Origin of the sequence: Pseudoalteromonas sp. H105, from assembly GCF_001469215.1 — a bacterium.
Classification (GTDB): domain Bacteria; phylum Pseudomonadota; class Gammaproteobacteria; order Enterobacterales; family Alteromonadaceae; genus Pseudoalteromonas.
The window spans coordinates 230,687-665,378 of the sequence record NZ_LOFH01000001.1 but is presented as its reverse complement, the minus strand read 5'-3'; the positions used below and the strand labels follow the sequence as shown (position 1 = coordinate 665,378).

Below are 434,692 nucleotides of genomic sequence, written 5' to 3'. Positions count from 1 at the left end.
CTTCTGGCAACCAAATCACTCATATCCTGCATAATTTCAGGCTTTAACGTAGATAACTTAGGTTTAATCGCTTCACCAAAATGCGCGATTAGTTTGGCATCTAGCTTGTCTGTTTTGGCTCGTTGACCAATAGCGCCTGCAAAGCGTTTTATATGAATAGGGTTGGCGACTACAAATGGCAAGTTTGCTTTTGCACATGCCATAATAAAGGGTGCTTCAAGTCTACCCGTAGCCTCAACAATCACGCGTTCAGGTGTATATTTTTTGATAGTTTTAACCGCTTCTTTAATCCCTTTTTCATCGTTTGGCACAGTGAAATAAATATCGAGTGGGCGGATATAGATATCGAGTTGGAATTTACCAGTATCAACGCCAACATTAATGTTTTGATTTGTTTATATTTTCATATAAGCTAACTCTTGCTTGCATAATGCGGGTTCGAGACCCAGTAGACTATTCGAGTGTCATGCTTGGAGTTCTTTGTCGCGTTCATTCTTGTTATCGGTCTCTCAACAGAGGAGCCAGCAATCAATCGAACTACGACAAGGAAAGGCTTTGGTTGCAGCCAAAGCTTGGGTCTCACTTTACCCGAACTCGGTAATAATTAGTAATTTAGATGGGTGTATTATCCATACAAGCTAATTAATAAGGACAAAAAACAGTTGGCTGTTTTCGTTCCTCAACATTTTAGCCAACAATTTTTTGCCCATTATTAGGGCGTTGAGGCTGTAGAATTACTCTTTTTAAAGAAAACCAGCCTGTTTTATGGGTTCCAAATGCATTACCTAATGCTTTAAAAGCGCTTAGAGTTAATTACAGGAGCTCGTTTTTTAATTTAATTTGGCTGTTGGAGTTATTCTACAGTCTCGTTATGCGTTCGAGGTTAAATGAACGATTATCTTAAAGAGTGTAAAAAACTGTCGTTAACAGCTCGAGCTGCAATCGCCTTACTTGTATTCAAAAGGTACTGTGAAATGCATAATCTTCGTGGTGCCGAGCTCGATAAATACTTCGAGCACTTATGGCAGTGGCCATTAATTGATGATCCCAGTCTTTTCGATCCTTGGCAGAGCAGTCGTCCCTATCTCGTTGACTTTGGCCTCGGTGATGAAGCATCGACCGAGCTGATAGATTTATTGAGTTCGGTAGGTTTAAGTGAAGAGCGTTTTAGACCTATCGCTGAAACTGCGACACTAATTCTCTGGGAAAGTTTTTGGGGTGCAGCCGAGGACAGTGTGGCTATGGATCACCTGGAAAGAGGGCTTCTTGCTTCAAAGTTAACAGAATTTCCTGTGCTTACACCTTTTAAGTTTTCCAGATTTGAGCAACGAGATGGGTGGGGTGATTATATCACTGAGCAAGATAGAGATTTTTGGAGGGACTGTGCGCGATACGCATAACCAGTCCGCCCAAGCGACAGCATGAGCTGTCATAATTTTTGAAAAACAACAAAAATTCCGCCAGCTGCATGAAGCGCATGGCGGAAGCGTTAGATGTTCAAGAAGGATTGTGTATGCATCGAGTATTATTTTTAATTCTATTAAGTTTTTCGAGTTTTTCATTTGCGACTGAAACTGACTCAAAGTTAGGTTATAAAGGAAAGCAGGGACAAGTATTTGGCTACAACACTGTTTTGGAAGCTCTAGAAGCGCTGAAGTTAGATCCTCAAGCTGAAATCAGTGAGTCTGAAGGTTGGGTTATAGTCAATGATAATACTAACAAAGCCCTTTGGTCTTTTGCTCCTAAAGATCACCCGTCATACCCATCCGTTGTTCGTCGTGCCGTTGTTGAAAAGGATGGACAGGTTGGAATAACAACCCAAGTAAAGTGTGCTGCTAAACGAAAAATTTGCGACTCATTAGTAAAAGACTTTATGGAATTAAATCAAAAAGTAAAAAGTGAAGTTAATCGTAAATAGAACATCTAACAATTAAAGTGGCTGTCCATTTTATTTTAGTTAGCAGTCTAAGGAAACTCGATGAGCGAAAAACTATTTGTATATGGAACTCTAGGCCTTGGCCGTCCGAATGAACACATACTTAGTGATATTGGTGGTACATGGGAAATTGCATCTGTAAGAGGGATCCTGAAAGATAAAGGTTGGGGTGCAGAGATGGGGTTTCCTGGCATTGAATTGAATGAGTCTGGTAAAGAGGTTGAAGGTTTTGTATTTACCTCTCAACATCTGGCAGAGCATTGGGCTAGCCTTGATGAATTTGAGGGAGAAGCTTACCAGCGAGTTATAGCAAAAGTAGTATTAGACAACGGGCGCGCTATAGACGCCAATATATATACATTGCGTCAAGAATAGATGTGTTTAACGGCAGCTAGCAACACTCCCAGAGGTTGGTAATAAGCACTAAAACCCACTTTCCACCGCAAACTTTAACAGCGGTGAACTTCTACATTTCAATGCCGCAGGGAAGTTGATTCATCGTAGTGCGTGTGTGTTTTCCAGCACCTAAATAGGATCCGTATCACTAAAATGCTAGCGCTCTGATGATGGTATTATGAGGTTTTCCTTTGGCTTCTTGCTGCCGATAATAGGCTTTTACTTAGAATGAGTAATGTACAGTGGGTTATGCCCATTCAAAAAAAATTTGCCTTTAAAACGGATTTGTAATTTTCTTAATTAGTATTCCTTGATATTACAATTAATTGTTATAGTATAACATATTAATTTGAGTCGTGGTGAGTGCAATGGAATCTAAAAAATTAATATCTAAAGAGAAATTTGAACAATGGATTATTGATGCGCCTGAAGAAGAGTATATGAATGAAGGGCAATTAGCGTTTTTCAAACAAAGGCTAATTGCGTTACACGATACTACTCGCGAACATATTCGTGAAGCAAAAGAGCAAATGCTTAGCCCGCCTGAGATAACCGATTTAAGCGACAAAGCAACATGGGAAGAGCAGTGCGGCATGTTAATTCGTATCGTTGAGCGCGAACAGCGCTTGTTGCCAAAGATTAAGCAAGCGCTTGAACGAATTCGCATTGAAACTTATGGTTATTGCCTTGAGTCGGGTGAACCGATAGGCGTAAGACGTTTGTTGGCAAGGCCTACAGCCGAGTTCAGTGCTGATGTTAAGGCAATGATGGAAAAGAAAGAGCATATGTATCAAAGCAGCTAGTTGAATGAAAAAATAAAACAGAGACCCACCTTAAGGTGTGTATGTAATTTAAATTCAGTTACCGTGACAAAATAGCATCCGAATGGGGCGTGGCTACTTTTTTGGAGGGATACTAAACTATGTGGTTATATAGTCTCAGCTTTCTTTGTGTTGAAAATACCTGCAAATCCTTTTTGGTATTTGGCGGTAAGTCATAGTAACCGTTTGAACCAAAAGAGGAACTCGGCTATGGTTGATTCTTCAATATAAATAAGTTTAAAACGAGTTACTCTTCAGGCTCGTTAGGTGACTATGTCGTCTTTCTGTAAATTAAAGGTTTTTATTTTATTCATCGTATCTCTAACGTCAGCCCAATTGTTGATGAATTATGGGTATGCAACTTATTTACCTAGATTTGGTTCATGGGTTAATGATGATTATATTGCTATAATGAGGTTTCACTTTACTGGCTTAGGTCTAGCCTGCGCGTTAATCACTTTTTATTTATCAAAAATTTTTCTATTGAAGTTTAAGGTATCACAGGTAATATTTTTACTCTCTGGGCTTGCATTTAATTTGTATTCTCCTGAAGGGAGGCAATATCATTGGAAAGATGGTTATATCGAGCTTTCTTTTCTCTATTTGTTTTTCGGGATTTTGGTTCTTTATATTTTAAATTATGCAAAAAAATCGGTGTAGTAATCACGTAACAGCGGTGACCACTTTCTTTTGAACGGTATAAAGTAAGTTTATTTATTGTAGGTCATGTGTGTTTTTCAGCACCTAAATAGGATTTGTATCCACTAAATTGCAAGCGTTCTGATGATGGTATTATTAGGCTTTCCCTTTGCTTCTTGTTGCCAATAATAGGCTTTTGTACAAAATGAGTAACGCACAGAGAGTTAGTCCATGCTATAAAAATTTATCTTGAAAACGGGTTTTTAATTTTTGATTGAGGCGATAGGCATCTTTTTAATCCGTTTTTCAGGAGCTAATAATGACTGCTACGGTACTTTAAATACACGTGATTTTTTCTCGCTGCTAATGTAGATAAATGCATTAAAGTGAACTAAGTGGCTAACTTGGTTTTTGGGTGCTTTTCATCATTTCTATGTAGCGTCCTTCAATGAATTTTTTTTCTTTTGTAAGGTGTTTAAGGGCATACTGAGCTTTGTCTAGTTCTTGCTTTAGTTTGTCTAACTCTTCGCTATTTCCCGGCCCATCAGTTTGTAATTGGAGTTGCTGTAGCAATTGGTCTTGCTCTGAAATTTGTCTTTTGTATTCCTGTAACGTATTGAGTAGCCTAGTTTGATCTTGCTTAGAATATGCATCCTCGTTCAGTGATTTTTGATTGTTCTCGTTTGCACTCTTAAGTGCTTCATAGTCTGCTTTTAACTGCTCTTTTTCTTCTTGAAGCTCTGTTACAGCATCGTATTGTGCATACAGTTTCTGGCGGGTCACTTTTAACCTTTCGACACTCTTATCAAAGTCGCCCTTGAGTTTACGTATTAACTGATGCGAGCGTTTTAGTTTAATATTGAGTTCATCAATGAGCTGTTGCTCTTTTTCGGTAACGTGGTCCTTGGTTGACGAAGTAACCTCGGATAATTGTTGCTGTAACAGCATTTGTAAATTAACTAACTCAGCGATAGTCTTTCGATTATCGTTGACATAGTTCATTGCATTATCAACCGACTCTCTACACATAGCGAGCGTAGCATCATCAATACCGCCTCTGTTTTTAACCATGCTCAGCGCAAATGTTCTAAATTCTCTTAGTATCAACAAAAGAATATAAAACCAAGCCGCTAAGATGAGTAGCCCAAAATTGATAGCAATATATTGATAAACCTCAGCGGGAAGAAAAGTATACGGCATTGTTAATTTATCTTAAATTAAATGTAGCTAACTAGAGTTTAGCGCTATCAAAAAAATATGCCATAATAACAACAACATTTTCAAAAAAGTAACGTATGTGAAAATACTTATCGTTGACGATAGCCTAGCAACACTCGAAATAGTTCGTCGAGGCTTGGAGAAGTTTGGCTATCGAAAGTTATTAATACAAAAAGCCCATAATGCTAAATCAGCGTTAACGATTATTGGCAGTTGGCATCCAGATATTGTACTTACAGATTGGCATATGCCTGATATGTCTGGGGTCATGCTATTGCGTGCTATTAAACAAAGACAACTTAATATCATCGTGGCGATGCTGACTACTGTTGATGAAAAGTCTCAAATTGAAGAAGCTATCAGCGTTGGCGCAACCTTTGTGTTGTCAAAACCTTTCACTGACGCACAACTGCACGATAAATTATTGCCTTTAGTGCAGCTTGTAGAGAATAACGAAGTCATCCCTGATGACATTGAATTAAATAGTGATTTAGCTTTACCAAAGCTTTCGCAATTAGAGCGATTGTTTCATAAACACATCAGCGAGTCTTTAATTGTAAACACAATCCAACCGCAGGAATTCGATGAGTCTAAGGTACCTTGTGTTATGGCCGTTTATGAAGATCCTAAGAGCCAAAAAGTACGGGCTATTGCCATACTTGATATTTATGCTGCCTGTGTATTGGCTAGCGGATATAGCTCTTTGACTGCTGAAGAGATCTGTAACTCCATATTATCGGGCGTTGTAACAAATGAAGCATTATCTGCATGTAAAAAAGCGCTGTCAGAAACTGCTTTTGCCTTTTTAGATAAACGCACGCGAATCAGTTTACAAATAAAAACGGTTAAAGTGATTACTTCGCCTTTTCGTAAACTCACTTTGCTGTATAAAACACCAGCAGAAAAGCGAATTGACTTTAGTTGCCAGATAGAGGGGATGGCACAAGGTAAAATTATGTTGGTTGGTATTTAAAGCTCTATTTAGGCGTAACACACCTTTAATTTAGTAGAAACGCTGCAAATTTAAATATGTTGCTGAGGGGAGGTCCTTTTTACCTACATATTGCTACTCAAACATTTGCAATACGATTGCAAACGCCAGTACGCATGGACTATTCCTCATTGTTAGTCTAGGTAACATAGCAGTAATACCAATCAGCAATAAGACTTAATCATTTTGCGGGACTAAACGTACCGCTACCTGCGTTAATAAACTCTCATTTAGAACAACTAAATAGGAATTTTTTGCCTAGCTATCAACACGTTATTCTACCCTCAAAATAGGTAACTTAATTAAGCGGATTGGTATAACTGATTGAACCAAAATAAGAACTCGGTTATGGTGAACTATCAATAAAAAAATTTAAATGAGTGAATCTATAAGCTCGTCAGAAAGCCATGAATATACCTGCCTTTACCATTGGGATCGTCGTATCAATTTTTTTAATCGGACACTTTAAAAAATCGAGATTAGAAAGTAGTAAATTCACCTATGCATTTTTGCTTATAACATTTCCACTCTATTATTTTGCGTTTGCTGTTTACGTAAATGATTATGCAGTAATACCGTTAGAGTTGATGAGCGGCTTAGTCTTTTTTGGTATTGCGATTTTATCATTGAGATTGACCAATTTTTATAAATTCAACCTGTTAGCCCTTGGTTATTTATTGCATGGCATTTACGATATTATTCATCATATGTTATTTATTAATGCGGGGACACCAGTTTGGTGGCCTGAGTTTTGCGGTGTAATTGATATTATTATTGGCTTATATTTAATGAATTTAGCATTTAAACTTCGTGACATAGCAATGCACCATGACGCAAATATTAAGCATTAGTTGCTGCTTCTAACTATAAATTGTAACGGCATTGTCCCTTACGTTTAAAAAATCACGCGGCAATATTACCTATATTGAATTTACCTAATACGGCTAAGTTGAGAAAACGCTAAATTCATGAAGGCAAGTGCCTAATGCCTTAATGCGTATATTCAATACCCATTAAAACAGATCCTATTTTAACAACACGGCTATTCGTTGAACCAAACTAGGAACTCGGTTATGGTTTAATCATAAGCATAAAAGCGGAGACATAAAAATGATAAAAAGGGTGTGCTTTATTTTGGTTAGTACGGTTTTGCTCTTTTCATTTCTGTATGTGATTACGCCGATATCAACATTATTTCAATTCACCGTGAATGTTGAAAGAAGTCTTTCAGGGTTAAAGTTGTATAACCTTGAAGCGGGTGATCTGAATATTGAGTATCTTCGCGGAGGAAAGGGGCCTCCATTGGTTTTACTTCATGGTTTTGGTGCTGACAAAGATAACTGGGCTAGAGTATCAGGGTATCTTACGGAGCACTTTGATGTGATCGCAATAGATTTACCTGGATTTGGGAACAGTACAGATACTATTGATCTTGATTATGATGTGTTTTCACAAGTTTCTAGGCTTAAGACAATTCTAGACACTCTCAACATTAAAGTATTTAATTTAGCGGGCAGTTCAATGGGTGGGTATATTGCTGGTAATTTTTCTGCTCAATACCCTGAGCGCGTAATAAACCTTTGGCTGATAAGTCCATTAGGTGTGGGTGGTTCAGATGAAAGTGAGATGTTTTCAGCAGTAAGAAATGGTCAGAATCCAATGATCTTACCTAGAACAGAGTTAGAATTCAGTCAATTACTTGATTTTTTATTTGTTGAACGCCCATTTATCCCAGCACCTATCGTTAAATATTTAGCAGCTAAAGCTGAGCAAAGAATAAATCTAAATACAAAAATTTATGAGCAAATTCATAATATAAAAAATAGAGAAGCTCAGTTTGATTCACCACTTGATACTGTTTTAAAATACTATAAAGGACCTGTGTTAATCACATGGGGCGATAACGATCGCGTCTTACATTTATCTGGTGCGAAAGTATTAAAGCATATTCTCCCTCAAGCACAGGTTACTATTATGGACCGTGTTGGGCATTTACCCATGTTAGAGAGGCCTGAAGAAACAGCAGGGTATTTTTTAACTTTTGCATCAGCGCCTTAACGTGTTTGCACGTATATATCGGGTAACTAACCGTTGGTAAATGTTCGTTCTTCATTCATTTTAGCTAAACACACTACCTCGATTACGGGGCAATATGTACAAAGGAAATTATGACAAAAAAGAGAAGCCGTAGGCTCAGGAAAAAGCTACATAAAAATGAATTTGCAGTTTTTGGCTTTACATTTTCATGCACTCTCTCAACTTCAACGGATAGTTATGATGGGCTTTTAGATAATTTTTTAGATTTTATTGAATCTCATCATTTAGTTGTTGGTGCAGGAATCAGTTCAGACAGTTTCGATGGGTTTATTACGTCTAACGACCGATATGGCTCAGTAAGCGAAGAACAAAAAGCAAAAATAGAACACTGGTTGTCAGTTCAGCCTGCATGTCTGAAAGTACACGTGGGTGAACTTGTCGACGCTAACGTATAATGTCTTGTATTCACATTCAGTGGATAGTTGGCATTTCGCGGTGGTGAGGTTTGTTCTGATAGTGGCCTTGTTAAAGCTTAAAGGGGACGCTAATTTGGCGCATTTAAACCCATGAAATATATTTTGGCCTTTTTAATTTTTGTAAATTTGAATGCATTTGCATGTAGTCAGGATTATTTAGAGGGGCACTCAGCACAGAATAAATTTTTGGTGACTGTTAACTATGCTGATTTTGTTTTTATTGGAGAGGTCGTTAGAACTTATAGGATTATAGGTACTCCTGATTTTTTCAAAAATGATAATGGGTATGTGTTTAAAGTTACCGAGTTAATTAAAGGTGAATCTCTGCCGTACATGGACGCTGAGCAATCTTGGTGGTGTGGAGTTAATGGTCCTAACATGAAGAACTATTGGCCTGATGAAATTGGTGATGAGTTTGTTATTACCGGAAAAACGTATCATGGAGAACACCGTATCATTGCGGTTTATCCTCTTGAAAAGGCTGTTTTGTTTATGCCGGAGATAGTGAAAATGGCTACTAAGTCATTAACGCCGGGTTCATAGTTAGCGGTTAATTGAGTATGTATTTAAGTGATAATGCATAATAGGGAAAGTGTATGAATGTGCTTAATAATACCGTCAATATCACAGACTCACTTGCAGCATGGTATGAAAACAGGTCAACGTTTGAATTTAAAGGCCATCACATTTCATATCATGTGCAAGGTAAAGAAGACGGCCCATGTTTATTGCTTATTCATGGTTACCCCTCAGCCAGTTGGGATTGGCACAATCAATGGCCAGAATTAATTAAGCATTTTAAAGTATTTACATTAGATATGCTGGGTTTTGGCTTTAGTGATAAACCACGTGATATACACTATCAAATTGCGACCCAAGCTGATTTATTAACCCATTTTATGCGGTTATTTAAAGTAAGCAGTGTGCAGGTTTTGAGCCATGATTACGGTGATACGGTAGCGCAAGAGTTACTTGCTCGTTGTTGTTTGAATGAAAAGAATGCGCTCAAAATTGAACGATTATGTTTGCTCAATGGTGGGTTATTTAGTGAAACACACAAACCTGTTTTATTACAAAAATTGCTGCTGAGCCCCCTTGGCTTCTTTGTTTCTCGGTTGGCTAGTTTCAAACGTTTCAAACTTAATTTTGATTATATTTGTGCAATCCCTCTGAATGAGAAAGAATTGCAAGAGTTATGGTCTTTAATTAACTATAAACAGGGCAAACCTGTGATGGCTAAATTGATACACTACATCACAGAGCGAGAGCAATGGCGGGGCCGCTGGGTTGGCGCTTTACAACAAACAGATATTCCTGTTCGCTTGATTTGTGGTATGGAAGATCCTGTCTCGGGTCGTCATATGGTGGCGCGATACAATGAACTCATCAGTTGCCCAGACGTTATTGCATTAGAAGGCGTTGGCCATTACCCGCAACTAGAACACCCCAAACGTGTTACACAGCATGCATTGGATTTTTTGAGATGAAAACTCATTTTATACAAGCGTTTACAGACTCACTGTGACGTGCATTCCCTTTTTAAAGTGTGGTAGTCATTGAGTTTTTTGTTCATTTTTAAAGAGCATATACGTTTGACTGACGCTTTTTTTCCTTTAAAAAACGGATGATTTTAATAACGTATTCGCCTAACATGGTTAAACGTCATTTTTAGGTTTCAGGGGCTGTAGTTGTGCTTATTAAGTTTAATGTTTTTGGTAAACAGATGTCAGTTTTAAAAAAAGAACAAGCATGGCAGCTTTTTAATGAATCTGATACCGGAATTCGCTCGCGTGTTTATGATGTGGTCATTCCTGCGGATTTAAAGCCTGCTGAACTCGCCACTTATCTGGATGATATTTATCATGAATTTTCAACGGAAAAACACCCTAAAGTAATACAAGTCGGTTAGAGCAACAGCCATGTCACTGAGTTTTTACTTTAGCATCACTGATGAAATTTACTATTGGCTAAATGAAAACACAAAACGTAATAAAATATCGCAAGTTTACTAATAACGAGACCATAAAAAGGCTATATAAGGGAACGCGGTTTGCGCTTTACGCCTCTTTTTTCACCATCGATGTAAAAAACCGCCTATCTAAAGACTGCTTTGTCATTAAACCAAACACGTTGTTGCGACGACAATACAGAAAGATAAAGTGGCTCAATATAAACAAACGGTTTTGTACTTTTATAACTCATTAAGGCTTGAGCCTGCTTGTGGGTAGTGTCCTTGTTGCATGAAGTCTTCTAAAAACCAGGCAGCAAATTCGTGTCGGCCTTCTACATCAGCCTTACTGTAAATATCGGAGGCTTGTTGGCGCACGGTTTTTTCTTTTGTATTCCTCACGGCGCTGATTTCTTTAAAACTTAAGCCTTTCAATAATAACATAGCGACTTCTTGTTCACTGCGTGTCAACGTCCACTGTGAAAATTGTGTTTGAATTACGCCACTGTACTGGTGACGTGCCTCTTTCATTGCTTGTGATATGTTTTTAATTTCATTTTTTGAGTTAGTGAGTTGGTGCTTAAGTGATGTAATATTGGCTGTACGTGCTCGTATATCTTTAATAAGAAAAATAGCGCCTGTTGCTGATATGGCCACAATTAAGGCTTCAGACAAGATATGCCATAGCGGCACCCCTAGGTTAATATCAACTAACACATCAAAAAAATTCAGCACCATTATTATTAGTAATGTGATGGCGATCAGCTTATCTCTCATTAAAACCTCTATTATCAGTGTGTTATGAATGCAATGGACAAATGTACTATGCGGTAAATTTAGGTGTTTTTAGGTACGCTCAGACGTTTGCCTGATGATTTAACACCATAATACGGCCATGGTGAATTTTATAAAATTAATTCAATGTGAACAAACTAATGCTGTTAAATTTTACAAATAAAGTGCGTCATTTCTTACGTGATCTATCCAGGTTATTTTTATTTTGTTGTGCGTATTCAATGCTGTGTAATCCTGTGCTTGCTATGCAGCGCTTAGCACCAGTTTCACAGGCATCATTAAATGGTTTTGATGTTGAATTTGCATCGATAAAAAAAACGCAGTTTATAGTTGGGCAAAGCTTAATTGGTGACGTTAACTTCAAGCCTTTGGAAAACTACACTGTGCCATTTGCATTTGATGTGCAACAGGTAAATTATTTTTATGCTAACGGCAGCTTAGTAGAAAAAGGGGCCACGATAGCACATGTTGAAGGCAGTGACGTTCATCATTTTTTAGATGCTTATCAATCAGCAAAAGACATGCTCGCGATTACAAAAAGCCATTATGATATAAACCAACAACATCTAAAAAACAAAATAATTAGAAGCACTGAATGGGTTGAAATAACTAAAAACTATTTTGATGCAAAGCTAAATCTTGAACATATGCAACATCAAATTGCATTTTTAAACATTGATAGCAATGAAAATGTGACATTGGTGAGCCCAAAAAAGGGTATTTTAAAACTGACCAATGCGCCGGGTACCCGTGTTATGGGCGATACCGCGTTTGACATTATCGGTTTAAATAGTATTCGCGTTAAAATTGAAGTCCCGCTTGCATTTGTTGATACGTTATCGCATTTCAAATTGTCACAAAATTGCACTTTAAATATTGAGAGCTATGAGGGTATTGCAGACAAATATCATCAAACTGTGTGGGCGTCGCCAAGCTCAAATAAGTGCAAGCTGATATTAGGGCAAACCTTGAACGTTACACCAGTAAATAATTTAGCGGGTTTTAAAATAGCAAAGTCAGCGGTGTTTGAGTTTGAAAATACAAATTACATAGCTTTAAAGTCTGGCGATAAGCTTGAATTTCAGCCTGTTGAGCTTAAAGGTACGCATGGTCAAGATTACGTGTTTACTGCTAATAAAAACCTAGCTGGTCAACCAGCACTAATAAGCTCAGTTAGTGCGCTACAAGGCATGTTGCTTCACTTAGGGAGAGAGTAAATGCTAAACCAGCTTATTAAGTTTTCACTGACCCAGCGTTTATTTGTTAGTATTTTTGTTATCGTCGCTATGGCGATTGGCGCTCGATCTTGGTTAAGTATTCCGGTGGATGCTTTCCCAGAAATATCGCCTACTCAAGTTAAAATAGTATACAAATTACCTGGTATGAGCGCCCTTGAGATAGAATCGCAAGTAACACGGGTGATTGAAACTGAATTACTGGGTATTCCGTCACAGCAAATGCTGCGCTCTACCACTAAGTATTCTATTACCGATATTACCATTGATTTTGAAGAGGGCACCGACATCTATTGGGCGCGTCAGCAAGTCAATGAGCGTTTAGTAAGTATTTTGCCCACCTTGCCTAGTAATATTAGTGGCGGTATGGCGCCTATGAGCACGCCCTTAAGTGAAGTTTTTATGTTTACCATAGAGAGTAGTCACTTATCACTGAGTGAAAGAAGAGCGCTTTTAGATTGGCAAATTCGTCCATTATTGCGCACTGTAACCGGCGTTGCGGATGTGAATAGTCTTGGCGGCTTTTCAAAAACCTATGAAATACGTCCCGATACGCTATCGATGCAACAGCATCAAGTTAGCTTTAATGAGATGAAGTTTGCAATCACACAAACGAATCAAAACGGGGGGATAGGTCGGTTAGAAAAAGGCAACGACACCTTAATTTTGCGTACTGAGGGCAAATATGTAGATATTAGCGCCATTGAAGATACCGTGGTTAGATCCACTCAAAATAAGGTCATCCGTTTAAGTGATATTGCCACAGTGCAAGTGGGCAGTTTAACACGTTATGGTGCAGTCACTAAAAACAGTGAAGAGGCGGTGCAAGGGCTTATTATTGCGCTTAAAAATAGTAATACAGCGCAAGTTGTTGAAGATGTAAAAGATAAACTTAGCGCTATTGAGGCTTCATTACCTCCAGGTACAAAAATAAATGTGTTTTACGATCGCTCTAATTTAATTAATACCGCAATTAGTACGATCACTACTGCGCTCGGCCAAGCTATCATTTTAGTTATAGTACTACTGGCCTTATTTTTAGGGGACATACGTTCATCATTAGTGGTGTCTTTGTCTTTACCTATGTCGGCATTGTTGACGTTTATAATGATGAAGCAGTTTGATTTATCAGCAAATTTAATGAGTTTAGGGGGGTTAGTCATTGCCATTGGTATGCTGGTGGACTCATCGGTGGTTATTGTTGAAAATATAGTAAATCGGCTGGCTAACAATCAGCATCTCCCTCGACTGCATGTTATTTATCGTGCATGTAAAGAAGTCGCAGCGCCAGTGTTTTCAGGTACACTCATTATAATTATCGTGTTTTCACCACTATTAATGTTAACAGGGCTAGAAGGTAAGTTATTTACCCCAGTGGCGTTAACTATCGTGTTTGCCATGCTAAGTGCTTTGTTGTTGTCGTTAACAATAATTCCAATTTTAGCCTCGTTGTTATTAAAAAATGAACCCATAACTCAGCCTAAAATAGTCACGCAATTACAAGGTTTTTATACTAAAACACTTGCCCAAGCAATTAAAAAGCCGGTGGCTATTAGTGTGGTATCACTAACTGTTTTAGTGATCAGTGGTATATTATTTCAAGGGTTAGGTAAAAGCTTTATGCCAGTGTTAGATGAAGGCGACATTATTGTGCAATTGGAAAAATCCCCTAGTATTTCCTTGCAAGCGTCGCTGGATATAGATAAGCAAATTGAAGCCACGCTGTTAAAAAACACACCAGAGATCTTACAAATTGTTGCTCGTACCGGCTCTGATGAGCTTGGGCTTGATCCTATGGGGCTAAACGAAACCGATGTATTTATGGAGTTAGCGCCAAAGGACACTTGGCGTTTTGACTCAAAAGCACTGCTAATAGAAGATATTCGTACAACACTCGCGCTATTTCCTGGAGTTAATGTTGGGTTTACTCAGCCAATACAAATGCGAGTATCAGAAATGTTGACAGGTGGTACCGGTGATATTTCCATTAAAGTATTTGGTAATGACATTGCGGCACTTGCCTCATTAGCAGAAAAAATCACAGTACTTGCTAATAAGATTGATGGTGCAAGTGATGTGCAAATGGCGCTTATTGAAGGCGGAAAGTATGTAAATATTAAGCTTGTCCCTGAGGTTGCTAGTCAGTTCGGTTTAACCACTGAAGGGTTAAGTAATTATTTAAAGTCGCAATTAGAAGGCTTGCAAATATCGTCACTGCAAGAGGGTAATCGTGTTATTCCTATTGTGTTCAATACACAAAAAGGCGAAAGCGCTGCGCACTTTGAGTTATCGTCAATGAGTGCATTAAAGCAAAAGCTCGTATTAATGCCTGATAATCGCTTATTACCACTTGAACAGGTCGCGACTATTAACTTTGAAACGGGCCCGTTGTTAATAGAGCGAGAAAAAGCAAAGCGTTTTGCTTCTGTAAGCGTTAATGTTGATAACCGAGATGTGGTTAGTTATGTCAATGAGCTGGAAGCAAAAATTAAGAGCAGCATAAAGTTACCCACTGGCTTTACCTTATCGTTTGGTGGCGAATTTGAGAACCAGCAACGTGCAACACAAAATTTATTAGTGCTCATTCCTGTGGCATTAGTATTGATTTTCATTATTTTATTTACCACGTTTAAATCAATCTCTAAATCAACCCTGATAATTGCCAATATTCCGTTTGCATTAATGGGTGGTGTTATTGCTTTGTATATTAGTAATGAATACCTATCGGTGCCAGCTTCTGTTGGGTTTGTTGCTTTACTCGGTGTAGCGGTATTGAACGCAATTGTAATGATCAGTTACTTTGAGCAAATGAAAATATTTTCTGCGACTGTAACGCAACGTATTTTAGAGGGAGCAAATAGGCGTCTTCGCCCCGTTTTAATGACAGCTACAACCGCGATGTTTGGTTTACTACCTCTCGTATTTGCCACTGGCCCCGGCGCTGAAATACAAAAGCCATTAGCCATTGTGGTTATTGGCGGATTAATTACGTCAACAATTACAACACTTTATTTATTACCAATATTTTATGGCTGGTTGGAGAAAAAACATGGCTGAGCAGTTACTTTTTACCCTTAATGTGCCCACAAACATAAAAGATGAAGTGGTTGATGCATTAATTAGCTTAGATTGTATTAGCGGCTTTAATTTAAAAAAGATTGAAGGCTATAGCAAAGCGCACAGTGAATATGATATTGCCGAACAGGTAGAAGGGTATCGCAGTTTGTATCAGTTGGAGGTGCATATATTAGTAACGCAGCTACAAACAATAAAAACAGCATTAACTCCTGTGTTTAAGTACATCAAATTAAAATATTGGGTTACGCCTGTCATTGAAAGTGGGCATCTTGGTTTAAACATGGATTTCAAATAATAAACACTCTTTCACAGGCTTCAAAATAGTATGTTTTCTTATATTTTGATTAATACAACTTCGAAACACTAAAAGCGTTTTGTCTTATGATTTTTCTTTTACATTAAAAACGCACAATACAAGACAAAGTGTCGCCATGATAACATGGCTATAGATAGGTATTGCTTGTTAAATTAATAGTTTATAGACCCTCTTAGGCTATTACTTATCTGTTTCATAGGTATAATAGCGCCCCTATATGATTAACTTGCTTCTCAGGCATGTTAATGGGTTTTATTTAATATCAAAAATCAGGGAAATGAATGGTTGTTCGTACGGGTATAATTTTAATGAGTGCGATGCTCATATCTAACAGTGTTAATGCAGGTGAATATAAAACACTTTATGTGGGTGTATCAAAAAGTGTTGTTGGCTATGACGATGCAAAAAGTAATACGTATAAAATCAATACGGGTTATATAATAAATAAAAATTTTGCTTTTGAGTTGAATTACCTTAATTTAGGAGAGAGTTCTCCATTTGATGGTTCTGGTAGCTTAAAAGCCAAAGGTTACTCAGTTGAAATGCTTACTAAGTATCCTGTGAATGATTTTACATTGTATGCAAAGTTAGGAAATATGTGGTGGTCTGAGAAGGGAGAAAGAACACGTTGGTGGGAAGACACCGCACCGATAATGCAAATAGAAAACACAGGAAGTGATTTTATTTATGGTGTTGGTATCAGTTACAACATTACCCAAAGCTTTAGTGTTAAGGTTGAATACCTTGAAAGTCAGGTAAATAATCAGGCCGCAAACCCTTTATCACTGGGCTTAGATTTTGCTTTTTAATCCATCATTTATAAACTGAGTTACTTGCGGGCTCAAGTTTGGGCTTTGGCGACCAGTAATAAGATTAAAGCTTTCTACTATTTATTACAAAAAACACGGCACGCTACAAAAGCGAATGAATTGTTAGCGTGCCGTAATTTAGTAAACCTTTTTAAAACACGCCCCCTCAGAGCGCATGAAACACGTATTTAGATGTATATAAATTAACATTTATAATACTTTTTAATTGCAAAATATAAGCTTCGTTAACATTACTTGGTTGTTACTGTATAATAAAACTACATTGGGTATTCACCTTTATAGTTTTTAACTAAGGTTATTGTTAATGAAGCGCTTTCTATTCTTATTTTTGCTGCTTAGTAGTGATATAGAGGCACAGCAACCACTTATCATTGATATTATTAGCAGTGAAAATTTTAGTGAACGCTATTCTGCTTTTGTTAATGGCCGCGATATTATGGACATCACTGATTTTAGTCCTAGCACTGACGGCTCACACCTTGAAATTGTTGAGATGGTACTTCTTCAACAAGCGCTATATTTAGGGGGAGAAACCAAAAAAGTGGAATTTCGCCCACGGAATTGGGTGAATACAACTGAATTTGATTCTTTAATTGATGGCAGGAGTCTAATGCTTGCACGTACTATGTGGCATGAGGACTTGCTGGACTATCGAGGCTCTCTTTATGTTAGTGATGCGGTTATAAAATTTGGTCAGTATGAAGCTGGCTTATATGTGTCAGTTGATAATCAAAGAGCCCAGCAATTGATACCATCAGAGTTGAATCAATTGACAGTTGTTGTTAATCCTCGTTGGCATGTTGATTGGCGTGCGCTGGTGAACACGCCAGTAAGCGTCATTAGCTACATAGGGCCTTGGGAAGATATGTTAGCCATGGTTGAGACTCAAGTTGTTGATGCTATGATGATCAATTTTAGTGTTAGCGATCATTTAGATCTTAATTTTGAGGGAAAGCTATTCACACCTCTTAAAAACGTGAAGGTAATTCTACCTGACACACGTCATTTTGCAGTGAGTAAAGCGCACCCTCAAGGAAAACGAGTGGCACAAGCATTACAGCGTGGTTTAACCGTGTTGTCCGAGCGAGGGATGATAAAAAAGGCATTGCAACAATCGGGTTTTATTAACCATCAAACAAGTGATTGGCAGGCGATTAATCAACAAATGGTAGTCTCGCAACGATGATAAAAACAGTGTACATCTTCAGTTTTGGCTTGTTTTTTATGTTGCAATCAAGTGTGTTGATTGCTGCGGCTGGTTCAGATGAAAAAAAACAATTAGCGTTATATTTTGCTAAGCTCAAAGCGGATGTAAATCTGGGTCATTCGCTTCAAACTATGGGCTATTTAACAGAGCTTCGAGCGCTTGCTATAAGCCAAAATGCCAAAGAGATTGAAATAGAAAGCTACTTTATAGAAGCTATGATCAAGCGGCGGTATGGTGCATACGCAGACGGTGTAAAACTAAATCATTATGCACTTGAATTGGCTAAATCAGTTGGTAATGAGGAATATATTGCAATGGCGTACTACCATTTAGCTCATTTAGAGCTGGAGTTAGAACGTTACACATTGGCACTCGAATATATCCAGTACCCAATTGATTTTTTTATAAACAAAAATGCAGAACGCGCTGCTTTAATGTTCCTTTGGCAGAGTAAAATATATTTAACAATGGGTAGTTATTATCAAGCACTCAAAGCAAATAAAGATGCATTGCAGATTATAACACCCTCCATGGATATTCATTTGGATTTGGCAGTAAATCTCGCTGAAATTGAACTTAAACTTGGTAATACAAAGGCTGCGAAAGCGGCATTAGGTTTGGTTAACCTAAAAAACCTAGATGGTTCAAAAGAGCGCCTCAAACTGCAATACTACTTGGCTTTAGCAAATAGTCATTTACAAACAGGTGAATTAAAACAAGCGATTGAAATTGCACAAATACAATTGAAAAACCCGACTAGTCTTCGCTTTTTAGATGAACAGGCACAATTACAATATTTAATCGCTGTAGGATATCGTCAGCTGGGGGAGCACAAATTAGCCTATAAATATCTAAAACGTTATTCATTAAGTTATGATGCACTTAGTTTACAACGTCGAAATAATAAGGTGCTTCAACTTGAATCTCATTATAAGTTTGATTTACAAAACCAGAAACTTGAACTGCTCGGCAAAGATAATACATTAAAAGAGCAACGTTTGGCTCAACAACAACAAGCCTTTGCTAATCACCGACTGCAACAGCAGCGTTGGGTTTTAGGAACCATATTATTTTTAAGCATAGTTGGTTTTGTGTATTGGCGTTGGCAGAACCAGCGTTATTTAGTGGTATTAAAACAGCGTGTTATCGAGCGAACGCAAGAGTTGGCTAAGAGTAATGAGCGATTAAAGGCGATGAGCTTCACTGATAGTTTAACTGAGTTACACAATCGGCATTACTTCTTTAGTGTAATAAATGACTTACTAATCGATTTTAATTCTTCTCCAGTTAACACTGAGCATCAGGGTTTAATATTTGCCTTGATTGATATTGATAAATTTAAAAACATAAATGATACCTTTGGCCATAATGTTGGTGATCAAGTGTTAGAGCAATTTTCTAATATTCTCAGACAACAAATTCGAAGCGAAGATTTACTCATTCGCTGGGGGGGAGAAGAGTTTTTACTTGCCATAAAAGATGCCAGTTATAGTGAAGCTGAACAAATAATTGAGACATTGCGCTTTGAAGTTGCTAGTCATGTGTTTACCTTAAATAACGATGAAAGCCTAAAAGTGACGTGCTCGACAGGGTTTGCTAGTTACCCATTGTTAGCGACACATCCACATTTATACAGTTGGGAACAAATTATTGAATTGGCAGATGGTGGTTTATATTTAGCTAAAGAAAATCAAAGAGATGCTTGGGTGGGCATCAAAGCTGGTAATTCAATTTTGCACCAACAAAGTAAAGATGTCGTTAAAAATTATCGTGTTCACTTAGTGCAACACACACTTCACGCTTCGACCAACATAGAAAGAACACTAAACTATTAATCCCATGTAATTTACGGTAAACAAAACGGGCCTTAGTTGGTTCAATTGGTGTGTTTTTAGAAATACTTGTTTTGCCTTTTTTTTGGTTGTGGATTTTTAAGTGTATATCAAAATCTCAGTGGCCAAACAATCTCTAAACGCTAGATTTTTTAAGCAACAATAACGAGGGAAATGTTATGGATGTAGATGATATTCGGGTGTTTATACCCAGTAAAGATTATGAAACTTCGCAGTCTTTTTATCAGGCACTCGGTTTTAAAATGGATTATGTGGCAGATGATTTGTCGTTGTTTGAAAACGGCGGGTGTGCCTTTTTTCTACAGCGATTCTACAATGCACAATTTGCAAAAAACTTAATGCTGCAATTATCTGTCACTGATATCAACGTGGTTTTTGAAGAGATTTTAAAACTACATGAGTTTAATATTAAATTCGAGCCAATTAAAACAGAGCCCTGGGGAAAAGTAGTTTATTTGTGGGGGCCTGCTGGTGAGCTTTGGCACATTACCGAGTTCAGCTAGTGATGGCACTTATTTTCACAAGGATGTAAATCTCGTGCCTCGATTCCCCCCTAGTTTGAACGAATTTTAAGCCGGAAAGGTCAACAGACTCCTAGTCAAACAAGTGGTTTTTATAACTAAACTGACTAAGTTCATCCATAATAATTGGTTATAAATTTAGAGTCGGGTTGTGGTTCATTTGTCTTGTCGATATTATTTCAAGGTCATTATACGAAAATAATAAGCGTGGTTTTATTTAAACAGCGCGAAGATAAAGAGTTACACATGGATAGAACTGCACCCATCTTCAATTTTTCAGCCCAGCCAAAGCTCACTAATGGATTAAAATACCTCTGTTTATTTGGTGTTATTTATTTAGCCTTCATTTTTATATATAGCGTATTTTACTGGCAGTTTGTATCTAAACTAAGCACTGATTTTGTAGATCATGTTCTATGGTGGCTAAAAAGCACAGGGGTCTGGTACGTTTTTGCGCCAATATGCTTAGTGTTTTTTTCTTATTACTCTAAGCGTCAATCCCTCATAAATTGTTTTTTGACTATAGGGCTACCTATGGTTTTGATCGCTGTCATTTTGCAAATTAGCTTTGACTATAACTATTTAAAAGCGGAACTATTTGGTTACTTTGTACTGTATTTGCCCAAACAAATAGGGGTGTTTTTGATTGTATGTGCGTATTGGTTTTTCTTTGTTAGGGATTATGAGTCTAGTGTTGTTAATGAACATGATGAGCTAACGACAGCGGCGCAGCAACTGACTAGCAAACGTTATTTTATTGAGCTTGAACATAAAGGCCGCCCTTATAAACTAGATATGGAATCTGTCTGGTTTATAAAATCTGCAGGTAATTATATTGAAATAGAAAGCGTGGATGGGCAGTTTTTAAAAAGAAGTAGTTTGAAAAAGATACAGCTCGATACGCCTTCGTATTTTTGTCAATGTCACCGAAGTATCCTTGTAAACTTAAAACACATTAGTGCTCTGAGTAATCAAGCTTCTGGACACGCGATAGCAACGTTAAGTAATGGCGCTGAGATTAATATAAGTAAACGGTATAAAAATAGCATTAAAGAGCAGTTAACAGACTACCCAATAAAAGCGCGTTAACCCAGTAGCTGTAAACGGTCATTTATCACTTTGTCTAGTAACTCAGTTCATTGGCCCCTTAGCGTGTTCATTCGTACCAAAGTCACTGTTTTTGTAGGCTGTAGCGAATACACTGCACTTCGAATTAAACACTCGGAGGTTCAAGTTATGACATTTCAAGCTCAGCAGGTCACACGTGTTTTACACTGGTTAAGTGCACTTTTTATTATTGGTTTACTCGGTTCAGGAATTTATATGGCTGATGGTAATGACTATGCATTGTATGACTGGCATAAAGCATTTGGTGTTATTGCATTGTTGCTAGTGATCATTCGTCTTTATCACCGTAAAGTTAATCCTTGGCAATCCTCAGCAAAGGGCTCTCAGCACGAAAAATATGTTCAACTTATGCATCAGTTTCTGTTAACTGCATGCGTTTTAATGCCAATATCTGGGCTTATTTATTCCGGATTAGGTGGCTTTGGCGTTGATGTTTTTGGTATTGAGATTATTCCACATCGCTATAGCGAAAATGGGCAAGTGCTTGCGTTCAATCAAGCTGGCAGCGATATAGGCAAAGCGATCCATTATTACTTAGGGTATTTAATGACAGCGCTAGTCATAATTCATGTGGCAGCCGCGTTGAAGCACCACTTTTTTGATAAAGACAATACGCTTAGCGCTATGATAAAAGCAAAAAACAACGACTAAAATAACAAGGAGTTTTTATGATGTACTTTAGCAATAAGGTTAGTTGGATTTTTAGAGTATTGCTCTGTTGTGGATTGTTTTTCACTTGCATAGTCAATGGGCAATCGCATGTTAAAATCGATTTATCAAACACAGATGATTTTAGTGATTTGGCACATTTTGGCGATGCGGTAGCAGATAAACGCATTGTTTATTTAGATGAGCTAACCCATGGCGAACACGAGGTGTTTGCACTGAAGTCTCGCTTAGTAAAGTATTTGCATCAGCACCATGATTTTGATGCACTAATTTTAGAAAGTGGTTTGTTCGATGTAAATGAAATAGACAAGGCCGCTCGTCACTCAAAGGATAAGCGCATTGTTGATATGGCAGCTGGCAATATATTTTTTTCCTACGCTCAGGATCCTGCTTTTTTAGGTTTAATGGACTACATCGATGCGCAGCGTAATACGCAAAATCCGTTAGCGCTGTCGGGATTTGATGGAAGGTTGAGTGGTGAATTTTCACAAGCGAGCTTTGTGGTGTCACTTGGCAAGCAACTTCAATCACTCCAACTTTCAGACTCATTGTTGTTAGCTGATTGGCCTAAATTTTCAAAGCAATTACAAGCAACACTCACACGAAATTTTGTTGACCTTGATGAGGTTGAAATTAATCAACATATCCAAACAGGGTATCAATACATGGATGCGCTAAATAGGGCAGATAACAGTCCAGGTTTAGACTCGCCTAGTTATTATGCAAGGTTATTAGAAGGCGTGGTCCGCTTGTTTGAAGTTCACTATACTGTACGTCGGTTTGATGAACATGATTTAGTAATGGCAAATAACATACATTGGTTATTACAAAACACTTATAAAGATAAAAAAGTAATTATATGGGGTCATTATGTGCATGTTAATCGTCAAGGCTATTTAAGTTCAAGGGCAAATAATGTGACTAAAGCTTTGGATAAAGCCTATGGTCAGGAAAGCTATATTGTGAATTTTGCAGCCATGTCAGGTGAATATCGCGAATTTAGGGATGGGACAATCAAGCCAATCCCCCCAATTAGTAAGCAGTATTTAGCTTATACACTTAAAGGTGAATTTTCAGAGTCACCGGAGGCTATTTTTATTCAGCCTAAACAGTTTACTAACCCCCAGGAAAATGAGCTGCTTTTATCAGGGCACGAATATTTATCGGCGACGTCAATTCCTATAAATAGATGGCGTAATCATTTTGATAGTGTATTTCTAATCAACAAGGTGACAGCCAGTAATTAATTTTTACTTAAGACGTTAATTCACTGAAATCATTTAGCCCTTTACCTTGGGGAGATAAGGTTAAGGGCTATTTAGGCTAGGCTAACAGCTCTTTTCTTACAATTGCGGCACCTGCGCTGAGGGCGTTGAGCTTAGCGTTTGCAATTGCTTGAGGTAACGGGGTCATGCCGCAGTTAGTACAAGGGTAGAGCTTATCTGCATCAACATATTGCAAGGCTTTACGAAGAGTATTAGCCACTTCATCAGGTGTTTCAATATGCATCGTGGCAACATCAATAGCACCGACCATCACTTTTTTTCCGCGAATAAGCTCAAGGAGTTCCATCGGCACGTGTGAGTTGTGACATTCGAGTGAAATAATGTCGATATTTGACTGTTGCAGTTTAGGAAATGCTTCTTCGTATTGCCGCCATTCAGACCCCAATGTTTTTTTCCAATCTGTATTGGCTTTAATGCCATAGCCGTAACATATATGAACGGCTGTTTCGCATTTCAGCCCTTCAATGGCTCTTTCTAAACACGCAATGCCCCACGCATTTACCTCATCAAAAAAAACATTAAATGCGGGTTCATCAAATTGGATGATATCGACGCCAGCGGCTTCAAGTTCTTTGGCTTCTTGGTTTAGAATTTTGGCAAATTCCCACGCGAGTTTTTCACGACTTTTATAATGCTCATCATAGAGCGTGTCAATCATGGTCATTGGGCCTGGTAACGCCCATTTTATTGGTTGATTTGTGTGTTTACGTAAAAACTTGGCATCTTCAACAAACACCGGTTTTTGTCGGCTGACGGGACCAACAACCGTCGGTACGCTGGCATCATAGCGATCACGAATTTTAACGGTTTGCCGTTTTTCAAAGTCAACACCATTGAGGTGCTCAATAAACGTTGTGACAAAATGCTGCCGTGTTTGCTCGCCATCACTGACAATATCAATGCCAGCTTGCTGCTGTTCGAGGAGCGATAAGCGTAATGCATCGAGTTTTCCTTGAGCTAATTCGTAACCATGTAACTTCCATGGTGACCATAATGTTTCAGGCTCCCCCAGCCATATCGGTTTGGGTAAACTGCCAGCAGTTGAAGTAGGTAGTAGTGTATTCATACTTGTTTCTCAATAAATAGATTAACGTTGGCCGACTAAAGCTATGAAAAATTAGCAGACCATTGCTCAAGCACGTTTTGATATGGCTTGATAAAGTGCTCATGAGCAAATTTACCTTGCTCTGTTGCTAATTGACTGCGCTCTTGTCGGTCATACACTATTTGTGTAAGCGAATGATCTTGGTTTTTCAAACTGGGTTGATACGCGTTTCCAGCAACAGCATTGGCGTTATATATCTCTGGGCGATAAATTTTTTGAAATGTCTCCATCGTACTAATGGTGCTTATAAGCTCAAGGCTGCTGTAGTCATTGAGTAAGTCACCAACAAAGTAAAATGCCAACGGTGCCACGGTATTTGGTGGCATGAAGTAACGTACATTTAAGCCCATTTTTTTAAAGTATTGCTCTGTTAGAGACGTGTCGTTCGGTAGATATTCTACACCTAATACAGGGTGCTGGTTTTGTGTGCGATGGTACGTTTTATTATCAGATACGCTTAAACAAATAACGGGTGGTTTAGAGAAATTTTGCTTATAAACTGATGAATTAACAAAGTATTGAAACAGTTTTCCATGCAGTTCACCAAAGTTATCTGGGATACTGAAAGTTGGCTGATTTTTATTATAATCTTGCAATAAAATACTAAAATCATAATCTCGGACATAAGATGAAAAGTTGTTGCCCACAATGCCTTCAATGCGCTTGTTGGTTTTATGGTCGATAATATTGTTTTTTAATATCTCGATAGATGGAAAAGTTTGACCACTGCCAGCTACATCAATGTTGACCGAAATAATTTCAAGTTCCACTGAATATCTATCACCCGTTGGGTTATCCCAATTAGCTAAGGCATTAAAACGATTATTTATCATTTTTAAGGCATTGCGTAAATTCGTTTGGCGATGATGGCCACGGGCTAAATTAGCAAAATTGGTGGTAATACGTGTATTGTCTGCGGGTTCATAATGCTCATCGAGATTGATACGCTTTAATGTAAATGAAAAATCTGTACTCATAATGTGTGTATCCAATATATTGTCTTGCTACGAATGTAAGGGTTCAACCGTCACTGTATGACGTTGAAAGTTGCATTATTTATACGTGGATCGGTACATGAATAAAAACGGTATAATTTCACATCGAACATGAGCCATATTCATAAATTTTTATTGTGGGTTATGGTTTGTTAAGTATTTATGGTTTTTTAGAGGGATTATACGTAATTATTGTTTTTAGATGGCTAGACGTTTATGTTGGCTGTCTTTGATATGCATTAATTTCATTTAAAACATGAGGATTATTCGTCTGTTATCGACAATATTAATGCCAGTTAGTGCAGACTGTATTGGTATACTCTGGCTTGAAGTCATGGGCTGTTACCCAATAATTCTTAAGTTAACGCCTTCGGTGGTGTGATAGTAACCAATAATAAAAAGAGACGAATGAAATGCATGAATTAGTATCGATAGTCGTTGCTTGTGCTTTATTAGGCAGTGGTGTTGGGTTTTTAGCTGGGTTACTGGGGATTGGCGGGGGATTAGTCATTGTGCCTATCCTAAGTAGTATTTTACTTTACTGGCAGGTTTTACCTAATGAACAAGTCGTATTGGTTGCGATTGCGACGTCTCTTGCTTCTATTTTATTTACGTCGACATCCTCTGCTATGGCACATCACAAGAATGGGAATGTTCCCTGGGATATAGCGCCATGGATTATGTCAGGTGTTGCGCTTGGTGCACTATTGAGTGGCTTTGTGGCTGCACTGTTGCCTGAACAGCTTGTACGCTGGGTATTTGCTGTAAGTGTGGTTTTAATTGGACTTAAAATGCTGTTTAGCGGTAACAATGATGCACCGAGTTCGCGAAGCATACCTAATAAAGTGCTTCTGAGCGTTTATACAACGCTTACAGGTGGACTGTCGGCAATGATAGGGATAGGTGGGGGGGCTGTACTTGTGCCCTTACTGACTTTTTTCTCAGTAGATATGAAAAAAGCCATAGGGTGTGCTTCGGCATGCGGTATTGTCATCGCCTTATTTGGCTCGGTTGGGTATATCAGTGCAGGGAGTGCGTATTTATCATTAAATGATGGCTTTGCAGGTTTTGTTTATTTACCAGCTTTAGTAGGTGTTATTTGCACGTCTTGGTTTACGGCACCACTTGGCGCCCGGGCAACACATTATCTTCCAGTCAAAACAATCAAGAAAATATTTTCACTGCTGTTGTTTGTTATGGCAGCTAATATGCTGATTAATTAGGAGCAAATGCAGCGTACACACGAGCAATGCCTCGTTATATTCGCTGCGTAAAGCTCAGTTAACAGGTGTTAGCAATGGTTTTCCAAATTATGCGCATCAACTAGCGGTGCCTAAGTGACCTACCTTTACTAAAATAACGGTATCTTGCTCAACAAAAGGGTGGTGCTCACTCATATGTGGACTGCGTATCCATGTGCCTGTTGGATACTGGCCGTGTTCATCGCAAAATATACCAGATAAGACTAAAATCTCTTCACCACCAAAGTGCCGATGCGGGACAAACGTTTCTCCTGCGGGCCATTTAACTAATGCCGTGTGTTCAACATCATGTTGATGTAATGGCATAACTTGCAACCCGCCTTGGCCTTGCTGCCAGTGCGTTGCAACCGTATTTACCCTTACTGTAGTAGCATCATCAGGTAGAAACTGATTTAGCTTAACAAACAAGGTGCACCCTGGCTCACTGAATGGTTGATGAGAGCTACCTGGGGGATTGCGTATATAAGTACCAGCTGGGTAGTCTCCATGCTCATCGCTAAAGACTCCTTCAAGCACGAAAATTTCTTCCCCGAGGGGATGACCGTGGCGCTTAAAGTGAGAACCCGGTTCATATCGCACAATGCTGGTGGCATGGCCGCTTTCAGCTTCCTCACGGGCAAGGATTTTACGTGTGACACCTTGAAGCGGGCTAGGTTGCCAAGTTTGGTTTGCGCTATTTATTACAACCTGTTGGCTGAAATCTAAATTAATATGTTGCATGCATGCCCTTGTTAACAGATTTTAGAGTACCTAAAGAAACAGCAGTATAATACGCATCAAGTATTCATTGTGATTACTCTATTAATTAATGAGTCGAATTCAGAGTCCCCACCACTAAGATAATTTGAGACACGTAACCGTGTTGCATTAATTTAAGAGGCTGTGTCTGACGTGATGCCTCCGTTTTATTACTTTATTTTAGATAGTCAATAACAAGTTGCGTCATCGACTCTACACCGAGTTGCAATGCAGCTTCATCCACAAAAAACTGTGGAGAATGGTTACTGGGTGCTGTTTTTGGGTTTTGATCTCTTGGAGTGACGCCTAAAAAGTAGAATAACCCGGGTACTTCTAATGCGTAATAACTAAAATCTTCAGCGCCTGTGATTAAATCGGTGGTAATAATATTTTCAGCCCCTGCAACGTTTGCTAATGTGGGTGTCATTTTTTCAGTGAGTTCAACATTGTTTATAGTAACAGGGTAACCATGATCGATGTGAACATCTGCTTGTGCGCCAGCCGATTCAGCCACAAGCTCTGCGGTTTTAGTGAGACGCGTTTTTATATCAGCGCGCATTGTTTGATCAAAAGTACGAATAGTGCCTATTAGTTCCACATTATCGGGAATAATATTAGAACGGATGCCGCCATTGATAGCTCCGTAAGATATAACTGACGGGGCCTTAGTAACATCAACCTGACGCGACGAAATTGTTTGTGTTGCCATCACAATTTGTGATGATGCGACAATTGGGTCAACACCATTCCATGGCCTTGAACCATGTGTTTGGCGTCCTTTTACATTAATTGTAAAAGAATCTTCACTTGCCATGAAAGGTCCTGCACGAAATCCTATTTGACCCGTATTGAGTGAACTGGTGACATGTAAGCCGAACACTGCATCAGGCTTTTCTTTAAACAGGCCTTCTTTTAGCATCAGTTCAGCCCCTCCTTCTTCGCCTTCGGGAGCACCTTCTTCAGCCGGTTGAAAAACAAATAAAATATCACCTGCTAAATCGTTTTTAATTTTTACGAGGGATTCCGCGACAGCCATTAAGATAGCGACATGGGTATCGTGCCCGCAGGCGTGCATTACGCCGACCTCATTACCACGGTATGTTGAGGTTTGTGTTGAGGCAAAAGGTAGATCAACTTGTTCTGTAACAGGAAGGGCATCCATATCAGCGCGTAGAGCTATGAGAGGGCCTTCTTTTCCGCCTTTTAATCGTGCTACAACCCCGGTGTGTGCAATGCCAGTTTGAACTTCAAGCCCTAACATTTGCAAATGATGTGCAACGTATTGCGCGGTTTTAAATTCACGATTACTTAATTCTGGGTATTGATGTAAATGTCTTCGCCATGTGATTACTTTTTTACTGACACTCAAATTGGCCTGTTTTAAAGCACTATTAATGTCATTCGCATAACTAGGTGTTGTTAGCGCAGCAAACAATACACTGGCATAAATTACTTTGTGTAACATGTGATTCCCTTTTATTATTGATTTATTAAAGTCAATGTAGAGTAACTTATGCTGAATGAACAGGATAAGGCGATAATTAACCAGGGAGAATGGTTTAATAACTGCGCTTTAGATTTACAAGTCGGACTACTAGAAAATGCAAAAATTGTTAATAAAAATGCGGGGGAGGCTTTATTCTTGCGCGGTGATGCTAACTGCGGTTTATATTGCGTTATACAGGGGATCGCTCGTGTAAGTGGTATTAATGGTGAAGGCAAAGAGGCTGTATTGAGTTTTATTCCTCAAGGTGTTTGGTTTGGAGAAGTGGCCCTTTTTGATGGCGGCATGCGTACGCATGATGTGTATGCACAAACACCACTTCGACTCGTGCATATTACTGTACGCTGTGTATCACGGCTTGTAGATCAATCCCCCATTTTTTGGCGAGACTTTGGGGTGCTCTTGTCACAAAAAATGCGGTTAGTTTTTTCTTCGTTGGAGGATCATGCATTGTTAACTGCGAAACAAAAAATATGTAAACGTTTATTGTTAGCCGCGTCTTACGATAAATCATCCTATTCCATAGTGATGTCGCAGCAACAACTTGCAGATATGACTTATCTAACGAGGCAAACGGTTAATCAAATTTTGCAAAGTTTACGTCAGCAACAGGTGATTGAGTTACATTATCAACGAATTGACATTATTGATAAAGCAGGCTTATTAGCAATATCAAACCTGAACCTATAAATAAAACTTGGTGCAAAATTTGCTATGTATTTTTACTTAAAAAATACCACAGGGAAGTTTTGCTATGATGGGCCATTTATTTAATAATCAATACCGCGTAAAGCCATACACAGCGCCAAGTACTATAGAAATTCAAACACCACCAAAACCTGCCGCATCTATTAATAAAGCGGCCAAAGATAGCCAGCCTGATATTGCCGCACAATTAAAATCTCCTCGTTATGACAAGCGCTTTTTGGAAGAAGCGAAAGAAGCTTTGGTTTATCAACGCTTAGGTGTTGATAAAGAAAAAATTGATGAGTTAAAAGCAGCGATAGAAGATCTTGCCAAAGAAATGCAATCCAATGATGACAAGGACTTAAGTGAGCAAATGGATGCGTTACAAAACATGTTAGAACAAGAGTTTCAAAAAGGCAGAGAGCGTATGGATTCATTGCCAGAGCATGAAAAGGGGAAAATCATCAGTGCGCTGGTTTAAAGAAAAATGTCACTTACCCGACATTCTTTCATTTTTTAATTTGTTAGAGTGGATTAACACATAATAACAAGAGAAAAATCATGAAAACACTTGAACAACAGCTAGGTAATTATGGGCTATATCATCGGTCAAAAAGAAATGTGCTCACTCACTTTTTTGGGATTCCACTGATTGTGTTTGCAGTGTTGTGTTTACTTGGGCGAATTGAAATACCGCTTGCAAGTTATTTAATAACCGGTGCACATATTGCTGTTACAGCGAGTGTAATTTACTACCTGATGTTAAGTTTTTCACTTGGAATGATAATGGCTGTTATTTTAGCCTTGATGGTTTTGCCGGCTTCACTGGTCTCACAATTGAGTGTGTATGAGTGGTTGTCGATGAGTATTGGAATATTTGTATTCGGGTGGATACTGCAATTCATTGGTCATTATTTCGAGGGGAAAAAACCTGCGTTTGTTGATGATATTGTAGGTTTAATTATTGGTCCTTTGTATGTTCTTGCGGAGGCGTTATTTATGCTTGGCTTATATCGTGATTTAGAACAAAAAATTGAAGTTATCGCGGGCCCAACTAAACCTTAATAACTAAAATTTAATAAGAGTTATGATGAATTTTAAAAATAAAACAGTGTGGATTACCGGTGCATCGTCAGGTATCGGACAAGAATTAGCGGTTCAGTTGGCACATTTAGGTGCAACTATTATTTTATCAGCGAGGAACACCGATAAATTAGAACAAATTAAAGCGACTTTAGACGGTGATAATCACTCAGTCATTCCGTTAGACTTAGCAAAGCCTGAGCATGTTTTTGAACACGTTAAATCAAGAATGGATGAAATAGGGCGCGTTGATATTTTAATTAATAATGGCGGTGTATCACAAAGAAGTTTGTTTTTAGAGAATGACTTTTCGGTTTATCGACAATTAATGGAAGTAAACTATTTTGGGTTAATTGCACTGACAAAAGCGGTGTTACCTTCTATGGTTGAACGCGGTTGTGGCTCTATTGTATCTATAAGTAGTGTTGCAGGGAAAGTGGGATCTAAATTTCGCACCGGATACTCAGGAAGTAAGTATGCTGTGGTTGGTTTTATGGATTGCCTTAGGGCGGAAGTAGCTGATAAAAATATACATTGTTTAACAATATGTCCGGGTTCCATAAAAACAGCTATTGCGCATAATTCACTTGATGAGCATGGCGTTGCGCAAAATAAGCCAGAGCACTCAATTGAAAATGGCATGGATGTATCGGTTGCAGTTAAAAAAATGATAAATGCGATCGCTAAACAAAAAGACGAAGTTATCGTAGGACAAGGTTTAAGCGGGTTAGCACCAACAATTAAACGTTTTTTTCCTAGTTTATTTAATCGCATAACAGCAAAAACAAATTACAGGTGAGGCTTTTAAATTCTGATCGCTAATTGTGCGTTTTGTATTGCTGTGTTTACAGTAATGGCGGCCAATAATACTGTATTTTTGCTTGCACGCTGGGGTTATAGCACTTAAAGTGTCTAAAAGTTGTAAAAGAGTAATTAAAAATGACACAAGAACAAACTCAACCTGAACAATCTAAAGAATTAACACCTGAAGAGCATGCTCAAGCACAACAACAAAGTGCAATATGGCAGCGTGAGTGTTTTCAAAGTGCGCAAAAGCATTTAGCTGAAAAAGGTATTCTCCCTAAAACATTAATTGAAAAAGAGAGCCGTTTTATTGCCCCTTTGTGTGCACTGTGGAAATTTAAAGCCCAAACGGGTAAAAATTACTGGGTGATAACAGGGCGTTTACCGACAGATCATGCCCAAGATACTGCAGCTGAAAACCCGCGTGATGCGCTGCGTTATTTTTCGCTTCAATGGCAATTAAAAGCAGACCAAATAATGCAGTCTGGAAATCTGGATAAAACACAAGTTGATTTTGCAAACTTATTAGTTAATCGTGCTCACGGTCTATATGAAATGTACGAAAGAGACCACCTTTGGGTTAACGAAGCAAGTTAATGTCACATGATTCAACTTGTTGATAATGAAAAAAAAGCGAGCCTAACGGCTCGCTTTTTAATGCACTAATGTAAAGGGTTTTGTATCAAATTGACTAATAGGGCATTGCATACGTTGGCGTGGAATACCAGCCTCCATAAAAACAAAGCCTTGTTGTGTGAAACCATTACGTTTGAAGCGTTCAACCTCGTTTAAAATACAATTTATACTGATATTGTTAAAGCCTTGTTGCTGAGCTAGCTTGACCATATAGCTTAGCAGCGACTTATAAACGGAACGATTACGGTGTTCAGGTAATACCGCAATCCTACCAATTAAACCGTCGCTGCAAATTCTGCCTGTTGCCACAGGAGACTTTGCGTCATCAGTGACCAGTACATGCAATGCATTACTATCTAAATTGTCGAATTCTATGTGCTTTGGTATGTGCAGCTCACATACAAACACGCGTTCTCTAATATGTTGTAGTAAATCCTTTCGCGTATCCCATTCTACCTTGTCGATATGATAACTCATTGCATCCTACCTCTAAGAAAACCAAATGCCCTCGTTTAATAGTGTAGTAAAGGATTGAATAAATTTTAAACTATATTTTGAACTTTTAATTTGTTCAGCTGTCATGCTAACGTCATCAGTTAATAATTTTACGGCTGCAAGATCTGTTTTTGGCAGTAAGAAATTTTGGCCATTTACGCTAAAAATAAGCTCATTATTAGTGACTTGGTATATTGCTCTCGTGCCACCTAAACGTTCAAAAACCTCGTCAGAATCATCTATTAACTGGGCTACTTGATCAGGTGTATACAGATCTTCTGGCGGCATTAAATCCATTTCATGTTTAGGTTCACTGGTTGTTTGACCCAACCATGATTTAAATAAAGTGTCGTCTTGTAATAATGAGGCGAGTAATTGCTTAACCTTATCAGCTTCTGTATTGCTAAGGAGTCCTTTCGATTCTCTGGTTTCTAGCAGTGGATCGGAATAGCGGGTGTTGCCAACTTCTTTATCAATCACGTAATCGGCAAAACTCGAAAGTAAATCTTGCTGATTTGGGGCCCTAAAGCCAACAGAATAGTTAATCGCGTTTTCTACCGCATAGCCTTCATGAGGGCAACCCGGTGGGATATATAAAATATCACCTGGCTCTAAAATACAATCAATAACGGCTGGGAACTGTTCTACCTGTAATAGCGATTTATTTTGTGCAAATTGTTTTAAACTACTGTCAGGCATACCAACACGCCAATGTCTTTTGCCTTCACCTTGGATAATAAACACATCATACTGATCTAAATGAGGACCCACACCACCACCTGGCGTTGAATAGCTGATCATTAAGTCATCAATGCGCCAATTAGGAATAAATCTAAAAGGCTCAAGTATTTGTGCAGCATCAAGATGCCAATGGTCGACTGCTTGAACGAGCAAAGTAGAGTGTTGGTCTGTTAGTAATTCGAAATCCTCAAACGGGCCGTGGTGTGCTTGCCAGTCGTTATTTTGGTTGGTGATAATACGCGATTCAATACTTTCCTCCATCGCAAGGCCTGCCAGCTCATTAGCATCGAGCGGATCTTGAAAATCACGAAGCCCTTGTTTAATTAACAAGGGTTTCTTCTGCCAATATTCTTTTAAAAAGTCCTGCTTTGATAGGGAGTTAATCGTTAATTGATACATATTTTCACCATTTACAAACGAATAGAGATAAAAAAAGCGAAAGGGGGGCCTTTCGCTTTTTAAATGTTTTAGCTTTATGCTTACGCTAAATTGTCTATGAACTCTACTGCACGGCCGATATAGTTAGCCGGCGTCAGCTTTTTCATTTCAACTTTAGCTTCTTCTGGCAAATCTAAACCATCGATAAAATCAGCCATAATTTCTTGATTTACACGCTTACCACGGGTTAGATCTTTAAGCTTCTCATATGGCTTTTCAATGCCGTATTTACGCATAACGGTTTGAATTGGCTCAGCTAGAAGTTCCCAGTTTTGATCAAGCTCTTCAAGTAAACGTTGCTCGTTTACTTCTAACTTGCTCACGCCTTTAAGTGTTGATTGGTATGCGATTAATGCATAGCCCATGCCTACACCTAAGTTACGAAGTACTGTTGAGTCAGTAAGATCACGCTGCCAGCGTGACACAGGTAATTTTTGCGCTAAATGCCCAAAAATGGCATTGGCAAGACCTAAGTTACCTTCTGAGTTTTCAAAATCAATAGGGTTAACTTTATGTGGCATAGTAGATGAACCAATCTCACCCGCAATGGTTTTTTGCTTAAAGTGGTTAAGCGCAATATAGCCCCATGCATCACGGTCAAAATCAAGTAATACAGTGTTAAAACGTGCAATCGCATCAAATAGCTCAGCAATGTAATCATGCGGCTCAATCTGAGTCGTGAATGGATTGAATGTTAAGCCAAGACTTGTCACGAATTGTTCTGCATGACTATGCCAATCGTAATCAGGGTAAGCACTTAGGTGAGCGTTGTAGTTACCAACAGCACCATTAATTTTACCTAGCATTTCAACCTGTGCAATTTGATCACGTTGACGCTTTAAGCGCATGTACACGTTTGCAAATTCTTTACCCATCGTTGAAGGCGTTGCTGGTTGACCGTGAGTTCGGGTCATCATGGGCACTGCTTTGTACTCAATCGCTTTTTCTTTAATTGCATTAAGTAGTTGATCGCAGTAAGGAAGTAATACTTCGTTACGTGCTTCAGTAAGCATTAAACCGTGAGACAGGTTATTGATGTCTTCTGAGGTACATGCAAAGTGAATAAATTCATTGATTGCATGTAGCTCTGCGTTATCTGCTACTTTTTCCTTGAGTAAGTATTCTACCGCTTTTACATCGTGGTTGGTGGTACGTTCGATATCTTTTACACGTTGCGCATCGGCTTCACTGAAGTTATCAACAATCGCGTTAAGTAAAGCATTTGCTTCGTCGCTAAATGCCGGTACTTCTTTGATGTTATCAGCAGCAGCAAGGGCTTGTAACCAACGAACTTCGACTGTTACACGGTATTTTATCAAGCCAAATTCGCTGAAAATACTGCGTAGTTCAGTGGTTTTGCTGCCGTAGCGACCATCCACCGGAGAGATAGCTGTTAACGCTGAAAGCTCCATAATAACTCCTAAATTTTAGTTTTGAACGATAATTAAATGTGGTTTTTAGCAATGGCGATGATTTTTCTTTTTGCAAAGAAAAAATGACGGCGTTTACCGCCCATTTGTCGCCAAAGTACAGCACTTCGAATACCCGCTAGTAATAGTGCGCGTATCTTGTGTTGTACTAACTGCTGTTTCAATAAATCAGGTTTGCCATAAACCTGAATGCGGTGCCCAAGGGGGCTAAGCACCTTTGAATATATATCTGCAAGGGCTGCAATTAATGTTGCATCAGTAATTGCAAAATGATCTAAACGTCGCTTTATGTCATCAATGCCTTTACCAAGATCAGCTAAGCTGCTTGATTTTGCACTAAGTGCGCGTTCAAGTTGCATTAGACCACCTACATACTTAACGATTTCAACATCTTTTTTCTCGCCAGCACTGAGCTGATCAAGTAAGCATTGATAACCTGATCTAAGATTTTCAGTTCCTTGATACACGTCTTCAGGTGAATCAGGGTTAGTAACGACAATACTTGAAAGTAACTTTTCAAGGTCATAATCATTGCTACTGCCATACTGTGCAATTTTTTGTACTTGCTTGGCTATTTGGCACATTGCGGCCAAAGCCATTACTTGGTTTTCAGTCATTATTTGATCACCGAATCAATGATCCCGCCACCAAGGCATACTTCATTAGCATAAAATACCGCTGATTGACCAGGCGTTACGGCTTTTTGCGGCTCATCAAATAACACGCGGGCTAAGCCATCATCGCCCACAAGGAGAGTACAGCTGATATCTTCTTGTCTATAACGTGTTTTAACTGTGCAACGAGTTGTGCCTTTAGGGCCTACTCTATCAACCCAATGTAGTTGGTTAGCATTTAAACCATTGCTATAAAGGCGAGGGTGGTCTTTACCTTGACCAACCACAAGTACATTGCGTTCAATATCTTTATCAACAACGTACCATGGCTCACCAGAGCCTTCTTTCATACCACCTATTAGCAAACCTTTACGCTGGCCAAGTGTGTGGTACATTAATCCTTCATGCTCACCGACGTTATTACCCTCTGTGTCTTCAATAACACCAGGTTGTGCAGGTAAGAATTTTTGTAAAAAGTCTTTAAATTTACGTTCACCGATAAAACAGATACCTGTGCTGTCTTTTTTATCGTGAGTTATGAGGTCTTGCTCTTCGGCAATACGGCGAACCTCAGGCTTAGCAATATCACCGACAGGGAAGAGTGTTTGGCCAATGTGCTCATGGCTTAGGGTGTATAGAAAATAACTTTGATCTTTATTGTCATCAAGGCCACGGCACATCACATATTTGTCATCACGAAGCTCGCGGCGCACATAATGGCCAGTAGCGATGTAATCAGCACCAAGTGCACCAGCTGCAAATTCAAGAAATGCTTTAAACTTTATTTCTTTATTACACATAATATCAGGATTTGGCGTACGACCGGCTTTGTATTCTGCTAAAAAATACTCAAAAACATTATCCCAATACTCGGCTGCAAAATTCACAGTGTGCAGTTCAATATCAAGCTTATCGCAGACCGCCTGTGCGTCTTTTAAATCCTCAGCAGCAGCACAATATTCATCATTATCATCTTCTTCCCAGTTCTTCATAAACAAGCCTTCAACTTGATAGCCTTGTTGTTTCAATAAATAAGCTGATACAGAAGAATCAACACCGCCGGACATGCCAACAATGACTTTAATGTGACTATTTTCGCTCATGGATATTTTCGCTTATACAGGTTGCTGTCATTTTATACTACTAACCATAAGAGAGAGAAAGAGTGTGAAATTTTAAACACTCACATAGCTTATGGCGTATGAAAGGCCGCGATTATAGCATGTAAAATAGAAGGCAAGCCACCCAAAATGCAAGTTTTGTCTTGCCTATAAAACACTAATTAATGATATGAGGAGGGCTTAAAAATGGCGCGGAATTTACCAGAGCTATTGTGTTCTCCCTAAGGGTAATTACTCACCTTGAAGTAATTTATACTCACCATTTTTAATATTATCTAATGTGTATTGTCCAATTTTATAACGAATTAACCTTAATGTTGGGTGTCCAATATGGGCTGTCATGCGTCTAACTTGTCGGTTTCTGCCTTCAGTTAAACTGATACTTAACCAGCTAGTAGGAATATTTTTGCGTTCTCTGACGGGGGGATTACGCGGCCATAAATGCGGAGGCTGGAGACGTTCCACATCTGCTGGGCGTGTCATGCCATCTTTTAAATGTACACCTTTGCGTAACGCTTCAATTGCCTCGTCTGACGGCACACCTTCAATTTGTACCCAGTATGTTTTACTGGTTTTTTTATTTGGCGCAGTAAGTGTGTTTTGCAATTTACCGCAATTAGTCAAAAGTAATAATCCTTCACTGTCTCTATCTAAACGACCCGCAGCATAGACGTCTTTAATATCAATAAAGTCAGCTAATGTTTGACGATTATTTTCATCAGTAAATTGGCATAACACATCAAATGGTTTGTTAAATAGAACAATTTTTCGCTCACTTAAAGGAATTTGTTCTTTGACTTCTCTTTTATTACTTGTGTGTAGCGGCTTTTTATTACGAGACGTTAAATCTCGACTAAAACTTCGCCCGCTGCTGCGCCTGTTTTTGGATGTATTTGTTGTCATCGTTATATGCACCGTGCTGGTTTTGGTAGTCCTGCAATTTTTGTGGCTTGCTTAGCCGGGCCTTTCGGGAAAAGCGTATATAGATAAATGCTGTTGCCTTTGTCTTCACCGAGCGCTTTAGCCATGGCTTTAACTAACATACGAATAGCGGGGCTTGTGTTGTATTCAAGGTAAAAGCCTCGTACAAAGTTTATAACCTCCCAATGCTGTTCAGTAAGATCAATATTTTCTTGTTCTGCTAATATTGATGCAAGCTCAGGTGTCCAGAGTTGATGATCAAGGAGATAGCCTTGTTTATCTGTTTCGATTTGTTGATTTTTAAATTCTAGCATGGTTACCAAGTTACAGACTGAGAGGAAGATAGGGTTTTTGCTACAAATATTTCATAATCGATTGCGGTATTTTGTTGCATAATTTCAATGTTGCGGGCTTTAGCGTCGTCCGATAAAAGTAAAAGCCTGTCACAAAGCTGAATATAAAGATTCTGTGAGTAGCAAGCATCCCCGACCAATAAAACAGTGTCGTTTTGTTGTATTAAGTTAACGAGTCGTTCATTGTCGTAATAACTAATGGGTTTTGATAAAATATGCAATGTACTCATAAGTTTACAACCTGTTGTTGTGCCCTAATTAATTGACTTTGCGCTTTAAAGTCCAAAGTTATGGCATCGATTATTAAATCATTTTTGTTCAGGTTGTAGTCAATCAAAGATTTCTCACATACATATATATTTTCAACGTCATAAATTTCTAATGTTTTTATGCTTTTAAAATAGTTTTTCAGTCCGACTGATTCAGGGGATTGATTTTGCTTTAATGCAAGGACCGCAGGGCCAGTAAACAACCAGCTTATGTTTTGCTCGATAGCAGCAAATATAAGAGTCATATCGAGGGCTTCTCGAATATGCATATCGTCAAAAGGGCTGTGTTGGCTTAATACTAGAACATTAATCATTTAAACTGCACCCATTTATCAGCATCACTTGCAAGCATCGCAAATTCTGCAAGACCTGCTACGGTAAATAACTCAGTAGCCGCAATATTAAGACCTCGTTTTTCAGCTGCTGTTATGCACAACATAAGTTTAATGCCACGTTCGTGTAGTGTTTGCCAAAGCGACGAAATAGCAAGCTCGTCGGTTGCTAAACTTATGTGTTCGCTGGCGTGATAAACCCCTTGTTGATATAAAAAGATGGTATCAACGTGATGGCCTTGATCCAAGCAAGTAGATGCAAATTTGAATAGTCGTTGAGTAGTGTCGTGATCTGACGGTGCGCTGTGTAGTGAAAGTACGAATCGTGCCAAAACATATCCAATAAAAAAGCCCCTAAAGAGGGGCTATTTTAACAGAACTATTTAATTAGTCATTATTTGCGCCAAGCAAGGCGAGTAATGAAGTAAATAAATTGTACACGCTTAAATATAAAGAAACAGTTGCACGAATATAATTTGTTTCTCCGCCGTTAATGATGCGGCTAGTATCAAACAAGATAAGTCCAGACATAATTAATACAACAGCAGCATTTAGTACCATAAACATTAAAGAGCTACCGATAAAAATATTAACGATGCTAGCAACGATAACAACAATAAGGCCAACTGTTAAAAAGCCACCCATAAATGAGAAGTCTTTTTTCGTGTTAAGTGCATACGCAGAAAGACCAAGAAAAATTAGCGCCGTAGATCCTAATGCTTGCATTATAAGCATAGGGCCATTAGGCATTGCTGCATAGTGATTTAAAAGTGGTCCTAGACCGGCACCCATTAAACCTGTGAAAGCAAATACCCATGCTACACCAGATGCGCTATCCGCTTTTTTATTGACTACAAAGAGTAAACCAAAAGAAATAAGTGTAAATACTAACCCCATAAAGTAGGGAAGATTCAAGGCCATTGAGATACCAGCTGTCACTGCACTAAATGCTAATGTCATGGCCAGTAAGAAATAAGTGTTTTTAAGCACTTTGTTTGTTTCAATGGTCGACATAACCGGCTTAGCGGTATTGTACGAATGATTAAATGCCATTGTAGAGCTCCTATAAATGAAACTTGTTGTAGTTCCGATGATTAACTTAGATATATAACTAAAGTTAGATTATCAAGACTTGTATATTTGGGCAAATGTTTGTAGTTCAATAGACCCACTTTAAAGAAAATAGTTCCCATTATGTTTGTTTTGTATACGGGGTTGTATTAAGAATATACAAATCAATTGTTTTTTAGTCACTTGGGCAATTTTTTGAAAAAAAAGCTTCACAAAAGCCAAAGCATTATCTATTATGCACGCCGTCGGAGAGATGGCAGAGTGGTCGAATGCACCGGTCTTGAAAACCGGCAGGGGTTTGTAGCCCCTCTAGGGTTCAAATCCCTATCTCTCCACCACCTAATTTAAACTAATTATGAGTACACTCTTACTTGTAATTTATAGCAGTTTCGGAGAGATGGCAGAGTGGTCGAATGCACCGGTCTTGAAAACCGGCAGGGGTTTGTAGCCCCTCTAGGGTTCAAATCCCTATCTCTCCACCATATAGTAAAGCCCGCTCATTGAGTGGGCTTTTTTATTGAAAAATTCAAATACCCTACGACCATAGTCTCAGTTTCGTACTTGCTAAACTTAATGCATCATTAAGGCTATTATTACCACGTTGTTTAGGACTACGCATGAAAAATAAGTTAGCCAAAAGTGTTGCTTTGTCGCTACTTTCCCCTGTTATTATTGGTACTGTACTGGGTGTTTATTATGCCTTAACACTGCAAGGTGATTCACTTTCTATATTTTTTAACCTTCTTATTAGCGCAATTGCCAATGCACACATCGTCGGTTTGACTATGGCGGCGTTTGTGGTTCCTGGGTATTTACTGATGTACAAATATGCAAAAGTTAATTATTCAGGTGTATTAACGTTAGGTTTACTCGGAGGAGCTGTTTTCAGTTACTTATTAAGTGCAACGCAGGGAATGGTTTTTTTGATTAATACTGTCATGTCAGCGTTAGCAGCGGGCTTATTTTTATATGGACTGAGAAAAGCAGCTATAAAAAAGAGTGCACCGCAATAGTGGAAATATTAATCAAGCCTACTGAAAATTAGCGTAAATTGCTTTTTTTTGCCTTGAAAAGGTTTCAATTATTGGCCACAAAGAGTACCTTTACCTACTGTATGTTTGATAAGAAGTAGTTTGGTATGCAAAAGCAAGAATTTTACCAGTCATTAGTTAAACAAACTGAGTCGCTAATTACTGGTGAGACTAACATTATAGCCAATATGGCTAACATAAGTGCGCTGCTTTTTACATCATTAGACGATGTGAATTGGGCGGGCTTTTACCTAATGGACTCCCCATCAGAATTAGTACTAGGGCCGTTTCAAGGCAACCCTGCGTGTATTCGTATTCCTGTAGGAAAAGGGGTTTGTGGAACGGCAGCTTCGACTGCAAAAACTCAACTAGTAGAAGATGTTCACGCATTTACTGGTCACATAGCCTGTGATGCCGCATCAAATTCTGAAATAGTGATACCTATCCACAAAAACGGAGAAGTATTTGCTGTATTGGATATCGACAGCCCGAGTCTTGCTCGTTTTGATAGCGATGATAAACAGGGTCTTGAAGCATTAGTAACGTGTTTTGAGGCTACGCTTGCATGAAAGATTTGATAAATGTACAGGATTATCTTTTTGCCACCGCTGATGTAGGCGATTGGGAAGGAGATGAAGAACACGTAGCGGAAACGCTAAACGATTTAATTCACATTGCTTGGGATCGTCTTCCTGATGAACTTGAGTGTGAGTTAATCGATGAGATTATTAATGGTATTTGGGAACACCTTCGTGGCGATATGGCGCTTATAGAGGCTGAGTTCGAAGAGTTGACCGACTGGGTAACACACTATGTCGATTCGTCAATTGATGAAAAGATGTAACAAAAGGTTCTAAAATGGAAACCACAAACAAGCTAAAAGATATCAACGAAGTACTGGAATTTTTATACCAAGAATTTCCACAATGTTTTAAACAAAAAGACGGCATCAAACCGCTAAAGGTAGGTATCTTTAAAGATATTGCTGAGCGTATTGAAGGTTCTGAGAAAGTAAGTAAAACTCAGGTTCGTCAGGCTTTAAGAAAATACACATCTAACTGGCGTTATTTAGAAGCCGTTACTAAGTCTGAATTCCGCATCGACCTAGATGGAAATCAGGGTGAAAAAGTAGAGCAAGAGCATATTGATCATGCTCAAAAAGCGCTTGAAGAAAGCCGTGCTAAAATGGCTAAACGCAAAAAAGCACAGCGCCCTCGTAATGACTCAGACACAAAATCTTACAAAAAGAAATCAGGGCAATTTGCCAAAAATGGTGATAAAACCGCTAAGGTTAATAACAAGGTTAAAGTTAAACTTGGCCAAGCACTTGTTAATGCAACTATCACTGAAGTGAACAAAGATGATGTTCATGTTGAATTAGTGACAGGCATGCAAGTTAAAACAAAAGCAGACAGCCTTTACATAGTTTAAGCTGTATATAAATTAAGGAGTTGTGTATGAGTCAGAAGTTTACGCTCATTCCGTTAGTCGCGGCCCTCTATTCGGGGTCTTTATTTGCATCGGCAGACGTAGTCGATGTTTTGACCGCAAAAGACTTGCCAGTTTTGGAGCAAGAAAGTCAGCATAGTACGGCTAGCAAGCGAGTGACTAACTTATTTACTCGTGCACACTATAAACCTATTCGTTTTAATGACGCACTTTCTAGTAAAGTGTTTGATCGTTATATCGAATCCCTTGATTTTAATAAAAGCGTCTTTTTGGCTGCGGATGTTGCTTCTTTTGAGCAATACCGCAACCAATTTGATAATGCATTGACGACAGGCAAGCTCGATTTCACGTTTGACATATTCAATTTGAGTATGCAGAGACGTTTCGAGCGTTATGAATATTCATTGAAACTGCTTGAAACAGAAATGACTTTTGATAAAGACGACGAATACTATTATGACCGTGAAGATGCACAATGGGCGTCTTCACAAGCCGAACTTGATGAACTTTGGCGAGAACGTGTTAAATATGATGCGCTTCGATTAAAAATGACTGGTAAAGATTGGCCAGGTATTAAAAAAATACTTGCCAAGCGTTACCAAAACGCACAAAAACGTTTAGTACAAACTAAAAGTGAAGATGCGTTTCAAATTGTTATGAATTCATTCGCTAGAAGTATCGAGGCTCACACCTCTTACCTTTCTCCACGTCGAGCTGAACAGTTTAAAATGGACATGGATCTCGAATTAGAAGGGATTGGTGCTGTATTAGGCTATGATGAAGATTACACAGTAATTCGTAGTTTAGTTCCCGGTGGCCCTGCGGATAAATCAGAGCAAGTAAAAGCAGACGATCGTATTATTGGTGTAGCGCAAGATGGCGAAGAGTTTGTTGATATTATTGGTTGGCGTTTAGATGATGTTGTTGACCTCATCAAAGGTCCTAAAGGAACTAAGGTTCGTTTACAATATCTTAAGGGTGCTGATACCCATGGTACGCCAAAAATAGTTGAAATTGTTAGAGACAAAATACGACTAGAAGACCGCGCTGCTAAATCAGAAGTATTCGAAGCCACCTACTCTGATCTTACTAGTAAGATTGGTGTAATAGAAATTCCAGGGTTTTACAATAATCTTTCTAAAGATGTAAAAGTTGAGTTAGCAAAATTACAAGAAGCTAAGGTTGATGGCATTATTATTGACCTTAGGCAAAACGGCGGTGGTTCTTTATATGAAGCCACACAACTTTCAGGTCTGTTTTTTGATCAGGGCCCCGTTGTTCAAATACATACCTTAAACAACCGCATTGAAGAACAAAAAGACAGGGACGGTATAACCTTTTATGATGGTCCATTAACAGTCTTGGTTGATCGTTATAGTGCTTCAGCTTCTGAAATATTTGCGGCTGCTATGCAAGACTATGGCAGGGCAATTGTGATAGGCGAACAAACGTTTGGAAAAGGTACTGTACAGCAGCATAAGCCGCTGGGTCGAGCTTATGATTTGTATGATAACGCGCTGGGTAGTGTGCAATATACCATTGCGAAATTTTATCGAATAAATGGTGGTAGCACACAACATAAAGGTGTTATTCCAGATATTTCATTCCCTTCAGCAATAAATCCTGCAGAGTGGGGTGAAAGCCAAGAAGATAACGCTTTGCCTTGGGATAGTATTATTCGTGCAAACTATAATTCAGTTGATAATTTAAACTCGGCAATTAGCCATATTACTAAGCAACACTTTGATCGTATTAAGGCCGAGCCTGAGTTTAATTATGTGTTTGAAGATATTGCTCGTTATAACGAGGAAAAAGATCGTAAAACGATTTCGTTAGTTGAAGCGAATCGTATTAAAGAGAAAGAAGAGAATGATGCGTTAGCGCTTAAGCGGACTAATGAACGTTTAGTCCGTCTTGGTGAGCAACCAGTTAAAGACCTCGATGATGTGCCTGATGTACTTGATCGCTTGGATCCATTTCTTGAAGAAGCAGCTCTAATCACACAGGACTACATTAATTTTGGGCGTCTCGCTAAAAAATAGACGCTTTTTAACACTTTAAAAAAGGCGCTTAAGCGCCTTTTTTGCTGCCTAAAGCATATGAAATTGCTATAATCGTCCATTAAACCCAGATAGAGGTAATGTTCAACATTTTCTCTCTGTGCTAAAAATAATAATTAAGCGTGTATAAAATAACGCGTGGGAGTTTCAAATTTGAATCCAATAGAAGAAAAACCTATCAACAAAGCGAGTTTTTTGGACGCGCTAATCCCTATCTCTGTGCTGATCTGTTTATTAGGTGCCGCTGTGTATTTATTTGGTGATAGTTCATCATCAGGGCCGAATCAAATTGCATTGTTATTTGCAACGTTTACCGCTGCTTTAGTCGGACTAAAAAACGGTTACACATGGAAAAAATTAGAACAGGCGATGATTGAAGGTATTACCTTGTCACTCGGCGCTATTTTAATTTTATTAATGGTGGGCGCCTTAATTGGTACTTGGTTACTATCAGGTACAGTGCCTACGCTGATTTACTATGGTTTGCAGGTTATTAACCCAAGCTGGTTCTATGCAGCGAGTTGTTTAATATGTGGTATTGTAGCAATGAGCATAGGAAGTTCATGGACGACAGCTGCCACCATTGGTACTGCATTGCTAGGTGTTGCTACAGGTCTTGGTTTAGATCCGGTCGTTACTGCGGGTGCCGTTATTTCAGGCGCCTATTTTGGTGATAAATTAAGTCCTCTTTCAGAAACCACCAACCTTGCACCTGCTGTTGTTGGTGCTGATTTATTTGAACATATACACCACATGCTGTGGACAACCGTCCCTAGCTTTATCATTGCATTGATTATTTTTATTGTGATGGGCTTTAATGCCAGTGCAGAAAATGAAGCTGGTCGTATTGATGAAATAACCCTTATTCTAGAACAGAATTTTAATATTGGTTTAGAGATGTTGGTTCCTTTGATTGTATTACTTGCATTAGCGATAAAGAAAATGCCAGCGTTTCCTGCAATATCTATTGGTGCAGTTATCGGTGCTGTGTGGGCAATGTTGTTCCAGTCAGACTTAATAGCAAGCCAAATTGATGTATCTCAAGGCCATTTAATTGGTTATTTTAAGCTGATATGGGCTACATTTTTTGACGGATTCAATATCATTACTGGTGATGAAAAAATGGATTCACTTCTCAGCGGAGGAGGGATGGCTGGAATGTTGACCACCACTTGGCTGATTATGACTGCGTTAATGTTTGGTGCGATTATGGAAAAAACGGGCTTATTAGATATATTCGTTAAAAGTATACTAAAAATAGCGAAAAGCACGGGTTCACTTATCACAGCAACGATTGCGACGTGTATAGGGACTAACGTAATTGCTGCTGATCAATACATCGCCATTGTTGTACCAGGCCGCATGTACAAAGACGAATATGAAAAGCGAGGTTTAAAGCCTGTTAATTTATCAAGAACATTAGAAGATGGCGGTACAATTACAAGTCCGCTCATTCCTTGGAATACATGTGGTGCTTATATGCAAAGTGTATTACATGTAAACCCGCTAGATTATTTATTCTATGCTTTCTTCAACCTAATAAATCCATTATTGGCCGTTGTGTACGCTTATTTAGGCGTTAAAATTTTACGCATAAAGCCAAAGCAACACATATGAAATAAATGCTCCTCCTTGGTGGAGGAGCCCATTTGGAGTTCCTATGACTGCAATAAACAAGCCGCAAACTCAATATCTTAAAGACTACCAAGCCCCTGATTTTAAAATTGAACATGTCGATCTTACCTTTGAATTAAAACCACTAAATACCCGTGTTACTGCTGTTTTACAATTAGAAAGAACTGTTGAAAATGATGTGGATTTAGTTTTAGATGGCGTTGATTTAACACTTATCTCAGTTGAGTTAGATGGTGCTGACTACGGTGATTTCCATGTCGAAAATGAGCAGTTGCGCATAAAGAATCTCCCTTTTAGTTGTCAATTACGTATTGTTACAGAAACGTCTCCAGATACTAACTCTTCATTGGAAGGGCTTTACCTTTCTGGTGGTGCGTATTGTACTCAATGTGAAGCGCAAGGTTTCAGAAAAATAACATACTTTTTAGACAGACCTGATGTGCTTGCTAGCTTTGATGTAACAATAATAGCCGAGCAAAAATATAAGCACCTTTTGTCAAACGGCAACAAGATTGCTGAAGGTCAACTGGATAATGGCCTTCACTTTGCTAAATGGCAGGATCCATTTAAAAAACCAAGTTACTTATTTGCTCTAGTTGCAGGTACGTTCGATGTACTCACAGATACTTACACTACTAAAAGTGGCCGTAATGTTGAGCTTGCATTGTTTGTTGATAAGGGAAATCTATCTAAAACACCTCATGCTATTGAATCTTTGAAGAGGTCAATGCAATGGGATGAAGAACGTTTCAACCTTGAATATGATCTTGATATTTATATGATCGTCGCAGTGGATTTTTTCAATATGGGGGCAATGGAAAATAAAGGGCTAAATATATTTAACTCTAAATGTGTCTTAGCAAACCAAGAAACAGCAACAGATAAAGATTACCATACTATTGAATCAATAGTTGGGCATGAATACTTTCATAACTGGACTGGAAACCGTGTGACTTGCCGAGACTGGTTTCAGCTCTCGTTAAAAGAGGGGTTAACGGTATTTCGTGATCAAGAGTTTAGTAGTGATTTAGGCTCACGAGCCCTTAATCGTATTGATGCAGTGAAAGTAATGCGCACGCATCAGTTTAGTGAAGATGCTGGCCCCATGTCACACCCTATAAGGCCAGAAAAAGTAATCGAAATGAATAACTTTTACACTGTCACTGTTTATGATAAGGGGGCAGAAGTGATTCGTATGATGCATACATTACTGGGTGAAGAAAAGTTCCAACAAGGCATGGAACTGTATTTTGAACGTCATGATGGCCAAGCGGTCACGTGTGATGACTTTGTTTGCGCAATGAACGATGCATCGGGTATTGACCTTTCTCAGTTTAGGCGTTGGTATAGCCAAGCGGGAACGCCACGATTATCTGTAAGTCAATCATTTGATGAGAGCACAGGCACGTTAAAATTAACGATAGAGCAGCAGCCTCCAAGTAATTACCTTGAGAATAAGCCTCTGCATATTCCATTTGCTTTAGAACTACTAGATGAGCAAGGCATTAGTCTTGATCTCAAATTTGAAAATACCTTCATTGATTCTGTATTAAATGTTACACAGCCATATCAAGAGTTTCAGTTTGATGGTTTTAAAACTCAACCTGTCGCTGTGTTACTTGAAGACTTTTCAGCCCCGTGTATTTTGAATCATGAAATTGATGAAGGTCAGCTCTTACATATAATGCGCTATGCACGTAGTGACTTTTCACGGTGGGACGCTCAGCAGACGCTGTTTATTAATGCTGTAAAACAGGCTGTAAAAAGTGGAAAGGATGTTTCACTCAGTGATGATGTCATAAACACACTACATGAGCTTGTGACCAATACAAAAGGTGATCTCGCACTGACAGCAGAGCTTTTGAAACTTCCTACATTTGATGCGCTTGCAGCTGAGTTTGAAATAATACCCGTTGATGAGATAGTGCAAACAATAGTGCGTTTCGAACAACAAATAGCTCAACAGTTATATCAACCTCTTCTAGATTGCTACAACAGCCTTATAGATGATGGTGCTATTAGCCCATTTTCTGTTGCAATACGTGCTTTAAAAGGACAATGTTTACACTATTTAGCTAAGGCTGGAACCAATGATGCTGCGGATTGTTTAGTCGTTGCTGCTAATTCTAGCAATATGACTAATGTTTTAGCGAGTCTAAGTGCAGCAGTGAAAGCCCAACACCCACTTTGCGATGAATTACTCGCTAAGTTTGATAGTCAATGGCGTCATGATGTACTCGTGATGGACAAATGGTTCGCTTTACAAGCTATGCAGTCCAAAAATGGAGCGATTGAGCAAATAAAACACTTATATGATCACCCATGTTTTGATTTTTCTAACCCTAATAGAGTACGTGCATTGGTAGGAAGTTTTAGTCATTTCAACACGGCTCAATTTCACCGTGAGGACGGCGCAGGGTATGCGCTTTTAGGGGATTTACTAATAAAGCTCAATGCAATTAATCCTCAAAATGCATCTCGAATGCTCACACCGTTCATGTCGTGGAAACGCTACGACGAAAAACGTGCTCAGGGAATGAAAACTCAATTAATGCGCTTAGCTTCTTTGGAAGGCCTAAGTGATGATGTATTCGAAAAAGTTGAAAAAGCACTAAAATAAATATGCGTGAGTATTACTTTTTACTGAATCTGACTTACCAGCAATGTTTAGATTACTACGATGGTAAGTACAGATCAGTCCAAGTTATTGAGGATGGTGGCAAAAAGGTTCGCTTTGACGCGCATCATTTACGTCCTTTTATTTCTTCTTTAGGGATAAGAGGGCGCTTTCGTTTATTGCTAACATTCGAAAATAAGTTTGTACGATTAGAACGGGTAAGCTGAGTTTTTCTAAAAAATTTACATATTTATATTGTATTTTTGTTAATTCAATTTGTCCTATTGTTAATTTACGTGTATAAATTATCTGGTAGGACGTCTTACCATTACGTAAACGCCAACTAAATTGTAAATTTATGGTCGTTTGAACGCGTTCTGTTTGTAATTTTTATGTTTCGGTTCTATCGTTACTACTACACTAAAAACAACAACTTGATCACAAAATACCCGCGACAGGGGGAACACACAATGATAAGAAGATCGCTTTTTGTTAAAAACAAAATAGTTTTAGGCCTAGCAGCTGCAACGCTTGGTTTATCTGCCGGTTCAGTTAACGCTGCTAACTTTGAGGTTGGTGGCTTTGACGTAACGTTTGATTCAAATTTTTCATATGGACAAAGTATACGTGTCGAAGACCGTGACTTTTCTCATATTGGTAAGAGTAATAACCCAGCATTCAATTGGACAGGTTACAACTCTGCGCTAAACCCAATCTACTCTTCGGCAGATGTTTGGGCGCAAGATGGCGCCTATTCTAATAATGGTGATGCAGGCAACCTTAATTTTGACAGCGGTGATTCGTTTTCTAAATTATTAAAAGGAACGCATGATTTATCAATCAGTAAAGACAATTATGGTTTCTTTACTCGCTTCATGTATTTCTATGATTTTGAACTGATGGACGGTGACCGCGCTTATATGAACCCAACATCAGGTTCGAGTGTGGATCCATGTGATGACAAAGATACTAAAGAGCAAGTATGTGCAGATGTACGTTTACTAGATGCTTACGCATGGGCTAACTTTGATTTAAACGGTGGTAACAATCCACTGTCTATCCGTTTAGGTCAGCAAGTTGTTAACTGGGGTGAGAGTACACTTATATCCCATGGTATCAATGTAAACCCCGTTGATATAGACCGTCTAAAAGCCCCTGGTTCTGAGCTTAAAGAAGCGTTTATCCCTGTTGGTATGCTTTGGGCATCATTAGGTATCACTGAAAATATAAACCTTGAAGCTTTTTATCAATATCAATGGCATGAAACACGCTTACCTGTAGCGGGTAGTTATTTCTCTACCAATGATTTTGCGTCAGAAAATGGCTATCAGCAAAATATTCAACTCGGCTTTACTGCTAACCCAGATATTGACCTTGAGTTTTTGACAAACAGCCTAAATTCACTGCAACAAAATTGGGTTGCAGCAGCCACTGCACAAGGTATCAATCCGCAAAGTGCTGAAGGTCAAGCTCTTCTAGCTAATATGTATTTGGCTTATCCAACAAAAGTCGCTCTTAAGGGTAAAGGCAATGCTGGCAAAACGGATCCTGATAACGGTGGTCAATATGGCCTACGTTTAGGTATGTTTCTTCCTGAGCTAAATGATACTGAGGTTGCGCTTTATCACATTAACTACCACAGCCGTCGTCCGCTTATTTCTGGTAAAGTTTCAAACTTTACTAGCGAAGCAATTGGTGCGGATTTAGCGATGATTTTGTCTCCAGATGTTACTATCACAGAAGACAACGTGACTGACCTTAATGCGTTTACACAAGGCCAGTTAGTATATCCTGAGGATATTAAGTTGTACGGCTTAAGTTTTAACACGTCGTTGGGTGAAACTGCATTTGCGGGTGAGTTTACGTTCCGTGAAGATGAGCCTCTTCAAATTGATGATGTGGAACTTCTTTATGCTGGTATGCCAGAGCAACTCGCCGTAGCAGGACTACGACCAGACCTTGCAGGTATTTCGCAAATGAGTGAAGGCGATGCAACAAGTGTTGTAGGTCCAGGTGAAACAGCTCAAGGTTACATTGTTCGTAATACAGCACAATTACAATTCACCGCCACGCATTTGTTTGGCCCTTCACTCGGTGCAGATAGTTGGGCCGTTGTGGGTGAAGTAGGGGGTGTGCGTATTAATGATTTACCTGAATACGATGAATTACGTTTGAACGTATCAGGTACTGGTCGAAGTGGTGTTATCACTGGCCCGGGATCAGTTGATTACTCGACACTACATTTAGGGCTTTCAAATGGTCCTGAAACTAACCCATTCCCAACAGCATCAGCTTGGGGTTATCGTTTAATCGCAAAAGGCGATTACTATAATTTCTTCAAAGGTGTGAACTTTTCACCCCGTTTTGTATTTTCTCATGACGTAAATGGTATCACTCCTGATCCAATGTTCTTGTTCATTGAAGATCGCAAGTCATTAGGTATGACCATGAACTTTAACTATCAAAATGCTTGGTCATTTGACTTTAGTTACAATACGTTCTGGGGTGGCGGTCAAACAAATACTTTCTCTGACCGTGATTATGTTTCTTTCAATATTAAATATTCAATTTAAGGGTATCATCATGATAAAAAAACCTACCCTCATTGCACTGGCAGTGTGTGGCTTATTTGCCACAAACGCTGTTTTTGCTAAAATGACGAGCGAAGAAGTTGCTCGTTTAGGCAATGATTTAACGCCAGTTGGCGCAGAAAAAGCTGGTAACGCTGACGGTTCTATTCCAGCATGGACTGGCGGTATTACTAAGGCACCTGCTGGTTATACCCCAGGTATGCACCATATTGACCCATTTGCAGACGATAAAGTATTATTTACAATCGACAAATCAAATGTAGCTCAATACAAAGATCACCTTAGCCCTGGCCAAGTTGCTTTATTTGAAGCGTACCCAGATACTTTCAAAATGAATATCTATACAACTCGTCGAAGCGCTTCAAACCCGCAATTTGTTTATGACGCGACAAAAAAATATGCCCCTACAGCTGAATTAGTTGAAGGTGGTAACGGTATTAAGAATACAGCCATTGGTATACCGTTTCCAATTCCCAAAGATGGTTTAGAGGCGATTTGGAATCATCTACTACGCTACCGTGGTTTATCAATTGAACGATTTGGTGGACAAGCTGCACCGACCGCTTCTGGCTCTTACAATATGGTTGGGTTTGATGAACAGTTGCTTGTTAAATATTCTGATCCAGCGGTTACGCCAGCTGAATTGCAAGAATCTAATATTTTGTTTAAGTTTAAACAAAAAGTAACGCAGCCAGCACGACTAGCGGGCACAGCTTTACTTGTTCATGAAACAATGGACCAGATATTGACCCCTCGCCAAGCATGGACTTACAACACAGGACAACGTCGTGTTCGTCGTGCACCTAACGTAGCATATGATGCACCAGGCACAGCAGCCGATAGCTTACGTACTACTGATGATTTTGATATGTTTAATGGCTCACCAAACCGCTATACATGGACGCTCAAAGGTAAACAAGAGCTTTATATTCCTTATAATAGCTATAAGTTGCACAGTGACAAGCTAGAGTATGATGATATCTTGATGGCCGGTCATGTTAATCCTGAACACGTACGTTATGAAAAGCACCGTGTGTGGGTTGTTGAGGCAAATTTAAAAGAAGACACTCGCCACATTTATAAAAAACGTGTTTTTTATATAGATGAAGATAGCTGGCAAGTACACGTGACAGACATCTATGATAATCGTGATCAAATGTATCGTGTAGGTATGGCGCATGGTTTAAATTACTATGACGCCCTAACTAACTGGAGTACGCTGGATGTTTATCATGATCTTAACTCTCGTCGTTATCTTGCAATTGGTTTAGATAACCAAGAGAAAATGTATGATTTCTCTAAATCATTCAATGACAACGAGTTTACGTCTAACGCATTACGTCGCGAAGGTCGTTAAAATAAGACAGGCACCTAATTATAATTAGGTGCCTTTTATCAATTCACGTTTGTCTTTCTGACACTCACTGGTTTTTCCATTTGCACGATTGACAACAAACTTACTCTCCTCAAGGCGATTTTATTATATGAAGTATTTGCTTTATGCGGGGTTAACTACCTTGGCCTTTCTAAGCTCTGTTGTTCCAGCAGCACCGCAGCCCGCAATAAGCGCTCCCAAAGCGCAAAAAACACTTTTAACAGATATTGAATACAACGGTGAAAAACTTGTTGCTGTCGGTAAACATGGCACGATTATTACTAGTACTGATGCAGTAAAGTGGGATCAAGCAATAGTACCTACCCAAATATTACTCACCGCTGTTAATTTTATTAACGAGCAAACTGGTTGGGCTTGTGGTCACGATGCCACGATTATTCATTCAACCAATGGCGGAGCCAATTGGCAGTTACAACATGTTAATGAGCAACTTGACAAACCCTGTTTAGATATTATGTTCACTGACAACCAGACCGGCTATGCAGTAGGCGCTTATGGTATGTTTTATGAAACAAATGATGGCGGTAAGCAGTGGAATAAACGGTTTTTAGAGTCGTTATTGCATGAAGATGATAGAGACTATCTTGATGATTTAAAAGAGACTGACCCAGAAGGGTATGAAATTGAAACAAGTTCAATCTTGCCTCACTTCAACCGTATTGTCGCAGCAGGTGACGAATTAATTATTGTTGGCGAAATGGGATTAATGGCACGCAGTCCAGATAAGGGTAAAACATGGCACCGTGAAGACGAAATCTACCCAGGCTCATTTTTTTCTTATGCTCAGGACGAAAAAGGCCAGGCGTTAGTCGCAGGATTGAGAGGTAATATTTTTACTCGTACAGGGACTGAGCCATGGCTTCATATTAAAAATAAAAAGACAGCGACTGTAAACAGTATTTTAAATATGGGTAACCAAAGTTGGTTATTATTAGCTAACAGTGGTGTTATTTTTCATTATAAAAATAAACAGCTCACAGTTGAACAGTTGCCAAATGGCAAGTCTATATTAGATGCTGTTATCTTTGAAGATAATCTCATTATGGCATCTGAAGATGGGATCAAAATTAAGGGGATTACTCCGTAATGCAGGGGATATTAGATTTCTTAGAAAAAGCGGTGTTTCGTCATCGCTTAATAATGCTTATCAGTTTTGTGTTGCTCACATGCTTACTTGCCTTTAAAGCGACTCATATTCAGCTCGATGCTTCTTTTAATAAAAACATTCCATTAAATCATGACTATATGAAAGTCTATTTGAAGCATGAGAAGCAATTTGGCGGTGCAAATAGTATTCTTATTTCTGTGTGCGATGATAGTGGAGATATATTTAACCCAGACTTCTTTACACAGTTGAAAGCGGTTCACGATCAGCTCTATTTTATACCCGGAGTTAACCGTCCACTTGTAAACTCTATTTATTCTCCGAGTGCTCGATTTGTTGAAGTGGTTGAAGACGGTTTTGCCGGTGGTCCAATTATTCCGGCTAATTTTAAGGCCGATGCTGAAGGCTTAGGTGTTGTTAAGCAAAATATTGAGAAGGCTAAAGTCGTTGGGCGCATGATTGCATCTGATTACTCGTGTGCAATGGTAAGCGCACAGCTATTAGAAACAGATCCTCAAACTCAAGAAAAGCTAGATACTTTAGCATTCGCTGAAAAGCTTGAAACTCAAATCCGCGAGCCATTAAGTACTGAGAATGTAAGTATCCATATCATTGGTTTTGCAAAAATGGCCGGTGACATTGCCGAAGGCGCAAAAGGCGTTGTTTTATTTTTTGCCATTGCTATTGCATTCACTTTTATCATGGTCTGGCTGTTTTGTGGAAGCTTGAAGCTGACTATACTCCCCATTGCTTGCTCAATCATTGCGGTTGTTTGGCAATTAGGTTTGTTATCTAGCCTTGGTTTTGGCCTTGATCCTATGTCGATTCTTGTTCCTTTCTTAGTCTTTGCAATAGGTGTGAGCCATGGTGTGCAAATGATTAACGCGATAGGTAAAAAGGTTGCACAGGGTAAATCCACACGTGTATGTTGCCAATCAAGTTTCAGGGCTTTACTTGTTCCTGGGGGTATCGCGTTACTCTCTGACACGGTGGGCTTTTTGACTCTATTGACTATTGATATTGGTATTATTCGTGAGCTTGCTATCACTGCAAGTTTAGGTGTAGCTGTTATTATTTTCACTAACTTGATTTTACTGCCTGTGTGGGCGTCATATATGCGTTTTGAAAACGCAGTGCATATTCAATCGGGCAACACGAAAAAACCTAACATGTTAGATAATCTTCGTGAGCTTTTAGTCAAAGCGACAGACCCTAAAATTGCAAAAGTTATCATTGTCTTTACGTTAGTACTTTTTGCGTTGGGTTATTGGCAAGCAGACAAAATGCGTATTGGTGATTTACATGCAGGTGCCCCTTCATTACATCAAGATGCGAGATATAACCAAGATACTTTTTTAATCTCTGATAAATACACCATTTCTTCAGATATTTTAAAAGTGTTGGTAGAAGCTTATCCAGCGGCATGTACTGACCATGGTGTGATGGAGCGAGTTAGCCGTTTTCAATACAAAATTGAGAACTTAGCAGGTGTTCAATCTGCTGTTAGTTTGAGTTCAGTCGCACAATCTGTCAATGCAGGGTACAACGAAGGTAATCTAAAATGGCAAACACTTCCTCGTAATACGGCCAGCCTAGTGCAAGCGAGCGCACGGGTTGAAACCAGTACAGGTTTACTTAACGGTGACTGCTCAGTTATGCCTGTGATTATCTTCTTAGACGATCATAAAGCAGAAACTATCGATAACGTGATCAGCAATGTAAAGGAATTTGCAAAACAAGAGCAGACTGATCAACTACAATTTAAATTAGCATCCGGTCCGGTAGGTGTTATGGCAGCAACGAACGAATCTGTAGCGGCTGCGCAATTACCTATGATGATTTATGTTTATGGTGCGGTGATTATATTATGCTTGATTAGCTTTAGGAGTGTTAAAGCTACCATTGCGGTTGTATTACCATTGTATATCGTATCAACGCTAGCACAGGCCTTAATGGTTCAGTTACAAATAGGCTTAACCGTTTCGACATTACCAGTGATTGCATTAGGTGTGGGTATTGGTGTTGATTACGGGATATATATTTTGTCATCGATGATGGGGCAGCTAAAGCAAGGCGTTGCGTTACCGATAGCATACCGCAATGCATTAGCAGAGAGAGGCAGTGCCGTATTGTTCACAGGTATAACCCTAGCGATAGGTGTGAGTACATGGATCTTCTCAGATCTTAAGTTTCAGGTTGATATGGGGATACTTCTTACTTTCATGTTCCTAGTGAATATGCTGGGTGCAGTGCTGTTATTACCAGCAATAGGTAGCTTACTCTGGACCGACCAGAAAAAATAATGTGAATATTTTTGCTCCTAAATGGCCTTTATAGGCCATTTATATCTATATTTTGTGAATAGATGACCAAATAGCTGAAATGCTTAAAATGTTTTCATCGAAAGGGCTGTTTATTGGCTGTAAAAGGGTTAGAATTTAACTGACTCCACACAATTAAATTGCTGTACACATATTCTATCCACAAAGGGTAGTAATAGATTAAGGAACATACAATGACACGAAATGAAGGGCAAGCCTCGGTTATCTTAGATAATGTCTGCAAGCTGATCCAAAAAAAAGTTCACGCTGATAATGTGTTACTCGTTGAGAAATTCGCCAAAGCCTTGTACAGCAATATGTCTAAAGAGGATTTGGCAAATCGCAACGATAGTGACTTATATGGCGCTGCACTAAGCCTATGGAACTCGCTAGAAAAAAATAACTCAGATAATGCGGTTATCCGTGTTTTTAATCCTGAAGTAGCTAAAGATGGTTGGCAATCATCACATACGATTGTTGAAATTATTGCTAAAGACATGCCATTTTTAGTTGATTCAGTACGTATGGCTATGAGCCGTGCTAATATCGCATCTCACTTATTACTGCATTCTCCGTTAAAAGTTCAACGCGACAGTACTGGTCAAATCTCTGCAATATCGAATTTAAAAGCAGAGCAAGAATCAACATCAACAAAAACTGTTTTCTTTATAGAAATTGATCGTCAAACTGACTCTGGTGTGATTGATTCTTTCAAACAAGAACTAGAATCGGTTTTAGTTGATGTCTCAACCGCAGTCGAAGATTGGCAACCAATCCGTGAAAAACTCATATCAGTAAGCAAAGATTTGCCAACAAGAAAGCATACATCTAATAAAGTAGAAGTTGCAGAAACGGTCGAATTTTTAGATTGGCTTGTGAAAGATAACTTCACATTAATGGGTTATCGCCAATATGATTTGCAGCCTGTTCAAGGTGATTACCAATTAAAGGGTAAAATGGATTCAAGCTTAGGTTTGATGAAAAACGTCACAGATGATCACACTCGTTTATTATCAGAATTACCAGAAGTTGCTCGCCAAGAAGCTCGAAGTAGTAATTTACTGATTTTAACCAAAACTAATTCACTTTCTCGTGTGCATCGTCCGGCTTATATCGATTATGTTGGTGTAAAGCGCTTTGATGATGAAGGCAATGTGATTGGCGAAGATCGCTTTATCGGTTTATTTTCGTCTAGTTTTTATAACAACAGCGCAGCAGATGTACCGGTACTAAAAAGTAAAATAAATCGCATTATGGAAATGTGTGATTTTGCTAAAGGTACACACGCATATAAAGCAGTTTTGAATATTTTAGAAACATACCCGCGTGATGAGTTAGTACAAGCACGTGAAAATGAGCTTCTCGAAGTTGCAATGGGCGTATTACAGGTCCAAGAACGCGATATGTGTCGCTTGTTTGTTCGTAAAGATGCCTATGGTCGCTTTTTCTCATGCATGGTTTATGTTCCACGTGAGCGCTACAACACAGCACTTCGTCGTGAAACACAAGTCATCTTAGGGAATGCTTTTAATTCTGACGAAAAAGTAGAATTTACTACTTTCTTCTCTGAATCGACTTTAGCCCGCACACATTACACTGTTCGTGTAACCAACAACGATATCGAATACAAAGTGAAAGACATAGAAAATAATTTAATTGAAGCGGCCCGCACATGGGAAGATAAACTACAATCTGCATTACTTGAATCTGCGGGTGAGTCTCGTGGTAATGACCTTAATCGTAAGTATAGCAATGCATTTGCACGGTCTTATAAAGATGAGGTGTTACCAAGTGCTGCAGTTGTAGACATTGAAAAACTTGAGTTGCTTAATGATGAAAACAAACTAGAAATGTTGTTTTATCGCCCTCAAGAAGAAGCGAATACAAACATTGTACGCTTGAGCTTATTCCATAAAGATGAGCCAATTCACTTATCTGATGTCATGCCAATGCTTGAAAACTTTGGACTACGTGTTATTGGTGAAACACCTTATTCGGTAAAAACAAGTGATGGTCGTATTAATTGGATCATGGACTTCTCAATGTTACTCGACAACCAAGGTGTTGCTGATTTCGATAAAATATCAGCGCGTTTTCGTGCAGCACTGACCAATGTTTGGAATAACCGCCTAGAGAATGACGGTTTTAACCGCTTAGTTTTAATGGGTGGCTTAACGGGTCGTGAGGCATCAATTTTGCGTGCTTATGCTAAATATATGCGCCAAATAGGGGTCACATTCTCACAAACGTATATTGAAAGTACGTTTGCTAATTACCCGCATATTGCTACGCAGATCGTAAATTTATTCGCAAAAAAATTCTCTGTTAAAAGCCCTGCAAGTAGCAAGACCCTTGATAAATTGATCGCTCAAATTTATCTTGAACTTGAAAATGTTGCTAACTTAGATGATGACCGTATCATACGTTTATACGTGGATATGATCATTGCAACGCTTCGTACTAACTATTTCCAAAAAGATAATACAGGCGTGTTTAAGTCTTACGTCTCGTTTAAGGTTCAGCCAAGTTTAATTCCAGATATGCCACTCCCATTGCCAGCATTCGAGATATTTGTTTACTCGCCGCGTGTTGAAGGTGTGCATTTACGTGGTGGTAAGGTTGCGCGTGGTGGTTTACGTTGGTCAGACCGTCGTGAAGATTTTCGTACTGAAGTTCTGGGTCTAGTAAAAGCTCAGCAAGTTAAAAATACAGTAATCGTGCCAGTTGGTTCTAAAGGTGGTTTTGTATGTAAACAGCTACCAAGTGATCGTGATGCGTTCTTCAAAGAAGGGCAAGAGTGTTACAAGATCTTTATCCGTGGCTTATTGGATATTACAGATAACATTATTCAAGGTGAGATTGTTCCTCCGAAAGATGTGACGCGTCATGATGAAGATGATGCTTATCTTGTTGTTGCGGCAGATAAAGGCACGGCTACATTCTCTGATATTGCTAATGGTATTGCTAATGAATATAACTTCTGGCTTGGTGATGCGTTTGCATCAGGTGGTTCAGTAGGTTATGACCATAAGAAAATGGGTATTACCGCTAAAGGTGCGTGGGAGTCTGTTAAACGTCACTTCCGCGAAATGGATATAGATTGTCAATCAACTGATTTCACTGTGGTTGCTGTAGGTGATATGGCGGGTGATGTATTCGGTAACGGTATGCTTCTGTCAAAGCATATTCGTTTACAAGTAGCCTTTAACCATATGCACATTTTTGTTGATCCTACACCGGACTCTGCTACTTCATACCCAGAGCGTGAGCGTTTATTTAATTTACCACGCTCATCATGGGAAGATTACAATAAAGACTTAATTTCTGCCGGTGGCGGTATTTTCTCTCGCGCGGCTAAATCAATTAGCTTAAGCCCTGAGATGAAGAAAATGCTTGGCACTAAGAAAGCTAGTATGACACCCAATGAATTGATCAAAGCATCACTAATGATGGAGTTTGATTTACTTTGGAATGGGGGTATCGGTACATACATTAAGAGTAGCAAAGAAAGCGACGCTGACGTAGGTGACCGTGCAAATGATGCACTACGTATCAACGGGGCAGAATTAGGAGCTAAGGTCCTAGGTGAGGGTGGTAATCTTGGGGCTACCCAGTTAGGTCGTATTGATTTTGCTGCTAAAGGGGGTCGTGTAAATACTGACTTTATCGATAACGTGGGGGGGGTTGCGTGTTCTGATAATGAAGTCAATATTAAGATTCTACTAAATAGTTTAGTGACTGCGGGTGATTTAACACGTAAACAACGTGATGAGCTTCTTTATTCTATGACTGACGAAGTTTCTGAATTAGTACTAGATGATTGTTACCGTCAAACGCACACGCTTTCGATTACGCAATCTAAAGGTTCTTCAACATTAAAGGAAAAAATTCGTTTTATCCATGCGCTTGAAAAAGACGGCAAGTTAAATCGCGCAATCGAGTTTATTCCAACAGACGAAGAGTTAGCAGAACGCGCTGCTGCGGGTAAAGATTTGACGCGTCCTGAGCTTTCAGTATTAGTGTCTTATTCAAAAATGGTGTTGAAAGAATCATTAGTATCAGAAGAGATCACTGAGAATCCTTACTATCGTCAATTGTTAGTTAATTCTTTCCCAGTTCCTTTACGTGAAAAGTTTAATGAAGCAATGGATAACCATCCATTACGCAAAGAAATTATTGCGACTAAATTAGCAAATAATATTGTTAATGATATGGGCTTAAATTTCATGATTCGTATGCAAGAAGAAACAGGAGCGAATGAAGCTGAAGTTGCGCTCTGTTACTCTGTTGCGAACGAAGTATTTGAAATGGATGCAACGTGGGATGCGATTGTATCGCTTGACAACAAGATAACAGCCTCAGTGCAAACAGAAATGTTGTATCAACTACGTCGTACGGTTAGACGTGCAACACGTTGGTTCTTACGTCACCGTAATAAATCACAGAATATAGAGCAAACAATTGCTTTCTTCGCCCCTACGTTTAGCGATTTAAGTGCCAATTTAAATAGCTACATGGTAGAGAGTGAAGGTGAACGATTAGTTAATGCGGCAGATAAGTTAATAGACAGTGGTGCACCTGCTGATTTGGCAAAACGTATTGTCGCACTTTCAAGCTTATTCTCTGTTATGGATTTGGCCGAAGTTGCGAATAATTCTGGCCGTAGTATTGATATGGTATCTAATACCTACTTCAAGTTGGGTGCTCGTATGGGCTTGCATTGGTTCCTTGACCAAATTACTAATCAACCAGTGGCTAATCATTGGCAAGCACTAGCACGTGCTTCATATCGTGAAGAGCTTGATTGGCAGCAACGTACGTTATCGCAGGTTGTATTAAACGGCTTTGAAGGTGATGACAAAGACGTTGATAGTCAAATTAATCAATGGATGGATAGCCAAGAGTTATTGTTACAACGTTGGAAGCATATGCTTGCAGAGTTTAAGACATCACAAAGCCATGACTTTGCCAAGTTCTCAGTGGCATTACGTGAATTGATGTTACTTAGCCATAACTGTGACACATCAGCAAAATAAGCATTTTTATACGCTTATTATTTTCTAACGTGAAAATAATAAGTTAATAGCTTACAATACCCCAGCCTAGTCTGGGGTATTTTTTTATATAGAGGGTTTTTTAATGTTTTATGATCTTGCTCGCCGTTTTATGTTCACCCGTGATGCGGAATGGGCCCATGAATTTGCATTACATAATTTGCGCCGATTTACAAATACACCATTTAGTGCAGCATGGTCACAATCAGTAGCAGATCACCCTGTAGACTTTTTAGGCTTGAAATTTAAAAACCCTGTAGGCCTAGCGGCAGGGTTAGATAAAAATGCTGAATGTATCGATGCATTCGCTCAAATGGGCTTTGGTTTTATTGAAGTCGGAACGGTGACACCCAGACCTCAAGCTGGCAATGATAAGCCGCGTATATTTCGCCTACCAGAGTCTAATGCGATTATAAACCGCATGGGCTTTAACAACAAAGGTGTTGATAATCTTGTTAATAACGTAAAAGCGGCAAAATACGACGGTATTTTAGGCATTAATATCGGTAAAAATAAAGATACGCCCAATGAGCAAGGTAAAGACGATTATATTCATTGTATGCGTAAAGTTTTTGAACATGCTTCTTATATAACCGTTAATATCTCTTCTCCTAATACGCCGGGCCTTCGTGATTTACAATACGGTGAAGCATTGGATGATTTACTTCAAAGCCTTAAAAGCGAACAATTAGATTTAATTTCAAAACATAACAAGCAGGTACCAATGCTTGTAAAAATTGCACCCGATTTAGATGAAGTTCAAATTAGCCAAGTCAGTGAGTCTTTAATTAAGAATAATATTGATGGTGTTATAGCAACAAATACCACTTTAGAACGTGCAGCAGTTCAAGGCCAACAATACGCTGATGAAGCCGGTGGATTATCAGGGCTTCCTGTGCGGGAGCGTTCAACCCACGTTGTAAAAGAACTTAAACGTCTAACACACGGGAAATTACCTATTATTGGAGTGGGCGGTATTGATGATGCAGCGAGTGCTAAAGAAAAACTGGATAACGGTGCTGATTTGATTCAAGTGTATACCGGTTTTATTTACAAAGGCCCGCAATTGGTAAATACGATCCTTTCTGGCTTATAAGGATCAGTTATGTAAGCTTTTGATCGTTCGATTAATGTTCTAATAAAACATGTATTAAATGGTCAGAAGCGACTATAATTAAGAATTAAAGATCTAATGGAGTCATTAAGCAGCGCATGTTACAAGCATCGAAACAATGGAAATGGATAGCTTGTCCGAAGCTAAATCGTTTGTTGGTTGACTTAAACCAAGAGATGCAATTGTGCACGCCTTATAAACTTCGTCAATTAACAGATTCTGTTTTACATCACAGTGAATTTAGCCTTGAAGACGCTGCTTTTTATCAACAAGTTTATCAATATCTTGATTCTTTTAATTTGTGGCAAGCTGCAGAAATTTGTCAAATCGCATTAAATGCAACAGCAGCAAAATACCACTTAAAGCCAGTATTAGCTAAAAGTTGGTTTTTTGATATTTACACGGGCTGTGAGCCAAGTGTAGAAGCGATTATTAAATTGAATTCCCGTCAACAGAGTGGTGATTTTTTGATCATTGATCACAATGAAGATGCTTCTTTGTGTATTAGCTTATCTGAGCACTTTCAATTAGATGAAAATCTTAGTTTAAATCAATTTGAGGTTATAAAAGTGCTGAATAATCGGGTACACCCTATTTATACCCAAGCACAAAGTAGTAAAACTGCTTAGGGAGATTTACTCTTTGTTGCTCAGTTTTAACTTAGCCTACGAGGTTACAAACATCGCGCTGCGATTAATCAGGCTCCTAGGTGTAACTAATTTTGAGCCGTAAAAGCCAGCTGACCCTAGGTAAATTTCACACCTTCATCCCATTATCACGTGTTTGTACGCCAACCTATGTTATAATCCCGCGCAATTAGCTACTAAGGGTTTTTACTTTGCAATTTATCGCGCTTACTTCTATCGGAATCGAAAATTTATTGGTTGATGAACTTACTGAAGTTGGGGCTACAGTTACCAAACAAACAGTGGGTTCGGTGCGTTTTGACGCAGACACAACACTTGCACAAAAAGTGTGTTTAATGAGTCGTTTTGCAACACGTGTCATGATGTTGATTGAAGAAAAAGAGGGCGTAAATGACAAAGAAAGCCTTTATAAATTTGCACGACTCCAACCTTGGCAAGAGTGGTTTGGGCCAACCCAAACGTTTGCTGTTGATTTTAATGGGACTAATGACGCATTAAAAAATACGCAATTTTCTGGTTTAGTTATTAAAGACGCAATTGTAGACTATTTTAATGATTTGTATGAACAACGACCAAATGTAGATAAGCAAGATGCAAATGTGCGCGTTGTTGCGCGATTATCTCGCCAAGGCGTTGCCATGTATATCGATTATTCAGGCCCGCGTTTGTCAGAACGCGGTTACCGCGAGGGACAAGGTAAAGCACCCATTAAGGAGCATTTGGCAGCTGCACTTATAAAACGCAGTGGTTGGCTTGAAAACGTACAGCAACCTTTGTTCGATCCCTGTTGTGGTGCTGGCACCATTTTAATCGAAGCGGCTGGTATGGCACGTAACGAAGCGCCTGGTTTATTCCGTGAAGGATTTGCTTTTGAAAGATTACCAAGTTTTCGAGTAGCCAAATTTAATGCGCTACGAGAAGAGTTAATTGCTCAAATTACGGCGCCTAAATTATGGTTAATTGGCCATGATTATGACAGTCAGGTACTGGGTAAAGCGGTTGATAATGCTAAACGTGCAGGGCTTGGTGATGTCATTAAATTTAAGCAAAGCGATGCCACAAAATTAACTTCAGTTGCTAAATTACCAGGTGTTGTTATTTCAAATTTACCGTATGGCGAGCGAATAGGTTCAATGGCTGAGCTTGTTGATTTACATCGCAGTTTAGGCACGGGCTTTAAAAAACATTTTAATAATTGGAAACTTGCGCTGTTAGGAATGGACGAAAGTTTATTCAAACTGTTAAAACTCGTTAAGCTTAAACGTTATAAATTTAAAAATGGCCCGCTTGATGTCGTTCTTAACTTATATCAGCTAGATGACAAGCAGGTAAGTCAAACATCAGAAGATAAGCCCGCTCTTAATTTTGAAGGGTCCATGTCGTTTGCTAACCGCGTTAAAAAAAATAAGCAAGGTTTAAAAAACTGGCTAAAGCAAAATGACGTTCATGCCTATCGTGTTTATGATGCAGATATTCCTGAATACAATGTAGCTGTGGATGTTTATGGTGACTCTGCCGTAATTTTTGAGTATGCAGCGCCAAAAGAAATTGACGATGCAACTGCCCACAAACGGCTTCAAGATGTGATTTCGTTAACAGCTCAACAACTTAACATTTCTCCAGAAAATATAGCTGTTAAGGTACGTAAAAAGCAAAAAGGGGAAGAACAATATACCCCAATGGCCAAGCAAAACCGTACACAAGTGATTGAAGAGTTTGGGGCTAAATTTAAGGTTAACCTGTTTGATTATTTGGATACCGGTTTATTTTTAGACCACCGTCTTGCCCGTCGCTATATCCAAGAAAATGCACAGGACAAACGTTTCTTAAACCTGTTTGCTTACACAGGCACCGCTTCTGTTCATGCTGCATTAGGTGGTGCAAAAGCGATAACAACCGTTGATTTATCGAAAACCTACCTCAAATGGGGTCAGGATAATTTTGAACTCAATAACATAAGTAATACGCGCTATCGATTTGAACAAGCGGATTGCTTAAAGTGGTTAGAGTATGCAACGAGTCAATATGATTTAATCTTTTTAGATCCACCGACTTTTTCAAACTCAAAACGCATGAAAGATGCGTTTGATGTTCAACGTGATCATATTAAATTATTAACGTGGGTTAAAAAGATTTTAAGTCCTTCAGGTACGCTTATCTTTTCTAATAATAAGCGTGGATTTGCAATGGACGAGGTCGGTTTAATTGGGCTTGGTTTAAAAGCGGTTAATATTTCTGATAAGACGCTATCGCCAGATTTCAAACGCAACAAACAAATCCACAATAGTTGGTTAATAACTCATGGTTAGTTGGACCCTTTACCATACTGATGGCTGTCATTTGTGTGAAGAAGCGTTTGAACTTATTGAGCCACTGGCAACAGACACGGTTGCCTTGCACCGTGTTGACATCATGATTAGCGAACAGCTAATAGCTGAATATCAACTAACAATCCCCGTTTTAAAAAGCGAACACGGCCAGCAGTTAAATTGGCCGTTTACTGCGCCTCAAGTGCAGCAGTGTTTTACGCAATCAGAATAAGAGTACAGAGACAACATGGATTTAATAAGAATTTCTAAAGCACAGTTAGCATACGGTACACACCCACTTTTAGATGACGCAGATGCAGTGATTGAAACCGGTGAGCGCGTGTGTATCGTTGGCCGAAATGGGGCTGGTAAATCAACGCTTTTAAAAGTACTTGATGGTCAGGTTATTTTAGATGATGGTGAAATAAACCAACTTGGTGGCCTTAAGATTTCCCGGTTAGAGCAAGATCCACCAAAAGGCGCCAGTGGCACTGTATTTGATTATGTCGCACAAGGAATGCCTGAAATTGCGAACCTTTTGATTGATTATCATCATGTGAGCACACAACTTCAAACTGAGTGCACGGATAAATTACTTAATCAATTAGAGCGATTATCTAACCAGCTAGAAGCTGCTGATGGGTGGCGTTTTGATAGTCGAATTCAATTGGTTCTTACCAGATTAGAACTCTCTCCTGAGGCCAAGTTAGAGTCATTGTCAGGTGGTTGGTTACGTAAAGTTGCGTTAGCACGTGCACTAGTGAGCGAGCCAGATTTACTTCTTCTTGATGAGCCTACTAACCACTTGGATATGGACAGTGTCATGTGGCTAGAGCAGTTTTTAAAAGAGTTTAAAGGCGGTATTGTGTTTATTTCGCATGACCGTGCGTTTATTCGCGCTGTTGCTACACGTATTTTAGATTTAGACCGTGGTAAATTGATCTCATATCCTGGTGATTACGCGACTTACCTTGAACAAAAAGCGCATGATTTAAAAGTTGAAGAAACTCAAAATGCATTATTTGATAAACGCTTAGCTGAAGAGGAAGCGTGGATTCGCCAAGGAGTAAAAGCACGACGCACACGTAATGAAGGGCGTGTCAGAGAACTTAAACAACTTCGTGTAGAACGTAAGCAGCGTGTAGAGCAAGTTGGTAAAACTGACTTTAATATTGAAACGGCTGATAGATCAGGCAAGCTTGTTTTTGAAGCAAAGCATATTCACCATGCCTTTAAAGATAAAGTGATTGCTGATGACTTTTCTACATTAGTTATGCGTGGCGATAGAATTGGACTCGTTGGTCCAAATGGTATTGGTAAAACTACACTGTTAAAATTATTGTTTGGTGATTTAGCATCAGACAGCGGTGATATTAAACAAGGCGTAAACCTAGAGTTTGCCTATTTTGACCAATATCGACAAAAGCTAGATGAAGAGGCGACAGTACAAGATAACGTTGCTGAGGGTAAACAAGAAGTGATGATGGGCGGACGTTCACGTCATGTGCTTGGATATTTACAAGACTTTTTGTTCCCACCGGCACGAGCTCGAACACCGGTTAAGGCTTTATCAGGTGGTGAGAAAAACCGTTTATTATTAGCAAAGCTATTTTTGAAGCCCTCTAATATCTTGGTTCTGGATGAACCAACCAATGACTTAGATATTGAAACACTTGAATTGTTAGAAGATATTATTAATCAATATCAGGGGACAGTGCTAATTGTAAGCCATGACCGTGAGTTTATTGATAATACATGTACGAGTGTTTGGGCGTTTGAAGGCAATGGTAAAATTACGGATATAGTAGGTGGTTACAGTGACTATGAGGCCTATATAACTTATCTTGCTGAAGAACAAAAAAAACAAGCTGTGACACCGGCCAAAACAGCGGTAAAAGATGATTCAAAATCACAAAACAAAACAGAGACTAAAGGTAATAAACTCTCTTACAAATTAAAACTTGAATTAGAACAATTACCCAGTAAGCTTGAGCAAATTGAAAAGGCAATTGAAGATCAGCAAGTAGTTGTAAACGACGCTGATTTTTTCAAACAGGATGCAACAATCACTTCTCAAGCATTGAACCATTTAGCACAACTAGAGTCTGACCTTGAAGCTGCCCTAGAGCGCTGGGAAGAATTAGAAGATTTAAAGAATCAGTAGTAAGGACTAAAATGAAATATAAATTACTCGCTGCTAGTATTTTAGCAACGATGAGCACAACCGCTTTAAGTGCTACCTATAAATTGACCGAACTGGGTTCATTTGATGAAGCAAAACATAATTATGTGACAGACGTTAGTGAAAATGGTCATCTAATAGGGCTTGTAAATGGACTGTATAATCTTCCTATTGATATCAGCTATATTGATTTCAATGATAGTTTAATAAAAGACGCTTATAAAGCGGCAGAAGCTAACTTTGAACTTATTGATAAAGAAATTACTTTCACTTTAGATGATATTGAAAATAACAATGCAGCAGCGACTAATCCAGATGCGCACAGTTTCATGTTATCTTTTTTGAGTGCTCGTGGCACCAATTCACAATACCAGAAATTAGGTAACTTAGCGGCAATTCGTTTTCCGGGAAACCAGCAACCCGCCCAAGAGCAAACACTTTTTGATGTCGCATCGGTTGATTACGATGGTGTAACTCGATCAGTTAATGCGTTTTATAATGCGGTTGCAGACGATGGTGTATCTGTAGGGTGGGGAAGCTCACCTTATGAAAAAGTGCAATTTACACCTGACGGTGAAACTGAAGAAGAGACACACTTCGTTCGTGACTTTATAAACCGCGCAGCGGTTATTTCAGACACCGGTGTCGTTGTTGAAATTCTCCCTCAGTTTGATGAGTTCGGTGGTATCAGTGCCGCGAATGATATTGTAAAAACTGACGATGGCTATGTTGTTGTAGGACAAACATCAGTCGGTATTCCTGATGACAGACAAGAAGATATTGATGATAACTGTGATGGATTAGATGAGCCTATTAGTGTATGTATTGAAAACTTATACCGCTCTACATCAACTCGTCTGTTTAATGTTCGCGCTGTTAAATGGACATTAGATACAAGCCTCAATGTAACTGGAACTGAGCAATTAGGGTTTGGTGTTACTCCTGAGGATGACGAAGGGTTTGCTTTTGTCAGTAATGCTTTAGCTGTTAATAGTAATGGCGTGGCTGCAGGTACTTCTGATATCCGTGACAACACGAGCTCTAGCAGAATTAGATCACTGCCGGTTTATTATAAAGACGGTAAAGTTGAAGAAATTGTAGATCAGGATGATGATTGGTTTGATGGTAAATCAACTGCAATCAACGATAATGATATTGTTGTTGGTTATGCGCTAAAGCCGATTGAAGGCGCTAATCGCTACAAGTTTTTCTATCACGATATTGCAACTGGCTCTACGGTATTTCCAACCGATTTCTTTGGCAGCTCAAGTTCATTCGCAAATGATATAAACGATAATGGTATCATTGTTGGTGAAGGTGAAACAGACGTATTTAACGTTGGTTCTCGCCGTCGTGAAGCGTTTATGTACAAAATTGGTGATGATGAAATAACAAACATTAACGATTTACTGCCATGTTACGAGAGCGATGGTGAAACGCGTTACAAGTACCTTATGTCAGAAGCAAAAGCGATTAACAATGATAATGAGATATTTGGCGTTGCAACAAAAACCGTAGAAAAAACAGATACGTTGGGTGGTGTCGTAGTAGGTTTAGACGGCAACATTGAGTACGAAAGTGTGGTGGTTGCAGTTAAACTAACACCTGTTGCAGGTGAAGTAGACACATGTTCAGACGAAGAGACAGAAACGTATGAGCGTCAATCTGCCAGCTTCCCATGGTACAGTTTATTGCTGTTACCACTTGTTGGTTTGCGCCGTATATTGCGCTAGTTAATATTTTTTAATAAAAAAGGCACGCTCTAAAGCGTGCCTTTTTTGTATCTAATTAAGGGAGATAGTGTGTTTATCGGCTAAGTTCGCCACGAAGGTTATCTTGCATAAGATGGCGAATAGTTTCTACTTCAAGGTTTTGGCTCAATAAATAATGTAGTTTGGTTAAACAGGCTTCAAGGGTCATATCATAACCACTAATCACACCACTGTTCAATAGTGCATTACCTGTTGCATAACCACCCATGTTTACATGCCCTTTTAAGCATTGCGTAAGATTTATAATGACGATCCCACGCTTACTCGCGGCTGATAAGATTTCTAAAAAAACAGGGTCTTGAGGAGCATTACCCACACCAAAACTTAACAAAACCAGTGCTTTAATATTGTCGTTAACTAAGCTTTTAACGACATCATGGCTAATTCCAGGGTATAAATAAAGCACACCGATAGGTTGAGGGGTAATACTATTCACTTGTAATTCGTTTTCAACATAGGGGCTAAGTTGTCCCTTCAAAAGTTGAATATTGATACCAGATAGTGCGAGAGGCTCTAAATTTGGTGATGCAAATGCATCAAAACCATCAGCATGGGCTTTCGTTGCACGATTCCCTCTGAACAACTGATTATTAAAGAATAAACTCACTTCTGCGATAGGGTAATTGGCTGCAAGGTACATCGCATTCAATAAGTTTACTTGGCCGTCAGAACGTAATTGCGATAAAGGTATTTGTGACCCCGTTACGATGACTGGCTTGGTAAGGTTTTCAAACATAAAAGAGAGTGCAGACGCTGTGTAAGCCATTGTATCAGTGCCATGAAGTACAACAAACCCATCATAGTCTTGGTATTTACTTTTTATATCTTCTGCAATTAATTGCCAATGAGCAGGGGACATATCAGATGAGTCTATGAGTGGTGAATACTCATGTATATCAAAAAAAGGCATTTCATCACGGTTAAACTCTGCGTTATTGACTACAGTTTGTGTTAAAAAACCATCGGCAGGGATATAGCCGCGACTTGATTTTTTCATACCGATGGTACCACCGGTATATGCAATGTATATACGTTTGCGTTTCATAAAAAAGCCCAGTAAAAAAACTGGGCTTAGTATAACCGTTGAGGTTAAAGAGTACAGTCGTTGAAGACTAAATTACTCAATAACATCACACACGATACAACGTGAATAGATATGTTGAGGGTCATTATAATCTTTTAAATTATTAACCTCCGTGCTGAACTTATTGACAAGTGAGTTCACGTTTACCCTATCAGCAATCATGCTGCTCGTCGTTGTGCTGCCAATGAATGATTTTATCATTGCGCTGCCGAAGATATCTTGTAACATTTGCTCCTGAGGTGACAAACTGTGCTCGATTGTTTTTACTTCATAAAAATCAAGCTTAGCCATTGCCGCGGCTGCATCAATCGCATCTTGTTTATTCCCTAGTTTATCAACTAGTCCCAATTCAAGCGCTTGTGAGGCAATCCAAACTCTGCCTTGAGCAATTTTATCAACTTGTTCAGGTGTCATATTTCGCGCTTCAGCGACAACATCTAAAAAGCGTCTATAGGCATCTTCAACACTCAGTTGTATCACTTGGGCCATTTTATCATTCAGTGGACGCGCAATTGATAAGCCTGCCATTTCAGTCGTGGCAATACCATCAGAGTAAATGCCCATTTTTGCCATCGTGTTTTCAAAAGTCATAAAGCTACCAAAAACACCAATTGAGCCTGTGATTGTACTTGGTGCAGCCCAAATTTCATTGGCAGCAGAGGCAATCCAGTAACCGCCGGATGCTGCAACAGAACTCATTGAAGCAATAACAGGTTTACCTGCAGCTTTAATTGCAAGCACTTCAGCACGAATTACTTCAGAGGCAAACATACTACCGCCACCTGAATCTATTCGTAAAACAACGGCTTTTACTTTATCATCTAAACGCGCTTTACGTAATAAAGCAGCTGTCGAGTCACCACCAATTTCGCCAGCACGTCGCTCGCCATCAACAATAGTACCTCTTGCCACAACCACTGCAACTTTCTCCGTGATTGGGTTATCAAATTCAACTGGAGGCTTAACGAGAGTTAGGTAATCATAAAAAGAAACTTGGTTGAAGGTTTTACCAGTTTCTTCTGCACCAACTAAGTCAATTAACTGTTGTCTAATCTGTTGGTTAGATTTTAGTGAGTCGACCCATTGGTTTTCTAAAGAGTATTTGCCAGAGTCACCGTTAACAGCTTGCATTTTAACTAACAACTCATTCATTGTTTCATCAAAATTCGATTCGTCAAAAGGGCGCACAGCCGCGATATCTTGCTTGTATTCCTGCCATAATGCACCTAACCAAACGCTATTTGCTTCTTTTGCCGCGTCTGACATGTTATTGCGAATAAAAGGTTCAACGGCAGATTTAAACGTTCCAACCCGGAAAATATGTTGTGTAACAGCCAGTTTTTCAAGTGCATCTTTAAAATACAGCGGAAACATGCCGTAGCCTTCAATCGATACGCCGCCATAAGGATGCATTGTTACTTCATCAGCATGTGCTGCAATATAATATTGCGCTTGAGTATAATAGTAACCTGTTGATATTACTTTTTTACCAGTCGCTTTAAATCGCTCAATAGCTTGTGTTATTTGTTTCAGCTTATTTAGGTGAGCATTGGGCATTTTTTGAAGATCAAGCAGAATCAAAGTAATGCGGTCATCATTGGTGGCTTCATCAATAACGGTAATAATATCGTCAAGTAATATTTCAGCAGGCACTTCATTGCCCATTGTTGCGTCATTAATTGCTGCTTCAACAGGATCTACGTATGTTTTTTCTTCTACAATAGGTCCGTTGAGGTTAAGCCTAAGCACAGATTTGTCTGCCACTGTAATTTTATCTTCGTCACTTGTAATTGAAACAAAAAATAAAATAACTAGCAGTACAAATAAAAAGTTTAGAACTAAGCGGCGAGAGAAATTTAACCCTGCCCAAAGACCTTTAAATATCTTTGCTATCAAAATAAATCCTTAATATGGTACACCTTATTACTAATCCTATAGTAGCTTAGAACTAAAATAAACTTAACTGTTAAATCGTAACTAAGTGTTTATGTTTAAATATATCTTCACCTTAGAGGTCGAATTTTATGTTTTTATTATTCACTTATTGCTTAATGCTTGCCAATCTAGCAGAATTGGCTAATGTATAGAGGTTAGACCAGTTATTTGGGGCAAAAAATGTTAGAACAACAATTACAATTAAAGCATACGCATTTACGTAACCGTTTAGTAATGGGATCAATGCATACCGGCTTAGAAGAAGGCTGGCATAATAGAAAGCGTCTAAAAGCATTTTATCAAGCACGTGCTAAAGGTGGCACAGGGATGATTATTACGGGGGGTTACAGCCCAAATATAAGAGGTAAGTTAACGCCAATCTCTTCATCGTTTAATAATTTTTATGATGTCATAAAACACCGTGCATACACTGATGTGGTGCATCAAAATGGCGGTAAAATTTGTTTACAATTATTGCATGCCGGTAGATATGCGTATCATCCCTTCAATCAAGCGCCTAGTGCTATTAAAGCACCTATTAACCCGTATAAACCCAAATCAATGTCAATTGGGTCCATAAATAAGACCGTTAAAGATTTTGCCCATTCAGCTAAGCTTGCACAGAAAGCTGGTTATGATGGTGTTGAGATCATGGGCTCTGAGGGCTACCTCATCAATGAGTTTATGGCTCCACATACTAACCAGCGGGATGATCTGTATGGTGGTAGCCTTGAAAACCGTATGCGTATGGCTATTGAAATTGTTGAAGCGGTGCGTGCAAGCGTAAGCGACAGTTTTATTATTATTTTTAGGTTGTCTGTAATGGATTTGATCCCAAATGGATCGACACCTGATGAAGTGACAATTCAAGCGAAAGCACTTGAAAAAGCCGGGGTAGATATACTTAACACAGGGATAGGTTGGCACGAAGCTAGGGTCCCTACGATTGCAAGTATGGTTCCACCGGGTGCCTTCAAAGAAGCGTCAAAACGATTGAAAGACGTTGTATCAATTCCTGTGATCGCGGTAAACCGTATAAATACACCGCAAATAGCAAACGATATTTTAAATGCTGGTGAAGCGGACCTCATTTCAATGGCGCGACCTTTACTCGCAGATCCTGAATTATTTAATAAATATCAATCACAGCAAAGTAAACATATCAATGTTTGCATTGGGTGTAATCAAGGGTGTTTAGATCATGTATTTAAAGGTAAGCGTGCTACATGTTTGGTGAATCCACAGGCTGGATTTGAATTAGATTACCCTTTAACGCACGTGGAAAAAGCAAAAAATGTATTGGTGGTTGGCGCAGGCCCCGCTGGACTCTCTGCTAGTTGCTATCTAGCACAAAAAGGCCATAACGTCACGCTTATTGATAGAAAGCAGGATATGGGGGGTCAATTCAATCTGGCAATGCGTATTCCTGGCAAAGAAGATTTTAATTATACACTCACGTATTTTATAAATGAACTTGCTCGGTTAAATGTAAAAATTGAACTCGGAACAGACTATGCCGAATCAATGCTCGATAGCTATGATGATGTTGTATTTGCTACAGGTGTAAGGCCAAGGGAAGCAACATTCAGTTGTAAAGATGGTAAACGTGTTTTTGCTTATGATGAAGTTATTCGAGGTGAAGTTGAGCTCGGTAACTCAATAGCAATTTTAGGCGCAGGTGGAATTGGTTTCGATATGGTGGCATTTTTAAGCGAAAGCCCTAAGCAAACTATTAATGACTTTAAATCACAATGGGGCATTGAATGTGATGCCGCTCCCCACAAAGATAGCCGTCAACTGTACATGTTAAAGCGAAGTGCAGGGCGTTTTGGTAGTGAGTTAGGTAAAACAACCGGCTGGATCCATCGCCAAGTAGCTAAACAACACGGTGTTAAACAAATTTCAGACTGTGAGTACATAAAATTTGATAATCAAGGTTTAACAATTAATGTAGCTGGAGAAGAACAAGTACTTCCTGTGGATACGGTCATTGCTTGTATCGGGCAGGTATCAAATAATGAAGCGCTCAGTTCACTCGATGATAATCCAAAAGTGCATGTGATTGGTGGAGCAAAATTAGCTGCGGCCATTGATGCTAAACGAGCTATTTATGAAGCCCTTCAAGTAGCACGTACAATCTAAGTGAAATAAACCTTTCCCCTAAGCGGTCTTGTAATTTAGAGCATTAAATTTAACAGGACCGCTATGATTTCGACTCTTATGTACACCTATTCTGCCGTTATAAAACGGTTATTAATTGCAGAGGGTATTCCTGCACTTGTCTTCAGGCTAATACTTGCCCCTGTTATGATTATTGCTGGTTATAACAAGCTTAATATTAGCCAAAATGTGACGAGTTTTTCTGAGTTCTTTTTAGCCTCAAGTGATGTTGTAAATTGGTTTGGAAACGAAGAGTGGGGCTTAGGCTTACCTTTTCCAGATGTATTGGCTTTTCTTGCAGGGTGGACAGAATTTTTAGGGGGATGGTTATTACTAATAGGGCTATTAACACGACTAATAACTATCCCACTTATGTTTACCATGGTTGTGGCTGCTACAACGGTTCATTGGGATAATGGATGGTTTGCAATTACACCGACAGATTCAAGCACTAGTGCTGCAAAAGTGTTAAATTGGTTTGCCATACCTGGTGCTGATGAAAGTTTAAAAAATTCTGATGAGGTTAAAATACGTATAGATAAAATACGGGAATTGGTTGAAAGTAACGGTTACCCCGACTATCTTTATGAGCGCGGAAAACCGGTCATCTTAAACAATGGCATCGAATTTTCTGCCATTTATTTTGCGATGCTACTTAGTTTGTTTTTTACAGGCGGTGGGCGTGTTGTGAGCGCTGATTATTGGATAAAAAAGCGGGCTAAGCTTAGCTAAATATTGTTACTTCAATAGTCTCAATAAATAAACGTATCACACATACTCCCATAAACTAACGGCGTTTGTGAGAGTATGCAAAAATAAATACGTTATTGGTGTTGATTATTAATCAACACCAATAAAACCACCCGTCTGATGCGCCCACAATGCAGCATAAATACCATTTTTAGATAATAATGCCTGATGACTACCTTGTTCAACAATACCGCCGTCATCCAGGACGATTAGTCTGTCCATTTGCGCTATGGTTGAAAGTCTATGTGCTATTGCAATCACTGTTTTGCCTGTCATTAAATCATCTAAACTGGCTTGTATTGCAGCTTCCACTTCTGAGTCAAGGGCACTTGTCGCTTCATCTAATATCAGAATAGGCGCGTTTTTTAACAATACACGCGCAATTGCAATGCGTTGACGTTGGCCGCCAGAAAGTTTCACGCCTCTTTCACCGACCTGAGCGGCAAAGCCTTTATTCCCTTTGCTGTCTTCTAGATCCTCTATAAACTCGAGTGCTTTCGCTTGTTTCGTTACTTCGAGCATTTGTTCATAGGTGGCATCTGGTCGACCATAAAGAATGTTTTCTTTTACAGAACGGTGTAATAAAGACGTGTCTTGCGTCACCATGGCTATATGCTGTCGTAAGCTTTCTTGCGTCACATTGGAGATATCTTGTCCATCAATGTGAATTGTCCCTTTATCAACATCATAAAACCGTAATAAAAGGTTAACCAGTGTTGATTTACCGGCACCTGAGCGACCCACTAAGCCTATTTTCTCTCCCGGTTTAATTGTTAAATTTAGCCCATTAATAACCGGTCCACGGTTGGTTTCATTGGCCGCTTTGCCGTAATTAAAATGTACATTTGTAAAATTAATTTGGCCTTTATCTATCTTCAAAGTGTGCGCATCAGGCTTATCATCGACATCAATTTTAGTCGAAAGTGTTTTCATACCATCGCTGACAGTGCCAATGTTTTCAAACAAACTACTAATTTCCCACATAATCCACTGTGCCATACCGTTTAAGCGTAAAGATAAACTTATTGCGATAGCGATTGCTCCAGCACTGATTGCACTTAAAGACCACAAGTAAAGAGAAAGGGCTGCAACACTAAACACCAATATATAATTAAGACTATTTATGCAAAAATTTAAGCTGGTAACTAATCGCATTTGTTTATAAACAGGCTGTAAAAATACATCCATGCTTTCTTTTGCATATTCTTCTTCGCGTTGCGTGTATGAGAAAAGCTTAATCGTTGCAATATTCGTGTAACTATCAACAATCCTACCTGTCATCTCAGATCGTGCATCAGCTTGTGAGCTTGCAATGCGTTTTAACTTCGGTACAAAATACAGCTGGATTGCACTATACAGAGCAAGCCATGTAAGCAGCGGGATCATTAATCGCCAATCTGCTTCTGCCACTAAAAATACCATCGCACCAAAATAAACGACGATATACATCAGTACATCAAGTAATTTCATTACAGACTCTCGCACAGCAAGCGAGGTTTGCATTACTTTAGTGGCGATCCGTCCAGCGAATTCATTTTGATAGAAACTAACACTCTGACGAAGTAAATAACGATGGGCAAGCCAACGAATCGACATCGGATAATTCCCTAAAAGTGCTTGATGTAAAACTGCTGAATGAAAAAATACGACAATAGGTAACACAACTAACAGAACTAACGCCATTTTAATGAGTTCAGATTTTTGCTCTGTGAATAATGTTTGTGGGGTATAGATTGCGAGCCAATCAACAAGTTGGCCCATGTAGCTAAACAAAGACACTTCCAAAATAGCCAGCATTGCAGCACTAATAGACATTAAGAAAAGGGACACCTCCATCCCTTTAGTGTAGTGCCTGCAAAATGCAAATAAGGTGGCGGGCGGTTGAGACGGTTTTTGATCTGGAAACGGCTTGGTCATCCGCTCAAATAATCGATACATTTTAATATCTTAAATAGCAAAAATTACCGCTACTATAGCACTGTGGGTAATTAATAAAAGGGAGGCTACCATGGGATTTTTCCAATAAGCATATCTTTAAACATTACCCAATCACCCCATAAACTGTAAAAGGGATGCTTAAACGTAGCGGGGCGATTTTTTTCATAGTAAAAATGGCCAATCCATGCAAAGCCATAACCAATAACAGGGATGAACCAAAGTAAATAAAACTGGCGGCTTAATGCTGAAAATACGAGTAAACAAACCACCAGCATACTGCCAACAAAGTGGAACCGTCGACATATTTTGTTTTCATGTTCAGATAAATAATAAGGGTAAAATTGTTCAAATGAAGTAAAGGAAGTGAGTTTATTGTTGTTATTCATTTATGATTCCTTAATAAAATAAAAGCCCATTGTAGCGCCTTATTAGTAAAGGTTTACATATTTTCACAGTATTAGCCTGCATTAGTCGCATTAGACTAGACAACGCCTCTGTTACTAAATAACGTGCTTGACTAAATTTATAATCATAAAAGAAGATATCATGTTAAAGAAAGTCTTAGCTTGCGCTGTGGTTGTCGCGTTAGGTGGTTGTAGCGATGCACCTTCTACTTCAAATGAAAATGATGCAAAAAATGAAGCGCCTAGTGTGCAGTCATTGGCATATCCTGATACTAAAAAAGGGGCTGTTGTTGATGTTTACTTTGATCAGAAAGTAGCTGACCCATATCGTTGGTTAGAAGATGATATGAGCGAAGAGACGGCACAGTGGGTTAAAACCCAAAATAAACTGACTTTTTCATACCTTGAAGACATCCCATATCGTGACAAATTAAAGGCCAGCCTTGAAAAATTAATGAATTACGAAAAAGTGACCGCCCCTTTCGTAGAAGGCAAGTACACATACTTTTACAAAAATGATGGGTTACAAAATCAATATGTACTTTATCGTAAATTAGGCGATGCAGATGCCGAAGTATTCTTAGACCCGAACACCTTTAGTGAGGATGGGACAACGTCAATGTCTGGTCTTACATTTTCTGAAGATGGTTCGTTAGCTGCGTATCAGATTTCTGAAGGCGGCAGTGATTGGCGTAAAATTATTATTATCGATACTGAAACCAAACAACCCATTGAAGAGAATCTAGTTGATGTTAAATTCAGTGGAATTTCATGGCTTGGAAACGAAGGGTTTTATTATTCGAGCTACGACAAACCGAAGGGCAGTGAGTTATCAGCTAAAACAGATCAACACAAAGTATATTTCCATAATTTAGGGACAGCGCAAAGTGAAGACGAGTTAGTTTATGGTGGCACAGAAGCTGAAAAACACCGTTACATTGGTGCATCAGTGACCGATGATAATCGTTATTTACTCATTTCAGCCAGTGTGTCTACATCAGGAAATAAGTTATTTATAAAAGACCTTACTCAACCTGATAGCAAACTTATAACAATTTTAGGTCACACCGAGTCAGATACTTATTTACTTGATAATGAAGGCAGTAAGCTCTTTTTGGTGACTAATTTAAATGCGCCAAATAAGAAGGTGGTAACGGTTGATGCGACAAACCCTACCCCTGATCAATGGCAAGACTTAATTGCACAAACAGATAATGTGTTAAGCATGTCAAAAGGAGGGAACTACTTCTTTGCTAAATACATGGTTGATGCAATTTCTAAAGTTCAACAATTTGATAAATCAGGTAAGTTGGTCCGTGAAATCAATTTACCAGGCGTTGGTACGGCAAGAGGTTTTAGTGGTAAGGAAGAGAGCGAAACACTTTATTATTCTTTTGCAAATTACACTACACCAGGCAACACATTCGCATTTGATGTAAAAACAGGTGAATCAGACGTTTATCGTAAATCAGGCGCAAAGTTTGATTCTGAGGAATATAAATCGGAGCAGGTTTTTTATACATCAAAAGACGGTACAAAAGTACCGATGATCATCTCGTACAAAAAAGACACGAAGCTAAATGGTAAAAACCCAACAATTTTATATGGCTATGGTGGTTTTAATGCCAGCTTAACACCGCGCTTTAGCTCAACAGTCGCTGCGTGGCTTGAGCAAGGCGGCGTATATGCTGTCGCAAATATTCGAGGTGGTGGTGAGTACGGCAAGGAGTGGCACGATGCAGGTACTCAATTGCAAAAACAAAATGTATTCGATGATTTCATTGCTGCGGCAGAGTACTTAAATGAGAAAAAGTATACGTCAAGTGACTATTTAGCACTACGTGGTGGGTCAAATGGTGGCTTACTTGTAGGCGCTGTTATGACTCAACGTCCTGACTTGTTTAAAGTCGCACTGCCTGCGGTAGGCGTGCTTGATATGTTGCGTTATCATACGTTTACTGCTGGAGCAGGTTGGGCTTATGATTACGGTACGAGTGAACAAAGCCAAGAAATGTTTAATTACTTAAAGGGATATTCGCCAGTTCATAATGTGAAAGAGGGGGTTGTTTATCCAGCAACATTAGTAACTACTGGTGATCATGATGACCGTGTTGTTCCTGCACATTCTTATAAATTTGCTGCAGAGTTACAGTCGAAAGGAGCGGGGAGCAATCCATATCTGATCCGTATTGAAACCAATGCGGGGCATGGTGCGGGTACACCAACAAGCAAGATAATTGATCAATATGCTGATATTTATGGCTTTACCCTATATAACATGGGTATAAAGTCACTTTAATTTTTAAATAGACGCCGAAGTCGTTACTTCGGCGTTTTTTCAAACACTATTTTAATCAGGTACTTTTTTTCCGCATTTACAGCAGTCAACCAAGTGCTTTTATTCAATGATTAGCAAATAGTAGTGCATCTTAAATTCAGTTGTTGCTTGAAAATAGACGCTGATGTGTTTTAAATGCATACTCATCTGTCATGCCACTTAAGTAATCACAAATAACACGTTGTGTGCTCATGCCATTATCTAGTGCATGCTTATAAATATATGCTGTTGTTTCTGGTAATAGCCTGAGAGGTTCACATGAAAAAGCCTCAAATAACTCTATGATTAATTTTTGGCCCTTAAACTCAATTTGTTGCATATGTGATGCACGAATTAGGCGTTGGTAAATAAAGGACTTTAACGTATCCAGTAAACTTTGATATTCACCAGATAAATCCACCGTGTAATTCAATATAGGGCAATCAAACGTTATTTCAGTTGGGGTGATGAAAGATTGTGTTATAAACAGATTAACTAATTCACCAATTACATCTTTTCTTTGTGCCTCAGACCTTAAAAATAACCTTGCTGTTAATTCACTAGTTTCAAGCCATTGGCAATCTACTTTATTCAGCGCTGGGACTGCATAATTCTCCCATTCCTTTAATGTAATTTGCTCTGTTGCTATTGCGTCTTCTAAGTCATGTACGGCATAGGCTATGTCATCAGCTAACTCCATAATTGCAGCATCAAGCGATTTAAAAGACGTTTTAGATCGAAATTTATCAAACTCGCTAAACTGGCTTAAGTTCAGCTTATCTTGCGCAGACAATGGATCAATAATCCACTCAAATGTTTCTTTGTCGTCCAGATAAAGCCCCTTAGCTGGTCGCCAATCATCCGCTTTTATAAACGCTCTTTTCGGATTATGTGTTGGTATGGTATGCCATAAGTTGTCTATAAATGCGGGGTACTTAATAAAGCCTAACAGCGTGCGTCTTGTTAAGTTCATCCCATGGCCATCACTATAAGGTTCTAAGCGAGATACTATCCGAAGTGTTTGTGCGTTACCTTCAAACCCGCCATGCTCCCTCATCATATAATTAAGTGCTATTTCCCCCCCATGACCATAAGCTGGGTGGCCTATATCATGTGCAAGACAAAGCGTTTCTAATAAACTTTGATCAGGGAAGTAATTAAAGTGTGGGTGTTGTTTTTCTAGATGGCGAAGTAAGCCACTGCCAATTTGCGATACTTCTAAAGAGTGGGTTAGACGAGTACGATGAAAATCATTAAGGCCTATACCCATTATTTGAGTTTTAGCTTGTAGGCGTCTAAATGCTGCTGCGTGAATTATACGCGAACGGTCTACTTGCCAGGGAGAACGGTTATCGTTCGGTCTTGATTTATTCTGATTAATGATTCTACTTTGCCACTCTAATTCCATTAATAAGATTCCGCTTAATCAGTGATGTGTATATGTCGATTGTAGCTGATTTATTTAGATTAAAAATCCCCATGAAGATAATCTTTTTCATGTAAATAACAACATTAGTTTGCAGATTCGCCTTTATTTAGTGCCTTAGGTATAATGGTCTATCAGTGCATGTGGTTTTGCCATGCATAAGTGTCAGTTTTCTTGGAGAATACATGCTAAAGCATTCCATTCGTTTATTACTTTGTCTGTTTTTTATATGGGCACTACTTTACCCATTTATTCAGACCACAGAGTCTGTTATTGAACCAGAGGTCGAGAAAAAAGCAAAACCTCATGTTAAGAAAAAGGAACAGCCTCTTCATAATGTAAAATTGCCAAAATTTAGTGCGTTTGCAGATGTGAAAGACAAGAAAAAAGCCTTTTTTGATTTTATACGCCCACATGTTGAAGCTGAAAATAAGAAGATATTACAACAGCGTGCAACACTTGAGATTGCTTTAATGATGCTTCAGTATGATGAGCCGCTGAACAGCAAGCAAACAACGCAAGTAAGAACAATTTTGGGTAAATATAAATTACCCACTGAAATTAATACGATTTCATTAACACAAGCGTTAAGACGTGTTGATATCATTCCAAAAGAAATGGCTCTGATGCAAGCTGCTAATGAATCGGCGTGGGGCACCTCTCGTTTTGCGCGAATTGGCTTGAACTTTTTTGGCCAGTGGTGCTACAAGAAAGGGTGTGGCATGATACCGAGCAGACGCAATACAGGGGCTGCTCATGAGGTTGCTGCTTTTCAATCTGTGCGTCAAGGGGTCGCTTCGTATTTTAAAAATCTAAATACACATGCCGCTTACAAAGACCTTCGCTCTATTCGTGAAGATTTACGTCGTCAGCAACAACCGCTGGCTGCAAATAAGTTGACGTATGGTTTGATGTCTTATTCTGAACGTGGTGAAGAGTATATAAAAGAACTAAATCAAATGATTAAACATAATAAGGCATACTTTAATGAATAAATATAAGGCACTATTTTTCGCCTTCGCTGTTATTTTTTCGGTGCTAAGTACTCACGTACAGTCGAATGAGTTCGTCGTTTCTTATGATGGGTTTTACGACCGCTTAAAAGTGGTTAATAAAGGCGACTTCCAGTTTGCACAGGTCAATTTTTATATAACTGATATTGCTACAGGAGATGCGTGTTTAATTAAAACTGGGCGTATTATTACAGAACGTCAGGAATTTGCGCTGAACTTTACCGATCAAGCGCAATTGTTATTACCTTACGATCAACAATTAGATAAAGACAAAGCTGTGATTGTTATTGAACCCATTAATGAGCAACATGATTGCCAATTAAAACTGCAAATAGAAGCACGTGAGTTTGCTAATAGTAATTTGAATAGACAGCAAATGTATCAACTTAATGCAGAATTTGATGATTTGTTATCAGATTTATCAGGTTTTTTCATCAGTAAATTAATGAGCTTCTTACTGCCAGAGCAAAAGGGGCTTGTGCTTACTTTTGCACAGACAGTAAATATTGAGGATAAAGCATTTGAGTGTAAAGACACTGTATGCCATGTAGCTATTCCAGATGAATGGGAAGATGATAAAACGGCATTTAGTATTCCATCTCCTTTGGTAAAAGTGACGCCTTGGATTGCTAATTAATCACTTTTTTAATTTATAATGCGCTAATGCTCAGAGTATCAGTGCATTATATTTTATTAGTTAATGAATCCATAACGCCATACCACTCAATCCCACACGAAATTTAATGAATAATTTATACGCATGAATAAATCACACATAATTGAGCATTTACGGTTTGCACTTCAAGCGCAGCTCACAACCGCACAAGCTGCAGCCAAGACGGCCCATGATGCAGCTACTCATGTAGAAAACATTGCTGAAAATAAATACGATACCCTAGGGCTTGAGGCAGGTTACCTTGCGCATGGCCAAGCTCAACGGGTTAATGATTGCCATTTAAGTCTCGTTGAATTTGAAAAAGTATTCAAGGAACCAATAAAAGATAAGGTGTCGTTGGGTTCGCTTGTCGGCGTATCTGATGAAGATGAGCAGCGAAAGTGGTACTACTTAGGCCCAATGTCAGGAGGGTTATCTGTTACAGTGAAAAGCGAGTTGGTTTACGTGCTAACACCCCAATCGCCGCTAGGTAATGAATTGATGAATAAACAAAGAGACGATGAAATATCTTTCACCATAGCAGGCAAGTCTCAGCAATTAATAATTGAAGCAATACTGTAATTTTTGACAACGCTTATTTATCTTAACGGTAAAAATATCTCGCTGGTCATTGGATTAATAACCAGTTATAAACAGCACATAGCAATTGCTAAAGCCCCCATTTTGTTAAGTCATAGCGTATCTGTATCAAACCTAAGCTTAGCATAATGGGTGTTTCTATTCATAAGTTATATTTTTGGCATCTATTGGTACTATGATTGGAGCACGTCACCTTGAGGTTTCTATTTTAGTGACTACTTTATGGGATAAGGATTGAATTCGGGCAATATTTAAAAGTGATGTAGAGGCGTCCACTGTCACGTTTAAATTTTTAGCCAAATAGTTTGCGTCTAACAATCGCTCTATAATCCGTGGGTGTTTGAGATAGGTATTTTTTAAACACTCTCGTTAGGTGACCCTGATCACTATAACCAACCTCTAGTGCAACTTCCTGAATAGTAAGGTTAGATGAAGCTAACAGCTCTTTTGCTGTTTGCACGCGAAGTTTTTGCCAATATTCTACCGGGCTTTGATTTGTCGCATTCTTAAACCGACGTGTAAAAGTGCGATAGCTCAAACTAAATAAAGCGGCTACCTCTGTTAAAGTATGTTCACCAGATAAGTTATTTTTAAGCCAAAATTGGATTTGTGCAATCAGTTCATCGGGGTGTTTATCAACGGCCCCTTCAAGATAGCGTTGATCTTCGTAAGGCTTTCTTATTTCATGTGAGAAATTTCGCTCAACATGTTGTGCAGCGTGTTGACCATAATATTGACTTATAATATGCACAATCACATCTGCAAGGGCGTTTAAGCTGGCAACACTGTAAAGCCGTTCTGATTGGGTTATAAAAAAGTCAGGCTTTAGAGATACGTTAGGATAGTCTCGTTTAAATTGGTCAGCATAATGCCAATGGGTTGTGGCAGGGTGACCATCTAGCAGTTTAGCTTGTGCGAGTAAACAGTTACCGGTACCCACGCCAACAATTTGGCTGCTGTTTTGCCAACTTTGTCCCAGCCATTTCACTAAACCACTATTTTCTCTCACAACAGGACGGGGATTTCGCCAAATCCCCGGTACAATAATTAAATCACTCTTTGGAGCAGACTCGAAAGTGCAATCAGGTATGATTGATAAGCCGGTCCTATTTTGAATTGGACACTGATGCTCCCCCACCAAATAAAGTTCTAATGGGCGAAATTCGTCTTTCGCTAAATGACTTCTCGCAAATGCTTCTCCAGCCTTAAGCATCTCAATTGGGAGCGTTAAGCTGGTGATTAATAGATGTTGATACACCAACAAACTGATTTTGAGTGGGGAAGTAGCTGTTTTTATGTGCATTCGATTGCTCCGACCAGTTGTTAATGGCGTGTTCAGCCTAATATTTGGCTATTAAAGCATAATTTCAATGTGGGTATCCATCTAAACTGCAGTTATATTCATTAACACGTTTTCTTCAAGGTAAATTATGACAGCATTACCCGTTATTGTTGGTATGGGCGGTATAAACGCCGCAGGTCGTACGTCGTTTCATCAAGGTTATCGCCGTATCGTGTTAGACAGTTTAGACTCAAAAGCGCGCCATGAAACATTTTTAGGCCTAGCCACTTTAATGAACCTTGTTAAGTTAGAACAAGGAAAATTAGTTGATCAACAAGGTCAGTTAATCGAGCAATCGGACATTGAGTCTAAATTTGGCAAACAAATAATTGAAGGTACATTAATAAGAAAAATCGAAAAAAATCACTTCGATGTTGATGCGACACCTTGGCAACAAAAAATGACGCTCAGTGTATCAAACGATCAAAAGATAGTGTTTGAAACACGTGCACGAGATTTACCACAACCCGTTCCGGCATCTTGGCAAGTGGAGCAGCTTGAAGGTAAGAAGGTAAAGGTGACTATTGCTGCTGATTTAGAGATAAAACATAACAGCACACGTGACAACCCTATTAAAGCTGCGGGCCAATTACCAACAGGTTTTGATCCGGCTGTTATGTATAACAGCCGTTATCAACCTCGGGGTTTACAAGCAACCATTTTTGCAGCAACTGACGCAATCCGTTCAACAGGACTAGATTGGCAACAAATAATGAACAGTGTGCAACCAGATCAAATTGGCACTTATTCAGCGTCTGTTGCAGGACAGGTTAATGATGAAGGCTTTGGTGGCTTAATTCGTTCTCGCCAACAAGGAGAACGAGTGAGTACAAAGCAGTTAGCTTTGGGCCTAAACACAATGTCGACAGATTTCATTAATGCTTATGTGACAGGCAATGTTGGAACAACATTTACTACATCAGGTGCGTGTGCCACCTTTTTATATAACTTACGTGCTGCCGTTAATGATATTCAAGCAGGGCGAACGCGTGTCGCTGTTGTTGCGTCATCTGAATGTGCTTTGACCCCTGAAATTATTGAAGGGTTTGGTAATATGAGTGCATTAGCGAATGAAGAAGGTTTAAAGCGGTTAGACAATACCGATGTAGTTGATCATCGCCGCACAAGCCGCCCATTTGGTGAAAACTGTGGCTTCACTATTGGTGAAGGCGCTCAAGTTGCTATTTTAATGGATGACGCACTTGCTTTATCGCTTGGCGCAGACATCATGGGTGCTATCCCAGATGTGTATGTTAATGCTGATGGTGTTAAAAAATCCATTACCGCACCTGGACCAGGTAATTATATTACCATGGCAAAATCGGTTGCACTCGCGTCAAGTATATTAGGGCAAGAGTCAGTTCAAAAGCGTAGTTTTATTTTGGCACATGGCTCAAGCACTCCACAAAACCGTGTAACAGAATCCCTTATTTATCATCGCTTAGCGCAAACATTTGCGATTGATAACTGGAAAGTTGCAGCCCCTAAAGCTTATGTAGGCCATACCATAGCACCTGCAAGCGGTGACCAACTGGCTATGGCATTGGGTGTATTCAGCCACAATATTATGCCAGGTGTTACGACCATTGATAAAGTGGCTGATGATGTTCACTCTGAGTATTTAGATATTCGCACTGAACATTATAAATGTGATGAAATGGACATCGCATTTATTAATTCAAAAGGGTTTGGTGGAAATAACGCAACGGCGACAGTGATCTCTCCTTTAGTAACCATGCAGATGTTATCAAAGCGCCATGGCGAGCAAGTTATGAATGCTTATTTACAAGCCAACAAATCCATTAAATCTGCGCAAGTTAAATACCAACAACAAGCAGATCTAGGTCATTACGAACTAATATACCGATTTGGTGATGGCATGATCGATGAAAACGACATTATTATTACAGACAAAGCTATGCAAATCCCCGGTTTTGAAAAAACCATTGCACTTAGTCAATCTAATCCTTATCAAGATATGTTTTAAGCACATTCTTGAGTGGCAAGGCGCTATTATAGCGCCTTTTTTAATGCCTTATAATTGTCGTCTGTCATTGGCTGCATTTTTTTGTTGAATCACCGCACTTTCCGCGACCCGTATTATTTCCTTGTTATAATTTCAAGCTATTACAAAGGCTAATGTTTGAGAATCCTATGATCGCCAGTTTATTATTGCTCAGTGCTACTGTTACTTTAGATAGCCATCTTCCGCCGCTTTTGCCATGGCAAGGGAAAAGCATACAGTTAATGCAAGATAATGGTCCTTTAACAACTGATTTCGAACTGAGTGAAGGTTTAAATTCTCCAAATTACGAACAAACAATGGCTTTTGTTGACCGTTTAGTCGCGGCAAATCCAACTCAATTCCAAGTTCAGACTATTGCAAAAAGTAATGCTGGGCGTGAAATAAAAATGCTGGTTGCAAGCGAAGATGGGTTGTTTTCGGCTGAACAGCTTATTAATAATTCAAAACCTACTATTTTTATCCAAGCGGGTATTCATGCGGGTGAAATTGACGGCAAAGATGCAACATTCATGTTGCTTAGAGATATAGCTACAGGCAAACGACGAGATATTTTAAACAAAGTTAACATTTTATTTATTCCAATATTGAATGTGGATGGCCATGAACGCCGAAGCCAATTTAATCGGATCAATCAACGTGGGCCGATTGAAATGGGATTTAGGACTAATGCAAATAACTTAAACCTAAATCGCGATTATACAAAATTGGATACACCCGAAGTCCGAGGTGTCATGCACGTCATCAATCAATATTCTCCTGATCTGTATGTTGATGTTCATGTGACCGATGGCGCTGACTATCAATATGATGTGACGTATGGTTATAATCCTGTATTTGCAAGTGAGTCTCCTAGTGTTTCAGAGGCACTTGATCAGTACTTTAAACCCGTTATAGATGAAACATTAGAAAAACAGGGACACATTCCGGGTCCGCTTGTATTTGTGATGGATAAGCGTGAATTTAAAACAGGATTAGCTGGTTGGGTAGCAACACCGCGTTTCTCCAATGGCTGGGGCGACCTACGTTCTTTGCCAACAATCTTAGTTGAAAACCACTCATTAAAGCCATACAAGCAGCGTGTTTTAGGGACATATGTATTTCTAGATGGTGCAATATCAGCTTTAGCAGAGCACAACCAACAAATAAAGCAAGCTGTTAACAAAGAGCGGGCGTTTCTGCCAACGCAGCTTATCGTTAAGCGTGCTTATGCGAAAGAACCTAATACGTTAGAGTTTAAGGGTATAAAGTACAGTAAAAGCAAAAGCGCGCTGAGTGGTCAAACTGAAGTTAAATACATTGGTGTAAAGCAACACTACGACGCACTGCCTATATTTTGGCAAAAAGACGTTGAAAAAACAGTCAATGTGCCGGCTGTATTTTATATACCCCCCGCCTATCCGCATATAATTGAAAAGCTGAAATTACATGGCATTAAAGTTGAGTCTGTTACTCAAGAAGAGAGAGTATCAGACTTATATGTTGCTAAAGTAAAAGATCATCAATTTGATAATGCGCCTTTTGAAGGTCGTTTTAGGGTTCAAGCTGAGTTTGATTATCTAAACGTTGACAATATGATTTTGACTGGTTGGTCTAAAGTTAAAACGATGCAGCCGTTAGGCGAACTTGCTACACACTTACTTCATCCAGAAGCGCCTGATTCATTTTTTGCATGGGGAGAGTTCAATACCATATTTCAGCGGACTGAGTACATGGAAAACTATGCACTTGCACCGTATGCAAGACACATGCTTAAAGATAAACCAGCGTTAGCACTCGAATTTGATAAGAAAATTCGAGAAGATGCCGCATTTGCTAATGATGCGCAAGCTCGTCTTGATTGGTTATATCAACGCACTCCATTTTATGATCAAGCCTACTTAAAGTATCCGATTTTAATGTCGTTTAATACTCAGAAAATCGAAAGTGCACAATAATGGATATCATTACTTTACCCGTTACTGCATTTTCGCAAAATTGTCGTATTCTAATCTGTAAAACAACCCGTCAAGCGGCAATTGTTGACCCTGGAGGGGATGCAGATAAAATAATTGCAGAGCTTGCAAGGCACAATTTAGAATTACAATGCATATTGTTGACCCATGGTCACCTTGATCATGTCGGAGCCGCAAAAAAGTTAGCCGAAGAATTCAAAGTTAAAATAATTGGCCCTCACGAAGGTGAGCGTTTTTGGTTTGATGCATTGCCTATGCAAGCGAAAATGTTTGGCTTAAAGGTCATTGAGCCTTTTTACCCTGATGTTTGGCTAAAAGAAGGCGATGTGTGCAACGTGGGAAATTTAAAGTTTGCTGTGCGTCATTGTCCAGGGCATACGCCTGGGCACATCGTTTTTTATGAACAATCACAGCAGGTTGTGTTGGTAGGCGATGTTATTTTTAAAGGGTCAGTAGGGCGAACGGATTTTCCTAAAGGGGATGCCAAGCAGCTAGTGAATTCAATTAAAACGAAACTATTAACGATGCCAGATGAAACACGAATTTTGTCAGGGCACGGCCCAGACACAAGCGTTGGAATAGAGCGCATATCGAATCCATTTATAAGTGGTAAGTTTGGCTAGTTACGCATAAAAAATGCATGAAAATACAAGACGCAGCACCTAAAGCGATGTATAATTTTATTAATTTAGTAAAATAATAAAGTAATATAATGTCTTTAAATCAAGTTGACCGCCAGATTTTGGCACTATTACAGCAAGATGCTAGCCTTTCAACCGCAGATATTGCAGATAAAGTCGGGCTTTCACAATCCCCTTGCTGGCGTCGTATAGCCAAGCTAGAGCAAGATGGTTACATCAAGGGCAAAGTTGCTTTACTTGATGAGAAAAAGCTAGGCTTTGATATGCTTGTTTATGCGCATGTACGCCTTTCAAATCATGGTAGAACAAATTTAGCAGAGTTTGAACGTTTGATATTAAGCTATGATGAAGTAACAGAGTGCTACAGTATGGCAGGTACTATGGACTTTATGTTGCGTATTATTTCCAAAGGTATTGAAGGTTATGAGCAGTTTGTTCGTGATAATTTGTTAAATCTCGAGTTTGTTCAAGAAGTGCATTCAAACGTCACTATGACGTGTGTTAAACGCAGTACTTCTTTACCACTTTAAACATGTCCTCTCATTGATTTACCCTCGGGTATCCATTCAAATCTAGTAAATGCACTATACTCAATAGTGCATTTAGAATAACCAATTGTTAACTTTTGCTTAATTTGATAGAATTCAGCGCTTTTTTTGATCCCTACATCCATGAGGAACTCAATGTTTAACTTACTCAGCAAAGCGCCAAGCTCTGCTAAAAATGATATATTATCAGGTTTAACGGTGGCGCTTGCCCTGGTTCCTGAAGCTGTTGCTTTTGCATTTGTTGCAAACGTAGAACCATTAGTTGGATTATACGCAGCCTTTATAGTGGGTTTGATCACCGCTATATTTGGTGGCCGACCAGGCATGATTTCTGGTGCGACGGGTGCATTAGCGGTTGTAATGGTAAGTTTAGTACTCGACCATGGTGTTGAGTACCTCTTTGCTACGGTGCTGCTGATGGGGGTTCTGCAAATATTAGCAGGGATCTTTAAACTGGGTAAGTTTATTCGTATGGTACCACACCCGGTTATGCTGGGGTTTGTAAACGGTTTAGCGATTGTTATCTTTCTAGCTCAACTTGGTCAATTTAAGTCTCCCGGTGAAGATGGCACGATGCAATGGATGACTGGCGAACCGATGATGATAATGCTTGGTTTAGTTGCACTGACTATGGCTATTATTCATTTTTTACCAAAGTTAACGACTGCTGTGCCTTCTACATTGGTGGCCATTGTGACAGTGACCCTGATTGTTATTGGTTTAGATTTAGAAGCACGAACAGTACTTGATTTCTTAAAAGATATGACAGGTGACAGTGCTGCTACGATTGCAGGTGGTTTACCAGAATTTCATGTTCCTATGGTACCATTTACCTTTGAAACACTTCAAATAATCTTCCCTTATGCCTTGATTTTGGCTGCGATAGGCTTAATTGAGTCATTATTAACACTAAGCTTAATTGATGAAATTACTGAAACGCGTGGTCATTCAAACAAAGAATGTATCGGACAAGGCGCTGCCAATGTAACTTGTGGCTTTTTCGGCGCAATGGGCGGATGTGCGATGATTGGCCAATCAATGATTAATATAAATTCAGGTGGCCGTTCACGTTTATCAGGCATTACTGCTGCACTGATGTTGCTTGGTTTTATTATCTTTGCTGCTGGCTTGATTGAAATGATTCCATTGGCTGCGCTGGTAGGTGTGATGTTTATGGTTGTATTAGGTACCTTTGAGTGGGCTTCGTTTAAAATGATGAAACGAGTGCCAAAATCTGATGCGTTTGTGATTGTTTTAGTATCAGGCGTTACCGTAATTACAGACCTTGCAATTGCTGTTTGTGTCGGTGTTATCGTCTCTGCACTGGTATTTGCATGGCAACATGCTAAACAGATTTATACCACTAATTATATCGACCAAGCAGGTGCTAAAGTATATGAACTTCATGGTCCCTTATTCTTTGGGTCTGTTAAAGGCTTTGCAGAATTGTTTGATGTAAAAAATGATCCAAAAGATGTGATTATTGAGTTTAAATACAGCCGCGTTGCTGATCACAGTGCGATAGAGGCCATTGATACGCTTGCAGATAAATACACTAAAGCCGGAAAACAACTGCATTTACGTCATTTAAGTAAAGACTGTACTCAGTTACTACATAAAGCACGTGATTTAGTCGAAGTAAACGTTATAGAAGACCCAACTTACAAAGTGGCGTCTGACAAATTAGCTTAATTTAAACACTGATTTTAAAAGCGAAGGTGGCAGCCTTCGCTTTTTTTATGGAAATTTAATATAACATTTTTTAGCTAAGCATTCTTTACAAACACCACCTGCGTCTATTTCGTGGTTAATGCTATTTATCACAAAACTAAATTCTTTAACTTACTGCGACAAAGCTCGACTGTTTACTGTTCCGGCTGTATAATTCGCGCCCTCTTTATATTGTGTATTGCCTGTATTACTCTTCAATAATCGATGAGTCTACTTGCTCTTAATTGCTTAGGAATTCATCTTGATCTCTACCGCTAATATCACCATGCAGTTTGGTGCTGAACCTTTATTTGAAAACATTTCCGCAAAATTTGGTAACGGAAATCGTTATGGCCTGATAGGGGCAAACGGTTGTGGTAAATCAACATTTATGAAAATCTTAAGCGGTGCGCTTACGCCTACATCAGGCAACGTATCAATTACACCGGGTCTTAAGGTCGGTAATTTAAGCCAAGATCAATTTGCGTTTGAGCAATACTCAGTGGTTGATACAGTGATTATGGGCGATGTAGCACTGTGGGAAATAAAGCAAGAGCGTGACCGAATCTATTCGTTACCAGAGATGAGTGAGGCTGAAGGTATGAAAGTAGCTGAACTCGAAAGCGTCTTTGCAGAAATGGATGGCTACAGTGCTGAAAGCCGTGCAGGCGATATTTTACTTAAAGCCGGTATCGAGGAAGAATTTCATTTTGGCCTTATGTCTCAAGTCGCGCCGGGCTGGAAACTGCGTGTGTTACTCGCCCAAGCGTTGTTTGCAAATCCCGACATATTGTTATTGGATGAGCCAACCAACAACTTGGATATTCATACTATTAATTGGTTAGAGCACGAACTTAATCAACGTAAATGCACGATGATCATTATTTCGCATGACCGCTATTTCCTAAATGCTGTCTGTACGCATATGGCTGATATTGATTATGGTGAGCTTCGTGTATACCCGGGTAATTATGAGAAATACATTGAGGCCTCATCACTAATTCGAGAACAGTTACTGGCCGGAAATGCAAAAAAACAATCTGAAATCGATGAGTTGCAAGACTTTGTAAACCGTTTTGGTGCTAATGCTTCAAAAGCTAAGCAAGCAAGTTCGCGCGCTAAACGCATGGATAAAATCAGTTTGGACGAAGTTAAATCATCAAGTCGTATGGCACCATCGTTGTATTTTGATGAAGGCAAGAGAATGCACCGCCAGGCTTTAATTTTAGAAAACTTTGGTCATGGTTTTGAAGGTGAAGCACTGTTTGAAGGAGGAGAGCTCATTCTAGAAGCAGGGTCGAAACTAGCAATTATTGGTGAAAACGGGGTAGGTAAATCAACTTTTATACGTTGTTTAGTAAACGAACTTGAGCCTAATCATGGTGTTATTAAATGGTCAGAGAATGCATCTATCGGTTACTGCCCGCAAGATAGCAGTAAAGACTTTGACAATGACTTAACGTTATTTGATTGGATGTCACAATGGCGAACTGCAAAGCACAATGACTTAATGGTGCGAGGCATGTTAGGCCGTTTATTATTCACTGCTGACGATGCGAATAAAAAAGCTAAAAACTGCTCTGGTGGTGAAAAGAACCGTCTACTATTTGGCAAGTTGATGATGCAAGATGTAAATGTGCTGGTTATGGACGAACCAACTAACCACATGGATATGGAAGCCATCGAGGCGCTTAATAATGCACTAAAAGATTTTGAAGGCACGCTTATATTTGTGAGTCATGACCGTGAGTTTGTTTCATCATTAGCAACTCGTATCATTGATATTCGTGATAAAAAAGTAGTTAATTTTCACGGCACATTTAATGAATTTATGGCTAGTCAAGCAGAAGCTTTAAACTAGACTGAAGAAAAAGAACTGGTATCAGCCAGTTCTTTTTTTGATTATTAAACCGTTTATCATAGACCCTACAAGACAATAAACCCTCAATCATTTCATTAAAATGCTAACCGCACATTGACAATTTAATTAAGAAATATTTTTCTAGGGTCTGTTTACCTTTTAAGGTTAAATTTTCAACAGTCTATTGGGTGTTTAGGCAAGGCAGCGCCTATGTGGTGTGGTATTCCCCATAAATAGGCGATAACGCAGCATCAATGCAAACAGGCTCAGTCCTTCGTGTTCTGCCTCGGGGCGATTTGCTCTATGTTGCCTGCATGGATGGTGATAGGGGCGTGAGCAGGACGCGGTAGCTTTGATCGGTTTTGACTTAGCCCACTAGGTTACAAACCTCGCGCCGAGATCAAACCGTCCCCAGTTTGAACAAATTTTAATTCGCAAAGGTCAACAGACCCTAGTAAGAGAAAGCTACAAAGACTTTCATCGTTTATTGGTGGTTAAATAATAAATACGTTGCTAAGTCAAACTCCAAGATAGCTGACTACAGTTTATTACAGTTTTTTTAATTACTAGGCATTATGAACCTTCTATACTCTTAAATGAAAACTGATTATGTAAGCAAGAAGGAGTTGGTTTTGATCAAATCATTAGTAACAGTACTGATGACGCTATCTATGACGGGATGCACATTCGCTGGTGTCATTCTTGATAGCACTATTTACAGTAAGGCGGATGAAAATTACGATGCGGATTTAGCATTAGCTCACCCAAGTGAATCACCAAAAAGTACACATGTTATAAAGGGAAAAGATACAGTGTCACTTGCAGAAGTAGGTTTTGAAGTAGATAGTTATTTAGTGAGCCTTATAAAGCAAAACAGTGAGCCAAATGTGGTTTGTAAGCAGGTGTCCAAAGCATTAAAAGTCTGCGAGGAAGTTAGCGCTAACAGCCTCACAGAAGATAAAAACATTACTGAGTCAAAAACGGTTGATGAAATAATAGGTGTTCGTCAATAAAGCTACTTATAAAATAATAGCTGTGATCATAACCAGGGTGCATATTGATCTCAGCAGGGTAGTCTTTTTCATTAACGCGTTTAAATAAGGCTTCAATTTTTAATTGTTCGACCAAGAAATTATCCGCTTCACCTTGCTCAATACGCATCGGAACATAGCTCGCAGGCTCTAATTGATTCATTAGTTCACAAGTATCATAATTGGCCCACAATTTTTTATTATCTCCCAGGTAATGACTAAATGCTTTTTCCCCCCAGGGACAATTCATCGGATTTGTGATTGGGCTAAAGGCAGAGGCACTGGTATAGCGGGTAGGGTTTCGTAGTGCAATCATTAATGCTCCATGCCCCCCCATAGAGTGGCCACTTATCGCTTTTTTATCAGAGACTGGGAAATGTTGTTCTATTAAAGCAGGTAGTTCCTCAACAACGTAATCATACATATTGTAGTGAGTGTTGAAGGGGGCTTGTGTTGCGTTGATGTAAAACCCTGCTCCTTGACCAAAGTCATAGCTTTCGTCATCAGGAACGTTATCACCACGCGGGCTGGTATCCGGTGCCACAATGGCGATACCAAGTTCGGCAGCTTTTTTAAATGCACCTGCTTTTTGCATAAAATTCTCATCTGTGCATGTTAAACCTGATAACCAGTAAAGCACAGGCACTTTATTTGTTTGACTTGCACCCGGGGGAAGAAATACAGCAAAGCGCATTTTGCAATGAGTGCTCGTTGAGTCATGGCTGTATTGTTTATGCCATCCGCCACTGACTTTGACAGTTGTTAAATTTTCCAGCATGTTATCCTCGCTAAAAAGCCATGAATGGACATTCATGGCCTATTTCTTAAAGTGATTAGTAATGAATGACGGTACGAATGCTTTTACCTGCGTGCATCAGATCAAAAGCTTCGTTAATACCCTCAAGCTCCATGGTGTGGGTTATGAAGTCATTTAAAGCAAACTCACCAGCCATGTAACGCTCTACGATCTCTGGTAACTCAGAACGACCTTTTACACCACCAAACGCACTTCCACGCCATACTCGACCTGTCACCAACTGAAATGGGCGAGTGGATATTTCTTGCCCAGCACCTGCAACACCAATAATCACAGATTCGCCCCAGCCCTTATGGCAACATTCAAGTGCGGATCGCATAACATCAACATTACCTATACACTCAAATGAGAAATCAACCCCACCGTCTGTCATTTCAATGATCACTTCTTGAATAGGCTTATCAAAATCTTTTGGATTTATTAGATCAGTAGCCCCAAGCTTAGTGGCTAATTCAAATTTAGAGGTATTTATATCAACACCAATGATGCGACTTGCGCTAGCCATTTTTGCACCAATGATTGCCGATAAACCAATGCCGCCTAAACCAAAGATAGCAACAGTATCACCTGCTTGAACTTTTGCAGTTTTTGTAACAGCCCCCATACCGGTTGTTACGCCGCAGCCAAGTAGGCAAACTTCCTCAAGTGGCGCTTCTTTATTAACTTTCGCAAGTGATATCTCAGGAAGAACCGTATATTCTGAAAATGTAGATGTGCCCATGTAATGGTATATAGGTTGGCCATCTTTATAAAAGCGAGTTGTACCATCGGGCATCAAACCTTTACCTTGTGTTTCGCGTACGGCTGAACACAAATTTGTTTTACCAGACGTACACATTTTACATTCACCACATTCTGCAGTGTAAAGTGGTATCACGTGATCGCCTACCGAAACACTTGTTACACCTTCGCCGATTGCATAAACAACGCCCGCACCCTCATGACCCAAAATAGCCGGAAAGATCCCTTCTGGATCTTCACCTGAAAGTGTAAAAGCATCGGTGTGACATACACCCGTAGCCGTAATCTTAACCATAACTTCGCCTTTTTTAGGCATCATTACATCTACTTCTTCAATAGATAGTGGCTGTTTGGGACCCCAAGCAACGGCGGCTTTTGATTTAATAAACTCTGACATAGTGTAATTCTCTTCTCGTAATATTTAGAGGGATACAAAAACAATAGCGTTATTTTATTTGTTTCTCAAACAATGTTAATCTTCATTTTAATAAAACACTTTTACAGTATGGTAATAATGAGTCGTTGGGCTGGTATAGATGAGTTTATTGCAGTGGGTGAGGAAGGAAACTTCACTAAAGCAGCTATGGTGTTAAATGTGTCAGTTGCGCATATAAGTCGCCAAGTTACACAGTTAGAACAGCGGCTTAACTCGCAATTGTTAACACGTACGACGCGTAGTGTGGTTCTAACAAAAGAAGGTGAGACGTTCTTACATCAAATTAAACACTTACAATATGCGATGGATGATGCAACAGCATCATTAGCTGAGCAGCAACGTACGCCAAAAGGAAAAATTAAGCTGACAGCCCCCGTTATGTATGGTGAAACATTTATTATGCCAGCCGTCCATGTATTTATGCAGCAATACCCCGATGTTGAAGTTATTATGGCATTGAGCAATCAACAAGAAAATTTGGTTGAAGGCGGATTTGATCTAGCTATTCGATTAGGGCATTTGAAAGATTCAAGTTTAAAAGCACGGCGTTTGAGTGCGCGACATTTTGTTATTTGTTGTTCGAAGGAATACTTAAAGCACTTTGGTGAACCTCATACGGTGGCAGAATTACAACGTCACCAATGTTTAGTTGGCAATAGCAGTTATTGGCGCGTCTGTGAACAAGGACGAGATAAACATATCAAAATTGCCGGACGCTTGCAGTGTAACAGTGGCTGGGCGTTGGCTGATGCAGCAAAAAAAGGATTAGGGATTGTACAATTACCTAATTACTACATTGAAGATGATCTAAATGCGGGAGATTTAATACCCATTTTAACTAATTATCAACCAAAGCCCGAGGGAGTATGGGGCGTATACCCGCCTCGGCAGTTTGTTGCAACTAACGTAAAAGCGTTATTAAATCATTTAGCGATTTCGCTCAGTTAAACAGTTTCGCACCCAGTACTGTCCATTCTTTTGAGTGCCTTATTAAGTGCTTCAATCCGGCTTTCACAAAACGAGTCGATAGGCAATTTATCTTTGATCCGCAAGCGCTTTAATTTATCGCTTGTTTCACTGTTTGGTGAGTAGATAAACACATCACAGTTTGCTTCTATAGCATCTGTTATTGCATTTTCAATAGCTAATGACACGGTGACATCCAGCATTTGTACGCCAGATAAATCAAGGACCATTGATTGGTATTCACCTATGTGACGATGTTGTCGTGAAATCGCTTTAGAAACACTAAAAATCATTGGGCCTGATAGGTAAAAAAACAATAATTTACCTTGTGCTTGGTCTAACAAGACTCGTTCATCATCGGTTAAAGGCACATCATCATCATCAGCATCACTGATCGCTTTAACATGCTTTGCCTGTTCACGGCTTAACCGTTCTATTACAATGATGTTTGATATGAAAACACCTAAACCCACAGCAACAATCAAATCAACGAATACTGTAAGCATCATCACGCCATACATAATCGACATTTGTAAAATACTGAGTTTGTGTGCGCGTTGTATAAAGCTCCAATCAAGAATGTTGATACCAACATAGACGGCGATACCAGCAAGGACAGCCATTGGAATAGGTTCGGTTAAACTGCCGGCTACAAACACGACAGCCATCAAAATGATGGCTCTTAAAATGCCAGCAAGCGGGGAGCGGGCACCAACTTGCACATTCACCACCGTGCCCATAGTCGCGCCTGCGCCAGGTAACGCTCCAAATAAACCTGCAACCATATTTGCAATACCCTGACCGCGAAGCTCCTTATCAGAATCATGCTCTGTTCGTGTTAAACTGTCACCAATAACAGCCGTTAGCAACGTATCTATGCAGCCTAAAGTACCTAATACTAACGCATCAATAACCATTTCAGTGAATAAATCTGCTGAAAAAGTTGGGAAAATAAAGCTAGGTAAACCGCTGGGTATTTCGCCAATACGGCGAATATCTTCGCTGGTAAAAAATATAATTGAAACGAGCGTAACAGCAACGAGTGCAACTAATTGAGCAGGCACATATTGACGGTATTTTTGTGGTAAATAAAATAAAATTGCGAGCGTACATAAGCCTAAAAATAATTCAGAAAAATGTAACGATGTAATTAATTCAGGTAACGCTGAAAGCGTGCCGATTACGCCCCCGCCAGGAGAAGAGTGGCCCAGTAAAGGGGCAAGTTGTAAGATGATTAAAATAACACCAATCCCAGACATAAAGCCTGAAATGACGCTATAGGGCATGAGTGTAATATATTTGCCTAGCTTAAGCGTGCCCAACATAATTTGAAACGCGCCAGCCATCATGACAACGGTAAAACCCATTGCTAAGCCTTGCTCGGGGTAACTTGCCAACATGGTTGTGAGTATGGCTGTCATAATAACAGTCATAGGTCCTGTGGGCTCAGAAATTAATGAGGTAGAACCACCGAATAGTGCGGCAAACAAACCAACTAAAATAGCACCCCACATACCTGCTTCAGCACCCGCACCTGATGCAACACCAAATGCAAGTGCAAGTGGTAATGAAATAATCGCGGTTGTTACCCCACCGAATAAATCACCTTTTAAATTGACATGTTTAAATCGCTGTAAAGACAAAATTGGGCCCTCATCTAGATATTTGGCGCATTTTAACCCAAAACGACTTAATCAAGTATCAGATTTTTAATTATTTTTTACACTTTTGTTCATACCCAAATAAATATGAATTTGCTAGTATGGCGGCTCTATTTGTATTACATGTGTCAGTATAAGTTATGTTTCAACCTGTTAGCCTATTCATTGGGCTCAGATATAGTCGATCCTCAAAAGGGAACGCGTTTATCTCATTCATCTCATTTTTTTCTATTGCTGGCATTGCGATTGGCTTAATGGCGCTTTATACCGTTAGCTCGGTTATGAATGGTTTCGAAAATAATTTAAAATCAAATATGCTGGGTTTAATACCTCATGTAGAAGTCCCATCTGAAAATAAAACGCATGAGCAAATGCAACGTTTACAGACTGATGTAATCGCCTCACCGTATGTTAAACACGCCAGTTTATATCGCCACGGTGAAGCAATATTACAAACTAATAAAGATTTACATGGCGTATTGTTGCAAGGTCTTTACGATGATAATGCTTCGCTTTACAAAATAAGCGACAAAATTGTACAGGGGCAATGGGATAGTGTTTTAGCTGATAGGTATAACATTGCTATTAGCCGCTACTTAGCACGTAAATTAGACATCAGTTTAGGTGAAAAACTACGTGTGATAATGCCTAATGCCTCAACATATACACCACTTGGTCGCGTACCCAGCCAACGATTATTCAAGGTCGCTGCGATATATGAAACTGGGTCTGAAATAGATATGGGCCTAGCATTTACCAGTGGCGAGTCATTACAACGTGTTTTAAAGCAATCAAGCTCTGTGCCTCCTAATTTGAGTATTTCATTAAATGACCCTTTTTTAATCGACAATTTTACTGCCAGTACTAACTTATTTAAAGACAGCGAGATAACAGATTGGCGCCAATCTCAAGGGACGTTATTTGCCGCTGTGGCGATGGAAAAGCGTATTATGTCAATGTTACTGGGTCTCATTGTGTTGGTCGCTGTTTTTAATATCGTGTCAGCATTAACCATGATGGTGAGTGAAAAGCAAAGTGAAGTTGCAATACTGCAAACACTAGGCCTAACGCCTAATCAAGTGCAACATGTATTTATGATTCAAGGGCTATACAATGGACTGATAGGTACCAGTATCGGTGCAATATTGGGAATATTACTCAGTGCAAATATCAATGAGGTGTTATCTGCTATTGGCTTGAATGTACTCACTGGAATTCGATTACCCGTTATATTTGATGTGACAAGTTTAGTGCTGATTGCGTTGGCAAGCATTGTTATGAGTTTTTTAGCTACTTTATATCCGGCGATGAAAGCCGCGAAAGTAAGTCCAGCAGAGGTACTGCGTTATGAATGATTTTGTTATTGAGTGTGAAAAGTTAAGTAAATCCTATCAAGATGGTGAAAACCAAGTTGAAGTTTTAAAAGGGGTTAACTTAAAGCTAACACAAGGCGAAATGCTCGCAATCGTCGGGAGCTCAGGCTCTGGGAAAAGTACGTTGTTGCATATCCTTGGTACTTTAGATAGCCAAACGGATGGCGTTGCTAAAATAAAAGGGCAGCGAGTTGCTGAACTATCAAGGAAAGAGCAGGCTAAATTTAGAAACCAACATTTAGGGTTTATTTACCAATTCCATCATTTATTAATGGAATTTAATGCGGTAGAAAACGTAGCTATGCCATTGTTAATAAAAGGCCAAAGTGCGAAAGAGGCGAATATACATGCACTCGCCATGTTAGACAAAGTAGGGTTATCTCATCGTAGTTTACATAAACCATCCGCATTATCAGGTGGTGAAAGGCAACGTGTAGCCATTGCGCGTGCGCTGGTCACTAACCCAGCACTGGTGTTAGCAGATGAACCCACAGGTAACCTTGATAAGCAAAATGCGATTAAAATTTATGATTTAATCAAAGAGCTTAATAACACACTAAACACAAGCTTTGTTGTTGTTACACATGATTTAGAATTGGCTGACAAGCTTGGTAAAATTGCCTACTTAGATGAAGGTAAAATAGCTATAAAAGAGAGTGGCTATGTTGCTTAGTGCTTTTTTGAGTAGACGATTTCGAGCACAATCAGGTGCCAAAGAAGCGCAAAATGGGTTTGTAACCTTTATCGCAAAAGCCTCTACGATTGGTATTTTACTTGGGGTTGCAGTTTTAATCGTTGCGTTGTCAGTAATTAACGGTTTTGAGCAACAGTTAGTACATCGTTTATTAAGTGTGGTTCCGCAAGTTGAGTATGTTGCGCCTAGTCGACCTATTGAACAATGGCCTGCTAAAGTTGAAAACTTACAAAAACAAGCGGGTGTCACCGGTGCCGCGCCATTTATCAGTGTTAACGGGATGGCGCAGTATAAAAGTGGCTTAAAAGCCGTTGAGATCCGAGGGGTGAGCCCTGAACTAGAGAAAAACGTGTCCTCTATAAACCAGTTCATTCAAGGAAAACTAATCAGTCAAATGAGCACGGAAGAAGTCATTTTAGGGTCTCAAATTGTGGATCAACTTTCCTTACAGCAAGGAGATTCTGTTACATTGCTGATACCGCAAGTAAACCAAACGAGTAATGATATTTTAGCCCCTAAGCGAGTTACGTTAACACTCGCCGGTATCGTTAAAATGGGGGGACCAATTGACAGTTCTGCTGCGTTTATACATCTTGAAAAAGCACAGTCTTTATTGGGGTATAATGAACAACACGTTACTGGTTTACGACTGAAAGTAAATGATGTCTTTTATGCGCATCAGATTGCTTTACGGGTAGGGCAAACAATCCCTGACTATGTGTATATTTCTAGTTGGTTTAGAACACAAGGGAGCTTATATCAAGATATTCAAATGGTTCGTACTATTGTCTACATCGTGGTATTTCTTATAATCGCAGTTGCCAGCTTTAATATTGTGTCATCTTTAGTTATGGAAGTGCGCGAAAAGCAATCTAACATCGCAATACTTAAAACCATGGGGGCGAAAGACAGTACTATTTTAGCTACTTTTGTAATGCAAGGACTTACGCAGGCGTTTGTTGGGGTTGTTTTGGGGAGCCTGATTGGCATACTGTTAGCGCTTAATATAAGTAGCTTATTTACCTGGCTCAGCCAATTAGCAGGGGCTAATCCCTTAGAGGGCGTTTATTTTATTGAGTTCTTGCCAAGTAAGTTAGTGTGGCAAGATATTATTGTGACAGTTATAGTGACTTTTGCACTGGCTGTTTTAGCCACAATCTATCCTGCTTGGCAAGCAACAAGAGTTGATCCTGCAAAAGTATTAGGCAACTAAATTTTCACTGTCATAACGTCTATTCTATTTGGCTTAGGCGTTATACCCCATAAAAATACAGTCCATATCCAATAAACAATGCGGGTATCGCAGAGTAAAGTGTCGCGACAAAAGCCGCTTTTGGTGCCATTGCAATCGCTGGGAAAAGTGCATCTCCATCGTTTGATATTGCATTTGCTGCAAGAGCGCTAAATGGAATGATACCTTGTATATACAAAGTGGTGACGACTATTTGTGGTCCGCAGCCCGGTAAAAAACCAATAATGACCCCTATTAGTGGAGCTAAATAAGCAAAGTGTGAAAACCATGTTGCTAAATCTATGCCTGTATATTTTACAAGTATTTCAAACAGCATAAATGAGGCAACAACCCATGCAGTAACAAAGTGGGTATCTTGCAATACTTTATAAACCTTCGATGGTGGCTGAGGGGACTCTTCTTCACCAGTAATTTCTTGATAGCTTTGTCCTTTAGAAGATAATGCCCAGGTAATAACAGCAAACAAAGCCATGCTTGCACCAAATATATTTATTAAATGGTTAACCGTAATACCAAACATCCCCATATCGATATTAGTTGCCATTAGTATCGCAATGATAATACTTGGCACCAAAATAACTTTCCAAATGGACTTACTAAAGACGATAGCCTTATTGGTATTTAAATTACATGCATCGCTAGTCTGTTTTACTGGTGGGACTAAAAAATCACGCTTATGAAACATGTTGGTCAAGTAACCACTTATTATGCCAACCAGTAGGCCAATACACATCATTTTAAGGCCGTCGAAAGGGTTTGTAGCTATTAATAAAAATGCAGCATCGCCCATTGTCGCCGTTAAAACCGCCACCACAGAGCCAAAACTGGCTTGTCCTTTGGTAAATTGCGTTACCACTATAATTGCACCGCCGCAACCAGGTAAAGCGCCCAAGAATGCTGCAAAGCAAAGTTCTAATAGTGGTGATTTAGTGCTCAAATAAGTAAGTTCAAGTTGTGGCAATTTTTCGATTAAAAAATAATATATAAATAACGTTGCAGCAACAAATATACTTACCTGAAAAAAAGCATCGCTCATTGAACTAATTGAGATGTGGTGAAGAGGGGGGGATGCCAAACAAATCAATAATATAACTGGCAGTAAAAAACGTTTATTTGCAAAGAAGGACTGTATAAAAAATGAAGAAAGAATATTTAATGGTGTATAAGAAAACATAAGTGCAACCCAAATTGTCATTAGGTTGCACTTTATAATCAATCTAAATAAAAATCAATATCATTTAGATCTTTGAAACTCAGATGTTGTATTCCATTTTGGCCATTGTGTTTGCTCTGAAATATCAAAGCCAACCTGATAAAACAACTGCAAGTCTTGTACAGCACCCGATAAATCCCATTCATCTCGGAATCTATCACAAGGCTGATGGTAACAACCGCGAAGAACCAAGCTCATACGCTTACGATAATTTGCTGTTTCTTCATCAAATGCTTGACTGCCTCCACCCGCATACATAGCAGGCACACCTATGTTAGCAAAAGCAAAGTGATCAGAGCGGTAATATCCGCCTGAAGATGGCTTAGGATCGCCCGATACAACACGGCCTTGTTTCTTAGCTGCGTTCTCTAAAAGCATATCCATTTCAGACTTGCCGATACCCACTACACTGATGTCTTTTACTTTTCCTAATAGGTTTAAGCTATCCATATTGATATTAGCAACTGTTTTAGTAGCAGGTATAACAGGGTTAGCAGCGTAATATTTTGAACCTAAAAGTCCTTGCTCTTCAGCGGTTACCGCTAGAAAAGTAATCGAGCGGCTTGGGTTTTGCGGTAACATTGAAAATGCTTCTGCCACTTCAATCATGCCGCCTGTACCGGTTGCGTTATCGTGAGCGCCGTTATAAATTTGGTCGCCTTTACGGTTTTTATCGGTACCAAGGTGATCCCAGTGAGCAGAATAAATAATATGCTCATCCGGTTTTTCGCTGCCTGGTAACGTGGCGATAAAATTATATGAAATTGAGGTTTTTATCGTGTTTTTAACCGCAACAGAAGCCGTTAAATCACCCATATCCACGTGATAAGCCCCTTTCGCAGCATTTTCTTTTGCAATATCAAAATCAAGGCCAGCCTTTGTAAAAAGCTCTTTAGCTACGTCAGTTGTAACCCAGCCTTCAACAGCAACGCGGTCCATGTTGTTATTTTCTTTTTGGAATCCAAATTGTTCACCACTCCATGAGTTTTCAACAACAGACCATGGGTATGAAGCTGGGGCGGTTTCATGGATTATAATGGCACCGGCAGCACCTTGGCGGCTCGCTTCTTCATACTTGTATGTCCAACGGCCATAGTAGGTCATTGCATCACCGGTAAACAAAGCGGGGTCTTTGGTCGCAAAGCCCGGATCATTGACCAGCATGACAACGGTTTTACCTTTCACATCGAGACCTTCATAATCATTCCAGTCGTATTCTGGTGCATTAACACCGTAACCAACAAACACGAGTTCAGACTCTTTAATTCCTTCACGTTCGCTGATGCGGCTACTGCCCATTACCATGTCTTTTTTATATTGGTAATCTTTACCACCAATGCTTAATACCATGTCAGAGTCAGCTTCAAGTGAAACAAGTGGTACTTCTTGCAAGAAGCTATCGCCATTACCCGGTTTAAACCCAATTTTTTTAAACTGATCGGTCAAATAAGCGAGCGTAAGTTCTTCACCCTTGGAAGAAGGGGCTCTGCCACCAAATTCATCTGAAGCTAGCACTTTAACGTGCTCTGCTAGCTGTTCAGCATTAATTGACTGATAGCCTTTTTCAACATCTTCAGAAGTGAGACTTGTTGTTGCACAGCCAGCAAGTACAGCGCTTGCAAGCAATGTAAGAGAAAAATAACGATTCATAGTCACTCTTTTTTTGTTTTAAGTCTCACCAGTATATGAAGAACTATTAAAGAGAACCAGTTTTTGCGGTAAACTGAATAAACATAGTTGTAAAGCAAAAGGTACTCATGAAGCGGTTTACCCCCTATGAGCAATGGCATTGTGAATTAGTCAGCTCAGGTGTGTTTGAACATCTCAATAAGTTGTTTAAATTAAATGAACAATTAGATTGGCCTAGTTGTAGTTGGTTTGATGGTTTTTTGAATGCAACAAATGCCAATAATAGACCGATCGTTTTTAAAGAGGATGCGTTCTTTAATGAAGAAGAGCGCTATTACGAACAAATAATTTACGACACCGGTTTTGTACCAACTCGTCAACAGAATTGGCATGACTTATTTGGTGGATTTATTTGGTGTTTATTTCCCAAAACAAAATCATTGCTAAATAAACGTCATGTTCAAGAGATAAACTTACATGGTACAAAACAAAGAAGTAAGCACCGTAACGCGTTAACGCTTTTTGACGAGTGTGGTGTGATTTTGGCTATTAGCGATTATAAGTGGCCAGCTCGTTTGCGTAATCATCAGTGGCAAGAAGCATTCGTGGATTTAAGAGATGAGTGGGGTAAAAGTATTTCGCCTTTTATGTTTGGCCACGCTAACTATGAAATGCTTACTAAACCGTATATTGGACTGACTGGAAAGGCCTTATTCGTAAAAGTACCAGATGACACATTTTGTAAAGATTTAGTTGCACAATATGCGTACCTAGATACAGTGCTTTATGAGATGATTGAAAATAACGGTTGTCTCCAAGATAACAGCCTGCTATCTCCATTACCATTATTGGGCGTACCAGGTTGGCACGATGATAATAAAAACAGTGAATTCTACAGTAACACTGATTACTTTAGACCTAAACGAAGGACACGCTAATGATTGAAGTCATAGGGCTCAAGAAAAAATTTAAGCTAACCAAGGATCACAAAAAAAATAAGCTCGATAAAGTCGACCCGCGTGAAGATAAAGACTTTTTTCATTCTGTACGTGACGTTAGTTTTAGTTGTTCCAAAGGTGAAGTACTGGGTTTACTCGGTCCTAATGGTGCCGGTAAGACAACCACATTGCGTATGATTTCAACGGCATTGAAGCCGGATGAAGGCAGAATTCATATTGCAGGTGCGGATATAGTAAAAAAACCCTTATTAGGCCGTAAATCGATTGGGTTCTTGTCAGGCAGTACAGGCCTTTATGGACGTTTGACCGTTAAAGAAAATATAGAATACTTTGCTAAATTACACGGCATGAGCAGAGCAGCTATCAAGGTACGCTGTGAAGAGCTGTTTGATTTACTGGATATGCATAGTTTTATTGATAAACGCGCTGAAAATCTGTCAACTGGTATGAAACAGAAAGCGAACATTGCTCGTGCGGTTGTACATAACCCTGAAGTGGTGGTACTAGATGAGCCGACAACTGGCCTTGATATTATGACAACGCAAACGGTTATTAAATTTATAAAAGGTTTAAAAGAGCAAGGAACGCCGGTTGTTTTTTCTACTCACCACTTAGATGAAGTTGCACTGCTGTGTGACCGAGTTGCAGTCATAAATGAAGGTGTAAGTTGCTTTGATGGGAGTTTAAATGAATTTAAGCAAGCTGGTAATAGCGATGAGCTCAACCAAGCCTTCATGAATATCTTAATGGAGAAAGCAGATGTTTGAAGTATTTAAAAAGGAACTAAGAGAACTTTTACGCGATAAAAAAACACTGATATTCATTGTGGCGCTTCCCGTGCTTATTTTCCCGTTGTTATTTGGTGTTATGGCGTTTATGAGCTCACAAGCTGCGCTTGAGGCGGAGCAGAAGGTACACACTTATGCGATTATAAATGGTCATTATGCACAAGAATTTACAGACAAAGTTTTTTATCATAAAAGCTTTGAACTCTATAAAGGGGAAGAAACCTTTACCAGTGTTGCAGAACTTACGGCAGCAGTGAAAGCCGGCACTATCGATATGGGCATATACCTTCCAACGGATGCTAAGAAAGCTCTCGATGAGGCTAAGCAAAGTAAGTGGGAAGTCGTTTACAATGACGCAAAAGCGATTAATTTTTTGTTTGATAGAGTATCAGAGCTGGCGAGTGATTTTGGGAATAAGCTTCAACAACAAAAACTGTTATCCTTTGGCATTAGTGAAGCGCAACAAACTGCCATTTTAAACCCTATTGAAGTAGTTAAAGTTGACACTGCCGATAAACGTGAAAACCTAGGAGAGAAAATAGGCGGGTTTATTCCTTATTTATTGATCCCACTTGTCCTCATGGGAGCAACATACCCAGCAATTGATATAGGTGCAGGGGAAAAAGAGCGCGGTACATTAGAAACCTTGTTACTTACCCCTATTACTCGTACTCAGCTTGTGCTGGGCAAGTTTATTACTTTATTGGCTGCCTCTATTGCGACCACCACGATAACCGTACTCAGTATGGGGGTGTGGATAAGTATCGCAATTTCTTTTATTGATTTAGCTGTCATCAAAACTGCATTTAGTTCGTTAAAGGTAATTGATTTAGCCTTAATATTTATTTTGCTGTTGCCAATTGCTGCTATATTTTCATCACTTGCATTAGCAATATCAATATATGCGCGATCATTTAAAGAAGCGCAAAACTACATGACACCATTATCGATAGGGGTGATATTCCCGATTATTATTGCTTTGCTACCAAATGTAGAACTTACGACAAAAACAGCGTTTGTGCCTGTAACCAATGTGGCACTTGCAATAAAAGAAATTATCAAAGGGACCATAGATTACACATTACTGGGATTGATTTTCTTAGCCACAGTGATTGTTGCAGGTGCATTACTTGCATTTTGTGTTAAATGGTTTAATAAGGAAGAAGTCCTCTTTAGGTAACAGTTGCTGAACGCGGATTACGCTTTGTATTAACGTAGATGATATACAAATTTCAGGGTGATTTAATTCTAAGTGGTGGGCTAGACTCACCACTTATTATTGAGTAAACAATGAGCTTAAGCCGCTGATTGAGTAGTTTGAATATCAGATATATCCGCTGACTCAAGGATAGTTTGTTTTTCTGACCAATGGATTAATTCTATTCGACCATTATCGTTTTCGACTAATGCTGTACAGTTTTCTATCCAATCACCATCATTACAATAGACAATGCCATCCACCACTTTAAGTTGTGGGTGATGTATATGACCACAAATAATACCATCCACTCCTTGGCGTTTCGCTTCATAAATCGCGGCATTTTCAAATGCTTCAATTGCTTCCCTAGCTTTATGAACACGTGCCTTTATCCAGGAGGCTAATGACCAATAATGTCCACCAAAGAGACGACGAGTTCGATTTGTCCACCTATTTAAAAACAACAATAAATCATAGCCTGCATCACCAACAAGACTAATAAATTTGTTATACCGTGTGGCTGAATCAAAATCATCACCATGGATCAGTAAAAAGCGTTTATTGGCCGCTGTGGTGTGAATATACTGCTGATGAACTTCTACGCCGAATAAAGTGTTGTTTACATAATAACGAAAGGTTTCATCGTGATTACCGGGTATATAAATCACTCGTGTACCTGATTGAGCTTTACGCTGAATACACGCAAGTACTTCATAGTGACTTTGATGCCAATAAAATTGTCGTTTCATTGACCATAGATCAACAATATCGCCGACTAAATATAGCGTGCCACAATCGATACGGTTTAAAAAGTCTAATAGGTAATGAGCTTGGCAATCTTTATAACCAAGGTGTACATCTGATATCCAGACTGCAGGGTAATACACATTTGACGTTTTTTCTTTACAATCCATTTCAGTTACTCGCGGTGTAATAATTACCACGCTAAATAAATACAATGACGCTAGCACTACACTTTTAAGAACTATGCATGACAAAAAATAAGTGATTTACTAAACACATACACTATTAGAATACGTTCATCTTATTGTTTAGCTAGTTAATCGTACTCGCCTTTTTATTGATCAATTAGCTGTTACACTTCGTAGCATAATGAAAATAATTATTAGTTAGGTATTACTTTGAAACATCATGTTCTTTTATTCATTCTTCTGGGTACTTTGAGTAGCTTGAGCAAGCAGGCTATAGCCGCCAATGTCATCGTTAAAGCGGTTGAAATGGAACGGGCAAAAGAACAGGTTCAAGCTGTAGGTAATACAGAAGCGATCCGCTCTGTTATTCTATACCCTGCGGTCGGAGACCGTGTAACTGCATTGCATTTTAAGCCAGGCGATAAAGTAAAAGCTGGTCAAGTATTATTGGAGCTGGATTCACGCAGACAAAAAGCAGCACTTGAAGAGGCTAAAATAAAATTAGCAGACAGCCAACGAATTCAAACGCGCTTAATGCAAAGCCACGCTAAAGGTGCTGTTCCTCAAAGTGACTTAGATGATGCTAAAACAGTGACACAACTTGCTAAAGTGACCCTCACTCAGGCTGAAACAGAATTTGAAGACCGCCAAGTGCGTGCTCCATTTGACGGGGTTATGGGCTTGACTGATATTGAAGTAGGGGATCGCATTACCTCGCAAACAGCCATAGCCAGTATAGATGATACACGGGCGTTATATATTAATTTTGATGCCCCTGAATCTGCGATTCGAATGTTAAGGAATAACGGGGATGTATCGGTAATTCCGTGGCAAGGTAATCAAAAAATCAATGCTGAAATTGCTTATTTAGATTCAAGAATAAATCCTGAAACACGAACTATGCGTGTCAAAGCTAAACTAAATAACGAGCGTAATAATTATATTCCTGGAATGAGTTTCAGAGTATACATTGAACTATTAGGCAATAAGTTTGCCGCAGTACCAGAGGCCGCTTTACTGTGGGGAGCAACGGGTCCTTATGTGTGGATCAGTAAAAACAATAAAGCGACGCGGGTTGACGTTAAAATAGAGCAACGACTTGCCGGAAGATTACTTGTATCAGGTGGGCTAACTGAAAATGATACGCTGGTTGTTGAAGGAGTGCAGCGATTACGCCCACAGCAAGAGCTGACCTTTAAATCACCAATAACAAGCTCTCAGGAGTAGGCATGAAACAGCAACCACTTATGCAAGACTTGCCTTCAATGGCAATACGTCGCCCAGTTCTTATTGTGGTATTAAACCTGCTAATCATTATCGCTGGTATTGCAGCAATTGCAGGTGTGGAAGTACGAGAGCTCCCCGATGTGGACCAACCTCGTATTACGGTATCCGCGTCTTTTCCGGGTGGCTCACCAGAAACAGTTGATACAGAAGTTACTAGTAAGCTAGAGGGGGCTGTCGCCCGCGTGAGTGGTGTTAAGACTATTCGTGCTCAAAGTGAAGAAGGGAATGCACGCATTGTTGTGCAATTTAGGCCCGGTGTTAACTTAGATGATGCCGCCAACGAAACCCGTGAGTCTGTGGCACGTGTGCAACGTGAATTACCAGAGGAAGTTGAGCGGGTATCTATTATTAAAGCGGATAATGATGCAGAAGCCGTAGTGTCGTTAACAGTTTCAAGCAGTAGTATCGCACTTGAGGCATTAACTGAGCTGGTAGAAGTTGACCTTGCCCCTCAATTTTTAACCATTCCAGGCGTCGCTGATGTGCGCTTAAATGGTGATCGTCAACGTGTCTTACGCGTAAGGTTAGATCCACTTAAATTAGCCAGTTTTAATCTTACCGTGCCCGATGTTGCTCAGGCACTTCGTCAAGCACCGTTCGATGTACCAGCGGGGAGTTTAAAGTCAACAGATCAGCAAGTGATAGTGCGTGCTGATGCTACATCGATAACTGCAGAGCAAGTTAGCGATATAATCATCCGTGATAATACTCGCATTGGTGATATTGCTGCTGTTTATTTTGGCCCTGCAGATCCTCGTTCGATGGTGCGCTTAAATGGTCAACCCGTGATTGGTATGGAGGTAATTCGACAAGCGCAGTCAAACACCATAGAGATATCAGATGAGGTGTTGAATCTGCTTGATAAAATGCAAACTCGTTTTCCTGAACTTGAATTTACTTTAACCTCTGATGATGCACAGTTTATTCGTAGCTCTGTGGATGAAGTTATTAGTTCACTTATATTAACTATTTTACTAGTTATTATTACCTTGTGGGTTTTCATTGGGTCTTGGCGAGCTACTTTGGTACCCGCATTTGCAATACCAGTGGCCTTAATTGGGTCACTTGCGTTGATATGGGCACTTGGATTTTCAATTAATATATTAACTCTTCTCGCGCTTGTATTAGCAACGGGCTTAATTGTTGATGATGCAATTGTAGTAAGTGAAAACATTCAGCGACAACGAGGTCTAGGGTTAGGCAGACGTGCAGCTGCGGTAATCGGTACCCGTGAAGTCTTCTTTGCTGTTATAGCGACAACAGCCGTATTGGCAGCTGTATTTATACCCATAGCTTTTTTACCATCAACGGCAGGGCGCTTGTTTAGAGAATTTGGTGGTGTTTTAGCTGGTGCAGTCATTATCTCAAGTTTTGTTGCATTATCATTAGTGCCTGCACTCACATCAAAGCTGAAATTAAAACAAGGTGGCTGGCATCCTTTTGCAAAGCTAGGCCATGGGTTGGCTTATGTTTATGCTACAACAATTCGCTGGGTACTAAATCATGCGTGGGTGACGTTTGCCGCGTGTTTACTTGTTGCTGGTGGATCTGGTGCGATGTACTTTAATTTGGAAAATGAACTCCTGCCAAGTGAAGACAGAGGTAAAATAAGAATATTCTCACGTGGACCTGATGGCGTAGGACTTAACTTTATGGATAGGCAGGCTATTAAAATGGAGGATATTCTTTTGCCATTTGTTGAAAGTGGTGAGATTGAGTCTATTTATACCGTTGTCGGCCAGTGGGATCCTAACATTGTATTTATTACTGTGCCTTTAAAGCATTGGGATGAGCGTAATTTTACACAGCAAGAAATTATTAATAAAATTCGGGGGCCATTGACAGGTATTCCTGGTGCACCTGCGTACCCTAATGGGTCAAATAGTTTGAACTTACGCGGGCAAGGTGGTGGAATTGAATTAGCCTTATTAGGGCAAGATTATAAGCAGATTTACGCAGCAGCGCAGGCGTTTGCAAAACAGGTGGAGCAACAAATTCCAGGGGTTGGTTCTGTACGTGTATCGTATCAACCTTCACAACCTCAGTTGCGCGTCAATATTGATCGGCGCCGAGCTGAAGAGTTAGGTGTATCATTAAGTGATATTGCAATCACACTTCGTGCTGCTATCAATGGAGATGATGTGGCTGATTTAAATATTGGCGATCAATCGATTCCAATTATGTTGCAATCTCAGAACCAAACAATCCGCGACCCAAGCGATCTTGCAAATCTTTATGTGAGGGCTAAAAATGAGCAGTTGGTTCCTTTGAGTAGTGTTGCGAAGATCACTGAGGAAGGAGTGGCTGCCGAGTTGGAGCGACATGCCCAACGGCGCGCAATTGAACTTGATATGGAGTTACCAGAAGCAATGAGTATCGCCACATTGGTAACGCAACTGAGAGAAATATCTCAACAAACATTACCTGATGGCATCACCTTGGCCTTCAAGGGCGAAGCGCTTACATTTGAAGAAACCTCTAATGAGGTATTTATGACCTACATTTTAGCATTTTTGATTGTGTTTTTAGTATTAGCTGCGCAGTTTGAAAATGTGAATAGTGCCATCGTTGTTATGATAACCGTGCCATTTGGCATCACATCCGCAATTTTAGCACTCTATCTAACTGGTACTTCATTAAACATTTACTCCCAAATCGGACTTGTTATGTTGATTGGCTTAATTGCTAAAAACGCTATTTTACTGGTTGAGTTTGCTGACCAATTACGTGATCAGGGTCTCAGTGTGCGTAAAGCGGTTGAGCAATCAGCATTAGTTCGTCTACGCCCTATTACGATGACGCTGATTTCTACTTTATTAGGTGCCCTCCCACTAATCATGTCATCTGGAGCTGGTGCTGAGGCAAGAAATGCCATTGGCTGGGTTGTATTTGGTGGGCTTGCTTTAGCGGTATTGTTTACACTTTATTTAACGCCCGTCATATACCTTGGCTTAGCTCGTTTTACAAAACCCCGTGGTGACGAAACAAAACAACTTGCTGAAGAGTTAGAAAAAGCTTAAGCACTAAGTTATTAATAACGGCTATTTTTTGTAAAAATAGCCGTTTATGCTCACAATAAGCATAAAGTGTTAATTAGGATCTGCTTATGCAAGCCGAACATGTTGATATAGCCTCATTCCTTAGTGAGCATGCGCCATTTGATGAATTACCCGACAATGCATTGAATACACTCTCATCCGAGATAGAAGTAGCGTATTACCGCTCAGGAAGTCCTATCTTAAATTTGGGTGATGATATTAGTGACTTATACGTTGTTCGCAGTGGGTCAGTAGAAATTTACCGACGTGATGGTGACTTATATAACCGTCTTACCCTAGGTGGGATATTTGGTCAGATGGGCTTATTGATGAATCGCAAAGTCCGCTATCCTGCAAAAGCGCTGGAAGATACGCTTGTGTATTGTATTAATGTGTCAGTTTTTAATCAGTATTGCGACAAGTATGAAGTGTTTGCTGATTTTTTTGAGGCAAATGGTACGGTAAGATTACATCAAGCTATCGTAGAGCAGGCTGATAGCAATGATTTAACAACGGCAAAAGTTAAGACACTGCTTCATCGGGATGCAGTGATTGTAGCCAAAGAGGCCAGTATTCAAACCGTCGCGCAAATTATGACACGTGAATCCGTATCCTCGGTATTAGTAACTGACAGTGATATGCCCATCAGTGAAGACCCTGAAGATGATGATGGTCAAGTTGTTGGGATCATTACAGATAAAGATTTACGTACCAAAGTCATCGCACAAGGTAAATGCTTTTCCTTAACAGCTCAATCAATTATGCAAACTGATTTGATTCTCCTTGATAGTAATGCCTACGTATTTGAGGCCGTATTGGCAATGCTGCGCGATAATATTCATCACCTGCCCGTTGTGGTAAAGAAAAAACCTATTGGGGTTATTTCATTATCAGATATTTTACGTTATGAATCACAGAGCAGCCTTCTGCTCGTACGTGGAATCCTTGCTCAACAATCGGTCGAAGACTTAGCGTACTACGCACGCCAACTACCTAATGTTTTTGCTCGTATGGTGAATGAGGATGCAAATTCACATATGATTGGTACAGCTATGGCTGTAATAGGGCGGACATTTAAACAGCGGTTGTTGGCCTTGGCTGAAGAAAAGTTTGGTCCACCCCCTATTCCTTACTGCTTTATTGCCTTAGGTTCTATGGCTCGTGATGAACAACTCATCGTAACAGATCAAGACAATGCCATTATTCTCGACAATAGCTTTAATGAAACACTACATAATGACTACTTTCAACAGCTCGCTGATTATGTTTGTGATGGATTGGCCCAATGCGGCTATAGCTACTGTGATGGTGAAATCATGGCGTCGTTTAAAAAGTGGCGTTTAACAAAAGCACAGTGGCAGTCTCAGTTCGCTCAATGGATCGAAGAGCCTAAACCTCACGCGTTACTTCATAGTTCAATTTTCTTTGATTTAGATGGTGTATACGGGAAAGTAAAATGGGCAGATGATTTAAAACGCTTTATTTCACAAGCAGGGCGCAAAAATAAACGCTTTTTAGTGAATATGGCACATAACGCACGTAATAGAACACCGCCACTTGGTTTCTTTAAGGGGTTTGTGTTGGAGCACAACGGCCAGCATAAACGTTCGATGAATTTAAAGCGGCGAGGCACGGCACCTCTTTCTGATGTCATACGTGTTCATGCATTGGCAGTTGGGTCTAGAAAGCAAAATTCATTTGAACGGCTCGAAGACATTATCGAGGCAAAATTGCTCCCAGAAGGTAAAGCACAAGATTTAAGGGATGCCCTTGAATATATAGCCATGATCCGTATTCGGCATCAAGCGTGGCAAATAGAGCAACTCAATGAGCAACCTGATAATGATTTGGAGCCCCATTTACTTTCTCCCTTTGAGCAACGAAATCTAAAAGAAGCCTTTGCTATTTTGGATAAAGCACAGAATTTTCTTAAGTTTAAGTATTCTACTAATACATCAATCAAATAGTCAGGGACGCTGAATGTTAAGTTGGCCAAACCGTTACCGCCAGTTACGTGATCAATGTAAAGCAAAGCCTATTTGTGAATTTTATCAGTGTGCTATAGATAACCCTGCAATGCCAATAGGTGAAGTTCCACTGGTCGCCCTTGATTTTGAGACGACGGGTCTAAATTATTTAAACAACGACATTGTCAGTGTTGGGCTGGTGCCGTTTAACACACAGCGCATTCGATACCGCAACAGTCAACAGTGGTTAGTAAACCCAAGACAAATGTTAGCGGAAGATTCAATCGTGATACATGGAATTACACACTCCGAGGTTAATCAGGCCCCTGATTTCTCAGAAATTATAACCCCGTTGTTGTCAGCCTTGTCGGGTAAAGTCATTGTGGTTCACTTTGCAGCTATTGAGCGTCACTTCCTTTATCATGCGTTAAAGGAACGTTTAAATGAAGGGATTGAATTTGCAGTGATTGATACGATGGAGCTTGAAAAACGTGCATTGAAAGCACGGCAAGGGTTAATTGGACGCGTTTTAAATAGTAAGCTTGACTCAGTCAGATTAGCAGATACACGTTCACGGTATGGATTACCAGCCTATAACAACCACAATGCATTAACTGATGCATTGGCTACAGCAGAATTATTACAAGCTCAGCTAGCTTATCACTATCGCCCTGATACACCGCTAAGTGATTTATGGATATAAAACGCCGCAAGCATTGCGGCGTTTTATAAAGTGACTATTTAGCTTCTCGGTTCAGTCTTTAAACCCATGAGTAAGCTGACACACATCAATAGCAATACAACGGTAAAGGGTAGCCCGGTTGAGACAGCACCGGCTTGTAAAGCCTCCATTGCTTGAGTGCCTCCCACCCAGAGTAAAGTCGCTGCAATGGCACCTTCAACGGATGCCCAAAAAATTCGCTGCGGTACTGGTGCATCAACTTTACCACCGGCTGTAATTGAGTCTATAACTAATGAACCTGAGTCTGATGAGGTAATAAAAAATACCAGTACAAGAACAACGGCAGTAAATGACAATAACTTGGCAAACGGAAGTTGATCAAACATCTCAAACATGGCTAGCGGTACTTGCGTTAAACCGTCAGTACCAAGTTTACCCACTCCAGAGACAACTTGATCAATGGCGATCCCGCCATATATAGACATCCATAAAATGGTGACCAACGTTGGGATCAATAATACGGCAATCAAAAACTCTCTGATAGTACGTCCTTCAGATACACGCGCGATAAACATACCAACAAACGGTGACCAAGATATCCACCAAGCCCAATAAAATACAGTCCAACCATGCATCCATGTTTCATCTTCACGCCCATGAGGGTTACTCAATGGAATGATATTTTCAACATAGCCCATCACCGTAGTTGGAATATTGCCCACGGCTGCCGCAAAGCCAACAAGGCACACAAATGTCATTAAAATAAATGCGATGAGCATATTAATATTACTGAGTAGTTTTACACCACCGTCAATACCACGGACTACAGAAATGATAGCGAGAAGTGTGACAACAGCAATCACGAGTATTTGTAAGCCCACACCGGACTCCATGCCAAATACATGATTAATACCCGCTGATGCTTGTTGTGCACCCAGCCCAAGCGATGTTGCCAGACCAAATAGGGTCGCTAAAACAGCTAAAATGTCTATGATATGACCAGGCCAGCCCCATGTTCTATCTCCTAGTATCGGGTAGAAAATAGACCTAATAGAAAGTGGTAATCCTTTATTGTAAGTAAAAAAGGCGAGTGATAATGCAACTACAGCGTAAATCGCCCATGGGTGAAGCCCCCAATGAAACATGGTTGCACCCATGGCAAGCTTGGCAGCTTCAGGAGTGTTCGGTGTCGCGTTTAAAGGTGTTTCATACCACCCAGTATAATAGGCTACAGGCTCAGCGACTCCCCAAAACATTAGGCCTATTCCCATACCCGCCGCAAATAACATAGCCATCCACGATAAGCGAGAGTGAGTTGGACGAGCATTGACGCCACCGAGTCGAATTTTACCATAAGGAGAGAGTATTAACCCAATACAGAATAATAGAAATATATTGGCAGACCACATTAAAAAGCTATCAAAGTGATTAATTATATCGAACTTTATACCATCCAAAGTTGCTTTTGCTGTTTGTGGGTCACTGACTAATACCGCGATTAAAAATATTAATATTAAACCTGCGCTTGTTCCAAAAACTGGATTATGAACATCAAACCCCCATTTTTGTACATTATCCTGGCCTACCGTGTAGTCAGTGTTATCAATGCTATATTTGTCATGATTATCACTCATGAAAACCTCGTTTGTTTAATTTTATTTGTTTAGAGCTAAATTAAGCAGTTTTCTTTGATTTTAATTAGTATACGAACTATTGATTGAGAAGAACGAATTAGACTAAGTGTAGAAGCTGAAACATCAATGTAAATAATTTAACCCTAAAACCATTATTTATCTTTGTTTATACGCAACTAGGTTACATGAATGGGTTAAAGTTGTCATTGTTGATAGTTAATTATTGTTTGAATAAGTACAAAATTGTCCGCCCTAATTTTGTTTGTATAGTGACTAATTTTATCTATACAATGCGGTTTTTATTAATGAGTGACGTATTAAAACGACTAGGGAAGAGTGATATAGGTAAGGGGAATAATAGAAAATGCTTAAAGACTGTATAAGGTTACGCACAGCCTTTAAGCTAAACAATGGTTTAATACTTATTTTTTATAAGCATCGTTGTGAATTCCGGCAGCTCGTCCTGAGGGATCAGCATTGTTTTGAAATGATGTATCCCATGCCAGCGCTTCAGGTGTTGAACAAGCGACTGACTTCCCATGAGGAACGCATTTAGCCGCAGCATCCCCCGGGAAATGTGATTCAAAAATAGTACGATAAAAGTACGCTTCTTTTGAGTCCGGTGTATTGATTGGGTATTTGAACTTTGCATTTGCAAGGTCTTGATCGCTCACTTGTTTGCACACATATTCTTTAAGTGTGTCAATCCAGTTATAACCAACCCCGTCAGAAAACTGTTCTTTTTGACGCCACAACACTTCATCTGGTAAATACCCTTCAAACCCAGCTCGTAAAATATGCTTCTCTATTTTACTGTCTTTACACATTTTTGCTTCTGGGTTAATTCGCATGGCCACATCTACAAAGTCTTTATCTAAGAATGGCACCCGTGCTTCAACTCCCCACGCAGCCATAGATTTGTTTGCTCGTAAACAATCGAACATATGTAATTTCGATACTTTTCGATTGAGCTCCTCATGGAACTCTTGTGCATTTGGTGCTTTATGGAAGTATAAGTAACCCCCAAAGAGTTCATCAGCACCTTCACCAGAGAGCACCATTTTTATTCCCATAGCTTTGATCTGTCGAGCCATTAGATACATGGGTGTTGAAGCACGAATGGTTGTTACATCATACGTTTCTATGTGGTAAATCACTTCTTTTAGGGCATCAATCCCTTCTTGTATTGTAAAGTGTATTGGGTGATGAACGGTGCCAATCATATCAGCGACTTTTTGTGCTGCGGCTAAATCAGGTGAACCCTCAAGTCCCACTGAAAATGAATGCAATTTAGGCCACCATGCATCACTTTCGTCATTATCTTCAATTCGTTTTGCAGCAAAACGTTGTGTAATTGCTGAAATGACTGATGAATCTAGGCCACCTGAAAGTAAAACTCCATAGGGCACATCACACATTAATTGGCGTTTAACAGCAGCCTCGAGAGCATCTTTTACATCCTCAGCTTTTGCATCATTGTTTTTTACGGCGTCAAAATGTTGCCAATCTCTAGCATAATAAGGGCGAAGCTCACCGTCTTTACTATAGAGGTAATGCCCAGGAGGGAATTCTTCGATATGTTTACATATCGGTGAAAGCGCTTTTAATTCAGAAGCAACATAGAAATTGCCGTGTTCATCATGGCCTGTATAAAGCGGGATTATACCAATATGGTCACGACCGATAAGGTATGCATCATTTTCTTCATCATATAAACAAAATGCGAATATACCATTAAGTTCATCCAAAAACTCAGGGCCTTTCTCTTTATAAAGCGCCAGTATTACTTCGCAATCTGATTGCGTTTGAAAAGTAAAGTCACTCTTCAAATTAGCGGCAAGTTCTTTATGGTTATATATTTCACCATTTACAGCAAGAATATTTGTTTTTTCTGGGTTATATAATGGCTGTGCGCCACTGGTTACACCAACAATGGCTAATCGCTCGTGTACTAAAATAGCTTTTTCAGATGAATACACGCCAGACCAATCTGGTCCGCGATGACGTAATAATTTTGACATTTCAATTGCTTGGCTTCGCAATTGAGATGCATCAGACTTAATGTCTAAGACACCAAAAATTGAACACATAGTAACTCCTCATTCCTATCATGTGTGCGCTTTAAACAGATTTATTAATAACGCGAACCTTTGTTTTATCAGAAATAATTAACTAAGTCACATAGGTTTTACAATATTTTCAGAATAATTTATGCACCAATATAATCAGTGTTGCACTATAAAGGTGAGATGGTGTGGCGTGAAGGCTATAAAGCTCTAATTTCTATTCACGTAAAGCTTACTAAGTAGATGTGATTATAACCTCCGAGCTTTCAGTTGCACCACGAAGGTGCGTAAAAATGAATGCTAGGGTAGAGAGCGGCCTCTGTTATTCATTACGATTGAAAGCTGTGCAAAATGAGCATCAATTTTTTTTTGCGCGTGTTCGGCAATCTGTTTATTGACGTATTCAAAGCTGACTGTGTCGCCAGGCTTTAGTTGAGCAAAATGAAATAAATCGGCGCTAATTACAGTGCCAAGCAAGGGGTATCCCCCGGTTGTTTGTGCATCATTAAGCAACACAATCGGATCTCCGTTGGGTGGCAATTGAATAGAGCCTGGGCTTACTGCAAGTGAGGGCAGGGAATGACTGTGTGCCAATGTTGTGTTTTCATTTGAAAGTCTCACTCCCATCCGGTTACTTTGTGGCTTAACATACCATTGAGTTGCACAAAATGAATGCAAGGTCTGTGAAGTCAATAAGTCAGCATGAATGCTAGGATGAATACGAATTACGTGGCGCTTTGGTGGTAGTATGGCACCTCGTTTTGGCCACGGGTTATCATACGGTTTTACTTTGATCAGATCACCTTCTTTGAGTGAAAAGCCTGTTGCTCCGCCAAAACCTGCCGCTAAGTCGGTAGCACAAGAACCCATAACGGGTTCACACAAGATTCCTCCTTTCACAGCAAGATAGCCTCTCAGGCCATTTTTAGCGGCTTTGAACGATAAGATTTGGCCCTGCTTAACAGGGTATGTCCAGCCTGGGTAGATTGGAATGTCATCTAATTGAGTATTCATATCAGTGCCTACTAAAGCGATCACCGTGTTGCATGTAAATCGCAATTTGCCAAGACCAAGTGTAATCTCAATGACGGCATCATTTTTATTGTTTTCCAATAATGCGTTTGCTAATTGCATTGCACACGTATCCAAGGCTCCTGATTGAGCGACACCTAAATGTCGAAAACCAAATCGCCCCAGGTCTTGAATACTCATCAGTAATCCCGGTTTCAATACCTCAATCATAACAACGCCTCCTCAGATATAAACTGCAGGGTATCGCCGGGTGCAATTGCACAGGGTGGATTATTTTGCCAATCAAATAAGCTAAAATTTGTGTGACCAATTATATGCCATCCACCAGGTGAATCAGCAGGGTATATACTGGTCTGATCTGCACCTATTGCCACAGAGCCTTTTGGTACTTTTACTCTAGGCTCAGAACGACGAGGTGTATGAAGCTCAGCAGGTAAGCCATGCAAGTATGTAAAGCCAGGTTGAAATCCTAAAAATAAAACGAGATAAGTGACATTCATATGTAGTTCAATAACGCTGCTTGCTGAAATGCCATGATAGTTTGCAATAAACTCAAGATCGGGCCCACATTCTCCACCATAACGAGTCACAATTTTATGGTGAGTTCCTTTATGTTCTTGAATGTCTGTTGTATTCCACCACTGCAATAGCGTTGTTTGCCAATAACGAATGTGATCAGAATGAACTAAATACACTGTCAACGAATTCATGGCAGGAACAACATCAATGAAAGCAGTTGATGCTTGACAGCGTTCAACCAATGCCCATATTTTTTTTTGTACGGATAAAGAGCATCCTTTTAAGTGAGTTGCATCTAAAAACAGGCTATGGGAACAAGGGGCGGTAATTTTCACTTTTGAGTCTAAATTCATTACGTTGGCATTGTAATTATTCATCATTTTAAATTAGCACAATCAAGCGTAAATGTTTACAGGAATAAGTAGTTAGGTAAATCAGGGGAGTTATTTAATACACGTACGTAAATTAGCATGCATCAGTTAATTGTCTGATGCATGCACAAGATTGATTAGTTATTTAATAACCATTCAGATAATAAACGAACACCAAAGCCAGTGCCGCCAGGTGATATTTCACCTTTGCCTTTTGTTGCTAGCGCATTACCAGCAATATCGATATGCACCCAGCGTGTCTCACCCGCAAAATGCTCTAGGAAGCTTGCAGCTGTTGTTGCACCAGGGCCACTAGAACCAATGTTTTTAAGATCAGCTATATCTGAGCTGAGTGCATCTTTGTAGCCTAAAGGAAGACGCCAAAGATTTTCATTCACCTCTTTACCTGCAAATGTAAGCTGAGATACTAGTGTATCATCATCGGAGAATACCGCTGCATAGTCATTACCAACGGCTCTTATTTTAGACCCTGTTAGTGTTGCGACATCAATCATTATCTCAGGTCTGAAGTGCTTTCTTGCATACCACATTGCATCACTCAATACTAATCGACCTTCCGCGTCAGTATTTACAATTTCAACGCTTAGGCCTTCAGCTGTGCGAACAACATCACCAGGTGCAACGGCAAACTGTGAAACCATATTTGCAGCCATGCCCATGACAGCAACGACATTTTTATCTGCCTTAGCTAACGCCATTGCTTTAACAGTTCCTAATACGGCGGCGGCGCCTGCCATATCAGATTTCATTCTCGCAATTGATGCACCTGTTTTTATACTATAACCACCTGAGTCAAATGTAATGCCTTTGCCAACTAATGCAATAGGGCTCTCATTTGAACCTTTGTAATGAGCCACTACTAATCGTGCGCCTTGTTGACTACCTCGACCAACAGCTTCTAGTGCACCCATACCCAATTTCTTTAATTCTTTTGGTCCTAACACTGTGACTTTCACGCCCAGACTTTGTAGTTCTTTTGCTGCATTAGCAAAATCAACAGGCGTCATTTCAGTGGCTACTTCTGAGGTTAAATCACGCGCTAGGAACACACCTTCTTGGATACTTTCTAGTACTGAATATTGTGAACGGGATTTGGTAGTATCAGCAACGTCCATAACATAATCGATAGTGCCTGTATTTGGTTCTTTTTTATATTTCTCAAAACGGTGATCTCGTAAATTAGCACCATGAGCAAAGTTTGCTGAAAGCTCTGCGTTATCAGAAGCACCTATCACGTCATCAAAGATGATATTAGCTGAATCAACTTTATTAGCTAAAAGGTAAGCATGAACATCGCCACCGAGTTTTGCGATTGTTGCGTTATCAAGTGCTTTATTTTCGCCGGTTCCGACTATTACGATACGTGCATGCTGGCTTCCTTTAGGGGCAATAACCTCTAATACTTCACCGACTTTACCTTTATAATCCTTGAGTTCAATAGTGTGAGCAAGGAGCTCGTTTAGCTGCGTATTAACCGTTTTAAATTGTGAGTTCTCGCCATCTTGACTATAAAACACAACAACTGTTTGCGCTGAACTATCAATTTCTGTCGAAAATTTAAACTTAGCAGCATTTACTTGCGTACTAACTGCGAGTGCTAGGGTTAATGCAGAAGCTTTAAATATATTTTTCATGTTCACACCAATATAAAATAAAAATGCTTTTTACCTTATTTCGGTCTTCATTTTAAGCTTTTCTCGGTGAAGCTTTGATATAAAGCGACGAGTATGGCTTTTTGCTTAATGAAATAATTTAATGACTTATTGGGTCTAGTTGAGTAGTAGTGGTTTAAGGAGTTAAATAGGATGAACAAGCTGACAAAGATATTATTGTGTACTGGTTTTATAACAATGAGCTTAACGGGTTATGCATTAACATCAAAAAGTGAGCGCCCGACACAGGCGAGTATGCATGTGCAAACATTGGTTTTAGGTTCTGGCTGTTTTTGGGGAGCTGAAAAACGATACGAAGCATTACCCGGAGTAATAAATGCTGTTTCTGGTTATGCAGATGGAAGTGGCTTTAAAGCAACTTACCGAAATATAACAGCACCTTCGAGGCGTTTTAGTGAAAAAAACTACGCTGAAGTTGTGCAGGTAACTTTTAACACCAATTTTTTGTCGACTGAAGCGTTGTTAAAAAATTATTTTGAAAGCCACGATCCGACCCAACTAAATCGGCAGGGGAATGATATTGGTACCCAATACCGCTCGACTATTTTGACTACTAATGCCGAGCAACTTGAAATAGCCACTAAATTAAAACAGGAATATCAAACCTACTTAACTAAAGCAGGCTATGGTGATATAAAAACGATCATTAAACCGCTAGAGGCTTTTTACAAAGCTGAGTCTTATCATCAAGACTATATTGCCAAAAATCCAGATGGTTACTGCCCAGATCACTCAACTGGGGTTGTTTTTAATCAAGCGGAAAAGATAGAAGTAGATAATAGCGAGCTCTTGCTCGGCAAACAGATTGTTATTATTGATTCCCACGATTACTGTCCGTATTGTGAAAAGTTAAAGAAAGATGTGACCAATGACTACAAAGGCTCGATACCAATTACTTATCGAAAAGCGGACGAACTAGATAAGTTAACGATTTCTTCTCCAACTTGGGCAACGCCAACATTGATATTTTTAGAAAATGGGTCAGAGGTATTTGCTCACCAAGGTTACATTAATAGATTAGACTTTTATAAAGTATTAGGGGCGTTTAAACTCGGGGATAGTGAGGCTTATAAAGTGGCTTTCAATGCGCGCACAGATAGTCCATTTTGTAAGGAGTACGATATTTTTAAAAACACGCCAGATGGGCAGTTTGTGGATAAACTCAGTGGCGAAGCGCTATTCGATACGCAAGATAGGTTCAAATCAGGCACTGGTTGGTTGTCTTTCACGCATCCCGTAAAAGGCTCAGTCACTGAACACGAAGATAATAGTTATGGAATGCAAAGAATAGAGATCAGATCAAAATCAAGTGGCATTCATCTTGGGCATTTATTCCCAAAGGAGGGGCCTAATCGTCAGGACAGATATTGTATCAATGCAACTGTATTAGATTTTATCCCTCGCTAATTTGATAGAAGTTACTAAACAGTATTAATAACAAACAAATGAGCCTGGCTCTTTCTTTGCCAGGTACATTTTATCATCTGCTAGTTTGATGATTGCGTCAGTATCTAAATCTTGACCTGCAGTCACCCCTGATACACCCATACTCAATGAGTAATTGGGGTATTTCTCTTTAAAGCCTGCAATTATACGGTCACAGATAATTTTAGTTTGCCCTATGGCACAATCAGGTAAAATAATACAAAACTCATCGCCCCCATAGCGACATGCAAGATCTACTTCCCTAATACAACTAGTTAGAACATGTGCTATGAACTTTAGCACTTCGTTACCTTTTAAATGACCTTCAAGATCATTAACACCTTTAAAATTATCAACATCTATGTAAATAAACGATAAACTACTGTCACGCCTTTTCGCAACGGCAAGTTCTCTTCTAAGGACATCTTGCATGGCACGTTGGTTATAAATACGAGTGAGGGGATCAAGACGTGTTTGTTCTTCTAATTGGAAAGTACGTTCAGCTACCTTCTTTTCAAGACTTTTAGCATATTGTTCAGTCTTTCTTTTTGCTGATTCAATCTCACCGAGTAAACTCCCTATGTAGGTATCAAATACCAGTGTAGTATCAAAATAAAATAAATTCTCCAGTGTAGTTAATGTCTCTTCTAACTCATTTGGGTCTTCAATATGATCTTTTAATACATTAACAATGAGTTCTTTGAGTGTTTTTACTGCTGAAAGGTACAGTTTTGGTTCTACACCAATGCGTTTATGTACCATACCAATACGTAAACGATTGTTAACGTATTCGCTGTCATATTTACCTGAGAACAAATCTATCACATATTTACGCTGTGCGTTTCTAAGACGTGTTAGCGTTTCTGCGTCTCCAATAAGGAGTGATATTTCATCTATTTCTGTTTGCTTTTCATAAAATTCGTCAACGATAAGGTCAATTTTGTTTTCAATAAGTTCTTTATGTTGTGCTATTTGTGAAAGCGAAGATTTTGTTAAACTGAGTAGCTCCATCCTATTGGCTATTTCTAAATCGCTTATTTGCATTTGTTCGAGTAGCGTTGTATCCGTTCTACTCATAAACTACTCCTAAAGACATAGAATAAATTGGTTGTATCGTCTTCAATTTTTTTCCCTCAAATTGATTCATCTCGTACCCATTTAACCAAGTAGGCCTACAGGTAAAGCTTCTAGCATGTTCGCTTGTATTAAATACTAGGATAAAAGTTTCAGAAGTAAAGTTTTCAATCGGTGTAACTTATTGAACTCACATTAACTTATAGAAGGCTGTGGATTAACTTACAAATTTATTTGAGGTGTTTGTAAGTATCTAATATCCATTTTATAAATAGCTCCAAAGAAGCGTTTGATTCACTGGGTTCATGCTGGACTAAATAATATTTGTCTTTTGTTTTTAACGGCAAATCAGTAAAACTAAACAACCATTGTTCATCAAACCATGTTTGACTAATAGGTAATGGGATTAATGCTATCCCCATACCTTGTTGAGCAGCGCGGGCAACACCAAACATACTGTCTACTTGAATAATTTGTTTTGGTGAAAAATCATCAATTCCTGCATGCTCTGCCCATTGATGCCACGCCCATGGTCGCGCTTTGTGAAGAATCAACGGAAGTTCATTCAGCGCCTGTAACGGTTTGTCTTGCCAAATTTGCCAGTTGTGTTTATTACATGCAGGAGAATAGGAAAGTGAAAATAGTTCGTGTACCACGCCTTCAATTGGCTTCGATGAAGAAAGCACAATAGATAAATCACTTTGACGTGTGAGTTCTTTACGCGTTTTCATGGTGTTAAGTTGTAAATTTGTGTTTGGATGCTCTGTTGTCCATTCACTTAACTTAGGCATCAATAATTCGCTTGCAAAAAATTCAGGCAAAGTAATACTTATATTTACATTTTCTTGTAGCTGACTAAATTCATTAATTGTTTTTTCCAATGCTTTTATAAGAGGGGAAACAGAATCATAAAAATTTTTTCCTGCAGCGGTTAAACGAATAGATCGTGTTTGGCGTTCAAATAATTCTATTCCGAGCTGCTCTTCTAACTGTTTTATTTGATGACTAACTGCAGAAGGCGTTAGGTAAAGTTGATTCGCGGCTTCTTTAAAGCTTAACGTCCTGGCCGCAAAGCAGAATGAACGTAATCCTCTGATAGGTGTTTGCATAATATAAATAAGTAAGACTATATGACACTAGTTAAGCAATAAACAATCCAATTTGCAAAGATTAAGCAACTCAAGTTCAACAAGCGATTGATTAATCCACAAAAAGTAGGAGATTACGATTATTTAGGTAAATGAGTATCGAAAGTTCGTAATCTGTGAATAATTATTGGCGATCTAAGAGTGAAGGTATTCACAGTTTTATAAACAATTTAAGCCATTTGAACAGGATTAGCGCATAAAAATAAGCGGTTGCAGCAATAGGGTGCAAAATAGGAAATAAAAAAAATCCCTCTTGCGAGGGATTTTGGGTAACTCAGCGCCAATGGCACTGGGAATGAGGTCGGTACAGGGTTAGTATAAACTGACTAAAACGTCATCTCAGGGACTTCACCATCAACAAGTAACTTACCTGCTGTTTTACTAATTATTTCATCAACTGATACGCCAGGAGCGCGCTCAAGTAGATGAAATGCGCCGTCTTTAACTTCCAAGACGGCTAAATCGGTTACTATTTTCTTTACACAGTTAACACCGGTTAGTGGTAAAGAGCAACTTTCAAGAAGTTTTGAATCACCATGCTTGCTTGCATGGGTCATAGTAACAATAATATTCTTTGCACCAGCTACAAGGTCCATTGCGCCACCCATGCCTTTAATTAGCTTTTTGGGGATCATCCACGACGCGATATTTCCGTTCTGGTCTACTTCAAATGCACCTAAGACTGTTAAGTCTACATGACCACCACGGATCATTGCAAAACTATCTGCACTATTAAAAATGGCTGCACCTGTCGCAGCTGTCACGGTTTCTTTACCCGCGTTGATCATATCAGCATCAACTTGGTCTTTTGTTGGGTATTGCCCCATCCCCAATAAGCCGTTTTCTGACTGTAGCATTACTTCGATTCCATCGGGTACGAAGTTAGCGACTAAAGTTGGTATACCAATACCTAAGTTAACGTAGTATCCATCTTTTAGCTCTTGCGCAACGCGCATAGCGACTTGTTCACGTGATAATGCCATGTTCGTTGCTCCTAATCGCTGGTGGTAATACGTTCAATGCGTTTTTCAAATTGACCTTTGATAACACGGTTAACAAAAATCCCCGGGGTATGAATTTGACTAGGTTCAAGTTCGCCAGGCTCAACAATTTCTTCAACCTCGGCAACGGTAATTTTACCTGCTGTAGCTGCCATAGGATTAAAATTCATTGCCGTATGGCGAAATACTAGGTTGCCATAACGATCTGCTTTCCACGCTTTAACAATAGCAAATTCACCGGTGATCGATTCTTCTAAAATAAAAGGACGACCATCAAACTCTTTCACTTCTTTGCCTTCTGCAACAGGCGTTCCATAGCCTGTTGCAGTGTAGAAGGCGGGTATTCCAGCACCGCCAGCTCGCATTTTTTCAGCTAACGTACCTTGAGGTGTAAGTACCACATCGATTTCACCATTAAGCAGTTGCTGCTCAAATAGTGCATTTTCACCAACGTAAGAGGCGATAATTTTTTTGATTTGCTTGTCGTGTAATAAAATACCAAGCCCAAAATCATCCACACCACAGTTATTGGAGACCACAGTGAGATCGTTTGTTTGCTTACGTTTTATTTCATTAATAAGCCCTTCAGGGATGCCACATAAACCAAAACCACCGGCTATGATGGTATCGCCATCTTTTAAACCTTCCATTGCAGCTTCATAACTTGAAACTACTTTATCGAAACCGGCCATGGGCCCACTCCTTAATAATATTATGTCGTAAACCAATATGTATAAATTATTGGTCAGTAGATTGAGTTTTCAAAGCTAAAGAGACTTTGCTCACTGGTTGCTTGTTTAATGCACTGCAAATAGACCATCCAGCGCTAGCTAGTCTTTCTAAATCAATTCCATGCTCTATGCCAAGCCCTTGAAGTAAGTAAATAACATCTTCAGTGGCAACATTTCCTGACGCACCCTTGGCATAGGGACACCCTCCAAGTCCTGCGACTGCACTGTCAACCGTTGCTATGCCTCGCTTTAGCGCGGTGTAAATATTTGTGAGCGCCTGCCCATAAGTATCATGAAAATGAACAGCGAGGTGTGATTTATCAATGTGAGGTAAAAGAACATCAAATAATTCATCAACATGTTTAGCTGTACCAACACCGATAGTATCACCCAAGCTTATTTCATAGCAGCCTAGTGCTAAAAGCTTTTGAGAGACTTCACGTACTTTGATTGGATCTACTTCTCCCTCATAAGGGCATCCCAAGACACAGCTTACATATCCGCGTACGCGAATGTTATTTGATTTCGCAAAGGCCATGACTTCACCGAAGCGTGTAATACTTTCATCAATTGAACAGTTTATATTTTTTTGGCAAAAAGCTTCACTAGCCGCGGTAAAAATCGCAAACTCTTTAATGCCCACGGCATGCGCAGCTTCTGCACCTTTAAGATTAGGTGTGAGGGCTGTGAGATTTACATCAGGTAAATCAAGTGCCTTTATAACATCCATTGAATCAGCCATTTGTGGTACCCACTTAGGTGATACAAATGCGCCTGCTTCAATATCTTTAATGCCCGCTGTTGCGAGCGAATTAATTAACGTTACTTTATCTTGCGTGGTTACAGCGGTCTCATTTTGTAATCCATCACGCGCTCCCACTTCGACAATACGTACTTGTGTCGGCAGTTCATTTAACAATGATGTGTTACTCATTTTCTTGGCTCTCATCTGAGACTATAGCTAATAATGCACCATGCGAGACTAGTTCGCCCTCAGCAAAACAATAGCTTTGAAGTACACCATCATGTGGTGCATTAAGCGTATATTCCATTTTCATTGCTTCAATAATAACGACAGCATCGCCTTTCGTTATTTTAGCACCCACCTCAACAAGGTGTTTAACCACGGTACCGTTTAACGGCGCAGCAAGGGGAAGGGCTTCGCTTTCATGTTCACTGACATAATGTTTATCTTGCAAAGCAAACACAGTTTGTAGTGCTTTGTACATAACAGTGATAGAGCCATCAGAAAGGGCTATATGACATTGGTGTTTATTACCATCTATAAAGAGGTCACACTGGCCATTATTAAGTTGTCCTGACGTTGTATATACAATGTCATTTATCGATATTTTAAAGCCAGTACTAGTAATCTCAGCCGTTATTTCATCGCCAATTAAAGGTACTTTAATGATTGGATCTGCATTTAATTTAAAGCCATTTAATTGATCCCATACATTACGTATCTGAGTCTTTGCTAATGAACTTAAGTAACAGTGAGCTGCAATAACTTTACTATAAGTTAATTCAAGCGCATTTACGGCAACGAGTGCTTGGCCTTGTTCTTCGATAAAGTGGGTGTCAGGTGCGCCGTCTTTAAATGTTTTATGGTTTGCAAGTGTATGTAAAAAGTTAACATTACAGCTAAAACCTGATAAATGAAATTCCTCTAAAGCAGTGCTTAAGCGTAAAAGCGCTTGTTCACGAGAGTCATCATGAACAATGAGTTTAGCAATCATAGGATCATAGAAAGGGCTTATTTCATCGCCTTGTGTTATACCTGTGTCAATACGAACAAATTCAGATTGAACTGGTATATACAAGCTTTCCACCTTGCCTGAGCAGGGGATAAAATCATTGCTTGGGTCTTCTGCATAGATACGTGCTTCAAAACTGTGCCCGTGCAATTGAATGTCAGTTTGTTTAAGTGGCAGTGCTTTATCAGCAGCTACATTTATTTGCCAGTTAACTAAATCAACACCCGTGACCATTTCTGTCACCGGGTGTTCAACTTGAAGGCGGGTATTCATTTCCATAAAGAAGAATTCATCGCCACATAGTAGAAACTCAACAGTACCAGCGCCACGATAATTGATAGCCAGTGCACAGCGTACAGCTGCTTCCCCCATTTCTGTACGAAGCTCATCACTTAAACCAGGTGCAGGTGCTTCTTCAATCACTTTTTGATGACGTCGTTGGAGTGAGCAATCTCTGTCACCCAGGTAAACGCAATTTCCGTGATTATCTGCAAACACTTGTACTTCAACATGGCGAGGCTTGTTTACATAGCGCTCCAGCAGAACGAGATCATTACCAAAGCCAGCTACGGCCTCACGCTGTGCTCCTTGCAATGCAGTCATAAAGTCCTTAGCACTTTCAACAATACGCATGCCTTTACCGCCACCACCAAACGCGGCCTTTATAAGTACCGGGTAACCAATTTTGTCAGCTTCAGCTTGCAGAAACGCAGGGTCTTGATTTTCTCCATAATAACCAGGAACGAGAGGGACGTTGGCCTGCGCCATAATCTCTTTTGCACGCGTTTTAGAGCCCATTGCTTCAATACTGCTGGCAGGTGGACCAATAAAGGCAATATTGTTGTTTTCACATGCTTTTGCAAACTGACTGTTTTCTGATAGGAAACCATATCCTGGGTGAATACAATCTACACCGGCATCCAAAGCAACGCTTAATATTTTATCTGTAACAAGATAGGAGTCTTTACTTGGTGCAGCACCTATATGATAGGCTTCATCCGCGTATTTAACGTGTTGGGCATTCTTATCTGCATCAGAATAGACAGCGACAGTGGTTAATCCCATTTGTTTTGCTGTGCGCATAACCCGACACGCAATTTCGCCGCGATTAGCAATAAGAATTTTCTTTAATGATTGTGTGGTCATAGTGTTTCCTATGCTTGCCATTGGGGTGGACGTTTCTCAAAAAAGGCAGTTAAACCTTCTTGACCCTCTTGAGATACACGAATACGCGCGATCCTGTCAGCGGTTAAATTTATCATCTCTTCATCAATTGTTTGCCCTGCAACATCGTTTATGAGCTCCTTAGCTGCACGAACGGCAACAGGGCCATTATTTATGAGGGTTTCTAATAAGTGATCTAGTGCACACTCTAATTTGCCTGTTACCTGATGCACAAGCCCTAAATGTTTAGCCGTATGAGCATCAAAAATTTCCGCAGTTAAAAAATAGCGTCTGGCTGCTCGCTCTCCAATGGCTTTAATAACATAGGGACTAATAACCGCCGGAATTAAACCAAGCTTTACTTCACTTAAACAAAATTGTGCATTGTCTTGGCAAATTGCAATATCACAACAGGCTATTAACCCTAATGCCCCACCGAATGCAGCACCTTGGACTGCACATACGGTTGGCAGAGGGCTCGTTGCCAGTACATGCATTAATTTTGCCAGTTGCTTCGAATCAGCAAGGTTCTCTGCAAAATCATTGGCTGCCATAGATTTCATCCAATTTAGATCGGCACCTGCTGAGAAGTGTTCACCCTCTGTTTTTAAAACAAGGGCGCGTACATCAAGGGTATTTGCATGTTCGATGCACTGAATTAGTTCATGGATCACTTCATCGTTAAATGCGTTACGTTTTTCAGGGCGACTTAAAACGAGGACAGCCACATTTGATTTAGTTATTTGTAGTGTTACTGACATACTCACTTCCTTACATTCTAAATACGCCGAATTGCGAATCACGTTGAGGTGCATTAGCGGCCGCACTCAATGCGAGGCCTAATACTTTTCTGGTATCTTGAGGGTCAATAATCCCATCGTCCCATAAACGTGCGCTAGCATAGTAGGGATGACCTTGGTGTTCATATTGATCAATGATTGGCTTTTTAAATTCATTCACCTCGTCATTACTCATACTTTGGCCTTTACGGGCTAAACCATCTTGTTTAACTTGTGCCATAACACCTGCAGCTTGTTCACCACCCATAACTGAAATACGGGCATTAGGCCACATCCACATCATGGTTGGTTCAAATGCTCTGCCACACATTCCGTAGTTACCAGCTCCATATGAACCGCCAATCAAAACGGTAAATTTAGGCACGTCAGCACATGAAACAGCCATCACCATTTTCGCACCGTGTTTTGCAATTCCTTCAGCTTCATATTTTTTACCCACCATGAAGCCTGTAATATTTTGTAAAAAGACAAGTGGGATATTACGCTGTGCGCATAGTTGTATAAAATGCGCGCCTTTTTGGGCTGATTCACTGAATAAAATGCCGTTATTAGCGACGATGCCAACAGGATGGCCATGGATTTTTGCAAACCCTGTGACCAGTGTGTCGCCGAAGTAACGCTTAAACTCATCAAAAGATGAATCATCAACAGTTCGTGCAATAACCTCACGGACATCAAATGGTTTTTTTAAATCTGTCCCCACAATGCCATAAAGTTCACTGATATCGTAACGAGGTGCTTTAACATCGTCGAGTAAAGCGTGAGTAGGACGATGGTAATTAATGCGTTCTATACATTGGCGAGCAATTGACAAAGCATGTTCATCGTTTTCAGCATAATGATCAGCTACACCAGACGTTTTACAATGCACATCGGCTCCGCCTAATTCTTCTGCTGTTACTTCTTCACCCGTTGCAGCTTTAACAAGAGGAGGGCCTGCTAAGAATATAGTCCCTTGCTCTTTAACTATGATACTTTCATCAGCCATAGCTGGCACGTAAGCACCACCAGCGGTACACAACCCCATCACGACAGCAATTTGTGGGATTCCTTTACCTGACATTCTGGCTTGGTTGTAGAAAATACGGCCAAAGTGGAGTTTGTCTGGAAATACATCGTCTTGTTCTGGCAGGTTTGCACCCCCAGAGTCAACCAAGTAAATACACGGTAAATGGCAGCGTTCTGCAATATCTTGTGCTCGCAGATGCTTCTTAACCGTCAATGGGAAGTAGGTCCCTCCTTTAACGGTCGCATCGTTGGCGATGATCATACATTCAACGCCTTTCACTCTGCCGATACCTGCTACAACGCCGGCACACGGTATTGGTTGTTCATAAACTTCATGCGCTGCAAACTGCGATATCTCTAGAAAAGGTGAGCCTTCATCGATTAACGTGTTTATTCGGTCGCGAACAAATAGTTTACCGCGGCCTTGGTGACGTTCGATTAGAGCAGGTCCACCACCTTGGCTTATTTCATTTACTTTCGTACGTAAATCAGCGACCAAATCAGCCATATTCTGCTGATTTTTTACAAACAAGGGAGCATGTGGATTTACGCTAGATTTTAAAATAGTCATCGCGTCAGTCCTTATCTGCTTTCAGTGAAAAGTTCACGACCAATCAGCATGCGGCGAATTTCTGAGGTACCAGCACCAATTTCATAAAGCTTCGCGTCACGCAGTAAGCGTCCCGTTGCGTATTCATTGATATATCCATTGCCACCAAGAATTTGAATCGCATCAAGTGCCATTTTTGTCGCGAGTTCTGCGGCGTATAGTATTGCACCTGCGGCGTCTTTTCGTGTTGTTTCGCCGCGGTCGCACGCTTTGGCAACGGTATATACGTATGAACGGGCTGCGTTCATTTGTGTGTACATATCAGCGACTTTTCCTTGGATGAGTTGAAACTGACCAATTGGCGTGTCAAATTGCTTACGCTCATGAATGTATGGAACAACAATATCCATACACGCTTGCATGATGCCAAGAGGTCCCGCTGCAAGTACGACGCGTTCATAATCTAGGCCGCTCATGAGTACTTTCACGCCTTCATTTAAATTACCAAGAATGTTTTCTTCAGGTACTTCACAGTTTTCAAATACAAGTTCACAGGTGTTAGAGCCACGCATACCCAGCTTGTCAAGCTTTTGTGCCGTTGAAAAGCCTGGGAAGCTACTTTCTACAATAAACGCGGTAATACCTTTAGCGCCTGCATTTAAATCTGTTTTGGCGTAGATCACTAAGGTGTTTGCATCTGGACCATTGGTGATCCACATCTTATTACCGTTAAGAATGTACTTATCACCTTTCTTCTCGGCTTTTAATTTCATTGATACGACATCAGATCCCGCATTGGGTTCACTCATTGCCAGTGCACCAATGTGTTCGCCACTGATTAGTTTTGGTAAATATTTTTCTTTTTGTGCTTGGGAGCCATTACGGTTTATTTGATTAACGCACAGGTTTGAATGAGCACCATAACTTAACCCAATAGACGCACTCGCTCGGCTAACTTCTTCCATTGCAATGACATGTTCTAAGTATCCAAGGCCCGCTCCCCCTAATTCTTCAGGTACTGTCATGCCTAATAAACCCATTTCACCTAGCTGAGGCCACAGTTGATTTGGAAACGTGTTATCGATGTCTGTTTGCTCGGCTAAAGGTGCAATTTCTTGACTTGAAAAGCTATTAACATGATCACGGATCATATCTGCTGTTTCGCCAAGACCGAAGTTCATTTCTTTATATAGTGAAATAGTGCTCATGATTCATTCCTGTGTGAGAGTCTGTTAATGAATTGATTTTAATTTAATAGTTATTCATCTAATTTATTTAAGGTATCGCGGCAACGTCGTTCCGCAGTCACTAGTTCCATCAATACAACTTTAATATCATCCATTTGCTGGCTGAGGTCTGCCTTTTTATCCGCAATCAAATCAAGCATGGTTACTAGCTGTTTAGCGCTTGATTTATCCGCATCATAAAGTTCAAACAACCGACCTGTTTCAGCGAGCGTAAATCCTAGACGTTTACCGCGTAAAATTAGTTTTAAGCGGACTTTATCGCGCTTTGAATAGATACGTGTTTGACCATTACGTTCTGGTGAGATCAGGCCTTGATCTTCATAGAAACGTATTGAGCGCGTTGTAATATCAAACTCTTTCGCTAATTCACTGATGCTAAAAGTTTGTTCATTACTCGCAGGCTCAGTGGCTGAACTTGCAAAGTTTGTTTGATTATCTGGATTCATAGTGTTCTTACCTCATTCGAATAACACCAATATAAGTGAAGTTTACGTAAAGGTAAAGTGGATTGTAGAAGTTATACTTTAGACGAATAACCAACGGACTATGATTTTATATATAAGCATTGTTTACTGGGACTGCAGAGGGGTTGTTCGCGAATAGCTACAGCAAAATAAAGATAAGTTTACACTTTTATTGTGCGCAAAAATCTTGATTTTAGATTTACGTTGGCGTAAACGTAAATATTATGTATGCTCATATGCAGAATATAAACGAATTGTTTGGCTGATCTAAAAATTAACTAGATACTGCCGATTATTAAATGGAGCTTTTTTATGACTACCGACGCCGTTGTTATTGTAGCAGCTAAACGTACCCCAATGGGTGGTTTTATGGGAGCACTTAGCGGTGCTGATGCCACAGAGCTTGGTGCAACAGCCATTGCGAGTGCACTTGAACAGACTGGTTTAAACGACAGTGCAATTGATGAAGTTATCATGGGTTGTGTACTCCCAGCAGGTTTAGGACAAGCTCCGGCCCGCCAAGCCATGCTTAAAGCTGGTTTAGCGCGTGCAACCGGCGCCACAACGATTAATAAAGTGTGTGGCTCAGGTTTGAAAGCGGCTATGTTAGCGCATGACTTGATTAAAGCAGGTTCAATTAACAGTGCAATTGCTGGCGGTATGGAGAGCATGACTAATTCGCCGTATTTTATTCCTAAAGCCCGTGGCGGTATGCGAATGGGTCATGGAGAAATCAAAGATCACATGATGTCTGATGGACTAGAAGATGCTTACGACAAAAAAGCAATGGGTTGTTTTGCCCAAGATACAGCAGATGAATATGGTATCGGTCGTGATCAAATGGATGAATTTGCACTCTCTTCATTAAGTAAAGCAAATGCTGCTATTGATAATGGCAGCTTTAATGATGAAATTGCACCTCATACCATACAAACTCGTAAGGGCGACGTGACAGTTAGCGTTGACGAACAACCGGGTAATGCTCGTCCAGACAAAATCCCTAGTTTACGCGCTGCTTTCAAAAAAGATGGCACTATAACTGCGGCTAACTCATCCTCAATTTCAGATGGTGGTGCTGCATTAATTTTAATGAGCGAAACACATGCTAAAGCGCAAGGTTTAACGCCTTTGTGTCGCATCGTAGCTCATAGTACACACTCGCAAAAACCGAGTGAATTCACCATGGCACCAGTTGGTGCAATGAATACGCTGTTAACGAAAGCAGGCTGGTCAACAGATGATGTAGACCTTTGGGAAATCAATGAAGCATTTGCGATGGTTACTATGCTGGCCATTAATGAACTTAAACTCGATGCAGCTAAAGTAAATGTTAACGGTGGCGCGTGCGCTCTTGGTCACCCAATTGGTGCAAGTGGTGCCCGTATATTAGTCACACTTATTCATGCGCTTAAAAACCGTGGCCTTAAAAAAGGTGTGGCTTCTTTGTGTATTGGTGGCGGAGAAGCGGTGGCGCTCGCAGTCGAAGCAATTTAAAAACTAATTTTATAAACTTAGAGCCGCAACCCATTTTAATAACAATTTACTGCGGCTTAACTAATCACCCTCTGGGGAGGAGTGCACAATGCACCAAGTACCATTATTCATCAACGGCGAATTTATTCAATCAACATCAGACCAACTTATTGATGTTGTTAACCCTGCAAACCAAGAAGTGTTAGCACATGTCCCGTGTGCAACGGATGCTGAAATGGATGTAGCGATTGAGTCAGCCAAAGAAACATTTAAAACATGGAAAGACGTGCCGATAACTGAGCGTGCTCGCATTATGATGAAATACGCTGCCTTGTTAAAAGAACATCATGATGAACTTGCAACTATTATTTGTCATGAACTTGGTAAAACATTTGAAGATGCAAAAGGGGATGTGTGGCGCGGTATTGAAGTAGTTGAGCAAGCAGCAAACGCACCATCATTGATGATGGGTGAAACCATGGAAAATGTGGCGCGCAAAATTGATACTTATTCATATATGCAACCATTGGGTGTATGTGCAGGTATTACACCGTTTAACTTTCCGGCGATGATTCCGTTGTGGATGTTCCCACTTGCCATTGTATGCGGTAATACGTTCATCTTAAAACCATCCGAGCAAGATCCTTTAACGCCAATGCGTTTGGCTGAACTATTTGTTGAAGCGGGTGCACCTAAAGGAGTACTACAGGTTGTTCATGGGACTAAACCTCAAGTTGATCGCCTACTTGAAGATACGGCGGTTCGTGCCATATCATTTGTTGGTTCATGTGGTGTTGGTGAATACATTTATTCAAAAGGCACCGCGAATTTAAAACGTGTACAGGCGTGCGTTGGTGCTAAAAATCACATGGTTATAATGCCAGACGCGAGCCGTTCACATGTAGTAAATAATCTTGTTGGCGCATCAGTTGGTGCTGCAGGTCAACGCTGTATGGGTATCTCTGTTGCAGTATTTGTTGGTCAAGCCAAAGACTGGGTTGAAGATATCAAAGCTGGCTTTGCTAATGTTCGCCCTGGCGTTTGGGATGATAAAGATGCCGCTTACGGTCCGCAAACGTCTGCAGCGGCAAAAGCACGTATCTTATCACTCATTCAAGGTGGTAAAGAACAAGGCGCAACATGCCTAATAGATGGTTCTGATTTTACCGTCGAAGGCTATGAAAAAGGTAACTGGGTAGGTCCTACATTATTTACAGATGTCACAACCGAAATGGATCTTTATAACGAAGAGATTTTTGGCCCTGTACTCGCCTGCATGTTTGTCGATACCCTTGATGAAGCAATTGAGTTAATTAACAATTCGCCATACGGTAACGGTACCTCTTTATTTACCTCAAGTGGTGCTGTTGCGCGTAAGTTTCAACACGAAATCGAAGCGGGTCAAGTGGGGATTAATGTGCCTATCCCTGTTCCACTTCCATTTTTCTCTTTCACGGGGTGGAAAGGGTCTTTCTACGGTGACACGCATACCTATGGTAAACAGGGAATTCGTTTTTATACAGAGACTAAAACCATTACGTCCCGTTGGTTTGAAGATGATATAGCATCTGGGCCAAATATGAGCATTAATCTTAAATAACAATAATAAAAAAGAGGGGCACGTAAGCTATCTCATACCAAGTATGATGCTTTCGTCGCCCTTCACTTATTTTGACAACATTTAATTATAAAGAGGTCGCCAATGGACTTTAATTTAACAGAAGATCAGCAAGCATTTGCTCAAACAGCGCGTCAGTTTGCTCAGTCAGAACTTGCCCCTCATGCAGCTAAGTGGGACCGTGAACACATTTTTCCTAAAGACACGATAAAAGCAGCGGGTGAGCTCGGTTTTTGTGGTTTATATACACCAGAGGAGGCAGGTGGTCTAGGATTATCTCGTTTAGATTCAAGTATTATATTTGAGCAACTTGCAATGGGCTGTACAGCAACCACTGCTATGCTAACAATCCATAATATGGCGACTTGGATGATTGCCAGTTTTGGGACAGATACAATAAAAGAGCAATACTGTGAGCAGCTTGTAATGGGCGAATTACTTGCCTCATATTGTTTAACTGAACCAGGGTCGGGTTCTGACGCAGCCTCATTAAAAACTAAAGCAATAAAACAAGGTGATGAATACGTTATTAACGGTTCTAAAATGTTCATCTCAGGTGCGGGCGAAACTGAAGTACTTGTTGTGATGGCACGAACAGGGGATGAAGGTGCAGCAGGGATTTCTGCATTTGTAGTACCAGCAGATGCTAATGGCATTGAATACGGTAAAGCAGAAGAAAAAATGGGCTGGAATGCACAGCCAACACGCTTGATTAGTTTTGAAGATGTCCGAATACCTGCTGAAAATTTATTGGGTTCTGAAGGCGAAGGCTTTAAGTTTGCAATGCAAGGTCTTGATGGCGGTCGCATTAATATTGCGACGTGTTCAATTGGTACAGCTCAAGCAGCACTTGAAACAGCACGCGAATATTTAAAAGAGCGAGAACAGTTTGGAAAACCACTAGCTGCGTTTCAAGCACTGCAATTTAAGATTGCAGATATGAACACTGAACTTGTTGCGGCTCGTCAAATGGTACGTTTAGCCGCCTTTAAACTTGATACAGGTGACAGTGAAAAAACAACGTATTGTGCAATGGCAAAACGCTTTGCGACAGATATTGGTTTTACTGTGTGTAATGAAGCACTGCAAATCCATGGTGGTTACGGTTATATTAAAGAATACCCGTTAGAGCGCCATGTAAGAGATGTACGCGTTCACCAGATTTTAGAAGGTACAAACGAAATCATGCGAGTGATCATTGCTCGTCGTATTTTAGCTCAATCAGCCGCTGATATTTTATAAGGAGCACATCATGTCAAACCCAAGTATTGATTTAACCATTGAAGGTCATGTAGCAATTTTAACGATGTCAAATCCGCCAGCAAATACCTGGACACAAGACACGCTAATTGCTTTGAGAAATACAGTGAATGAGCTCAATGATAATAAAAATATTTATTCACTCGTGATTACAGGGGAAGGAGAAAAGTTCTTTAGTGCTGGTGCAGATTTAAATGTATTTGCTGATGGTGATAAAGGTGTTGCAGCAACAATGTCAAAAGTATTTGGTGATGCGTTTGAAGCACTATCTGATTTTAGAGGTGTGTCTATTGCGGCTATTAATGGTTATGCCATGGGCGGGGGGCTTGAGGTCGCTCTAGCATGTGATATTCGTATTGCTGAAGAACAAGCACAAATGGCACTCCCTGAAGCAAAAGTTGGGTTATTACCTTGTGCAGGAGGTACGCAGAATCTTGCATGGTTAGTCGGAGAAGGTTGGGCTAAACGTATGATTTTATGTGGTGACCGCCTTAAAGCAGACAAGGCATTACAAATTGGTTTAGTTGAAGATGTTGTGCCACAAGGTGAAAGCTTTGCTGCCGCTTTAAAACTTGCTAATCAAGTTGCGGATCAAAGCCCTGTAGCTGTCAGTGCATGTAAGTTACTGATCCAAAAAGGTCGTACTCAACCTATGGCTCATGCGCTACCTTTAGAGCGTGAGTTGTTTGTTGGCTTATTTGATACAGAAGATCAGCGTGAAGGGGTGAATGCCTTTTTAGAAAAACGCAAAGCAAATTGGGTGAATGGCTAATGGTCGATTTAGTGCAACTGAATAACCATGATTCGCCGGTGTTGTTCGAAACGGCAACGGCAATGAACGGTGCTTTAATTGGTATCGCTACGCTTAACTCACCGAAATCACTCAATGCACTTAATTTTGATATGATTACACTTTTAGAGCCGCAGTTAAAAGCGTGGGCCGATGATAGTAATATTGCAATGGTGGTACTAAGAGGTTCGGGTGAAAAAGCATTTTGTGCCGGGGGAGATGTAGTAAGTTTACACAAAGCTATGAGCGCAAATGAGCCTAATAAACTAGTTGAAGATTTTTTTACTCAAGAGTATCGCCTTGATCATTTAATTCATTGCTATGAAAAGCCGTTATTAGTGTGGGGTAATGGCATTGTAATGGGAGGAGGCTTGGGTCTAATGGCTGGGGCTAGCCACCGTGTTGTCACAGAAACATCACGTATTGCCATGCCTGAATTAACGATTGGTTTATACCCAGATGTAGGGGGCAGTTATTTTTTACATAAAATGCCTGAGCATGTGGGTCTATTTTTAGGGCTAACAGCCGCTTCTATTAACTGTGAAGATGCAATGTTTGTGTCACTTGCTGACCATTTTGTTAAGGCCGAAAAATACGACACACTTCTTGCGCAGTTAGTGGAAACAAAATGGGGGAAAACAGCTTCATTAAATCACGACAAATTGACAGGAATACTCAACGAGTTAGATCAACTATCGGGCCGACTGCCCAAAGGTAATGTAAAGTCTAATTTATCTTTAATTCAAAAGCTTGGTGATTTCAGTACATTAAACGACAAAATTGCGTATATCCTAACTCTTGAAACTGAGGATAAGTGGCTTACTCGCGCTCAAAAATCGTTGAAGCACGGCTGCCCATTAAGCTGCGAATTGGTTTCACGTCAACTAGATTCATCAAAAGGTAAAAGCCTAGGTGAATGTTTTCAGATGGAGCTAGGCATGTCTGTTCGTTGTGGAGAAGTAGGTGAGTTTCAGGAGGGGGTTCGTGCATTGTTGATTGATAAAGATGGTGCACCAAATTGGAAATATAAAACACTCTCAGATATTCCAAATCAGCTTGTTGATAGCTTTTTTACTGCCCGTTGGGATGAACTATCACATCCACTAAAACAACTTACACAAGGATAACGTTATGTCACTTTCTATCGGATTTATTGGGCTTGGTAATATGGGCGGCCCCATGGCTGCAAACCTTGTTAAAGCAGGGCATCGTGTTACGGTTTTTGACTTAAACACCACTGCTGTAAGTCAATTGGTTGAGCAAGGTGCAGAAGCTGCCATTGATGCTAACCAATGCGCAACCAATGTAGATGTATTGATTAGCATGTTGCCTGCAAGTAAACATGTTAAATCACTCTATTTGAGTGATACAGGTTTAATCAATGTGTTAGCCGAAACAACACTGGTCATCGATTGTTCGACAATCGATGCCGCATCCGCGCGTGAGCTGGGTTCAGAACTTGGTGAACAAGGCATTGCTTTTGTTGACGCTCCTGTTTCTGGTGGCGTGGCTGGAGCCACTGCCGGTACGCTTACCTTTATTGTAGGTGGTGCAGTAGCACATTTCGAAAAAGCGCAACCAGTGCTGGCTGACATGGGAAAAAACATTTTTCATGCGGGGGATATCGGTGCAGGTCAAGTTGCTAAAATATGCAATAACATGTTGCTGAGCATTTTAATGGCAGGCACTAGCGAAGCGATACAAATGGGTATCAATAACGGTTTAGATGCAAAAGTTTTAAGCGATATTATGATGGCGAGTTCAGGTCGAAATTGGACGCTTGAACTTTACAACCCATGCCCAGGTGTAATGGATACAGCACCTGCAAGTAAGGATTATAAGCCCGGTTTTATGGTTGATTTAATGGCAAAAGATTTAGGTCTTGCGATGGAAGCGGCTCAACAAAGTAATTCATCAACACCAATGGGTTCTATGGCTAAAAATTTGTATACCATGTTGCAACATCAAGGCGCTGGTAGCGACGATTTTAGTGCCATTTTTAAATTATTCTCAAAGGAGTAACCAGTGGAAATCAAAAATAACACGGTTGTCATTACAGGCGGTGCCCAAGGTTTAGGTTTTGCAATGGCACACAAACTTGCTCAATTAGGTGCTAACTTAGCGCTTATTGATATGCAACAAGCTGTTTTAGATGAAGCCGTTAAAGAACTTGCTGATTATGGCGTGACTGTAAAAGGGTATGTTACAAACGTAACAGACGAAGCGGCAGTTGAAAGTACATTTGATACGATTAACACTGATTTTGGTCATATTAGTGTATTAATCAATAATGCCGGTATTTTACGAGATGGCATGTTCATCAAGGCGAAAGAAGGTAAAGTGGTGGCCAAAATGGCACTTGATCAATTCAAGTCAGTAATTGATGTCAATTTAACTGGTGTATTTTTAGCTGGACGCGAAGCGGCTTCGCATATGGTTGAATCAGGTAAAGGTGGCGTTATTATTAATATGTCCAGTGTTGCGCGTGCTGGTAATATTGGCCAAACAAATTACGCGGCTTCCAAAGCCGGTGTTGTTGCTATGACAACGGGATGGGCAAAAGAGTTGGGTCGGTTTGGTATTCGAGTCGGCGCTATTGCTCCGGGAGTCATTCGCACTAATATGACCGATGCAATGAAGCCGGAAGCAAAGCAGCGCATGCTCGCTGTGACGCCAGTTGGCCGTTTTGGTGAGGCTGATGAGATTGCTCACACCGCTCAGTATATAATCGAAAACGACTTTTTTACAGGTCGTGTTGTTGAGATTGATGGCGGCATTCGTTTATAAATCAATCTTTTAAAATGAGGGTGCTTCATTATAATACGAGGCACCCTCATTGATTTTTATTTAACTAAAAACATGCATTTAACAACGCTTTCTGTTGCTAACTCACCAAACACCTTCTATTATTAACATTCCTTCAAGATTATAAATTATGTTTTCTGCTAATAGGGATCCAACCTTAATGATAGAAATAACAGAACAAGTGTTATCAGATATAAACAGAAATTTTATAATCCCGCCTAAACCGCAAATTCTGAGTGAATTGCAAGATCTTGCTGCAAAAGAAGATCCTGCATTGTTTGAAGCGGCGGATGTTATTGTTAAAGATCTCGCTATTTCTGCAGCTATATTGAAAATTATTAATTCACCTGCTTATGGATTGTCTAGAACCGTTTCAGACATAAAACAAGCCGTTATGTTTCTTGGCTGGGATGGTGTTAATTCTTTAGTACAAGGATTAAAGCTTAAGCAAATGTTTTCGACTGATAATAGCTGTATTAGCTTAGAGCGTTTTTGGGATACGTCAACAGAGATAGCGCATGTAAACATGATAATTGGCCAGCAATTTAAAAATAAAGTCTCGCTTGAGTCTTTATATACTTTAGGGCTATTTCATGACTGTGGTGTTCCACCAATGGCAATTAAGTATGAAAACTACATTAAAGCGTTACATCATGCTGATCGAACCAATAAAGAAACGATCATAGAAATTGAAGAACGAATGTTTAAGACTAATCATGCCGTGATTGGTTATTACTTTGCAAACAGTTGGCATTTACCAAAACAAATCTGTGATATTATTTTAATTCATCACGATGTAAAAATGCTCGACAAAATTACCGACACCGAAGAACAAATTAGTTTAGCTATTTTAAAAATGGCCGAAAATATTGTTAATATTGTAAAACGTGGCACCCCTCTATCATACTGGCATATCATAGAACGCAATGTGTTGGATATTCTGCACTTTAGTGAAGATGATAAACTTGATTTACAAGAAGACGTCATCGATTTTTTGAATGAACATTCATCTCAATGAGTGATTTGCTGTTCGTATTGTGTATCTAAAACTTTATCTTCGTATTACGCTAACGCTATAAATTAATATAATGTATTGAAAATCATAGTAAATCAAAGAATAATCAACCTAACCCATATTCAATTCATGAGATCGGCAGTGAAAGCCAAAGAAATAAAAAACTTTTACATTAATGAAGAACAATCAGTGTATTTGTTGTCGCATCATGATGCTAAAAAGCATAGGCAGTGGTTAACAATATGCATAAAGAAGCTAACAACGCTTGGTTATACTGATGTAGAGATGATCGGTTCAGGTGCATTTGGTTTTGTATTTGCTGGTCTTGATGAAAAGAAACAACCTTGGGTATTTAAGTTTTCACGGATTACATTAGCCCAGAGTGTGCGCGACAGACTAGAAGATGAAGCGTATATGCTGTCTCAAGTTGATAATCCGCTAGTCCCTCAATTTTATGGTTTTGAACGCATAAAAAAACAGGGTATTTTAATGATGGCGAGAGCACTGGGCGAAGACCTTGAAAAAACATCACTAAAAAAGGGACGTTTTAATGCTGCGGTTATTACACGCCTAGCTTTAAAATTACGTAATGTTTTAATTGATTTACGCAATCACCAAAATGGTATTACTCCTCAACCGATTGTACATGGTGATATCAAGCCATCTAACCTTGTTTGGGATGAAGCAACTGATGGTTTGTCGTTAGTTGATTGGGGCAGCTCTGTCTATGCGCAAGTAGACAGTTATGGAGACCCAGTTACAAGCAATTTTATGGATCTTATGTCAGGCGATTTAAGTTCAACCAATGCACGTATGGGGGATGTGTATTTTATTGGTGATGAACAAATGTCAGGTGAAAAATCGTCCCCACGATTTGACGAACAAGGTGTTGCATCAACACTCTATGCTTTGGCATCGGCGCAGTCCTGTCGGTTTGGGGCACAAGTTATACCTGCAAGTTCTTTAGGCTTACCTCGAGAGTTAGCAAAAGTAATTGATGGCATGCTGTCTAAAAATAAAGCCAACAGGGATAGAGCGGGTGATTATTTCTTAAGAAATATGCCATCGATCGCAAACGCATTCTTGCCAGATATTGATCTTCATGGTGATCAAAAAACAGCGATTCCTTTTTGGTTTAGTAAAAAAAATGAATCACCAGATACCGTCGTTTACAGTTCCCGCAAACAATTCTTACGCCAAGCTGATCACAAACAGCAGTTATTAGATGTAAACGATGCACAACTAGACAGATATTATAAAGAATTTTTATTTGATACGGGTGATACGGAGAAAGCATTCTTAGCATCAATTAGTCGCTTAGCTAAATATCCGGTGGTCGGGGGATTAAGCTTTCACTGGAAAGAGGAATCTGTTTACATTGAATCGTCACTTATTATGCATGAAAAATCGTTGGGAAATGCATTCACTCAAGCCGTTAATAATACAGTTATGCTGGCGCAAGGAATTAAACAGAAAGGATTGTTTAAATGCTGCCTTTTTGACGCTAGAAAAACTATTCAATTAGAGCGTGATGGTACAGGGGCCTTTAAATTTGAGCACCTACCTGAGCTGGATTATGAGGTAATGGATATTAAAAAAGTGGAAGTAACACGCCCTCATTCTTATTTTGAAGATGGTAAAGACCCAGACGAACAACTACAGCTACCAAAGAAAGTTATCAAATGCGTGTTTGAATTAAATCAAATACATCACACTGGGTGTATTATTTTTGAAGCGTTACCTGATAGGATGAAAATTCACCATTACTATCGGTTACTTGATGCTACAAAACAAGTAGAGTTTAAGCGTTTACTTAATAAGTTGATGCAGTATGCTGTTAGTATTACAGATGTTGGTGTTGCTGGCTTTATGAAATTGCCTTATAAAAATACCCGTGAATTTAGTTTATGTGACAAGCAAAATGATTTTTTCTTTCCAAAAGATCCAAAGCGTTATGTGTTAGACAATAAACTACCTAGTTAAAAGTCTGCTTCATGGAATTTTTATTTATGGCAAAAGCGAAACCAATTACTTCAATGCAAAGCTTTGGTATTTACACTCAGTGGGATTCATCCTCCAAAGATTTGCCACAAATACAATCGTTCACAACAAAAGTACCTGCTAAGCTGAATATCGAATTTGGCTTCATCGTGAACTTTAAAAAGGCTAAAGGGGAGAAGCTTCGTTATTGTATTTACCACCCAAAAATCCCAGATGATGAAGGGGTTGCTTTGCCGCCATTTGAAGGTGTTGAATACGTCAAAGATAATGATTGGGACTTTTACTTAGGTGATACGCTGTGGGAGCCAATCAATACTAAAACAGGTGATTGGCGTATGACCATAGAGCTTAACGGTAAAATAATTGCGGATAAAACATTTACCGTGTTTGAACAAGAAGCAATGTCAGAGATTGAGTTTTGGCAAAAGCGCGGTTATTAAAAATTACAGCCAAAAGATTAGCCAGGGAACATTAATTGGGTGTGGAATGACTTTTCAGTCAATAAATAGCTTTCTCAGGTGTTGGCATTATTAAATATAGCTAGTTCTTCAACAACTTTTTATTGTAAGTATTTAATATAACGTTGATAAAAAAGCTGGCAATGCCAGCTTAATAATTACAATGCTTTGCTAGCACCTAGCTAGTTACCCCAAGGGTTAGTTTCGTTAGAGCGTTGCTTGCGGGTACGGGCTCGGTCTTTTGCTTCTTTCTTCGCTTGGATCCGTTTTGCATCACTAAAGCTTAATTCACATGGTTCACCTGGTTTGTGATCTTCTGGAATAACACGGTCACGTGGTGGAAGCTGATACTGGACATCATCAGGCTTAGGTAAGTTCTTTAAACGATACAGGTAAAAGTTTTCTACCTTGTCTTGCGCCCATTGAGTTTTACGTAAAAATTTTGCCGCAGACTTAAGGTCAGGATTATTTTTGAAGCAATTTAGCTGCAAATAAGCATGTAATAATTCCCAGCCATACTGATCAACTAGTTCAGATACAACCTGTTCAAGTTTAACGCCTTGCAACGGGTTATTGCCGAATAATTCTTCGTTACTCATGGTCACTCTCATTTCAATTTCTAATAATGTAATTATAATTTTTAAATGGATAATTAGATAGTAGAAATTAAAAGAGAAAGCTGCCATCTATCTAGCAGCTTTATAATAATGAGGGCTGTTAGTTAAGGTTTTTGGCAATTGACCAAAATTCGGCCTCTTACATTACCTGACATTAGCTCATCAGCATATTTGATCACCTCATTTAAGCCTATTTCTTTACTAATGGTGTCTAGGTATTCTTCTCTGACTAAAGAGCTGAGCCTATCCCATGCTTCTTTTCGGTCAGCTTTGGGGCGCATAACACTGTCAATCCCAATCAATGAAACTCCGCGTAAAATAAAAGGCGCTACTGATGCGGGTAAATCCATACCCTGAGCAAGGCCACATGCTGTTACAACACCACCATATTTTAAAGATGCGCAAATATTCGCGAGAGTATGACTACCAACGGAATCTATTGCAGCTGCAAAGCGCTCTTTTGCTAAAGGTTTTCCTGGGCTTGAAAATTCATCTCTATGAATAATTTGTTTTGCACCAAGGTTTGTTAAATAATCAGATTGCTCCGGGCGACCGGTCACTGCAACAACATTAAAACCAAGTTTATTAAGTAAATAAATAGCAAAGCTGCCAACACCACCATTAGCGCCAGTAACCAAAATATCACCGGATTCAGGTGTGATGCCTTGTTTTTCAAGTGCGATAACACTAAGCATTGCTGTATAGCCGGCAGTGCCTATTTGCATAGTTTGTTTTGCCGTTAACCCTGCTGGCATGGGAATTAACCAGTCAGCATTTAAACAGGCTTTTTGAGCAAGCCCGCCCCAATGTTTTTCACCCACACCAAAGCCATTTAAAATTACGGTGTCGCCGGGTTGAAACTCACCTGTTTTGCAGCTGGATACTTCACCTACAAGATCGATCCCCGGGACCATCGGGAAACTACGAACAACGGGCCCTTTACCTGTAATTGCAAGTCCATCTTTATAATTAAGTGTACTGTACAATACATTGATGCTCACATCGTTATCGGGTAACGAATGAGTGTCTATAGAATTAAAATTTGCAGAGTAGGGGATATCATCTGATTTATTGATAACAATAGCATTGAACAAATTTTCCATTACGAACCCTTTTAGACCGATCGTCTTTTAATTAATAAAAAAAAGCGCTACCTAAGGAGCGCACGTAAAAACATTTCTGTATAAAGCATTAATGGTTGTGAGTTTTTAACTAGTTTAGCCCGCATAACAGCGCCCTCCCAGCCCACCCAAAAAAATTCACTCATTTGAGCTGCATCAATTTGTCTGCTGACTAACTTTTCCTCTTGTGCACCTTCAATACATTGTTGTACTTGTAGCTGCCACTGCTGATAGCTAAGTAATAGCTTGGTTTTAAACTCATCAGATAAATGATTGAGCTCTTGGTTTAAATTACCAATTAAACAACCTCTACTGAAGTTATACTTTTGCATACCCGCTGCAGCACTTTGAGTAAAATTTATCAACCGTTCTAAGTGAGGCACATCATCTTGCTTTAAGTATCTATTTAATTTAGCAACAAAATAATCATTGTATGCGTCAATTACAGTTAAGCCAAAATCATCCTTACTCTTAAAGTAATGATAGAAAGAGCCTTTAGGAACGCCTACCTTTTTTAAGATAGTGTCTATACCTGTGGCACTAAAGCCAAACTCGGTTAATGTTTCAAGCCCTGTAGTTATAAGTAATGCTTTAGTATCTGCATTACTGCGAACTACTTTTGGAGGACGACCACGTCTTGGTGGATTTTGCTCACTTGTTTGCATAGCTCATATTAGACCGATCGTATTTAAAAACACAAGTGTTTTGTATGATATTTACACATTTTTTTCGAATCTTACTTTATAAAAATATAAATCCTTAATTATTAGTTGTTTGTAATAAAGTTGTCATAATTACAATTTAATGATGAACTTTAGCCGGATTTAGGTGGTCACATTTAAGGCAGGAAACTGCATGTTAGCGATTAGATAGTCGTAATTTTTTTATATAAATATTGAATGTACTTTAGTGGTTTGACCACTTTGCTTTTTTATATGTTAATTCATTTTCGCATCAGCAGCTTAGTTAAAGTCAATTTATTTAATTGCTTTTATGATTTGAATTTAACAGTTTTATTAACTATTCATTAATTGTAGATGTCATTAACACTACAAATTTATAAATATAAAAGGTGAGGATTTACCTATGAAGAGACAGAAAAGAGATCGGTTAGAAAGAGCTCATTCTCAAGGTTTTAAAGCAGGTTTGGCAGGACGTTCAAAAGATATTTGCCCTTATCAACAAGTAGACCCTAAATCGGAATGGTTAGGTGGTTGGCGTGAAGCGATAGAAAATCGAAACATGTATAAAACATAATTATATAAACGAATTTTAAGCAAAAACGCCCTCGAATGAGGGCGTTTTTGTTGTCACAGTCTAATCAAATTAGAATGCACTAGTATCTTGAAATAAGCCTACTTTTAAATCTTTTGCTTCATAGATAACTCGCCCATCTACTTCAACAGTACCATCAGCCATACCCATGAATAATTTACGTTTGATTACACGCTTCATATCTAAACGGTACGTTACTTTTTTAGCTGTTGGTAAAATTTGACCTGTAAACTTTACTTCACCTACACCCAGTGCACGGCCTAAACCAGGCCCACCAGACCAACCTAGGAAGAAACCAACAAGTTGCCACATAGCATCTAGGCCAAGACAACCTGGCATTACTGGGTCACCTTTGAAATGACAATCGAAAAACCACAAGCTTGGGTCAATATCAAGTTCTGCAACGATATGACCTTTTCCATGCTCACCACCATCTTCAGTGATCGAGATGATACGATCCATCATAAGCATGTTATCACTTGGCAAACGGCAGTTGCCTTCACCGAACATTTCACCTTGACCACAAAGGATCAATTCTTCTTTTGTATAGCTATTTTTAGGTTCCATAACTCTTTTTCGTCGCTTAGAAATTGCAGAGTACTTTAGCGTACACTTGTACGCTAAACAACTCTGAGCAGTTAAAAAAATAATATTTTTGCATGAAATATCACCTGTTAGGTAAAGAACATGCCAATTGTGCGATTAGAACGCGCAATTACGAGTAAAAATCATTATAATCAGTTTGATTTTTTAACCATTATAAAGGAAGTTTATGATCCTTTTTGTTAACGCACTTACAGTAATTGATTTTTCTTATCTGTGTAATAAACGAGGCGCAGTTGGCGAAAGCTGGATTGTTGATTTAACACTGCATGGTAAGTTAAATGAAGAGTCTATGGTACTCGATTTTGGTCTTGTTAAAAAACAGATCAAAGGCATTATTGACGAATGTATTGATCATAAATTAGCTGTTCCATCACAAATTAATGGGGAACTCGTTAATCATGGTGGTTATACGACGCTTGATTGCACATTTGGTGAAGGCTATCACTTAGCGATGTCAGCCCCTAATCAAGCATATTGTTTAATTAATTCACCTGTTATCAATGAGCAAGCCGTAATAGATTTTTTAATTGCGACTATCATGCCTCAGCTACCAAGCAATATTGATAAAATTGAAATCGAATTAAAACCTGAACACAGTAAAAGCTTTTATTATCATTACAGTCATGGACTTAAAAAGCATGATGGAAATTGTCAACGAATCATACACGGGCATCGTTCTCAGTTAGGTGTATCTTTAGATGGAATGGCTATGCCAAGTATTCAAAAGCAGTGGGCAGACAAATGGCAAGACATTTACTTAGCCACCGCTGAGGATCAAATTGATGCGTCACAATTAAAACATGTCCGTGCTAAAGAATTAGACCTTTGTTTTGCTTACAATGCTGCGCAAGGATACTTTGAAATGGCTATTAGCGATTCACGTTGTGATGTATTACCAATTGATACAACCGTTGAATGCATTGCTAGTTATCTAGCTGAACAAGTTAAAATAGAAAATCCGCAGTCAGATGTAAAAGTGACTGCTTATGAAGGGGTTGCTAAGGGGTCTATTTGTTATGCGTAAAATGATTATTACGTGTGTCCTAACCTCATTAAGTGTTTTTGCACATGGCGTTGAACTCAAAGGTAATCTCACTCAAGGTGGTTTAGTTACAGGGCAGCTTGATGGCGTGAAATCAGTCACATTCAATGGTGAAAAGTTAAAAACCACGGCTGATGGAACATTTGTTTTTGGTTTTGGTCGCGATGCTAAGTTAACTCATGAACTAACTTGGGTAGACAAAGTAGGCAAAACACATAAGCAGCAACTGCTTATCACTAAACGTGATTACGATATTGATAAAATCACTGGTGTTGCAAAAAAATATGTATCTCCACCAAAAGAAGTCAGTGAGCGTATTAGTCGTGAAGCGGTTGCAGTTAGAAATGCCCGTAAAGTTGATTCAGATTTAACGTATTTCCTCGATCCTGTTTATAAACCTGCGCAAGGTCGTATTTCAGGTGTTTATGGTAGCCAACGCTATTTCAATGGTGAGCCACGTCGTCCTCATTTTGGTTTAGACATTGCTAATAAAACGGGTAGCCCTGTGTATGCGCCAGTAAGTGGAACGGTCGTTTTTGCTAATAATGATTTATATTATTCTGGTGGGACGCTAATTATAGACCACGGACACAGTGTTACTTCAACCTATATTCATTTAAGCAAATTAGATGTGAAAGTAGGTGATGAGATAAAACGTGGTGAAAAAATTGCTGAAATAGGTGCAACTGGACGAGTAACTGGCCCACATTTAGATTGGCGATTTAACTGGAAGGGCGAGCGGCTAGATCCAGCACTAATGATGAAAGACACCTTAGCGAATAAAAAGTAGAGAACATGACAACTGAAGTTAATCGCGATGAAATCATTGCACAACGAATAATAGAATCAACTACATCTGTAACAAAAACAGTTTTTCCTGGTCGTACAAACCACCACAACACACTATTTGGTGGTGACGCGCTTGCTTGGATGGACGAAGTAGCGTTTATTGCTGCAACGCGTTTTTGCCGTAAACCTTTAGTAACCATTTCATCTGATAGAGTTGATTTTAAAGAGGCTATTCCTGCTGGTACCTTTGCTGAACTAATCTCTAAGGTAGTACATGTTGGTAATACAAGTTTACGTGTTGATGTAGAGATTTTCCTAGAAACAATGCATAAAGATGACAAGCATTCTGCTATTACCGGTAGTTTTACTTTTGTTGCCGTTGATGACAACCACAGGCCAACGCCTGTTGTATGCGATAAAATGATCTACGGTTTCTAAATTTAAAAAATACAAAATATTTAATAGTACTCTGTGAGTGCTATTATTTTATAGGAGAAGAACACATCATACTTTATATGTTATAAAGATAAGCTTAGCATAGAGTGAGATAGAAAATTTAGCTAAGCAAATAAAGAATTCTGTATTCACTCTTTACAACACCATTGCCGCTATCCAACCAAAAGCTAACAGGGGGAGGTTAAAGTGAATAAAGGTCGGTACAACCGAGTCCCAAATATGGTCATGTTGACCATCTGCATTTAAACCTGAGGTTGGGCCTAATGTTGAATCTGAAGCAGGGGAGCCTGCATCACCTAAAGCACCTGCCGTACCAACAAGAGCAGCAGTTGCCATAACAGAAAAGTTTAGCTCTAAACACAATGGTACGAAAAGGGTAGCTATTATTGGCACGGTTGAAAAAGAACTACCAATTCCCATGGTGATCATTAAGCCGACCAATAAAATTAATGCTGCAGCCAAAGGTTGATTGCCTTCAATAATCTCAGCGGCACTTTGCACTAAAGATGCAACGTCACCTGTCGCTTTTATAACCGATGCAAAACCTTGAGCAGCTATCATAATAAAACCAATCATTGCCATCATAGCAACTCCCTTGCTGAATACGTCGTTATTTTGCTCCCATTTTACAATACCAAATAAACTAAAAATCATCACACCAACAAGTCCGCCTAATATCATAGAGCCACTTACACTCTGAGCTATTAATGATGTTAATACTGCCGTTATGCCAACCAGTAATACTTTTTTTGGCTGCTCAACAGTTACGTTGATTGTCTGCTCTTCTAATTCATTTGTTTTATAAGCGCGGCGTTTTCTGTAGCTAATAAATACTGCAATCAAGAGCCCGATGAACATACCAATTGCAGGTATTATCATGGCTATAGGCACTTGTGTATTAATGATTTCTAGTCCATTTTCGACTAAATTTTTATGTAAGATTGAATATAAATAAATTCCGCCAAATCCATAAGGTAATACCATGTAGGATGTAGCTAAACCAAACGTTAAAATGCAAGCAATAGCACGTCTATCTAATTTTAATCTATTAAAAAGGATTAAAAGCGGGGGTATTAAGATAGGAATAAAGGCAATGTGAACAGGTATTAAATTTTGTGATGAAATAGCACATAATAAAATAATGGATAATATAAAATAGCTCAGAGCCGTTTCACCTTTAGTTGAATAAGTCACTTTTGATAACAGCTTAGCTGCCAAAATACGTGTTAAACCTGACTTTGAAATAGCGACGGCAAAAGCGCCTAGCATGGCATAACTCAATGCTATTTCGGCACCTCCAGATAAACCCGTATTAAAAGCATTTAATGTTTCACTTAGCGTCAATCCAGCAGTTAAACCGGCAATTAGTGAACTCAAGGTCATTGCAACGATAACATTGACCCGTGAAAGTGTTAAACCAAGCATAAGTAAAACACCCACTACTACTGCATTCATAATCCACTCTAGTTTAAGAATTTGTTTTAATTAATTTTACCAGATCACGGCCGTGCTTTTTATCTTGAGATGTGAAATAGTCTTCTTTATACCTAATTTTAGAATATAAACTGGCAAACTCGGCAAAATAGGCCGCTTTTTTTGGAAATTCATTCGCCGCGAGTGATAAATAATGCAGTGGTGTAATGTTCGCTTTTGCTTTGAGCCCGTGCTTATCACACCATGTAGTTATCTCGAGAAAGTAATGGGACATTACATGCTGATTCTGTTTAGTATTCTTAGGCCAATTTAGATAGATAAAGTAACTAAGAAATATACTTATTAATACTAAAAGAGAAAATAGCGCGATTTTCCAGAGTTGGTTTGCTCCAAATAGTTTTTTTAGCAGTGAACTTTGTTTTTGTTGGTCAAATCCAAGTACCCAATTAGTCCAAGTATAATCTAAGTTTTCTAAATTTAATCTCAACCAGTTGAATCCAGGTATCTGGTTGAACCTTAATAGACTAAAATTTAAGTTATTAGTAAACTCTCCACTTAGCGAGTCTATTTGAGATAAAGATCCTGTTAAACGCTCAGGTGATACAACTGCTGTCGCATCAAAAATTTGCCAGCCTTCATTTTCTATGTACACCTCCACCCATGCGTGTGCATCATATTGGTAAATACTCAAATAATTATCTTGTTCATTTAATTCGCCACCTAAATAGCCAGAAACAACTCTGGCAGGGATGCCCACTGTTCTGAACATCATGGCCGCAGCGCTGGCGTAATGACCACAAAACCCACGTTTCTTATTAAACATAAACTCATCAATTGCACTACTGCTAGTCATAGGGTCCGGTGTTAAAGTGTAGGAAAAGCCTTGTTTCAAAAAGTAGGTTGATAATTTATTAAAAAATACCTTGTCACTATTAGTTGTCTTATAAAGTTCATACGCTAAATCCCGAGTTTGAACATTATTTAAAGCTGAATTGTCAACCTGAAGGTTTTGATTGCGTGAAGATATATTGAGCGCATCAGCACTAAAGTTTGCGGAAGTAACAGCGTAATTGATTGTATTATTTAAATAGCGTTTCCGTATTAAAAGGCCTTGTTGTGTGGCTTTTATATTTTCAGAATTAGAATAAGCCTGCTCTAAGCCGTAAAGCCAAGGTTGCGAAGATGGCTCTGCGATGATGCTATACGAAAGTAACGGCGCGTTTGGTGCATCTGCAATTTGACTTCGTTGTTGTTGCTTTGAAAAGTCCGATACTAACCAGGTTGAGCCGTCAAATTGATCATGAATAATCGCCCGCCAATAATAGGGAGCATTTGGTTTGTTAGTATTTGAAAACTTTGCTCTAAAAACTAATTCATCCGAACGAGATAGTTTTGCAATATCAAAAGGATTAACGCTTTCGGATAAGCCTGTTTTTGCTAATTTTGGACCAGGTAGCTGCCAAAATGCAGGAAGTTTAGGTAAAAATATCACTAAAAATACAGCAATGGGCAAAGCTAATGCGAGCATTTTAGTGCTTTGTTTGACAGCAAGCTTTATTTTATGTGTTGATTCAATCAACATTAACGCAGCAAAATTTAATATATAAAGCACACTTACAAGTAGGGTAGAAAGGAGTGATTGGGAAAATAAATAGACTGTCGATAAGCTGAAAAACGATAATAAAACGATTGTTTGATAGTGCTTTTTGTTTCTAGCTTGCAATAATTTAAATAAACTCGATAAAATGAGCATAGCAACAAATAATGTAACTGTATCACCGAGGCCTACGTCATAAAGTAGGAATAGCAGGCATAAACCTGCTAGTATGTTAGCGAGTATTGTGTGTGGCTTTTTCTTATTGGTAAGCGTAATCGCCAAGTTCCATACACATAAAAAACCTAATAAAACGCTAAAAGCGACAGACAGCTCAGTTGCTAAAGCCATTACTACGGCCAAATAAATTAAACTTAAAAGTAGATTAATTGGTTTTGTATTTTTTAATTGAGTCATTCTGTATCCTCAATTGTGTCTCCATAACAGCTAAGAGCTTCTAAGCACGTTGTTAAATGTTCTGTTCCTTTATTGTAAGTAAACATTTTTCCATCTAGTTTTAAAGAGTATGCTTGTCCTTTCACATTTGCTTGTGTCACTAAATAGCTTAGTTGACTAAGCCTTGACTCAGTAGTCCCCATTAAATTTGCAAAATCAAAAGCACGCTGTTCAGCTGAAAGATCCTCAAACTCTTTAATCATTAATTGTTGAGTCTTTGCATAATGTTTCCATGAGACCCTCTGTAAACTCATTCCTTGTTGATGAATAGCTAAAAATTCAAATTCATCCGTACCATTTCTAAGCTTAACATTACCTTTTTCAGTTCCGGAATTAATGGCATTCATAGAATTAGCCTTTGGGGGGAGCTGCTCCGGATAAACAAATACAGTGTGTTTTAAATTCATATAGCTCCAGACTGATACAAGCCCGAAAGGGTACTGACTTAAAATTTTAAATTTCTTAATCGCGTAGCGTCCACGCTCAGCATGAGGTAGAGACACAGTTAAGCGAGTTCTTTTTTTTATAATTTCTTGTGTCAGTATGGTTTGTTGTGAATAGATAAATTGTAACGACTGGCAATCTTTCTTAGGGTTAATTACAAAATCAAGCTGTGGTGAAATAGGGGAGTAATGGGAATGTGCAGATTTAAATTGAATAGTTAACCCATTCATGTTGCTATAACCAACGAGTATTGCTAAAACAAGCACAACGAACATTAGGTAAGCCATAGCAAGTATTAAATTATTTTGATAATTAATTCCCAAAATAAAATTGAGTATTGCTATTGTTAAAAAACCACAGCCCATTTTTGATGGCAAAACGTATATTGTATTATGCTTTAAAACTAATTCACTGCCATCGTGTTTATCCTTTAACAAAAAAGCCATTAAAGTATTTTTTAATTTTTTAAGAATATATATCTTTTTCATTGCTGCACTTATATAGCGTTGCTATAAAGGCACGGTGACTGCGTTTAATAGCTGTTCAATGTATAATTCACTGTTATTCACATCTATACCTAAACGATGTGCAGTAACATATTTGAAAATCATTTGAATATCATCAGGTGTAACAAAGTCTCTACCTTCAATATAAGCCCATGCTTGACCCGCTTTTCCAAGAGCAATACTGGCCCTAGGTGATAATGGGTTACTAAAAATACCACTGGTACGTGTGTAAGTAACAAGCTCAATAATATAATCAATAACAGGATCTGACAGCGTCGTTTTTTTTATTTCATTTTGTATATTAACCAACTCAGTCGCGTTTATTCTAGTCGGTAATAATTTATAGTCTCGATTATTGTGACCTAAAATTAGTTTTTTTTCAGCGTCTTTGCTTGGGAAGCCCAAGCTAACTCTCATCATGAATCGGTCTAATTGTGACTCAGGTAATGGGTATGTCCCAGATTGATGAAGCGGGTTTTGTGTTGCTATCACAAAAAAAGGGCTGGGTAGGGGGTAAATATCTCCATCCATTGAGACTTGTTTTTCTTCCATCGCTTCTAGTAACGCACTTTGTGTTTTCGGTCCAGCGCGATTAATTTCATCAGCGAGTACTACTTGGCTAAAAATAGGACCTTTGTGAAAAGCAAATGAATGTTCAGTTGCATTAAAGATACTTGTACCAAGTATGTCGGAAGGAAGTAAATCACTCGTAAATTGTACACGTTGGTATGATAAACCTAATACAGAAGCTAACGCATGAGATAACGTGGTTTTCCCCATCCCGGGAAGATCTTCAATCAATAAATGGCCTTGACTAAATAGGCAAGTAAGTGCCAATTTTATTTGCTCATTTTTACCGTAGATAACACTTGAAAGATCATCAATAATATCATTAATAGTATCGTGCATAGTGACCTTAAAAGTGCTCTACAATTTCTAAACGTTTCATTACGGTATCTACTTTTTTAGCGTTAAAAGGTTTTGCAATAAATCCTTTCGCACCAAGTTCCCATGTATTTTGAACATTCTCTAAACTGTTGTGGCCAGAGCACATGACAACATGAGTTTGTGGGTAATTATCGTTTATGAATGCTAATATCTCAGTGCCATCTGTGTCAGGTAGTTCGATATCAAGGAAAATAACGTTGGGTGATTTTTCTTCAATGAGTGATTTAGCAGATTCAAAGTCACGGCTTTCTAAAATATCCTCGAAACCGAGCTGAGTTAAGATTTGATTTAAGTAGTCACGAATATCTTGAACATCATCGATGATCAAAATAGGTTCGAGTGGGCGAACAAATTCCATCTTTTTTACTTCTTGTGTACAGCTTAAATTGTACTTTTAATACTATGCTAAGCGATAATGAAGCTCAAGAAAGATACACGAATAAAATCAAGTTATTTGACTTAAAACAAGTAATGTCCGATACCGTCTAGTATTGGACATTGCAATATGATTATCTAATGATAAGGAGAATATATAACCAAATAGCATAGCCATATATTAACAGCCTATAATTTATATTATGTTAAATAAGGTTCATTTGTACCATTTGCTACTCTAAGACCCACAAAATATTGATATTAAATTTTCAAGCTCATTGGCAATTTCATGCTTTTTTATAACGTGCTCAAATTCAGTTAAACAATATTTGTTATTAACAATCCCTGCCATCATCCCTGTTTTATATTCTATTAATGCATGTACACTCAAACTGCCTAGCCCAATTGCTAGCATACGATCATTTGATGTTGGGTTACCACCACGTTGTAAATGACCTAGTTTTGTTAAGCGAAGATCTATGTGTGGATTCTCATTTTTTATTTTCTTACAGACTAAGTCAGTTCCAGTTTCATCTCCTTCAGCAACAACGACAATAAATGCATGTTCATTGTGATAGCTTTTAATATCTGTTACTAAATGCATAATATCGTTTTTACTTTCAGGAATTAATATTGAATCTGCGCCTGACGTCAATCCAGAATATGCAGCAATATAGCCGGAGTCTCTGCCCATAACTTCAATCACAAATACACGATTATGTGATTCTGCTGTATCACGAATTTTATCAATACACTGCATTGATGTATTTACCGCGGTATCAAATCCAAGCGTATAATCTGTTCCCGCTAAATCATTATCAATTGTGCCTGGAATACCAATACATTGTATGTGGCATAATTGCGTTAGCCACATAGCGCCTTTAAAACTTCCATCACCACCAATAATAATGAGCGCATCAATTTTGTTTTTATTAATTGTATTAATTGCGCTTTGTCTGCCTTGTTCTGTTTTAAAAGCTTCACAACGTGCTGTCTTTAAAATTGTGCCGCCTAGGTGCATTGTTGATTGTAACGTTGTAGCATCTAATGAAATTAAATCGTTGTTTATTAGCCCCTCATAGCCTTTACGAATCCCCGTTACTTTTATATTAAATTGTTGGGCCGTTTTAACAACAGCATATAACGCTGTATTCATACCTGGTGCATCACCACCCGAGGTTAAAATACCGATATGTTTAATCATTATTTTAGTGATCCATTGTAATTAGTTTGTTTATATATTAGATGCGTTTCATTACTTCGTGTGAAAAATCAGCGCTAACATTGATCCAGTTAATAATATTAAACAAATATTTGGATGAGATAGAGACCCTACTTCTGTTGAGCGAATAACTTTGTATCCGCTTTTATTTTTAACACTTTTCTAAAATGGAGTTTTGTTTGTAACAAGTCTTTATTTGACACATTGATATAAACCATAGGTGTGGATTGTTTGCTTGCGAGTATTTGTAATTGTTGATATTCAACAGTATTTATTAATTCATCATCAAAATATTGGCTTGTTTTACTGTAAAACGTGGGGTTATTGTAAATATCTATGTGCCAAATAATGGACTCATACATGCTACTCGAAATCTCTTGCACATTTTGGTTTGATTGTAGAAATTTAAATTCGCTATAGATTGAATTGCACGCAAGTCCAATCCCAATTACAGACACTGTTGTTAAAGCCATCATCCATTTCATATTAACCCTCACAAACAAAGCTATGAGTAAAGAAATTTAAACCATAAAAGATTTAAATAACATGTTAGTAATCCTACTTTATAAAAGTATAGACAATACTGTGATGATTGAAGCGTTTTTAAATGGTAAAGCTTAGGCAGCAATATAAACTGCAGATATAATTAGGCTGTTAAAGTAATTTTACAGCCTATTTAACATAATAGGAGTTCGGAAATTAATGCAAAGCCGCTGTGAATGGTATCCCTTTACAAATGTCTGCTTCAGCAATTAATATTTCTTCAAGTCGTATGTCGACTTCTTTTTTGTCAAAATATTCATAGGCTAATTCAACAAACAAGTTTTTATGTTTTTCTTCTGATTTTGCAATTGCCGCATAAAACTCTTTCTCTTTACCTGCAGGTAACGCTTCTGCCACAAGTGAAAATCGCTCATGTCCCCTCGCCTCTATTACTGCACCTACGAGTAATCTGTCCATTAAAAATTCATCACGACCATTTCTGAATACTGCACGTATTTGTTTAACATAGGGATCTTTTTGATCGTTCCCCAAATTCACATCACGATCTATCAGCAACTTAAGTACTTGTTTAAAGTGAATCATTTCTTCAAGTGCTAAATCAGTCATTGCTTTAACAAGTTTTCGACGATCAGGGTAATGTGACAACATAGACATCGCCATACCAGACGCTTTTTTTTCAGCTGCCGCATGGTCTTGTAAAAAGGTATCAAAGTCGGCTAGAACAGCCTCCGTCCAAGAAAATGGAGTGTGGTATTTTAATTCAAACATGGTTTAATTTACTAAAGAATCAATCATTCAATTTTACCGTAATCAATTGATAAAATCTTCTATAGGCGAAAGTTAATAAATAACTTTATCTATTTTACCATTCGTTGTTGAAGCTACTTTATGTGGATGTTTAATATTGTTCCAGGCAGTTACTTTTCCACCCATATTCATCTTTTTAAAGTCATTTAAGTGTTCAGGTACAGAGCAATTTAAAAAATCGCACAGCTGTTCAAAGCTTGATTTATGACTAATATTGATAGACAAGAAGTCATGCTCTCTATTTTTAAAATAGCCGTGAGCTTGCTCAAAATGATGTAAATACTGTTCTTTCAGATAATTATCACAGGCTATATTATCTAGCGTTAAATTTTTAAAGGTGTCTGAGTAACAACGCTTTATATGCGGGTTAAAACCTCCGTCTTCTCGCGTCAGATTATTAAACATTCTTTGTAATAGTTGACGAATAGAGGGGGCCCACAAGCTAAAATCTCGTGCTAAATAAATAAATTTTGAGTTAGGATACAGTTTGTCAAGAGCAACAAAATCATTAAAAACCGGTGTGTCAGCAATGACTTGAGCGTCATTTATGCATTGCTTGGTATATGCAGTATGCGCGGTGTTGAATCCTAGTTCTAAAAATGTATGGCACACGCTGGTTGTGCCTGTTCTGGGGAGGCCTATTATGAAAATGCGATTAATGTTCATATTATTCTTTGGAATTAGTGATTGAGTCTGGTTCAAACCACAATGCACGACTATTAAGCGGTGTTAACTCTGACATGTGTTTGTTAGTTATAGGAATAATGGTTTTTTGTTCTAGCTTTGCTTTTTGAATTGCTTCGGTGAAATAACGATTGAAAAGTTCATCAAATTTACCGTTCTCATGCATTCGTTGTAAACCCAATGAAATCGCTTTATGGATATCAGGACGTTTAGGGTTCACAAAATAATATATTGCTGCCGGGTATTTAATCGCTATATTGGGTACCACTGAGATGTTTGTTTTTGAACCTAGTTGTTTAAGCTCCCACTCAGTTTCTAAAATAGAACGCGGGAACGCATCCCCTCGCCCTTTGTTTAACATGCTAAATAACGCATCATAACTCGTTGATGTTGAAACTTCGAAACCATTGTCTACTAAAATTGCTGTATCAGGCCAATCATGGCCTTGGATAAAATCGATTTTAGATAGAGCCGTTACATCATTGATATTTGCAAACTTTTCGAGCTTATCTTGCGTAGTAAATAATAAACGAAGCCCATATAACCCCTTATAAATCGGTATTCTAATAGGCAGTAAATCTTGTTCTCTTTCAATGCTTGTCATTGACCAAACTACATTAACAAGCTGACCTTCAACCAACTCTTTTAGAGAGCGGCTTTGCACCATATTCACCGATTCTTGTAATGTATGTTCAAACTCACTGTGCTCTAACGCAAATTTTAATAATACTAACGGATACCAGCTATCTACTTTGTGTTCGCGTTCAGGTTTTGGGTAATAAACATCTAGACGTTTTGTTAGCTGCACTGATGTCTCATCAGCAACACCCTTTGTTGAGGTGAAGCACACAATTAAGACACTACATAACAGCCATAATTTCATTTTAGAAAAACCGATTAAACAATAAGAAAAATGCTGATAGTGCCAGTACAGCAAACGTTGACAGCATGCCTACAACACGTAATTTAAAAGTCCCATCGGTTAATGCAATACTGTGGCAAATTCGCCCAAACACTAATAAACCGCCCAAAATATGACAATAATGGCTACCTAACCCTTGAAACTCAGCTAAAAAAATTAAAATAAGTGCAAAAGGTACATACTCAATAAAATTTCCATGGGCGCGTGTTGCCCTTATCAATGATTCGTTGTTATCTGTTCCTAAAGAGATTTTATTCGCTTTTCGGACTTTAACAACATTCATACTAAGGTGAATGTACATAAATGCTAAGACAGCTGCGTAAAAAGAGATAATCACAATTTAATTCCAAGAATTTTTTTCTATGATATCACAAGATCACATTTTAAATAGCCAGCAATAAACTAGTTTTTTATGTTACCTTGTTAATAAAACAGGTCAAAAGGAAGTGTATGTTCGCACCACGTAAAATTGCCAACAATTATAGAGAAATGATTAATAGCATAGGCTTTTACCCATCTGTTTTATCAGTGAGTTTTCTCATTTTAGCGACTATAACAGTATCAATTGAATACACGTCACCCATCTCTCAGTTAAAAGATCAAATAAACGTGCTGTTAGTTGATAGTGAAGAAAATGCACGGACTATTCTAAGCACGCTTGCAGGCAGTGTTATCTCGCTAACGGTGTTTAGTTTTTCAATGGTAATGGTCGTTTTAAACACCGCAAGTGCTAATTTATCGCCGCGTGTAATACCCGGTCTTATTACTAAAAAATCACATCAACTGGTACTTGGTTTTTATCTTGGTAGCATTATTTACGCAATTATTATGTTAATTAATATTAAGCAGATGGAGGATTATGTTGCGATTCCCGCTTTAGGTGTGCTTATTTCACTCATTTTTGGCTTAATATCTTTAGGTCTATTTGTTTACTTTATACATTCAATTTCAAAAGCTATTCAAGTTGATAATGTTCTAAATGATTTGTTTAAGCATACTAAAAAAGAGATCACAGATGTTATCGAACGGCAGAAGGCGAATCCAATCAATGAGTTTCCTGAGTTTAAATCATGGCACTCGATTGAAAGTACAACTGAGGGTTATTTTAAAGGGGTTAATTCTGAAAAACTCTGTGAAATTCTTGCTCAAGAAAAAATTGAAATTTACATTGTTGTTAATCAAGGCTACTTCACTGTTAAAGGCTACCCTTTCTTGAAGTGTGACAGTGATTTATCTGACAAACCAGAGTTAGTTGAAAAGTTATTAAATTGCTTTATTTTTTATATCGAAGAATATATTAGCGATCATTATCGCTACGGTTTAACCCAAATATCAGAGATTGCAGTTAAAGCAATGAGCCCTGGTATAAACGATCCTGGTACCGCAGTAAAAGCTATTGATATGTTGAGTATTTTATTAATTGAAAGGTTAAAAATTAGCGATATAAACTACTCATTCAAACACGCAAATAAATACCCGCTTCTTTATATACACGAGACATCATTTGAAGAACTACTTCATGATAATTTTACCCCGCTGCGTAATTATGCAAAATCAGACGCCTATGTTATGACTAACATACTTGAAGCGTTCAAAAATATTTTGTTTACAGCGCACGAAAATGAGCAAGCCACAGTTAATTTATTCAATTATTTAACGGCAATAGTTGACGACATAAACGAACAAACGTCTAACCAATATGATAGAACCGAAGTAATAAATATGCTCAAATCAATACAAAGAATTTCACCAAAGAAAGGTGAAATTCTATTAAAGAGGTTTACAGATAAGATATAGAACTTAGCCACGGTGAAAAGCATATTTCTCGCCGTGGTATATCTTTTAATTTTCGATTAAATAAATTGCATAACTTGATGCAGAAATTGTAATTTCCCCTGCATGATATGAATCAGGAACTACGCCTCCTGACTCACTATCAGATAACATAGCCATTTTAGCTCTTGCGTAAGGTTGTACACTAGTATCCATTGGTCTCATTGAAGCACTGTACAAACCTTTAATCTCAACACCATAGTCATTAGCAAACTCTTTAGCTGCTTGGCGGGCATCTTTTATTGCTAACTTTTGCGCTTGTTGATGTAATTCATCATATTTACTTGAAACAAATTGCGTGTTGTTAATTTGGTTAATACCTTCATTAACTAAGCTTTGTAATAGTGTTGGGTATTTATCAATTGAATTAAGCTTTATTGTTATATTACGCGATACTCTAAAACCAACAAACTCTTGTGCATTTGTTTGCCGATTATATTTGGTTTCACGGTAAATATTTATTTGCCCAGCATTAATATTCTTATCTAAAGCGCCAGAATTTTTAGCAAGCTTAATTGCTTTAGCCATGGTTTTGTCGGCTTTATTTTTTGCAGCTAGTAAGTCTTTTTCAACTTCAACAATGCCAACGTTTAGTAAGACAGTGTCAGCAGCCGTCGTAATTTCTGCTTGACCTTGAATATAAATATGCGGCGCACTTGGTGTACTTTCAGCAAACACATTAAAAGTGAGTGCCGCAGCAAGTAAAGGTAAATAACGCATAACATTCCTTAATAATTAAATTCCGTCTATTAGATACCGTACGTGGTTAATCGAAAATGAACAAGCGAAAAAAAACAGACCGAAGTCTGTTTTTCAAAATATAATTACGAAAAGTTTAGTTACTTACACGTTTATAATTACGATATTTAGGTAACCAATAATTTTTATCAATTGCGGCCCATAACATGTCATCAGTTATCTCAAGTGCCACACCTTCTTCAATCGCTTTTTTTGCTACCCCAAACGCAATGCGTTTACTTAAGGTTTCAATCTCAGTCAGCGCGGGTAACAAGCTCCCCTCACCTGTGTTAGCTCGCGGTGAAGACTCTGCTAATATTTCACTTGAAACCATCAGCATTGCATCAGTAATTCTGGTTGCCTTTGCAGCAATAACACCTAAACCAATACCTGGGAAAATATAACTATTATTACATTGTGGGATTGGAAACGTTTCACCGTTGTAAACAACCGGTGAGAATGGACTTCCTGTCGCTACAAGCGCTTTACCATCAGTCCATTTAATTACGTCCTCTGGTAATGCTTCTACTTGCTTAGACGGATTACTTAATGGAAAGATAATCGGCTGTGCACAATTACTATGCATAGCGCGAATAACTTGCTCGGTAAATAAGCCCGGTTGGCCAGAAACACCAATTAAAATATCAGGCTGAGCGCAGTGCATTACATCTAATAATGATGCAAATTCACCGCTGTATGTCCACTGTGCTAAATCGTCGGTTTGTTGAGCCAAAGCTTGTTGGAAATCACGAAGCCCTTGCATTCCTTGTGTTAATAGACCAAAACGGTCAACCATGAAAATTTGGCTTCTCGCTTGTGTATCCGAAACTCCCTCAGAAACCATTTGGCTAATGATTTGCTCGGCGATACCGCACCCTGCAGAGCCTGCACCAACAAATACCACTTTTTGATCCGATAGTTTTTCACCCTTAACACGGCACGCAGCCAATAGAGAACCCACGGTTATAGAAGCGGTACCTTGAATGTCATCATTGAAGCTGCAAATTTCATTGCGATAGCGTTTAAGTAATGGCATCGCATTAGGTTGTGCAAAGTCTTCAAATTGTAAAAGCACATTAGGCCAACGACGTTTAACAGCCTTAATAAATAGATCTAAGAATTCATCATATTCATCTTGGGCTATACGTTTGTGACGTGCCCCCATGTACATTGGGTCATTTAATAACTTTTCATTATTTGTACCCACATCTAGCATTACAGGTAATGTATAAGCAGGGCTTATACCACCACATGCAGTGTAAAGAGATAACTTACCAATCGGAATTCCCATGCCGCCAATACCCTGGTCGCCAAGGCCTAGAATACGTTCACCATCAGTAACAACAATAACTTTAACTTTACCTTTTGTTGCATTACGAAGGATATCGTCTATTTGATAACGGTCTTCATATGATATGAATAACCCACGTGCACTGCGATAGATGTCTGAGAATTTTTCACAAGCATCGCCTACTGTTGGGGTATAAATAATTGGTAGCATTTCTTCAAGGTGATCACGCACTAAACGATAATACAAAGTTTCATTATTATCTTGAATTGCGCGTAAATAAATATGCTTATTCAGGTTATCACTAAAACTTGAGTACTGCTGGTAACAACGCTCAACTTGCTCTTCAATTGTTTCGTAGCGTGGCGGTAACAAACCCGCAAGGTTAAAACTTTCCCGCTCTTTTTGTGTAAATGCACTACCTTTATTTAATAGAGGAGTTTCGATCAGGCCCGGGCCTGAGTGATGAATATAAAGATAATTTGGATCGGTATTTGTAGTCATAATTCCAAGCTTAGCGATGTCTTTTAAATTTGATCTGTCATTATTAGGCATGAATAAAAAAAAGCAATGAGATTCAACCTTGTCAGACCATTCATAATGAGAAGAAAGCGCAATGAATCACCGCGCTTTATAGTTTATTGTACATTATCTTAAGAATACGATTAAGGATTATTCGTCAGAATTAGATGCTTTAATTGCAATATCTTTATCCCCTAAGGCAATACCTTCACGGCGTGGATCAGCTGCACCATATAAAGCCCCATCTATTAGTTCAACTGCATGTAAACCTGAATTTAAGTCTCTAACGTGAACAGTGTGTCCACGCTTAGTAAGCGATGCCTTGAGTGTTTCTACCGGCATACCTTTTTCAATTGTAGTGTAACGATTACGGTTCGTTACACGGCCAAGGTTAATGGCTTCTTGAGCGCTTAAATTCCAATCTAAAACACCAATAAGTACATGGGCAACATAGTTAATAATACGGCTACCACCGGGTGACCCTACAACTAAACGCAAGCTCCCATCTTTATTAAATACCATAACTGGTGACATAGAGCTGCGTGGGCGTTTTCCTGCTTCCACTCTGTTAGCTAATAATTTACCATCTTTGTAAGGTGAAAGTGCAAAGTCCGTTAGCTGATTATTTAGAATATAGCCATTCACCATCACAGTGGAGCCAAAGGCCATTTCAATAGAGCTGGTCATTGATACTGCATTTCCAGCACTGTCTACAATTGACACATGCGATGTTGAGGGTAATTCATAAGCATCATCCTGTGCATAAGCTAACTTTTCCTTAGGCTCTCCAGCTACAGCAGGTGTATCTTTTTCAGTAATGAGTGCACTACGTTGTTTTATATAGTCTGCTTCGAGGAGTTCTTGAGTAGGAATATACGTAAAATCAGGGTCACCCATGTACACATTACGATCGGCAAATGCCAAGCGTGATGCTTGGGTAAAATAATGAATGGCTCGTTCTGAGTTTGGCTCGTACTGTGCTAATTGTTTACTCTCTAGTAAAGCAAGAATTTGAATAACTGCTACACCACCGCTGCTAGGTGGGGCCATCGAACATACGGTGTACTCATGATAAGGTGCACAAACAGCGTCTCGTTGTACACTTTTATATTTTTTCAAATCGTTTACTGACAAAGTGCCTGGTGCAATTTTGCTTGTTTGAACTGCTTCAACCATTTGCTTAGCGTTATCACCTTTATAAAAAGCATCAATACCATGAGCGGCAATGGCTTTATAAATATCGGCTAAAGGTTGATTCTTTTTGATAGTGCCAATAGCCAATGGCTCGCCTTCGACAAAAAAGTAATCGCGTATAACGTCAAGTTCAGTAACACCCGGATTGAAACGCTTGGCAAGTAGTTTATGTAATCTTGGAGAAACTTTAAAGCCTTGTTCGGCTATTTCAATTGCTGGCTTAAACAGTACTTCCCAAGGGAGTTTCCCGTATTGTTTGTGTGCGTTAGCAAAAGCATGTAGCACACCAGGCACACCCACTGAACGCCCACCTACAACGGCTTCAATCCACTTAACAGCTTTGCCATGTTTATCTAAAAACAGTGTCTCATCTGCATTCTGTGGTGCCGTTTCGCGGCCATCAAAGCTTGTTAGCGTTTGTGTTTTATTATCAAAATACATCAAAAATGTACCGCCACCAATTCCTGAGGATTGCGGTTCAACGAGCGTTAAAACTAACTGTGTAGTAATCGCTGCATCAATTGCACTGCCACCAAGCGCTAATATCTTTTGACCGGCTTCAACTGCGTAAGGATTAGCAGCTGCCACCATAAAGTTATTGCCTAAGACTTGCTGCTTTATTTGTTGCCCAGTCGCCGCCTCTGGCTCACGTGTTTCGCGCGGTGTGATACTTTCAGCCGCTAACGAAGGAATAAAAACGGTAGCGACTAATAGTGCTGCTTTTGAAAACTTAAATAACATAAAATAGCTTAATTACACTTAGATAATTGGCATCTTAAAATTAAACGGGCACAATATGCAAAAGAATGCTGTAAAAATAAGAATTAAATGTTCAATTTGCCCCTTCAACTTCGTTTTATCTTACCTCCACTTTGCTTGATGGCATTTAGCACATTACTCGCACTGTTAAATTTGAATGAATTACTTGAGTTTAACCGTGAGTTAATAGAACAAGGTCAAGTATGGCGGTTAATAACAAGCCAATATGTCCATGCTAATTTGACGCATTTAGCTTTGAACTGTGCGGGCATTTTGCTTATTTGGTTACTCCATGCAGAACACACAACACCAAAAAGTTATGCTATTCATACTTTATTGCTCGCAATATGGTGCGGTTTAGGTATTTATATATTTTGCCCTGATATACATATATACACAGGCTTGAGCGCGCTGCTGCATGGCGTTATTGTGTGGGGGGCTGTCAAAGACATCAGCGTCTCAATGAAATCAGGGAGTATTTTATTTATTGGTATTTGGGTGAAAATAATCCACGAACAATACACAGGCCCAAGTGAACAAGTTGGCCAATTAATCGCTTCAAAAGTAGCAATTGATGCCCATTTAATAGGTGCGGTTGGTGGTCTCGTTTTAGCACTCCCATTGATTATTAAATGCATAAAAAAAACGCCAAACTAAGTTTGGCGCTTATCGTTATTTATTAAGAAACTAAAGTGTTTCTTTAAACAACTTATAAATACGACGGTATTCATCTAACCAGCTAGAAGGCTGAACAAAGCCATGTGGTTCCACTGGGAAAATCGCCGTTTCAAAGTTTTCTTTCTCAAGCTCAATAAGACGCTGTACTAAACGAACTGAATCTTGGAAAAACACGTTATCATCAACCATCGGGGCGTTGATCAATAAATGATTTTTTAACCCTTCAGCAAAATAAATTGGTGAGCTTCTTTCATAAGCAATAGGGTCAACATCTGGGTGGTTTAAGATATTAGACGTGTATGGCGCGTTATAATGTGCCCAATCAGTCACAGGACGAAGCGCAGCCCCTGATTGAAATAAATCAGGCTCGGTAAATAGAGCCATAAATGTCATAAAGCCGCCGTAAGAGCCACCATAAGTGCCCACAGCACCAGTATCTACATTGGCATTCTTAGCCATCCAGCTAACACCATCTACTAAATCTTGTGTCTCTGGTGTACCCATTTGGCGATATATAGCTGTACGCCAGTCACGACCATAGCCTTTAGAAGCGCGATAATCCATGTCCATAACGACATAACCTTCAGAAGCTAAAAGAGAATGGAACATAAACTCGCGGAAGTATCCAGACCAACCCATATGAGAGTTTTGTAGATACCCTGCGCCGTGATTAAAGATAACAGCTTTACGATTTTTTCCGCTCTCGCCTTCAACATAATCAGCAGGATAATATACTTTAGCGTAAATTGGTTGCTCAGTGTGGCTTGAAGGAACCGCAACAATCTTAGGTGCAATTAATTGTTTTGCTAAAAATTCATCAGAAACTGTATCGGTCAATTGTGTTGCTTTTGCATTAGCAGTGGTATCCGCGACAAACAATTCCGGTGGCGCCATAATCTTAGAGTGAGTTAATAATAGCTTTGATTCATCTGGACTAAGTTGATAATCAGTCATGCCATCTAAGTCAGTGATCTGCTCAGATTGCGCTGTTTGCGGATCAACACGATAGATTTCATAAAGACCTGGATGCTCAACGTTCGCTTTATAGTAAATAGCACTATTATCAGCAGTAAGTGTTAAGTTAGATACAACAAACTGACCTTTCGTAAGTTGGGTTGCTTTACCGTTTAATGATTTTTTATAAATGTGGCTGTAGCCAGACTCTTCTGATAGATAATAAAGCGTATTTGAGTTATTCAGCCAGCCAAAATCATTATAGGTATAGTTAACCCATGCATCATCATGTAAGCGGTGCTGAGAGACAAGTGCATTGCTTTTAAAATCAACCGATGCAATCCAGCGGTCTTTGTTATCCCATGCTTCAAGCATCAGGGCAACTTGAGAACCATCGTGATTCCATCTAATAGCACTTTGCGACCAGCCCCAATCCATCATTAGATTAATTGCACGAGGTTCTTTTTTCGACTCGTACGTTTTACCATCACGCGCGTGGTTTTCTTTTTTTACAGCGGCAAGTACATCTTCATCAAAGCCTGGTAACGTATCAAAAGCTAGCGTGTTTTGAGTTTGCGCTACTAAATCAATATATATCACTTCAGATGTTTGCGGTTTTGAATCAGCAACTCTGCGGCGCACTTTTTCTGATTTTACACCCGCGTTATCTGTAATGTAATTAGGCATGATGTCTGTGTCTTCACGCCACGGGCGGTCTTCAGTCACAACGGCAATCAGTGCTTGTCCATTGGGTGACAACTGCACATCGGCAATGCGATTACCTTTGCCTAAGTAAAACTGTGAATTAGCAATACTGGCATTTTGCTCATTCAACTGCTCTTTACGTGCTTGTTTATCAAGTTTGTTTTTATGCGTTAGCGCTATGTAGTCAATCAGTTTATGTTGCTCTTTGGCAATGTAACTACTTGGCTCTTTAACGCCTGAAGGTTTATCAGCAAGGTGAAGGTTTACAAGTTCAACGCGTTTACCTGTGCTTAAGTCAACCTTAAAAAAAGCATTTGCTTGGCGAAATGCAAGTGACCCGTCAGTTAAAAACTGAGGCTTAGATTGCCTCGCACTATCGTGTGTGATCTGTGTAATGTTACCTGATTGAACATTTTTGACGAAGATATTACCTTCAAATACATAGCTTTGCAGTGATTTGTCAGCAGAATACACTGCATTTTTAGCGCCTAATGAGTGTAATTGCGAAAGCGCAACTTGACTAGCTTGTTGAGCGTTAATCGCTTGCGTGTACAAATCGCGTAGCGTATTGCCTTGTTGTTTTTGTGCATACACAATATTTTTTGAATCTGCGGCCCAAAAAGCACGCTCTGGCTGGCGGCCTAACCAATCAGGATGCGCCATAGCTTGCTCTAATGTTATTTGGCTTGTCCCTGTGTCGCTTGGTGTTGCTACAACACTTGGTACAGTAGATTTAGAGGCTTGTACTGATGGTGTAGAGGCAGTCGTTTGACAACCGCTAAGCATAAAGCTTGATGCGATTGCCAACGCGATTAACGTTTTATTTGCTGTTTTTACAATCATAGTGCTTCTTGAAGATTATTATAATTGGCTTAATTTAAGCAGAACCTCCCTTATGATTGCAATTTTTTAAGATAAACAGACAAACTTTACAGCTAGATTAAACGTTTTTAATTTCAGCCTCTATTTTACAATAAGATCTAACCAGACCATGCGGTGATCCGAAGATGCATTGCGGTCCTTAATTAAACGGTATAATTCATTGTTCTCAGCTGGCCAAAACACACCTCCGCCTTCAACACTTAAGCCATACTCTGAAGGGAGCACATAGTCTGCCCTTGCAGCCCAATACGCAGTATATGACGCTGCATAACTTTCAGAAAAACGACTCGCAGCGCCTTTACTGACCGGCGTAAAGCTACTGTTTATAAGTGGATTATCCAGTAACTGATTTGTTGTGAGTGGGCGCTTTTTATCCCCCTCTGGTGCTGCATTTAAATCACCCAGGATCACAAAACGGGTGTCAGGTTTAAGGCCTCCATTATTACCTTTATCGTCATAAATGTAAGCGGCGTTATCAACATAATCTTTTACTAGCCTAATTTCATCATGATTTCGTTTACCATTACGGTCTTCATCACCATCAAATACAGGAGGAGTTGGGTGAGACGCAAGTAAATGAATAGTTTTACCTTTTACCGTAATGGGTAAGTCCCAAAATGATTTAGAACTCAGTCGCATACTTTGCCACTCTTGTTCATTATACCAATTTTCACCCGTTTTAGGGTCTATCGGCATTTGAGCATTAGGCATATCTTTATACTTAAACGTTTGAAGAGTGCGCGCTTTATCAAAATCAATGGGGTAACGCGAGAGCAAGGCCATGCCATAATGCCCTTCGAAAAAGCCAAAGCCGTACGCATCCCCTTGAACACCACCTGCCTTGCCATCGTTATCAAAATCAAATGGTGATGCTAAACCGGTGTTGACGGGGGCAATGTAAGTATAAGGGTAATTAATCGCTGGCTGCTTCTTTTGGCTGACTTGTAAATAATGCTTTTTAAAATACTCAATACCTTGTGCTTTATCAACATAGTCAAATTCATTTAATAGCAAAATATCGGGTCTAATACGCTGTATAATTTCAGCAATATTTTTTATTTGTTGATGATCACTTTTTAACGCATTGACCAGCGCATCCGGGTTAATTTGTTCACCCCTTGGCGTGTAATTTGTTGCGTCCATACTCACATTAAAAGTTGCCACGCGTATTGGATCTGCGGCTACATTATTTGTGTAGCCCACTAGTATTGAAGACGTCGCTAACGCCATTAAAACTCTATTAAGTTTCATTTAAATAAACCCATCTAAAATTAATAACAAAATAACCCCACTCACGATAATCCATAATAACGTGGCCATTATAAAAGGTTTAACGCCGGCCTGCCTTAAAACAGAGAGTGACAAACCACTGCCAATTAAAAATAAGGTCACAACTAATACCTGTTTGGCAACACTATTTAATGCAGACCAAATCGATGAATAATCTGGTAGATATGTATTGATAAGTGCAGCCGCTAAAAAGCCGACTATAAATAATGGAATACTGGCTTTTTCCTCAGAGCGCCAGAACACGCCTGCCATTGTTGTGTAAGGGATGATCCACATGGCTCGTGTTAGTTTTACGGTAGTAGCAATACTTAATGCTAGTGCGCCGTATGTGGCTGATGCACCCACTACACTACTGGTATCATGAATTGCTAACGCTGCCCATAATCCAAACTGCTCTTGGGTTAAATTTAAATAATGACCAATCGTTGGGAACAATAATAAGCCCACACCATTAAGTAAAAACACCACCCCCAAAGCGACCGCAACTTCGTGATCTTTAGCTTTAATAACCGGTGCCATCGCAGCAATTGCACTACCACCACAAATGGCAGTACCAAATGAAATTAACACCCCTGTATTACGGTTTAATTTAAACACTTGGGTGAGTATTTCACCCAAACCAATGATAGCTGTAATACTAACAATGGTTAAAACTAAAGAGCTACGCCCTACTTCTATAACTTGATTAAAATCTACGGCAAAACCAAGTCCAATCACAGCGGCTTTTAATAACCATTTACTCGCTGATTGCGAAAATTCCGTGTATGGGTTGCCTAATATTATAGCAAACGCAGCACCTACAACTAAGGCAACACCTGGTCCCATTAAGGGTGTGATACATAGCCCTAATAAAATAATATAGGCAAGTTTAATTAAATTAGTTTTAACGGGCATATTATTCCAAAATACAGCAATAATTAATTTATTCGTGCTACTGCATTGAAGAATGACATAAAGTTTTCATTAAAAAAAGAAAATGCGGTCGTCTGCCCACGATTAGACTTACAAAGGATAAAAACAATGCAATTTAAGAGGTTAAATTGTAATTATTGAAAAATAAAATGTGAGTTGCTTAGAATAACTAAATAGTATAAAAAGCCGAGATAAACTCGGCTTAAATAGATTAATTTAAAATCAGTGCTGCACTAGTTTCAATAATACCAGGGTAGTCACCCTCAGGCAGAATATCGGCTAATTCAGCAAGACGTTCGCCTAGCTCATGCAAGCTAGATGCTGAGACATTAATATGGCCCATTTTACGTCCTGGTTTAGCTGTTTTACCGTACCAATGGCTTGTAACATCAGCAATACTCAAAACAGATGCTGGAATACTTGATTGGCCAAGTACATTAATCATCGCGCTCACTTGCTTAAGCTCTGTGTTGCCCAGAGGCAATCCTGCAACAGCACGCATGTGGTTCTCAAACTGTGAACAGTGCGTCCCTTGCTGAGTCCAGTGACCCGAATTATGTACGCGAGGCGCTAATTCATTAACTAACAACTGGCCACTAACATCAAAAAACTCAATGGCAAGCACACCAACGTAATCAAGCTCATTCGCAATCTTGTTAAATGCATCTTCAGCTTGCTGTTGAATTGTTGACTTCTCTTTGCCAGCGATAGAAAGCGTAAGCACACCATTAGTGTGTTGGTTTTCAGTTAGCGGATAAATAGCAGTTTTACCGGCTTTATCACGTGCACCAATAATAGATACTTCGCGATCAAATGGGATCATTTTTTCAGCAATAATTGTATGCGGTGCTTGCTCAGTACCTGATGCTATAAAATCAGCCATTTCAGACCAGATTTGGTCTATTTGATCATCTGACTTTAAGCGCCATTGCCCTTTACCATCATAACCTGCTTGGCATGTTTTAATGACCAATGGCTTACCAAGCATTGATACAGCGTCTACGAGGTGAGCTTTTTCTGTAATCAGCTTATACGGCGCACACGCTACATCTGTTTTACTAAGCAATGCTTTTTCTATAGCACGGTCGCCGCCAGTTTTAATGGCCGATTTACCTGGGTAAAACTTATTACTGGCACAGCATAATGTAAGTACATCGTCAGGAATATGTTCAAACTCTGCAGTTATGGCATCAACCTGCGCTATCGCTTGATCTAACGTTGTATCGTAAACTTCATTAGTTAAAGGGTGCACAATTTTTTTGCTGCCTACATCATAAGCAACAACATTTAGATTTAGCGGCGCGCCCGCTAAACTCATCATGCGAGCTAATTGACCGGCACCTAATATTAATATATTCATCTTACTCTGCTGGATTAGGGTTAGCTAAAATAGTCTCAGTTTGTTCTTTACGGAAAGCTTCAACCTTTGCGAAGATTTCAGGTTGTTGGCAGCCTAAAATTTGCGCTGCTAGTAAACCGGCATTAGCAGCACCGGCATCACCAATTGCTAAAGTACCTACCGCAACACCTTTTGGCATTTGGCAAATTGAAAGCAAAGAATCAACACCATTGAGTGTTTTTGATTTAACAGGCACACCCAATACTGGTAATGATGTAAAAGCAGCCGCCATACCTGGTAAATGCGCAGCACCACCTGCACCCGCTATAATTACTTTAATACCACGGTCGCTTGCCGAACTTGCATAATCAGCAAGTAATTGAGGAGTTCTGTGTGCTGAAACAACTTTGGTTTCGTACGCAATGCCAAATTTATCAAGCATAATTGCTGCGTGTTCCATAGTTGGCCAATCTGATTTGGAACCCATAATAATGCCAACAGTCATAAATACTCCTCAGTAAACTAATTTCGAACCAATAGCGGACTTTTGTCCTTATTTGAAGGCGGCCATTATACACGTATTAAAGATAAAATCGCGAAAAACAGCCAATAAAAAAGCCATGGCATGCATGGCTTTAAAATATTTATAAAAACGCGCTTTTACGCTTCTTTACTTGCTAGGTACTCTGAATAAGTACCTCTAAAATCAATAATCTTAGCGTCTTTTACTTCCCAAATACGCGTAGCAAGTGAAGATACAAATTGACGGTCATGCGATACAAACAACAACGTACCTTCGTAAGCCTCAAGTGCTAAGTTAAGTGCTTCAATAGATTCCATATCCATGTGGTTGGTCGGTTCATCCATTAGCAATATATTTGGCTTATGCATCATAATCTTACCAAATAACATACGGCCTTGTTCACCACCTGATATCACTTTAACTGATTTTTTAATATCATTTTGTGAGAACAACATGCGCCCTAAAAAGCTGCGAACAACCTGCTCATCATCACCTTCTTGTTGCCATTGCTCCATCCACTGAAATAAGTTCATGTCTTGTTCGAATTCATCAGCATGGTCTTGAGCATAATAACCAATATTCGCGTTTTCAGACCATTTAAATTCACCTTGTTTAGGAGCTAGCCTACTTGCAAGTGTATTTAGTAATGTCGTTTTACCAACACCGTTTTCACCAATAATGGCAATACGTTCACCCACTTCAACAAGTCCTTCAAGGCCAGTGAACAACATGTCTTCAAACCCTTGGCCTAAATTGTTAAGTTCAAGCGCGTTACGGAATAATTGCTTTTCTTGTTCAAAGCGAATAAACGGTGATTGACGAGAAGACGCTTTAACTTCATCAAGTTGTATTTTATCAATTCGTTTAGCACGTGATGTCGCTTGCTTTGCCTTAGAGGCATTAGCAGAAAAGCGTGATACAAATTGTTGTAGCTCAGCAATTTGGCTTTTCTTCTTCGCGTTTTCACTTAATAGACGCTCACGGGCTTGCTCTGCGGCAAACATGTATTCATCATAGTTACCTGGATAAATACGTAATTCACCGTAGTCTATATCAGCCATGTGTGTACACACAGAATTTAAGAAATGACGGTCATGGGAAATGATAATCATGGTACAATCTCGTTGGTTTAATACATCTTCAAGCCATTTGATTGTATAAATATCCAAGTTATTGGTTGGCTCATCAAGAAGCATGATATCAGGGTCTGAAAACAAGACTTGGGCAAGCAAAACTCGAAGTTTAAAACCCGGTGCAATTTCTGACATAGGGCCATAATGCTGTGCAGTATCAATACCTACACCCATTAATAATTCACCTGCTTTAGATTCTGCTGAATAACCGTCCATTTCAGCAAATTCGGTTTCAAGATCAGCCACTTTCATGCCATCTTCTTCGCTCATTTCTGGTAAGCTGTAAATTCGGTCACGTTCTTGTTTGATTTCCCACAATTCTTTATGACCCATTATTACAGTATCTATTACCGAATACTCTTCATAGGCAAATTGGTCTTGATTTAGTTTTGCTACACGCTCATTGGGATCAGTACTAACGTTACCAGAAGAAGGTTCAAGTTCACCACTTAAGATCTTCATAAAAGTAGATTTACCACAACCATTTGCACCAATTAAACCATAACGGTTTCCCTCGCCAAACTTCGCAGAAATGTTTTCAAATAATGGTTTAGCACCAAATTGCATGGTGATGTTAGCTGTACTAATAATAGCGCTACCCTCCAAGGGGAAATCAAGAAATTTAATTGGCGGGAGTTTAAACTATAAACGGTGTTTTTTCTATGAATTATTGGTGTACTAAATCATCAAAGACAGCATTCATAATACGACTAATTCCATCTTATAAAACGGCTTTGCTTGTATGTTATACAAAAGAAAACGATGAATATTTATTTTTTGAATATAGCAATTGTAAAGATTGCGTATACACTCAATAGATAACAGCAAAGTGTAATAGCTAGTTTTAGTGTATATGGCGATAAAAATGTCTACTCGTTTGTAATTAGCCATCACTGAAAAATATAAATACCTCAAAGTGTCTAGTGACCTATTGGATCTAAAAATGAATAAAACTGGTACTTATATTTCGTTGCTTGTGACTAGTCTTTGGATTCTTCCCCAACATGCAGTGTGCGATGAACAAGAACTTATATTCGATTTATCAATTGAAGAACTACTTGAAATCAATATAACTGTTGCTTCTTCGAAGCTAGAAAAGTTAACGGATGCACCTGCAATTATTTCTAGATACAACCGTCTCGATTTAGAGAAAATGGGCATAACGACGCTGCGAGAAATGTTTAACTTTATTCCAGGTGTAATTGTGCAAGACTCTTTAGGTGGTTGGGCCTCAGTACAAATACGAGGTATTGACGAAGCATTTAATCAAAAAGTACTTTTTCTATTAGATGGTGTGCCTTATCACCAACCCTCTCACTCTAGCATTCCAATGGAAGGTGTTCCCTGGGAAGCAATATCACATGTTGAAGTAATTAGAGGCCCTGGCGCCGTGTTTTTTGGTTCCCAAGCATCAGGTGGTGTTTTTAATGTTGTTACTAAGAAGCAAAGTGAAACTAATACTGCATCTATTAAAGCTGGCTCACATGGGATGCTTGAGGCGAGCGGATATGCAATCAAAGAAATTTCTGACACACAAAGCATATATGCTGCTGTTGAAACAAGAAATGAAGATGGGTATCACTCAACTTATCACCTGAATTTTCCTGATGTAGGCGAAATTACAGACGATGTACAAAGAGAGTTAACTAAACAATCCGCGCTGGTACGGTATATTAACAAGAATTTAGTCGTTCAACTTCATGCTTTTTCTGACAAAACAATTGGTATGAATGATTCATATACTGATGAAAATACATTACAACCACTAACGCTAAAAACAGAAGGGTATCTCGTTCATATAGAAAATAGTTGGCAATTAGATCAAAGTAGGTTTGCTACTTTTATTGATTATAATTTTTATACATTAAGTATTCGCCTTAACAACTTGTTTGGACCAGGCGTAGATGCCATCGCAAAAAAAGACAACGGGGGTAAAGATGATTTCCGCTTAAGGTATGGTGGAAGTTGGGCATATAACTTTAATGAATCTTTTGACTTTGTCGCAGGTATTGAAAATGAAACTCGCTCAAGAGACTCATATCGAATATACGCTTTTGATTCGCAAAAGGATCCACTAGTTAATTTAATGGATAAAGGTAAAACAGATGAATTCTCCGCCTATACACAGTTAGACTATAACTATCAAAATTGGCGATTTCTTATCGGTGCGCGTTTCACTGACAATGAATTTAGCGGTAAAAAAACAACCCCTCGGGCAGCGATTGTTTATCAACTTGATGAGCATCAATCATTAAAAGCACTTTACTCTACGGGCTTTAACTCCCCAAATCCAACACAAACGAGTATTAGTCTGCCTGGTAATTTAGAAGGAAACCAAAACCTAACAGCTGAGATTGTACAAACATACGATATAGCATATTCCTACTCAAATGCTAGTATGCTATTTGTAGCAAACGCTTATTATCTTAAGGCGGATGACTTTATACAAAAAAGGTATAGTGAATCCCTCAATGCGATTTCTTTCTTTAACGAAAGAAGCTTTGAACGTAAAGGTGTAGAACTCGATTTTCAAAAAGCGACTGATTTAGGTAAGCTTTTCGTTAACTTGGCTTATCAGTTTGATGGTAATGAAATAAAAACAAACGACGCCGCAGCAATAAAAACACCAAAATTAACAGTAAGTGCAGGTGCTTACGCTAATTTTTGGGAAAATCATAGCTTGGGAATGGAGATTTCATATATTGGGGAACGACAAGATATTAATGGGTATTCTGTTGTAAATACTAATTACACAGCAAGATTTGAAAATGTTGATTTTTTTGTTGTTATTCGTAATGTTTTTGACCAAGAAATTCAAAATCCAGATACATTATCGTTAACTAGCCCACTTGTTGCACGAGGTGTTGAAGGTGTAAATACCCAATTAGGTGTTAGATTTAAATTTTAATTCAGATTCTTTACAATCATTTCAATGTGAATAAAAAATTACGTCTTACTAGCAGTATTTGTAACATCAAATAATGGCCTTTGTTTGCATTAGACAAAGTTGTTTTTTTAATCACAAGTTACTTACTATTCATCGTTGCAACAGAATCAAAGTCGTTAAGATTGACAGGCACTTCTCTTGCTCTGAAAAATAAAATTATCTTTGTAGGGTATAAAAAATAGCCTCTGTATCGACAGCGTTGTGTTCTTAAAATATTGAAAGTGAGTAGCGCTAAATAACAGATATAACAACATACAATAAACCCGATAAAAGTTGAGGTTAAAATATTTAAACTTATAAAATAAAACAGAACACCAATGAGTAAACTGCCATATTTTTGCTGTTTATAGCCTGGATATCGGTGGTATTGAAAGTAATCAAGTCGATTCATGTACCAATTCCCACGCTTAGAGCCAGATTCATTTAAAAACTTACTTTCTCGAAAGTCGTTAAACATACAAAACCTCGATTGACATGCAGAAGGAATACACACTACCCCATCTTTCAAAACAAATATAAGTATACTCAATCTTCGTTAATAGACTAATTTATATTTGTGATTAGCTTACGATAGGATACTACGCAATGTAATCCTTGAAGGTACATTATTAAACAGAAATTTTGATAAGCTACAACCATTACTCTTAATTAATATAGTTTAACTGTGGTTTGCCTTTTTTTAACAAATTTAGGTATGATGTGTTCTTTATTGTATTATTCATATTCCCAAACTTCATTACTAACTCGCGTAAACCCTATTTTACTGAGTAGTTTTTGAGAAGAATAATTAGCCTCATCAACATTTGCATAAAATGACGTGATAATAGGTTTTAGTATATGCTTATGAGCCTTGTTTATAACAAGGTAGTTTAACACCTCAAACATATACCCTTGATGCCAAAACTTTGTGGCTAATTCAAACCCTACCCAGGCTTTCCCGTCTTTAATATCATACAAACCAACACTGCCCATAATCTCATGGGTTTGGTTGTTAATAATAACAAATCGAATACCGCTTTGTTCATAGTAGCAAGCTAAGTCATATTGAATCATCTGTTTAACATCATCACGACTTAAAGGGAAATCGTAATCATTAAACTGTGCAACCTCTGGCTCATTTAAAATAGCGAACAAAGCCTTTGCGTGTTTATGAGTAATCAAACTCAGCGAAATTCGTTCAACACTTAACTGTTTAAACATGATAAAAATAATTTTAAACTTTATAGGCTGTTATTATTACCTTAAGATACACAGCACACAAGCACTAAGGTAAATGGAATGAGCGATAGTTTTAAAGTAATTCAACCTACAACCACCGTATATTGTCCAAAAAGAGGCGAAGGCTGGACCCTAACAGGCATTACCAGTATCGAAGAGTTTACCTCTGTGATGTTTGATGGCGTGCGTTATACCCTACCCGCCAGAGAAATTGTTGAGCAATTACTCCCAAATCAACTTGCTAGAGAAAGCAGCAATACAACAACCGACTAAAAGCCGGTAATTAAAATGTCAGCACAATTAGGGTTTGTGTTTTAAAACAAAGCTTCATTATATGTGTGAAGCTTTTCGATATTGAATATCTTGATGCTATTTAGTTCAGATTGTTACGGCGGCCAAATCAAATCAGGATGATTTCTTGTTTTTTGGAAAGACACCAAACCAAAATGCCATTTCAAGAACAAAACCTGTAATAATAAAAATAAACACCCCTGATGAAATACCATACGAATAACTTGCGATTGCAGCTATAACCAATGCAGCCATAATCAACACACGTGTTAATGTGCTCATACTATAACCTCTGAAATGTTAAAGGTGATTGTAAAAATCATATAACTAATGATTAATCTATCCTAATAGCTCATCAAGTTACTGTCTATATATTTAATGTTACTGATTATTTCAGCCTACAAAATTTAAATATGGTCTCAAAATCAGCATAGCGTTAATAAATCAATTTAAGAAAAAATAAGCGAATTCTGTTACTTGAAGATAATTTATGTTTTATGCGATAAAGTAAACCCACAAGCTAGTATGTGCCTATAACTTTTTTACACAAAAACAGTATTAACAAACAAAAAACGAGACCACTATGACAATAACTAACAAAAACAGCGTTGTAATATTAAGTGCAGTGCGCACTGCCATCGGGGGTTTTGGTGGTAGCCTTAAAAATTTTACACCTGCAGAGCTGGGAACACTGTGTGCAAAAGAGGCCTTAACTAGATCAAAGCTGTCGCCGAATGAAATTGGCGCGTGTGTCATCGGTAAAGTAATTCATAACGGCCCTAAAGATGCTTACCTTTCGCGAGTAATCGGTTTAGACGCAGGGCTACCAATCAGTAGCCATGCAGTTACACTCAATCGATTATGTGGCTCTGGACTTGAAGCAATTATTCAAGCGGCACAGCAAATTCAATTAGGTGACGTTGATGCGGCCTTAGCAGGAGGTGCAGAAAGTATGAGTAGCTCTGCGTATTCCCTTGCCAGTAATCGTTGGGGACAAAAAATGGGTAACAGCATAATGGTTGATGAGCTTACCACTACATTACAAGACCCATGGGATAATAACCCAATGGGCATAACCGCTGAAAACATTGCAGATAAATATTCTATAACACGTGAAGCGCAAGATGCATACGCAGCACAAAGCCACCATAAAGCGGCTAACGCCATTGCTGCTGGCCATTTTAAAGAACAAATTGTGCCTATCGAAATTAAATCACGTAAAAGCACACATATCTTTGATACCGACGAGCATGTTCGCGCCGAGACAACACTCGACAAGCTAGCGTCTTTAAAACCGTATTTTAAGCACGATGGTACTGTTACCGCCGCTACTTCATCAGGCATCAATGATGGCGCAGCCATGTTAGTACTTATGTCAGAACAAAAAGCCATTCAACAAGGTTTACACCCTCTGGGGCGATTGATTGGTTATGCCAGAGCAGGTGTTGACCCTACTTTAATGGGTATTGGCCCTATTCCTGCTGTACAACACGTAATGGAAAAAACTGGATTAACCATTGAGCAAATGGATGTCATTGAATCAAACGAAGCCTTTGCCGTACAAGCACTGTGTGTTGCTAGCGAATTAAACTTCCCAGAAAAAAAAGTAAACCCTAATGGCGGTGCGATTGCACTCGGCCACCCGGTTGGTGCCACTGGTGCTATTTTAACGACTAAGTGTTTGTACGAACTTAAACGTACTAACGGTAAGTACGGCCTAGTCACTATGTGTATCGGTGGCGGGCAAGGCATAGCCGCTATTTTTGAAGTGCTTTAAATTATTAAAGCGCAATAATGGCTTAATGATTAGGTTACTTATGAATCACAAACAATAAGCAATGGCTCATTAAGGCTTACTAAGGCTTACTAAGGCTTATTATAACTTGATGTTTGAAGTCCAGTTTGGCCTCAGTTCTTTGTTTTTGTCGAACGACGTTAGCTAAATACGCTAGGATGATCTTTAAATAATAGTGACCTGTATTAAACCTAACGTAAAAAAGATGACTATTCCTATGGGTTTATTGTTAAAAATAAACCTTAATAAATAGTTTAATTAGCTATAAAAAGACGATGATTGAAATTTAAACTTTAATGGTCATTGACGTATAAAAAGCAATTAAAGCTATTGCCTTATTATTTTAGATACCAATCCGTTTAATGCTAAACGTGCCTAACTCCTCGTGCTCCCAACCAAAACTAACATAACTCCCCGTAGATTGAGTCGTAGTTAAATTACCCGTTAAATGTTTATAAGCATCACAAATATTATTACGGCCTATGATGAGTCTGTCACCGTTTAGTTGATAGGATAATTCTTGTTGAAGCATTACCATAGAAGTATCAGGATAAAACTGATTTCTTTGTGGAGAATAAGAGATGACGTTAATTTTCTTCCATTCCCCGCCTAAACAAGATTCTACATTGTTAGCATGAAATTCTATTTTTAATTTAGCTATGACTGAAGCATTAAGATCATAAACCTCTAATGCCCATTTGCCATCTAACCTGCTATCTAATGCAGAAAACTTCAAATATACAAGCGCAGTAATAATAGCAATGAATGAAAAGAAAAGAATTTTATTCATGATCCCCTACTCTCACTTAACCTCTGTCAACTAACACGCAAAAATTGCGACAAAGGAACGAAAGTCTGTTCTTTTATCCCACGAGCTTGCTTTTTAACTATACTTTACACCCAAACCTCATTTTCGGCCGTAAGTTCACTAACTGATCCGCCAGTGTTAACCACGCCTTTTGGCTCTACAATCATAATCTTACATTCACTACTTGCAACAGGCCTATGTTCAATACCTTTCGGTATCACAAACATTTCCCCTGAATTAAGAGTAACAACCCCGTCACGAAATTCGATATTTAAACTGCCTTCAATAACAATAAACACTTCATCTGTCTCAGGATGGTCGTGCCAAACAAATTCTCCTTCAACTTTTACTAATTTAAATTGATAGTCATTCATTTGTGCAATCACACGCGGAGACCAATACTCTGTAAATTTTGAGAACTTATTTTTAAAGTTGATAGCTTCAAACATCATTTTGTCTCCATACTTTGAATTCTGTTAACTTGCCAGGTAATTGGCGATAATAGAGTTGGTAAAAATGAGCGATGAAGGGTCAAAAACCAACCATTCAATCATTACTTACCGCTTATTAGGCATTTTTTCCAATTGCCATTAAAACAGGCATATTCCCTTTTGAACTACTCATTATAAAAGGACTATTCACGGTCGTATTTACAAAGCCATTTGCTACAAAAGCTTGTTTAACTCTTTTTTCTGACAACCCCCTATCCGCTGACTCATCATTAGAAAGCCAATCCCATTGAACGAACAAACCATCTTTTTTTAGTAGGGATTTTAATAAACTCAATGTTGCTTCATAATCAGGTAAGAAACCGCATACAGATGATGCCACGATGAGATCAAATTTGTTTCCTAGAACCGGAGAATTTTGGACTAATTTATCTGATAGATAATCGGAGATAGACGATACATTATTTAGCGCCTTCTTATCCAAATGCTTTATCATTTCCGAAGAGGGATCAATCGCAACGATACTTTTCACTGTTGGACTCAAAAGCTGAGTTAAGGCGCCTGTACCACAGCCAAAATCAAGGACAGTTAGACCATTAATATTGATATTATTTACAAGCTCTTTAAATGCCTTTTTTGCATACTCTTCAACGGATGGGTCTACATCCCAATTTTCAGCATAGTCGTCCCACTCATTACTCAAAGTACTCTCCAACAATACAGTGTTTAACTCAATGCCTAATCGGCCTGTAAGTTAACACGTTTTAAACTTATTTTTAGTGATTGTTCACCATAGCCGACTTCCTTTTTTGCTTCAATCAGTTCCGTGTATTTTCCGTAAAATATAAAATGCCGAAGGTACTAGTAACTCATGCCGCTGAGCTGACAAAAAAAATGGGCTGTCGCATTCAGTTACAGCCACACATTTTCAGGCTAGTACGCAACAAAGTAAAAGATTAATCATCACCTAGAAACATATCTTCGTCTTCGGTTTCGTGAGACAAGTCATCGTTTAATTCATCTACATGAATGATTTGACTGTCAGCATAGTAAACGGCGGCGGGCGCTGAGTAATTAGGCACATTGTCATAGCTAAACACACTGTAATATTTAGCTATTTGACTATTACCAAAGCGGTCGACTGTGAAATCGTCTTTTCCACCATAAATTTTTACCCCATCAAAGGGCGATTTCGGAGGGTGAAAACGGTTACGAACCACAAACGAGCCAACAAAATCAGGGTGTTCGGGGTTTTTCCAACTTAGTTTAACTGCGCTATTTTCATGGCAAACATTAAGGTTTGTCGGGGCTTCAAGGGGGTACTTTCGCCGTGCGATGGTGTTGATCACCAGCTTAGCTTGTAACTCATCATCTATGGGGTACCAATCAACTAAAACATTGCTTGCTTGTGAAGCCGCGGTAGCACGGATAATAAAATAAAAGGGTTTATTTTGCGCGTGTAGACGCTCCAGTGCTTGGCGACTGTAGCTATCAAACATAAAGTATTGCTGGCTTTGATCGCGCAATTGCTCAATGCTGACCTCATACCCAATATACTCTATTTTCTCACGCTGTTTTACACTGGCATAATCCACATCTTCTAATTCAACCAGTTCAATAGTAAAACGAATATCTTTGCCGCCAAGTTTGTCACCTTGTTTATGGCTATGGTTAAGGACTAAATATGCCTCGGTTATCACGGTACAATCGGGATCTGGTAAAACATCGAGGGCAAATGCCAATTGACCGTAAATAATTTTACCTTCGCTATCAAACCCAGAAGCCAATTTATCTGCCACGACATTGTCTGGGTAAATGGTATTGAGACTCGCCGGTAGCATTTCAATGGGCTGTTGTACTTTTGAATAGATCAACTCTAAATGCGGGCGATAATGCAACCCACTGCCAAAGGGGCCGTAGCCGATATCAAATTGCATCATTTGTGAGTCATTACCTCGCGGCAAAGTAGTTGGTCCTTTAATACGAAGTAACAAAGCGCGCTGGGCTGACTGCTCCAGTTGTTGGCAAATATGCTGTAATTGCTCACGTTCAACGCCATTGAATGCCCATTGGCTCCAAATACCTTGGGTCATTTTATCTGATTCAATGGTATGACCCAAACTGCACACGCTTGGCGCATTCGCAATCGCATGGTAATCGTAAATATCGTCCAATGCGTTGGCATCCAGTAAATCAATGGACCACTGGCCATATTTTTCTATTTTGGCTGCGACCCGGTTCATTGGGTAGAGTAAAAAACGGGCATGTTTGATCACCGCATCAATCGGTAAATTTCCTAAATCAAACCGGATCACCCCATAACAAACCCCACGCTTTTGGTTGACGCCAATAAACATCGAATTATAGCCAAAATGTTCTTTATTTTTAGATAAGTAGTTTGCACCTAAGTAGCCAACATCGGCTTTATTTGGAAACAAGGTCAGCGAAAACTCGTCATTTGCTAAAGCTGTTTTTAAGCGCAGTTCAGGACTAAAGGGCGACTTTATTTTGGTGACTTTATCAACTGCGCGGATATTATAAAAATAGTGCTGGCCGCTTTTTAGCTGAACATCGGTAAAAAAGGACGAGCGCGTAATGGCCACCAGCGTTTGTTCATTGCACATGTTTTTATTGCTTTGACTGCGATAAATCTCAAAATACAAATCATCTTTTAACGGGTAAACCCACTCAAGGGTGATGCTGTCGGCACCAAGCTCACGAATAGTAAAACCTTCGACTCGTTTAGGCGCAAGTGCAGAGTAATTAATCGCCTCGCCTAACGCATGAATAAGCGCCGGAATATTCTCATCAATACTTTGCGACATGTTTTGCATGTAATCAGGAATATTGCGCGTGCCCACCTCAACCACAGTCGCTAAAATTCCTAATGAGTAATAATACTCGCGACCACTGCCTCGAATGAGGTTGGCGGGCGGTTTACCCCGATGAATCCCGTATTGTCGGCCCGTCACTTTTTTTATTTCGCAGTTCATATTGGCACACAATACATTTAAGTCTGTGCCTTCTATTTCGACCTCATGATTGAATTTATGGGCCGGAAAAAATACATTACCTTGCGAGTGGTAATCCAATGCTAAGGTGATATTACGATGCGCCAGCACAAAATCACGAATTGCTTGTGTTTCGGGCTCCGAAAATGCATGAGGACCGCCATACGTATTGGCACTGCTGTCGTTGCCTTGGCGAAATTTAGAGGCGAAATTACGGTTTAAATCGACACCAAAAGTGCCATCGCCATTGTTACGGCGATTCTTACGCCAAAATGAAAAGTGATTACGCGAATACTCCAACCCATCCGGATTCAAACACGGCACTATGTACAAGGTATTGCGAGTGAGCGCGTTCATCAACTTTGGGTTAAAGCGATAATTATCAATAATATATTTAATAAATTTAATCGCCAGCTCATTACCAATCCATTCTCGCGCATGGATAGTCCCTGTGTACAACAAGGCAGGCTTTTGATCCGCATAGGCAACATCTTGCGAAATTGTTGCCATCATAATGGGCCGCTTTTCCCACGTTTCACCAATGCTTTGGAGGCGGATCAGGTTAGGATGTTCACTCATCGCTTGCTGTAAAAAAGCAATTGTTTCTTGATAGGAGGTATATTGAACTTTCATAAGGCTGCTTCTTGTGGTTTAAACTTAGCAGGCAGCCTCAACGTGTTCAGCTGCCCAGCAATCAAGCAATTAGCGCTGTTGGCTAAATTGCTGCCAGTGAGAGGTGATCATCGCAAGTTTTTTCGCTTTAACATTTTTCACTTCGCACAACTTATGTGGGTTGTGGGTCAGTGCATCGACCACCCCTTGCGTGCCGAGGGCTTCTAAAATATCTGCCGCCATTTTCTCACCAATGCCTTTTATCCCGGTAAAAAAGTCCATCAAGCTCAAATGTGAAATGGCATTCGCATCGTCTTCTGTTTCAAGGACCAGTGAGTCAGTACTTTCATCTTGCCCAACAGGAGCTGATAAGCCGCTGTTGTTATCGCTAGGGTGATTTAAGCGCCAATTATCTTGAAAATTCCAAACGTCACTCGGCCACTCCTCTTGATTTCTTTGCTGTACATCCATCAAAGGGTAACCCCATTCATCGACCTGCTTAAATAGCTCATTACTATCGCAACTTGGGGTATATTGGCCAAAAGTAATGTGGCGCATAGTGCGCAACAGTTGCGGGTTAATTTTACCAAGCTCTTCCCAATTCCACATTGGAATATGCGGCAATTGGAATTGCCCGTTAGAGTACTTCCACATCAAGTATTGACCAATCCAATCACGAATATACGGAAAGGCAGCAAAGGCCGTCGCGCACTCTAAAATATAAATTTGGCCGTTTTTACCCAACGCAATATCACACGCCCAATACTCTGCATTGGCTGCTTTTGAGGTTTCGACTGCAAGTTTTAATACACTTTTTGGCACATTTTGGTAATCCATGCTGCCACCTTGGCTGGTGTTGGTAAGCCATTCGCCTTCTGGTGGGCGACGCCAAAACGCACAGACCGGTTTGTGACCAATCAGCATCACGCGAATATCGGCTTGCATCGGCACAAAATCTTGCACATACACCGGATAATATTGGCGTTTATTGAGCAACGCTTTAGCGTCGGCATAACTGTCTACTTTATGAACAAAATAACCACCATAATTAGACGGCCCAAATGAGCGCTTGATGATTTTAGGGTAAGTGGCCGTTTTTAAGAATTGTTCTGCTTGCTCTGGTACGTAAAAAATACGGGTCGATGGCGCGGGTAATTCATATTTATTACAAAAATGGGTCACGTTTTCTTTTGATTTATTGGCGAACTGCGCATCTAATGACGGCACAAACTCAACATGTGGCAAAGCTTTGGCGATTTCTCGGAACGTTTCATAAGCCGTCGCAGGAATATTACCAATCAACACCTCGATTTTTTTCGTTTTCACTTCGTTAATAAAGCGCTGTTTGTCTTTGCCCCAACGATATGTCACTTGCTCGATTTTATTCGGCCATCCTTTGAAATTAGATTTATCAAAAAATCGCATCACATGGTTTAAATACAAAAACCCTAATTTGGGCAATGAAGACTGATTTTTCATAATTTAGGCAACCTTTGAATGATGTTTGATAACACTGCGTTCGATAAGATTAGTGATCGCTTCTACTTTGCGCTGGTTAAAGTTTAGGCCTAGCTTTTCCTGTTCGGGAGTTGCAAACGCGGGAATACCATTAATTTCGAGTACCACATACTGCTCGCGTTCACGATCATAAATTAAATCAACACCGGCAATCTCAAGCCCCATTAACGACGCTGCTTTAAGCGCAATGTCAACTACTTCATCGTTTGGCTCACGAACAAATACACTGCCGCCAGAGGTAATGTTGGTTTTCCAATCATCGGCTGGGGCTTGTCGGCCATAACAACCAATGTATTGACCATCAACAATATCAACGCGAAAATCAGTGTTGTCATAATCAATAAATCGCTCTAGGTAGAAATAACGTAAATCAGTGCGACTTAAAAAAGGCAATAGCATGTCTAAGGCTTGCTCACTTTCGATTTTTACGATGCCAACACCGCCCCAGCCATCGGTTGGTTTGTACACTAATCGCCCGCCCCACTCACGAATTGCCGCTTTTAAACCATCAGTATCGTTTTTATGACACAGGCGGTAATCTGGTGTATTGATGCCATGGCTGTTGAGTAAATGAGAAGTTTTGAACTTATCTTCCGATAACGCAAACGCAGTATAATTATTAATGGTAGGAATTTGCTGGCTAATCGCTTCGTATAAATACAACTGAAATTGCGATTGCTGTCCCGCGTTGTAGCTTAAAAACAAATCCAGATCTTCCATGACTTGTTTGTTACAAAAAATTTTGCCATCGCGGGCAAATGCATCACGAAGATTTAACCCAGTAATACAGTCGATGTTCCGTTCGGCCAATGCCGTGACTAATTGTTGCTCAATTGCGGCTCCACCACCATTTTGGTATAGCCACAGCCCTACCTGTGCTTTCATACTTAACTCCCTTGCAGCGTAAATTGTCTTTATGTCGTCATAATGTGCCTGTCACTTTGCGAACAGCTTAATAAATCAAAGTGGCTAAAAATTATTCGACCTTATTAAACCTCGCCTTTATGACAATTCGTTGAAGCAATACAAAACAACTAAATAGTTAATATAACCGTCACCTAACTGCAACCTTATGATCGCTTATCTGTAATTAAATAAAGGCGTTTACGGTACTTACTTTGGCACCTTTATAAGGGATTATCACTATGACACACCTAATCGATTTTTCTGAGTTGGCTAAAATGGTCAACTGCAATTCATACAGCAAAAACAAAGCGGGCATTGATGAAAACGCAGACATATTTAAAACCTGGATGCACCCCTTAGGTTTTAGTTGTCAAACCTTTGCCCGAGAGCACATCGGCAACCATGTATTGTTTAGCTCAGCGAAAACCGCAGGCAAAAAAATCCTACTATTGGGACACCTCGATACAGTTTTTCCACCCAATACCTTTGTCAATTTTAATGAAGACGACCTTTGGGTATACGGTCCAGGTGTGTGTGACATGAAAGGCGGAAACTTTGTCGCGCTTAATGCACTGCGCCAGTTAAAAGCCACCTTAGGTGAAATTCGCAATGTTGATATGTTGCTAGTCAGTGACGAAGAAACCGGCAGTGACGACAGTAAGCATTTATCCAGCAAACTGGCAAAAAACTACGACTACTGTTTTGTGTTTGAAGCCGCAGGACCACAACATGAAATTGTTATCGCCCGAAAAGGTGTGGCCACTTTTACCATCGCACTCACGGGTAAAGCAGCCCATGCTGGTAATCATTATCAGCAAGGCATTAACGCGAATCTAGCCGCTGCTAAAATGATCATTGAATTAACAGAGTTAACCGATTTAGATAAAAATACCACAGTAAATGTCGGCAAAATGAACGGAGGAATTGGTGCCAATACCATTTCGCCCAGCGCGCAATTGATTGTAGAAGCCCGCTTTACCTGTATTCAAGAAAAGCATCGCTTACTCGAAGACATTGCGCATCTGGTCGATCACCCCCGTGTGCCCGGCGTTGAAGTGAGTATCAGTGGCGGTGTACAACGGGATGTCATGTCGCCATCAAAAGGGCAAATACAACTCGTGGATACCATCAGCTCGGTGCTTGGCCACCCTCTTAAAACCGAGTCTCGAGGCGGTGTAAGCGATGCCAATACCATGTCAGCGGCAGGGCTGATCACGCTCGACGGATTTGGCCCCTTAGGCGATGGGGATCACACCATTCATGAGCGTGCCGAAAAAGCGAGTTTTATCCGACGAGTTCATGAAATGAGCCAAATATTATTGCACTTTTGCGGCCAAAGTCAGGTTCATAAACTGACCGATAACACTATTGAAGCAAGCACCGTTTAATACATAATGGAAACAAACGTGGTAATCAAAAAGCCAAAAGAGTCCGTAATGGCTCAGCAGGTTTCAGGCGATTGCTGCCTATATTAGCCACATAAACGCCCTGCCTTATCTTGGTATTCAATGAGCTTCCAGGATAAGGCATCAATCATTTTGGCTGTGCGTTTTCATAACGTTATAACCTCGTGAGTACAAGTCATCAAATATAAAAACAATAACCTGACCATTTCATTTACTCCAAGTCGCGAATAATTTATAAATTGAGATCAAATCTGTAAGCTAGAACAGAAAAACCTACAGACTAACCCCTCTGTTTTTACAATTTTTTCTAAATGAGCAAGCGAGTACATCAGAATATTCTCATAACAATTAAGTAACTTCTGATACTACTAAAGAACCAACCCTGTTAAATTTTAAACAGAGTCTATACGTGGCTTCTCACTAAACAGGGTTTACAACTATCATGAAAAATTCATCCGTGTCGCTATTAGCGGTATCTACAACAGCGTTACTTACATTCGTTCAACCAGCTCACGCTAATCAATGTGAAGGCCAATTATACGGCATAAATGCAGGGCGAGGTGATACTGCTCTTGTATTTAAGTTAAATGAATATACACAAACGGTTCAAGCTCATTCTCGTGCAAAGTTTAGCTCATCTGCCCTTGCTCACATAAAAGAATCAAACCGCTTATACTATATATCTGCACCGCGCCCATTAGCGTACAAAGTAGATGTTGACCATCTAGACTTTAACGCGACAGAGCTCAAGTCATTGCCCATTAATGGGAGTAAATTTAAATATATAAAACTCGCTTATGTCGATTTAAATACAAATGAGCATGTTGAGGTTGGTCGTACTAAAAATATGTACCGCTTAACGTATGACGAAAAAAATGACCGTTTAATCGGTTCATATAAAAATAAGTTATATGCAATATCGCCTCAGAACGCTGAAACAACATTGCTTGGGAACATATCTGGATTAGAAAATGATTCAGGAATTTGGCGAGGAGACATGGTTTATAAAGAGTCAGAACTTGTTTTAGTAACAAGCTCATCAGTTTACTCAGTTGATTTAGAGTCGCTCTATGCCAGTAAATTGTCAGACCACAACTTGTCGACTGTAACAGGTGCAGCGGTTAATCACCAAGGAGACATTTTACTCAGCCGGACTATGCTAACAGACCTTGGGCACTCAAATAAATCGCAACTTTACAAGTTAAATACAAACACCGGCAATACGTGTCATGTAGCAGACCTACCTGTACGTATAAATGATTTAGCAACCAATTTTAATGAGTCAACATCGTGTTACTCTGCACCTATATGTAGTGTGTCTGACATACCGACTATTACGCTTACGGCTATTACAGATTCAGTGACAGAAGGTGATACTTTAAGTTATGAATTGCAATTGAGTAACACATTTGAACAAGATGCCCAAATTTTCGTTTCAACCACGCAAGGAACAGCAAGCAGTAGTGATTATATTTATACAAACCAAACTGTAACAGTGCCTGCTGGCCAAACGTCATACACGATTAATATCGATACTATTGATAATGAAGAGTACAGTGAAAATAAAGAATTTACACTTAACGCTATTGGCCAAAGTAATGTAACAGGAACAGTCGCAGCTCCTGCGTATATTTTAAACGACGATGAGCAGTGTGTGCCTGACAACTACACACGTATAAATTATTCTTTTGTATCTGAGAGCGCTGGGTATGACAATGATTGGGGAATTAAGGTAAATGGGCAATATATTAAGCTACTCGATGAACGTGGCGCTGCAGGCTTCTATGATGTCAAAGCAAGTGACTCAATCACCTATGTTTTAGCCGTCAACGGAAACGCCAATAAACTAAATACTAGATACAAAAAGCATGGTGATAAGCAATATTGGGAAGACCAAAATGATCATGACTACAACGACTTTGTAGTAAAAGTTACCACTCAACCCATCCAATCTGGGTGTAATTGATCGTTCACTAAAACAAAAAGCTTATAAGTTAAGCCAGCTCTTTAGGTTAATGAGCTGGCTGCGTTTTTATAACGTGAAAATCAGTAATTATTTAGCGGTAACGGATTCTACCTGACGAATACTTGCAGAAATACAATACATTTGCTCACCAAAAAATGACCAAAAGCAAAACAAGGTAGCCCAAACAAGTAAAAGAATGCTTTTAAACGAGTAACTGTCTCTTTCTTATGTTTAAATCCAAAGTTTCCAGCGATATAGATTACCTTGGGTTTCTGATGCCAAAACAACATAGCTGTCTGTTAAATATTTAAGATGTTTAGCATTTAAGTCTATGTCAATTTTAAAGCCTGATAAATAATCAGCGTTAAGTTGATAGCTAACCATCGTATCATGGTGTTCCCAGTGGTAAATTTTCATGAAGTATTCTTTAGCTGCTTTTTCAGTACGAAATGAGAATACCAATTCAAATTTACCAGATTCTAATTCAGGATAGACTTTTCCTATTGACTCAACTATCGTTTCGATTCTATCCATGCTTACCTGACACCAAATAAATTCATATGGCGTTCTTTATTCAAACCATGGTGCATATTCACACCAAACGTTATTATTGGATGCATAGTCATATTTAAAGTGAGTTTAAAAATAATAACACTCGGTTTTTGAATAAAAAGATCAAGAAAACACAGCTGCCTGCTTGACCGGAACTTTCAAATGGGTGACCCATGTTGTCTTTGATGGGTATTGGCCCTATTCCTGCGGTACAACAAGTAATGGAAAAACTGGATTAACCATTGAGCAAATGGATGTTATCGAATCAAACGAAGCCTTTGCAGTGCAAGCACTCTGCGTAGCTAACGAGCTTAATTTCCCTGCTGATAAAGTAAACCCAAATGGCGGCGCAATTGCACTTGGTGCACCCAGTAGGTGCAACAGGGGCTATTTTATCGACCAAATGCCTTTACGAGCTTAAACGTATTAACGGTAAGTACGGGTTAGTCACTATGTGCATAGGTGGTGGCCAAGGCATAGCCGCTATTTTTGAAGCACTTTAAAGTATTACGGAGCAAATATAACTTAAAGATTAGGTTACTTATGAGCCACCATCAATAAACAATGGCTCATAAAGGCTTGTTTTGATTTGATATCTGAAGTCCAGTTTGACCCCATGTTGACCTGAGATGCTATAGGTTAAAAATATAAATGGTCAATGCTAAAAAACTATAAATCGATGTCGAAATCCCCCCCACTATCCTTGCTCCCCGATAAACGTTTAAATAAACGTCCAAGTGTACGGAAAAACCAAATAACAAATTCAATAGGAAACTCAATGACAAACTCTAGTACATCAAATATGGCGTTTTCTGAATCGCGCTTACCACGCTTTTTACTTGGCCAAATGCTGTAAGCGAATAGATAAAAAATAAAACCTGCGAGCATGTCTTTCCAGTCGAACTGTAAGAAAAACATACTAATAATGAGTGATGTACCTGCGATGAAGCTTAAGGTGGCTAACGTTATCCTTAAAAAATCCATATATGTTTAATCCTTAAAGCAACTTACAAACCAAAGGGTGTTGTATGTATAATTAATTTTTATTAATGAATTAAGCATAACTGAGAAAAAGTTATAAAAAAACAATAAACAATACCTGATCCTAACCGATTTGTTTGAATAGTTTCGTATTCTTTAAACACTTTGATGTCTGAAGTCGAGGTTTGAACCCAGTTACTCTTTTATTTAAGACAAACGCATAACGTCAAGCTTTGTTAATTGGAGTCACGTCCACTCTAGCTCTGCATAAGTTTTCTTATCATGTTCTGGGAAATCTGTGGTGTATTCACCCCAGCCCATATATTCATAATACTGGGTCATAGCTTCAAAGTTTGATGAAGCTTCGCAAGTCCAAGTAAGTTTAGCCCCTGACTCTAAAAGTTTGCGAGCCCCGTAGCCTTGAGGGCCAGATAGGCAAAACGTTTGCTCATCCTCATTTTCTATCCAGAGTTCATGTTTCATAAATATTGGCATTTAAGTGGATACGGATCCTATTTAGGTGCTGGAAAACACATACGCCCTACGATGAATCAACTTACTTAACGGCATTGAAAAGTAAGGGATCACCGCTGTTAAAATTTGCGGTGGAAAGTGGGCTTTAGTGCTTGCTGTCCACCTCAGGGTGTTGTTAGCATTGCAGTTTACACTGAACTCACAATCGGTAACCCTAACTTTTTAACTAGATCTGCAAACTGCTCGTTTGAATAAGGCCCATAAACAAACTCATCGTGCTCTGCAAACTTGTGGTCTTTAGTTTTATCAATGTAGTAAAAAGCGCAAGTCTCATGTGGGCAAGCATAAACCGAAATGAATTTTTCGTTAGTTTTAATATTTATAGGTTCATCAATACGCCCAATATATGCGCCTTCACCAAGGCTATGACCTAACGTTTTCGTGCCGTCAATATAGTAAACTTCATAATGTGGCTCTTCCCAAACTGGAGTGCAGCCAACTAGAAATAATGACACCAAAACTAGAAATATTCTCACAAACTTCCCTGCATGCTAACAGCTTATTGAACACCACTTAGGGGGTTTATAACACCCCAAAACAGCCTATATTACATTGTTCGATAATTCCACTAAACAACTCTAATGTAAACAAGCTATTACGTATGTTATAAAAATTACCGCTGTTAAAATACCACAAAACGACTTTTAATAATGTTATTGGACAAAACACTAATAACTGTATAAATAAACAGTGCAGTTAAATGTGTTACTTTTCGCTTATAAAACATCCAACTCATTGGCTAGTAATTTAGCAAGGTGGTTTTATTTTTTGTCGCTGTTGCTTATGATAGGGGGTATTAAGTGTCTTTTTTAAACTATTAGGGTTACAGTCATTTCACTAAGGATGAGCATGTCGAGTTATAACGAAACGCTAGAGCAAATTTCACAAGCCACTGAAGGCTATGTAATGCAACAAACTATGTTGCGTATTAAAGATCCCAAGCCATCACTCGCGTTTTATGAAAACGTATTAGGCATGAAGCTACTAGGTAAATATGACTTCCCATCGATGAAGTTCACATTGTACTTTTTAGGCTACGAACAAGATATGCCAAAGGGTGATGATAAAGAAAAGACCGAGTGGGTGTTTGGTCGCCCTGCACTTATTGAGCTTACTCATAATTGGGGCACTGAAAGTGACGATTCGTTTACTGGCTATGTAAGTGGCAATGAAGAGCCTAAAGGTTTTGGCCATATTGGCATTAGCGTGCCCGATGTATACGCTGCGTGTGAGCGCTTTGCCAAGTACGATGTTGAGTTTATTAAAAAACCAGACGATGGCTCTATGAAAGGCTTGGCGTTTATTAAAGACCCTGACGGATATTGGATTGAAATACTTTCCCCTAAGGGGATTACTGACATCATTCAAGCACAATAGTTTTAAATTAAAAAAGCCTGCAAATGCAGGCTTTTATGTATTTGTACGAGCTTGTATTAGCTTAACGACGAAGCGCGTCTATGCGCGCATCAAGTGGTGGGTGTGACGAAAATAACTCCGCCATACCTTTACCGCTGGCAATACCAAAGGCCATCATTGAGCCTTCTAATTGCGATGGGTGATTTTGCTTTAAACGTTCAAGCGCAGAACGCATTTTGTCAGCTCCAACCAAGTGTGCTGCACCGTTATCGGCTGCAAATTCACGTTTACGGCTGTAGTGTGCAACAATTACGCTGGCTAATACACCAAATAGCACTTGGAATAGCATATCAAATAAGAAGTATGTCCAGCTACTACCGCCCTCTTCTTCATCACTGTTAATAAAGTTATCAACAATACCAGCCAACACTTTAGCAGCAAAAATAACAAAGGTATTCACTACGCCCTGAATCAGCGTAAGGGTTACCATGTCGCCATTAGCAATATGAGACACCTCATGGGCTAACACTGCTTCGGCTTGGTCTTGCGTCATGTTGTGCATTAGACCTGTGCTTACTGCCACCAAAGAATTATTTTTACTCGGACCTGTAGCAAAGGCGTTCATTTCTGGGCTGTCGTAAATGGCGACTTCAGGCATTTTAATACCGGCCTTTTGCGCTTGCTGTGCTACGGTGTTTAATAACCAGTGCTCTGTTTCGTTACGAGGCTGTTCGATTACCTGTGCACCGGTCGATTTTTTTGCCATCCATTTCGACATATACAACGAAATAAACGATCCGCCAAAGCCAAATACCGTTGCAATTAGTAAAATACCACCAAGGCTACGATGGCTCAGGCCCAGCGCACTCATTATTATTGAAAGCACAACACCTAATACCAACATTACCGCGAGGTTAGTTAATAAAAATAAAAATACACGTTTCATACTTGTTCTCCAAAAATAACAACTATTGCTGAGCGATTAAGCAAATGCTGATCGGGCATAGCAAAACTGCGTTATGACAGATTATGTCATAACGTCAGCGCTATTCTGTGACAAACTATGTCACAACACAAGGGTTATTTATGGATTTATTGATAATTTTTCAAGGAGGGTTTTATAAATTTGTAATTTAGGTGTTTGTTCAGTATAGGGGCTTATTGCAAGCAATGGCATAGGTAAGCGAGCCTTGAGTGAATCAAGGTTCGCTTGATATTCATCCATTTCATTATCAACTTGATTGGCTATCCAGCCAATGCAATTTATCCCCATACTCTGCATATGCGCAGTAGTTAATAACGCGTGATTAATGCAGCCTAGTTTCATACCCACAACCAATATTACGGGGAGTTGCTCTGCACTTACCCAATCATATAAATATTGGTTATCGTTAATTGGTAATGCCCAGCCACCAGCACCTTCTGTTAGTAAGTAGTCAGCGCCTTGGCTTTTAATATTTTGATAAGCCGCTGAGAGCTTTTCAACACTTAAGGTTACCCCTGCTTTTTGTGCAGCAATATGTGGCGCAATGGCCGGCGCAAACGAGAATGGATTAATCACATCGTATTTTGCGCTAACAGTGGCGCTTTCCATGAGCATTAAGGCATCGGCATTAACCAGTTGGTCAAATGCCATTTCACAGCCAGAGGCTATGGGTTTAAAACCAATAGCACGTTTTTTATGTTGGGCGAGTAACTTTAATAGCAAACTGGTTACATGGGTTTTACCGGCGTCAGTGTCAGTGCCCGTGATAAAAAATTCGTTCATTACCTTGCCTTTATATTTTTGCTTTTTCTAATGATAACAAGACCACATGGTAAGATACATGGGCTTGGTTGTTTATTAGCGGATACGCGGCACATACTTTTTGTAAAGCCGATTTAGTTAATAAACCCGCACGGTGGGTAGAATGGTTTTGTGATGTCGCGCCAATGGCTTTGATTGAGTGAATAGCGCTTAAAGGATTCGAAAATTGGTCGGTATAAATCACTTTTGTAGCACTATTAATAATAAACCCTGCATTTATGACCGACTGGTTTATATTACTATGTGTTTGAAAACGATTAACTCTGCTATGTGAATCAAGCACTGAAAACGCGGTTTTTATCTCATCCAGTGACCCTTCAACCAACGCGCTTATATACGCATGGCCACCTGGTTTTAACGCTTTATATAAAGAGTGCATTAACGTTTCAAAATTAGCTGACCATTGCACAGCAAAATTACTAAACACTGCGTCAATGCTGTTTGCTTGTAACGGTAAATTATCCATATCGGCGCAAATTCGCGGAGCAACCACATTGCTACTTTTTAGCATTGTATGGCTTAAATCTATCGCTAATACATGATGATATGATTGTTGTAAAGCATGGGTATTAACCAAAGGGCCGGCCCCTAAATCAACACAGTAGCCTTGTTGAGCGCTGTCAGGTACATTCATTAATTTAAACAGGTCATTGGCTGCTTGTTTTTGTACATTTGCATGCGCTGCATAACTGTTTGCAGCTGTTGAAAACTTGCGTTGTGTTGCGTGTTTTGCACTATTATTAACTAAACATTTTACTTGTGCGTAATTTGGTTTATCAGCAACAACGGCGTGTGGGCTTATCATGCAATGGCCTTTTGTAAACACGTTATAAGTGTATTAATGTCTTGCTGTGTATGTGCAGCGGTTAACGTAACGCGTAAACGCGAGGTATTATGCTGCACGGTCGGTGGGCGAATAGCACTTAACCAGATACCTTGTTGTTTAAGGTGTTCACATGCTGCTAATGTTTGCTCCGCACACCCTAAAACAATGGGTTGAATTGCAGTATTTGACTCCATAAGCGCAATACTATGCTCACTGGCTAAGCGTTTAAATAACGCAATATTTGCGTTTAATGCCGCTCGTTTTTCATTTGCATCACGAAGTGTTTTGATACGCGCTAAAGTATGCGATGCATTAAAAGGCGACATCGCCGTTGAATACGTGTAATCACGGTTAAACTGCACCATGTAATCGATAAACGCATGTGTGCCTAATACACACGCACCACTGCTAGCAACGGCTTTACCAAAAGTGATCACCAAAACATCAGGCAGATCCCCCGCTGCAATCAAGGGTTCGCAACTACCAAGGCCAGTGTCACCTAATGCACCAAACCCATGCGCATCATCAATCATCAGCCACGCATTGTGTTGTTTTGCTAAACTGAGTAATTCATGCAATGGCGCTTGATCGCCATCCATCGAAAAGACCCCTTCGCTGATAATTAACTTATGCTTTGCGTTGGACTTTTCAAGCCGCGAGCGTAAGTGATTCAAGTCATTATGATTAAAGCGCACCAACGCCGCGTTTGCATGCAAAGCACCATCAATTAAGCTGGCATGGTTTAACTTATCTTGAAAAACAGCGCTGTGTTGCGCAATGGCTTTATCTTGAAACAACGCTTTAATTACGCTGCTATTGGCACTAAAGCCCGAGTTAAACAGCATTGCATTTTCATAACCAAATTGAGCACACAAATAATGCTCTAACTGCTGCTGGGCTTGTTGGTAGCCTGTTACTAACGCTGAACTATGGCTCCCCAACGTGCGTGATGTATCGAACGCGATGACCTCATCGGCAAACCCCAAGTAATCATTACTCGCAAAGTTGAGGTAGCGTTTATTGTCTACCTCAATTTCCCGTGCGCTGATTGGGTTAACAATATGGCGTTTGCGCTTTAGCGCGCTTTGCTCGCGCGCATTCAGATGGTCGTTTATATAGTCAAATAACATAATTGAACGCTGCGTTATGCAGGGTAAAACAATTCAGAGGTCGCCTTATCAGCCACTTTAGATGATAACGATGCGGCCACTGCTTCGTCTGAATAGTCTTGATGCTTTTCTGGGTTCATACCTAATTTTTTAATCAGGTTCATATCCGCATCAGCTTCCGGGTTTTCGGTTGTAAGTAATTTATCACCGTAGAATATAGAGTTGGCACCGGCAAAAAAGCACATTGATTGCATTTGTTCGTTCATGGCATTACGACCTGCTGATAAGCGTACATAGCTTTTAGGCATCATAATACGCGCTGTGGCGATGGTACGAATAAAATCAAAGTGGTCTAAATCATCCACATTTTCAAGTGGCGTGCCTTTTACTTTAACCAACATGTTGATTGGTACACTTTCTGGTTGCTGTGGCAAGTTTGCAAGCCCCATGAGTAAACCAAACCTGTCAGATGCTTCTTCACCCATGCCCACAATACCACCCGAGCATACTTTCATTCCGGCATCACGCACATTGCCAATTGTGTCTAGGCGGTCTTGATACGTGCGTGTTGAAATAATTTGCTCATAATACTCAGGCGATGTATCAAGGTTATGGTTATAGTAATCAAGCCCAGCGTCACGCAATGCGTGTGCTTTATCGTTATCTAACATGCCAAGTGTCATGCATGTTTCAAGACCAAGCTCTTTTACTTCTTTTACCATTTGTGAAATATAGGGCATATCACGATCTTTTGGATCTGACCATGCAGCACCCATACAAAAGCGGGTCGCGCCTTTTTCTTTGGCTGCGCGTGCCTGCTCAACGACTTTTTCGACTTCGAGTAAACGTTCGCGCTCTAAGTCTGTTTTATAATGGCCTGATTGCGGGCAGTATTTACAGTCTTCTGGGCATGCACCGGTTTTAATTGATAGTAACGTAGAAATTTGCACTTCATTGGGATTAAAATTTTCACGATGAACAGAGGCGGCTCTAAATAGTAAATCGTTGAACGGCATTTCAAATAATGCTTTTACTTCTTTGTGTGTCCAATCGTGGCGAACGGCTGCAAACTCCATAACTCTCTCTTTTTATTTTTTAATGACGGTGGATATTGGCTTAGTCTAAGACTTGGCGTAACATTGTCAACGAAACGTAATAGATTAAAGTTTACTAATGAACAAAAAACACACAATTGACCTTGATTTTGATCGTCAACACATTTGGCACCCTTATACATCGATGACACAGCCGCTTGAGGTCTACCCTGTTACGCATACTCAAGGTAATAAAATTTACTTAGCAACAGGTGAATGTTTAATTGATGGCATGGCCTCTTGGTGGAGTGCTATTCATGGTTACGGGCACCCTGCTTTAAAAGCAGCTATGCATCAACAAATCGACACTATGAGCCATGTTATGTTTGGGGGCATTACCCACCAGCCTGCCATTGAACTGTGCAAAAAGCTCGTTGCTATTACCCCTGAGAGCTTACAAAAAGTATTTTTAGCGGACAGCGGGTCAGTTTCTGTTGAAGTGGCAATAAAAATGGCGCTGCAGTATTGGTTAAGCAAAGGTATCACTACTAAGCAAAAACTCATGACACCATTAAAAGGCTATCATGGTGATACATTTGCTGCCATGAGTGTTTGCGACCCCGTTAATTCAATGCATTCCTTGTACAGTGGCTTTTTGCCTGAACATGTTTTTGTTCCGGCCCCTGTTAGTCAATTTGGTGAACTGTTTGATGACAATGAAGCCGAACAACTTGAACACTATTTTAAGCTGCACCATCAACAGGTCGCTGCGTTTATCATTGAGCCAATTGTACAAAATGCCGGAGGAATGAACTTTTACCACCCAGACTACCTAAAGGCGGTTAGACGGTTATGTGACGAGTATGATGTTTTACTAATTTGCGATGAAATAGCCACAGGCTTTGGCAGAACAGGTAAAATGTTTGCCGTTGAACACAGTGACATTGAACCCGATATCATGTGTATAGGAAAAGCACTCACCGGCGGCACAATGACGCTATCGGCCACGCTAACCACAGACAAAATTGCAATTGGTATTAGTGAAGGTGAAGCTGGCGTGCTAATGCATGGTCCTACATTTATGGGCAACCCGCTAGCCTGCGCTGTGGCATGTGCCAGTATTGATGTGTTATTTCAGCAAAACTGGTCAATGCAAGTTACGCAACTTAATAAAGCCTTAGTATCATTAAATAAATGTGCTGAGCTTGAACAGGTTAAAAATGTAAGAACACTGGGTGCGATCGGCGTTGTGGAGCTCGCTTGTGAGGTTGATGTTGCGAAAATTCAAGCGTACTTCATCAGCCAAAACGTATGGATACGCCCTTTTGGTAAATTAATCTATTTAATGCCACCGTACATAAGTACCCCTGCAGATATCGACGCCCTTAGCGACGCCATCTACAATGCGATTGCAAATAATCAATATTAAAAATGAATACCTATATGTTTGGCTTACCATTCGAACATATAGGCCATTTTACTGATCATTTTTAGCGGTACTTTATGACTATTACGTTTTGCATATAAGTGTTGCATTGATTTATCTTTGACTTCACCAACAATCACTTCTTTGACTTGGTAACCAAGCGCAACGGCGGCCTGGCTATAGGCAATGAATTCCCACTTTTTAATATTGGTGTTATCAACAATAACCAAAGGGACTGATTGCGATAAAGCATTTATAAAGCGTGCTAGATTTAAGTTGTGAAACTGGGACAACTTAAATTTATCGAACTTATATTCGCCCTGCTCATTATAAAAATAGTCATCAGTTGAACAAATCAAATATTGACTTTGATCACCGGTAACGAGCTCGTCAGCAAGCGTTTGAGCATAATATGACTTACCTGAGCCTGGCAGGCCGCGTAAAATAAAGACTTGTTTCATGGAACCTATAATTGTTAGTTAATTAGTTAAAGATACAAAATTAGAAATCTATAATGCCATAAAACGAGGATTAATCGCACACTAAAGGCAGATTTATTTAATTCAGTGTTTAATATTCAATCGCTTTATAAATAAAAGTCTCAATTGTACAAAAAAAGCATAAAGAAATTGCAAAGAGTTGCATGCACATGTTTTTTTATTTTCCGTTCAAAGGTAAGATACGGGGTTCAAGTGCAACAACGCACACATTTATTAATGTAGGCAACTTATATCATTGGAGTGAAGATGAGCCACTTAGCGATTTCAGAGCTATTAAAAGGCAAGGTTGCGGTAGACAGCCAAGTAACAGTAAAAGGCTGGATCCGTACTCGCCGCGATTCAAAAGCAGGAATTTCATTTTTAGCCGTTCATGACGGTTCATGTTTTGACGCAATTCAAGCGGTAGTACCTAATTCACTGACCAATTACGAAGAAGTAACGCGTTTAACAGCTAGCTGCTCTGTATCAGTAACAGGTGTTTTGGTTAAATCTGAAGGTAAAGGCCAGTCATTCGAAATCCAAGCAAATAAGGTTGAAGTATTAGGCTGGGTAGAAAACCCAGACTCGTACCCTATGGCAGCTAAGCGTCACAGTATTGAATACTTACGTGAACATGCACATCTTCGCCCTCGTACAAACATAATCGGTGCAGTAACACGTGTTCGTAACTGCTTAGCACAAGCTATTCACCGTTTTTACCACGAGCAGGGTTATTACTGGATCAGCACCCCTATCATCACAGCCAGTGACTGTGAAGGTGCCGGTGAGATGTTCCGCGTATCGACACTTGATATGCAAAATTTACCACGCACAGACAAAGGCGATGTTGATTACAGTGAAGACTTCTTCGGTAAAGAAGCGTTTCTTACTGTATCGGGTCAATTAAATGGTGAGACATATGCCTCTGCTATGTCAAAAATCTACACCTTTGGCCCTACTTTCCGTGCTGAGAACTCTAATACTTCTCGTCACCTTGCTGAATTTTGGATGGTTGAACCTGAAGTTGCGTTTGCAGATCTTGAAGACATCGCAAAATTGGCTGAAAACATGCTTAAGTATGTATTTAAAGCCGTGCTTGAAGAACGCCGTGATGACATGGAGTTTTTTGCACAACGTGTAGAGAAAACAGCTATCTCGCGCTTAGAAGAATTTGTTGAAAAAGACTTTGCTCAAGTTGATTACACTGACGCTGTTGAAATACTAAAAGCATGTGGTAAAAAGTTTGAATACGCTGTTGAATGGGGTGTAGATTTACAGTCTGAGCATGAGCGTTATCTTGCAGAAGAACATTTTAAAGCGCCAGTAGTTATTAAAAACTACCCGCGTGACATTAAAGCGTTTTACATGCGTCAAAATGAAGACGGTAAAACAGTTGCTGCAATGGACGTAGTTGCGCCAGGTATTGGTGAAATCATTGGTGGTTCACAACGTGAAGAGCGCCTTGATGTACTTGATGCACGTTTAGAAGAAATGGGCTTGAACAAAGAAGACTACAGCTGGTATCGCGACCTACGTAAATATGGTTCAGTACCGCACTCTGGTTTTGGTTTAGGTTTTGAACGCTTAGTAGCCTACGTAACTGGTATGGGTAATGTACGTGATGTTATTGCCTTCCCACGTACAAAAGGCAGCGCTACATACTAATTAATTAGTATTGTTGCTAAAAAAAACCAACCCTAGGGTTGGTTTTTTTGTTCCTATTTATTGTTCTAATGAGTTTGAACTACACTTAGTTAAAATACCCTACAGAACAAAATATATGTTTAAACAACTGATATTCCTTATAGTTTTACTATCCTCTACTTTGGTTAACGGCCAAGAAAAACCCAGTTTAGATACGTTACTCGTCGCAGGCTCTACCTCTGTCACCCAAATGCTAGAGCTGGTTCAAAAAGACTTTAATAATCAAAAACACTCAGTTATGCAGCTGCGTGGCATGGGCAGTGATAAAGGCATTACAGCGATTGCACAAAACCTTGTAGATATTGGTGCTTCATCACGCTATATGACTAAACTAGAACAAGAGAAGTGGCCTCACCTTAAACAAATTGTGCTTGCGCAAGATGCGTTAGTATTTTTTTCAAATACCGACAACGAAACTTCTAACCTTTCTGTTAGTCAGCTAACTGACATTTATGCTGGACACATTGATGAGTGGTCACAGTTGGTAGCTTCTGAGAATAAAAAGTCAAAAAAGAACAACCAAATTGATTTATTTAGTAAAGGCGTTCAACACGGGACGTTTGACGTTTTTTTAGAGTTCTTGTCACTTGACTACATGAAGTCACCACAATCTGACTCAATAAAACTCAAAAAAGCAGGTAACAGAGGTCTATTTTCAAAAAATGATGTACTTTTATACAATGAATTTAATCAAGCATTGGGTATTGTACAACGTATTCCAACTGCTATTGCTTACGATTCTTTTGGGGCTATTTCACAGTTTTCAGAGTTAAAAAGAATAGATAAAATTAGAATTTTATCTATTAATGGTGTTCAACCTAGCTTTGCTACTATTAAAAGTGGTGAGTACAGTTTTGTAAGGCCATTGGTCATTATTATTAACACCCAGTCAGAAAAATCAATGAAAAAGGGCAAACAGCTATTGCGTTTTCTTAAGTCTGAAAACGTTAAAAAGCAACTTTCTAAATTACATTATGTGATGGTAAATTAAGCATCGTGAATTGGTTTAGATATAAAATGAAAAAAAGCTGCGAACCTAAGGAACTACAGCTTTTAACAACCAGAATCGTTTATGATTTACAGTGCTGTTTCTAGCTCTGGTAGCACATCAAATAGATCTGCAACTAAACCATAGTCAGCAACTTGGAAAATTGGAGCGTCAGGGTCTTTGTTAATTGCAACAATCACTTTAGAGTCTTTCATACCGGCTAGATGCTGAATAGCGCCGCTAATACCTACCGCAATATATAAGTTAGGCGCAACAATTTTACCCGTCTGCCCTACTTGCATATCATTAGGGACAAAACCAGCATCAACCGCAGCACGTGAAGCACCAATTGCAGCCCCAAGCTTATCGGCAATGCCATTTAACAGAGCAAAATTTTCACCATTTTGCATGCCACGACCCCCTGATATAACCACATCAGCGGCGGTTAGTTCAGGGCGTTCAGATTCTGTTTGCTCAACACTAACAAAGTTACTCAATTGATTTTCTAAGTTTGCATCAATAGTCGTTAGAGGTGCAGCAGCTTGATCACTTTGTAAATCAAAGCTACTGGCACGAACAGTAATCACTTTTTTAGTGTCTAGTGATTTTACAGTCGCAATTGCGTTACCCGCATAGATTGGACGCTTAAATGTTTCGGCATCCACTACGTCAATTATTTCAGAAATTTGCGCCACATCTAATAACGCTGCCACACGCGGCATAAAGTTTTTACCTGTGGTGGTTGCACTGGCTACAATATGAGAATAATCAGATGCCAACGATAACACTAAATCAGCTGTGTTTTCGGCTAGTTGATGAGCGTATGCTGAACTGTCTGCAACGAGCACACAGCTAACCCCATCAATTAAAGCAACGTCATTTGCCATAGCACTAATGTCTGCGCCTTGCACAAGTACATCGACTGCAAAACCTAATTTAACCGCAGCATTAATAGTTTTAGATGTTTCTGGCTTAAGTTGGCCATTATCATGATCTGCTATTACTAATGTTTTCATTTAAATCACCTTTGCTTCTGTTTTTAGTTTTTCAACTAATTGGGCAACGTCTTCAACAATAATACCACCACTACGTTTGGCGGGTTCATTAACTGATACCAGCTGTATACGTGGTGATAAGTCAACGCCTAAGCTAGCTGCAGCAATAACCTCAAGTGGCTTACGCTTCGCTTTCATAATGTTAGGTAAAGAAGCATAACGAGGTTCATTCAAGCGTAAATCAGTTGTTACAATGGCGGGAAGTTTTAATTCAACTGTTTGCAAACCACCATCTACTTCACGCGTAACTTTGACGGTACCGCTGTCCACATCGACCTTTGATGCAAACGTACCTTGTCCACGATTAGTTAAAGCAGCAAGCATTTGGCCAGTTTGATTGTTATCTGAGTCAATAGATTGCTTACCTAAAATAACAAGTTCAGGAGATTCTTGCTCAACAATTTTAGCAAGCAATTTTGCAACATGAAGTGACTCAAGCTTTTCATCTGTCTCAACATGAATCGCCTTGTCTGCCCCGAGGGCTAATGCTGTACGCAACTGTTCTTGCGATGCTTTAGCGCCAATCGTCACAGCAACTACCTCAGTTGCGGTGCCTGATTCTTTTAAACGAATGGCTTCTTCAATCGCAATTTCACAAAATGGGTTCATCGCCATTTTTACATTGGTAAGATCAACGTCACTGTTATCTGATTTAACGCGTGCTTTTACGTTGTAATCGATGACTCTTTTAATTGGAACGAGAACTTTCATAGGAACTCCCTGATTATTTAAACCTACAAGCTAACGTGTACGTCAACCTATTTATTTTATGATTTCAGACTACTTCCTGTTGACGTAAACGTCAACCTAAAATAACCTTAAACTATTCACAGCCTGTAACGTTTCATTTGCAAGTATGAAATCATCTTAATTAAAGGTGCAGGTCCGTCACACACAAGAGGTTATTATGGTCGAACGCGAAACCATGGAATTTGATGTAGTCATTGTTGGCGCTGGTCCTGCGGGGCTATCAACAGCGATAAGATTAGCGCAGCAAGCACAACAAAAAGAACAAGAATGCATGATTTGTGTTGTTGAAAAAGGCTCTGAAGTAGGTGCTCACGTCTTGTCTGGGGCTATTTTAGAAACAACGGCATTAGACGAATTGCTTCCTAATTGGCAAGAATTAGGTGCGCCCGTGACAACCAAAGTAACGAATGATGAAATATATTGGTTCAATAATGAAACCAAAGCAACATCAATTCCTCATTTTGCGACACCTAAAACGTTTCATAATGAGGGGAATTATATTGTTTCTATGGGTAATGTATGTCGCTGGTTGGCAGAACAAGCTGAAAGCCTAGGGGTCGAAATATTTCCAGGCTTTAGTGCGCACTCATTAATAATTGAAGACGACACGGTAAAGGGTATCATTACCGGTGACATGGGCCTTGATAAAGAAGGCAACGAAAAAGATGGTTACATGCCAGGAATGGAACTTCGTGCTAAGTACACTGTATTTGCAGAAGGCTGTCGAGGGCATTTAGGTAAACAACTTATCAATCAATTTGCACTAGATAGGGATGCATCACCACAGCACTATGGTTTGGGCTTTAAAGAAATTTGGCAGATAGACCCAAGCAAGCACAAAGAAGGCACTGTCGTTCATGGTACAGGCTGGCCATTATCAGGCGACACGAATGGCGGTGCATTTATGTATCACGCTGAAAATAATCAAGTTGTGGTTGGTTTAATTGTGGATTTAAATTACTCAAATCCACATTTAAGTCCGTTTGATGAATTTCAACGCATGAAGCACCACCCTACTTTCAAAGATGTGCTTGATGGTGGAGAACGTCTTGCTTATGGCGCCCGCGCTATAGCAAAAGGCGGTTTACACTCTTTACCTAAAATGCATTTCCCTGGCGGTTTACTGGTTGGTTGTGACGCTGGTACACTCAATTTTGCAAAAATAAAAGGTAATCATACTGCGATGAAGTCCGGCATGATAGCCGCTGACCTTATTTTAGATGCCATTTCAAGTGGTCAAGCAAATACAGACTTAACACAATACACCGATGCCTTTAAACAAAGCTGGGCATACAAAGAATTGCATCAATCACGTAATTTTGGCCCTGTTATGCATAAATTAGGGAAATTTATTGGCGGTGCATACAATACTGTTGACCAAAACATTTTTGCAGGTGCCTTGCCATTTACGTTTAAAGATAGTACGCCAGACCACGAAACCTTAGTTGATAAAAACGCCGCAGATAAAATAAACTACCCAAAACCAGATAATAAACTGAGTTTTGACAAATTATCTTCGGTATTCTTATCAAATACTAACCACGAAGAATCACAACCGTGTCATTTACATCTAAAGAACAAAGCAATTCCCATTGAGGTTAACCTCGTTAAGTTTGATGAGCCTGCACAACGATACTGTCCCGCAGGCGTATATGAAGTTCAGCAGATAGAAGGCAAAGATGAATTTGTTATAAATTCACAAAACTGTGTTCATTGTAAAACGTGCGATATTAAAGATCCGAGCCAAAATATAACATGGGTTACACCTGAGGGCGCTGGTGGTCCAAACTATCCTAATATGTAACTTCTTAAACAAATCCTAAATTGCAGGGGCTTCGGCCCCTTTTTTACGCTATGCTCAATACAGTCGAAAATAAAAGGAGTGCTTAAATGCCTTCATCAAGTGTTGTATTTCGTTTTTTAGCTGAGCCCACTGATGTCAACTTTGGTGGAAAAGTACATGGTGGCGTAGTAATGAAATGGATTGACCAAGCTGGTTATGCCTGTGCTGCTGGTTGGAGTGGGCACTATTGCGTTACTGTTTCCGTTGCAGGAGTAAAGTTTAGACGTCCAATCCTTGTAGGCCAAATTGTTGAAGTTGAAGCTAAAATAGCACATACAGGAAAGACCAGTATGCAAATTTTTATACAGGTTCGGTGTGGCGATCCTAAAACGCAAAATCTTGTTGAAACAAATCACTGTATTATTAGCTTCATTGCTATGGATGAAACCGGCTACCCTGTTCAAGTTCCAACATTCAACGCGGTAACACAAGAAGATAAACAACTTGAAAGCTATGCTATCAAAATGAAAGAAATTGCGATTGAAACTGAAACACTGCTCCATAAATCAGTGCCATAATGAAGTTTTATGCATAAAGACCTTAAAGCTGCCTTTTTTTAGTGTTAGCAGTTAGAATAGCGCAAAATAAAAAACGATGTAGTTTTATGAGTGATTTTCAGCTAACGGCCGTAGGCCATATTCAATCCCCTTACAAACAAAAGTTTGCAATCCCCCGCCAACCAAGACTGGTTCCTCAGGCAAAAGCTAAACTTATATTTTGTCCTGATTTCAATCGCGAAGAGTTTGTTAGAGGACTTGATGAGTTTAGTCATATTTGGCTTTTATTCCGTTTTCACGAAACTGCAGATAAAGGCTACTCTGCCATGGTGCGACCTCCAAGATTGGGCGGTAATGATCGAAAAGGCGTATTTGCGACCCGAGCTACTTTTCGGCCTAACGCTATTGGCATGAGCGCAGTGAAGCTTGAAGGTATTGAGTACCTTAATGGGCAACTAAGTCTATTACTCTCAGGTATTGATTTACTCGATGGCACGCCTATTTTAGACGTTAAACCATATCTACCCTATTCCGACGCTATGCAAGATGCCAGTGCAGGCTTTGCAGACGTGAGACCACACACGCAAATGCGTGTTGAGTTTAGTGATGCAGCCGAGCGGTTTATCGCGGCTCAAATCCAGCACCCTGAGCTGAAAGACTTTATCGTTAATGTTTTAAAACAAGATCCCCGTCCTGCATATAAAAAACAAAAAGACGGCGAACAAAGTTATGGCATGACTTTATATAACTTTAATATCCGCTGGCAAGTCAATGGTGAACATAACTACGTAAGCCACATAGAAAAAATATAGAAAACTAAACTTAGCGCTTTAGTGTAAAAGCAAGCGCTGTTAAACTTAGCTCTGAATAATTTTATAACTATCGGAAATAACATGCGTACTAGTCAATATATACTCGCAACACTGAAAGAAACACCAGCAGATGCTGAAATCATCTCGCATCAATTAATGTTAAGAGCAGGCATGATCCGCCGCGTTGCGTCGGGCTTATATACTTGGCTACCCTCTGGTTTACGTGTGTTACGTAAAGTTGAAACTATCGTTCGTGAAGAAATGGATAAGGCAGGTGCAATTGAAATGCTTATGCCTGTTATCCAACCTGCGGATTTATGGCAAGAGTCTGGACGTTGGGATCAATTTGGTGATGAGCTGGTACGCTTTAATGACCGCCACAATCGCCCTTTTGCTCTCGGCCCTACGCATGAAGAAGTGATCACCGACTTTGTTCGTAAAGAAATTAACTCATACAAGCAATTACCATTAACACTTTACCAAGTACAAACTAAAGTGCGTGATGAACGTCGTCCGCGTTTTGGTGTAATGCGAGCTCGTGAATTTACAATGAAAGATGCTTACTCATTTCATTTAAGCGATGACTGTTTAAACAATACCTATGAAATAATGCACAAAGCATATTGTAATATCTTTGAGCGTTTAAACTTAGACTATCGCCCAGTGCTCGCTGATACAGGGTCTATTGGTGGTAGTGTTTCACATGAGTTTCATGTACTTGCAGAGTCAGGTGAAGATGCGATTGCATTTAGTGATGCAAGTGATTACGCCGCGAATATTGAAAAAGCCGAGGCCCTTGCACCTAAAGAAGAGCGTCCAGGTGCAAGCAAAGAATTAAAAGCATTCCCAACACCTGATGCGAAAACAATCAGCGAACTTAAAAAGCATTATGGTGTTAAACCCCATCGTGGTGTAAAAACGCTTATCGTATACGGTACGGAAGATGAAAACGGACAACGTGGGTTAGTTGCACTTATTATTCGTGGCGATCATGAATTAAACGAATTAAAAGCACAAAACCACCCACTCGTTCATTCGCCACTTGAAATGGCACCTGAATCTGAAATTGTTGCCGCAATTGGCGCAAAGCCGGGTTCAATTGGCCCTGTTGGTTTAACTATACCAATAATAGTAGATCGCACAGCCAATGTAATGGCTGATTTTGTCGCTGGTGCCAACAAAGACAATGAGCATTTTAGTGGAATCAATTGGGATCGTGATGTAACTGAATACCAGGTTGCAGATTTACGCAACATTGTTGAAGGCGATTTAAGTCCATGTGGTCAAGGCACATTACAAATCAAACGTGGTGTTGAAGTAGGTCATATTTTCCAACTGGGTACTAAATATTCTGAAGCAATGAAAGCTGGCGTACTCAGTGAGTCAGGTAAAAACCAAGTAATGACAATGGGCTGTTATGGCATTGGTGTTTCAAGAATCGTTGCTGCTGCTATAGAGCAAAACAACGATCAATATGGTATTAAATGGCCTAAACCAATTGCACCTTTTGATCTTGCCATTGTGCCTATGAATATGCATAAATCTCATCGTATTCCTGATATTGCTAATAGTCTATATGATGGGTTGAAAGCAGCAGGTGTCGATGTATTATTTGATGATCGTAAAGAGCGCCCGGGTGTTATGTTTAACGACATGGAGTTATTGGGTGTTCCTTATACACTTGTCATCGGTGAACGTAATTTGGACGAAAACAAAGTTGAGCTCAAAAACCGCCACACTGGTGAAAAACTCATGCTAGATTTAGACACAGCAATTGAAGCAATAAAAGCAGCTGTTCAAAGCTAATTTACTCATTAAATCAGCAAATAAAAAAACCGCTTAAAGCGGTTTTTTTATATCTGTCTTTATATAATTATAACAATTCGCTTAATTAAATGATCTATTTTGAGGATGGAAAACGTGTTGATAGCTAGGCAAATAATCTGCTATTTAGTTGTTCTAAATGAGAATTTTTAAACCCAGGTAACAACATATTTAGCCCCGCAAAATGATTAAGTTTTACTGCGGATTGGTATTAATACAACCTTAACCACATACCTTATCCCTGCCGGTGTTTTTTGCCTCATAAAGCTTTTGGTCCGCTTGTTTTAAAATTGCATTCAACTGTATCCCTTTAATATATTGTGAGACACCCGCACTACTTGTGATCGAAATATTTAGGTCTGTGTATGTCGATTCTCTAATGAAGTCGCATAAGCCGGTAATCAATACAGTTGCATTTGCCACATCATAACCAGGCATAACGACTAAAAACTCCTCACCACCAAAGCGTGCAAACTTACATTCAGTGTTATTAAGGTATTTTTTTAGCGTATGAGTAAATCCAATCAATGCCTGATCGCCTATATCGTGACCGTATTGATCATTCACACGTTTGAAATGATCTATATCTAAAATAGCAACCGCAAATAATTTTTCTTTATCTAGCAACTTCTTCAGCACAAAATCTAAAATATATCTTCGATTAGGCGCACCGGTTAATGCGTCTGTGTTTGCACGATACTGACTTTTTCGAAACGCTTTATGCTGGTTAATAGTAAAAATAGAAATAGAAACAAATGCCAGAAAACCGATTACTAAATAAGCCATTTGTAATTGTGCATCTTTCTCTAATCTCTCAAGTTCTATTTGTTGATTTTTGAGCTTCTCTTCTGCAAGTTGAAGTTTAATTTCTTGCTGGCTGGATTCATATTTTGAACGTGCTTCTTGCTCAAGTTTTTGTTGCGTAGTGAGTTTTGCTTCTTCGACTAAATCAATAAAAAGCCAAAGAGACTCATTAGCCGCTACAAAATCTTTTTTCATTTCTTGGCTTTTAGCCTTCAACAACAACGTATTTCTTTTATATCTATTATTTAATGGACGCTCATATTGCTGCAACAGTTGTTCTGAACTTTGTAAATACTCTAGGGCCTGAGCAGGTTGATTCAATGCCAAAAACGTTTTACCAAAATTATTATAGAGTGCAACAATATGCGCAGGGTTTATAGCTAAGTCAGGTAAATAGCTTTTAGACAAATACAGCAACTTTAATGCTTCTGAATAATTTTTTTGCTGTATTGCTACTGATGCTTTTCCAGCAGGTGCCCAAAACAAAAAGCGAGGAACTTTTACAGACACAGATAAATCGATCAGTTGATCGTAGCAACTGTTAGCTAATTCGAGTTTATGTGCTCTTTCATACGTTGTACATAATAAAGAAATAATGGGCAATCCATTAACCACATCACCATTGTTAACAACATTGTCTTTGGCCAACTCTGCAAATTTAATGGCTTGGTCAAAAATTGACATTGATGTGTAATAGGCTGCAAAGCCAAGATAAACGTAATTCAGTGTTGCTTCAGGGATATGCGATGTTTTAGACATCAAATAAGCGGCTTCTAGCAACTCAATAGATAACTCATAATCTTCTTGCCAAAGAAGTAAAACCGCTTTACTTGTCCGAGCGTGAACGAGCATTTTCAAATCATTCACCCTTACAAATAAGGCGATTGCATGATCTATTTGTTTTAAAGCTTGAGGAAGTTCCCCTTCTTCCAATGATAAGCTACTTCGATGTAACATCCAGTAACCGCGTAACCACAGGTTATTTTCAGGCAGTTGATGAAAAACAGATTCAAAAGTCGTTTTTGAGAGTGTTACATCACCATGAAAAGAATATAAACGTGCTAATAACACTTTTTTGAATAAATCAGACGTTGTTTCAGCTTTACTCGCAGCGGTTTCAAAGGATAGTAAATCTATATATTTAAGCGGCTCAACTAAAGCTTGGTGTTCAACACGTAAAAGAGAATCGTATTCATCTGTTAATGCAGTACTTAACTGCGGCTTACACCAACAAAAAATTAAAATTAGAAATTTAAGTAACCGCATTTTTTAAGTGAACTTAAGATTATTTTGACCGAAGGTATTATAACGACAGTAAGATATATTACTAGTCACATACTTCACCTGTAAAAACAAAAAGGCTCACTATAAAAGTGAGCCTTTATTAAAGAAAACGAGCGATTACCAGCCTGTTTTTTCTTTAAGTGCTTTACCGATATCAGCAAGTGAACGTACAGTTTGTACGCCAGCAGCTTCTAATGCAGCAAATTTCTCATCAGCAGTACCTTTACCGCCTGCGATGATTGCGCCAGCGTGACCCATGCGCTTACCTTCTGGAGCAGTAACACCAGCAATGTAAGATACAACAGGCTTAGTAACGTTTGCTTTGATGTACTCTGCAGCTTCTTCTTCTGCAGTACCACCGATTTCACCAATCATTACGATTGCTTCAGTTTGTGGATCTTTCTCGAACATTTCTAAAACGTCGATGAAGTTAGTACCTGGGATTGGATCACCACCAATACCAACACACGTAGACTGACCAAAACCAGCATCAGTAGTTTGCTTAACCGCTTCGTACGTTAAAGTACCAGAGCGAGAAACAATGCCTACTTTACCAGGCTTGTGGATATGACCAGGCATGATACCAATCTTAGTCTCACCAGGAGTGATAACACCTGGACAGTTAGGACCGATCATACGAGTACCTGTTTGATCTAGTTTAACTTTAACGTCAACCATATCAAGTGTAGGAATACCTTCAGTGATACAAACAATTAGCTCGATGCCAGCATCGATTGCTTCTAAGATTGCATCTTTACAGAAAGGTGCTGGTACATAGATTACTGATGCTGTAGCGCCAGTTTCTTGTACTGCATCACGTACTGTATTGAATACTGGAAGACCAAGGTGCGTTTGACCGCCTTTACCTGGGCTTACACCACCAACCATTTGTGTACCATACTCAAGCGCTTGCTCTGAGTGGAAAGTACCTTGGCCACCAGTGAAACCTTGACAGATAACTTTTGTATCTTTATTGATTAATACAGACATTATTTGCCCTCCGCAGCAGCTACAACTTTCTCAGCAGCGTCTGTTAATGATTCAGCAGCGATGATGTCTAAGTCAGAGCTCTTAAGAACTTCACGACCTAATTCAGCGTTAGTACCTTCTAAACGTACAACTACAGGAACGTTTACACCAACTTCTTTAACTGCGCCAATGATGCCTTCAGCAATCATGTCACAACGTACGATACCACCAAAGATGTTAACTAAAACAGCTTTAACATTGTCGTCTGAAAGGATGATTTTGAATGCTTCAGAAACACGTTCTTTCGTTGCGCCGCCACCAACATCTAAGAAGTTAGCTGGCTTGCCGCCGTGTAGGTTTACGATGTCCATTGTACCCATTGCTAGGCCTGCACCATTAACCATACAACCTACGTTACCGTCTAGTGCTACGTAGTTAAGCTCAAAGCTTGCTGCGTGTGCTTCACGTGCATCTTCTTGAGATGGATCGTGGAACTCACGGATTTTTGGTTGACGGTAAAGTGCATTACCATCGATACCGATTTTACCGTCAAGACAGTGAAGGTTACCTTCATCTGTGATTACTAACGGGTTGATTTCTAAAAGTGCGAAATCGAAATCGTTGAACATGTTACCAAGACCCATGAAGATCTTAACAAACTGCTTCATTTGTGTTGGGTTAAGACCCAATTTGAAACCAAGTTCACGTGCTTGGTAAGCTTGAGGACCTACTAATGGATCGATCTCAGCCTTGTGGATAAGCTCTGGTGTTTCTTCTGCAACAGTTTCAATTTCAACACCGCCTTCTGTAGACGCCATGAAAACAACTTTGCGAGAAGCACGGTCAACAACTGCACCTAAGTACAATTCGTTGGCGATATCTGTACAGCTTTCTACTAAAATTTTAGCAACAGGCTGACCATTCTCGTCTGTTTGGTAAGTAACTAAGTTTTTACCTAACCAGTTTGCAGCAAACTCTTTTACTTCGTCGATAGTTTTAACTAGCTTTACACCGCCAGCTTTACCACGTCCACCTGCGTGAACCTGAGTTTTAACAACCCACATATCGCCGCCAATTTTTTCAGCAGCTGCTGCAGCTTCTTCAGGTGTATCGCAAGCGAAACCTTGAGAAACTGGTAAACCATATTCGGCAAAAAGTTGTTTTGCCTGATACTCATGCAAATTCATGATGCTTTATCCAATTTTTTATACTAAAAGAGCTGAATATTTATGCAAATAAACAGCTATCCCAAATTGCGCACTTAGTATAGATGCCAAGGCTTAACATGAAAACCCCAGTTAGACCAAAGGCGCAAAAAAAAAGCTGTGAATTGTCATTCACAGCTTATATTTCATACAACTAGATTAAACATCTAGTAATAAGCGAGTTGGATCTTCAAGTAACTCTTTAATTGTTACTAAGAAACCAACCGATTCTTTACCATCAATTTGACGATGATCATAAGATAGCGCCAGGTACATCATTGGTAGTATCTCAACTTTGCCATTAACAGCCATTGGACGCTCTTGGATTTTGTGCATACCCAATATTGAAGACTGCGGTAAGTTAATGATTGGAGTAGAAAGCAGTGATCCAAATACACCACCGTTAGTGATAGTGAAGTTACCACCTGTCATGTCATCAAGCGTAAGCTTACCGTCACGACCTTTAAGTGCTAATTCACGGATACCTTTTTCAATTTCAGCAACAGAAAGCTTGTCACAATCTTTAAGAACTGGAGTAACAAGGCCACGTGGAGTTGAAACTGCGATGCTGATATCAAAATAGTTATGATAAACAATGTCATCGCCATCAATTGATGCGTTTACATCAGGGAAACGCTTAAGGGCTTCAGTTACCGCTTTAACGTAAAAAGACATGAAACCTAAACGAATGCCGTGACGCTTTTCAAATACTTCTTGATACTGCTTACGAAGATCCATGATTGGTTTCATGTTCACTTCGTTGAAAGTAGTTAACATTGCAGTTGAGTTTTTAGCTTCAAGCAAGCGGTTTGCTATCGTTTTACGTAAGCGTGTCATAGGAACGCGTTTCTGTGAACGATCACCCATTGGAGCAGGTGCAGCTGCTTGAGGTGCTTTTGCAACGGGTGCAGGTGCTTTTAAGAAAGTATCAACATCTTCTTTCGTTACACGGCCATTTTTACCTGACCCCTTAATCTTAGAAGCATCTAACCCTTTTTCTGCAATTAAACGACGTACAGAGGGTGTTAACACGTCTGAACTATCCGTTGATTCAGCAGCTGGTGCATCTGTCTTTTCGGCAGGTGATGCTGGTGCTGCACCGGCTTTAACAGAACCAATTACTTGCTCACCTAATACGGTGTCGCCTTCAGCATGGATGATTTCACCCATGATACCGTCTTCTTGGGCAACAACTTCAAGAACAACTTTGTCAGTTTCAATGTCAACTAAGTTTTGGTCGCGAGAAACCGCGTCACCTGGTTGTACATGCCACGTAGCTACTGTCGCGTCTGCGACTGATTCTGGAAGTACCGGTACTTTAATGTCCACTTCTTTACCTTCTGATGCTTGAGCTGATTGCGCCGTTGGCGCACTTTCTTGTTTGTCTGAAGCTGGTGCTTCATTTTTAGCTTCTTGGCTTGGAGCTGCGTCTGCATCACCAATCAAACCAATTATTTGGTCGCCAAGAACCGTTGCACCCTCTTCTTGAGAGATTTCAGTAATAACACCATCGTTAGGTGCAACTACTTCTAATACAACTTTATCTGTTTCAATATCAACTAAGTTTTGGTCACGGCTTACTTTGTCGCCAACACTTACATGCCATGTTGCAACGGAAGCATCTGCAACCGACTCAGGAAGAACAGGAACTTTGATTTCTGTGCTCATTGCTTATCCTTTCTTTTCTATTGTAAGCGCATCTGCAACGAGCGCTTGTTGTTCTTTAAGATGCACTGACATGTAACCGCATGCAGGTGATGCTGATGCTTTACGGCCAGCATATTTGAGCTTAGCGCCCGCAGGGATTGCATCAACGAAATGATGTTGTGAACAATACCAAGCACCCTGATTTTGAGGTTCTTCTTGACACCAAACAAAATCTTTCACATGTTGATAACGAGACATAATGGCCTCCATTTCATCATGTGGGAACGGATATAATTGCTCAACTCGAACAATTGCAACATTGTCTAGTTCAAGTTTACGGCGTTCTTGTAATAATTCGTAATAAACCTTACCACTACAAAATACAACACGTTCAATCTTCTCAGCCTTAATATCATCGATTTCATCAATCATATTATGGAATACACCTTCAGATAGCTCCTCTAATGATGAAGTTGCTAACGGATGACGTAATAATGATTTTGGCGTCATAACTATCAACGGGCGACGAAGTGGACGCACTGATTGACGGCGCAGCATAGCGTATACTTGAGCAGGTGTTGAAGGAACACATACTTGCATATTATGATCAGCACACAATTGTAAGAAACGTTCTAAACGTGCCGAACTATGTTCTGGGCCTTGACCTTCATAACCATGAGGTAGCAAAATGGTTAAGCCACACAAACGGCCCCACTTTTGCTCACCAGAACTTAAAAACTGGTCAAAAACAACCTGAGCTCCGTTGGCGAAATCCCCAAATTGAGCTTCCCACAGTACAAGTGACGTAGGTTCTGCTGTGGCGTAGCCGTATTCAAACGCAAGTACGGCTTCTTCTGAAAGTACAGAGTCAAATACTTCAAAATTGCCCTGTTCATCGCTTATATTTTGAAGCGGCAGATAAGTAGCACCATCTGCTTGGTTGTGAACAACCGCATGACGATGGAAGAAAGTACCACGACCAGAATCTTGACCTGTTAAACGAATATCAGTGCCTTCGTTTGCAATTGTTGCGTAAGCTAATGTTTCAGCCATTCCCCAATCGAGTGGCTTTTCGCCCGCGGCCATTAACTTACGGTCATCGTAAATCTTTTTAACGCGCGATTGTGCCTTATGCCCTTCAGGGTAATTTGCAACAATGTTGCCTAATTCTTTAAGCTTTTCGACAGAAACAGATGCATCGTATTCAACATTCCAATCATGACCAACATACTTAGCCCAATCAGACGAGTGTGATGTTTCAGTTTGTACTTCTTCAACAACGCAATTACCGTCGTCTAAACCATTTCTGTAGTTATCAGCTAACGCTTTTACATCAGCGTCAGACAAAGTCCCTTCGGCTACCAACTGATCTGCATAGATCAGACGAGGCACTGGGTGCTTTTTAATTTTTTGATACATGATAGGCTGAGTTGCGTTAGGCTCATCAGCTTCATTATGGCCATGTCTGCGGTAACAAACTAAGTCGATAACCACATCACGTTTAAATTGATTTCTGAAATCAAGTGCAATTTGAGTAACAAATGCGACCGCTTCAGGATCATCAGAGTTAACGTGGAAGATTGGCGACTGAACCATTTTTGCAATGTCTGTACAGTAATCAGTAGAACGAACATCGTCTTGTTTGTTTGTCGTAAAACCAACTTGGTTGTTTACAACAATACGAATGCTACCACCACAACTAAATGCATTGGTTTGCGATAAGTTAAATGTTTCTTGTACTACACCTTGACCTGCAATCGCAGAATCACCATGAATAGTGATCGGGAGAGCTTTTGAACCCGTACTATCATTTAGTCGGTCTAGACGAGCACGAACAGAACCCATAACAACAGGGTTAACGATTTCTAAGTGAGATGGGTTGAAAGCAAGTGCCATATGAACATTGCCACCAGAGGTCGCAAAATCTGACGAGTAACCCATATGATATTTAACATCACCAGAACTGTTTGTGTCTTTGTGCTTGCCTGCAAACTCATCAAATAATTCTGATGGATTTTTACCCAGCACGTTAACTAACACATTTAAACGCCCGCGGTGAGCCATGCCGATAACGGCTTCTTTTTGGCCACTCTCACCAGCGCGATGAATAAGTTCTTTGAGCATAGGTACTAACGCATCCCCCCCTTCGAGTGAGAAGCGTTTAGCGCCTGGGAATTTAGCACCTAAATATTTTTCAAGACCATCAGCTGCAGTTAAGCCTTTTAAAATACGTAATTTTTCATCTTTGCTGAAATTTGGGCGTGATTGTACTGATTCTAATCGCTGTTGCAACCAGCGCTTTTCTTCAGTTGATGTGATGTGCATATACTCAGCACCGACCGAACCACAATATGTAGTTTTGAGCGCCTGATATAGTTCACCTAAAGGCATGGTATCGCGGCCAACGGCAAACGATCCCACGTTAAATTCACGGTCAAAATCAGCTTCAGATAAGTCGTGGTATTTTAATTCTAAATCTCTTACGCGTTCACGCTTCCATATACCTAATGGATCAAGATTAGCATTTTGGTGACCACGGAAACGGAAAGCATTTATAAGTTGAAGAACTTTGACTTGTTTAAGGTCGCCGCTTCCACCTTCCATTACCACTACTTCTCTATGCTTGTTTTTAGCAAGCGCCGCAAATTGTGAACGAACTTCTGAATGTTTTACATCAACATCCACACCATCAACTTTTGGTAATTGTTCGAACACTTCTCGCCATTCTTCTGGCACAGAAGTCGCATCATCTAAATACGCTTCATAAAGCTCTTCAACATAAGCAACGTTACCGCCGTTTAAATGTGAAGATTCTAGCCATGCCTTCATCACACCTTCGTGCATTTATAAGCCCTTTTCTTTAGCGCAGAAATTAATTGTTATATAACAAGGTGGCTAACATTAGGTAGCCACCTTACTTTTTACAACACAATTAAACCGAGCGGTTTAATAACATTGATTTGATTTGTCCAATTGCTTTAGTCGGGTTAAGACCCTTTGGACAAACGCTAACACAGTTCATGATACTGTGACAACGGAACACGCTGAACGCATCGTCTAAGTCAGCTAAACGTTCTTCAGTTGCCGTATCACGGCTATCAGCCAAGAAACGGTAAGCGTGAAGAAGACCAGCAGGACCTATGAACTTGTCTGGATTCCACCAGAACGAAGGACACGATGTTGAACAACATGCACACAAAATACATTCATAAAGCCCATCTAATTTATCGCGTTCTTCGATTGACTGAAGACGCTCACCCGCCGCAGGCGTGTCGTTTATTAAATAAGGTTTTACTTTCTCGTATTGAGTGTAGAACTGACTCATGTCAATAACAAGGTCACGTACCACTGGTAAACCAGGTAATGGACGAACAACAATTTTACCTTTGCCATTTTTTTGTAGCGTAGATAAAGGCGTTATACATGCCAAACCATTTTTACCATTCATGTTGACGCCGTCAGAACCACACACACCTTCACGGCATGAACGACGGAAAGAAAGCGTTGGATCTTGCTCTTTTAAAAGTAAAAGTGCATCCAATACCATCATGTCGTGGCCTTCTTCCGTTTGCAAAGTATATTCTTGCATACGTGGGGCGTTATCAACATCTGGATTGTAACGATATACAGAAAATTGTACTTGTGCCATCGTCTCGCTCCTAGTATGTACGTGCTTTAGGTGGAAATGCTTCACGCATCTTAGGCGCATAGTTCACATCGCGCTTGCTCATTTCATCCGTAGTTGGATTGAAAATTGAGTGACATAACCAGTTCGTATCATCACGATCTGGGAAGTCAAAGCGAGAATGTGCACCACGGCTTTCAGTACGGAAGTTTGCAGCTACTGCTGTTGAGTAAGCTGTTTCCATTAAGTTATCTAGCTCTAGACATTCGATTCGCGCAGTATTGAAGTCTGATGATTTATCATCAAGACGTGCATGCTGTAAACGCTCACGAATTTCTTTAAGTTCTTGTAGACCTGATGCCATAGAATCACCTTCACGGAATACCGAGAAGTTCAATTGCATGCATTGCTGTAGGTCTTTCTTGATTTGAACTGGATCTTCGCCTTGACCAACTGTTGAATTTTCCCAACGGTTAAAGCGCGCAAGTGACGCCTCTAGGTCAGAATCAGAAGCATTCTTAGATACTTCAACATCATTTAGATAAGTACCAAGGAAGTTACCTGCAGCACGACCAAATACAACCAAATCAAGTAGTGAATTACCACCTAAGCGGTTTGCACCGTGAACAGATACACAGGCAATCTCACCAACAGCGAATAAGCCTTGTACCACTTGCTCATTGCCACTTGCATCAATTTGCAATGCTTGACCATTCACGTTAGTTGGTACACCACCCATCATATAATGGCATGTTGGGATTACTGGAATTGGCTCTTTTGCAGGGTCAACGTGTGCAAATGTTTTAGCTAAATCACATACGCCTGGTAGGCGTAAGTTAAGCGTTTCTTCACCTAAATGGTCAAGTTTAAGCTTAATGTGAGGACCCCAAGGACCATCACAACCACGGCCTTCACGAATTTCTGTCATCATTGAACGGGCAACAACATCACGTGACGCTAGATCTTTAGCATTAGGTGCATAACGCTCCATGAAGCGTTCGCCGTCTTTATTTAGAAGGTAACCACCTTCACCACGACACCCTTCCGTTACCAACGTTCCCGCACCTGCGATACCCGTTGGATGGAACTGCCACATTTCCATGTCTTGCATAGAAATACCCGCGCGCGTTGCCATACCAACACCATCACCAGTATTGATGTGTGCGTTAGTCGTTGATGCAAATATACGACCTGCACCACCCGTAGCTAATACAACCGCTTTTGATTTGAAGTAGACAACTTCGCCTGTTTCAATATCGATTGCAGTACAACCAACAACGTTACCATCATCGTTTTTAACTAAATCTAATGCATACCATTCTGAGAATACATTTGTTTTGTTTTTAACGTTTTGTTGGTATAAAAGGTGTAATAATGCATGACCAGTACGGTCAGCAGCTGCTGCAGTACGTGCAGCTTGTTCACCACCAAAGTTTTTCGATTGACCACCGAAAGGACGTTGGTAAACACGGCCATTTTCAAAGCGAGAAAAAGGTAACCCCATGTTCTCAAGCTCAGTAATCGCCTCAGGCCCTGTATTACACATATATTCGATAGCGTCTTGGTCACCGATAAAATCGGAACCTTTAACCGTATCGTACATGTGCCATTCCCAGTTGTCTTCATGCGAGTTACCCAAAGCAACGGTTATACCGCCTTGTGCTGACACTGTGTGCGAGCGTGTTGGGAAAACTTTTGAGATAAGTGCACAGGTTTTACCTGACTCAGTGATTGCAAGTGCAGCACGCATACCCGCACCACCTGCGCCTATCACTACGGCATCAAATTCACGAACAGAATATTTCACTTAAACACCCCATAAAACAATTAGACCAATAGCTACGTACGCTGCCGCCATAAGGTTTAATACAAACCCTAAAACTGCACGCAATTTTGCGCATTTAACATAGTCTGTTAGTACTTGCCAAAGGCCTATACGGGTGTGAACCATAATGCAAACTAGGGTGATTAGAGTCGCCCCTTTCATTGCTAGGTTTGAAAACAGGCCTTGCCATGCTTCGAATGTGACTTCAGGCGTTGCTAAAAAATAGCCAATAATAAAAATCGCGTATGCGCTGATTACTAGTGCCGTTGTACGTAATGAGACAAAATCTTGCACACCATCACGTTTTAAAGTTGCTTGATTTAAAACCATATCCACACCCCTGCTAGAACAGAAGCTACAACACCAAGTGCCATTGCAACTTTAGCGCTGAAGTTACCTGATTCAAGTTCTTCCCAATGTCCCATATCCATAATGATATGACGGATACCACCAATAAGGTGATACGCCAATACAGAAATGGTGCCCCAAGCTATAAATTTGGCAATGAATCCGCTGAACAGACCCTTGACGAATTCAAAACCTTCAGCCGAAGAAAGTGACTCAGACCAAGCCCAAATGACAAACGTTAAAGCAAAAAATAATGCTACACCGGTGACGCGGTGAAAAATTGATGCTTTAGCCGTTGCCGGCATTGATATAGTTGTTAGATCTAGATTTACAGGTCTTTGCTTTTTCACAGTTACTTGCCCATCTTGCCCACATAGGGGCTCATCTACTTGTTTTTCTTAACCCATCAAAAAAATTTATGATGGAACTATCTAAGTAAACTTATTTTTTACGAATAAAGTTCACATTAATGCAAAATTTAGATGTAAAAATAATATTTACCTACAGACAATACGGTATAAAACCTTCGATAGTATATATAGCCAAAGGTCTTTTTACAATTCTTGTTTAGTTAGAGACGTTTGCGAATTAGCCAATAGTATAATATTTAATCCTGACAGAATATTTATTATCCATTTGTGCATAATATTTATAAAAATTGACTTTAACCCCCTCTTTCACGTTAAAATGGAAAGGATGTGCTTAAACAGATTCAGAACATAACAATCAGAGTTGTTATCTTAATAGGAGATAAATAGATGGCGGATAAGAAAGCCACAGTCCATATTGATGGTCTAGATCCAATCGAACTTCCGATTTACCAAGGTACTGCAGGTCAAGATGTAATCGACGTACGTACACTTGGTTCTCACGGTCACTTTACTTATGACCCAGGCTTCATGTCGACTGGTTCTTGCGAATCTTCAATTACGTATATTGATGGCGGCAAAGGCATCCTACTTCACCGCGGTTACCCAATCGAACAGTTGGCTGAAGGTTCAGACTATGTTGAACTTTGCTACTTATTATTGAATGGCGAGTTACCAACTAAAGAACAGTACACTAAGTTTGCGGATCAGATCACTCGTAGCACCATGCTTGATGAAAAGATTGCTAACTTTTTCCAAGGTTTCCGCTTCGATGCTCACCCAATGGCTATGCTGTGCGGTGTTGTTGGCGCTTTATCTTCTTTTTACCATGAAGACCTTGATATTACTGATGCAGACCAACGTAAAACAAGTGCAATTAAGTTAGTAGCAAAGCTGCCAACCATTGCCGCTATGGCTTACAAAACAAACATTGGTCAACCATTCGTTTACCCACGTAATGATTTAAGCTATGCAGAAAACTTCTTACACATGATGTTCTCTGTGCCAGCTGAAGAGTATAAAGTTAACCCAGTAACGGCTAAAGCAATGGATAAAATCTTCATGCTTCACGCTGATCACGAACAAAATGCATCAACGTCTACAGTACGTCTTGCTGGTTCATCTGGTGCTAACCCATATGCGTGTATCGCTGCTGGTATTGCTTCTCTTTGGGGCCCTGCTCACGGCGGTGCTAACGAAGCATGTTTAAACATGTTAGAAGAAATTGGTTCTGTTGACCGTATCGATGAATACGTAGCAAAAGCAAAAGATAAAGCGGACCCGTTCCGTCTAATGGGCTTTGGCCACCGCGTTTATAAAAACTTCGATCCACGTGCAACAGTAATGCGTCAAACGTGTCACGAAGTATTAGAAGAGCTTAACATTCAAGATCCATTGCTTGATATTGCTATGAAGCTTGAACAAATTGCCCTTGAAGACCCATACTTTGTTGAGAAGAAACTTTACCCTAACGTAGATTTCTACTCAGGTATCATCTTAAAAGCAATCGGTATCCCTACCAGCATGTTCACTGTAATTTTTGCAATGGCACGCACTGTAGGTTGGATCACTCACTGGGATGAGATGCTTTCTCAACCGGGTCATAAGATCAGCCGTCCACGTCAGCTTTATACTGGTCACACACACCGTGATTACGTATCTACAGACAAGCGTTAATTTTTATTAATGTTAAAAAGGCCGCTTTTGCGGCCTTTTTTGTGTTTAATAGTTGAGAATTATATTAAAGCTATTACAATCCTTGCTACTTTGTATTGTTAGGTTTTTCTATGTTTACTGTTGAAAAAATTCGTAATGATTTTCCCATTTTAACTCAACAGATAAACAATCAACCCTTAGTTTATTTAGACTCTGCTGCAACATCACAAAAGCCTCAATCAGTTATTACTGCCACTGAAGTATTTTATACTGAGCAAAATGCGAATGTTCATCGAGGTCGTCATACACTTAGCGAACAAGCAACAACAGCTTATGAACAAACGCGTGATAAAGTTGCTCATTATTTTAATGTGCAAAGCCGAGAAATCGTTTGGACTAAAGGCGCAACTGAAGCACTTAACCTAATAGCTAATGGTTTAACCGAGCAACTTGATAAAAATTCAAGTATCGTAATTACCCCGCTTGAACATCATGCAAACATCGTCCCTTGGCAACAATTAGCACTTAAAACTGGTGCGAAATTACATATATTACCCCTTGAACCGGATGCGACATTAAATGTTGCAGCCTGTGTCGAGTTTTTAGACCAAGTTAAACCAAGCGTGCTTACTTTGACTCATGCGTCAAATGCACTGGGAAATATAACAAACCTAAGCCCACTGCTCAGCGCTGTAAAAGATTTTAACACCATCACTATCGTCGACGGGGCTCAAGGCGCGATGCATCTACAGCCTGATTTAAAAACACTCGATTGTGACTTTTATGTGTTCTCCGCACACAAAATGCTTGGTCCAACTGGCGTTGGTGGCCTGTACGGTAAATATGAGCGTTTAAACGCCTTACAGCCTTATCAAACAGGTGGAGAAATGATTGAAACGGTGAGTCTTTTACAAAGCACTTTTCGTGACGCTCCTGCCAAGTTTGAAGCAGGCACACCAAATATTGCTGGTGTAATTGGTTTTTCCGCCGCATTAGATTATCTCACTGCACTTGATAAGAAAGCTGTTTACGACTACGAACAAATGTTATTTAACTATGTGGTAGATAAGTTAAATGATATTGATGGCATTACAATTTACAGTAATTTAGAACATAATATAGGTACCATTTGTTTTAATTACAGAGACGAACACCCATTTGATATTGCGACATTACTAGATGGATTTGGTGTTGCCGTTCGAAGCGGCCATCATTGTACCCAACCTTTAATGGCACATTTAGGTATCAACGGCAGTGTACGAGCGAGCTTTTGTTTTTATAATACTCACCAAGATATAGATATTTTCATTAATGCTCTGCACGAATGCATCGCTTTATTAGATTAAAAGTAGATAAGCAATGAATAAAACGTTTAAAGAACTCGCTTACACGCTAAATAATTCCCCTGCTTGGCAGCAAAAATACCGTGAAATCATGCTACTTGGTAAACAATTACCGACAATGCCCGAGGTTTTAAAAACACCAGATGCACTTGTACCTGGTTGTGAAAGTAAAGTTTGGCTGTATTTAGAGTTTGATCTGCAAGAAAACTGTTTGGTTATTATTGGGGATTCAGATACACGTATAGTAAAAGGCCTGCTTGCACTTATATTATCTTTATATAATGGCTTAACCCCGAGTCAAGTGTTAGCCATAAATGCATTTGAAGAGTTTCAAAAGCTGGGTTTAATAAGCCACTTAAGCCCTTCACGAGGAAATGGTATCAAAGCCATTGTCGAACGTATTCAAGCAATGGCTGAACAAAAGTCGCTTTAAGCTTTAGCTAACCGTTGTTTTTTATCTAAATATTTACGTACTGCTTTGGCTGCTACAAAAAAGCCAAAACTGCCTGTGATCATAGTCACTGAGCCAAAACCATTATTACAATCCATATTCATAGAGCCATCTGCGTTTTGCTTTGCATGGCACACACTACCATCTGAACCTGGATAGACTAACTGCTCTGTGGAATAAACACAGTCAATATTAAATTTACGCTTAGGGTTACTACTAAAGTTGTACTGTTTGCGCAAAATATAGCGAACTTTCGCAAGTAGTGGATCTTGAGTTGATTTTGCAACATCACCAAATGTTATTTGACTCGGATCCGTTTGCCCACCTGCGCCACCCGTTGTAATAATAGGCAGTTTATTGCGCTTACAATGGGCAATCAGCGCTGCTTTTTCTTTTACTGCATCAATACAATCAATGACATAATCAAAACCTTGAATATATTCGCGAATATTATCCACAGTGATAAAATCATCGATGACATCAATGTCACATTCAGGGTTAATAAGCTGACAACGCGCTTTCATTGCATCAACTTTAGCTTCACCTACAGTGCCTGTTAGCGCATGAATTTGGCGGTTTACGTTGGTCGCGCATATATCGTCAAGATCAATGAGCGTGAGTTTACCAACCCCTGTTCGTGCTAATGCTTCTGCAGCCCAACTGCCTACGCCACCAATGCCAATAACACAAAAGTGTGCATCTTGAAGCCAAGCAAATTGCTGGTGACCATATAAGCGCTTTATTCCACCAAAACGAATATCTGTTACGGAGTCTGTCATTTACCAATCCAAGTTCCATGGCTGTTGCCATGTGAGAAAGTTATCATGTTTAATTAATTGCCCATAAAGGGTGTCGCAATTTGGTTTGCAAATAAACTCAAATCGCTCACTTTGCCAGGTAAAGCACAGTGCGTAAGCATGCAAATAAGTACGCTGGCATTCAGTGCCACCATAAAGCACATCACCTAAAATCGGGGCGGCAATGCTTTTTAATGCAACGCGCAATTGATGTGTTTTACCTGAGTACGGCTTTAAAATATATCCGCGCAAATTAGCAGCGACACTGAACGAATAAAACCGTGTAATTGCTGGGTTAGTATGAGTTTTTAAAAGCTTAAAGCTACTTCTACGAGACTTAGCCATGTCCCCTTTTACCCAGCCTTGTTTTTTCTTTGGCTTAGCGTCTGATAAAGCCAAATAAAATTTATCAATCTTATGCGCAGTAAAAAGCCGAGTAAACTGGGCTGCAGCTTGGCTGCTTCGCGCTAATATAATTAACCCAGAGGTGACTTTATCTAGTCGATGAACGGCAAACAATTTTTCATTCAATTGTAGCTCAGCTAAAACCACAAAACCTGGCCTCTCTTCACTGTGGAAGTTAAGCCCTGCCGGCTTTTCAATAACATAAAAATCTTTATGCTCAGCAATAACTGTTAAAGTTAACTGCTTATTCACTCAACGAATTACTTTTTAAATAATGCACTACCCGCGCTAAATCTTCAGGGCTATCAACACCTGCATGAGGTGTAACTAGTGCTTGCTCAATTTTTATCTGATGTCCATGATAAAGCACACGTAATTGTTCTAAAGACTCTAATTGTTCAAGTGGTGAAGGGCTAAGTTCAATATATTGTTTAATAAACCCTGCACGATAAGCATATATACCAACATGACGTTGGTAGTTTGTTTTGTCTACGAGAGCATTATTGGTTGAATCCATCATATTGGCGCGATCAAATGGAATGCTAGCTCGGGAAAAATAAAGTGCATTTTTATGAACATCACTCACTACTTTTACCGCGTTTGGGTTAAATACTTCTTCAATGTCTTCAATTGCAACACTCAAAGTAGCCATTGGCGCAACCGAATCAGCCAATAATGCAGCAACTTGGCTCACATTTTCGCTAGCTAGTAGTGGTTCATCACCTTGCACATTGACAACAATAGTGTCATCGCTGAGGTTAAGTAAATCCATTACTTCTGCTAAGCGCTCTGTGCCTGACTGATGATCTTCACGTGTCATCAGTACATCAGTAGTAAAGGTATTGACTACCTCGAACACTTTTTTATGATCGGTTGCAATAACAACCTTACTTGCGCCAGAAGCAAGGGCTTTTTCATACACATGCTGAATCATCGGCTTACCACAAATATCGGCAAGCGGTTTACCTGGCAATCGTGTCGATGCGTAGCGTGCAGGAATAACGACTACGAATTCCACTTTTCTACCTCTTCTTGGCTTAACTCTCTTGCTTCGTTTTCAAGCAACACAGGAATGTCATCAACAACTGGGTAGGCTAACTTTGCTGCCGTGCTTATTAATTCGTTATTTTCTTTGTCAAAGCGTAATTTACCCTTGCATACTGGGCAGGCGATAATTTCAAGTAGTTTTGTATCAAAGGCCATTGAGGATCCCTTTTTCTTTGAGTAATAGATTGAGTTTATTAATTACCGCGGTTGATGGCTTAGCATCAACAGGTAAAAAGTACCAATTAGGTTTAGCAAAAGCGCGGCATTTTACCGCATCTTTCTCTGTCATAATGACAATTTCATCGTTATATTTTTCAAAATCAGCGGGGGTATAAGCATAATGATCGCGATAATGCGCCGTAGAAAGTAACTTAACACCTGAGTTTTGCAGTGTCTTCTCAAACCGTGCAGGATTACCAATTGCACTTACTGCATGACCGCTATCTAGTAGAGCTTCCGTTTTCTCACCAGTAGCCACATTTAATAAGGTAGATGCCTGTAATTGATAATTAAAGTTATCAGCACCTCCGTTTTCTACTACTAAATCAACTGATTTTAAACGCTTTGTAGTTTCTCGTAGTGGGCCTGCTGGCATCAAAAAACCATTGCCAAAGCGGCGCTCGCTGTCCACTATGCAGCACTCTATGTCGCGACCCATTTTATAATGCTGCATGCCATCATCTGAGATAATGACATCTAAATCGTAGTTTGTATTTAAAAGCTTTATGTTGGCTTTTCTATCTGGGCCTACAACAACAGGGCAACCTAATCGGCGCTGAATAAGTACAGGTTCATCCCCTGCTTGCGCGGTGGTAATTGAGCTATCAACAAATAAGGGGTAAACCTCAGAAGTACCACCATAGCCACGGCTAATAACGGCAACCTTTAAATCGTGTTGTTGTAAATATTGAGTAAGCCAAATAACAAACGGTGTTTTGCCATTACCGCCCACACTAATATTACCTACCACAATAACCGGCACATCGCATTTAAATTGCTCAAACAGGCCTAGTTTATAGCACACACTACGTAACGTTGAAATAAACCAAAAAAGCCCGCTCAATGGCAGAAGTACTAAGGTTAAAAAGCTAAAGTTTTTATACCAGCTTTGTTCTATCTTGTTCACCCTTGCTCACCAAACTGCATTTTGCATAAAGCAGCATAAGTGCCGTCATTTTTAAGCAGTGCCTGATGATCGCCACTTTCAATAACTTGACCATTATCTATTACGTAAATACGGTCGCTTTTTTCGATTGTCGAAAGTCGATGTGCAATAACAATGGATGTTTTATCTTTCATTAATTGATCGAGCGCTTGTTGAATCAGCTTTTCAGACTCCGTATCAAGAGCTGATGTAGCTTCATCTAAAATCAAAATAGGTGCATCTTTTAAGATTGCACGTGCAATAGCAATACGTTGGCGTTGCCCACCTGAGAGCATCACCCCGTTTTCACCCACCATGGTATTTAGACCATCTGGTAAATCTTTTACAAACTCCCATACATGGGCTTGTTTAGCGACAGCTAACAGCTCATCGTCACTTAACGTACGTGTAATGCCATAACTAATATTATTAGCAATTGTATCGTTAAATAACACGACTTGCTGTGATACCAAGGCAAACTGTCGTCGTAAGTCAGCAAGTTTATATTCACTCAGTGCAACGCCGTCTAATAAGATTTCGCTAGGAGCTTGTAAATCGTAATAGCGTGGTAATAAATTGGAGATAGTAGACTTGCCCGATCCTGAACGACCGACTAACGCAATGCTTTCTCCGGCTTTAATGGTAAGTGATAAATCGCGTAAGACTGGCTCTTCTTTTGTTGGGTAATTAAAGGTTACATTTTTAACTTCGATTAACCCTTTTACTTTATCAACGCTTATTGTGCCGGTATCTTTTTCAACCTCTTCATCTAGCACTAAAAAAATACTTTGTGCAGCAGAGATACCGCGTTGTAAATCGCTATTAACGTTCGCAAGCTGCTTTAACGGGCGTAACAACATCATCATCGATGAAATAAGTACAACAAAATCACCAGAACTAATGGTGTCTATCATCGATGGCATTGATACAACAAACAGAATAACCGCCATAGCACTGGCTGCTAATATTTGAATCACAGAAACACTCAACGCCTTTGTCGCATCCATTTTAATACGCTGCTGGCGGTTGTGATTATTAATAGTAGCAAACTGATCTATTTCCTGCTTTTGGCCGCCAAAGCCATGTATTACTTTATGACCGCTGAGCATTTGTTCAGAACTTCGTGTCACTTGCCCCATTGCTGACTGAATATTTTTGGATATATGACGAAATCGTTTTGACACGATGCTGACAATAACGGCTACTAATGGAATGATGATCAAAAATATTAAAGACAACTTCCAACTGGTGTAGAACATTACGGTAAGTAAAAACACCACAAAAGCGCCTTCCCTTACCACGATTAGCATAGCTTTTGTAATAGCCTGTTGTACTTGCTCAGTATCAAAAGTAATTTTAGATATTAAATCACCTGTGGAATTTTTATCATGAAAAGAAACTGGTAAATGCAGGATATGCTCAAATAATTGCTGTCGTAATGAACGTACAACTTGTGAACCTACATAACTTAGGCAATAAGAAGACATATAGTTAAAAAATCCGCGACCAATAACTAACGCTATCACGACAAACGGTGCATATTTTAGTACATCGTTATTACGTTCATTTAAACCCTGATCGATAAACGGTTTCATCAATTGAATAAACAACGCATCCATGGCTGAATAACCTATCATGCCTATAACAGCTAGAATTGCTATGCTTTTATAATTACCTACGTAAGATAGCAAACGCTTGTAAATTTGCGATGTTGTTTGATCCATAACACTCTCTAATTCTAAGTCTATGGGTATTGTAGCCTCGTGCAACATAAAACTAAACTCAATCTTTGAGAAACCAAGCACTTTGTGCCCTCGCAGAGTCTATTTCATAGCTATCTTGGTAAAAACTGACGATGATTTGACCATATTCCCCTGTTGAATATTGTTCTGCGTTTATCACTTTGTAGCGTTCGACTACCTCTTTGTGTGGCAAATTCCATTGACCTTGAAATGCAGCAGAATGAATAACAACCTCTGGCGAGACAGCTTCAATAAACGCCTTACTTGATGATGTTTTGCTTCCATGATGAGGGCTCATAAGTACGGTGCTTTTTAACTCTGCATTATCTGCTATTAATTCATGCTCTCTTAGTTTTGTAATGTCTCCTGGTAAAAGTAGGCTGTGAATTCCATCTGATATATGAACAATGCATGAGTTATCGTTATCAGAATAATGATTTCCTTTCTTGTGAGTCATTGTAATGAGTAAATTGTAGAAAATTATCTTTTGTTCACTGCATGCGGATTCAATGCCTGCCGGTTGCGTTATATTAAATGTGTTTTCATATCCTAGCTTTAGCCATTCTTCAACACCACCTGAATGATCTTTGTCATCATGACTAATTACCGTATGTGTTACTGTAATCCCATTGATATCTAAATAAGGTTTTAAGGTAGAGTGAACTCGCGTAAATCTATTAAAATAAATAGGACCAAGATCATACACAAACCCTTTTTTATCTTTCGTTATTAAAACCATTGTTCCATGACCCACATCAAAAACAGTGAATTGCCAATTTGGTTTCACTGTTAAAACAGAATCTATAAAAGCAATACAAATAGGTAATACACTAATAATTTTTCCCTTTGGCAGTACTAACAGTAATAGTGAACTTAGATAGGTTGCAAGTAGCATGGGTAAGGCTATTACTGGGGCATCAAACCAACGAACTTCAACGGGGATTAACAATAAGGCTTCAAAACAGACTCGAATTAAGCTATCAAAAAATGACAAGATAAGTGTCATATCCAATGCCATGTTCAATATACTCACGACGAATAAAAGAGGCATGACAATAAAACTAACCAGCGGAACTGCAATAAGGTTGACTAGAACACCAACTACACTCACTCCATGAAAGAAAAATAGGCTTAATGGTAGTAAACCTACAAAAAGCGTGCATTGCAGGATTATTAACCCTTTCAAAAACCCAGAAAGGGTTAACTTAGCGTGCGACATGTTTTTCACTAAAATAAATATTAGACCGACGGCAGTAAATGAAAGATACAATCCGGGATTCAATAAACTAAATGGGTCTATAGCTAAAATAAGAGTGAGTGCAAATAATAAGGCACGCCATCTAAGTGCTTGCTTTGATGTATAATATACAACCAAGATACACGCTAACATTATTAACGCACGACTTGCTGACACTAAAAAATCACTTAAGTAAACATAACAAAACGCCAAGCAAAAACCTACAAAGCTGTAAATGATTGATAAATTGATTGATTGTTTGATAGTTCGAATAAAAACCCGCAAAGTATACTTGCAAGCAAAATAGCCAATGCTAAATATAAGCCCTATATGTAAGCCAGAGATCGCTAATAAGTGACTTATTCCGAAAACTTGAAGTGTTTGTTTATCATCATATGACATTAAGCTTTTGTCACCCGTCATAAGCGCATAATAAAGCCAACTCATATGCGTATCCTCGTAGATACTTTGAATGTAACGACGGTATTTATATATTAAACTAGGGGCTGAGGTATTTGATACTTGAATTGCGCTACCTACTTGCTTACCTTTAAATAAGATACGTTGGCTAAATGCTGAGCGTTCTTTATCAAAGCCAAACACATTTTTTTGACTTCGGTATTTAGTGAGCCTTAACCAGGTTGTAACCGTACTTCCTTCCTTAATTCGATGCTCGGTATTTATACTAACCAGCACTTTAGGGGGTTTAAATAGAGTAAAATTTTTCGGACTAGTTATCGTTGCTTTTAAATAAGTGCTCTCTCGTTGTGATATAATCTCTTGGACAACGAGCGTAATTAGTTTTGGTTGATTTCCACTCAAGTTTTGTGAATAGATAGAATAAAAACACAAAAAATGTAGCCAAACAGCTAAAATCCCGCAAATAAAACCTAACATTACAGGTAAAAACGGCTTAAAATAGGTGCCTGCTATCACAATTAATAATGTGAACAGAGTAAATACAAGGGTCTGATAATAAAATACGGTTATAACACAACCAATAACAAACCCAATGCTTAACCACACTGATGTAAATGGTTGCTTTAAATGGCTAAAAAAACGATCCAACGGTTTTTACCCGATCACAATACGATTAAACATCATAAAATGTTGAAAATTTTTGGTCGTTTACTCCACGATGCAAACTTATGGCATCTTAATCGTCGTTCAGCACGTGGGGCTTTTTGTGTTGGTTTATTTTTTGCGTTCATCCCTGTTCCATTTCAAATGGTTTTGGCTGCAGCATTAGCCATTCCGTTACGCGTTAATTTACCTATATCTGTCGCCGTTGTGTGGATAACAAACCCATTAACTATGCCACCTATTTTTTATTGTTCATACATTGTGGGTACCATTGCTCTTGGTCAGCGAGAACAACACTTTGCTTTTGAACCCAGTTGGCAATGGTTTTTAGATAGTATTACAACCATTGGACCTGCATTTTTAGTTGGTTCATTGATCTGCGCAAGTATTGCATCTTTAATAGGGTATTTTGGTGTTGACCTTTTATGGCGTCGATCTGTTCGTAAAGCATGGAACAATAGACACACAACAGACTAATTAAACTATAGCCAATAGTTCAACTTGTTCCAAATATAATACACTCCATTTACTTAATTTAAGATCAAAAAAGCCAGCAATTAAGCTGGCTTTTTTATGCTAGTCAATATTGGTTACCGTACTTTTGCTTCAATCTCAACTAGGTCAGTAAGATGGCATACTTCACCAGAGTGAGTTTTTATACCATGCTCACCAAAGTAATCGCGTTGAGCCTGTACCAAATGACCATTACTTGGTGTAGTTAACGTCGCTAAGTAAGTTTGTGTCGAACTCAGCACAGGGAAAGCAAGTCCTGTCATTATTGCTTGACCAGTAATCTTACGTAATGACAGCGCTTCTTTTTCAAGTGTATCGATAAATTCAACGCCTTGAGCAATATTATCTAAATAGTCAGCACGGATGATACAACCTGCACGCCATGTCTGTAGTGTTTTTGAAAGATCAACTTTCCATTGATGCGCTCTTGAAGCACCTTTAATCAATGCAAGGCCTTGTCGGTATGCCAAGAGGCTCGCTAACAAGAATGCTTCTTTCAACTCATCTAAATCTAACTCAACGTTTGATGTAGGCTTTGAAGCATAGGTCATTTCTTTTGCCGCATGCGTATCACATGTATTGGTAAGATGACGGGCTTGAACAGCAGCAACTAATGACGGTACTGCAATACCAAGTTCAAGTGCATTTTGTGCAGTCCATAAGCCAGTGCCCTTTGCGCCGACCTTATTATCAATCAAATCAACTAATGACTCATTATTTTCTGTTTCAAGTGATAAAATATGACTCGAAATTGACAAAAGGTAGCTATTTAACTCACCTTCAGACCACTGTTCAAAAATAGCAGCAACGTCTTTATTTGTACGTTTAGTGCCCAAACGAAGTAATTGGTACATTTCTGCAATTAATTGCATTAACGCATATTCAATACCATTGTGAACCATTTTTACAAAATGCCCACTTGCAGATTGGCCGACACGGGCAAAGCATGAATCGCCTTTGTAACTTGCTGCAACTTTTTCAAACCATGGCTCTACACGCTCCCAGCCACCCTCTGAACCACTTGCCATCATCGCCGGGCCATGGCGAGCACCCTCTGCACCACCAGAAATACCCATGGTTGCAAATTCAAATTTATTTTGAAATTTAAGCTTGCGACTGATCCCGTCTTTGTAGTTACTATTACCGCAATCTACGATGATATCGTCACATTCGACACCCGCTTCTACTAGCTCGGTACATACCCTATCAACTAATTCACCCGCAGGCACTAATAACAAAATTGAACGAGGTGGGGCTAACCTTTTAACCATATCATTTAAATCAGACACAATATGCAGACGGTCCGCCATGCCTTGAGATTTAGCACAACTTAATAACTCTTCGCCCGCATCGGGGTTTTTATCATAAGCTACGAGTGTCAGCCCTTTTTCAATCAGGTTTAGAGCCAGATTTTTACCCATAACGCCTAACCCTACTAATGCAACTTGCATTTAGTGTCCTCCTCGGTAACAACTATTGGTTAGTAAATGAAAATAATAACGCGCGCATTATACCCAAGCAGTTAAAAAATGCGAGCCTCCGATAACGGACTCGAACATTCTCGTTGGTGTATGCACTAGGCACATTATATCAAATAACGAGTAGCTCAGGGATTATTTAACATAGGTGAATTAATAATTACGACATTGACGCAACCTGACACCGGTGTCATAATGATGTCATATTAAATTTGTATAAATTATGGCATTACATAATTAATTGTTTTTCAAATGTGTGTGGGTGAATATCATTAACACATTATATTTATGAAAATTTCATAAGTAGCTTAAATAACAATATAACCGTCAATCTGCTTAATAAATTAAGCCTACAGGAGAATTTGATGCTTAGACGCACAAAAATAGTCGCTACCCTTGGCCCAGCTACCGATCGTGATAATAATTTAGAAAAAATAATCCGTGCTGGCGCAAATGTGGTGCGTTTGAATTTCTCACACGGCGTTGCTCAAGATCACAAAGACCGTGCACAAGCTGTTCGTGATATAGCAAAGAACTTAGGCAAACACGTTGCAATTTTAGCCGATTTACAGGGTCCTAAAATTCGTGTTTCTACATTTAAAGAAGGAAAAGTAACGTTAACTGTCGGCGCTAAATTTATCCTTGATGCCAAAATGCAAAAAGGTGAAGGCGACATTAATGCTGTTGGCATTGATTATAAAGAATTACCACAAGATGTATCACCAGGTGATTTATTACTATTAAACGATGGTTTAATTCAATTAACAGTTCAAAGTGTAGAGGGTCACCTTGTTCATACCACGGTGACTGTTGGCGGTGTGTTATCGAACAATAAAGGGATTAACCGTTTAGGCGGTGGCTTAACGGCGCCTGCGTTTACTGATAAAGACAAAGAAGACTTAATCACTGCTGCTGAAATAGATGTCGATTATATTGCTGTATCTTTTCCACGCAGTGGTGATGATATGCGTTATGTTCGCTCACTTGCAGAAGCTGCTGGATCTAAAGCACAGCTTTTGGCAAAAATTGAACGTGCCGAAGCTGTTGAAACGGTTGAAGCAATCGATGATATCGTACTTGCATCAGATTCTGTTATGGTTGCCCGTGGAGACTTAGGTGTTGAAATTGGTGATGCGGCGTTAATGGGTAAGCAAAAACTTATTATAAGCCGTGCTCGCTCTTTAAATCGTACCGTAGTTACTGCAACACAAATGATGGAATCGATGATAGATAACCCTATGCCAACGCGAGCAGAAGTTATGGATGTTGCAAACGCTGTACTAGATGGTACCGACGCAGTGATGCTGTCTGCAGAAACTGCAGCGGGTGATTACCCAGAAGAAACGGTCGCTACCATGGCACGAGTTTGTCTTGGTGCAGAATCTCAAAAAGAAACACATGTTTCTAAACACAGATTAGATAGCCACTTCTCCTCAAATGCTGAGTCAATCGCTTTGTCTGCAATGTATGCGGCTAATCATTTAGATTCAATTAAAGCAATTGTAACGCTCACTGAATCAGGTAGCACAGCAAAATTAATGTCACGCATTAGTTCTGGCCTACCTATTTTCTCTCTTTCACGACATGCAAGTACATTAGGTCAAACTGCACTTTATCGTGGTGTATACCCTGTATTCTTTGACTCTACAAAATGTGAAAAAGATAACATGGTTAAAGATGCACTCAGCACACTTGTCGCTGCAGGTTCACTTTCATCGGGTGATACGGTTATTATCACCCACGGTGATGCAATGGAAACAATTGGTGCAACAAATACAATGAAGATTGTAACGGTTGGCTAACCCTGTGATTCAACAAAAAACGCGAGCCAAATAGCTCGCGTTTTTATTCTAACGCATCTTTAACCGGCTTTTTATAAGTTTAGCTCGCAAGAGCGGCTTTCACTTTATCTCGATAACTACGGCTTACTTTTAATTCTTGCCCATTGTCTAAGACAAGTAAGTATTCGCCACTAACTTGCGTGACTAGTTTGCTAATTTGTTTCGTATTTACAATTGCACTTCTGTGAACCCTAACAAATAGTTTTGGGTCTAGCTCTTGTTCAAGCTCTTTCATTGTTTTACGTAAAATATGAGTTTGACCATCTTGACAATGCAGACACATATAGTCACCCGCCGCATCTACCCATTGAATTGTTGCAACAGGCACACGAATAATTTCTCCCTGCTCTTTAACAGCTAGAGACTCTGGGTATCGTTTATCTGATAAGGTATCGCCTGTAGCTAACTTTTTCAAAATCTCTTCGCAGTTATTACCTGTAATACCAGCAACAAAGCTTGCTAATTTCTTTTTATGCGCGTTATCCTGCTGAGTTTTCAAATAAGTATGCACTTTTTCTACCGCCTGTTTTAGTCTGTTGTCATCGACTGGTTTAAGAATATAATCTAAAGCATGTATTTCAAACGCTTTGACCGCGAACTGATCAAATGCAGTTACGAATACAATAGCAGGTAATGCTCTGACACTTTCACTGAGTGTTCTGGCAACCTCAAAGCCATTCATACCTGGCATTTGAATATCTAAAAAAACTAAATCTATTTGCTCAACCTGGCATGCATCTATAGCTTCTTGACCTGAACTACATAGCTTTACAACCTCTATTTCATCAAAATCTTCTAACCTTACAGCTAACCCTCTACGTGCTAAAGGTTCATCATCGACAATTAGGGTTTTAATCTTGCTCATTTTTTCATAGCCTTTTCAAACGGAACACGCAGATTTACTTTTAATCCACTTGGCGTATTATCTGATAATACAAAAGAATAGTTATTTTCATACAAGGTTTTTAAGCGATCTTTGGTATTTGCAATCCCAACGCCTTGCGCATTAACTAATTGACCATTTAACAATTCAGTACCTGGGCCATTATCGCCTACTTCCAATAATAGTTCATTAGCAAATACTTGTGCCTTTATATCAATCTCTCCGCCTTCGGCTAAGTGAGCTATTGCATATTTTATTGAGTTTTCAATAATAGGCTGTAATATCAAACTCGGCACAAGCGCATTTTTAGCCTCACTACTTACTTCTACAGTCACTTTTAAACGCTCATCAAACCGGACTCGTTCAATCTCAAGATATAACATTAGTGCATGTATTTCTTGTTCTAACGGTACTTTTTTTATGGGATCAGTGTTCAATGTGTACCTTAAGAAATCACTTAGTTTTGACACCATTAAATTAGCGTCTTTATTTTCCTTAACTAAAATGAGGGTTGATATTGCATTAAGCGTATTAAACAAGAAGTGCGGGTTGAGTTGATAACGAAGCATTTTAAGCTGTGCTTCATGCGCCATGGTGGTTGCTTTTAGGGCCTTTTGTCGCTCACTTTGCAATAATTGGTAATATTTAATGCCGAAATACAAGCCACTCCAACATAAAATAATATATACAGAATCTAGACCTTGCTGAAAATAATAAAACCATTCATTAGGGCGGTAACCATGGCGATATATTTCCCACAAATTGAATTTTTGTACAACTGCCCATAATGTTCCCGTCACGTAGGAAGCACTAAATACAACAAGCATCAGAACCCAAGGCGACGCATTCCATGCTTTACGATACATATAACGAAGCGGCACTGTCATTAAACAACCAGCGTAAGCGTTAAGCACAATGACAAATACGTAAATATCACGCATTTCAAAGACTTTTGAGCCAATGTAATTCACAAGAGCGTAACCTATCCAACCTGCAACTTGAAGTACCCAAAAGAAGCGTTGGCGGTTATCTACCAAAGATTGCCAGTTCAAAATATATTTTTACCTCAATTATTTGTAATTATTATATCGGGATAGTTCAAGCTAAATCACTACTTCCTATCTTAGTTTTTAAGAGGCTTACCGCAAAAATTATATTTTTTCCACAAAAAAAGGAGCCTTAGGCTCCTTTTCAATACTTATCTGTAAAAGCTTAAGCTGCCGCTAGGCCTTCTTTTGCTTTTGCAACAAGTGCTGCGAATGCAACTTGGTCATAAACAGCGATATCTGCAAGGATCTTACGATCGATTTCAACAGAAGTCTTTTTAAGACCATTGATAAAACGGCTGTAAGACAGACCATTTTGACGTGATGCAGCATTGATACGTGCAATCCATAATTGACGGAATGTACGTTTCTTAGCACGACGGTCACGGTAAGCGTATTGACCCGCTTTAGTAACAGCCTGGAAAGCTACGCGGTAAACACGTGAACGTGCTCCGTAGTAACCTTTTGCTTGTTTTAAAACTTTTTTGTGACGTGCACGTGCGACAACGCCGCGTTTAACTCTTGCCATTTCTAAAAACCCCTATTAAGCGAATGGTAACATACGTGAAACTAGACCATGGTCATTCTTATGAACCATCATCTTAGGACGTAGGTGTAACTTACGCTTAGAAGTTTTCTTAGTCAGAATATGACGAAGATGCGCTTGTTTACGCTTGAAACCGCCAGAAGCAGTTTTCTTGAAACGCTTTGCTGCGCCTCTGTGACTTTTTAGCTTATAAGCCATTGCAATAACTCCAAATGTATTGCTTTAAAATTAGTAAGCAGGCGTGAGTATATTGCTATAGCTCCACTTTTAGGCCTAACTTACTGCCATATTCCGGTGAAAACTCAACACGAATGCTGCAGTTTTACTTTAAAACCGGTTAACTCAGGTGAATATTCGCATATTACTTGCAGACCTGAGCTAAATTCGGTGCGTATTTTAGCTCGTTTATTACTTTTTAGCAATAGGAGACATCATCATAACCATTTGACGTCCCTCAACACGATTTGGGAAAGACTCAACTTGTGCGAGTTCTTCTAAATCAGCTTTAATACGATTTAGTAGTTCAATACCAATTTCTTGGTGCGCCATTTCACGGCCACGGAAACGGATAGTGATTTTAGCTTTATCACCCGCCTCTAAGAACTTACGTAAGTTGCGAAGCTTAACCTGATAATCACCTTCATCCGTTCCAGGACGGAATTTGATTTCTTTTATCTGGATTTGCTTTTGCTTCTTCTTCTGCTCTTTTAGTTCTTTGCTTTTTTCAAAGATGAACTTACCGTAGTCCATGACCTTACACACAGGCGGCTCAGCATTTGGGCTGATCTCTACTAGATCAACACCTGCTTCATCAGCCATAGCTTGCGCATCTCTTAATGTTTGAATGCCAGCTTGCTCGCCTTCGATATCGATTAAACGAACTTCTTTAGCTGTAATTTCATCGTTGATACGATTTTTTTGAGCTGTTTGTTGCCCTTTCTTGCCGCCTCTAATGGTACGTTCCTCCAAGAATATCAAATAATAAGTGTGCAGTTAGCAGTTGTGTTAATGCTCTGCACACCGGATTTTTACTGTCGATTTTTAATTTCTTCACTAATTTTAGCGACGAAATCATCAACGTTAAATTTGCCCAGGTCTTCACCTGTGCGGGTACGTACTGCCACTTCTTGTTGTTCAACTTCTTTATCGCCAACAACAAGTAAGTAAGGAATACGTTTTAATGTATGTTCTCGGATTTTAAAGCCAATCTTCTCATTTCTCAAGTCAGCAGCGGCTCTAATTCCAAGTTTATTTAATTTTTGTACAATTTCGTGCACATAATCCGCTTGTTTATCGGTGATATTCATAATCACCACTTGCTTAGGTGCAAGCCACGTAGGAAATAAACCTGCATACTCTTCGGTTAAAATACCGATAAAACGCTCAATTGATCCAAGTATAGCACGGTGAATCATTACCGGTGTACGACGTTCGTTGTTTTCAGCAACATACGTAGCACCTAAACGACCCGGTAATGCAAAATCTAGTTGCACTGTACCACACTGCCACGCTCTGTCTAAGCAATCGTACAAAGTAAATTCAATTTTAGGGCCATAAAAGGCACCTTCACCTGGTAAATAATCAAATTCAATGTCATTTGCCTTAAGTGCATCAGCAAGTGCTTGTTCAGCTTTATCCCACACATCATCTTCGCCGATGCGCTTTTCAGGGCGAGTAGAAAGCTTTACAACAATTTTCTCAAAGCCAAATGTTTCATATGTGTCATAAACCATTTTAATGCATGATGAAACTTCATCCATCACTTGGTCTTCAGTACAGAAAACGTGTGCATCATCTTGCGTGAAGCCGCGAACACGCATAAGCCCGTGTAATGCACCTGACGGCTCATTACGGTGACAACAGCCAAACTCGGCCATACGAAGCGGTAAATCACGGTAAGACTTTAACCCTTGGTTAAATATCTGTACGTGACCTGGACAGTTCATTGGTTTGATAGCATATTCACGCTTTTCAGATTCTGTTGTAAACATTGCATCTGAATATTTATCCCAGTGACCCGACTTTTCCCATAACGAACGGTCCATCATCATTGGACCTTTTACTTCTTCGTATTGGTACTCTCGTAGTTTTTCACGTACAAACTCTTCAAGTTCACGATAAATGCTCCATCCATCATTGTGCCAAAATACCATGCCTGGCGCTTCTTCTTGCCAGTGCCATAAATCAAGCGCTTTACCAATACGGCGGTGGTCGCGTTTTTCAGCTTCTTCTAAGCGTTTTAAATATGCTTTAAGTTGCTTTTTATCGCCCCAAGCGGTGCCATAAATACGTTGTAGCATTTTGTTTTCAGAATCACCACGCCAATACGCACCCGCCACTTTCATAATTTTGAAGTGTTGACAGAATTTCATGTTTGGCACATGTGGGCCGCGGCACATATCAACATATTCTTCATGATGATAAAGACCAGGGCGATCATCTTTAGCGATGTTCTCGTCTAAGATTTCAATCTTGTATGTTTCACCGCGCGCTTCAAATGCATCGCGCGCTTCTTGCCAGCTGACGGTTTTTTTCACTACGTCGTAGTTTGTTTTTGCAAGTTGTAACATGCGCTTTTCAATGGCATCCAAGTCTTCTTGACTGAGTGAGTGTTCCATATCGATATCGTAATAAAATCCGTTATCAATAGTTGGACCAATGGCCATTTTTGCTTCAGGGAATAACTGTTTAACAGCATGACCTATTAAGTGAGCACATGAGTGACGAATGATCTCTAACCCATCGTCGTCTTTCGCGGTGATAATTTCTAAACGTGAGTCTTCAGAAATTAAATCGCATGCATCAACACGGTCGCCATTAACACGACCAGCGATGGTCGCTTTTGCAAGGCCTGGGCCGATATCGTTGGCTACATCAAGAGTACTAACTGGGTTTTCAAAGCTACGCTGACTGCCGTCAGGGAGGGTAATAACTGGCATTATAAATCCTTTGTACAGTGGTGACGCCTACAATGCATCACATGTATTTAAATAAATTAAAAAAGTAACTCCACAACGCTTTTACGAATAAGCATTGTTATCGTTAACCATTTAAGGTTAATGCACCTGTTGAGTCTTGCTAAGTGCGACTATATTGTCGCGTCTGAAACAGTGAAATACAAGTATTTACAGCGACAAATTGACAAATTAGCTCTTCATTTCATACTTAAGATACTTTTAGCTGCGAGAAACAATTATGTCCGTGAGTAAATCAATCAGATTCGCCAGCCTAAACTTACTTAATTATGCAGCTCCACCCTTTTCTTTTTATCAGCTCCATGAGCGCTATAACGCCACTCAATGGCGACAAAAACAAACATTTATTGAAGACTTTTTAATCGAAAGTAAAGCTGATATTGTGGCCTTTCAAGAGGTATTTAGTATTCAATCTTTGCAAACGTTGTGCAAAGAGCAAGGGTATGACTATTTTGAAACTGTTTCGACACCAAAAAGTGATAACCTTTACCCTCAAGTTTTATTTAACCCCGTTGTAGCGATTGCATCAAAAATACCTATTCATGACTCCCAAGCACTCAGCCCATGCCCAGAATTATTAGAGTATCTTAATAATCAAAATGAGTTTAAATTTAATCGCACACCTATAAAGTGTCGGATTGAACTGGCGCATTTAGGCACTGTGTATTGCTATATCGTCCACTTCAAATCTCAACGTGTACATTCAATGTCACATATGCTTAACATACACAATCAAGAAGACCCTCTACTTAATTTACTTCAACAAACAGTAGGCATGATGCAATCCCAAATTTCTCGTTCTTTAGAAGCATCGATCGTTTATTATGATGCTTTAAAAACACAGCGAGAGCATAACTGTGCAACCATGGTGCTTGGTGACTTCAATGATAATATTGATAGTCCAGCACTTGCTTTTATGACACAAGGTTTTCATCCAACTCGATGTGAACCTTGTAAAGAGTTTGCACAACCAATTGTTGGCCTAAGTGATGCATTTTCTTTGAGCAATCAATATAAAGCCGGCACAAAAAAACCTTTTAGCCACTACTATAATGGCCATGGAAATGTTTTAGATTACATTTTAGTCTCTGGTCATTTTAATTCCCTGTGCGCGCTTGGCAGAATTAAATCCCTAGACTATTTAAGCTTTAATGCTCATCTTAACCCTCAGCAGCATGATGAAGATATTTGTTACAGTGATCATGGTGGCGTTGGGATTGAAATCGGGTTTTAATAGACACTGCTTTTAATAAAGTAAATTGATATAATAACGAAAATTAGATTTTTAGAGAGTAATAATGAGAACATGCGGCGTAGAAATAACAGGCAGTGACGTACTGTTGTGTATTTTAAGTAAAGATAACGATGTATTTGATATTCGTGATGTCCGTCAAACCCGCTTTACGTTAGCAAACGGTAATGACACCGAAGTGATGCGTAAATTTCAATTTGATTTTGCAAAATTAATGCAAGATTACCAAATTGATTCTGTTGCTATTCGCGAACGCCAGCCAAAAGGAAAATTTGCAGGTAGTGCGAAAGGCTTCAAAATGGAAACAGCTATCCAATTGATTGAAAACCTAGATGTGCAAGTTTTGAGTCCAACAACCATAAAAGAACAGTTGAAAAGAAACCCTGTCCCAATTGATTTTGAAGAAACTGGGCTAAAGAAATACCAAGAAACCGCATTTATCAATGCTTATGTTTACATAATGCGTAAAACATACCGCCACGATGAAGCGTAAATAAATACAGTTAGCCTTTTAAATTATGTAACGCGAGTGAGTGAACTGCATTAATTATGTTTACCCTCGCGTTTTTAGTTTCTAATCAATATAATAAAACTACAAACAGAATCTAATCAGGTGACTCAAACGTTGTTAATAATATTAAATTAAGATAATAAGCGACCTTCCGCAAAACAGATATTGAAGTGTGGTTAAGTAAAATATTAATGTATGTTGATTAAACTTTAAGCCAGCGAGTCAAAACTTGCTCCAATAATTCAAACTCTATTGGTTTACTTAAATAATCATCCATTCCCGCTTTAAAACACGCATTGACATCGTCTTCCATCACATTTGCAGTAATAGCGATAATAGGCAGTTTCTTCCAATGGGCACGTTCACGTATTATTTTGGTTGTACTTAGACCATCTAAATTAGGCATATGCATATCCATTAAGACAATATCGAACGAATTATTCTCAAGTATCTCAAGGGCAATTACACCATCAGCGGCGATAACAACATCTAGATTAAGCTTTTTGAGCATGGATTTTAATACAAGCTGATTAATCGGGTTATCCTCAACCACTAAAACAACCCCCTCTAATTTGCTTATGCGCTGTGGAATACTGGTAGCCTGCGTTTTAGTTGGGCAAGCCATACCTGCATTGATAAAGAATTCAACCTGTGTCCCTTCACCTTCAACAGAACTTAGCGCGATTTCACCGCCCATCATTTCCACCAACTCCTTGCACAAACTTAAACCCAGACCAGTGCCGCCATAGATCCGGGTCGTACTTTCATCTAATTGTTTAAACGGTTTAAAAATATCATGTATTTTTTGCTCATTAATACCTATCCCTTGATCACTTACTACAAAATACAATTTAAAATCTGTTTCACACTCTTGATAATATACTTTCACCGATATCTCACCTTTAGTGGAAAACTTAATGCTATTGCCAACAAGGTTCACGAGGACCTGTATTAAACGAGTTTTATCGGTGTGTATATTGACTGGATCACAGTCATTAATCCATTTAACGTAACTGTCTTTGTTAGAGACAAGTGGATGAACAATTGCCAGTACTTCGTTTTTTAATACCGCTAAGGAAAAGGTATCATAATTTAATTTGAGCTCACCTTGCTCTATTTTCGATATATCTAATATGTCATTAATAACAGATAACAAATGCGTAGCAGAAGTAGCACCAACATTGACTAACTTTGCCTCATCAACGTCTAATTTAGCTGACGTTTGTAACAATTGAAGTGTTCCTATCACACCATTGAGAGGGGTTCTAATTTCATGACTCATATTTGCTAAGAATCGGCTTTTTGTTGCAAGTGCTGCATTCGCTTGCTCTGTAGCCTCTTCAAAAGCTTTTGTACGTTCCACGACTCTTTTTTCTAACTGGCTCTCTCTCAACGATAACTCATCTCGCATTAAAATAAATGCTTTTGATAATTCGCCTAACTCGTCATGCCCTTGAGACATAACTTTTGCAGTAAAGTCACCATTTGATAATGCATGAGACGCTTGAGTTAAATTAAAGATGGGTGCATAAATATAGGCAGAAAGCCTAAGCGCTAGAAACAATGTAACTACAAAAACAACCGTACATATTATCCACAAGATATTTTTTAATTCATTTATTTTTTCAAAAATCAAATGGTTAGGTATCACCATCGCAATGCTGTAGCCAGTCGATTTAATTGGTGAAAAAAAGATATGTTCTAGCTCATTTGTTTCTTCATTAAGCAGTTCTACGAAACCAGCGTGGCCTGCAACCATACGCACACCGACTTGTTTAAGTTCTGCCTGAGCCTCTTCAGTAACTCTTAATTTAACAGTGACTTTCTCACCAATACTATTTTTCACCCATTTATCATTTTCTTTAAGAAGCTGAATAATCTTTTCAGCATCCCAGTGGTACATATAAATTCCGCTATTGGATACAATCATAAAACGTAAATTGTCATCAAATGAGCTCACTACTGTGGATTCGATTGATTTGATTAATCGTTCAACCTCATCCCAACCGATACTTCCACCAATTAAGCCAACAACTTTATTGTTGTTCAAAACACTCGCACTAATAACAATCTGCCTCACACCTGTGGTATAGGAAATCATTGGCTCTGAGACATACACGATTTGGTCGTTTGTGCTGTTATTTCCGACTGCTACTTTCCAGTAATCACGCTTTTTAATTGACCGTGGTTTTGAATCTGCCACATTATCATTAAATGTGCGCTTTAAATCTTGTGATGTATTTCCCCCCTCTGTATTGTAAAAGCTGCCATCAAGCTCGCCTAAAATAAATTTTTCATAATCACCAGTCTTACGCTTTTTTTCTGTCAGAAGGAAATCCCGTATTTGGCTAAACTGCATTGACTGAATTCGGGGATCTTTCGCAAGCATCGCAATTTCAGTTTTTCTTTCTATAAAGTAACGATCAAAAACCCCCGCAGCATTTGCAACTTTAGCCTGCGCAGCAACGACACTTAAGCGCTTAGCTTGTTCACTGCCATTTGTTATGACTAAAAAGAACACGATTATTAAGGGTAAAAGTGAACTAAGTAACAATATTGTTGTTAATCGTGTCTTAAGTTGCATATTTAATACTTAGAATAAAAACTGACTTAATTTTAGACTAATAATAGAAAATATTCGAATGTAAACAAGGACGAAAATTAATATGCTCTATCGCTTAGCGCTTGAAAATATTTATGTGAGTAATTTAGGGAGGAATGTTAAGTATCATGAGCACATAGCGGATGATATAGGCGCAATTCATGAACCTATACCATCATAACTAGTGATTACTGGGTCATTGTTCAAATGCCCCAACATCACCTGGAAATACAACCGGAGATTCAATTCCGTTTTCATTGATGGCAGAAACACCAAAATAGTAGTTATCAATAACCACATTTTTCAATGTAGCCTCACTTACATTGCCTACATTGCGACTATATTGCCATTGTGGCTCACTGGTATAACGCCAATAAATACGATACCCCACCGTGGTGTTATCTGTGTTTTTTTGCCATTTTAAATGTGTACTAGGTTTCACAGCCCCAGAAATTTCAACACCTTTTGGTGGTGATGGTGCCCATGCCATCGCAGCAAGACTCACAGCATTTAACGATGTTAATTTAGCTGCATAGTCAAAATCAACTCCATCAATGGTGTCGCCATACACAATGCCATTTTCAGTACGCAAATCTTGGTGTTGGTGATTGTAATTTTCGTTGGTTTCCATCACTCGAACTGCGGCATAACCCATATCATTAAAAGGGCGATGGTGCCCACCACGTGCAAATCGGTCAAGTCGATATACTAACATTGTATCTAAATTAGGAATGTATCGATCTGCCATCGTGTCTATGTAACGAGCAAGATTACGACTAGCAGAGTCAACTTCGCCTCCCGTAAACCGACGTTTATGCGCTTGTTCTTTCGTTTCAATTACTCGCGTACCCTCAGAAAAAATACGTGCAGTAGTGTTGTCTGTAACACCGTTGATACCAGTAATGTTTCCAATCATGTCATTGTTCAACACACCATGGACTTGCCAACCTTGTTGCTGGGCATGTTTTGCTAGTATTTTACCACCAAACAAACCTTGCTCCTCACCTGAAAGCGCCGCATACACTATAGAGCCATTAAATTTATAGTTTGATAACACACGAGCAGACTCTATAACACCTGCAACACCCGATGCATTATCGTTAGCCCCTGGAGAATCACTAGTAAAATCCATTACATCACTTACTCGTGAATCAATATCGCCCGACATCATCACCATACGATTTGGCTCATCCACGCCTCGCTGAATAGCAATAATATTTACCACTTCAACAGGATTAGGAATACGCTTTTCACCAGAAATAGTATCTTTCACTTCAATGACTTCTAAGCAGCCACCACATTGTTTAGATATTGCCTCAAACTCAGCTTTTATCCAGCGCCTCGCAGCACCAATACCCCGTGTATTGGATTGTGTTTCAGACAATGTATGACGGGTACCAAAGTCGACAAGTGTTTGAATATCACTTTCTATTCGTGAGGCTGATACAGCTTGAGCAATATCATGTAGTTTTTGCTGATCTTGGTAAGAAGGGTGTGCAGCAAAAGCCTGACATGCCAGAAACAAGCCACTTAACAAAAGTGCTGAATTTATACGCTTAATTTTATTATTACCTGTAGTAAACATGGTTGATGCTCTTTTCTTATTAGGTATTAACACAGTACGATAGCTAACATAATGTTAAAACCTTTTTGAGATAAGCCTCCAAATTATTCGCTAAAACGCAATGTTATATAAGCGTTATAATTAAGACATAAAAAAACCAGCCTTAGCTGGTTTCTTTAATAATGCTAGCTCATAGCCATCATCATTTTGGCTGGCTCTTCAAGATAGGATTTCCACAAGTTATTGAAGCGAGCAATGGTGCCGCCATCGATAACTCGGTGATCACCTGACCAACTGACCTGCATAATCGCTTTACTAACCACGTTTCCTTTTGAGTCAAACCGAGGTAAATGCTGCAATTTGCCCAGCGCAACAATTGCCACCTCTGGCTTATTAATAATAGGCGTAGCGATAGTACCGCCAATAGCACCTATATTGGAGATACTAATTGTACCGCCTTTTAAGTCGTCTGGACTAACGCGCCCTTCTCTTGCTGCCTCTGTTAAACGCGTTACCGCATTGGCCACATCCACAATGCTTTTAGATTGACACTGCTTAATATTAGGCACTAAAAGACCAATCTTAGAATCAACCGCCATACCAATATTATGATCATCAAAATAGGTAAGTTCAGTGCACTCGTCATTCACCTTAGTATTGAGTACTGGGAACTCTTTAAGTGCAAGTGATAGTGCTTTAATGAAAAACGGCATCATTGTAAGCTTTACACCTTGCTGCTTATATTGCTCTTTTAAAGAACTACGTAGTGCAATTAATTCTGTCAGATCTATTTCATCGCAAAAAGTAAAATGAGGGATAGTGCTCACAGAAGCAACCATTTGCTTAGCCATGGCAGCTTTAATGCCTTTTATTGACTCAACACGGGTGCCACCTAGTGACGGTGTATTACTATTTTGTTCGCTTGCCTCTGCTTTAAGCGGCGATGTATCAATGGTATTGGGTACTTGGCCATTGACAAATTGTTCAATATCTTCTTTATAAATTCGTCCATTCTTGCCGCTTCCTGGTACACATGTCAGGTCAACATCCATCTCACGCGCTTTACGACGAACCGCAGGAGATGCCACTGCTTTTTTATTCACCACTTTAGCGCTCTGATCCTTTGCAATCATCGCTTTTGGTTCTACTGCATTGGTCTGTGCTTTTACAACGGCTTCGTTAACATCAACATTGACTTGCTGAGTTCCCGCGATGCTCATTTTAAACAAAGGGCTGTGAACTTGCGCTACTTCGCCTTTTGCGTAATAAAGTTTATGAACGGTGCCAGTGTGCTTTGCTGGTATTTGCACCAAGGCTTTATCCGTCATCACATCACAAACAGCTTGGTCTTCTTCAATCTGTTCGCCTTCTGCCACTAACCATTCAACGATTTCACATTCAACAATTCCCTCACCAATATCGGGTAAGATAAAATCTTCGAGTTGCTCAACAGAGCTATTGTTTTCTGTGTTCTCGCTTGGTTTTTCAATCTCTTGAGTCTGAGTTTCTTCGCCTGCAACTTCCATTGCAAATAACGGTGCATGAACAGCAGCAATATCACCTTTTTGATAATATAATTTCGAAATTACACCATCATGAACAGCAGGTATTTGTACTAATGCTTTATCTGTCATTACATCGCAAATAGGTTGATCTTCAGCAACAGTGTCACCTTCAGATACGAGCCACTCAACAACTTCACATTCAACAATGCCTTCACCAATATCCGGTAAAATAAAATCTTTAGCCATGATAACTCCTAAAATTCAACCGATTGCTTAATGGCAGCAAGTACTTTTAATGCATCAGGCACATATTCTTTCTCAAGTGCCAGCGGGTAAGGTGTATCAAGTCCACATACACGTAAGATTGGAGACTCTAAATGTAAAAAACATTCTTGTTGAATAGTTGCAGCGATCTCACTACCAAAGCCGTTCGTGATAGGTGCCTCATGGCTTATTACTAATCGCCCTGTTTTCGTAACTGACTTGGCAATGGTGTCAAGATCCCAAGGCAGTATGCTGCGTAAATCTATCACTTCACAGCTGATACCTTGCTCAGCTGCTTGCTTAGCTGCATCTTCAATAATTTCCATTTGTGCGCCCCAAGCAAGTAATGTTACATCACTTCCTTGCTCAACAACTTCAGCTTTACCTAGTTCTATGCTGTAATCTTCTTCTGGCACTTCACCAGTAGATGCACGGTATAAACGTTTAGGCTCAAAGAATATAACCGGGTTATCGTCTTTAATTGATGCACGTAATAGACCTTTTGCTTGGTATGGATTACGTGGTACCACAATTTTTAACCCTGGGGTATGTGCAAAGTATGCTTCTGGAGATTGCGAATGATACAACCCACCTGCAATACCACCGCCGTAAGGTGTACGAATGGTTAAATTACCAACATTAAACTCATTACCACTGCGGTAACGGAATTTTGCCGATTCATTCACTATTTGGTCAAATGCAGGGAAAATATAATCCGCAAACTGTATTTCAGCTAGTGCTGGCGCACCGAACGCCGCAAGGCCATTAGCAAAACCCAATATACCCTGCTCAGTTAATGGCGTATTAAAAACACGATGTTGGCCATACTTTTCTTGTAAACCCGATGTCGCACGAAAAACGCCACCAAAATAACCCACATCTTCACCAAAAATACAGGCTTGAGGGTGTTCTGCCATCGTAATATCAAGGGCTGAATTAATTGCATGTAACATATTCATTTTAGCCATTACTTAATTCTCCCTGCAGTAACTGGGTATGCGTCTGGATGCTGTTTGATATGTGATTTAAGCTGCTCATATTGACGTTGCAATGACGGGATTGGCGTATCGTAAACATCTGAGATTAATTCTTCTAAGGCTGGTTTTTCAACCACTTCAGCTCGCTTCAATGCAGCTAGGATATCTTCACGAATTTGCTCTTTCGCTTTTACATCGTCTTCATCGTTAAGCCAGTCTTTTTTGATTAACCATTTTCGGAAGCGTTCTATTGGGCAAGCTTGATAATTTGCTTCTTCTGCTTTTGAACGGTAGCCACTTGGATCATCCGATGTTGAATGTGCTCCCAAACGATAAGCAATGGATTCAATTAAAACGGGCTCACCTGTTGTTGAAGCAATTTCACGTGCTTTTTGTGTTGCGGCGAAAACAGCTAATGCATCCGCACCATCAACTCGGATTGTTTTAATTCCATAACCGACACCACGCGATGCAATACCATCACCTTTAAATTGCTCATCAGCAGGTGTCGAAATAGCGTAACCGTTATTACGCGCAAAAAAGATAACAGGAGACTTATGAACAGCCGCCATATTTAAGCCTGCATGGAAGTCACCCTCAGATGCAGCTCCTTCACCAAAATAACATATAGTAACGTTGTCTATCTTGCTGCTTAACTCACCCGTTTTAGCATCAATATGTTTTATTTTTTGCCCGTATGCGTAACCTGTTGCCTGCGGTATTTGCGTCCCTAATGGTGAAGATATAGTCATGTAGTTAAGGTCTGCACTGCCATAATGTATTGGCATCTGACGACCTTTACCTAAATCAAGTTCATTAGAAAACATCTGATTCATAAATTGGTCAAGGGTAAAACCACGGTAATGTAAGGCTGCTTGTTCACGGTATTGAGCCATAATCATGTCATCTTGATCAAGCGCAGCGGCTGATGCAGTAACAGCGGCCTCTTCGCCTAAGCATTGCATATAAAAACTCACGCGGCCTTGACGCTGTGCAGCTTGCATTCGTTCATCTAATGCACGAATAAAGCGCATCGTTTCGTATAAGCGAATAGCAGTTTCTTTCGTGATATCTGGTGCTGTTGCACCGCTAAGAATATCGCCGTCCTCGTTTAAAATGCTCAAGGTTGGAATATTTAAAGCATGACCATCTATAAAAGCTAGTTCATGACTAATATTCTGCGATACGTTATTTGGGTTGCTCATAACCTACCTTCTTTTGTTGTCGAATTTACAGTGCCAATTAGGTTAACCATTAAAGGTTAGTTATTATTATTGATGTTTTTTGCTAGGTTAAAGTTTGCAAAAACTGCACTGTAATTAAATTAAAGCTGCCATCACTTTACGTTAACGTAAAGTGTTATTCAACTAATCATAGACAAATGCGGAGTAAATGGCGAGATAAAGACTGGAAAGTTAACTATACAATATAAACTGTTATTCTAAATCATATAGTTAACTACAAATACAGTGGTGTATTTAAATGAAATTCTTATTAATTTCAAGGGGTACAACTGTTAACAGCGCTCGTTGTCCAAGAGCTACATCGGCGTTAGGAAAGATGATTGCTTCTCCATCTACGTCGGCGCAATAACAGGTCTGACCATCAGTTGCGAGTAATTCGCCTTTAGCAAAGCCAGTAAAATTAACTGCATCGTCAGAAAATGGAAACGAAAATGCCTCTTCTGTACGATTAATAGAACGATGAACTGAAAACAGCTCAAAGTCATTTGCATCAAAATCCTTATATTTAACACTTTCTTGACTAATTAATGCAGTTAACGTTTGCTTAGTTTGTAAAAATCGACTCATGTCATTTTGACCAAATGGCTTTACTTGACCAAGTTCAACAGTGAATGAATCTGCGCCATGAACGTACGACGAATAATAGCTAAATGTCGTTGCCGCTGACTTCATCATTAATACCGTATTCACACCACAACTTAATAGAAATTGCAGCTGTGACTTTTTCCACGGTTTACCATGAAGGTAAGGATAAACTGCAAATTTATCATTTTTTGAACCTCGAATTGCAGTGTGCAAATCGTAATGGCAACGCGAACGCCCTTCACCACCTCTAGCAAAAAAATCACTCACATATTGCTCAAGCTTTGCTGCGCGAATACGTTCGTTATTCATTGGTGTATCGTCAGTTGTATGATGGCCATTAAAGAGACGATTTAAATTCTCTTCAACAAACCGCTTACCAATATTAATTGACTGAGGGTTACCGTATATAAATAAGACTCTTTGCGCTAAAACTAACTCTTCACTAATGATAAGTTTAATTAATTCATCACATATTTCGATTGGTGCAGTTTCGTTTCCGTGGACAGCACTAGAGAGTACTATATCTTTGGTACTTGAACCTGAGGGTTGAAACTCAATAACCCCAGTATCATGAATGCTTACTTTGGTACCGTTTTTTAAAGAGAATTCACCTGCATCCAAGTGCCATTCATTTTCGCGGCTTAATGTAAGGAAATCCCCAGAGGTTTTTAATTCTTCTATATAATCTGATGTGGCTGACATGTTCATCGCCTTTTGTGTGGAGTAAATACAAAAACGGCTGATCGAGTCAGCCGCCTATACCCAAGCCATCTCAAGATGCTTGTTTCAGTTGGAATTAAAAGCGATTTAGGCAAGGCATTGATTGCAAATAATAGTGGTTCTATTGTTAAAATCAATAACGCAGTATAAACCGCTTTTAAACTAACCCGCTGGGCGTTTCACAGGCACTTACTCTCATCGGTGTTACTTGTTAAAAGGGATTGCCATTCTTGCAAAGTAACGCCTTGATATTAAGCCCCTGTAAACGCTGAATTCTGCATCTTGAGGTGGTTTGGGTATATACAACAATTCTTTACGTTAGCTGATTACTGAATCAACTAACTTTTTGGCTTCTTTTTCTAGTAAAGCCAAATGCTCTTCGCCTTTAAAAGATTCCAAATAAATTTTATAAATATCTTCAGTACCTGATGGACGCGCAGCAAACCAACCATTTTCTGTAACGACTTTTAACCCACCAATAGCTGCATTATTACCTGGCGCATGGGTTAACTTCTGTAAAATTGGCTCGCCTGCTAGCGTATCAGCGCTGACATCCTGCGCACTTAACCCTTTAAGGCGTTGCTTTTGTTGTGAAGTAGCCGGTGCATCAATACGCTTATACAATGGCGCACCAAATTCTTGTTCAAGTTCTTTATAAAGTGTTGACGGTGTTTTTCCCGTTACTGCTAGAATTTCTGCAGCAAGTAACCCCATGATAAAACCATCTTTATCGGTATTCCAAACTGTACCGTCAAAACGAAGGAACGAAGCGCCTGCACTTTCTTCACCACCAAATGCCAACGAGCCTTCATTAAGTCCTTCTACAAACCATTTAAACCCAACAGGCACTTCTTTAACTTCATGCTTATTGCGAGAAACAACTCGGTCAATCATCGCACTAGAAACCAGAGTCTTTCCTATTACAACATCATTTGACCAATCACGGTGATTAAGTAAGTAATCTATAGCCACTGCTAAAAAGTGATTTGGATTCATTAGTCCATCAGGTGTGACGATACCATGGCGGTCATAATCTGGATCATTACCAATACCAATGTCAAAATCATCTTTTAATGCGATTAAATTTGTCATTGCGTAAGGAGATGAACAATCCATACGGATTTTACCGTCTTTATCTAGAGGCATAAAACCGAAACGTGGATCAACACTTTCATTTACGACCGTAAGGTCTAAATTAAACTTTTCAGCAATGATTGGCCAAAAATTAATACCTGAACCACCTAACGGGTCGATTCCCACTTTAATTTTTGCCTTAGCAATAGCTTCAACATCAACCACATTGATTAAGTCATCAATGTAAGGTGTCATTAAATCTTGATATTTGATAAAACCTGAACGGGATGCTTTTGCAAACGGGAACAACTCTACCTCAACTAAATCTTCAAGTAATAGTTGGTTTGCACGGTCTTCAACCCATTTTGTTACATCGGTATCAGCTGGGCCGCCATTCGGTGGGTTGTATTTAAAACCACCGTCTTCAGGCGGATTGTGCGAAGGCGTTACCACAATACCATCGGCAAGTTCATGTGGGTTTGCTTTATTATGACAAACAACAGCATGGCTGATCACAGGTGTTGGTGTGAAATCATCGTTTTGCTGGGTTATCACTTGAACTTCATTCGCAACAAGTACTTCTATTGCCGAGTTATAAGCAGCTTCACTCAGTGCGTGCGTGTCTTTACCCAGAAAAAGCGGGCCAAATATGTTGTTTTGCTTACGATAGTCGCAAATTGCTTGAGTAATGGCGAGTATGTGTGATTCGTTGAATTTAACATCATATGAGCACCCTCGATGGCCAGATGTGCCAAAGGCAACGCATTGCTCAGGGTTCTGTTCTAAATCAGGCTCATTTAAATAATAAGCTGACACTAGTTTTGGTACATTAACTAAATCTGATTGCGTTGCAGGTTTACCTGCACCTGGGTGAATCGCCATTACATTTCCTTATATTTATAAGTAGTCTCTAATTTTTTCTGCTTGTTCGGCACTGTAACCAAGACCCAGCGCCACCTCATGTAACATCATTTTTTTGCGTGTTGTATTTGAATTTGTCATCACCCAATATTCACTATCTGTGATATTTTTTGGGTTCATACTGCTACCACTGTTAACAAGATCTTCTTTACTCGTCGCAAAATAAACCCGGTCACGGCCTTGTATATCAAGTACAGAAGAAAAACCATCTTTATGGGTGCGGTGTAGTGCTGAGAGTATAAATAAAAATCGCCCTACTACCCCTTTTTGCATGGCAAGCTCTTCTTTGTTCAATACATTAAAGACACTAGCTTTTTTTTGCTTCATTTTTGTGACCGACGACACTTCACTCTGCTCTATTTTTAGAACAGCGTTCGTATCTTCGTTAAGTTGCTCAGACACAACCTGCTCTTCTTTTACATTACTCGGTATCTGATTATCTGACGCTGTTTGTTCAATATCGCCGCTGAGGTTTAATAAACGACGCAAAATAGTTGATGCACTTTCGCCAATACTTTGCGTGTTGCTCGCAATGTATTGATACAGCTCGTCGTCTATGTCAATTTTTTTCATGTGATTCCTGTCATTACGGGGCATATTATTTCTTTATCAATTTGATTATACCCAAACAAAATCTAATTCTCTATGCTTTGCAATTTGTTATTTCACTAGGCAAACTAAGCATACTTTTACTGGAGACCTAAATGCGACTTAATTATAAACAAACAGGCCAAGGTACGCCTGTTATTCTTATTCATGGTTTGTTTGGCTCACTTGAAAACCTCAATGTCATTGCCAACGCATTGAGTGATCATTTTTTAGTAACCAACATAGATTTACGTAACCACGGACGTTCTCCTCACTCAACAACCATGGATTACGCTAGTATGGCCCAAGATGTTATTGATTTAATGGATAGCTTAAGCATCGAACGAGCCCACATTGTTGGCCACTCTATGGGAGGGAAAGTCGCTATGCAACTGGCTCTCTCATTTGAAAATAGAGTTGATCGCTTAGTCGTACTTGATATTGCCCCTGTAACATATAAACCCAGACACACTCGCATTTTCAATGCGCTAAATAATGTAGATAGTCAAAGTATAACCGATCGGAAACACGCAGATTCCCTGATGCAGGGAGATATAGATGAAGCCGGTGTTAGACAATTTTTGTTAAAAAGTTTAGCTAAAAATGAGCATGGTGATTTTCAATGGCGATTTAACCTAGCCACACTGCACGATAAATATGAAAATATTTTAGCTGACATTAAAGCAAATGATTCTTGTTTATGCGATACTTTATTTATTAAAGGACATGAATCAGATTATATTTTGCCAGCGTATAGAGATATCATCATGTCTCGGTTTGTTAACGCCAAAGCAAAAATAATTCATGGTGCTGGTCACTGGTTACATGCTCAAAAGCCTCAAGCGGTAAATAGATCAATTCTTGATTTTTTGCTTGCAAATAAGGCCGAAATTTAATCGTGTGTTTTTGTAAAAGCACACTAAATTAAAATGATTTTGTGTGCTATAGTACGCGCCGTTTAATTTAAAGGTTATACGTTGATGGTCAGTCAGTTAATTAACGAATTTGATACCCTTGGGTTGTATTTTGGCTTAGCCGGTGTGTTCTTTTTTATCGGTATGGCTATTCAAGACGTACTTAAACGTGGCAGTGTACCTAAATATGGTCGTTACATTGTATGGCTTGTACTTTTTTTAGGCTGTTCTGGATTTATTGCAAAAGGACTTATTCAAGTTTTTTGGCAAGGTGCGGGCGTAGGATAATCTACCATGGCTAAATCTGAAACAGACAGAACAACGCTCGATCTATTTGAATACGAAAAACGGCCAGGCCGTCCTAAGACGAATCCTCTTCCACGAGACATTCAGTTGAAGGTTAATAAACGTAATCAAATAAAGAGAGATAAAGCACGTGGGTTGAAACGTGTTGAATTTAAAGTTTCATCGCAGCTATATCAAGCGTTAAGCGATATGGCCGATGCACAAAATATTAGCCGCAGTGCACTGATTGAAACAATTTTACAAGAAAGATTGGCTATTGATAGATAGAAGGTTTTAAGTTCATGGCAAGTGTAGGTATTTTTTTCGGAAGCGATACAGGTAACACAGAACACGTAGCTAAAATGATCCAAAAAGAATTGGGTAAAAAGCTCGTGGCTGTTCATGATATTGCTAAAAGCTCTAAAGAAGAGATTGCAGAATTTGATTTAATCTTATTTGGTATCCCTACTTGGTACTACGGTGAAGCGCAATGTGACTGGGATGACTTCTTCCCAGAGCTTGAAGAGGTTGATTTTGACGGTAAGCTTGTTGCCATTTTTGGCTGTGGCGACCAAGAAGACTACGCTGAGTACTTTTTAGATGCGATGGGTATGATTAATGACATCGTCACAGAACGTGGCGCTATTATTGTTGGTCATTGGTCAACCGAAGGGTATGATTTTGAAGCATCTAAAGGCATGGCTGATGACAAGCATTTTGTTGGTTTAGGCATTGATGAAGACCGTCAACCTGAGCTAACTGAACAACGTGTAAAAGCATGGTGTGCTCAAGTCTTTGATGAAATGTGTTTAAGTGAACTCGCTGATTAATCAACGGCTTCTTAAATGCGCTTTGCTGGCTAGCATTTGAGCTTTCAGACTGTTTATTTAAATAGACCTTTGCACTTGATCGTTTTGCACGTTATTCTAGTTATTGCTAATGTGTCGTGCACACCTTTTAGAGGTGTACCAGAGTAACCAATAAAAAATTGAGACAGATTTAATGACTGATCACAACTTGGAATTAAAAAAAGCCGGTTTAAAAGTAACATTACCGCGTATTAAAATTTTAGAGATTTTACAATCTCCAGATAACCAACACATCAGCGCTGAAGATGTTTACAAAATTCTGTTGGATTTAGGCGAAGAAATTGGCCTTGCAACTGTTTATCGCGTGCTTAACCAATTCGATGATGCTGGTATTGTTTCTCGCCATCACTTTGAAGGTGGAAAATCAGTATTTGAATTATCTGGTAGTACGCACCACGATCACCTTGTGTGTTTAAAATGTGGCAAAGTTATTGAATTTGAAGATGAACTAATTGAGCGTCGTCAGGTTGAAATTTCTGAAGCGAATGGTATCAAATTAACTAACCATTCTCTTTATTTATACGGCGAGTGTACTGATACACAAGCGTGTAAAGCTTTCTCTGATAACCAATAATTCGGTTATTAGTGTACGTAATAAAAAAACCTGCTTAATGCAGGTTTTTTTGTATCAAATGTTTATATACCCAATCCATAACAAAATACAAAAACCCGCATCTTGATATGGTTTGGGTATAGAACAGAATTACTTCTGTTCTACCTTAGCCCATGAATCACGAAGACCCACAGTTTGATTAAACACTAAAGTCTCTGATTTAGTATCACGACTAAAGTACCCTGTTCGTTCAAACTGAAAACCTTGAGCAGGTGTTGCTTTTTCAAGTGATGGCTCAAGCTTCGCGTTGGTTAGAACCACTAATGACTCAGGGTTTAGTGTAGTTGCAAAATCTTCAGCAGCAGCTGGGTTTGGTACACTAAACAAACGGTCATATAAACGCACTTCAGCAGTTACTGATTCAGGTGCACTTACCCAATGAATTACACCTTTAACTTTACGTCCATCAGATGGGTTTTTACCCAAAGTCTCAGGATCATAAGTACAATATATAGTTGTAATTTCACCCGTTTCATCTTTTTCTACGCGATTCGCTTTTATCACATAAGCACCACGTAAGCGCACTTCTTTATCAAGGACTAAACGTTTGAACTTATTATTTGCTTCTTCACGGAAATCTTCGCGTTCTATATATAATTCACGCGTAAACGGAACGTCACGACGACCCATTTCTTCTTTATTCGGGTGATTTGCAACTGATAAAACCTCTTTATCACCATCAAAGTTTTCAATAACCAACTTCACAGGGTCAAGAACAGCCATAGCTCGAGGTGCATTTTCGTTTAAGTCTTCACGGATACATGCTTCAAGCATGCCCATTTCAACCATATTTTCTTGCTTGGTAACACCAATGCGTAAACAAAACTCACGAATAGAAGTAGGTGTATAACCACGACGACGCAGACCAGCAATTGTCGGCATACGTGGGTCATCCCATCCTTCTACATGGTTATTCACAACAAGATCATTTAACTTTCGTTTAGACATAATCGTGTATTCAAGGTTTAATCTTGAAAACTCGATTTGTTGTGGATGACATTCTAAGCTGATGTTTTCAAGTACCCAGTCGTATAAACGTCGGTTATCTTGGAACTCGAGTGTACACAAAGAATGGGTAATACCCTCTAGCGCATCTGAAATACAATGCGTGAAATCATACATTGGGTAAATGCACCACTTATCAGCAGTTTGATGATGATGAGCAAAACGCACGCGATAGATAATTGGATCGCGAAGAACCATAAATGAACTGGCCATATCAATTTTGGCACGCAGTACACATTCACCTTCTTTAAACTCACCGTTGCGCATTTTTTCAAATAGCGCTAAATTCTCTTCGGGTGATGTATCACGTGTCGGGCTGTTTTTGCCCGGCTCCTTCAAGGTACCACGATACTCACGTGCTTGGTCTGCTGTTAAAAAACATACATACGCCAGGCCTTTGTTTATTAATTCAACAGCATAATCATAAAGTGTATCAAAGTAGTTGGATGAGTAATTTATTTCGCCATCCCATTGAAAGCCTAACCATTGCACGTCTTCTTTGATGGAGTTTACGTAGTTGATGTCTTCTTTTTCTGGATTCGTATCATCAAAACGTAAATTACAAAGGCCATTATAATCCTGAGCAATACCAAAATTTAAGCAAATAGACTTCGCATGACCGATATGCAGAAAACCATTAGGCTCAGGTGGAAAACGGGTATGCGTTGTTGCATGTTTACCTGATGCTAAATCTTCATCAATTCGGGTTCTAATAAAATTACTTGGGCGATTCTCAATTTCCGCCATAGGAGTATATTCCTCACATAAGTGCATGGTGACAAAACTAATGCATTATTACAAAAACAAACCTTAACATACAGTAATAGATGTCGGTTTATTACATATTATACCTGTTAATTTGAAACAAGTAGGCAGCGCTAATTTTTGAGTATTCAATTGTAGGCTAGGAATGAAGGAAATTTGTTCTAGCGCAATAAAAGAGTCATTCAAACGCGTTAAAGTAGCGCCATTAACGAAACACTATTAGGGACAAATTAATGGCTTCACTATCACAGCATCGTGTTTATATTCCCACTACTGCACGCGCAAACCAATACATTCTCGCAGAGTTTAATCCAAGTAATGAACTCTACGCAAATTTCACAGACCCACGACAGTGTTATGAGCGTTTATCACGTCAACTGTTTGCGTTATGTGATGAATACGAACTGCATAATGTACACTTAATAGCGAATGATAAACTGCCCGTTGTAAGGTTTCATGAAGAGTCATATAACTTACAAACAGATAAACAAATTTTATTTTTTTATAACCCACGTTACCACGAAGCACATAAATGTTTTTATAATGATGATCATGCCAGTAAAAAAATTAGGTTACTATTTTTAGCCACTGGGGATGACCTTCGTGCTAATAGCGCAATCTTTCATGCTAAAGTCGTTAAAGTTCTCTCTAATCTGCAAAATAGTATACTTGAAGGAGAAGAGCAGTTTAAAGTGCGTGATCACCAGCATTTAACATATGATTTATTTGCCAAAGCAAAAGGTTGTAAAGAGAGTTACGGGTATAAATTACGTGGTTTATATCAACGTTACCAAAGTAGACATTGCGCTTTACCTAAAGAACATAATGAGATGACTTACGCGACATTTAGAATTCCCGTTACGCGTATGCTTAAGACACAATTTCAACACTTGTTGAATAAACCAAATTACTTTGATTTTTATAACCATTTCTACACGATGCTAGTTCAGCATTGCGAGTCTAAGCAGCTAAATTTAGCAGCAATGGTTGCAAATGGGTGTATGCCTATTATTCGTAACAGTCAAATAGATAAAGATGACAGCAATGGTGAACTACAAAAACTGAGCTTTTCGACGTCAGAAAATACGCCAAAATACAGTCAACATTGGTTAGATGACAAGCTGGTTGAAACGATGCATTTTGTCATCGTAGCGAGCGATAGTGATGAACAAGGAATAGGCCATGGTCGATTCATGAATAAAGTTGAAAGTGTGATCCGCGAAATGGTTGAACCTTTAGCAATAAACAAAGAGCGTCAAGATCTCACTGTCAGGTTTTTTCAGCACATTAGTTATTTCGAATAAACAGGCAATAAAAAACCCCATAAAACTGGGGTTTTTTATTAACAATACAAAGGGGTGTTACTGTTTACGTTGCGCTTCTTTTTGCGCTTTTTTTGCTTCTTTGCGTTGTTGTAAAACAGCTTGAGCTTCGTTACCAATGTGGCCTTCACCGCGTGCTTGCGCCAATTCTATTTGCTTTTGACGCTCAGCAAAGCGAGCACGTTGCTCGTCGGTTACATCATCAATACAGTGATGACATGACACCCCTTCCATATATTCAGGCTTTTGCTTTTCTTCTTCGGTAATTGGCATACGACACGCATGGCATTGATCGTAAGAGCCTTTTTGTAAGTCATGATTTACCGCAACTCGGTTATCAAATACAAAGCACTCACCTTCCCACATGGTGTCTTCTTTTGGTACTTCTTCTAAATATTTTAATATGCCGCCTTCAAGGTGGTATACCTCATCAAATCCTTGCTCTTTCATATAAGCTGTTGATTTTTCACAGCGAATACCACCAGTACAAAACATAGCTACTTTTTTATGCTTTTCTGGATCAAGGTTTTCTTTTGCCCACTGCGGGAATTCACGGAATGTTTTTGTATTTGGATCAACTGCGTTTTCAAACGTACCAATTTCAATTTCATAGTCGTTACGGGTATCAACTAAAATTACTTCAGGGTCTGAGATAAGTGCATTCCAATCTTGAGGCTTCACATAACTACCAACCACTTTTAGAGGGTCAATACCTTCAACACCCATAGTGACAATTTCTTTCTTTAGTTTTACTTTTGTACGATAAAACGGGCATTCATCATCATATGATTCTTTAGTAACAATATTGTCTAGATTCGGTTGAGTGTCTAACCACGCCAGTAAATTATCAATGCCTTGGCGTTTTGCAGCGACAGTACCGTTTATGCCTTCTGCGGCAATTAACAAAGTGCCTCGTACGTCGTTTTGCTCCATTACATCAAGTAAAGGTTGGCGAAGTGCCTCAAAATCAGGTAGAGAAACAAATTTATACATAGCGCACACAACAAAGTGTTCACTAGTTACATTATCTTTATGGATTGCAGTCATGGTTTTCCTATTTTGCTTTTAAAACCCGCAAGGGGCGTTTACCGAATCGTAAATCCGGCGCATTGGGGCGCATATTTTACGCTTTTTCTTTTTAAATGCAAAAAAACCTATGATTGTCTGGTTTTTACTGTCAGCGATGCATAGGACTAAGCTATAATAGCGTTCAGATTTATGAAGATTTAAATTACTCATTTGGAGATAGACACTTTGCACTTTACTGATCTTGGCATTGATAACCGCCTTGAAACTCAACTTGCGCATCAAGGCATTACTCAGCCAACTGATATTCAGGCACACGCTGTGCCTACAGCTTTGGCTGGCCATGATATTTTTGCTCAATCTAAAACTGGCTCAGGTAAAACATTGGCGTTTTTATTACCAGCCGTACAACGTGTTATGAAGCAAAAAGCGCTCAGTAAACGTGACCCGCGCGTTTTAATTGTCGCTCCTACCAGAGAGCTTGCCACTCAAGTTTTTACTCAACTTAGATTACTTATCGCAGGAACAAATATTAAAGCGCTAAAAATACTCGGTGGTGAAAACTTTAATGATCAAATAAAAGCGCTGAGAAATGACCCGCATTTTGTGGTAGCTACGCCGGGTAGACTAGCGGATCACCTCACTCAACGCTCACTGCAATTAAGTGGCTTAGAGTTATTAATTTTTGACGAAGCTGACCGTATCCTTGATCTTGGTTTTACTGAACAACTTAAAATGATCAATGAATTAGCCAATCACCGTTTACGCCAAACATTATTGTTTTCAGCAACGCTTGATCACGCACAAGTTGATGCCCTATCGCGTAATTTACTTAAAAAGCCAAAGCAAATCATGCTCAGCGCCGCAAACGAGCAGCACTCTGATATCAAACAGAGTTTATATTTAGCAGATTACCTTGATCACAAAGAAGCGCTATTAGCGCACTTTGTGAAACAAGATGACGTTGGCCAATGTATTATTTTTACAGCAACGCGCGCAGACACAGCACGATTAAGTGAGCTTTTAAATAGTAAAGGGCTAAAAGCACAGGCCCTTGCTGGTGATTTAACGCAAAGTAAGCGTTTGGATATCATGGATGCCTTCAGCCGAGAAAACTTCAAAGTGCTTATTACCACAGATGTTGCTTCTCGCGGCTTAGACTTGTTAAGTGTCACCCATGTTATTAACTTTGACTTGCCAAAACATGCAGAAGAATACGTTCACCGTATTGGCCGAACTGGTCGTGCCGGTTTTAAAGGCACAGCAATATCATTGGTAGGACCTAAAGATTGGCCAAGTTATAAAGCTATAAAGTCATTTTTAAATGATGAGTTAGAGTTCCACACTGTTGAAGGGCTAACGGGTAAATTTAAAGGCCTACGGGATAAAAAACCACAAGTTCAGAATAAAGTTAATGATAAAGTAAAGCCAAAAGCTAAAGCTACACCTAAGCGAAAAGCTAAGCCTAAAAAGCCACAAGCCCCTATAAAAGCACCCTTAAATATTGATGGTGATGCGCCTATGCGTCGTCGTAAAAAGCCAGAGCAGGAATAATTATGAGTTACCTTGGTACAACCCAAACCTTATTTGTCAATGAAGTCAGTAATGAAGGTGCTTACCTTGATGGCCACGATTTAGGCGAAGTTTTTCTTCCTAGCCATGAAATTAAACATGAGCTTGAAGCCGGTGACAGCATCAGTGTTTTTATCTTTTTAGATAATGCAAATCTACCTACAGCCACAACCAAAAAGCCACACGCGCAAGTCGGCGAATACGCCCTACTTCGAGTTAAAGAAATTAATAGCATTGGGGCTTTCTTAGATTGGGGCTTAGATAAAGATGTACTTGCCCCATTTAATGAACAAAAGCCTCGTATGCAAGAAGGTCACTCATACTTAGTACGTCTTTACTTAGACAACGCCAGCTCACGTATTTGTGCATCTAGCAATTTCAATCGTTTTCTTTCTAAAGAAGAACCGCAATATACTCACTTACAAGAAGTTAATTTAATTGTTGCAGGCAAAACTGACATTGGTTACAGGGTGTTAGTTGAAGAAGCGCATTTCGGCGTGGTTTTTTATAATATGGTGTTTAAAAACTTATTTGTTGGCCAAAAACTAAAAGGCTTTATTCAAAAAGTCCGTGAAGATGGCAAAATTGATGTCATTCTTGAAAAGCCAGGCATGGGAAAAGTCAGTGAGCTTGGTGAAAAGATCATGGATAAGTTAAAGCACGAAGGCGGTGTTTTAGCTATAGGTGATAAATCAGAGCCAGAGCTTATCAAAAAAGTGTTCTCAACCAGCAAAGCAAACTACAAAAAAGCGATTGGCGGTTTGTTTAAGCAAGGGTTAATTGATATTGAAGCTAAGTCTATTAGGTTGAAATAGAAGTGTAGTCAACTTTATTTGCCGTAAAAGAGTCAGTTTTCTATTGACTCTTTTTTATTGGTAGTGTTCAAAGATCTGTGTCATTTCAGTAAACTGATAAAAACAGGAATGACACATGACAAATCAATTCAACTTCGAAGATGCAGTTAAGGCACTTCAATCAGGTAAAAAACTTAATGGTAAAGATGGTGTGCTCACATCACTTATCAAACAGCTAACTGAGTCAGCACTTCAGGCTGAGCTTGAACAGCATCTTGCTAATGAGCAGGAGCCCAACCGTAGAAATGGCTCTAGCACTCAAACCGTTAAGACATCAGTTGGCAATTTTGAGCTAGATACTCCAAGAGATCGAAGTGGTAGCTTTGAGCCTCAACTCGTCAAAAAAAATCAAACCACGCTTAGTGATGAAATAGACTCAAAAATCCTATCTATGTTCAGCATGGGCATGAGTTATCGAGACATCAATAAACACATTGAAGATATGTACGGCATGAACGTTGCCACAGGTACGATAAGTGCTATTACCGATAAACTTATACCGGAGCTCAAAGCATGGCAACAACGGCCACTTGATAGTCACTATCCGATTGTTTGGCTTGATGCTATTCATTACAAGGTCAAAGAAGATGGCCGCTATATTAGTAAAGCTGTTTATACGTTATTAGGGCTAGATGTTCATGGCAAAAAAGAAATACTTGGCTTGCATTTATCTGAAAATGAAGGCGCTAACTACTGGTTGTCGGTTCTTACTGATTTAAATAATCGAGGCGTTAAAGATATACTAATTGCATGTGTTGACGGGCTAACAGGCTTTCCTGAAGCCATTGCTGCTATTTTTCCAGAGACAGAAGTTCAATTATGTATTGTTCATCAGATACGAAATTCAATGAAGTATGTTGCCTCTAAAAATCAAAAGGCGTTCATGGCTGACTTAAAGCCAGTATATCGTGCAGCAACAAAAGAGGCTGCTGAGTTAGCACTTGATGAACTTGAGGCCAAATGGGGTAGTTCTTACCCACTTGTGATTAATTCTTGGCGCAATAAATGGCATAGTTTATCGGCATACTTCAAGTATCCAGAGCATATTCGCAAGGTAATTTATACGACGAATGCAGTTGAGGCTGTACATCGCCAGTTTAGAAAATTAACGAAGACGAAAGGCGCTTTTCCAAACGAAAACAGCTTGTTGAAATTACTTTATGCTGGCATATTAAACGCCACTGAGAAATGGACCATGCCAATCCACAATTGGAGCTTGTGTTTATCTCAGTTGGCCATTTATTTTGAAGGACGCTTAGACAGCGTACTCGATATTTAAGAATTTAAGCTGACACAGAATTTTGAACGCCCTCTTTTTATTATCTAAAACTGCTTATTCTATTAAAGCCATCCCCATTAATTCCATATTAAACATTTAACCTTCCAAATACTTGCTTTTGTGCTGAGTAAAACGGCCTCAAGATATCATTAACTGGGGTTAACTCTAACTCAGCAAATGCTTTTAAAGCATCAGGGTTATCAAGTAAACTATCGATAATTTTTGTTAATTGTTCTAACCAGTTTCTTCTCCAATTAACTAAAATAGATGCGTTTAAGTTGAGCCTATATATAGTTAATCTTGCTTTAGCTTTTTCCCTTCTCTCTAAATTTGCTTTTGGAATAACCCTACCACTCATTTCGTGATGAAAGTACTTTATACACTCTTCAAGTAAAGGATGTATAAAACCATTAGGGCAATACCAGCTTTGTTTAGCATGACCTCCAAATACATCTCGTCTGTCTAAAGACTTTAGGGATTCAGAACATATGGAACTTAAAATAAGATTTAGATGATCAAATGTTTTATCTGGCTGAGTGCTTTTAGGAACTATATGTTCAATGTGATAACCTAAGTCTACTCCTAGATCATTAAAAGTAATATCATCTAGTATGGGTGTACTATAGACAAGTTGAACTTCGCTATACCCACATAAACCTTTTTGTTCTCTAAAACAATATTGAGCAGTTTCACTTTTCCCTTTAAAATTCTTCCAAGCTGTTGTGGCTGTTCGTGCACAAGTAGGTGGATTGACATTTTTAAGTTCTAAAAGTCTGTGGCCAGGTTGTTTTATTATATATTTCACCCTAGTATTTTCCTTCGCCGTAATACCATATCAAGCTTAATCATTTCAGGGTGCTGATTACCTATCTCTTTATCCAGTAATGATTTATACCTCTCAATTTCAGTAAGTATATCCTCAGACTCTATATCACCTTGCTCTATTAGAGCACGATATTTATTTAATTCAGATGTAATAGGTAGCTCTGGAATGCTAGAAACTTTCATTACAGACTCTAGAATATCTGTACTAGGATGAGCAAGAGTCTCATTAACTGGTGAAACTGCGATTAATTCATTGTCAACATTAACCCCTATAACTCTAATTTTATCCTTTTTAGTAGTTGAGAGTATTTGTGGACTATGGGTTGTCAAAATAAGCTGCAGATTTGGGAAGGTATTTTGTAAGCTTTCAAGTAAAAAAAGTTGCCACTTAGGGTGCAAATGCATTTCAATTTCATCTATTAAAATCACCCCTTGTCCATGCAGAGGGTTATCCAGAGTTGGATTAAGCATAATTAACCTTCTAGAAACATCTGCTAGAATTCCAATAATTACTTGCTGCCCTTGAGATAGATTTTTAATTACTATCGAATTGTTATCTATAGTAGCTTGTACTTCAGCCCGCCCTGTCGATGTATCAACCTTAATACTAGTTATACCAGGCACACCTTTAATTAAGGCATTATCAATAATTAATTTTGATTTAGAGTAGTTATTATTTTTTACAACAGTTTTTTTACTCTTAAGCTCTTGTAATTTGAATTGAGTGTCATCTAATAATGACTTTAATGGATGTGAATCGGAAGTAACTATTTCTTTTAAGGAGCGATATTGGTCTTCTAAAGATTGTATTTTATTTTCTTCAGCCGATTCTTCAGCCATAAAAGTTAAAGCAACATACCATTCTAAAAATGTGTCTAAATTTGATGTACCATCGATTGCAGACGGATCGATTGCATCTAGTCTATTCTCTGCGGAAATTTTTGGAAGCATTTCTAAATCATAAGACAGTACATCTTTCTTATTATAAGTTCTTAAAACCGAGTATGAAGCAAATAATGGGAAGTTAATTTCTTCATCTCTTAGATTTTTCTGTACATCGTTAGTAACTCTATAAAGTGATGAAAATTCATGATAACTATCTAATTGACTACTTTTAGGTGAACTAATACCATCTGACGGCCTTACTAAATTACATGAATAATGTGTGTTTGGACCCAACTCTAAAGAAGTAATTACTTCAGCGCAAGAATTACAATTAACTCTCACGTCACTTCGAGTTAGTGGTTTTCCACTTCTTCCTTGTCTTAAAAACCTAGCGTTTATAAATGATATTGTTTTAGTTAAAGCATCTAAAATACTTGTTTTTCCAGAACCATTCGGACCTATGATTACTGTTAAGTCACTTTCAAAATTAATTTTTAAATTTTTAAATTGACGGAAATTAACTAAATGAAGATCTTTTAAAAAAATCTTATTTTTAGGCTTAAAATTTTTATCAATACTTAAGGTTTCACTTAAACAAAAATCCATATATTTTAGCGAAGTTTCTAGTTGACCATCTTCGTAATTTTTTTTAAACAAGTCAAAAGCAGCCGAAATGTCTCCATTCTCATATCTAGAAATTTTAGCTTTTAGCCGAGAGTCATTCATTTTATTTCCATAATTTTTGTCGTAATACCAGGACCATATTTCCTATCAAGAGTTGAAAGAAATGATGGTTCAATATCATTCGAGAAAGCCAGTAACCCTCTTAAATGAGCTATATTTTCTTTATCAATAACACCTGTAACAAATTGATGCGTCAAATGTTTAATATATCTCTTTCTTTTCCTCCCTAATGATAACGCCCCCTCATTTGTGATGGTAACACCTGTTACATGCCGATTGTGAGCCTTAGAAGAAAAAACTGTTTTAGAGTAGTTTATTGCTATAGCAGTGCCGAATAATTGAAACAATAATGATTCTACGAAAGATGGTATAGTGAAAAGTATTTCTCTTACATTCGTTGAAAAAGTCATATCATCAGCATATCTTGTATACGTAATAAAGCTTTCATTACAATATTGAAAAACTATTTCATCAAATTGAAACATGCAAAAATTTGAAATTTTTGGAGAACTTGGTGCTCCAACACTGAGGACAGCCTTATCTCCTTCTTTAAGCCAAAAAATCAAATTATTAACAAAATAAGAATCTATATGGTTGGGTGTTATATTAAAGTACTTTGAAAAAGCAGACCAAAAAATAGTTGGTGTTATGGAATTAAAAAACTCAGCTAAATCCATTTTTAATAAAAACTCATTCTTTGAATGAGCAAATGCATTTTTCTTAATACCAGTGCCTTTTTCATAAGCCATCGAACACTCATGATATGGAAAATCAACTATTTTTAAAAAGTCTTTCTGAAGAAGTTTTAGTTTTTTTGCTGGGTGGGCTATCACACGATTACCGTGACTACGCTTAGGGATCAAATAGACTTTATATTTTCTTGAACCATTAACTAATATTCTTGATATTTGGTCTTCAGTCAAATTAGATTTTTCTGAAAGAAGTTTCACGATCTCCATTAAACAATTCCCTAAGAATATATGGCCCAGTATTGGGCCATATCAGTAGGTTGTCTTTTACTAGTTAATGCGATATCTGCGCATACAAAGTGAGGAACGAGCTTTGTATGCGCAGATATCGCATACAATCTCGTTCAATAAGTTAGAGTCTGGCTAAACACCCGACTAGGCATAAATGCCTCATTCGCTAAAAGACAAACTAATTCTAATTTATAAAAATTTAATTAACAACACCCTAATTAATCAAAATAGGATGAGGAACTTAAATTTGAAATTATTAACAGGTAAAAATATTTTTATATTTAACTACAGACAATATTGTTACCAAAAAATCCAAACGAAAATTAAGTGTCTTTTAACGAGTCATTAATTTCTTTAAGTGTTGCAACAGGATCAGCCGCTTGTGTAATTGGTCGTCCAATAACTAAATAGTCACTGCCATCTTCTATCGCTTGCTTAGGTGTCATAATACGCTTTTGATCCCCTGCATCACTGCCTGCTGGGCGAATGCCTGGGGTCACTAGTTTAAACTCTTCACCTAATTCTGCTTTTAATTTTTTCGCTTCTTGCGCTGAGCACACTACCCCATCAAGGCCAGATTCTTTTGCAAGTTTTGCTAAATAGATTACTTGCTCTTCTGGCGTTTTATCAACACCTAAACGAGAAAGCTCTGCCGCATCCATACTGGTTAAAACAGTAACAGCGATTAAAAGTGGTGCATCATCGCCAAACTGCTCAAGCGCTTGCTTGGCTTTAGTCATCATTTCAACACCGCCACTGGCGTGAACATTCACCATCCATACACCCATTTTAGCCGCGGCTGTTACTGCCTTGGCTACTGTGTTTGGAATATCATGAAATTTAAGATCTAAGAATACGTCAAAGCCTAAATCAATCAGTTCTTTGACAAATGCAGGACCAAAATAAGTAAACATCTCTTTGCCTACTTTCAATCGGCACGTATCTGGAGAAAGTTGCTTAACAAAATTTAACGCAGTTTGTTGATCATCATAATCAAGGGCAATAAGAACTTTTTTTGATTGGTCGAGTGACATAACTTTCCTAAAACAAATTGAAGTAATAACTAAAATTAAAAACCGTCTAAGCCACGGCTTGGTACTATGGTTTCCCAATGCTTACAAGATGGACAAACCCAATAAATAGTGTGACTTGTAAATCCACAATGCTGGCATTGAAAACCTGGTTTTGTGGCAATGTACGAAGTAACTAGGTTATCGATCTGGTCGAGAACGTCTTTGATGTTGTGATTTTGCTTTGCTAATAATTGCAGTAAAAAACTAAAACCCCGAATAGTAGGCTGGCGCTTGAGACTATCAGTAAGAAACTTGATTGCTTGTTCTGTATGCCCCTGCTCTATCAATGCTTGGCAATGTTTTATTTTTATTAACACACCACCTTTATCAATTAATTGTAAAAGCAGCTCATGAAATTGATGAGTTAAGTTTAATTGATGGTAGCTATGCGCCAAGTCTTCAATGAATACAGGTGCAAAAAATGTAAAATTACAGATTAATTCACGCCAATAATAGATTGCCTTTACGTAATCCTCTTTTGCAAAAGCTGACTGACCAAGTTCAAATAATGGTCTTATTGTTTTATGGTTTAAGCTGATTGCTTTTCGCATAATTTGCGGATCGTTTTCAAGCAAAGCGGCTTCGCAATAAAAGTTTGCTATAGCTTTAAAATGTTGAGGCTTTGAAAATAAATCGCTGTGTGCCTCAAACATGTTAATCCCCTTTTCCCACTCTCTTGTTTGAGCGTATAAAGTGAGGAGTGGATCAACGGCTTGTTCATGACTTGCTTTTACTAACCAAACTAAATGTTCTTCAGCGCCATCAAGCATACCTGCCATAATATAATCTTCGGCAAGCTCTAAACGACTAGCAGCAGTTTGCTGCTCATTCAAACTAGGGTGTTTTAAAAGTAGTTCATGAATTTTTATCGCACGGTCAAGTTCACCTCGACGACGAAACATGGTTGCTAGCGTTGAATAGTGCTCAACAGAGTCAGCGGCAACTTCAAGCAAATTAATAAGGTGTTCTAAACCTTGATCTTCTTCTCTATCGAGTAAGAACTTCAAGCCTTTACTGTATTCGGAGGTTATTTGGCGGTTTAATTGATGAGCTTGGTTCTTAGCACTATTTTTACCCATAATCCAACCGTAGCCAGCCGCTACGGGCAATAGTAAAAACAAAAGCTCAATCATAGTTAAGTATCTTTATTAGCAACAAGCTTTGAATTGTTTTTTTTAGGTGCTAACTTTTTCTTTAAACGATAGTTTTGCCATTTAAGTTGTGAAAATAACTTAAAGCTAATAAAACAACCAACGACAACACCTAAAGCAAAGCAGATACTTATAATCATAGCTAGAGGCAGTGTATTACTGGCAATAATATAATTAATTTGTACTAACTGCGGATTCTGAGAACCAAGTACAAATGCAAATACTAAGCATATTGCTACGAGGATAATTTTTAATACTCGAAACAAGTAACTACTCCTGCTGGTAACTAGGCAATGCTCGCGTTAACGCGATCTCGTAGCTCTTTACCAGGTTTAAAATGGGGTACGTGCTTACCATCTAACTCAACCGTATCGCCTGTTTTAGGGTTACGACCAGTACGTGGTGAACGAAAATGAAGTGAGAAACTACCAAAACCACGGATCTCAATACGATCTGAGTTTGATAATGAGCCGGCCATTTGTTCAAGAATTTCTTTAACGGCGTTTTCAACATCTTTCACTGGTACGTGAGCATGTTGTTCGGCTAGTTGTTCTATCAATTCTGACTTAGTCATAACGTTTCCTTAAAAAGAGATAAAGGAAGGGCAACACTGCCCTTCCAATGAAGACTAATTATTAGTCTTTTTGTGCATTTGCGAATGCAGCAGCCATTGCGTTTTCGAACACTGGCTCTTCTTTCTTAAGCTTCTCTAATGCTTCTTTCTCTTCTGCTTCGAAAAGAGCTTTAACAGATAAGCTTAAAGTGCGGTTCTTACGATCAACACCAACATATTTCACTTCGATTTCGTCGCCTACAGAAACAACAGAAGTTGCATCTTCAACGCGCTCTTGAGCGATATCAGCTACACGGATGTAACCTTCAACGCCTTCGATAAGTTCAACAGTTGCGCCTTTCGCATCAACTTCAGTCACTTTACCTTTAACAATAGCACCTTTTTTGTTTGCATCAAGGTAGTTATTGAATGGGTCAGCTTCGATTTGCTTAACACCTAGAGAGATACGTTCGCGCTCTGGGTCAACTTGCAATACGATAGCAGTGATTTCGTCGCCTTTCTTGAATTCACGTACAGCGTCTTCGCCAGGTGTGTTCCAAGAAATGTCTGAAAGGTGTACAAGACCATCAATACCACCGTCAAGACCGATAAAGATACCGAAGTCAGTGATTGATTTGATCTTACCAGTAACTTGGTCGCCTTTGTTTTGAAGACGAGCAAATTCTTGCCAAGGATTAGCAATACATTGCTTAAGACCTAGAGAAATACGACGACGTTCTTCGTCGATTTCAAGAACCATAACTTCAACAGTGTCACCTAGTGAAACAACTTTTGAAGGGTGGATGTTCTTGTTAGTCCAATCCATTTCAGAAACGTGTACTAGACCTTCAACGCCTTCTTCGATTTCTACGAAGCAACCGTAATCAGTAAGGTTAGTTACACGGCCAGAAAGTTTAGAACCTTCTGGGTAACGACCAGCGATAGCTGCCCATGGATCTTCGCCAAGCTGTTTAAGGCCTAGAGATACACGAGTTTTATCTTTGTCGAATTTAAGAACTTTAACTGCGATTTCGTCGCCAACATTAACGATTTCTGAAGGGTGCTTAACACGCTTCCACGCCATATCAGTAATGTGTAGTAGACCATCAACACCACCAAGGTCAACGAATGCACCGTAGTCAGTAAGGTTCTTAACGATACCTTTAACTTCTTGGCCTTCAACAAGGTTAGCAAGAAGCTCTTCACGTTCTTGTGAGTTCTCTGATTCGATAACTGCACGACGTGAAACAACAACGTTGTTACGTTTTTGGTCAAGCTTGATTACTTTAAATTCAAGCTCTTTGCCTTCAAGGTGAGTTGTGTCACGTACTGGACGAACATCAACAAGTGAACCAGGTAGGAAAGCACGGATTGAATCAACTTCAACTGTGAAACCGCCTTTAACTTTACCGTTGATAACACCAGTAACAGTCTCTTGCTCTTCACATGCTTTCTCAAGACGGATCCACGCTTCGTGACGCTTCGCTTTCTCACGAGAAAGGATAGTTTCACCGAAACCGTCTTCGATTGCATCTAGTGCAACATCTACTTCGTCGCCAACAGCAACTTCTAGTTCACCAGCAGCATTTTTGAATTGCTCTGCAGGGATAGCACTTTCTGATTTAAGACCAGCATCTACAAGTACAATGTTGTTCTCAATTGAGATTACTGTACCTTTAACGATAGAGCCTTGCTCTGCTTCAAAACCCTTTAGGCTTTCTTCAAATAACTGCGCAAAATTTTCTGACATACGAATATACGTCTCATATATTTAATACCAATAAGCAACCATGCTGCATGGGGTTGTTAAAATAGCACTGGCATCCTGCTGGTGCATGTAAAATGTGTTTAACTTCTTTTCGGAAGTTTACCCTCAAAAATAGCTGAATCTAACAAAGTCATAACTTTATCAAATACTTGCTGAGCATTGAGCTCACTAGTATCAAGCTCAATAGCATCTTCTGCGGGCACAAGCGGCGCAACTTCACGATTCATATCGCGATCATCACGTGCTTGAATGTCTTCTAATAGACCACTTAGTGTAACATCAAGACCGCGTTCGTTCAACTCAACATAACGTCTGCGAGCTCGTTCTTGTGCACTAGCGGTTAAATAAATTTTTAGCGGCGCATCTGGAAACACCACAGTCCCCATATCACGTCCATCCGCAATCAAGCCATTTTCTGTGCGAAACGCACGTTGACGACGAAGTAGCGCTTCTCTTACGCGAGGAAGGGCTGCTACTTTAGATGCAGCAGAGCCAACATCCTCATTGCGGATCGTTGTTGTAACATCTTCGCCTTCAAGAATAACTTTACCGGCATTCGTATCACTATCAACTAAAAACTGCACATCTAGATTGGCAGCTAAAGGCACTAAGGCCTCTTCATTGTCCAAAGCAATTTGATGATGAAGTGCAGCGAGAGACAACACACGATAAATCGCGCCACTGTCTAGTACATCCCATCCTAATTTATCGGCTAACAAGCGACAAACAGTTCCTTTACCTGAACCACTTGGGCCATCAACGGTGATTACCGGCATTAATAACGCCTGCATTTAAACCTCCTGCAATGCACACCAAAATAAAACCGCCGTATTATACGCCAGATATTAAAATAGATCCGCTTTTTGTATGTAAGTTTTTATGTTTATTGATTTGAATCTATTCACTTACACTTTCTAATACCTTGAAAAAGGTAGGAAACGTTTTATATGTGCACTTAGGATCGTTAATTGTTATAGCTTTGCCGCCTACCGCAACCATTGAAAAACACATTGCAATTCGATGGTCGTCATAAGTGTCTACTGCTACATCATTGAAATGCTCTGGCGGTGTAATTTCAATATAATCGTCACCTTCAACAACCTCAGCCCCCACTTTACGAAGCTCTGTTGCCATGGCATGTAACCTATCTGTTTCTTTAACGCGCCAGTTGTAAATATTACGAATTGCCGTTGGCCCTTTTGCAAACAAGGCTACAGTTGCAAGGGTCATTGCAGCATCTGGAATTGCGTTAGCATCAATATCAACCCCATTAAGCTGCCCTTTACGAACAACTAAGCGCTCATCATACCAATCAATTTTGGCTCCTACCTGTTCCATAACTTTAGCAAAGCCAATATCACCTTGAACAGATTTAGCACCCACGCCTTTTATTTCAATTTCACCGCCCGCTATTGCAGCTGCCGCAACAAAATATGAAGCCGATGAGGCATCACCCTCTACCATAATACGCTCAACCGCTTGGTACTGCTGCGCGCCTTTAACATAAAAGGTTTGATAATCATCATGGCTAACCTGTATGCCAAAACGCGCCATAACATCTAAGGTAATATCAATATAAGGCTTTGATACAAGCGTCCCTTTTATAGAGATTGTGGTATCACCATTAAATAACGGTGCGGCCATTAATAGCGCGGTTAGAAACTGGCTGGAAATACTGCCATCAATTTCTACTTGGCCGCCAGCTATTTCGCCACCACAAATTTTCAGTGGTGGATAATCCTTGCTTTTTAAATAACTAACATTGCCGCCTAAGGATTGTAATGCATCAACCAAATGACCAATTGGTCGTTCTTCCATACGCGGCTCGCCAATTAACTCATACTCGCCCTTTACAGCAGCTAATACTGCGGTTAAAGGTCGATATGCCGTTCCTGCGTTACCCAAGAACAAAGGCTCTGACGGCGTTAAAAACGCCCCTCCAACACCTTGTACCGTTGCTACTGTTTTATCTTCATTGAGTTCTACATTAACGCCTAATAGCTTTAGCGCACCAAGCATGTGGCGAATATCATCGCTATCAAGTAAGTTTTCAACAACGGTAGTCCCTTTGGCAAGGGCTGCTAATAGAAGAATTCTATTAGACAAGCTTTTTGACCCTGGTAATGTAACACTGCCATTAACACGTGAAATAGGTTCTAGATGAAGTTGTTCCATTAACGGTTCTCCTTCGCAAACTCAGCCATAAAATTGACTAAAGCTTGAACCCCTGCAAGCGGCATTGCATTATAAATACTTGCACGCATCCCGCCTACAATTCGATGACCTTCAAGCGCAACTAAACCGGCTGCTTTAGCTTGGTTTAAAAACTGCTCATTTAAGCTTTCATCATTTAACCAAAACGGTACGTTCATACGAGAGCGGCAATGCTTAGCGACTTTATTTGTATAAAACGGTGACTCGTCAATAAATCCATATAACAGCTCTGCTTTTGCAATATTTTGCTGCTCCATCGCTTTGACACCGCCATTTTGCTCAAGCCACTCGAATACTTCAGCGGCTAAGTACCAAGCAAAAGTAGGCGGCGTGTTGTACATGCTGCCTTGTTTAACCTCAAGAGCATAATCAAATACACCTGGTTTAGGGAGTCCTTGGCGTTCAAGTAGAGTTTTACGAACAATAACAATGGCAAGCCCTGAAGGACCTATATTCTTTTGTGCACCGGCATAAATTAAATCAAACTGGTTAACATCAAATTCGCGGGACAATATAGTTGATGACATATCAGCAACAATAGGCGCTGTTGGGTGGCTTGGTACATCAAACACTTCAATGCCGTCAATTGTTTCATTTGGGCAGTAATGAATATATGAAGCATCCTTCGGGAATGACCATTCACTTACCGGTTTTATTGAGAACTGCTCGCTCGTATCATTACGTACATCAAGCTCTTCAACTTGCGTAAACTTTACAGCCTCAGCTACAGCCCCTTTGGACCAGACACCGTTTTCACAATAAACAGCGGCTTTGTCATCTAAGTGCAAGTTTAAAGGAACAGCGGCAAATTGACCTCGACCACCCCCGTGCATAAATAGCACTTCAAACTGATCACTAATATTCATTAAACGACGCAAGCTTGCTTCACACTTTTCAGTTAGTGCTAAAAATTCTTTACTACGGTGACTTATCTCCATCACCGACACACCTAGATTTTGCCAATCAACAAATTCTTTTTGTGCTTTTTCCATCACCGCTGGCGGTAGCATTGCCGGACCCGCACAAAAATTATATATACTCATTACCTTTCCTCATTCCAGTAATTGATTTTTTATATTCAATACAGCCATAAAAAAAGCGGCCAAAGCCGCTTTTTAATAGTTAATTTTATTCAACCGGGGGATTATCACCCGTTTCTTCATTAACCGTTTCGACTACTTCTTCGCTCTCGCCCTCGATTGCTATAAGCTCATCGATTTCGATCTCTTCGATACGTTGTAAACCAACTACTTGCTCTTCGTCAATAGTTCTTATCAAAATAACACCTTGGGTATTACGCCCAACGGTAGAAACTTCGTTTACACGTGTTCGAACAAGCGTACCACGATTAGAGATAATCATGATTTCGTCGTTGTCATCAACTTGCACAGCACCAACAACAGCACCATTACGTTCACTCACCTTAATCGATACAACACCTTGTGTTGCACGACTCTTAGATGGGTAATCTTCAAGCTGCGTTCGTTTACCGTAACCATTTTCAGTTACAGTTAAAATAGCACCATCCGTTTTTGGTACGATTAACGATACAACACGTTGTTCGTCAGCCATCTTAATACCACGAACACCTGTTGCTGTACGGCCCATCGGACGCACACCTTTAAAGCGGATTTCAGGGTTACCATTTTCGTCAAGCACTGGGTTACCGTTTTCATCAACTACAGCTGATTCTTCAGCTTCTTTAAAGCGAACAACTTTACCTGCGTCAGTGAAGAGCATGATCTCGTTGCTGCCATCAGTGATATCTACACCGATAAGGCTATCACCTTCATTAAGGTTTACCGCAATGATACCGCTTGCACGTTGACGGCTGTATGCAGTTAGTGGTGTTTTCTTCACTGTACCAAATGCAGTTGCCATGAAGATGTATTTATCTTCTTCGTATTCACGTACCGGTAGGATAGCGGTAATACGCTCATCTGCTTCAAGTGGTAACAAGTTTACAATTGGCTTACCACGGGCTGCGCGGCTAGCGAGTGGTAATTGATACACTTTAAGCCAGTACAAGCGCCCTGCTGTTGAGAAACACAAAATAGTATCGTGAGTATTCGCAACCAATAAACGCTCGATGAAATCTTCATCTTTCATCTTCGTTGCTGATTTACCTTTACCACCACGTCGCTGTGCTTCGTAATCTGATAATGGTTGATACTTCACATATCCTTCGTGAGATAAGGTTACAACAACATCTTCTTCGTTAATCAAGTCTTCTAAACTGATATCGTGTGCTGCAGCGTTAATTTCAGTGCGGCGCTCATCACCATATTGATCTTTAATTTCAACCAGCTCATCACGAATAACTTCCATTAATCGCTCAGGCGATGCCAAGATATGTAATAACTCAGCAATTAAATCTAATAACGTTTGGTACTCGTTTAAGATTTTTTCATGTTCCAGGCCAGTTAGCTTGTGTAAGCGTAGGTCAAGGATTGCTTGGGCTTGCTGCTCTGAAATATAATATTGACCGTCACGAATACCTAAGTCGTCCGCTAACCAATCAGGGCGTGCAACGTTTGCTTCACCCGCTTTTTCAAGCATCGACTTAACGTTACCTAATTCCCAAGGGCGTGCTGTTAATGCCGCTTTCGCCTCTGCTGGTGTCGGTGATTTACGAATTAATTCGATAATCGGGTCTATATTCGCAAGCGCGATAGCTAAACCTTCAAGCGTATGTGCGCGATCACGTGCTTTACGTAAATCAAACACAGTACGACGAGTGACCACTTCACGGCGGTGAATGATAAACTCTTCAAGCATTTCTTTTAGGTTGAAGCATTTAGGTTGGTTATTGATTAAAGCAACCATATTCATACCAAACACGGTTTGAAGCTGTGTTTGTGCATACAGGTTATTTAGAATAACTTCGCCTACATCACCACGTTTGATCTCAATAACGATACGCATACCGTCTTTATCAGATTCATCACGTAATGCACTGATGCCTTCAATCTTTTTATCTTTTACAAGTTCAGCGATTTTTTCGATTAAACGTGCTTTGTTTACTTGATAAGGAATTTCATGAACGATGATAGTCTCTCGACCTGTTTTATCATCAACTTCAATCTCAGCACGTGCACGTATGTAGACTTTACCACGGCCGGTTAAATAAGCTTGTTCAATGCCTTTTTTACCATTAATAATTGCCGCAGTTGGGAAATCAGGGCCAGGAATGTATTCAATTAACTCATGAATAGTTAAATCTGGGTTTTGAATTAAAGCCAAACAACCATTAATAACCTCAGATAAGTTGTGTGGCGGTATATTTGTCGCCATACCAACCGCAATACCTGACGAGCCATTTACTAACAAGTTAGGAACTTTTGTTGGTAACACGTCTGGGATTTGCTCAGTACCATCATAGTTAGGTACAAAATCTACCGTCTCTTTTTCAAGGTCGGCTAATAATTCATGCGACATTTTTGCCATACGTACTTCGGTATAACGCATTGCTGCCGCAGAGTCACCGTCAACAGAACCAAAGTTACCTTGGCCGTCTACTAACATGTAACGTAAAGAAAATGGCTGGGCCATACGGACTATGGTGTCATAAACCGCACTGTCGCCATGGGGATGGTATTTACCAATTACGTCACCGACAACACGTGCCGATTTTTTATATGGTTTATTCCAATCATTACTAAGCTCGTTCATAGCAAACAAAACGCGGCGGTGAACTGGTTTTAAACCATCACGCACGTCTGGTAATGCACGCCCAACAATTACGCTCATCGCGTAATCTAGGTAGGACGTTTTTAACTCGTCTTCAATATTGACTGGCAGAATTTCATTGGCGAGATCAGTCATTTGATATCACATTCCTTCAGTATTTACTCTTAACGTACCATTTTACAGGCCTGCAGAGTATTTGTTGTTATTAAACGTATTCTAATAGACCATGCTACCACAATTAATTTAGATTTACAGGCGCTAAATCTTTGCGATTTATTAATTTAGCCCTATATAATGGCCTCAGATTGACGAGGAAGTATTTTATGACCGAACATCAAAATGTAGATAGTGCAGAAATTGCAAAGTTTGAAGCCATTGCCGAGCGATGGTGGGATTTAGAAGGCGAATTTAAACCCCTTCACGAGATTAACCCGTTACGATTAGATTTTATCACTAACAAAACACAAGGTTTATTCGATAAGGAAGTCCTTGATGTAGGCTGCGGTGGCGGTATTTTAACCGAAAGCATGGCCCGAATGGGTGCCAAGGCAACAGGCATTGATATGGGTCAAGAGCCTCTGACAGTGGCAAAACTTCATAGTTTAGAGACGGGGGTGGATGTAGATTATATAAAAGTACCTGCAGAAGAGTATGCACAAGCTAACCCTGCTCGCTTTGACGTAATTACTTGCATGGAAATGTTAGAGCACGTACCAGATCCAGCTTCTATTATTCATGCGGTCGCTGCGCTTGCTAAACCTGGCGCAGACGTATTTTTCTCAACGTTAAACAAAACCCCAAAAGCGTATTTGTTTGCCATTGTAGGGGCTGAGAAACTCCTAAAAATGGTACCTGAGGGAACGCATGATCATAAAAAGTTTATTAAACCGGCACAATTGATTGCTTGGGCTGAGCAAGCAGGTTTAAAAGTAAGAGCCAGCACTGGCCTTAACTATAATCCGTTATCTAAGCAATACATGCTTAATAAAGATGTCAGTGTTAACTACATTCTTCATTTTGAGAAGCTTGCCTAATGGCTGATTCAAACAATCGCAATCTTGATTTTGATGCGTTTATTTTTGACCTAGATGGTACTTTACTTGACACCGCCGATGATTTAGGGGCTGCGTTAAACACGGTTTTAGTTTCGCACAATCGACCTATAGTCAGTGCAAATATTTATCGTCCTGCGGCTTCAAATGGCGCGATTGCGCTGTTGGAAGCTGGTTTTGGAGAACTTTGGCCAAAGCAAAAAGATCACGACTCTCTTCGCCAACAATTGCTAACAGCTTACCGCGATAATATAGCTATCCACAGCCACTGTTTTAAAGGGGTTGCACAACTATTGCTAGCGCTTGAAAAGAAAAAGATCAAATGGGGGATCATGACTAACAAGCCCAGCTTTTTAACGAATCCATTAATTACACAGATCAAGGATCTTCAAAATGCGCAAGCGATTGTCAGTGGTGATACGCTTGACGTAGCCAAACCATCACCTTTACCTTTATTACACACAGCCAAACTATTAGCAGTTGATCCAGCTCGCTGCCTATATATAGGGGATGCCGAGCGTGATATTCAAGCAGCGAAGGCTGCCAATATGATTAACGCAACCGCATTATGGGGTTATGTACCGAGTAAAGCTGATGCGCTAGCGTGGGATGCTGACTTTAATTGGCAAAGCCCTATTGATGGTTTTAACCATATATAGTGCTCAGTTATTTTTTAACCACTACATATTGTGATTAGGCTAATTTTACCTCGATCACTGATGATAAAAAAAGCAGCTTAAAATTATTTTAAAAATGACTAAATTTAATCTAACTTGAGTTGCTTTTTATAAATTTCATTTTAATCAAATGGTCAAAGGTTAATGCTTACTAACACAATCATGTTATCCCAACCTTATCCACAAAAGGAGGCATTTGTACCTCTTGCAAATGATCGCAGACCACACTATCTTGTGATCTAGAATTTGAAGAGCACCAGATATTGTGGCTAAAAGTTATTCAATTAAATTCTATTTAAACCATAAAACAAGAATAATAATTTTCTTAGACTATATTTCCCAAGGAATACAGGCAAAACTATGAACCAACAGCTATCTGTAAGCAAACGTGACGGCCGTAAAGAGTCACTTGATTTAGATAAGATCCATCGCGTTATTGCTTGGGCCGCCGAAGGTCTAAATAACGTGTCTGTCTCGCAAGTTGAATTGAAATCACACATTCAATTTTATGATGGTATTCGTACAGAAGATATACACGAAACAATCATCAAAGCAGCGGCAGACCAAATATCTAAAGACAGCCCTGATTATCAATATTTAGCTGCGCGTTTAGCCGTATTCCACCTTCGTAAAAAAGCGTATGGCCAGTTTGAGCCACCACGCCTTTATGATCATATTACAAAACTAGTAGAAGATAAGCGTTACGACGCACACTTACTGGTTGACTACACAGAACAAGAAATTGATGAACTCGATACTTACTTAGATCACAGCCGTGATTTAAACTTTAGCTATGCAGCTGTAAAACAGCTTGAAGGTAAGTATTTAGTTCAAAACCGTGTCACAGGTGAAATCTACGAAAGTGCACAGTTTTTATATATCCTTGTGGCTGCAAGCTTGTTCTCAGATTACCCTAAAGAAACACGTTTAGATTATGTTAAACGTTTCTATGATGCGGTTTCATTATTCAAAATTTCTTTGCCTACACCAATTATGGCAGGTGTTCGTACACCAACACGTCAATTTAGCTCGTGCGTATTAATTGAGTGTGGCGATAGCCTTGATTCTATCAACGCAACCTCTTCTGCCATTGTTAAATACGTATCTCAACGTGCTGGTATTGGTATAAATGCTGGCCGTATTCGTGCGCTTGGTAGCCCTATCCGCAACGGCGAAGCATATCACACTGGTTGTATCCCGTTTTATAAGCACTTCCAAACTGCGGTTAAGAGCTGCTCACAAGGTGGTGTACGTGGCGGTGCTGCAACATTATTCTACCCACTTTGGCATTTAGAAGTTGAAAACTTGTTGGTGCTTAAGAATAACCGTGGTGTCGATGATAACCGTGTTCGTCATCTTGATTATGGTGTGCAGTTTAACAAACTAATGTATTCACGTTTAATTAAAGATGATTACATTACGTTGTTCAGCCCATCGGATGTGCCTGGCCTTTACGATGCATTTTTTGAAGACCAAGACGAGTTTGATAAATTATATGTGCAATATGAACAAGATGAATCAATTCGTAAAAAGCGTATTAAAGCCATTGAATTGTTTTCTATGTTCGCGCAAGAACGTGCTAGCACTGGCCGCATCTATTTACAAAATGTTGATCACTGTAATACACACAGCCCATTCATTTCTAAAGTGGCGCCTATCCGCCAATCTAACTTATGTTTAGAAATAGCATTGCCAACTAAGCCATTAAGCAATGTAAATGATGAAGAAGGTGAAATTGCTTTATGTACACTATCAGCATTCAACTTAGGTGCAATTGAATCGCTTGACGAGTTAGAAGAACTTGCTGAACTTGCAGTCCGTGCTTTAGATAACTTACTTGATTTCCAAGACTACCCTGTTCCAGCAGCTAAAAATGCAACCATGGGACGTCGAACGCTTGGTATAGGTGTTATCAACTACGCATACTACCTAGCTAAAAATGGTAAACGATACTCTGATGGTAGCGCGAATGCATTGACGCATAAGACGTTTGAAGCGATTCAGTATTACCTAATGAAAGCGTCAAATGAGCTTGCAAAAGAACGTGGTGCTTGCCCTAAGTTCAATGAAACAACGTATTCTCAAGGCATTATGCCAACTGATACGTATAAAAAAGACTTAGACAAAATTTGTGATGAACCATTACATTTGGATTGGGATACTCTACGTGCCAGTATTAAAGAGTATGGAATGCGCAACTCTACACTGTCAGCGTTGATGCCTTCAGAGACATCATCACAAATATCTAATGCAACGAACGGCATTGAACCACCACGCGGTCACATTAGTGTTAAAGCCAGTAAAGACGGAATTTTGAAGCAAGTTGTGCCTGAGTATGACCGCCTAAAAGAGAGCTATGAATTACTATGGGACATTCCATCAAATCAAGGTTATCTGCAACTTGTTGGTATCATGCAAAAATTTATCGACCAAACGATTTCTGCTAATACTAATTATGATCCAAATAAGTTCGAAGGCGGTAAAGTACCTATGAAGGTGTTACTGCAAGACCTCCTTGCTGCTTACAAGCTGGGTGTTAAAACTTTGTATTACCACAATACTCGTGATGGTGCGTCAGATTCACAAGATGACACTGCTGTTCAAGCAGAAGATGATGATTGCGCAGGCGGCGCATGTAAAATTTAAGCACTGTTTTTAAATATATTGATAGCGGGCTCTTTGCCCGCTTTGTCCTGTTAGTTTTTTGAGTGAACCTATGTCTTATACTACTTTTAGCCGAAATCATAATAACCAATTACAAGAACCGATGTTTTTCGGACAAACAGTGAACGTTTCTCGTTATGACCAACAAAAATATCCAATTTTTGAAAAACTAATTGAGAAACAGTTATCATTCTTTTGGCGTCCAGAAGAAGTAGATGTAAGTAAAGATCGTTTAGACTTTCAGGCGCTACCTGATCACGAAAAACACATATTTTTAAGCAACCTAAAATATCAAACGCTCCTTGATAGCGTACAAGGTCGTTCACCGAATGTTGCTTTGCTACCGATTGTGTCTATCCCTGAGCTGGAAACTTGGATTGAAACGTGGGCCTTCAGTGAAACTATTCACAGCCGTTCTTACACGCATATTATTCGTAATGTGACTCAATCACCTGAACTTATTTTTGACGATATTGTTAGCAACGACAAAATCAGCGAACGTGCTGATGCAGTGACTAAATACTACGACGAACTTATCAATAAAGTAGCTATTTATAATTTATACGGTGAAGGTAAGCATGAGCTTAACGGTGAGACCGTTAACATCAGCTTGTTCGAACTTAAAAAGTTACTTTACCTTGCTATTATGTCAGTCAATATTCTTGAAGCAATTCGCTTCTATGTAAGCTTTGCATGCTCATTTGCTTTTGCTGAGCGTGAGCTTATGGAAGGAAATGCAAAGATCATCAAATTGATAGCGCGTGATGAAGCCCTTCACCTATCAGGCACACAGCACATGCTAAATATTATGCAAGATGGTAAAGATGATCCTGAAATGGCTATCGTAGCAGCCCAATGTAAAGATGAAGCAATCAAAATGTTTGTTGAGGCCGCTGAACAAGAAAAAGACTGGGCAGAATACTTATTTAAAGATGGCTCTATGATAGGTTTGAATAAAGACATTTTATGCCAATACGTTGAGTACATCACAAATGCACGTATGACTGCGGTAGGACTTCCTGCACAGTTTGAAAACAATAGCAATCCGATTCCTTGGATTAGCTCTTGGCTGGTATCAGATAACGTACAAGTAGCGCCACAAGAAGCTGAGATTAGTTCATACCTTGTTGGTCAAATTGATTCTCAAGTTGATGCATCTGACTTTGGTGATTTTGATCTGTAATGTCAGAACGTAAAACTGTAAGGCTGGACCTTGCAGAGCACAGCCAGAATCTTGAATTCGATTCTGGCTGCACTTCTCTTCTAGAATGCCTTGAGTACAACAAATTTTCTGTTTCATATCAATGCCGAGAAGGCTATTGTGGCGCATGTCGCGTCAAAATAACTGAAGGGCAAGTTGTTTATAATCAAGAACCTCTTGCATTCGTGCGTGAGGGTGAAGTGTTACTGTGCTGCTGTAAACCTGATGGCAATATAACTTTAACGTTAGAGTAATCTAAGTTCCACACCAATCAAGCCAACCTATAATCTTAACAAAAAGTCAAAGCGACTCGTTATGTTAGACTATCAATAATAATTTGCACTAATTCCACTCAAACTCTGTTGTTTGATAAAAGTGCTCTTCATCACTAATACTCACACTGTGTTGATCAATTATGATGTTCCAATACAAATGACGAGTTAAATGAGACTCTAGTTTTTGAATAAACTGCTTATCTATTTCTATAAAGTGGCTATTAGGCAATAAAGACAAACGCGGTTTGGCTTCCGAGAGCCATGGGCTATGTGCAATAGTTAAAATAATTAGCTCATCAACCGTTTTTGCTACTTTTAATAAGCGATGCAAATCAGCACTGTCCACACACATCCATTTTTTATAATGTTCATCTAGTGCTTTGATGCTTACATCAGGCATAAATTTATCAAATTGGTTATTTAATCGAGCCGCATCATCGTATGACAAAAAACTGTAACCTAATAACTTTAATATAAAATGCTCAATCGTTTCGCCCTTGACAAGCGCAGTGGTGAATACTTCACTGTGATTACATTGTTGGCGCAAATCAGCAATTGTGAAACGAGCTTTGAATATTTGATTTTTATCACTCATTTGTATCACCAAAAATTGATCTTCTTTACTTGAGTGTAGTTTATTTATGTAAAACGTGAACTTTAAAGTTATGGTATAACATTATTGATATGACATCTTTACAGTGTTATATTATATCACAACATCGCAACTAACAAATGTAGTAATTATGAACCGATACTCTATTCTCTCAGGCGCAATAATTTCAGCTCTTAGCTCGTATTCAGCTCAAGCGGCTATCGTTAATGGTCACGTCGTTGACCCTAATAACCTGCCGATTGCTAATGCAGATGTACATATTCACGGTAAAACACAATCAATAAAAACGGATTCGAATGGTAAGTTCAGTATAGATATTGATGCAAAAAGCCAACTACATATTAGTAAAAATAACTTTATTGATGCACGCCTTGCTGTTGATGAAGATAGCGAATCAATCAATGTTACGTTAACCCCTACTTCTGTAGAAACTGTTGTTGTCTACGCCTCTGCTTTACACAAAAATAGCCTTGAAATGATTTCACCTGTCAGTGTATTGGCTGGTGATGAACTAAAAAACAAAGCAAAACCGACATTAGGTGAAACACTGAAAGGTTTACCAGGCGTTAATGCAAGCTACTTTGGCCCTGTTTCATCAAGTCCTATCATTCGTGGTTTAGATGGACCGCGTGTTAAGGTTACTCAAAATGGCTTAGATAGCAGCGATGCCTCTCGTATTGGTCCTGATCACGCGACTTCAAACGATAGCTTATCTGCAGAACAAATCGAAGTACTCAGAGGCCCAGCTACCCTTTTATATGGCTCAGGCGCAATAGGCGGTGTGGTCAATGTAGTTGATAACCGAATCCCAACGGATAATATTGACCAATTTTCAGGTGCAGTCCAGTACACCCATGACACGGTTTCTAACGCAAATACGTATGCTGCAAAATTAGAAGCTGGTCATGACAACTTTAACTTTCATTTCGATGGTACAAAACGCACAGGTGATGATTACCAAACACCTCGTTTTGAACTGCCAGAAGAAGGCCATGGCGAGCATGATGAACATGATGAACATAATGAACATGATGAGCATGATGAAGAAAAGCATGAGACCGCAACGTCAGTCGAAAACACCTTTATTGATAGTCAAACTGTTAATTTCGGTACCAGCTATGTAGGTGAACATTTAACAATGGGCGTCGCATATGGTCGTATTGAAACAGATTATGGCATACCTGCACATGAGCATCATGGTCATGAACATGATGAACATGATGAGCATGATGAAGAAGCTGTTTATGCACGCGTTGAACAAGATCGCTGGCAAGCGCTAATCAGTTATGCACTTCATAATAATTGGATTGAAACTATAAACCTTCGTCTAGGCTATACAGATTATAGTCATGCCGAAATCGAAGATGGCAAGATTGGTACTATCTTTAGTAATGAAACTACGGAAGCACGCTTTAATGTCGAACATAAACTTGGCAACTGGCACGGTATCGCAGGCTATCACTTCAGTGAGTCTGACTATGATGCGAATGGTGAAGAAGCGTTCAGCCCAGCGAGTAAAACAACAACCAATGCCTTATTCATTCTTGAAGAACAAATGATCGGCGATGTCACTGTTGAATTAGGCGCCCGTATAGAAGACTATAATATTGATAGTAATATTACTTCCCATGACCATGACCATGACCATGACCATGACCATGACCATGACCATGACCATGACCATGATGAAGAGCACCACGATGAAGTAGAAGAAGACCATGATGAAGTGACTGCCTACAGCAAAAGTTTTACCAACTTAAGTGCTTCTGTTGGTGCGATTTGGCAGTACACACCGGGTCAAAGCGTTTCTTTAAGTTTCTCACATTCTGAACGTGCACCTCTTTCAGCTGAACTTCTCTCGAATGGACTTCATATTGCTACAGGTACATATGAACTTGGCTTAGGCTATGTCATTGAAGACGGTGAAGCACATTTCGAGCCAGAAGATATTAAACAAGAAACAGCTAATAATTTTGATTTAAGTTTTAGACGCTTCAGTGGTAACTTTGGCTACACGGTTAACTTTTTTTACAATGATATTGAAAACTTTTACTATCAAAAGAATACGGGATTGATCTATGACGAAGAGCACGGCTTTGAAGACGTTGAAACTGATCATGAACACGAAGAAGCACTTGCTGTTTACAAATTTGTAAGTCAGGACGCTGAACTTTATGGTATTGAGTTTGATGCTCATTATCAAGTTAACAGCAATGCCATGATAAAAGTATTTGGTGATTCGACAACGGCAAAACTTAAAGATGAGAACTTACCTCGCATACCTGCAAATAAGTTAGGCTCTGAGTTGCAATATACACTTAACGACTGGCAATTCACTCTAACAGGTACTCATTACTTTGAACAAAATGATATTACCCAATATGAAACAAACACTGATAGCTACTCGCTCTTTGATGCACAAGCTAACTATCAACTAAATGTTGGACAAATAGAGACACAACTTTATATCAACGTTGATAACATCACCGATGAACTTGGTTTTGTTCATAGCTCATTTATTAAAGAAAAAGCGCCGTTACCTGGCCGTAATTTCAGTATTGGTGTACGCGGTTACTTCTAACCAAAACACAGTTAACCCAGTGTGCATAATGACTGGGTTAATCTAAAATTTACCCATAAAAAAACCACTCTTAAGTTTTAAGAGTGGTTTTTTATTATAAGCATCAACTGCTCATAAAGTACTATTATAGAATAGCGTGTAACTCAACATCAAAAATAAGCGTTGAGAAAGGTGCGATTGCAGCACCGGCACCACGTTCACCATAAGCAAGCTCATGTGGAACGTAGATACGCCATTTAGTGCCAACAGGCATCATTTGTAGTGCTTCAGTCCAACCTTTAATAACACCGCCAACTGGGAATTCTGCAGGTTGACCACGCTCATAAGAGCTATCAAATACTGTTCCGTTGATAAGTGTACCGTGGTAATCAACACGTACTGTAGATTCAGCTGTTGGCTTTTCGCCTTCACCTGTTGCTAGTACTTCATATTGAAGACCAGATTCAGTTACTGTGATTTCAGAGCGCTTTGCATTTTCTTCTAGGAATGCGATACCTTCAGCAGAAAGTACTTTAGACTCTTCTTCACGGCGAGATTGAATTTCAGCGTTGATTTTTTCGAATGCAGCTTGGATCTCAGGGATCTCAACTTGGAATTCACCGCCTGCGTAAGCATCTTTCATGCCTTCAAATACTGAATTTAAGTTCAAGCCTTCAAAAGGGTTCGCTTTAAGTTGCTCGCCCATTTGTAAACCAATACCGTAACTTGCTTTTTCAGCATCTGTAGTAAAATTATCTGACATAATGTGTTTCACGTTTTTATGTACCAGCTTAGAGTGCACTGATACCAGTTAAAAGACGCGCCTATGCTAACATAAAAGAACGACCTTTTGGGCCTAGTTTTTATTGAGTTTTAGCTTAATTAGGCCCATTGCAAAGGTAAATACAGGTAAGCTGATTAAAATTCCTGCAAGTAGTTCTTTACCTAATAGTGCATGGGTTCCTACAAAAATAATAGGCACTAGTACCATGCCTACAACGCCAATGATAACAGCGCCGATAACAGGCCAGTAGGTGTCATATTTTGTAATTAAATGCGCACTTAATACATTAAAACCTAAGCAGTAAAGCAATGAAGTAATTAAAGCTTGATCGGGTTGAGCATCCAATGCCATTTTTACGAGTAAATTAATTGCACTGTGGTAACAATAAGCAAACACAAGCCAGAGTAAGGTGTGTTTTAAAATTCGCTGAAATGTATTTAATTGACGAGGTTCTGACATACTAAACTCCAGATAGCAAAAAGCCGCCCAAAAGGCGGCTTTTTAAATATGGTGGAGAGATAGGGATTTGAACCCTAGATGGGCTACAAACCCATGCCGGTTTTCAAGACCGGTGCATTCGACCACTCTGCCATCTCTCCGTACGGCGCGAATAATAGGCTTAAGCACCTCACTTGTAAACCCCTAAAAACAAATAAATGGCAATTAATTAGCGGGTGAATAAAAATCAATCAGTAATATTGCTTAGGTCGCTTAGCTATCCACGAGCAGAGTAAACACATGAGTACACTCAAGGTTGCAAAACTTAAACACTGAAAAATTAAGTCATAACGACTTAGATCATCGCTTGGCATAATAACAAGCACAAATGCGGGCAGAATGCTTAACATTAATACATAACAGCACACTTTAAATGCACGGCCAAAGTCAAAGCGCTTACTGCGCTGCATCCACCATGTTAAAACAACAAGGATAGATACAGACGCAATCGCAACTAAATGAGGTGTCTGAGTATTAAAAGCGATATACAGCGTAAATAATGAGCCGACAACACCCCAAAGTGACCACGTTAGCCATTGTTCTTTTTCACGTAAAAATAAATTTCCCATTGTTCTCGTCTTCTTTGTTGTTTTTGTTAAGACGTTCCATACAGTAACAAAAAACAACAGATTAAAAAACAGACTGTGAAGAAAAATACTGATACATCCTTATAATTCTTACAGTATGAGTAATGCGTAGTCTAACAGTTGCCATCTGAATACAATATGACTAAACAATGAGTTAAAAGTTCACTTTGTCTACTATAAATATGTAAAAAACTGTTCAGGGTTGTGTTTAGCCGATTTTTTACACTCAACCGCCGGAGTGCCTAAATATAAATAGCCAACTATTTCATCTTGTTCAGACAAATTTAATGCCTGTTTTACACTTTCACTTTGCGCAAAATAACCCGTTCGCCAGACACCACCAAGCCCTTGAGCAAAAGCGGCTTGTTGCATAGCAAGCACAGCACAGCCTGCACTTTGAACTTGCTCTATACGAGGCACTTTAGGATGTGACTTATATTTTGCAATAGCAATAATTAGCATAGGGGCTCTTAGCGGCAATTCTTTGGCTCTGTTAATTACTTTTTCGTCTTGTTTTTCAGTAACAGCACTTTGATGATAAATCTCACCTAGGCGATTTCGTCCTTCGTCACTAACAACAATAAACTGCCATGGTGCAATACACCCATGATCAGGCACTCTTAATGCTGCTTGTTTAATTATTTCCAATTGTTCATTGGTTGGTGCAGGTTCTACCAAACGAGGGTCTGATTGCCTCGTTAATAAGAGCTCAATAGCGTCCATAATTTTTCCCGAATCAAAAAACACAGCATAGCATTTATAGTAGATGCCTATAAAGGTGTCATATTTAAGTTTTTAATAACCTAGACCTTTGACTAATCCCAACTTGTTCACGCTTGCTTTACTCTAGGTACTCAATATTTAGTGCTTTGAAAAAAGCTGTATTTAAGTTTGAACAAGCGCAATAACCATGTTGCCGGAGAAGTTATGACAACATCAAAGCAGGATACGATTCCAGCAGAAGAAACCCCTGAAGATACTTTTGATAATGTGTCTTCCACCTATAAAGATTTACATAGACCGAGTTCAGAGTTTAATACTCGTGATGAGTACCTAGAACACGAACTTCAAATAATGCAGCCAAAGCGCTGGCGGCCTAACCTCCCTTTTAGGGATTACCGTTTTGAATTTGAAGATACTATTCCAGCAATGGCTGGTACCATTGGTAAAGTCGTCATGGTCGGTGCTATCGCCGCTACTTTTGCTGCACCGCTGGGTTTAAGTGATGCGTTTGTACTTGAAAACGTCCGCTATGAATTACTCATCGTGGCGCTGTTTATTATTTTATTCTCAGGTTTTATTTTACCAACCGCTAATTTAGCAGGTACACATGGCCCATTAATTCCACTTATTCCAATTGTCGTAGCCGCTGGCGGCCATCCAATGGCATTTGGCCTGCTAATAGGTGCTTTTGGTTTTATCCTTGCAATTAGTAAAGGTGGTAGCTTACTCGCCCGGTTAACCAGTAAGGGCGTGTGCGGCGGCTTGCTTCTTTATTTAGGTTTCATCGGCACATTGTCCCAAGTCAAAAAATTGTTTGCATGGGCTGAAAGCATCAATATGAGTCATATTGCCTTTATCGTTATTTTGACCACAATATTACTCTATGCGCTTTTAGAACATTTTAAAAAACGTTGGTTAGCCGTCCCATTAAGTTGTGTGATTGGTGGTGTCACAGCATTTGCACTAGGCGCACCATTCGAATTTAAAACAGCACCAGGCTTACCTAATATGAACCCCATGTACTGGTGGGGTGAAAACACAGGCTGGATGCTAGGCTTGCCAACATTGGAAAGTTTTGTTGTCGTGCTGCCGTTTGCCATTTTAGCCGTTGCGATGTGGTCTCCGGATTTTTTAGGGCATCAAGTGTTTCAAAAAATCAGCTACCCGCAACGCACTGAAAAAGTACAAATGAATATTGACGATACAATGTTTAGCGCATCTGTTAGACAAACATTTGGCTCTATTTTAGGGGGGTCTAACTTTACATCATCATGGGGCACATACATTGTGCCTGCTGCAATTGCTAAACGCCCTATTCCCGCAGGTGCAATTTTAACGGCACTTTTTTGTATTATAGCTGGTGTTTGGGGTTACCCAATGGATTTAGCAATTTGGCAACCTGTCTTATGTGTAGCATTAATCGTCGGTGTATTTATACCTTTGCTTGAAGCGGGTATGGAAATGACACGAGAAGGGAAAACAACACAATCTGCAGCAATCGTCGTGTTTGCATCATCATTAGTTAATCCTGCATTTGGTTGGTCACTCACTATGTTACTGGATAACTTAGGACTAATAGGATGTAAAGAGCGCAGTGCTGACTTATCACCAATGAGCCGTTGGAAAATCCCTTTATTGATGTTTGTACTGCTCACCAGTGTCATGGCAATGGTCGGAATGCTGCCAGGTATCCCTGCTCTCTTGAGCGATTTTAGACATTAATACAATCTAAGTGACTAAAAGCAGCAAACTAAACTTGCTGCTTTTAGGTTCATCAACATAGTAAAAGACTAGGACATAATAAAGCCCCCTATGCGCTGTATGTGATCTCGGATAAGTCCATATACTTAAAGTATTTATATTGGCTATCCATTTATCAATCGTGAGCCTTTTCTCTAAATTGATAATATTCATACAAAGCTTTAGGGACTGAGACGAATGGGTTCTCGTTGTGACCTGCGCCATCGCTGTAACTAAACTGCCACGTTATTGTGTGATCTTTATTTCGTTCGAGCGCGGCTAGTAAGCCTTTAAATGACCCTGTAATAATTGAATTCTCCTCTGCACCTAGGCTTAAATATAAAAACGTCTTCTTACCATTAAGCGTTGACAGACTACGAGCAAATTCATTAACCACGACACCATCGTCGTACCATGCCGCAGGGCTAAATGCGAAGTAACCATTAAAAAGCGCTGGTTTAGTACTCAGTGCATACAGTACAAAACTACCACCAGCAGAAAAACCTGTTAAAACTCGATTATCATTTAACGCATAATTAGCTTCTAAGTAAGGCAGTAACTCTTGTTCGATAAACGCCAAAAACAAATCAGCCCTTCCAAATATTGCTGGATCATTTTCAGATTCTGGTCGTTCATCAATATTGACATTTTTACGAGCATAAGGGGGCACTAGATCGCGATTACGGGTATCTGTCCAAAATTGGTTTGGCAGTGCAACTAAAATTGACTCTTCTACTATTGCTTGCTCAGCATAAATAGTTAATGTGTTATGCCAGCGACTAAGATTAAAATTACCGTCCGTTTTTATAATTAATGGGTAGGTTTGACTCGGGTCATAATTGGCCGGCAATCGAATAAATAGCTTTCTGTTTTCATCTAAAAGCGCAGAATATAACGTATGATCTTTAAACTCAGATACACTATTTTGAAGGTAAGCACGGGTAGTTAAAACCAATGCTGTCACAACAATAAAAACAAGCGTTATAAGCAGTACTTTATATTTACAAGCCATGTTTAGTCTCATTTTAAATTAGTAATAAGCAATTTAAAACAATAAGTTAGTGATGTGAAGAGAAGAGTTGGGTAAAAATGTAAGCAAACATGTAGCCATGCCCGGAAAAAGAAAAAGCAATGCAGCGCGCTGCTGCATTGCATTTTTAGTGTTGTATCACATTAAAAAAGTGATGCATTTAACCATAAGTGCAACGCAATACTTGCTCCGTAACCAAGTGCAATAACCGGTGCCCATTTTAAATGGCCAAAAAAAGTATAATAACCGCGCGCTTGCCCCATCAATGCCACCCCAGCCGCTGAACCTATCGATAGTAAACTGCCGCCAACACCTGCGGTCAGGGTGATTAAAAGCCACTGCCCGTGAGACATATCAGGTTGCATTGAGAGCACAGCAAACATCACAGGAATATTGTCTATCACGGCTGAAATAACACCTAAAAATATATTAGCAGATGTCGCAGACCAGTTACCGTAAAGCATTTCAGACATCAGATTTAAGTAACCTAAAAACCCGAGCCCGCCTACACACATAACGATACCGTAAAAGAATAATAGCGTATCCCACTCTGCACGTGACACCTTACTAAACACATCAAATGGCACAACACTGCCGAGCTTAGCTAAACGATCGTTATCACCAATTTGTTCAGCATGTGCCTTTTTGCGTGCTAATGAACCCGGTAAAGTCATTCTTAAAAAATAGCCAAAAAACTGTAGGTAACCTAGCCCCATCATCATGCCAAGAACGGGTGGCAGATGTAAAAAGCTGTGACATGCAACCGCTGTTGCAATTGTTAATAAAAATAAAGTCAAAATACGAAGTGCGCCACGTTTAAGCTCTATTTCTTCATACTGAGCTGTAGGTTGTTTATCTGCAACGTAAAAACTCATAATCGCAGCTGGTACAAGGTAATTCGCCAACGACGGAATAAATAACACTAAAAATTCATTAAAATGAACCAGCCCTGCTTGCCATACCATTAAAGTAGTAATATCACCAAATGGGCTAAACGCTCCACCCGCATTGGCAGCAATAACGATGTTAATACAACTTAAGTTAATGAATGGTTTATCCCCTTCTGCGACTTTCATCACCACCGCGCACATCAATAACGCTGTAGTCAAATTGTCGGCAATCGGCGAGATAAAAAATGCGAGGAACCCAGTAATCCAAAATAGGTTTTTATAGTTAAAGCCCTTTTGTATCATCCATGAGCGTAACGCATCAAAAACGCGACGTTCTTCGAGCGCATTAATATACGTCATTGCCACAAGCAGGAATAACATGAGCTCTGCAAATTCTAACAGATTATGCCTAAACGCTGATTCAGTGAGGCCTGGTATGTCGTTATTTACATAATACGCTCCTATCAAAATCCAAATGAGTCCGGCTGCAACAAGCACAGGCTTTGATTTGCGTAAATGGAGTTTTTCTTCAAGCATGACCACTGCATAGGCGATACAAAAGATTACTATACACAGTATGCCGATAGTTGAGCTTGTTAAGTTTAACTGACCCTCGCTGCCCCACGTAGGGGAGCAAAATAGAAGTAACACTAAGCTAAATAAGTTAAAGCTTCGTAGTAAGTTTTTCACACGGTACGTCCTGTTTTAATTTCAAAAACGGTATTTTTATAACGGTTTTTTATTATTAATTATTACGAATGATAAGTTGTTATAAAAAAGTTGCTGTAAGTTACCATAAATTAACCTCAAGGCAATTATACTCAAGTCTAAACATACATTGTTCAGCATGATGTTTGTGATAAAAACAATGAATGCTGTTGCCAATAACCTATTGCGCTTTAAACAATACGGCTTTAAATGTATGCTCTGACACGTAAACTCAATGTAAATAACAATAATTATAGTAAGGTAACATATGCGATTCGGACCCGGCCTCTTAGTCACTGCCGCTTTTATAGGACCAGGCACTATTACAAGCGCAAGTATTGCTGGAGCAAATTTTGGTTTCACTTTAGCGTGGACTTTATTATTTTCAGTGATAGCCACTATCTTATTGCAATCGATGGCTGCACGACTAGGAGTAGCAACAGGGAAAGATTTAGCACAAGCACTACGTGCTCATATACACACCCCATTATTTAAAGCAATTGCAGGTATTTTAGTGATCAGCGCTATTGGCGTTGGCAGTGCAGCCTACGAAGCAGGAAACCTGAGCGGTGCAAGCTTAGGATTGATGGGTATTTTCCCACAGATAAATTCGCAGATTTGGACACCTTTAATTGCCATTTTTAGCGCCTTGCTTCTCTACAGCGGTAAACACAAACTCGTTGAATCTGCGCTGATAATTCTGGTACTTTTAATGAGTTTGGTATTTATTTCAACCTTGATAATCGCAGCGCCCCCTATCAAACAGTTACTAGCTGGTTTTATACCTCGTATGCCTGAGGGCTCTGTGACCACGGTACTTGCGTTAATCGGGACCACCATTGTGCCTTATAACTTATTTTTACACTCTGGTATTCTTGCCGCTAAGCAAGACAAAAACAGCAATATAGAAAAAGTGATCAAACAGACTAATCTCGATACCGGTTTATCAATTACGTTAGGTGGGGTAATTACGCTAGCGATACTCTCTACAGCATCCGTCGCTTTTTATGGCACTGATGCAGGTAAAATTAGCGCTGCCAATATGGCGTCACAATTAGAGCCTTTGCTTGGCAATGCTGCACAGTACTTTTTTGCAGTTGGCTTATTTGCAGCAGGCTTAACCAGCGCAATTACTGCCCCACTTGCGGGCGCATATGCAGTATGCGGCATGCTTGGGTGGTCAAGTGAGATGAAAAGTGACCGGTTTAAATGGATTGCACTGGCTATCTTAGTCTTTGGGGCAAGCGTGGCGTCTCTGCGTTTAGACCCAATTTCAGTGATTATATTTGCCCAAGCCGCTAATGGCTTATTACTCCCTATTGTTACCTTTTACCTCGTGTGGCTGGTGAATCAAAAGGCTGTAATGGGAAAATACACCAACTCCTTACTTGTAAACCTACTCACTTTACCAATGTTATTACTGATACTTGGATTAAGTGGTTACAAGCTCTTCAATATGGTTTTTTAGTAATCACTTAGTAAGGCCGCGATGTGAATTTGCGGCTTTAAATTCTGGTTTGAGAATTCATATTGTGGTCACGAACTAAACTTCTTTAAAGGCTTCTTTTTTTGAACTCTGCATTAGCACCGAAAAAGTATAGCCTCCCATTGCTCCTGCAAACAGTTGGGTGTAAAAGCCCCACCCTCTGGCACCCGCGATAAGGTGAATATTCATAATTGACTCAATGGCAATGAGTACAGCGGTAAAAGCCGCTACTCCAGCCACGATGAATACCCCTGCCCTGAAATTTATAAATTTTTTGTTAAACCAACTAGCAACAAAAAATGCAATCGCCAATGCAATAGCGATAATTGCGCCATAAGTAGGCAATAAGCCTAACCAGTCAGCGAGAGTTAAACTCACACGATCACTAAAACTAACCGCAACATCTACATTAACTAATTGATTGACAACGTATTGACTATGAAACAAGCTAGCAAGTGTAAATGTAAGTAACCAGGAAGCTAAAAATGAAGGCAGCAAACGTGTTAGAAATGGCATGGTTATCTCAACTAAAAATGAAGCGTTTTATTGACATTACCAAAGGCTTAAACAGTAAACAATCTCTGTGTTGTTTATTACTGTGTGGCTTTTTTGCCACAACAGTCAATGCAGCCTCAGTATTACCCTCAGAGCAATACAAAATTACAACGCTTGCCAATGAATTAAAGTCACCATGGAGCATGATAGAATTGCCTGATGGTAGTTGGTTAATTACCCAACGTGATGGTCATGTCGTAATCGTCAAAGATAGCCATCAAACCACTGTTAAAGTTGACCTACCGGGTTTATATGTAGCCGGGCAAGGCGGTTTGCTCGATGTGGTTATGTCGCCTGATTACACCCAGTCAAAAGAAATTATTTTTACCTATGCGCAAGGTAAACTTGAAGCAAATCGATTAGTTATTGCCAAAGCAGTATTTAATGGCGATCATTTCACTCAGCCCGAGATTATTTATAAAGTAACCACAGACAAAAATACGCCTCAGCATTATGCTGGTCGTGCACTTATACTCCCTGATAATACATTAGTATTTTCAAGTGGCGATGGGTTTGACCATCGCGAGCAGGCACAGGTAAAGAGCAGTCAACTAGGTAAAGTATTGCGTATACATTTAGATGGTAGCTTACCAAATAATAATCCCTTTATTGATCATGAAAACAAAAGTGCTCGCGCTGTTTTTTCGCTAGGTCACCGTAACACACAAGGCCTGGTTTACGATTACGACACTAAGCACATTGTTAGCCATGAACATGGCCCTGCTGGAGGTGATGAATTAAATTACTTAACCGCCGGTACTAATTATGGCTGGCCAGTCATAACCTACGGTAAAGATTACTCACAAGCACGTATTTCTCCTTTTCAAGACTATCCCGGGATGAAAAAACCACTTGTCGATTGGACACCTTCAATAGCGCCTTCAGGCATGGCTTATTACGGGTCTAAACACAGCGCATTCCCCTCGCTACAGAAGCACGTGCTCATAACCACATTAGTCGATAAAAAACTCATTAGTGTCAATTTAGCATCGGGTCAATTTGATCAATTAGATGTGTTCTCTGAAATATCAGGGCGATTGAGGGATGTGTTTATTACTTCAAGCGGTAATGTGGCTGTTTTAACCGATGGAAAAAGTGCAAAACTACTGCTTATACAACCTGAGTAGCTTGATGACAGAATACTTCTGCGCTTTCTGAGTAAGCGCAGGGGTTCATATTAGGAGGCTTAGCGAAGACGGTATTCATAAAAAATAACCCCCTGTTCATTCATAAACCGTTGAACAAATCCGCATTTAGTCAGTAACTTTATTGAACCTAGATTAGCTGGATCAACACCCGCTATGAGCGAAGTCCATGACTGTGTGTTTACTACCTCAGTTATAAACCCTGTTATTAAATCGCTGGCTAAACCTTGCCCCCAATGCTCTTTAGCGAGTAAATACCCGATATGTACACATCGCCCATTGTCTGTTGATGCAAATAAAAACCCAATAGTTTGCCCTGAATCCGAACTCACTGTCATCAAGCGACTTTCTAACATCATTTTATCCAGCCAAATACCCGCTCGGTCTTCATTATCGATACCATGAAAATAAACCGGTAAGCATTCAACCACCTCTGGTGTCAAAATATCAGGTATGCTTTTGATTAAAGCCTGTTGTTCAACCAAAGAAACGTTGCGTGATACTTCCTTAACGCTTAGGCGACGAGTGCTAAATGCTATCACGATTCAATCCTCCTTGTTTAACTACACAATCAAATACGGTTTGATTGATTAAAAGCCTGAGTTAGGTCGTTTCAGAAATTCGATTTCATCCGGTGTAGATACGCGCCCTAAAATGTCATTTCGGTGAGGGTAGCGGCCAAATTTGTCAATAATGGCCTTATGCTTATATTCAAAATTAATATTATTCTCAATGCCAAGGGCGCTAAATAGTTTAACGGCTTCCTTATGTATCACCTTTGACTCACTGTGCATAAATGGCATATAAAGGAATACACGCTGTTCGGGAGACAATTGGGTATCAACCCCCTTGGCAATGGCGCATTGTGCAAGGGTTAATGCCATTGAATCGGATGAAAACGATGCTGCCTTATCGCGGTAAATATTACGCGAAAATTGGTCCAACACTATAATTTCAGCCAGACTCCCCAATGGGCTTTCACGCCAATCAACCAGCTCACAGGCGATAGCTTGATTATGTAAATCACCAAACCGTGATTTAATCATTTGATCAAATGCAGACTCTTTTTGCCACCACTGTGTGGGCTCAAGCTCTGTAAACCAAAATGTAATAATTTCTTTATACATACTCTTGCCCTTACAGCGTAAAACGCTAAATTGCGCTCGTATTTAACGACATTGTAAAACAACCTTAATTCAGTAATAATTTTGCTTTAATTTAGATAATAGAACTCTTTATATTCGCCTTACACCCGAGCTTATAAGTGTAGGACGCCTTTCAATAATACACATTTCAGAAATCGCTATCTAGTTTTAAACATCACCTCTTTACCCCCCGTTTTAGGCATCTCGCACTCCCAACCCCTTACCTGAATAAAATGCGCACACTCAAAGCTCAATCATTGGAATAAATTAGCCAATATAAAACAAAAAACAAAATAAACAAACCCATTAAAAACCCTAAAAAGGGTATTTACTGCAAATTTATTGCAATACAAATTATGTTTAACTTAAAATAGGAAAAGATGTTTAAGTATTGAAACAGAATTGATAAATATATTTTGGAAATATAAATGGCCCAACTAAAAAAGTGTTTAACTCGTGCTGATTTTTCTGAAATAGTGCTAGAAATGTTTCCACTGTTAAGTAAAAGATTACAGAAACTCAATAATTTACTACATGCAGATTTTATATTTCTCGCGTCAACGAATGAGAAAGCGGATGTCGCCCACTCAATTATTACGTTAAAAAAGCTAGAAATTGTTGAAAATATTTCGTATGAACTAGTCAATAGTCCGTGTGAAAAGGTATTTAATAGTGAAGTATGTATTTATGCAAAACAGGTTTCAGCAGCATTTCCCAAAGATACTGTATTAATAGATTTAAACGTCAATGGATATATAGGGGTACCAATTACAAATGAAGAAAATTCCCCGGTAGGCATTTTAGTTGCCCTTTATCATCAACCAATAGAAAACCTATTTCATAGCCAATATTTGTTTGAGTCTTTTGCATCTTGTACAAGTGAAATTCTTCAAAGTGCTCTTCACTCTAAGCACATTAATATTCAGAAAAAACTACTAGATGAAGTTGGCAAAATATCTAAAACCGGTGCATGGGAATTTGATTTAAGGGCTCAGCAATTATACTGGTCAGAAGAAGTTTACACTATTTATGGTTTTTCTCTGAATGAACCAATCGATGTAGATAAAGCGCTTGCCTGTTACTCTGGTGAAGATCAAAAAATAATTACTCATCACTTTGAAAATGCAATTCAGAATAAAAAAAGATATCAAGCTGAACTCGCTTTTGTTGATGCAAACAATAATCAAAAGATTATACGGACTATCGGGCAAGTTGAATGTGATAGTGACGGAACAGTTATAAGGGTATATGGAGCTATTGAAGATATAACCCATGAAAAAAAGTTAATACAAAAAGAAAAAGACAAAACCTTATATTTAAACAATTTAGTAGACAATCTTAAAGATGCTGTTATCACGATTGATCAGCAAGGGTTGATAAAAAGCGTTAATCAAGTGGCCATAGATATTTTTGGTTTTGATAACGCTGACTTTATTAATATGAATGTTAGCAAATTAATGCCAGAGCCCTATGCATCAAAACATGGAAAGTACCTAGAGGCTTACATTCAAACAGGAAATGCGAAAATTATAGGTGTTGGAAGACAGCTACCCGGTAAAAGGAAAAATGGTGAAACATTCCAGATGGAGTTGTCTTTAACCAAAAGTAACTTTGATGGTAAAGAATATTATATCGGTATTGTGAGAGATATCAGTGAGCGAATAGAAGCCAACGATACGATTTATAAAATGATTTACACTGATCCTATATCAGGTTATAAAAATCAGACCTGGTTTGATAAAGAGGTAAAAGAAATTTTATCTTTGGGGAAGATACAAAAATCGTTTCTTTATTGCGCAATTGTTGATATCGATAGTATTTCAAGGCTTAACTTAAAATATGGCATAGAATGTGTTAATAAATTGATTAAGTTTGTCGGTGAAACTATCAGCAAGTTAATAGGGGACCAATTTAAAATATATAAAAAAGGCACTGATTCGTTTTATATTTTATCGAACAGTCAAACCTCGCAACCTGAGCAGTTATCCACAAAGGTAAAAAGCCTCGAAGAACGGTTATTGACCCCTACAATTTTTGATACTTTTATAAATGGTAATTTACAAAAGATTACGATATCAATGGGCAGTATCTTATTACCAACAAATGAATATACATTAGAGTCAATGATTAATGTATTGGAGCATGCTTTAAAGCAGTCAAAGCACCTAGCACCTTTCGGATACTACCACTTAGGCGCAAATGAACTACAAAAATACAAGAGAATCAAACAAATTGAAATAGAGGTCAATGGGGAAAAAATAAAAAATGAGCTCAAAGTAGTTTTTCAGCCTCAATTCTCAGACCTTAATACTATAATCGCATCTGAAGCATTGATCAGGTGGGAGTCTGATACCTTGGGGTTTGTCAGCCCTTCAGAATTTATTCCAATTGCGGAAAAAACAGATGCAATTATTAATATAGGCGATTGGGTATTAGAAAGAGTATGCCAAATTTTAGCCCAACTTAATGATCAAGAACCCCCCCCTAAAGTTTCGGTTAACATCAGTAGTAAACAAATAGTGCAAAGTGACTTTAGTGCTAAACTAAAAAGACTAATCGCTAAATGGAGAATACCCCCAACTCAATTAAACTTAGAATTAACAGAAACCACATTAATAAGTGATATTGCATTGGTAAAACAGGTGATGTTTGATTTGAGTCTAATAGGGTTCGAGTTTTCAATTGATGATTTTGGAACTGGATATTCCAGCCTTAACTACTTAAAAGACCTCCCAATATCTGAATTAAAAATTGATAAATGTTTTATTGATACTATCAGTAAAGAACAGTCCCCAAAAAATATAATAAGGCTTATCATTGATATGGCAAAAATAATGGAAGTCATAACTGTTGCTGAAGGGGTGGAAAGCATAACTCAGTATAATTATTTAAAAAAATGTGGCTGTGATTTAATCCAAGGGTATTTATTATCCAAACCATTAGCTGAGGATGATTGGTTAAAACTAATCACTACAAATAATGAAAACCATTAGCTTTGGTTTTCATTTTAAAATTATTAGTTAACTCCAAATACACCTTAAACTTAACATCGGCCCAGAGGATATACCTATTGCTAGCAGCTACCATTAGGTATTATACCCATTGAAAGAGACTAAATATCAGTTATTTAAAATCAGCTACATTAACCGTTCATATAACCCTGACGCTCTGCTAACGGCTTTATTCATCGCCATCAGTAATACTTTTTTATCAGCCACCAGCTCAAACTTTTGCTTTGCGCGGGTAATACCTGTGTAAACTAGCTGGCGATTAATACCTGCACTGGCTTGGTTGGCTGGCGGTAATACCATGGCTGTGTACTGAAATTCTGAGCCTTGAGATTTATGTATCGTCATGACATACACTTTGTCATGAGCCGGCAACCGTGCTGGTGAAAAAGCACGTTCATTACCTTGCTCATCGATAAATACTGCTTTAAGTTGACCGTTTTCGTCATGCAGTAAAATACCAATATCGCCATTAAACAACTTTAATTGATAATCGTTTTGCGCGATCATGATAGGTAAGCCTAAATAATGGCGATTATTAGCTTGGGTGTTGATGAGCCCTAAAGCGTGCAATTGTTTCTCTATGCGTTGATTTAAACTGTTTACGCCATAGTCACCCTCACGCACAGCGGCAAGTAATTGGTATTTACCAAACGCCTCATGAATATGTGCTGTCGGCGCCTTCTGTTTAATAAGGTTCAAGTACTCGCTGTAATGATTTGCTGCGCTGTGCACCAATTTTTCAATCGGCTTAGTAACTATATCGTAATCTAAAATAACATCACTAAACTTCCCTGAGCCAATCTCTTGCTCAACGTAGTTAAGCTTGCCACTGTTGTTGGTATTTACGGCCAGAGCTAATTCACCAATACCACTTTTCGCATCAAACCGATAACTGTGTTGTAAAAATGCAATGCAATCGGCCAGTTTAAATGTGCTTTGCTGAGGTTGAAGCTGTTGTGTACCATTAAAACACAGCTGATTTAGTACATTACAACGCTGTGCTGAATAACTTGGTGTTTGACCAAGCGCTAAACCCTGACATAAATCACTCATCACACTGCCCGTATCCACAGACGCTAATTGGTCTTTATCGCCCAATAATATTAACCTTGCATGAGCAGGTAAAGCCTCAATTAGTTTAGCCATTAGGGATAAATCCACCATTGATGCCTCATCAATGATCAGCACATCTAAATGCAGTGGGTTGATGCTGGTGTGTTTAAATTTATTCGTAAAGGGTTTTACCCCTAATAAACGATGAATTGTTTGCGCACTTTGCGGGATCAGTGGCTCAACATCGGTTGGGATTAAGGCTTTTAATTGTTGTTTAGCACTTAAAATTGATTCACTCAATCTTGCAGCAGCTTTACCTGTTGGGGCTACCAGCTTTATGCTTAATGGCGCACTTTGGTACACTGATTGTAAAATAGCGAGCAATTTTGTAACTGTGGTGGTTTTGCCCGTACCCGGCCCGCCGGTAATCACACTAAAGCCTTTTGTTGCTGCAATTGCACAAGCTACTTTTTGCCAGTCGAGAGCGTCTCTAGGTGCTTTGTCTGAGGGGAAATACGTATTTAATAACTCTGCCAACTTTGTGTTATCTAGGGTAATCTCGCGTTCACTCATGCCACATAAGCGCGATGATAATGTTTGCTCATACCCGGCAAGACGCGCAAAGTAGAGCCTGCTACCTAATAATTGCAACGGTTTTTTCTCGCCGACACTTGGGTGCGACGCTAAACAGCGCATTGCATAATTAGATGAAAACTCACTATTAAATGGGCTTACGATATCGGGTATGCTGCCTTGAACTTTAGTAAAATCAGCTTGGCGAAGATTAAAAGGATTTTGCCAATTTATGTCATCTAAGTTTAAGCAGCTATGCTGACTTTGGCCTGCGATACATAACAATAAGACTAAGTGAAATACATCATTGTTAGCAGGCTCGTCAGTAACATTGCCAGTTAATAGCTGAGCAAGCTTTATATCGACCACTTTTAAACGATTCTCAGTGATTAAATAATCGATCAGAGGCACGGTTTTAACGGTTTCATCTAATTGAAAATCATCGAATGGTAAGTCATTTGCTGCATTTAAATCACTCATGATGATTCTCCTTGCACCAGGGCTGGTTGAGTAAACAAGCTATCTAAAATTGCCACTTGTTCGCTGGTAAGTTTTTTAAAGAATACGCCTTTACCATCACTCATCCCCCGTAAAAAAGTGTAATAAACCCCACCTAAGTGTTGCTCCACACTGTAATGTTTAATTCGCTGCTTTAATAAGCGATGAAGCGCAACCGTGTAGATTAAATACTGTAAATGATATTGGTGACTACTCATTGCTTGTTCAAGCGAATCTTGCTCGTAATCACATGGGTTATTCCCTAAATAATTCGACTTGTAATCTAAAATAAAATACTGACCGCGGTAGCAAAAAATTAAATCAACAAAACCTTTTAAAAGCCCTTTCACGTCAAAAAACTCAAGATTACTTTGATTAAAGCCGAAATGTTTTATGAGTACAGCATTAAGCTGTTTAGCATTTAAGCTTGCAAGCGGTAAATTAAACTCCATTTCAACTAAACAATCACGGGGCGATAATTGAGCAAGGCTTAATCCATTATCGTTCAATGGGCATTGCAGTGCACTGAGTATCCACTGCTCTGTGGTCGCTTGCCAGCTACTGTCTATGTGAAATTTTTTAAGGCTCTTTTCAACTACTTCAACTAAATTTTGCTCATTGTTAGTGGGGTGATTAAGTGGGCTGGTAAAATCAATTTGCTCAAAAATTTCATGTAAGCAGCTACCGGGCTTTGCCCCTTTAGGAAAACTATATGGTGATTTAACGTCATCTAGCCCCGTAGCAAACTCGTCTTTTTCGTGGTCTTCATCACTACGCCCAGGTTGTAAGTGGTCGGTATGCTTTTTAAAGCTCAGCGCGCTAAAGCTGGTGGCACGCCAATCTTTCTCAATATCGGCGGTGACACTGTTAACACTTAACACTTGTGCTGAACGTTGTGTTGAGGCCAGTTGTAAAGTACCCTGCTCAAGCAACTGTTCACTGGTAAACATGGTGTATTGCATAGCGTGATCGTCATCACAAAACGCTTTTAGGTGGCTACGCCACACATCACTGCTGGTAATATCTAATCCTGCAAATAACACGTGCCCCAATGCACTACTTTGAATGGCAAGCCGCTTACTTTGCCCTTGCCCTACGTTATATATACCTATGGCACAAAAGTGAATCGCACGTGTGAGCGCCACATACAATAACCGTAAATCTTCTGCTAACCGTTCTCGCTCGGCCTGTTGCAGTGCATCATCAGTTTTACTTAAATCATAAATAAGCTGACCGTCTTTATGATACAAAGCTTCTTTGGTTTCTCGATAACCACTTGCAAAGGGCATAAATACGAGCGGAAACTCAAGTCCTTTAGATGCATGCATAGTCACAATACGTACTAAGTTAGCGTCACTTTCAAGACGAACTTGCACCGCTTCCCCGTCTTGCTGGCTAACTTTTTGTGCAAACCACCGTAGCAACCTTAAAGTACCCGCTAATTCGATCTGCTTTTGTTGCAGTATTTCACTTAAATGGCGATAATCTGTTAACCACCGCTCCACGTTATACCCTAAGCCTTGCCATTTAGCGCTTAACTGATTGTGGCTTAAAAGATGCTCAAGCATCGCCATAGCACCCTGCTTGTGCCACATTGTTCCTAAATAGGCAAAAAAGTTAAGGTACGATTGCCACTTTTCTTCATCATCTGCAAGTATGTATATTTCGTTATAACTTAAACAAAATAATGGCCCGGCCAACACACCGCGCAATAATGATTCATTGTACTGCCCATGAAGCGCGGTTAAAAAGTTCAGCAAATGATGAGTCAGCTCTTGGCTAAATACACTCTCGCGTGATAAGTAAACGCTGGCAATTTTAGCATCGCTCAGTGCCTTTTTAATGATTTGCGCTTCAACACGGTCGCGCACTAAGATACAGATATCTGCGGCAACGACGGGTGTATGACCAATGCATGCCCGACCCTCTGCAGCTTGGCTCAATAATGTCACTATTTTATTGGCAAAATGCACTGCCAAATGGTGCTGCCCAACCCCTTTAGCGGTTGGTTTGTTGTTTTCATCAGCAACCGTGTCGGCAAATACACAAAATTCGAATGCCTCTGCAGGCATATTATCGATTAAAAATGCGTCATCAGGACTTTTGCCTTTCGCCATTACCGGATTAAATGGGATCGCATCATTGTAGATAAAACTATTGTCATGCCTGGAAAATAGTTTATTTACACTGCGTACTACATCACTACTTGAACGAAAATTAGTACCAAGCGTAAATTGATTTTGCTCTGCGACAGCGTGTTTTGCGCCTATATATGTAAATATATCAGCCCCTCTAAAACCATAAATTGCCTGCTTAGGGTCACCAATCATCGCAAGCGTCGTGTTTTCTTGGTTGTATATTTTACCAAAAATACCGTATTGCACAGGATCTGTGTCTTGGAACTCATCGATCATCGCGACCGGAAATAGTTGGGCAATTTTTAGCGCTAAGGCATCACCTTGTTCATTACTCAGTGCGCTGTGTAAATTACTGAGTAAATCATCGGGTGTGATTACACTGTGTTCGTGTTTGCGTTTTACAACGGCCTTTTTTACCCAATTCGCTGCATGTTGCACAATAGCAATACCTAACCCTTTATTAATGGTACTACTTAATAATGCTAAGTCGTCAAACTGCGGTAGTAAGTCATGGCAAAACAGCGGCTGATTCTTTTTATAATAAATAGGGTTGCTTAAGTTGTCACTGCTCCACACTTCAAACGAATAGTTACTGGTGCCAAATTTAAAAAACAAGTCATCGCCGCGACAGAAATCATCAAGCGCTTGCAAGCTGCCTTTTCGGGCCGGTGTTTTTGCACCGCTAAGCCCTGATGCTTTAACTGCTTCAATAAACTCACTGTTTAAACACGCATTTTTGAAAGTAGGTATTTTACGAATATAGTCATCACGAGCCTGCCACACAGAGTCCAAGTTAACCTGAGGTGTTACTTGTGCGCTGCCTTTACTTAATAAGCTCGACACCTGGCTGAACAAAGATTCAGGTGCAGGGAAAACATCGAGTATAGCATCGGTTTTTTCTTTATCGAGCGGGTAAACAAAGGTACGCCAAAAGTCTTTAATGGTCTCAAGTAAAATTTCACGCTCATCTAGAATAAACTCAAGATTAAACGCGACCCCTGATTCAAATGCATGTTGCTTTAACATGCGTTGACAAAAGCCATGAATGGTAAAAATAGCCGCTTCATCCATGGATTTAGCTGCGGCATCAAGCAAGTCAAACGCGCGGTGTTTATCATCAATAGTCGCAATGAGCCCGTTAATTAATTCATCTTTGGTTTCAAGTCCCAATAGCGCATCACGTGCTGCAATAATTCGGCTACGAACACGATCTTTAATCTCTTGCGTAGCTGCATCAGTAAACGTTACCACTAAAATTTGCTCTACGCTGAGCGGCTTGTTTATCGAAGCCTTGGGCTCATCAGCCAGTTGCATACCGAGTAAATAACGTAAATAGAGCCCTGTGATTGTATACGTTTTACCTGTACCTGCACTTGCTTCAATTAAGCTTTGCCCTATTAATGGCATTGTCAGTGGATTAAGCGCTTGCATAGTCGCTCTCCTTAGCGTGTTCGAATAATGGGGTAAGCAGTGTGTCACTCCACATTGTAAATTCCTCTTGGCACGCTAAGAGCGATTGCGTGGTTAACCGGATATAGGGATTTTCCCCTTCGCCACGGCCAATGTATTGCGGGCTAAACTTATTAATGGCTTTACCAATATCACCGCCTGTTTTTACGTATTCGTACCCACTCACCGGAAAAAACGCCACGGGCGATTGCCTAAGCGCCACATAAAGACCAAACCACTGGTTTAGCAGTTTTAGTGCCTGCTCCCTTTCGATAGGAGCAAACGATACCTGTTTATCAAGGCCGAGGATCAACGTTTCAATTTTGTGCCCCATGACGTGTGCACTTAGGTGGTAGATAAAACCTTTAATTAAGTCTTTAGCTTTTATACTCGCGCTTCTATAAAACACCTGTTTTTGATGATAAATGTTATTTAGCCAGCCCTCTATTTGGCATTGTTGAATGCCGCTCTGAATGTCATCATTTATCAATGAGTACGTTACTTCAATAGGTTCATTTTTGCCATTTTGGATATGCGTTTTAACCTGCCCTGCCAGTGCATCAACACGGTGCTCCATACTTTGATAAATAAATTCACCCACATTGGCTTGTGGTAACTCTCCACGTTGCAATACTTGCTCGCGGCTAATGGGTCGTTCATAAATGGCAGCCTCAAGGATTTCGTCTAAATAAAAATAGCGCTTTAGGGCATCAACACTAAAAGGCTCTTCGTCTTTGGCAACATCGCTAAACTCAGGCAAACGCAAACCAAGCGTTTGCTGATAGAAACTTTCTTGGGGATTACATACACTACGAATAAATACATCTAAATCTAAAGTGGGTGCGAGGGTCACTGACAGCTTACTCAGTGGCTCTGGTGGAATAGCGTCGACCGGCAGCCAAACAGGGTTATAACTGTGCTCGTTTAATGTTGTTTGGTCAACTGACAAGTGGTTAGCTAAATAATAATGGCTATTAAACGGCTGTAATCGCTGCGATTTGACTAAGCACGCTGGCAGTGTTTGCTCACCTTGTTCTGCAAAGGTAAAGCTTCGGCCAATGTATTCAAGTAATTCACTTACAAGCGTCGATGGCATTCTCGGCTGGTTATCAAAGCACGAGCGGCCAATGTAACTCATGTATAAATTATCGCGGGCACTCAGTAGGGCCTCTAAAAACAAATAGCGGTCATCAAGTTTGCGTGAACGGTCACCTTTTTGCTTTTTAGAATATGGCACCAAATCAAACCCAATCGGTTGCACCGTCCGTGGATAATCAGCATCGTTAAGCCCTAACATGCAGACAACTTTAAAAGGCACTGCTCGCATCGGCATTAGTGTGCAAAAATTAACTTGTCCGACTAAAAAGCGCTGCCCTACGCCTTTTTCTTGAATACCTTGCTTAATTAAATAACTCACAATACGTTGCGATACAGCCTCTGTGTAATCCCCATTTTCGTGGTGTTTTTTAATTTCATCTAGTACGTTTTTTAGTACCAGTAAATCCCAGCTATCATCGCTATCATTTTCATAAATCGCTTCAAGCAGCTCCTCTAGGACACTGGCTTTATTAATGAGCGTGTCATCTGGGGTTAAACGCACTTTAAATGACTGTAATTCATCAATAAAGTGAACCAACTTATTCAGTGTTTGCAGCGCCATTCCTTCGACTTCATCCGCACTGTAAATACCATTGAACGCCGTTTGCTCATCCCGTTGTGCTACCCCTAGTAGTAAACGATTCAGGCCGTGCTGCCACGTATTTAAGTCTATAGCGGGTAAGTCAAAACTCGTTTTATGCTCTGCATTTATGCCCCACTTGACCCCTACTCGCTCAAGCCAATAGTGTATTTGTTCGAACTCATGTGGCTCTAAACTAAATTTTTCTGCAATTTGTGTTACTTGTAGTAAATCTAAAATATCGGACACACCAAATCGCGAAAACGGCAAATTAGCTAAGCTCGCAAACGAGCTCAACACCGGTTTTTCTTGTTCAATGGCTAAATCGGCCAATGCATATGGAATATGGCGCTTACCTTGGGCACCGCCAAAAACGGCTTCAATGTAAGGGCTATATGTGCCCACATCAGGCATCATAACGATGATATCTTTTGGTGTTAACGAGGAGTTTGCATGAAATAAGTTAAGTAAATAATCGTGTAGTCGCTCTACCTCTCTCAGCGGCGTATAACAATCGCTCACGATAACACTCGAATCAGCGGTATTTATTGGTATCTTGCCTTCATCATTAATAAACCACTCTTTTTCTAACCTTAACGTTTCACCTTTAAACGCCAGTTGGTAAATTTCACTTTGAATCTTACCAAGCAACGAGTTATCAAAACTGTCAATGAAGCCGTCAATCCAACGCGCATCTAATTGCACTAGTTGCTCAAAATAGTCCCGGCCTAATTTTCCCCACGATGACAATAAGGGGTTACCAATAAAATAATAATCGTCATCGGGTTTAGTAAGGGTGTGCTCTGCGGCATCAAGTAAAGGGGTTTTTGCATATTTCGCGGTAATTTTTGCGGCTGTTTTTTCATCAACAACATCCCCCCAATAATGCTCACTGGGATTAAAAAAGAATAAAAACACCTGTGTTTTTTCACTTAGTGCATCAAATATCTCAAGCTGCGAGCTCGCGATGGCTGATATTCCAAATAGGCTAATGCGCTTTGGCAGTAAGCTTTCGTCCATGGTATCTAGTGCAGCCAGTAATTTGCCTTGCATGTTGGCGCGATGAAATTGGCTTTGCCCAAGCTCAACACTTAAGGCGACAATACGTCGCCATAAATCAGGCTGCCACGGTGAAATAGTAATATCCACATCATCGAGCTTATCTTCGCCATTGTCCCATGTGGCAATCCAATGTGGGCGATACATTAAATACTGGTCATAAACGTCAGCTATTTTTTCACACAAGGAAAAGGTTTTTTGACCCTCTAAATCGCCTTCTAAATACGTTTTTAGGGGTAAATACAGCGGTTCATCAATACAATCAGGTAAAAGAGTAAATATTTTCCACGCAAGGTTGGGCTTATTAAAAGCAGATTCTTTCGGTACATTGGGCAATAACTGTTGATAAAGCTGCCATATGAAGCTAGACGGTAACGGAAAGTCAACTTGCGCTGCAATGCCCAGCTGTTCACTCAAGCCTATTTTTAACCACTGCGACATACCCGGTGATTGAACCAGCACCACTTCTTTATCAAATACGCTAGTAAGGGGGTCTACCGTTAGCAACTGATGAAACTGTGCTTGCAGGGTTTCCATTCGGTTAGATTGAATTATATTGAGCATTTCGACACTGTCCTTGCATGATATAAAAACAGTGTAAGATATTTTCAATTACAGGGGTAGCCATTAGAGATTAATGGCTTCAATAAATCAGTTAGTTAGATACTTTTTGTACACACCGCTACGAAATTACAACGGTGTGTATGATGCATCACTTATAAGGGCTGATGCTAGACAATGTAAATTGAGTTTGCATAATAACTTTACCATCGATTCCTTTTAGTTTAAGTGAAATCATCGGATCTGCTGATTGCCAATCAATACTCAAATCACCGTAATTGACTTCATGCGTATAATGCCCAACACGGTGCTTATTAGGGCTCACATCTTTCCATTTTTCAGTTAAACCGGAGCTGGTCATTTCAATCAATGGATAATCGAGGTTATCACTGTACTTTGATATTTCTCCCCAGTGCGTATCACCACTAACAATAATAACGCCATTGACTTTATGTTGTTTTATCAAAGCAAATAAACGGTCACGATCATCTGGGAAATTAGCCCATGATTCCCAGCCTGTGAAGTCAGGCAATAGTTGCAAGCTCGAACTAATCAACTTTATCACGCCTGGCTTTTGTAACTCCTGCTCAAGCCATTGCCACTGCATCTCACCTAGCATCGATGCGCCTTCGATCTTTGTCGGACTATAGGGGCCTTGTTTATTAGCTTTGCGTTTGGTGTAGTACTCAAACTCACTGACATGTGCAAGTGCATCGCGATTCCAGCGTAAGTCCGGCATAATCACCCTTACGGTCTGCATGCCTTCACCATACATGGCAGAGGTATAAATACCATCTGGGCGCGAACGACGAATATCACTGTTTGGCACATCAAAAAAATCGAGCATGATTTGCCTAGATGCTTCTTTATGAGCGTATTCTTTGCCAGCATCGTTCTGACCAAAATCATGGTCATCCCACATGGCAATAATGGGCGTATTTGCTCTGAGCGTTTTAAACCCTGGCTTTTCGCCAAGTTTTTGGTATTTACTCGCCAACACTTTCATATCATTGGTATCGCCATAAATGTTATCGCCTAAAAAGAGAAATAAATCGGCATTTTCATTATTAATAGCATCAAATATAGGAATGGCTTTATCTTGATGACCACACGATCCAAATAGAATTTTACTAGGCGCTGTTGTGGCAAAAGTGCAGGTGCTCATTAAGATACTAACTACAGTCACAATTTTTACAATCATTTTAGTATCTCCTCGATAGCTGGCGCCATTGCGGGGTTTAGTTGTTGTGGATTTTCACCCAGTACTTTTAAAATAGTGGCAGCCACTTGCGCTTGTTTGAGCTCTGTGTGCGTTTTCACTAAACCCAGTGGCTTTATTGACGGCCCCATAGCAGCCAACCATATATGTTCAGAGCCTATAATCCCTTTTGGAAACGCTTTGTGTGCTTGCTCTGTGCGTGACATTGCTTGCTTTGAACTATGGTGTTGCCAATCGTTTACATGGCTTCCACGCCCGTGGTCTGTGGTGATGATCAGCGTCGTATTATTTTTATAGCCTGGTGTTACTTGCAGTGTTTGCCATAGGTCTTTTATGAATGCGTCACTTTGCTTTGCAGATTTCAAGTAGTGATCATAATGACCATCGTGTGCAAAATCATCGGTTTCTCCTAGGCTTATCACTAATAACTTTGGCTTTCTTGCCAATAAATATGCTTTCGCAAAACGATAAGTGAAACTGTCTAGACGCACATTATGCCAAGGGCTGGGAATTTCATTCTGCATCGCATTGAGTAATGATGCGTCTTTCGATAATTCTTTTTCTAGTGGCATAAAGCCGGCATTCACGTATACACCACTGCGGACATCATTAACAATAAATGGAAAAACATCCCAACTACCAAACAGTGCCGTTTTATTTTTATAACCCTGTTGCTGATGCAATAACTCTAAAATAGTTTTGTTAGGGTTTGGTATTTTGTCGTTACTGTTTATGTTTTTATCAACCACCCCCGTTAAAATTTCGCTGTAACCTGGGTAAGAAAAATACCATGGGTTACTAACCGACATCATTGATTCTTTGTTTCTGTCGCCAATAATAACGCCTTTTTGTGCCATTGCTTGTGTCACAAATGGCATCAGTAATTGCTGACGATTTTTTGGGTTTTCATGCCAAAACTCAGCCTTAAGCGCTGCGCTGTCTTTGACAAAATCACTATGATTAATCAAATTAGTATCTGCGCCATTAAATACCTCTTGCCAGCGAACACCATCAAGCGTTATCAGCACCACATTTTGTGTTGCTATCGCAAGTTGACTCGTTAATAGCAGTAAAAAAAGCGTATTGAGTTTAATAAATTTATTCATTATTCACCTTTTAAAATAGCAAAAAGCCCATCATGGATGGGCTTTATATCTGCATCTTATTTTAAAAATTAGCTGTAAACGTAAGGGCAGCTGTGCGAGGTGCACCAATAAAATACGTTGAACCATTGCCAGTGCCACCAGCGAGGTATTGCTTATCTGTGAGGTTAGTGACAGCAAAAGCGATATCGATTGAGTTAAAGGCACCGGCATTCACATCCATATGATAACCCGCATTAAAATCAATCACTGTGTAGCTGCCTACCTTGTTACGTGCACGCGTTTGTTCATCTGTCCACGCACCTAAACGTTCGCCGGTATATTTTGCTGATAAACCAAAACGGAAATCTCCGCTGTAATAATCAGTCGACAACACAAACATATCGCTTGGCGCATCGATGACATCATCGCCCGCTCTAAAGCTTGCGCCCTCTCCCTCAATCAGTACACCATTAGCGTACGAACTAGGATCATCCGATGCATACTCCGACTGATTACTTGTATACGATGTATAAATATTCCATTCGTTTGTGAGCATGTAACTGGCGGATAATTCAATGCCTTGCGATTCAATACCGCCTACGTTTATATAAGAACCATTTGTACCGATCGTATAATCAATACCACTGGTATCACTGCCAGGGGCAATAAATGTAATACGGTTTTCAAATTCAATAGAGTAAGCTGTTGCTGTTAATGCCAACCTGTCAGTATTGTAACGCACACCAAAATCAATATTTTCAGCTGTTTCTGGTTCTATATCCGTCAAGGCTGAACTATCACGCTCGAGTACACCATCTTTAATAGCCGCAAAATTCTCGCTGTAGCTGGCAAAGAATTCTGTCTCACCATTAACTTGATACAATGCACCTGCACTAAAGAGCACATCAGAATCACTGTCAATTTTATCTGAAGTAATATTATTAAAATGGTCTACTTTTTGTAGTTCGACTAAATACTGTTTAGCCCCTAGGTTGAGCGTGAAATCGCCCAAAGCCATTGAATCTTGCACGTACCACTTAAACGTATCGGTATCGAATGTATTTTTATATTGAATCCAGTAAGGAGTATTATCAAAGTGATGGTAAACACGGGCGTCAATCACTTTATGCCAATCGCGTGATTCATCACGTTCTGACTGCTCATACCAAAGACCCGCTTCAATATCATGCATACCGAGCGTTACACTATAATCCGCCGTTAAGCCTAAACGATTTTTTTCATAATGAGTATGGCGATAAGACATTACAGGAGTGGCATCCGCTGAATAACAGGCTGGATTTAATCCTGGGCCAGACTGCCAAGGCCAACTTAAACTTTGCGTACAATTTGCGTCAGGTGCTAAGGGTTTACCTTCACTATCAACAAAACCATAGGAACCCGCATTGCTGCCACCTTGCGTAGTTGGATTGCCTTCACTGTCAACGGGTGTCGTCAAATAAGGAGGGATCCAATCGCCACGGCCAGAGTTTTTATGGTAATACGGGCTAATTGTCAGTAGTGATGAAGGCGAAATCGCGTATTCTAATTTTACATAACCCAGTGTATTTTCACGCAGCGTTCCCCAACCTTCTGCAAACATTTGATCAAAATGTGGAATACCGGTCCAATTCCAAGTCAATTGATCCCAATTGGGAGTCTGTGCAAATTGTGCAAGGCTCACACTGTTATAGTTTGATTCACTTACATCATCGTAAGATAAACGCCCCGTTACAGTGAGCGCTTCAAAATTTGATACAAATTTCACCTCAGCATGTTGATTATCTTTACCACCATTACTGCCTTCACCCGCCCAGCGACTGGTATTCGTTTGTGAATAACTAACATAAGCTTGGGTATTATCAAACACGGTACCCGTTTCATGTTTAATGAAGTAGCGTGATGCGTCATGATCACCATTGGTATAAGCAAACGTAGTGCTTTTATCTAGGCTTGGAGCTTTACTGACAAAGTTAAACGTTCCGCCTAGCGCTTCTAGTGAAGCTGCTGCAATATCAGAAGTCCCTTGCCCTACCTCAACCGTCGCTAGGTTTTCGCTGTCCAAATAGCGGTTGGCTTTTGCGCCCCCCCCATAGTTTGACCCACCATTTGGAATGCCATCTACGGTCATACCGAGTTGCTGTTGATTACCATCAATACTAAAACCACGCATAGTGATAGTCGTTGACCAATCATCGCCACCAAACGCATCGCCTTCATTTATACTGATGCCCGGCAGGTTATCAATAACACCAAGCACACTCGACACCGTGCTTTGTTGTTCGAGCATGGCGGGTTCAATCACATTGTTAGCGTAACTCGTTGGTTTAGCCACCACGGTGACTTCTTCTATTTCATTATTATTAGCATAACCATTCGTTGAAAAAGCGAGCGTGATTGCTAAGCTTAGTACGCTTTTATTTTTAAGTGTGTACATCATTGTCCCGTTTGCAATTGTAGTGTTGTAAGCGGGGACATTATGGTGATAATAAGTGACAGAAAAACGTATTTTTATTGACGGAATAGTGACTAAAACATGACCTTTTTATGGCATTTAAATCTTTAGGATCAGTTATTTAACAATCTTTAGTGCAAAATCATGGATCGTATGTTTGGGCAATGCAGGTGCATAAAGCCAGCCTTGAGCTGTTTGAATTCCTAAACTTTTTACCCACGCGAGTTCCTGCTCGGTTTCGATGCCCTCAGCGACCACTGAAAAGCCAAGTTTTGCGAAAATTTCAGATACTTGTTGATACAGTACCTCACCTGCGGGCTGTTGACATTGCAGCAAGAACTTACGATCTAATTTGACATGTTTGACCGGCAAATTAGCCAACATAGATAAACTAGAGTATCCGGTACCAAAATCATCCAACACTGTCTCGATATTTCGAGAACGTAGTTTTTCTATGTGTTTGGTAACCAATGATTGTTGCGTTAAATAACTCGATTCCACAATTTCAATTTTTACTTGATTAGGAAAATCTGTATAGAGATCACATATTTTATTGATCATTGATTCACTGGTTAATACATCAGGATTGACATTAATGCTAATCACAGGCTCAAAACCCACATTTTTCCATTGGCGGAGATCACGTTGAGCCTGCTTAATGACCCAATGATCAATAATAGCGGTTTGTTTGTGCTCAATTAACGTATCTAAAAAATAAGGTCCTGTGATCGTCCCATCTTTTTTTATAAGCCTTAATAACGCTTCGAATCCACACACCTTCCCGGTTTCAATATCAATCTGGGGCTGATAATAAAGTGCAAGCCGCGATTGTGAAATGGTATTAAGCACTGTCGTCAGCTGCATTAGTGAAGAATTAGTCTCGCGTTGCTGTTCTATAAAACGCTGCTCAGACTTTGCAGCAAAGCGCTCGCTGACATTAAGCTGACTACTAAGCTTATTAAATGCCAATTGATAGTCGTTTTTTTCGCTGCTCAAGCGTAAAAATGGATAATAAATACAGGCATTACAGATTATTAAAAACACCTGCAATATTGGCGCAACAAGGTCAGTACCGACCATACTGCCGTTGATAATGGTGGGGGTCATCCAACTTATTGAAACCTCTTGGTAGCCAACTGCCCCGGCTGAAATTAAAAAGTAACTGACCACAAAATTAAAACAAGGAACCACAATAAAGGGGATCAGCAGCAGAGGATTTAAAAACACCGGTAACGCAAAAAGGATAATCTCACAGAAATTAAAGATAGAAAAAGGCATTGCAATGCGGGCAATGTTTTTTTCATGACTTGCATTGGTTAAAAATAATGCTGCTACTATCAAGCCAATAAAACAACCAGTGCCGCCTATCAGTACAAATGTATCGTAGAAAGTTTTGGCTTTAAGCCCGGGGAATATATCTGCATCTAAAAAGCTTTGGTTAAACATTATTGAATAAATATTATCACCATGGACACCAAAAAACCAAAACCCATGAATCATTACCATTCGTTTAAATAACTGCTCTGCCACTGAGCTGCCATCTTCCATAGGCACGACATTCAATAATACAGCTTGGATAATACTTTCAATTACGGGGACAATTAGGTATACACTAAAAAAGGCCACTGCAAACGGTAAAATCAGTAGCAGTTTTTCTTTTAAAAAACCACTGATAAGCGTAGATTCAAAAAATGTTTGCGGTAGCAATTTATAAGCAAACATCAATAGATAACTGGTTAAGGAAGGGATTAATATTGCGTAGGCTGATGCGCCCGTAGCATCAACAAAGACGCCTTGTGGACTAAAGGTTAAAAAGTCACTGTGAATTGTAAAAGCAATGAGCGCAAGCATACTGCCAACGATGGCGCTCTGGCCTAAGTTTTTTGACAAGTGATAACCGACTGATAGCACCACCATGACCGGAAACAACAAAAGAATGGCATTAGAGCTTTTTTGGATGACGTTATATAAAACATCAGAAGAAGATATAAATGAAAAATTAACTGCCGCATTCAATACCAATATGGCTAGAGCAGAGCATGCAAAGTAAGGTAGAAGAGCAATGAAAGATTCACGTAATGACAACACAAACCGTGAATTAGCAAATCGCGAAAAAACGTCATTAACGTACTTAATAGCCAACAATTTACGCTCTCTGTGAAATACTTTTTTTAAATTATAAAGTAAATATTTATAAAAAGTTAGTTAAACACTTCGTTGATAATAAAAACCCCCTTTTAGTACCAATAAGGTGCAGGACCAAAACACTGCACCTAATAGTTAATTCCAATTTTTATACAAGTTCTGCAAGCATAGACTCATCATAAGCAACTAACTCTTCTTTGCTTGCGACTTTTTGAATGTAATCGGGATTAGCTATAAATGGACGACCTATGGCAATCAAATCGAATTGATTGTTGTTAATTGCATCACGGGCTGTTTCATAAGTATAACTCCCTACCCCAACAAGCGAACCTTGGTAGTTTTCGCGTAAATACTCGGAGATTTTCTTACCTTGCAAGCTCTCAAATCGCATACTGTCGTCAAAGATACCACCGTGTAAATAAGCAAGAGAGCGCGTGTTTAATTCTTTTAATAAGTAATCAAAAACGGCTTTATCGCGATTATCTTCCGCCATATTAAAGTACGCACCAGGAGACACTCTAAGGGCTGTTTTGTCCGCGCCAATTCTAGCAATAACAGCGTCAACCACTTCAAGTGCAAAACGTGACATGTTCTCAGGGGTTTGGCCGTACTCATCTTCGCGAACATTGGCTGCAAAATGTAAAAACTGATCAATCAAATAGCCATTAGCGCCATGGATCTCTACTCCGTCGAAACCAGCTTCAACGGCGTTTTCGGCTGCCTTTGCATAATCGTTTATCAATGATTTAATATCTTCAATTGTTGCAGCTTTAGGTGTTTGATACGTTAATTCACGCATGCGAGGCACAGAGCCTTCAATACCAATAGCCGAAGGCGCAAGCACTTCACCATCAAAGAAGTGTGGATGAGCAACACGGCCTACATGCCAAAGTTGAGCAAATATTTTACCGCCCTTTGCGTGAACTGCATCAGTCACTTTTCTCCACCCTTGCACTTGCTCATTGGTAAATAAACCTGGGGTGTTTGGGTACCCTTGCGCATCAGGCCGAATAATCGTAGCCTCGCTGATAATAAGGCCCGCATCTGCGCGACGCGCGTAATAATCGACCATGGCTTGCGTTGGTACTAAGTTGTCGTCGCTCATACAACGAGTCAGTGGCGCCATTAGTATACGGTTTTGTAGTTCAATTGTATTATTCAGTTTGTAGGGAGTCAGTAAGTCGGTTGTCATGCTTGCATTCCTTATCTTGAGTGTACATTCAAGATAAGGGTGGTGAATTGAATATTCAAGTCTATTTTTGAATATTTGTTCAAGATTAAGTAAACTGCCATCTCTAACCTAAGTTAACAGATTAAATAAAGCGAGAATTTATGAGGGTTGCAGAGTTTGATCGTGAGTTTGTTTTACGCCAAGCCATGCTTGCATTCACACAATGTGGATATGCAAAAACAAGCATGCAAAAATTAACCCAAGTAACAGGATTGCATCCTGGCTCCCTCTACGCCGCTTTTAGCAATAAAAAAGGGGTCTTTTTAGCGGCTATAGAACAATATCAAACCGATAAAAATCAACAATTCAATGCCTTTTTTTGTAATAACGCCCCCGTTTTACCTAACTTACGTGCCTACTTGGCGTTAGTGGTCACTGAGTGTTTAGGTGGCGATAGCATGAAAGTATGTTTGCTCACTAAAAGCATCACTGAAGTGGAAGGGCAAGATAGTCAAATAAGTAAGGTTTTGAGTGATAACTTAAATGCCTATGAACAGGCTATCGCTTTTCAATTGAATCGTGCAATCACACAACATGAAATAACCCCTAATCGATCTGCCCAACAACTTGCGCGCTTTTTCGCAATGGGTTTATATGGGCTAAGAACCTACGCCTTAACAAATAACAACGCCAAAGACATTAATCAACTAGCCGATGATTTATTCAGCGTAATTAGTAATTAATTTTTAAGCAATCGACAAGCTGTCATATTAGTCAATATACTAAAGTAATACGACAGCCAATCACAAGTGAGCCTTTATATGAATAACGCAACAGCGAGCGCAACTGAAAAGTTCGACACTATCTTGGGTTTAGGAGCAAAAAAAAGACTGGCATTTATGTTTGAAACTGTTCAAGAACTTAAGCAAGTATGGATATTAAATGACGATGACGGATGCGTCATGCTTGCGAATGAAGATGATGACTGCGTGCCGGTATGGCCTGAACGTATCTATGCTGAAGCCTGGGCAACTGGTGAGTGGGAAAACTGCACCGCAAAAGCAATTCCCTTAAAAGACTGGCAAAGCAGATGGACACCTGGCCTTGAACAAGACGACCTACTCATTGCCGTGTTTCCAACCGAAGACGATGACGGTACTATTTTATTCCCGGATGAATTTGATGCGCAACTAAGCGCAAAAAAGAAGCGTTATTGACTTTTAATAACGTAAAAGCAAAAAAGCGACCTAAGGTCGCTTTTTTTTAAATCAAATGGCGGTGAGGGAGGGATTCGAACCCTCGTTAGGGATTAACCTAAACACACTTTCCAGGCGTGCGCCTTCAGCCACTCAGCCACCTCACCAAATGCGCTAATTTAAAACGCGTTGCAATAGTAAGTAATAGCGTCCTGTGGTGCAAGGTGTTTTTCTGCAATGCAATTCAACTGCTTAGTATATAAACAAAAAAAGCCATTAATTACGTTTTTAACGGCTTTTCTCAGTATTTCTATTTTATTTAACTTTATTAGCGCTGTAGTGAAGCAGAAAAATCAAGCATCCTATTAAGCGACGTGAGTGCGCCTTCACGAAGGCCCATATCCACGAACACTTCTTTACCGTTTGCATCTAGTAAAGCTTCCTCAATGGCTTTGAGACCGTTCATTGCCATCCACGGGCAATGTGCACAGCTTTTACAGGTGGCGCCTTCGCCTGCCGTTGGCGCTGCGACAAATTCTTTCTCTGGGCATAGCTGCTGCATTTTATAAAAAATACCGCGATCGGTGGCCACAATAAACTTTTGATTATCCATTGTCTGTGCGGCTTTGATTAATTGACTCGTAGAGCCAACAGCATCTGCTAATTCAACAATTTCTGCGGGTGACTCAGGGTGAACCAATACGCCAGCATCAGGGTAAAGTGCTTTCATATCTTTAAGCGCTTTGGTTTTAAACTCATCATGCACAATACACGCGCCATCCCACATGATCATGTCTGCGCCTGTATTCTTTTGAATGTAAGCACCAAGATGCTTATCAGGGCCCCAGATAATTTTTTCACCCATTTCATCTAGGTGTTCAACTATTTCAAGCGCGCACGATGAAGTCACAATCCAATCAGCACGTGCTTTTACCGCTGTAGAAGTATTCGCATATACAACGACTTTTCGATCAGGGTGCTGATCACAAAACGCTGAGAATTCATCAATTGGACAGCCAATATCAAGCGAACAGGTTGCTTCAAGCGTCGGCATTACCACCGTTTTATTGGGCGTAAGAATTTTAGCAGTTTCACCCATAAAACGGACACCAGCAACGATGATCATATCTGCATCATGTTTTGCGCCAAAGCGCGCCATTTCTAAAGAATCAGCAACACAGCCACCCGTTTCCTCTGCAAGCGCTTGAATTTCAGGATCTGTATAATAATGGGCTACAAGTACCGCATTTTTATCTATCAATAATTGTTTTATTCGTGCCTTATATTGCGCTTGCTCATCGTTGTTTAACGGAGCTGGCTTAGGAGGAAAGATATATCCTTCAGGCATTATAGTTTGAGCTAGACTCATTTCTCGACCACTTAAGTTTACAGTGCAATTATGGGGCGAATTATACGAGAATCTAGTGCTAAATAACAGTAGGGTTAAAGGGTCTGTGAGAATTAAATATAAGGAGATTTAATATCAAGAATGGTGGGTCATGATGGACTTGAACCATCGACCAATGGATTAAAAGTCCACTGCTCTACCAACTGAGCTAATGACCCGCTCTTGATCTACTGTGAAGTAGTTGCTGCGTGAATCCGCCGATTGAACCATTCATTACTTGAATAAATGAATGGTGGGTCATGATGGACTTGAACCATCGACCAATGGATTAAAAGTCCACTGCTCTACCAACTGAGCTAATGACCCGCTCTATTGCTACAAGTTAATGTAACTAAACACTAATACGTAAATCCGCCGATAAAAGACCACACTATTAAATATACACTAAATAATAGATGGTGGGTCATGATGGACTTGAACCATCGACCAATGGATTAAAAGTCCACTGCTCTACCAACTGAGCTAATGACCCGCTCTTTTTGCCGCAATTTGAGTGGTTGAACCATTCGTTTGCTGCGGGCGCTTATAATACTTATTTAAAAAATGAGTGCAACAGAAAATGTCTCTTTTTTTAAGTTTTTATGTCTAGTTGACCAATTTTAGACCGCTTATGACAAAAAGCAGTCTAATCAAGCTCATTCTACATTTTCGCCAGTCGTTCAGTGGCTAATTTTGCAGCAGTCGTGCTTGGGTATTGGCTGATCAAATCATTCAACGTTTTTAACGCAGGTTCTGTTAAACCTTGTTCATGCAGTAAAGTACCCAGCTTTAACATAGCATCTGGTCGCTTATTAGAATTTGGGAACTCATTAACAACCACTTTAAAATGTTCAGAAGCTTGCACTGAGTCATTTTTAATCGTGAGTAACTGCCCTAACCAATAATGTGCATTTGAGGTATACACTGAGTTTGGATACGTCGTCAAGAAAGCTTGAAACTCAGGAATTGCCTGATCGTAGCGTTTATCTTTCATTATTAACGCCACAGCACGATCGTAAGCTTCATTCTCTGATAAGTCAGCACTGATTGTTTGTGTTGCCAAAGGTTCACTGTAGTCAGTTTGAGGCGTTTGAGCTGGCTGTGAATACGCTTGACTTACACGGTTTTCAATTTCCTGATAAAGTTCGCGTTGACGCTGAAGAACTTTTTCTAGTTTGTAGCTTTGTTCTTCTGTAATACCCCGTACCTGACTGACTTCATCTTGCAGGATATTGAGTTGTTGCTGTAATTCTACCTGCAACAGATTACGTGATTGCATCATTTGTTCAAGTGCAGCTAAACGTTTTTCAACGCTTGATTGCGAGTTTGCAGCATCTGAAACAGGAGCGGGAGCAGCCCATAATTGGGTGCTCCCGCTTAAGATCATTGCTGCCAAAATAATTTTCGGCTTCATAATGTCTCTAATCTTAGTAAACTAATACCGCACGGCGGTTTTTTGCGAAAGCTGATTCAGTGCGAGACTTAACCATTGGCTTCTCTTCACCATAGCTCACAACTGACATTTGGCTAGCAGAAACACCTAAACTCTGTAGGTATTTTTCAACTGATTGACCACGGTTCTCACCCAGCGCAATATTATATTCTGGCGTACCACGCTCGTCTGCATGGCCTTCAATAAGTAATTTAACAGACGGGTTCTGTACTAAAAACTCTGCGTGTGCGCGTAACAATTCAGCATATTTGCCTTCAATTGTTGCTTTATCAAAATCAAAATAAATGATTTGTTCTTGACGAAGTGACTCGTATTTTTGGCGAAGCTCTTCTTGAGCTTGTTGATCAGGTGTAAGTGTCGACACTTCAACTGTATCATTTTGCACTGTTTGCCCAGCAGTATTTTGATTTGCTTGATTTGCTTGGTTTGCTGCGCCTTCATCGATATCTGATGAAGAGCTACACGCCGCTAAAGTCATAACTGGCACAGCGATTAACAGGCCTTTGAGTATTTTATTAAGTTGCATTGAGTAGATTCCTATATTGTATAAACTAGCAATTTATTACTGTAAGTAAGGCGACCATGCTGGGGCCTTAACTTCTCCATTTAGCACAGGCAAACGTGCTTTAAAGCGACCGTCCATTGATACCAGCGCCAGTACCTGTTTATTATTATGGAGCGTGCTATAGATGATCATTGAGCCGTTTGGCGCAATACTCGGTGATTCATCTAAGCGCGTACGAGTAAGTACTTGAAACGCGCCACTAGCCAACTCTTTTTTAGCGAGATGATACTGACCTTGTGTACGGTTAACCATCACTAATTCTTTGCCGTCTGGCGTAATTGAACCGGCAAGGTTCATATCACCATCGAACGTCATTCTGCGCGCCCTGCCGGTTTGTAAATTTAACTTATAAATCTGAGCATTACCACCCCTTTCAGAGGTAAAAACAATATCTTGGCCATTTGGATGCCAAGATGGCTCGGTATCTATACTACGATGATTTGTCAAACGGGTTTCTTTACCCGTACCCAAATCGCGCATGTAAACCTCCGTCGCACCGTTTCTGTCTTTTGACAGAACAAGTAGTAGTTTTTTACCGTCCGGTGAAAACTGAGGTGCACCATTAATCCCTTTATGACTGGTAATCAATTCGCGCTTACCAGTGTAAAGATCTTGCATGTAAATTTGGCTTTGACGGTTCTCAAACGTCACATACGCGAGTTTAGTGCCATCTGGTGACCATGCTGGTGACATTAGTGGCTCTTTTGAGCGCAATAAAACTTGTTCATTAAACCCGTCATAGTCAGCAACAACGAGTTGATATGGCATCGGTTCTTCATCACGCACGATTACGTACGCAATTTTTGTTAAAAAAGCACCTCGTTCACCCGTTAACTTTTCATAAACCACATCACTTATTCTGTGTGCATAACGTCTAAAGCCATTTTCTGCAATAATGCTTTCGCGCGCCTCTTGTATGTGATCTTGGCTTTTAATAAGTTGACCGTTGTTCATAATTTGCGTCTCACCACCGGTGATTTGACCACGAATGACATCTATTAACTCATAACTGACTAAATAGCGACCGTCTGGTTGTTGCTCTACATTACCAACTAATATCGCTTCTACCCCTTGATTCACCCATGCGGCGTAGTCAATGTCGCTGTCTTTGCTGGGTAACTGAGGCATATCGTTGACGCTGATTGGTTTAAATTTACCACTGCGCATTAAATCTTGTGCGATAACGTCGCTTAGCTTTTGTGGAATTGGCCCTATGCCGTTGTATTTAAACGGCACAATTGCAATAGGCCTTGCGCCATCGATACCATCTGTTATCACGATCTCTAATGCTGCACTGGCTATGCCATGAAAGCCCAGTAATACAATAAAACATGCCGTTTTTATCTGGTTAAACATATCAATCCTTTAAAATTGAGGCGCTATAGTTAAGTTAATATTTTTTAATTGCTCAAATACGTCACGATCTTTTGAAACCGGAAGCGTGTCAGCCATTCGCACAGCACGCATTGCAGCTTCGCAGACTAATGTGTCTCCACCCAACGATTTTACTTGAGTTACAAGACCATTAAAACCTAGACGAATATTAAGGCGGCATTCTTTGCCTCTCATCTTCACGTCTTTTAAAAAGTTTTGCTGAATACGCGCCATGATCAAAGCTTTAAATTTTTCGACTTCACCAACCACTTGCTGTTGACGAACCTTGTTACGCGCAGCCTGCTCTTGAGCCAATTGGTCTTGTAGCATTTGCTCCTGTAACGCTTTTAAGCGAGCCTCTTCGGCAGCCTCTGCACGTTCCTTCGCTTCTTGCTCTTCACGTGCGCGTTGCTCTTCCGCTTTTTTCAAGGCTTCTTCTTCAGCTTTACGCTTATCTGCAGCCGCTTTTGCTGCTTGCTCTGCTTCTTCTTTTTGCTTCTCAGCTTGCAGCGCTTTAGCACGTTCTTTTTGTTCAATTTCACGCGCTTTTTTAGCTTGAGCTTGTGCTTGAGCCGTTTCTTTTTCTTTGGCCCGTCGTTCTTGTTCTAGCTTTTTAATGCGCCTTGCTTCTTCTTCACGTTGTTTCCGCGCATTATTTGCACGGCGTTCAAGATCACGTATACGTTTATCTTCTGCACGTTTTTGTGCTTCTTCATTACGCTTTAACTCAGCAATTTTTCGCTCAACCATTTTTTGATCAACCGTTACAGCCGAAACTGCATTTTCTGCCTTAGGCATAGGTTGAGTATTTAGCGTAACTTCAAGCACCGTTGGGCTGGGCATATGAAAACTAGCAGAGCCGATAATCCCACCAATAATAAGTAAGTGTAACAACACCGATTTTAATACTGAAGCACCCATATTAGCCTTTACTTCCTTCAAATGATTCCGTCATTAAGCCAACCGAAGGAACACCTGCGTTTTTTAAAAAGTCCATCAATAACAACACTTCTTGATAAGACACTTTACCGGAGCCTTTAATCATCACAGGCGTTTCTGGGTTCTTCATTAGTTGTAATTTAATAACAGCAGCAACATCGAGTGCTTCCATAGGCTCTTCAGGATTAGTACCCACACTAACATAATACTTACCCTGCGCATCTATTGAAGCAATGATTGGCGGTGTGTCTTTTGTATCAACAAGATCAGATTCTTCCATTTTTGGTAAATCAACTTTTACACCGTGTGTAATTAACGGTGCGGTTGCCATAAAAATAATGAGTAACACCAACATTACATCAATGTATGGTACTACATTTATTTCAGCAACTGGGCGACGTTTTTTACGCTGATACATTCGCTTTTGCCTCTATTTGTGTAGCTGCTTGACGGTGTAAAATGTTTGCAAACTCTTCCATAAAGTTGATGTAATTTGATTCAAGCTTTTCAACTTTATTAGAAAAACGGTTGTAAGCAATAACCGCTGGAATAGCGGCAAAAAGTCCCATTGCAGTTGCAATAAGTGCTTCAGCAATACCAGGTGCAACCATTTGCAATGTTGCTTGTTTTACTTCACCCAAGGCAATAAATGCATTCATGATGCCCCAAACAGTACCAAATAAGCCGATGTATGGACTGATTGAACCAACCGTTGCTAAAAACGATAAACTTGACTCAAGTTTTTCTATTTCACGTGACAGCGCGACACGCATTGAACGGTGTGTGCCTTCCATGACAATACTTGCACTTTGAAATGATGTTTTCTTGTGGCGCGCAAATTCTTTAAAACCTGCGATAAATAATGCTTCAACACCGGTTACTCGGCTACGAGACGAAATTTCATTGTAGAGTTTACTTAAATCAATACCTGACCAAAATTTCTGTTCAAAACGCTTTGCTTCTATCAATGCATCTGAAATTGCTTTTTTACGCTGAAAAATAATTGCCCATGACATGATTGACATACCCATTAGCGATAACATCACTAACTGTACCAATACACTTGCTTCGAGGATTAAATCTACAAAATTAATTCCTGATCCCACAATAAACTCCCAATTCAATTTCTTGTTAAGTACGCATTTTATAATGTGCGAGTATGACCAATGAAATAGCCAATAGTTCAGGCTAGTGTATCCACTGTGTCGGTAACTGACAACGATGTTGCTACGAATTAGCAGCAAAAAACGGTGAAAACCCAAAGTAATGCTTCATTAATACACATCTGATTCTAAAGTAACCATTTCAACAGAAACGTTGTTGAATTTAACCTTGGACTTTCCGCGCTTATTTATACGAAAAAAACAACACAAATGCAGACTTTATTCACATAAAATGCATAAACACGCAAAACTACAAACAAGTATATCTAAAGCAAAAATTAAACTAATCACAGCGATATTATTTATAAGGCAATAAAAACATTAATTACAATAACCTATGAAAAAAAATTAAAGTTAAAGCTTAAAATAAAGACTAAGATAATATAATTGACATTAGTTTTTTTAATCTGAAAAAGAAATTTTTCTAGTTTGAACAAAAAACAACTTTTGAGTATTATTCTCCCATACCGAGCTAGCGCAGTAATAACACACCGTTATTAAGCACAGTTCTTAGCAATATGATTCTGATTTTTCGTATTGCATTGCTTAAAAGCACCATGATAAAACATGATTAATTTAAGCCGTATACCCTGGATTACTTCCTTCAACTTGTTGTTTACCCGCATTCTTATGCGGGTTTTTTTTTGCTTAAAATTCTTATTTCCTTTTGGCACTCACAATAAGGGCTACTTGCTTAACAGTAAGTGAACTAAATCAGGAGGATTAAATATAAAAGATCAATAGGGTGACTTATAAACTAACTAGGTACATAAATGGGGGTTAATTGCATTAATTAGCCTACTAGGTGTAGAAGGTACCATTAATGCAATCTGAAAACTTAATCTTTTTTGGGTAATAAACCAAAGTGCCCATAAGCAATCTCTGAGACAATACGCCCTCTTGGCGTTCTCTGGATAAACCCTTGTTGAATTAAGAATGGTTCAATCACATCTTCAATTGTTTCTTTTTCTTCACCAATCGCCGCAGCCAAATTATCTAAACCTACAGGCCCTCCCATAAATTTTTCAATAATAGAGAGCAGATATTTTCGATCCATATAATCAAAGCCACTTTTATCTACATCAATCATATTCAGCGCAAGTTCTGCCACATCAGCATTTACAGTCCCGTCTGATTTAACTTGCGTATAGTCACGCACTCGGCGCAAGAGCCTATTTGCAATACGGGGAGTTCCTCTTGAACGTTTTGCAATTTCAATTGCACCATCCTCACACATTTCTAAATCTAGGTAATGTGCAGAACGTCCGACAATAGTTGATAAATCAGCCACTGAATAGAACTCCAAACGCTGAACAATACCAAATCTATCTCTTAGTGGTGATGTTAGTGACCCAGCACGGGTTGTTGCGCCAATCAATGTAAAAGCAGGTAAATCGAGCTTTATAGAGCGAGCCGCAGGGCCTTCACCGATCATAAGATCAAGTTGGTAATCTTCCATTGCAGGATAAAGAATTTCTTCAACCTGCGGGCTAAGCCGATGTATTTCGTCTATAAAAAGTACATCGCCTTCTTCTAAATTAGTCAAAAGCGCAGCTAAATCCCCCGCTTTTTCTAACACAGGGCCAGATGTGGTTTTAATATTGACTTTAAGCTCGTTTGCAACAATGTTAGCCAAGGTTGTTTTTCCTAAGCCAGGCGGGCCAAAGATCAATAAATGGTCAAGTGCTTCTGCACGACTTCGTGCCGCTTCTATAAATATTTCCATTTGCTGTTTAACATGGGGCTGGCCCGTGTAATCAGCGAGTAATTTTGGTCTTATTGCGCGATCAACAACGTCTTCATTACTTTGTTCGCTTGCGTCTATAAGACGATCAGCTTCAATCATGGTTTACTCACAACATTGATTTTAGAGATTCTTTGATTAGATTCTCTGTAGACATACCGGGCTTACAAACCGCTTTTACTGTTTTTTGTGCCTGCGCAAGTTTATAGCCCAAAGAGACTAATGCAGATACGGCATCGTCTGATGCATTATTCGCGACCAACGTATCACTTGCAACCGGTTCAATGACGGCATTATCGCTAAATGGGGTGAATAAGTCATTACCCCAATCTTTTAGCCTGTCTTTCATTTCAAGCACTAAACGCTCAGCGGTCTTCTTACCAACACCAGGTAATTTAACTAAGCTGGTCGCATCTTCATTATTTACGCAACTCACAAACTGCTGTGCCGACATGCCCGATAAAATTGCTAAACCGAGTTTTGGCCCTACCCCATTTGCTTTTAACAACTCACGAAATAAAGCACGCTCTACTTTATTATTGAAACCAAAGAGGAGTTGAGCATCTTCTCTTACCACAAAGTGTGTGTAAATTATTGCTGATTCACCCACAGCAGGTAAATCATAAAAACACGTCATTGGCATATTAACTTCGTAGCCAACACCACTGACTTCGATCAGTATTTCAGGGGGTTGCTTTTCAACCAGAATACCATTTAAACGACCTATCATTGTTATTTCCTTAATCTTCCTCTAACGGTTTTTGACGCACTACCCGCTAGTTTTATTAAATTTTGTTCTGAGTGCGCATGGCAAATTGCAATTGCAAGCGCATCAGCTGCATCGGCTTGTGGCGTACCAGGCAGTTTTAATATGTTTTTAACCATCTGCTGAACCTGGGATTTATCCGCTCCACCATGACCAACGACAGCTTGTTTTATTTGCCGTGCTGAATATTCAAAAACAGGTAGCGCCGCCATCGATGCCCCCACAATTGCAGCCCCTCGAGCTTGGCCTAGCTTAAGTGCAGAATCAGGGTTATGCGCCATAAATACTTTTTCAATGGCAAATGTTGTAGGAGAAAATTGTTCTATTAACTGGCTAACACCTTGATAAATCATTTTCAAACGAATAGGAAACTCATGATCTGCTAACTTGATGCAGCCACTGCCTAAATAATTGAATTTTGAACCTTTGTGCTCGATTACACCATACCCTGTTAATCGAGAGCCTGGATCGATTCCTAAAATTATAGCCAACTAAAAACCTGTTATTTAAAAGGTAATAACGCAATAATGCCAGAGCACTGTATAAATTACCAGTAAACATGTGATTTTCACTTTATCGTTGATTACTTTCAAACCGCGCATAAAAAAACACCCGCTTATGCGGGTGTGTTTTATTCTTACACTACTTTATTACGCGAGAGAGCGCAGTAGACCTTGCGTATTTTTACGCATGGTTCTGGCAATCATCATGTAGCCCAAAACCGAGACAAATATCCCGCCAGCTAATGGACCTAAAAGCCAAATATGTGGATGTAATTTACCTGCAAGGTCAAACATTTCTTTTTGCACAACAAGTAAAGCTAGATCACTGATCAAAGCAGCCACAAATCCTGCCGATGCCCCTAATAACAAAAACTCATAAAGCGTTGCGTTTTTTATTAGCCGCCCCTTTGCACCTAATGTTCGCAAAATGACAATTTCCTGCATACGTTCACCCAAACTTGCTTGCACTTGCGAAATAAGGACTAGCGCACCACACAAAACAACAATTGCCAACACAAAACCGATTGCCAGTGAAACTTGTGAAATTGTAGAACGAATTTGTTTAACAAAGCTGTCTACATCAATCGCATTTATTGTTGGATAATTACGAAGCAGCTCACTAAATTCGCGCTTTTGCTCTCCTTCAATACGTACTGAAGATATATAGGTAGCAGGAAAATCAGCTAACACATCTGGACTTAAAATTATGAAAAAATTAGGCTTTAACGTTGCCCAATTCACTTTTCTGACACTGGTAATTTTAGCATCAAATGACTGTGCACCAATTAAAAATGTTAAAGTGTCACCCATCTTCACATCGAGCCTAGCAAGCATAGACTCTTCAACTGAAGCCTCTGCAATCGCCTCATCAGTGAACCACTGTCCATCAATAATTTCATTATGGGCAGGTGCATCAGCAAGCCACGTAAGATTAAGCTCACGCCCAATGCCTGAACGTGCTTCTTCGTCTTTTTTCTCGTTATCTTCAAGAGACACTTCCCGTGCCACCAACTCACCATTAACAGCATTAACACGGCCACGGATGGTTGGATAGAATTCTGACACTTGAATGTTCTTTTGCGCTAAATAGGAGTTAACCTCCGGTAATTCTGATTCCGTGATATTTACCAAAAATGCATTGGGTGCATCACTGGGTAACTGTGACTCCCAATCAGAAATCATGTCATTCTTGAGCACGACTAAGAATAGCAATAGTTTAATAGCAAGTGAAAAACTAATCAGTTGTACTGCATTTGCGTTAGCTCGCTTTTGAATCGATGCAATTGCAAGCGACCAACTGCTCCCTGGTCGAAGACCCAGTTTGCGGCCACCGCCGAATATAAGTCGAGACAGGCCAAATAAAAGGGCGATCAAAATTAGAGTAGAGATAAACAAGATAGCCGTAATTTTAATATTATTACTAAATAGCCACATTAATAAAAATACAGTCAAACCTGACATGGCCAAGTGGACTTTACTGACTAATAATTTATCACCAAGGTTGCGGCGTAAAACACGTAGCGGGGGTATATCAAAAAGATCCAACAATGGTTTTATCGAAAACATTACAGCACAAATAACACCGGTACTAATAGCGACTAACCACGGTTTTGCGCTGGCAGCCGGCAAACTGTTACTCATTGATTTAGCTAGATAACCTGTCGCAATTTCTTGTAACCCATAGCCAATGACTAATCCTACCAACACAGATAATAAACACACCATTGAGAGGTGTAATAAATATATCTTACGGATTGTTGTTCGACTGCCACCGAGCGTTTTCATCATTGCGACAGGATCATATTGGCGCTCACAATAACGCTTCGCGGACACCGCTATTGCCACAGCTGCTAGAATGATACCGAGTAGGCCTGCCAGTAATAAAAAGCTTTCTGCACGGTTTAGACTGTTTGCGATAGGTGATTGCCTATCTTTAACACCGTACCATTGCTGGTTTTCCTTCATTTGCGGCTTTAGCCACGCGTAAAAACTGGTTATATCGTCTTCATCACCAGCGTAGAGTTGACGATAAAACACTCGACTGCCTGGTTGAATAACTTGTGTGGCATCAATGTCAGCTTCGTTTAGTAACACACGCCGACTACTTGAAAAAATATTAAAAGGCGCATCAGGCTCTTCAACTAACACTTTTTCAATTACAAATTGCGCTGCACCTAACTCGACAATATCACCCACTTCGACCTTTAATGCGTAAAATACTGACTCGCTAAACCACACATGCCCTTCACTGGGTCCTTGTTTGGCGACTTCTACTGTACCAGTTAAACTTGATTTAACCTTCAATTCACCTTTTAGCGGGTACTCAGGTGAGACCGCTTTTACTGAGCTCAACTGCATTTCATCATTTGCAAACAGCATAGTGTCGAAATAGGTCAGCTTGGCGGTTTGTAACTTATATTCTTGTGCTTTAGTTAAATAATCAGCCGGTATCGTGTGACTACTTGCAAGCACACGATCTGCTGCAATGAAAGCACTGCTTTTTTGGGCAATGCTTTGACCTATTCGGTCTGTCACCATGGATAAAGTTAAAACGGTTAGTACTGCTAATGCAATTGCTGCGCATATAACCGTTAACTCGCCTCGGCGAAACTCCCGACTAAATAACTTTAATGCTAACTTAGCCCACATTCGCAATAACCTCACTCGTATTTTTAACCAACTGCCCCGCTTCTATTTGCAAAATATGTTGGCACTTCTGTGCAAGTGTTTCATCATGTGTCACTAAAACAAGCGTAGTACCATGCGACTGATTTAGTTCGAATAACAATGATTCAATGAGTTTACCGTTTTTGCTATCAAGGTTAGCAGATGGCTCATCCGCAAATAAAATCTTAGGCGTACCAATGAATGCGCGCGCAATGGCTACACGTTGCTGCTCACCGCCTGAAAGTTGAGATGGATAGTGCTCAACCCGATGACTCAAACCTACCTTTTCTAGCAGCTCAAGCGCTTGCTGTTTAGCATTTTTTTCCCCAGCCAGCTCAGCAGGCAGCATTACGTTCTCAAGTGCGGTTAAGCTTTGTACTAACATAAAAGACTGAAACACAAACCCAACCTTTGCAGCCCTGAGCGCTGCACGCGCTTCTTCATTTAAAGTATGCAACGGTTCGCCATCTAAATAAATCTCACCTTTGCTAGATTGGTCAAGGCCAGCCAGTAAACTTAACAATGTAGATTTACCTGAACCAGAAGTACCAACGACTGCAACGGAATCGCCGGACTTGACATTAAAGGTGATGTCGCTGAGGATGGGCAAATCCCCTTCGAGGGTAGTAACCGTTTTAGAAAGACCTTTAACTTGAATTATATTTAATTGAGATAGCGCTGACATATGATGCATTCAATCCTACGTTTTTTATTTGTTTTACTGTTAGTAATCAAACCACTTACTGCAGCAGCTGACAACACAATTTTAATATTAGGTGACAGTTTAAGTGCCGCCTATGGGTTAAAACAAGAGCAAGGCTGGGTTAAATTGTTACAAGATAAATACGACGCTGAACAAACCGGTGTACAACTTATCAATGCCAGCATTAGTGGTGAAACCACTGGTGGCGCTCTGCGACGTTTAGCAGGCCTACTTGAGGAGTTTCAACCAAGTCATGTACTCGTTGAGCTCGGAGGCAATGACGGTTTACGTGGCTTTCCAATAAAAAAACTACAGGAAAACCTCATAGCTTTAATCAATACCAGTAAAGAAGCCGATGCTAAAGTCGCCATAATGGAAATACAGATTCCACCCAACTATGGCCCACGGTATACAGGCCTGTTTACCGACAGTTTTTCATCGGTCGCAGAAAAGACTGATAGCCACTTAATGCCGTTTTTTGTCCTCAACGTTGCCACTGATAGCACCCTGATGTTAAACGACAACATTCACCCAAACAAAGATGCTCAACCTATACTACGAGATGTAATGTATAAATCGATCAATAATTGGTTAGCCGATTAAGTTTGCTGGGCATTATTTTGCCCAGCTCGTATAATAAATGTGCAAACAAACAAAATCGTATTGATTTTTCGAAAAAAATACGTATATTGCTCGCATAGTCGGTATGTGGCGCAGCTTGGTAGCGCACTGTCATGGGGTGGCAGGGGTCGAGAGTTCGAATCTCTCCATACCGACCATTTAACCTCTTTTCATTTCAATCTATCTACTTTCTGTTTAGCTCATTCAATTTTAATCATTAATAAATAGCGAAGCTTCAGTGCACATATCCTATCGGTTGCGTTATTTTACTCACCCTTGGATAATCTAATTTATAATACTCGCCAATAACTTTAAATCTATAGCTGCCTGTTTAATATGCAATCTAGATCGCATCATGCCCACTAAACACTAAATTAAAAATAACAAATGAGCAGTGTGGTCACAGTGGTAATTTTAACTAAATCAGAACGCTTTAGCTTGAACACTGAAATAAGTATTACCCCATTATTTATATTTCTCATAGGTATTCTGAAACCTGAATAGTGTAAATTTTATTCCAATTTAGATTTATATATTGGCGAATAGCTCATTTAATTCTACCGCTAAAAAAGTAATGTCGAACTTTTAACATGCATATAATTTAAAAGATATAAACAACCTTTTAACCTAAGTTAATACTCGTACTTTTAACAAAATCAGTTCCAAATCACCATCGTTTTTATTTTTCAAACACTAAATCTATAATTATTGATCATTAAAAATCATATACATGTATATAAGTCCAAATAAAAACCTTAGCCGCAACCTTCTATAAATAAGCTTACCTATTAAATAACTATAGAATTAACAATAACTTAATTTTTTACAACTCACTAGCAAACAAACGAGAACAGTGTCATATGACTTAAATTATCATTTTTTAGCCTCTTACAGTACCAGACTCTAAATTGTATATTTTATGCAAACTAACAGTGCGTATTAATAATTCGCAAAATTAACATAAAGGATACAACATGTCGTATATCAAAACTGATGGCGTTAAAATGCCAAAAAACGTCTTAGTGATGACAATCAGTTCATTATTAACAGTCTCTTCTTTTAATACTTTGGCAGTAGTAGAACAAAACGCGAAAGAAGACATAGAACAAATTCAAATTACAGGTTCGCGTATTTTACGTACAGATTTGGAATCCGCCAAACCAGTCACCGTTATTACTAAAGCTGATATTCAAGCAACAGGCTTGAATGATATCGCAAGTGTATTATCACAGAGTATTTTTAACTCTGCGGGTTCAACCGTAGCGCATGCTAATAATTCTTCAGGTAATTTTTCTGCTTCAAATTTGAGAGGTTTAGGTTCGAATCGTACTTTAACTTTGGTAAATGGCAGACGTGTTGCGGGTTCATCTTCGAGTTATGGCAATAGTGTAAATGTTAATTTGATACCGTTAGAAGTAGTTGAACGCATCGATATTTTAAGAGATGGTGCCTCCTCTATTTATGGTTCAGATGCCATGGGCGGTGTTATTAATATTATTACTAAAAAAAATTATGAAGGCATTCAAGTATCGGTTAATGCTTCAAAAGCAACGCAAGGTGGCGCTGATCAAACAGGTGGTTCTTTAACGTATGGAACAAGCAATGATAAAAGTTCAACCTTAGTTGTACTAGAGCATCAAAGAAATAGCAGCTTACTTGGCGGTGATCGCCCCCACCTAGATGCTGAACATAACCCAAAACGTTGGAGTAATAGTTATTCTCCTTGGGGAACGTATTATATTAATGGCGATTATTACGGTGATGATACCCCTAGCCCATTATGCCCTGAAGAAAATATAACTGAAACAAGCTATGGCGAAGGGTGTGGTTATGATGTCATGGAAGGAAAGTTTTATTTACCGGAAATTGAGAAAACATCTGCATTTATTAGCTTTAATTATAACATCTCTGATGATTTGGAATTTTACAATACCATTTTATATACCCGAGACGAAACATTTACCTCATCTACTCCCATGTGGGCAGAAGGCACAATGGCGGCGGATAACATTAATAACCCAACCAGGACAACATCTGATCCACAATCTATTCATTTTATGCATTATATGGAAGGCTCAGTACCAAGAGAGTTTTCGTTTGATACGAGTTTATTTGATGTAAATGCCGGTATTAATTGGATGTCAGATGAAGGAACGTTATCAATTAACTTGTCCCACAGTAAAGATTCATTTGTTCAAGAGTCTAATTATTATTACTTTACTGATAAATTTCAGTCAGCTGTAGATGAAGGCCTTTATAATCCTTTAGCACCTGCAGGCGGTGAGCTGGCTACCGACGCGGTATTAGATTCGTTTAGGCATACGCAACATCGTATTGGGTCTAGTATTTCAAAAGGCATCAATATTGATTGGGCTAGTATTGCCCCAATTGAATTAGCAGGCGGTGAGATTGGGTATGCCATAGGTGCAGAATATCGTCAATTAACATTATCAGATCAACAAGATGCTATGTCTAATTCTGGAAGTGTTAAAGGTGCTTACGGTGGCGATACTGTCGGTGAACGTAACTATAAAGCGGCCTACGTAGAACTGGAGCTACCATTCACAGAGGAGTTAACAGTCTCAGCTGCAACACGTTATGATCAATATAGTTTGCCTGACCAAGGGCAACTTTCTAGTAGCCTTTCAGCGCGATATGAGGTTTCTGAAGGTATAATTCTCAGAGCATCATACAGTGAAGGTTTCAGAGTTGCAGATATTAATGAAGCTGTGGGCGAAGAAAGTGTTGGATACCAGCATTTTGTAGATCCAAAATATTGTAACCCAGTGCCTGTTGAAGAACGCGCTGATTCGCCATTTTGTCGTGATGTGAATGAGGCGGTCAGAACTTTTTCTAACCCGAATCTAAAGCCTGAACTTTCAGAGCAAATATCTGCAGGTTTAGCGATAAACATAACGGATGATATCAGTTTAACGCTTGATTACTGGGCGATGGAGATTACTAATCAAATTACTTCTATTGGTGCTAAAACAATCTTAGATGAAGAGTATTTAGGTAATTTAGGTAATTATGATGGCCTTTATGTCAATCGTGATTTAAATGAGCAAGATTGGCGTCAAGAAATTCAAGAGATAGGTTCAACTACCACTAATTATCTTGGTTTAGACACATCTGGTATTGATTTATCTATTACTTCAAAATTTGACTTGGACAATTTAGGTTCATTTAAAATAGGCCTTGAAGGAAGCTATATCTTAGAGTACATGTTTCAAGAAACGTCTGTTGATCCAGTATATGACTATGTTGGTTACTATAACCGCCCTGAGTTTAGAGCAAGTTTAAATACCAATTATTATTATGATAACTTCCAAGCTTTTGCTAATTTCAGACATGTCGATTCATTTTTAGGGGAAACGCCAGAAGATGAAGTTGAAGGAACTGAATGGTTAGATTTTCCATCAATGACCACGTTAGACGTTGGCGTTGGGTATACGTTCGCGGACTTCGGACAAGTACAACTTATTTCTAGTAACGTACTTGATAAAATGCCACCTATCAATACTGATTTAAGGTATGGCTACAGCTATCAAATACACAGTATTGTGGGTCGTACCGTTCAATTAATCTATAGTAAAAACTTTTAAACACGCTTCCCAATCATAAATAGCACTCAAGCTATTTAAATAACCCTAGCCAAAGGAAGCGCTCATCTAAGTGCTTCCTTTTTATTTGCCCATATTATTTGATAAGTTGAACTTTTATTTTAAGCACTTTAAACTGATTAAAAAGAATAAAATATGATAGATTTCGAACAACCCTTTACCATAGAAGCATTTATTGTAAATCCTAAGATGGATACGTTAAGCTACCAAGGTCAAACGGTGGAAGTGCAATCAATGGGAATGAAGGTGTTGTGCTACTTGGCTAAACATCAAGACAAAGTTATTTCACGAGATGATCTTAGAGAACACGTTTGGCAAAATACAACTGCATCCAACCATACCATCAATAACTATATCTACAGCCTTCGTCGCATATTTTCAAAATTTGATCCTGATACAAAATACATTAACACCGTAACGGGAGGCAAAGGCAATGGCTATCGATTAATCGCTAAAATAAAACAAATACAAGAAAACGAATCAACTGATGTTGAAAATAAGTCGCGTAAAACACAGGCTGTAAATTCATTTTTTACTAAAACAGCTATCTTTAAATTGTTATCAATCACTTTAATCACAAGCACACTACTTTTTTTGTTTTTGAGCGATTTCAAATTAAGCGCTGACTACAAGAGAATCACTCCGCTTACTAAACAAATTGGCAGAGAGCAAAGCCCTGCTGTGAGTGATGATGGAAAGTTAATTCTGTATGCAAACCGGATACAAAGAGACAAATACTGGGCGTTATATGCAAGCCATACGAGTAATTTAGACAAAGCTGTAAAAATATTTGATAAACAAAATACCAGTGAAAACTTTGTTAGTATTTCCCCCAACAATAAATACATTGCATTCATGCGTTATAAAAGCAATCAAAGTGGTATATATATCGCTGACTTCAATCCTGCAACGCTGAAAGCTCATAACCCTAAGTTGATAATAAAACTACAAAAAGGTAATTTTTCACCTTCTATCTCTTGGCTTAATAACCGTCAGTTTTATTACAATATGAAAGAAGCTGAACCTGCACCGCGTAAATTTTATTTATATGATTTAGTGTTAAATACCTCAGAGCAAATCAGTGCGCCCCCCATAAACACTAACGGAGATTTTGCCGGTACGATATCACCAAATAAGCAACTGTTTGCAATTATGCGTTCAAATAAAGATTTGGGCCTTGAGGTATATCTTTTGGATATACAAACAAATGATTTAATACCTACCCCTATTAAGATTGACGAAAAAAGGGTCAACATCAGCTTTAGTGATGATAGCAAAGCTATATACTTTATTGATAATGAAGGTTATTTGTCTCAATTTAATATTTCAACCCGTGAAATATCTCGTATCTCTTCTCTTGCTTATACTGGATATTGGCCTTTAAAAGTGCCAGGAAAAAAACAATTTATATTGCAACAAGACTGGGGGCTATCTTCATTAACTACGCGCATTATTAAGCATGCTAATCCGCTGAAAGGAGGTGACGGTAAGGCTAAAGTTGTGCTTGAAAATGGCCTGTCTATTCGCTCTATTGCTAAAGTTGCGAATGGCTTATTATTTGCCAGTATTAAGCCTAACCATCAAGTTGAACTTTGGCGCTTAGAAGGTAACTCCGCAAAGAAACTAACACAATTTAATGAAAAAAATGAATATACATACCCACTTAGCATCAATTGGTTACAAGGAACTGCAAAAGCCGTGTTATCGATAAATAATAGCTGCCGTATTATTAATATTAATACTGGTAAAGACATTCCACTTTGCCCGGATGGAGAACGTGTATATTCAGCTCGTTTTTCAAATGTGAGTGATAACATTTATTTAGCAGGCACCAAATTTGACCAACCTTATGCAGTTCAGATGGGCAGTAGCGGTTTCCCAGTGAAGCCATTAGACGCATTGGCCAACGCAAATTTAATCATACACTATTCAAAAGATATTTTTTATTACAGTGAGTATGGCACTTACGATATATATCGCTTTAATAGTAAAACAGCCACTAAAGAAAGATTAATAACGCGTACATATTTAAATAACCCCTACTCTGCAAATGATTTTGTGGTTACAAAAACTGGCATTTATTTTATGGACCGCGTCGCTGTCAGAAATAATGCCATTTACTTTTATGATTTTGAAAATAAGACAACAAAATTTGTTATCCCCAGTAAAGACAATTACCCAAATTTAGTTCTCAGTGATGATGAGAGCGAAATTTTCTTAATCGAATCATATGATAACGATACAAATTTAATATTGCTCGAATAAGGCTAATTTCAAAACACGGTCAGGATCCGTTTAAAATACAAATAGATAACCAAAAGAATTAATAGAAGGATTTACTGATGCCACATACATTTACAAAAAGCAAATAGTCACACCTTAACCTTGTACATCATAACTTCCCGACAAAATGTATCGCTCTTAAACGCCTTTCAACCTAAATTGCAAGGTTGTGATTAAATGCCGTTATAAAGCGGATAAGTAATACTTTCTCAGAGCCAACGTTTACTTAGGTTGGATGTGATATACATAGATTGGTGTTTTATAAAAGTCTTTAAGTTTAATAACCTTCGTTGGTTTATATGAAGGCAAAGCAAACGTGTTGCTCACAATAGTGATTTTTTTAGGCATGTCGTATTTTAACTTATCTTCAAGCGCCACCATTGCACCAGGAAAAAGGTAACATACTAGAGTATCAGCCCCGCTGAGATCAGCATTTTTAAAATCTTTACGATATAGAGTAAGGTTATTTAAACTCATACTATATTTGTAAAGCACTGAAACGAGCCATGGAAACCACGATAACTCATAGCCAATAACCTGTTTATTAGGATACTTTTTGGCAACCGCTATAACAAGTGTTCCCCAACCAGATCCTAAGTCAATTAATGCGCCTTTTTCATGTGTACTTATTTCAGTAAGCATCGTTTGGCACGCTTTGGTTGAACTCATCATCGGTGAAATGCCTGTTTTCTGAGTGCTCCACACGATAGATATAGCTATGATAACAACGACAAAGAACAGTGCTATTGCAATAAAATCCATACTAACAATCATCTGACAATTGTAGAATATTCATGATTTCACCTTAGCACTAAATATTAATTTATGAACCGTAGACTACTGATTTTATTTGCTAAAAGCAATCAACTGCGTATTTGCTCCTCGCTCAGTATAGCGAATCCAAGCCTAATAAACGGCCCCTACACTTTTACAATCGTCTTTAGTGAGTGATCGGTGCTTTTTTTTGTATCCGCTCAAGAATTAACCTTCCCTGCCGTTAATGAATAAACAGTAAAACAAAAAATATTGTGTACAGGAGGTACGTCATGGGCTTTTCAAACGATGAATTACTATTTTTATCGAGTTTATTCAAAACACAGCACACAACTCATTTACCTAAGAATCAAAAGCTCACCGTTAAAAGTGATATCCCAACAAACATTGCTAGTTTGTTTCAAAATGCTAATTTGACCTTACTTGCCGAAGTCGGGCAATACCAGTTATGGTTTCCCTTAGTGTTTAAAGTTGACACCTCAGGGACATTCACGCCAATTCTAAGTGCACCAGAGGTGATTGACACACAAGGAAATCAACGAAGCTGGCGATGGGATAATTTGAATATTGAGAGTGAAGGTTATTGTATTGAATCAATCTCTAGTTCTGGTGTATTTTTAAAACCCCAAGGAAACCACAAAAGACTCCCTGATAATCAGCGTATGCAGTTTGATTTACCCAATAAAAAACATGTCACCATTACTATTGAACCTGTCAGGCATTCCAAAGATGGCATTGCAGCGAGAATAATCGATATACATGAAGGTAAAGAGCAGTTACGTGAATACCTATTTAATCTTCATAAACGTCAATATGCAAATTTATATAACACAATCCCATCCAGTTAGTTGCACTGATGTGTGTGCATAGATAAGCTATCCCCTTTATTGCTGACAATGAAGGTTTTATGAGCGAAAATAATTACCCTATCGGAACCCCTGGTTTGCCATGGACCAGTGAAGAGAAACATCAATGGTTTAATGAGCAAACAATCAAGCGAAGCTATCAGCAAGACGTGGTGTCATTGATCAACGAATTAACAAAAGACGTTGATATTGAGCAATACAGTTCGCTTGAATATGATGTTGAACGCTACCCTCTTTTTATCATTAAGTCTAAAGGTTGGTCTGCTGAAAAGCCCGCCGTTCTAGTGACTGGGGGTGTTCATGGCTATGAAACCAGTGGCGTACTTGGTGCAATTCGTTTCGTTAAAACGCTAGCCAATCACTACAGTAAGCACTTTAACTTAGTAGTAGCGCCGTGTATTAGCCCATGGGGATATGAGACCATTAACCGTTGGAACCCAAATGCTGTTGATCCCAATCGTTCATTCTATAAAGACAGCCCAGCGGCTGAGTCTGCGGCTATTATGGCTTATATGAACGATAACAATATCAACCCTATCGCCCACATTGATTTACATGAAACAACCGATACTGACAACAGTGAATTTAGGCCTGCGCTCGCTGCACGTGAAGGCAGTGTCAACAAAAACTGGAACATCCCAGATGGGTTTTACCTTGTTGCAGATTCAATAAAACCAGAACATGCATTTCAAACTGCCATAATAAACAGTGTCTCGGCGGTCACACATATTGCCCCTAGTGATAACAACAACCAATTGATTGGTGTGACACAAGAACAGGTTGGCGTTATAAACTACAGCGCACGCAAATTAGGATTATGTATGGGCTTTACTAATGCAAAATATGTCACAACAACAGAGGTTTACCCAGATAGCAAAACCGCCACTGATGAAGAATGTATTCTCGCCCAAGTCGCTGCAATTTCAGGCGCGTTAGATTACATTATTGCAAAGTAATTTACATTTAAGACCAAATTATATGTATTTATAAACAGCTATTATGCAAATAAATTATTTTAATTTGGTCCTAAAAAAGGCATTTCCTTGCCACTTTAATATGTTTTCAAAATATAATATGCAAACTACAATTTATCTCTTTAAATGCCTAGACTTACATCAATTTTTGTATAAAATTCGCGCTCTTCACTTCGAGTAAGGATAAGAATTGGAATTCAAAAATCAGTATGGTCACGTCACGTTACAGCACGAAAGTAACATTATAATCGCAAGTTTTACTGGTTATATTAACGAGCGATTAGTGATTGAGTTTAGCACCGCAATGCTCAATCGTGCAAAATCGTTTGCTGGCGCACCTTGGGGTTACATTAGCAACTCAAAGCATGCACAAGCAGCCACACCTGATGCTGAAGCAAGCTTTGTCGACTTAACTAAAAGTATGATTAAAGATGGCTGTATTGCGAGTGCTTTTATATTTGACTCGTCATTAATCATTAATCAAATGCAACGTGTCATTAAAAACACAGGCCTTGACTTTAATATTCATGATAGGCTTTTTGCTAACTTAGAAGAGGCCATGCTATTCATAGAGCAAAAAATAACAGAGCCCACAATCTAAGTTAAACGCATTTAATTCCTATAAAACAAGCTAGGTTGTGTTTGAGTAATAGTACTGTCTTCATGCGCAGTTACAACAAATTCGAGCTTGGTTACTTTTTTGTCGAGGTTATAGCCATCAGCAACAATAGTGACGGGGATTTGCTTCATTACACCGGGTTCTACTCGGGTATTTTGTGGACTTTTGAGTTCGCCTTTGTCAAAGCCACTTAATGACACATGATAGTGAAGAGGCTGTTGAGTTTTATTAATAATGGTCAATGTATACGGGTTTTCAACTAAGCCTTCGTAATTCACTCTATATAGTGCATTTCTATCGCGTAGGACTGACACTTCAATGGGCGTTCTTTGAGCCAACCATACAATCATCACTATTGACAATAGAACTGTTAACCCGCCGTACCCTAAAAGCTTTAATCTAAATGGATTGGTAGTCCCTCCCGCAATTTGTTTTTCACTTGCGTATTTAATAAGCCCTTTTTGATAGCCAAATTTTTCCATTGTGTCATCGCATGCATCAATACATAAACCACAATTTATACACTCATATTGTAGCCCATTTCGAATATCAATCCCTGCTGGGCACACCTCGACGCACAAATTACAATCAACGCAGTCACCTAAGTCTAGGGATTTAGGGTCTGCTTTACGCTTACGCGGCCCGCGGTTTTCACCACGCTTAGTATCATAGGTAACAAGGAGTGTATCTTTATCAAACATCACAGATTGAAAGCGAGAGTATGGGCAGGCAATAGTACACATTTTTTCACGCAAAAAGCCTGCATTACCGTAAGTGCAAAAAGCGAATAAGCATACCCAAAAACTGGTTATACCTGACCAATCAAGCATCACCATATCACTGTAAAGAGACTTGGCTGGAATGAAGTAAGCCATAAAAGACGTAGCGGTTAATAAAGATATAACAAGCCACGCGCTGTGTTTAGTTATCTTCTTACGCCATTTAACGATTGACCAAGGTGATTTATCTAACTTTATACGCTGATTACGCGTGCCTTCTATTCGTTGCTCAACCCATGAAAACATGAGCATCCAGATGGTTTGTGGACAAGTATAACCACACCAGACTCTGCCCAGCCAGTTTGTTACAAAGAATAACGCAAATGCCCCAAGCATAAATAGCAACGCCAAAATCATAAAATCTTGAGGTAAAAGGGTTAGACTAAAAATCGTGAATTTCTGGGTGCCTACATCAAACAAGACAGCTTGCTGCCCGTTGTATTGAACCCAAGGAATGGCAACAAACACAAGCATGAGTAGCCAACCTAAATTACGACGCACTCGCTGGAAAAACCCTTTTTGCTCACGAATATAAATTGGGCCCTCGTCCTTGTAGGGTTTAATAATCATGTCTTCTTCTTTAATATCAAATTTCATAATACTTACTTCATTGTAACGGTCTTTGAATAAGTATTTTGCAACTTTCAGACCAACCTGAAAGTTTATTTTTAATATTAAATTACAGCAACTTAAAGAAAATTAAAACATTCTTTTACGTGATATATCGCGAAATTCGTGATATATCGTTATTTTTCTATGTTTAGCTTTTTCATTTTTGAACGTAATGTACTCTCTGGCATACCAAGCCTAATCGCAGCTCCTTTTGGTCCTGATATTTTACCATTTGTAATATCTAGCACTGTTTCTATATGCTGTTTAACGACACAATTAAGAGAAAGTGATGGGTTAACACTTGAGTTAACCTGCCCACTCAATGGCTGGGTTAAGTTTAGTACCGCGTGTTTTGATAGAATAGCTTCTCTTTCTAATACGTTTTGTAATTCTCGAATATTCCCTGGCCAATCATACGCTTGAAGCTGACTTATAGCCTTTTTACTTAATCCATTTAATTGCTTACCTAAACGTTTATTAAGTTGTTGAATAAGGTTAACACTCAAAAGTGGTATATCTTCTTTTCGTTCTTTTAATGCAGGCACGCGAATTGGAAATACATTTAAACGATAATAAAGATCGATTCTGAAATGGCCTTGTTCAACCATTTGCCATAGATCGCGATTAGTCGCTGCAATAATTCGTATATCAACAGTGAGCGTGGAACTTCCACCAACACGCTCAAACTCACGTTCTTGCAAAACACGTAATAACTTACTTTGTGACTCTAGTGGCAACTCTGCTATTTCATCTAAAAACAATGTACCATTATCAGCGAGTTCAAAACGCCCTTTACGACGCTCATTTGCCCCCGTAAACGCTCCTTTTTCATGACCAAATAACTCGGATTCCAATAAACTGGGTGTAAATGCTGCGCAATTAACTTTTATAAAGGGCTGCTTATAGCGGTTACTTAGGCGATGAAGGTTGCGCGCTACTAGCTCTTTGCCTGTTCCATTCTCACCAAGGATAAGCACTGTACTGTCGGTTGGGCTAACTAATTTGATTTGTTCTAACATGGCTTGAAATACATGGCTTTTACCTACTAACCCTGAATCTTGCCAACCTTCATTTAACTGCGCTGTAAGGTAAGTATTTTCATCTTTTAATTGCTCACTCATTGCGCTAACTTGCTTAAGGGCATCACGTAAAGCATGCTCTGTTTCATGTTGTTTTGAAACATCGCGAAATATAGCCACAGCACCAATTAATTGCCCATTTTTATAAACAGGTGTTGATGTATATTCAACAGGGAATTGCGTGCCGTCTTTACGCCAAAACACTTCATCTTTAACGTGCCTATGAACGCCATCAAACATGGTGCAATAAATTTGGCATTCATCTGCTGGGTAGGGTGAGCCATCAGCATGACTATGGTGATGGTATTGATGAATTTTTTTACCCAGTAATTCACTTGCTTTCCAGCCAGTCATGCGCTCTGCAGCAGGATTTATAAACACCGCATTACCAGATAAATCAAAACCGTAGATCCCCTCACCCACTGCATTCAATAATAAAGTTGGGTCATTCAAAAATTGTTTGATCATAAAACACTCTCTCGCGATATATCACGAAACATTATCACTCTTTCTTGATGATTACACTTTTACTTACAAATTATATTTCCACACGATAAATATAATCACTAATATGGAGAAAATATAAAATGAAGAAATACTATGTCTTTAACCATCAGTCATTTAGAAAAACATTATAATACTGTCAGCGCTGTGGATAACTTATCTTTCGACGTTCAACCTGGCGAAATATTTGCTTTACTTGGCCCTAATGGTGCAGGTAAGTCCTCATTGGTTAAAATGCTGGTAGGTTTTACTTACCCTGATGCTGGTGAAATTAAGTTTGTTGATGAAAATGAACCCTTTTCTTCTATACCTTCACAGTTATTAGGCTATTTACCTGAAGACCGAGGTCTATATCCCGAAAAAACCCTCAAGCAAAACCTGCAATTTTTTGCACAACTACATGGCGTCACAAACGATGACATTGAAGAAAGATGCCAACATTGGTTAACAAAATTTAGTTTATCCGATCGTTTAAATGATCCGCTTAAATCCTTATCAAAAGGAAATCAGCAAAAAGTACAACTCATTACAGCCATATTACATAAGCCTAAATGGGTGATTCTTGATGAACCATTTTCAGGCTTAGATCCCATCAACCAAGAGTTAGTGGTTGAATTTTTAGCCGAATTAAAGCAACAAGGGATGACCGTCATATTAAGTGCGCACCAAATGGCGATGGTTGAAAAGCTGGCCGACAGAGTCTTACTACTTAATAAGGGTCAAAGCGTATTATACGGTAAACTAAGTGAGGTTTTTGACCATTACAACAATCATGTGATTGATGTAAACTTCCGTAAACATGTTGATAATACTCAACTTAGCATACTTAGTTCAGCATTTGTTATTAAACAGCTATCAACGTCTCGATTAACCATCACATTAAATGAACATCAAACGCTTAATGAGCTTCTGCCTCACCTTTTAAAGTTAGGCGAAATTCATGAGTTGAAGAATCAATCACAGTCTTTGCATGCTATTTATCTACAAGCTGTTGCAGAACATAATGCACACGATTGCAAGGAGCAAAGTTATGAAAAATAAAAACGTATCAAGCAAAGAGCAGGTATGGACTGTCGCTAAATGGGAGTTTTTGCACTTTTTTAAGTTAAAACAAGAGATAATATCTAAACTCATCATGTTACTAATTGCAGCTATTATCTATTTCTTTGCCGCCAGTGGCGCCGATTTCGATAAACAGTACACCTTAGCAACCAATGCCGAGCAACCATTTTTAAATAAAATAAACCCGGCGTTCAAATTTGAACATGTTGAGAATATTAATAATGCTATTAATAAGTTAGATCAAGATGAATTCGATGGCGTACTGAAATATAACGAACAAACAACTAATTACACATTGGTCACTCTAGAAAAAGACTTATGGCAAACAACCCTCTCATCTCAACTAAACGCCTTGATGAAGCAGCAACAGTTAGATGCGCTCGATTTGAATCAAGCGCAATATGATAGCTTAACGAATAGTAAAACGATTGAACATCAAATACTTGATGAACTAATAAAGAATCAAGCAGACAAAAGCCAAACTTACACCGCTTTCGGGGTATTGATACTATTATTTGTTGCTATGTTTGGCATATTTGGTCAGTTGTTTGTCAGTATCACAGGTGAAAAGCAAAATCGGGTAACGGAACAACTCATGGCTACAATGACACCCCAAACGTGGATTGATGGTAAGCTAACAGGCCAAATATTACTGGCAGTAAAGACAATGTTTGGTACTTTGTTATCGGTAGTGCTATCCATGCTGTTTTTCACAGTGATTATAAAGCAACAACCGATTAGTTTGGATTTTGTTAACTGGTCTATGCTCCCTTGGTTTATCGCGTTTGCAATTTCAGGCCTTGCTATTTGTGCTGCGTTTATGGCAGCTGTAGCAGCAGGCATTGATGACCCCAATCATAGTAGTAAAAGTGCGTTGATGATGCTGCCTATTGCCCCGATTGCGATCGCATTTTTCATGATGGATGCGCCTAATAGCTCTCTGAGTATTGCTTTAAGTTACTTGCCATTTACCGCATTTGCCGTTATGCCAGTACGCATGTCATTAGTAGACTTACCTTTTTGGCAACCATTTCTTTCTTTCATACTCAGTGTTGGCTGTTTTTATTACCTGCGTATTTTTGCAGCGCGTATTTTTAAAATGGGGATGAATATGTATGGTAAGGAACCTAGCTTAAAAGCCATGTGGCTGGCTATTTTTAAGTAAATTCAATTGTCGAGGTAGGCTATGCAATCAGCCTACCTATTATATTTAATTAGTGGTTAATTGTTTTACTGTTAATATAATCTGTCAGTGCGAACAACACACCAGAAGCAACAAAAGTAATATGAATAACGACTTTTAAAATTAATTCCTCACTGGTATGCGATGAAGAGCTAATAAACACTTTTAATAACTCCACAGCAGATATAGCAACAATGGCACTAATAAGCTTCATTTTAAGCCCAGAAAAACCAACCTTACCCATCCAAGCTGGCCTATCTTCATGGTTCTCTATATTAAGTTTCGATACAAAATTTTCATAACCACTAAAAATAATTATGAGCAATAACCCACCGAGTAGCGCCGTATCTACTAACGTTAAAATCCCTACTAACAGTTCTTCGTTAGTGGCTGTAAACGTAGCAATGCCCATTAGGTATAACTGTTTAAAAAATTTGATCAGTAATAAAATAACGGCAAATAATAGCCCAACAAAAAAAGGAGCAAGTAACCAACGACCACGAAATATAAATGTTTCTAATACGAGCTCTGCTCTGCCTGCTTGTCGTTTAGGTTTTGTAGTGATTTGACTATCCATTTTGTTCATCATTTTATAAAACGCTGACTTTAACTGAGTTTGTTATTTGATACAAACACTGAAGTGTTTTTCTTTTCGGTATAAATTTCATCTTAACGATAAAAATATTTCGTTTTCCTTTATAACCGTTTCGATTAAGAATTATTTCTCCCACTGAGCACTTCTCTTTGGCTAACAACTTTTATTAGGAATGAATACATGAAAAAAACAATGCTAACCCTTTTAATTGCGCCACTTTTTAGCGTTGTTGCGGCATTTGCTGTCGCAGAAGACGCCGTTGATGCGCCTGAAGAAATAATCCAAGAATTTACAGAGATGTGTATAGATTGGGCAAAAGATGACGATATCAGCGATTCGGAACTCAAAGCCTACGTTTTAAAATGCGTTAATGATGAATTAACAGCTGAAGGCTATAAAAAAGTAACCGACGTAAAAATTTAATTAATTTCGCTTAATCATAAAAAACCGAGATTGCACAAGGGTGTGAATCTCGGTTTTTTTATTGCTCGAATGTACTGATAAAGAGCACCCTAGGTGCTCATATATTACTCGGCAGCTTTTTTAGCGGCCTTTTTTGGGGCTGCTTTCTTAGCTGGTGCCTTTTTAGTGGCTGCTTTCTTTTTAGGTGCGGCTTTTTTCTTTGCCTCTTCAACCCACTTTCCAGCATTATAATGCGCTGTCCAGCCCGTTGCTTTACCTTCAATCTCTGTCATTACGTACTGCTCTTTATTCTTACGGCTATAGCGTACAATCGCTAGATTTCCGTCAGGATCTTTTGCAGGTGCATCCGCTAAGTAATAGAACTTAGGTGAAATACGATCGCGAAAACGATGAAGCTCTTCGACTTTTGGTGCTCGCGTTTCACGTGATTTAGGGAATGTATTTGCAGCTAAGAAAATACCAGCAGCGCCATCACGCAGTACAAAATATGCATCTGATTTTTCACATTCTAGCTCGGGCAATTGCACTGGGTCTTCTTTTGGCGGCGCAGCTTCACCGTTACGCAATAACTTACGTGTGTTTTTACACTCGTCGTTGCTGCAGCCAAAGTATTTACCAAAACGGCCTGATTTAAGTTGCATATCTGAGCCACATTTATCACATTCGATAATGGGTCCGTCATAACCTTTAATTTTAAAGGTTCCTTGCTCAATCACATACCCTTTACAACCTGGGTTATTACCACAAACATGTAATTTACGCGTTTCATCAATTAAGTATGAATCCATTGCCGTTTCACATATTGGGCAACGCTTCATTTGCATTAACGTTTCAGTTTCCACATCTTCAACGTCAGCAGCGACTGCTTCATCACCAGAGACTAAGTTCATTGTGGTGGTACAGCGCTCTTTAGGCGGTAGGTTGTAACCTGTACAGCCTAGGAATACTCCTGTAGAGGCTGTGCGAATACCCATTTTGCGCGCACAGGTTGGGCAATCGATATCGGTTTCGACCATTTCATTTTTACGCATGCCACCATCATCTTCTTCGCCACTAGCGATAGAAAGCTGGGTAGAAAAATCAGCGTAAAACTTATCTAAAACTTGGGTCCAAACACGCTCGCCTTCAGCGATATCATCCAAACGTCCTTCCATTTTTGCAGTAAAGTCGAAGTTCATTAAATCGGTAAAGTTTTCAACTAAACGATCGGTAACTATCTCCCCCATTTTTTCTGCAAAGAAACGACGATTTTCAACACGGACATAACCGCGGTCTTGAATAGTCGAAATAATAGACGCATACGTAGACGGACGCCCAATTCCACGCTTTTCAAGCTCCTTAACTAAACTTGCTTCACTAAAACGCGCTGGCGGCTTAGTAAAGTGCTGCTTAGGGTCTAGCTCGATTAAGGTAAGCACCTCACCTTCTTTCACCGCAGGTAGAGATTGATCTTCTTCATTCTTTTTACGAACTGCAGGTTGAACTCGCGTCCAACCATCAAAGCGAAGTACACGCCCTTTGGCTTTGAGTTGGAACTCATTGGCAGCGACCGTTAACGTAGTGAGGTCGTATTCTGCAGGCACCATTTGGCATGCAACAAATTGACGCCAAATTAGCTCATACAACTTCTTGGCATCAGGGTCAACACCGTCTAAGTGTCCCGATAATACACTAACACTCGAAGGACGAATCGCTTCGTGCGCTTCTTGCGCATTGCCTTTAGAACTGTAGTTTATTGGGTTTTCTGGTAAATATTTATCACCATACTGCTCAGCGACATAATCACGACACATGCCTACAGCGTCTTTTGATAGATTAGTTGAGTCAGTACGCATGTAAGTAATGTAACCGGCCTCATACAAGCGCTGAGCGAGCATCATGGTCTTTTTAACACCATAGCCTAAGCGCGTACTCGCTGCTTGTTGCATGGTGGAAGTAATGAACGGCGCACTTGGTCGACTTTTACTCGGTTTTTCGTCAACACTGATAACTTTATATTCAGCACTTTCTAATGACGATACCGCCGCCATCGTTTGTGCTTCATTTACAGGCTTGAATGGTTTGTCACCCTGCTTGGCAACTTCAAGACGTAATTGGGATTCTGAATTTTTAACATCTGCATGAATGTCCCAAAATTCCTCGGGAATAAATGCTTTAATCTCTCGCTCACGTTCAACTAATAAACGCACAGCAACAGATTGAACACGCCCTGCTGATAAACCACGCGCTACCTTAGCCCATAGTAATGGCGATACCATAAAGCCAACTACACGGTCTAAGAAACGACGGGCTTGTTGGGCATAAACCATGTCAGTATTTAATTCACCGGGTGTCTCGAATGCTTGTTGAATCGCATTCTTAGTGATTTCGTTAAATACAACGCGTTTATATTTCTCAGGCTCACCACCAATAATCTGTTCGAGGTGCCAAGCAATGGCTTCCCCTTCTCTATCCAAATCCGTTGCGAGATAGATTTGATCTGCATTTTCAACGAGCTTTTTTAATTCTTGAACTACTTTTTCTTTACCAGGCAGCACCTCGTAGTGGGGCTCCCAGCCTTTTTCGGGATCAATCCCCATCCGAGCAACTAGGTTTGTGTAATCTCGCTGCTTTTTATAGGCAGCTTTAACTTCGGGAGACATTTTACGCACTTCAGCTGGTGTTTTTGTCGGCGCAGTTTTAGTTTTGCCAGAACCTGAGGTAGGAAGATCTCGTACATGCCCAATAGAGGACTTGACGATAAAATCGTTTCCTAAATATTTATTAATTGTTTTAGCCTTAGCAGGAGACTCTACAATTACTAGCGATTTGCCCATAGTTGCCTATTTCTAACCAAGTATTTTGAATGTGTTTAGCCCGTTTTGGGCGCGAATATTTATAGGTATATCTACAAACACCAATTGTTACAAGCTTTTAATAGAAACTTTTCTACTTTTAATGATTAATTAAACAATTATTGTGCTTAATTTAGACAAAAGGATGTTTTTTAGTATTTGCAGTGGAATATATAGAATAGAAACAAAAATGCCAACCGAAAGGTTGGCATTTTGATAAAAAGCATAGGCTGTTGTACGCTTAACCAGCATCCCTAATCGCCAATTGCGCTGTTGTTTCCACTTCTTTTGGCGTTGTAAATACGATAGATAAAAAGCCGCTTGTGCTTTTATTAGGTTCAGCTTCACGGCTAATAGATAATGCAATGCCATGCGCAGCTGTTGCGGCACTTTCTAACATAGCAAACCCTGTTGAACCACTGTATTTACCATTATCTGTGCTAATAGCAACCGCTGTACCTGACGGGATTGGGTTGTTATAACGATCTGAGTAATAAAGAGCAAATGATAGTGCTTCAAGTTCATTATTATCACTTGGTGTTAAATCAATCGTTCCTAAATCACAAAAATCAGGTTGTGCTGTTGGCTCTAAAGCAACCACAAGTCCTGTTGCACTCTCGCCTGCAACACCATAAATAGAGTTACAGCTGTCAATATCCAGCCCTAACTGAACCGCATTTGCAGTTAAAATAGTGTTTCCATCGCCATCAAGTATTGGATTATCCTCATCGTCAAGCTCTATCTGAGCTAAGCGAGATGCAAACTGATTTCGCAGTTCAGCTTTTAATACCACAAATCGACTATAAACTTGGCTGCCAGACATGATAATTTCAAATGATTCACGTACATCAACAACATCTTTTGTACACAATGTTTCAAACGTATCACCTGGTGATGGCGATGTTGCCGCTTCGGTGCACAGAAGGCCATTATACTTACCGTCAGCCAATGTGTGCATACCATTGAGGTCTATATCAAAATTTTCCTCAAATTGACCTGCATTGGTATTTTCTGGGCTACATGGATCATTTGCATCCCCTTCCTGACAAAAGCGGGCATCTTGTTCAACTTCTGCAGTTATAGGGTTATAAATTGCAGCTAAACCGTCATATACACCATTTTCGTTGTGATCTACAAACGCTTCAGCTAAGTCATATCCGCTGTAATATTCGTTAGTATCAAAACGGCCATTGCCATTAATGTCAATAAACGACTCTTGACCCTTTGCGGTAACTAATACTGTTGCGCGCCCACCCAATGGAACTCCATTTTCGAATGTCGCTGCATTTAAAATACCTGCCATACAAGGTGCTGCAGTATTAAAATATAGATCACAGTTAATGTTGTTGGTCTTAGGGTTAATCGAACTAATCTGGTTGCCCCATTTAGCGTCTGTAAATGGTTTTGGGTTTTGGCCTCGCCATTGAGCATTACAAGCACCATCAACTGTTCTACATTCAAGCTGTGGATTAAAGGCTGTACCATCTAGGGTACCTACAGCACCACCTTCGGTTGTTAAATAAACGGCAGTACCATCTGGCACTGGGTTATTGAAGTGATCGGCCAAATAAACGGAAATCTCATTTAAATCGCCAATATAATCAAGCGCTTCAATATTTATAATCGCTGAGCCTGCAGTAAAACTATTACCATCAGGTAAACCTGAGCTAATTGACACTAAGTCCGATACAGTTGTTACTTGCTCATCAAGTGCAACAAGTGATAAATCGCCAGTTGGACATGTGGTATTTGGTGCTCTTTCACCTTCATCTTTTAAACACTCAAGGTAAAGGTCTTGCCAACAGGTAACGTTATTTGTTTGTTCTGCTGGTATTTGATCTTCAGGAATATAGCAAGCTTGAACCCGAACAGCCATAGGAACAAAACCAGCGTTTACTTGAACACGAGCTAAACCTTCAGCATCGGTGAAAACACTTGAGTGAGAGAGGCTAATCCCCCCGTTGGTTGAGCTTAAACGAAAGTCCATTCTGTTACTTTGAACTTCTTTCCCTATTTTGTCTTTAAGTTTAAAGGTGATTTCAGATGTTTCTGAGCGCCCTTGTCCACCAGTTCCCTTCAGGGCAATTACTGGTTCGCTTGCGTCTATAAATTCGATTGATTCAATAGGGGCTGTTGATACTGGAATATTAACTGTCGCTATAACCGGTGTTCCACCTGTTAATACATTTGCTCTAACAGTATCACCTTGCGCTGCATTACAGCCATCTGTGCGATAAGTCGCTGTGGCAACACCACTCACACTGGTTGTTGTCGTGTCCATAACCGAGGTATTATTTTGTACACAACCAGAAGTAAATTCCACATCAAGCGGTGATACAACTAAATTACCTGAAGTATCAAATATCTTTACAGTAATGACCGTTGTTGCACCGGCACCTAATGGGATAAATTCACCTTCAATGATGTTACCATCAGCATCAAGCTGATTGTAAAGACCATTATCAATGGTAACGGTTAAATCAGCAGTCGCAATTTCAAATGCTTTTTGATTCGAGGCCGATTTTGATGTGGCTGTTATTTGGCCAGCCCCACTATTCGCACCAGGCTGAAGCTTTAATAGTGCTAAGCCAAAGTTATCGGTGAGTGCTTTACCAGATTCTGGGAGTAAACTACCTAAATCGGTTGTTGTTTCACTTATAATGCCTGCAAAACCATCACCTGAACTGGTATCAGTTACTTTGACTAATACGTCAATCAGCTCTTCAGATGAAAATTGATTTACTTCCGTGCAACCAGAGCTCAAATACGTAGATTCAAGGGAAACCGTATTGCGGTTACTGTCCCATCCTTCATTACACCCTTGCAACAGCTTAACGTCGACATTTGCGACAGCCGTTTCAACTGACGCATCGTCACCGCTTGAGATAAAACCGATTGTTTGTGTTATGCCCACATTTTCTTTCGATGTGTAAGAAGCAACGACTTGGCCTGCGCCTTTTAATAAACCACTGCTGAGGGTTACTTTCGCCTGGCCGTTTTCATTTGTTAGCGCCGTGCCTAATTCTGGCGTAATTTTACCGGTAAAATTAGCTACAAATCGAACAAGCTCTCCCACTAATGGCGCGCCGCTTTGTGTTAATGTGGCTGTTACAATACCTTTATTATCTTTACTAACAGGGTTTTCATCAGTAAACGCAGCACCCGATTGATCCACTATATTAAGCGCGAGGGAAATTGTGCCGTTACCTGTTGCATCGCCTGCCGACGTAAATGCAAATGTGTTTGAATATGTAACTCCATTAAATGTGAAGCGAGCTGTTATTTCTCCCGCACCCGCAACAGAACCAGCTGTGAGCAGTATATGAGCAATGCCATCACTGCCTGTTAATGCAGTACCTGAGCTTGGTGTTAACGAACCAATGCTATCAATCAAAGAGAATGTTATTCTTTGACCTGTAATTAGTGTATCACCTTGTTTTAGCGTTGCTCTAATATCAAGAGGGGCGTCATTAGTAACGCTATTTGAGAGTTGCGTGCCGGTTTCTGTATACCCTTGTAATGTTAGTGTAAATGCTTCTTCCGTGACTTGGTCTTGATCACCACTAGCGCTAAATGCAAAAGAGTCAGAGTATGTCCCGCCATCAATAATAATTGTTGCCGAAACTTCACCTGCTCCTTCAATGGTACCTGCCGTAATATTTATACGTGCAATACCATCGCTGTCAGTAACAGCGGTACCTGATATTGGATCTAATGTTCCTACTCCATCAGATAAGCTAAAGGTAATCCGTTCGCCTGCAACTGCATTATTATTATTTTTGAGTTGCGCTAATATCTGTAAAGAATTACTACTCGTAACCGTGTTAGATTTTTCACCCGTTGATGTGGAGTACCCCTGAACCGCGAGGGTGTAAACAGATGTTTTATCACCGTCTTTTTCAATTGTTCCACCACCGCCACATGCAGTGATTAAAAAACTGAATAGCATAACACTTAGCCATCGCATTAAAGGCATTGACCTCTCCCTAGCGTTTGTTATTAATTATTGAAATAATATATTTACCCAATATTAACCTATATCTGGCACGAAAATCACAACTTTTTAAGACTTTATTTGTTGTTTTTGTTATCACACTTTTTTTTACATATTTATCGATTTTTTCTGTATAAAAATCTGCATGCTGGTAGGCTATGGCAAATTTATAAAAATAGATTGTAACTATGTCGAAAATCCGTTCAATGAGTTTAACTAGCCGTATCATGATTGGTATGTTTCTAGGTGTACTGGTAGGCTTTGCATTTCAGGCTATTTTAGCTGGCGAAGACGATTATCTAATCCCGCTTGGGTTATTCTCTTTGCCAATTAAAAGCTTTTTTGTAGATGGCTTATTTCATATAGGTGGACAAATATTTATTGCAAGTTTAAAAATGCTTGTTGTGCCGCTTGTGTTTGTTTCATTGGTATGTGGTACTTGTAGCCTCAGCGACCCAAAAAAATTAGGTCGCTTAGGTGGTAAATCAATTGGCTTATACCTAATCACTACAGCGATCGCAATCACCGTTGCAATCACGCTTGCATTACTTGTAAACCCAGGTGAAGGCATTAACCTTCCCAGTGAAGCCACCTTCGCAGCAAAAGAAGCACCGACTCTTGCCCAAGTCATTATCGATATGTTTCCGACTAATCCAATTGATGCAATGGCCAGCGGCAATATGTTACAGGTTATTGTGTTTGCATTACTCTTTGGTATTGCAATGGCTTTAAGTGGTGGCGCAGGTAAAAGAGTAGCTGTGGTGTTTGAAGATTTAAACACCGTTATATTAAAACTTGTGACACTATTGATGAATGTAGCGCCGTATGGTGTATTTTGCTTAATGGCTAAACTGTTCACCACCATCGAGCTTAACTTAATTGTTAGTTTGGCCAAGTACTTTGGTGTTGTAGTCGTTGCACTATTTATTCACGCTTTAGTTAATTATTCTGTTTTATTTAAACTATTAACAGGTTTGAACCCGCTTACATTCTTAAAGAAAATGCGCCATGCGTGTTTATTCGCTTTTAGTACATCAAGCTCCAGTGCAACGATGCCTATTACGTTAGAAACAGCAACTAAAAAGCTAGGTGCAAATAATTCTGTCGCTTCTTTCACTGTTCCTCTGGGCGCGACAATTAACATGGACGGCACAGCCATTATGCAAGGTGTTGCCACTGTGTTTATCGCACAAGTTTTCTCTGTTGATTTGACTATTTCAGATTACCTAATGGTTATTCTCACAGCAACATTGGCTTCAGTAGGCACGGCTGGTGTGCCTGGCGTTGGCTTAATTATGTTAGCCATGGTTCTTAACCAAGTTGGTTTGCCTGTAGAAGGGATAGCAATCATCATTGGCGTTGATCGCTTACTCGATATGACCAGAACAGCGGTCAATGTTACGGGTGACTGTATGGTCACCTGTGTTGTAGCAAAGTCTGAAGGTCAATTAGATGAAGCGGTATTTAATGATCCAGATGCTGCAAAGGATTTAGAAGATTATCATAAGTCTACCGATTCATAATGTAGACTTTTGATAAAAAAACCCGCCTTGTTGCGGGTTTTTTATTGGCTAAAATAAAATCACGGGTTCAGACTTTTAAACCGAGAAAGTATAGAAATACCTGCTCTGTTCATCGTGTTGCTCAATCCAATTGCAAACTTATCACTGAGTGATTTTTTCACTTTATAGTGTACTTTATAAATTTGACATGATTGCTGATGCGCTAAAAGCGTGTCATCACTGGTCTCTATTTTATCAACAAGCCCTTTTTCAATCGCTTGAGTTGCAAACCAATGCTCTCCTGTTGCAACGCTATTAATCTCTAAACTCGGTCGCTGTGTACTAACAAATGATTTAAATAAGTCATGTGTATGCTCTATTTCATCACGAAACTTTTCACGTGCCTTATCGGTATTTTCTCCAAACAAGGTCAGTGTACGCTTGAACTCGCCTGCCGTAATTTGTTCAAAATCTATATCGTTCTTCTTTAAAATTTTATTAAAGTTTGGTATTTGAGCAATCACACCAATCGAACCAACAATAGCAAATGGTGCGGCTACAATTGTATCTGCAACACACGCCATCATATAACCACCACTTGCAGCAACCTTGTCAATTGATACGGTTAAATGAATACCCTTACTTTTCAAACGTTGTAATTGTGACGCGGCTAAACCATAACCGTGAACAACACCGCCTCCACTTTCAAGCCTAACAAGTACCTTATCAAGCTTAGGATCAGCAATTGAAATGATTGCTGTGACTTCTTCTCGTAGACTATCAACTTCATGCGCATCCATACTGCCAATAAAGTCAATCACGTATAAACGAGGCTTGGTCACCTCGTCATCACTTTGTTCCTTTGCATGCGTTTTCTGTGCTTTGTGATGCGCTTTAAGTGCTTTTTTTGAAAGTGTATTTTCAAGAAAACTTGAATTTAACTCATCAAGCTGTTCTGACACATCTTCAATATCTATTTCACCTTTTTTTGCCTTAGGCTTGACTGCTGTGGCAACAACAATGATAGCAATTGCTCCAATCGCTATAACAAAAGTAACTGTTTTTGCTAAAAATAAACCGTACTCGTAAAGAAATTCCAACGCTCATCTCCAAAATAAATTTTCCCTAATTTAACCGAACTTGAACTAACATGCCAATCAAACACAAAAAAGCCACTTTTCAGTGGCTTTTTATTGGTTGGATTAAATTATGTTTAGTTGGTTACAACATCTGTGTTTGTAATTAATAGAGCTTTACCACGCGTAGCCAAGTAACTTGCAATTTGTAATTGCATCTCAGTCGTAGCAGCAGCACTGCCTTCAACTGTTGCACCAGAACCTTGTGCTGGAGTTGGTGTTAGCACAGAGCTATGATGACCTTTAGTAAACTGCACTAAGTAACTCATACCGTCATCCGTAGGTGCTTGTGACTGTGCTACTGTCGCCAGCCCCATCAGTTTAGCTAGTGGTAATGAACCGGCTATTGGGTTAATTGATGTCGTTGGAGGAATAACTTGGTCCTGTTTATTACCTTCGCCATCCCCTACCACCACATTCATATAAACTGGTGTGCCAAGTGCATTAACAGCGGCTGCGTAATTGGTTGGATCACCACTATCTAACGCTGTTTGAGATGCAAACGCAAACTGTGTCATAACGCCTTCGATGTTTGCAAGTTTTGCAGTCTCACCAGCCACAGTTAACGACGTTACATATTCATTATAGGCACAGCTGATGTAAGCCTGTTGATTTGCAGCTAATGCACCACAATTAGATACTGCTTCATTTGACATATAGCTAACAAATTCAGCCGATTCTGTCGTACCTGCAGACGCTAAAACAGAACCCTGAACAAATGGTCCAAAGCTAGCTGACTCTAGTAAGAAACTGGCTAAACCACCACCACCACTTGCCAATGCAACAGAATTCACTTTGAATAATGGATCGACTTGATCAGCGAGCGGGCTATTCGCTTGGCTAATAAAAGCAGGTGCCACAACTGAACCCAATGAGTGACCAATGAATGAAACATCCATCGTATTTAAAGATGTATCATTGATGAAGTTAAGACCAAGACGTAAGCCTAATAGATCAGCTGAAGACTGTCTTAAATTATCTCGTGCAACAAGCAATGATTGAAGATTCATATACGCAAGAACTGAGCCTGTGCTTGCGTTAAAATCATCGGTGCCGTCACCATCAACATCAATACCACGTTCACCATGAACAGGATGGTCAATTGCAACTGTTGCAAAACCTTGCATCGACAAAGCAGCCGTTAGTGCAAGCATGTCTTCTTTTTTAGACGTAATGCCATGCTGCATAATAACAACGGGCCAACCGCCTTCAGGCATTACCAACTCATCCATGCCTAATTGAGCACGGATCCCATTCAAAACAGGTAAAATTGGTTTAGTTACTTGAACTGGCACATTTGCCATGCTTTGTACTTTTGGTATTGAATTATACTTTGTTAAATGCTTTGTGCTATCTAAGCCTAAATCACGCAAACGGCCTTCACTCAACGCAGCACACGTGCCGTCATTAACTGAAATTGGTTCATTTGGAAAAGCATCACCTGCAGCCGCTTTATACCCTAAAACAGCCACAGCGTTATCACACATACCTTGCCAATATGTATCAGCTAGGTCTGAAATTTCTTTACCTGTCGGTGTTGCCAAATACATTGGTAGCATCACACCACCTTTTTGATATTGCACACCAGAAAACACTGGCGATAAACCCGTAATTCCTTGAGAAGCAAAAACTTGAGTAACATTCAGCATTGGTTGCTCAGGCACTTGAACTGCAGGCGTTGGTAAACTCGGTTGAGCTAAACTTGCCGCCAGTAACGATTTGATTGTACTTAGCACAGGTCCTGCTGATTGAATGGTCATTGCAGCAGAGTATATGATCTCATCTTTTGTAATGCCGCCACCCGATACAACCGTATTTTCATAGCTGTTCACTGCTCCTTGAAGCGCAAGTTGCGACGCGGTAACCAATGGCGCTTCTTGTTTAACTAGCCCATAAGTTGAAGATGGTTCAATTGAACGACCAAGTGAGTCCTTTAAACTGGTAGTTAAGACATTTATATATGAACTGCCAGCCTTGAATGGTTTCAATGGAATAACAGCAACACCATTACCACTTGGTTTAGTAATAAAGTCAACACCAAAGCTTAACTCACCGACTAATTTACAGGCAGTACCTGCAGGTGCTTGTGAGCATTCTGCATCAGTTAAGCTTGCACCCATAATTACTTCAAAAATACGAACAGCGCCCGGTACTGAAGCCGAAGCTGGATCTAGGCTAATACCTTCTGGTACATCACTGCTGACAAATGAAGGCATGACTAAATCAATTTTATAAGGAACTTGGCTTGACCAACCATCTAGTGCACCAAGTGCTAATGATGGATTAGCATAAGCATTACGAGGAACGGACACACCGTCATCATCAAGTTCACCAGGAATGTTTAGCGTGCCATCTTTTGTACCACTCATTAATAAGTCATTTGGTACAGAAATAACACCATTTGAGGGATCAAAGCTGACAGTGGCAGTAGGTATGATCGGTGGCGTATCGTTTTTAATATCTTCTAACGTTTCACCGCCGCCACAACCAGTTAGTACAGCTGTAATTGAGAGTGAGAGTAGCATTTTTTTCATATGATTTGCTCCGCGCATAATCTTATTTTTATTGTGTGTTCAGTTGTATAAGTATAGTTAATGTTTCAAATATAATGCCAAAGTTACAGTCATAAAATCGTTAAAATATTGTAATAAGTTTATTAATGAGACATTAGACCAGTTAAAGTTAACGTAAAGTTTCAACTTTCGCCACCTAATTTTACAATAAATTCGATAACTTGGTGTTTTGCTATGTTAAAATCACAAAAATTGATTCTTTGGGTACTCTATTATGCAAACTTACAAAGCCGCCGAGAACGCGCTGCAAGACAAAGTAATTCTGATAACTGGTGCAGGTGATGGTATAGGCCGGGTCGCTGCCATAACCTATGCTAAGCATGGAGCAACGGTTATTCTTCTTGGTAAAACCACGCAAAAACTTGAATGTGTCTATGATGAGATTGTTGCGCTTGGCTACCCTAAACCAGCTATTGTTCCAATGGATTTAAAAGGGGCTACAAAACAAAATTTCCGTGATTTAGGCGCCACTATAGAACAGCAATTCGGAAAATTAGACGGCCTACTAAATAACGCTGGGATCATTGGCGCACTCGGTCCATTAGAACATTTTTGTGCATCTACATTTGACAACATAATGAAAGTAAATGTTACGGCGCAAGCAATGATAACTAAATACATGTTTCCTGTTCTTCGTAAGTCACCCAATGCCTCCATTATATTTACGTCTTCAGGTGTGGGCCGAGAAGGGAGAGAGTTTTGGGGTGCCTATGCCATTTCGAAATTTGCTGTAGAAGGCATGATGCAAACATGGGCAGCAGAAGTAGGTAAAACAAACATTCGTATTAATTGCATTAACCCAGGTGCAACGCGAACCACTATGCGAGCCACTGCATACCCAGGAGAAGATCGCGATAAACTGGCCACCCCTGAGGATTTAATGCCGACTTACCTTTATTTAATGAGTGATGATTCTAAAGAAATTAATGGACAGTCTTTGGATGCACAAGTTAAAAAGCCTGCATGATAAATTAGATCTAAAAAGCCGCTATAAAGCGGCTTTGATATTTGATAGTTTACTACTTAACGGCGTTTAGTTTGCTTCACGCGGTTATTGTGCTTTTTAACAGCCTTGCGGATCTGGTTTATTTTTGCACGTTTGTCTTTGCGTTTTTCAGGCATGACAGAAAGCTTAGTTTGCGTTTCACGGCCTAGTTTTACCGTTTTACGTAAATAGTTAACCGTTTCTAAATCTAATTCACTCCAACCGCCTTGAGGTAAACGCTTATCAAGCTCTAATTTACCGTAACGAATACGTATCAACCTTGAAACATCAACATCTTGTGATTGCCACAAACGGCGTACTTCTCGGTTACGACCTTCAGTCAGTGTTACGTTGTACCAACGATTAATACCTTCACCACCCAATGGTTTGATATTCAAAAATTTGGCAACACCATCTTCAAGCTCTACACCTTTGGTTAAGTTCTTGATTGTTTCATTGGTAACTTCACCAAATACTCGTGCTGAATACTCACGTTCAACTTCGTAGCTAGGGTGCATCAAACGATTTGCTAATTCACCATCATTGGTAAACAACATTAAACCTGCTGTATTAATATCTAATCGACCTACCGCTATCCATCGTTCACCATCAATACGGGGTAAACGGTCGAAAACAGTGCGTCGCCCTTCAGGATCTTTACGCGTACATAGCTCTCCTTCAGGTTTGTTATACATAATAACGCGGCAGATACGTTCTGCTTTTTCTTCAATTTTTACCGTGTGGCCGTCAACACGAATTTGGTCTGTTTCTTCAACACGGTCACCCAATTTTGCCACTTTACCATTTACACTCACGCGATTTGCGTCAATGTATTTTTCCATTTCGCGGCGCGAACCCACACCTGCTCTTGCTAGTACTTTTTGTAACTTTTCACCTTGTATACTCATTCGGATAGTTCTCTCACAGAAGGATCACTCAATAACTGGTCTATCTTATTTGTCTGCTGTGTTGGCAGATCAGGTAAGTTATCCAGATCAGTTAACGAAAAATAATCTAAAAATTGTTTTGTTGTCGCATAAAGGGCTGGTTTTCCAGGCACTTCTTTAAAGCCGACCACATGGACCCAATCTCTTTCGAGAAGGGATTTTATTATACCAGAGCCAACAGCCACACCACGTACTTGCTCTATTTCACCACGCGTTATTGGTTGGCGATAAGCAATTAAAGACAACGTTTCTAATAATGCGCGTGAATATTTAGGGGCACGTTCTTGGAATAAGTTATTTAACCAAGGGGCAAGACTTTCACATGCTTGAAAACGGTACCCATTGCCCACTTCCACCAAACGAATTCCTCGCGTTTGATAATGTACTTGGATCTGCTCTATCGCTTGATTTACACGTGCCATCGAGACACTTAAGTCAGTTAATACAGTGTCTTTAATGTAGCGCTTATTTAATGGTTTTGGTGCAACAAATATCGCCGCTTCAATGATTTCAATGAGCTGTTCATCACTTAATCGTTTTGTCGCCATTTATAAAGCCATCAATTGTTATGTGTGGTTCTGATTAACCACCCATTATGACAGATCACGCCAAAGGTTGGAAAAATTATTATCTAAAAAGGCAAAATAATAATCGTTGCCCGTGCTTACCATATCTGACTGCTTCAATGTCAGATACAGCATTAAAAGTATTTAAACGCTACATTAAACACGTACTAGTTTATAGTTGTATTTAACGGTGTATTCTCGAGAATGAGCGAGCTGGGTGAATTTAACCCACAAAAAAAGCGCTACTTTAGCGCTTTTTATTCAAACTAAGCTATTAAATAGCCGCGTTTTGGTAACGCTTAACAAAATCAGTAACAACTTCACCATTACAACGAAGTGAATTTAGGTTACCAATTTTTGCACGCACTGGCTCAAGGCCTTTTTTCACTGCAGTAATACACAATTGCGTTTCTGTTTGATCGTTTTCAGCAAACACTTCTATCAACTTTACATCACGGTTTTTCATTTCAACTTTTTTTGCAATTGAACGAATATCTTCACCATTACACAATATGCTTTGTGAATAACGAGATAAGAAAATACCATGCTTTGACGCTACTTTACGCGCAACAGAGAAACCTTCGTTTGCACTAATTGAGCACAATTTTGATTCAATTTTCTTATCTGCACTGAAGTACTCAGCAGCTTGAGTAACGTGTGAGAATGATACTGTTGCAACGAAAATAGCTAAAAGTTGTTTTTTCATGATTTACCTGTATTGAATTGTATTGAACGGGTGAATTTCGTGCATTATATATACACAAAAACACAAATCAACTGAATAATTCATTTAATATACTATTTAATGAGAGGTTAACAATGTTTAATAATTAATCATCATTTGTACAACAATAAACCAACTTTTAGTAATGAATAAGCACATGTATCGCACACGATTTGATGATAGAATTTAATGATAAATATTCTTTTTTTAGGCCAACAATATGAAAGTCATTTCATTTAATATTAATGGGCTTCGTGCTCGCCTTCATCAGCTTCAAGCAATCATTGATAAACATCAACCAGATGTTATCGGCTTACAAGAAATCAAAGTCCATGATGAGGCTTTCCCACTCGATGATGTTCAAAAAATGGGCTATCACGTCTATTTTCATGGCCAGAAAGCACATTATGGTGTCGCGATGTTATGTAAAAGTGAGCCAAAGTCGGTTTTGAAAGGGTTTACTACAGACACTGATGACCACCAAAAACGAATGATTTCAGTAACGCTTACACAAGAAAATGGCCGTGATCTAACAGTGATGAATGGTTATTTCCCGCAAGGTGACAATATTAATCACGAAACCAAGTTTCCATACAAAAAGCAATTTTACCAAGATTTAATGACGCACCTTAATAACAACCATCGAAATAATGAGGACGTTATTGTGATGGGTGATATTAATATATCGCCTACAGATTTAGATATCGGTATTGGTGAACCAAATAAGAAACGCTGGTTAAAAACAGGAAAGTGTTCGTTTCAACCCATTGAGCGACAATGGCTTGCAACATTGCTTGATTGGGGATTTAAAGATACCTTCCGTGAACTTAACCCTGACACAACAGATCAATATTCATGGTTTGATTATCGCTCTAAAGGCTTTGATGATAATCGTGGCCTGCGCATAGATGTGGTCCTTGCAACACCTTCTTTAGCCGCTCGTTGCATAGATACGGGAATAGATTATGAATTAAGAGGGATTGAAAAGCCCTCAGATCATGCGCCTATTTGGTCTACGTTCTCTCAATAGTATGTTAACTAATCCCAACACTCTCTCGCTGGTTAGTCAAAACATGCAACTGAGCCTGTGGTTCGTTGTTGGGGTTGTTGTGTGGCTGGGATTTAGTAAACACTATTTTAGTAGCCTATTTACCCAGCCCGCTCGGCAAATTGGCGTGCTCTCTTGTGCTTTAATTTTTACTACTTTATGGCAAATTAGAGCGGGAATATTACCTGGCCTTGAACTGCATATTCTTGGTGCTACAGCCATTACCTTAGTGATAGGTTGGCGTTTTGCTTTATTGAGTGCAATGCTTGCGAGTTTATTGCTCGTTGTTTTTTCACAATTACCCATTTCACTATTTAGCTTACATTTATTGTTCACTGGCTTTTTACCAATACTTATTAGCTACGGCATATTTGTCATTTGCTACAACCTATTGCCCCGACATTTTTTTATTTATATTTTCGTATGCAGCTTTCTATGTGCCGCACTTGTCAGCTGCCTGAAAATAGTAAGTCTGAGTGCTTTCCATTATTTTAATGGTACGTACGATTGGTATGAGTTATCAGAAAATTACATGTACCTATGTGCAATTATTTGGTTTCCCGAAGCCATGCTAAACGGCATGGCTATATCGCTACTTATTACTTATCGCCCACACTGGGTGAAAACCTTTTACGACAAGGACTACCTAGACTCATGAGTCTCGCTTATCAGTGCCCCCTTTGCAAACACACTTTATACTCAGATATGAACACATTGACGTGTACTAACAATCATCGTTTTGATTATGCTAAAGAAGGCTATATCAATTTGCTCCCTGTGCAACAGAAAAATTCAAAGCAGCCAGGTGACAATCTTGACATGGTACAAGCAAGACGTGCTTTTTTAACGACTGGACACTACCGGTTTCTGCAACAAAAAGTGGCTGAACTTGTTGCCTCGGTCAACCCTGAAAACGTTATTGATTTAGGGTGTGGTGAAGGGTTTTACACACAAGCAATCGCGAGTCTTGCTAATGCAAATGTATACGGCTTAGACATTTCAAAATCTGCGGTAAAATATGCAGCAAAGCGCTATAAAACATGTAATTTTAGTGTCGCATCGATAAGCCATGCCCCTTTTGCTGACAATGAAGCAAATGTGTTAGTCAGTATTTTTGCACCTTTATTTGAACAAGAGCTTAACCGACTCCTCACACGCCATGGTTCATTAATAGTGGCAAGCCCTGGCCCATGGCACTTGAAAGAACTAAAGCAGTATATTTATAAAGAGGTAAACGACCACTCACCAATAGATGTTCCTGCTCACTTTGAGTTAGTTGCACAGGATTTAATAGAACAGAAGGTGGAGCTCAACTTCACTGACGTGAAAAACTTAATTACTATGACACCGTTTGCGTGGAAATTTAGACCTGAACACTGGCAGATGCTAGAACAACAAGGTGAGCACACCGTCACCTTGTCGTTTTATGTTAGCCACTTTAAAAAAATGTGACTAGAGATTTTCTTTTGTAAACGCACGATCCATCTTTTCAAACATGTCCGTTAAAAGACGTGCCAAATCAACATAACGTGGTTTGTTTTTGATTAAAGAGCCTTCATACCCATTGGCCACCATTTTAGTATGGAGCTCTTTAAACCAATGTTCTGTCGCGGGCTCTAAATTTGTTTCTGCTCGCTTTCCTAACCACAGCAATCCTTGCAATGGGAGCGATAAGAAAAATAGCGCAATAGCAATTGCTTGAGGTAAGAAATCACTGCCAAGGTAATTGATCTGCATAAACAATGTGATCATGGCCAGTATTGGCATTACGGTAATTGCTAATTCCGTTGCTTTAATAACTTTAAATTCTGCAAATAATGGGGCTAGCTCTTTGCGCATAGGCCAACTTTTTGCGTATTCTCGACCAGTTTGGACTTGTGACATCACACTGTTTTGCATCATAACTCCTCGGTGTCGCTGGTTTAACGGTTTAACTCTACGAGTGTACCATACTCAAAACGACATTCCTTTGTAAAATCTAATTGCTTGTTAACCTAGCTAAAGCTTGAGTTTAATCAAGGTTATGGCTAACGTTAAATGTATAAATGCGTTAAAATATACAGGCATTAAATCAACTAGACTTTAGTTTAATCATAGTTGGTAATCGGCAGATTACTATTTATCTTTAACCTACTTATTGTGACGCTCTTGTGTTTATTCAATGCGCTAGGTTAATGCGCACTTACTGTTATAGCCAAAATGAGACCTATTTATGCCTTTGCTACCAAATTCCTCACACCATGTACTAGTGCTTAATTGTGGCAGTTCCAGCCTAAAATTTGCAATTATTGATGCAAATTCTGCTAATGAAATTATTTCAGGCCTTGCTGAACGTCTCGGATCAGACACACCTTCTATTAAGTATAAGTATCAGGGTAAAAAGACCGTGTTAGATCTTGCAAGCGGGCAAGCTCACGCTAAAGCAATAGATACTCTGGTAAACCTTGTTAAAGATCACAATTTAGCTGACAATTTAATTGCTGTAGGACACCGTGTTGTGCACGGTGGGGAACATTTTACAAAATCAGTGCTCATTGATCAGTCTGTTATCGATGGAATAACTCAATCGGCTACACTCGCCCCCTTGCATGGCAAAGCGAATTTACTCGGCATTGAAGCAGCTAAAGCTTCATTTAAAGGGCTTCCACAAATAGCCGTCTTTGACACTGCCTTTCATCAATCAATGGATAAAGTCGCGTATTTGTATGCGTTACCTTATAAACTTTATACACAACATGGTGTTAGGCGCTATGGATTTCATGGAACCAGCCATTATTACGTCGCCACACAAACAGCTGAACTATTAAATAAGCCACTAGCGCACAGTAATTTTATCAGTGCACATTTAGGTAACGGCTGTTCAGTATGCGCAATAAAAAATGGTAAAAGTGTTGATACCAGTATGGGGTTAACACCACTAGAAGGTTTAATAATGGGAACTCGCAGTGGTGATATAGACCCGGGCTTGTTTAACTTTTTAACCACGCAATTAGACTACACAGCTAAACAAATTGATGATTTGCTCAATAAGGATAGTGGGTTATTGGGTATTAGTGAACTCTCAAACGACTGCCGTACAATTGAAGAAGCAGCCCTTGCTGGAAATGAAAGAGCTAACCTTGCGCTGGACATGTTTTGCTATCGGCTTGCAAAGCAAATAGCCGCATTTATGGTGCCTCTGCAACGATTGGATGCACTTATTTTTACCGGGGGAATTGGTGAAAACTCAGATCTAATTCGCAGTAAAGTAATTAAACAACTAGCCTTTTTAGGCCTTGATTGCGATATCCAAGCAAACTTAGATGCACGCTTTGGTAGCCAAGGTATCATCAGTTCTGAGAATGCAAATACAACAGCCGTTGTTATGCCCACAAATGAAGAGTGGGTAATAGCCCAAGATGCAGCAAACATCGCACAGGAGCAATAAAATGGCCCGTAGAATAATGTTAGTGCCTATTTCGACGGGTGTTGGTTTAACATCAGTGTCTGTAGGGTTAGTTCGTGCACTTGAGCAAAAAGCAGTAAAAGTGAATTTTTTTAAACCCATTGCCCAACCTCGCTCTGGAGAAACCGGCCCTGAGAAATCAACTCAAATCGTCACGCAAGGCTCTCCAATCACCCCTCCGGCTCCTTTTGCACTTGATTATGCAGAGCAAATGATTGGTGATGGAAAAGGTGATGATCTATTAGAAGAAATTGTTGAGCGGTTCGAAAACACCATCAGTAATGATGAAGTTGCCATCATAGAGGGAATGGTCCCCACTCGTCGCCAACCTTATGCAGGGCGTGTAAATCGTGAGATTGCACAAACCTTAGGGGCTGAAATTGTATTTATATTAACCCCAGGTAATGATAGTAACGATCAAATAGAAGATAAGTTAGAAATAGCAGCTGGGTATTATGGCGGTGTTGGTCATGCAAGGGTGCTTGGATGTATCTTTAACAAAGTAAACGCCCCGCTAGATGATGAAGGGCGAGCTCGCGCAGATTTAGTTGATTCTCACAACCCTGAGGCGCTAGAAAACGAAGTCAATCGTTTAGCCTCATTGCCTTTATTTAGAAAGCACCCATTTATGTTACTTGGCTCAATACCATGGGATTTTGAATTAGTTGCACCTAGGGTAAAGGATTTAAGTGCATATTTAAAAGCCGATGTATTGAACGAAGGTGACATGGCCCATAGGCGACTACGACGCGTTACTTTTTGTGCACGTACAGTATCGAATATACTTAATCATTTTACTCCTGGCGCGTTACTTGTGACCCCAGGTGATCGGTCTGATGTGCTGGTCGCTGCTTGTCTATCGGCAATGAATGGCACTAAAATAGGCGCGATTCTACTCACGGGTGGCTTTAAACCTGAACCACGCATTATGACATTGTGCGAACAAGCCATGGCGACGGGTTTACCTATATTGTGTACCCAAGCTGATACTTGGCGTACATCACTTTTATTGCATAACTTCAATATGGAAGTACCGTGTGATGACATTCAGCGTATTGATAAAGTTAAGCATCATAATGCCAGCTTCATCGATTCCGACTGGTTAGATACGCTTGCTAAAAGTGTTGGAAAAACACGTAAAATGTCGCCACCTGCTTTTAGGTATTTACTCACAGATAAAGCACGTCATGCCAATAAAACGGTTGTATTGCCTGAGGGGAACGAGCCTCGTACCATTAAAGCAGCAGCAATTTGCGGCATACGTGGTATTGCAAAAACTGTTTTATTAGGTGATAAAGAAGAGATTCTCCGCATTGCGATGCAACAAGGTGTTGAACTTAATGAAAACGTAACAATTGTTGAGCCTCAATTCGTGCTACAAGACTATGTTGCTCCTATGGTAGACATACGAAAAACGAAAGGGCTAACCGAGGTTGTAGCTCTGGAGCAATTACAAGATAATGTCGTCCTTGGTACAATGATGCTAGAGCAAGGCGTTGTTGATGGTTTGGTCTCCGGTGCGGTTAATACAACTGCAAACACCATAAGGCCGCCACTCCAATTGATTAAAACAGCACCGGGCTCTTCATTAGTGTCTTCTGTATTTTTCATGCTGTTACCAGATCAAGTACTTGTCTACGGTGATTGCGCCATTAACCCAGACCCTACAGCAGAACAACTCGCGGACATTGCTATTCAATCAGCGGACTCCGCAGCGGCATTTGGTATTGAGCCTCGTGTTGCGATGATAAGCTACAGTACAGGCACTTCAGGTACTGGGGCTGATGTTGAAAAAGTGCGTGAAGCAACCAAATTAGCCCAACAAAAACGTCCAGACCTTATCATTGACGGCCCACTGCAATACGATGCCGCTATTATGGAAAATGTAGCGTTGAAGAAAGCACCTAATAGCCCCGTTGCAGGGAAAGCCACAGTGTTTATTTTTCCGGATTTGAACACTGGTAATACAACTTACAAAGCTGTACAACGAAGTGCTGACTTAATTAGTATAGGGCCCATGTTACAAGGAATGCGAAAGCCGGTGAATGATTTAAGCCGTGGTGCATTAGTGGATGATATCGTCTACACCATTGCACTGACAGCAATCCAAGCCGAACAAGTTGCTAATCTCAAGTAATCTGTATGTGTAAAGTAAGCCCTACGCTTACTTTACATTTCATTCGTTGTTTATCTACCCAATAAAATAAGAATTTTAAAATTAATGAGTTACAGTGGTTATACCTATCTAACCCCATTGTTATCCACAGAAACTGTGGACAAGATTGCGCTTTTATTCAGTGCTTTTTAGCTATACTATTCAATACATAAAAGTTGAATTTTAATAAGGGTCTATAATGTCAAAGCAAACATTACAACTCCATAGTACCGTATTTACAATACACAGCCTTGATGTTGATAGCCCTATTCCAAACGATTTGTTTAAACAACATATTTTTTTCATTTCTAAAACACATGATGAACTGTCTATTGTATGCCCAAGTAGTTTTAATATTGATAGTTTGGATGCCGAACATAACTGGCTTGCCTTGGAAGTGGTCGGTCCGTTAGGTTTTTCACTCACCGGTATTATGGCAAATATATCTGGCGTATTAGCCAGTGCCAGTATTTCAATTTTTGCACTCTCTACCTACGACACAGATTATGTATTGGTCAAGAAACAACGTATTGATGACGCCATTAAAACATTAAAAAAAGATGGTTATACTGTGCTCAAAGAGCCAATCTAATAATGAAAAATATTGATATTACCTTTTCACCAAAAGCACAAACTGATCGCACTAATCTACACATTACCAGCCCATTTACAGGTAAAGTGAGACCACTGTGTGAACACCCTGAACCTTTTTTCAAATTCGGCACACTGGGTCCAGGCATCATCGTTGAGTTAACAAGCCACAAAGTGCTAGCACCTTTCGATGGTGTGCTAATTCAAGTAAAAAATGCAGGTACGGAGTTTGTATTACAAGCAAAAAACGGCCTTAAAATACTGATTAACTTACATATTGATCAAGAAATCGATATGTTACATACACACATAGCCCAATTAAATGGGAGTAAAATTGTCAGAGGGCAACGACTTGCCTATTTTGATCTGCGCAACCTAAATACCCCACTTTTAGCCACTCTTGTTCTATTAAATGGGCATCAATTGACCCCTATCCATTACTCCCTATCTCATGTGAGCGCAGGGATAGACACTTTATTAACGTTAACCAAGAAGAAATAATATGACGACTCTTTACGGCATTAGCAATTGCGACACAATTAAAAAAGCTAAAAAATATTTAACTGATAATAATATCGAATTTTCATTCCATGATTATCGTAAAGACGGCATTTCGAAAGAAATGATTACCACATTTTCACAACACATTGACTGGGAAGATCTTCTAAATAAGCGAGGCACTACTTATCGTCAACTAACGGAAGAACAAAAGCAAACGCTTAATAAAGACAATACACTCGCTTTATTAGTTGAACACCCTGCGATGATCAAGCGCCCTGTTTTGATTCATGCAAATTCGTACTATTTGGGCTTTAAAGCACCACAATATGATGAGATTTTTTCAGTATGAATCATCCTGTCATTGAATTAGCGCAAGCACTCATACAACGTCGCTCAGTAACCCCTGAAGACGCTGATTGTCAACCAATGATGAATCAGCGCTTGCAAGCTATAGGTTTTAATATTGAGTCTATGTTTTTTACCGACACGCTCAACACCTGGGCCCGCAAGGGAAATACTTCACCACACTTTTGCTTTGCTGGCCACACTGATGTTGTGCCAACTGGACCAGAAAAAGACTGGCAATATCCACCGTTTTCAGGCCTGATTGAAGATGGCATGCTACATGGTCGTGGTGCTGCAGATATGAAAGGGTCTTTAGCTGCAATGATTGTCGCAACAGAACGCTTCATTGCAAAGCATCCTGATCACAAAGGTTCTATATCCTTTCTAATAACGTCTGACGAAGAAGGTCCATTCATCAATGGTACAACGCGTGTTATTGATACATTGGAAGAACGCAACGAGAAAATTGATATGTGCCTTGTTGGTGAGCCATCTTCTAGAAATGCGCTTGGTGATGTAGTCAAAAATGGGCGACGCGGTTCATTAACCGGTTTTTTAACGGTAAAAGGGATACAAGGTCATGTTGCCTACCCTCACCTAGCTAAAAACCCAATTCACCTAGCGGCTCCTGCACTGTCACAATTGAGCCAAACGCAATGGGATACGGGTAACGAATTTTTCCCCGCAACAAGCTTTCAAGTATCAAACATTAATGGTGGAACAGGTGCTGGTAATGTAATTCCAGGTGAGCTTGAAATTCAATTTAATTTTCGATTCAGTACCGAAGTCACGCATCAACAGTTACAACAGCAAGTCAATGAAATACTGCAACAACACGATTTTGATTACGAGTTAAAATGGATTGTGAATGGACAACCCTTTATCACTGAAGGTGGCCCTTTGATTGAAGCCACCACAGCTGCAATTAAGAATGTAACAGGCCGTGATACTGTACTTGAAACATCAGGCGGTACTTCAGATGGGCGTTTTATTGCTCAAACAGGCGCTAAAGTAATAGAACTTGGCCCGCGTAACGAAACAATTCATAAAGTGAATGAATGTGTCAGTACCGATGACCTGATTGAATTAAGTGAAATTTACGAGCAAATTTTAGAGCAACTTCTAACATGACAATGCGCTCTCTTACTCCCTCACAATTAATTGCATGTGCAACCGGTTGCAGTGATGATCACTTAATAGATATTGGCCGCCACCGTGTGCATGCACAGATTGCTGATGATTTTAAAGCATTGCAACAAGCAGCAAAAAAAGCCGGCTTTTCGTTGGCTATTGCATCAAGTTTTAGAGATTTCAACAGACAAAGTGCCATTTGGAATGCGAAGTTTTCTGGAAAACGGCCTGTTTTTAATAAACAACAAGTCGCTATCGATTTATCAACGTTAACCGATATTGATAAATGCCATGCCATATTACTTTATAGCGCGCTGCCTGGCGCTAGTCGTCATCACTTGGGAACTGATATTGATGTATATGATGAAGCCGCGATAGCTGCTGATTATGAACTACAACTAAACCCACACGAGTATAGCGAGACAGGTCCATTTGCTCTGTTAACGGCATGGCTCGATAACAATTTAAAAGCATACGGTTTTTATCGCCCTTATCAAGACGACCTTGGAGGTGTCTCCCCTGAGCCTTGGCATATTAGTCACATAAAACAATCACAGATTATGTGTAGCCAAATAACCTTAGAGGTGATTGAAAATCAAATAAAATGCAGCGATTTACTGGGTAAAGAAGCAATCGTAAAACATTTGCCCACCCTATTTAATCGCTATGTAACTAATGTTGCGCCGATGCCGATTTAGCCTTTAAAAAAACCAGTACAGCGCCAAGTATTACGGCGCTTGCAATTATAAAATGCAATGTGACGTTTTCATTTAAAAAGATGACACCCGCGATAGTAGCGATGACCGGCACTAATAATTGGATAACTGCAGCTTGGCTACTTTTTAATAATGGCATTGCAACATACCACAGACTGTAACCTAGACCTGATGCAAGGCTACCTGAGAGTACAGCCAATAAAATTCCCTCCCAACTAATACCTGACAATGCACTAAAACCTACAATAAGCATCACAGGAACAATAAATAAGCTTCTAAAAAAATTTAACGCTGTCGCTTTAAGCGGTGCCTTACATGCTTTACCACGTATACTGTATATGCCCCACGCTATGCCACTAAGCATCATTAATAAACCCGGTATCAATGAAGGTGCCTTTGTGGAGGGCATCATTAAATAGATGAAACCACCTAAAGCAATTAGGAATGCTAGCCATTGCACATTAGAGAGCCGTTCTTTTGAAAATACTCCCCAGCTGATCATTGTTAGTTGTACCGCAGAGAATAAAATGAGTGCACCAGTTCCTGTATCAAGATCGACATAAGCAATAGAAAAACAAAGCGCATAAACCACCAAACTCAAACTACTTCGCCAACTCCCTTGTTCGTCACGAACGTCATTATTTGAGCTGGCTTTACTATAAGTACTAATAAATAAAATAAATCCTAGACACATCGCACCACTTACCAAACGTAACCCTGTGAAATTCCATGCATCTATATGCCCATTTACAAGTGCTAATCGACACAGTAAAGAATTTGCTGCAAAAGCGATAAGTGCAAATAAAGTATAGAGCGTTACTTTCAATTTATTTCCTTTGATGGGTGTACTGATTCAAACAACATCTACATTATTTACAGTCATGAAGGCTTACTATGACTTTCATATTAAAATACGTCATAAACATTAACAGTTTTAATAAGACCTCGATATACAAATATTAATTTCATAACGCCCGTTTGTACGATTTTTTACATTGTTTATCATCGAAGGTTAATCAGACTATGCTAATGTGTAGATAATTGATTAAGGAGCAATATGTGCGTCGCAGTGTCGTTTTATGTTTGAGTTTATTACTAAGTGGCTTAAGTGGTTGCAGTACTATAGGTCTCACTGACTTGTTTACAGATTACGCCACTCAGGTGACCCCTGTGCGCCAGGCAATCAGTGCAAATAACGTAGACCAAGCACAACAACTTTTACCTAATAATGGGTTATCACATAGTAATTATTTATTAAACCAATTAGAAACTGCACGCCTTAAAGAGTTGAGCAATCAAAACGCCAGTGCGCAAATTAATTACGAAGCCATCTATTTACAAATGCAAGACTTCCGCCAGGCAGCAAAAATAAGGGTTTCAAGCTCATTAGAACAAGGTAATGCGCTATTAACAAATGATTCGGTCATTGAATACATACCCGCACCTTATGAAATGAGTATGTTACACAGTTATAAAGCACTGAATTATGTTTACCAAAATGACATCGAAAGCGCGTTAGTTGAAGTGCGCCGGGCAAATAAAGTTCAAGTGGATGCATTAAATGAGAACAAACAAGAGATTGACTCTGCAATAAAAGACGCACAAAAATATTACCCAACCATGTCAGAGATTACGCTAGATGTAAGAAATGGATATCAAAATGCGTATACATTTTATTTATCAGCCTTGCTTTATCAGAGTAGCAAGCAGTTTGACGATGCCTATATTGATTATAAAAAAGCATTAGAAATAAATCCAAGTAACGTATACCTCCAACAAGATGTTATGCGCTTAGCTAAAAAGCAAGGGTTTAAGCAGGATCTTGTTGAATATGAAAAACATTTTGGGCAATTAGAACAACCCAAAGAGACTGGTGAGGTCATTGTTTTTATTGAGCAAGGCTTAGTCCCTAAAAAAGATGAATTTATTTTACAATTACCAATTTACACTTCGAAAGGTGATGCTCGATTTTATAGTTTAGCTGTACCGGTATATAAGGGAAGCGCATTTATTCCAACAATCAGCCATGTCACTATAGCTGACAAATCACTGCCTATTGAACCACTTGTGCGCATTGAGGCACTTGCAGCAAAAACGCTAGAGTCGCAAGCCCCTGCAAGAATGACTCGCCAAGTGCTTAGACTGATTGCCAAAGAAAAAGTGCGAGCAGAGCTTGCTCGAAGCGGAGGCGACGTGGGTAATATTTTAGCAAACATTTATAACTTAGCGTCAGAGCAAGCTGATACCCGGAGTTGGTCTACCCTGCCTAATCAGATAAGCATTGCAAGGCAGAATATCTCACCGGGTGAACACACGCTAAAAATAGGAAACAACCAACCAAGCATAAAATTTACGGTTAGTAAGCAGGGGTTAACATTGATCTATCTAACCTCTATCAATAACTACTTTAACTCTCATGTAGTGCAACTTTAGGAGCTGCCATGAAAATTTTAATACCTTTATTATCGGTATGTTTACTCGCAGCCTGTTCTAGCAGGCCTGTAACATCAGGTATTTCTGTCGAGCAACATTCACATTACCAGCAACAATTAAAAGTAAGCAATCCTGAGCTTGGTAAAAAGCTCGCGATTATAGATGTTAAAACACGCCAAACGAATGAGTTAACAGACGTTGTTGTAACGCTAGCCAGTCAATATAAAAAGTCACAATATTTACAATACCAATTCACATGGTACGACAAAGATGGATTTGTCATTAAGGGCAATCACTCCCCTTGGCAAGCTCTTAACTTATTTGGTTTTGCAAATATTCAATTACCAGGTCTGGCCCCTACATCAAATGCGGTGACGTTTTCATTAGCAGTAAGAGAAGTTTCAACAAAAGCACAAGAATTTGAAGATTAAGGAAATATAAATGAATACATTAAATAAAATGGCCACGTTTAATAAATTAACAGGCCTTGCTCTGATTGGCCTCAGCACCCTCGCTTTAAGCGGCTGTGCTAATAAAGCCGTGGTCAGCTATGGTGACGCACAAGCAGTAGAAACAACAGATATCAACTTTGGCTCAACTGATCTGCAAAAAGTAGCCAGTCAAATGACTGATTCGTTGCTTGCATCACCTGTTATTGGAACCATGACTGCCAATACACGTCCTATCGTTTTCGTAGAGCGAATTAAAAATAAGACCAGTGAGCATATTGATACCGAATCAATCACGGATTCAATTTCAACTCAGTTGTTGCGCAGTGGGAAGTTTCGTTTTGTTGATATGGGTCGTGTAGAAGCCGCCCGAGAGCAACTTACATTCCAGAATGAAGATGCCCTAGTAAACCCAGCAACCGCAGTAGCATTTGGCCAGCAAGTTGGAGCGCAGTATATGCTATACGGAAATTTATCAAGCATTGTGAAATCAAACGCTGATAAAGCCGATGTTTATTATAAATTCACCATGCGGTTAATGGATCTAAAAAGTGGCCTTGTGGAATGGGCTGATGAAACAGAAATCCGCAAAACACGTGAAAAATCAACCTTTGGCTGGTAATAGCCTGGGAGCATAACATGAAGCAACTTGTTTTCTTATTATTTGCACTGCTATTGATACCTAGCCCAACAGTCGCCGCTTATGAACGAAACAAAGCGGTGCCTGTCCAACAGGTATTATTTGGTAAAATCGAGTCTGTTCGCACAATCACTGAACGTGAGCTTATTCAAGATAAGAGCAACGGCTGGAAAACCTTTGGAGGAGCCTTATTAGGGGGTGTCATTGGAAACCAATTTGGTGGTGGTAGCGGGCGAACCGCAGCGACAATTTTAGGTTCAGTCATTGGTGGCAACATCGCTCACAACCGCCAGAAAAGCAGCTATTATACTCAATATGAATTAGTTGAAATGATGATAACGGTTGAAAGTGGCAAACAGTTCATGGTGGTTCAAGATAAAGATAACCGCATGTTATTTACCAAAGGCGATCAAGTACGCCTTGTTTATTTATCTGATAACTCTGTCAGAGTGGATAAAGCTTACTAAGTGAACCAAAAGCAAGCTGTGATATGTATTAATGTCCATATCGCAGCTTTTTATCGATTTAACATTATACTTGTCGATATTGATTAAAAAATCGCTGCATTTTAGACATCGCAGTTGATAAGTCATCTTTATTTGGAAGAAAAACCAATCTAAAATGATCTGGGTTAGGCCAATTAAATGCCCTGCCATGCACAAGTAATATTTTTTCTGCCTTAAGCAAATCCAAAATCATTTTTTCATCATTTTTAATATTGAATCGATCAGTATCCACTTTCGCGAATGCGTATAACGCCCCTTTTGGTTTCGTACATGAAATACCATCAATTGCATTTAATCCACGCCATGCAATGTCTCGTTGCTCGTACAACCGGCCTCCGGGGTTAATTAAACTATCAATGGATTGCACACCACCAAGTGCTTGCTGAATTGCATATTGCGCTGGTACATTCGCACACAATCGCATTGACGCTAATATATCGAGCCCTTTTTGTAAATCATCCAGTAAGTCGGTTCGACCACTTAAAACCATCCACCCCATACGCAAACCAGCAGCGCGATATGTTTTTGCTAAACCATTAAATGTAATAATTGGAACATCATCACACAAAGCGCCGATGGAGCTATGAGTTACATCATCGTATAAGATTTTTTCATAAATTTCGTCACTCAAAAGCAATAACTTGTGTTCTCTGGCTATATCGATAAGTTGCTGCAGCAAATCATCGCTGTATACAGCACCGGTAGGATTATTAGGATTTATAAGCACCAACGCTTTTGTTTTTGATGTTATTTTACTGCGAATATCAGCAATGTCAGGAAACCAATCTTGATCTTCATCACAGAGATAATGTACGGGATTCCCACCGGCCAATTTCACTGATGCAGTCCATAAAGGATAATCGGGAGCAGGAATGAGTACTTCATCATCATTATTTAACAACGCTTGGGTAGTCATTTGAATCAGCTCACTGACTCCATTACCAATATAGATACTATCAACATCAAGGTTGTTTAAACCACGTTGTTGATAATGTTGATAAATCGCCACACGGGCAGAATAGAGGCCTTTAGAGTCACAATAGCCTTGGGCAGAATATAGGTTACGAATAATATCTCGGTGCATATCTTCAGGCATATCAAAGCCAAAGGCTGCGGGATTGCCTATATTTAATTTAAGAACTTTTTGGCCTTCATCTTCCATTTTGCGGGCTTGTACTAAGACAGGCCCACGGATGTCATAGCAAACACCATCTAATTTGTGACTCTTTTTTATTTCTGACATTATTACCTCTACTAGTGAAATGTTAGATTAACCTAGTAAAGGGTCAAAATACTAGTGTATTTCATAACCTTAATACTGAAATATATTCACGTGATAAAAGCTTTAAATTACCTTGAAGCAAGCCAAGATGTTAATTCAACTTGAGTCTTTGATACTTGCTCATTAAGTTGTTTTGAAGCGGCTTCAGCCTTGTCATGTTCACCATTATTTAAGCTCTGCTCAATGTCCCTTGCTACTTCAGACAAACTGGTTGCCCCAAACTGAGATGCATTAGATTTTAAACTATGGGCATGACGAATAGACGCTTCTAAGTCATTGCCAAACGCAGAAAAAAATTCATTGGCTAATCGTTCAAACTCAGCACAACAAAAAGTTAGTGTGTCACTAAACTGTTCACCCAATAAGGATTCCATACTCTCAAGTGCACTTTCATCAATCACAACATCGTTCATTTTATATCCTTTTTAGTAACCCGAGTTTTCTCGTTGGCTTACAACATACTTCTACTTTATCTTTCTTAAGAAAAAAATCCACTTAATACTTATATTAAGCGTATAATAGTATTGCTTTAAAATCCATTGTAAACAGAGTAGATTATTATATGTCTCGTGCTTTATGTCCTCATTGTCAGTTTAGCCTCCTAACTTGCCTTTGTGCTAATTTAGTGACAGTTAAAAATAAGCTGAAGATAATTATCTTGCAGCACCCAAGTGAAACTAAAGTTACAAAAAACACGGCAAAATTACTTAATTTATGCCTCAGTCAGTGCTGTGTTGTTCAAGGTGAATCGCAATCGGATTTTCAATTTTTAAATGACCTTCCCTCAAAAAACACGGCCGTCCTATATCCAAATGAACATGCATTCCTATTAGATGGTAATGATGAAAATGTTAACAATCTAAAAACACAATTGACGCATTTAATCGTGCTGGATGGTACGTGGAAAAAAGCGTTTAAAATTATGCAACTCACTCCTCGATTGCATGAATTCATGAGTGTAAGTTTTAAAACTATCCCGGCTAACCGTTACCGTATACGCAAATCACCTAGGCTTGATAGTTTATCGACTCTTGAGGCTGTTGCTTATAGCTTATTCTTGATTGAACAACAAAACCCAGAGCCGCTCTATGCTGTTTTGGATGCATTAAATGACAAGCAAACGCAGTTTATGCCTGCGCATGTCAAAGCGCGTTATAAGTAATAATGGGCTACACCAATCGATTAAAGCGAGGCTTCTACCGACATGGCCCTAATTATCGTTTTGATGACCAAGTAGATTTTACAGATATAAAAGAAACATTTGGCTTTAGAACAATGACAGTTGGAAAGTGGGTAACTAAAGAGGAGCGTTTCATTAGTGCAAACTTGATTTATGACGCGTTGGCTGATCTAGCTCAAATACTGCAGCTTCCACCTGAAGCACTTGGATTGAGAGGCAAATTAAATTTTGCCTTTGGTCACGGTGGTCAACAAAATGTACAAGCCCACTATAACAGTGCGACTCAAACTCTTGCTCTTGCAAAAAATGCCGGTGGTGGAGCGTTAGCCCATGAATGGTTCCATGCCTTTGACCATCATATATCTAGGCACTTATTCCCACGCCATCATGCTCATTTTTTTGCATCTAAATTATGGCTTGAACACACGGTTGACACCTCTCATACTCTCAACCTTGCACTCAATAATTTCTATAAAAGTGTGTTTCTACAAAGTAATGGGAAACATGCAAATCAATATGTTAAGCAATCTATGCTAGCAGATAAAAACCACGGTCAATTTTATATGAGTATGCCGGAAGAACTTGCCGCACGGTGTTTTGAAGCCTGTATAGACCAGAACAGCAACATTAAAAACACATTTTTAGTCGGTGGGTTACAACACTCAACACTCATTTACCCTGATGATGAGCACATTCAAATGAGTCGTTCTGCACTTGAATACTATTTTCACGGTTTAGGCCTACTTCTATCTCAATAGACTACAGAATAAGCGTTTACTAATTCATGTGGTACACATCAACATCCGTCGTCGTCTGTATACTTTGCTCTAACCATTTAACGTAGTCATCAAATGCTAAAGGTCGAGAGAAATAATAACCTTGGCCTATTTCACAGCCATAATCTTTCAAAATTTGTAAACTCTTTAAATCTTCGACTCCTTCACCAACCACAAAGGAGCCTAAACTTTTTGCAATATCACACGTAGCCCGACAAATTGTTTGATCATTATTAGAATATTCTAAATTCATCACAAATTGTTTATCAATCTTGATTTCATCAAAGCCCATTTTGCTCAAATAGGCTAGCGATGAATACCCTGTACCAAAATCGTCAATCGCTATTTTTAATCCAATTAGACGGTAATCATTCAAGGCTGTTTTTATATTTACACCATCGCTAAGTGTCGCTGACTCTGTAAGCTCGAGCATAACTTGTGATGCCTTGAGCTGATATTCATTTAGCAAAGTTAAAAATAAAACCGGCAATTCTTTGCGCAACAAATCTTTTGCTGAAATATTAATGGATATTATATGTTCAGGGTATATGACTGTGATTTCTTTTTGATAAGCGAGTGACTGCTCAACAACCCATTCGGTAAGCTCAAATATCATCCCCGTAGATTCAGCTATGGGAATAAACTCATCAGGAGGCACTTGGCCCAGAATAGGATGGTGCCAACGCAGTAATGCCTCTGCACCATGAATATGCCCTGTATCCAAACAAATTTGTGGCTGAAAATATAAACTAAGTTGGTCTTGCTCTATTGCTTCTTTTAAGTATGAAGCCACTTCTAGACGATGTTTAGTTAAAATTGAATTTTCAGCATCAAACATATGCCACCGCTCACCATGCAGCGGTTTAACACTCAGTGCTTGTAAGCTACGTTGAACTAACTGGGAGGCATTCGCCGCATGAAGGGGGTAATTAGCAACACCAATATCAACACCATTTACTAGTTGACTACTGTTGTGACTGATCCCCTCTGAAAATACACTGCTGGTGACACAAACAAACTGCTCTATTTGGCTAAGTTCAAGTTGACCATTAACTACAAAAGCATACGTACTGTCATCAAGCCTCGATATATAGTGACTTTTTAGTTTAGTTACTTCAATTTTGAAGGAATTCATTGAACTAAGCTGCTTACCTAGATTTGCCATTGTGTGTTTTATTTGCTCATTAGCATATTGGTAACCAAAATTAGCTCGTATATCAAGAAGCACAACAGGGCGAAATAAAACAAGCGAATGCGCCTTTGATTCATCCACTTTAAGCTGTAAACAATCGAGCAACTTTTGCTTGTTGGGTAAACCCGTTTCATCATCATGAGTTAAACTTTCGTTATATTGTAAAACTCTTAATCTATCTTGTATTAACAAGGTCGCTAAGAAAATACCTGTATTAAAAACAAGCAAGCTATCGTTGAGGAAATGTAAACTACGAGCTGTAAATACGCTACTCAACAGAACAAAAGACTGCACAAACAAAGTACACCATGCAACAATAAATACACTCGCACCTTTGGAGTTTGTCTCCTTCCATTGCAAAAACAAATACCCAACCAGCGCTATTAATACGGTATATCCAACAACAAGAAAATATACTGAAAAAGTGCTAATAATTAAACTAGCACCAATAGTTACACTACAAATTGCCAATAACAAAGACGTTAAAGGGATTTTTGTCACAACAATTTGTTTATTACCATAACTGGACTGCATAAAAAACAAACATGCGAATGCAATTGCCAATAAATTAAACCATGCACTAAGTTCACTACAAAGCCGATTTGAAATAGAGTCACTAAGCAACAAAACAACCCCTTTTCGCGCAAGCAAAGCCACTAACATGCAGCCTAGAAAGCCCATCAAGGAAATAAATTTTGCCTGTCGCGATAAGAAATAAAATGCGGCACAAATCGCAAGCCCAATCATTAATAATAACGAAATCCCAGCTGTAATGATGACATGTTCTTCAACACGGGTATAAAAATCATCTGCAAGCCATAGCGTCGGCTCAATTGTGATCGATGTATTGTTTCTTATATAAACTGCCGCCCACGCGCTACCTGAATTAGCTTTAATACTTAAATGAGGAATAATTGAATCAAAATAGGCTATATGTTCGTGCTGGTCTAATGTAATAGGCTCAAAATCACTGTTCAGAAGCGCAAACTTAATCTCATCAACGAGTGTATTTTTTATAAAAAGAATTTGGTTTTCGGGTTCTGCTGTTTGATTAACATCAAAAAGTAACCAATAGCCTTGAGCTGGCTTTAGTTTAACTGAAGAAATTTCGGCTAAACCATTCTTTTTTATCGCGCCTTTATAAGCATTAGCAGACAAACGCTGTGAATCTGAAACAGGTAAAACTAGCGCTTTATTTGATGCAGCACTCAGCGTAACACTAAAAAATAGAAGCGTAATTAATAACAAAGCACGAAATAAAGAACTAATACTTCCCACTTGAACTCCATGTATGTGAACGTATAAAACCAATCAACGTACTAAAGTATGGAAGGTATATTTATAAATGCCAGTAAATACCGAGAATGATTACAGCAATAACTAAAAAAGGACCAATTATCGGCCCTTTATTACTTTAATATTTATCAAAAATTGCAGGAGCTGTTACCCTTTCTAGGCTAAATTTACAACAGCCTGTTTGCTAAAATAGTGAAGCAGCACCTATGTAATGTGGTGACTTCCCATCAACAGACGATAACGAAGCATCAATGTTATACTAGCACAGCCCTTTAGGTTCAGCCTCGAGTATGAACGAATTTGAATCCGTAAAGATCAACAAACTCTAGTCATCCTTATCATCACTAATACGGCTTGCAACTGCGCTATTTTGATCTTTGTATTTTGCATCTTTGCGGGTGTTATAAGGGTTAGCTGCTGGCCCTGACATCGTTTCAAAGCTCATCGCCCCAATTTTCATCATTGGGCGAAGCGCCAACGGTAACTTACCCGAATTATAAAACTCTAATACAATATTACCTGACCAACCTGGATCAATACGGTGTGCCGTTACATGCACCATCAACCCTAATCGAGCTAATGATGAGCGCCCATCAAGCCAACCGACCACATCAGCTGGTAACGTAACTTTTTCATACGTCATTGCCAACGCAAGTTCCCCTGGGTGTAGAAAAAAAGCTTGCTCTTGATCAAGCACTATTTCATCACTCATTATTGATTCCATCGCTTTATTAAGCTGATCTTTTGGGCCACTTAAGTCAACATAAGCGGCGGTGTGATCTTGGAAAACACGAAACTTATTACCCAAGCGTAAGTCAACTGTGACCCCAGAAATCATTTCATGACTTGGTTTTGGTTCAATCACGATGCGTTGCTGTTCAATATATTCTTTAATGTGGGTATCTGATAATCTCATTTTTAATCATCCGTAATCACAATCTCTAACGGATTGTGATGGGGTTGTTGATAATAAAGCTGGCTAGCAATTAAACGTGCTGCACTGGCATAAGTTCGGCTTATAGCGGCCGCATGATCGCTGGCTATTAGCTTACCTTGTTCTGAATATTCTCTTATGTCTATTGCTAGAGGTATGTGCGAAAGTATGGGTACACCATGTCGTTGGGCTAACTTAATTGCTCCGTCTTTACCAAATACGTAATTAGGCTCACCACAATGAGTACACAGAAAGTGGCTCATATTTTCTATTAGGCCAAGTACGGGTACATTAACTTTGTTAAACATAGCAATGCCTTTTTGCGCATCAGCCAGTGCTAAATCTTGTGGAGTCGTCACAATAACGGTGCCACTTGAAGGCACTTTTTGGCTCATGGTTAATTGAATGTCACCAGTACCCGGTGGCATATCAACAATTAAATAATCAAGTTCTCCCCAAGCAGTTTCATTTAATAACTGAGTTAATGCACCGGACGCCATAGGACCACGCCATACTGTGGCATCATCACTGGGCACTAAAAAACCAATAGACTGTGCTTTTAAACCTTTTGCATCAAATGGGAGAAGTTGTTTGTCATTTTTAGCTGTGGGCTTTGCATCCACCAATCCTAGTAACATAGGAATTGATGGCCCGTAGATATCTGCATCTAAAATACCTACTTTTGCACCTTCTTGTATTAAGGCACCCGCTAAATTAACGGCGGTTGTCGATTTACCCACTCCGCCTTTACCAGATGCAATTAATACAATGTGTTTTATTTTCTTAAATTTATAATCTGCGGGTAACTGTACCGTGGCACGAATGTCGACTGCCTGCTTAATTTGCTCACTAACAAACTCAGCCACAGCTGGCATTTCTGAGCAAGCAGCAAAAGGTAGCGTAAGTTCGATTAATAAGGGGTTGTCACCATTAGCTTGGATATTTTCAATGCACACCTCATCGATACCAACTGCAAATGCAGCACTTCGATAAGCGGCTAAAGCGGCAATTATCGGTTGTTTTTGCACCGATTTAGAAGAGAATAATTTCGAGAGTCCAAACATAGCAATAAAATAGCGTTTCTTTGATGAAAATTGCCTCGGAATTATGTAACATTCACGGCATTAACACCAGTCAATTAATGAAAATCAGCCTGCCAGCTACTACTTTGTAATCGGTTTGCTGATAAAATTATGATTTTCATCCGTTCCTTAGCCGGAACCGTCAATTCGGAATGATTATGGCACAGCGAAAGATTCTTATTACCAGCGCATTACCTTATGCCAATGGCCCAACTCATTTAGGTCATTTATTGGAATACATTCAAACTGATATTTGGTCACGTTTTCAAAAACTACAAGGCCACGAAACATATTACGTTTGCGCCGATGATGCTCACGGCACGCCAATTATGCTCAATGCGCAAAAGCAAGGGATCACGCCTGAAGAAATGGTAAAAAACGTCAGTATTGAACGTCAACGTGACTTTGCTGATTTTAATATCAAATTTGATAACTACCACAGTACTCACAGCCAAGAAAACAAAGAATTCAGTGAATTAATCTACAATCGCTTAAATGCGGCTGGGCACATAAAAAAACACACTATCTCACAGTTGTTCGACCCTGAAAAAGGCATTTTCTTACCGGATCGTTTTGTCACCGGTACGTGCCCTACGTGTAAATCTGAAGATCAGAACGGCGACAGCTGTGATGCATGTGGTGCAACGTATAGCCCAACGGAGCTAATTAACCCGCGCTCAGTAATGTCTGGTGCAGAGCCAATACTCAAAGACTCTGAGCATTACTTTTTTGACTTACCAGCATTTGAAGGCATGTTAAAAGAGTGGCTACACTCAGGCACTATTCAACAAGAAATGGCTAACAAACTGGATGAATGGTTTACCGATGGCTTACAACAGTGGGATATAAGCCGCGATGCCCCTTACTTTGGTTTTGAAATTCCAAACGCGCCGGGTAAATACTTTTACGTATGGCTAGATGCACCAATTGGTTATATGGCCAGCTTTAAAAACTTATGCGATGCAAAAGGCATTGACTTTGATGCGTTTTGGGCTGAAAGTTCAGATGCTGAGCTTTATCATTTCATTGGTAAAGACATCATCTATTTTCATAGCTTATTTTGGCCTGCTATGCTTGAAGGCGCGAACTTTAGAAAGCCAACAAACGTTTTTGCTCACGGCTTTGTAACGGTAAACGGCGAAAAAATGTCTAAATCTAAAGGTACGTTTATTAAAGCACGTACGTATTTAGACAACCTAAACCCAGAATATCTGCGTTATTACTACGCAGCTAAATTAAACAGCGGCATTATTGACCTTGATTTAAACCTAGAAGATTTTGCTCAACGAGTTAACTCTGATCTGGTTGGTAAAGTAGTAAACATAGCAAGCCGTTGCGCTGGCTTTATTACTAAAAAGTTTGATGGCAAATTAAGCAGTACTATCATGCAGCCAGAGCTTTTAGCTGAGTTCCAAGCAGCCGCGCCTAGTATCACTGCCCATTATGAAAACCGTGAATACAGCCGCGCAATTCGTGAAATTATGGCCCTTGCCGACAAAGCAAACCAATTTATTGATGGCGCTGCTCCCTGGGTATTAATTAAAGACGAAACAAAACAGCAAGAAGCACATGACGTGTGCTCCCTTGGCCTTAATTTGTTCCGTGTACTAATTACTTACTTAAAACCTGTATTACCAGAAATGGCTGAAAACGTAGAAGCGTTTTTAAATGATGATCTAGCGTGGGGCGGTGTTCAGAAAGCACTAGTTAGTCACCCTATCAATAAGTTCAAGCCACTAATGCAACGTGTAGAAATGGATAAAGTAAATAAAATGGTCGAAGAATCAAAAGAAAGCCTAGAGCCAAAGGTTACAATTGACCCTAATAGCCCACTAGCAAAAGAACCAATTGCCGATGAAATCGAATTCGATGATTTTGCCAAAGTAGACCTGCGTGTCGCTAAAATTGCCAAAGCAGAACACGTTAAAGGTGCTGATAAACTACTTAAACTAACCCTGGATCTGGGCGGCGAAACTCGCCAAGTATTTGCTGGTATTAAATCGGCTTATGCCCCTGAGGATATCGAAGGTAAACTTACTGTGATGGTTGCCAACCTTAAACCACGCAAGATGCGTTTTGGTATGTCAGAAGGCATGGTTTTAGCAGCAGGCCCTGGTGGAAAAGAAATCTATATTCTTAACCCTGATGACGGCTCAGAGCCTGGTATGCGTGTGATGTAACCAAGCCCACTTTAAAATCAAAAGCCGCTGAAATCAGCGGCTTTTTTGTTACTCGTTTACCATTAACAATTTATTATTTGAAAACTAATCGAATTCAATTAATCAAACGTATTATCTTATAGTTAAAATACAAAATTGACGTTTAAATACAGCCATCTAGACGTATTACCTACCCTCTAAGGAATAAGCATGTTCTCGATTTTCAAGAAAGACCCTTTGAAGAAACTAAATAAAGACTACAGTGCAAAATTAGAGCAAGCAATGCACGCCCAACGCAATGGCGATATAAAAAGCTACTCTATGCTGACCCATGAAGCCGAGCAAATTTTAAAAGAAATAGAAGCGTTAGAACAAAATAGTCCTTAAATATCCTTGTTTATTACTCATATACATTGTCTATGTTGAGCAATCACACGTTAATATATCAACTAAAACGTATCATTACTCAACACCTGCTTTTAATTCGCCTAAAATATAAATGAATATAGAAAACCAGCACCGACTGCCATCGAAAATATGACGGTTAAAAACGCAATTATCATTGGGTTTTTAAATATTGATTTAAGTAGTACAACTTCTGTTAGGCTCGCACCTGCGCTGCCAATAATTAGTGCCATCACAGCCCCAAGGCCCATACCTTTAGCTGCTAGTGCCGCACTTAATGGTATAACGGCTTCTGCTCGAATATAAAGCGGAACCCCAATAACTGCAGCAACTGGAATAGCAAATGGGTTACTTTCACTCGCCACACTGGCTACGAATTCTGTTGGCATAAAACCATAAATCATTGAGCCTAGCGCAATACCTCCAATCAGGTATGGTAGTACCTTTTTAAAATCAGACCATGTGCTGTGACATAGTTTAATCCATTTACTGACTGCCTGAGTATTTTGATTATACCCACTTGCACAACCTTTAGTCTCATGGACTATATATGCTTCTGGTTTAACAAATTTTTCAAAACCAAATTTTTCGAGTAAATAACCCGCAGCAATTGAAACCCCCATTGCCATGGTGAAATAAAAAGCAGTGATTTTAAAACCAAAAGTTACGGCGAATAAACCTATGATAATTGGGTTAAGTAGTGGGCTTGCAAATAAGAACACCATCATAGTTCCAAAACCGGCTTTAGCCCTCAGTAAACCTTTTAAAAATGGAATAGTTGAACAGGAACAAAAGGGAGTAATTGCACCTAAAAACCCAGCCACAATATAACCTTTACCATTCTTACTACTTAAAATACTTTGAATCTTACTAGGCGGAATATACTCTTGGAGTACACCGACAAGGTAACTAATAAGTAAAAAAAGAAGCGTTAATTCAACTGCTAAAAAAGCAAACATATTCAAGGTATCAAATACCATTTGTTCTGTGATAGTCATAAACATTACCTACATTATAAATTCGTCATTTCTAGATTTATCGAATTATATAGAAAGGTATAGGCATGTCAATATATTTCTAGTAATATCGAACTATAGATAAAGTATCGATTTTGAGAGAATATTATGGATATAGCGATTATTGCCAAAGCCCTTAAAGAATTAGGCCACCCAACTCGTTTAGCAATATTTAAGCGCTTAGTAAAATCAGGCAAGCAAGGTATTGCCGTAGGAGAAGTGCAAGAAGAGTTGCAGATACCAGGCTCGACACTTTCACATCACATCTCTAGCTTGGCATCTGCAGGGTTAATTAGCCAACGTCGTGAAGGACGTGTTCTTTATTGCGTCGTTGAATACGACAAACTACTCTCAGTGATTGCTTTTCTCCAAGACGAATGTTGTATAGATGAACAATAAGACGTATACCGCTACTACAGCTTAGTGAAATAGCGGTTTTTACGAGGTAAATAATAATCATCATAATCTAACGACATAATGACTCTCGTTGCTTTCCCTAATAGCTCTTCATGTGGAACAAACCCTATGGTGCGAGAGTCTGCACTGTTATCTCTATTATCACCCATCGCAAGGTAGTAGCCATCAGGAATTGTAATAGCATCAAATGATTGAATTGGTGACGGGCGCTTTGAGACTCTAATTTGATGCTTTACACCAAGTAAGTCTTCTATTTTATTAGCATTTTTAAGAGACTCATCGAGTGGACTGTAAGTTAGTTGCAGCCCATTAATTATCAATACATTATTATTAAACTCAACATTGTCTCCTGGAATGCCTACAACCCGCTTGATCAATCGATTATTTGCCGCTATTGAATCGAAAACAATAATATCTCCCCTATTAGGTTGCGAGATTTTAATGAGCGGTATCTTAGTGAAAGGCACTTTTAAGTCATAAGCCATTTTATTGGTGAATATGCGATCGCCTTCAACAATCGTTGGCTGCATTGAACCCGTCGGTACTTCGTACCAGTCAGCAATGGCACTTCTAAAAACACTCATAAGACAAATAAACACGATAAGTGAGCGATTGTTTTTCCATATTTTATTAAGCAATTTCATTTCTAGGACCTCTGTAAAGTTTCTTTATAGACAAAAAAGACTACTTTGCGTTCACCCAACTTTGTAACAAATGATGAATCGTGATACCTAATAATGAATTCCAGCCGTTTGTAGTAGTGATTTTTAACCAGATATAAATAATACTTATTGGAAACAAAATAATAAAAATTACATTATGGACACACTGCAAACTTCTCCTTCCAAACTTAATAAACCTACATTTTTTTTAGATTTATTGCCGGGTAAATTAATAGACGTGCAATTTACTAACCCTTTATCAATGCGATTTAAGCTGAACTTGGTTGGCTATGAAGCTGGCAAGTATTTAATTTTAAAGTACCCAAAACAAGCCAAAGTTAACGAGTACAGTGACATTCTAAAAGAAGGGAATGGCGCTGTTATACGCTATATTATTGAAGGAGAGCGAGGGGAATGTGTGGGCTTTGCAACCACCATATTAGCTATCGCATTCAGACCAGAAAAATTGATCTACTTTGCTTATCCGAAACAAATTGAAAGTCGTCAATTAAGAAAAGTTGATAGGCTAAAAACACATATCCCAGCCAAAATAAGTATTAGTAAAGATCAGAGCTTTGATAACGATAACTTACTTCAAGGAATCATCATTGATATATCTGTTACAGGTTGTCGTTTTACTGTCCATGTAAGCTCTGGGTTCTTAGCCCTAAAAAAGCGACAAGTGTTTGTGCATTTACTGTCGCCTATCGATAACTCAGCCGTAATCATTAGTGCGCATATTCGAAATAACCAAATGCAAGGTAATAGGTTAAATGTAGGCATTGAGTTTGCAGAAAAAGAACACACCCAAATGCAAACACTATTAGATATGTACGCAATAGATATTGGGTAAGCATAAGAATTATAACGTTATTTTTGATTAAAATAAGCGTAAAAAGCTAAATACTCCATCTTTAATACCAAACGGTTATAAAAATGGAGTTTAGTAAGTTTTTAGATACAGTCTAACTTAGCTTAAAATACTGAACGGAATGATGACCGACCAGCACTGCGGCGTTCATTACGACGGCTGCGCATACGGCTATGAAGTTCGCGGCGTTTTGCGGCTAACCACTCATCGCGTGTAATAGCAACATCGCTATCACGTGATTCTTCACGGTTACGATAAGCACAAAATTCCTCAAATGCTTCAACATCATCATTAAACTCGCCAGCAACTAGCTCAATCATGATTGCATCATCTAAAAAGCCTAGTACAGGTATGTGATCCGGCACTAAATCTTCTGGATCACTAAAATAAGCCAATGCACTTAATATCTCTACACGCTCCTCTTCAGGGATTTGCCATTCACTGTCTTCAATCATGGCTACAAACGTTTCTAACTTTTGAATACGAAGACGTACAAACTCAGGCACATTTTCTTTAATATTTGAGCTGATTTTTTTAGCATTATTAATTATTACCTGCTCACTGAGTGACTTCGCTCCTTGCTGTGCTTTACGCATTACATCGCGAAAATGCTCTAAATCAGTATCTGATAATTCAAACTTAACTTCAAACGCCATTATAATTCTCCTGTTTTGGCTAGGTGGTCACAGTGGTTCATCACCATGACTAACAACATTGCAATACCTCGTTGTCATTATTGAATTTAGCAGATCCTTAAGCTGCCATCATCTTTAAAATTAACTTTTTATAAAACACTTGTGGTTTTAGTGTAACAAGGTGTTATTATTTTGTGTATTCGTTAAATGGAATTTCAATCAATCGTGTTCTTATGTCGCTAGAGAGTCAACTTGTAAAACCTAATGCTCCTTCACCTCACAAAGAAGAGTTAGCTGTCATCGGTAAAGGCGAAACACTTCAAGTAACGCCTCATAAAACATGTGGTAATTGCCACCAAACGGTATCTGGTGAATTTTGCTCCCACTGTGGCCAGTCTCTTGATTCGACTCTAAAATATTTTTGGGTCGTTATATTACATCTTCTGGATGATATTTTTAGCTTTGACTCCCGTGCTAGCCGAACGGTGTGGCCTTTAATGTTTCGCCCTAGCTTTTTGACACAAGAGTACTTTGCTGGTAGACGAGTGCATTATGTTCCCCCTCTAAGGTTATACTTATTTATCAGTATTGTTTTTTTCCTCGTTTTAAAGCTGACGGTTGCGGCAGAAGACAAACCAGAGCTTGATCTCAATAGTAATAAAGCTGCGATAAGCCAAGTAACCAAACATATAGAAGCTCTAAAAGAAAAAAAACTAACGTTGAATTCACTACAAAACAGTGACGAAATAGCGCAAGTTGACGCTGAATTAACGCGATTTAATCGCTACTTAGAAGAGTTAAACCTCGATGGCACGATTGAAAAAAACTCAAACCTGATTACAACAACACGAAAACTGATTACGTTAGAACTTGAACGAGTTAAATTAAATCAACCAACGAGTGACGTAAGCAATAACCAAGATAACATCAACGTATCTTTTGACTTTATATCAGAACAAAATAATAAAAAACTCGGCGAGTTCGCAACTAAATTAACTGAAAAAGCAAAAAGAACATTTACATCTGATACGAATCGTTTAATTGATGAAGTGCTGGGGAAGCTACCACAATTAATGTTTGTGCTTTTGCCACTCTTTGCTTTGTTGCTTAAAATTGTTTTTATATTTTCAAAACGCCTTTATATGGAACATTTAACGATAGCTCTGCATAGCCATAGTTTCATTTTCATGAGCTTGTTGTTAATTGATCTCTTTGATGTATCCCACGATCATCTTCTTGCTATCGGCAGTGATCTGGCTTCAACCATCGCAGGTTTATTGGCGTTCATTAGTTTTGGATTACTGCTCTGGATACCTGTATATTTATTCATAATGCAAAAACGTATTTATAACCAAGGGTTTATAATCGCATTTCTGACTTATGGGTTTGTTGGTACAATATATTTTGTTTTAATGGCACTCACCACGATCGTGGCAATTATTTGGGGCTTAACTGAAATTTAAGTTTCATTTAATAGAAAGTTATTAAACAATTTTGTATAAACAGACGCACTAATACACTACGTAAACACAGGTTGATTAGCTTTAATAAATGCATAATTAAAGCTAATCGACTAACAATAAATGACTACTGATTTTTATACTGTTCCTTCGCTTTTTCAAGCTCGCCATCTGTAATACCCAAAGACTCAGCCGCCTCTTTAATTAACTGTGGTTGAGTCATTACTAAAGCCATCAATGTTTGCAACTTTTCTGGTGGAATTCCTAATTGCTGCACAAGGGCCATTGCCATCATTGGATTTTGCGTAAACGCTTGGAAAAGCTCATGTACTTTTTCATCGCTCACATTATGCTCTTTTAGCGTTGCTATTATTGGGTTCATGTTTTTGCCTTAAAAATTGTTTTGTTAGTCTAGTTATATGGGCAAAAAATCACTTTTAAACCTGCCTAACCGTGTAAATTAATAAGTGACTTATTCGAGGGTTAATACCACTTTACCCGCATTCTCATTTCGCTCCAATATGCTATGTGCTTCATTCGCTTGCTGCCAAGGAAGCGTTTTATAGATATTGAAGTCGAATTTTTTATTTTCAATATCATCGTAAAAGCGAGTAACAAATTCATCGCGTAATTGGCGTTTAAATGTTCGACTGCGATTTCGAAGTGTAGAGGCATGAAAAGTAATTCGCTTTTGAAGCAGCCTAGCAAAATCGACCTCAGCATAACGTCCATCTAAAAATGCCAGCATGATGATTTGGCAATCCATTGCGGCAATGACAGCATTTTTATTTAAATAGCGCCCAGAGACAGGGTCAACGATGACATTTGCTGATAATCTATTCGCCTTCATGTACTCAACAAAATCGGTCGTTTTATAATTGATTGTATGGTCTGCGCCGAGTCTACGAGCATGCTTGCACTTATCGTCACTGCTTACGGTAGTTACTACGGTTGCGCCTTCACGTTTGGCCATTTGAATCGCAGCACCACCGACACCACTTGCGCCAGCATGAATTAAGGCTGTTTGCTCTTTTTGTAATCCACCTAATTTGAAAAGCGCACCGTATGCAGTCAAAAATACTTCGCTTATGGCAGCCCCTTCGGCCATAGAGACTCCATGTGGTAAGCGCATAAGTTGTGCTGCATCGACTGCAACATATTCACTGTAAGCACCACCTGCACATAGTGTAAACACAGATTTAGAGAGCCAGTATGCGTCTACATCCCTGCCCACTTGAACTACATTTCCTGCACATTCAAGCCCTAAAATAGGGCTGTCTCCCTCTGGGGCTGGGTATTTACCTTGACGTTGCATGCAATCTGCACGGTTTACACCAATGGCTATTACCTTTACCAAAACTTCATGCGGCTTTAATTGTGGTTTTTCAATCTCACTCAGCGTTAATAACTGTTTGTCATAAGAAATGAACTGCACACAGGGCTCCTATTTACTTAATTTTTCGCCATACCTCGGCTTCGATTAATTTACCATTTTCAGTCAATGAATGATGCCATAAATTACCGTCTATTTTATAATCGAAAGCCATTGTCTTCCCTAGTAATGAAGGTATATTGCCATACGAAAAAGTTTCAACAAACTGTTGGTTTGTTAACACGTATTTCCCACCACCAGCGTAATGGAACTCACCATTTTTTTGCGTTATGTAATTAAAATGAGTGCCTGTTATTAACTTGACCGACGTGAGTTCTGGCGCTTTAGCAGTTACAAAGCCTCCATCAACGGCATATTTTCCTTCAACAAACTCCCAACTACCCAGTAATGGGTTAGCCATTGAAAAAGAAGAGAACGCCAACAAACTTACCACTAAACATTTCATATTCAACACTGTGCTCATTAAAGAAAAAAGCCCAGTGTACCTTTTTATTTTTCATTGACTATCAGACATCTGGCTAAGGTGCATTTGCTCAAATCGCCAACTTTGTTTATAGGGATACACATCGTACAGCTCACCTGCATGTATTTTTGCTTGGCAATGTTGCCAAAAAGCCGCTGTAAACAAATCACAGTGATGGCGTGAAAAAATCTCAAACGCAGCCGTATTTGCGCTGAAAAAAACAGTAAATTGGCTTGGAAAAACATCATTTTGTGCAATGTCAAAGTAGCTTTGTGTACTAAGCTCATCCAATGGATTGTCACTGTTTGGCATGTCTCTAAAATTACACTCAGTTAATGGGCAAATTTCATCATAATCATAAAAAACCACTCGCCCCCAGCGAGTAACCCCAAAGTTTTTCATCAGCATGTCACCCGGAAATATGTTTGCACCCGCTAAATCTTTAATCGCTTTGCCATAATCAACCATCACGTTCTTAAGTTTTTGGGTATCACATTGGTTTAAATATAGGTTTAATGGTGTCATTTTTCTCTCAACATACACATGCTTCAATATCACTGCTTTGTTTGAAATAATCAAATTGCTACCAATAACCGCTTTCATATAACCAAGTAATTCATCACTAAACCGATTTAGATCGAACGCTAAATACCTAAACTCATGCGTATCAACCAGCCTCCCGACTCTGTCAGCTTGTTTAACAAAATCATATTTATCCATTACTTGTGCTTTGGTGGCTGTTTTAGGTGCGTTAAATTTATCTTTAATGACTTTATATACATATTCAGAACATGGGGTCGTAAACACCAACATCACCATGCCTGGGGTACCTGGCGCTGTAATATACTTATCTGACAGAGGGCTATTTTTAGTTGTGTCGACTTTGTAGCGATAAAACTCTGTTTTAGCATGCTTAATAAAACCAATCGCATTGAACAACTCAAAGCGTTGCTTGTGGGGCATCAACACACTCAGATAATCGACATACCGTGCTGGCTGATCTGTATCAACCATAAAATAGGTGCGGGCAAAACCAAAGAGCAAACTGAGCTGATCCGGGCCCATCATGACGGCATCTAACTTTAGGCCTTCTTCTGTATTTAATATAGCGATAGCAAAGGGCATATTATCACCATTCTTAGCAATACAGCGGCCGATCAGATAACACGCTTTATTTCTAAAAAATAAAGAGTTAGCATATTCTATATACCCATCGTTCAAATTAATTAACTCATAAACTTGAGGGCATTGTTGTTTTGCACCTAACATTAACGTGTTTTGTAGAATAGACACATCTTGTGAAAAATGATGAAACGACGTCCTAAATGCTTGCGCTAATATGAGCTTCGTTACTGCATCGGCAAACCCGGTTTTCAAAGAAATCCGTTTAACAAGGCTTTCAAACGGCCTGGGAGCTGTGCGGTACTTCGCTTTTAAAACAAATAAATGAACGGTACGTATTTTTCTGTCATGCCACAAAGCACCAAAAGTAGAGTTAAAAAAGGTATGTGCTATTGGTTGATTTTCGTGGTCATTCACCATCGCTGCGTATATATTTTTTGCCTGCTGCCAAATTCTCGCATCAGTATATTCTTTGTAGGCAATTAACTTCACTGCACAACTTACATTTGTGACTTGGCGCTCATATATTTGTAATCGAGCACGCATAGCGGCTTGCACGTCAAGCCACTGCCTTTGTTCAAATCGACTTTGGGCGCCTAATGTAATATTTAAAAATTCAGCAAACATCGCCTCAAAACCGGCAAATACAGCGCGTGCAAGCTTGGTTGCAATAACCTCTTCGAGGTTGCTGTTATCTGGCTTATTAAGAGTATATTCAGGCTCAAGGATCGGCATATTTTTATCGCTTATAACGATTATTTTACTTTGGCGGTTTACATACCATAGCAAGCTGGCTTAAATTTAGATAATTAATAAAGCGAATGAATAAGATTGATGAAATGAATATTAGAAATGTTGATCTCAACTTATTAGTTTACCTGAATGTGCTTATTGATGAGCAAAGTGTTTCAAAAGCGGCTAATAAACTTGCACTGACTCAGCCTGCAATGAGTAATGCACTAAAACGGCTTCGTGACTTATTTGAAGATCCACTTCTGGTTCGTGCCGCAGGTAATATGACCCCAACAGCGAAAGCGCTGAGCCTTAAGCCCGAAATTGAAGCCTTATTAAAAATGGCGGAGGCAATTACACAACCCAGCGAACTATTTAATCCCACCCGTGCCGAACTTACATTTAGAATAATGGCGAATGATTATTTAGAATCCACCCTAATAGCCCCTTTTATTACATCTCAATTGGAAAAACACCCTGGCCTCAATTTTGATGTGCTTAGCCCCAGTGACGTCAACTTGCAAGATATGGAAAAAGGGACAATAGATTTAGCCATCAATCGCTTTAATGGTATGCCCCGCTCTTTTCATCAAGCCACTGTATGGCGGGATAACTACTGCTGCCTCACGCATCCGAGTAATGAATACTTAAACTCCCCTGATTTAGCACATTATCTAGCTGCTGAACATATTTGGGTTAACCGTGCTGGTTGGGGAGCTGAAGCGGCTGTAACAAATAAATCTGGCAGTCAAAAGCTTGGCTGGGTAGATGAGGCACTCTGGCAATTAGAGCAAACACGTCATATTCGCGTTTTTACCCGTCACTACATGGTTGCAAGTTTACTATGCCAATCAGAAAAACTCATCGCAACCCTTCCGCGTAGGCAAGCTATGCTGCTGGCAAAACACACAGGTTTAGTCATCAGCCCTGTACCTTTTCAAGTTGTGCCAATTGAAATCAAGATGCTTTGGAGCCCTATACTGCACCATGCAAGCCCTCACCAATGGCTTCGCCGTGAGTTAATCGATTTTGCAAGTACTATTGCGGACAGATAAGAACGTAACAAACACATATTTGACAGGTTATTGATAAAATCAATATCAGTTATTGAAAACAACAATTTCATTAATAGTGTTCTTAAGGCTAGAGTAAAGTCATACAAAATGATTCACTCCCATAACAAAGAGACATGATTATGATGCAAACGACAGCAAGCTTTACTCAACAAGACGGTTTATTCATTGATGGTAATTTACATGCCTTTATTGATCAGCAACTTTGCAAACAAACAACACTAACAAGTGAAGATGTATACCAAGCATTAGCAACATTAGTGGATGAATTTGGTTGTCAATGTCGTAAAAATAAACATGAAGATGATAATACGCTGGATGTACAAACCTTATTGCATGCATACCAAGTTGAGCATGCACACCCTCATTGCCACGTGGACGCACAAACAACAACGGCAGTATTAGATGAATATTGTTGCCAAGTACCTGCAATTATCGTTGTAGCATTAATGGATACATTAAGTGGGACACCGAGCAATGAAGATGATGCACAAGCGATATATCAACGTGCTGCTCAACTAACAAATCGCCCATGTATGTATCGCATTGCGTTTAATAATGAAAATGCGGCTTAAACTATGATTGTTCAATACGCTCGATAATCTTCTTTGCAAACGCACTGCAGCTGAGGATTATCGCGCTATGACTGTATTTCTCTAAATCAAACGTCATTTCATTTGCTTCAAACGTTGCTGAAAGAGCATTTTCAATCGATTGTGCTGCCTCATGCCAATTCATAAACCGCAACATCATAACTGCACTCAAAATACTGCTTGTAGGATTTGCTTTATCAGTGCCAGCAATTCGCTCAAATGGGCCATGCGTCGGTTCAAAGAAAGCAACTTGGTTATTTAAATTTGCTGCTGGCATGATGCCAATTCCTCCCACTTGGGCAGTTAACATATCAGCTAGATAGTCTCCATTTTGATTGGTTGTTACAACCACATCAAATTGCTCTGGGTGCATTAAGGCTTGCTGTAACATGTTATCAGCAATCACTTCTTTTATTACGAGCGGAACGGTATTGTCTCTCTCAATGATTAACCATCGGCCATTCTCGTGTGCAACAGCACCAAATTCATGTTTTGCTAACTCATATCCCCAACGCTTAAACGCGCCATCTGTAAACTTTAAAACATTCCCTTTGTGTACAACAGTGAGTGATTCACTTTGTTGCTCTAGCGCATACTCAATTGCATAACGCATAAGCCGCTCTGATCCTTCTTTGGATATATTTTTTATGCCTATACCGCATTGTTGATCAAACCTTAAGCGCGTTACCCCCATTTCCTGGCATAAAAAGTCCAATACTTTTTCAGCTTCAACACTTCCCGCTTGCCATTCAATCCCAGAATAGACATCTTCAGAGCTATCTCGAATAACAACGATATTTGTCTTTTCTGGTTGTTTTAATGGTGAAGGTAATGCGTTATACCCTTTAATAGGTCGCATATTAACGAATAAATCCATTTCTTGGCGTAGTGCGACGTTGAGCGACCTAAACCCTCCACCTAAGGGAGTTGTTAGTGGTCCTTTAATCGCTAATTTGAACTGCCTAACCGCATGAATTGTTTCTTGAGGAAACCAATCGCCATCGTATAGCTTTGCTGCTTTTTCCCCATTATAGGCTTCAAGCCAATGGATTTTGCGATTGTTTTTGTAACAATGCGCGACGGCAGTGTTAACAACATCACGCATAACTGGGGTAATATCCTGACCTACTCCATCACCATCAATAAAAGTAATAATTGGGTTGTCAGGAATGAGCCACTGTCCCTGCTCATTGATAATAATTTGCTTGCCATCTTCAGGCACTGATATATGTTGATACTGCATACGCCCCCCTGCAAGAAAATATATTTAATCATGCGAGCTGTAAATTGTCTTTAAATAAAGACTTATAGCGATTATTCAACGACTAAATAGTTAGCTGGAAGTTTCTTCAACTAAAATATCATCGATGGCAGAGAGTAAGGCATAAACACGCTGGCCATCAAAAGTAACCGAATCTGACTTTAATAATTTATCTAACTCAACGGCTTGTTGATAAAGCACTTGGCAATCAAACATACCCGCAGTCCCTTTTATCATATGAACACTTTGCGCAAACCCTGCCATATCAGCGTTACGAAACTGATTTAGTAAAGTATCTCTCTGTGCTTTAAGACCGCGAACATAATCTTTCTTCAGTAATTCAAATTCATGCTCGGGTAATTTAACGTCATCAACAATATCAATATCAAGGTAACTAGCTATTTTATGACTAAACTTTGTTCGGTCTATTGGTTTCGCAATATGATCTACAAAACCTTGCTTTAGATAGCGGTCTACCTCGTTTTTCATCGTGTTTGCCGTTAATGCAACAATAGGTGTCGTTAAACCGGTAGCTTGCATAATATGAATGGCCTGTTCGCCATCCATAATTGGCATTTGAATATCCAATAAAATCAGATCAAAATGCTCATCTAATGTTGCTTGAACAGCATCTTGTCCATTCTCAACAGCAGTAACCGTTAAACCCATCCGCTCTAAAATACGCTTAATTAGCTGCCTATTCTCAGGATGATCCTCCGCAACTAACACTTCGCCGACTAAATTACGCTGAAAGCTGTTAGACACGGTGTTTTGTGCATCGTTTTTGCGTATATCGTCGAATGAATCAACCCAAAGAGTCCGCTCAGTTGTATATAGAGCCAAAGACAAACAAAACTCGCTGCCACTACCCACTTCCGAATGAACGCTAATCTCACCATCAAGTTTAGCAGCCAGGTTTTTCGAAATATTCAAGCCAAGACCTGTCCCTCCATACCTGCGAGAAATAGAAGAGTCTGCCTGATAAAAAGGTGTAAATAAGTCTTTTTGTTCAGTGTCTGTCATACCAATACCGGTATCTTTAACTTTAATCTTTAGCTGATCTTGTGAACAACTCACCTGTAATTGGATATGACCGACCGTTGTAAATTTAAGTGCGTTAGTTGCTAAGTTTAAGAGTATCTGTCTCAAACGAGTTGGATCACTGACAATCCAATCTGGTAAAGGAAATTCATAATCAACTTTAAACTTCAAACCCTTGTCGCGAATTTGTTTACCTAACAACGATTCTATTTCAGCTATTGTTGCAAATAAATCAGTTTCTACCAGCTCTATTTCTAATCTATTTGCTTCTATCTTCGACATATCAAGAATGTCATTGATCAGGCCAAGTACATGACGGCTATTTTGTAAAATAACGCGAATCCCATGATTGCGTTCGTGCGGTTTTATATCGCCTAAAATAATGCCATCAGCATAACCTATTATAGATGTCATAGGAGTGCGTATTTCATGGCTCATATTGGCTAAGAACCGGCTTTTTGCCTCGCTCGCATCACGTAATTCTTCAGCTAATTGTTGTAACTCTTGTGTACGACGTTGTACTTTTTGCTCTAAATTTTTGGTCAACTCAATATTACTTTCATGCAAAAGGCTAAATTTATTAGCAACGGCAAATGCCAACAACATAGCATCCAATGCGGTGCCAATTAAGCCAAGCAAATATAGGTCAATGGATAAAGGCTCAATTAAGCCTAAATTAGTTAAATTACCAATCATATTAGGGATTGCCATAGCCAAGTAAGCTAAAACAAAATAACGGGCGGGTTTAAATCCGCTCATCCAACTTCTGATCCCTACCACCATCCCCAAACACAGCGTTGTTCCGGTCACTAACGTTGCCCAGATAAAACCAAAACCAGGCCATACAACAGCAAAAGGTACGCCAGCTGTTGCAACAATAGCAAGGCCAATAGACAAACTTGAAAGCTTAGGAGAGGTTTCTTTTAATTTAAGTAAACTATTAAAAAATAAAATATTCGTTAGCGGGATTAGAGTAAAGCCAATCCAATGGAGGTGCGCATTGTAAAAACCAAAAATTTGATCCGGTATATGAAAAAACTGACTCCATGCGAAAACCCAACACGCAGTGAATAACGCATAGTAAAGATACGTAACATCACGTGCACCAAAATAAATTAATAGATTATATAACCCAAGTGCTATGCCCACCCCAAAGCACAGTAACATGATCATATTATCAGACGTTATTTTTGCAAAAAAATCGTCGTATGGTTTCAGTACGAGTTTAGGAGGGGTGTAAAAATAATCACTTTGAAATTTTGCAATTAATACATAAGGTATGTCAGGTGTTAACTGCACTTTATTACCATAATGAAATGCAAACTCATTTGGGGCTAACCCCCCTGTTTCATAGCGTTTCACTGGGTGCTGTGGATTCGACATATCATAAATACGCGTTTCAATTTTTGAAAGTAGCGTATTGTAGGGATACAACACAAGCTCATCTAATTCGGTCTTGTTCTCTAAATGGATAACAAACCAAAAACTACCACCAAAAAATGTTGTTCTCGTTTGAGGCTGTTTATCTTGCAACCACGCTTCGACTTCATGGCTATTGCGAGGAAAAGATCCATTAGCTACTTCAAGCACTTGGCCTTGTTGTAATAAATTAGTTTTTTTTTCTTGCTCAGTGTAAACAAAACGCTCAGGAGTGATAGCCACAACTAAGTTGCTAAAAAACAAAGATAAAATACACAAAAACACTCTTAGCATTGCCTGTATTGGCATACTCCACACCTTAAATTAGTAACCCGCGGTTAAAACTGATAACTGATATCCAACCCGTAACGTCGACCTTCTCCCTTAAAATCTTCTAGCATGCCAAGAAAAGAGCTTAAATCAAATTTTAGATTACTATATTGCGTATTAAACAAATTCTTGCCCCATAAAGCAAAACCCCAGTTATTTATTTGATAATGTAAATTTGCATTCACAATGCTATAACCGTCTTGCATTGCGTATGGGTTTTGATTTTGGTCAAAATAAAAATCAGATTGATAATCAATTAAAACCTGTGCTTTAAATGGGTTGTTTGAAATATCTGCCGTATATTCAACCCCTGCACTAAGGTTCCACTCTGAAGTAAATGGTAGACGATTATCAGTCAGCGCATTTCCAAGGGGGTCAACATATTCCTCAAACTCAGCATGAGGAATATAACCCAAGGCAAATTTAACATTAAACGTGGTTGTAACCCAATAATCTAACTCGGCCTCTAATCCATAAATAACCGAATCTGCAACATTTTCTAATAATTGAACCGGTGGACTTTGCTCAGATACTGAAGGTTGATTCATAAAAACTTGTTGATCATTATAATCATAATAAAAAGCTGCCCAATTAAAACGAACGCCTTGTTGTGGCCACCATGATTTACTTCCAATCTCATGGGCATTTAACCGCTCTTTCTGGTAATCGGCAAGTTGCGCTTGTTCAACAGATGATAAAAACCCTCCGTTATAGCCCCCACTTTTTGCTCCATTAGCAAAACGATAATAGGCATAGGTTGATTCATCAACCTTATAATTAAGCCCTAACTGTCCAGAAAAGCCATTATCTGATTGACTGCCTTTTACATGATAAAAAGGAATCTTGATCCCTTGAAGATCAGCGGGATCTACCACTACATTGAGATTCGAAATCGAGTCATAATCAAGTGATTCATAAGAATAACGTAGCCCTGCGGTTATCAACCATTTCTCGTTCAGCTGAAAATCAAACTGACTAAACGCAGCTAAGCTTTGAGTTTGTATTTCATTATCGTAGAAAAAAGTGGCGGTTAAATTTGTTGGTAAAATGCCACGATAATCGCGCAAAATATCATTGATATTGTTCTGCCCTATCGTCTCATCAGCATAATAGAGGCCCGTTGTTAACAAGTGCTCGCCAAATTTTGTTTGTAAACGGAGCTCCTGAGTCACAAGATCAGTGTCTAAGCCTAAGCTTCCTTCACACAATCTAGCAGGTGAACCATCACAATTAAATGCATGAAAACGTTCGAGCGTGTTATAGCTTGTTAAAGATACAAGTTCATTATCAGAATTTAGCTGCCAATTTAAATGCGCACTGACTCCTTTGCCATCGGTTGTGTGGGGAGAATTATTATTCACACTCACAGTGTAAAAGTCGTCACTCCCATCATTAAAACCAAAGTTATCAAAACAAGTCGTTGAACCAGCTTGCGATGGAGTACATCGCTCTCCTGTAAGTGGATTTGCAATTATACCAATGCTTCCGACAGGTTGAACAATGCCATCCCAATCAGAAAAGTGCCCTTTTATTAATATTTGAACCGTATCAAAGTCAGCTAAGAAAGACACACGACCATTCGTTTGCTCCATGCCTGCAGTTGGGGCATCTTGATAGATATTATTTGTTGAGTAATCATAATCTTGATGATTAAGTGCCACCCGAATAGCGGTGTTTTCGCTGAGAGGCAAGTTGAACACAGCATCTAAACTTGAGGCATTATTATTAGCAGCACCGGCTGTAATATAGCCACTTTGTTCAAATTCGGGCCGCTTTGAGCGGATAAGAATAGCTCCACCTGTTGAGTTACGCCCAAAAAGTGTTCCTTGCGGACCACGTAAAATATCGACCTGCTCAATGTCAAACAAGTTAACAATTTGATTATTAGCAGACCCTACAGCAATATCATCAACATACATAGCAACAGGCGATGTGTTTGCCGTATTATAATCAACTAATCCAACACCACGGATATTAACGGCCGGTGGCGTGCCTTCTGCAGCATTTTGACTAATTTTTAAGTTTGGAGCAAACACCGATAACTCAGTAGAATCTTTGAAGTGTTGAGTTTTAAGAACATCGCCCTTTACAGTACTCACTGCGATGCCAACCTCTTCAATTTTTTGAGCTCTTTTTTGCGCATAGACCTCAATTACTTCCATGTTACTTTTATGCAAAGCCTCATCATTTTCAAGCGCTTGTAACTGAAGAGGAAGCAATAAACCCGATGAGCAAATTAGCCATACATTTTTTGTCATAAAGTTGCCTTGGTTATTCATCTGCAAAGACCTTTCTCAGATATGTAAACATACTGTAATATGAGCGATTATAGACTAATCCATCGACTAAAACCGCCTAATAAGAAAAGATTAATTAATTACTGCCTGCTTCAAACGCATTCTCGCCACTTATTTCTTGTGGAAAGCCGCATATTGCGCGAGACGTTTGCATACCTGCCATAACCGCAGCTTCAACACACCCAGCATTAACTCCTGTTTTAATCCAGTCACCAGTAATAAATAAATTAGTGAATATTGTTGCATTTGTGGCTAACCGATATTTACTTGAACCTGCAACTGATAAAACATAACGTTCGCTGGGGTCAACATTGACGCGCCAATACTGTTCATCAAGACGGCTGTTTTCGGCACGCTCGTCACCGTATAACACTGACCAATCAAATTCGGTGTGTGAATATGCGAGAGGCCAAAGCGGCTGCATATTATTCTCCAACATGCTTTTAAGATTTTCTTTTACTTGTGCTTTTGCATTTACTACAAATTCATGATCACTCCGAGGTGGATACTCATCACAAGGAAAAGCACTACAAAAATAAGCTATATTGGCAGGTGGTGAGCTCTGAGGCCATTGCTCTTTATCAATTAAATTCGACATTGCGGCCCAAGTATCAAAAGGCTCGCTAAACCCACTTAGAATAGGTCCCTCTTCACTGGTTGGTATATATTCCCAGCCCAATTGCTGATCCGTTTTGTTAAGCCATAGCTGTGCTGCTTGGGTTGCTACCGTTTTAACCTGCTTAGCCTGAGCAGAAAACAAACTATCCAACTCAAGCAGCTCGGGGCATACATGTTCAAGTGACGCCACCGACACACCTAGAATCACTTTGTCAAAATCTTCATTAACTTTTAATACTTTGCTTGGCAGTGGCTTATTATAATAGGCTTGATATTTTGCTGGCCAATCGCTCCAAAATGATTCTAGGTTGATATGGTTCTGCTGTAATAAAGCGGCTTGCTCTGGGTTTATTTGCGCATAAAGTGGTTCACTAGGCCAGCAAGGCAGGTTTTTTACATCAACAAGTGGCTGATACTCTTGTGTTGACTTTAATGCTATTTGTTGTTGTAACTCAATTGTATTAACCGTGTGCTCACCATGAGCATTAATACTGGGCGTAAGGTTTTGTAGTTGATAAAAAAATTCAAAGTTAACGCCTCTTTTCTTTAACAGCTCATATATAGGTGCAAAAATCACGTCCCCCATCCCAGCTTGCATCTTCCACATTACGCCACCTCGATAACATAAGGTAATACGTAACATGGCAAGAGCTGCAACTCCCGCCTCGACATTTGGCTTACTAAAATCCCCTTTAGGATAAGCAAACACCAAATCATAAAAACCACGAACCGGTGCAGAATTAACACTATATTGCTCATTTGCGCCGTTTCTTTTAAGCCACTGCCTAAAGTCGTATTTGTTAATGACTCCAAACCCGTCACGGTAAACTTTATCTTTTACAAGACCAACTAACATAGCAATAGCGAGATCAGCACAAATATATACTCGTCTAAGTTCTGAGTTATCATCTAATAAATCTCTGATTTCGCTATTTAACCAACGTTTCAGCTTCCTAACTACATACCAAATAACAAGGCCGTCTTTCTTCTCATCACCTTGTGGGCTTAACGTTTTCTGCCCATGAACAAAGTGATTGAGTTTAGTTATTAACAAGCTCGGTGTTGAGCTTATTTCATGCGCCTGTTGCTCGATATCTTTACCAAATTGCTGCCAAGCCTCTTCAGTATCATCCACTAAATCTTCTAACTGCTGTTGTAAATGACGTAATAGGGATTTATCACGTGATTTCTTCGTTTTTAACTGGGTGCTTTTATTAGCATTTGAGGCTTTGCTTTGAATATCAGCTATCCATTTTTTTAACCAAGCTAGCGTCATCTTCACAAAGTCCCACGCAGTAATGTCTAAACTACCTTGAGCTGGGTTACCCGGTAACAATGGAAAATCAATGGGCCAAGTTTGCCAATCAGCGTCGATGTGCTCTTCAAGCGCGACAAAACTATGTGGCTTTAAAGCTTGCTGCCATGTCGATAATGCACAGTTTTCCGACCTTTGAAGTTTATTGTAAACTGTTTCAATCGCCCTGAAACTATTTACATAAGCTCCAAACCATACATGTAAACCATGCTCTTCGATACGTTGCCCATGCTTTGCATTTCGACCACTAGCTCCTTTACCACCCAGTCGCCAACCTTGTTGGTAAACGGTGATACTTCTGTATTGCTGCCAATCATCTTGCTCAGTTAAATATAGCGCCGCGGTCATCGCCGATACCCCACCACCAATAATCACTATTCTTTCTTTCGTCATGTCAATTCCTTTAATGAACGGTATTAAATTTGGCTTGCTGGTAGCTGATCAAAATCCATTTGAATATAAAATGGAAGATGTAATGATTGGCTTCCTAGTTTTAAGCCAAACATATCATCAAGCGGAAAGCTATCAAGCCTGGTTAAATTTAAAGCATAATCTGATTTTAATAATTTAAAACGATGTATTTTTTTTATCTTTGAAGGTGAATGTATTACTGATTGATAAACGGCTTCATCGCCACGCCCATCAGGGAACTGTTTGAAAAGGATCTGATCCATCTGAGGATTTGTAAAGCCTTTGAGCAGCTGTTGAATCAAAGAAAAATCGATGCCTAAATGTTTTGTTTTAAAAAGCTTAGCTACATGGTCTGGGAAATCATCAAGAACAGATAAGAGCGAGTTTTCCTCTTCGTTAGCAAGTTGCGTAATAGTAAACAACTCATGCATTTGCAACTTTGACGTTGGTGAGAAACGTTTAAAGCATTCTAAAGAAATCGAAAATGGAGACAGCTCGGATGATGAGCTTGGCATTGTATACTCACACAAATACTTATTGTAGCCCCATGTTTCTCTGCCATTAATTAATGCATAAATATTATTAACGCAAATAAAAGCAGGATACCAATACAGGTGACTTACATCTCCATCTTCAACTTGGGCCACTGGCAACCAAATAATGATGTCGGTTTCTTGCATCCAGCCTTGCTGGTCGAATGGTGGCGTCATCGACGCTATTTTTTCAATATCGGTGAAAGTAATCAGTGCGTACTCCCCCAAAGACTTAAACGTTTTATTTCCTGTTGCTGCTTTATTGAGCGTCGAATCAATATAACTTTGCGTTTTTTCTATTTCGATTTCAGCAAAAAAACCATACATATTTGCATTGGTCATTCTACAAGGAGGCTTTGCTATTGGGTTAGATAAAAAGTGCTGGTAAGAAGCTGTTAATATATTCATGATACTTAAATTCCATTTAAAAAAATAAGTATAGCTAGAATAATCAATTAAAGGTTATTTTAAGGAAGCAAATATTTACAAAAATGCTGATAACCCGCACTATTGAACCCTGCAGACAATGGGTTCATAAATCCATGTTTATAATCACTGATTATGCAAGTTATTTGTTCTTGACGACTTACGCTTTCTATCACATGTTGAATATCATAATGCTGTTCATTGGCAGGGAAAATAAGCTCACAGGGAATAGGTGAAACAATATCGAGATGATTGCGAATTTGATTTGGATAAAATGCGATAAGCTTTTTTATATGTGGGTTATTTACATGTGCCACACTGCGCCAAGCAGCAGCGCCACCTGCGCTAAAAGCGATCACTGTTGTTTCAGTAGAAACCTTATTTAAAATCGAATTGAGTTTATTAACATATCCATCGTGGTCACACTTGAACACAAAATGAGCGTATTGTTGCTTATCATCTGCTACTGATTGTAACTCACCATTATAAGGGTCAACAATAATATGCTCAGTATTAAACTGCTTGGCAAAATGGCTAAGATGCGCTGTTTTCCCGAAAATATCACTGACAAAAATATATTTCATTTTCTTACGACTATAGTTTAATAATGCACTTACCCAATAAAGTTACATCGAAATCTGTCTGAACACCAGATTTTTTTAAAATTAAACTTGTAAAATTAAAATTTAAGTTATACTATCATTCCTTGGCCATAAAAAAGCCCTCGCGGTTAACCCCTTTACCCTGATCCAGTAAGCCCGCAAATACGTATATTATAAAGCTAAATTATTGTACGGCGAGAACCCTAATTCAGATTACGTCATATTTTATATATGGTCGCATAAATGTCATAAAGATCGTCAACACTGTAATGAAGCTAAACACAACATAGTCATCTAATAGTGCTTTTGGAGCTAATAAAAGATTAGCAGCACTCAGATAACAAGAAAAAAGTGAGTTTTATTATGTCTTATAGTTATAACGGATCTATGATCCAAATTGCCCATCCAGTGCAATCAATTTCAGTAAACAAACAGCGCGTGATTTTTTCTGATACGCAAGGTTTAAAAAATGCAATATTCACTAAGGCAAGTGATGCACGTCAATTTGTAAAGTGGTTAAAAGCTAACTAACTAGAATTGATTTGTTAAATATAAAGATATTCGCCAGCTTTTGCTGGCGTTTTACTTTATACAACTAAAATTATCCTGCTACACTGAATTAATGAACCTGTAAATTAGCCGTATTTTATATGTTTCGTAGCATTTTACTTCCCATATTTTTATTCACGATATCCCTTCCTACCTCAGCTAAAACAATTGACTGGGTTATTGTTGACTTTGCACCTTACTATATTCTATCTGATCAATTTATTGGTACCGGTAGAGATGAAAGTGTTATTTCATTATTAGAGCAAGCATTACCCGAATACACTTTTAGACGTGCGGTTTTTCCCTCAAGCCGAGCATTGCTAGAAGTATCAAATCCTAACAAAACCTACTGTATGCTATCGCTTTATCAAAGTGATCACCGCCGTCAGCATATTAGTTTTAGTGAAGAAAGCTCGACACTTGGTTTGTCACCTTCTGTTGCAATTCATACAAATTTGATGCAGCTGTTGGACTTAGATCAACAAACCCCCCAGTCGTTTAGTGATTTACTTAATCACAAAAATCTTACTCTTGGTATTTCAATGAGTCGCTCATATGGTATCGAAATTGACAAAGTAATTAATAATAGCGCTGACGCATCTATCATTATCCGCCCAGGAAGAGACACCCTTTCAAGTCTTACCTATATGTTAAAAAAACAAAGAATTGATATTTTATTGGGGTATCCAAGTGAGCACTTTTATATGGCTAAAACAATGGGCTTTGACAGTGAATTAACCCAATTACAACTCAAGGAAGCTTCTGACTTTAGTTATGGCTATATTGGATGTACTAACACTGAAGAAGGCAAAGAACATATTAATGTTTTAAACACGGCGCTTATCAGTGTCAAACAAACGCAAGCATACAATGACATTCTACTGCGTTGGCTGCCCGATAATTTAAGACCGGTATTGGCACATCACTTACAAAAAAACGCCTCACGTGACTGAGGCGGTTAATTAAGCCGTGCCGAAAGACCACGCTTTACTTGCGAATACCCTCTATATATAAACCTATATCAACGTGTGTCGAAGCTGGGCCTAAATTATAATCAATGCCATAGTCAGCTAGCTTAAGGCTCGTTTCACCTTCAAACCCTACACGATAACCACCCCATGGATCTTTACCTTCACCTATTTTATCAATTTCAAAGGTGATGGTTCTTGTAACGCCATGCAATGTGAATTCCCCCGTTACATTTGCTTCATTCCCACTGTTATCAAATTTAATTGATGTGCTTTTAAACGAAGCCGTCGGGTATTTGTCTACATTTAAAAAATCATTACCGCGAAGGTGTTTATCACGCTCAGCATGGTTTGAATCTATACTTTTAGTATCAATATTGACTGTTATCTGAGCCATATTGGGGTTGTTGGCATCGTAGTTAAAATCACCATCAAAGGTGTTAAAACGACCATGTAACCAGCTATACCCTAAATGCTTAATTTTAAAATTCACAAATGCATGTGCGCCCTTCGTATCAATAACATAATCGGCAGAGTGAGCTGAGGTTGCACCCATTAGTGCTGTCGCTAACACCGTTGAAATAAATAACTTTTTCATATTAATCATCCTTTTGTACTTTGATCATTCTAATTAAGGTTTTATCTTTATCGATAAAATGATGTTTTAATGCCCCAAGGGCATGCAATGTAACTAAGCCAATCAGACAACACGCTGCCCAATAATGTATTAAACCCGCAATATCAGCTTGATTATCAAATGACATATCAATTGCAGGTACACTAAGGACTTCGAATACTTCAATCGCACGACCGTCTGCAGTGGAAATTAAATAACCGGATATAACAATACAAATCAATATAAAATAAATGATTAGATGGGCTGCGTGGGCTATTTTGCTAACGAGTCTATTGCCAGCAGAAATAGGTGTTGGTTGAGTGCCCAAAGCTCGCCATAAGAACCTAAAAATTAATAAGGCGACTAACGAGATACCAATACTTTTATGCAGATCCATAGAGCCTCGGTACCAACTGTCATAGTACGTAAGCTCCACCATATATAACCCTAAGCCAAATAAGCCCAAAACCAGCAAAGCCATTATCCAATGCAGCGTTATCGCGATTAAGCCATAACCTGATTTCGTATTTGTAAACATTTACCCGCTCCTTTATTTACTAGAAACACAATAGCCCGCTTCAAATAAAAAGAAAACAGCGAATAACAAACAAGTTATGTGCATATATGCACAAATAAATTTTACGCTACATAATGGGGGTTACGCTATTTACTGACTAGTCGCTTTGTCTCAAACCAATATAGATTTGAGTGCCAGGGTCAACCTGAAGGCATGTTACCAAGCCTTCTTTGATGAGCTCTAACATTGCAATAAAACTGACGACAACGCCACTTCGGCCTTCGTCTAATGTAAATAATGAAGTGAAAGGTAATGTGGTAGCAGCTTGGGAGAGTTTTGCTAAAATTAAACTCATTCTTTCACGGGTAGAAAGCGCCTCTGCTGTTATATGATGATGTTCGTAAGTTTTTGCTCTTGCCATTACTTCACTTAACGCCAACAGTAAGTCTTTTAACGCTACATCAGGCAATAATTGGTGATTGTCTGCTTGCTCCGGCATTAATGCATGCGCGGTAAAGATATCGCGGCCAACACGGGGGATGTCATCTAAGTTTTCAGCCGCTTTCTTAAATTGCTCATATTCTTGAAGCCGACGGATTAATTCTGCTCTTGGGTCCTCCTCTTCTTCAAGCTCTTCGTGTTTAGGTAATAATAAGCGAGATTTAATCTGTGCAAGTAACGCAGCCATGACTAAGTATTCACCTGCAAGCTCTAATTGGAACTCACTCATCATTTCTACATACTTCACATACTGCTCTGTAATGCTAAATATAGATAACTCGAGTATATCTAGTTTGTGTTTTTTTATAAGGTAAAGTAGTAAATCTAATGGACCTTCAAACGTCTCTAAAATAACTTCAAGTGCATCTGGTGGAATATATAAATCTTCAGGTGTATCGATCACTGCTTTTCCATGCAAAAAAGCCAGTGGCAGCTTTTGCTGAACTGGCTCTTGAACTTCTAGAGGTAGAGGTTCTGCAATGATTTTTTCGATCACGAAATAACCATTTTACTCAAAGGGGGCAGTGTCACCACAGCCAACTCGCAGTACTTTGACGTCATCTTCTGATAAATCAATCACGGTTGTTGCTTGCTCTGCCAAATAACCACCATGAATAATTAAATCAACAAGTGGTCCTATTCTATCGCGAATTTCATCTGGGTCTGATTCTGTAAACTGTTCATCCGGTAAAATCAACGAACAAGACATTAATGGTTCACCCAGTTCTGCCAATAACGCACACGTTATCGGGTGCTCAATAACCCGGATACCTATCGTTTTTTTCTTATCATTTAGTAATCGTTTCGGAACCTCTTTGGTCCCTTTAAAGATAAACGTATAAGGTCCCGGAGTATTATTTTTGATGAGTCTGAATAACTGGTTATCAACCCTAGCGTAAGTCGATAATTCAGAAAGATCACGGCAAACTAACGTAAAATTGTGGTGTTTTTCAATACCACGAATACGTTCAATACGTTCTTTTGCTTGCTTATTACCAAGATTACAGCCTATTGCGTATCCTGAATCAGTAGGATAAACAACAACCCCACCTTGCTTGATAATATCCACCGCTTGCTTGATAAGTCGAGGCTGTGGATTATCTGGGTGAATATGAAAAAAATCACTCATGTGCGTCTCCTTGTTTACCTTCCCAAAACTGCCAAACACCTTGGCAGTCTTTTGGTAAATATAAGTTTTTCCCTAATTCTAACCAACTGGTAGGAAAATGAAAATCTGAACCTTGTGAGCATAATAAACCATATTCACGGCTTAACTCACCCAAAAATTGTCTTTCGCTTGGCGCCTGTTGTGGTTGCGCAACTTCCATTGCATCACCACGCGCGTCTTTAAATTGAAGGAGTAATTTGCGCAGCCATTTGTTCGACATTTGATAGCGCCCAGGATGAGCCAGTACAGCAACACCACCAGCTTGGTGTATCGCATCGATAGCAGTGGCCATATCACACCAAGCACTTGGTACGTAACCTGTTTTAGCGCGCCCGAGGTATTTTTTAAAAACCCCGGGAATGGTTTTAGCAACACCACGTTCAATCAGCGCCCTAGCATAATGAGCTCGCGTAATTTGGGCATCTTTAGCGAGGGCTTGAGCTTGTTCGTAGATGCCATCAAACCCATGTTTTTCAAGTCGCCGGCCAATCTCTTTTGCACGTTCTGCACGTTTTTCTTGCTGTTGTAAGAGTAATGAATTCAAAGCCTCATTTTTTACATCAACGTTTAGCGCCACAATATGGATTTCAAAGCTTTCCCACTTTGTAGAAATTTCAACACCTGTAATGAGACTCAACGGTAATTGTTCGCTTTTAATAAACGCTTGGGCTGGCTCTATCGCAGCCACAGTGTCGTGATCAGTAATAGCAAAAACATCAATGTTTTTTTCGACTGCACGAAGTAGCAGTTGTTCAACACTCAATTGCCCGTCCGAATGTGTGGTATGACTATGTAAATCGTATTTTATCAAAAGAGGGGACTACTCAAGTTATAATCGTTTAATTGTTATAAAGTATAACAAATTTTTTAAATAAATTGTTTTAAATAAACACTTGACAGAAATACCACAGGTACGGTTTACTGTAGCGACTTAAGACACACGCTAACAATAAATAATATGACTAATTCAATCCAAAACACAATCTGGTGGTGGCACTCGTAAAATATCGGGTGACGAATTGTCGTGTCTAACACATTCTAAACCCGCTTATAGCGGGTTTTTTTATACATAAATTTTAGGGTAACAAACATGAATAACGATTTAACTTTTACACATCATTGGTGGTGGCGCCTGGCTTAGCGGGACGGTAATGGTTTATCTAAAATATAGATGTCGTTATTTAACCCCGCACAGCATAGCTTGCGGGGTTTATTTTTTTGAGGGAATGAGGTTTGATTTTTAGTCACATAACAACAGCACCTGGTGAGGTCACAAGTATCACCGAAGTGAGAGAGTACATTCACAGTCCTTTGGCCTTGTATGCACTCTTGGATACTGATAATTCATTATTATTAGAATCAGCAGAGATTGACTCTAAAGACAGTGTTAAAAGCTTGATCTTAGTAGATTGTGCGCTAAAAATAACATGCACGGGTAAAGTCGTCACTGTTGTTGCGCAATCAAACAACGGCATGCAGCTACTACCTTATTTAAACGACACATTACAAAACTGCTCAACAGCGCTGAAAGAAAACACGTTAACCATAGAATACAAAAACACCGCTAAAGATATTGATGAGGCCAGTAAATTAATCGCTGATAATGCCTTTAGTGCCTTGAGAAACTGCATTAATAATATAAGTAGCACAACACAAAACCCGTTTTCGCTATTTTTAGGGGGGGTATTTGCATATGACATGGTTGCAAACTTTGAACAACTTACTGATGTACCCGATGGTGAAAATAGCTGCCCTGATTATGTTTTTTATCTAGCAGAAACGCTCGTAGTCATTGATCATCAGGCTAAGACAACAGAGTTAATAGGTAATGTTTTTAATGGGCCTGATGTGCATGCAAATTGCTTTGAGGTAGGTAAAAAACTTGAGCGTTTAAATAAGGTGTGTGACCAAGCGAGTAATTTTAGCGCCGAAAAGATACCCGGACACAGTGAGGTCAGTGTAGACATCAGTGACGAAAAATATTGCGAGCAAGTAAAAAACTTGAAAAAACATATCGTTGACGGTGATATTTTTCAAGTCGTGCCTTCGCGTACTTTTTCATTGCCTTGTGCTAATCCACTTCATGCTTATAGCCAACTAAAGCAACAAAACCCAAGTCCCTATATGTTTTATATGCGAGACAGTGAGTTTGCATTATTTGGTGCTTCACCTGAATCAGCCTTAAAGTTTTGCTCTGTCAGTCAACAAGTTGAAGTTTATCCTATTGCAGGGACTCGCCCACGCGGAAAATTTGCAAATGGGCAAATTAACCCCGATCTCGATAGCCGAATCGAACTCGAACTACGTAATGATCAAAAAGAGCGAGCTGAACATTTAATGTTGGTCGATTTAGCCCGTAATGACGTAGCACGTATAAGTGTTCCGGGTACTCGCCATGCTAAAGAACTTTTAAAAGTTGATCGCTACTCACAAGTTATGCACTTAGTCTCTCGTGTTGTAGGCACATTAAAGCCTGAACTTGATGCCCTACACGCCTATCAGGCTTGCATGAATATGGGCACGTTAGTGGGGGCACCTAAAGTCAGTGCTGCTGAGCTCGTTCGTAAAACAGAGGGCAAACGCAGAGGTAGCTATGGCGGTGCTGTTGGATATTTAACAGGCGACGGTGCAATGGATAGTTGCATTGTTATTCGCTCAGCGTTTGTTAAAAACAGCATGGCATATGTACAAGCAGGTGCCGGCGTAGTTCACGATTCTGATCCACAGTCTGAAGCTAATGAAACGCGTGCTAAGGCCCAAGCGGTGATTACCGCCATTCAATCGACGTACCGAGGATAATAAAAATGAGTGAAAATAACATCAGCCTCACTGGCGTAAAAATTTATTTTTTAGATAACTTTGATTCATTTAGTTATAACTTAGTCGATGAACTTTCTATGTTGGGCAGCGATTTAGTGGTATATCGTAACAACATAGAGGCGACGCTCATTTTTGACAAAATGTGCAATGAAACCAAGCCAGTTATTTTAGTCTTATCACCGGGCCCAGGAACACCATCCGATGCTGGCTGTTTAATGGCGTTGATTGAGCTGTGTAAAGGTACATTTCCAATGTTAGGTATTTGTTTGGGGCAACAAGCGCTTACCCAGAGTTATGGTGGCGTAATTGGTCATGCTGGTGAAACTGTTCACGGGAAATCTTCAATTATTGAATTAGCTCAACACCCTGTTTTTGATGGGATGGGTGAGCGCATGCCTGTTGCACGTTATCACTCACTCATGGCTACCGTCGTTCCGAAAACAGTAGACGTGATAGCACACTACGGCTCGATTCCGATGGCGATTTACCATAAAGAAGACAATGCACTTGGGTATCAGTTCCACCCTGAGTCTATTTTAACGCCTAATGGCGCAGCACTACTGCAACAAAGTATGCAGTTTCTAGCGAACACACAGCAGTAGAGGTTCTTATGCCAGTAAAACAAACACCATCAACGAGCAATGTCAGCGCACTCATTGACGTATTACTCGCGCAAACATCATTAACGTTTAGCCAAAGCCAGCAGCTTTTTAATGCGATCATGCAAGGTGAAGTCACAGAAATTGAGCTATCTGCATTACTTGTCGCATTGAAGATAAAAGGCGAAGTAAGTGACGAAATCGCAGGTGCAGCCGCCTCAATGCGTGAAAACGCAGTCCCTTTTACCACACAACTCACCGAGCTAGCAGACAGTTGTGGTACAGGCGGTGATGGCTCAAACACAATCAATATAAGCACTACCGCTGCGATTGTAGCGGCAGCATGCGGTATTAACATGGTTAAGCACGGCAATCGCAGTGTGTCGAGTAACTCTGGCTCTGCGGATTTACTTAAAGCGTTAGGGATCAATATTGATATGACTCCAACGCAAGCAGTAGCGTGTTTAGAACACACAGGCTTTACATTTTTATTTGCCCCGCATTATCACAGTGGGGTTCGTCATGCTATGGGGGTGCGCACAGCATTAAAAACCCGCACTATTTTCAATATTTTAGGGCCATTAGCAAACCCTGCTGCTCCGCAAGTGCAGTTACTTGGTGTTTATGATGAAAGTTTATGCCTACCAATGGCACAAACACTCAAAACACTTGGAACAAAACGTGCCATGGTCGTGCATGGCTCAGGCACAGACGAAATTGCATTACATGGCGCAACAACAGTTGTTGAGCTAAACAATGGCGAAATTACACACTACACCCTGACAGCTGCCGACTTTGGACTTGCAAACTATTCACTTGAACAACTGGCTGGTGAAGGCCCAGAATATAACGCAAAAGCGAGCCTTGCTATACTCGCAGGAAATGGTTCAGACGCACACAATGCCGCTATTATTGTTAACGTTGCTGCATTGCTGTACATGACAGAAAAAGTAGAAAACCTTAAAGCAGGCGCACAATATGTAAGCGACGTTTTAAAATCAGGCCGTGCTTTAAGTACGTTAAATGCCATTATTGAACACAGTAGTAAAGCCGTAAATGCAGAGGTAACCAATGGCTAATGTCTTAGACAAAATTGTTGCAGATAAAAAAACAGAGCTGACTGAACGCAAAGCTAAGCGCCCACTAGATAGCTTTAAATCACAAGCTGTTCCAACGGACCGTGATTTTTATAAAGCCTTGGCAGCACCTGGTATTCAATTTATTTTAGAATGCAAGAAAGCATCGCCTTCGAAAGGACTTATTCGTGAGCCGTTTGATTTAGCTGAAATAACAAGTGTTTACAAAGAACATGCAACGTGTATAAGCGTGCTTACTGACGAAAAATATTTTCAAGGCAGCTTTGATTATTTAGAGTTTGTAAGAAGCCAAGTTGACCAGCCACTAATATGCAAAGATTTCTTCATTGATGAATATCAAATATACATGGCACGCATTTACGGTGGCGATGCTATTTTATTAATGCTCTCAGTCCTTGACGATAATCAATATAAAGCCCTTGCTGAGGTTGCCCATAGCCTGAAAATGGCAGTGTTAACCGAGGTTAGTAATGAAGAAGAAGTAGCTAGAGCTTTAGCGCTCGATGCACAAATTATTGGCATTAATAACCGTGATTTACGTGATTTAAGTACTGACTTAGCGACAACTGAACGGCTCCGTAAACTGATTCCTGACAACAAAGTCGTCATTTCAGAGTCAGGCATCTATACACATCAAGATGTAAAACGTCTTGCCCCATTATGCAATGGCTTTTTAATTGGAAGTTCCTTAATGGCTGAGCATGATTTAGAGCGAGCATGCCGTCGCGTTATTTTAGGTGAAAATAAAGTGTGTGGCTTAACACGAAGCCAAGACGCTATAAATGCCTACGATAGCGGTGCAGTTTACGGTGGACTTATATTTGCAACCAAATCTCCCCGTTTTGTAGATTTAGATTGTGCATTACAAATTACGCAAAGCGCCCCGCTCGCTTACGTTGGGGTATTTGTAAACTCAACAATAAAGGACGTTGTTGAGCATGCTAACACATTAAAATTAGCAGCCGTGCAATTACATGGCGATGAAAATGAAGCATATATAGATGAGCTTCGTTCAAAATTACCGTCTAATTGCCAAATATGGAAAGCGCAAGCGGTGAAAGATAGCCTGCCCTCACACGTAGTTGGTGTTGACCGCCACCTTTATGATACACACAGTGACACACAAGTGGGTGGAACGGGCAAAACATTTGATTGGTCTGTTTTAAAAGATGCAACGCAACCCTTTATGCTAGCCGGTGGGCTCAACGCAGACAATATTAAAGACGCGCTATATCAAGGAGCTCATGGCTTAGATTTAAATTCTGGGGTTGAGTTAAGCGCAGGCAAAAAGTGCCAACAAAAATTAAATGATGCATTCAACAGCATCCGCAAATATTGAGGTAAATATGAATAATCCAGCTTATTTCGGCGAGTTTGGCGGCATGTTTGTGCCTGAACTCCTTGTTCCTGCACTTAAGCAGTTAGAAAATGAATTTAATAAATCACAAACTGATGCAGCTTTCAAAGCTGAGTTTGAAAAATTACTCAATGAGTATGCAGGTCGCCCTACACCACTAACGCTGACCCGTAATTTAATTAAAAACCCAAAAGTAAAATTGTACTTAAAGCGAGAAGATTTATTACATGGCGGCGCGCATAAAACCAACCAAGTTCTGGGGCAAGCGTTATTAACCAAGCGAATGGGCAAAAAAGAGGTTATCGCAGAAACAGGCGCAGGCCAGCATGGTGTTGCAACTGCATTAGCCTGTGCATTACTTGGTTTGAAATGTCGTATTTATATGGGTGCAAAAGATGTAGAACGCCAGCAACCAAACGTTTTTAGGATGAAATTGATGGGTGCTGAAGTAATTCCCGTCACTGCTGGCTCTGGTACGTTAAAAGATGCAGTAAATGAAGCTCTACGTGATTGGTCTGCAAATTATAAAGAAGCACATTACTTACTAGGCACAGCTGCGGGTCCTCACCCCTTCCCTACAATTGTACGTGAATTCCAAAAAATGATTGGTGAAGAAGCTAAACAGCAAGTTTTAAAAGCTGAAGGTCGCTTACCTGATGCAGTGCTTGCCTGTGTAGGCGGTGGCTCAAATGCGATTGGCATGTTCACAGACTTTATTGGTGAACCTGATGTAAAACTGATTGGTGTAGAACCAGCAGGAAAAGGGTTAGATACCCATGAACATGGTGCAACAATTTGTAAAGGAACCAAAGGCATTCTGCATGGTACTTATACTTACATTATGCAAAATGATGATGGTCAAATTGAAGAGTCGTATTCTGTTTCTGCTGGCTTAGATTACCCAGCTGTAGGCCCTCAGCATGCCTTTTTACATGAAACAGGCCGAGCTCAATATGTTGGTATTACTGATGATGAAGCGCTTGAAGCATTTCAATCATTAGCTAAAAACGAAGGGATTATTCCTGCCCTTGAATCGAGCCATGCGATTGCCTACGCGTTAAAATATGCTGAACAACAAACAGAAGACACTATTTTAGTGGTTAATTTAAGTGGCCGAGGTGATAAAGATTTATCACACGTTATGGATGTATTGTCAAAAGGGAGCGAAGCATGAGCCAAACACACCAAAAAACAGACCGTTACGGGCAAACATTTGCAGCCTTAAAAGAACAAAATCAAGGCGCTTTTGTCCCATTTGTAACAATTGGCGATCCTAATAAATCATTAAGCGTTGATATTATCAAAAGTTTAATTGATGGTGGCGCTGATGCCTTAGAGCTCGGCATTCCATTTTCAGACCCAATTGCAGATGGTCCTGTTATACAGGCCGCAAATATCCGTGCCTTGGATGTAAATATAAATACGCAAGACTGTTTTGATATCATTAAACAAGTCCGTGAGTACAATAAAGATATTCCTATTGGCTTACTGTTGTATTCTAATTTGGTGTTTAAGCGTGGCTTAGAGGCATTTTATAAAGATGCTAAAGCGGCAGGTGTTGATTCAATTTTAGTAGCCGATGTACCTCTACATGAATCTAAAATGTTCCGCCAGGCTGCTGTAAATAATGGCATTGACCCTATTTTTATTGCCACTCCGAATGCATCCGATGACACATTACGCCAGTGCGCATCTTACGGTAGAGGCTACACGTATCTACTGTCTCGTGCAGGTGTAACAGGCACCGAGACAAAAGCACAAATGCCAGCCTCACCTATTGTGGCTAAACTAAAAGAATATCATAGCGCACCAGCACTGCTTGGTTTTGGTATTTCAACACCTGATGACGTTAAATCTGCACTATCTGCTGGGGCTGCAGGCGCGATTTCTGGCTCTGCGGTTGTGAAAATTATTGAAACACACCTTAGTGATCCACATACAATGCTCGATGGTTTGAGAGACTTTGTAGCAAGTATGAAGGAAGCTACAAAGCTTTAACACTGAAATGAGGGGCGTTCTGCGCCCCTAGTTTTTGCATGAGTAAACCTCAAACTTGTCTCTTATAGTTTCTATACACACTACGTTATCACCCAATTTGACTCGCATTCATCATTTACTGACCTTTACTAACAACTGAGTTGCAATGACAAGTTGCTCTTTTTTACTAATAAATTAAGTACAGACAATTAAGAATCTACAGTACGTCTTTTAATGCTTTAGCCGCTTTAAAGACCGGTTTATTCGCCCCTTCAATTTCAATAACCTCACCTGTTTGTGGATTACGCCCAGAACGAGCGGGGTAATAACTTAACGAAAATGTACCAAACCCATTAATCTGCACTTGGTCACCTTCTGACAATGACTTTGTCACCGCCGTTAGTAAACTGGTGAGTGCAGCTTTTGACTCTTTTTTACTCAGTTCACTGTGTAATGACATTGTCGTGATTAACTCTGCTTTGTTCATAAATGCTCCTAAATCCCCGCTATTTCATTACGCGGTTCAAATGGTATAAAAATCAAAAGCAGGCAGGCTAAGGGTTGTCGGTGAGTAAGTCAACCTTGTATCGGGCTAAATAACTTGGTAAAACGTCAATCCTAATTTTATTTACTAAGCGCTGTATGCACGCAATTATCGAATTTATTCCCTTACTGTTGTTTTTTGCGATTTTTAAGTTGGCTGATATTTACTGGGCAACCGCACTATTGATGGCTACAACATTTATCCAAGTTACCTACAGCTATCTTAAAATGGGCAAAGTCCCTTCTCGGCAATGGCTATTTTTAGCTTTAGCGGTAATACTTGGTTCGCTTACATTGGTATTTCATGATGAACAATTCGTAAAACTAAAAGCGACATTTATTTATGCTGGGTTAGCAATCGCACTAATTGTTAGCCGGTACTTTTTCGCTAAAAACTTAGTACAAAAAGCATTAGAGTCTGTATTAAAAAATGCCTTTGACACTCACCAAACTATTGCTGTGCCACAGTCCATATGGGAAGGGCTTAACCTAGTATGGATAGCCATTACTGCAGGCGTAGCCGGACTCAATTTATATATTGCTTATAACTTTTCACTCGATTTATGGGTCAACTTTAAAGTATTTGGTTTAATGGCAATCACTTTTGTCAGCATTTTTGCGAGTATTTTAGTACTTTATAAATACCTACCCGATGATGAAGTTAAGCCTAATAAGTAAGCAAAAAACTCTTTTCATGTAATAAATATGTCGTTTTAGCTTGATAGCCTTACTTGCAAACCCAACGCAGAGACAATCTTGAACGCCACACAATACAGATGGTTTGAATTTACCCTAATCTTTATTGCCTTGCCTTTGTTAGGGTTCACACTAAGGGCTTACTTAGCGAATTGGCTTATTCCCGCACTTATCATTTTGATGAGTGTGTGCTGTATGCTATTACTTGGTGACCCTCAATTTAAACGTTTTAGGCTCACGAGCTTAGGTCAGTTCAGTGCAGTAAAACGGCGCTTATTTAGCTTTTTTTTTATTGGTGCGTTATTTTCAGGGGTATTCTATTCGATAATGAATCAAGGTAATTGGTTTGTTATACCCAGAACCTCATTGAATGATTGGTTATTATTACTCATCCTTTATCCTTTGTTATCGGTGTTACCGCAAGAATTAATTTTTCGAACCTATTTTTTCCATCGCTACAAGCGGATCATGCCTAACAAGACTGTTCGTATACTCACCAGTGCATTTGTATTTGCATTAGCACATATAGTCTATGCTAACTGGATTGCCGTACTCCTTGCATTTTTAGGGGGACTTTTGTTCTCTTATACCTATGCACAAAGCCGCTCAACATTTGTCTGCGTGATTGAACATAGTTTATGGGGGTTGTGGATGTTTACACTTGGCATTGGTCAATATTTAGATTCAGGAGCGATATAAAAAAGCGCTTGTAATGAAGTGAATCTACCCCATCACAAGCGCGTTTCAAGCATACTGTCTATCGCAATTAAAAGCCAAAGATACTGATTGCGAAAAATTTAGTTGCTACCGTGTTTACAAATATAAGCACTAAAATTACCGGGATAAAAGTAGAAAGCGAAAAGTTAACATACTTCTCTGTAAAGCTACCTGTATATGTTGGGCACCCTTGACTTAACTCTTCACTTAAGCCTGCTTTTTTCCAACGATACATAACGAATAAACACACCATCAAGCCGTTTAGCGGTAAAATAGTGTCGTAAAACACATCGTACACAACATCAAACATACTCTTTGAGCTATCGCCATAGGTCACAAAAGATGTAAGCCAATCAACCATGCCAAATGACATAGTACATAACACCGTTAGTATACCCACAGTGCCAGATAAAATAAGCAATGCCATCTTACGGCTGATACCCTTTTTCTCAGATAGCGTTGCTGTTGGCACTTCAACGATAGACACCAGCGATGTGATAGCAGCGAAGAACACAAGTAAAAAGAAAATGAACGCAACAATTGACGCACCCACATAGCCAATATCAGACTGAAGTGCTAACAATATCTTAGGTAAAAACTCAAAAATCATCGACACTGAAGAATCCGATAACTTCGTCGGATCTGTTTCCGGATTGAAACTAAATATAGCAGGCAACACCATTAAACCAGCAATAAAAGCAACCAATGAATCTGTAACAGCAACCATTTTAGCACTGCCAACGATGTCGTCTTTTTTAGAAATATAGGATGCATAAGTCATCAAAATACCCATACCGAGTGACAACGAGAAAAATGCTTGCGCTAATGCACCGTTTAAAACACTGGCATCCATCTTAGAAAAATCTGGCACGATATAATATTTAACACCTGCCATTGCATTATCAAGCGTTAATACATACACAACCAATGCGGTTAACAATACAAAAAGAGCCGGCATTAAAAACTTTGCCGCTTTTTCAATACCCTGTTTCACACCACCAACAAGTATTAAGTTAACAATGATTGCAACAACCGCCATGTAACCAAAAACACTTGTACTATTAATAAATACACCAAAACTTTTAGGGTCAGCCAGTTGATCTAGATTCCCTATCGCGACTTGACTCAGGTAACCAAAAATCCAGACAGTAATTACCATATAAAACACAGCAATCATAAAAGGGGTTAAAACAGCTAAGAAACCCGCAAAGCTCCATTTTTTATCATTATCAGAAAGAAACTTATAAGCATGAAGGGGATCTTTTTGCGCTTTACGGCCCATTGCCATTTCAGCCATCATGACTGGCAAACAAATAAATATAACAAACAGTGCATAAATAAGTAGAAATGCCCCTCCCCCATTCTTGGTTGCAGAAACAGGAAAACCAACTAAATTACCAATACCCACAGCTGAACCAGCAGCTGCTAATATAAACCCGAGGCGGGAGCTAAAATGCTCACGATTATCACTCATTAAAAAACCTTATTATTATTTTGTGCTATCCCAGCGACTCTACCAGTGTTGTACTGGGCTTTTCAAGCAGATTAAGATTAAAAGTAATCTACCACTGTAAACCTAAATTCTTCGCCCATTAAATTCTCTGTGCTAATATAAAAAAATATTCACTCATACAAAAATACAGAGCACACAACATGTTGTACATGATTTACTCAACTGACGTCGAAAACAGTTTGGAATTAAGAAAGGCAGCAAGGCCTGCTCACTTAGCACGATTAGAAGAGCTTGATGCGCAAGGTCGCTTGTTAAGTGCAGGTCCTTTACCTGCAATTGATAAAGAAGATCCTGCAGATGCTGGCTTTACAGGCTCACTCGTTGTGGCTGAATTTAGCTCGCTTGAATCGGCTCGCGAATGGGCTGCAACTGATCCATATGTGACTGGCGGCGTATATGATAATTCTATTGTGAAACCTTTTAAAAAAGTGTTCCCAAAATAAAGCAGCTGCAACATAAATAATAAGTTCAGTGCTGGTTCACTGATTGTTGACTATTATGGGCTCAAAGAATCACACTATTTTGTAGTTTTACTTGAGTTTTAGTTGCTTGGTTCATTAAACTAATAGGGTCTGGTTTAGGAGTTCCCGTCATGCGCACTGTCTTTTTAGCTTTTAGCTTAGTGTTTTCTTCGTCGCTGATTTTTGTTTATTCAGGTAATAGTTATGCTAAAGATGCGACGAAAAAAGCTGAAATAAGTAAAAAACAAGCTGTTGTTATTGCAAAAAAACTCGAAAATGGCAAAACCCTAAAAATTACTGACCAAAATGATATCTACACCGTTAGAATACTCAAAAATAATGGTCATGTTGTCGATGTACACGTTAATAAAAAAACCGGCGAAGTGAAAAAGGATTAAATTGATGCGAATTTTAGTAATTGAAGATGATTTACACTTAGCAGACAACTTGCGTAACGCCTTAGAAAAAGAACGTTACAGCGTTGACCTTTGCCATGATGGCGAAGCTGGTTTGTTTCATATTACAGAGTACCCTCTAGATATGGCTGTCGTTGACTTAGGCTTGCCTAAAATTGATGGTATTGAGCTTATTAACAAAGCGCGTGCCCAAGGTGTTACCATTCCCATTTTAATCTTAACTGCACGCGACCGCTGGCAAGATAAAGTAGAAGGCCTCGATGCAGGTGCTGACGATTACCTAACAAAACCTTTTCATGTTGAAGAGTTAATTGCTCGCTGCAACGCCCTTATTAGACGAAGCGCGGGTAAAGCAAACCCAGAAATGACTGCGGGCCCAATTAAAATTCACACACGGTCACAACAAGTGTGGGTCGATGACAGGGAACTCAGCCTAACAGCATATGAATACAAAGTGCTTGAATATTTAATGGTTAACCCGCAAAAAGTGATTTCTAAATCTGAACTAACTGAGCACATCTACGACCAAGATTTTGACTTAGACTCAAATGTTATCGAAGTATTTGTATTACGATTACGTAAGAAGCTTGACCCTGATGGCACTCTCAACCCTGTAGAAACGCTGCGAGGGCGTGGCTATAGGCTTAAAAGTCAGTGGTAGCATCGCAAATCCCATTAAAAGTAAGGCAAGGATTTATCCTTGTCTTTGTCTTATTGGTTGCATTACCTATTTTGTTTTTCTCTATCGGCAAAGCGTATTACGCTTCGCTGGTTGAAGCGACAGAAAAAACCCTTGAAGCACACCTGTATTCGCTTATCTCTGAAGTCGATTTTACCGAGCGTGGCATTGTAATGCCAAGCACCATCCTAGCTCCAGAACTCAACAGACTTAACTCCGACACTTACGCAATGATTTACCGTGATGATCAAGCTGTTTGGCATTCGGAATCAGCTGTAAATGTCAGTATTGTTCCTCAATACATCGAAACCAAAGCCGGTGCTGCAGACTTTAGACGTGTAGAATACAAAAATACGGTTTATTGGCAATTAAGTTTAACTGTCATTCTCAATAACATTGATCAATCTGAGCATGCCCGTTTTATTTTGCTCAAACGTAATGACGCACTGCTTCGCTTAATGGATGGTTTTAAGCAAACCTTGGTCAATTGGATGTATGTTATGGGTGTAGCCATTGCGGGATTAATGGCCATTGGTTTTGTGTGGAGTGCGCGACCATTACAGCGTTTGGACAAAGAAATTAAAGCCGTTGAATCAGGGGATATTCAGCAAATAAAAGGTCTCTACCCCGTTGAATTACTCACTATTAAATCAGATTTAAACTTATTACTTGAATCGCAGCAGCGTCAAAAAGAACGTTATCGTGCTTCTTTGAGTGATTTAGCGCATGCCCTTAAAACACCACTGGCCGTTTTAAAATCAAGCCCTTTGGCTGATGACGCCGATGCCCAAGAGCAACTAGATCGTATTAATGTGATGATCGAGCACCAATTGAAACGTGCTGCAACTGGCGCTTCAGACACATGGAAAAAGCAAACAGCGATAAAACCAATTCTTGATTCCATTTTAAGTGCAATGGGAAAAGTATACCGTGAGAAAGACATTATTTTTAATTGTGCAGTCTCTGACAAAGACTTCTTTTTAGGTGATAAAACAGACTTACTCGAATTATTGGGTAATTTAATTGATAATGCCTGTAAAGCATGTCGGTCCCAAGTAGACATTAACGTACTACAAGCTAAATCATTGAGCATCGTGATTAGTGACGACGGCCCTGGTGTACCTGAGGATAAAAGAGAATCATTGCTCACTCGAGGAGCGCGGTTAGACACATACGAGAGTGGTCATGGCGTAGGGATGGCTATCGTGTCAGATCTAGTAAAATCGTATCATGGTCTGCTCACTATTTCTGATTCACCGCTACTTGGCGGCGCAAAATTTACATTAGAGTTTAACTACAATGGCAAAAAATAAAAGTTTAAACACATATATAACGGCGCTAAGCCTGCTTTTGAGTACTTCAGCCATAGCGAATGAATGCACACTAATCGATAGGCCGACACCGAGTGAATCAAAAAAATACATACAATGCTTAGACAAAGAAATTGCGCTATTACAACGCAGTCAGCAAACTTGGTTAAACAAACTAAGGTTAGATTTAAGTAAAATAGAAGAAGACACAGGTAACACACAGTTATTACCTATTTTCAACCG

The 434,692-nt window shown here is 39.4% G+C and carries 380 protein-coding genes, 8 tRNA genes and 2 pseudogenes (1 of these 390 only partly in view); 182 read left to right on the top strand and 208 right to left on the bottom strand.

Features of this window, described 5'->3' with window-relative positions; all coding sequences use genetic code 11:
- Positions 1 to 383 (bottom strand): IS110 family transposase (locus ATS75_RS02930; protein WP_152996178.1); only part of this gene is annotated, 383 nt, incomplete at its 3' end.
- Between the two features lie 504 nt (positions 384 to 887).
- On the opposite strand from ATS75_RS02930, the gene ATS75_RS02925 reads away from it, so the two are divergent.
- From ATS75_RS02925 to ATS75_RS02910, 4 genes are all read left to right on the top strand, one after another.
- Positions 888 to 1,400, top strand: coding sequence for a hypothetical protein (locus ATS75_RS02925; protein ID WP_058558918.1), 513 nt, complete (start codon positions 888 to 890; stop codon positions 1,398 to 1,400).
- Positions 1,401 to 1,513: 113 nt separating this feature from the next.
- On the top strand, positions 1,514 to 1,918 hold the full coding sequence (locus ATS75_RS02920) for a hypothetical protein (protein WP_058558917.1): 405 nt from the start codon (positions 1,514 to 1,516) through the stop codon (positions 1,916 to 1,918).
- A gap of 60 nt (positions 1,919 to 1,978) precedes the next feature.
- Positions 1,979 to 2,311 (top strand): gamma-glutamylcyclotransferase family protein, encoded by a 333-nt coding sequence (locus ATS75_RS02915; protein ID WP_058558916.1) that lies wholly within the window; start codon positions 1,979 to 1,981, stop codon positions 2,309 to 2,311.
- A 389-nt stretch (positions 2,312 to 2,700) separates the two neighbouring features.
- Positions 2,701 to 3,135, top strand: a complete 435-nt coding sequence (locus ATS75_RS02910; protein ID WP_058558915.1) for a TraR/DksA family transcriptional regulator — start codon at positions 2,701 to 2,703, stop codon at positions 3,133 to 3,135.
- A gap of 1,056 nt (positions 3,136 to 4,191) precedes the next feature.
- Here ATS75_RS02910 and ATS75_RS02900 read toward each other — a convergent pair.
- Positions 4,192 to 4,992, bottom strand: a complete 801-nt coding sequence (locus ATS75_RS02900) for a hypothetical protein (protein WP_058558913.1) — start codon at positions 4,990 to 4,992, stop codon at positions 4,192 to 4,194.
- 97 nt (positions 4,993 to 5,089) lie between these two features.
- Between ATS75_RS02900 and ATS75_RS02895 the strand changes: the two genes are divergently transcribed.
- The 7 genes from ATS75_RS02895 (at position 5,090) to ATS75_RS02865 (ending at position 10,423) form a co-directional block, all read left to right on the top strand.
- Positions 5,090 to 5,983, top strand: a complete 894-nt coding sequence (locus ATS75_RS02895; protein WP_058558912.1) for a response regulator — start codon at positions 5,090 to 5,092, stop codon at positions 5,981 to 5,983.
- Positions 5,984 to 6,408: 425 nt separating this feature from the next.
- Positions 6,409 to 6,852, top strand: a complete 444-nt coding sequence (locus ATS75_RS02890) for a DUF6010 family protein (RefSeq protein WP_058558911.1) — start codon at positions 6,409 to 6,411, stop codon at positions 6,850 to 6,852.
- Positions 6,853 to 7,135: 283 nt separating this feature from the next.
- On the top strand, positions 7,136 to 8,059 hold the full coding sequence (locus ATS75_RS02885) for an alpha/beta fold hydrolase (protein ID WP_235591111.1): 924 nt from the start codon (positions 7,136 to 7,138) through the stop codon (positions 8,057 to 8,059).
- 110 nt (positions 8,060 to 8,169) lie between these two features.
- On the top strand, positions 8,170 to 8,493 hold the full coding sequence (locus ATS75_RS02880; RefSeq protein WP_058558909.1) for a 50S ribosome-binding protein YggL: 324 nt from the start codon (positions 8,170 to 8,172) through the stop codon (positions 8,491 to 8,493).
- Between the two features lie 111 nt (positions 8,494 to 8,604).
- Positions 8,605 to 9,057: a hypothetical protein gene (locus ATS75_RS02875; protein WP_058558908.1), complete on the top strand. Its 453-nt coding sequence runs from the start codon at positions 8,605 to 8,607 to the stop codon at positions 9,055 to 9,057.
- Between the two features lie 53 nt (positions 9,058 to 9,110).
- Positions 9,111 to 10,001 (top strand): alpha/beta fold hydrolase, encoded by an 891-nt coding sequence (locus ATS75_RS02870; RefSeq protein WP_058558907.1) that lies wholly within the window; start codon positions 9,111 to 9,113, stop codon positions 9,999 to 10,001.
- A gap of 236 nt (positions 10,002 to 10,237) precedes the next feature.
- Entirely contained in the window at positions 10,238 to 10,423 is a 186-nt protein-coding gene (locus ATS75_RS02865) for a hypothetical protein (RefSeq protein WP_235591110.1), read from the top strand.
- Between the two features lie 282 nt (positions 10,424 to 10,705).
- Here the strand turns inward: ATS75_RS02865 and ATS75_RS02860 are convergent, their stop codons facing one another.
- Positions 10,706 to 11,239 carry a helix-turn-helix transcriptional regulator gene (locus ATS75_RS02860; protein WP_058558905.1) on the bottom strand — a complete coding sequence of 178 codons (534 nt, stop codon included), beginning with the start codon at positions 11,237 to 11,239 and terminating at the stop codon, positions 10,706 to 10,708.
- Positions 11,240 to 11,397: 158 nt separating this feature from the next.
- Between ATS75_RS02860 and ATS75_RS02855 the strand changes: the two genes are divergently transcribed.
- From ATS75_RS02855 to ATS75_RS02810, 10 genes are all read left to right on the top strand, one after another.
- Positions 11,398 to 12,474, top strand: a complete 1,077-nt coding sequence (locus ATS75_RS02855) for a hypothetical protein (protein ID WP_058558904.1) — start codon at positions 11,398 to 11,400, stop codon at positions 12,472 to 12,474.
- Positions 12,475 to 15,549, top strand: a complete 3,075-nt coding sequence (locus ATS75_RS02850; RefSeq protein WP_058558903.1) for an efflux RND transporter permease subunit — start codon at positions 12,475 to 12,477, stop codon at positions 15,547 to 15,549. It begins immediately after the preceding gene.
- Positions 15,542 to 15,865 (top strand): DUF3240 family protein, encoded by a 324-nt coding sequence (locus ATS75_RS02845; RefSeq protein WP_058558902.1) that lies wholly within the window; start codon positions 15,542 to 15,544, stop codon positions 15,863 to 15,865. The genes ATS75_RS02850 and ATS75_RS02845 overlap by 8 nt, the downstream gene beginning before the upstream one ends.
- A 302-nt stretch (positions 15,866 to 16,167) precedes the next feature.
- Positions 16,168 to 16,695: an outer membrane beta-barrel protein gene (locus ATS75_RS02840; RefSeq protein WP_058558901.1), complete on the top strand. Its 528-nt coding sequence runs from the start codon at positions 16,168 to 16,170 to the stop codon at positions 16,693 to 16,695.
- 325 nt (positions 16,696 to 17,020) lie between these two features.
- Complete coding sequence (locus tag ATS75_RS02835; protein ID WP_058558900.1) at positions 17,021 to 17,902, top strand: hypothetical protein; 882 nt, start codon at positions 17,021 to 17,023, stop codon at positions 17,900 to 17,902.
- 38 nt (positions 17,903 to 17,940) lie between these two features.
- Positions 17,941 to 19,758 carry a GGDEF domain-containing protein gene (locus ATS75_RS02830; RefSeq protein ID WP_161936881.1) on the top strand — a complete coding sequence of 606 codons (1,818 nt, stop codon included), beginning with the start codon at positions 17,941 to 17,943 and terminating at the stop codon, positions 19,756 to 19,758.
- 176 nt (positions 19,759 to 19,934) lie between these two features.
- A complete protein-coding gene (locus ATS75_RS02825; RefSeq protein WP_058558898.1) occupies positions 19,935 to 20,279 on the top strand; it encodes a lactoylglutathione lyase in 345 nt (114 codons plus the stop codon).
- Between the two features lie 264 nt (positions 20,280 to 20,543).
- The gene (locus tag ATS75_RS02820) at positions 20,544 to 21,386 is read left to right on the top strand and encodes a LytTR family DNA-binding domain-containing protein (RefSeq protein ID WP_058558897.1); all 843 of its coding nucleotides are present in this window, start codon (positions 20,544 to 20,546) and stop codon (positions 21,384 to 21,386) included.
- Between the two features lie 147 nt (positions 21,387 to 21,533).
- Positions 21,534 to 22,076: a cytochrome b gene (locus ATS75_RS02815; protein ID WP_058558896.1), complete on the top strand. Its 543-nt coding sequence runs from the start codon at positions 21,534 to 21,536 to the stop codon at positions 22,074 to 22,076.
- Between the two features lie 17 nt (positions 22,077 to 22,093).
- Positions 22,094 to 23,341, top strand: a complete 1,248-nt coding sequence (locus ATS75_RS02810) for an erythromycin esterase family protein (protein ID WP_058558895.1) — start codon at positions 22,094 to 22,096, stop codon at positions 23,339 to 23,341.
- 76 nt (positions 23,342 to 23,417) lie between these two features.
- Here ATS75_RS02810 and ATS75_RS02805 read toward each other — a convergent pair whose 3' ends face one another.
- Positions 23,418 to 24,446: a methionine synthase gene (locus ATS75_RS02805; protein ID WP_058558894.1), complete on the bottom strand. Its 1,029-nt coding sequence runs from the start codon at positions 24,444 to 24,446 to the stop codon at positions 23,418 to 23,420.
- Positions 24,447 to 24,487: 41 nt separating this feature from the next.
- Entirely contained in the window at positions 24,488 to 25,462 is a 975-nt protein-coding gene (locus ATS75_RS02800; protein ID WP_058558893.1) for a DUF1852 domain-containing protein, read from the bottom strand.
- A gap of 431 nt (positions 25,463 to 25,893) precedes the next feature.
- Between ATS75_RS02800 and ATS75_RS02795 the strand changes: the two genes are divergently transcribed.
- Complete coding sequence (locus ATS75_RS02795) at positions 25,894 to 26,703, top strand: sulfite exporter TauE/SafE family protein (RefSeq protein ID WP_058558892.1); 810 nt, start codon at positions 25,894 to 25,896, stop codon at positions 26,701 to 26,703.
- Positions 26,704 to 26,799: 96 nt separating this feature from the next.
- Here the strand turns inward: ATS75_RS02795 and ATS75_RS02790 are convergent, their stop codons facing one another.
- The gene (locus ATS75_RS02790; protein WP_058558891.1) at positions 26,800 to 27,462 is read right to left on the bottom strand and encodes a cupin domain-containing protein; all 663 of its coding nucleotides are present in this window, start codon (positions 27,460 to 27,462) and stop codon (positions 26,800 to 26,802) included.
- Between the two features lie 193 nt (positions 27,463 to 27,655).
- Positions 27,656 to 28,945, bottom strand: a complete 1,290-nt coding sequence (locus ATS75_RS02785; protein ID WP_058558890.1) for an amidohydrolase — start codon at positions 28,943 to 28,945, stop codon at positions 27,656 to 27,658.
- A gap of 48 nt (positions 28,946 to 28,993) precedes the next feature.
- Here ATS75_RS02785 and ATS75_RS02780 point away from each other — a divergent pair, with 48 nt between their 5' ends.
- From ATS75_RS02780 to ATS75_RS02760, 5 genes are all read left to right on the top strand, one after another.
- Positions 28,994 to 29,674, top strand: a complete 681-nt coding sequence (locus tag ATS75_RS02780; RefSeq protein ID WP_058558889.1) for a Crp/Fnr family transcriptional regulator — start codon at positions 28,994 to 28,996, stop codon at positions 29,672 to 29,674.
- Between the two features lie 64 nt (positions 29,675 to 29,738).
- Positions 29,739 to 30,152 (top strand): hypothetical protein, encoded by a 414-nt coding sequence (locus ATS75_RS02775; protein WP_058558888.1) that lies wholly within the window; start codon positions 29,739 to 29,741, stop codon positions 30,150 to 30,152.
- 80 nt (positions 30,153 to 30,232) lie between these two features.
- Positions 30,233 to 30,736, top strand: a complete 504-nt coding sequence (locus ATS75_RS02770) for a DUF962 domain-containing protein (protein WP_058558887.1) — start codon at positions 30,233 to 30,235, stop codon at positions 30,734 to 30,736.
- Positions 30,737 to 30,761: 25 nt separating this feature from the next.
- Positions 30,762 to 31,553, top strand: a complete 792-nt coding sequence (locus tag ATS75_RS02765; protein WP_058558886.1) for an SDR family oxidoreductase — start codon at positions 30,762 to 30,764, stop codon at positions 31,551 to 31,553.
- A 140-nt stretch (positions 31,554 to 31,693) separates the two neighbouring features.
- Positions 31,694 to 32,155 carry a DUF4826 family protein gene (locus ATS75_RS02760; RefSeq protein WP_058558885.1) on the top strand — a complete coding sequence of 154 codons (462 nt, stop codon included), beginning with the start codon at positions 31,694 to 31,696 and terminating at the stop codon, positions 32,153 to 32,155.
- 57 nt (positions 32,156 to 32,212) lie between these two features.
- On the opposite strand, the gene ATS75_RS02755 is transcribed toward ATS75_RS02760, so the two are convergent.
- The 11 genes from ATS75_RS02755 to ATS75_RS02705 form a co-directional block, all read right to left on the bottom strand.
- A complete protein-coding gene (locus ATS75_RS02755) occupies positions 32,213 to 32,671 on the bottom strand; it encodes a GNAT family N-acetyltransferase (protein WP_058558884.1) in 459 nt (152 codons plus the stop codon).
- Between the two features lie 12 nt (positions 32,672 to 32,683).
- Positions 32,684 to 33,829 carry a cupin domain-containing protein gene (locus tag ATS75_RS02750; RefSeq protein ID WP_058558883.1) on the bottom strand — a complete coding sequence of 382 codons (1,146 nt, stop codon included), beginning with the start codon at positions 33,827 to 33,829 and terminating at the stop codon, positions 32,684 to 32,686.
- A gap of 80 nt (positions 33,830 to 33,909) precedes the next feature.
- Positions 33,910 to 35,280, bottom strand: coding sequence for an adenylosuccinate lyase (gene purB / locus ATS75_RS02745; protein ID WP_058558882.1), 1,371 nt, complete (start codon positions 35,278 to 35,280; stop codon positions 33,910 to 33,912).
- A gap of 32 nt (positions 35,281 to 35,312) precedes the next feature.
- Positions 35,313 to 35,915, bottom strand: coding sequence for a high frequency lysogenization protein HflD (gene hflD / locus ATS75_RS02740; RefSeq protein ID WP_058558881.1), 603 nt, complete (start codon positions 35,913 to 35,915; stop codon positions 35,313 to 35,315).
- Positions 35,915 to 37,015 (bottom strand): tRNA 2-thiouridine(34) synthase MnmA, encoded by a 1,101-nt coding sequence (gene mnmA, locus ATS75_RS02735; RefSeq protein WP_058558880.1) that lies wholly within the window; start codon positions 37,013 to 37,015, stop codon positions 35,915 to 35,917. The genes hflD and mnmA overlap by 1 nt, the downstream gene beginning before the upstream one ends.
- A 249-nt stretch (positions 37,016 to 37,264) precedes the next feature.
- Positions 37,265 to 37,936 carry a pseudouridine synthase gene (locus ATS75_RS02730; RefSeq protein WP_058558879.1) on the bottom strand — a complete coding sequence of 224 codons (672 nt, stop codon included), beginning with the start codon at positions 37,934 to 37,936 and terminating at the stop codon, positions 37,265 to 37,267.
- Positions 37,937 to 37,938: 2 nt separating this feature from the next.
- Entirely contained in the window at positions 37,939 to 38,268 is a 330-nt protein-coding gene (locus ATS75_RS02725) for a TusE/DsrC/DsvC family sulfur relay protein (RefSeq protein WP_058558878.1), read from the bottom strand.
- Between the two features lie 2 nt (positions 38,269 to 38,270).
- Entirely contained in the window at positions 38,271 to 38,537 is a 267-nt protein-coding gene (locus ATS75_RS02720; RefSeq protein ID WP_058558877.1) for a DsrH/TusB family sulfur metabolism protein, read from the bottom strand.
- Positions 38,534 to 38,890 carry a sulfurtransferase complex subunit TusC gene (gene tusC, locus ATS75_RS02715; RefSeq protein WP_058558876.1) on the bottom strand — a complete coding sequence of 119 codons (357 nt, stop codon included), beginning with the start codon at positions 38,888 to 38,890 and terminating at the stop codon, positions 38,534 to 38,536. Before tusC ends, ATS75_RS02720 begins: the two co-directional genes overlap by 4 nt.
- Positions 38,887 to 39,240, bottom strand: a complete 354-nt coding sequence (tusD, locus tag ATS75_RS02710; RefSeq protein WP_058558875.1) for a sulfurtransferase complex subunit TusD — start codon at positions 39,238 to 39,240, stop codon at positions 38,887 to 38,889. The genes tusC and tusD overlap by 4 nt, the downstream gene beginning before the upstream one ends.
- Positions 39,241 to 39,295: 55 nt before the next feature.
- The gene (locus ATS75_RS02705; protein ID WP_058558874.1) at positions 39,296 to 39,961 is read right to left on the bottom strand and encodes a Bax inhibitor-1/YccA family protein; all 666 of its coding nucleotides are present in this window, start codon (positions 39,959 to 39,961) and stop codon (positions 39,296 to 39,298) included.
- Positions 39,962 to 40,226: 265 nt separating this feature from the next.
- Between ATS75_RS02705 and ATS75_RS02700 the strand changes: the two genes are divergently transcribed.
- The 21 genes from ATS75_RS02700 to ATS75_RS02600 all read left to right on the top strand — a co-directional run bounded on the left by ATS75_RS02700 (position 40,227) and on the right by ATS75_RS02600 (position 69,223).
- A tRNA-Ser gene (locus ATS75_RS02700) sits at positions 40,227 to 40,317 on the top strand.
- Positions 40,318 to 40,370: 53 nt separating this feature from the next.
- Positions 40,371 to 40,461, top strand: a tRNA-Ser gene (locus ATS75_RS02695).
- A 135-nt stretch (positions 40,462 to 40,596) separates the two neighbouring features.
- A complete protein-coding gene (locus tag ATS75_RS02690; RefSeq protein WP_058558873.1) occupies positions 40,597 to 40,992 on the top strand; it encodes a hypothetical protein in 396 nt (131 codons plus the stop codon).
- Between the two features lie 125 nt (positions 40,993 to 41,117).
- On the top strand, positions 41,118 to 41,579 hold the full coding sequence (locus ATS75_RS02685; RefSeq protein WP_058558872.1) for a GAF domain-containing protein: 462 nt from the start codon (positions 41,118 to 41,120) through the stop codon (positions 41,577 to 41,579).
- On the top strand, positions 41,576 to 41,854 hold the full coding sequence (locus ATS75_RS02680) for a hypothetical protein (RefSeq protein WP_058558871.1): 279 nt from the start codon (positions 41,576 to 41,578) through the stop codon (positions 41,852 to 41,854). Before ATS75_RS02685 ends, ATS75_RS02680 begins: the two co-directional genes overlap by 4 nt.
- Positions 41,855 to 41,868: 14 nt before the next feature.
- On the top strand, positions 41,869 to 42,441 hold the full coding sequence (gene proQ / locus ATS75_RS02675; RefSeq protein ID WP_058558870.1) for an RNA chaperone ProQ: 573 nt from the start codon (positions 41,869 to 41,871) through the stop codon (positions 42,439 to 42,441).
- Positions 42,442 to 42,467: 26 nt separating this feature from the next.
- Positions 42,468 to 44,501 carry a carboxy terminal-processing peptidase gene (prc, locus tag ATS75_RS02670; RefSeq protein ID WP_058558869.1) on the top strand — a complete coding sequence of 678 codons (2,034 nt, stop codon included), beginning with the start codon at positions 42,468 to 42,470 and terminating at the stop codon, positions 44,499 to 44,501.
- A 171-nt stretch (positions 44,502 to 44,672) separates the two neighbouring features.
- Positions 44,673 to 46,136 (top strand): Na+/H+ antiporter NhaC, encoded by a 1,464-nt coding sequence (gene nhaC, locus ATS75_RS02665; protein ID WP_058558868.1) that lies wholly within the window; start codon positions 44,673 to 44,675, stop codon positions 46,134 to 46,136.
- 43 nt (positions 46,137 to 46,179) lie between these two features.
- Entirely contained in the window at positions 46,180 to 48,774 is a 2,595-nt protein-coding gene (gene pepN, locus ATS75_RS02660) for an aminopeptidase N (protein WP_058558867.1), read from the top strand.
- Between the two features lie 2 nt (positions 48,775 to 48,776).
- On the top strand, positions 48,777 to 48,998 hold the full coding sequence (locus tag ATS75_RS02655) for a DUF2835 family protein (RefSeq protein WP_058558866.1): 222 nt from the start codon (positions 48,777 to 48,779) through the stop codon (positions 48,996 to 48,998).
- Positions 48,999 to 49,241: 243 nt separating this feature from the next.
- Complete coding sequence (locus tag ATS75_RS02650) at positions 49,242 to 51,344, top strand: DUF1302 domain-containing protein (RefSeq protein WP_058558865.1); 2,103 nt, start codon at positions 49,242 to 49,244, stop codon at positions 51,342 to 51,344.
- Between the two features lie 10 nt (positions 51,345 to 51,354).
- Positions 51,355 to 52,719, top strand: coding sequence for a DUF1329 domain-containing protein (locus tag ATS75_RS02645; RefSeq protein ID WP_058559079.1), 1,365 nt, complete (start codon positions 51,355 to 51,357; stop codon positions 52,717 to 52,719).
- A gap of 127 nt (positions 52,720 to 52,846) precedes the next feature.
- A complete protein-coding gene (locus tag ATS75_RS02640) occupies positions 52,847 to 53,845 on the top strand; it encodes a WD40/YVTN/BNR-like repeat-containing protein (protein ID WP_058558864.1) in 999 nt (332 codons plus the stop codon).
- Positions 53,845 to 56,166: an efflux RND transporter permease subunit gene (locus ATS75_RS02635; RefSeq protein WP_058558863.1), complete on the top strand. Its 2,322-nt coding sequence runs from the start codon at positions 53,845 to 53,847 to the stop codon at positions 56,164 to 56,166. Before ATS75_RS02640 ends, ATS75_RS02635 begins: the two co-directional genes overlap by 1 nt.
- Positions 56,167 to 56,378: 212 nt before the next feature.
- A complete protein-coding gene (locus tag ATS75_RS02630) occupies positions 56,379 to 61,220 on the top strand; it encodes an NAD-glutamate dehydrogenase (RefSeq protein ID WP_058558862.1) in 4,842 nt (1,613 codons plus the stop codon).
- Positions 61,221 to 61,323: 103 nt separating this feature from the next.
- Positions 61,324 to 62,334: a quinone-dependent dihydroorotate dehydrogenase gene (pyrD, locus tag ATS75_RS02625; protein WP_058558861.1), complete on the top strand. Its 1,011-nt coding sequence runs from the start codon at positions 61,324 to 61,326 to the stop codon at positions 62,332 to 62,334.
- Positions 62,335 to 62,450: 116 nt separating this feature from the next.
- Positions 62,451 to 62,981, top strand: coding sequence for a cell division protein ZapC domain-containing protein (locus tag ATS75_RS02620; protein WP_058558860.1), 531 nt, complete (start codon positions 62,451 to 62,453; stop codon positions 62,979 to 62,981).
- Between the two features lie 209 nt (positions 62,982 to 63,190).
- Positions 63,191 to 65,308: a bifunctional 23S rRNA (guanine(2069)-N(7))-methyltransferase RlmK/23S rRNA (guanine(2445)-N(2))-methyltransferase RlmL gene (gene rlmKL, locus ATS75_RS02615; protein ID WP_058558859.1), complete on the top strand. Its 2,118-nt coding sequence runs from the start codon at positions 63,191 to 63,193 to the stop codon at positions 65,306 to 65,308.
- Positions 65,301 to 65,540, top strand: coding sequence for a glutaredoxin family protein (locus ATS75_RS02610; RefSeq protein ID WP_058558858.1), 240 nt, complete (start codon positions 65,301 to 65,303; stop codon positions 65,538 to 65,540). Before rlmKL ends, ATS75_RS02610 begins: the two co-directional genes overlap by 8 nt.
- A gap of 15 nt (positions 65,541 to 65,555) precedes the next feature.
- Entirely contained in the window at positions 65,556 to 67,472 is a 1,917-nt protein-coding gene (locus ATS75_RS02605) for an ABC transporter ATP-binding protein (protein WP_058558857.1), read from the top strand.
- An 11-nt stretch (positions 67,473 to 67,483) separates the two neighbouring features.
- On the top strand, positions 67,484 to 69,223 hold the full coding sequence (locus tag ATS75_RS02600; RefSeq protein ID WP_058558856.1) for a DUF3466 family protein: 1,740 nt from the start codon (positions 67,484 to 67,486) through the stop codon (positions 69,221 to 69,223).
- 73 nt (positions 69,224 to 69,296) lie between these two features.
- On the opposite strand, the gene ansA is transcribed toward ATS75_RS02600, so the two are convergent.
- On the bottom strand, positions 69,297 to 70,307 hold the full coding sequence (gene ansA, locus ATS75_RS02595; RefSeq protein WP_058558855.1) for an asparaginase: 1,011 nt from the start codon (positions 70,305 to 70,307) through the stop codon (positions 69,297 to 69,299).
- Positions 70,308 to 70,379: 72 nt separating this feature from the next.
- The gene (gene sppA, locus ATS75_RS02590; protein ID WP_058558854.1) at positions 70,380 to 72,242 is read right to left on the bottom strand and encodes a signal peptide peptidase SppA; all 1,863 of its coding nucleotides are present in this window, start codon (positions 72,240 to 72,242) and stop codon (positions 70,380 to 70,382) included.
- 219 nt (positions 72,243 to 72,461) lie between these two features.
- Between sppA and ATS75_RS02585 the strand changes: the two genes are divergently transcribed.
- Together ATS75_RS02585 and ATS75_RS02580 are read left to right on the top strand one after the other, a co-directional pair.
- The gene (locus tag ATS75_RS02585) at positions 72,462 to 74,423 is read left to right on the top strand and encodes an FAD-dependent oxidoreductase (protein WP_058558853.1); all 1,962 of its coding nucleotides are present in this window, start codon (positions 72,462 to 72,464) and stop codon (positions 74,421 to 74,423) included.
- A gap of 63 nt (positions 74,424 to 74,486) precedes the next feature.
- Positions 74,487 to 75,173, top strand: coding sequence for a DoxX family protein (locus tag ATS75_RS02580; protein WP_058558852.1), 687 nt, complete (start codon positions 74,487 to 74,489; stop codon positions 75,171 to 75,173).
- A gap of 108 nt (positions 75,174 to 75,281) precedes the next feature.
- On the opposite strand, the gene ATS75_RS02575 is transcribed toward ATS75_RS02580, so the two are convergent.
- Positions 75,282 to 77,129, bottom strand: coding sequence for an ABC transporter ATP-binding protein (locus ATS75_RS02575; RefSeq protein ID WP_058558851.1), 1,848 nt, complete (start codon positions 77,127 to 77,129; stop codon positions 75,282 to 75,284).
- Between the two features lie 65 nt (positions 77,130 to 77,194).
- A complete protein-coding gene (locus ATS75_RS02570) occupies positions 77,195 to 77,515 on the bottom strand; it encodes a DUF962 domain-containing protein (protein ID WP_058558850.1) in 321 nt (106 codons plus the stop codon).
- Positions 77,516 to 77,675: 160 nt separating this feature from the next.
- Here ATS75_RS02570 and ATS75_RS02565 point away from each other — a divergent pair, with 160 nt between their 5' ends.
- Positions 77,676 to 79,832, top strand: a complete 2,157-nt coding sequence (locus ATS75_RS02565) for a prolyl oligopeptidase family serine peptidase (protein ID WP_058558849.1) — start codon at positions 77,676 to 77,678, stop codon at positions 79,830 to 79,832.
- Between the two features lie 136 nt (positions 79,833 to 79,968).
- Here ATS75_RS02565 and ATS75_RS02560 read toward each other — a convergent pair whose 3' ends face one another.
- A complete protein-coding gene (locus ATS75_RS02560) occupies positions 79,969 to 81,258 on the bottom strand; it encodes an anti-phage deoxyguanosine triphosphatase (protein WP_058558848.1) in 1,290 nt (429 codons plus the stop codon).
- Positions 81,259 to 81,461: 203 nt separating this feature from the next.
- On the opposite strand from ATS75_RS02560, the gene ATS75_RS02555 reads away from it, so the two are divergent.
- The 3 genes from ATS75_RS02555 (at position 81,462) to ATS75_RS02545 (ending at position 83,526) form a co-directional block, all read left to right on the top strand.
- Positions 81,462 to 82,271, top strand: a complete 810-nt coding sequence (locus ATS75_RS02555; RefSeq protein ID WP_058558847.1) for a glucosaminidase domain-containing protein — start codon at positions 81,462 to 81,464, stop codon at positions 82,269 to 82,271.
- Positions 82,264 to 82,926 carry a DUF2987 domain-containing protein gene (locus ATS75_RS02550; protein WP_058558846.1) on the top strand — a complete coding sequence of 221 codons (663 nt, stop codon included), beginning with the start codon at positions 82,264 to 82,266 and terminating at the stop codon, positions 82,924 to 82,926. The genes ATS75_RS02555 and ATS75_RS02550 overlap by 8 nt, the downstream gene beginning before the upstream one ends.
- 123 nt (positions 82,927 to 83,049) lie before the next feature.
- Positions 83,050 to 83,526: a GreA/GreB family elongation factor gene (locus ATS75_RS02545; protein ID WP_058558845.1), complete on the top strand. Its 477-nt coding sequence runs from the start codon at positions 83,050 to 83,052 to the stop codon at positions 83,524 to 83,526.
- A 310-nt stretch (positions 83,527 to 83,836) separates the two neighbouring features.
- Here the strand turns inward: ATS75_RS02545 and ATS75_RS02540 are convergent, their stop codons facing one another.
- On the bottom strand, positions 83,837 to 84,847 hold the full coding sequence (locus ATS75_RS02540; protein WP_058558844.1) for a GlxA family transcriptional regulator: 1,011 nt from the start codon (positions 84,845 to 84,847) through the stop codon (positions 83,837 to 83,839).
- A 127-nt stretch (positions 84,848 to 84,974) separates the two neighbouring features.
- On the opposite strand from ATS75_RS02540, the gene ATS75_RS02535 reads away from it, so the two are divergent.
- The 7 genes from ATS75_RS02535 to ATS75_RS02505 all read left to right on the top strand — a co-directional run bounded on the left by ATS75_RS02535 (position 84,975) and on the right by ATS75_RS02505 (position 94,637).
- Positions 84,975 to 86,873 carry a beta-ketoacyl synthase gene (locus tag ATS75_RS02535; protein WP_058558843.1) on the top strand — a complete coding sequence of 633 codons (1,899 nt, stop codon included), beginning with the start codon at positions 84,975 to 84,977 and terminating at the stop codon, positions 86,871 to 86,873.
- Between the two features lie 167 nt (positions 86,874 to 87,040).
- Positions 87,041 to 88,846, top strand: coding sequence for a M14 family metallopeptidase (locus tag ATS75_RS02530; protein WP_058558842.1), 1,806 nt, complete (start codon positions 87,041 to 87,043; stop codon positions 88,844 to 88,846).
- Positions 88,846 to 89,487, top strand: coding sequence for an MBL fold metallo-hydrolase (locus ATS75_RS02525; protein WP_058558841.1), 642 nt, complete (start codon positions 88,846 to 88,848; stop codon positions 89,485 to 89,487). The genes ATS75_RS02530 and ATS75_RS02525 overlap by 1 nt, the downstream gene beginning before the upstream one ends.
- Positions 89,488 to 89,576: 89 nt before the next feature.
- Entirely contained in the window at positions 89,577 to 90,035 is a 459-nt protein-coding gene (locus tag ATS75_RS02520) for an Lrp/AsnC family transcriptional regulator (protein ID WP_058558840.1), read from the top strand.
- Between the two features lie 153 nt (positions 90,036 to 90,188).
- A complete protein-coding gene (locus ATS75_RS02515; protein WP_058558839.1) occupies positions 90,189 to 91,745 on the top strand; it encodes a SulP family inorganic anion transporter in 1,557 nt (518 codons plus the stop codon).
- Positions 91,746 to 92,025: 280 nt separating this feature from the next.
- Positions 92,026 to 93,624, top strand: a complete 1,599-nt coding sequence (locus ATS75_RS02510; protein ID WP_082665375.1) for an ABC-F family ATPase — start codon at positions 92,026 to 92,028, stop codon at positions 93,622 to 93,624.
- 632 nt (positions 93,625 to 94,256) lie between these two features.
- Entirely contained in the window at positions 94,257 to 94,637 is a 381-nt protein-coding gene (locus ATS75_RS02505; RefSeq protein WP_152996169.1) for a hypothetical protein, read from the top strand.
- Here ATS75_RS02505 and fghA read toward each other — a convergent pair.
- Together fghA and ATS75_RS02495 are read right to left on the bottom strand one after the other, a co-directional pair.
- Complete coding sequence (gene fghA / locus ATS75_RS02500) at positions 94,591 to 95,433, bottom strand: S-formylglutathione hydrolase (protein ID WP_058559078.1); 843 nt, start codon at positions 95,431 to 95,433, stop codon at positions 94,591 to 94,593. The genes ATS75_RS02505 and fghA overlap by 47 nt on opposite strands.
- A 55-nt stretch (positions 95,434 to 95,488) precedes the next feature.
- Positions 95,489 to 96,610: an S-(hydroxymethyl)glutathione dehydrogenase/class III alcohol dehydrogenase gene (locus tag ATS75_RS02495; protein WP_058558836.1), complete on the bottom strand. Its 1,122-nt coding sequence runs from the start codon at positions 96,608 to 96,610 to the stop codon at positions 95,489 to 95,491.
- A gap of 117 nt (positions 96,611 to 96,727) precedes the next feature.
- Here ATS75_RS02495 and ATS75_RS02490 point away from each other — a divergent pair, with 117 nt between their 5' ends.
- Positions 96,728 to 97,597: a LysR family transcriptional regulator gene (locus tag ATS75_RS02490; protein WP_058558835.1), complete on the top strand. Its 870-nt coding sequence runs from the start codon at positions 96,728 to 96,730 to the stop codon at positions 97,595 to 97,597.
- On the opposite strand, the gene ATS75_RS02485 is transcribed toward ATS75_RS02490, so the two are convergent.
- The gene (locus ATS75_RS02485) at positions 97,594 to 99,261 is read right to left on the bottom strand and encodes a SulP family inorganic anion transporter (protein ID WP_082665373.1); all 1,668 of its coding nucleotides are present in this window, start codon (positions 99,259 to 99,261) and stop codon (positions 97,594 to 97,596) included. The genes ATS75_RS02490 and ATS75_RS02485 overlap by 4 nt on opposite strands.
- Positions 99,262 to 99,416: 155 nt before the next feature.
- Between ATS75_RS02485 and ATS75_RS02480 the strand changes: the two genes are divergently transcribed.
- The 3 genes from ATS75_RS02480 to ATS75_RS02470 are packed head-to-tail and all read left to right on the top strand — an operon-like array spanning position 99,417 to position 102,556.
- Entirely contained in the window at positions 99,417 to 100,631 is a 1,215-nt protein-coding gene (locus tag ATS75_RS02480; protein ID WP_058558833.1) for a lipoprotein-releasing ABC transporter permease subunit, read from the top strand.
- Positions 100,624 to 101,322, top strand: coding sequence for a lipoprotein-releasing ABC transporter ATP-binding protein LolD (lolD, locus tag ATS75_RS02475; RefSeq protein ID WP_058558832.1), 699 nt, complete (start codon positions 100,624 to 100,626; stop codon positions 101,320 to 101,322). Before ATS75_RS02480 ends, lolD begins: the two co-directional genes overlap by 8 nt.
- On the top strand, positions 101,312 to 102,556 hold the full coding sequence (locus ATS75_RS02470) for a lipoprotein-releasing ABC transporter permease subunit (RefSeq protein ID WP_058558831.1): 1,245 nt from the start codon (positions 101,312 to 101,314) through the stop codon (positions 102,554 to 102,556). The genes lolD and ATS75_RS02470 overlap by 11 nt, the downstream gene beginning before the upstream one ends.
- 40 nt (positions 102,557 to 102,596) lie before the next feature.
- Here ATS75_RS02470 and ATS75_RS02465 read toward each other — a convergent pair whose 3' ends face one another.
- Both ATS75_RS02465 and ATS75_RS02460 read right to left on the bottom strand, forming a co-directional pair.
- Positions 102,597 to 103,769, bottom strand: a complete 1,173-nt coding sequence (locus ATS75_RS02465; protein ID WP_058559077.1) for a putative manganese transporter — start codon at positions 103,767 to 103,769, stop codon at positions 102,597 to 102,599.
- A gap of 60 nt (positions 103,770 to 103,829) precedes the next feature.
- Positions 103,830 to 105,458 (bottom strand): M28 family metallopeptidase, encoded by a 1,629-nt coding sequence (locus ATS75_RS02460; RefSeq protein ID WP_058558830.1) that lies wholly within the window; start codon positions 105,456 to 105,458, stop codon positions 103,830 to 103,832.
- A gap of 107 nt (positions 105,459 to 105,565) precedes the next feature.
- On the opposite strand from ATS75_RS02460, the gene ATS75_RS02455 reads away from it, so the two are divergent.
- From ATS75_RS02455 to ATS75_RS02445, 3 genes are read left to right on the top strand one after another with little or no spacing between them, the layout of a single operon-like run.
- Positions 105,566 to 106,375, top strand: coding sequence for a DUF3025 domain-containing protein (locus tag ATS75_RS02455; protein WP_058558829.1), 810 nt, complete (start codon positions 105,566 to 105,568; stop codon positions 106,373 to 106,375).
- The gene (locus tag ATS75_RS02450; protein ID WP_058558828.1) at positions 106,375 to 107,163 is read left to right on the top strand and encodes an ATP-binding cassette domain-containing protein; all 789 of its coding nucleotides are present in this window, start codon (positions 106,375 to 106,377) and stop codon (positions 107,161 to 107,163) included. Before ATS75_RS02455 ends, ATS75_RS02450 begins: the two co-directional genes overlap by 1 nt.
- Positions 107,156 to 108,364 (top strand): ABC transporter permease subunit, encoded by a 1,209-nt coding sequence (locus ATS75_RS02445; RefSeq protein WP_058558827.1) that lies wholly within the window; start codon positions 107,156 to 107,158, stop codon positions 108,362 to 108,364. Before ATS75_RS02450 ends, ATS75_RS02445 begins: the two co-directional genes overlap by 8 nt.
- 116 nt (positions 108,365 to 108,480) lie before the next feature.
- Here the strand turns inward: ATS75_RS02445 and ATS75_RS02440 are convergent, their stop codons facing one another.
- Positions 108,481 to 109,296 carry a UDP-2,3-diacylglucosamine diphosphatase gene (locus ATS75_RS02440; protein ID WP_058559076.1) on the bottom strand — a complete coding sequence of 272 codons (816 nt, stop codon included), beginning with the start codon at positions 109,294 to 109,296 and terminating at the stop codon, positions 108,481 to 108,483.
- Positions 109,297 to 109,524: 228 nt separating this feature from the next.
- On the opposite strand from ATS75_RS02440, the gene ATS75_RS02435 reads away from it, so the two are divergent.
- From ATS75_RS02435 to ATS75_RS02420, 4 genes are all read left to right on the top strand, one after another.
- Positions 109,525 to 110,541: an efflux RND transporter periplasmic adaptor subunit gene (locus ATS75_RS02435; RefSeq protein WP_058558826.1), complete on the top strand. Its 1,017-nt coding sequence runs from the start codon at positions 109,525 to 109,527 to the stop codon at positions 110,539 to 110,541.
- 2 nt (positions 110,542 to 110,543) lie between these two features.
- The gene (locus ATS75_RS02430) at positions 110,544 to 113,621 is read left to right on the top strand and encodes an efflux RND transporter permease subunit (protein ID WP_058558825.1); all 3,078 of its coding nucleotides are present in this window, start codon (positions 110,544 to 110,546) and stop codon (positions 113,619 to 113,621) included.
- A gap of 86 nt (positions 113,622 to 113,707) precedes the next feature.
- Positions 113,708 to 115,606 carry a DUF294 nucleotidyltransferase-like domain-containing protein gene (locus ATS75_RS02425; RefSeq protein ID WP_058558824.1) on the top strand — a complete coding sequence of 633 codons (1,899 nt, stop codon included), beginning with the start codon at positions 113,708 to 113,710 and terminating at the stop codon, positions 115,604 to 115,606.
- A gap of 13 nt (positions 115,607 to 115,619) precedes the next feature.
- Positions 115,620 to 116,309 (top strand): 3'-5' exonuclease, encoded by a 690-nt coding sequence (locus ATS75_RS02420; protein ID WP_058558823.1) that lies wholly within the window; start codon positions 115,620 to 115,622, stop codon positions 116,307 to 116,309.
- Positions 116,310 to 116,347: 38 nt separating this feature from the next.
- Here ATS75_RS02420 and ATS75_RS02415 read toward each other — a convergent pair whose 3' ends face one another.
- From ATS75_RS02415 to ATS75_RS02395, 5 genes are all read right to left on the bottom strand, one after another.
- Positions 116,348 to 117,922 carry a BCCT family transporter gene (locus ATS75_RS02415; protein ID WP_058558822.1) on the bottom strand — a complete coding sequence of 525 codons (1,575 nt, stop codon included), beginning with the start codon at positions 117,920 to 117,922 and terminating at the stop codon, positions 116,348 to 116,350.
- Between the two features lie 422 nt (positions 117,923 to 118,344).
- Positions 118,345 to 120,012, bottom strand: a complete 1,668-nt coding sequence (asnB, locus tag ATS75_RS02410; protein WP_058558821.1) for an asparagine synthase B — start codon at positions 120,010 to 120,012, stop codon at positions 118,345 to 118,347.
- Positions 120,013 to 120,288: 276 nt separating this feature from the next.
- The gene (locus tag ATS75_RS02405; RefSeq protein ID WP_058558820.1) at positions 120,289 to 121,230 is read right to left on the bottom strand and encodes a biotin-dependent carboxyltransferase family protein; all 942 of its coding nucleotides are present in this window, start codon (positions 121,228 to 121,230) and stop codon (positions 120,289 to 120,291) included.
- The gene (pxpB, locus tag ATS75_RS02400) at positions 121,227 to 121,919 is read right to left on the bottom strand and encodes a 5-oxoprolinase subunit PxpB (RefSeq protein WP_414858271.1); all 693 of its coding nucleotides are present in this window, start codon (positions 121,917 to 121,919) and stop codon (positions 121,227 to 121,229) included. Before pxpB ends, ATS75_RS02405 begins: the two co-directional genes overlap by 4 nt.
- Before the next feature lie 128 nt (positions 121,920 to 122,047).
- Positions 122,048 to 123,565, bottom strand: coding sequence for a leucyl aminopeptidase (locus ATS75_RS02395; RefSeq protein ID WP_058558819.1), 1,518 nt, complete (start codon positions 123,563 to 123,565; stop codon positions 122,048 to 122,050).
- Between the two features lie 216 nt (positions 123,566 to 123,781).
- Between ATS75_RS02395 and msrA the strand changes: the two genes are divergently transcribed.
- Complete coding sequence (gene msrA, locus ATS75_RS02390; RefSeq protein WP_058559074.1) at positions 123,782 to 125,011, top strand: peptide-methionine (S)-S-oxide reductase MsrA; 1,230 nt, start codon at positions 123,782 to 123,784, stop codon at positions 125,009 to 125,011.
- A gap of 24 nt (positions 125,012 to 125,035) precedes the next feature.
- On the opposite strand, the gene ATS75_RS02385 is transcribed toward msrA, so the two are convergent.
- The 10 genes from ATS75_RS02385 to ATS75_RS02340 form a co-directional block, all read right to left on the bottom strand.
- On the bottom strand, positions 125,036 to 126,106 hold the full coding sequence (locus ATS75_RS02385) for a GGDEF domain-containing protein (RefSeq protein ID WP_058558818.1): 1,071 nt from the start codon (positions 126,104 to 126,106) through the stop codon (positions 125,036 to 125,038).
- 227 nt (positions 126,107 to 126,333) lie between these two features.
- Positions 126,334 to 127,212 carry a LysR family transcriptional regulator gene (locus tag ATS75_RS02380; RefSeq protein ID WP_058558817.1) on the bottom strand — a complete coding sequence of 293 codons (879 nt, stop codon included), beginning with the start codon at positions 127,210 to 127,212 and terminating at the stop codon, positions 126,334 to 126,336.
- A gap of 365 nt (positions 127,213 to 127,577) precedes the next feature.
- A complete protein-coding gene (locus ATS75_RS02375; protein WP_058558816.1) occupies positions 127,578 to 128,234 on the bottom strand; it encodes a 3-oxoacid CoA-transferase subunit B in 657 nt (218 codons plus the stop codon).
- Positions 128,235 to 128,245: 11 nt separating this feature from the next.
- Positions 128,246 to 128,944 (bottom strand): CoA transferase subunit A, encoded by a 699-nt coding sequence (locus tag ATS75_RS02370; RefSeq protein ID WP_058558815.1) that lies wholly within the window; start codon positions 128,942 to 128,944, stop codon positions 128,246 to 128,248.
- A gap of 46 nt (positions 128,945 to 128,990) precedes the next feature.
- Positions 128,991 to 129,917, bottom strand: a complete 927-nt coding sequence (locus ATS75_RS02365) for a hydroxymethylglutaryl-CoA lyase (protein ID WP_058558814.1) — start codon at positions 129,915 to 129,917, stop codon at positions 128,991 to 128,993.
- Positions 129,910 to 131,886, bottom strand: a complete 1,977-nt coding sequence (locus ATS75_RS02360) for an acetyl/propionyl/methylcrotonyl-CoA carboxylase subunit alpha (RefSeq protein WP_058558813.1) — start codon at positions 131,884 to 131,886, stop codon at positions 129,910 to 129,912. Before ATS75_RS02360 ends, ATS75_RS02365 begins: the two co-directional genes overlap by 8 nt.
- An 8-nt stretch (positions 131,887 to 131,894) precedes the next feature.
- The gene (locus ATS75_RS02355) at positions 131,895 to 132,665 is read right to left on the bottom strand and encodes an enoyl-CoA hydratase/isomerase family protein (RefSeq protein ID WP_058558812.1); all 771 of its coding nucleotides are present in this window, start codon (positions 132,663 to 132,665) and stop codon (positions 131,895 to 131,897) included.
- Between the two features lie 10 nt (positions 132,666 to 132,675).
- Entirely contained in the window at positions 132,676 to 134,283 is a 1,608-nt protein-coding gene (locus ATS75_RS02350; RefSeq protein ID WP_058558811.1) for a carboxyl transferase domain-containing protein, read from the bottom strand.
- Positions 134,284 to 134,294: 11 nt separating this feature from the next.
- On the bottom strand, positions 134,295 to 135,470 hold the full coding sequence (locus tag ATS75_RS02345) for an isovaleryl-CoA dehydrogenase (RefSeq protein ID WP_058558810.1): 1,176 nt from the start codon (positions 135,468 to 135,470) through the stop codon (positions 134,295 to 134,297).
- 50 nt (positions 135,471 to 135,520) lie between these two features.
- Positions 135,521 to 135,955, bottom strand: a complete 435-nt coding sequence (locus ATS75_RS02340) for a MerR family transcriptional regulator (protein ID WP_058558809.1) — start codon at positions 135,953 to 135,955, stop codon at positions 135,521 to 135,523.
- 330 nt (positions 135,956 to 136,285) lie between these two features.
- Between ATS75_RS02340 and ATS75_RS02335 the strand changes: the two genes are divergently transcribed.
- From ATS75_RS02335 to ATS75_RS02290, 10 genes are all read left to right on the top strand, one after another.
- Entirely contained in the window at positions 136,286 to 137,467 is a 1,182-nt protein-coding gene (locus tag ATS75_RS02335; protein ID WP_058558808.1) for an acetyl-CoA C-acyltransferase, read from the top strand.
- Between the two features lie 88 nt (positions 137,468 to 137,555).
- Positions 137,556 to 139,046 (top strand): CoA-acylating methylmalonate-semialdehyde dehydrogenase, encoded by a 1,491-nt coding sequence (locus tag ATS75_RS02330; RefSeq protein WP_058558807.1) that lies wholly within the window; start codon positions 137,556 to 137,558, stop codon positions 139,044 to 139,046.
- 102 nt (positions 139,047 to 139,148) lie between these two features.
- Entirely contained in the window at positions 139,149 to 140,306 is a 1,158-nt protein-coding gene (locus tag ATS75_RS02325; RefSeq protein WP_058558806.1) for an acyl-CoA dehydrogenase family protein, read from the top strand.
- Between the two features lie 10 nt (positions 140,307 to 140,316).
- On the top strand, positions 140,317 to 141,096 hold the full coding sequence (locus ATS75_RS02320; protein ID WP_058558805.1) for an enoyl-CoA hydratase: 780 nt from the start codon (positions 140,317 to 140,319) through the stop codon (positions 141,094 to 141,096).
- On the top strand, positions 141,096 to 142,241 hold the full coding sequence (locus ATS75_RS02315; protein ID WP_058558804.1) for an enoyl-CoA hydratase/isomerase family protein: 1,146 nt from the start codon (positions 141,096 to 141,098) through the stop codon (positions 142,239 to 142,241). The genes ATS75_RS02320 and ATS75_RS02315 overlap by 1 nt, the downstream gene beginning before the upstream one ends.
- A gap of 4 nt (positions 142,242 to 142,245) precedes the next feature.
- Entirely contained in the window at positions 142,246 to 143,136 is an 891-nt protein-coding gene (gene mmsB / locus ATS75_RS02310; RefSeq protein WP_058558803.1) for a 3-hydroxyisobutyrate dehydrogenase, read from the top strand.
- A gap of 3 nt (positions 143,137 to 143,139) precedes the next feature.
- Positions 143,140 to 143,901 carry an SDR family oxidoreductase gene (locus ATS75_RS02305; RefSeq protein WP_058558802.1) on the top strand — a complete coding sequence of 254 codons (762 nt, stop codon included), beginning with the start codon at positions 143,140 to 143,142 and terminating at the stop codon, positions 143,899 to 143,901.
- 178 nt (positions 143,902 to 144,079) lie between these two features.
- The gene (locus tag ATS75_RS02300; RefSeq protein ID WP_058558801.1) at positions 144,080 to 144,937 is read left to right on the top strand and encodes an HDOD domain-containing protein; all 858 of its coding nucleotides are present in this window, start codon (positions 144,080 to 144,082) and stop codon (positions 144,935 to 144,937) included.
- Positions 144,938 to 145,075: 138 nt separating this feature from the next.
- A complete protein-coding gene (locus tag ATS75_RS02295; RefSeq protein ID WP_058559073.1) occupies positions 145,076 to 146,917 on the top strand; it encodes a protein kinase domain-containing protein in 1,842 nt (613 codons plus the stop codon).
- 26 nt (positions 146,918 to 146,943) lie between these two features.
- Entirely contained in the window at positions 146,944 to 147,375 is a 432-nt protein-coding gene (locus ATS75_RS02290) for a DUF3859 domain-containing protein (RefSeq protein ID WP_058559072.1), read from the top strand.
- A 200-nt stretch (positions 147,376 to 147,575) separates the two neighbouring features.
- Here the strand turns inward: ATS75_RS02290 and ATS75_RS02285 are convergent, their stop codons facing one another.
- From ATS75_RS02285 to ATS75_RS02275, 3 genes are all read right to left on the bottom strand, one after another.
- Positions 147,576 to 147,992, bottom strand: coding sequence for a VF530 family DNA-binding protein (locus ATS75_RS02285; RefSeq protein WP_058559071.1), 417 nt, complete (start codon positions 147,990 to 147,992; stop codon positions 147,576 to 147,578).
- 122 nt (positions 147,993 to 148,114) lie between these two features.
- Positions 148,115 to 149,113 carry an MDR family oxidoreductase gene (locus tag ATS75_RS02280; protein WP_058558800.1) on the bottom strand — a complete coding sequence of 333 codons (999 nt, stop codon included), beginning with the start codon at positions 149,111 to 149,113 and terminating at the stop codon, positions 148,115 to 148,117.
- 47 nt (positions 149,114 to 149,160) lie between these two features.
- Complete coding sequence (locus ATS75_RS02275; RefSeq protein ID WP_058558799.1) at positions 149,161 to 149,796, bottom strand: TetR family transcriptional regulator C-terminal domain-containing protein; 636 nt, start codon at positions 149,794 to 149,796, stop codon at positions 149,161 to 149,163.
- 421 nt (positions 149,797 to 150,217) lie between these two features.
- On the opposite strand from ATS75_RS02275, the gene rmf reads away from it, so the two are divergent.
- Positions 150,218 to 150,388, top strand: coding sequence for a ribosome modulation factor (gene rmf, locus ATS75_RS02270; RefSeq protein WP_058558798.1), 171 nt, complete (start codon positions 150,218 to 150,220; stop codon positions 150,386 to 150,388).
- Between the two features lie 69 nt (positions 150,389 to 150,457).
- On the opposite strand, the gene fabA is transcribed toward rmf, so the two are convergent.
- Positions 150,458 to 150,973, bottom strand: coding sequence for a bifunctional 3-hydroxydecanoyl-ACP dehydratase/trans-2-decenoyl-ACP isomerase (gene fabA, locus ATS75_RS02265; protein WP_058558797.1), 516 nt, complete (start codon positions 150,971 to 150,973; stop codon positions 150,458 to 150,460).
- 205 nt (positions 150,974 to 151,178) lie between these two features.
- On the opposite strand from fabA, the gene ATS75_RS02260 reads away from it, so the two are divergent.
- From ATS75_RS02260 to ATS75_RS02250, 3 genes are read left to right on the top strand one after another with little or no spacing between them, the layout of a single operon-like run.
- On the top strand, positions 151,179 to 152,036 hold the full coding sequence (locus tag ATS75_RS02260) for a 6-carboxytetrahydropterin synthase (protein WP_058558796.1): 858 nt from the start codon (positions 151,179 to 151,181) through the stop codon (positions 152,034 to 152,036).
- Positions 152,029 to 152,844, top strand: a complete 816-nt coding sequence (locus ATS75_RS02255) for a M23 family metallopeptidase (RefSeq protein ID WP_058558795.1) — start codon at positions 152,029 to 152,031, stop codon at positions 152,842 to 152,844. Before ATS75_RS02260 ends, ATS75_RS02255 begins: the two co-directional genes overlap by 8 nt.
- Positions 152,845 to 152,849: 5 nt before the next feature.
- Positions 152,850 to 153,281: an acyl-CoA thioesterase gene (locus tag ATS75_RS02250; RefSeq protein ID WP_058558794.1), complete on the top strand. Its 432-nt coding sequence runs from the start codon at positions 152,850 to 152,852 to the stop codon at positions 153,279 to 153,281.
- A gap of 153 nt (positions 153,282 to 153,434) precedes the next feature.
- Here ATS75_RS02250 and ATS75_RS02245 read toward each other — a convergent pair whose 3' ends face one another.
- From ATS75_RS02245 to ATS75_RS02195, 11 genes are all read right to left on the bottom strand, one after another.
- Positions 153,435 to 154,754, bottom strand: a complete 1,320-nt coding sequence (locus tag ATS75_RS02245) for a Na+/H+ antiporter family protein (RefSeq protein ID WP_058558793.1) — start codon at positions 154,752 to 154,754, stop codon at positions 153,435 to 153,437.
- A gap of 13 nt (positions 154,755 to 154,767) precedes the next feature.
- Entirely contained in the window at positions 154,768 to 156,744 is a 1,977-nt protein-coding gene (locus ATS75_RS02240; RefSeq protein WP_058558792.1) for a transglutaminaseTgpA domain-containing protein, read from the bottom strand.
- Positions 156,741 to 157,715, bottom strand: a complete 975-nt coding sequence (locus ATS75_RS02235) for a DUF58 domain-containing protein (RefSeq protein WP_058558791.1) — start codon at positions 157,713 to 157,715, stop codon at positions 156,741 to 156,743. Before ATS75_RS02235 ends, ATS75_RS02240 begins: the two co-directional genes overlap by 4 nt.
- Positions 157,716 to 157,736: 21 nt before the next feature.
- Positions 157,737 to 158,642: an AAA family ATPase gene (locus tag ATS75_RS02230; protein WP_058558790.1), complete on the bottom strand. Its 906-nt coding sequence runs from the start codon at positions 158,640 to 158,642 to the stop codon at positions 157,737 to 157,739.
- A gap of 7 nt (positions 158,643 to 158,649) precedes the next feature.
- Positions 158,650 to 159,039 carry a response regulator gene (locus ATS75_RS02225; protein ID WP_058558789.1) on the bottom strand — a complete coding sequence of 130 codons (390 nt, stop codon included), beginning with the start codon at positions 159,037 to 159,039 and terminating at the stop codon, positions 158,650 to 158,652.
- 255 nt (positions 159,040 to 159,294) lie between these two features.
- Positions 159,295 to 160,260 carry an ATP-dependent 6-phosphofructokinase gene (locus ATS75_RS02220; RefSeq protein ID WP_058558788.1) on the bottom strand — a complete coding sequence of 322 codons (966 nt, stop codon included), beginning with the start codon at positions 160,258 to 160,260 and terminating at the stop codon, positions 159,295 to 159,297.
- A 128-nt stretch (positions 160,261 to 160,388) separates the two neighbouring features.
- On the bottom strand, positions 160,389 to 160,763 hold the full coding sequence (locus tag ATS75_RS02215; RefSeq protein ID WP_058558787.1) for a hypothetical protein: 375 nt from the start codon (positions 160,761 to 160,763) through the stop codon (positions 160,389 to 160,391).
- A 214-nt stretch (positions 160,764 to 160,977) separates the two neighbouring features.
- Positions 160,978 to 161,550 carry a tRNA-(ms[2]io[6]A)-hydroxylase gene (locus tag ATS75_RS02210; protein WP_058558786.1) on the bottom strand — a complete coding sequence of 191 codons (573 nt, stop codon included), beginning with the start codon at positions 161,548 to 161,550 and terminating at the stop codon, positions 160,978 to 160,980.
- 72 nt (positions 161,551 to 161,622) lie between these two features.
- Positions 161,623 to 162,249 (bottom strand): sulfotransferase, encoded by a 627-nt coding sequence (locus tag ATS75_RS02205; protein WP_201020944.1) that lies wholly within the window; start codon positions 162,247 to 162,249, stop codon positions 161,623 to 161,625.
- Positions 162,250 to 162,256: 7 nt separating this feature from the next.
- Positions 162,257 to 163,156, bottom strand: coding sequence for a transporter substrate-binding domain-containing protein (locus ATS75_RS02200; protein WP_058558784.1), 900 nt, complete (start codon positions 163,154 to 163,156; stop codon positions 162,257 to 162,259).
- 1 nt (position 163,157) lies between these two features.
- The gene (locus ATS75_RS02195; RefSeq protein WP_058558783.1) at positions 163,158 to 163,532 is read right to left on the bottom strand and encodes an MAPEG family protein; all 375 of its coding nucleotides are present in this window, start codon (positions 163,530 to 163,532) and stop codon (positions 163,158 to 163,160) included.
- Positions 163,533 to 163,645: 113 nt separating this feature from the next.
- On the opposite strand from ATS75_RS02195, the gene ATS75_RS02190 reads away from it, so the two are divergent.
- Positions 163,646 to 164,992, top strand: coding sequence for a DUF2254 domain-containing protein (locus ATS75_RS02190; RefSeq protein WP_058558782.1), 1,347 nt, complete (start codon positions 163,646 to 163,648; stop codon positions 164,990 to 164,992).
- A 45-nt stretch (positions 164,993 to 165,037) separates the two neighbouring features.
- Here ATS75_RS02190 and ATS75_RS02185 read toward each other — a convergent pair whose 3' ends face one another.
- The 3 genes from ATS75_RS02185 to ggt all read right to left on the bottom strand — a co-directional run bounded on the left by ATS75_RS02185 (position 165,038) and on the right by ggt (position 169,511).
- Entirely contained in the window at positions 165,038 to 165,748 is a 711-nt protein-coding gene (locus ATS75_RS02185; RefSeq protein WP_058558781.1) for an SIMPL domain-containing protein, read from the bottom strand.
- A gap of 115 nt (positions 165,749 to 165,863) precedes the next feature.
- Positions 165,864 to 167,558 (bottom strand): NAD-dependent malic enzyme, encoded by a 1,695-nt coding sequence (locus tag ATS75_RS02180; protein ID WP_058559070.1) that lies wholly within the window; start codon positions 167,556 to 167,558, stop codon positions 165,864 to 165,866.
- Between the two features lie 168 nt (positions 167,559 to 167,726).
- On the bottom strand, positions 167,727 to 169,511 hold the full coding sequence (gene ggt / locus ATS75_RS02175) for a gamma-glutamyltransferase (protein WP_058558780.1): 1,785 nt from the start codon (positions 169,509 to 169,511) through the stop codon (positions 167,727 to 167,729).
- An 87-nt stretch (positions 169,512 to 169,598) separates the two neighbouring features.
- Here ggt and rrtA point away from each other — a divergent pair, with 87 nt between their 5' ends.
- On the top strand, positions 169,599 to 170,186 hold the full coding sequence (gene rrtA, locus ATS75_RS02170; RefSeq protein WP_058558779.1) for a rhombosortase: 588 nt from the start codon (positions 169,599 to 169,601) through the stop codon (positions 170,184 to 170,186).
- A 30-nt stretch (positions 170,187 to 170,216) separates the two neighbouring features.
- Here the strand turns inward: rrtA and ATS75_RS02165 are convergent, their stop codons facing one another.
- The 6 genes from ATS75_RS02165 to ATS75_RS02140 all read right to left on the bottom strand — a co-directional run bounded on the left by ATS75_RS02165 (position 170,217) and on the right by ATS75_RS02140 (position 178,536).
- A complete protein-coding gene (locus tag ATS75_RS02165) occupies positions 170,217 to 172,709 on the bottom strand; it encodes a prolyl oligopeptidase family serine peptidase (protein ID WP_058558778.1) in 2,493 nt (830 codons plus the stop codon).
- 120 nt (positions 172,710 to 172,829) lie between these two features.
- Positions 172,830 to 173,999 (bottom strand): endonuclease/exonuclease/phosphatase family protein, encoded by a 1,170-nt coding sequence (locus tag ATS75_RS02160; RefSeq protein ID WP_058558777.1) that lies wholly within the window; start codon positions 173,997 to 173,999, stop codon positions 172,830 to 172,832.
- Positions 174,000 to 174,932, bottom strand: coding sequence for a YeiH family protein (locus ATS75_RS02155; RefSeq protein WP_058558776.1), 933 nt, complete (start codon positions 174,930 to 174,932; stop codon positions 174,000 to 174,002).
- A gap of 229 nt (positions 174,933 to 175,161) precedes the next feature.
- Complete coding sequence (locus tag ATS75_RS02150) at positions 175,162 to 176,310, bottom strand: 5-(carboxyamino)imidazole ribonucleotide synthase (protein WP_058558775.1); 1,149 nt, start codon at positions 176,308 to 176,310, stop codon at positions 175,162 to 175,164.
- 1 nt (position 176,311) lies between these two features.
- A complete protein-coding gene (gene purE, locus ATS75_RS02145) occupies positions 176,312 to 176,794 on the bottom strand; it encodes a 5-(carboxyamino)imidazole ribonucleotide mutase (protein WP_058558774.1) in 483 nt (160 codons plus the stop codon).
- A 155-nt stretch (positions 176,795 to 176,949) separates the two neighbouring features.
- Entirely contained in the window at positions 176,950 to 178,536 is a 1,587-nt protein-coding gene (locus tag ATS75_RS02140) for an ABC-F family ATPase (RefSeq protein ID WP_082665388.1), read from the bottom strand.
- 352 nt (positions 178,537 to 178,888) lie between these two features.
- Between ATS75_RS02140 and ATS75_RS02135 the strand changes: the two genes are divergently transcribed.
- Positions 178,889 to 180,853: a TonB-dependent receptor gene (locus ATS75_RS02135; RefSeq protein WP_058558772.1), complete on the top strand. Its 1,965-nt coding sequence runs from the start codon at positions 178,889 to 178,891 to the stop codon at positions 180,851 to 180,853.
- Positions 180,854 to 180,971: 118 nt separating this feature from the next.
- On the opposite strand, the gene ATS75_RS02130 is transcribed toward ATS75_RS02135, so the two are convergent.
- Positions 180,972 to 181,349, bottom strand: a complete 378-nt coding sequence (locus tag ATS75_RS02130; protein ID WP_058558771.1) for a hypothetical protein — start codon at positions 181,347 to 181,349, stop codon at positions 180,972 to 180,974.
- A gap of 257 nt (positions 181,350 to 181,606) precedes the next feature.
- Complete coding sequence (locus tag ATS75_RS02125; protein WP_058558770.1) at positions 181,607 to 182,092, bottom strand: GNAT family N-acetyltransferase; 486 nt, start codon at positions 182,090 to 182,092, stop codon at positions 181,607 to 181,609.
- A gap of 78 nt (positions 182,093 to 182,170) precedes the next feature.
- Between ATS75_RS02125 and ATS75_RS02120 the strand changes: the two genes are divergently transcribed.
- A complete protein-coding gene (locus ATS75_RS02120; RefSeq protein ID WP_058558769.1) occupies positions 182,171 to 182,383 on the top strand; it encodes a hypothetical protein in 213 nt (70 codons plus the stop codon).
- Positions 182,384 to 182,515: 132 nt separating this feature from the next.
- Here the strand turns inward: ATS75_RS02120 and ATS75_RS20480 are convergent, their stop codons facing one another.
- On the bottom strand, positions 182,516 to 182,683 hold the full coding sequence (locus tag ATS75_RS20480; protein WP_201020938.1) for a hypothetical protein: 168 nt from the start codon (positions 182,681 to 182,683) through the stop codon (positions 182,516 to 182,518).
- A gap of 301 nt (positions 182,684 to 182,984) precedes the next feature.
- Here ATS75_RS20480 and bktB point away from each other — a divergent pair, with 301 nt between their 5' ends.
- The gene (bktB, locus tag ATS75_RS02115) at positions 182,985 to 184,178 is read left to right on the top strand and encodes a beta-ketothiolase BktB (RefSeq protein ID WP_058558768.1); all 1,194 of its coding nucleotides are present in this window, start codon (positions 182,985 to 182,987) and stop codon (positions 184,176 to 184,178) included.
- A gap of 361 nt (positions 184,179 to 184,539) precedes the next feature.
- Here bktB and ATS75_RS02110 read toward each other — a convergent pair whose 3' ends face one another.
- The 6 genes from ATS75_RS02110 to ATS75_RS02085 all read right to left on the bottom strand — a co-directional run bounded on the left by ATS75_RS02110 (position 184,540) and on the right by ATS75_RS02085 (position 191,479).
- The gene (locus ATS75_RS02110; protein WP_058558767.1) at positions 184,540 to 184,986 is read right to left on the bottom strand and encodes a hypothetical protein; all 447 of its coding nucleotides are present in this window, start codon (positions 184,984 to 184,986) and stop codon (positions 184,540 to 184,542) included.
- 104 nt (positions 184,987 to 185,090) lie between these two features.
- Positions 185,091 to 185,456 (bottom strand): cupin domain-containing protein, encoded by a 366-nt coding sequence (locus tag ATS75_RS02105; protein ID WP_058558766.1) that lies wholly within the window; start codon positions 185,454 to 185,456, stop codon positions 185,091 to 185,093.
- A 115-nt stretch (positions 185,457 to 185,571) separates the two neighbouring features.
- Positions 185,572 to 186,156, bottom strand: a complete 585-nt coding sequence (locus ATS75_RS02100) for a class I SAM-dependent DNA methyltransferase (protein ID WP_058558765.1) — start codon at positions 186,154 to 186,156, stop codon at positions 185,572 to 185,574.
- Between the two features lie 253 nt (positions 186,157 to 186,409).
- The gene (locus ATS75_RS02095; RefSeq protein ID WP_058558764.1) at positions 186,410 to 189,097 is read right to left on the bottom strand and encodes a M14 family zinc carboxypeptidase; all 2,688 of its coding nucleotides are present in this window, start codon (positions 189,095 to 189,097) and stop codon (positions 186,410 to 186,412) included.
- Between the two features lie 69 nt (positions 189,098 to 189,166).
- Complete coding sequence (locus tag ATS75_RS02090; protein WP_058558763.1) at positions 189,167 to 190,555, bottom strand: ATP-grasp domain-containing protein; 1,389 nt, start codon at positions 190,553 to 190,555, stop codon at positions 189,167 to 189,169.
- A gap of 3 nt (positions 190,556 to 190,558) precedes the next feature.
- Complete coding sequence (locus tag ATS75_RS02085; RefSeq protein WP_058558762.1) at positions 190,559 to 191,479, bottom strand: ATP-grasp domain-containing protein; 921 nt, start codon at positions 191,477 to 191,479, stop codon at positions 190,559 to 190,561.
- Between the two features lie 260 nt (positions 191,480 to 191,739).
- Between ATS75_RS02085 and ATS75_RS02080 the strand changes: the two genes are divergently transcribed.
- Both ATS75_RS02080 and ATS75_RS02075 read left to right on the top strand, forming a co-directional pair.
- The gene (locus tag ATS75_RS02080; RefSeq protein ID WP_058558761.1) at positions 191,740 to 192,888 is read left to right on the top strand and encodes a M20 family metallopeptidase; all 1,149 of its coding nucleotides are present in this window, start codon (positions 191,740 to 191,742) and stop codon (positions 192,886 to 192,888) included.
- Between the two features lie 460 nt (positions 192,889 to 193,348).
- Positions 193,349 to 194,872 carry a Calx-beta domain-containing protein gene (locus ATS75_RS02075; protein ID WP_058558760.1) on the top strand — a complete coding sequence of 508 codons (1,524 nt, stop codon included), beginning with the start codon at positions 193,349 to 193,351 and terminating at the stop codon, positions 194,870 to 194,872.
- Between the two features lie 231 nt (positions 194,873 to 195,103).
- Here ATS75_RS02075 and ATS75_RS02070 read toward each other — a convergent pair whose 3' ends face one another.
- On the bottom strand, positions 195,104 to 195,406 hold the full coding sequence (locus ATS75_RS02070; protein WP_058558759.1) for a hypothetical protein: 303 nt from the start codon (positions 195,404 to 195,406) through the stop codon (positions 195,104 to 195,106).
- 197 nt (positions 195,407 to 195,603) lie between these two features.
- On the opposite strand from ATS75_RS02070, the pseudogene ATS75_RS20005 reads away from it, so the two are divergent.
- Positions 195,604 to 195,927: pseudogene (locus ATS75_RS20005) on the top strand (acetyl-CoA C-acyltransferase); the annotation flags it as partial.
- Positions 195,928 to 196,093: 166 nt separating this feature from the next.
- On the opposite strand, the gene ATS75_RS02065 reads toward ATS75_RS20005, so the two are convergent.
- Together ATS75_RS02065 and ATS75_RS02060 are read right to left on the bottom strand one after the other, a co-directional pair.
- The gene (locus ATS75_RS02065; RefSeq protein ID WP_058558758.1) at positions 196,094 to 196,408 is read right to left on the bottom strand and encodes a hypothetical protein; all 315 of its coding nucleotides are present in this window, start codon (positions 196,406 to 196,408) and stop codon (positions 196,094 to 196,096) included.
- A 243-nt stretch (positions 196,409 to 196,651) separates the two neighbouring features.
- Positions 196,652 to 196,888 carry a hypothetical protein gene (locus ATS75_RS02060; RefSeq protein WP_058558757.1) on the bottom strand — a complete coding sequence of 79 codons (237 nt, stop codon included), beginning with the start codon at positions 196,886 to 196,888 and terminating at the stop codon, positions 196,652 to 196,654.
- A 5-nt stretch (positions 196,889 to 196,893) separates the two neighbouring features.
- Here ATS75_RS02060 and ATS75_RS20810 point away from each other — a divergent pair.
- Positions 196,894 to 197,028, top strand: a pseudogene (locus ATS75_RS20810) (IS110 family transposase); the annotation flags it as partial.
- A gap of 39 nt (positions 197,029 to 197,067) precedes the next feature.
- Here ATS75_RS20810 and ATS75_RS02055 read toward each other — a convergent pair.
- Complete coding sequence (locus tag ATS75_RS02055; protein ID WP_058558756.1) at positions 197,068 to 197,415, bottom strand: hypothetical protein; 348 nt, start codon at positions 197,413 to 197,415, stop codon at positions 197,068 to 197,070.
- Between the two features lie 373 nt (positions 197,416 to 197,788).
- On the opposite strand from ATS75_RS02055, the gene gloA reads away from it, so the two are divergent.
- A complete protein-coding gene (gene gloA / locus ATS75_RS02050) occupies positions 197,789 to 198,316 on the top strand; it encodes a lactoylglutathione lyase (protein WP_058558755.1) in 528 nt (175 codons plus the stop codon).
- A 61-nt stretch (positions 198,317 to 198,377) separates the two neighbouring features.
- Here the strand turns inward: gloA and htpX are convergent, their stop codons facing one another.
- From htpX to bioB, 5 genes are all read right to left on the bottom strand, one after another.
- Entirely contained in the window at positions 198,378 to 199,241 is an 864-nt protein-coding gene (htpX, locus tag ATS75_RS02045) for a protease HtpX (RefSeq protein WP_058558754.1), read from the bottom strand.
- A gap of 138 nt (positions 199,242 to 199,379) precedes the next feature.
- Positions 199,380 to 200,063, bottom strand: coding sequence for a dethiobiotin synthase (gene bioD, locus ATS75_RS02040; RefSeq protein WP_058558753.1), 684 nt, complete (start codon positions 200,061 to 200,063; stop codon positions 199,380 to 199,382).
- Positions 200,064 to 200,073: 10 nt separating this feature from the next.
- A complete protein-coding gene (locus ATS75_RS02035; RefSeq protein WP_058558752.1) occupies positions 200,074 to 200,907 on the bottom strand; it encodes a methyltransferase domain-containing protein in 834 nt (277 codons plus the stop codon).
- Positions 200,904 to 202,058, bottom strand: a complete 1,155-nt coding sequence (locus ATS75_RS02030) for an aminotransferase class I/II-fold pyridoxal phosphate-dependent enzyme (protein WP_058558751.1) — start codon at positions 202,056 to 202,058, stop codon at positions 200,904 to 200,906. The genes ATS75_RS02035 and ATS75_RS02030 overlap by 4 nt, the downstream gene beginning before the upstream one ends.
- A gap of 14 nt (positions 202,059 to 202,072) precedes the next feature.
- Positions 202,073 to 203,113 carry a biotin synthase BioB gene (gene bioB / locus ATS75_RS02025; protein ID WP_058558750.1) on the bottom strand — a complete coding sequence of 347 codons (1,041 nt, stop codon included), beginning with the start codon at positions 203,111 to 203,113 and terminating at the stop codon, positions 202,073 to 202,075.
- A gap of 97 nt (positions 203,114 to 203,210) precedes the next feature.
- Between bioB and bioA the strand changes: the two genes are divergently transcribed.
- Positions 203,211 to 204,500: an adenosylmethionine--8-amino-7-oxononanoate transaminase gene (gene bioA, locus ATS75_RS02020; protein WP_058558749.1), complete on the top strand. Its 1,290-nt coding sequence runs from the start codon at positions 203,211 to 203,213 to the stop codon at positions 204,498 to 204,500.
- Between the two features lie 23 nt (positions 204,501 to 204,523).
- Here the strand turns inward: bioA and ATS75_RS02015 are convergent, their stop codons facing one another.
- Positions 204,524 to 204,958 (bottom strand): AAA family ATPase, encoded by a 435-nt coding sequence (locus ATS75_RS02015; protein WP_058558748.1) that lies wholly within the window; start codon positions 204,956 to 204,958, stop codon positions 204,524 to 204,526.
- A gap of 285 nt (positions 204,959 to 205,243) precedes the next feature.
- Here ATS75_RS02015 and asnS point away from each other — a divergent pair, with 285 nt between their 5' ends.
- Positions 205,244 to 206,641: an asparagine--tRNA ligase gene (asnS, locus tag ATS75_RS02010; RefSeq protein ID WP_058558747.1), complete on the top strand. Its 1,398-nt coding sequence runs from the start codon at positions 205,244 to 205,246 to the stop codon at positions 206,639 to 206,641.
- A gap of 115 nt (positions 206,642 to 206,756) precedes the next feature.
- Complete coding sequence (locus tag ATS75_RS02005) at positions 206,757 to 207,671, top strand: PstS family phosphate ABC transporter substrate-binding protein (RefSeq protein ID WP_058558746.1); 915 nt, start codon at positions 206,757 to 206,759, stop codon at positions 207,669 to 207,671.
- 86 nt (positions 207,672 to 207,757) lie between these two features.
- Here the strand turns inward: ATS75_RS02005 and ATS75_RS02000 are convergent, their stop codons facing one another.
- Entirely contained in the window at positions 207,758 to 208,684 is a 927-nt protein-coding gene (locus tag ATS75_RS02000; RefSeq protein ID WP_058558745.1) for an electron transfer flavoprotein subunit alpha/FixB family protein, read from the bottom strand.
- A complete protein-coding gene (locus ATS75_RS01995; RefSeq protein ID WP_058558744.1) occupies positions 208,685 to 209,434 on the bottom strand; it encodes an electron transfer flavoprotein subunit beta/FixA family protein in 750 nt (249 codons plus the stop codon). It lies immediately after the preceding gene.
- Positions 209,435 to 209,630: 196 nt separating this feature from the next.
- Between ATS75_RS01995 and ATS75_RS01990 the strand changes: the two genes are divergently transcribed.
- The 4 genes from ATS75_RS01990 (at position 209,631) to ATS75_RS01975 (ending at position 214,431) form a co-directional block, all read left to right on the top strand.
- On the top strand, positions 209,631 to 211,277 hold the full coding sequence (locus ATS75_RS01990; protein WP_058558743.1) for an electron transfer flavoprotein-ubiquinone oxidoreductase: 1,647 nt from the start codon (positions 209,631 to 209,633) through the stop codon (positions 211,275 to 211,277).
- An 86-nt stretch (positions 211,278 to 211,363) separates the two neighbouring features.
- On the top strand, positions 211,364 to 211,834 hold the full coding sequence (locus tag ATS75_RS01985; RefSeq protein ID WP_058558742.1) for an acyl-CoA thioesterase: 471 nt from the start codon (positions 211,364 to 211,366) through the stop codon (positions 211,832 to 211,834).
- Between the two features lie 86 nt (positions 211,835 to 211,920).
- Complete coding sequence (gene tsaA / locus ATS75_RS01980; protein WP_058558741.1) at positions 211,921 to 212,625, top strand: tRNA (N6-threonylcarbamoyladenosine(37)-N6)-methyltransferase TrmO; 705 nt, start codon at positions 211,921 to 211,923, stop codon at positions 212,623 to 212,625.
- Positions 212,626 to 212,706: 81 nt separating this feature from the next.
- Entirely contained in the window at positions 212,707 to 214,431 is a 1,725-nt protein-coding gene (locus ATS75_RS01975; RefSeq protein WP_058558740.1) for a proline--tRNA ligase, read from the top strand.
- A 240-nt stretch (positions 214,432 to 214,671) separates the two neighbouring features.
- On the opposite strand, the gene ATS75_RS01970 is transcribed toward ATS75_RS01975, so the two are convergent.
- From ATS75_RS01970 to sdhC, 9 genes are all read right to left on the bottom strand, one after another.
- Positions 214,672 to 216,519 (bottom strand): GGDEF domain-containing protein, encoded by a 1,848-nt coding sequence (locus tag ATS75_RS01970; protein WP_058558739.1) that lies wholly within the window; start codon positions 216,517 to 216,519, stop codon positions 214,672 to 214,674.
- A gap of 135 nt (positions 216,520 to 216,654) precedes the next feature.
- Positions 216,655 to 217,527, bottom strand: coding sequence for a succinate--CoA ligase subunit alpha (gene sucD, locus ATS75_RS01965; RefSeq protein ID WP_008127375.1), 873 nt, complete (start codon positions 217,525 to 217,527; stop codon positions 216,655 to 216,657).
- Positions 217,527 to 218,693 carry an ADP-forming succinate--CoA ligase subunit beta gene (gene sucC / locus ATS75_RS01960; protein ID WP_058558738.1) on the bottom strand — a complete coding sequence of 389 codons (1,167 nt, stop codon included), beginning with the start codon at positions 218,691 to 218,693 and terminating at the stop codon, positions 217,527 to 217,529. Before sucC ends, sucD begins: the two co-directional genes overlap by 1 nt.
- A gap of 177 nt (positions 218,694 to 218,870) precedes the next feature.
- Complete coding sequence (gene odhB / locus ATS75_RS01955; protein WP_058558737.1) at positions 218,871 to 220,379, bottom strand: 2-oxoglutarate dehydrogenase complex dihydrolipoyllysine-residue succinyltransferase; 1,509 nt, start codon at positions 220,377 to 220,379, stop codon at positions 218,871 to 218,873.
- A 3-nt stretch (positions 220,380 to 220,382) separates the two neighbouring features.
- A complete protein-coding gene (gene sucA, locus ATS75_RS01950) occupies positions 220,383 to 223,202 on the bottom strand; it encodes a 2-oxoglutarate dehydrogenase E1 component (protein ID WP_058558736.1) in 2,820 nt (939 codons plus the stop codon).
- An 88-nt stretch (positions 223,203 to 223,290) separates the two neighbouring features.
- Positions 223,291 to 224,007 (bottom strand): succinate dehydrogenase iron-sulfur subunit, encoded by a 717-nt coding sequence (locus ATS75_RS01945; RefSeq protein WP_058558735.1) that lies wholly within the window; start codon positions 224,005 to 224,007, stop codon positions 223,291 to 223,293.
- 10 nt (positions 224,008 to 224,017) lie between these two features.
- A complete protein-coding gene (sdhA, locus tag ATS75_RS01940; RefSeq protein WP_058558734.1) occupies positions 224,018 to 225,790 on the bottom strand; it encodes a succinate dehydrogenase flavoprotein subunit in 1,773 nt (590 codons plus the stop codon).
- On the bottom strand, positions 225,791 to 226,138 hold the full coding sequence (sdhD, locus tag ATS75_RS01935) for a succinate dehydrogenase, hydrophobic membrane anchor protein (RefSeq protein WP_058558733.1): 348 nt from the start codon (positions 226,136 to 226,138) through the stop codon (positions 225,791 to 225,793).
- Positions 226,129 to 226,506, bottom strand: coding sequence for a succinate dehydrogenase, cytochrome b556 subunit (gene sdhC / locus ATS75_RS01930; protein WP_082665371.1), 378 nt, complete (start codon positions 226,504 to 226,506; stop codon positions 226,129 to 226,131). Before sdhC ends, sdhD begins: the two co-directional genes overlap by 10 nt.
- Positions 226,507 to 226,914: 408 nt before the next feature.
- Here sdhC and ATS75_RS01925 point away from each other — a divergent pair, with 408 nt between their 5' ends.
- The 3 genes from ATS75_RS01925 to ATS75_RS01915 all read left to right on the top strand — a co-directional run bounded on the left by ATS75_RS01925 (position 226,915) and on the right by ATS75_RS01915 (position 229,956).
- Entirely contained in the window at positions 226,915 to 228,201 is a 1,287-nt protein-coding gene (locus tag ATS75_RS01925; protein ID WP_058558731.1) for a citrate synthase, read from the top strand.
- Positions 228,202 to 228,311: 110 nt separating this feature from the next.
- Complete coding sequence (locus tag ATS75_RS01920; protein WP_058558730.1) at positions 228,312 to 229,526, top strand: SufS family cysteine desulfurase; 1,215 nt, start codon at positions 228,312 to 228,314, stop codon at positions 229,524 to 229,526.
- A 13-nt stretch (positions 229,527 to 229,539) separates the two neighbouring features.
- Positions 229,540 to 229,956, top strand: coding sequence for a SufE family protein (locus ATS75_RS01915; RefSeq protein WP_058558729.1), 417 nt, complete (start codon positions 229,540 to 229,542; stop codon positions 229,954 to 229,956).
- On the opposite strand, the gene tcdA is transcribed toward ATS75_RS01915, so the two are convergent.
- From tcdA to ATS75_RS01880, 7 genes are read right to left on the bottom strand one after another with little or no spacing between them, the layout of a single operon-like run.
- Positions 229,953 to 230,753: a tRNA cyclic N6-threonylcarbamoyladenosine(37) synthase TcdA gene (gene tcdA / locus ATS75_RS01910; RefSeq protein ID WP_058558728.1), complete on the bottom strand. Its 801-nt coding sequence runs from the start codon at positions 230,751 to 230,753 to the stop codon at positions 229,953 to 229,955. The genes ATS75_RS01915 and tcdA overlap by 4 nt on opposite strands.
- On the bottom strand, positions 230,754 to 231,428 hold the full coding sequence (locus ATS75_RS01905) for a TIGR01621 family pseudouridine synthase (RefSeq protein ID WP_058558727.1): 675 nt from the start codon (positions 231,426 to 231,428) through the stop codon (positions 230,754 to 230,756).
- Positions 231,421 to 232,194, bottom strand: coding sequence for a 3-deoxy-manno-octulosonate cytidylyltransferase (gene kdsB, locus ATS75_RS01900; RefSeq protein WP_058558726.1), 774 nt, complete (start codon positions 232,192 to 232,194; stop codon positions 231,421 to 231,423). Before kdsB ends, ATS75_RS01905 begins: the two co-directional genes overlap by 8 nt.
- On the bottom strand, positions 232,182 to 232,379 hold the full coding sequence (locus ATS75_RS01895; RefSeq protein ID WP_058558725.1) for a Trm112 family protein: 198 nt from the start codon (positions 232,377 to 232,379) through the stop codon (positions 232,182 to 232,184). Before ATS75_RS01895 ends, kdsB begins: the two co-directional genes overlap by 13 nt.
- Positions 232,369 to 233,349: a tetraacyldisaccharide 4'-kinase gene (gene lpxK, locus ATS75_RS01890; RefSeq protein ID WP_058558724.1), complete on the bottom strand. Its 981-nt coding sequence runs from the start codon at positions 233,347 to 233,349 to the stop codon at positions 232,369 to 232,371. The genes ATS75_RS01895 and lpxK overlap by 11 nt, the downstream gene beginning before the upstream one ends.
- Positions 233,346 to 235,091 (bottom strand): lipid A export permease/ATP-binding protein MsbA, encoded by a 1,746-nt coding sequence (gene msbA, locus ATS75_RS01885; RefSeq protein WP_058558723.1) that lies wholly within the window; start codon positions 235,089 to 235,091, stop codon positions 233,346 to 233,348. The genes lpxK and msbA overlap by 4 nt, the downstream gene beginning before the upstream one ends.
- Before the next feature lie 58 nt (positions 235,092 to 235,149).
- Positions 235,150 to 237,414 carry a DNA internalization-related competence protein ComEC/Rec2 gene (locus ATS75_RS01880; protein ID WP_058558722.1) on the bottom strand — a complete coding sequence of 755 codons (2,265 nt, stop codon included), beginning with the start codon at positions 237,412 to 237,414 and terminating at the stop codon, positions 235,150 to 235,152.
- Here ATS75_RS01880 and ATS75_RS01875 point away from each other — a divergent pair.
- Positions 237,394 to 237,906 (top strand): DUF2062 domain-containing protein, encoded by a 513-nt coding sequence (locus ATS75_RS01875; protein ID WP_058558721.1) that lies wholly within the window; start codon positions 237,394 to 237,396, stop codon positions 237,904 to 237,906. The two genes, ATS75_RS01880 and ATS75_RS01875, sit on opposite strands and share 21 nt — an antisense overlap.
- Before the next feature lie 113 nt (positions 237,907 to 238,019).
- Here the strand turns inward: ATS75_RS01875 and gndA are convergent, their stop codons facing one another.
- Positions 238,020 to 239,393 (bottom strand): NADP-dependent phosphogluconate dehydrogenase, encoded by a 1,374-nt coding sequence (gene gndA, locus ATS75_RS01870; RefSeq protein WP_058558720.1) that lies wholly within the window; start codon positions 239,391 to 239,393, stop codon positions 238,020 to 238,022.
- A 392-nt stretch (positions 239,394 to 239,785) separates the two neighbouring features.
- On the opposite strand from gndA, the gene pyk reads away from it, so the two are divergent.
- Positions 239,786 to 241,222, top strand: a complete 1,437-nt coding sequence (pyk, locus tag ATS75_RS01865; RefSeq protein ID WP_058558719.1) for a pyruvate kinase — start codon at positions 239,786 to 239,788, stop codon at positions 241,220 to 241,222.
- A gap of 79 nt (positions 241,223 to 241,301) precedes the next feature.
- On the opposite strand, the gene ATS75_RS01860 is transcribed toward pyk, so the two are convergent.
- From ATS75_RS01860 to thrS, 6 genes are all read right to left on the bottom strand, one after another.
- Positions 241,302 to 242,126: a LytR/AlgR family response regulator transcription factor gene (locus tag ATS75_RS01860; RefSeq protein ID WP_058558718.1), complete on the bottom strand. Its 825-nt coding sequence runs from the start codon at positions 242,124 to 242,126 to the stop codon at positions 241,302 to 241,304.
- A complete protein-coding gene (locus ATS75_RS01855; protein ID WP_058558717.1) occupies positions 242,123 to 243,196 on the bottom strand; it encodes a sensor histidine kinase in 1,074 nt (357 codons plus the stop codon). The genes ATS75_RS01860 and ATS75_RS01855 overlap by 4 nt, the downstream gene beginning before the upstream one ends.
- A 160-nt stretch (positions 243,197 to 243,356) precedes the next feature.
- Positions 243,357 to 243,719: a 50S ribosomal protein L20 gene (gene rplT, locus ATS75_RS01850; protein WP_008110477.1), complete on the bottom strand. Its 363-nt coding sequence runs from the start codon at positions 243,717 to 243,719 to the stop codon at positions 243,357 to 243,359.
- 15 nt (positions 243,720 to 243,734) lie between these two features.
- Positions 243,735 to 243,935: a 50S ribosomal protein L35 gene (gene rpmI, locus ATS75_RS01845; RefSeq protein ID WP_004587840.1), complete on the bottom strand. Its 201-nt coding sequence runs from the start codon at positions 243,933 to 243,935 to the stop codon at positions 243,735 to 243,737.
- Between the two features lie 210 nt (positions 243,936 to 244,145).
- On the bottom strand, positions 244,146 to 244,706 hold the full coding sequence (infC, locus tag ATS75_RS01840) for a translation initiation factor IF-3 (RefSeq protein ID WP_082665370.1): 561 nt from the start codon (positions 244,704 to 244,706) through the stop codon (positions 244,146 to 244,148).
- Between the two features lie 59 nt (positions 244,707 to 244,765).
- On the bottom strand, positions 244,766 to 246,676 hold the full coding sequence (gene thrS / locus ATS75_RS01835; RefSeq protein ID WP_058558716.1) for a threonine--tRNA ligase: 1,911 nt from the start codon (positions 246,674 to 246,676) through the stop codon (positions 244,766 to 244,768).
- Positions 246,677 to 246,932: 256 nt separating this feature from the next.
- On the opposite strand from thrS, the gene ATS75_RS01830 reads away from it, so the two are divergent.
- Together ATS75_RS01830 and ATS75_RS01825 are read left to right on the top strand one after the other, a co-directional pair.
- Positions 246,933 to 247,946, top strand: a complete 1,014-nt coding sequence (locus tag ATS75_RS01830) for an endonuclease/exonuclease/phosphatase family protein (protein ID WP_058558715.1) — start codon at positions 246,933 to 246,935, stop codon at positions 247,944 to 247,946.
- A gap of 64 nt (positions 247,947 to 248,010) precedes the next feature.
- On the top strand, positions 248,011 to 248,457 hold the full coding sequence (locus ATS75_RS01825; RefSeq protein WP_058558714.1) for a DUF3010 family protein: 447 nt from the start codon (positions 248,011 to 248,013) through the stop codon (positions 248,455 to 248,457).
- A 220-nt stretch (positions 248,458 to 248,677) separates the two neighbouring features.
- Here the strand turns inward: ATS75_RS01825 and ATS75_RS01820 are convergent, their stop codons facing one another.
- From ATS75_RS01820 to seqA, 8 genes are all read right to left on the bottom strand, one after another.
- Positions 248,678 to 251,059 (bottom strand): response regulator, encoded by a 2,382-nt coding sequence (locus tag ATS75_RS01820; protein ID WP_058558713.1) that lies wholly within the window; start codon positions 251,057 to 251,059, stop codon positions 248,678 to 248,680.
- 214 nt (positions 251,060 to 251,273) lie between these two features.
- On the bottom strand, positions 251,274 to 252,662 hold the full coding sequence (locus ATS75_RS01815) for a M28 family peptidase (RefSeq protein ID WP_058558712.1): 1,389 nt from the start codon (positions 252,660 to 252,662) through the stop codon (positions 251,274 to 251,276).
- Positions 252,663 to 252,826: 164 nt separating this feature from the next.
- Positions 252,827 to 254,392, bottom strand: coding sequence for a dihydrolipoyllysine-residue acetyltransferase (locus ATS75_RS01810; protein ID WP_058558711.1), 1,566 nt, complete (start codon positions 254,390 to 254,392; stop codon positions 252,827 to 252,829).
- An 8-nt stretch (positions 254,393 to 254,400) separates the two neighbouring features.
- Complete coding sequence (locus ATS75_RS01805; protein ID WP_058558710.1) at positions 254,401 to 255,378, bottom strand: alpha-ketoacid dehydrogenase subunit beta; 978 nt, start codon at positions 255,376 to 255,378, stop codon at positions 254,401 to 254,403.
- Complete coding sequence (locus ATS75_RS01800; protein ID WP_058558709.1) at positions 255,378 to 256,592, bottom strand: thiamine pyrophosphate-dependent dehydrogenase E1 component subunit alpha; 1,215 nt, start codon at positions 256,590 to 256,592, stop codon at positions 255,378 to 255,380. The genes ATS75_RS01805 and ATS75_RS01800 overlap by 1 nt, the downstream gene beginning before the upstream one ends.
- Positions 256,593 to 256,865: 273 nt before the next feature.
- The gene (gene astE, locus ATS75_RS01795; RefSeq protein WP_058558708.1) at positions 256,866 to 257,918 is read right to left on the bottom strand and encodes a succinylglutamate desuccinylase; all 1,053 of its coding nucleotides are present in this window, start codon (positions 257,916 to 257,918) and stop codon (positions 256,866 to 256,868) included.
- Positions 257,919 to 258,254: 336 nt separating this feature from the next.
- The gene (gene pgm, locus ATS75_RS01790) at positions 258,255 to 259,892 is read right to left on the bottom strand and encodes a phosphoglucomutase (alpha-D-glucose-1,6-bisphosphate-dependent) (RefSeq protein ID WP_058558707.1); all 1,638 of its coding nucleotides are present in this window, start codon (positions 259,890 to 259,892) and stop codon (positions 258,255 to 258,257) included.
- 15 nt (positions 259,893 to 259,907) lie between these two features.
- On the bottom strand, positions 259,908 to 260,504 hold the full coding sequence (seqA, locus tag ATS75_RS01785; protein WP_058558706.1) for a replication initiation negative regulator SeqA: 597 nt from the start codon (positions 260,502 to 260,504) through the stop codon (positions 259,908 to 259,910).
- A gap of 131 nt (positions 260,505 to 260,635) precedes the next feature.
- On the opposite strand from seqA, the gene ATS75_RS01780 reads away from it, so the two are divergent.
- The 5 genes from ATS75_RS01780 (at position 260,636) to fur (ending at position 263,161) form a co-directional block, all read left to right on the top strand.
- A complete protein-coding gene (locus ATS75_RS01780; protein ID WP_058558705.1) occupies positions 260,636 to 261,415 on the top strand; it encodes an alpha/beta fold hydrolase in 780 nt (259 codons plus the stop codon).
- 84 nt (positions 261,416 to 261,499) lie between these two features.
- Positions 261,500 to 261,721 (top strand): DUF2788 domain-containing protein, encoded by a 222-nt coding sequence (locus ATS75_RS01775; RefSeq protein ID WP_058558704.1) that lies wholly within the window; start codon positions 261,500 to 261,502, stop codon positions 261,719 to 261,721.
- A 6-nt stretch (positions 261,722 to 261,727) separates the two neighbouring features.
- Positions 261,728 to 262,006 (top strand): LexA regulated protein, encoded by a 279-nt coding sequence (gene ybfE, locus ATS75_RS01770; protein ID WP_058558703.1) that lies wholly within the window; start codon positions 261,728 to 261,730, stop codon positions 262,004 to 262,006.
- 14 nt (positions 262,007 to 262,020) lie between these two features.
- On the top strand, positions 262,021 to 262,548 hold the full coding sequence (gene fldA, locus ATS75_RS01765) for a flavodoxin FldA (protein ID WP_058558702.1): 528 nt from the start codon (positions 262,021 to 262,023) through the stop codon (positions 262,546 to 262,548).
- A gap of 172 nt (positions 262,549 to 262,720) precedes the next feature.
- Complete coding sequence (gene fur / locus ATS75_RS01760; RefSeq protein WP_058558701.1) at positions 262,721 to 263,161, top strand: ferric iron uptake transcriptional regulator; 441 nt, start codon at positions 262,721 to 262,723, stop codon at positions 263,159 to 263,161.
- A gap of 129 nt (positions 263,162 to 263,290) precedes the next feature.
- Here the strand turns inward: fur and glnS are convergent, their stop codons facing one another.
- Positions 263,291 to 264,952, bottom strand: coding sequence for a glutamine--tRNA ligase (gene glnS, locus ATS75_RS01755; protein ID WP_058558700.1), 1,662 nt, complete (start codon positions 264,950 to 264,952; stop codon positions 263,291 to 263,293).
- A gap of 251 nt (positions 264,953 to 265,203) precedes the next feature.
- Between glnS and ATS75_RS01750 the strand changes: the two genes are divergently transcribed.
- Positions 265,204 to 266,274 carry a DUF3083 family protein gene (locus ATS75_RS01750; RefSeq protein WP_058558699.1) on the top strand — a complete coding sequence of 357 codons (1,071 nt, stop codon included), beginning with the start codon at positions 265,204 to 265,206 and terminating at the stop codon, positions 266,272 to 266,274.
- A gap of 57 nt (positions 266,275 to 266,331) precedes the next feature.
- Here ATS75_RS01750 and ATS75_RS01745 read toward each other — a convergent pair whose 3' ends face one another.
- On the bottom strand, positions 266,332 to 267,339 hold the full coding sequence (locus ATS75_RS01745) for a rhodanese-related sulfurtransferase (protein WP_058558698.1): 1,008 nt from the start codon (positions 267,337 to 267,339) through the stop codon (positions 266,332 to 266,334).
- A gap of 207 nt (positions 267,340 to 267,546) precedes the next feature.
- Here ATS75_RS01745 and ATS75_RS01740 point away from each other — a divergent pair, with 207 nt between their 5' ends.
- From ATS75_RS01740 to ATS75_RS01730, 3 genes are all read left to right on the top strand, one after another.
- Positions 267,547 to 268,872 carry a DEAD/DEAH box helicase gene (locus ATS75_RS01740; RefSeq protein WP_058558697.1) on the top strand — a complete coding sequence of 442 codons (1,326 nt, stop codon included), beginning with the start codon at positions 267,547 to 267,549 and terminating at the stop codon, positions 268,870 to 268,872.
- Between the two features lie 2 nt (positions 268,873 to 268,874).
- Entirely contained in the window at positions 268,875 to 269,705 is an 831-nt protein-coding gene (locus ATS75_RS01735; RefSeq protein ID WP_058558696.1) for a S1 RNA-binding domain-containing protein, read from the top strand.
- 115 nt (positions 269,706 to 269,820) lie between these two features.
- The gene (locus tag ATS75_RS01730) at positions 269,821 to 271,023 is read left to right on the top strand and encodes an IS256 family transposase (protein ID WP_058558695.1); all 1,203 of its coding nucleotides are present in this window, start codon (positions 269,821 to 269,823) and stop codon (positions 271,021 to 271,023) included.
- Positions 271,024 to 271,111: 88 nt separating this feature from the next.
- Here the strand turns inward: ATS75_RS01730 and ATS75_RS01725 are convergent, their stop codons facing one another.
- The 12 genes from ATS75_RS01725 to gyrA form a co-directional block, all read right to left on the bottom strand.
- Entirely contained in the window at positions 271,112 to 271,828 is a 717-nt protein-coding gene (locus tag ATS75_RS01725; protein ID WP_058558694.1) for a retron system putative HNH endonuclease, read from the bottom strand.
- Complete coding sequence (locus tag ATS75_RS01720; protein ID WP_058558693.1) at positions 271,825 to 273,459, bottom strand: AAA family ATPase; 1,635 nt, start codon at positions 273,457 to 273,459, stop codon at positions 271,825 to 271,827. The genes ATS75_RS01725 and ATS75_RS01720 overlap by 4 nt, the downstream gene beginning before the upstream one ends.
- On the bottom strand, positions 273,456 to 274,367 hold the full coding sequence (locus tag ATS75_RS01715; protein WP_201020937.1) for a retron St85 family RNA-directed DNA polymerase: 912 nt from the start codon (positions 274,365 to 274,367) through the stop codon (positions 273,456 to 273,458). Before ATS75_RS01715 ends, ATS75_RS01720 begins: the two co-directional genes overlap by 4 nt.
- A gap of 353 nt (positions 274,368 to 274,720) precedes the next feature.
- Positions 274,721 to 275,431, bottom strand: a complete 711-nt coding sequence (gene pyrF, locus ATS75_RS01710) for an orotidine-5'-phosphate decarboxylase (RefSeq protein WP_058558691.1) — start codon at positions 275,429 to 275,431, stop codon at positions 274,721 to 274,723.
- 35 nt (positions 275,432 to 275,466) lie between these two features.
- A complete protein-coding gene (gene lapB / locus ATS75_RS01705; protein ID WP_058558690.1) occupies positions 275,467 to 276,603 on the bottom strand; it encodes a lipopolysaccharide assembly protein LapB in 1,137 nt (378 codons plus the stop codon).
- Between the two features lie 2 nt (positions 276,604 to 276,605).
- On the bottom strand, positions 276,606 to 276,887 hold the full coding sequence (locus ATS75_RS01700) for a lipopolysaccharide assembly protein LapA domain-containing protein (protein WP_058558689.1): 282 nt from the start codon (positions 276,885 to 276,887) through the stop codon (positions 276,606 to 276,608).
- Between the two features lie 20 nt (positions 276,888 to 276,907).
- A complete protein-coding gene (gene ihfB, locus ATS75_RS01695) occupies positions 276,908 to 277,195 on the bottom strand; it encodes an integration host factor subunit beta (RefSeq protein ID WP_058558688.1) in 288 nt (95 codons plus the stop codon).
- A gap of 61 nt (positions 277,196 to 277,256) precedes the next feature.
- Positions 277,257 to 278,924: a 30S ribosomal protein S1 gene (gene rpsA, locus ATS75_RS01690; RefSeq protein WP_058558687.1), complete on the bottom strand. Its 1,668-nt coding sequence runs from the start codon at positions 278,922 to 278,924 to the stop codon at positions 277,257 to 277,259.
- 98 nt (positions 278,925 to 279,022) lie between these two features.
- Complete coding sequence (cmk, locus tag ATS75_RS01685) at positions 279,023 to 279,733, bottom strand: (d)CMP kinase (RefSeq protein ID WP_058558686.1); 711 nt, start codon at positions 279,731 to 279,733, stop codon at positions 279,023 to 279,025.
- Positions 279,734 to 279,839: 106 nt separating this feature from the next.
- Entirely contained in the window at positions 279,840 to 281,117 is a 1,278-nt protein-coding gene (aroA, locus tag ATS75_RS01680) for a 3-phosphoshikimate 1-carboxyvinyltransferase (RefSeq protein WP_058558685.1), read from the bottom strand.
- Positions 281,117 to 282,199: a 3-phosphoserine/phosphohydroxythreonine transaminase gene (gene serC, locus ATS75_RS01675; RefSeq protein WP_058558684.1), complete on the bottom strand. Its 1,083-nt coding sequence runs from the start codon at positions 282,197 to 282,199 to the stop codon at positions 281,117 to 281,119. Before serC ends, aroA begins: the two co-directional genes overlap by 1 nt.
- A gap of 85 nt (positions 282,200 to 282,284) precedes the next feature.
- Positions 282,285 to 284,981, bottom strand: coding sequence for a DNA topoisomerase (ATP-hydrolyzing) subunit A (gene gyrA / locus ATS75_RS01670; protein ID WP_058558683.1), 2,697 nt, complete (start codon positions 284,979 to 284,981; stop codon positions 282,285 to 282,287).
- A gap of 188 nt (positions 284,982 to 285,169) precedes the next feature.
- On the opposite strand from gyrA, the gene ubiG reads away from it, so the two are divergent.
- The 5 genes from ubiG to yfaE all read left to right on the top strand — a co-directional run bounded on the left by ubiG (position 285,170) and on the right by yfaE (position 290,694).
- Entirely contained in the window at positions 285,170 to 285,880 is a 711-nt protein-coding gene (gene ubiG, locus ATS75_RS01665; RefSeq protein ID WP_058558682.1) for a bifunctional 2-polyprenyl-6-hydroxyphenol methylase/3-demethylubiquinol 3-O-methyltransferase UbiG, read from the top strand.
- Entirely contained in the window at positions 285,880 to 286,557 is a 678-nt protein-coding gene (locus ATS75_RS01660; RefSeq protein WP_058558681.1) for an HAD-IA family hydrolase, read from the top strand. Before ubiG ends, ATS75_RS01660 begins: the two co-directional genes overlap by 1 nt.
- A 378-nt stretch (positions 286,558 to 286,935) precedes the next feature.
- The gene (nrdA, locus tag ATS75_RS01655; RefSeq protein ID WP_058558680.1) at positions 286,936 to 289,221 is read left to right on the top strand and encodes a class 1a ribonucleoside-diphosphate reductase subunit alpha; all 2,286 of its coding nucleotides are present in this window, start codon (positions 286,936 to 286,938) and stop codon (positions 289,219 to 289,221) included.
- Between the two features lie 70 nt (positions 289,222 to 289,291).
- Positions 289,292 to 290,422 (top strand): class Ia ribonucleoside-diphosphate reductase subunit beta, encoded by a 1,131-nt coding sequence (nrdB, locus tag ATS75_RS01650; protein ID WP_058558679.1) that lies wholly within the window; start codon positions 289,292 to 289,294, stop codon positions 290,420 to 290,422.
- A complete protein-coding gene (gene yfaE, locus ATS75_RS01645; RefSeq protein ID WP_058558678.1) occupies positions 290,422 to 290,694 on the top strand; it encodes a class I ribonucleotide reductase maintenance protein YfaE in 273 nt (90 codons plus the stop codon). The genes nrdB and yfaE overlap by 1 nt, the downstream gene beginning before the upstream one ends.
- 88 nt (positions 290,695 to 290,782) lie before the next feature.
- On the opposite strand, the gene ATS75_RS01640 is transcribed toward yfaE, so the two are convergent.
- Complete coding sequence (locus tag ATS75_RS01640; protein ID WP_058558677.1) at positions 290,783 to 291,310, bottom strand: YaeQ family protein; 528 nt, start codon at positions 291,308 to 291,310, stop codon at positions 290,783 to 290,785.
- A gap of 148 nt (positions 291,311 to 291,458) precedes the next feature.
- Here ATS75_RS01640 and ATS75_RS01635 point away from each other — a divergent pair, with 148 nt between their 5' ends.
- On the top strand, positions 291,459 to 293,909 hold the full coding sequence (locus ATS75_RS01635; RefSeq protein ID WP_058558676.1) for a TonB-dependent receptor: 2,451 nt from the start codon (positions 291,459 to 291,461) through the stop codon (positions 293,907 to 293,909).
- A gap of 124 nt (positions 293,910 to 294,033) precedes the next feature.
- Here ATS75_RS01635 and ATS75_RS01630 read toward each other — a convergent pair whose 3' ends face one another.
- The 5 genes from ATS75_RS01630 to ATS75_RS01610 all read right to left on the bottom strand — a co-directional run bounded on the left by ATS75_RS01630 (position 294,034) and on the right by ATS75_RS01610 (position 296,480).
- Complete coding sequence (locus ATS75_RS01630) at positions 294,034 to 294,651, bottom strand: FKBP-type peptidyl-prolyl cis-trans isomerase (protein ID WP_058559068.1); 618 nt, start codon at positions 294,649 to 294,651, stop codon at positions 294,034 to 294,036.
- 93 nt (positions 294,652 to 294,744) lie between these two features.
- A complete protein-coding gene (locus ATS75_RS01625; protein ID WP_235591109.1) occupies positions 294,745 to 295,131 on the bottom strand; it encodes a hypothetical protein in 387 nt (128 codons plus the stop codon).
- Positions 295,132 to 295,180: 49 nt separating this feature from the next.
- A tRNA-Ser gene (locus ATS75_RS01620) sits at positions 295,181 to 295,271 on the bottom strand.
- 90 nt (positions 295,272 to 295,361) lie between these two features.
- Positions 295,362 to 295,739, bottom strand: coding sequence for a hypothetical protein (locus ATS75_RS01615; protein WP_058558675.1), 378 nt, complete (start codon positions 295,737 to 295,739; stop codon positions 295,362 to 295,364).
- A 192-nt stretch (positions 295,740 to 295,931) separates the two neighbouring features.
- Entirely contained in the window at positions 295,932 to 296,480 is a 549-nt protein-coding gene (locus tag ATS75_RS01610; protein WP_058558674.1) for an NAD(P)H nitroreductase, read from the bottom strand.
- Between the two features lie 204 nt (positions 296,481 to 296,684).
- Between ATS75_RS01610 and ATS75_RS01605 the strand changes: the two genes are divergently transcribed.
- Positions 296,685 to 298,202, top strand: a complete 1,518-nt coding sequence (locus ATS75_RS01605; RefSeq protein WP_058558673.1) for a DUF3360 family protein — start codon at positions 296,685 to 296,687, stop codon at positions 298,200 to 298,202.
- Between the two features lie 154 nt (positions 298,203 to 298,356).
- Here ATS75_RS01605 and ATS75_RS01600 read toward each other — a convergent pair whose 3' ends face one another.
- Positions 298,357 to 299,232 (bottom strand): alpha/beta hydrolase, encoded by an 876-nt coding sequence (locus tag ATS75_RS01600; RefSeq protein ID WP_058558672.1) that lies wholly within the window; start codon positions 299,230 to 299,232, stop codon positions 298,357 to 298,359.
- 161 nt (positions 299,233 to 299,393) lie between these two features.
- Complete coding sequence (gene nhaD, locus ATS75_RS01595) at positions 299,394 to 300,791, bottom strand: sodium:proton antiporter NhaD (RefSeq protein WP_152996175.1); 1,398 nt, start codon at positions 300,789 to 300,791, stop codon at positions 299,394 to 299,396.
- A 325-nt stretch (positions 300,792 to 301,116) separates the two neighbouring features.
- Between nhaD and ATS75_RS01590 the strand changes: the two genes are divergently transcribed.
- Positions 301,117 to 302,316, top strand: a complete 1,200-nt coding sequence (locus tag ATS75_RS01590; RefSeq protein WP_058558670.1) for an Nramp family divalent metal transporter — start codon at positions 301,117 to 301,119, stop codon at positions 302,314 to 302,316.
- 75 nt (positions 302,317 to 302,391) lie between these two features.
- Here ATS75_RS01590 and ATS75_RS01585 read toward each other — a convergent pair whose 3' ends face one another.
- Complete coding sequence (locus tag ATS75_RS01585) at positions 302,392 to 302,850, bottom strand: hypothetical protein (RefSeq protein WP_058558669.1); 459 nt, start codon at positions 302,848 to 302,850, stop codon at positions 302,392 to 302,394.
- On the opposite strand from ATS75_RS01585, the gene ATS75_RS01580 reads away from it, so the two are divergent.
- Positions 302,835 to 304,016, top strand: a complete 1,182-nt coding sequence (locus ATS75_RS01580; RefSeq protein ID WP_058558668.1) for a PQQ-dependent sugar dehydrogenase — start codon at positions 302,835 to 302,837, stop codon at positions 304,014 to 304,016. The two genes, ATS75_RS01585 and ATS75_RS01580, sit on opposite strands and share 16 nt — an antisense overlap.
- A 59-nt stretch (positions 304,017 to 304,075) precedes the next feature.
- Here the strand turns inward: ATS75_RS01580 and ATS75_RS01575 are convergent, their stop codons facing one another.
- On the bottom strand, positions 304,076 to 304,576 hold the full coding sequence (locus ATS75_RS01575; protein WP_201020935.1) for a GNAT family N-acetyltransferase: 501 nt from the start codon (positions 304,574 to 304,576) through the stop codon (positions 304,076 to 304,078).
- A 48-nt stretch (positions 304,577 to 304,624) separates the two neighbouring features.
- Positions 304,625 to 305,161 carry a DUF924 family protein gene (locus tag ATS75_RS01570; RefSeq protein ID WP_058558666.1) on the bottom strand — a complete coding sequence of 179 codons (537 nt, stop codon included), beginning with the start codon at positions 305,159 to 305,161 and terminating at the stop codon, positions 304,625 to 304,627.
- A gap of 446 nt (positions 305,162 to 305,607) precedes the next feature.
- Here ATS75_RS01570 and ATS75_RS01565 point away from each other — a divergent pair, with 446 nt between their 5' ends.
- The gene (locus tag ATS75_RS01565; protein ID WP_058558665.1) at positions 305,608 to 308,172 is read left to right on the top strand and encodes a bifunctional diguanylate cyclase/phosphodiesterase; all 2,565 of its coding nucleotides are present in this window, start codon (positions 305,608 to 305,610) and stop codon (positions 308,170 to 308,172) included.
- A gap of 144 nt (positions 308,173 to 308,316) precedes the next feature.
- On the opposite strand, the gene recD is transcribed toward ATS75_RS01565, so the two are convergent.
- The 8 genes from recD to ATS75_RS01525 form a co-directional block, all read right to left on the bottom strand.
- Entirely contained in the window at positions 308,317 to 310,296 is a 1,980-nt protein-coding gene (gene recD / locus ATS75_RS01560; RefSeq protein WP_058558664.1) for an exodeoxyribonuclease V subunit alpha, read from the bottom strand.
- A complete protein-coding gene (recB, locus tag ATS75_RS01555) occupies positions 310,293 to 313,883 on the bottom strand; it encodes an exodeoxyribonuclease V subunit beta (RefSeq protein ID WP_058558663.1) in 3,591 nt (1,196 codons plus the stop codon). Before recB ends, recD begins: the two co-directional genes overlap by 4 nt.
- A complete protein-coding gene (recC, locus tag ATS75_RS01550) occupies positions 313,870 to 317,202 on the bottom strand; it encodes an exodeoxyribonuclease V subunit gamma (RefSeq protein WP_058558662.1) in 3,333 nt (1,110 codons plus the stop codon). The genes recB and recC overlap by 14 nt, the downstream gene beginning before the upstream one ends.
- Before the next feature lie 148 nt (positions 317,203 to 317,350).
- Positions 317,351 to 318,400 carry an alkaline phosphatase D family protein gene (locus tag ATS75_RS01545; protein WP_058558661.1) on the bottom strand — a complete coding sequence of 350 codons (1,050 nt, stop codon included), beginning with the start codon at positions 318,398 to 318,400 and terminating at the stop codon, positions 317,351 to 317,353.
- Positions 318,397 to 319,524 (bottom strand): sulfatase-like hydrolase/transferase, encoded by a 1,128-nt coding sequence (locus ATS75_RS01540; RefSeq protein ID WP_058558660.1) that lies wholly within the window; start codon positions 319,522 to 319,524, stop codon positions 318,397 to 318,399. Before ATS75_RS01540 ends, ATS75_RS01545 begins: the two co-directional genes overlap by 4 nt.
- Before the next feature lie 61 nt (positions 319,525 to 319,585).
- Positions 319,586 to 321,937, bottom strand: coding sequence for a TonB-dependent receptor domain-containing protein (locus tag ATS75_RS01535; RefSeq protein ID WP_058558659.1), 2,352 nt, complete (start codon positions 321,935 to 321,937; stop codon positions 319,586 to 319,588).
- A 135-nt stretch (positions 321,938 to 322,072) separates the two neighbouring features.
- On the bottom strand, positions 322,073 to 324,043 hold the full coding sequence (locus ATS75_RS01530) for an EAL domain-containing protein (protein WP_235591116.1): 1,971 nt from the start codon (positions 324,041 to 324,043) through the stop codon (positions 322,073 to 322,075).
- Positions 324,044 to 324,248: 205 nt separating this feature from the next.
- Entirely contained in the window at positions 324,249 to 325,292 is a 1,044-nt protein-coding gene (locus ATS75_RS01525; RefSeq protein WP_058558657.1) for an alkene reductase, read from the bottom strand.
- Between the two features lie 140 nt (positions 325,293 to 325,432).
- On the opposite strand from ATS75_RS01525, the gene ATS75_RS01520 reads away from it, so the two are divergent.
- Positions 325,433 to 326,014, top strand: coding sequence for a TetR/AcrR family transcriptional regulator (locus ATS75_RS01520; RefSeq protein ID WP_058558656.1), 582 nt, complete (start codon positions 325,433 to 325,435; stop codon positions 326,012 to 326,014).
- Positions 326,015 to 326,092: 78 nt separating this feature from the next.
- The gene (locus tag ATS75_RS01515) at positions 326,093 to 326,488 is read left to right on the top strand and encodes a DUF2750 domain-containing protein (protein ID WP_058558655.1); all 396 of its coding nucleotides are present in this window, start codon (positions 326,093 to 326,095) and stop codon (positions 326,486 to 326,488) included.
- Between the two features lie 56 nt (positions 326,489 to 326,544).
- Here the strand turns inward: ATS75_RS01515 and ATS75_RS01510 are convergent.
- The 16 genes from ATS75_RS01510 to ATS75_RS01435 all read right to left on the bottom strand — a co-directional run bounded on the left by ATS75_RS01510 (position 326,545) and on the right by ATS75_RS01435 (position 339,713).
- Positions 326,545 to 326,634 (bottom strand) — tRNA-Ser (locus ATS75_RS01510).
- 161 nt (positions 326,635 to 326,795) lie between these two features.
- The gene (gene nadA, locus ATS75_RS01505) at positions 326,796 to 327,836 is read right to left on the bottom strand and encodes a quinolinate synthase NadA (RefSeq protein ID WP_058558654.1); all 1,041 of its coding nucleotides are present in this window, start codon (positions 327,834 to 327,836) and stop codon (positions 326,796 to 326,798) included.
- A gap of 121 nt (positions 327,837 to 327,957) precedes the next feature.
- Positions 327,958 to 328,033, bottom strand: a tRNA-Lys gene (locus ATS75_RS01500).
- A 72-nt stretch (positions 328,034 to 328,105) separates the two neighbouring features.
- Positions 328,106 to 328,181 (bottom strand) — tRNA-Lys (locus ATS75_RS01495).
- Positions 328,182 to 328,271: 90 nt separating this feature from the next.
- Positions 328,272 to 328,347, bottom strand: a tRNA-Lys gene (locus ATS75_RS01490).
- Between the two features lie 168 nt (positions 328,348 to 328,515).
- Positions 328,516 to 329,268, bottom strand: a complete 753-nt coding sequence (gene ybgF, locus ATS75_RS01485; RefSeq protein WP_058558653.1) for a tol-pal system protein YbgF — start codon at positions 329,266 to 329,268, stop codon at positions 328,516 to 328,518.
- A 13-nt stretch (positions 329,269 to 329,281) separates the two neighbouring features.
- On the bottom strand, positions 329,282 to 329,833 hold the full coding sequence (pal, locus tag ATS75_RS01480) for a peptidoglycan-associated lipoprotein Pal (protein WP_058558652.1): 552 nt from the start codon (positions 329,831 to 329,833) through the stop codon (positions 329,282 to 329,284).
- Positions 329,834 to 329,869: 36 nt separating this feature from the next.
- Positions 329,870 to 331,228 (bottom strand): Tol-Pal system beta propeller repeat protein TolB, encoded by a 1,359-nt coding sequence (tolB, locus tag ATS75_RS01475; protein WP_058558651.1) that lies wholly within the window; start codon positions 331,226 to 331,228, stop codon positions 329,870 to 329,872.
- 9 nt (positions 331,229 to 331,237) lie between these two features.
- Positions 331,238 to 332,167: a cell envelope integrity protein TolA gene (gene tolA, locus ATS75_RS01470; RefSeq protein ID WP_058558650.1), complete on the bottom strand. Its 930-nt coding sequence runs from the start codon at positions 332,165 to 332,167 to the stop codon at positions 331,238 to 331,240.
- A gap of 1 nt (position 332,168) precedes the next feature.
- On the bottom strand, positions 332,169 to 332,603 hold the full coding sequence (gene tolR / locus ATS75_RS01465) for a protein TolR (RefSeq protein ID WP_058558649.1): 435 nt from the start codon (positions 332,601 to 332,603) through the stop codon (positions 332,169 to 332,171).
- Entirely contained in the window at positions 332,590 to 333,291 is a 702-nt protein-coding gene (tolQ, locus tag ATS75_RS01460; RefSeq protein WP_058558648.1) for a protein TolQ, read from the bottom strand. Before tolQ ends, tolR begins: the two co-directional genes overlap by 14 nt.
- An 895-nt stretch (positions 333,292 to 334,186) precedes the next feature.
- On the bottom strand, positions 334,187 to 335,194 hold the full coding sequence (gene ruvB / locus ATS75_RS01455; protein WP_058558647.1) for a Holliday junction branch migration DNA helicase RuvB: 1,008 nt from the start codon (positions 335,192 to 335,194) through the stop codon (positions 334,187 to 334,189).
- Positions 335,195 to 335,201: 7 nt separating this feature from the next.
- Positions 335,202 to 335,822 (bottom strand): Holliday junction branch migration protein RuvA, encoded by a 621-nt coding sequence (ruvA, locus tag ATS75_RS01450; protein ID WP_058558646.1) that lies wholly within the window; start codon positions 335,820 to 335,822, stop codon positions 335,202 to 335,204.
- Positions 335,823 to 335,824: 2 nt separating this feature from the next.
- Entirely contained in the window at positions 335,825 to 336,349 is a 525-nt protein-coding gene (ruvC, locus tag ATS75_RS01445; RefSeq protein WP_058558645.1) for a crossover junction endodeoxyribonuclease RuvC, read from the bottom strand.
- Positions 336,350 to 336,508: 159 nt separating this feature from the next.
- Entirely contained in the window at positions 336,509 to 339,010 is a 2,502-nt protein-coding gene (locus ATS75_RS01440) for an ABC transporter permease (protein WP_058558644.1), read from the bottom strand.
- Complete coding sequence (locus tag ATS75_RS01435) at positions 339,000 to 339,713, bottom strand: ABC transporter ATP-binding protein (protein WP_058558643.1); 714 nt, start codon at positions 339,711 to 339,713, stop codon at positions 339,000 to 339,002. The genes ATS75_RS01440 and ATS75_RS01435 overlap by 11 nt, the downstream gene beginning before the upstream one ends.
- On the opposite strand from ATS75_RS01435, the gene ATS75_RS01430 reads away from it, so the two are divergent.
- The 4 genes from ATS75_RS01430 (at position 339,714) to ATS75_RS01415 (ending at position 346,240) form a co-directional block, all read left to right on the top strand.
- Positions 339,714 to 340,334 carry an arylesterase gene (locus ATS75_RS01430; protein ID WP_058558642.1) on the top strand — a complete coding sequence of 207 codons (621 nt, stop codon included), beginning with the start codon at positions 339,714 to 339,716 and terminating at the stop codon, positions 340,332 to 340,334. It begins immediately after the preceding gene.
- A 99-nt stretch (positions 340,335 to 340,433) separates the two neighbouring features.
- Positions 340,434 to 340,510, top strand: a tRNA-Pro gene (locus ATS75_RS01425).
- A gap of 816 nt (positions 340,511 to 341,326) precedes the next feature.
- The gene (locus ATS75_RS01420) at positions 341,327 to 343,957 is read left to right on the top strand and encodes a TonB-dependent receptor plug domain-containing protein (RefSeq protein ID WP_058558641.1); all 2,631 of its coding nucleotides are present in this window, start codon (positions 341,327 to 341,329) and stop codon (positions 343,955 to 343,957) included.
- Between the two features lie 153 nt (positions 343,958 to 344,110).
- Positions 344,111 to 346,240: a winged helix-turn-helix domain-containing protein gene (locus tag ATS75_RS01415; RefSeq protein ID WP_058558640.1), complete on the top strand. Its 2,130-nt coding sequence runs from the start codon at positions 344,111 to 344,113 to the stop codon at positions 346,238 to 346,240.
- Positions 346,241 to 346,480: 240 nt separating this feature from the next.
- On the opposite strand, the gene ATS75_RS01410 is transcribed toward ATS75_RS01415, so the two are convergent.
- A complete protein-coding gene (locus ATS75_RS01410; protein ID WP_058559066.1) occupies positions 346,481 to 347,020 on the bottom strand; it encodes a methyltransferase in 540 nt (179 codons plus the stop codon).
- Positions 347,021 to 347,304: 284 nt separating this feature from the next.
- Here ATS75_RS01410 and ATS75_RS01405 point away from each other — a divergent pair, with 284 nt between their 5' ends.
- The 3 genes from ATS75_RS01405 to ATS75_RS01395 all read left to right on the top strand — a co-directional run bounded on the left by ATS75_RS01405 (position 347,305) and on the right by ATS75_RS01395 (position 349,473).
- Entirely contained in the window at positions 347,305 to 347,880 is a 576-nt protein-coding gene (locus ATS75_RS01405) for a hypothetical protein (RefSeq protein WP_058558639.1), read from the top strand.
- 59 nt (positions 347,881 to 347,939) lie between these two features.
- Positions 347,940 to 348,854, top strand: coding sequence for a M14 family metallocarboxypeptidase (locus tag ATS75_RS01400; protein WP_058558638.1), 915 nt, complete (start codon positions 347,940 to 347,942; stop codon positions 348,852 to 348,854).
- A gap of 208 nt (positions 348,855 to 349,062) precedes the next feature.
- Entirely contained in the window at positions 349,063 to 349,473 is a 411-nt protein-coding gene (locus ATS75_RS01395) for a hypothetical protein (protein ID WP_058558637.1), read from the top strand.
- An 11-nt stretch (positions 349,474 to 349,484) separates the two neighbouring features.
- Here the strand turns inward: ATS75_RS01395 and ccoG are convergent, their stop codons facing one another.
- Together ccoG and ATS75_RS01385 are read right to left on the bottom strand one after the other, a co-directional pair.
- Positions 349,485 to 350,867 carry a cytochrome c oxidase accessory protein CcoG gene (gene ccoG, locus ATS75_RS01390; protein WP_058558636.1) on the bottom strand — a complete coding sequence of 461 codons (1,383 nt, stop codon included), beginning with the start codon at positions 350,865 to 350,867 and terminating at the stop codon, positions 349,485 to 349,487.
- A gap of 149 nt (positions 350,868 to 351,016) precedes the next feature.
- Positions 351,017 to 352,429, bottom strand: a complete 1,413-nt coding sequence (locus ATS75_RS01385; protein ID WP_058558635.1) for a sigma-54 interaction domain-containing protein — start codon at positions 352,427 to 352,429, stop codon at positions 351,017 to 351,019.
- Positions 352,430 to 352,561: 132 nt separating this feature from the next.
- On the opposite strand from ATS75_RS01385, the gene ATS75_RS01380 reads away from it, so the two are divergent.
- Positions 352,562 to 353,506 carry an ABC transporter ATP-binding protein gene (locus ATS75_RS01380; RefSeq protein WP_058558634.1) on the top strand — a complete coding sequence of 315 codons (945 nt, stop codon included), beginning with the start codon at positions 352,562 to 352,564 and terminating at the stop codon, positions 353,504 to 353,506.
- Positions 353,496 to 354,692, top strand: a complete 1,197-nt coding sequence (locus tag ATS75_RS01375; RefSeq protein WP_058558633.1) for an ABC transporter permease — start codon at positions 353,496 to 353,498, stop codon at positions 354,690 to 354,692. Before ATS75_RS01380 ends, ATS75_RS01375 begins: the two co-directional genes overlap by 11 nt.
- Positions 354,693 to 354,741: 49 nt before the next feature.
- On the opposite strand, the gene ATS75_RS01370 is transcribed toward ATS75_RS01375, so the two are convergent.
- Positions 354,742 to 355,287 carry a TIGR00645 family protein gene (locus ATS75_RS01370; RefSeq protein ID WP_152996168.1) on the bottom strand — a complete coding sequence of 182 codons (546 nt, stop codon included), beginning with the start codon at positions 355,285 to 355,287 and terminating at the stop codon, positions 354,742 to 354,744.
- Between the two features lie 198 nt (positions 355,288 to 355,485).
- Between ATS75_RS01370 and ATS75_RS01365 the strand changes: the two genes are divergently transcribed.
- Complete coding sequence (locus ATS75_RS01365; protein WP_058558632.1) at positions 355,486 to 355,728, top strand: hypothetical protein; 243 nt, start codon at positions 355,486 to 355,488, stop codon at positions 355,726 to 355,728.
- Positions 355,729 to 355,832: 104 nt separating this feature from the next.
- On the opposite strand, the gene topA is transcribed toward ATS75_RS01365, so the two are convergent.
- Positions 355,833 to 358,544 carry a type I DNA topoisomerase gene (gene topA, locus ATS75_RS01360; RefSeq protein WP_058558631.1) on the bottom strand — a complete coding sequence of 904 codons (2,712 nt, stop codon included), beginning with the start codon at positions 358,542 to 358,544 and terminating at the stop codon, positions 355,833 to 355,835.
- Positions 358,545 to 358,803: 259 nt separating this feature from the next.
- Positions 358,804 to 362,538 carry a hypothetical protein gene (locus ATS75_RS01355; protein WP_058558630.1) on the bottom strand — a complete coding sequence of 1,245 codons (3,735 nt, stop codon included), beginning with the start codon at positions 362,536 to 362,538 and terminating at the stop codon, positions 358,804 to 358,806.
- 206 nt (positions 362,539 to 362,744) lie between these two features.
- On the opposite strand from ATS75_RS01355, the gene ATS75_RS01350 reads away from it, so the two are divergent.
- A complete protein-coding gene (locus ATS75_RS01350; RefSeq protein WP_058558629.1) occupies positions 362,745 to 364,079 on the top strand; it encodes a dicarboxylate/amino acid:cation symporter in 1,335 nt (444 codons plus the stop codon).
- 59 nt (positions 364,080 to 364,138) lie between these two features.
- Here ATS75_RS01350 and sohB read toward each other — a convergent pair whose 3' ends face one another.
- Both sohB and ATS75_RS01340 read right to left on the bottom strand, forming a co-directional pair.
- Complete coding sequence (sohB, locus tag ATS75_RS01345) at positions 364,139 to 365,158, bottom strand: protease SohB (protein WP_058558628.1); 1,020 nt, start codon at positions 365,156 to 365,158, stop codon at positions 364,139 to 364,141.
- 113 nt (positions 365,159 to 365,271) lie between these two features.
- The gene (locus ATS75_RS01340; protein WP_058558627.1) at positions 365,272 to 367,728 is read right to left on the bottom strand and encodes a VolA/Pla-1 family phospholipase; all 2,457 of its coding nucleotides are present in this window, start codon (positions 367,726 to 367,728) and stop codon (positions 365,272 to 365,274) included.
- Positions 367,729 to 367,981: 253 nt separating this feature from the next.
- Between ATS75_RS01340 and ATS75_RS01335 the strand changes: the two genes are divergently transcribed.
- Positions 367,982 to 368,734: a YciK family oxidoreductase gene (locus ATS75_RS01335; RefSeq protein ID WP_058558626.1), complete on the top strand. Its 753-nt coding sequence runs from the start codon at positions 367,982 to 367,984 to the stop codon at positions 368,732 to 368,734.
- A 56-nt stretch (positions 368,735 to 368,790) separates the two neighbouring features.
- On the opposite strand, the gene rluB is transcribed toward ATS75_RS01335, so the two are convergent.
- From rluB to ATS75_RS01320, 3 genes are all read right to left on the bottom strand, one after another.
- Positions 368,791 to 369,660 carry a 23S rRNA pseudouridine(2605) synthase RluB gene (gene rluB / locus ATS75_RS01330; protein ID WP_058558625.1) on the bottom strand — a complete coding sequence of 290 codons (870 nt, stop codon included), beginning with the start codon at positions 369,658 to 369,660 and terminating at the stop codon, positions 368,791 to 368,793.
- Positions 369,657 to 370,247, bottom strand: coding sequence for an SMC-Scp complex subunit ScpB (gene scpB / locus ATS75_RS01325; RefSeq protein WP_058558624.1), 591 nt, complete (start codon positions 370,245 to 370,247; stop codon positions 369,657 to 369,659). Before scpB ends, rluB begins: the two co-directional genes overlap by 4 nt.
- A gap of 292 nt (positions 370,248 to 370,539) precedes the next feature.
- A complete protein-coding gene (locus tag ATS75_RS01320) occupies positions 370,540 to 370,971 on the bottom strand; it encodes a hypothetical protein (RefSeq protein WP_058558623.1) in 432 nt (143 codons plus the stop codon).
- Between the two features lie 238 nt (positions 370,972 to 371,209).
- Between ATS75_RS01320 and xthA the strand changes: the two genes are divergently transcribed.
- Genes xthA through ATS75_RS01305 form a run of 3 tightly spaced genes read left to right on the top strand, consistent with a single transcriptional unit; the run spans position 371,210 to position 373,489 of the window.
- Positions 371,210 to 372,019 (top strand): exodeoxyribonuclease III, encoded by an 810-nt coding sequence (gene xthA, locus ATS75_RS01315; RefSeq protein ID WP_058558622.1) that lies wholly within the window; start codon positions 371,210 to 371,212, stop codon positions 372,017 to 372,019.
- 43 nt (positions 372,020 to 372,062) lie between these two features.
- Positions 372,063 to 372,695 (top strand): energy-coupling factor ABC transporter permease, encoded by a 633-nt coding sequence (locus ATS75_RS01310; RefSeq protein ID WP_152996167.1) that lies wholly within the window; start codon positions 372,063 to 372,065, stop codon positions 372,693 to 372,695.
- Complete coding sequence (locus ATS75_RS01305) at positions 372,692 to 373,489, top strand: putative RNA methyltransferase (protein ID WP_058558621.1); 798 nt, start codon at positions 372,692 to 372,694, stop codon at positions 373,487 to 373,489. The genes ATS75_RS01310 and ATS75_RS01305 overlap by 4 nt, the downstream gene beginning before the upstream one ends.
- Here the strand turns inward: ATS75_RS01305 and yfbV are convergent, their stop codons facing one another.
- Entirely contained in the window at positions 373,490 to 373,936 is a 447-nt protein-coding gene (yfbV, locus tag ATS75_RS01300) for a terminus macrodomain insulation protein YfbV (RefSeq protein ID WP_058558620.1), read from the bottom strand.
- Between the two features lie 313 nt (positions 373,937 to 374,249).
- Between yfbV and ATS75_RS01295 the strand changes: the two genes are divergently transcribed.
- From ATS75_RS01295 to ATS75_RS01265, 7 genes are all read left to right on the top strand, one after another.
- A complete protein-coding gene (locus ATS75_RS01295) occupies positions 374,250 to 375,464 on the top strand; it encodes an acetate kinase (protein ID WP_058558619.1) in 1,215 nt (404 codons plus the stop codon).
- 1 nt (position 375,465) lies between these two features.
- Complete coding sequence (gene pta / locus ATS75_RS01290; RefSeq protein ID WP_058558618.1) at positions 375,466 to 377,619, top strand: phosphate acetyltransferase; 2,154 nt, start codon at positions 375,466 to 375,468, stop codon at positions 377,617 to 377,619.
- Positions 377,620 to 377,836: 217 nt separating this feature from the next.
- On the top strand, positions 377,837 to 378,229 hold the full coding sequence (locus ATS75_RS01285) for an ACT domain-containing protein (RefSeq protein WP_058558617.1): 393 nt from the start codon (positions 377,837 to 377,839) through the stop codon (positions 378,227 to 378,229).
- A gap of 2 nt (positions 378,230 to 378,231) precedes the next feature.
- Positions 378,232 to 378,729, top strand: coding sequence for a PTS glucose transporter subunit IIA (locus tag ATS75_RS01280; RefSeq protein ID WP_058558616.1), 498 nt, complete (start codon positions 378,232 to 378,234; stop codon positions 378,727 to 378,729).
- A 1-nt stretch (position 378,730) separates the two neighbouring features.
- Entirely contained in the window at positions 378,731 to 379,078 is a 348-nt protein-coding gene (locus ATS75_RS01275) for an ArsC family reductase (protein ID WP_058558615.1), read from the top strand.
- Positions 379,075 to 380,205, top strand: a complete 1,131-nt coding sequence (gene dapE / locus ATS75_RS01270; protein WP_058558614.1) for a succinyl-diaminopimelate desuccinylase — start codon at positions 379,075 to 379,077, stop codon at positions 380,203 to 380,205. The genes ATS75_RS01275 and dapE overlap by 4 nt, the downstream gene beginning before the upstream one ends.
- Positions 380,202 to 380,903, top strand: coding sequence for a M15 family metallopeptidase (locus tag ATS75_RS01265; RefSeq protein WP_058558613.1), 702 nt, complete (start codon positions 380,202 to 380,204; stop codon positions 380,901 to 380,903). Before dapE ends, ATS75_RS01265 begins: the two co-directional genes overlap by 4 nt.
- Here the strand turns inward: ATS75_RS01265 and ATS75_RS01260 are convergent.
- Complete coding sequence (locus ATS75_RS01260) at positions 380,878 to 381,747, bottom strand: DMT family transporter (protein ID WP_058558612.1); 870 nt, start codon at positions 381,745 to 381,747, stop codon at positions 380,878 to 380,880. The two genes, ATS75_RS01265 and ATS75_RS01260, sit on opposite strands and share 26 nt — an antisense overlap.
- A 233-nt stretch (positions 381,748 to 381,980) precedes the next feature.
- Here ATS75_RS01260 and ATS75_RS01255 point away from each other — a divergent pair, with 233 nt between their 5' ends.
- From ATS75_RS01255 to ATS75_RS01240, 4 genes are read left to right on the top strand one after another with little or no spacing between them, the layout of a single operon-like run.
- The gene (locus ATS75_RS01255) at positions 381,981 to 383,354 is read left to right on the top strand and encodes a COG3014 family protein (protein ID WP_058558611.1); all 1,374 of its coding nucleotides are present in this window, start codon (positions 381,981 to 381,983) and stop codon (positions 383,352 to 383,354) included.
- Between the two features lie 8 nt (positions 383,355 to 383,362).
- A complete protein-coding gene (locus tag ATS75_RS01250) occupies positions 383,363 to 383,785 on the top strand; it encodes a YcfL family protein (RefSeq protein ID WP_058558610.1) in 423 nt (140 codons plus the stop codon).
- Between the two features lie 28 nt (positions 383,786 to 383,813).
- A complete protein-coding gene (lpoB, locus tag ATS75_RS01245; protein WP_152996173.1) occupies positions 383,814 to 384,425 on the top strand; it encodes a penicillin-binding protein activator LpoB in 612 nt (203 codons plus the stop codon).
- A 17-nt stretch (positions 384,426 to 384,442) separates the two neighbouring features.
- A complete protein-coding gene (locus tag ATS75_RS01240; protein ID WP_058558608.1) occupies positions 384,443 to 384,910 on the top strand; it encodes a glycine zipper 2TM domain-containing protein in 468 nt (155 codons plus the stop codon).
- A 64-nt stretch (positions 384,911 to 384,974) separates the two neighbouring features.
- Here the strand turns inward: ATS75_RS01240 and ATS75_RS01235 are convergent, their stop codons facing one another.
- Both ATS75_RS01235 and ATS75_RS01230 read right to left on the bottom strand, forming a co-directional pair.
- Positions 384,975 to 386,192, bottom strand: coding sequence for a pyridoxal phosphate-dependent aminotransferase (locus ATS75_RS01235; RefSeq protein ID WP_058558607.1), 1,218 nt, complete (start codon positions 386,190 to 386,192; stop codon positions 384,975 to 384,977).
- Between the two features lie 107 nt (positions 386,193 to 386,299).
- Complete coding sequence (locus ATS75_RS01230) at positions 386,300 to 386,644, bottom strand: Hpt domain-containing protein (RefSeq protein WP_058558606.1); 345 nt, start codon at positions 386,642 to 386,644, stop codon at positions 386,300 to 386,302.
- A gap of 149 nt (positions 386,645 to 386,793) precedes the next feature.
- On the opposite strand from ATS75_RS01230, the gene ATS75_RS01225 reads away from it, so the two are divergent.
- Together ATS75_RS01225 and ATS75_RS01220 are read left to right on the top strand one after the other, a co-directional pair.
- Complete coding sequence (locus tag ATS75_RS01225; RefSeq protein ID WP_058558605.1) at positions 386,794 to 387,393, top strand: tRNA-uridine aminocarboxypropyltransferase; 600 nt, start codon at positions 386,794 to 386,796, stop codon at positions 387,391 to 387,393.
- Between the two features lie 2 nt (positions 387,394 to 387,395).
- Positions 387,396 to 388,169, top strand: a complete 774-nt coding sequence (locus ATS75_RS01220) for a CLCA_X family protein (RefSeq protein ID WP_058558604.1) — start codon at positions 387,396 to 387,398, stop codon at positions 388,167 to 388,169.
- A 19-nt stretch (positions 388,170 to 388,188) separates the two neighbouring features.
- On the opposite strand, the gene ATS75_RS01215 is transcribed toward ATS75_RS01220, so the two are convergent.
- From ATS75_RS01215 to apbC, 3 genes are all read right to left on the bottom strand, one after another.
- Positions 388,189 to 390,657, bottom strand: a complete 2,469-nt coding sequence (locus tag ATS75_RS01215; RefSeq protein WP_058558603.1) for a putative bifunctional diguanylate cyclase/phosphodiesterase — start codon at positions 390,655 to 390,657, stop codon at positions 388,189 to 388,191.
- 343 nt (positions 390,658 to 391,000) lie between these two features.
- A complete protein-coding gene (gene dcd, locus ATS75_RS01210; RefSeq protein ID WP_058558602.1) occupies positions 391,001 to 391,591 on the bottom strand; it encodes a dCTP deaminase in 591 nt (196 codons plus the stop codon).
- A 2-nt stretch (positions 391,592 to 391,593) separates the two neighbouring features.
- Positions 391,594 to 392,673, bottom strand: a complete 1,080-nt coding sequence (apbC, locus tag ATS75_RS01205; protein WP_058558601.1) for an iron-sulfur cluster carrier protein ApbC — start codon at positions 392,671 to 392,673, stop codon at positions 391,594 to 391,596.
- A gap of 176 nt (positions 392,674 to 392,849) precedes the next feature.
- On the opposite strand from apbC, the gene metG reads away from it, so the two are divergent.
- Entirely contained in the window at positions 392,850 to 394,871 is a 2,022-nt protein-coding gene (gene metG / locus ATS75_RS01200) for a methionine--tRNA ligase (protein WP_058558600.1), read from the top strand.
- A 189-nt stretch (positions 394,872 to 395,060) separates the two neighbouring features.
- Positions 395,061 to 395,237, top strand: a complete 177-nt coding sequence (locus ATS75_RS20295; protein WP_152996165.1) for a DUF6435 family protein — start codon at positions 395,061 to 395,063, stop codon at positions 395,235 to 395,237.
- A 101-nt stretch (positions 395,238 to 395,338) separates the two neighbouring features.
- Here the strand turns inward: ATS75_RS20295 and ATS75_RS01195 are convergent, their stop codons facing one another.
- Complete coding sequence (locus ATS75_RS01195; RefSeq protein ID WP_058558599.1) at positions 395,339 to 396,253, bottom strand: permease; 915 nt, start codon at positions 396,251 to 396,253, stop codon at positions 395,339 to 395,341.
- 126 nt (positions 396,254 to 396,379) lie between these two features.
- Between ATS75_RS01195 and ATS75_RS01190 the strand changes: the two genes are divergently transcribed.
- Entirely contained in the window at positions 396,380 to 396,670 is a 291-nt protein-coding gene (locus tag ATS75_RS01190) for an ArsR/SmtB family transcription factor (protein ID WP_058558598.1), read from the top strand.
- 14 nt (positions 396,671 to 396,684) lie between these two features.
- On the opposite strand, the gene lepB is transcribed toward ATS75_RS01190, so the two are convergent.
- On the bottom strand, positions 396,685 to 397,332 hold the full coding sequence (lepB, locus tag ATS75_RS01185) for a signal peptidase I (protein WP_058558597.1): 648 nt from the start codon (positions 397,330 to 397,332) through the stop codon (positions 396,685 to 396,687).
- Positions 397,333 to 397,507: 175 nt separating this feature from the next.
- Between lepB and ATS75_RS01180 the strand changes: the two genes are divergently transcribed.
- The gene (locus tag ATS75_RS01180) at positions 397,508 to 398,203 is read left to right on the top strand and encodes a PilZ domain-containing protein (protein WP_058558596.1); all 696 of its coding nucleotides are present in this window, start codon (positions 397,508 to 397,510) and stop codon (positions 398,201 to 398,203) included.
- A 122-nt stretch (positions 398,204 to 398,325) separates the two neighbouring features.
- Here the strand turns inward: ATS75_RS01180 and ATS75_RS01175 are convergent, their stop codons facing one another.
- Positions 398,326 to 398,877, bottom strand: a complete 552-nt coding sequence (locus ATS75_RS01175) for a YkvA family protein (RefSeq protein WP_058558595.1) — start codon at positions 398,875 to 398,877, stop codon at positions 398,326 to 398,328.
- 173 nt (positions 398,878 to 399,050) lie between these two features.
- Between ATS75_RS01175 and ATS75_RS01170 the strand changes: the two genes are divergently transcribed.
- On the top strand, positions 399,051 to 400,319 hold the full coding sequence (locus ATS75_RS01170) for a DUF3667 domain-containing protein (protein ID WP_152996164.1): 1,269 nt from the start codon (positions 399,051 to 399,053) through the stop codon (positions 400,317 to 400,319).
- Between the two features lie 124 nt (positions 400,320 to 400,443).
- Here the strand turns inward: ATS75_RS01170 and ATS75_RS01165 are convergent, their stop codons facing one another.
- From ATS75_RS01165 to aceK, 4 genes are all read right to left on the bottom strand, one after another.
- On the bottom strand, positions 400,444 to 400,698 hold the full coding sequence (locus ATS75_RS01165) for a DUF2999 family protein (RefSeq protein WP_058558594.1): 255 nt from the start codon (positions 400,696 to 400,698) through the stop codon (positions 400,444 to 400,446).
- Positions 400,699 to 400,788: 90 nt separating this feature from the next.
- Complete coding sequence (locus tag ATS75_RS01160) at positions 400,789 to 401,751, bottom strand: zinc-binding dehydrogenase (RefSeq protein WP_058558593.1); 963 nt, start codon at positions 401,749 to 401,751, stop codon at positions 400,789 to 400,791.
- A 13-nt stretch (positions 401,752 to 401,764) separates the two neighbouring features.
- Positions 401,765 to 402,154 (bottom strand): hypothetical protein, encoded by a 390-nt coding sequence (locus ATS75_RS01155; RefSeq protein WP_058559062.1) that lies wholly within the window; start codon positions 402,152 to 402,154, stop codon positions 401,765 to 401,767.
- Between the two features lie 51 nt (positions 402,155 to 402,205).
- Entirely contained in the window at positions 402,206 to 404,029 is a 1,824-nt protein-coding gene (aceK, locus tag ATS75_RS01150; RefSeq protein WP_058558592.1) for a bifunctional isocitrate dehydrogenase kinase/phosphatase, read from the bottom strand.
- A gap of 104 nt (positions 404,030 to 404,133) precedes the next feature.
- On the opposite strand from aceK, the gene ATS75_RS01145 reads away from it, so the two are divergent.
- Both ATS75_RS01145 and ATS75_RS01140 read left to right on the top strand, forming a co-directional pair.
- Positions 404,134 to 405,081 carry a LysR family transcriptional regulator gene (locus tag ATS75_RS01145; protein WP_058559061.1) on the top strand — a complete coding sequence of 316 codons (948 nt, stop codon included), beginning with the start codon at positions 404,134 to 404,136 and terminating at the stop codon, positions 405,079 to 405,081.
- A 143-nt stretch (positions 405,082 to 405,224) separates the two neighbouring features.
- Positions 405,225 to 405,674, top strand: a complete 450-nt coding sequence (locus tag ATS75_RS01140) for a hypothetical protein (protein WP_058559060.1) — start codon at positions 405,225 to 405,227, stop codon at positions 405,672 to 405,674.
- Position 405,675: 1 nt separating this feature from the next.
- Here the strand turns inward: ATS75_RS01140 and icd are convergent, their stop codons facing one another.
- From icd to ATS75_RS01110, 6 genes are all read right to left on the bottom strand, one after another.
- Positions 405,676 to 406,935: an NADP-dependent isocitrate dehydrogenase gene (gene icd, locus ATS75_RS01135; RefSeq protein ID WP_058558591.1), complete on the bottom strand. Its 1,260-nt coding sequence runs from the start codon at positions 406,933 to 406,935 to the stop codon at positions 405,676 to 405,678.
- Between the two features lie 90 nt (positions 406,936 to 407,025).
- Entirely contained in the window at positions 407,026 to 409,722 is a 2,697-nt protein-coding gene (locus tag ATS75_RS01130; protein WP_058558590.1) for a 7TM diverse intracellular signaling domain-containing protein, read from the bottom strand.
- 29 nt (positions 409,723 to 409,751) lie between these two features.
- A complete protein-coding gene (locus tag ATS75_RS01125) occupies positions 409,752 to 412,001 on the bottom strand; it encodes a TonB-dependent receptor (protein ID WP_235591108.1) in 2,250 nt (749 codons plus the stop codon).
- A gap of 115 nt (positions 412,002 to 412,116) precedes the next feature.
- Positions 412,117 to 414,366: an NAD(P)-binding protein gene (locus tag ATS75_RS01120; RefSeq protein WP_058558588.1), complete on the bottom strand. Its 2,250-nt coding sequence runs from the start codon at positions 414,364 to 414,366 to the stop codon at positions 412,117 to 412,119.
- Positions 414,367 to 414,389: 23 nt separating this feature from the next.
- On the bottom strand, positions 414,390 to 415,325 hold the full coding sequence (locus ATS75_RS01115; protein WP_058558587.1) for a hypothetical protein: 936 nt from the start codon (positions 415,323 to 415,325) through the stop codon (positions 414,390 to 414,392).
- 59 nt (positions 415,326 to 415,384) lie between these two features.
- Entirely contained in the window at positions 415,385 to 415,927 is a 543-nt protein-coding gene (locus ATS75_RS01110; protein ID WP_058558586.1) for a dienelactone hydrolase family protein, read from the bottom strand.
- A 381-nt stretch (positions 415,928 to 416,308) separates the two neighbouring features.
- On the opposite strand from ATS75_RS01110, the gene ATS75_RS20475 reads away from it, so the two are divergent.
- Positions 416,309 to 416,476, top strand: coding sequence for a hypothetical protein (locus ATS75_RS20475; protein ID WP_201020933.1), 168 nt, complete (start codon positions 416,309 to 416,311; stop codon positions 416,474 to 416,476).
- Between the two features lie 119 nt (positions 416,477 to 416,595).
- A complete protein-coding gene (locus ATS75_RS01105) occupies positions 416,596 to 417,447 on the top strand; it encodes a hypothetical protein (protein WP_058558585.1) in 852 nt (283 codons plus the stop codon).
- A 34-nt stretch (positions 417,448 to 417,481) separates the two neighbouring features.
- Here ATS75_RS01105 and ATS75_RS01100 read toward each other — a convergent pair whose 3' ends face one another.
- The 5 genes from ATS75_RS01100 to rnm form a co-directional block, all read right to left on the bottom strand.
- Positions 417,482 to 418,060: a YceI family protein gene (locus ATS75_RS01100; RefSeq protein ID WP_058558584.1), complete on the bottom strand. Its 579-nt coding sequence runs from the start codon at positions 418,058 to 418,060 to the stop codon at positions 417,482 to 417,484.
- A gap of 1 nt (position 418,061) precedes the next feature.
- Positions 418,062 to 418,616 (bottom strand): cytochrome b, encoded by a 555-nt coding sequence (locus ATS75_RS01095; RefSeq protein WP_058558583.1) that lies wholly within the window; start codon positions 418,614 to 418,616, stop codon positions 418,062 to 418,064.
- 136 nt (positions 418,617 to 418,752) lie between these two features.
- Positions 418,753 to 419,589, bottom strand: coding sequence for a segregation and condensation protein A (locus ATS75_RS01090; protein WP_235591115.1), 837 nt, complete (start codon positions 419,587 to 419,589; stop codon positions 418,753 to 418,755).
- 15 nt (positions 419,590 to 419,604) lie between these two features.
- A complete protein-coding gene (locus tag ATS75_RS01085) occupies positions 419,605 to 420,225 on the bottom strand; it encodes an L-threonylcarbamoyladenylate synthase (protein WP_058558582.1) in 621 nt (206 codons plus the stop codon).
- A complete protein-coding gene (gene rnm, locus ATS75_RS01080) occupies positions 420,218 to 421,075 on the bottom strand; it encodes an RNase RNM (protein WP_058558581.1) in 858 nt (285 codons plus the stop codon). The genes ATS75_RS01085 and rnm overlap by 8 nt, the downstream gene beginning before the upstream one ends.
- A 422-nt stretch (positions 421,076 to 421,497) precedes the next feature.
- Between rnm and ATS75_RS01075 the strand changes: the two genes are divergently transcribed.
- The 6 genes from ATS75_RS01075 to trpA are packed head-to-tail and all read left to right on the top strand — an operon-like array spanning position 421,498 to position 428,135.
- Positions 421,498 to 423,063 (top strand): anthranilate synthase component 1, encoded by a 1,566-nt coding sequence (locus tag ATS75_RS01075; RefSeq protein WP_058558580.1) that lies wholly within the window; start codon positions 421,498 to 421,500, stop codon positions 423,061 to 423,063.
- Between the two features lie 5 nt (positions 423,064 to 423,068).
- Entirely contained in the window at positions 423,069 to 423,686 is a 618-nt protein-coding gene (locus tag ATS75_RS01070; RefSeq protein ID WP_058558579.1) for an aminodeoxychorismate/anthranilate synthase component II, read from the top strand.
- An 8-nt stretch (positions 423,687 to 423,694) separates the two neighbouring features.
- On the top strand, positions 423,695 to 424,762 hold the full coding sequence (trpD, locus tag ATS75_RS01065; RefSeq protein ID WP_058558578.1) for an anthranilate phosphoribosyltransferase: 1,068 nt from the start codon (positions 423,695 to 423,697) through the stop codon (positions 424,760 to 424,762).
- Positions 424,755 to 426,119: a bifunctional indole-3-glycerol-phosphate synthase TrpC/phosphoribosylanthranilate isomerase TrpF gene (gene trpCF, locus ATS75_RS01060; protein WP_058558577.1), complete on the top strand. Its 1,365-nt coding sequence runs from the start codon at positions 424,755 to 424,757 to the stop codon at positions 426,117 to 426,119. Before trpD ends, trpCF begins: the two co-directional genes overlap by 8 nt.
- 7 nt (positions 426,120 to 426,126) lie before the next feature.
- Entirely contained in the window at positions 426,127 to 427,311 is a 1,185-nt protein-coding gene (trpB, locus tag ATS75_RS01055) for a tryptophan synthase subunit beta (protein ID WP_058559058.1), read from the top strand.
- Positions 427,308 to 428,135 (top strand): tryptophan synthase subunit alpha, encoded by an 828-nt coding sequence (gene trpA, locus ATS75_RS01050; protein WP_058558576.1) that lies wholly within the window; start codon positions 427,308 to 427,310, stop codon positions 428,133 to 428,135. The genes trpB and trpA overlap by 4 nt, the downstream gene beginning before the upstream one ends.
- 196 nt (positions 428,136 to 428,331) lie before the next feature.
- Here trpA and ATS75_RS01045 read toward each other — a convergent pair whose 3' ends face one another.
- The gene (locus ATS75_RS01045; protein ID WP_058558575.1) at positions 428,332 to 428,601 is read right to left on the bottom strand and encodes an HU family DNA-binding protein; all 270 of its coding nucleotides are present in this window, start codon (positions 428,599 to 428,601) and stop codon (positions 428,332 to 428,334) included.
- Between the two features lie 155 nt (positions 428,602 to 428,756).
- Here ATS75_RS01045 and ATS75_RS01040 point away from each other — a divergent pair, with 155 nt between their 5' ends.
- Both ATS75_RS01040 and ATS75_RS01035 read left to right on the top strand, forming a co-directional pair.
- A complete protein-coding gene (locus ATS75_RS01040) occupies positions 428,757 to 429,335 on the top strand; it encodes an inner membrane-spanning protein YciB (RefSeq protein ID WP_058558574.1) in 579 nt (192 codons plus the stop codon).
- 78 nt (positions 429,336 to 429,413) lie between these two features.
- The gene (locus ATS75_RS01035; protein ID WP_058558573.1) at positions 429,414 to 430,052 is read left to right on the top strand and encodes a CPBP family intramembrane glutamic endopeptidase; all 639 of its coding nucleotides are present in this window, start codon (positions 429,414 to 429,416) and stop codon (positions 430,050 to 430,052) included.
- A gap of 67 nt (positions 430,053 to 430,119) precedes the next feature.
- On the opposite strand, the gene ATS75_RS01030 is transcribed toward ATS75_RS01035, so the two are convergent.
- Positions 430,120 to 431,544: a sodium-dependent transporter gene (locus ATS75_RS01030; RefSeq protein ID WP_058558572.1), complete on the bottom strand. Its 1,425-nt coding sequence runs from the start codon at positions 431,542 to 431,544 to the stop codon at positions 430,120 to 430,122.
- A gap of 179 nt (positions 431,545 to 431,723) precedes the next feature.
- Between ATS75_RS01030 and ATS75_RS01025 the strand changes: the two genes are divergently transcribed.
- The 5 genes from ATS75_RS01025 to ATS75_RS01005 all read left to right on the top strand — a co-directional run.
- Positions 431,724 to 432,026, top strand: coding sequence for a YciI family protein (locus tag ATS75_RS01025; protein WP_058558571.1), 303 nt, complete (start codon positions 431,724 to 431,726; stop codon positions 432,024 to 432,026).
- A 149-nt stretch (positions 432,027 to 432,175) separates the two neighbouring features.
- Positions 432,176 to 432,442 (top strand): PepSY domain-containing protein, encoded by a 267-nt coding sequence (locus ATS75_RS01020; protein ID WP_058558570.1) that lies wholly within the window; start codon positions 432,176 to 432,178, stop codon positions 432,440 to 432,442.
- A gap of 4 nt (positions 432,443 to 432,446) precedes the next feature.
- Complete coding sequence (locus ATS75_RS01015; RefSeq protein ID WP_058558569.1) at positions 432,447 to 433,121, top strand: response regulator transcription factor; 675 nt, start codon at positions 432,447 to 432,449, stop codon at positions 433,119 to 433,121.
- Positions 433,115 to 434,452, top strand: coding sequence for an ATP-binding protein (locus ATS75_RS01010; protein ID WP_058558568.1), 1,338 nt, complete (start codon positions 433,115 to 433,117; stop codon positions 434,450 to 434,452). The genes ATS75_RS01015 and ATS75_RS01010 overlap by 7 nt, the downstream gene beginning before the upstream one ends.
- Positions 434,439 to 434,692: the 5' portion of a hypothetical protein gene (locus tag ATS75_RS01005; protein WP_058558567.1), read on the top strand. Its footprint extends 157 nt past the window's final position; 254 of the gene's 411 nt are visible here — the first part of the coding sequence; its start codon is at positions 434,439 to 434,441; its stop codon lies beyond the right edge, outside the window. The genes ATS75_RS01010 and ATS75_RS01005 overlap by 14 nt, the downstream gene beginning before the upstream one ends.

Coding starts and splice junctions, on each gene's coding strand:
- ATS75_RS02925 (WP_058558918.1), top strand. CDS start 888: ATGAACGATTATCTTAAAGAGTGTAAAAAACTGTCGTTAACAGCTCGA.
- ATS75_RS02920 (WP_058558917.1), top strand. CDS start 1,514: ATGCATCGAGTATTATTTTTAATTCTATTAAGTTTTTCGAGTTTTTCA.
- ATS75_RS02915 (WP_058558916.1), top strand. CDS start 1,979: ATGAGCGAAAAACTATTTGTATATGGAACTCTAGGCCTTGGCCGTCCG.
- ATS75_RS02910 (WP_058558915.1), top strand. CDS start 2,701: ATGGAATCTAAAAAATTAATATCTAAAGAGAAATTTGAACAATGGATT.
- ATS75_RS02900 (WP_058558913.1), bottom strand. CDS start 4,992: ATGCCGTATACTTTTCTTCCCGCTGAGGTTTATCAATATATTGCTATC.
- ATS75_RS02890 (WP_058558911.1), top strand. CDS start 6,409: ATGAATATACCTGCCTTTACCATTGGGATCGTCGTATCAATTTTTTTA.
- ATS75_RS02880 (WP_058558909.1), top strand. CDS start 8,170: ATGACAAAAAAGAGAAGCCGTAGGCTCAGGAAAAAGCTACATAAAAAT.
- ATS75_RS02875 (WP_058558908.1), top strand. CDS start 8,605: ATGAAATATATTTTGGCCTTTTTAATTTTTGTAAATTTGAATGCATTT.
- ATS75_RS02870 (WP_058558907.1), top strand. CDS start 9,111: ATGAATGTGCTTAATAATACCGTCAATATCACAGACTCACTTGCAGCA.
- ATS75_RS02865 (WP_235591110.1), top strand. CDS start 10,238: ATGTCAGTTTTAAAAAAAGAACAAGCATGGCAGCTTTTTAATGAATCT.
- ATS75_RS02860 (WP_058558905.1), bottom strand. CDS start 11,239: ATGAGAGATAAGCTGATCGCCATCACATTACTAATAATAATGGTGCTG.
- ATS75_RS02855 (WP_058558904.1), top strand. CDS start 11,398: ATGCTGTTAAATTTTACAAATAAAGTGCGTCATTTCTTACGTGATCTA.
- ATS75_RS02850 (WP_058558903.1), top strand. CDS start 12,475: ATGCTAAACCAGCTTATTAAGTTTTCACTGACCCAGCGTTTATTTGTT.
- ATS75_RS02845 (WP_058558902.1), top strand. CDS start 15,542: ATGGCTGAGCAGTTACTTTTTACCCTTAATGTGCCCACAAACATAAAA.
- ATS75_RS02840 (WP_058558901.1), top strand. CDS start 16,168: ATGGTTGTTCGTACGGGTATAATTTTAATGAGTGCGATGCTCATATCT.
- ATS75_RS02835 (WP_058558900.1), top strand. CDS start 17,021: ATGAAGCGCTTTCTATTCTTATTTTTGCTGCTTAGTAGTGATATAGAG.
- ATS75_RS02830 (WP_161936881.1), top strand. CDS start 17,941: ATGTTGCAATCAAGTGTGTTGATTGCTGCGGCTGGTTCAGATGAAAAA.
- ATS75_RS02825 (WP_058558898.1), top strand. CDS start 19,935: ATGGATGTAGATGATATTCGGGTGTTTATACCCAGTAAAGATTATGAA.
- ATS75_RS02820 (WP_058558897.1), top strand. CDS start 20,544: ATGGATAGAACTGCACCCATCTTCAATTTTTCAGCCCAGCCAAAGCTC.
- ATS75_RS02815 (WP_058558896.1), top strand. CDS start 21,534: ATGACATTTCAAGCTCAGCAGGTCACACGTGTTTTACACTGGTTAAGT.
- ATS75_RS02810 (WP_058558895.1), top strand. CDS start 22,094: ATGATGTACTTTAGCAATAAGGTTAGTTGGATTTTTAGAGTATTGCTC.
- ATS75_RS02805 (WP_058558894.1), bottom strand. CDS start 24,446: ATGAATACACTACTACCTACTTCAACTGCTGGCAGTTTACCCAAACCG.
- ATS75_RS02800 (WP_058558893.1), bottom strand. CDS start 25,462: ATGAGTACAGATTTTTCATTTACATTAAAGCGTATCAATCTCGATGAG.
- ATS75_RS02795 (WP_058558892.1), top strand. CDS start 25,894: ATGCATGAATTAGTATCGATAGTCGTTGCTTGTGCTTTATTAGGCAGT.
- ATS75_RS02790 (WP_058558891.1), bottom strand. CDS start 27,462: ATGCAACATATTAATTTAGATTTCAGCCAACAGGTTGTAATAAATAGC.
- ATS75_RS02785 (WP_058558890.1), bottom strand. CDS start 28,945: ATGTTACACAAAGTAATTTATGCCAGTGTATTGTTTGCTGCGCTAACA.
- ATS75_RS02780 (WP_058558889.1), top strand. CDS start 28,994: ATGCTGAATGAACAGGATAAGGCGATAATTAACCAGGGAGAATGGTTT.
- ATS75_RS02775 (WP_058558888.1), top strand. CDS start 29,739: ATGATGGGCCATTTATTTAATAATCAATACCGCGTAAAGCCATACACA.
- ATS75_RS02770 (WP_058558887.1), top strand. CDS start 30,233: ATGAAAACACTTGAACAACAGCTAGGTAATTATGGGCTATATCATCGG.
- ATS75_RS02765 (WP_058558886.1), top strand. CDS start 30,762: ATGAATTTTAAAAATAAAACAGTGTGGATTACCGGTGCATCGTCAGGT.
- ATS75_RS02760 (WP_058558885.1), top strand. CDS start 31,694: ATGACACAAGAACAAACTCAACCTGAACAATCTAAAGAATTAACACCT.
- ATS75_RS02755 (WP_058558884.1), bottom strand. CDS start 32,671: ATGAGTTATCATATCGACAAGGTAGAATGGGATACGCGAAAGGATTTA.
- ATS75_RS02750 (WP_058558883.1), bottom strand. CDS start 33,829: ATGTATCAATTAACGATTAACTCCCTATCAAAGCAGGACTTTTTAAAA.
- purB (WP_058558882.1), bottom strand. CDS start 35,280: ATGGAGCTTTCAGCGTTAACAGCTATCTCTCCGGTGGATGGTCGCTAC.
- hflD (WP_058558881.1), bottom strand. CDS start 35,915: ATGACTGAAAACCAAGTAATGGCTTTGGCCGCAATGTGCCAAATAGCC.
- mnmA (WP_058558880.1), bottom strand. CDS start 37,015: ATGAGCGAAAATAGTCACATTAAAGTCATTGTTGGCATGTCCGGCGGT.
- ATS75_RS02730 (WP_058558879.1), bottom strand. CDS start 37,936: ATGACAACAAATACATCCAAAAACAGGCGCAGCAGCGGGCGAAGTTTT.
- ATS75_RS02725 (WP_058558878.1), bottom strand. CDS start 38,268: ATGCTAGAATTTAAAAATCAACAAATCGAAACAGATAAACAAGGCTAT.
- ATS75_RS02720 (WP_058558877.1), bottom strand. CDS start 38,537: ATGAGTACATTGCATATTTTATCAAAACCCATTAGTTATTACGACAAT.
- tusC (WP_058558876.1), bottom strand. CDS start 38,890: ATGATTAATGTTCTAGTATTAAGCCAACACAGCCCTTTTGACGATATG.
- ATS75_RS02705 (WP_058558874.1), bottom strand. CDS start 39,961: ATGGCATTTAATCATTCGTACAATACCGCTAAGCCGGTTATGTCGACC.
- ATS75_RS02690 (WP_058558873.1), top strand. CDS start 40,597: ATGAAAAATAAGTTAGCCAAAAGTGTTGCTTTGTCGCTACTTTCCCCT.
- ATS75_RS02685 (WP_058558872.1), top strand. CDS start 41,118: ATGCAAAAGCAAGAATTTTACCAGTCATTAGTTAAACAAACTGAGTCG.
- ATS75_RS02680 (WP_058558871.1), top strand. CDS start 41,576: ATGAAAGATTTGATAAATGTACAGGATTATCTTTTTGCCACCGCTGAT.
- proQ (WP_058558870.1), top strand. CDS start 41,869: ATGGAAACCACAAACAAGCTAAAAGATATCAACGAAGTACTGGAATTT.
- prc (WP_058558869.1), top strand. CDS start 42,468: ATGAGTCAGAAGTTTACGCTCATTCCGTTAGTCGCGGCCCTCTATTCG.
- pepN (WP_058558867.1), top strand. CDS start 46,180: ATGACTGCAATAAACAAGCCGCAAACTCAATATCTTAAAGACTACCAA.
- ATS75_RS02655 (WP_058558866.1), top strand. CDS start 48,777: ATGCGTGAGTATTACTTTTTACTGAATCTGACTTACCAGCAATGTTTA.
- ATS75_RS02650 (WP_058558865.1), top strand. CDS start 49,242: ATGATAAGAAGATCGCTTTTTGTTAAAAACAAAATAGTTTTAGGCCTA.
- ATS75_RS02645 (WP_058559079.1), top strand. CDS start 51,355: ATGATAAAAAAACCTACCCTCATTGCACTGGCAGTGTGTGGCTTATTT.
- ATS75_RS02640 (WP_058558864.1), top strand. CDS start 52,847: ATGAAGTATTTGCTTTATGCGGGGTTAACTACCTTGGCCTTTCTAAGC.
- ATS75_RS02635 (WP_058558863.1), top strand. CDS start 53,845: ATGCAGGGGATATTAGATTTCTTAGAAAAAGCGGTGTTTCGTCATCGC.
- ATS75_RS02630 (WP_058558862.1), top strand. CDS start 56,379: ATGACACGAAATGAAGGGCAAGCCTCGGTTATCTTAGATAATGTCTGC.
- pyrD (WP_058558861.1), top strand. CDS start 61,324: ATGTTTTATGATCTTGCTCGCCGTTTTATGTTCACCCGTGATGCGGAA.
- ATS75_RS02620 (WP_058558860.1), top strand. CDS start 62,451: ATGTTACAAGCATCGAAACAATGGAAATGGATAGCTTGTCCGAAGCTA.
- ATS75_RS02610 (WP_058558858.1), top strand. CDS start 65,301: ATGGTTAGTTGGACCCTTTACCATACTGATGGCTGTCATTTGTGTGAA.
- ATS75_RS02605 (WP_058558857.1), top strand. CDS start 65,556: ATGGATTTAATAAGAATTTCTAAAGCACAGTTAGCATACGGTACACAC.
- ATS75_RS02600 (WP_058558856.1), top strand. CDS start 67,484: ATGAAATATAAATTACTCGCTGCTAGTATTTTAGCAACGATGAGCACA.
- ansA (WP_058558855.1), bottom strand. CDS start 70,307: ATGAAACGCAAACGTATATACATTGCATATACCGGTGGTACCATCGGT.
- ATS75_RS02585 (WP_058558853.1), top strand. CDS start 72,462: ATGTTAGAACAACAATTACAATTAAAGCATACGCATTTACGTAACCGT.
- ATS75_RS02580 (WP_058558852.1), top strand. CDS start 74,487: ATGATTTCGACTCTTATGTACACCTATTCTGCCGTTATAAAACGGTTA.
- ATS75_RS02575 (WP_058558851.1), bottom strand. CDS start 77,129: ATGTATCGATTATTTGAGCGGATGACCAAGCCGTTTCCAGATCAAAAA.
- ATS75_RS02570 (WP_058558850.1), bottom strand. CDS start 77,515: ATGAATAACAACAATAAACTCACTTCCTTTACTTCATTTGAACAATTT.
- ATS75_RS02565 (WP_058558849.1), top strand. CDS start 77,676: ATGTTAAAGAAAGTCTTAGCTTGCGCTGTGGTTGTCGCGTTAGGTGGT.
- ATS75_RS02560 (WP_058558848.1), bottom strand. CDS start 81,258: ATGGAATTAGAGTGGCAAAGTAGAATCATTAATCAGAATAAATCAAGA.
- ATS75_RS02555 (WP_058558847.1), top strand. CDS start 81,462: ATGCTAAAGCATTCCATTCGTTTATTACTTTGTCTGTTTTTTATATGG.
- ATS75_RS02550 (WP_058558846.1), top strand. CDS start 82,264: ATGAATAAATATAAGGCACTATTTTTCGCCTTCGCTGTTATTTTTTCG.
- ATS75_RS02545 (WP_058558845.1), top strand. CDS start 83,050: ATGAATAAATCACACATAATTGAGCATTTACGGTTTGCACTTCAAGCG.
- ATS75_RS02540 (WP_058558844.1), bottom strand. CDS start 84,847: ATGCACATAAAAACAGCTACTTCCCCACTCAAAATCAGTTTGTTGGTG.
- ATS75_RS02535 (WP_058558843.1), top strand. CDS start 84,975: ATGACAGCATTACCCGTTATTGTTGGTATGGGCGGTATAAACGCCGCA.
- ATS75_RS02530 (WP_058558842.1), top strand. CDS start 87,041: ATGATCGCCAGTTTATTATTGCTCAGTGCTACTGTTACTTTAGATAGC.
- ATS75_RS02525 (WP_058558841.1), top strand. CDS start 88,846: ATGGATATCATTACTTTACCCGTTACTGCATTTTCGCAAAATTGTCGT.
- ATS75_RS02520 (WP_058558840.1), top strand. CDS start 89,577: ATGTCTTTAAATCAAGTTGACCGCCAGATTTTGGCACTATTACAGCAA.
- ATS75_RS02515 (WP_058558839.1), top strand. CDS start 90,189: ATGTTTAACTTACTCAGCAAAGCGCCAAGCTCTGCTAAAAATGATATA.
- fghA (WP_058559078.1), bottom strand. CDS start 95,433: ATGCTGGAAAATTTAACAACTGTCAAAGTCAGTGGCGGATGGCATAAA.
- ATS75_RS02495 (WP_058558836.1), bottom strand. CDS start 96,610: ATGTCAGAGTTTATTAAATCAAAAGCCGCCGTTGCTTGGGGTCCCAAA.
- ATS75_RS02490 (WP_058558835.1), top strand. CDS start 96,728: ATGAGTCGTTGGGCTGGTATAGATGAGTTTATTGCAGTGGGTGAGGAA.
- ATS75_RS02480 (WP_058558833.1), top strand. CDS start 99,417: ATGTTTCAACCTGTTAGCCTATTCATTGGGCTCAGATATAGTCGATCC.
- lolD (WP_058558832.1), top strand. CDS start 100,624: ATGAATGATTTTGTTATTGAGTGTGAAAAGTTAAGTAAATCCTATCAA.
- ATS75_RS02470 (WP_058558831.1), top strand. CDS start 101,312: ATGTTGCTTAGTGCTTTTTTGAGTAGACGATTTCGAGCACAATCAGGT.
- ATS75_RS02465 (WP_058559077.1), bottom strand. CDS start 103,769: ATGTTTTCTTATACACCATTAAATATTCTTTCTTCATTTTTTATACAG.
- ATS75_RS02460 (WP_058558830.1), bottom strand. CDS start 105,458: ATGAATCGTTATTTTTCTCTTACATTGCTTGCAAGCGCTGTACTTGCT.
- ATS75_RS02455 (WP_058558829.1), top strand. CDS start 105,566: ATGAAGCGGTTTACCCCCTATGAGCAATGGCATTGTGAATTAGTCAGC.
- ATS75_RS02450 (WP_058558828.1), top strand. CDS start 106,375: ATGATTGAAGTCATAGGGCTCAAGAAAAAATTTAAGCTAACCAAGGAT.
- ATS75_RS02445 (WP_058558827.1), top strand. CDS start 107,156: ATGTTTGAAGTATTTAAAAAGGAACTAAGAGAACTTTTACGCGATAAA.
- ATS75_RS02440 (WP_058559076.1), bottom strand. CDS start 109,296: ATGGATTGTAAAGAAAAAACGTCAAATGTGTATTACCCTGCAGTCTGG.
- ATS75_RS02430 (WP_058558825.1), top strand. CDS start 110,544: ATGAAACAGCAACCACTTATGCAAGACTTGCCTTCAATGGCAATACGT.
- ATS75_RS02425 (WP_058558824.1), top strand. CDS start 113,708: ATGCAAGCCGAACATGTTGATATAGCCTCATTCCTTAGTGAGCATGCG.
- ATS75_RS02420 (WP_058558823.1), top strand. CDS start 115,620: ATGTTAAGTTGGCCAAACCGTTACCGCCAGTTACGTGATCAATGTAAA.
- ATS75_RS02415 (WP_058558822.1), bottom strand. CDS start 117,922: ATGAGTGATAATCATGACAAATATAGCATTGATAACACTGACTACACG.
- asnB (WP_058558821.1), bottom strand. CDS start 120,012: ATGTGTTCAATTTTTGGTGTCTTAGACATTAAGTCTGATGCATCTCAA.
- ATS75_RS02405 (WP_058558820.1), bottom strand. CDS start 121,230: ATGATTGAGGTATTGAAACCGGGATTACTGATGAGTATTCAAGACCTG.
- pxpB (WP_414858271.1), bottom strand. CDS start 121,919: ATGATGAATAATTACAATGCCAACGTAATGAATTTAGACTCAAAAGTG.
- ATS75_RS02395 (WP_058558819.1), bottom strand. CDS start 123,565: ATGAAAAATATATTTAAAGCTTCTGCATTAACCCTAGCACTCGCAGTT.
- msrA (WP_058559074.1), top strand. CDS start 123,782: ATGAGCTTAACGGGTTATGCATTAACATCAAAAAGTGAGCGCCCGACA.
- ATS75_RS02385 (WP_058558818.1), bottom strand. CDS start 126,106: ATGAGTAGAACGGATACAACGCTACTCGAACAAATGCAAATAAGCGAT.
- ATS75_RS02380 (WP_058558817.1), bottom strand. CDS start 127,212: ATGCAAACACCTATCAGAGGATTACGTTCATTCTGCTTTGCGGCCAGG.
- ATS75_RS02375 (WP_058558816.1), bottom strand. CDS start 128,234: ATGGCATTATCACGTGAACAAGTCGCTATGCGCGTTGCGCAAGAGCTA.
- ATS75_RS02370 (WP_058558815.1), bottom strand. CDS start 128,944: ATGGCCGGTTTCGATAAAGTAGTTTCAAGTTATGAAGCTGCAATGGAA.
- ATS75_RS02365 (WP_058558814.1), bottom strand. CDS start 129,917: ATGAGTAACACATCATTGTTAAATGAACTGCCGACACAAGTACGTATT.
- ATS75_RS02360 (WP_058558813.1), bottom strand. CDS start 131,886: ATGACCACACAATCATTAAAGAAAATTCTTATTGCTAATCGCGGCGAA.
- ATS75_RS02355 (WP_058558812.1), bottom strand. CDS start 132,665: ATGTCAGTAACACTACAAATAACTAAATCAAATGTGGCTGTCCTCGTT.
- ATS75_RS02350 (WP_058558811.1), bottom strand. CDS start 134,283: ATGACTATTTTAAAATCTAGCGTAAATCCACATGCTCCCTTGTTTGTA.
- ATS75_RS02345 (WP_058558810.1), bottom strand. CDS start 135,470: ATGAGCACTATTTCACTATATAAAGAAATGAACTTCGGTCTTGGCGAA.
- ATS75_RS02340 (WP_058558809.1), bottom strand. CDS start 135,955: ATGAATCCAGATAATCAAACAAACTTTGCAAGTTCAGCCACTGAGCCT.
- ATS75_RS02335 (WP_058558808.1), top strand. CDS start 136,286: ATGACTACCGACGCCGTTGTTATTGTAGCAGCTAAACGTACCCCAATG.
- ATS75_RS02330 (WP_058558807.1), top strand. CDS start 137,556: ATGCACCAAGTACCATTATTCATCAACGGCGAATTTATTCAATCAACA.
- ATS75_RS02325 (WP_058558806.1), top strand. CDS start 139,149: ATGGACTTTAATTTAACAGAAGATCAGCAAGCATTTGCTCAAACAGCG.
- ATS75_RS02320 (WP_058558805.1), top strand. CDS start 140,317: ATGTCAAACCCAAGTATTGATTTAACCATTGAAGGTCATGTAGCAATT.
- ATS75_RS02315 (WP_058558804.1), top strand. CDS start 141,096: ATGGTCGATTTAGTGCAACTGAATAACCATGATTCGCCGGTGTTGTTC.
- mmsB (WP_058558803.1), top strand. CDS start 142,246: ATGTCACTTTCTATCGGATTTATTGGGCTTGGTAATATGGGCGGCCCC.
- ATS75_RS02300 (WP_058558801.1), top strand. CDS start 144,080: ATGATAGAAATAACAGAACAAGTGTTATCAGATATAAACAGAAATTTT.
- ATS75_RS02290 (WP_058559072.1), top strand. CDS start 146,944: ATGGCAAAAGCGAAACCAATTACTTCAATGCAAAGCTTTGGTATTTAC.
- ATS75_RS02285 (WP_058559071.1), bottom strand. CDS start 147,992: ATGAGTAACGAAGAATTATTCGGCAATAACCCGTTGCAAGGCGTTAAA.
- ATS75_RS02280 (WP_058558800.1), bottom strand. CDS start 149,113: ATGGAAAATTTGTTCAATGCTATTGTTATCAATAAATCAGATGATATC.
- ATS75_RS02275 (WP_058558799.1), bottom strand. CDS start 149,796: ATGCAAACAAGTGAGCAAAATCCACCAAGACGTGGTCGTCCTCCAAAA.
- rmf (WP_058558798.1), top strand. CDS start 150,218: ATGAAGAGACAGAAAAGAGATCGGTTAGAAAGAGCTCATTCTCAAGGT.
- fabA (WP_058558797.1), bottom strand. CDS start 150,973: ATGGAACCTAAAAATAGCTATACAAAAGAAGAATTGATCCTTTGTGGT.
- ATS75_RS02260 (WP_058558796.1), top strand. CDS start 151,179: ATGATCCTTTTTGTTAACGCACTTACAGTAATTGATTTTTCTTATCTG.
- ATS75_RS02255 (WP_058558795.1), top strand. CDS start 152,029: ATGCGTAAAATGATTATTACGTGTGTCCTAACCTCATTAAGTGTTTTT.
- ATS75_RS02250 (WP_058558794.1), top strand. CDS start 152,850: ATGACAACTGAAGTTAATCGCGATGAAATCATTGCACAACGAATAATA.
- ATS75_RS02245 (WP_058558793.1), bottom strand. CDS start 154,754: ATGAATGCAGTAGTAGTGGGTGTTTTACTTATGCTTGGTTTAACACTT.
- ATS75_RS02240 (WP_058558792.1), bottom strand. CDS start 156,744: ATGACTCAATTAAAAAATACAAAACCAATTAATCTACTTTTAAGTTTA.
- ATS75_RS02235 (WP_058558791.1), bottom strand. CDS start 157,715: ATGAAAAAGATATATATTCTTAAAAAATTAAAAAATACTTTAATGGCT.
- ATS75_RS02230 (WP_058558790.1), bottom strand. CDS start 158,642: ATGCACGATACTATTAATGATATTATTGATGATCTTTCAAGTGTTATC.
- ATS75_RS02225 (WP_058558789.1), bottom strand. CDS start 159,039: ATGGAATTTGTTCGCCCACTCGAACCTATTTTGATCATCGATGATGTT.
- ATS75_RS02220 (WP_058558788.1), bottom strand. CDS start 160,260: ATGATTAAACATATCGGTATTTTAACCTCGGGTGGTGATGCACCAGGT.
- ATS75_RS02215 (WP_058558787.1), bottom strand. CDS start 160,763: ATGAAATGGATGATGGCTTTAACAACAGTGTCTGTAATTGGGATTGGA.
- ATS75_RS02210 (WP_058558786.1), bottom strand. CDS start 161,550: ATGTTTGAATTAAAATACCACACTCCATTTTCTTGGACGGAGGCTGTT.
- ATS75_RS02200 (WP_058558784.1), bottom strand. CDS start 163,156: ATGAAATTATGGCTGTTATGTAGTGTCTTAATTGTGTGCTTCACCTCA.
- ATS75_RS02190 (WP_058558782.1), top strand. CDS start 163,646: ATGTTCGCACCACGTAAAATTGCCAACAATTATAGAGAAATGATTAAT.
- ATS75_RS02185 (WP_058558781.1), bottom strand. CDS start 165,748: ATGCGTTATTTACCTTTACTTGCTGCGGCACTCACTTTTAATGTGTTT.
- ATS75_RS02180 (WP_058559070.1), bottom strand. CDS start 167,558: ATGACTACAAATACCGATCCAAATTATCTTTATATTCATCACTCAGGC.
- ggt (WP_058558780.1), bottom strand. CDS start 169,511: ATGTTATTTAAGTTTTCAAAAGCAGCACTATTAGTCGCTACCGTTTTT.
- rrtA (WP_058558779.1), top strand. CDS start 169,599: ATGTTCAATTTGCCCCTTCAACTTCGTTTTATCTTACCTCCACTTTGC.
- ATS75_RS02165 (WP_058558778.1), bottom strand. CDS start 172,709: ATGATTGTAAAAACAGCAAATAAAACGTTAATCGCGTTGGCAATCGCA.
- ATS75_RS02160 (WP_058558777.1), bottom strand. CDS start 173,999: ATGAAACTTAATAGAGTTTTAATGGCGTTAGCGACGTCTTCAATACTA.
- ATS75_RS02155 (WP_058558776.1), bottom strand. CDS start 174,932: ATGCCCGTTAAAACTAATTTAATTAAACTTGCCTATATTATTTTATTA.
- ATS75_RS02150 (WP_058558775.1), bottom strand. CDS start 176,310: ATGAATATATTAATATTAGGTGCCGGTCAATTAGCTCGCATGATGAGT.
- purE (WP_058558774.1), bottom strand. CDS start 176,794: ATGACTGTTGGCATTATTATGGGTTCCAAATCAGATTGGCCAACTATG.
- ATS75_RS02135 (WP_058558772.1), top strand. CDS start 178,889: ATGAATAAAACTGGTACTTATATTTCGTTGCTTGTGACTAGTCTTTGG.
- ATS75_RS02130 (WP_058558771.1), bottom strand. CDS start 181,349: ATGTTTAACGACTTTCGAGAAAGTAAGTTTTTAAATGAATCTGGCTCT.
- ATS75_RS02125 (WP_058558770.1), bottom strand. CDS start 182,092: ATGTTTAAACAGTTAAGTGTTGAACGAATTTCGCTGAGTTTGATTACT.
- ATS75_RS02120 (WP_058558769.1), top strand. CDS start 182,171: ATGAGCGATAGTTTTAAAGTAATTCAACCTACAACCACCGTATATTGT.
- ATS75_RS20480 (WP_201020938.1), bottom strand. CDS start 182,683: ATGAGCACATTAACACGTGTGTTGATTATGGCTGCATTGGTTATAGCT.
- bktB (WP_058558768.1), top strand. CDS start 182,985: ATGACAATAACTAACAAAAACAGCGTTGTAATATTAAGTGCAGTGCGC.
- ATS75_RS02110 (WP_058558767.1), bottom strand. CDS start 184,986: ATGAATAAAATTCTTTTCTTTTCATTCATTGCTATTATTACTGCGCTT.
- ATS75_RS02105 (WP_058558766.1), bottom strand. CDS start 185,456: ATGATGTTTGAAGCTATCAACTTTAAAAATAAGTTCTCAAAATTTACA.
- ATS75_RS02095 (WP_058558764.1), bottom strand. CDS start 189,097: ATGAAAGTTCAATATACCTCCTATCAAGAAACAATTGCTTTTTTACAG.
- ATS75_RS02090 (WP_058558763.1), bottom strand. CDS start 190,555: ATGAAAAATCAGTCTTCATTGCCCAAATTAGGGTTTTTGTATTTAAAC.
- ATS75_RS02085 (WP_058558762.1), bottom strand. CDS start 191,479: ATGAAAGCACAGGTAGGGCTGTGGCTATACCAAAATGGTGGTGGAGCC.
- ATS75_RS02080 (WP_058558761.1), top strand. CDS start 191,740: ATGACACACCTAATCGATTTTTCTGAGTTGGCTAAAATGGTCAACTGC.
- ATS75_RS02075 (WP_058558760.1), top strand. CDS start 193,349: ATGAAAAATTCATCCGTGTCGCTATTAGCGGTATCTACAACAGCGTTA.
- ATS75_RS02070 (WP_058558759.1), bottom strand. CDS start 195,406: ATGGATAGAATCGAAACGATAGTTGAGTCAATAGGAAAAGTCTATCCT.
- ATS75_RS02065 (WP_058558758.1), bottom strand. CDS start 196,408: ATGGATTTTTTAAGGATAACGTTAGCCACCTTAAGCTTCATCGCAGGT.
- ATS75_RS02060 (WP_058558757.1), bottom strand. CDS start 196,888: ATGAAACATGAACTCTGGATAGAAAATGAGGATGAGCAAACGTTTTGC.
- gloA (WP_058558755.1), top strand. CDS start 197,789: ATGTCGAGTTATAACGAAACGCTAGAGCAAATTTCACAAGCCACTGAA.
- htpX (WP_058558754.1), bottom strand. CDS start 199,241: ATGAAACGTGTATTTTTATTTTTATTAACTAACCTCGCGGTAATGTTG.
- bioD (WP_058558753.1), bottom strand. CDS start 200,063: ATGAACGAATTTTTTATCACGGGCACTGACACTGACGCCGGTAAAACC.
- ATS75_RS02035 (WP_058558752.1), bottom strand. CDS start 200,907: ATGATAAGCCCACACGCCGTTGTTGCTGATAAACCAAATTACGCACAA.
- ATS75_RS02030 (WP_058558751.1), bottom strand. CDS start 202,058: ATGTTATTTGACTATATAAACGACCATCTGAATGCGCGCGAGCAAAGC.
- bioB (WP_058558750.1), bottom strand. CDS start 203,113: ATGGAGTTTGCAGCCGTTCGCCACGATTGGACACACAAAGAAGTAAAA.
- bioA (WP_058558749.1), top strand. CDS start 203,211: ATGAACAAAAAACACACAATTGACCTTGATTTTGATCGTCAACACATT.
- ATS75_RS02015 (WP_058558748.1), bottom strand. CDS start 204,958: ATGAAACAAGTCTTTATTTTACGCGGCCTGCCAGGCTCAGGTAAGTCA.
- asnS (WP_058558747.1), top strand. CDS start 205,244: ATGAGCCACTTAGCGATTTCAGAGCTATTAAAAGGCAAGGTTGCGGTA.
- ATS75_RS02005 (WP_058558746.1), top strand. CDS start 206,757: ATGTTTAAACAACTGATATTCCTTATAGTTTTACTATCCTCTACTTTG.
- ATS75_RS02000 (WP_058558745.1), bottom strand. CDS start 208,684: ATGAAAACATTAGTAATAGCAGATCATGATAATGGCCAACTTAAGCCA.
- ATS75_RS01995 (WP_058558744.1), bottom strand. CDS start 209,434: ATGAAAGTTCTCGTTCCAATTAAAAGAGTCATCGATTACAACGTAAAA.
- ATS75_RS01990 (WP_058558743.1), top strand. CDS start 209,631: ATGGTCGAACGCGAAACCATGGAATTTGATGTAGTCATTGTTGGCGCT.
- ATS75_RS01985 (WP_058558742.1), top strand. CDS start 211,364: ATGCCTTCATCAAGTGTTGTATTTCGTTTTTTAGCTGAGCCCACTGAT.
- tsaA (WP_058558741.1), top strand. CDS start 211,921: ATGAGTGATTTTCAGCTAACGGCCGTAGGCCATATTCAATCCCCTTAC.
- ATS75_RS01975 (WP_058558740.1), top strand. CDS start 212,707: ATGCGTACTAGTCAATATATACTCGCAACACTGAAAGAAACACCAGCA.
- ATS75_RS01970 (WP_058558739.1), bottom strand. CDS start 216,519: ATGCGGTTACTTAAATTTCTAATTTTAATTTTTTGTTGGTGTAAGCCG.
- sucD (WP_008127375.1), bottom strand. CDS start 217,527: ATGTCTGTATTAATCAATAAAGATACAAAAGTTATCTGTCAAGGTTTC.
- sucC (WP_058558738.1), bottom strand. CDS start 218,693: ATGAATTTGCATGAGTATCAGGCAAAACAACTTTTTGCCGAATATGGT.
- odhB (WP_058558737.1), bottom strand. CDS start 220,379: ATGAGCACAGAAATCAAAGTTCCTGTTCTTCCTGAGTCGGTTGCAGAT.
- sucA (WP_058558736.1), bottom strand. CDS start 223,202: ATGCACGAAGGTGTGATGAAGGCATGGCTAGAATCTTCACATTTAAAC.
- ATS75_RS01945 (WP_058558735.1), bottom strand. CDS start 224,007: ATGGCACAAGTACAATTTTCTGTATATCGTTACAATCCAGATGTTGAT.
- sdhD (WP_058558733.1), bottom strand. CDS start 226,138: ATGGTTTTAAATCAAGCAACTTTAAAACGTGATGGTGTGCAAGATTTT.
- ATS75_RS01925 (WP_058558731.1), top strand. CDS start 226,915: ATGGCGGATAAGAAAGCCACAGTCCATATTGATGGTCTAGATCCAATC.
- ATS75_RS01920 (WP_058558730.1), top strand. CDS start 228,312: ATGTTTACTGTTGAAAAAATTCGTAATGATTTTCCCATTTTAACTCAA.
- ATS75_RS01915 (WP_058558729.1), top strand. CDS start 229,540: ATGAATAAAACGTTTAAAGAACTCGCTTACACGCTAAATAATTCCCCT.
- tcdA (WP_058558728.1), bottom strand. CDS start 230,753: ATGACAGACTCCGTAACAGATATTCGTTTTGGTGGAATAAAGCGCTTA.
- ATS75_RS01895 (WP_058558725.1), bottom strand. CDS start 232,379: ATGGCCTTTGATACAAAACTACTTGAAATTATCGCCTGCCCAGTATGC.
- msbA (WP_058558723.1), bottom strand. CDS start 235,091: ATGGATCAAACAACATCGCAAATTTACAAGCGTTTGCTATCTTACGTA.
- ATS75_RS01875 (WP_058558721.1), top strand. CDS start 237,394: ATGGCTAAAAAAACGATCCAACGGTTTTTACCCGATCACAATACGATT.
- gndA (WP_058558720.1), bottom strand. CDS start 239,393: ATGCAAGTTGCATTAGTAGGGTTAGGCGTTATGGGTAAAAATCTGGCT.
- pyk (WP_058558719.1), top strand. CDS start 239,786: ATGCTTAGACGCACAAAAATAGTCGCTACCCTTGGCCCAGCTACCGAT.
- ATS75_RS01860 (WP_058558718.1), bottom strand. CDS start 242,126: ATGAGCAAGATTAAAACCCTAATTGTCGATGATGAACCTTTAGCACGT.
- rplT (WP_008110477.1), bottom strand. CDS start 243,719: ATGGCAAGAGTTAAACGCGGCGTTGTCGCACGTGCACGTCACAAAAAA.
- rpmI (WP_004587840.1), bottom strand. CDS start 243,935: ATGGCTTATAAGCTAAAAAGTCACAGAGGCGCAGCAAAGCGTTTCAAG.
- thrS (WP_058558716.1), bottom strand. CDS start 246,676: ATGCCAGTTATTACCCTCCCTGACGGCAGTCAGCGTAGCTTTGAAAAC.
- ATS75_RS01830 (WP_058558715.1), top strand. CDS start 246,933: ATGTCCGTGAGTAAATCAATCAGATTCGCCAGCCTAAACTTACTTAAT.
- ATS75_RS01825 (WP_058558714.1), top strand. CDS start 248,011: ATGAGAACATGCGGCGTAGAAATAACAGGCAGTGACGTACTGTTGTGT.
- ATS75_RS01820 (WP_058558713.1), bottom strand. CDS start 251,059: ATGCAACTTAAGACACGATTAACAACAATATTGTTACTTAGTTCACTT.
- ATS75_RS01815 (WP_058558712.1), bottom strand. CDS start 252,662: ATGTTTACTACAGGTAATAATAAAATTAAGCGTATAAATTCAGCACTT.
- ATS75_RS01810 (WP_058558711.1), bottom strand. CDS start 254,392: ATGGCTAAAGATTTTATTTTACCGGATATTGGTGAAGGCATTGTTGAA.
- ATS75_RS01805 (WP_058558710.1), bottom strand. CDS start 255,378: ATGGCTAAAATGAATATGTTACATGCAATTAATTCAGCCCTTGATATT.
- ATS75_RS01800 (WP_058558709.1), bottom strand. CDS start 256,592: ATGAGCAACCCAAATAACGTATCGCAGAATATTAGTCATGAACTAGCT.
- astE (WP_058558708.1), bottom strand. CDS start 257,918: ATGTCAGCCACATCAGATTATATAGAAGAATTAAAAACCTCTGGGGAT.
- pgm (WP_058558707.1), bottom strand. CDS start 259,892: ATGGCGATTCACCCAGGTGCAGGTAAACCTGCAACGCAATCAGATTTA.
- seqA (WP_058558706.1), bottom strand. CDS start 260,504: ATGAAAAAAATTGACATAGACGACGAGCTGTATCAATACATTGCGAGC.
- ATS75_RS01780 (WP_058558705.1), top strand. CDS start 260,636: ATGCGACTTAATTATAAACAAACAGGCCAAGGTACGCCTGTTATTCTT.
- ATS75_RS01775 (WP_058558704.1), top strand. CDS start 261,500: ATGGTCAGTCAGTTAATTAACGAATTTGATACCCTTGGGTTGTATTTT.
- ybfE (WP_058558703.1), top strand. CDS start 261,728: ATGGCTAAATCTGAAACAGACAGAACAACGCTCGATCTATTTGAATAC.
- fldA (WP_058558702.1), top strand. CDS start 262,021: ATGGCAAGTGTAGGTATTTTTTTCGGAAGCGATACAGGTAACACAGAA.
- fur (WP_058558701.1), top strand. CDS start 262,721: ATGACTGATCACAACTTGGAATTAAAAAAAGCCGGTTTAAAAGTAACA.
- glnS (WP_058558700.1), bottom strand. CDS start 264,952: ATGGCGGAAATTGAGAATCGCCCAAGTAATTTTATTAGAACCCGAATT.
- ATS75_RS01750 (WP_058558699.1), top strand. CDS start 265,204: ATGGCTTCACTATCACAGCATCGTGTTTATATTCCCACTACTGCACGC.
- ATS75_RS01745 (WP_058558698.1), bottom strand. CDS start 267,339: ATGACTGCAATCCATAAAGATAATGTAACTAGTGAACACTTTGTTGTG.
- ATS75_RS01735 (WP_058558696.1), top strand. CDS start 268,875: ATGAGTTACCTTGGTACAACCCAAACCTTATTTGTCAATGAAGTCAGT.
- ATS75_RS01730 (WP_058558695.1), top strand. CDS start 269,821: ATGACAAATCAATTCAACTTCGAAGATGCAGTTAAGGCACTTCAATCA.
- ATS75_RS01720 (WP_058558693.1), bottom strand. CDS start 273,459: ATGAATGACTCTCGGCTAAAAGCTAAAATTTCTAGATATGAGAATGGA.
- pyrF (WP_058558691.1), bottom strand. CDS start 275,431: ATGTCACTCGACCAATCAAAAAAAGTTCTTATTGCCCTTGATTATGAT.
- lapB (WP_058558690.1), bottom strand. CDS start 276,603: ATGATTGAGCTTTTGTTTTTACTATTGCCCGTAGCGGCTGGCTACGGT.
- ihfB (WP_058558688.1), bottom strand. CDS start 277,195: ATGACTAAGTCAGAATTGATAGAACAACTAGCCGAACAACATGCTCAC.
- rpsA (WP_058558687.1), bottom strand. CDS start 278,924: ATGTCAGAAAATTTTGCGCAGTTATTTGAAGAAAGCCTAAAGGGTTTT.
- cmk (WP_058558686.1), bottom strand. CDS start 279,733: ATGCAGGCGTTATTAATGCCGGTAATCACCGTTGATGGCCCAAGTGGT.
- aroA (WP_058558685.1), bottom strand. CDS start 281,117: ATGGAACAACTTCATCTAGAACCTATTTCACGTGTTAATGGCAGTGTT.
- serC (WP_058558684.1), bottom strand. CDS start 282,199: ATGAGTATATATAATTTTTGTGCGGGTCCGGCAATGCTACCGCCAGCG.
- gyrA (WP_058558683.1), bottom strand. CDS start 284,981: ATGACTGATCTCGCCAATGAAATTCTGCCAGTCAATATTGAAGACGAG.
- ubiG (WP_058558682.1), top strand. CDS start 285,170: ATGACCGAACATCAAAATGTAGATAGTGCAGAAATTGCAAAGTTTGAA.
- ATS75_RS01660 (WP_058558681.1), top strand. CDS start 285,880: ATGGCTGATTCAAACAATCGCAATCTTGATTTTGATGCGTTTATTTTT.
- nrdA (WP_058558680.1), top strand. CDS start 286,936: ATGAACCAACAGCTATCTGTAAGCAAACGTGACGGCCGTAAAGAGTCA.
- nrdB (WP_058558679.1), top strand. CDS start 289,292: ATGTCTTATACTACTTTTAGCCGAAATCATAATAACCAATTACAAGAA.
- yfaE (WP_058558678.1), top strand. CDS start 290,422: ATGTCAGAACGTAAAACTGTAAGGCTGGACCTTGCAGAGCACAGCCAG.
- ATS75_RS01640 (WP_058558677.1), bottom strand. CDS start 291,310: ATGAGTGATAAAAATCAAATATTCAAAGCTCGTTTCACAATTGCTGAT.
- ATS75_RS01635 (WP_058558676.1), top strand. CDS start 291,459: ATGAACCGATACTCTATTCTCTCAGGCGCAATAATTTCAGCTCTTAGC.
- ATS75_RS01630 (WP_058559068.1), bottom strand. CDS start 294,651: ATGTCAGATAATTTTACTACAGATGCTGAAAAAGCAAGTTACGGTATT.
- ATS75_RS01625 (WP_235591109.1), bottom strand. CDS start 295,131: ATGTCAGAACCTCGTCAATTAAATACATTTCAGCGAATTTTAAAACAC.
- ATS75_RS01615 (WP_058558675.1), bottom strand. CDS start 295,739: ATGGGAAATTTATTTTTACGTGAAAAAGAACAATGGCTAACGTGGTCA.
- ATS75_RS01610 (WP_058558674.1), bottom strand. CDS start 296,480: ATGGACGCTATTGAGCTCTTATTAACGAGGCAATCAGACCCTCGTTTG.
- ATS75_RS01605 (WP_058558673.1), top strand. CDS start 296,685: ATGACAACATCAAAGCAGGATACGATTCCAGCAGAAGAAACCCCTGAA.
- ATS75_RS01600 (WP_058558672.1), bottom strand. CDS start 299,232: ATGGCTTGTAAATATAAAGTACTGCTTATAACGCTTGTTTTTATTGTT.
- ATS75_RS01590 (WP_058558670.1), top strand. CDS start 301,117: ATGCGATTCGGACCCGGCCTCTTAGTCACTGCCGCTTTTATAGGACCA.
- ATS75_RS01585 (WP_058558669.1), bottom strand. CDS start 302,850: ATGCCATTTCTAACACGTTTGCTGCCTTCATTTTTAGCTTCCTGGTTA.
- ATS75_RS01570 (WP_058558666.1), bottom strand. CDS start 305,161: ATGTATAAAGAAATTATTACATTTTGGTTTACAGAGCTTGAGCCCACA.
- ATS75_RS01565 (WP_058558665.1), top strand. CDS start 305,608: ATGGCCCAACTAAAAAAGTGTTTAACTCGTGCTGATTTTTCTGAAATA.
- recD (WP_058558664.1), bottom strand. CDS start 310,296: ATGAGTGATTTAAATGCAGCAAATGACTTACCATTCGATGATTTTCAA.
- recB (WP_058558663.1), bottom strand. CDS start 313,883: ATGCAAGCGCTTAATCCACTGACAATGCCATTAATAGGGCAAAGCTTA.
- recC (WP_058558662.1), bottom strand. CDS start 317,202: ATGCTCAATATAATTCAATCTAACCGAATGGAAACCCTGCAAGCACAG.
- ATS75_RS01545 (WP_058558661.1), bottom strand. CDS start 318,400: ATGATTGTAAAAATTGTGACTGTAGTTAGTATCTTAATGAGCACCTGC.
- ATS75_RS01540 (WP_058558660.1), bottom strand. CDS start 319,524: ATGAATAAATTTATTAAACTCAATACGCTTTTTTTACTGCTATTAACG.
- ATS75_RS01535 (WP_058558659.1), bottom strand. CDS start 321,937: ATGTACACACTTAAAAATAAAAGCGTACTAAGCTTAGCAATCACGCTC.
- ATS75_RS01525 (WP_058558657.1), bottom strand. CDS start 325,292: ATGACAACCGACTTACTGACTCCCTACAAACTGAATAATACAATTGAA.
- ATS75_RS01520 (WP_058558656.1), top strand. CDS start 325,433: ATGAGGGTTGCAGAGTTTGATCGTGAGTTTGTTTTACGCCAAGCCATG.
- ATS75_RS01515 (WP_058558655.1), top strand. CDS start 326,093: ATGAATAACGCAACAGCGAGCGCAACTGAAAAGTTCGACACTATCTTG.
- nadA (WP_058558654.1), bottom strand. CDS start 327,836: ATGAGTCTAGCTCAAACTATAATGCCTGAAGGATATATCTTTCCTCCT.
- ybgF (WP_058558653.1), bottom strand. CDS start 329,268: ATGAAGCCGAAAATTATTTTGGCAGCAATGATCTTAAGCGGGAGCACC.
- pal (WP_058558652.1), bottom strand. CDS start 329,833: ATGCAACTTAATAAAATACTCAAAGGCCTGTTAATCGCTGTGCCAGTT.
- tolB (WP_058558651.1), bottom strand. CDS start 331,228: ATGTTTAACCAGATAAAAACGGCATGTTTTATTGTATTACTGGGCTTT.
- tolA (WP_058558650.1), bottom strand. CDS start 332,167: ATGGGTGCTTCAGTATTAAAATCGGTGTTGTTACACTTACTTATTATT.
- tolR (WP_058558649.1), bottom strand. CDS start 332,603: ATGTATCAGCGTAAAAAACGTCGCCCAGTTGCTGAAATAAATGTAGTA.
- ruvB (WP_058558647.1), bottom strand. CDS start 335,194: ATGATTGAAGCTGATCGTCTTATAGACGCAAGCGAACAAAGTAATGAA.
- ruvA (WP_058558646.1), bottom strand. CDS start 335,822: ATGATAGGTCGTTTAAATGGTATTCTGGTTGAAAAGCAACCCCCTGAA.
- ATS75_RS01440 (WP_058558644.1), bottom strand. CDS start 339,010: ATGTGGGCTAAGTTAGCATTAAAGTTATTTAGTCGGGAGTTTCGCCGA.
- ATS75_RS01435 (WP_058558643.1), bottom strand. CDS start 339,713: ATGTCAGCGCTATCTCAATTAAATATAATTCAAGTTAAAGGTCTTTCT.
- ATS75_RS01430 (WP_058558642.1), top strand. CDS start 339,714: ATGATGCATTCAATCCTACGTTTTTTATTTGTTTTACTGTTAGTAATC.
- ATS75_RS01420 (WP_058558641.1), top strand. CDS start 341,327: ATGTCGTATATCAAAACTGATGGCGTTAAAATGCCAAAAAACGTCTTA.
- ATS75_RS01415 (WP_058558640.1), top strand. CDS start 344,111: ATGATAGATTTCGAACAACCCTTTACCATAGAAGCATTTATTGTAAAT.
- ATS75_RS01410 (WP_058559066.1), bottom strand. CDS start 347,020: ATGGATTTTATTGCAATAGCACTGTTCTTTGTCGTTGTTATCATAGCT.
- ATS75_RS01405 (WP_058558639.1), top strand. CDS start 347,305: ATGGGCTTTTCAAACGATGAATTACTATTTTTATCGAGTTTATTCAAA.
- ATS75_RS01400 (WP_058558638.1), top strand. CDS start 347,940: ATGAGCGAAAATAATTACCCTATCGGAACCCCTGGTTTGCCATGGACC.
- ccoG (WP_058558636.1), bottom strand. CDS start 350,867: ATGAAATTTGATATTAAAGAAGAAGACATGATTATTAAACCCTACAAG.
- ATS75_RS01385 (WP_058558635.1), bottom strand. CDS start 352,429: ATGATCAAACAATTTTTGAATGACCCAACTTTATTATTGAATGCAGTG.
- ATS75_RS01380 (WP_058558634.1), top strand. CDS start 352,562: ATGTCTTTAACCATCAGTCATTTAGAAAAACATTATAATACTGTCAGC.
- ATS75_RS01375 (WP_058558633.1), top strand. CDS start 353,496: ATGAAAAATAAAAACGTATCAAGCAAAGAGCAGGTATGGACTGTCGCT.
- ATS75_RS01370 (WP_152996168.1), bottom strand. CDS start 355,287: ATGGATAGTCAAATCACTACAAAACCTAAACGACAAGCAGGCAGAGCA.
- ATS75_RS01365 (WP_058558632.1), top strand. CDS start 355,486: ATGAAAAAAACAATGCTAACCCTTTTAATTGCGCCACTTTTTAGCGTT.
- topA (WP_058558631.1), bottom strand. CDS start 358,544: ATGGGCAAATCGCTAGTAATTGTAGAGTCTCCTGCTAAGGCTAAAACA.
- ATS75_RS01355 (WP_058558630.1), bottom strand. CDS start 362,538: ATGCCTTTAATGCGATGGCTAAGTGTTATGCTATTCAGTTTTTTAATC.
- ATS75_RS01350 (WP_058558629.1), top strand. CDS start 362,745: ATGTCGAAAATCCGTTCAATGAGTTTAACTAGCCGTATCATGATTGGT.
- ATS75_RS01340 (WP_058558627.1), bottom strand. CDS start 367,728: ATGAAAAAAATGCTACTCTCACTCTCAATTACAGCTGTACTAACTGGT.
- ATS75_RS01335 (WP_058558626.1), top strand. CDS start 367,982: ATGCAAACTTACAAAGCCGCCGAGAACGCGCTGCAAGACAAAGTAATT.
- rluB (WP_058558625.1), bottom strand. CDS start 369,660: ATGAGTATACAAGGTGAAAAGTTACAAAAAGTACTAGCAAGAGCAGGT.
- scpB (WP_058558624.1), bottom strand. CDS start 370,247: ATGGCGACAAAACGATTAAGTGATGAACAGCTCATTGAAATCATTGAA.
- ATS75_RS01320 (WP_058558623.1), bottom strand. CDS start 370,971: ATGAAAAAACAACTTTTAGCTATTTTCGTTGCAACAGTATCATTCTCA.
- xthA (WP_058558622.1), top strand. CDS start 371,210: ATGAAAGTCATTTCATTTAATATTAATGGGCTTCGTGCTCGCCTTCAT.
- ATS75_RS01310 (WP_152996167.1), top strand. CDS start 372,063: ATGCAACTGAGCCTGTGGTTCGTTGTTGGGGTTGTTGTGTGGCTGGGA.
- ATS75_RS01305 (WP_058558621.1), top strand. CDS start 372,692: ATGAGTCTCGCTTATCAGTGCCCCCTTTGCAAACACACTTTATACTCA.
- yfbV (WP_058558620.1), bottom strand. CDS start 373,936: ATGCAAAACAGTGTGATGTCACAAGTCCAAACTGGTCGAGAATACGCA.
- ATS75_RS01295 (WP_058558619.1), top strand. CDS start 374,250: ATGCCTTTGCTACCAAATTCCTCACACCATGTACTAGTGCTTAATTGT.
- pta (WP_058558618.1), top strand. CDS start 375,466: ATGGCCCGTAGAATAATGTTAGTGCCTATTTCGACGGGTGTTGGTTTA.
- ATS75_RS01285 (WP_058558617.1), top strand. CDS start 377,837: ATGTCAAAGCAAACATTACAACTCCATAGTACCGTATTTACAATACAC.
- ATS75_RS01280 (WP_058558616.1), top strand. CDS start 378,232: ATGAAAAATATTGATATTACCTTTTCACCAAAAGCACAAACTGATCGC.
- ATS75_RS01275 (WP_058558615.1), top strand. CDS start 378,731: ATGACGACTCTTTACGGCATTAGCAATTGCGACACAATTAAAAAAGCT.
- dapE (WP_058558614.1), top strand. CDS start 379,075: ATGAATCATCCTGTCATTGAATTAGCGCAAGCACTCATACAACGTCGC.
- ATS75_RS01265 (WP_058558613.1), top strand. CDS start 380,202: ATGACAATGCGCTCTCTTACTCCCTCACAATTAATTGCATGTGCAACC.
- ATS75_RS01250 (WP_058558610.1), top strand. CDS start 383,363: ATGAAAATTTTAATACCTTTATTATCGGTATGTTTACTCGCAGCCTGT.
- lpoB (WP_152996173.1), top strand. CDS start 383,814: ATGGCCACGTTTAATAAATTAACAGGCCTTGCTCTGATTGGCCTCAGC.
- ATS75_RS01240 (WP_058558608.1), top strand. CDS start 384,443: ATGAAGCAACTTGTTTTCTTATTATTTGCACTGCTATTGATACCTAGC.
- ATS75_RS01235 (WP_058558607.1), bottom strand. CDS start 386,192: ATGTCAGAAATAAAAAAGAGTCACAAATTAGATGGTGTTTGCTATGAC.
- ATS75_RS01230 (WP_058558606.1), bottom strand. CDS start 386,644: ATGAACGATGTTGTGATTGATGAAAGTGCACTTGAGAGTATGGAATCC.
- ATS75_RS01225 (WP_058558605.1), top strand. CDS start 386,794: ATGTCTCGTGCTTTATGTCCTCATTGTCAGTTTAGCCTCCTAACTTGC.
- ATS75_RS01220 (WP_058558604.1), top strand. CDS start 387,396: ATGGGCTACACCAATCGATTAAAGCGAGGCTTCTACCGACATGGCCCT.
- dcd (WP_058558602.1), bottom strand. CDS start 391,591: ATGAGATTATCAGATACCCACATTAAAGAATATATTGAACAGCAACGC.
- apbC (WP_058558601.1), bottom strand. CDS start 392,673: ATGTTTGGACTCTCGAAATTATTCTCTTCTAAATCGGTGCAAAAACAA.
- metG (WP_058558600.1), top strand. CDS start 392,850: ATGGCACAGCGAAAGATTCTTATTACCAGCGCATTACCTTATGCCAAT.
- ATS75_RS20295 (WP_152996165.1), top strand. CDS start 395,061: ATGTTCTCGATTTTCAAGAAAGACCCTTTGAAGAAACTAAATAAAGAC.
- ATS75_RS01195 (WP_058558599.1), bottom strand. CDS start 396,253: ATGACTATCACAGAACAAATGGTATTTGATACCTTGAATATGTTTGCT.
- ATS75_RS01190 (WP_058558598.1), top strand. CDS start 396,380: ATGGATATAGCGATTATTGCCAAAGCCCTTAAAGAATTAGGCCACCCA.
- lepB (WP_058558597.1), bottom strand. CDS start 397,332: ATGAAATTGCTTAATAAAATATGGAAAAACAATCGCTCACTTATCGTG.
- ATS75_RS01180 (WP_058558596.1), top strand. CDS start 397,508: ATGGACACACTGCAAACTTCTCCTTCCAAACTTAATAAACCTACATTT.
- ATS75_RS01175 (WP_058558595.1), bottom strand. CDS start 398,877: ATGGCGTTTGAAGTTAAGTTTGAATTATCAGATACTGATTTAGAGCAT.
- ATS75_RS01165 (WP_058558594.1), bottom strand. CDS start 400,698: ATGAACCCAATAATAGCAACGCTAAAAGAGCATAATGTGAGCGATGAA.
- ATS75_RS01155 (WP_058559062.1), bottom strand. CDS start 402,154: ATGAAATGTTTAGTGGTAAGTTTGTTGGCGTTCTCTTCTTTTTCAATG.
- aceK (WP_058558592.1), bottom strand. CDS start 404,029: ATGCCGATCCTTGAGCCTGAATATACTCTTAATAAGCCAGATAACAGC.
- ATS75_RS01145 (WP_058559061.1), top strand. CDS start 404,134: ATGAATATTAGAAATGTTGATCTCAACTTATTAGTTTACCTGAATGTG.
- ATS75_RS01140 (WP_058559060.1), top strand. CDS start 405,225: ATGCAAACGACAGCAAGCTTTACTCAACAAGACGGTTTATTCATTGAT.
- icd (WP_058558591.1), bottom strand. CDS start 406,935: ATGCAGTATCAACATATATCAGTGCCTGAAGATGGCAAGCAAATTATT.
- ATS75_RS01130 (WP_058558590.1), bottom strand. CDS start 409,722: ATGCCAATACAGGCAATGCTAAGAGTGTTTTTGTGTATTTTATCTTTG.
- ATS75_RS01125 (WP_235591108.1), bottom strand. CDS start 412,001: ATGACAAAAAATGTATGGCTAATTTGCTCATCGGGTTTATTGCTTCCT.
- ATS75_RS01120 (WP_058558588.1), bottom strand. CDS start 414,366: ATGACGAAAGAAAGAATAGTGATTATTGGTGGTGGGGTATCGGCGATG.
- ATS75_RS01115 (WP_058558587.1), bottom strand. CDS start 415,325: ATGAATATATTAACAGCTTCTTACCAGCACTTTTTATCTAACCCAATA.
- ATS75_RS01110 (WP_058558586.1), bottom strand. CDS start 415,927: ATGAAATATATTTTTGTCAGTGATATTTTCGGGAAAACAGCGCATCTT.
- ATS75_RS20475 (WP_201020933.1), top strand. CDS start 416,309: ATGTCTTATAGTTATAACGGATCTATGATCCAAATTGCCCATCCAGTG.
- ATS75_RS01105 (WP_058558585.1), top strand. CDS start 416,596: ATGTTTCGTAGCATTTTACTTCCCATATTTTTATTCACGATATCCCTT.
- ATS75_RS01100 (WP_058558584.1), bottom strand. CDS start 418,060: ATGAAAAAGTTATTTATTTCAACGGTGTTAGCGACAGCACTAATGGGT.
- ATS75_RS01095 (WP_058558583.1), bottom strand. CDS start 418,616: ATGTTTACAAATACGAAATCAGGTTATGGCTTAATCGCGATAACGCTG.
- ATS75_RS01085 (WP_058558582.1), bottom strand. CDS start 420,225: ATGAGTGATTTTTTTCATATTCACCCAGATAATCCACAGCCTCGACTT.
- ATS75_RS01070 (WP_058558579.1), top strand. CDS start 423,069: ATGAGTGAAAATAACATCAGCCTCACTGGCGTAAAAATTTATTTTTTA.
- trpD (WP_058558578.1), top strand. CDS start 423,695: ATGCCAGTAAAACAAACACCATCAACGAGCAATGTCAGCGCACTCATT.
- trpCF (WP_058558577.1), top strand. CDS start 424,755: ATGGCTAATGTCTTAGACAAAATTGTTGCAGATAAAAAAACAGAGCTG.
- trpB (WP_058559058.1), top strand. CDS start 426,127: ATGAATAATCCAGCTTATTTCGGCGAGTTTGGCGGCATGTTTGTGCCT.
- trpA (WP_058558576.1), top strand. CDS start 427,308: ATGAGCCAAACACACCAAAAAACAGACCGTTACGGGCAAACATTTGCA.
- ATS75_RS01045 (WP_058558575.1), bottom strand. CDS start 428,601: ATGAACAAAGCAGAGTTAATCACGACAATGTCATTACACAGTGAACTG.
- ATS75_RS01040 (WP_058558574.1), top strand. CDS start 428,757: ATGCACGCAATTATCGAATTTATTCCCTTACTGTTGTTTTTTGCGATT.
- ATS75_RS01030 (WP_058558572.1), bottom strand. CDS start 431,544: ATGAGTGATAATCGTGAGCATTTTAGCTCCCGCCTCGGGTTTATATTA.
- ATS75_RS01025 (WP_058558571.1), top strand. CDS start 431,724: ATGTTGTACATGATTTACTCAACTGACGTCGAAAACAGTTTGGAATTA.
- ATS75_RS01020 (WP_058558570.1), top strand. CDS start 432,176: ATGCGCACTGTCTTTTTAGCTTTTAGCTTAGTGTTTTCTTCGTCGCTG.
- ATS75_RS01015 (WP_058558569.1), top strand. CDS start 432,447: ATGCGAATTTTAGTAATTGAAGATGATTTACACTTAGCAGACAACTTG.